The organism is Pedobacter aquatilis (assembly GCF_032678425.1).
Classification (GTDB): Bacteria; Bacteroidota; Bacteroidia; order Sphingobacteriales; family Sphingobacteriaceae; genus Pedobacter; species Pedobacter aquatilis_B.
This window is the reverse complement of record NZ_JAVTSG010000004.1, coordinates 1-382039: the sequence shown is the minus strand read 5'-3', so window position 1 is coordinate 382039 and position 382039 is coordinate 1. Positions and strand designations below refer to the sequence as shown.

Here is a 382039-nt window from a genome sequence, read left to right as displayed (position 1 = left end):
ATTTATTTTAAGTCCAGGGAAATGAACAACAATAGAACAATAAATCAATTCATCAGTTGTTCAACTAACCAACTAACCAACTAGTCATCCTGAGCGGAGTCGAAGGATAAAATCAAAAAGATTGAAGCAAAAAGTAGGGCTGCAGCTGATATGGAATGCTGATGTGGGTTTTCCTGATGATTTAGGCGATGTAGTTAAACGGGATTGGCTATTTGAAATGACTAATTTTTATTTCAAACTTATCGCTTATACTCAAGTTGATTTATAAGTATGAGCTTTTAATTGTATGGTGTAGTGGTGATATGTTACTAAGGCCTGGGCTTAGTTCTGACAGGCTTTCTCCAAACCCAAGGAGCAATAGGGTTTGCATCTTTCCATAAACCTATTCTTTCTATTTTGGCAGTAGATTCCAAGGCAGCATAGGTGTTGTCTTTCGAGTATTTTTTATAGTGCCATGCCATTCCTTGTTTAACCATTTCCTGATTTATATTCTGACCTTTTTTATTAAAAACAACGGCAATTAATCGTTTATAACGGTCGTAATTCTGGCTTTCTATTTTTACTGTTTCTCCAAAGCATAGGTCTGATAGCGCCTTTTTTGCATTATTGCCAAAAGGTTGACCATTTCTCTTCTCCGGGCAATCGATGTGGGCAAGACGAATTCTGATTGGTTGGCTTTGATAGAGCACTTCCATGGTATCGCCATCCATTATGCGAATGACTTTTGCGGAGAAGTTTCTTTGGTTCTGGGTGAACTGTAGGATTGGAGCGCTTTCAGAATGGCTAAGTACCGGATTAGTAGCTAAACATATAATAAACAGACTTATTTTTCCCAACCGCATAGTGTTTTCTCTTCCTTCTTCGCTTTATCTAAAGTGGTTTTTACAATCTTATATTGACAATTACTCAAGCCCCTGCAATTTGATTTTAAGTGATATTTGCTTGCCTTACCGCTGTTGCAAATGTAGACTTCTGAAGTGGTTTCCTTGCAAGCTATGTTCATTAAAATTAGGATAGATAGGGAGAGGGTTTTCATTATTCTTTTAAAAAATTGAGTACAGATTGTACGACTTCCATTTGTGAATTGGCACATGATTTTAATTGAAACCTTTTCACTCCTGAATTTCTTAACCAATCCGACCAAATAACTTTCATTATTTCCATATCAGTTGGTTGACTTCTTGCAGCTCCAGATTTAGATAGTGAGCGATCATACATTTCTAATACAATTAATTCTAGATTCTTTAGGTGTGCGTTTTGTGCAGGCTTGATTTTGAAGTTTTTATTCTCTGAAAGAAATACAGCCATATCTGATTCTTTCGATTTTAAAAATGCATTACGAAAAGCATTAATTTTGGCAGCACTTAGATCGTATCCCTTATGATATATGCCTGCTTCAATATACCCGTCAGTCATTAGGATCATAATATTCCGGAAGCGCTGAATTACTTTTCCGTTTGATTTAGATGGTAGAATAATTCGGTCATCAATTCCAGAATTGAAATATGACCATACATCAGCCCCATTATTCGAAATCGAAGCTTTTGAAATGATTTTTCGATATTCATTCATAAAAATGTTTATGTCTTTGTTTAATGTTTTGGTAACATTGTTTCTAGCCATAATATAGTTTATTCTGTCACTTTGTCTATCGAACCTTTGAAAATCCAGATTTAATAAATTGGTATTTATATTATAGAGATTTATAAGACCTTTATTTATAAAATCTACTCTATAGTGGTCCATCTGACCCTCACTTCTTTTATAGCGCATAAGGTTGGGTGACCATATTTCTTTTAAAATTCCCCTTACAATAGTAGTATCATTAATCGGTTTGGGATACATCTTCTCATTTAATCTATTTGATAAATCTGGAGCGAATATCAAGTTGAAATGAATCACCTCTTTTTGATGTTGAGCAAATAAAGAGGCTTTGGAGATAGTTATTAAAGCAATTACAATGATAAATTTATTTTTCATCTACAGTTTTATTCTATGGTCAATTTGAGTAGTTATGATTTTTTCTTTCTGCCATTCAACTGTTGTGTCGAATGCTTCTCTTGATTTTGTTGTGGCTATCGCAATTGAATATTGCTCGTGTAAGTAATCGTTCCAACCTTCGAGAAAAATATTAATTCTATCACGTAAAGAATCGACTGAAATCGGTAAATTATCATTTTCAATATGGCTCTTATATATTGTTGCAATATCTTGTATATGTTGTGTTCCAGTCACTAAATCTTTTTTGTTTATTTCCTTTAACTGATTGAGTTTATTAGGAAGAGAATTTAGTACAGTTTCTGTAATCTTAATTTGTGCGTCAATCGATATATTCGTGTTTTCCAATAAATGAATATCATTTTGTATTAATATTATTTTCTCGTCTTGAATTTGAATGTCTTCATAATGTTGACTAATCAATAAATCATTTTTCAATGTTGCGATGTCCGGATTTCTTTCTTCAAAAATGTTCATCAGCTTCTCGAAGGCAAATTTTAGCATTATCAATCCGAATGCTCCTAATAAGAAAACTAAATAGAAATTAGGATCAGTGAAAGCCATCTTTATCTTCCAAATTTCATTTGTTTCACCAGAATCATACTTCATTTGATACAGGGCAGACGAAACTTTATAAGCAATTGCTGTATCTATTAGAAAAATACCAACGATAAACATTGTAATAATTATCCACTGTTTTTTTGTAAATAGCTTTATTAATGCACAAAAAATTGGAATAGATACAAAAAGAAAAATAAAAAGAATGCCCGAACCTCCTTTTTCTATAGTTAGGCTCAAAGCCTTTGGATTAAATATCTCCATTGGCATTGCGTCTAAACCTAAATTTCTTGCTTCCTTAGAATCTTCAACTGCGAATAATAAAATATAACATGCTGAAGAGTAAAAAATAAATAAGTATACAGTCAAACAGATATTCGCAAAAATGACAGGTATAAATTCATACCATTTAAATTTTGGCTGAATAAACTCTCGCTGTGCTAAACGAATTTTGTCTTTTATTTCATTTATTAATTTTTCATGATAAACGATTTTGATATTTTTAAGTTCTTTACTTTTCTGATCGTTTTTTTCAGAATCAGATTTCAGCGAAATAATTTTGCTTTTAGAATTTAAAATATCATTTTCGGATGCAATTTGTAAGGTGTCCAATTGCAGGCTTAGATTTTCTCCTAATGAGTTGATACTTTTAACTTCTTGCTCATCTATTTTTGTTAAAAGTCTTTTCTTTTTATCATCAACAACATCAATATCATTGATAAATACTGAATACACTGTATCAAGTGCTTTAGTCAAGACTTGATGATCTCCATTATTAAACTTTGATCTTTCATACCCCTGCTTACGTAGTAAAGTGCGATCAAAATTCCCTATTTCGGCAGCAATCATAGAATCTAATACTTTAGTAAACTCTAAAATTGCATGCTCTTTGGCGTTATTTTTATCATTTGAAACTTCATGAAGCGAGAGTTCACCATCAGATTTTGCCTTGTCTGGTAATAAGGGATATATATTTTTATTGATGGTATCTTGTGTTTTTGTATTTAAATCATTTACATCAATTTGATGATCGATATTATATTTAAGCCTTTCAAATTCCGAATAAAACTGCTTATAGATGTTTAAATCATTAGATACATGAATGTTTTCTACATTGTTATTACTAGCATTATACGAGTAATTGTAGGAGCCGTTAATCGAAATGTTATTATCTATTAGACAAAATTTATGATGCATCATGCCGCGTTCATCCCCTGTTTCGAATGCATGTAAGCTAATGTTAGCCTCTCTAAACATTTTCTTCACCGTTTCATTCTGAATGTTAGATGAAAGAATAATGTCAATGACCAGATTTCTGTTTTTTGCTTCAATAAGAGCATTTGCTATATCTCTATCTGTAAACCAAGCCATAGCTAAATAAATGCTATGCTTTGCATTTTGAATCTCCGAGATTATTCTCTGTTTTATTTCGATGCCTGTTGTTAATATATCGTTCATTACCTTTTTTGTTTTTTCAAAACGAGGAATTGCCGGCTTCTGTCCCTAGAAGTTTATGGCAATCCCTACATTTTTTGAGAGCGGAGCGTTAAAAAATTTATTGTTTACTGAGGTGAGCAAGAGTCTGAATAAAAGGCATTACAAAAGCATTTTTTGTAGCTTCTTCGGTATTGATTTGATCCTTCAAACCATCTACTCTTTGATGCAGTTGTTCGAGCTTTAATTTTAGTTCCATAATCGGGGGATGAGTTAATCTATTGATTATGTGTAAAAATACACTACATAAAAACCTCATCCTTACGGGAAACCGTAAAGTGAAAGATTAAATTTTAAAGCGGGGATATTAAGTGAGACTAAAGATAATAAGGGCGTTTCGACAAGCTTAACGCGGCAGCAAAAGGTGTAATTTTAGCGATTAGATAATGTTTCTATCCTTGCAATATGCAATGAGCTGTTCATTATTAGATATGTTCAGGATGGTTTTTATTGTATTCAGGCGTTTCTCGATACTGCTTAGCCCTGATGGTTTGATGTTATTTTTTTGCAGGTAAAATGGAATGTCTTTTTGGGGTGTTCCTTTGGTCAACAGAGAAATAATGGTTTTATCAAATAGGGTAAATTCGAAAGGTGTTTCTTCTGTAGTGATTTTCTTAAGGTTTGGCGAAAGGTATTTGCGGTTTTGTGCAATGGTTTCTATTGCGAGTTTTAAATCTTTTGCATCGCCGCGGGCTTTGGGTACAAAGGCATCTATCCCCAGTTCGTTCATTATTTTTGATGCAACGGTGAATCTATTTTCGATAGAGAAAATTAAGACCTTAAGGTCCGGCTGAATAAGTTTTGCTGCTTTTATAAGTTCAGTACCACTGTTAATTTCCTGCGGTCTGTCGTTTTCAAATGATAAATCGGTGATGAGCAATTGATATGGTGTTGCTGTATTAAGTGCCCTTTTTATACGACCGAGTGCATCATCGCAATAATAAACATAGTTACTTGGCTCATGAATAATATTCAAGTCTGACAATGTTTTTTGAACAGAGATGCTTACACTTTCGTGGTCTTCGGCAATTAATACTTTTTCGAACATAGGCTTAGGTTATGAAATCGGAACGGTAATTATAATGTAGAGTCCGCGTTCAACATTTGTATCAAAGGTAATTTTGCCATTTATAAAATCTATACGGTTTCCCGTATTGGTTAGTCCGTTGTTAAATTTTATCGGGTTTTTTATGCCGATACCATTGTCGAGGTAATTAATTTTTAGATCGTTTTCTTCTAACTCAAAGCTTATATCTACCTGTGTAGCCTGGCTGTGCTTACTCATATTCACCATCAGCTCTTGCAAAATATGTTCTAATTCAAGCCGTATGGTTGGGCTGGTGCTTTGCCATAAATCATCGGTATTTCCTTTAACCGTGATGTTGGTTTCCTGTGTTTTAAATGAATCGAATAGTTCTGTAAAGGTTTGGTTCAGCTGTTCTGTTGCAGGTATTATTTCTTCTACTTCGTAGGATATATCCCTTGATTTCTGATACATGACATCGAGCCTGTCTAATATTTCTTCCTTTTCAATATTGTCTTGATTCTCAATTTCGGTGATTACGCGATATAAACCGTTGGCAACCACATCGTGTACTTTTTTCGAAGTTTTTAACCGACTTTCCTGAATACTTTTTCGGGCCTCTAGTTCAATTTTCTGTTTACGTTTTTTAAAGATTGTGTAGGACACAATTATGCCGGCGATTGTTAAAACGATTATCACATAGATGATTAAGTCTCGTTTAATGATTTCGTATTTCTTTTGAGTATTGTCTTGCTGTAATTTAAGGTTATCGGCTTTGTGCTTTTCTGATTCGTAACGGATGAGTGCAAACTGATTTTTTGCAGCATTTCTGGCTGTTTGTATACTATCTTCTAGTTTAGTAAAGCGTGTAAAGTAGACTTTGCTTTTATCAGCATTGCTGAGTTGAATTAACTTTTTCAAAGCTTCAATCTGGTCGTCGGGGCTGGAGATTGCCTTTGCGGTTGCAAACATTTTTTCTGAATACTGTAAGGCTGAATCTATATTACTATTCATATAGAAATCAGCAAGGTGTGCATAGCTGGCATTTTGCCCCCACAGATTTTGCTCCGTTAAGCGAATATTTAAAGCACGGTGATAATCTGGAACTGCATTATATTTAGGATTCTGCAGCCATTTTGCCCAGGTTAGATTATCGTAGGCTTGAGCAAACATTGCCTTATCTTTTCTAATGCGTTTGTTTTGCAAAATATTGTAGAGCAATGAAACCGCTTCGTCATACTTTTTTTGTTCTACAAGCGACACTGCAAGATTGTTTTGATAGATTAAACCATTCAGACTATCTGTTGCTGTGGTAATTGCTCTTTTATACCAGTTTGATGCATTGCTAAAATCTTTAAGGCTGTATTTGGCAATGCCGATAGAATTAAATACACCAGGCAAATATTCGCTGTTTGGTTTAAAATATAAAATTGCCTTTGCTGCTGATTCTTCGCTGCCGAAATAGTCGCCTTGATTGCCTTGAATAACCGCCATATGGGTAAAGGACTTTGCAATTAATAAGCTGTCGGTACTGAAACTGGCAACTTTAGAAAAATTAATAAATGCTTTTGTTTGGTCGTTTTGCTCCAGATAAAACCAGGCTTTATCATAGTATGGATTTCTGGGTTGGGCAGGGCTTATTACTTTTTCCTTTCTGCAGGAATATAATATAATGAGGAAAACGAGCGCCAGATACTTCTTCAACAGGGTAGATTTAGTTCTCTAAAGTAAGAAATATCTGTAAAAAGCAAACGGCTACTGAGTTTGCTCAGCAGCCGTTTAATTATTAAGGTTTTGGTGGAGGGGTTTGAGTGGTTTGACCGCCATTATCACCGCCATCATCTGGTGAGCTTTGCCTAACTTTCATTGAAAATATAAGTTAGCCAATAATGGCAAATCCAGCCCCGCTTTTGCCTATAGTCCCGATGATGTAGTGCAAAAAGCAACAGCACCTTTATTGTACATACAGAAGCTGAAATCGGGAGCTATTTGGCGCAATCGGGTTTATCATTATCGGTAGTTCGTCTAGCCAAAAAGTGTGCTTTGTTAAATAGCCCCGACATTCGCGGAAATACTTTTGGCAAAACTTACGAAGTTGTTGTTGCACTTCGTAAGTTTTAAGCCAAAAGATTGAAGCATTGGCGGGACTGCTGTGACCGAAAAGCAGTGAGCCGTGCGCTTCAAATATTAATGCCAACAAAAAAATCTGCTTAGAAAATTTAATTTATCTAGTAGCTTCCGAAATTTATCATCCACTGGATGCCGAATTTATCTTTAAAACTGCCGAAGTAATCGCCCCAAAACTGATCTTCCATTGGCATTTCAATCGTACCACCAACGGATAAACCATTGAATAACCTGTCTGCTTCTTCACGGCTTTTTGCCATAACATTAATGTACATGTTATTGCCTTGGTTTAGTACATGGCCTGCCGATGGAACACAATCTGAAGCCATTAAAATGGTGTGCTCGTTAATTGGCAAAGCAATGTGCATAATACGATTACGCTCATCATCTGCCAGTTGTTCGGCGCCAGGTGCATCGCCCATTTTTTTCAGGAATATAAATTCGCCACCGAAAACAGATTTGTAAAGATTGAAAGCTTCTTCGGCCTGGCCGTCGAAGTTTAAGTAAGGGTGCATGGTATTCATCTTTATTGATTTAGTTGAACTAAGTTATGGTGATTTACTGTGAAGTTAAGGGGTCAGAAACGACAAATTAGGGGTTGTATTGTTCATCCCTAAAAAGAATTAAATAACTTTTTTGATACTTATATTTAGAATATAATCTTTGTTTATATCTTAAAAAATTATTTCGCCCTGAAAACATGACCAAACTTTTGACCTGTTGTTTAATTCTATCACTATTTAGTATAAAACTAACTTATGCACAGGGTTTAAAAACCGACAGTATTTTACACACAAGCGCCGAACAAAACCTAATCACTTACTTTAATAAAGAAATTGGTACGCAATCCAGGCTTTCTAACGGTGCTTCGTATACCGGGTATAGGGCAAATATTGATGGCTCTGCCTATTTTCCCGAAGATAAAATAATGAGAAAGGGAACGGTTGTTTACGATGGCTATCGCTTTGAAAACGTATCGTTATTGTATGATATTTATAAGGATTTATTGGTAAGCACCACCGGCGATGGCTTTTTGCAGCTTAGTTTAATTTCTGAACGGGTAGCAGAATTTACAGTTGATAATCATCGCCACGTGTATATCGATACCAGCAGCGACAGTACGAATATTCCTTTCAAATCTGGCTTTTTGGAAATGGTTTACCAAGGTAAAACGGAGGTTTTGGTAAAACGAAGTGTAACTTTACAACAGGCATCGGGCACCAGAGATTTAAGCAAGTATTTCTTACTTAGAACTCAATTTTTTTACAAGAGAGATGGCAAATATTATAAAATCACCAATGAAGGTTCTTTTTTGAAATTGTACAAAGAGCGGAAATCTGAGCTTAAAAAGTTATTGAGAACCAACTCAATCCGATTTAATAAAGAGCAAATACCAGCACTAAAACTATTAGCCGCCCATATTGATAATACTTCTAACTAAACATGCGTAATCTCACCAAATTTTTAACTTTATTTTTATCGTTAATTGCTATACAATCAATTGCGCAGGATAATAAAAGGCTTATTTCTGTAGATTTTAATCAGGCAAAAATTGAAGAAGTTGCGAAAGATATCGAAGCAAAATCTGCCTTAAAGTTCTATTATGATTTAGCTACAATGGACAGCTTAAGAGTAACACTGAAAGCGGATAATAAATCGGTTTCGTTTGTACTGGAGCAAGCTTTTAAAGATTCTGACTATCATTTTGCCGTTAGTGGAACCAATGTTTTTTTAACTAAAACCAAACAGATTAGAACGCTTTTAGCTGATGGTTATTATCCAAATACAGGAAATACCAAGCCTACAACAGTGCAGGAAAAGGATTATTTTAACGATAATCAGGTAGAAAAGGTTGCCGAAGCTACGATTGAAAATAAGATTTATGCGGTTGGTGTTAAAACCAATTCAATAAAACCAGGCAAAGTAACCATGGCGGGTTATTTAAGAGATGTAAAATCTGGCGAGCCTATAGTTGGGGCCAGCATTTACTCGATTGATGCTAAAGTTGGTGCCATGTCTGATCAGTTCGGCTTTTATTCGATCACACTGCCAACGGGTAAGCATACGTTAAACATTAAATCGGTTGTTTCCAAAGATGCCCGTAGGCAGATTATGTTATACAGCGATGGAAAGTTAAATATTGAACTTCAGGAGCAGGTAATGTCGCTTAAGGAAGTTAAAATATCGGCTGATAAAATTGCAAACATTAAAAGTGTTGAAATGGGTGTAAACCGTTTGAATATTAAGGACATTAAGCAAGTGCCTTCGGTATTTGGTGAGCCTGATATTTTAAGGGTGGTGCTAACATTGCCAGGTGTGCAATCGGTTGGAGAGGCGAGTACAGGCTTTAGTGTTCGCGGTGGTTCGCAAGATCAGAACTTGATTTTGCTGAATGATGCAACCATTTATAATCCATCACACTTTTTTGGGTTTTTCTCTGCCTTTAATCCTGATTTAGTAAAAGATGTACAGCTTTACAAAAGCACCATTCCGGAGCGTTTTGGTGGAAGGTTATCATCCGTTTTAGAGGTTAATAACCGCGAAGGCAACAAAAAGAAAATTACGGGTACGGCAGGTATTGGTTTAATTACCAGTCGTTTTAACATAGAAGGACCAATTGACAGTAACAAAACGTCGTTTATTTTAGGTGGAAGAACAACTTATTCTAACTGGTTATTAAAGCTTTTGCCCGATGATTATAAACAAAGTAAGGCTTCGTTTACGGATATTAACCTTGGCATTAGTCACCAGTTTAATGAAAAAAATAACCTTTACTTTTCTGGTTATTTCAGTACCGATAAATTTAAGTTAAACAGTGATACTACTTATAGTTACAGCAACAAGAATATTGCTTTGAAATGGAAACACACTTTTAATAATAAAATTTATGGTGTTTTCTCTGCCGGAGCAGACAGATATGAATACAATATTAATAGTGAGGTAAATCCGGTAAATGCTTACAGTCTTGATTTTAATATCAATCAGCTAAATGTTAAGTCTGACTTTACCTACTATTTGAGCAATAACCATACGGTAAACTTTGGTTTATCGAGCATACATTATAAACTCAACCCGGGTAGCTATCAGCCATTGGGCGATGAATCGCTTACCCGACCTGATGTGATACCAGCAGAACAGGCTTTAGAAAGCGCACTTTACATTGGCGATAAATATGATATTGGTAATAACCTTTCGATAAGCGCCGGTGTACGTTATTCGTTGTTTAATTACTTAGGTCCGCAAACGATTAATAATTATGCACCGGGTTTGCCCAGAACAAGTGTAAACCAAATTGACAGCACGGCTTATGGTAAAAATAAATTGATTAAAACTTATCAAGGGCCGGAAATTAGACTTTCAGCAAGGTATAATGTTAATGATAATTTCTCGATAAAGGCGGCATACAATACTTTGAGGCAGTATATCCATTTATTATCAAATACTACGGCAATTGCACCAACTGATGTTTGGAAATTAAGTGATCCGAATATTAAGCCACAATTTGGTAGTCAGGTTTCTTTGGGATTGTACAAAAATTTCAACGCTCAAACGATAGAAACATCTGTAGAGGTTTACTACAAAAAACTAAAGGATTATTTAGATTACCGCAGTGGTGCAAACCTTGTGCTTAACCATCATATTGAAACCGATGTGTTAAATACTGAAGGCAAAGCTTACGGTATAGAATTTTTTGTAAAGAAAACCACCGGAAATTTAAACGGCTGGATGAGTTATGCCTATTCGAGAACCTTACTTAAAATGAACGACCCAACCGTTGCTGTGCCAATTAATGGTGGCGACTATTACCCTGCCAATTACGATAAGCCACATGCTTTTAACTTTACAGGCAATTACCGTTTTTCACATCGCTTTAGCATATCCTTAAATGCAACTTACAGCACTGGCAGGCCAATTACCTTACCAATTGCTAAATATTATTATGCCGGAAGCGAAAGGGTTTTTTATTCGGATAGAAATGCCTACCGGATACCTGATTACTTTAGAACGGATTTATCTATGAATATTGAAGGAAATCATAAAGTTCATCAGCGTACGCACAACAGCTGGACAATCGGCGTGTATAACCTAACGGGAAGACAAAATGCATATTCTGCATATTTTACGCAAGAAGGTGGTGTGATTAAAGGCTTTCAATTATCCATTTTTGCATCTGCCATACCTTTTGTTAACTATAACATAAGATTTTAACGAAATGAAAATATTTAAGAAATTATATATCGTATTCATCCTTTTGGTTTTGTTGTGTTGTAAAAAGGCATTTAATCCAAATGTTACGGCAACAAATTATAATTATTTGGTTGTTGAAGGCATAATAAATACGGGTGCAGATTCTACATTTATCCGTTTAAGCCGCACGGTTTTATTGGATAGCAAAACTACTTTAAAGGTTGAAAGTGGTGCAACAGTTACTGTAGAGAGTGATGCCAGTCAAGTTTATCGGTTGGTTGAAAAACCTTTAGGAACTTATGCTGCTGCGCCATTAAATTTGGATAACACCAGAAAATACCGGGTTAGAATTGTTACCAAGGGTTCTACTTATTTATCAGATTTTGTAGAGTCAAAAGTTTCACCGCAGATTGACAGCCTCAATTATAAAGTGGCAGAAACAGGCTTGCAAATTTATGCTAATACTCATGATGCGAGTAACAAAACCCGTTATTACAGATGGGAGTATAATGAAACCTGGCAATTCAATGCTAAATATTTTTCTGCGTTTAAGGCTGATGGAAAAGGAATTGTTTCGCGTGATATGAATACCGAAAACATTTTCAGCTGTTGGGGAAATAGTATTTCAAGCTCGATTGTATTAGGTTCTTCATTAAAACTGGTAAATGATGTTATCTTCCAGAATCCCGTAACGCTTGTTCCATCTGATTCAGAAAAAATAGGGATTAAATACAGTATTTTAGTTAAGCAATATGCTTTAACAAAAGATGCTTTTGAATTCTGGGAGCTACTTAAAAAGAATACTGAAAATCTAGGGTCTATTTTTGATGCACAACCCTCTCAACTTACCGGCAATATTCGCAATATTTCAAATGCCGCCGAACCTGTTATCGGTTACATCAGTGCGGGTACAGTTACTCAAAAAAGGATTTATGTAACAAAAGACAGGTTGCCGAATTGGCGATTAACCTATCCATTTTCTTGCAGCGAACCTGATACCGTTTTTACCAAAGATGGTGATATGTTATTTCAAAGTAAAGTGCTTATACCGCTTGATCAAGTTGCAAACGATTCAGGTGTTATTATTGGTCATACTGGTGCGGGTTCGGGATGTTCGGATTGTACGATAAGAGGCACAAATAAAAAACCGGCTTTCTGGCAATAAATTTTTACGATAATGATGCGCTTTTTTAAATTTAATATATTCTTCTCTTTATTGCTGATGCTTTCGGTAAGTAGCTATGCCCAATCATTAGCGACCATTGAGCAGGCATTTACCAAGTATTCTGAAAACAATTTCAGAGAGAAAATATATGTTCAAACCGACAATGATTTTTACCTAACCGGAGAGTTGCTTTGGTTTAAAATTTACTGCGTAAACGCTCAAGACAATAAGCCTGCAACAGTAAGTAAGTTGGCTTACTTTGAAGTGTTGGATGAAAAGAACAACCCAGTTTTACAAACTAAAATTGCATTGAAAGATGGCAAGGGAAATGGCTCGATATTTATTCCCGTTAATTTGAATAATGGCCATTACAAAATACGTTCGTATACCAACTGGATGAAGAATTTTGGTGCACAAACTTTCTTTGAGAAAAAAATTACAATCGTTAATACTTTAAATACGCCACAAACGGCAAAGGCAGAAGAGCAGAAATTTGATTTTCAGTTTTTTCCGGAGGGGGGCGATTTAGTTGAAGGTGTACAATCGAAAGTTGGGTTTAAAATTGTAGGAACAGACGGTAAAGGTTTGGATATTAATGGTGTAATTGTGAGCAGCAAAGGCGATACGGCTGCGAGGTTTCAATCTTTAAAATTCGGCATTGGCACATTTAACCTAACGCCAGCACCAAATACCACTTATAAAGCGGTTGCAAAATCTGGTGCAAAAGATGTTATTTTTCAGGAACTACCAATCGCCAAGAAAAACGGATTTGTGTTAAGTGTTAATGAGGCTAGTCATAATTTAACCGCTATGGTTAACTCTAACTTTAGCGATGCCCATGTTTATCTGATTGCCCATAACGGGAGCAAAATATCATATTCGGAAAGTGCAACATTAGCATTTGGACAGCGCAGTTTTACGATTAGTCAAAATCAACTTAGTGATGGTGCCAATTACATTACTGTTTTTAATAATGAAGGAAAAGCTGTGGCTGAGCGGCTGTATTTTAAAAAGCCAGAGAAAAAGCTTAACATTTTTACAACTACAGATTTAAATAGTTACAGCAACAGGCAAGCCGTAACCGTTGATGTTTCTGCCGCAATTAACTCGAAGTTAAATGAAACGGCAAGTGCATCAGTAAGTGTTTACAAAGTAGATTCTCTCGATGTAAAAAATGAAATCAACATAGAGAATTACTTTATGTTATTTTCAAATTTAAAGGGTAATGTAGAATCGCCTGGCTTTTATTTCCAAAATAATGGTTCGAGTATCAAGGAGGCGCTTGATAATTTAATGATAACCCAAGGTTGGCGAAGGTTTGATTGGGATAAGGTCTTATCAAATACTAAACCTAATTTCAAATATTTGCCAGAGTATAACGGTCATTTAATTGCCGGAAAAATACAGGATAAAAACAACAAGCCTGTAAAAAATATGTTTACCTACATGGGCGTTCCGGGTAAAAGAGTTCAGTTTTATGGTGCATCAAGTGATAGCACAGGTCATTTTCTATTTAATACCAGAGATTTTTACGGACAAAACGAAATTGTATTGCAGCCAAATTATGAACTGGATAGTACATTAAATATTTCTTTAGAAAATCCATTTTTCGAGAACTATTCGCCCTTCAAACCATCACCATTAAAAATTGGAGCCAGCCAACTAAAAGATTTGAATACCCGAAGTTTAAATATGCAGTTGCAAAATATTTACGCTGGCCAAAAATTAAGGCAATTTTATACACCTGATATCGATAGTTCTTCATTTTATTTAAAGCCTTACAAAACCTATAATTTGAATGATTATACTCGTTTCAGAACTATGGAGGAGGTTTTAAGGGAGTATGTAGCGCAGGTTTTTGTATATAGAAAACAAAAAAAATATCACTTTCATATTTTAGGCGAAACTACAATTCTTGATCAGGATGTTGATCCATTAGTATTATTAGACGGTGTGCCATATTTTAATTTGGATAGAGTTATGGCTATCGACCCGTTAAAGGTTGAAAAACTGGAGGTGATAAGAGAACGCTATTACTTTGGACCATTGAGTGTAGAAGGCATTTTAAGTTTCCGTACACCAAAAGGTGATTTGGGGGGTACAGAAATCGACCCTCATGCGGTGGTTTTAGATTATGAAGGGATGCAATTGCAACGAGAGTTTTATTCACCTAAATATGATACGGAACAGCTAAAGGCAAGCCGAATAGCAGACTTCCGAAATACGTTATATTGGTCGCCAGAGCTAAATTTAGATAAAAACGGGAAGGGTAAAATAAGCTTTTATACTTCAGATCAAACCGGCTTGTATATTGGCGTTATTCAAGGTATGAGCAATCTGGGTTTACCAGGAAGCGGAACGTTTAGTTTTGAGGTGAAGAAATAGTTATAAGCCTGATGTCGGTTAGCAATCTCAATTATTTTTATAGAGATTGCTTCGTTGTTCTTCCTCACAAGACGAAAAACAGTAACGTCATTGCGAAGAATGGAGCAATCTTGAGGCGTATTACTATCGGTATAGAACTGAATTAAAAGCATTCAACTTCCCAGAAACGTCTCCAGCTTTTTCCAGCCTCAAGTTTGATAATACCTTCTTTATCCGTAAGTTTTTGATTGTGTTCTACGCCATCGGCAACACCGCACCAAGGTTCTAAACATACAAAGGAAGCATCCTTTGCGGCCCAAATGCCAAAGTAAGGGAAATCATCGAAGTGAAAATGTAATCCGTAATCGTTCTTGTTATTTAGTAAGCTGATGCAATTGCTTTGCAGCGATTTGAATACCAAAGCATCATTATAAAAAAGATTATGCTTTAAGTTTAAACGATGCCTGCTCAGCTCGATGGTTTCGGTTTCGTTTGATACCAGGCCGTCTTCAAGTTTCCAATAGATTAGTTTTTCGTCTTCGTTAAAGGCCAAATAATAATCCTCATATTTTGTATCTGGCGTATTTGGAATAGCAAAAGCCGGATGTGCTCCTATCGAAAAGTAAATTTTCTTCGTATCAATGTTTTTAACCGAGTAATTTAAAACCAGTTTTCTTTCGATAAGCTGATAGGTTAACTTCAGTTCAAACTTAAAGGGATAATTCTTAAGTGTATCTTCGGTATAAATCAAGGTAAATGAGGCTTCCGAATCGCTAATTTTTTCGGAATTGAAATTATAATCCCTTGCAAAACCATGCCGCGGCAGTTCATATTCTTTATCCTTAAAAGTATAACGGTTATTTTTTAGTGAGCCAACAATTGGGAATAATACAGGACTATGCTTTGCCCAATAATTGGCATCACCGTTCCACATGTATTCAATGTTGGTTTCTTTACTGTATAAACTTTGCAATTCGGCACCTTTTAAAGCAATGGTCGCCTTTAAAAGGTCGTTTTCAAGTGTTATCATTTATCTTTTGAAATAAATTTCTGATTTTAAAGTGAATTTAACTATGTTCTTCCCAAATACAAGCAATATTTATAATTGTTTGTACTGCTTTTTCCATATCATGAACACTTACCCACTCTTGCTTGCTGTGAAATGCATGTTCTCCGGCAAAAATATTTGGACAAGGCAAACCCATGTACGATAATCGGGAGCCATCGGTTCCGCCGCGGATGCTTTGTTTTTTGGCTTTTACACCAGCTCTTTCAATGGCCATTATGCCATACTCAACAATTTTAGGGTGTTTATCCAACACCTGTTTCATATTTCTGTATTGTGCCTTTACCTCAAAATTATAAGTAGAATTCGGGTAGCTTTTTAAAACCAATTGAGTCGTTTCTTTAATTACTTGCGCATGTGCCTGTAATTTTTCATCAGTAAAATCGCGGATAATAAATTGCGCTTCGGCCTGCTCAACTTGGCCTTTAATACTTACCGGATGAACAAAACCCTCTTTCAATTCGGTTGTTTCCGGCGTTAAAGTATTTTTTGGAAGTTTATCTAAAATTTCTGCAAGAATTTTAATCGCACTTTCCATTTTTCCCTTTGCAAAACCAGGGTGACTGCTTACACCGTGAATGGTTAACGTTGCGCCATCGGCAGAGAAAGTTTCATCTTCAATAGAGCCTAAGGTTTCACCATCAATGGTGTAACCAAAATCTGCAGACAGCTTTTTAAGGTCGGCTTTATCAACACCTCTTCCAATTTCTTCATCAGGTGTAAACAATATTTTGATAACGCCGTGTTTGCTTTCTTTGTTTTTTGCAAAAAAAGCAGCTGCTTCCATTATTTCAGCAACACCAGCCTTATTATCTGCACCTAGCAAGGTTGTGCCGCTTGCCGTTATAATATCATGACCAATTTGATGTTGTAAATCTTTATGTTCAGCCAGTTTAATCACTATCGAATTATCATCAGGTAAAATAAGATCTTCACCAGTGTAATTTTTATGGATAATTGGTTTCACATTTTCGCCGCTGCAATCTGGAGAAGTATCCATGTGCGAACAAAAGCAAATTACCGGAACATCTTTATTAGTAGTTGAAGGAATGGTTGCATACACATAACCATTCTCGTCCATATGCGCATCTTCGATACCAAGTTCTAGCAATTCTTTCACTAATTCCGTTGCCAGATTTTTTTGTTTCATGGTTGATGGACATGTTGGCGATTCCGGATCAGATTGGGTATCAATTTTTGCGTATTTGATAAATCTGTTTTGTAAAGATTCGTTAAAATTATCGTAAGTGTTCATTTTCCAAAGTTAAAAGTTATGGATATTGAATAAACATATTATTTTTGTAAAAAAACGATATGATTTTCAAGCCGCTCAAAGTTACATCTCTATCTATTCTTTTTATATTTATTGCTAATATTTCGATTGCACAATCAAATTATTTTAAGTGGTCTTACGGCTTAGGAGCGGGCCCTAACTACTCTAAAACCGATGTTGTAGAGGGTAATTGGGGTTATACTATATATGGTAATCTCGACCATCATTTTACCCCATTTCTTACAGGCGGTTTAGAAGCTCAGTATGGTATGGTACAGGGCGGAGACATTGTTACTGACCCGCATAACAGGCAGTTCGTAAACAAGTATATGGGTGTAAATGCCAATGTTAAACTCATGCTTGGAGAACTTATTGATTTTAATCATACTAATTTTTTATACAACATTAAAGGCCTTTATGCCGGCATTGGTATTGGCGCAGTAAAAAATAACATCACTGATATTGTAAGGTACAAACCAGATTGGGCAGCCTTCGACGCTGGTTACGGACCTTTTCCTGGTAAAGATAAAGGTGTAGATCTTTGGGTGCCTATTAATTTTGGTATAAACTTTTACTTAAATGATGGTTATGGTTATACCCGTTATGTAATTAACATTAATGCCCAAGGAAATTTTACATTCGGAGAAGGATTGGATGGTTATAACGACCCATCAACAAAATTTAAAAACTACGATCCTGATACTTATAATGTGTACAGCGTTGGCTTCAAATATTATTTTGGTAACATTAAAGTTTACCGCAAAACATTATAATTCCTAAATCTTCATTCCTTTATAACATGAGAAATATTTTCGTGTTTTGGTTATTGCTGTTTGGTTTGCAAACTTTTGCACAGCTAACGCCATACGAAAATAGTGGCAAGAAAGAAACGACAACTTACAGGGCAGCCATTTCGTACTATCAAAGCTTAGCTAAAAATTACCCCGAGGCAAAACTACAAACTTACGGTAAAACCGATTTTGGGCTTCCGCTTCATTTACTAATCTTATCAAAAGATAAAATTTTCGACCCGATTGGAATCAGAAAGGCTAACAAGCGTATTCTGTTAATTAATAATGGCATTCATCCCGGCGAACCGGAAGGAATTGATGCTTCGATGATGCTAGCCCGTGATTTACTAAAAAGTAAGCAATTGCCAAAAGATGTGGTGATTTGCATCATCCCGGTTTACAATATCGACGGAAGCTTTAACCGTACAGGCACGTCGAGGGCAAATCAGAACGGACCAATAGCTTATGGCTTTAGAGGGAACAGTAAAAACCTTGACTTAAATCGGGATTTCATTAAAACAGATTCAAAAAACTCTGCTGCCTTTCAATCGATATTTAATATCTGGAAACCAGAGGTTTTTGTAGATACGCATACCAGTAATGGTTCTGATTATCAGTATGTGATGACGTTGATTCCGACGCAAAAAGATAAGCTAAATTCAATTTTATCAAATTACTTAACCAACACTTTGGTGCCCGATTTATATAAGGGAATGGAAAAACTCGGCTATCCGATGATTCCTTATGTAAATTCTGTTGGCGAAACACCAGAAAGTGGAATAACCGGATTCATTGAGTCGCCACGCTACTCTACAGGTTATGCTAATCTTCATAATTCAATCGGCTTTATGCCCGAAACACATATGTTGAAATCTTTCGATTTGCGTGTTGATGCGACATATAAACTCCTAAAGAACTACGTTGATATTGTACAACGCGATGCAAAAGTTATTGGCGAAAATAAACGCAAAGCGGATGCGTTTGTAGCGCAACAAAAAACTTTCCCCCTGGAGTGGAAGCTAAATCGTGATAAATTCGATAGCATCTCTTTCAAAGGTTTTGTAGGGGCGAAAAAACCAAGCAATATAAGCGAACTGGATAGGTTGTATTATGATAGGACCAAGCCTTACACCAAAATGATTAAGCAGTGGAACAATTTCGAGCCTGCTGTTAGTGTAGAAAAACCCATTGCTTATATTATTCCGAAAGCTTGGGGTAAAGTTATCGCTTTGCTTAAACTTAATAACATTGCTCTTAAGGAATTGAAAAACGATGTTAAGTTAGAGGTAGAAAGTTATTACATTTCTGATTTTAAAACTGGGGCACGCCCGTATGAAGGGCACTATTTACATAGTTTGGTAAAGTTGAATACCATAAAGCAGCAATTACAATATTATGCCGGAGATTTTGTGGTGTACGTAAATCAGCCTGAAAACCGTTATATTGTGGAAACGTTAGAGCCGCAAGCAACTGATTCGTTCTTTAACTGGAATTTCTTCGATTCGATTTTGGATATGAAAGAGCATTATTCAGCTTATATTTTTGAGGATACCGCTTCAGAAATTTTGAAAAATGACACTGCATTAAAAACAAAGCTCGACGAAAAAAAGTTAATCGATACAGCATTTGCAAAGAGTGGTTCGGCGCAACTAGATTTTATTTATAAAAATTCAGATTATTACGAGAAAACGCATAACAGATATCCCGTAGCACGGTTAATTAAAGATGTAAAACTCGATTTAAAATAATTTTATGGAGTATTTTAACATGGCTCCCGTGGCCTCATTAATTTTCGTTTTTACGGTTATAACGAGTTTATATGCATTTTACGATAACAGCGTGTATGGAAAATTTATGCTGCATCCGTATAGTGTATCAAAAGGCAAAAATATATTTACCTTAATTACAAGTGGCTTAATCCATACAGATTGGATGCACCTGGCATTTAATATGTTTACTTTTTATGCCTTCGCCTTTACACTCGAAACTTTGATGGGTAGTTGGAGATTTGGTATGCTTTATTTTTTAGCTTTGATTTTAAGCGATATTCCAACTGTATTTAGATATAAAGATAGTTTCAATTACAATAGTTTAGGTGCATCTGGAGCGATTAGTGCGGTATTGTTTAGCTATATATTGTATAACCCAATGTCTAAAATATACATCATGTTTATTCCTATCGGGATACCTGCCGTAGTTTTTGGATTTCTTTATTTGATATATTGCGCCTACGCATCTAAAAATTCAAGAGACGGTATAAACCATGATGCGCACTTTTACGGCGCTTTAACTGGATTAATATTCACCATAATTTTTGTGCCCGGTATTTTGCAAAACTTTATCGGTATTTTAATCGGCAACAGGTAAACAAGGGTTTTCAAAGAAACTCATCGGTGCTTCAGGGTTTTTGATGATTTCAAACTTAACATAACCCCAAGGTTTCCAGAAATTTTCGAGCACTTGTGCGTATACTTTATGCTGCCAAACATCAAACAAAGGCTTACTCATGTTTCCACGGAGTGGCATGGCTTCAATATATGTTGTACCTTCAACAGGCATAAAAGTATATTCTGGCAATCGGTTAAAAAGATAAGCCGAATAGTAAAATCTTGCGGTTAATTCTTCAAACTGCTCTGCCGATAATGCTTTGCCTTTAACTTCATTTAGAATTTCCTGATGGTAACGATTATTTGTGCCGTTATCTTGCAGACAGGCAATTATTCCAAAATCCTTAAATTTTAATGAAAACGTAAGGGTGTTAATTTCATCGCGGAAGCTAAATGGGGTTTCCTCTTTTTCTAGTTTAACCACATTAATAGACCAAGGCGTGAAGTCTTCAAACTCGATGCTGGTATAAAGATTTTGCATCATGAGATTCAAGTTGCCAAATTTCATCATTAAAGATTGAGACATATTTAGTCCATCGGCAGTCATTTCTTTACGCAAAGCGCCATGCATTTCGGTGTAAACAAAGCCATACAAAAACTTCCCAATCCAGTTGAATAAATCCAAATCGCGTAATGCCGAAACGGATTTGTAACCGCCTTCAAATGCTTTTTCAATTTTATTCTCCAGTGGATTTAAAAACTGCTCGTTAACCTCAGCATTTACCGGAATCGCGATGCTATTGTAAGAACGGATGCTTTCATCCAAAAACTGTATTTGTTCTTCGCCGCTTAAACCTGCCTGCTCCAATAACCATTTAGGGATTAAGGGAACCTGAATTACAGGAGAATTAAAAGTGTTACCACTAAGGAAGCAGTTTTTATAAAGGAAATCGAATTTTTGGAATGGATTGTATAAGCCGGTATTCATCGCTACAATATTAGCCATTATAATCTTATGGCTTAGCAGCGATGAATTATTTTAACGTTGGGATTACGAAGCCTAAGTTCTCCCGCAGATTTTCGCTGATAAGAATCGCAGATTTAAAAAGATTTTTTTCTTTAAGAATAGGTCGTCATTGCGAGGTACGAAGCAATCTAATTTCAAAGAGATTGCTTCGTGCCTCGCAATGACGTAATTGTTAATAATTATTATAAAAATAGCTAATCGAGTTTACCAAATCGCTGTAAATCGGCTTTGTAAATTCAAGAAACAACGCTTCAGGCGGTGGTGGCACAACTTCCCTTCTTCTGGTCATGGCCAATTGCTGTTTGCTTAAAGCTCTATCATCGCCTTTATAACTTGCCCAGCTATCGCTCCAAACATAAGTTCCCGGAAATTTTTGTTGGCGGACAATTTTCTTGCTCTGCCAGTCGCTAATGGTCATATCCAATAAACCTGATGAGGATATATTTTTCTCGAAAATGCTTAGTGTAGCTTTCACCGTCCCGTAAACAGGTTTTCTATCACGAGTTTCGCCAACCACAACACTATCACGTTTCAATTTTTCTACTCTTTCCTTAACATAGGTTTGGCCAACAATAAAATCGTCGAAGTTTAAACTTAACACCTGGTCTGGTACAATTTTTTGTTTTGTAGCTTGTTGTTCCGAATAAAAAAGGACGAATTTATTTCGCGAATAATTTCCCATAAACTCATCAATTTGCTGTTGGAAATAATCACCGCTTAACTTGTACAATCGGCTGTTAACAAAGATTGGTTGAACTACTACACGGGTTACCGCCATCCAGTAAGCATCGTCAATTTTCGTTTTAACATCCTTATAGTTTGCCTGTAGGTTTAACACTTTTTCAAATTCATAATAAGCTTTTTTCGCCGATTGGCGATTGTTTGCATTTAAATACTGAATGCCAGAGTTGTATCTTGCCGTTGCTGCATTATACTTGCTTTCATCAAGTTCTTTAATATATTTTGATGGGTTAGGCACAACTGTTAAACAAGCCGGACAACTATTAATTTCTTCAGCAAGCTGATTAATTTTTTGATAATCGTACATCACGGCTTCCCATCTGTACAAATCATTTGTTACTTTACTTTCCTCAATTTTCCTTAAATGATCTTGCAATGCATAGCTGTAAGCAGTTTGTAAAACGCTTAACGCCTCATTGTTTTTTGGTGAGTTTTGCAAACGACTTACTGCTTTTAAAACTGAAGCATCATAATCACCTTTTTGCAAGGCTTTTTTCCCTGTGGTACATCCTCCAATAAATATTAAGGATAAATAAATAAAATACCGTAATCTTGAAATGTTTTTCATGGCAGGAATGGTTTGCGTTAATAAAACAAATATACTTTTGTAGAGCTAATATCTCTAATAATATTATAGACGATTGATGATGAAAATAAGTTGCAAGCAATTTGAATTAGAATTAAAACATCCCTTTTCAATTTCGAAATTTACGCGTACAAGTACACCCTTAATGCTTTTAAAAATTGATTTCGAAGGCCATGTTGGTTATGGAGAAGCATCAATGGTACCTTACATGGGCGAAAGCTATGAGAGTGCAAATGCCTTTTTGAAACTCGTTGATTGGAGCAGAATTCAATATCCTTTTAACTTCGAAGAAATTATAGCTTATCTGGATAGTCTTGCTCCCGGTCAGCCGGCAATAAAAGCAGCCATTGATATTGCCTTGAACGACATAAATGGCAAAATTTTGAATAAACCTTGTTATGAGATTTACGGAGCAAACCCTGAAAAAATGCCTGTAACTTCTTATACTATCGGAATTGATACTCCGGAAGTTATCAGAGAGAAACTTAAAGATGCAGAAGCTTTTAAGGTGATTAAGGTTAAGCTTGGTCGCGATAACGATAGGGAAATTATAGAAACCATTCGCAGTATTACAAATGTGCCTTTATATGTCGATGCTAATCAAGGTTGGACAGACAAGATAAAAGCCATCGATTTAATTTACTGGTTGCATAATAAAGGCGTTGTTTTAATCGAGCAACCTATGGATAAAAATAACCCTGATGGAAATGCATGGTTAACCGAACGCAGTCCGATTCCTTTATTGGCCGATGAAGCCATGCAACGATTGGTTGATATGGATAAACTGAAAGGCGCTTACCACGGTATCAACATCAAGCTGATGAAAAGCTGCGGCATGTATGAAGGGCACCAAATGATTTTAAAAGCCCGTTCTTTTGGGATGAAAGTTTTAATTGGCTGTATGAGTGAAACGAGTTGCGCAACATTAGCAGCTGCGGCATTGGCACCACTTTGTAACTGGGCTGATTTGGATGGCCCGTGGTTGACTAAAAATAACCCTTTTAGCAATCCTGATTTTGAAAACGGAAAGTATATTTTGAAGAATTTACCAGGTTTAGGTTTGGAGGGCGTTACTCCTGATCTTTTCCCCGATACGTTTTCCTAATCTCTTTCATTAACTGAACCTTAAAGTACAGCAGGCAAGCAGCCACACCGACAAGAAAAGCACCCGGCAAGTATTTGTGGTTATTATAACACCAAACTACGCCTAAAACCGAAAGGATTATAGCTAAGTTGTAAAAGATATTTAAAGCAAATTTTTTACCCACGGGTGAAATGATTGAATTATTTAATGATAGTATGATTGAATGAATTTTGAATAATGATTGATATATTGATTGAATGAAGGAATGAGAAAACATACTATTTATATTCAATCATTCTTTCATTCCTTCCTTCAATCATTTCTAGTATACTGGCATATTCGGGTCGTAAGCTTCTTGCCAAGCCAAAATACCACCTTTTAAATTATATAAATTTTCGAAACCATATTGCGATTCTAATTGCATAACGGCTGCGGCACTTCTTTTACCACTACGGCATTGAATAATAACTGGTTTATCTTTAGAGATTTTATCAGCTTCAATTAAAATGCCACCCAAAGGGATGTTTTCTCCATCAAGGTTAGAAACCTCATATTCGAATGTTTCGCGGACATCAATTAATTGGAAATCTTCTTTATTATCGATTTTCTGTTTTAGTTCCTGTACTGATACTTCTTTCATGTGAAAATTATTTTTACAAACTTATATAAATAAGTTCATCACTACAATAATGCTTTCGCTTATAACATTTTAATTACGCTTGGCAGATATATCAATTGTGAAATATTTAGTTTAAAACTGTAACAACTTAAACCCTTGGGCGTTTAATTATAAAATATTCTTATGAACAAGCTTAACCGATTCTTTTGGTTTTGTTCCGGTGCGCACATTCCAACACTGGAGAAGTATTCTACTGAACAAAATAAATATACAGGCATTGGCGCCACCATTTTTTTTACAGGCTTATTCGCAGCCCTTTCTGGCGGGTATGCTATGTATTTCGTTTTTAAAGGCGATGATTTGGCGGTAATTTTTGCCTTGATTTTTGGATTTCTGTGGGGTGCTGCAATTTTTAATATGGATAGATACATCGTATCGAGCATAAATAAAAGCGCATCTACAAACAAGCAAATTTTACAAGCAACACCACGTATTTTACTGGCGATAATGATTGGTATTGTAATTTCCAGACCAATTGAATTAAAGATTTTCGATAAGGAGATTAAAGAACGACTTAAAGTAAGTTACCTAAATGGTCAGCGGAAAAAGATAGATACTTTGAATAAGGCTTTTGAAAAGAAATATGAGGTTGAGTTTGGTCGGTTAAATCAGCAGAAAGCAACTCGTGATAGCTTAGAAAAAGGTATAAAATCAGATAGACAAAAGCTTAATTTCGAAATTTTTGGAAATAAAACCAACGAAACTTCCGGTGTTATGGGTTACGGTCCTTATGCTAAGAGGAAGGAAACAGAAATTAAACAACGTACAGCAGAGCTGGATAGTTTAAAAGCAAACATTAATAAAGCTGAATCTTTTATTGATAAGCGAAAAGATTTCGATGGTTTGTTCACGGAGAAATTATATACCGCAAAGCAATTAGATAGCCTTTCGAATATTGCAGGTTTTGCAGATAGAAATTCGGCGCTCGGTCAGCTCTCTCTTAATGCCGATGGTACAAAAGATACTAATACGGCAATGGCCGTAACGTTTATCGGGTTGCTGTTTATTTTCTTCGAATGTTTACCTGTATTTGTAAAACTGATGAGTGCCCGCGGACCTTACGATTATGTAACCGCTGATGGCGACGAAGCTGATATTTATGAATCTAAAAAACATAAGGATTTTAGAATGGAAGTTGCAGATAATATTCACGAAACTAAAGTTGATTCAGAATCATCAAAGCAAAAAGAAATTTTAAAGGGCAGAGCTTATCGCGATTTAGAGAAATACGATTGGGATGGGGAATAGAAGATGTTAGATGGGTAATGGATGATGTGCGGTGTAAGATGGCAAATGTAATATGTAGGATGGAAGATGTGTAATTTGCATTTAGGTTTTTCCATAAACCATCTTCCATCCTACATATTACATTATCCATTTTCCATCAAACCTCCTCCATTTTTTGTATTTTAAGGCCATCAAATTATTCATATGAAAAAACTTATTGGAGCTGTTGCTACAACGCTCTTAACGTGCTCGTCTGTTGGTTTATTTGCGCAAAATGAAATTCGTTACAGTATTTCGTTTCCAAATGCAATCCATCACGAGGCGCAAATAGAGATGCAAATCCCTAACATCCCGACAGGAAAATTAAAGGTTAGAATGAGCCGCTCTTCGCCTGGCAGGTATGCTACGCATGAGTTTGGCAAAAACGTTTACAACTTTAAGGCTTTTGATGATAACGGTAAACGGTTAAAAATTAATCAGCCTGCAGGCGATGAATATGAAATTGCCGAGCATGGTAAAAACGTTAAAATTACCTACACACTTTTCGGTAACTGGATTGATGGAACTTATGCGGGTTTTGATGAAACACATGCGCACATGAATATCCCGGCGGTATTTGCATTTCCGGTAGGAATGGATGCAAGACCACGTTTGGTAAAATTTAACGCTGTCGAAAAGCAAAATTGGAAGATTGCTACGCAATTAAAACCAATGGGCAATGATATTTTTTACGCTGCCAATTTGCAGTATTTTATGGATAGCCCAACTGAAATAGCGAATTATAAAACCGCAAGCTGGCAGGTGAAAAATAAGGATGGAAAGTTGCAAACGATTCATTTGGTTTCACATTCAAAAGATGATCAAAAAGCCATAGATAATTATGCCGAAATGCTTAAAAAAATGGTTGATGAGCATTATGCTGTTTGGGGCGAATTTCCGGTTTACGATTATGGAAATTATTATTTCTTACATGATGTTTACCCGGATTATGCAGGCGATGGGATGGAACACAGAAACTCGACAACAATCGTTCAGCGTACGCCAAAAATTGAAGGTTATGAATCCAATCTGTTAGGCACATTTTCTCACGAATTTTTTCACAGCTGGAACGTAGAGCGTCTTCGTCCGAAAACTTTAGAACCCTTTGATTTTACCCATTCGGATATTAGTAATGAGTTGTGGCTTGCTGAAGGTTTTACACAATATTATGGTAATTTGCTATTAACCAGAGCTGGATTTAAATCGGTTGATAATGCCGCCCAAACTTTTAACGGCTTGGTAAATGCAGTTTTAAATTCGCCTGGTGCTAAAAATTTCTCACCTGTTGAGGCTAGTCGTTATGCAGTTTTTGCTGATGCAGGCGTTGCGATTGACCAAACCAATAAAAACAATATTTTCCTTTCATATTATACTTACGGAGCTGCAACAGCATTAGCGCTAGATTTAAAATTGCGTAGTGAATTTAAGCTTACACTTGATGATTATATGCGTGCACTTTGGAAAGCTTATGGTAAACCTGAAATTGCCTATACCATTCCTGATTTGGAAAAAACTTTAGGTGCCTTAACGAAAAATCAGGCTTTTGCTGCTGATTTCTTTAAGCGATACATCTACGGAACAGAAAAAAATGATTACGCTAAATTATTGTTAAATGCAGGCTATGTTTTGCGCAAAGCGAATGCTGGTAAAGCTTATAGTGGAATTGGTAGAATGACTTTTGAAGAAGGTAAAGCAATTGTTCCACAAACTTTGACGGGAACTTCGGCTTATGCCGCAGGTTTGGATTTTGGTGCAATTCTATTAACGATTGATGGTACAGAAATTAAAGACCAGGCCGCATTAAATAAAGTAACTGATGCGCATAAACCCGGTGATGCGGTTGATGTTACCTATTCTTATCACGGAGTAGATAAAACCACAAAATTAACCTTTACTGAAAATCCAATTTTAGAAATTGTATCCATTGAAAAAACTGGTGGCGGTTTAACAAAGGAAATGCAAAGTTTTAGAGATAATTGGTTAAACTCGCAGGTAAAATCTAAATAAATAAACTAAATACATAATAATGAAGAAAATTTTTCTTGTTGCGCTGGCCGGAATGGCAACTTTACAGTTAAGCGCTCAAAATATTGATAAAGTTATCACTCGTGAATACACCGACCATTTAATTAAAACTTTAAGTAGTGATGCAATGGAAGGTCGTGGTACTTTTACACCCGGCATTGATAAAGCGGCAACTTTTATCGAATCAGAATTTAAGAAAATCGGTTTAAAGCCGCTAAGCGGAGCAAACTCTTTCCGTCAGACTTTTTATAAAGTTAAGCTAACACCTGAGCCAACAAAATTGGTCATTGATGGTCAAACCATCTCGCAGGAAAATATTTTAGTGACTGGAAAATCTCCGGCAGTTTCGTTTAATCAAACAAATGGAGATGGTATTGTAAAGTTAGATACAACTAAAACTTTTGCGGCACAATACCGTACGTTAAGTCGTGCAGGCAAAAAGCAAATCGTTTTGGTTAATGAAAAATTTGCTGCTGATTTCAAACGATATAAGTCTTTCTTAGGTCGTGGTGCAATTTTGGATGAAAAAGATTTACAGTCGCCGACTCAGGATGCAATGATTTTCGTATTCGGATTAAATCATGCTAAAGAATTTACAGCTGAAGTAAAAAACAAAACGGAAAAACTTCCATTGTTCAATGTTGCCGGAATGATTCCAGGTAAATCAAAAGAAAAAGAATTGGTTGTGTTCTCTGGTCATTATGATCATTTAGGTATAACCAAATCGGTAGAAGGTGATAGTATTGCAAACGGAGCTGATGATGATGCATCTGGAACAACAGCAATGATTGCCTTGGCGAAATATTATAAGGCTCAAAAAAATAACGAACGTACTTTAATTTTTGTAGCCTTTACAGCTGAAGAAATTGGTGGTTTTGGGGCTAAATATTTTTCAGAGAAATTAAATCCTGATGATGTTGTGGCGATGTTTAATATCGAAATGATTGGTAAGGATTCTAAATTTGGTAAAAACTCTGCTTTTATAACTGGTTACGATAAATCTGATTTTGGCAAAATTTTACAAAAGAACTTAGCAGGAACGGAGTTTACTTTCCATCCAGATCCTTATACAGAACAAAATTTATTTTACAGAAGTGATAATGCTACTTTGGCTGCTTTAGGAGTTCCGGCACACACGATTAGTACCGATCAAATTGATGTTGACAAATTCTATCACACTGTGAAGGATGAATACAGCACTTTGGATGTAGAAAATATTTTATCAACGATTAAAGCTATTGCGAAAAGCGCAACTTCGATTGTAAACGGCACGGATGCGCCGACAAGGATTCCGAAGTTAAAATAATAATAGAATTGTTTTCTATAATTCGTCATTGCGAGGCACGAAGCAATCTTTTAAATTTAGATTGCTTCGTGCCTCGCAATGACGATCGTGTTAGATACTATATTAAAACTTATATTCCATCACGTAATCATCCATAAAATAACCATCGCCAATATCTAGTTTTACAGATTCTTTAATGGTAAAACCACCTTTTAAGTAAAAATCTTTTGCTTTATTACTCTTATTTACATTGAGTTGTAATGCCGATGCGCCTAAGTTTTTTACTTGATTAAATACTTCATTTATTAAAATTTTGCCAATGCCTTTGCCATGTGCCGATGGCAAAACATAAAGCTTATGCAGTTTGTAGGTTCTATCCTCGTGATTGATTATTGAGTAGCCAGCAAATCCATACTGTTTTTCACCATCTTCAGCAATTAAAAAAGTATGGCCATCCATAAGTTGTTTTATTAACTCGCCTCGGTTATACATTTTCGCTAACATAAAATCGATTTGTGCCTGACCAATTATTTCGAGGTATGCGCTTGGCCAGGTATTTTCAGCAATCGTTCTGATGATTTCAATATCTTCTTCTTTTGCTTTTCTTAATGTAATCATAACAAAGGCTCACTAATAAAAATTGGGCGACCAGAAAAAGTAAAATCAACAAAACCATCATTAACAACCACAAAAATTTCTTCTTCTGTTTGCATTAAGTTGGTTACTTCTAAGTAAGAATTTCCATGAATTAAAAATTCACTTCCGGCAGGTTTCCAAACTGAAAAGCCAGATTTTATTTGGTAGTGTTTAGCCCTCTCGGTGAAAACAACTAAATTTATTTCATCTTCAAAACCAGCAAACTTTTCTAAATCGAATTTTGCAGTAATTACATTTACGGCAGGATATTTCTCTCCCACAAGGTGATTCATGGCTACCATAAAAGCATCAGCCGGACCTTGAACAATCTTGGTGTCTTCCTGTACTTGCTGGTCATTTCCATTAACTAAAACATCAACCTTTAAGCCAAGAGAAATAATTTTGTCGTAATTATCTCCATTAACCAAAAGTGTTGGGCTCCATTCCAGAAGTTGACCCAAAAGTTCCTCATTGAAGTTACCTAGCTCATCAATATACAAGGCCGGTTCTTGTTTTTCTTTTACAATATGGTGTGAAGACATATTGCGAAGATAAACTAATTTCAGATTTTAGAATTACGATTTTTTATTTTTTAAAGCTTTGAACACTGTCGTAAAAATCCTGATAAGCTTCAATAAAATCATCGGCAAAATTAATTGCGCCAGATACTGCAATTCCATGAATGTTCGTTTCCATTAAGGCTTCAACATCATATAAAGTAATGCCGCCAACAGCTAGAACTGGAAGATTTATATTTAGATGATTTAGCTCAGCAACAGCTTTTTTATAATCATCTATACTGATGTTCGGATAATTGTTTGGTTTGGTTTTGCTTGTGGTGTATGGACCGAAACCGGCATAATCTGCTCCTTCTTTTGCTAAGCGAATTAGGTTTTCTATATTATTTGCTGAGCCACCTAAAGTTACATCATTGCCAACAAGTTTTCGTAAGGCAATGAAATCTGCATTCATGTTTTCGATGTGGAAACCTTGAATATCGGCTTTGCCATTTAAGTGAATGTGGTCGGCTACAATCAGCGTAGTACCCCAATCATCGCAAATTTCAGCAATGGCGTTTATGTCTGCTAAAAGTTCATCATCAGCTTTGTTTAAACAGCGATATTGAATCCATTTTGCACCAGCTTCGCAAGCTAGTTGTACTTGCTCTACATGAGAAAAATTTGGAATATCATGTGTGATGTATTGTAGCTTCTCTATGTATTTCATATCAGATTAAACAGGGTTTTTACTAAACTCGTCATTGCGAGGCACGAAGCAATCTTTCTCTCGTATGAGATTGCTTCGTGCCTCGCAATGACGAAATTTATGGTTTTTTCTTAAAACTTAACATTCAAATTTAACAAGAAATTAGTACCCGCTTGAGGGAAATAAAAGTTTTCTGTAGTTCTGCTTCCACCCAAAAGATAGCCGTAAGTGTAGCCGTTACTTTCGTATTTTTTATCTAGCAGATTATTCACTAATAAACCTAAGTTTACATTTTTAACACCAGCGAATTTAAAGTCGTAGCCTAAACGTGCATTACTAACCCAGTAGCCATTAATTGTTCTGTCGTTATTTTGCGTATTGTCTAAATATTGTTTGCTTACATATTTACTTTGTAAGGCAATTGCAAAACCTTTTACAGGCTTATAAACAAGTTCACCAAAAATTACAGCAGCTGGTGAAAATGAAATGTCAGTCAGTTGGTAATTGTTTACAACTTGCCCACCATTATCGTAATCATCATAATATTCAGTAAAGTTTTTAATCTTGTTTCTGCTGAAAGCGGCATTTGCGTTTAAAGCAAAATATTTATTGATGATGTAAGAGCCATCTAATTCGATACCTAAACGGTAACTTTTATCAACGTTTTGGCGAAAATTACCGCCAGTATCATTAATTTTTCCGGTTACAACCAACTGGTTTTTATAGAACATTCCGTAAGCATTTGCGCCTAAATTAAACTTGTTATTTTTGAAACGATAGCCTAATTCTAAATCGTTTAGTCGCTCTGCTTTAGGAAATGTGCCCACTGCGGCATCTGTATAATCGTTTCTGTTTGGCTCTTTATTGGCAACACTAAATGAGGCATATAAATTACTTTCTGTATTGATGAAATACGTAGCGCCAACTTTAGGGTTAAAGAAATTTAGTTTATCATTAATAGATAAAAAGTTTAATTTATTCTCCGTTCCTAAAATATCGTAGTACACGCGGCGGTATTGCAAATCGGCAAATAAACTCAAAGCCTCAACCGGACTATAATTTACTTTTCCATACATATTGAAATCGGTTTTAAAGCCCTCATTATCATAATAATGTCTGTCGATATTTCCATTTGATGCATATTGCGCCCAAATAATTTGTCCGAAATGCGCACCTTTATATTCGTTGTAAGCACCGCCAAGTGTAAAGTTTAGGTTTTTTTCTGGTACATAATTGAAGGAATAGGTTACGCCATAAAAGTCATTATCTAACCATCGGCGACGAACTAAATCGGTACGTGAAATTGTTGTGCCACCAATATTAACTGGATTTAAACCATAATCGCTTAACCTATTGTTTGCTCTGTATTCTTCGTAATAACCTTCGCCTTGTGTGTAATGCAAAGCACCGTTAAAAGAAAACTTATCGGTAAGTTGCCTTGCGTAAATTAATTGATAATGATTTTGCCAGTAATTATCGGTTTGATTATTATAAGTGAAGCTGTTATACGTTCTGCCAGAGTTTAAAAGATTGGCCGCATCTTCTGCATTCAATTCATTTCTAACAATGTAAGCCTGCATTCCGGCAACATCATTATTTAACCTCGATTCTGGAATACCATTCCACGATTGATACGTTTTCTCCGCACCAGCAAAAACATTAATTCGAAGTAAATCCTTATTTCCGTGGTAGGCTCCTGATAAAAAGTAAGATTTTAGTAAAGATGAACCTCTATCTACATAACCATCAGAACTGATTCTGGATAAGCGACCATCAAAACTGAAACGATTATTGATTAGACCAGTACCTACTTTAACGGTATTTTTCCAGGTGTCGAAGCTACCGTAAGTGGTATTAACTTCTGCATAAGGTTCCAACTCGCTGGCAGTAGTTTGAATGTTTAAACTTGCGCCAAAAGCACCGGCACCATTTGTAGATGTACCTACACCACGTTGAATCTGAATGTTATCTACAGAAGAAACGAAATCGGGCATGTTTACATAAAAGGTACCCTGGCTTTCGCTATCGTTTATTGGAATACCATTCACAGTAACATTTATTCGGCTGTTATCGCTACCGCGGATGCGAATTCCGGTATAGCCAACGCCGGCGCCCGCATCAGAATTTACCACAACACCCGGTGTGTTTTGCAAAATAAAAGGCAAATCTTGTCCGAAGTTATTTTCCTGAATTTCTGCTTTGCTTACGTTTTTGTAAGTAGTTGCCGATTTTTCATTCGCCCTAGTTGCTCTAACAATAACCTCATCAGCAAGAAAATTTTGAGCATTTAAAGTAAAGTTTAAATTTTGGTTCTGGTTTAAATCGATGGAATTTTCAATTGATTTATAACCAATGTAACTGGCACTAATTACATATTTGCCGTTGGATAAATTACCGATAGTGAAGTTTCCATTTTCATCACTCGAAACCGTAATCTTTGTGTTATTGACCTTGATTGTAGCGCCCGGCAAGGCCTTTTGATTGTTGTCTGTTACTTTTCCGGTAACAGAAAATTGTGCCCATGCAAAGAAAGGCAGCATTGCAGTTAAAACTGCAAAAAGTAGTTTTTTCAATGTTTTTGTTTTTAGTTAAACCCATCGGAAATAGGGGTACTCCCGATTTCAGTTAAACTTCCATAACTCCAATCCCTACGCCGGCATTACCCGGATCAGGTGCATTTAAAGCTAAAGGCTTAGAGCTTAAAGACCAAAGCTTGGTAATTAACCAGAGCTTTCAGCTTTTTGCTTTCCTCTTTCTGCTTCAAAATGGGTATGATCTCAGCCTGTTTTTGTGTTATTTAAAACAAGGCACCCCTAATGATGTGGCAAATGTAGAAAAATATGTTAATGATTGTTTAATATGCGCTTATCTTTTTTTTGAAAAGCAGTTGCAGTGGGTTTTAGGTTCAGGTAGTCCTGCTTTTTGCTTTAAACAGTGCTCCTATTTGGCCACCTAAACCCGACCATAGCGAGATGCCCCCAACTTTTTCGTTGGGGCAGAAGCGGGGGCGGGAAGAAATTGACCTATCTAATACAGGCTTAGCTTTCCGAAATCTATAAGTCTAAAAAATTATTAATGGCGGCGATAGCATTTTGTTCGCGTTGCTCGCCCAAGCCATTAATTACTTTGTAATTTGCGTTTAGAGCTTTTAATTCCTTATGCCAAATTTGCATAAAGTATTCTCGTTGGTGAGGGAAATCCCTTAATGGATCGTCTTGCCAAGGCAAATCGATATCCATCAAAAGATATAAATCATATGGTCTTTCTGGCAACGCATCCAAAACGATTTGAGGGGTTGCACCCAACATTTCATCACTCCAAATTTTTACGGTGATAAAGGTTGTATCGCAAATTATAAAATCATTTTTGGTTATATTCAGAATGGCATCTTCCAAGGCAATCTGCCCATAATACATATTCAACTCATCTTGCAATGTGTACGGAGCTTCGAGGTTGGCGCAATAATAGCGGGCATACTCAGGTACCCACGAAACGTTATAATGCCTTGCCAAATACTTCGACATGGTAGATTTTCCGGTACTTTCCGGTCCAACAATAGCTATCTTTTTAATTTGCTTGTTCACGATACGTTTTTCTCCAATCTAGATAACCTTTGTACGCAATAATGATTAATACAAAATATAATATTGTACTTAAATTTAAATGCTTGTATATAAAAAGCGGTACATAACAAATGTTTGCAAACACCCATAATAGCCAATTTTGTAATACTTTTCTGGTTAGCAAAATTTGTGCTACAAAACTTACCGAGGTACAAAATCCATCGGCATAAGGCACTGTACTATTGGTATAACTTGCCATAAACCAACCCAGTAAGCCGCTAAGTACAATTATGAATAAAATGGCTAGAAGCCAACCTTTGGTTTTTAGTAATGTTATCGGTTTTTGAACTTCTTCTTTTTTGCTGAACCAAAAATACCATCCGTAAAAAGCTGTAAATAAGAAATATATCTGCAAGGTCATGTCGCCATACATGGCTTCTTTGAAGAATAAAAAACCGTAACAGGTAACGCTAATTATCGAGATTGGCCAGTTCCAAATGCTTTCTTTTGCAGCTAAATAAATGCATAAAAAGCCGGTAATTACGGCAAACCACTCTAAAACCGAGGTGTGTAAAAACTGGTCAATCAAAAAATCGAAGAAAGGGATTGAAGCAATGGTCATGTGTTTCAAAAATAGAAACAAAAACGTATTAAAGAAAAAATCCGGTCGAGGAGGGCTCCTCTGACCGGATAATAAACCAAACAAACTATTTATGAAGAAATCCTCTGTGCGGGTAACTAAGCCGCTGAGGAAGCTTTAGATCGAACTCTAAAGTATTTACAAAACGCAAATACGATAGGCTTATTACAACATTGTTGCCAATAACATTCAATTCATTCATTCGTGACTTAAACATGACGTGAGCGTTAAAACCGGATTAAAATGTTTGGACTAGGATGAAAATCTTGGTCAAATTATCATTTAAGGACAGTTTTTTGTTGTATAAGAATTGGTACAGTGTGTAAATTACACTTCATTATTTAAAACTTTTTAGGTTTTTGCCCGTTTATATTTAACACTATTTAACTTTTGATAAATGGTAAAATTTAACCGATGATAGAATTATGAAAAAGCAAAATATATTTATTGTGGCATTATTGATGTTAACTGTTACAATTTTTGCCTTTACCAATATAAAACTTGGTGGGGTAACCGGAAAAATTACGCCTGCAGATGGCGTTGCAGCTGTAGCGCTTGTAGCCGGAACGGATACGCTAAAAGCCGACTTAAATCAAGGTGTTTTTACTTTTACTAACCTAAAAGAAGGCGTATACAAAGTTTGGATTAAGGGTAATGCACCTTATAAAGATGCCGCTATTGAAAACGTTGCCGTAAAAGATAGTTCTACAACTGATTTGGGCGAAATAAAATTACAGCAATAGCTGTTTTTGCAAAAGAAAAGTTTAAAAAGAGGGTTTATTAAATCCTCTTTTTTATTTTCAGAAAATTGGCTTAAAATAATTTCCAAAGGTGTATCTTTGCATCCCGACAGAACAGTTGGGATTTTCCTCCTTAAAAGCAAAAAACCTCCTTGCTTCTTCACCTGAAAAGGATTACAAACTTTAGAATTTTAATTATTGTATTAAGCTTATCATGCCTAAAGACACTTCCATACGCTCAGTATTAATTATCGGATCAGGCCCAATTATTATTGGTCAAGCCTGCGAATTTGATTACTCGGGTTCTCAATCGGCCCTATCTTTGAAAGAAGAAGGGATTACGGTTTCAATCATCAACTCTAATCCGGCTACGATTATGACGGATAAAGTTATCGGCGACCATGTTTACTTGCGTCCCTTAACTGTTGATTCGATTGAAGCTATTTTACAAGACCATATCGCGAATGAAGATTTGCCAAGAATTGATGCCGTATTACCTACAATGGGTGGTCAAACTGCATTAAATCTTTGTGTAGAGGCTTCAGAACGTGGTGTTTGGGAAAAGTATGGTGTTAAGGTTATAGGTGTTGATGTTGATGCAATCGAAAAAACCGAAAACCGCGAAGCTTTCCGCCAGTTAATGGTTGATATAGGTGTAGGCGTAGCACCATCGAAAATTGCCAACTCATTTTTAGAAGGCAAAGAGGCTGCTCAAGAAATCGGTTTTCCATTGGTAATCCGTCCTTCTTATACACTTGGTGGTTCGGGAGGTGGTTTCGTGCACAAAAAAGAAGAATTTGATGCGGCACTTAAACGCGGTTTAGAAGCTTCTCCAACTCACGAAGTTTTAGTAGAACAAGCTGTTTTAGGCTGGAAAGAATACGAATTGGAGTTGTTAAGAGATAGCAACGATAATGTTATCATTATTTGCTCTATCGAAAACTTCGATCCAATGGGTATTCATACAGGAGACTCTATCACGGTTGCTCCGGCTATGACATTGTCTGACCGTTGTTACCAAGAAATGCGTAATCAGGCAATTAAAATGATGCGTGCTATTGGAACTTTTGCTGGTGGTTGTAACGTTCAGTTCTCGGTTAACCCGGCTAACGATGATATTATTGCAATCGAAATTAACCCACGTGTTTCGCGTTCATCGGCATTAGCAAGTAAAGCTACAGGTTATCCAATTGCTAAAATTGCAGCCAAATTGGCGATCGGTTATAACTTAGATGAAATCGAAAATCAAATTACAAAAACAACTTCAGCATATTTCGAACCTACTTTAGATTACGTTATCGTTAAAGTTCCACGTTGGAATTTCGATAAATTTAAAGGCGCAAATAAAGAGCTTGGTTTACAAATGAAGTCTGTTGGTGAGGTTATGGCAATTGGTCGTACTTTCATCGAAGCTTTACAAAAAGCTTGTCAGAGTTTAGAAATTGGCCGTTCAGGCTTAGGTGCTGATGGCAGACAAGTACGCAATATCGAAGAAATTATGGACGGTTTGGAGCATGCTTCGTGGAACCGTTTATTCTTAATAAAAGATGCCATGACAATGGGCGTACCTTTAGAATCTATCCGTAAGGTAACTAAAATTGACAAATGGTTCTTAAATCAAATTCAGGATTTAGTTCTTTTAGAAACTGAATTAAAAAGATATTCATTAAACAATATTCCTCAAGACTTCTTCTTTAACTTGAAGCAAAAAGGTTTCTCTGATGTGCAGATTGCCTGGTTGCTAGGAAATGTTACTGAAGACGAAGTTTATGATAGACGTAAGGCTTTAGGCATCAACAGAGTATATAAAATGGTTGATACTTGTGCTGCGGAATTCCCAGCGCAAACCCCATATTACTATTCTTCATTCGACCAGGAAAACGAATCGATTCCATCTGATAAGAAAAAGGTAATCGTTTTGGGTTCTGGCCCGAACCGTATTGGTCAAGGTATCGAATTTGATTACTCTTGTGTACACGGTTTGTTAGCGGCAAAAGAATCGGGCATAGAAGCCATTATGGTTAACTGTAACCCTGAAACGGTTTCTACAGATTTTAACATGGCTGATAAATTATATTTCGAGCCTGTGTTTTGGGAGCATGTACGTGAGATTATCGATTTAGAAAAGCCAGAAGGAGTAATTGTTCAGTTAGGCGGACAAACCGCTTTGAAAATGGCTGAGAAATTAACGCAACACGGCATCAAAATTATCGGAACATCTTTCGAAAATATGGATATCGCTGAAGACCGTGGTCGTTTCTCTGATTTGTTAAAAGAATTAGATATTCCTTACCCGCGTTACGGTGTTGCCGAAAATGCTGAAGAAGCAATTGTTGTAGCAAACGAGGTTGGTTATCCGGTTTTGGTTCGCCCGAGTTACGTTTTAGGCGGACAAGGAATGAGCATTGTAATTAACGATGAAGACCTTGAAAAAGCTGTGGTTAAATTACTAGGTGATTTACCTGGAAACCGTGTGTTAATTGACCATTTCTTAGATAGAGCAGAAGAAGCAGAATCTGATTCGATTTCTGACGGTGATGATGTTCACATTGTTGGTATGATGGAACACATCGAGCCTGCAGGTATCCATTCTGGAGATTCATTTGCGGTATTACCAACTTTCAGTTTATCTGAAAAGGTAACTAAAGCAATGGAAGAATACTCTATTAAAATTGCAAAAGCTTTAGATGTACGTGGTTTGTTAAACATTCAGTTTGCAATCAAAGATGAGAAGGTTTACGTAATCGAAGCTAATCCAAGAGCTTCTAGAACAGTTCCATTCATCGCGAAAGCTTATGATGTTCCTTACATCAATATCGCTGCTAAAATTATGTTAGGTGTAGCAAAATTGAAAGATTTTACCATCGAACGTAAATTACAAGGTTATGCAATTAAGGAGCCTGTTTTCTCTTATGAGAAATTCCCTGAAGTTGCGAAGGAGTTAGGTCCTGAAATGAAATCTACAGGTGAGGCCATTCGCTTCATAAAAGATTTGGAAGACCCATACTTCCGCAAGCTTTACAAAGATAAATCAATGTATTTGAGTAAATAATAGCAAAGGGCGATGGAAACATCGCCCTTTTTCATATCCGTCATTTCGACTGAAACGCAGTGAAATGGAGAAATCTTTATGTGAATAATAATTACAATTTTCAAAGATTTCTCGGCTCCGCTCGAAATGACGGTTTAAATTAAGCCAATCTTAATTCTTCATCCTGCCTTGTTCGGCTTCTAAACCTGTGCTTCTGTTACGGGCTGGTTTAATTTCATTACTACCAAAACGATAGGTGAAACTTAAACTAACATATTGTCTGTCGTTATTGCCATTAAGTGAATAGGATAAGCCAGGGAAGGCACTTTTAATTCTGTTAATCTGTGTATTGAAAATATCGTTCGCAGCCAGTTTTAAACTTGCTTTTTTATTAAAAAGCGATTTACTAAAACCTGCATCAAAGCCATACCTGGTGCCGATTTCCATTACACCAAAGGTTACCGGACTGTCGTATCTAAACATCAGCTCTGCCGATAAACCGGGTTGAATGTTAAAGGTATGCTGCGATTTGAACTGAAAAGAGGTGCTTTTATTATCGAGTTTTTGGCCCGCTAAATCTGGCGCTTTAAAGCCGATGTGAAAAATGTTTAAGCTGTTATTGCTATTCCACCATTTTACAAATTTTACTGGCGCGTTTAACACTAGCGAATATGCATTTTGTGTGGCAATGTTTTCATTGGTTTGATACAAAGCTTGCTTTTCATTATCAGGAAGCAATACTTCAGTAATTACATCGGTTGTACGGCTATAATTCAAGGTAACAGAATATTTCTTTTTAAGTAGATAAGTAAATTCAAAATTATTGGTGTACTGTGGATTTAGAAATGGATTACCTTGGTTATAGGTATATTGGTCGAGAAAATAAATAAAAGGGTTCAAGGCATCGTAACTTGGTCTATCAATTCGGCGACTGTATGACAGGTTGATGTCGTTGTTTTTATCCAAAGTCTGGTTAATAAATACACTTGGGAAGAAATCCAAATATGTTCTGTCGATTACTTTGTTAGTCGTTATAGAGTTTCCTTTCGAGTTAGTTTGCTCAGCCCTTAAGCCTAACTGTATACTGGTTGCTTTAAACTGCTTGTTAAAGTTTACATAAGCCGCATTAACATTTTCATCATAAACAAATTGGTTGCTTAACAGCTGGTTGTTTTGCCAGCTATTATTTACAAATCGTTCTGCAATTAGATTATTGTCTGTAGTTACCCAACTGCTTTTCAATCCGGCTTCTAATTTCATTTGCTTTTTTAATGGCAAGGCATAATCAACCTTAAAAGCCTTAATGTTTATAATTGATGGTGTAATATTTCTGGTGATAACTGTTGGGCGAATCAAGCTTCCATTGTTAAAAAAATAGTCGCTTACATAATCAGCATTATCATCTCCTTTGTATCTGCCATAATCCAAATCAATTGTTAATTCTTGCCCTGCGGTATCCAAAACAGATTTATAATTGAGGTTGTATGAAATATTGCTGTATTTATTACGGATGATATTATTGGCTAAAACAGAAGAATCTCTTTGCGAAAAAGATGCGCCAATATTTGTTTTGTTTATAGAACCTTCATCGCTTGTTCCATTATAACCACTTATTAAAACACCAATTGTATTGTTTTTATTTAAGAAAAAATCTGCTCCGGCTTTATAATTATGTCCATCATTTTTTCTTTCGAATTCACTTAGTTGAGAGAAATACCTATCACCTGCGGAAGCATTAGCAATTCTATCAATTGTTAAATTGGTAAATCGAACATTATTATAATAGCTGTAATTGCCAAATAAGTTTACAGATTTTGTACGGTGATTAATGCTTCCGCCAGCACTTTTCCTAAAGCGCTGGCCTCTGCCAAAGGCTGCATTTACACTACCATTTGTACCGCCACCTTTATTTTTTTTGGTTTTGATATTTATAATACCCGAGTTACCTGCTGCATCATATTTAGCCGAGGGATTTGTAATTAATTCAATAGTTTCAATCTCCGAACTTTGCATACTTTTCAGCAAGGTAGCCACATCGGCATTGCTCATATAAGTTTGTTTGCCATCAATCTGAATCATTACCCCTTGTTTGCCAAGCATCGAAATATTATCGTTCTGATCTACATTTACGCCTGGTGCTTTTTGAAGCAACTCTAAAGCGGTTGAGCCAACAGCGGTTGAACTATTAGAAATATTCATAACCGTTCTATCCATTTTTCGCTCAATTAACGGAACCATTGCCGCAACTGTAACTTCTTTTAAATTCTGACTTGTAGAAACCAATTGAGCTGTTCCAAAATCTATTTTTTGCTCATCGCCAAGTGTAAGTGTTTTACTTTTTATTGCTGCATAACCCATGCTACTTGCTTTATAAAAGTAATTTCCCTTTGTATTTACTGTGAAATTAAATATGCCTGTTGGGTCGGTGAAGGCAGTTTTAACCACGCTAGAATCGGCTGCGGCATAAAGTACAACCGTTACATAATCGGCTGGCTTTTTATTTTCATCTATAATAATTCCGGTAACATTTGCCTTCGGATTTGTTTGAGCAAATCCCTGCATTGAAGCAAAAATTGACGCTAATAATATTGCTGTTTTGTATAGGTTTTTCATTTGGTTTTTGTGTTTGTTCAGTTTAAAAAAATGCAAAACAATTTCCATAACACCATTTTCATGGGTTTCAATCGCAAGCTTTATTTTAAAAGTTTAGTTCAGAAACTGAAAGGTTTCTTTTGCTCAGTTATAAGTAAGACGACCGTTTTTTTAAAAGGTTACAGAGATTTTAAAATTATTAGGAATATTAGAAAGTTGAAGCCAGTAGTTAATGGCAAAATCAGTCCTGCCATTCGCTGCAATCTTTTGGTTAAACTTACGAAGTATCTTCTCTAAGGTCCTTTTTAAACTTCGTAAGTACGGAGAACCAAAAGTATTTCCGCTACTGTCAGGCTTATTTAACAAAATTTACTGCATAAAAAAACCGCAGGTGTACAGTAAATAATCTGTAAAACCTGCGGCTTAAAAATTTATTTATGAGTATTATTTCACGCCAAGTACGTCAACGCCTTGCTCAAAAACAACATCAACCGGAATGTTTTTCTTCATCAATCTATCTAAATCATTTTGAAGTTCGGTTGAAATATTTGCCTTTTCCTTTTGTGCTTTTTCTACGGCTACTTTATCGCCATTACCTTGTAGCGTGATGATAAAGGCACTTAAGTCGTTCATTGCCGTTGCAAATTTATCGTAGTTTACGCGATAAGAACCTTTAGCCGAACGCTCAAAAGCCCCTTTTTCTTTAAAATAATTAAAGCATTGCATATTGGCTTTTCCGTGCGCACTTGCTGCCCCAAAACGAACCGAGCGTAAAATGCCCGCCATAAAAGTTGTGTAATAATCTTTAATATCGCCTTGCAGTTCGCTTTTCTTAAGCAGGCCTGTAACCATGTATAAGCCTAAAATATCAGCTTTGCCTTCTTCTAACCAACTATATTGTTCTTTTAACGCTTCGCGAACGAATCCTTTTCCAGTAATTGTTTTCTTAATGCCTAAACCATGTGCAACTTCGTGGAACATTACATTCGCAAAAAAGGCATCAAATTTTATGTATTTCTGCTGGTCTGCATCAATAAGTTCTTTTGAAATTGGCACTAAAATTTTATCAAACTTCGCTTGCATCGCATTCTTTAACTGCGAACGACGAGTACCTTTTTCTTGTTGAATTTTCTCGTCGTTTGGCAAATTAACAGCAATTGTTTTCGAACCTGAATTGCAATCGCCAGCGTAATAAACAACATCGTATGCATTTAATTCGGAATCGGTACCAGGTGTTTCCGCTTTGTATTTTGCTGGAACAGGTAAGTTCTTTTGTAATTCGGGAAGCAGTTTAACATATTTCGCCAATCGCTTACTCCATTCTTTATCTTTTACCAAAACATAAGCCTCATAACTGGTACGGGCATTAAAAAGTTTATCCTCGTAATTTTCAATCGGGCCAATAATAATATCCAATCCGTTGGTTTTCATGTCTAGCCAGGCATAATCGCTCGCGGTAAAATTATCAGATACCAAAGCATCCGCTCTAAGATTTAGGTATTTCTTTAAGCCTGCATCTTCTGCAATTAAAGCCGCCTGTTTCAGTAAAGATGAAGCTCTTTGTAGTTCTGAAGCAAATAATACATGGTACGGAATTGAGGTTAAGTTGCCTGTAGTATCTTTTCTAATTACCGAATACGCACCAAATTTATCTTTTAGGTTCGATTTTTCAATTGCTTCTTTGGTTATTCCTGCCGGATAAAACGAAGCGCCGTCCGGTTTAGCCCCAACACCATTTACGAAAGGTTTATCGTTGTTTAATCTATCCCAAGGCCCATAATTTATATTGAAGAAATCTCTGGTTTTTTCATCTTTAATTGTTGCCAGCAAACTATCTTTTTGAGGGTAAGTTTGCTTCCAAAAAAGTTCATCCATTATTTCTGCCGCCTGAATGAGCAATGGTAAAATCTTACGATCGCTGATGCTTAAGCTATTAATGTTGGTTGTAAGTTTTACCCGTTCGTAAATTGGTAAACGTTGTGCCACATAATTTGTTAAGCTATCTTTTTGAACAGCAGCTGGTTTCTCATTTTCCGCTGTATTATTTCCGGTGCATGCCGTAAAAATACTTGCTGCAACACATAATATAAGTATGTTCGATTTGTATAATTTCTTCATTTTAAATAGATAATGGTGCTAAATTAGTAATTTTTAAAAGCTTTGAATAATTTTGATGAATTGCCTGAAGTTTAGTATAACTTTGTTGCTTTACCATATTAACAAAAGCAAATATGTTTTCGTTTAAAATTTCAAAATTTTCTTCTTCTTTTTGTTTGGTTTCTACCATGCTTATAGCCTCTTGTACAACCAATAAATATGCCGCTACTGAAAAGGTATACAAGGAGAAAGCAAAAGGTTTTTCAGAAATTATTAAGGCAACTCCTCCTGCAGGTCAGTTATACGATTCTTTAGGTGCTCCAAATCAGCAATGGGTCGGATCGGTAAATTTTGGCATCAGAAAGCCGAATTTTGTAATCATTCACCACACCGCTCAAGATAGTTTAAACCAGACGATTAAAACATTTCACTCTACAAAAGCGGGTACAAGTGCGCATTATGTAATTAGTAGAGATGGAAAAGTTGTGCATATGGTTAACGATTATTTGCGTGCAAACCACGCCGGAATTAGTAAGTGGGGGAAAGATACCGATTTGAATTCTTCATCAATTGGTATTGAGTTAGATAATAATGGAGTTGGTGATGTTTGGCAAGATGCACAAATCAATAGCTTAATAAAACTTTTAGCAACCTTAAAGAAAACCTATAATATTCCAACTGCAAATTTTATCGGGCACGCAGATATTGCACCCGGACGCAAGAACGATCCTAAAAATTTCCCTTGGAAAAAGTTAGCCGATAAAGGTTTCGGTTTCTGGTACGATCAGATTTTGAAAAACCCACCTGCAGATTTAGATACAGAAAAAGCCTTGCGATACATCGGTTACAATACCACAAATTTACCCGCTGCAATCGAAGCTTTTAAAATTCATTTTATTCAAACGGATATCAGCAAAAAACTTACGCCTGTAGATATTTTGGTGCTTTATAATCTGTATTTAAAATATTAGGTTTTTAATGGTCGTCATTCTCGCGCAGGCGGAATCTTAAAGCGCCGCATTTTGTTGCATTAAGATTCCCAATTGAATTGGGAATGACGAGTGCATAAAAAAACACGGATAAATCTGTGTTTATCCGTGTTTCTAAAACAAAAGCAAGACTTTTAATTCGGTTTCTTAAATGTGTCTTTCAGCGTAACGGTTCTATTAAAAACCAATTTATCGGTTGTAGAATCTTTATCTAAGCAGAAATAACCTTTGCGGATAAACTGGTAGCGACTTTCTAGATTCGCATCAGCTAAAGCTGGTTCTATAAAAGCATTTGGTAGAATTGTTAAACTCTCCGGATTTAAATAATCCTTAAAGTCGCCTTCCTCTGCATCTGGAGTTTCAGAAGTAAATAACCTATCGTATAAACGAATTTCTGCAGTTTTAGCATGTTGTGCGCTCACCCAATGGATTGTGCCTTTTACGTTAATACCACTAGTATCACTTCCACTTTTAGATTCAGGAATGTAAGTACAATGAATTTCAGTTACATTTCCGTTTTCATCCTTAACAAAATCATTGCACTTAACAATGTATGCAAACTTTAACCGAACCATTGCACCAGGTGCTAAACGGAACCATTTTTTTGCAGGCACTTCCATGAAATCTTCACGTTCAATCCAAAGTTCTTTGCTAAATGGAATAATGCGGGTGCCGCCACCATCTTCTGCCTCCGGATTGTTCTCTCCAATTAAATCTTCCGTACCTTTTTCGTAGTTTGTGATAACTAATTTAATCGGATCTAAAACCGCCATAACTCTGTTAGCCGTTTTATTTAAATCTTCACGGATACAAAATTCTAATAAGCTTAACTCGATTAAATTTTCGCGTTTGGCAATACCAATACGCTCACAAAACTCGCGAACACTTTTTGGCGTAAAGCCTCTTCTGCGTAAACCAGAAATTGTAGGCATGCGTGGGTCGTCCCAACCGCTTACCAAATTTTCGTTCACCAATTGAAGCAACTTGCGCTTACTCATTACGGTAGAAGTAAGGTTTAAGCGGGCAAATTCATATTGTTTTGATGGAAAAATTTCTAGCTTTTCAATAAACCAATCGTACAATTCGCGGTGCGAAACATATTCTAAAGTACAAATAGAATGGGTGATGTTTTCAATACTATCGCTTTGTCCATGCGCAAAATCGTACATTGGGTAAATACACCATTTATTTCCTGTGCGGTGGTGTTCAGCATGTTTAATACGATAAATAATTGGATCACGCATTAACATATTCGGGCTTGCCATGTCGATTTTTGCCCTTAAAATGTAAGCGCCGTCAGCAAATTCGCCATTTTTCATTTTGGTGAAAATCTCCAAATTTTCTGCTGCACTGCGATTACGATATGGGCTATCCTTTCCAGGTTCAGTTGGTGTACCTTTTAAAGCTGCAATTTCATCAGCTGTGCTTTCATCAACATAAGCCAAACCTTTTTCGATTAATTTTACTGCAAACGAATACAATTCATCAAAATAATCTGATGCATATAACTCGTTTTTCCAGTTAAAACCCAACCATTTAATATCTTCTTGCTGGCTGTTTACATATTCTGTTTTCTCCGTAACCGGATTGGTATCGTCAAAACGCAAGTTGGTGTAACCGCCGTATTTTTGTGTTAGTCCGAAGTTTAAGCATATCGCTTTAGCATGGCCAATGTGTAAATAACCATTTGGCTCTGGCGGAAAACGCGTAACCAAAGTTTCATACTTGCCACTATTTAAGTCGTTCTCAACAATTTCTTCAATAAAGTTCAATGACTTTTCTTCACTCATAAAAACCTGTAAATTAGGAATGCAAATGTAAAAAGATTGATTGGATTTTAGTAATGAATATGGGTTTATTGGTTATTCGTTTATCGTTTTTCATTAATAGAAGATAAGACGGAAAGCGAGATACGAATATCTAACAAGGAAAAGCAAAAAACGAAGAACAAAAATCGATACATTTACATCAACTTAATATTCATTATGAGCAAAGTATTAAACAGGCCAATACGCGTTTTGGTGGCTAAAGTTGGGCTTGATGGACACGATAGGGGGGCAAAAGTAATTGCAACTTCGCTTCGCGATGCCGGGATGGAAGTTATTTATACAGGACTTAGGCAAACACCCGAAATGGTAGTTAATACCGCATTGCAAGAGGATGTTGATGCCATTGGAGTTTCAATATTGTCTGGCGCACACATGACGGTTTTTCCAAAAATTATTCATTTTATGAAAGAAAAACAACTTGATGATGTGCTTTTAACCGGCGGCGGAATCATTCCAGAACCAGACAGAAAAAAACTTGCGGAGTTAGGTGTTGGAGAATTATTTCCACCAGGAACAACTATGGCAAGCATTGTAGAATATATTCAAAATTGGGTTTCAGAAAATAGAAATTTTTAGACCATGGCATATCAAAATTTAATATCAGAAGTAAAAGAGAACATTTTATACGTTACGATTAATCGTGAAAAAGCACTAAATGCATTGAACAAAGATACATTAGCAGAACTTGCTGATGTTGTTGAGTTTGCAGGTAAAACTGATGAAGTTAGGGGTGTAATTATTACAGGAGCTGGCGAAAAGGCGTTTGTGGCTGGCGCTGATATAAAAGAGTTTTCTGATTATAACGGAAAGCAAGGCGAAGAATTGGCAAAGCAAGGACAAGAAAATGTTTTTAACGCGATTGAAAATTCTTCAAAACCATTTATTGCGGCGATAAACGGCTTTGCTTTAGGCGGGGGGTTAGAATTAGCGATGGCTTGTCACATCAGAATTGCTTCGGATAATGCCAAATTGGGTTTGCCCGAAGTTACGCTCGGTCTAATACCTGGTTACGGAGGTACACAGCGGCTTACCCAACTGGTCGGGAAAGGTAAAGCCATAGAAATGATTATCACAGCAAATATGATTACAGCTCAGGAAGCTGAAAAAATCGGCTTGGTGAATTATGTTACGCCACAAGCAGATTTGGTAAGCAAAGCAGAAGAAATATTTGGTTTCGTTAAAAAAAGAGCGCCACTTGCGGTGGCTGGTGCAATTAAAGCCACAAATGCATCGCTTAATCATACTGGCTATGCTATTGAAATTGAAACTTTCGGTCAATGTTTTGAAACTGAAGATTTTAAAGAAGGTGTTCAGGCTTTCGTTGAAAAAAGAGCTGCAGCATTTAAAGGGAAGTAAATGTCTTATTAGTTCGAATAGGATTCTCGTCATATTGTAGAGAAAATTTCCCAATATCATTTTTTTTAACTAATTATGTGCTACGATTCTCACATATGAAAAAGAAGATATTAATAATTGATGATGAGGTAAATATAGGCCTCTTATTATCGAAATTTCTAACTAGAAATGGCTTTGAGGTAGAACATGCAATTACGGGTAATGCTGCGATGGATATTCTAACGAGCAATACCTTCGATTTAGTTTTATGTGATTATCGATTGGATGACACCGATGGTAAAGAAATTTTAATCAAAATAAAGGAAAACTATCCAACAACAGGTGTTATAATTATTACTGGATACAGCGACATCAAGCTTGCCGTTGAATTAATTAAATTAGGTGCCTACGATTATATCACAAAGCCGCTGTATCCCGATGAGATTCTCAATACGATTAATAAAGCACTCGAAACTCAACGTGCTTTAAACGAAAACGTTGGTAAAAACAATACTAACAAGAACAATAAAAATGCTGAACAGGAGTACATCAATCATAGTGATTATATTGATGGAATGAGCGATGTTTCTAAAACGCTTCTCAAACAGATCCATTTAATTGCGCCAACATCTTACAGCATTATTTTAACCGGAAAAAGCGGTACAGGTAAAGAATATGTGGCTAAAACCATCCACTTAAATAGTTTAAGAAAAGATAAGCCATTTATTGCGATGGATTGCGGTTCTTTAACAAAAGAACTAGCCGGTAGCGAATTTTTTGGGCATGAAAAAGGTGCATTTACTGGCGCTTTATATACCAAAATTGGTCACTTTGAGCAGGCTAACGGCGGTACTTTGTTTTTAGATGAGATCGGGAATTTATCTTACGAAATTCAGGCTACGCTTTTAAGAACAGTACAAGAGCGTAAAGTTAAACGCATCGGCAGCACAAAGGAAATAGATTTAGATGTTCGGATAATTGTTGCAACCAATGAGAATTTGGTCGAAAATATTTCTAAAGGAACATTTAGGGAAGATTTGTACCATCGTTTTAATGAATTTTCAATTCATATTCCATCATTAAAAAAACGTGGTAAGGATATCTTGGTTTTTGCCGAAAACTTTTTAGCTGTTGCAAATGAAGAATTAGGAAAGAAAATCAAAGGTTTTTCTGCTGCTGTTAAAGAATGCTTTTTAAATTATAACTGGCCTGGAAACGTTCGTGAATTGAAAAACGTAATCAGACGTGTTGCTTTATTAACAGAAGGCAATGAAATTCAGGTTGATGTTTTGCCATTGGAATTATCAAACTATGTAAGGGATTACGATCGTGAAGAAGTTTTAACTCAAATTAAACTTAAGCAGAGTGATAAACCTAAAGATTTAAAAAATGCAGCACAAGAAGCAGAATATGATACCATATTGAGGGTTTTAAAAGAAGTAAATTTTAATAAAACCAAAGCCGCAAAAATCTTAAATATCGATCGAAAAACCCTGTATAATAAAATCAAAGCAATTAAGATTGACGACCAAGATTAAATCTTAAATCTGCAAAAACAATTAATGTGTTTTTTGCATTTAGAAAGTACCAAACAATACAGCCATGTCCGTATTTTCTTATAAGCAGCGCAATAATATAAACCTTGTTATTATAATAGCACTTGGGCTTTTAATTGCATATTCTCTGCAAGGCATTTTCAGTGCAATACTAAGTACGCTTGTACTTTACACCATTATGCGTCCGGGTTACATTTACCTGGCAGAAGTTAAAGGCTGGAATAAAAGATTTGTTGCCATACTTATTATTGCGGTTAGTGTGGTGTTGATAATTTTGCCGTTTTATGCCTTGAGCAGCATGGTGATAAGTAAAATATCTGAACTGAAAAACAACGAGATCTTCTTCAGAAATTTATTGGTAAAAATTCAGCATCTGATTCCCTTTAAGGTTAACGAAAGCTTAATTCAGGATGGAATGAATAGGTTGGGAAACTGGGCTACACAACTCTTTCCATCATTAATTTCGAGTGCAATAAATATTATACTGAGTTTGTTGGTGATGTACTTTTTACTGTACTTTATGCTTATCGAACGTAAAAAATTCGAATTATCTTTAATAAAATATGCTCCGCTTCGCGAACAAAATGCTTTGCGATTTGGCGACGAAATGCGAAACACAACTTATGCAAATGTTATCGGCCAAGGTTTAATTTGTTTGGTTCAAGGTTCGTTAGTTAGCTTATCCTTTTTTGTTTTAGGATACAAAGACCCGGTGTTTTGGGGCGTTATCACAACATTTATATCATTTGTACCGGTTTTAGGGCCGCCCGTTGTTTTTGTGCCCGCTGCAATATTTCAAATTGCAAACGGTAATAATTTTGCCGGTTGGGCGATGTTAATTTTCGGATTTGTAGTTATCATCAACATCGATAATGTATTAAGATTTATCATCGCAAAAAAAGTTGGGAACATACATCCAATAATAACGGTAATTGGCGTAATTATTGGTATCCCTTTATTCGGAATACTTGGGCTGGTATTTGGTCCATTGTTGTTGTCTTATTTTATATTGCTCGTTAAAATTTATGAAACCAGTACACTGGCATCAGAAAGATTAGAAAGAATTAAAACAAATAATGAGCAAAATGAGTTATAATTTATAGCTTAACGTAAAATAATATAGCGCAGTTATATTGTAATGTTAAACCCTTAAATAGATAATTATGAATGATAACTCAAAAGTTGTAGTTGCCCTTTTAGCAGGATTAGCTGCAGGAGCCGCGTTGGGAATTTTATTTGCACCAGAAAAAGGTGAAGAAACCCGTGATAAATTAAGCCAATCGTTAAAAGATTTAGGTGATTCTATCCGCGATAAAGCTGCCGATGAAATTAACAACCTTTCTAGCTTAAAAGAAAAAGTTGTAAGCTCAATTAAAACTAAATTGAGAAGTGTTGAAGAAGAATATAGCGACGACGTAGAGCACGCATAAAATTTTTTTAAGCCGGATGTTTCTTGCATCCGGTTCATTTACCCATCTAAACTATGCAAGAAAATAAAGAAAAAAGTATCGAAGATATTGTTGACGATGCCAAAGGCTATTTGGAGGCTAGAATAGAATTTACCAGGCTTTATCTGGTAGAAAAAGTATCCAAAATTTTTGCCGATTTAGTTACAAATACAGCCGTTATTGTTTGCTTTATTCTGGCGTTTTTATTTGGCTCAGTTACATTAGCACTCTTTCTGTCTGATGTGCTGGGAAGTTTTACCCGAGGTTTTGGGTGTGTATCATTAATTTATATTTTATTGGCAGTAATCGTTTACGCAACAAAGGATAAATATATCGAAAAGGCAATTATTAATGTTGCTGTTCGTAAGTATTTTGATAAGTTAGCAGATAAGGAGGAAGAAGATGAAAAGTTATAAAAACATCCGCACTCTAGAAGATTTGCAAGCTAAAAAGCTGGAACTGAAAGTTGAATATACTTTAAAAGAGAATTTGCTAAAAGCTGATGTAAAAGCATATGCACAACAATTTACATTAAGTGCTTTGATTAAAAAATATGCAACACCAAGTAATATTTTTAAAGTTGATGATAAGCTAAATTTAAGCGGAACTGCAATGTCTTTGCTTTTACCAATGTTTATGAATAAAACTCTTTTTAGAGGGGCAGGTTTCTTAACAAAAGCAGCTGTTGGATTAGTTTCCGGTAAAGTTGGTAAATCGCTTGATGCAGAACATATATCAGCAATTTTTAATTCTGTTAAAGGCTGGTTTGGTAAAAAGAAAGATAAAAAAGATAAGAAATTTGTCGATTATGGCATTCCGCCAGATAGCGAAACTTATTAGTTCATTGGTATCAATTGTTCATTAGTCATTGGTTCATTAGTTTTTAATGTGAACTAATAAAAAAAGCCACTTAACATCAGGGTAAGTGGCTTTTTTTATTATTAAGTTCTCGTCACCCTGAATTTATTTCAGGGTCTTTTTAGAGATGCTGAAACAAGTTCAGCATGACGATGTTACTACAAATCCGTTTTGATTTTAAGTTCTTTTAATTGTTTTTCGTCAATCGTGCTTGGACTATCAATCATCACATCTCTTCCAGAGTTATTTTTAGGGAATGCAATCACATCACGAATCGAATCTAAACCTGCAAAGATTGAGGTTAAACGGTCGAAACCGAAAGCGATACCACCATGTGGAGGTGCGCCAAATTCGAAAGCATCCATTAAGAAACCAAATTGTTTTTGAGCTTCTTCTGCACTAAAGCCTAAATGCTTAAACATTAATGCTTGTAACGCTCTATCATGAATACGAATAGAGCCACCGCCAATTTCAGTTCCGTTAATAACCATATCGTAAGCATTTGCACGAACATTTTTAGGATCGGTATCTAACAAGGCAATATCTTCCGGTTTAGGAGAAGTAAAAGGATGGTGCATCGCATGGTAACGTTCAGTATCTTCATCCCATTCTAAAAGTGGGAAATCCAATACCCAAAGTGCTGAGAACTTATTTTTATCGCGTAAGCCTAAACGGTTACCCATTTCTAAACGTAACTCATTTAATTGCTTGCGCACTTTATCTATTGTGCCTGCAAGAATCAAAACTAAATCGCCTTTTTCAGTTGCAAATGTTTCACTCCATTGTTTTAAATCTTCTTCGTTAAAAAATTTATCTACTGATGATTTAATTGTGCCGTCTTCATTATGGCGAGCATAAATTAAACCTGTTGCACCAATTTGCGGACGCTTAATAAAGTCTGTTAACTCATCCAGTTGCTTGCGGGTGTAATTTGCAGCACCTTTGGCGTTAATTCCAACAACCAACTCTGCATTATCAAAAACCGGGAAGCCTTTGCCTTTTACCAAGTCATTAAGTTCTACAAATTGCATGTCAAAACGCGTATCTGGTTTATCAGAACCATATAAACGCATTGCATCTGCATATTGCATACGTGGTACTTCAGGTAAATCGTAATTGCGAACTTCTTTAAATAAAGTACGGATTAAACCTTCAAAAGTGTTTAATATATCTTCTTGCTCGATGAATGACATCTCGCAGTCGATTTGTGTAAATTCCGGTTGACGGTCTGCTCTTAAATCTTCATCTCTGAAGCATTTAACAATTTGGAAATATCTGTCGAAACCAGAAACCATAAGCAATTGCTTAAAAGTTTGAGGCGATTGAGGTAAAGCATAAAATTCACCTTCGTTCATGCGGCTAGGCACAACAAAATCTCTTGCACCTTCTGGCGTAGATTTGATTAAAACCGGAGTTTCAACTTCGATAAAATCTAAAGCATCTAAATAACGGCGAACCGATTGTGCCATTTTATGACGTAAAACCAAATTATTGCGAACCGGATTACGACGTAAATCTAAATAGCGATATTTCATGCGCAATTCATCACCACCATCGGTTTCATCATCAATTAAAAATGGAGGTAATTTTGCCGCGTTAAGAATTTCTAATGCAGTAATTTTAATCTCTACATCGCCAGTTGCCATTTTTGGGTTTTTGTTGCTGCGTTCAACAACAGTTCCGGTTGCTTTAATTACAAACTCGCGACCAAGCGTACGTGCGGTTTCGCAAAGCGTACGATTATCGTCCATGTTAAAAACCAACTGTGTAATGCCATAACGATCGCGAATGTCTATAAAAGTCATGCCGCCTAAATCTCTTGATTTTTGTACCCATCCACATAGGGTTACACTTTCGCCTAAGTTATTAAGGGTTAGTGCACCACAAGTTACTGTTCTTAACATATATTGTAATCTAAATTGAGCGGCAAAAATACCGATTTTGTTTTAAAGTTTTGAATAGAAGATTTACTGATAATTTTGGTGTTGTTTTTTTGCCACGGAAGCACAGAAAACACGGAATCTGAATTGCAAAGCTTAATAGTTCTCTTCTAGTGTGATTTCAACCGATACGGCTTTCCATTCATTACCAAATTTTTTCCACTGATAAATTTCTTCTGTTTGAGTGGTTTTTCTTTTGGAGAAAAAAAGCAAATTGCTTTGTTGTACAACCGATTTTCTGGCAATTTTTTCGGTAAATGTGTCATCATCGAAAGATGATTTAATTCGATAGTGCGAAGTGCTTAATGATTTTAGGTTTTTAAAATATCTTTTAATTTCCTCCGTTAAATCGGCTTTGGTAAGTATGGTTCCGTCTGCTTTTTTGTAAGCGATTTCTTCATCAAAATTAAAAAGATAAATATTACTATCTTTTTGTTCCAATGCCTGGTCAATTCTCTTATGTATCGCGTCTATCTCCGAAATTATCAAATCAGTTTCCATAGTATGAAGTTAATTCTTTGTTTTAGTGATTTCAAATTTAAGATGAATTGGCGATTCCTTTTCCACAATACTTTTGATTTTGTAATGGGTTTTGACTTATTTGCGATTAACCTTTGTAAAATAAACCCGATTGTAGTGAAAATACTTTTTTGAAGGATTTCCGAGAAAGATTGCCACGTTGTGCCTCCTCGCAATGACGAAATTTTCGAGAATTGACAGAAGTTAAAAAAGATTGCAACGAAAAGCGGGGCTGCATAAACCTAAAAGCTACTGCAATTGCTTTTCTAAAAATAAAGAGCTAATAGGCATCGGTAAGTTTTTTATTTTTTTTCTACCTTGATGCAACGTTTTAAAATCTCATATGTCTTATAATCAGAATTAACAAAATTTTGGAGACGGTATACATCGATAAAAATCTTGAATTAGTAAAAGAATGCATGCAGGGTAGCCGGGCAGCGCAGTTTGAATTGTATAAACTGTATGCCAAGGCAATGTATAATGTGGCTCTGCGCATTTTAAATTACGAAGAGGAAGCAGAAGATGTTTTGCAAGAATCGTTTTTAGATGCTTTTACCAGAATTGTTGATTTTAGGCAAGAAACAACATTTGGTTTGTGGCTGAAGCAGATTGTAATTAACAAATCCATTAACTATTTGCGTAAACGCAAAATGGAATTTGTGAGTACAGATGAAATAAGTGAAGTGCCTGATGAAGTGAGTTTTGATGAGCATGAAACTTTATTACAAGCTGATGAAATTAGAAAAGCCATTACGCAGTTGCCTGATGGTTACAGAGTGGTGTTGAGTTTGTACCTGCTTGAAGGTTACGACCATGAAGAAATATCGCATATTTTAAAAATTAGTGAAAATACAAGTCGCACACAATATATGAGAGCGAAAAAGAAATTGAAGAGTATTTTAGAAATGAAAGGGATGAGAGATGAATAATAGATTAGAAACATTTGTTAAAGATAACCGAAAGGCTTTCGATGTAATGGAGCCATCGGCAGCACTTTGGGCAAAAATTGAAAAGCAATTAGATGAGCAGAAACCTGTAAAACAGGTAAAATCCAAAAGGTTGTATTTGTGGATGAGCACAGCGGCAGCAATTGTAGTTGTTTTCGGGTTAGTTTGGTTATATAGGGGTAAAACACAAAGCCTGGATGTTGAAATTGCTGATGTAAATGCAGCCGCCGCCAAAAGGGAAATTCAGTTTACCAGTTTAATTACCGAGAAGAGAGATAGTTTGGCGATTTTCGCTTCTGCAAATCCGGATTTGTACAAAAAATTTACTGCCGATTTAAAGAAACTTGATGAAGATTACGAACGTTTGAAAGCAGAATTGCCAACCACACCAAACCAACTATTTGTAGTTAAGGCAATGGTTAAAAACCGCGAGCTTCAGTTAAATTTATTGAAACAACAATTATCAATTATAAACCAGGTTGATGATTATAAAAGGGTTAACCAGATATAGGAATAGAGGTTAAAGCATAAAGATCAAAGCAAAAAGAAATAAATAAAAAAACATGCGCTCATAACATTAAAGCTTAAGCCAGCCGGCAGGTTTAAGTAATGGTGTTTTATAAAAATTAACAACATGAAAAAAGCAATACTTTTGGCCTTCGTGGCTTCAATCGCCGTAAAAACTTACGCTCAGCAAAACATATCTATTACAACTGCTAATTCAAATTATGCTGTTGTAAATACGAAAACAACATCAAATGTTTCATCTGTTATTAATATTAACACGAATGATCCGCAGGAAACCGGGGGCGATAGCGAACGCTCTAAATCTTTCAGCAAAAGTTTTAGTGTTGATAATGGTGATAAAGTTAACCTGAATAACCAATATGGTTCGATGGTGATTAAAACCTGGGACAAAAAAGAAGTAAAAGTTGATGTTGACATTAAAGCTTATAGTACATCAGATAGTGATGCCCAGAAATTAATTGACGAAGTAAGCATCGACGCCACTAAAAATGGCGATGTTGTTGCCTTTAAAACTAATGTAGGCGATAGAAGCGGTCGCTATGGCAGAAACGTAAAAAATGGTGTTACAACCTGGAGAAGAGAAGTAAAGGTAAATTATACCGTTTACATGCCAACAGTTAATGCTTTAACGGTTTTACAACAATATGGTAATGTAGATTTGGGCGATTTTTCTGGTCCAACTTCTTTAAAAGTACAATATGGAAATTTAACTGCCGGAAATTTATCAAATAACAATAATTACATCAATGTTCAATACGGAAAGGCAACAATTGAGGATTTGAACAATGCAATTGTAAAACACCAATATGGTAGTGGTGTAAGCATCGGTGCAATTAATACGATTGATTTAGATGCACAATATGTTGGCGTTAACATCAATACAATTCGTAAATCGGCCGATTTAAAGGTGCAATATGGTTCGGGTTTAACGGTTGGGAATATTGGAGGCAACTTATTACTAAACGCCGAATATGCAAAAGTTAAAATCAACAATGTAAAAGGAAACACCGTAATTAAACAAGCATATGGCAACTTAACCTTAGCCAGTGTTGGTAAACTTTCTTTACGAAGCGAATATACAGGTGTTTCGTTAGGTGCTTTAAACGGCGATGCTAATATTACAATGAGTTATAACAGTCTTAGTATTGCTGAAGTTACGCCAGCTTGTAAAACCTTAACTTTTGATGGCGAATATGTTGGTGTTGGCGTAGGTTTTAATGATAGGTATGCGGGCAATCTGAATGTGACTACAACTTATGCAGGCTTCAAGTATGGTTCAAACGTATCAGCAAGTAAAACCAGTGGCGATTACGACCAAACAAAAAGATATAGCGGGAAAGTTGGTGGCGGCGGAAATGCAAACATTTCTATAAAGTCTGAATATGGCTCAGTAGTATTTAAATAAATTTAGTAAAGTATATAGGGCCTTGTTTCTTAATTGAGACAAGGCTTTTTTTTAATCAAATTATGAAGTCTTTTCTTGCATTATTAATTTCCAGTTTATTAGCGATATCGGCGATAGCGCAGCAACCTAAACAAACCATTGTAACTACAGATATTGATAATTTTTGGCTAACCTTTGATGAACTTAAAACCACAACTGATAGTTTAAAGCAGTTAGATATTCTGCAAACAAAATATGTAGATAAGGGAACACCAGGATTGAAAGCATTTATGGAAGCCAAGGGATATACAACTGTTGCCTGGCTAGATTGTATTCGTAAATATCCAAAATATTGGGCATCTATTCGTGCGAAAACTTATAAGGTAAAAAGCTTAAGTACACAGTTTAATCCATACCTAAAAAAGTTTAAGAAGCTATATCCGGAGCTAAAACCAGCGAGTATTTATTTCTGTATAGGCGCAATGCGTTCTGGCGGTACAACGCAAGGCGATAAAGTTTTGATTGGTGCCGAACTTGCAACTGGTGATTTGGATGTAGACATTTCTGAATTGCCACAAAATACTAAAAACTGGCTCAATACCTATTTTGGAACAAATCCCTTTAAAGATATTGTGCTTTTAAATATGCATGAATACGTGCATACACAAGAAAAAAGAAACGGAAATACCTTATTAGCGCAATGTGTTTTTGAAGGAACGGCGGATTTTGTTGCCGAATTAATAACTGGAAAAGTTCCTTCAATGCCTTACATGTCTTATGGTAAAACCAACCATGATTTGCTAAAGAAAAAGTTTAAAGCCGAAATGTTTTTGCCAGAATTTAGCGGATGGCTTTATAATGGAAATTCTAATCAATTTGGAGTAGGAGATTTGGGTTATTACATGGGCTATTCTATTTGTAAAGATTATTACGATAAAGCGGAAAATAAACAAGCTGCAATAAAAGAATTAATAGAGTTGGATTATGGCAACGATGAGGTAGTTGAAAGTTTTCTAAAAAAGACCAATTACTTTGCCGAAGGATTTAACAAGGAAGAGATAGTAAACGCTTACCAAAAGCAAAAACCTGTAGTTACACACATTGGGCCTTTTAATAATGGTGATAACAATGTTGAATCGACCATAACCGAAATGACCATCTTTTTCTCTAAACCGATGGATAAAAATAGAATGTCGATTAGTTTTGGTGCAGGCGGTGAAAAAACTTTCCCGATTAAAAAATCTTTAGGTTTTGCTGAAGATAACAAGAGCTTGAAATTTAAAATAGAGCTTAAACCTAATCAGGCTTATGAAATGTTAATCACAGGCAGAGGTTTTAAATCCGTTGATGGCTACCCTTTGGCTGAATATCCTGTCAACTTCAAAACAAAATAGTTTAAGTTAGGGTTCAAATACTTATAAGGATGTAACTGCCTAAAAGCATGTTCTTTTTAATATCTTAGCACTATCATTTTAACAAACTATGGATTTTTTAAGTACGCCCGAGGCGTGGATTTCATTATTAACCTTAACAGTTCTCGAAATTGTTTTAGGTATAGATAATATCGTTTTCATTTCAATATTATCGGGCAAATTGCCAGTTAATCAACAGAAAAAAGCCAGACAACTTGGTTTAGGTTTGGCGATGATAACCAGGGTATTATTACTTTTGTCATTAAGCTGGATAATGACCTTAACTTCGCCATTATTTAATATTGGAAGTTGGATAGGCATAGCCGATGGAGAATGGTTTGAGAAATTGGCAATTTCGGGTCGTGATTTAATTCTGATTATTGGTGGTTTGTTTTTGATTTACAAGAGCACGCACGAAATCCACAATAAATTAGAGGGCGAAGAAGATGAAGAGGGAAATGTTAAAAAGCACTCGTTTTGGGCAACGATTATTCAGATTTTGATTTTGGATATTGTGTTCTCACTCGATTCAGTAATTACTGCAGTTGGTATGGCAGAGCATATAGAAATTATGATTGCTGCGGTTGTTATTGCGGTAATCATTATGATGTTTTCGGCTGGTGCAATCAGTAAATTCGTAAACAACCACCCAACGGTCAAAATGCTTGCACTTTCATTTTTACTGTTAATTGGCGTTTCATTATTGGCCGAAGGATTAGACCAACACATCCCGAAAGGATATGTTTATTTCGCAATGGCGTTTTCAGTTTTAGTAGAGATGCTGAACTTAAAAATGAAAAAAAATATAGGAAATAAAAAGCCAGTTAAACTCAGAAATACGCCAAAGGAATAAAAAACTTTATATATTAAAAATGCTTATCTTGTTTAGGGTAAGCATTTTTTTTGCCTTGTATTAAATTTTCCCTCAATATTTATTATGAAATCTCAAGGATTTGAAAAGGCTTATTTAGTAATTTCTGCACTAATTATCTGGTTAGCGATCGGTTTGCAATTTAAGCTGAGTTTGGATATGAAATCTGGCGATATAATAGCAACGATGGCAATATTTTTATCGTACTTTACAGTTTTAACCAATATACTGTGTGCGATTTGTCTAACTTCAATACTATTATTTAATAAAAGTATATTAGGTAAATTTTTCTCAAAACCTTCAACAATAACGGCAATAACCATTTACATATTGGTTGTTGGAATAATATATAATGTATCGCTTCGCGGATTAGTAGAGTTACACGGTTTGCATGCAACTGCTAACGAGCTTTTGCATGTAATAAATCCCTTGCTGTTTTTGGGTTTTTGGTTGTTGTTTGTGGATAAATCGGAGCTAAGGTATAAACAAGCCTTTGTATGGCTTATTTATCCTTTGTGTTACGTGCTAATGACTATTATTAGGGGGGCAATGATTCAAGAATATCCATACCCTTTTATCAATGTTGTAACATTGGGCTATCCTAAGGCAATCTTAAATACGCTGATTATTTTGGTTATATTTTGGATGCTTTCTTTAATATTCATCTTTATTGGTAAGAAACTTCAGCATAAAAATTAAAGAATATATTCATCATTAATCGGCTTCACCGGATCGGGAATGTTTTCTTCTTCAAGCATTTGCAATAGGTTAATTTCTATCGTTCTGGTTATAGAATTTAGTGGTACCCCAGCAGAATTATTTTCAAATGGATTTACTAAACTCATGCCGTTTATTTGTGTTGATACAAACACAAAGCCAATTAACCAGCCTAAAAATATAGAATAAACTCCCGCCGATTGACTGATAACTAAGGTAAATGTCATTACAAATAACCAGATAAATACTTTTGTTAAGTAGCTGTAAGTTGTTGGGAAAATGGTATTCTTTATACGCTCACTCATACCCATCGAATCAGAAAAGCGGACCAGCATTTCATTAATCTCGATAAACTTAAATCCATCTATGGTGTTAGATTTTGACAGTTTCTGCAAGTCTCTCGATTGAATGTTTAATAGCGCATTATGCATGTTTTTATGTTTCAGCATTTCTGTATGGTCAGCTTCATCAAGATATTTAATGTAGATTTCGTCAACAGTATCTCTTAAACTTGCCTTTAGCGCATAAAGAAAAGCGATATGTCTGTACACCATTCTTTTTACAATCACTTTGTCATCTTCGGCGTAGTTAATTAAATTTCTGGCAAAGGAGCGGGAATCGTTAACCAAAGCGCCCCAAATTTTTCTAGCTTCCCACCATCTATCGTAAGCCTGGTTATTATTAAAGCCGATAAAAAATGCAATCGCTGTACCCAAAACGGTTGGTATTATAGATGGAATTTCGAAGTGATGTGCAATTAGATACTCGCGAACCAGATACGCTCCGGTGCATGATGCAATCATTATCAAATCTACCTGCCAGGTGTTTCTTAATATTCTCGTTAATCTGATGTTTTGTATTAAAAGCATATATCTATTTTTCCGTATGAAAATACAAAAGTAAAGCTGAAATGTTTTATTTGTAACAATTTAAATCAATGATAAAGGGTTTTATTGTTTTGGAGCACAAATGTTTACCTTAGAAAACCAAATATCCATTTTTATGAGTGAAGTAATCCCGAAGAATAATATTTTCAAAGTTATTGGTGCATCCTCTCTAGGTACGCTAATAGAGTGGTACGATTTTTACATTTTTGGTAGTTTAGCGGTAATTATTGGTCACCAGCTTTTCCCTGAGGATGCTGGTGCTTCTGCGCTAATCAACACACTTGCAATTTTTGCTGCGGGTTTTATTGTTCGCCCTTTTGGTGCTTTAGTATTTGGCCGCTTAGGCGATTTAATTGGCCGGAAATATACTTTTTTGTTAACGCTTGTTTTAATGGGCGGTTCTACTTTTCTCATCGGATTAATTCCATCTTACAAAACGATTGGTTATGCCGCTCCAATTTTAGTTTTGATATTGCGCTTAATTCAAGGTTTGGCTTTGGGTGGAGAATACGGAGGTGCTGCCACATACGTAGCCGAACATGCGCCAAAAAATAAACGCGGGTTTTTTACTAGCTGGATTCAAACCACTGCAACCTTAGGTTTATTTCTTTCGCTTGGGGTAATTGTAATTACTAAAAATATTTTGGGGGCTGATGTATTTAGCGATTGGGGATGGCGCATTCCTTTTTTACTATCTATCCTTTTAGTTGTTGTTTCAATTTACATCAGGCTGAAGATGCACGAATCGCCGATGTTTTCTAAACTTAAATCTGAAGGTAAGGTTTCTAAAAATCCGCTGAAAGATAGTTTTAATAATAAGGCAAATTTTAAAATGGTTTTGCTTGCCTTGTTTGGTGCAACAATGGGGCAAGGCGTTATTTGGTACACCGGACAATTTTATGCACAGTCTTTCTTAGAAAACACTTGTAAGCTCGATTTTAACGACTCTAGGTATATTTTACTTTGGGGAATTGCTTTTGCAACACCATTCTTTGTTGTTTTTGGTGCATGGAGCGATAAAGTTGGACAGAAATGGATTATGCTCAGTGGAATGTTGCTTGGTATTATCTTCTACAGACCGATTTATCAAACTTTTTTAGATGATACTAGTGTTGAGCGTTATAAGGATGTTGCCGTGATTTCAAATACGAAGAACCCGGCTAAACTGACAGCACTTTCAAATTTGGGCGATAGTTTAAGAACGATTGAAACCAATGTAAAATTGGCCAATGGAATGCAATTTACAGAGGTTCAAACAGATACTGTTTCTGCCGAAAAGGGCATTTTACCAGCTGCTGATGTACTGAAAGTTAAGGTTTTGCCCACTCCGATATTTTGGAAATTTGTAGGGCTGATTTTCTTTCAGATATTATTGGTAACTATGGTTTACGGACCAATTGCAGCATTTTTGGTTGAGCTTTTTCCTACAAAAATTCGTTATACATCAATGTCGCTTCCATACCATATTGGCAATGGTGTATTTGGTGGTTTGGTCCCGTTTATAGCAACTCTAATCGCAAGTTTTGCCGGTTCAACACCACTTTCCGGGCTTTGGTATCCTATTGGGATAGCGACTTTGAGTTTAATTATTGGAACGGTTTATTTATCAAATAAAGCAGACGAAAACATTAACGATTAAAATATTTTTTATGAATACGTTGAAGAAATTTTTAGGTTTAATTTGGATGATTTTAGGCCCAGTTGCGATGACTTTTCTGTTTATTCAGGCAATTGATAAAGTTGGTTTAGCACATTCTGATATTGAAAGAACCAATACCATTTTGCAGTGGGCAATTATTCTGTTTATCTTTTTACCAATTAGCTTGGGATTAATGATTTTTGGTTACTATGCCTGGAAAGGCGAGTATGATAAATTTGAAAGTTCACAGAAGATTTAAAGATTTGACTTGCCGCGGAAACACGGATTAACACGGAATTTTTTTCCGTGCATTCTATATTCCCGTGGCATTTTTTCTTACAAAACCCTTACCAGCAACCCTTTCAAATACTCTCCTTCAGAAAAAGAAATACGAACAGGATGGTCTTCTGGTTGGCAAAACTGTTTTATAATTTGAACTTCCTTGCCTGCATCAAGCGCAGCCCAGGCAATAATTTGTTTAAAAGTTTCTATATCAACGGCGCCCGAGCAAGAAAAAGTTGCCAATAAACCGCCCTTTTCTAAAAGCAACATGCCTAAGCGATTTAAATCTTTATAGGCTCTTGCTGCCCGATCTAGTGCTGAACGAGATGGCGCATATTTCGGGGGGTCTAACACAATTACATCAAACAATTCACCGCTTTCCTTAAAGACTCTTAATTGTTTATTTACATCAGATTGAATGGCCATAACTTTGCTCTCATCGAACTTGTTTAAAGCGATATTCTGTTTCAAAGTTTCAATAGCTAAGGCAGAACTATCAACGCTGGTTACACTTTTTGCATTTTGAGCAAGACTATTTAGAGTAAAGCCTCCGCTATAACTAAAGCAATCTAAAACTTTTTTGCCTCCGGCGTAACTTGCTAAAATACTTCTATTGTCTCTTTGGTCGCAGTAGAAGCCTGATTTTTGTCCTTCGGCGATGTTAATATGGTACGAAATTCCGTTCTCTTTTACTTCTAAAAATTCTGGTGGATTTTCTCCCCAAAGCAAACCGTTTTCAATTGGCAAACCTTCATGTCCGCGGGCGGTTGCATCGCTTTTATCAAAAATTCCCTTTGGGTTAAGCTCTGCTTTTAAAATTTCAACCAAGTCGTTTTTTACATTTTCAATTCCAGAGCTTAATATTTGTAAGGAAAGAAAATCGGCGTATTTATCTACAATAAGACCAGGCAAAAAATCAGCTTCGCTGAAAACTAAACGGCAGGTATTGGTTTTTTCATTTAAGATAAACTGGCGTGATGCAATGGCTTGTTTTAAGCGATTTTGATACCATGCTTTGTCAATCGTTTGGTTTTCATCCCATTCTAAAAGGCGAACGGCAACACGAGAATTGCTATTAAAATAGCCATAACCTAGAAATTCATTATCGAAAGCAAAAACTTTGACAACACCACCATTTTCGGGCTTCCCCTTTACTTTTTCTAACGCTCCAGAAAATATCCAAGGATGTCTTTGAATTGCCGCTTTCTCTTTGCCTCTCTTTAAAATGATTTCTACCATTTTGCAAAGGTAAGTAAAAGAGTTTTAGGCTTTGAACTTTAATTGGTTTTATAGATTATAGGAAAGGATTGCCAACATTTTTCTGCATTCTAACTAATTCCGTATCCAAAACCTTCGTTTCAAATTCGGTAATTGGTCTCTTGGCTTCAATCATGGAGATTAATAATTCAGTTGCAACTTGTCCCATTTCAAAGGCAGGTTGTTTTACTGAGGTAAGCGACGGGCTAAATAGCTCGACCAAATTCGAGTTTGTAAAACCTGCAATCGCAATTTTATGTGCTATTTCAGGACTGCTTTTCTTTAAAGCCATAATACAACCAGTAGTTAACCTATCGCTTGAGATGAAAATTCCATCAGGTTTAAATGGCAATAATTCTTTTACGGCATCCTCTAATTCGGCACTGTGCATACCACCATGTTGGCAATATTTTACCAAATCGGGATTAAAATTTATGTGATATTTTGCAAGGGCAGCTTTGTATCCAGTCAATCTCTCTTTGGTAATCGAGAGTGTTTCTGAATTGGTAAGGTGTGCAACCGTTCGCTTTCCTGATAAAATTAAATGTTCAGTTGCATCAAAAGCGCCTTTGAAATTGTTGGCAATCACTTTGTGCGTTTCGAAATTATCGGGTACTCTATCAAAAAAAACTATTGGTAAACCTTTTTGGTACAAATCTTTTAAGTAGCTAACATCTTGCGTTTCTGACGATAATGCGATAAGCAAACCATCAATAGAACGAGATGCAAGGTGCTCAACGTTCAGCTTTTCTTGCTTAAAAGATTCGTGACTTTGAGAAATAATAACATGATAGTCCTTTGCGTAAGCGATTGACTCCATGCCATTTATCACCTGTGAGAAAAAATTATTTGCAATTTCACTAACAATAATTCCGATAGAATAACTTCTCCTTTCCTTTAAACTACGGGCAATTGGATTGGCCCGATAATTTACTTTTTCGGCATAGGCCAGAACTACTTTTTTTGTTTCTTCACTAATCTCGTAGCGGTCTCTCAAAGCTCTCGAAACTGTAGACGTAGAAAGTCCTAAAGCTTTGGCAATATCTTTTATAGTTGAAGTTTCAAATCTCATCTCTTGTACTTGCACACAAGTTACAAAAAATATCTCTTTTAGGATTTTACTAGGGATTTTTAATAAACGTCAAAAGTACGTTTTTGGGAACGTTTGCACACTTTTTTGGTTAAATCTGTTTTCAAGCCATTTTTAGTTTGTAAAATTGTTACACCAAAAAAACCAAATATTAATAAAGAATATCCCTGTAACTAGAAATAATATTCTATAAGCAAGCAATTGCGCAATCAATAAAACCAAATATCAAACAACTAACAATTATGAGCAGAATTTTACTCTTTTTTAGTGTATTTGCTTTTTGTTTCAGTGCTGCACTCGGTCAAACCAAATTGGTTACGGGCACAGTTACAGAAGCAGGAGGCGAAACTATTCCGGGTGTAAGTGTTTTAATTAAAGGCACAAAAACTGGTACGCAAACCGATAATAATGGAAAATTTTCAATCGCCGTAACGCAAGGAGCGGTTTTGGTATTTAATTACATCGGTTATAAAAGCAAAGAAATAACTGTAGGCAGTCAAAATACTTTACAGGTAAGCCTCGAATCGAATTCTACTGAACTTGATGAAGTTGTTGCGATTGGTTATGCAACTGTAAATCGCAGAGATTTAACCGGTTCGGTTTCATCTGTTGGTGCAAAACAATTAAAGGATATTCCGAATAATTCCCTTGCCGAATCAATTGCAGGTCGATTGGCTGGTGTTCAAATTACAGTTTCTGAAGGTACACCAAATGCTAGTGCACAAATCAGAATACGTGGCGGTGGCTCGATTACGCAAGACAATACACCTTTGTACGTTGTTGATGGAATTCAGGTAGAAAACGCATTGTCTGTTTTATCTCCGCAGGATATTGAAAGTATCGACGTTTTGAAAGATGCTTCAGCGACAGCTATTTATGGTTCTCGTGGTGCAAATGGTGTGGTTTTAATTACCACTAAAGGTGGAAGAGAAATGAAAACGACCATAACTTACAACGGTTTGGCTGGTATCAGACAATTGGCCAATAAGCTTGAAGTGATGAATCCTTACGATTTTGTTAAATATCAATATGAAGCAAGTCGTGGGAATGCAACAAGCGAAAGTTTGTATGCTGGTTATTATGGAACTTTTGCCGATTTGGAAAGTTTTAGAAACACACCTTTTGTTGATTGGCAAGATGAACTATTTGGCAGAAATGCTTTAATGCAAACACATAATGTTGCAGTAACTGGTGGTGATGCAAAATCAACATTTAATTTAAGTGTAACTTCTAACACCGAAGATGGTGTAATGCTTGCTTCAGATTTCGATAGAAAGTTAATCAACTTCAAATTCGACCATAAGTTTAATAATAAGCTTAAAGTTGGTTTTAATGTAAGATATAATAATACTGTTGTAAATGGCGCTGGGACAAGCAGCGAGGGATCTTCTTCACTTAACAGATTACGCCAGGCTGTAAAATACAGGCCGCTCTTGGTTAAAGGGCAAGATGTTTACGCTTATGACCCGGACTATGCCAGTGAAACAAATGGAAACAGCCTTTCATTGGTAAACCCACTTTTGTTAAATGATGCAGAATATAAGAAAGTTTTTACCAACGTTACCAATTTTAACAGCTACTTTAACTATACAATCTATAAAGGTTTATCATTCAAAAGTACTTTAGGTGTAGATTTTAGTAATAACCGCACAAATATTTTTAATGATATTATTACCAACGAATCCAGACTTGTTGGATCATCACAACCAATTGCTTCTATTGGAACATCGAACAGGCAAACCATCAATAATTCAAATGTAATTTCCTATACAAACTCTGGGTCAAAATCTGAATTTAGCAAGCACCACAGCATTGATGCATTAATTGGACAGGAACTTTACCAAGATAAAGTGCAAGCCTATTTTACTGAAAATAGATTGTTTCCTATCGGGATAACTGCCGAACGTGCTTTATCAAATATGGCTTTGGGTACAACTCCAGCTGGTGCAGCAACATCTAGCGATTTAACTGCAAGATTGTTTTCTGTTTTCAGTAGATTGAATTACTCATTCGATAAAAAATATCTATTAACCTTAAGCATGAGAGCCGATGGTTCTTCAAAATTTGCTGAAGGTAATAAATGGGGCTATTTCCCTTCAGGTTCATTGGCTTGGAGAATCTCTGATGAAAAATTTATGGAAAACTTTAAAACTGCAATTCGCATGAATGATTTAAAGTTTAGAGTGAGTTATGGCGAGGCAGGAAATAATAGAATTGCCGATTTCTTATATACCACTCAATTCAGACCTACAGCTTTTTACGATATCAATAATACTTTGGTTACAGCATTGGTTGCGCCAGAACTTGCAAATCCAAATTTAAAATGGGAAACTACAGTTTCTAGAAATATTGGTTTAGATGCTGGTTTTTTAAACAATAGGTTACAATTCTCACTTGATGTTTACAGCAACAAAACCAAAGGTTTACTGGTTAATAATCCATTCCCATCTACTAGTGGTTATGCTTTTCAACTTCAAAACATTGGTTCTACAAGCAACAAAGGTATCGAGTTTCAAATTAATGGAACACCTATCCAAACCAAAAATTTCTCATGGTCTACCAATTTCAATATTTCGTTTAACAAAAACAGAGTTGAAAGTCTTGGTTATATCCAAAAATCTTTCTTAATAAATTCTGGCTGGGCAGGTACAAACGTTCCGGCAGATTACCAAGTTGCCGTTGGACAAGCAGTTGGTAAAATGTACGGCTTAGTAAATGATGGTTTCTATAAAATCGAAGATTTTAACTATGCCAATGGTGTTTATACTTTGAAACCTGGCGTACCGAATAATTCAAGTGTTACGTCATTAACACCAAAACCTGGTGTAATCAAGTTTAAAGATTTAAATGGTGATGGAATTGTTGATATCACGAACGATAGAACTATTATTGGTGATGCAAATCCGAAATACACTGGTGGTTTTAATCAATCATTTACCTACAAAAACTGGGATTTGAATGTGTTCGTAAACTTCCAGGTTGGTAATGATATTTTAAATGCGAACAAATTAGAATTTACAAGCGGTTATACGCCAAACAGTAACCTGTTGGCAACAATGAATGGCAGATGGCGAAATGTTAACGACCAAGGTGTGGTGGTTACCGACCCTACCGAACTGGCTGCACTTAATGCAAATGCTACACTTTGGAGCCCTTTAACCAGTAATAGTTCTTTCTTCGTAAATTCTTATGCGGTTGAGGATGGCTCTTTCTTGAGAATTAACAATATCACGTTGGGTTATACAATGCCAAGTGATTTATTAAAGAAAATCAAAATCAACAGAATGCGTTTTTACGCAACGGTGAATAACCTTGCAGTAATCACAAACTATTCTGGTTACGACCCAGAGGTAAATACTCGACGTTCAAACGGTACAACTCCTGGTGTAGATTACTCAGCATATCCACGCAGCAGAGCATTTATTTTTGGTATAAACTTTACGCTTTAAACTGAGCAAAATGAAAACGAATTTAAAATTAATTATAGGTGGGATTTTTATCACCACAACACTTTTCACGGTTTCTTCTTGTAAAAAATTTTTAGAGGTAGAACCGATTTCTTCTTTCGGAAATGATTATGTTTTTAGCAGTGTAACTAACGCCCAAAAGGCTGTTCTTGGTGCATATTCTGCATTAGGCGGCGACCAAGGTTATGGTATACGTTTAAGCATGTATTATCCATACGATAACGATGAAATGATGGGGCAGGGTGGTACGCCTTATCCTGATAATGAACGCAGAGATATTGCACACTTTAACGTTCAGCCTGCAAATACACAACTTGCTGGGCCGTTTAATCAATTATATACAGGAATTGAACGGGCAAATATTTGCATCGATAATATTCCAAAAATGGATGCTTATAATAATGGTAGCGCATCTGATCAGAAAGAATTAAAAAGACTTTATGGTGAGGCTTTGGCCTTAAGAGCACAGTTTTATTTTGAAATTGTAAGAAACTGGGGCGATGTTCCTGCCCAGTTTACCTCATCAATTAATGTATCAGATCCATACAATGGTAGAACTGATAGAGATACCATTTACAACCGAATTATTCGTGATCTTGCTGTTGCTGCACCTTTAGTGCCTTGGCGTACAGAATCATCGGTAACGAGTGATAGATTAAGCCAGGGGGCGATTAGAGCTTTGCGAGCTCGTTATGCCTTGTTCAGAGGAGGTTATGCACTGCGCAGCGATAGGACTATGAAACGTAATGCCGATTACAAAACCTTCTATCAAATTGCTAAAGATGAGTGCACAATTATTATGGCAAGAGCCGACCATAAATTAAATGCAAGTTTTCAATCTGTATTTAAAGATGGTGTTAATGCACATAGGTTTGAGCCGAATGGCGAAGTACTTTGGGAAGTAGGTATGACGGGTGGAAGTTCAGGCGTTGGCGATAGCAAATTGGGTTACTACAATGGTCCTCGTCAGTTTACGGTTGCAACTCCCGGAACAACTGCTTTGGGCAACGCTGCATTAACTATTTTGCCAACTTATTTTTATGCTTTTGATGCTAATGATAAACGTAGAGATGTTACGTGTGCACCTTACGACAATAATTTAGAGTTAACGTTACGTCCACGTTCGATGGTTACCATGCTAGATGGTAAGTTTAGAAGAGATTGGCAAACACCATCTGTATTAACAAGTGCATCACAATATTTTGGTGTTAATTGGCCGGTTATTCGTTTTTCTGATGTATTGTTGATGTTTGCAGAAGCTGATAACGAATTAAGCGCTGGTCCAACTGCGGCCGCAAAAGCTGCTTTTGAGCAAGTAAGAGTACGTGGTTTTGGTGGCACAGCATCTTTAATTGGAACAACACCATCTGATTACACTGGCTTTTTCAATGCAATTGTTAGAGAACGTCAGTTTGAATTTGGTGGTGAGGGTATCCGTAAATATGATTTGATCAGATGGAATATGCTGGCTTCAAAAATTGCCGAAACCAAAGCAAATTTAGCATTGATGGCAGCAAAATCAGCACCTTATGCAAGTTTGCCTGCAACCATGTATTATACGCCAAATCAAGCAACGGTTGTATGGCTTAATTCATTTTATTCGCCATCGCCAACAACTGCTCCTACGGGTTCGGCAAATGTTGCATGGGTTAATCCAACAACTATTAATAGTACGTTATTGGCTTATTATGCCGTTGCATTTACACCAAATAAAAGCGAATTATTACCATTGCCTCAATCTGTAATTGACGCTAACCCAAAGTTGGGCGGACAATTATATGGTTACTAAAAATATTAACCAAACAATTTAACCGAAAAAAGGGCTATTTCATTAGCCCTTTTTTCGGTTAAATAAATTTATAATGTGTATTTTCAAAAGCAAGTTCTTAATAAAATGAAATTGATAAAAATTAGATTTATAGCCTTATTTTTTCTTCTGATTTCGGCAAGCAATTTATCAGCACAAAAAACATATCCTTCTAAAATTACCGTAGATAAAAGTGGAAATGGTAATTATAAAACCATTCAGGAAGCTGTAAATTCTATCCGGGATTTAGGAGAACAAGTAGTCGAAATCTTTGTCAAAAACGGAACTTATAACGAAAAGCTCGTGATTCCATCGTGGAAAACAAAAATCCTTTTAATCGGAGAAAGCAAGGGAAATACCATCATCAGCAATAATGATTATTCTGGTAAAACAGTTGAGGCTGGTAAAGACGAGTTCGGAAACAATAAGTATTCTACATTTACATCTTTCACCGTACAGGTATTGGCCAATGATGTCGTGTTTCAAAATTTAACGATTGCAAATACGGCGGGCAGAGTTGGGCAAGCAGTTGCTTTACATGTCGAGGGCGATAGATTTTCAGCAATAAATTGCAGTTTTTTAGGCAACCAGGATACCCTTTATTTGGCGACTGATAATAGCCGGCAATATTATTCTAATTGCTACATCGAAGGTACAACCGATTTTATTTTTGGCTCGGCTACTGTAGTTTTCGAAAACTGCACGATTAAGAATTTAACCAATTCTTTCATAACTGCAGCATCAACATTAAAAGCTCAAACATTTGGATTTGTGTTTTTACATTGTAAGTTGATTGCTGAAGCGAATGTCACGAAAGCTTATCTTGGCAGACCTTGGCGACCCTACGCGAAAACTGTATTTCTATTTTGTGATTTAGGTAAACATATTGCTATTGATGGATGGAATTCATGGAAAGGTGATGCAATGTTTCCTGAAAAAGAAAAAACTGCATTTTACGCAGAATATGCTAATACTGGTGAGGGTTCTGCGGTGAATCAAAGGGTAAGTTGGTCCAAACAATTAACAAAAAAAGAAGCAAAACCATATACAGTTCAAAATATTTTAAAAGGAAATGATGGCTGGAATCCTACAAAATAAAAAGATAAAATCTTTAAGCCTGGTTTTGATTAGTCTGGTTCTGCTGACGTCTTTTAAGTTTCAAACGCAAACTACAATTTACATAATTGGCGATTCAACTGCAGCAAATAAACAGGCAAAAGCTTATCCTGAAACGGGATGGGGCATGAAACTTCAATCTTTTTTTAAAGAATCGGTTTTTGTAGATAACAGAGCTTTAAATGGAAGAAGTACCAAATCCTTCTTGAATGAAAAGCAATGGCAGCCAATTGTAGATAGACTTCAGCCCGGCGATTATGTATTTATCGAATTTGGTCACAATGATGAAAAAGTGGATAAGCCGGCTACTGGAACATCACTTGTTGAGTTTAAGTTAAATCTTATCAACTATGTTTTACAAACAAGAGCCAAAAAAGCAATCCCGGTTTTGCTAACACCAATTTCCAGACGAAGTTTTAAGGATGGGAAATTGGTTGATACGCATGGGAATTATCCTGATGTTACCCGAAAAGTTGCCGATTCGCTTAAAGTCCCTTTAATTGATATGTTGGTTAAAACTGAAAAATTACTTAATAAACTCGGAGATAAACCATCAATTCAATTATTTAACTATGTTGATTCTGGTCATGTTAATTATCCTGCAGGAAAGAAAGATGATACACATTTAAGCCCGACTGGAGCAAAAGAAATTGCAGGTTTGGTAGTTGATGGGATTAAGGAACTGAAATTAAATTTGGTTAAGAGATTGAAATAAAAAAATTGTCATTGCGAGGCACGAAGCAATCTCTAAGCTATAGATTACTTCGTGCCTCGCAATGACGAGCGGCTTAACAATAAAAATATTCTAAAAAATATACTTCGTACTTAAAAAATTAGAATCATCACCGCTAACAATCTCATTCAATAACTTCTTATTATTATCGGTAAGTTTTGTTGCTACTAATGAACGAATTGAAAACGAACGCAGCGCATCAACAACCGAAAGTGTTCCTTCGGCACTGTCTTTTCTTCCTGTAAAAGGGAAAACATCTGGTCCGCGTTGGCATTGGCAATTCACATTTACTCGACTTACCTGATTGACCAGCGGATCGATAAGTGAAGAAATTACAGCGGCATTATTACTGAAAATACTAACTTGTTGCCCATGTGGCGAGCCAATTAAATATTCAATTGGTTCTTCCAAATCATCAAAAGGAACAACAGGAATTACCGGGCCAAATTGCTCTTCGCGATACAATTTCATGTTGCTGTTAACCGGATATACAATCGCTGGATAAACAAAAGTTTCCAACGTTTGTCCGCCGTTTTTGTTAACCACTTTGGCTCCATTTTTCACAGCATCATCAATGCATTCCTTTAAATATTCTGGCTTGTTTAGCTCAGGAAGTGGCGTTAAAGCAACTCCTTTTTCCCAAGGCATACCAAATTTTAGTTTTTCCACTTCTGATGATAAACGCTTTAAAAATTCTTGCGCCAAACTGCGGTGTACATAAACGATTTTAATTGCCGTACAACGCTGTCCGTTGAAAGATAATGAACCTAAAACCGTTTCTGAAACGGCTAAATCTAAATCTGCATCTTTAGTAATAACGGCTGCATTTTTAGCATCTAAGCCTAAAATTGCTCTTAATCTGTTTACTTTCGGATGTAGTTTTTTCAATTCATTTGCAACCTTACTCGAACCAATTAGCGTTAACACATTCACTTTTCCAGATTTCATTAAACCCGGAACAATTGTGTTTCCTCGTCCGTAAATTGTGTTTACAACACCTTTAGGGAAACTCGAACGGAAAGCCTCAAGCAGTGGATAATGTAATAAAGTACCATGTTTAGGTGGTTTAAAAAGGAGCGTGTTGCCCATTATCAATGCCGGGATTAAGGTTGTAAAAGTTTCGTTCAATGGATAATTAAACGGGCCCATACACAACACAACACCTAGAGGCGAACGACGCACCTGGGCAATAATTCCTTGTTCTTGTTCGAAACGAGAAGATTGTCTGTCGATATCTTTTAATGCATCAATTGTTGCATAAATATATTCTACAGTTCGGTCAAATTCTTTAATAGAATCGGCATATGATTTACCGATTTCCCACATAATCAGCTTTGCTACGATTTCCTTTTGCTCAATCATTTTATGAGTAAAGTTTTCTACGCAGCTAATGCGGTCGGCAACACTCATGGTTGGCCATTGTCCGCGACCGTTATCATAAGCTGCAACTGCTGCGTCAAGTGCTTCGGTAGATTCCTTTTCGGTACAAACCGGGAAACTCCCAATTCGTTTGCGCTTCAAGCCATCAGGTGTTTTAACGCATACTGGCGAAAAAACTTCATTAAATGGCCCGTTCCAGGTTTTCATTTCTCCATTAGAGAGAAACTCTTTCTGCTCTATTTCCTCATGAAGCCTAAATTCTTCCGGAATCTGGCTTTCATCGACGAAAATACTTTCGAGGTTTAAGTTTGTGCTCAATTTGGTTTAATTGTTAGGTTTATAATTCTGTAAATCTATAGTTTAAGTATAGATTCGTTATTTAGTTCACTTATTTAGTATTTATTCAGCTTTTTTAAAGGATGATGTTCTTGAAAACTAGATTGTTACAGTTCTACTAGTTTGTATTTTGGAACAAGGCTTTTCATTACAACCCAACCGATAAGATACGCAACTGCGCAAAACGAGAATACAATAAAATATCCTGCTTCTTTACCTTGAAATCCCATGAAACTCATTTGTGTATCGCCAGCAAAAGTGAATAATACACCCGAACCTTTGTTTATGAAAAATGAGCCTAAACCACCTGCCATTCCACCAATTCCGGTTACAGTTGCTATGGCTTGTTTAGGAAACATATCGCCAACGGTTGAAAAAATATTAGCCGACCAAGCTTGATGCGCTGCACCTGCGATACCGATAATAATTACTGGCAACCAATACCCATATTGCCCTAAAGGTTGAGCAAGCAAAGCCAATAGCGGAAAGAATGCAAAAATTAACATTGCTCTCATTCTTCCGTCATATGGGTTCATATTTTTCTTGGTTACAAAGTATGATGGCAACCAACCGCCAATGATTGATAATAAGGTAATAACGTACAAGATGAATAGTGGAAATGCACTTTCAGTTCCACTCATTTTATAAATATCTTTTAAATAAGCCGGCGACCAGAATAAATAAAACCACCAAACGCCATCAGTCATAAATTTACCGAAAGCAAAAGCCCAGGTTTGTTTAAATTTAAGACAATCTGAAAATGATAATTTTTTAACTGGTGATGCAGCTGTAACTGCTTCTGAAAGTTGTTCGTGTTCTACAATATCTTGTTGAATGTAAGCAAGCTCTTCTTTGCTTACGCGTTTGTGAGTTTCTGGTTTTCCATAAAGCAGTATCCAGAAAAACATCCAAATAAAACCCAAAGCGCCAATGATGATGAAAGACATTTCCCATCCATAAGCCTCGGCAATATATGGAATGGTTACTGGAGCTGCTAAAGCACCAACGGTTGCGCCAGCATTAAAAATACTCGTAGAAAAAGCCCTATCTTTTTTAGGGAAATATTCTGCAGTCGCTTTAATTGCCGCTGGGAAATTTCCAGCTTCGCCTAGTGCAAGTACAAAACGGGCAAAAATAAATAATGATAAACTTGTAGATAAAATTAAACTCGTGTTACCAACCGTTGAAAGTGATTCTTTTGCGCCTGAAAAACTTAAAGCCCAATCGCCAGTAATTAAGCCAGATGTTGCAATACCGCAAAATGCATGAATACAAGCACCAACCGACCAAATTCCAATTGCCCACAGGAAGCCCTTTTTCGTGTCCATCCAATCTACAAATCGCCCAGCAATCAGCATAGAAATCGCATAGAATAGAGAGAAAAGTGCGGTAATTGTACCGTAGTCGCTATCAGTCCAGTGAAATTCCGGAACAAAATAATCTTTCCATGTAAGCGACAGCACTTGTCTGTCTAAATAATTAATGGTAGTTGCGACAAATAAAAGCGCACAAATCGTCCATCTGTAATTTCCTTTAACTGCTTGGTTCATTTTGGTTAGGTATGTTTTTGTTTATTTGCTTTCTTTAATCAAATCAAGCGCTAATTTTGTGTTTTCGAATAAATCATCGTAAAGACCTTTGCTCATAACATCTTTACTAATTAATTTGCTGCCCATTCCAACGGCACAAACGCCAGATTTAAACCAGGTTTTCAGGTTTTCTAAATTAATTTCTACGCCGCCTGTTGGCATAAAAAGTTGTCCGGCAAATAAATCTTTTATAGAGGAAATAAACTCTGGACCAAGAATATTAGCCGGGAAAATTTTAATCAACATTGCTTTATGTTCTTGTGCAACGCTGATTTCAGTTGGTGTCATACAACCCGGAATCCAAAGCATTCCAATTTTATTGGCTATTTCTGCAACGGCAGGATTAACAATCGGTGCAACAATAAAATCTGTTCCGGCTTCGATAAATGCATTTGCATCGGCAGGAGTTTTAATCGTACCAATTCCTAAATATAAATCAGGCATTTCTGCATCGCGGATTTCCTTTAGCTTTTTAAAATTTGGCAATGCCGATTTACCACGATTTGTATATTCGAAAACACGAACGCCTGCGTTATATAACGTACGCAAAATTTCTACACTTCCAGCTTCGCTATCCTGATAAAAAAGGGGTAACATGCCCTGTTCTAAAATGGCATCTAAAATTTTATGCTTGTTGCTTATCATTTTGTATAATTCTTTTTTCTATGTCGGTTACCGTACTTGTTGTTGCATCGCTCGGAATGTATAATTTATCGTATGCCGCTGCGGTTGCAAAATCTAATATTTGCTGTGTGCTCAGGTTATTGTAAAAACCATAAATCAAACCGCCCATAAAGCAATCTCCACTACCAACTTTGTCTAAAATTTCATCAGAAACATATTCTGCTGAAACTGTAAGTTCATCCTCAGTGTAAATTGCTGTATAATATTTTATGCCTTTTCCATTATCAAACCTAAAAGTGTTTGCAACTGCTTTACAAGCCGGGAATTCTTTTATAATTTGTTTTGATGTATCAACAGCCTGTTGCAAAAGTGTTTCCTTCTCATAACCATCAGTTGGCTTTAAATCATCATGTAAATTTGTACCCAACATCTTATTTGCAGCCCAAACATTGCCCATAATTAACGTACAATATTTGGCAAGTTGTGGCAAAATCTCAATTGGTTCTTTACCGTATTTCCAAAGTTTTGCACGATAGTTTAAATCTAAAGAGATTATGATGCTTTTTGATTGAGCAACTTTTAACGCTTCAAGGCAAACATTAGCAATATCTTGATTAATAGCCGGGCAAATTGCACTGAAATGAAACCAAGTAATTCCATCAAAAACTTCGTCCCAATTAATTTGACCAGTTTTTAACATTGCATACGCAGAATTTGCCCTGTCGTAAATTACGCCTGCATTTTTTAAATCTTTACCTTTTGGCAAATAATATAAACCCAATCTTTCACCATGATAAACCATTGGCGTAGTGTCTATATTTTTGGTATTCAGGTAATCAACAATCTCATCAGTAACCGAATTTTTTGGCACAGCCGATAAATATGCAGAAGGCACATTCCATAACGCAAGTGCTGTGGCAACATTAAGCTCGGCACCACCAATATAAAAGGGCAGCTTATTTTCTTGAAGCCATTGTCCATCCATATCGGGGCAAATGCGCAAAAGCAGTTCGCCAAAACTTAAAACTTTTTCTCCTTTTTTTACTGAGGATGATATCGGGTTACTCATTTTTGTATTTAATCGGCGTAAATCAAGCAATTTGAATGGTTGTATTGAAAATTTAAGGAAAACGATTGAAACGATTTGAATCGGTTCATTTTCCTTAAAAAAGCCGGTTTTTGGTTAAAATTTAAAGTAATTTTTTGCGTTAAAATACGAAATATCCTGCACTATCTTGCCAATCCACTCAATGTCATTAGGTAATTCTCCGTTCTCAACATCAGTTCCGAAAAGGTTACAAACTATTCTTCTGAAATATTCGTGACGAGGGAAGGAAAGAAAGCTTCTAGAATCGGTTAACATACCAACTAAACGACTTAAAAGCCCCATGTTTGATAATGCATTAAGTTGTTTTATCATGCCATCTTTTTGGTCTAAAAACCACCATGCAGAACCAAACTGAACTTTACCAGCAATAGAACCATCATTAAAATTACCAATCATCGTTGCGATTAGTTCATTGTCGGCCGGATTTAAATTATAAATAATCGTTTTGGCCAATTTATCTTGCGTATCTAATCGGTTTAAAAACTTAGATAGCATCCTCGCCTGACTAAAATCGCCAATCGAATCCCAACCTGTATCCGGGCCAAGTTTGCTTAACATTCTGGCATTGTTGTTTCTTAAAGCGCCTAAATGATATTGCTGAACCCAACCTTTTTCATGATCCCACTCGGCAAAATAAACCAGCATAGCTGATTTGAATTTCAGGTTTTCCTGGTAAGAGATATTTTGCTTACTCCTAATTTTCTCAAAAATTGATGAAATTTCTAAATCAGTATAATCTTCGGCATAAATTTGTTCTAGGCCATGATCGGAAACCGAACAACCATTTTCATTGAAATAATCGTGACGGCTTTTTAAAGCGTCAATATAATTTTGGAATGTGCTGATATTTTTATCTACAACTTTTTCCAATTTGTCAATGTATTCATTTAAGCCTGATACATCATCGCTGTTCATTGCCTTGTCCGGGCGAAATGCCGGCAACATTTTAAGTTTTGCACCTTCATTTGCCAACTGTTGATGAAAGCTTAAACTATCTAAAGGATCATCAGTTGTACAAACGGCTTCAACATTCATTTTCGCTAGCAAACCACGAACAGAATATTCTGGGGTTTGTAGTTTAGCTGAACATTCATCATAAATCTTCTGAGCCGTTTTACCTGTTAGTAAATCATTAATGCCAAAATAGCGTTGAAGTTCTAAATGTGTCCAATGATATAATGGGTTTCTTAAAGTGTACGGAACGGTTTCAGCCCATTTCTCGAATTTTTCAAAATCAGAACCCGAGCCGGTAATAAATTTTTCATCCACCCCATTTGCCCGCATAGCCCGCCATTTGTAATGGTCGCCAGCAAGCCAAACCTGGCTCATATTCTCAAACTGAACATTATTTGCAATTTGCTCTGGTATTAAATGGTTATGGTAATCAATTATTGGTAAAGCTTTAGAATACTCGTGATATAGCGTTTTTGCTGTTTTGGTTTCTAAAAGAAAATCTTCATCTAAAAAAGGTTTCATGCTCGATATGTTTAAGAGGCTTTAACAATTAAATGTTTATTGCTAAAACCTATTATTTTAAAATTAAATATTGACTTTGTCTATAAGTTATAAACTTACACCTCTTTTCCAAGGGATAAAATCATCTTGATTTAGCAAAACTGCTTTCGGTATTACTTCGCCACTGGCGGCTTTAATGCAGTATTCTAAAATGTCTTCGCCCATTTGCTCTATGGTTTTTTCACCCTCTATAACTGGGCCGCAATTAATGTCGATAATATCAGCCATGCGTTTTGTTAGTGCATTATTTGTGGCAACTTTAATTGTTGGGCAAACCGGGTTTCCTGTTGGCGTGCCTAGACCTGTTGTGAATAAAATAAGCGTTGCGCCAGATGCAGCTTTTCCGGTTGTGGCTTCAACATCATTTCCTGGTGTACAAACCAAATTCAAACCTGGTTTCGTTGCAGGCTCTGTGTAATCTAAAACATCTTCAACTGGAGAAGTACCGCCTTTTTTGGCTGCTCCTGTACTCTTAATTGCATCAGTAATTAACCCATCTTTAATGTTTCCTGGAGATGGATTCATGAAAAAACCAGAACCAACATTTTCAGCAGCCTGGTTGTAATTAGTCATTAACTGGATAAACTTTCTAGCTGCAGTTTCATCTTTTGTTCTATCGATAAGTTGTTGCTCCGCACCGCACAATTCAGGGAATTCTGCCAAGAGCACTTTACCGCCAAGCGCCACTAATAAATCTGAAGTGTAGCCAACAGCCGGATTTGCGCTAATACCACTGAAACCATCGCTGCCGCCACATTTTACGCCAAGAACTAACTTGCTCAAAGGTGCAGGCTGACGCTCAAACTTATTAATTTCAGTTAAGCCGATAAAAGTCTTACGAATCGCCTCTTTAACCAATTGTTCTTCGCTTTGCGATTGTTGTTGCTCAAAAATAAATAGTGGTTTGTCGAAATTCGGACTGCGTAATTTCAAATCGTTTACAAAATCCTGAACTTGTAAATTCTGGCAGCCTAAACTTAAAACCGTTACACCCGCAACGTTTGGATGGTCGGCGTAAGCAGCTAAAAGTTTACTTAAAACAGCCGCATCCTGGCGAGTACCGCCACAACCACCCTGATGGTTTAGAAATTTTATTCCATCAACGTTTTTAAAAATTCTATTGGAAACATGGTTTGCCTGAGCGATTGAGTTATTGTCTGCTTCACTTAGGGTTTCGCCATTTTTATAGGCTTCAACAAGGTGATGAGTGTATGTTTTGTATTTATCGGTAACGGCATAGCCTAATTCGTTGTGTAAAGCTTCCCTTATCACATCTAGGTTACGGTTTTCGCAGAATACAGTTGGTATAAATAACCAATAATTTGCTGTTCCAACTCTGCCATCATTACGTACATAACCATTAAAAGTTCTACCCTCAAATTTTGAAACATCTGGCGCACGCCACTCGTAATGGTAAGGTCTAAATTCATAAGGATCAGATGCATGCTTCGTGTTTTCGGTATCCATCAAACCACCTTTTAAAATAAAATGTTGTGCTTTGCCAACCAATACGCCATACATGATAATGTGGTCGCCTTCATTCATATCTTGCATAAAAAATTTATGCTTTGCCTGAATATCATCCTGTAAAATATATTCGTGCCCATCGTGAATAATGGTTTCGCCTTTTGCAAGGTTTTGCAAAGCCACTAATACGTTATCATTCGGATGAATTTTTAAAATTCTTGTTACCATTTTTAAAGTGTTCTTTCTGAATGCAAATTACTTAAAGTTTCTTTTGCACCGTTATTTTGTAATAAGTTAACGTAGTTTTTAATGGCTGCGTTAAAACCTGGGTAATTGTTTAAATTTTTATCCCACAAACGTCTGTCGCCAAGAATATTGTCGATTGCCGTTTCAGGATTTTTCCAGTAATCGAATAGAATTTGTGCAAATTCATCATCGATAGCAAATCTTTTATCGTTTACATTTGCAGCAAATGTCTCACCATCTTTAACTGTATTCATAAAAATGATATAGGCTGCCAAACCAACTGCCATTAATGGTGGCACTTCGTTTTTCTGGCTATAATATTTTCTAATTAACGGCATATTGCGCATTTGCATTTTCGAGGTGAAATTCAAAGTAATCGCCTGCCATTTATGTTCTAAAAACGGATTACTAAACCTATCGATTACGCTCTTTGCAAAATCAACAGCATCGGCATAAGTGATGTCGTCGTTTTCTAAGGAATGTGCAATTTCATCTTGCATTAAATTAGAAACATAGTTTGCAAAAGTTTCATCAGCCATGGCTTCCTTAACAGTGTTGAAACCCGAAAGGATTGCTAAACCACAACTAAAAGTGTGTGTGCCATTTAATAAACGAAGTTTAAGCTCTTTAAATTTATTGATTGACGGAACAATGAAAATGCCCTTATCAGCCTTCGCAAAAGATAAAATTTCTTTAACCCTTTCGTTTGATGATTCTATTGCCCACAAACGGAAAGGCTCTGCCATTATCATCAACTCATCGGTATAACCTAATTCTTTTTCAATTGATTCTTGCGCTTCAGAAGGAAGTTTTCCCGGAACAATTCTATCTACTAAAGTTTTGCAAAAGTGGTTAGCCGTTTTTAACCACTGCTGAAAATCCCAGCTCAGTTTATTGTGGATGGCTAAATTCAATAAAATGTCTTTTAATTTATCGGCGTTATCGCTAATTAATTCTGTTGGTACGATAACCATTCCGTTTTCGGCAGAACCATTAAAAGCCTCAAATCTTTCGTGTAAAAATGCAAGTAATTTACCCGGAAAAGATTGTGGCGGTGTTTCACTAATTTTATCTTCACTAGCAACAATACCAACTTCTGTTGTGTTTGATATTACGATTTGCAAATCCGGATTATGAGCAGCTTTTAGAATTTCTGCCCAATCCTGCGAAGCAGATAAAACTCTGCTAATTGATGAATTAATGGTGTTTTCTTCAACATTTTTACCATCTTCAATTCCTTTTACACAAAGTGTGTATAAGTTGTCTTGTTTCGAAAAGGCATCAGCACCGCCTTTGGCCGTAGATTTTACAACCAAAACGCGACCATTAAAAATGCCGTTGCGATTTGCTTTATCAATAAAATAATCTGGTAAACCGCGTAGTAAAACGCCAGTGCCAAATTGAATAACTCTTTCTGGCAATTCTAAAAGTTCTGCCGCAGGAATGTTAACGTTTTCTGCGCTTATGTTTTTTAAATTTTCTTTGTTTAAAATCATTGTTTTCATTTTGCCGTCAACAGACGAGTTTACATTAATTTATTGCGTTGGCACTTAGCCATTTTGGATATTCTTTTTCTAATAGTTTTTGAGCGAAGTTTCCGTACCAGGCGTAACCATTTCTACGTTCTGTAGATAAATCTTCTAGCTTAAGTTTAATCGTATTGTCTCTGTCTCCAAAAATTGGGATATTCTTATCTAAATCGTAAAAACGAGCCCAAACTGTACTGTTATTATCAGCTACAAGTGCAGTTATTTTACCCTCCGCTTTTGAAGTATTTCGGTCAAATCTATAGCCCGAAATTTTATACTTTTCGAACCATTTAATCGCAGAAGAAATAGATGTTTTAATTTCTGCAGATGGATTTGGAAAACGCATTAAAAACCGAACAATACTAACAGATTCTGCCGTGCTTAAAGATGCAGGCTCAAAGTTTCTGGCTTTTGCTGGCAACATCGAATCTTTATCGTATTGTGCTGCCCAAATTGTTAAGGCGTCATTTTGTTTTACCTGAGTTTTTAAAATACAAGTTAAACCATTTTTTACGGCCAATTGGGCTTTGGGAATATATTTTGGATTAACTGCATCAAATCCATTAGCCTTTGTGATTATATCTTGAAGGATGTTCAGAATATTAACCATCGCATCATCATTATACGTTATTTGAGCACGATATAATGCTTTATCTGGGTAATATTGAGGCCAGCCACCGTTGGCATTTTGGGCAGATAACGTATAATCTAACCCTTTTTCTGCCGCTTTCAGATAAGCATCATTTTTAGTGGTTTTGTAGGCTTGTACTAGATGCACAATTTCTCTACTGGTTGCTTTATTATCAAAAGTGGCATGCAAAACCGTTGTTGCTTTAATTTTTGCAAGTAATTCGCCCGTTAATGGCAAGCTATAATTTACTACGCTCTTATCTTCGAGTTGCTTAGGCCAGCCACCATTTTCAAGTTGGTAAACTAACATTTTGTCGGCAACAGAATCTGTTGGTTTTTGCGCATAGCAAGAGATTAACAAAAAACTGCATAGGAGGGATGATAATATTTTGAATCTATTTATCATTATTTTGCCTGAGCTTGTTTAATTAACCAGTTTACTAAATCGTTAGTGGCTTTAAAATTTTCTAAATCTTTCGGAAGCTTTCTGCCATCGATATATTCATTGTAAAACCAAGGATCGCCCACGGCAAAAACGGTACCTTTTCCATACTTTGCTGTAGCGATGATTACATCGCCATTATCTGTTAAAGCCGAAACAGCAGGTTTACTAACTTTAATTGTCGAAATTTCTTTGATGTAGATTTTCTTAGCAGTTTTAAAAATTGAATTTCCTTCCGGGATTTTTATTGCGCCTTGCTCAAAGTTTAATCCCTGAACTTTATTGCGGCTATCCTCATTAAATTTTATTCCGAAAGTTTCTGGTAAGACATTGAATTTTGCTATTTCGCAATTGCCTGCATCATTTAAAAGCATCACTAAAACGCCACCAGCTTTTACCCATTCACTAATTTGTTTGGCGTGTGCTGCATTCATGTAATTTGGCGAGGCTGTTTCTTTTTCAGTATCCGGATCTACAATAATGTAAATATTTGTACCTTTTAAGTTAGCTGTTGTTGGTGCAGCTTTTAAAGTTGAAGTTTCAACGCCAGCATCATTAAATATCTTTCCGAATAGTGAAAAACCATTATTGTCGTCTTCATTCCACAAATAATGAAATGGAATTTTTTCGCCCGTAGGGCCAGTCATATATTCGTTGTTGAAGAAATTATCAACCGTAACTTTTAAGCTTTTGCCTGGTTTTGGTAAGGCAGCAATTTCCATTTCTGCAGATGCGCAAATAAATGAACCAACGCCTTTCGGATCGTTTGTAATTACCTTTTCGCTGATGTAATACTCAAAACTGCCATCACGATATTTTGGTTTTCCGCCTAAACCTGAAACAGAAACCGTTTTTGTTAGATTAACTCTCTCAGCACTTGCTACTTCAATAAATTCTTTCTTTAAGCCTGCATAACCTTTAATTGCGGCAGCTGTAAATGATTTTGGCAACCAACCTTTTCTTACGCCTTTAGCCAAGCCATAAACAAACATGCTCGATGCAGAAGATTCCAGATAGTTTCCTTCACGTTTTGGCATATCCAAAATATCGAACCAAACACCAGATTTTGCATCTTGATATTTAACTGTTACAGTAGCCGTACGATTTAAAATCGCAACCAATTCGTTATATTTTGGGTGTTTTTTTGGAAAGTAATCTAACACATCAACAAGTGCCATGATGTACCAACCCATCGCTCTGCCCCAAAAATTTGGAGATTTCCCAGTGGTTTTATCCGCCCATTTCTCCTCGCGACTTTCATCATAGCCATGATAAAGTAAGCCCGTTTTTGAATCTCTTGCATTTTTCTCCATCCAGATAAATTGGTTGGCAATGTCATCAAAAGCGGCATCTTTTTTCATCAGCGTTGCGTACTCCGCATAAAAAGGTTCGGCCATGTACAAACCATCGAGCCACATTTGGTTTGGATAGATTTTTTTGTGCCAAAAACCACCTTCTTTAGTACGAGGCTGCTGTTGTAATTGATTGTATAATTTCGTGGCAGCTAACAAATATTTCTGCTGTCCGGTAACTTTGTAAAGCAATAACAAAGCCCTGCCATTCTTAACATTATCGATGTTAAAATCTTCGGCTTTGTAGGTTGTTATATTCCCATCCTTATCCAAATATGCATCCATAGAATATTGGATGTATTTAAAATAATCGCCATTTCCGGTGTTTCTCCAAACTGCTGCAGCACCCTCCAAAACAACGCCCATATCGTAACTCCACCTTGGCCCTTTTGCTGTTTTCAAAACGGTTGTGTCTTGAAAAAGCTTTTCCATTGCGGTTAATATAAGCTGTTCAGAAAGCTTTTTTTGCGCAAAACCATTTACAGATAAAATGCTTAAGCCAATTGACGCAACCGTTGTATATAAAATGGATAGTCTCATCTTTAAATTATTTAGAAATTTCTAAAACCGATTTATTTACTTCTTCGCCAAAGGCTGATGCTTTTTTTGCTTTCGAAACATCTGTTCCGCTTACTTTAACACCTTTGGTTTTTTCTCCGTTGATGTTAAATAAAAGTTCAGAACCGTTTTTGTATTGTAAGCCATTGATGTTTATGTTACTTCCGTTTTGAACAAATACAATCGGATTGGTATCATCAGTGATTACATTTACGTTTTTCAGGAAAATGCCACTGGCCTCAATAATTTCGATTCCTTTTTTAGATTGAATGGTTACATTTTCCAAGTGAATATCTTTGATGTTCATCTCTGGTAATCCTCTAAAAAATATTGCTTTTTCAGCACCGTTTGCCACCACGTTTTTGATGTACATATTTTTAAATTGTGGAGTGGCTTCTGTTACCGGAACGGTTACGGTTTTAATGGCTTCACGCTTTTCTCCGGCAAGCACAATTGGATCTTGTGCAGCGTAATACATATCGAATAAAATTGCTTCTCCAGGAATATCAATCATGTTAATTCTATCAACATAAATGTTTTCCACAACACCACCACGACCACGAGTAGTTTTAAAACGTAAACCAATGTCTGTACCGATGAAAGAGCAATCGTAAACCCAGATGTTTTTAGCGCCGCCACTCATTTCACTACCGATTACAAAACCACCGTGTGCATGGTAAACAACATTATTTCTGATGATTACATTTTCAGTTGGCACACCACGTTTACGGCCAGCTTCATCACGACCAGATTTAATGCAGATTCCATCATCACCAACATCAAAGGTGCTACCTTCTATGAGTACATTTTTGCAAGATTCAACATCAACACCATCACCGTTTTGTGCGAACCAAGGGTTTTTAACCTGTAAGTTTCTTAAAGTCAAATCCTCGCAAAGTAAAGGATGAAGATTCCATGCCGGAGAATTTTGGAAGGTAACACCTTCTAAAAGAACCTTTTTGCAATTGGTTAACACCAATAAATTTGGGCGAAGAAAGTCTTTAATGTCTTCATAGTCTGCTGCCGTTTTTCCTGGAACAATTACGCCTGCATTTTTGGTTTTTGAACCCTTAACGGTTTTTTCTGAGGGATACCACAGCTTTCCATCCTCGCTTACTGAGCCGCCAGATGTTGTTAGATTTTTCCATTGAGATTCGGTTAATTTATCTTTTTTAACCATCCTCCAGGCACCCCCGTTTCCATCAATAATTCCGGTTCCGGTAATGGCTATGTTTTCTAGGTTGGTACCAGAAATCGGACTTTGGTTTCTCCAGGCTGGCTGTCCTTCCCAATTTCCTTGCACTAATTTATATTGGTTGAAATCTGCCGTAAACTGCAATATCGCATCACGTTTTATGTGTAAATTAACATTGCTTTTCAGTTCGATTGGGCCAGTTAACCATAAGCCTGAAGGGATTAGAACTACGCCTCCTCCTTTTTGGTTCATTGCTGAAATTGCTTTGTTAATCTGTTGCGTATTTAAGGTTACACCATCGCCTTTGGCACCAAAATTTAAAATGCTAATTGTATCTTTTTTAAACTTAACCTGCTGGATGGTTGGTAACTTTTGATTTTGAGCTCCTGCGATGCTTGCAGAAAACAAAATGGCTGAAAGTAATAGCCCTTTAAATTGGTTCAGACGACCAGAATTATGTTTCATTAGTTGCTCAGTTAAAATATACTTGGTTGTTAATAAACAAGTGTACGGTCTTTACAGCTAAAATAGAAGAGAAATCTATGCAATCGTTGCCAAAGAATGAGGCAAAATGCATTGCTTTGTTTTGGTTAATTAATTGATATATAGTGTTTTGTTGGTTTATTTAGCTTCCGGTAACCAGCCACGGAAAACGTTTTCCAAAGTATATTGCTCAAACTCTTGTTTTGTAAGCTTATGCGCCCATTTCACTCTGTAGGAAGGTTTAGAGCCCCCGCCTTTATTATTGTACTCTGCATAATAGGCCGTTTTTTCGTTGCTTTCTTTCCCCCAGTTATTCCAGCCTTCTGGTTTAATAATTGCAGATAATTCACAATTCAAAAATGCAACTTTGGCATATGGTCTCCACGGTCTACCTAAGTAAAAACTATTATTTGGCGCATCGCCAATTATCTTACAGTAATTAAAAACGTAGCCGAATTTTGTAGTATCAGCAGTAGATGCAGCAGAGATGTAACCTGATTTTTTGCAGAATAAAGTACAGTTTTCAAACCAGGCAGTAGCTGCGCCAAAAATAAAATCTACAGTTCCTTCAATGTAGCAGTTTTTATAATACTGACGATTATTACCGCCGTAAGTGTACAAAGTATCTTGAAAGCCTAAAAACCGACAATTTAGAAAGGTTGATTTATCGCCACCAACCCAAACCGCAACAGCTTGTCCAACAGGACCTGAGGAGTTTTCAAAAGTTAAATTTTCTGCAGAAAAACCTTCGGCATAAATATAAAAGCTAGATGAACCCGAAGTGCCTTTATCTTCACCAAATGCGTTCTTTTTTTGTGCAAAATCATCATAAGTAAGAATGGTTTCGTGCAAATCTTCTCCAATAAATTTGACATTTCTTTTCGAACCCGCCAAAATTAGTTTTTCCTTATAAATTCCTTTTTTTATAAAAATTGTGGTTGTTTTATTTCTAAAATCGGGCACAGCATTTATAGCTTCCTGTACGGTTTTAAAATTACCCGAACCATCTTGTGCGACAATAAAATCTGCTTTTATTTCAATGGCGTTGACATTCAAATAAAATATCGAAAGAAAAATTAAAAGGATTAGTTTCATGTAATTTGGTTAGGCAAAATTAAAATCGGCTGCATTTTTTGTTATCCTAAAAAGCAGCCGAATTCTAAAACTAAAATATGATGAACAATTTTAATCAATAAACTTAAAGCTAAAAAAGATTTGCCGAAATTTAAAAATGCAATCGATGTCGGGAACGTTTGCACAAATGAATTGGTTTCAAATTGAAATTCTATCTACCTTGTTTAACCAAATATATTCATACAATTTCCTTTCGAGCCAATGAAAAACCTATTAAATACTGTTTTCTGCATATTATTTAGCCTATCAAGCTTTGCGCAAAAAAGCGAATATATTTCTAAAGTTTGGGTGTCAGATTTAGGAAATGGAATGTATAAAAATCCTGTTCTAAATGCCGATTATTCCGACCCTGATGCAATTAGAGTTGGTGAAGATTATTATATGGTTGCCTCTAGCTTTGACGCGATTCCGGGGTTGCCAATTTTACACTCAACAGATTTAGTTAATTGGAAAATTGTAGCTCATGCGTTATTAAAGCAACCTCCATTCGAACATTTTGAAAAAACACAACATGGAAACGGCGTTTGGGCGCCTGCCATTAGGTATAGAAATGGCGAGTTTTACATTTATTATCCTGACCCAGATTTTGGAATTTATTTAACGAAGGCGAAAAGCGTAACCGGAGTTTGGTCTGAACCAAAATTAGTTGTAGCCGGAAAGGGTTTGATAGATCCGTGTCCGCTGTGGGATGAAGATGGAAAAGTATATCTTGCTTACGCTTATGCGGGCAGTCGGGCGGGAATAAAAAGCGTTTTGGCAATTATGCCATTAGATTCTGGAGGAACTAAAGCAATAGGCACAGGACAAATAGTTTATGATGGACATGAACTCGATCCAACTATCGAAGGACCAAAAGCGTATAAGCGTAATGGTTTTTATTATCTATTTGCTCCTGCCGGTGGAGTTTCTACAGGCTGGCAAGTCGTGCTGAGAAGTAAAAATATTTATGGGCCATACGAAAGAAAAGTTGTAATGCATCAAGGCAAATCGGCAGTGAATGGGCCGCATCAAGGCGCTTGGGTTAATACTGTTACTGGAGAAGATTGGTTTCTACACTTTCAAGATAAAGATGCTTATGGACGAGTGATGCATTTGCAGCCGATGAAATGGGTAAATAATTGGCCAGTAATTGGTTTAGATAATGATGGCGATGGAATTGGTGAACCCGTTCTAACGTACAAAAAGCCAAATGTAAAAAAGGTTTATCCAATAGAAACACCTATCGAAAGTGATGAATTTTCCACACAAAAACTAGGTTTACAGTGGCAGTGGCAAGCAAATCCAAAACCAACATGGTTATTTACAGATGCTGTAAAAGGTATACTAAAGTTATATACAGCGAAAATCCCTGATGATTCTAAAAATTTATGGGACGTTCCTAATATTTTGATGCAGAAATTTCCTGCTGATGAATTTCAGATAACGACAAAGTTGACTTTTAAGCCAAACATCAAGCTTGAAAATGAAAAAACAGGTTTAGTAATAATGGGTAGAAGTTATGCAAACTTATCTCTTGAAAATAAAAAGGGTACATTGTATTTAAGTTTTGGAATTTGCCAAAATGCTGATAAAGACAAAGAAGAACAGGAAACTGAAATTACTAAGCTAAATACATCAACAATTTATTTAAGGGTAAAAGTTTTTGCAGGTGCAAAGTGTAAGTTTAGTTATAGCGAAGATGGTGTTAGTTTCAATGAAATAGATAAAGATTTCCAAGCGGTTGCAGGTCAGTGGATTGGAGCAAAAGTTGGGATCTTTGCAATTCGGGATGCACAAACAAACGATTCGGGAGTCGCCGAGTACGATTGGTTTAGATTTGAAAAATTAGAGAAATAAATTTTTCCTGGAGGCGCCATCCAGTCAAAATCTAATTTTAAAATTAACCAACCATAGTTCTTGATGTTATTGCAATTCTATTCCAGGCATTTATAGTAACAATCGCCATAATAACTTGCGATAAATAATTTTCATCGAACAACTTCGCAGCTCTATCAAAGGTTGCATCAGAAACATGGTTGTTAATCAAAGTTACTTCTTCGGTTAAAGCCAATATTGCTTGCTCTTCTTCTGTATATAAATTTGTTTCTTTCCATGCGTTCAGAAGGTAAATGCGTTGTTCTGTTTCGCCCAATTTTCTTGCATCCACACTATGCATATTTAAACAAAATGCACAGCCATTAATTTGTGATGCACGCAGTTTAATTAATTCTTTGTGTGTTGCTGTTAGCTGACTTGCAGCTAGATATTTTTCTAATGCATACATAGCCTGATATGCAGCTGGTTCTGTTTTTTGAATGTCGATTCTACTTTCCATGATTTTTGTTTTTTTATGTTGATGTAAAGTTCAGAATCTTAATGTTTAAAAAACTTAATGTAGATTAAGAAATTCGCAGTATACTTTTTTACGGAAATTTTTGAAATGGAAGGCATTCGGATAGTTAAAATTTATATATTTGATTATATTAATTGTTTTTAACTATATGACTTTAGTTCAACTAGAATATATTGTTGCGGTAGATACCTACAGAAGTTTTGTTACAGCTGCTGAAAAATGCTTCGTTACACAACCAACATTAAGTATGCAGGTTCAAAAATTGGAAGAATTGCTTAGCGTTAAGATTTTTGACAGAAGTAAACAGCCTGTTAGTCCGACGGAGATTGGTGCGCAAATTATAGCACAAGCACGTATTATTTTGCAAGAAAGTGGTAAGGTTAAGGAATTAATTAATAGCCAGCAGCAAGATGTTTTAGGCGAGCTTAGAATAGGAGTTATTCCTACAGTAGCCCCATATTTACTGCCGGAGGTCATTTCAACAATGCTCGAAAAATATCCAGAATTGAAACTGCTTATTTGGGAATATACTACTGAAGATATTATTCATCACCTTAAAACAGGCGTTCTGGATTGCGGTATTTTAGCTACGCCGCTTACAGATGCCAATATTATCGAGATGCCTTTGTATTACGAAACGTTTGTGAGCTACATCAGCAAAAATAGTAAGTTGTTTAAAAAGAAAGCAGTTGATTCAGAGGATTTAAACGATGAAAATATCTGGCTTTTAAATGAAGGACATTGTATGCGAAATCAGGTGTTAAACATTTGTCGCTCTACTAAAAATAACCGATTACAGGGTTTGGAGTACAATACCGGGAGTGTAGAAACTTTAATCAGAATGGTTGATTTGAATGGAGGGGCAACCTTAGTTCCAGAGTTGGCAATAGCTGAATTAAGTGCTAAACAAAGTAGTAAAATCCGTCATTTTAAAAGCCCAGAGCCAGTGCGTGAAATTAGTTTGGTTACCCATAAAAACTTCATTAAAAAGAGAATGCTTAATGCATTAAGAGAGGAGATTTTAGAAGTTATTCCTAAAGGGATGAAGCAGAAAAAGAAAAAAGATGTAGTTGGGATTTAATCATTCAGCAATTTTTTCATCCCTATCCCTCACATGACTTGCTAATTTGTAACCTTCCGGGTTTGGGTTTTTATCCTCCAGAAAAATTAAAATAACCAGCGAAATTATCGGAATAAGAAAAGAAATAAAAAACCAAAACCAGAAATTTCTTCCGGTTCTTTTGGCTAAGAAACCTGCTAATAATTGTGGTGATAATAAAAGGCCGAGTACAACGGTTCCGACTAAAATTTCAGGCATTTATAAAAATACCTTAGTTCATTTTCTCAGGCTTGGCTAATAGAAGTCCGTTAATGTCGCCTTCTACTTCATCTTCGCCTTTTTTCTTCTTTTTACTAGATTTTCCGCTCAAACGCTCCTCAATAACCTTATCAAATTGCTTTTGTTGATCGCCTTTTAAAACATTGCGGATGTTTTTAGTGGTTTCGTTTTGCATTTTATAATACTTATCTGCGTCTTCTTCCCTTGATGTTCCTGCTTGTTGGCGTTTAATAAGTTCTGCCTGCTCTTTAGCTTGAGTAAACGTTAAACTGTAAATTATACTTTTTTGAGTATCGTTCAATTTTAGTTTTTTATCTAAATCTTCAACATTTTTCTTAGCAATTTCTGTTGGCGTAGGCATTTTATTTTGCTGAGCTTTTGCTAATGTGTTGATTCCTAAAACGATTAAAAATAAAAATATAAGCTTTTTCATATTCAAAAAATTTATGCGAAGTTATTAATTAATAAGAAAGCCTGCAAATTTGAGTTTGCAGGCTTTTAAAGTTTTTATAAAAAGCGATGATTAGATTGCTTTTTTGTAAAGTTCAGCAACCGCATCCCAGTTCACAGCATTCCAAATTGCAGCTAAATAATCAGGGCGCTTGTTTTGATATTTTAAATAATAAGCGTGCTCCCAAACATCTATACCAAAAATTGGTGTTCCTTTTACTTCAGCAACATCCATTAAAGGATTATCTTGGTTTGGAGTTGATGAAACTTGAAGTTTTTTATCAGCACCAACTGATAACCAAGCCCAGCCAGAACCAAAGCGAGTAGCGCCAGCTTCTTGCATTTTAGTTTTTAAATCAGCAAATGAACCAAAAGCAGCAGTAATTGCTTTTGCTAATTCGCCAGTTGGCTCGCCACCTTTATTTGGACCTAAAACATTCCAAAATAAAGAGTGATTGTAGTGACCACCACCGTTGTTTCTAACTGCAGCAGGATATTTTGAAATGTTTTTGATAATATCTTCGATGCTAGAATTTGCCTCAGGCTTACCTTCTAAAGCTTTGTTTAAATTTGTAACGTAAGCTTGGTGGTGTTTATCATGGTGGATTTCCATGGTAGTTTTATCAATATGCGGTTCTAGTGCATCGGTTGCGTAATGTAACGCAGGTAATTCAAAAGCCATAATATTATATGTTTAAGTTTAAAAATGTTTCTTGAAGCAAATATAACATTCGAACATTAAGTTTTGTTCATGTTATTATCATCAAATGCTATTGTTTGAACGTAAAATGATAGTAAATTAGAAATGCAATTGCGTTTTTGTAAGCGAATTTATCTTTTCTTTTTAAAGAAATCTACCATTAATTTACTGCACTCATCGGCTAAAACGCCTCCTTTTAATTTAGTCTTTGGGTGCAACAGATTGACATCTTTGGAAATGAATCCTCTTTTTTCTTCACGTGCACCATACACAATGCGACTAATTTGTGTCCAATAACTTGCGCCGGCACACATTACACAAGGTTCAATAGTAACATATAAAGTGCAATCTGTTAAATACTTGCCACCAATGGTTTGCGATGCAGAAGTAAAGGCTTGCATTTCTGCATGTGCGGTAACATCATTAAACCGTTCTGTTAAGTTATAACCTCTGCCAATAACCCTGTTCTTGCTCACTACAATTGCACCAATCGGAATTTCATTTTCTGCCAAAGCTTTCTGCGCTTCAACTAATGCAAGTTTCATGTAATGTATGTCTTCTTCTTCTGGATTATTATCCTCAAAATTATAGAAACTCATAGCTGTTATCTAAATCAATTTACTTCCATTTGGAACATTTTGCTGTGTTGTGCTTAACACTATTTCGCCATTTTCGTTAGCAAAACCTGTTACTAAAAATTCTGACATAAATTTGCCGATTTGCTTTTTAGGGAAGTTGATAACACCAATAATTTGCTTGCCTGGTAATTCTTCTTTTTTATAGATCTTTGTAATTTGTGCACTACTCATTTTAATACCAAACGGGCCAAAATCAACGCTTAATTTGTAAGCTGGTTTTTTAGCTTCCGGAAATTCGAAAACCTCCACTATAGTTCCTGCTCTTAATTCTACTTTTTCAAAATCGCTCCAGCTAATGTCTTCCATTTGATTTTTTTATTAAATTATGATGGAATCAAATGTAATAAAAAAGGCCTTTTTTAAGGCCTGAAATTAATTTTGAATGAAATTATTGGGCACAAGGGCCGTCAGGAATTTCTTTGCTTATTTTAATTACTTTAGTAACCACTAATGTGGAATCAAAATCGGCAGCAACAGTTGCCGTGTCCGATTTAGTGAAATAACCTTCCAGTTCTACATAAACGGGTTCATAAGGTTTTTCAAAATTAAGGTTGCTGTAAGAAAGTTCGAGGTTTTTTACACTGTCTAAAACCCAATACTCACGATTATCTTCACACAATGTAAAAGATTTCATCTCCGGACCAAAGCTGTATAAACCCTTAACATTTTTAATATTACTTTCTTCGGTTTTTTCGGATCGGTTACAAGCGGTAATGGCCACACCTAAAAGCATAACAAATACAATTGCTTGTTTAAATAACTTCATTTTTTATATCGTTTGATTAATTTGATCTATCTTCTTAACACTTAAATTAGACGACAAAGCAGATGCCAAAAATGAGAAAATCCCTACAGTTACAAAAACTAAGATAAAATCTTTCCATTTAAGCCCTATCGGATAGGAACTTAAAAGTGTGTCGTTCCCTTCTCCCATCTTTATTAAGCCGAAATTGTGCTGCACCAGGTAAAAAATAACCCCAATTATCAAACCCAAAATACAGCCCGACATTGTAATCATCATTCCTTCGAAAAGGAAAATTCTTTTTATTAGCTTTTTGCTAGCGCCAAGGCTGCTTAATATTGCAATATCTTTAACCTTATCAATTACCAACATGGTTAATGAACCAATAATATTAAATATAGCAATAATTAATATGAATGTTAAAATAATGTAAACTGCCCATTTTTCGGTATTTAAAATGTGGTATACTGAGCGGTTTTGCTCTGCTTGATTACGGACTTCAAAAGCTGCTCCAACGTTTTCAGATAATTTACTTTTAAATTTCTCTACATCAACGCCGGGTTTTAAATTTATTTCTATTGATGAAACATTTTTTTCTTCTCCTAGCAATTCCCTGGCGAAATCAAGCGGAACAATTATGCCATTATCAAACTCTTGTTGGACTTCAAAAACGCCGCTCACCCTTATACTCTTAGTTGTAAAATCTTCTGTAGGATTCAAGCTGTTCACTTTTATATCCTTTTTTGGGGAGAAAATTTCGAGCTCGGTGAATGGATCTACTGTATTAACGGCAAGGTAACTTTGCAAGGCAGAACCAATAACCGAACTATATCCACTTCTATTGCTTAGGATAAAACGACCTTCTTTAATCGTACTGTCTAATTTTTGGTTTTTAAGGAAATCTGCTCCAACTCCTTTAACCATGCCAACAGCCTGCTTATTATTGTATTTTAGCAATGCATTTTCCTGCAAAACCTCTGTAAAGGAATAAATATCCTTATCTTTTTTAAGCGTGTTAAAATATTCCGTATCCGGATTAAATGTTTTGCCTTTTGCTGGTGTAATTGCAATTTCAGGTGTAAGCGTATTAAACATGTTTAAAATGGTTACTTCTAGGCCATTAAAAACAGAAAGAATAATAATTAATGCTGCACTCCCAACCATAACACCCACCATAGATATAGCCGAAATCAAGTTAATTGCGTTGGTTGATTTTTTGGCAAATAAATATCTTTTGGCGATATATAAGGGCGTATTCACAGATTAAATATAATTTTATTATGTTAAATTGTTTGCTTTTAGAAAGACACTTAGAAAAACGGATTGTTTTGTTTTTCAAAACCAATCGTTGTTGCAGAGCCGTGGCCTGGGTAAACTTTGCAGTCTTCTGGTAGTGTAAATAGTTTCGTTTTGATATTATCAATTAGCTGTTGATGATTTCCTCCTGGCAAATCGGTTCTGCCGATACTTTGATAAAATAAAACATCGCCACCAATTAAAAAACCATCAGCTTTGCTGTAAAAACATAAATGTGCCGGAGAATGACCTGGCGCAAAAATTAATTCTAAACTGCTATTTCCAAAAGTTACTGTACCCGTTTCGCCCAAAAATATTTCAGGTTCTGGAGATAATTCGTAATGTGTAAAGCCCATTTGTGGTGCATAACTCGGAACAGCTTGTAAAACCTGTAGTTCTCCTTTATTAAATTGAGGCTTCAATCCCCAGGTATCAAAAACAAACTTATTACCGAAAATATGATCTAAATGGCAATGTGTATTTAGCAGTAAAATCGGCTTTAAATTATTTTCTTTGATAAACGAAACCAGTTCATTTTGTTCGTAGCCTTCATACATTCCCGGATCGATGATTACGCATTCATTCGTTTCATCTGATAAAACGTAAGTATTTTCTCCGTAGGCGTTAAACGTAAATATTTTTATCTTAATCATAAATTATTTAATCTAATTTTTCCATTTAAAAGTTGTAATCATCTTATCGATGTCCTTTTTGATAAATTTCACAACAGGTTCAATAGAATCGTATTGCGGCCGCTCGTTAAAATAAAGCGCAGCCCTGAAATAGTGTTTCGCACTATCTGTTAAAAAAAATTGTACGGAAGAGGCTGTGTTACCTTCAATTGCATAATAAACTCCATAAACTTTCCTTTCAGGGTAATGAATAAGTTTTTGGTCGATTGCGCTGGCTTTTATCGTGTGTTTAAAAGCGAGTTTCCTTGCATCTTCAACCATTTCGTCATAAATGGTTTTATTTGCTACATCATAATATGTTAAATGCAAAAAGCCATTAAACTGAGTATAATGCAAATTATACCAGTATTTCTGCCCCTTTTTATCATCATTCTCCATTTTGGCGTAAACCGGGTATTCAAAACTGAAAGGTGCTTTGCCTTCAAAAAGTTGATATTTTTTTTCAGGATAAACAATGCGGAAATAACCCTTTGGTTTTGGGCTGTAATCATTGTTTTGGCAAGCAGTAATAAATAAAAGTAGAATTATGGGAAAAAATATTAGCTTTTTGATTTTCATATCCTGCTTTTAAAATATAAACGTTTCTTTAATCAATATTATTCCAAATATACCAAGCTTGCTCGGCTTGTTTGTACAACATTTCTAACCCGTTTTTTATTGTAGCACCTTTTTTGGCTGCTTTTTCTAAAAATTTGGTTTCTAATGGATTGTAAACTAAATCGTAAGCCAAATGCTCAGGTGTTAATAAATTATAGTCAATATCTGGATAGCCATCTAAATTTGGCGACATACCAAGTGGAGTTGTATTAATTAATAAGGTGTGAGATTGCAATAAATCTGGTGTAATTTCACTGTATAAAATTGCGCCAGAAACTGGTTTTCTTACAACACTTTTATAACTGATGTTTAGCTTTTCGAGTACATATTTAACGGCTTTAGCTGCGCCACCATCACCAAAAATTAAAGCATTTGTATGATGAGGTTTTAATAGTGGTTTAAGCGATTCTTCGAAGCCAAAAGCATCTGTGTTATATCCTTTTAGGTGATTTTTACCATTTATATTTTTTACCGAAATGCAATTTACTGCACCGATTTTATTTGCGGCTTCATCAATTTCATTTAAAAGAGATAATACAGAAACTTTGTGTGGTATGGTCACATTCAAACCACAAATGCTTTCATTATCATTTAATAATTCAATAACTGAAGAAACGTTTTCAATTGGAAAAAGCTCGTATTGATGGTTAGAAATTTTCTCACTTGAAAATTTTTCTGTAAAATATTTTTTTGAAAAGGAATGCGAAAGTGGGTAACCGATTAAGCCGTAGGTTTTCATTTTCTTTTGGTTTGCGCAGCGAGGTAACAAAATAATGGCTTTAGCCTGGTTTAGCTAAAGCCATTAATATTTTTAAAAAGCCATTAAAATAAATGGTTCAAATTTTATTTATTCAGGTTAAGGAAGTGATCGAAAGTATCGCCTCTTAATCCTAATCTTATCGTTTCTAATGGAATAACCTCTGCCGGCGCAATGTTTCCAAGGTTAACATTTGTGCCAATTAGCTTGATAAACCAAACCTGTTGTTCTTTCTGAGGTGCTTCCCAAATAATGGTGTCTTCGGGTATTTGCGTTAAAATTTCATCAACTAATCCCTCTCTCACTTCTCCGCTACCACGATAAATACCAACATTTCCACCCTCACGAGCTTCGGCAATAACTTTCCAAGAACCGGCAGCAATTTCAGCCTGCATTAATTTAATCCATTTATATGGAGCAAAAATTTTAGCAGCATCTTTACTTCCAACTTCCGAGATTACCGTAACCTGTTTCGCAAGTTCGCTGATGTAACCACATTTTAAATCGTGTTCTATTTCGATAGAGCCATCTGAAACTTCTGCATATTCCATTCCGTATTGGTCTAAAACACGTTGATAATCTGCAAACTGATTTCTGATGATAAATGCTTCAAATAATGTACCTCCAAAATAAGTTGGGATACCAGCACTTTTATATAACGCTAACTTTTCTTTAAGCTTTGGGGTAACGTGAGAGGTAGCCCAGCCTAATTTTACGATATCTGTATGTACGCCTGCAACATCTAGAAAATCTTCTACCTGACGTAGGCTTAATCCCTTATCCATAACCATTGTTAAGCCATTTTGGCGGGGTTTTTCCGGACGTTCGGGAACGTTTAATAATGGGTAATTCATATGTGTACAAAAGTGGAAAAAAAATTGAGAATAAAATGTCAAAATTTTCTCACACTCTTTTTACCTGATGTAACGGTTAATAACATTTATAATTGCACTATTATCTTGTAGTTGCGGCAAGTATTCAAATAAAATATAATGCTTTTCAGGATCGGTGCTTAAAGCGGTTTCTAAATAACCCAAAGCATCGGCATAATGGCCAAGTGCAAACAAATAAGCTACCATTCGGTAATATAATTCTGCCGCTTCCGGATTGTTCTTAATGGCTTCTGCCATCGTTTCCGAAGCTTCTAAAAGTTTGCCCTGCTCATATAAAACCGTACTGAAATCCAACCAGGCTTCAATATCTAATGGATTATATTCTAAAACTTTTTCGTAAGCATCTATGGATTCATCAATTTGATTGAGCTTATAATAAGCATCCGCCATTGCAAACCAGAAATCAGAATTTTCTCCTTCTAAATCAATTGCTTTTTTATAAAAATGCAACGATTCAAAATAACGCTCTTCGTGGTTTAAAGTAACACCAATCCCAAACCAGGCATCAGCCATTTTTGGGTCCATTTTTACCGATTTTTTGTAGTAAGAACGGGCTTCATCCATTTTTTCGAGCTTTTCGTAGCACTCGCCTATTGCGCAATAAGTATCTGCATTTGGTTGTTCGTACTCAAAAGTTTGCTTGTAAACCTCAATCGCTTCATCGTATTTATCAAGTTGAACTAAAGCATTTCCTTTGTTAAAATATGCCGAGCTAAAATCTTCCTTGATTAAAATAGCGTAATCGTAAGCATCAATCGCTTTTTCGAATAGATTTAACTTGTGAAAGCTATTGCCCAGATTATACCAGGCGGCATAAGAATAAGGGTCGGTATCGATATATTGCTGATAAAACTTTATACTTTCTTCCTGTTTATCTAAAACGTCGTAACAAAAAGCAAGTTCATACAAACCATCCTGATTTTCCATGTTTTGCTCCAAACTAAGTTTGATATAAACAATGGCATTTTCATAATCAGACATGCTTTGATAAACATAAGCCATCTGCAAAAGTATTTCATCGGTGCTTTCTGCTAAGCCCAAAGCCTTTTCATAATTTTCTAAAGCCTCGGCATAACGCTCGGTATTTTGATAAATATTTCCGCGGAGCAAATAAATATCCGGTTCAGAAGATTCTAAAAGTTCTGCTTTTTGCAGGGCGATGAAAGCACTATCGTAATTATTGGTAAGAATGTATAAATGTGCTTGTTTAATTAAGAAAACCGTTGCATAAGGATGTTGATTAATTGCATAATCTACAACCTGCAAAGCCTTAACCGGATCATTTTTTTCGATGTAAAAATCTACTATGTATTCAAAAGCCCCCGCATCAAAGAAATATTGGTCTTTATTGCGGATCATCTCTTCGTAACGTTCAACCGAACGTTGTGCATCTTCGTTTGATTCAAAAAAGAATTCTTCTTCCATATATTAAACTATTAAAGAACCGTGCCAATAAGCATTATAAGTTTACAATAATAAAAAATCAACTGTAAAAATAATTATCAACATTGTTTGTGTTGATGCTCGTAAATCGTTGAAAATAAATGATTTTACGTGTTTTGTGGTGTGTGTATTATCAACAATTTTTTCTGCTGCGCAGTTCCGTTTCCCTTCTTTCACAAAAATACTATAAATTTATTTAATAAAGCGTAACCAACACGTCATGAAAAAAGTAACCATATTAACTATAATCTGTATGTTTTTTGCTAATCTTTTATTAGCACAGAGTGATGAAGAACAAGCTGTAAAACAAACCGTAAACAATCTTTTTTTAGGGATGAAGAATGGCGATAGCGCTTTAACAGCATCCGCTTTTGCGAAAGAAAGTATTTTGCAAACGATTGTTAATAAGGATGGTAAAAATGTTGTTAAATCAGAATCAGTTTCTGGATTTTTAAAAATGATTGGAACGCCACGGAATCAAAAATATGATGAGCGAATAGTGTTCACAAAAATTTTAATTGATGGTCCGTTAGCTTCCGTTTGGACCGATTATAAATTCTATATTGACGACAGATTTAGCCATTGCGGAGTAAACTCTTTTCAATTGGTTAAAGGTGATAAGGGCTGGCAAATTGCTTATTTAATTGATACCCGAAGAAAAGAAAATTGTAAACCATAATATTGAAATAATAATTAGCAACAAATATATGAGCGCAAATATTCAATCCATTTTAGATAAACTTGGTATAGAAAATACTAATCCGGCGTTTAGTACGGGTAACACTTGGGGCGGAGCAGATAACAAGGAAAACATAGATAGTTTTTCTCCTGTTGATGGACAAAAAATCGCTTCGGTCAAAGTTTCTACAGAAAATGATTACGAAACCATAATAGCCAAAGCCCAAGATGCATTCGCGTTTTGGCGAACAGTACCTGCACCAAAAAGAGGTGAAATTGTTCGCCAGTTTGGCGATGCTTTACGTCAGAATAAAGAAGCCTTAGGAACATTGGTTTCATATGAAATGGGGAAAAGCTTGCAAGAAGGTTTTGGCGAAGTTCAAGAAATGATTGACATATGCGATTTTGCAGTTGGCTTGTCACGTCAGCTTTATGGATTAACCATGCACAGCGAACGCCCAGATCATAGAATGTATGAGCAATGGCATCCGCTTGGAATTGTAGGTATTATTTCTGCCTTTAATTTCCCTGTGGCCGTTTGGAGTTGGAATGCAGCGCTTGCCTGGGTTTGTGGTAATGTTTGCGTTTGGAAACCTTCAGAAAAAACACCACTTACAGGTATTGCCTGTCAAAAAATTATTGCTCAGGTTTTTAAGTCGAATGAAATTCCGGAAGGTGTATCTAGCTTAATAATCGGCGATAAGGTAATTGGCGAATTAATGACTAACGATGGGCGTGTTCCACTAATTTCGGCAACAGGTTCTACCAGAATGGGTAAGGCAGTAGGTGCTGCAGTCGGTGCTCGTTTGGGCAAAAGCTTACTGGAACTTGGAGGCAATAATGCCATCATCATTTCAGAACATGCAGATTTAGATATGAGTTTAATCGGTGCCGTTTTTGGCGCTGTTGGTACAGCCGGACAAAGGTGTACATCAACCAGAAGATTAATTATCCACGAAAGTGTTTACGATGCTTTTGCAGCAAAACTTGTAAAAGCTTACGGTCAGTTAAGAATCGGCGATCCGTTAGATCAAAACAATCATGTTGGTCCGCTGATAGATAAAGATGCTGTAAATGCTTATCTCCATTCGATAGAAAAATGTAAAGCCGAAGGTGGAAGTTTTATAGTAGAAGGTGGTGTTTTAGATGGGGATAAATATGAAAGCGGTTGCTATGTAAAACCTTGTATTGCCGAAGTTAAAAATGATTATAAAATCGTTCAGCATGAAACTTTTGCCCCAATTTTATATCTGATTAAATATAAAACGCTTGATGAGGCCATCGCATTGCAAAATGGTGTTCCACAAGGTTTATCATCAGCAATAATGACCCTTAATTTAAGAGAGGCAGAGCAATTCCTTTCTTATCAAGGTTCTGATTGTGGTATTGCAAATGTTAACATTGGAACTTCTGGAGCTGAAATTGGTGGCGCTTTTGGTGGCGAAAAAGAAACCGGTGGCGGCAGAGAAAGTGGTTCGGATGCGTGGCGAGCATATATGCGCAGACAAACTAACACCATTAATTATTCTAACACTTTGCCATTGGCACAAGGAATTAAATTTGATTTGTAAAACGATAATCTGTCGGTTTAGGCATTAAATGAACTTGCCTTAAATCGACAGCATAAAATTAATAATGGAAAATATATCAGGAAAAAATGCGCTGATTACAGGGGCAGGAAAAGGAATTGGCAAAGCGATAGCAATTGCATTGGCAAAAGAAGGTGTTAACGTTGCATTACTCGCCCGTACACAGAGTGATTTAGATAAATTGGCAAAAGAATTATCATCATATGGTGTAAAAATTAGTACGGTTACTGCTGATGTTAGTAATATAGCATCGGTTAATGAAGCGGTTTTAAAACTTCAATCTGAATTAGGGTTTATAGATATTCTGATAAATAACGCAGGCATTGGAAAGTTTGCAAAATTTTTAGAAATGGAACCACAATCGTGGGAGGAAATTATAAAAATTAACTTACTTGGCCCATATTACGTTACAAGAGCAGTTGTACCCCAAATGATTGAAAAGCAGACAGGAGATATCATCAATATTTCCAGTTCTTCAGCTTTAAGTCCGGCGGCGGTTACCAGTGCTTATTCGGCATCCAAAGCCGGATTAATTGCAATGTCTACATCGCTAATGCAAGAAATGAGGAAACATAACATCCGTGTAACTTCATTAACGCCAAGTACAACGGCAACAGATATGGCAATAGAGTTAAAACTTACCGATGGTAATCCGGATAAAGTAATGCAACCAGAAGATTTGGCCGAGCTTATCGTTTCTCAACTTAAACTTAGCAGAAGAGTTTTTGTTAAAGATGCAGGGCTTTGGTCTACAAATCCTTAAAAAATAAAACATCGGCAGGAATCGCTCCGGCCGATGTTTTCTATTAACTAAAACTAAACTATATATGATGGATTATTAGAAAAGTTTTTCTAATAAGTCGATTTTTAAATCTTCGTAACGGCTTAAATTATTCGCGTAAACCGCTTTTGGTGCAATACTGATATTTGTGTTTTCAGAAGCAAACTCGTTCATTTTTAATTTTGCTTCGTTACCTAAAACTGCCGTATGTGTTTCTGTAGTTCCTTCTAAATTCAGGTTTGTACCATCGTTTACTGTAGTGTAAAGGTTTACTGTATTTGCTTTAATCGTTGCCGAGGCTTTATCCTTTAAGATAACTTCAAGGTCTAATAAATTGAATTTTCCTGAAGTTGCTACGCTCGATGTGTTAGATGCTTCGATTGTTCTGATATTATTAACATGTGCAATAACGGTTAGCGCTTCCTTAGCAAATGAACTGATTCTAAGTTCCGAACCTTGTTGCTGCACCAAAGCATTATTCGCGTAATATTTATCGAAAACCTCGATGCTTTCTTTACTATCCTGAACCAGGATTAATTTTACATTTCCACTTACCGAAATTTTATTAATGTTTTTAACCTGGTTAATTGCAGTGTAATTACCGCTGATTTCTGTAGCATTCGCCACAACTGTTGCACCACTTAAAGTAACCATTACTAAAGCTGCTGCGAATAAGTTTTTAATAGAATTTTTCATGACCTGAATATTTTAAGTTTTATAAATCTGTTTTTTAATTCCCTAATTTTTAAGGGGTTTTGAATATAAGACGCTAACATTTCAGAAACGTTTCAAGAGAATTGGCTAGATTATACCATTACAAGTAATTTCTAGACGAACTGGCATTATCTCTATACCAACAAATTATTGCGTGCGCCATTTTTCAGACTAAATCGATTAAGCCGAAGTAATTTATATATAACATTATTGTTAAATAGTGTTAATGCGTATTTAAACTAAAATATTAGTTTTATATTAGTGATGAAAACCAAATCACATCTATGAAAAGAATGCTACTCGTTGTATGCTTTCTGGTTTTGACTTTTTTTAACGCAAAAGCTCAAACTCAGCATACCATTAAGGGCCGTGTTATCGATACGGCCGCAACCTCAATACTGGGCGGAACCTCAGTTTCAGTTTTAAATGCCAAAGACTCTACTTTGGTTAAATTTACCAGAGCTGCGGATAACGGCTCATTTGAACTTCCAAATATTCGAAATGGAAAGTACATCCTCCTGGTTTCTTATCCAAAATACGCCGATTTTGTTGATCACTTTGTGCTCGATTCTACAAAGAAGGATGTTGATTACGGAAAAATTAACCTTACGGGTAAGGCACAACTACTTGCGGATGTAATTATTAAAGGAAATCGCTCTGCGATTAAAATTAAAGGAGACACAACCGAATTTGACCCACAGGCTTATAATATTGAGCCAAACTCAAAGGTTGAAGATTTAATTAAACAGTTTCCTGGAATCGAGGTTGATAAGGACGGTAAAATTACTGCTCAGGGCCAAAAAAACGTAAAGGTTTTGGTTGATGGAGAAGAGTTTTTTGGTGATGACCCAACCCTGGTAACGAAAAATATCAGAGCTGATATGGTTGATAAAGTTCAGCTATATGATAAAAAAAGCGATCAGGCAACATTTACCGGTGTTGATGATGGGGAAAAGACAAAAACCCTAAACATTAAATTAAAGGAAAATGCCAAAAATGGTTATTTCGGAAAAGCAATTGCTGGCGTTGGAACGGATGATTTCTACCAGGGACAATTAATGTTTAACAAGTTTGCAGGTAAAAAGAAGTTTTCTGCATACGGCATATTAGGTAATAACGGTAGAGTTGGTTTAGGCTGGGAAGATAGCCAGAAATTGGGAACACAAAGCGGAGGAAATGTAAGTGATGATGGCGGTATTTACTTTACCAGCAGCGGAGATGAGTTTGAAGGTTGGGGCGGCCAGTATAATGGACAAGGTATTCCAGTTGCCAGAACAGGAGGTTTGCACTTCGACAACAAGTGGAACAGCGATAAAGAAACCTTAAACACAAATTACAAAATCGGTTCGTTAAGAGTTTTTGGTGATAGAAATACAATCAGCCAGAATAACTTATCTACAGGTATCATCAACAATAAATCCGATCAAAACTATGATAATGATGTTTTCAGGCAGAAGCTTGATGCAATGTATGAGATTAAGTTAGATACCACTTTAACGCTTAAAATTAATGTTGATGGTACATTGAAAAATAGCAATACTTTTCAGGATTATTCTACAGAGAGTACTCGTGGCGATAACAGCTTATTAAATAAAAGTTCGAGGGTTTTAACTAATGATGCGAAAGATCAGATATTTAACATCAATGCATTTCTAACAAAGAAATTGAAAAAAAAGGGACGTACTTTATCACTCAATTTAAGTCAGTCGGTTACAGATAATAAAACTGATGGTTACCTAAATTCCGAAAATAGTTTTTATAATCTGAATAGCGGGTTAGACAGTACAGTGAATGTTGATCAGTATAAGGTAAATAGCATTACGAATAGTGTGTTTAAATCTAATTTGGCCTACACGGAACCGCTGTCTAAAACTTTAACTGTAGTTCTAAATTACGGTTTAACTTTGTCTGGTGGCCGCTCTGATAGAAAATCATTTAACCAGTCTGTACAAGGAAGATACGACCTGTTGGATACTGAATTCAGTAATGATTATCAGTTAGACCAGATCATTAATTCTGGGGGTGCAATATTCAACTTCAAAAAAGGGAAAAGCGTTTTAAATGCAGGCTCCAAATTTAGCGGGGTTAATTTCAAGCAGGAAGATTTGTATAATAATGTGCGCTATGATAGAAAATTTGTGAATTATATGCCACAGGCTATGTATCAGTATAATTTTTCTCAACAGAAATCTTTTCGTATTAACTATAATGGTAACACGCAACAACCAAGCTTAGAGCAAATACAACCAATCAGGGTAAATACTGACCCTTTGAACATTACTTTAGGTAATCCTGATTTAAGACCATCTTTCAGGAGCAATATTAATGCGAATTATAATTCTTATAAAGTTTTGAGTAGCCAATCTATTTATATCAGTGGTTATTACAGTTTTACTAAAAACCCAATTGTAAGTGATGTAACAACAGATAATTCTACAGGTGCAAGTACCTTCAAGGCTATAAATTTATCAGATAAGACACCATCCAATTTTAGTATTTATTCAAGTATTGGTCGGAAAATTTTAGGTACAAACGTGGGCATTGGTTACAATATGAATGGTAATACCTCCTACAATTTGATCAACAGTGTATTAAACCAAACTAAATACATGGCTTATTCACCGCAGGTAAATATTAATAGATATAAAGATGGTAAGTACAATTTTTACGCCTATTTCGGCCCTCAATATACTACAACAGTAGCTTCGGTGCAGCAGGCATTTAACAGTAATGGATGGGGTGCTCAAGGTTATTTCTCAGGTTCAGTGCAATTGCCTGGAAAATTTGAAATTACATCAGATGGAGAATATACTTATCGTGGTAAAACACAAGCTTTTAACGAATCGTTTAAGCAGTTCTTGTGGAATGCAACCATTACCAAAAAGTTCTTCAAGGCACAGAATTTAAGAACATCGATTCAAGGTTTCGATTTGTTAAATCAGAACCAAGGATTTAGCCGCTCTGCAGCAAATGGAAATATTACACAGAGTAGTTATAGAACCATCAGAAGATATTTTATGTTTACCGTAAGCTGGGATTTTACTAAAATGGGTGGCGGCGCTGCTGCTGCACCAGCTCCTCAAAACTAATCGCCATGAAAACAATATTAAAACTTACAATAATTTTAGCGGTAATTTTTATCAGTAAAAATGGTATCGCACAAAATGTACATTTCGTTAAAAATGGTGTTATCGAATACGAAAAACGCTCAAACATGTATGCACTAATCAAGAAGCGTATAACGCCAAGAAACGAAAGTTACATGAATCAATCGTTTGACAATTACAAGAAGAACTTTCCTCAATTCAAATCGGCAAAAAGCACTTTGAAATTTAACAGCGAGAAAGCTTTATATAAATTTAATGAAGAAGCTGCACCAGCTTCTAATAATTGGTTAAACAACAACCCAATTGCCGATTTAAAGAATATAATAGGTACTGATTTTAAAACTGAAACCAATACCATTCAGAAAAGTGTTTACGAAGCCACGTATTTAGTGAAAGATAGTGTGCGTAAAATAAACTGGAAAATTACGGATGAAACCCGTGAAATTGCAGGATATGAATGTCGCCGAGCAAATGCAATTATAATGGATTCGGTTTACGTTGTGGCCTACTACGCCAATCAAATTGCGGTTTCAGGTGGTCCTGAATCATTTGCCGGTTTGCCTGGAATGATTTTAGGTTTGGCATTACCCCACGAAAATATAACCTGGTTTGCCACAAAAGTTACCGAAATAACCGTTCCAGAAAAAGAATTATTACCACCAACTAAAGGCAAGCCAGTAGATAATGCCGGATTAAAAAAGGTTTTAATGGCAGCAATGAAAGATTGGGGAGAATGGGCACAGCCAGATTTGAAAGCCTTTTCGCTGTAGCAGCTTTATAAAATTATGCTAAATTAGCATGGTTTTACTAGCCATAATGTATAGCTCACTTTTAAACCATATTAGTAGATTCATAGATTTGAATAATGATGAACAGCAAACGTTGAGCACATTACTCAAATCTATTTCTATTAAAAAGAAAGCTTTCTTGTTAGCGGAAGGACAAGTTTGCAAGGCCAATTATTTTGTGGTAAAAGGCTGCCTGCGATTATATTTTATCGACATAAAAGGTGCTGAACAAACCACACAGTTTGCCATAGAAAATTGGTGGATTACCGATTTAACAAGCTTTTTGTTTCAGAAATCTTCGGAGTTTTATATTCAGGCGGCAGAAAATACCGAGGTAATTGCAATTGAGCATTACAATTATGAATTGCTGTTTAACAAGTTGCCGAAGATTGAAAGATATTTCAGGCTTATCTTGCAAAAAAACCATCAGGCATCGCAAATGCGAATTAAGTTTTTATACAGCCAAACTGCAGAAGAAAGATACCATCATTTTAATAAATTATTTCCAGAGTTTGTGCAACGTGTACCACAATATATGTTGGCGTCTTACTTAGGTTTCACACCAGAATTTTTGAGTAAAATAAGGGCAAAAAAATAATTAATATCTGCTTAAGAAATCCTGATAAGCTAAGGCTATTCCCTCGCGGAGTTCTATTTTATGTTTCCAGCCTAGTGCGTGCAACTTGTTTACATCCATTAATTTACGAGGCGTTCCATCAGGTTTGCTTGCATCAAAAACTAAATCTCCATCATATTGCAAAACATCTTTAATCAGCAGCGCTAAATCTTTTATGGTTAAATCGTGCCCGACACCAATGTTGATTAGATTTGGCTCGTTATAATTTTCCATCAAGAAATAACAAGCATCAGCCAAATCATCAGCAAATAAAAACTCACGCATTGGCGAACCAGAACCCCAAACCGTTATTTGCTTTTCATTATTAATTTTAGCTTCATGCACTTTACGAATTAGTGCGGGTAAAACATGTGAATTTTGAGGGTGATAATTATCGTTATAACCGTATAAATTGGTCGGCATTACCGAAACAAAATTACAACCATATTGGTCGCGATAAGCATCACACATTTTAATTCCGGCAATTTTGGCAATGGCATATGGCTCATTAGTTTCTTCTAAAGTTCCTGTTAAAAGGTATTCTTCTTTTAAAGGCTGCGGCGCCATTTTTGGATATATACAGCTAGAGCCTAAAAACATCAATTTCTTAACTTGATTTAAGTAAGCACTGTGTATCACATTGTTTTGAATGGATAAATTTTCGAATAAAAAATCAGCTCTATAAGTGTTATTGGCAACAATGCCGCCAACTTTTGCAGCAGCTAAAAAGACATAGTCAGGTTTTTCAGCAGCGAAAAAATCGGTTACAGCTTGTTGATTTCTAAGATCTAATTCCTCAGAAGTTCTGGTAAGCAAATTTTTGTAACCTTCTTTTTCTAGCTTGCGGTAAATTGCCGAACCCACCATTCCGCGGTGTCCTGCTATGTAAATTTTAGATGATTTTTCCAATGTCGAATTTTAAAGATACTCGCAAAAATACAATAGATTGTGCACATAGATATTAAGATTATTTGGAAAAAAAATTTCCATGCGTGATTTAATCGTATTTTTGACGAAAAAAAAACTCTTGGGTAAAGATAAACTTAGACGATTTGCAGAAATCGAAACATTCGCAAACGTATTACAACTAGATGAAGGTAAGCCTCTAAAAGGCAAATGGGCAATGGAACATTTTAAAAATGAAAATCCTATTGTGCTCGAATTAGCCTGTGGCAAGGGTGAATATTCGGTAAATTTGGCCAAATTATTTCCTGATAAGAATTTTATCGGTGTAGATTACAAAGGAAACAGAATTTGGAGAGGTGCTAAAACTGCAATTGAAGAAGGAATAAATAACGTTTCGTTTTTAAGAATCCAGATTGAAAACTTGCTTGATTATTTTGAAGCTGGCGAAATAGATGAGATATGGATTACTTTTCCCGATCCTCAACCTCAGGAGAGCCGCGAAAAGAAACGACTTACTTTTCCTGGTTTCTTAAACAAGTATAAAGTTATTTTAAAGGATGGCGGCAAGGTCAATTTAAAAACTGATAACGACCAACTGTATCTTTACACGAATGAAAAGGTGCTGGAATTAAATTTGCCAATACATAAAAATACTGATCACCTTTACACATCAGAATTTGCTGATGAAGTGCTTTCGATAAAAACTTATTACGAGAAAAAATATTTATTACACGATAAAAACATCAACTATATTCAGTTTTCGTTCGAATAATGGATACAAATTTCTATGAGCAGGTTTATGAAGTTGCCCGATTAATTCCTAAAGGAAGGGTTACTTCTTACGGCGCAATTGCGAAAAGCCTGGGTGCTGCAAAATCATCCAGAATGGTTGGTCATGCCATGGCTTATGCAGGTACGGCGCATCCAAAAGTTCCGGCTCATCGCGTAGTAAATAGTAGTGGTTTATTAACTGGTAAATTTCATTTTAATCCACCAGAATTAATGGAAGATTTGCTTGCTCAAGAAGGTGTTGAAGTGAAGAATGATAAAGTTGTAAATTTTAAAAAAGTATTCTGGAATCCTTTGGAAGAGATTATATAATCGTTTTTGTAACGTTTCGGTAATCAGTTAGCACGAAAACAATTAAGATGAGCAAGCCTAAGCAAGCAAAATAAATCTCATCAATTATATTGCCCTTAAAAACGGTAAATGCTAATATTACCAAAACTATACTTACTACAAATTCGATTATACCGTGAAGTTTTATGGGGATGATTTTAAATATCCCACCACTAAATTTCGTTAATACAGTTAATAGAAAGTGAACACCACCCAATGCATATGTTAATATTGTAGCTGATTCAGATAATTGAAATAGATCCGAAGAAATGAATAAAAACATAACCATTATATAATCTATAACCGCATGAAATTTTGGAGAGATGATTTTCATAATTTTTGTGTTTAATAACCTAACAATCAACAGTAAAAAAAGATTTAACAATTTTAATCATGGGTAAATTAGTAGAAGAATTTAACGGCTATCGCGAAAAAATGAACGATAGAATTATGGAAACCGCAAATACCAATATTAAAAGGTTTTTTGCTTTAGATACAACCAGTTATGCTGATGGAGCTTTAGATGTAAAAACTAAAGAAATGTTGGGTTTAGTTGCGTCAATGGTTTTGCGTTGCGATGATTGCATTAAATATCACCTTGGAAAATGCTATGATGCCGGCGTGAACAGCGATGAAATGAATGAAATTTTTATGATTGCAAACCTTGTTGGCGGTAGCATTGTTATTCCGCATTACAGAAGAGCGGTTGAGTATTGGGATGAACTTTGTTTGAGTTAGTCAAAAGTCTTTAGTCAATAGTCCGAAGTCTTATACCAAAATGCTATATTAGAAAAACAATATGGTATGGGTAAATTCAGAGAACTAATTGTTTATAAAAAAGGATTTTCCTTACTATTGGAGATCCATAATTTAACAAAGACCTTTCCGAAAGCTGAACAGTTTAGTTTGGTAGATCAAATTCGGAGATCATCAAGATCGGTTTGTAGTAGTATAGGGGAAGCTTACAAAAAAAGAAGATACCCAAATCACTTTATAAGTAAATTAACGGATGCAGATATGGAAAATGGCGAAACTCAAGTTTGGTTAGATGTTTCTTTAGCTTGCAATTACATTTCCTTGGAAACTTATAATTTACTGGATGCCCAATGTGAGGAAATAAGTAAACTGCTTAATTTCATGATTAATAACCCTACTAAATTTTCGTGAAATGACTGAAGACTTAGGACTAAAGACTAAAGATTGCATTCGTTGCTCTTGGGCAGGTTCAGATCCGCTATACGTAAAGTACCACGATGAAGAATGGGGAAAGCCAGTTTACGATGATAAAACACTTTTTGAGTTTCTAATTTTAGAAGGTGCGCAAGCGGGTTTGAGTTGGATAACAATACTTAAAAGAAGAGAAAACTACCAAAAAGCCTTTGCTAACTTTGATGTTAAAAAGGTAGCCGCTTTCGGAGAAAAGGATGTCGAGCGTTTGATGAGTGACGTTGGGATAATCCGAAATAAGCTGAAAATAAATGGCGCAATAAAGAACGCCAAACTTTTCATAAAAATTCAAGAGGAATTTGGGAGTTTCTCTAACTATATATGGGGATTTCTACCCGATGGAAAACCAATCTCAAACCATACCGAAAAAATGAGCGATGTGCCTGCAAGAACAGAATTGTCTGACAAAATAAGTAAAGACATGAAAAAAAGAGGTTTCAAATTCTTCGGAACAACAATTTGTTATGCGCACATGCAAGCAACAGGAATGGTTAACGATCATTTAATAAATTGCTGCGCAAGATGATTGATGTTTTTCCCGAACTGATTACTAATAGATTGCGATTAAGGCAATTTGAAGACTCTGATTTAAAAAATGTCTATAAAGGCTTATCAAATCCTTTCGTTATTAAATACTATGGAGTAAATTATCAAACCTTAAACGAAACTCAAGAGCAATTAAAATGGTTTAAGACGATTCAAGTAGAGGGTACAGGAATATGGTGGGCAATTTCCAACATAGAAAATGGCGATTTTATGGGTGCTGTAGGCTTCAATAATTTTAATTACCTGCATAAAAAGGTCGAAATTGGGTTCTGGTTGCTACCCGAATATTGGAAAAAGGGTATTATAAATGAAGCGGTAACAGCAATTTGCGCCTATGCTTTCAATAGTTTAAATATCAATAGAATTGAGGCTTTTGTAGAGTCTGAAAATGCTGATAGTAAGAAAGCTTTACTAAAATTAGCTTTTGAGTTTGAAGGAACAATGAGAAACTGTGAGATAAAGAATGGCGTTGCTATCAGCTTATCTATTTTTGCAAAATTGAAAACATCATCTTAAAATCCTTAAATCCCAATAATCCTGTTCCTATTTTTTAACCTCGTTATACTCTCTAACTAAATCAATAACATCTTTACTGTTAAGTGTAGCACTAGCTTCAATCTTAGCTCTAATCGAAGGTTGGTCGGCGAGTTTTTGTAGTAAAATGCTTCGCACTTCAATCTTCCTTGCATCTTCAGTTATTGCTTTTATTGGAATTTCTTGAAGCGGTCCGGTACCTGGTTTTTCAATAAAGTAACGAACTACTGGTGCGCCAACTGGAGGTTCTGGTGCATTGTTACGGCCGCCGCCAATGCTAATGCCGCCGCCCATGCCCATTCCGCCAAAGCCACCTGTTCCGGTACCAATACCTACTGACGGTCTGAATCTAACATTTTTTTCTTTCTTAGCCGGAACTAAAGTTCCGCCACCAAAAGAGTAAAGGTTCACGGTGCCCATCTCAATAACTTTTACAAAACGGTATTCAAAGTTTTTCTTGTTGGCAAAACCTTTACTGATGTAACTATTCCCATTCCAAAAAAAGTTTTTTACATCTTTCGCCAATAGAATTACATCTGCTTCATCGTTGGCACTAATGTAAACAGAGAAATAATCTGTGCCTTTAATTGTGCCACGAATTACATCATCATTATTTTTAACAATAAAATCCTGGGCATTGGCAGAAAAAATACTGAATATAAATATTGCAGCGAAAAAGTTAAAAATCTTCATATGTTAGCAAATCTTTGGTAAAACGAATTTACACCTAAAAATATTTTAATTAATGCTCAAAACACTTTCAATGTATTGGAGATTCTTGCAAAATCCCAAACTCTTAAAACAAAGTAAAGATAATAAAACTCTTTGGAGCGAGTTCTTTTGGCTTTTGCTATTGAATCTACTTTTTGGCGGAATTGTTATCAGCACTTACTTAATCCTTCTTCATTTTAAAATCATTAACGAATACGAAGAAAATATTGATTTGCTCAAGCAGTATGGTGTCGTTTTAGGTTTCATCGTTATATGCATTTTGACACCCATCATCGAAGAGTATTTGTTTAGGTGGCATCTTAGGAAAAGGCATGGAACAATTTACTTCACGTGCTTTGTTCTCGCATCGATAACCTCATTTTTATTAGATAAAAGTTATTTAACCTGGGCTGTATTCGCATTTTTTATAATTCTGGCATTCATCTTACATGGGTATATTAATAGAATTAGTATGACTAAGCGGCAATTAGTTTGGGACAAAAGTTATTGGCTTATATTTTATCTAACAGCAATATTTTTTGGGTTAATCCACTTTAGTAACATTAAGGGACTTACCCTTTCAGATCCTTCTTTTTTAATTTTTACTTTGTCGCAAATGTTTGGTGGGCTCTCATTGGGGTATTTAAGAATAAAGTATGGAATTAGGTATTCTATTCTACTTCACGGGTGTTTCAACCTAATTTTACTGCTACTTGAGTTGGCTTTTGGTTAAATTAAATTCATTATCTTTTCTTAAACCTTAACTTTGGTTACTTTTATATGCTGGTGAAACATCAGTACAATCTTTAAATCCGTGGAATCACATGAATAAAAAACTCTTTCTTTTAGATGGCATGGCGCTAATGTACAGAGCGCATTTTGCTTTGAGTAAAAACCCTCGCTTTACATCAACGGGAATAAATACATCGGCAGTAATGGGTTTTACCAATACTTTGCTCGATGTTTTAAAGAAAGAAAAGCCAACACATATAGCCGTTGTTTTTGATACTGAAGCGCCAACCGAAAGACATACAACTTTCGAAGCATATAAAGCGCAACGCCAGGCAATGCCAGAAGATTTAGCTGCGGCAATGCCTTATGTTATTAAATTGATTACGGGTTTCAACATTCCGGTAATTACTTCTGATGGATACGAAGCTGACGATATTATTGGAACATTAGCTAAAAAAGCAGAATTAAAAGGATACCAGGTTTATTGTATGACACCCGATAAGGATTTTGCTCAACTCGTTTCTGAAAATATTTTCATTTATAAGCCTGCCAGAATGGGAAATGATATGGAAATTTTGGGCGTGAAAGAAGTTTTGGCTAAATGGGAAATCGATAATGTTTTACAGGTTATTGATATTTTAGGTTTGTGGGGAGATGCTGTAGATAACATTCCGGGTATTCCAGGAATTGGTGAAAAGACGGCTAAATCTTTAATCAAAACCTACGGCTCGATGGAAAATATTATTGCAAATTCGCATGAGTTAAAAGGGAAACAACGAGAAAATGTAGAAAATTTTGCTGAACAAGGATTGCTATCAAAAAAACTGGCAACCATTTTATTGGATGTTCCGGTTGAATTAGATGAAGCTAATTTAGAGCTTTGCGACCCAAGCAAAGATTTATTAGAGCCACTATTTACAGAGCTCGAATTTAGAACTTTAGGTAAAAGGGTTTTTGGCGATGGTTTCTCGGTTACAACAGCAAAATTTCAAGAAGGTACACAGACTGATTTGTTTGGAAGCCAACAAGGTGAAACCATTGCTTATACCAATACTTTAGAAGAAGAACCTGCTGAGCAACTGCCTGCCAAAAACATAGAAAATACCGAGCACAATTACCAATTAGTTGATACTGCTGAAAAAAGAGCAGAGCTAATAAAAATGTTGCTACAGCAAAAGAGAATTTCGTTTGATACAGAAACTACGGGAACGGATGCGAATATGGCTGAATTGGTGGGACTTTCGTTTTCAACAAAACCAGGTGAAGGTTATTATATCCCACTTTCTGCAAATGTTGAAGAAGTTCAGCCAATTCTTGATGAGTTTAAAATTGTGCTGGAAAACGAGGCAATTGAAAAAATCGGACAAAATACTAAGTACGATATTTTAGTGCTGAAGTGGTATGGTGTTGAAGTTAAGGGAAAGTTGTTCGATACCATGCTTGCACATTATTTAATTGATCCGGATACTCGCCATGGTATGGATGTTTTATCTGAGAATTACCTTGGTTATTCGCCGATTTCAATTACCAAACTAATTGGACCAAAAGGTAAAGGGCAAGGCAACATGCGTGATGTTCCGGTTGAGCAGGTTGTAGATTATGCGTCGGAAGATGCTGATATTACACTTCAATTGGCACATGTTTTCGAGCCAAAATTAACTGAGCTAAACGCGGCAAAACTTGCCGAAGAAGTAGAAAGCCCTTTGGTTTATGTACTGGCCGATATCGAAAAGGAAGGTGTACGTATAAATATTGAAACCCTTAAAAATTATTCAAAAGAGCTGGAAACTCAAATTATTAAGTTTGAGCAGAACGTTTATGAAAAAGCAGGCGTAAAGTTTAATCTTGCATCGCCAAAGCAACTGGGAGAAGTTTTGTTTGATAAATTGCAATTAGATCCAAAGGCAAAGAAAACGAAAACTGGTCAATATCAAACAGGAGAAGATGTGCTTTTAGCGTTAGCGAGTAAAAGCGATATTGTTCAGGATATTTTAGATTTCCGCCAATTGCAAAAATTAAAATCGACTTATGTGGATGCTTTGCCGTTGATGGTAAATCCAAAAACTGGTCGTGTGCATACTTCTTATAATCAAGCTGTAGCCGCAACTGGAAGATTAAGTTCTAACAATCCAAATCTTCAAAATATTCCGATTAGAACAGAACGGGGTAGGGAAGTAAGAAAGGCTTTTATAGCCAGAGATGAAAATCATATTCTTTTATCTGCCGATTATTCGCAAATTGAATTAAGAATTATTGCGGAAATCAGTAAAGAAGAAAATATGCTCGATGCTTTTACTAAAGGCATTGATATTCATACCGCAACAGCTGCAAAAGTTTATGGAATTACCATTGAGGAAGTTGATAGTACACAGAGAAGAAATGCTAAAGCCGTAAACTTTGGTATTATTTACGGTCAATCGGCATTTGGATTATCTCAAAACTTAGGTATTCCACGCAAAGAAGCTGCAGAAATTATTGAGCAGTATTTTACTCAATATCCTGGCATAAAGCGCTACATGAGCGACACCATGAATTTCGCCCGGGAAAATGGATTTGTGGAAACGATAATGGGCAGAAGACGCTATTTAAGGGATATTAACTCCGCAAACCAAACGGTAAGAGGTTTTGCGGAGCGAAATGCCATTAACGCACCGATTCAAGGTTCTGCTGCTGATATGATTAAGATTGCCATGATTAATATTCACAAAGAAATGAAAGCACAAAATCTCCAATCTACCATGACGATGCAAGTGCATGATGAGTTGGTTTTTGATGTAGTGAAATCTGAGAAGGATACTATGAAAGCCATCATTCAAGATAAAATGGCAAACGCAATCAAATTAACCGTTCCAATTGTCGTAGAAATTGGCGAGGGAGATAATTGGCTAGCCGCACATTAAAAATGAAAAAGATTTTATTCTTCGCTTTGAGTTTAATTTCCTTATCAACATTTGCTCAGCAAAGTGATACCTTATACAGCTATACAAATGTTTTAGGTAAAGATATTAAGGTTAGCAAAACCTCAAATATTTATCAAATTTATAAGTTAAGCGATTCAAGTTGGGTCAGAACAACTTCGAATCAAAATCTTGTGTTATTGAAAAGGGAAACCTTTAGCGATGAAAAATTAACAATTTTAAATGGCAACTATATTGAATATGAAAACGGCAAAGCTAAAATGAAAGGCTTTTATCGCAATGGCAAAAGAGATGGGGTTTGGAACATTTATAATAAGGACGGCCAGATTGAAGAATCTAAAACTTATCCTGATAACTAGCTTTTTAAAATTTTTGCGATTTACTTAGGTAATAATATTTATTCTTATCTTCATTAAAACTTCATCCCGATTTATCAATTTTATATCAACAAATTAACGAGTTAAAAAAATCGAAAGACATGAAAAAGTTATTAAGTTTAATCGCAATCGCAGCATTTGGTTTATCTACAGCATTTGCTCAAACACCAGCTACTGCAACTCAAACAAAAAAAGCAGTTAAAACTACTGCTGCTGCTACTAAAGCGGAAGCTAAAAAAGTTGATGCAAAAGCAACTACTACTGCCGCAAAAGTAAAGGCTGATGGCACGCCAGATATGCGTTTCAAAGAGAATAAAGGTAAGGCTGTAACTAAGGTTGCAGGCCCAACTAAAAAAGATGGCACAGCAGATATGCGTTACAAAGCAAATAAAGCTGCTGCTAAAAAGAACTAGGTTTAGGTTTTTAATTTTAGAAGGCTCCGATTGAAAAATTGGAGCCTTCTGTTTTTATAAGGTTACGGTTTCACCAATAGCTGGTAGCAAAAGATTTTTATTTTCTCGCTTGAATTTAGCTTCAGCATCATCTGTATCTATGCTAATTGGCGGAAAAGTATTGTAATGAACACCAATAATATTACCGCAATCGATGTATTTTGCTGCAATCACGGCATCATCCACACCCATTGTATAATGACCACCAATCGGTAAAATGGCATAGTCTAAATTGTGTAATTCTGCAAGTAACTTCATTTCAACGGTTAAAGCCGTATCACCTGCAAAATAAATCTGTTTACCTTCTAGGGTTAAAACAAACCCAGCCGGATTTCCACCATAGCTTCCGTCAGGATTTGAACTACTGTGAACAGCCCAAACCGTGCGTAAACTACCAAAAGGTAACTGTTGGGTGCCAAAGTTAATGTCAATAACATTTTCTACGCCTTGCTCTTTAACCCATTTAGCAACTTCTACCATTGCAATTACCGGCGCATTAGTTTGTTTTGCCAATTCTACTAAATCTGCCACATGGTCGCCGTGACCATGGCTTACCAAAATATAATCAGCTTCAATCTTAGTTGTATCAACATCCTTAGCTAAAGGATTATGTTTTATAAATGGGTCGAAAAGAAATTTTTTGCCGTCTGCCTCCAAAAGAAAGCAAGATTGACCATAGTATGTAAATTTCATATTATTTTAAGTTTTGTATTTATTTCAGGATGTGGTTATGAGAAATTTATTGACCAAACATACCGCCCAAACCACCAAGCATATCTTTCGCCGAGGCTTGCATTTCGGTATTGCTTACCTCTTCGGCATTCGCCAATGCTTTGTTAATCGCAATCTGCAAAAGCTCTTCTAATTCTTCTTTATCAGCATTTTTGAAGAATTCTTCATCAATCGCAATTCCTGTAATGGCTTTATTCGCTGTTGCAGTAACCTTAATTGCACCGTTTTCTACTTCGCCAAATACTGAAATAGTATCTAAACGTTTCTTTACTTCTTCGGCTTTTTGCTGTGCTGCAAATAATTTATCGAACATAATTTTATCGTTTTAGTTAAAAAGCAAAAATCGGCAAATTGTTTTAAGAATTTACTTTTTCGGTATTATTAAAGCATTATTTATTTGCAGTGAGGCAAGTAAAACACAAGAGAACTAAATTATTATGTAGAAGCACATTGTTCTGTATTTCATGGCAAAATCTGTCCCGCCAATGCTGCAATCTTTTGGTAGTTCCTGTCATGCTGAGGTACGAAGCATCTGTTTCATTTGCTGCAGATGCTTCGTGCCTCAGCATGACAGCGTATTTACGGTTTCTGCAAACCAAAAGTATTTCCGCGTTTGTCGGGGCTATTAAACTAAATTAATTGCTTTTCGGCGGGTTTGCAATGTGCCAAACTTTGTGCCTAAACCCGATAGCGCCAAATAGCGCCCGATTTTATAAAAGTATTTGCTTTGGCTTTGTACAAGCTTTATCGGGACTATTGGCAATAGCGGGGCTGCTGACCGCCATCAACTCCAAGCATTCATTTCCAAAAAATAAATCTAACTGATTTAATCCTCGTCACTTCCAGGCAAACTTCCGTTACCATGATAAGCACCTTTTCTAATTACAGGCATGTTGAAGTGTTTGTACAAATCATCCAAATGCATTAAACTGCCATTGGTTAAATTTCCTAAGAAAATAATTACAATATTTTTATCCAAATCTCGAACATAAATGTGACGGAAACCGTGCCACCAACCCGTATGGTAAACAACTTTGTCCATTTTTTCACCGTCAAACATTCTCCAGCCGTAACCATAATTAAAATGACCATTTACTGGTTTATTTCGGCCAACATAAGAAGAATCTAAACTTTTCTTTGTTAATAATCGTTCGTTTTTGAGGTATTTATCAAACAGAACCAAATCATGTACGGTGCTATAAATGCCTTTATCGCCAACTGGTCCATCGAGAAAGTTTTGCGCAACAGAATAACGCCAGGTCCTATCATGTCCTACTACATCTACAGGAATTTTTTCATATTCAGATGTACTGTAAACATGTGTATTTTTCAATCCGGCAGGTTTAAAAACGTGCTCCATCATATATTGCGAATATCGTTGACCTGTCACTTTTTCAATAATTGCACCCAATACCATAAAATTAGAATTGTTGTAATGAAAACGATTATCGGGCTTTGTGTAAGGATTTGGCTTGCGCTCAGCAATTACATTCATCACATCCTGATTGGTTACGCCCTTTTTCATTGGTCGCTTTTCCTTTCGCCAGATATCATCAATAAAATAAACGTAATTCATCATTCCGCTGCGGTGGCTTAAAAGTAGCTTTACGGTAATGCCATCGTACGGAAAGTTTGGAAAAAACTTTTTTACATCATCATTTAAAGAAAGTTTACCAGCTTCTACCAGTTGCATAATGGCAACACCAGTAAAGGTCTTGGTAATCGAGGCAAGCTCAAATTCGGAATTGATTTTTAAGCTGTCGCGATGAAGATAATCGGCCCATCCAATTGCTTTTTCGTAAAGAATTTTGCCATCCTTTGCAACAAGCATATTGCCATTGAAACCGTACTTTTTATGCAAGTTGGTTACAAAATCAGCAATCCACTTGTCGCCTTTTTCAGGGTTGTAGGCTAATAAGAGGCTATCTGCCTTATCATCTTCTTTAACTCTGATTTTCTTTTCAGCAGCTTTTTTTTCTTCTGCTTTTTTTGGGTTACAAGCGGTAAATATGGTTATAGAGATTGCAAATGCAGAGATTATATGCTTAAAATTCATTTATTCAGGTAGTGTAAAATTTAAAACCTGAAAATTAAAGAATTTTGAATGGTTATAGGCAAAGAGTTTTACACATTTTCGCAATTTTGGTTATACCAGCACTCAAATAAATGGCCTTTGCTGCCATAAACTGGGTCGTTATCTGGTTTTTCTACCTGGGCAATGTCTTCATCTGCTTGCGGGCGTTCATCTGCTTCACCATATTTTATATTATAATCTGCACCTTTTGGGTAAGCACCTACAACTTGAAAGTCATCACTCGATTTTAACTTTTTATGCGCAACACCAGCAGGAATAAGTACAACATCACCTTTATCAAGTTCGATACACACGCCATGTTCGCCACCAAATTGTACATCGGCTTTGCCACAATAAACACCCATAACTTCGTGTGTGTTGCTATGGTAATGGTGGTAATCAAAAATGCCATCTATCCACGCATTTGTATAGCCATTTTTAGCAAAAACCGTTTTAATTACCTCAATTTCATCATCCGGATGGATTAGAAATGCGCCTTTATATATCATCAAAGGATACATAGGGTTATTCGGAATATTTCCGTTTTCTTCTAATTTATGCGAAACTAAATAGGCTTCTTGTATCAACTTTTCTTTGTCCATGATTAGGGTGTTTTAATAATTAACAAAGTAAAGTGGTTTCGGTTTGCCACAGATTTACAGGTTATAGTGGAACATATCTAGCGATTACGTCATGCTGAATTTATTTCAGCATCTATTTTATCGATGAGACTCTGAAATAAATTCAGAGTGACGACAGTAATTAGCAAATCACTAAAACCAAAAAAGCCATTCCTTTTCAGAAATGGCTTTGATATTCTATTATCCAATTGAAAGCTTACGCTAATAATCTGATTGGCTCTTCTAATAAACCTTTTAATGTTTGTAAGAATTGTGCTCCGGTTGCACCATCAACCACACGGTGATCGCAACCCAAAGTTAACTTCATTACATTACCTGGAACTACAGCGCCATTTTTAACAACTGGCACAGCTTGAATAGCGCCAACTGATAAAATTGCACCATCAGGAGAGTTGATGATTGATGTAAACTCATCGATACCAAACATACCTAAGTTAGAAACCGTGAAAGTAGAACCTTCCCAATCTGCAGGCTGTAATTTTTTAGCTTTTGCTTTACCCCCGAAATCTTTAACCTCAGCAGAAATGTGAGATAATGATTTACCATCCGCAAAACGAACCACAGGTACTAATAAGCCATCTTCAACTGCCATAGCAACACCAATGTTAGTATGTTCGTTGAAACGGATTTTATCGCCACCCCATGATGAATTAACCGCAGGGTGTTTTTTCAATGCTACAGCAACTGCTTTTATCACTAAATCGTTGAAAGATACTTTAACAGGAGCCACTGCATTGATTGCCGTACGGGCAGCCATTGCATTATCCATGTCGATACTTACAGTTAAATAGAAGTGTGGAGCAGTAAATAAACTTTCCGCCAAACGTTTTGCAATAACTTTACGCATTTGCGAAACAGGTTGCTCAGTAAATTTAACTTCGCCAACAAATGTTGGAATTACCGGAGCAGCAGCAGCTGGACTACCAGCGCTTTCAGCTTTAGGCTTTCCACTTTCCGCTTGCGCAGCAGTTGGCTTAAAGTTTTCAATATCTTTTTTAATGATACGACCACCTTCTGCGCTACCTGCAACTTGCGATAAATCAATGCCTTTATCTTTAGCAATTTTCTTAGCCAAAGGCGATGCTTTCACACGGCTATCTGATGAACTTTCTGCAACAGGAGCAGATGAACTCGCATCAGCAGTAGAAGCTTGTTTTTCTTCTTTCGGAGCTTCTTCTTTGCTTTCGGCTTTTGCTGCAGGAGCAGAACCGCCAGCTAAAATACCACTAACATCAGTTCCTTCCGGACCAACGATAGCGATAATGCCGTTAACTTTAGCAGCAGAACCTTTTTCTACACCAATGTGCAATAAAGTCCCAGTGGCGTAACCCATAACTTCCATAGTTGCCTTATCGGTTTCTACATCAGCTAAAACATCATCATCCTTAACTTTATCGCCAACTTTTTTATGCCATTCGGCAATAACGCCTTCAGTCATGGTATCGCTTAACAAAGGCATACGTATTACTGTAACACCTTTTGCAGCTAATTCTTCTTCGCTTAAACCGCCACCTTGAGCAGGAGCAGCTTCTTCTTTCTTATCTTCAGCTTTAGGCGCTGCATCTTCAGACTTCGGACTTGCCGACTCCTGACTTCCTGATTCAGCCTCTAAAGCCGCTTTGTAATCTTCGCCTTCTTTACCAATAACGGCCATAATAGCATCAACCGGTACAGCAGTTCCTTCTTCTACACCTACGTATAAAAGAACACCATCCCAGTAAGATTCCATATCCATTGTTGCTTTGTCAGTTTCTACTTCTGCCAAAACATCGCCGCTTTTCACTTTATCGCCTACTTTTTTGTGCCACTTAGCCAAAACCCCTTCGGTCATGGTGTCGCTCATTTTGGGCATTTTAATTACATCAGCCATTATATCTAATTAATTGAAATCTTTTAAAAAATATTAGTCCATTACGTAAGGGTAGTTCTCAGTCATATATACATCTTTGTATAATTCAGATGCATCTGGCCAAGGAGATTCTTCGGCAAATTTCACAGCCTGATCTACAGTAGCTTTAACTTTAGCTTCTACTTCTTCAATCCATTTCTCATCTGCATACTTTTCTTTAAGAATAGTTTCTCTTGCTAACTCAACCGGATCTTTTGCTTTATAATCTTCTAACTCTTCTTTCGAACGGTATTTAGCAGGGTCAGACATTGAGTGACCACGGTAACGGTAAGTTCTCATTTCTAAGAAAGTTGGTCCTTCACCTTTACGAGCACGTTGAATCGCCTCGTCCATTGCATTATGTACAGCAACCGGGTCCATACCATCAACTGGTGCACAAGGCATATCGAAACCTAAACCAATTTTATAAATATCAGTCATGTTTGTAGTACGTTGTACCGAAGTACCCATTGCATAACCATTATTTTCGCAAACAAAAACAACAGGCAATTTCCAAAGCATAGCCATGTTAAAAGTTTCGTTTAATGCACCTTGGCGTACAGCGCCATCGCCCATATAACAAATATTAACGTTATCGGTTCCTTTGTATTTTTCTGCAAAAGCAACGCCAGCACCTAATGGAATTTGACCCCCAACAATTGCATGACCACCATAAAAGTTATGTTCTTTACTAAACATGTGCATAGAGCCACCTTTACCTTTAGAGCAACCAGTCGCTTTACCATACATTTCAGCCATAATGCTATCGGCAGTTACGCCTAAAGCTAAAGCATGTGCATGATCACGGTAAGTAGTAATCATTGAATCGCCTTTTTGCATTGCAGATATTGCTCCTGCAACTACAGCTTCTTGTCCAATGTATAAATGACAAAAGCCACGAATTTTTTGTTGTCCGTATAACTGGCCTGTTTTTTCTTCGAATTTGCGCATAAGCAACATCGACTCGAACCACTTCAACCAGGTATCTTTATTTATTTCTACTGCACTCATTTTAAGGTTATTTGTTTTTTGCGACAGCAAATCTAATTTTTTTATTGTAATTTTTGTCACTTTCTATTGTAAAAACATCATAATAATAGGGCTAAAATATCACTTAACAGTTGTTTTACAGTTAAGTAAACAAAATCTGAAGCATTTCTTTTGAGTAACCGATTTTATAGAAGTTAAACTTTGCAAGTTTTCACAATATACATTCTAAATTCTAATAAAATTTAATTCTGCAAAAGCTAAATTATTCCTAATTATAAATATTTTTAGAAAGGCAAATCACAGAAGCATTTAGGTTACAGTAGCCCCGCCATTCGCATTATCTTTTTTGTTAAAGTTTCTGCTTAATTTTCAACAATTAGGTCAAAAAAGTATAATTGCTGCTGTCGGGCTTAGTTAAATTAAGCCTGGAAGATATATTAACACTGAGATTTATTTTCCAAATTTTTAAGCAATAAACTCATAAAAAACCTGTTATAATTCGGAAATTGTTAATAACTTTCAGTTTTTAACAATAAACATTTGGATAACATTTGTATTATTAATAATTTTGAAGCTCGAACAATAAGCCCTAAGTGGTGTACGTTAATGTGTAAGTGAAGTACCCAAACATAACTGTATAACATGATTAAAAAATTTTTGTTTTCATCCTTAATCGCTATTTGCACGCTCTCCGCCGCATTTGCGCAAACAAAAACAAAAGAAACAGGCAAAGAATTAAATGATCCAGATAACCTAGCTTCACAGTATTTTTCTCAGGTTATGGGGGTAGCTGTAGATGCAACATCTAATTTAAAGCTATATAAATTTGTATACGAATGGATTGGAACTCCTTATAGTTTCGGTGGTAATACAAAAAAAGGCATCGATTGTTCTGCATTTACTAAAGCGATTTACGACAAAGTTTTCAACACAACCATCAGAAGAAATTCTAGAGATATTTTCAGCATGGTTGATCCATTATCAAAAGAAGATTTAAGAGAGGGTGACTTAGTTTTCTTCAAAATTAAAAGCAGAAGTATTTCTCACATTGGTATTTATTTGGGCGACAATAGATTTGCTCACGCATCTAGTTCTCGTGGTGTAGTTATCAGTAATTTAAATGAACCATATTACAGTCGTTATTTTTACAAGGGCGGACGTATTTTAGAATCATTTAAAAAAGATTTTACAGTTGAATAAGCCGTTCTACAATTGTAGATTAAAATATATAATCCTCCAGAAGTAATTTTGGAGGATTTTTTTATACATACGCCGCTCAACTATCGTTGTTATTCTGAATTTATTTCACAATCTTAAAGCAATAGGTATTTATTGGAAGCACATAACCTTAATTAACTATTTAATGAAATTAACCGCTAGCATAATTTTATCATTCCTCATTTTAATAGCAATTATCAGTTGTACAAGCAATAATGTTCAAGTTCTACCTATCGACAAGGCCGATACTGTTGTCAGAAAGATAAAAGATACAATCTCGATTACTGCTGTTGGTGACATCATGCTGGGTTCTGCTTTCCCTTCAAAAGTAAACCTTCCACCCGATGATGCGATAAATAGTTTTCAGGCTGTAGACAGTTTACTCAAAGGTGATATCGTTTTTGGAAATTTAGAAGGCTGTTTTTTAAACTCAGGTAATTCTACAAAATGTAATGGCATAAACCCTAATAATTGTTATGCATTTAGAATGCCCGAACGCTATGCGGGTATCTATAAAAAAGCCGGATTTAATGTTTTGAGTATAGCCAATAATCACGTTGGCGACTTTGACGCAAAAGGACGAAAAAATACAGCCAGAATATTAGATTCCCTACAAATTCATTATGCAGGGCAATTGAACAAGCCTTTTGATGTTTTTGAAAAAGATAGTATTAAATATGCTTTTTGCGCTTTTGCACCGAATGAAAATACAGTTTCAATAAATAAAATTGATAGTGCAAAAGCACTCGTTGCTAAGCTTAAAACTATGGCGGACATTGTGATTGTTTCTTTTCATGGTGGTGGCGAAGGTGCAAGATTTGAGCATGTGACCAGAAAAAATGAGATTTTTTATAACGAAAACCGTGGTAATGTTTATGCATTTGCCCATGCTGTAATTGATGCAGGTGCAGATGTTGTTCTAGGGCACGGCCCACATGTAAGCCGTGCGGTTGAGGTTTACAAGAACAAATTTATTGCTTACAGCTTGGGTAATTTCTGCACATACGGTATGTTTAGCCTGAAAGGTTCGAATGGTTTTGCCCCGCTTTTACAGCTAAAAGTTAATAGCAAAGGCGACTTTCTATACGCTGATATAATTTCTGTTAAGCAGGATAAAATTAACCGATTAACACTTGATGATAACTTTACAGCCTTTAAGAAGATAAAAACACTAACAGATATTGATTTTATTGGACACCAGTTAAAGTTCGAAAACAATAGAATTAGCCAAAAAGATTAAACTGTGCTTACATCAATATCATTGAAAATAAGAATATTTGCTTAATGAAAAATTTAATTTACGTACACTATATTATTTGCATTAGCGCCATAATTTTAGTCTTCGCGGCAGCATTCTATATTAACCAAAATCCCAAAAATCTTTTATCTGCCGGAATTGTCATTCTCGCCGGATCACTTGTGGCCTACAGTCAATACCTGATTATCAAAAGCAAGAAGAAAGGTAAATAGTTTAAGGCACGAGTATCTCTTCAGCCGGTAAGTTTAATATTAAAGCAATATGAAAAAGTCTTTCTAATGGAATATCTTTTACCTGCTTTTCGTTCTTCGAATAAGTTCCGGTAGCGATGTTTAACAAAGCTGCCATTTTATTTTGAGTAATATTTAATTCCATTCTTCTCGAACGAATCTTTTCGCCTATAAGTTGATAGCGCATATCTGGTCCCATAATTTAAATTATCTAGTAAATTTTGGGATGATTTTAGATTGCAATAATACGAATATCAAAGCATCCTCACAACAAATTATAGGCGTTTGTGATGGTTAACTCTCGTCCTTCGTGTTTTTTACCAGGCCAATACCTGATAAAAAGAATATTAATCCGATTATACCATAAACCATTAGGCCTCGTGTATCTTGACTGTGGTTTACAAAACCATATCCTGCGTAAATTAATCCAATGATACCTAAGATGGTTAATACAGTTCCGAAAGTGCGCTTTACATTCATATTTTAGAATTTAATATGAATTAAGACAAACATTGCTGTCTTTTGTTTTCAACCACATAAAACAGATATCAATTAATAAAAAAAGCCACAGATTTGCAGATTATTTAATCTAAAAATCTGTGGCTCATTGAATTAGTGTGTTTTACTACCAAACACCTAATCTATTTTCTGGCGCAATATACATTTTAGCAGTTGCGGGTACATTAAATGCTTTATAAAAGGCTTCCATATTATAAACGGGTCCATTCACCCTGAACATTTCAGGGCTATGCGGATCAGTTTTTAAACGTACACGCATCGTTTCATCTCTGTTTTTAATTCTCCAAACCTGAGCAAAACTTAAGAAGAAGCGTTGGTCTGGTGTAAAACCATCAATTTTATCGTTTTCCTTACCTTGTTTAGTTAGTTTAAATGCATCGTATGCAATATTTAATCCACCTAAATCTGCAAGGTTTTCACCCATGGTCAATGAGCCATTAACGTGCTGATTATCTAACAAGGCAAAATTGCTGTAAAATGTACCAACTTTATCCGCTTTGGTTTTAAATTTAGCAGCATCTTCTTTAGTCCACCATTCTTTTAAATTACCCGTAGCATCGTATTGGCGACCTTGGTCATCAAATCCATGAGTCATTTCGTGGCCGATTACCGCACCAATTGCACCATAATTAATGGCATCATCAGCGTTAAATGCAAAGAATGGGAATTGTAAAATCCCGGCAGGGAAAACTATCTCGTTGTAAGCCGGATTATAATAAGCGTTTACCGTTGGTGGGGTCATAAACCATTCGCTTTTATCAACAGGTTTTCCAAGTTTATCCATCATCTCTTTGTACTGATTTTTTTCAGCAGATTGAAGGTTAGCAAAGAAAGTAGTTTTCGAAATTTCTACATCATCGTACTTTTTCCATTTATCGGTATAACCGATTTTTTTAACGAAGGCATTTAGTTTTTCAAGTGCTTTTTTCTTGGTTTCAGCACTCATCCAGTCCAGTTTTTTAATTCTATCCTCGTAAACTTTTTGCAAATTGTTTACCAGCTCAAGCATTCTTTTCTTAGCCTCTGGCTTGAAATATTGCTCAGCGTACAACTGACCTAATAAATCGCCTAAATTATTGTCTGTATTGTTAACCATCGATTTCCAACGCTCTTTTTGCGATTGGCGGCCTGCTAAAGTTTTATCAAAAAACTCAAATCTCGCATCTCTGAATTTTTGCGTTAAAGCATAAGCTTTATCATTTAGGGCATCGAATTTTAGCTTTTCTTTCCAAACCTCTATTGGTTGGGTTTTGATTAATGATGCTAATGCTTTATAATATTTTGGTTGACGAACAATCACAGTGTCTACATTTGCTCCAAGTTTTCCTAATATTGCCTTAAAATCTAAAGTTGGTACTTGCTTCTGGAAATCGGCAACTGCAAATTTATTATAGTTCTTAACCGGATCACGTAACTCGACAGGGGTAGAATGCGATTGCGCAATGGTTGTCTCTAACTTAAGAATATCATCAGCATATTTTTTAGCATTTGCCGAATCGCCTGCTAAAGCAAAAACTTTAGAAATATAGGCTAAGTATTGTGTTCTTATTTTTTTTGCTTTTTCATCCTGATCCAAATAATAACTTCTTTCAGGAAGATTTAAACCGGTTTGTGAAAATACCAAAGCATTTTTTGTGCTGATTTTATCATCAGGCTCAATACCAAAACCAAGTAAATCACCTTCTGCATTCTTAAAACCATCAGCAATAAAATTAACTAAATCTTTATCGTTCTTGATGGCATCAATTTTTGATAACAAAGGCTTAATCGGCTCGATTCCTAATTTTTCTATGGTTACAGAATCCATTCCGCTTGCATAAAAATCGCCAACTTTTTGTTCGGCAGTACCTTTTGATGCATTTCCTTTAGCGGCTTGTTCTAAAATACTCTTTAGATTTTTAAGGTTGTCGTTATACAAAGTATAAAAAGAACCCCAACCCGTTTCAGTTTTAGGGATTTCGGTATCTTTTATCCACTTCCCATTTGCATAAAGGAAAAAGTTATCACCTGGCTTAACGGTCGTATCCATGCCGGCCGTATCAAAGAATACTGTTCTTTGGTCGGCTTCAGTTGCCTGATGGCTTTTGTCATTTTGGCAAGCAGCTAAAATCAACAAAGCAGCTGCAGGCAGAATTATTTTTTTTTTCATACAGTTTTAAAAGTTAGTTAAGTAAATCTACGAAAATGCTTCAGGTAGTTTATATGAAATTTTTTCTAACTTCATAAAAAAAAATCTAATTATGGAATATACTATCTACATTCTCATTTTTCTTGCTGTTATTATTCTATTAAGTTCATTTGTAACAGTAAAGCAAGGTACAATAGCAGTTGTAACAGTTTTCGGTAAATATCAACGTCTGCTCAGACCGGGCTTAAACTTTAAAATACCGTTAATCGAGCAAATTTATTCTCGCATATCAATCCAGAACCGTTCAGTAGAACTTTCGTTTCAGGCGGTAACGCAAGATCAGGCAAATGTTTATTTTAAAGCAATGCTTTTATATTCTGTAATTAATCAGGATGAAGAAACCATAAAAAATGTAGCTTTTAAGTTTGTTGATGCAACCAATTTAATGCAGGCTTTAATCAGAACAATTGAAGGTTCAATTCGTGCTTATGTTGCTACACAAAAGCAGGCAAATGTATTGGCTCAAAGAAATGAGATCGTTCTACACGTAAAAGAACAAATAGACCAAGTGTTAGACGGTTGGGGCTACCACTTGCAAGATTTGCAACTAAATGATATTACTTTCGACGAAGAAATTATGCGCTCAATGAGTCGTGTAGTAGCTTCAAATAACCTTAAGGCTGCTGCAGAAAACGAAGGTCAGGCTTTGTTAATTACAAAAACAAAAGGTGCTGAAGCCGATGGTAATGCCATTAAAATTGCGGCAACTGCCGAGCGTGAGGCGGCACAACTTCGCGGTCAGGGTATCGCTTTGTTTAGGGAAGAGGTTGCAAAGGGTATGACAAATGCTGCCCACGAAATGCAACAAGCTAATTTAGATACATCAGTAATTTTATTTACGATGTGGACGGAAGCCATTAAACAATTTGCCGAGTATAGCGAGGGCAACGTAATTTTCCTTGATGGAAGCACCGAAGGTATGAATAATACAATGAAGCAAATGATGGCGATGCAGCAAAGCCAAGTAAATAACGCAAAGAAATAATATCAATTGAAAAGCAAAAGCTTTACTTGTCGGATGAATCAGTCAGGCTGTACGCTAAATCTTTTGTGTTTTACCTAGACTTACGAAGTTAGTAACTCGGATGTTTCGTAAAACTTCGTAAGTCTGGCCTGCCAGAGCAAAAAGGGATACCGTTTACATCCTGTTTATTAACAGAGTATCTGCAAAAAGTATGGAGCATAAAAAAGCCGATAGAAGTAAATTCTATCGGCTTTTTTGTATCTGAGTATTTCTTAAAACTTTGGAGTAGAGCCTAAGCCTAAATTCATAACATAACTTCCGGCTTGCTGCATAAAATCGCCCATTACATGCAACGATTCATCTTCGATAAAATCGTAAGCATCTTGTTTAGTCGATTTTTCACCTTTCTTCAAGGCCGGTAAACCTCTTGCTGTTCTTAATTCGTTAGCACGAGATAAAGCTTTAGTTTCTTGCGCATCACGTTCTGCTTTAAGCTTTGCTTCATTTAACGTAACCGAAGTTTCTGCATCACGTTTTTTCATTTCCGCAATATCTTCTTTCAAGTATTTAAAATCTAAAGAGTTCGAAACACGCTGCTCGCTGTTTTTAATCAGATTTGGTTTAACCGCAGTTAAATTAGCAACCGATTTAAAGTTTGAACTTGGAATCACATCCCAAGGCAAAGCAGATGGTTCTGTATCTTCGCCAATTTTATCCATTGGGTAAAGCGAAGGGAAAACAACATCAGGTACAACGCCTTTATGCTGTGTACTACTTCCCGCTACACGATAAAACTTAGCCATTGTTAAGTTAATCTGGCCAAGGTTAATGTCTGATGCAGCTGTGCCAGATGGAGCAGTACCAGTAGTTTTATTTTTGGTAATGATACCTGCAATTCTTTGCAACATACTTGGGTTAACCAATTTATTCAAATCAATTGAAGATTGCACAGTTCCTTTACCATAAGTTTGGCTACCCATAATAATTCCGCGACCATAATCCTGTATCGCTCCGGCGAAAATTTCAGATGCTGATGCACTTAATCTATCTACCATAACTCCAAGCGGCCCATCCCAGGCTACACCAGTTGCTTCATCTTCATCAACCTCAATTTTGCCACGTAAATCCTTAACCTGCACAACCGGACCTTTATCAATAAATAATCCTGTTAATGAGATGGCTTCAACCAAAGAACCACCGCCGTTACCACGCAAATCCATTACAATCGCATCAACTTTATCAAAAGTTTTTAAAGAATCGATTAACTTTCTTACATCACGGGTTGTACTTTTATAGTTTTTGTCGCCAGCATTTGCGGCTTTAAAATCGGCATAAAAAGCAGGTAACGAGATAATACCCATTTTATATTCTTTGCCATTTTGGTTAATGGTTTTAACCTTTTTCTTTGCCGAAGTTTCTTCTAAAACAATTTTATCGCGAACAAGCGAAATGATAACAGGTTTTGAAGACATTTCCTTGCCAGATGGAATCACTTTTAAGCGAACTTTAGTTCCTTTTGCACCTTTGATTTTCGCCACTGTCGCATCCAATCTCCAACCCACAACATCTACAAATTCACCATCGCCTTGCGCAACCGCAATAATTTTATCTCCGGGACTTAATTGTTTGTCTTTAAAAGCCGGGCCGCCTGCAATAATTTCAGAAATTTTAACTACTTCGTTTTCTAACTGTAAACGGGCGCCAATTCCTTCAAATGAACGCGACATATCTTCGTTGAAAGCAATTGCATTTACCGGGTTGAAATAATTAGTGTGCGGATCAATCGATTCTGTAAACGAATCCATCAAAATTTGAAAAACATCTTGATTGTTTGTTTTAGAAGTCTGCGATTGAAGGTTCTGATAACGTTTTGTTAAAGTTTCAATTCCTTTCGGACCTGTAGTTCCGGCTAAATTTAAATTAATCAACTCATATTTAACACGTTTTTTCCAGGTATCATTAAGAGCAGTTATAGAGGTTGCCCAAGGCATTTTCTCTCTATCGTACACATATGAATCGGTTTGGTTAAAATCGAACTTGTTTTTAATTTGCGCCAGAGAATAAGCGAAATATTCGTTTAAACGTTTTGCATAAACATTGTAAATGTAAAATGGGCCACTCAAATCGCCATTTTTAAAATCATCATCCAATGTATATCTGTATTTTTCAAACTCCTTGATATCAGAAGCAATAAAATAATTTTTACCCTGATCTAAGGCTTTAATATATTTATCTAAAATAATAGAAGATATAGAATCATTTATTTCAAGCTTTTTATAATTATAGCTTTCAATTAAATTAACGACTTCTCTAATCACAAGCTGCTGCTGTTCGTCAGGCTTAACATTAACTACACCATCAACCATAGGTTGAGATTTTGGAGCTGCCTGGCAGGCGAGCACTGCCGCAGTAAATAGTACAAAAAATATTCTCTTCAACATCTCTTTAAATAATTTAAAATCCATTTCAAATATTATATAGCCAATATGATACCATTTTATCAAATAAACAAAAAAGACAGAGTATTATTTCCGTCTCTTTTCAAAACGTATCAAATCTAGCTAAAAGCTTTTTATTTTTCAATCTTCTAAAAGAACGATAATGTACGTCTTTTGTTTTGAAATGAATACTTTAGCGCTTTTTGACATATGAAATTTACATCAAGATTATCACTATGTTAAATAGTGTTAAAATTGATTATAAGATTCTACTCTAAACTCTTAACCCTAAAATACCCCGCCCTTCGAGCCCCCTTGCAAGAATGGGAATTTTACAGCATTAAAAGCATACCAAAGCCACATTAGCATGACCATTACTTTACCTCTTGCAGGCTATTTGCTAAGGGTTTATTAACCCTTTATTAACCTTTTGGGTAAGCAGGGGGTTAACAAAGGGTTATGAATGGGTTAACAATGGGTAAAGAAAGGGTCAGCAATGGGTTAACAAAATGATACTTTAGGGATAACCTGTCTGCACCAAAGGGTTAACAATTCAGTTGCGGCCTCTGCGTCTGCTTTCTTCAAATGCCGCTAGCAAATCCCGTTTATTGTACCTATCGCTGCTTGGCATTTTGATGGGTTTTATAGTGCCGTCTTATACCCTGCGATTGTAGGCACCTTCACTAATTTCTACTTAATGTAAATTGTGCTTAAATTGGCTTTGAGGGAGGTAGATTTATTATTTTTTTGAAGAAGTTTTACTGGCAATAACTTCTCTGGCATCCCTTATCTGCGATTTGTATGTGGTGCTTTTAAGCGAACGAGAAAGAAGTTCAGCCTGGTTTAAATCGCGGTTTGCAAGTGTATAATCTTTTTTCTTGATTTTTACCTGTGCCAGGCCCAAAACAGATTCGATATAAGAATTATTGTTGCCTAGCTGCCTTGCTAAAATACCTTGTTGAGTGTAAAACCACATCGATTGCGTGTACTTGTTGCTAGCCAAATAAACCTTACCTAATAAACTATAGGTAGTCATTTGTCCGCTACGGCTACCCATTTTTGAATAGTTTTTTAGTACAACATTTAGCAATATTTGCTCAGCATCACTAAAACGACCCAGCTGATAATGCATGCTGCTCATTTTAGTTAAAGCTTGTACATAAAGATTGAGGTTTTTAACGGCATTGAATTCAAATGCGGCCTTACCGAAAAGGGTTAAAGCTTCGTTAAAATCGCCTTTGCGTTCAAGGCTTTCAGCATCTTCAAAATAGTTGTTTCCTTCAGCTAAATCGTACTTTGAAACGGCAATGTTTATCGCGCTTCCGCCCAAACCCGGTTCTTGGTTATCAGATTTATCTATGTTTTGTGCGCTAAGTTGTAAGGAGGCAAAAAGGCTTAAAAAAGCCACAACTATTTTAGTCATGCAACAAAAATAATACTTTAAATGATATTTTAGCTAAATACCTCTAAATTAACATCAAATGATGCCCAAACCATATAAGGATGTGAGTCGCAATGGTAAATTTCGCCACTGGCGGTAATACCGACAACCCCGGCAAAGCCATCAAATGCTTTCAGTTCTTTAAAACTTTTATCGGCAGCGTCTTTTAGCGAAAAGCCATCAGTTACCCGGGTTACAATTTTAGCCGCTAATGCACCACTTACGATATCTTCACCAACGCCCGTGCAAGAAATTCCTGCAAACTGGTTGGCATAATTACCTGCAACTGTAGCCGAATCACTTACACGGCAAGGTATTTCAAAACCCTTGCCCCCTGTCGAAGTTGCTGCAGCTAAGTTTCCATCTTTATCTAAAGCAACGCAACCAACTGTTCCCTTATTATTTTGTTGATTTAACTTGGTTTCGTATTCTGCTTGTCTTTGAGCGATGATTGGATCGAAAAAGTCAAATCCATTCTTTCTTGCAAAATCCTGAGCACCTGTTCCGCTTAAAACCCTATCATCATAATCCATCAATTTTAATGATACCTCGATTGGGTTTTTGATGTCTTCCACATTAATTACACCACTAAATTTTTCAGTTTTGCCATCCATTAAAGCGGAGCTTAAGCGAACTTTACCATCACTTTGAATTTGAGAACCAATTCCAGCGTTAAATAGCTCATTGTTTTCCAAAAGTGCAACGGTGTAAACTACTGTTTCTAGAGCAGTATGGTTTTGCAGATATTGGTGTCCGAGCGTTACAATTTCGGCTAGGGCATTTTGCTTCGCTTTTTTTGTTTCAAGATTTGTAGATGACTCACTAAAAAAGCCACCATGAATAATTAGTTTCATTTTGTTAGTTTCTAGCCCTTAGTATAAAGATATTAGTATCAGGTATCAAGATTAAGAGGTTTTAAGATTTGCTTTGTCCTTTTGCTTTAAGCTTGCTGAACTATCCTACCGGAACAACTTTTGGGTGATGAATCACTAAGCTATGATCTTTCAGATCATAAACATCGCCATCACACATCACGTGTACAACCATATTTTTTATGGAAACTGGTTGTCCCATTTCAACATCAGTTAAGTTAGTGTCTGCCATGTTTCTGCCGTCAACCAAAATTACCATTCCTGAACCGATAGCCTCCATAATATGGCCATCTGAGATAAACAATCCAGTATCTTCTCCTAAACCAATACCTAGATTGCCTGGGTTACTTGCTGCTGCATATAATAAACGCCCAATTCTACCACGCTGAACAAAGTGTGTATCCACAATAACATCATCAATAAAACCTAAGCCACCCGTTATTTTTACTTCGCCTTTAAGCAATGCATCTTTACTGCTTCCTTGGTAAATCATGTTTTTTGAACTTGCTGCAGCACCTGCAGATGTACCTGCAATTACTACTGGCTCATTCTTGTATTTTTCTAAAAGGATTTGATGGATTTTTGTGCCCCCAAAAATTGAGGATAACCTTAATTGATCACCTCCGGTAAAAATAATAACCTCTGCCGCTTTAATTCTTTCACAATTTTCTTCAGCATTTGCATCTTCACGGTTTGCAATATTTAATACGCCAAGATTATGAACGTCTAACTGAGCGTAAGCCTTTATGTATTCTTCGCCCACTTTTTCGGGCATTAATGATGCTGTGGTAATGATTTCAAATCGCGATTCAGCATCTTTTAAAGATTCTGTAGTAATTCTTTTTAAAATTCCACGCTCAAAAAAATTCATGTTTTCAGTCAGCCCAAATTGCGTTTCTGCAAAACTGCCTGTATTTATTGCACCACCTATTATGATGAGTTTACCTTTCGGAACCATTCTTTGTGTATTATTATTTAACGAAAAACTCAAATATATCAGCTTATGATAAAAAACACGACTTTTTTTGTCAATAATATTCAGGTTATTAACAAACGTTAATAGAATTTTTGCAAGCGTTAATCTTTTTTATAATCAAAATAAAACAAATACACTTTAAATTGATTTAGCTATTTGATCGTTACTAATTAAAAATAAATGTATAATTTACAGTCACCAAATTTCGTTCAAATAATAATTAAAACGGCCATTTCCACTCTTTATTAAACGAAGCAAAACATTACATGAAGATATTAAATATACAAGTATTAAGAGGGCCAAACATTTGGTCAATCAGTCGCAAAAAACTAATCCAAATGCGTTTAGATTTGGAAGATTTAGAGCAAAGGCCAACTAACACCATTGAAGGATTTAGTGAACGAATTGAGAAACTTTTACCAAGCATGTTTACCCATCGTTGTTCGAAAGGTGTTGAGGGAGGTTTTTTCACAAGGGTAAAAGAAGGAACATGGATGGGGCATGTTATTGAGCATATCGCACTCGAAATTCAAACCATTGCTGGTATGGATACTGGTTTCGGAAGAACTCGTCAAACCAAAACTGAAGGTATTTATAATGTTGTTTTTACCTATCTGGAAGAAAAAGTTGGTGTTTATGCTGCCGAAGCGGCTGTAAATATTGCGCAGGCTTTAATAGATGGAACTGAATACGATTTAGAGCACGACATCCGTCGGATGAAAGAGATTCGTGAGCTAGAGGCTTTAGGTCCTAGTACAGCTTCAATCGTACAAGAAGCCGTTAGCAGAAGTATTCCGTGGATTCGTTTAAATAAAAGTTCCCTTGTTCAATTAGGTTATGGTAAAAATCAGGTGCGTTTTCGTGCAACAATGACCGAAAAAACAAGCAGTATTGCGGTTGATATTGCTAGTAATAAGGAAGAAACGAAACGATTACTTACCGAAGCTGCAATTCCTGTAGCTAAAGGTGTTACCATTTCAAATCCTGACGATGTAGAAGCATCAGTGGAAAAGGTTGGCTTTCCGCTAGTTTTTAAGCCTTTGGATGGAAACCATGGTAAAGGCGCTACCATAAATGTGAAAACACTTGAAGATGCAAAAGCTGCTTTTGAATATGCCAAGACATATTCAAGAAGGGTTATTATTGAGAAGTTTATTACGGGTTATGACTTTAGAGTACTTGTAATTGATAATAAGGTTGTAGCAGCAGCACAACGCGATCCGGCCCATGTTAAAGGCAATGGAATGCATACCATTCAAGAGTTAATTGATAAAGAAAATGAAGATCCTCGTCGTGGTTATGGCCACGAAAATGTATTAACAGAAATTACTGTTGATAGAGATACTTTAGATTTACTTGCAAAAAAGGAATATACACTGGATACCATTCCTGAAAAAGGAGAAGTTGTTTATTTGAAATCGACAGCAAATTTAAGTACAGGCGGTACATCAATTGATGTGACAGATATTGTGCATCCTCAAAATATATTTATTTGCGAAAGAATATCAAGAGTTATTGGCTTAGATATTTGCGGAATTGATATCATGGCACAAAACCTAACACAACCGCTCACCGAAAATGGAGGTGTTGTTTTAGAAGTTAATGCTGCACCAGGATTTAGAATGCACCTTGCACCAAGTGAGGGCTTACCTAGAAACGTAGCAGCATCGGTTGTCGATATGCTTTATCCGCAAGGCAGATTATCTCAAATTCCGATTATAGCGGTAACGGGTACAAATGGTAAAACAACCACCACGCGTTTAATAGCGCATATTGTGCGAAGCAATGGAAAGCGTGTAGGTTTCACTACATCTGATGGAGTTTACGTTCATAACACGATGTTGATGAAAGGAGATACCACCGGGCCGGTTAGTGCAGAATTTATTTTAAAAGACCCAACGGTAGAATTTGCAGTGCTTGAAACGGCTCGCGGCGGAATTTTAAGAGCTGGTTTAGGCTTTAATGCTTGCGATATTGGTGTCGTAACCAATATTCAGGAAGATCATTTAGGAATTTCTGATATTCATACACTCGATGATTTAACAAGAGTTAAGGCTGTTGTAATTGGTGCAGTTAGAAGAAAAGGTTGGGCTGTTTTAAATGCAGACAACGGCTATTGTGTACGTATAGCAAAAGATGCCCGCTGTAATGTTGCTTACTTTAGTATGGATGAGAATAATCCGGTTATTAAAGAACATTGCAGAAAGGGTGGCGTTGCTGCCATTTACGAAAACGGATTTATCACCATTAAAACTGGAGATTGGAAGTTGAGAGTAGATAAGGCAACACATATTCCACTAACTTTTGGTGGTTCTGTGAATTTCATGATTCAAAATGTACTGGCAGCAACACTTGCAGCTTATTTATGGGGCTACAAACCAGAAGATATCCGTTTGTCTTTAGAAACCTTCATTCCCTCTGCAGCGCACACGCCTGGACGAATGAACGTTTTTAACTTTAAAGATTTTAAGGTTTTAGTTGATTTTGCACATAATCCTGATGGTTTTAATGGCGTAAAAGCTTTCTTACAGTCTGTTGAAGCCACAAAGCATGTTGGTATAATTTCTGGGACTGGTGATAGAAGAGATGAGGATATTATCGAAACTGCTAGAATTTCTGCTCAGATGTTTGATAAAATTTATGTTTGTCAGGAGAAATATCTACGTGGCCGCGACCAACAGGAACTTGTAGATTTGTTAGTGAAGGGTATTAAAGAGGTTGATCCTAATAAGGAAATCGTGATTAATAATAAAAGTACAGCTTGTCTTCAAGAAGCGATTGATACGGCTGAGAAAGGCTCTTATATAACTATTTTAAGTAATACGATTGATAATACAATTCAAAGGGTTACAGAGCATTTGGATAAAGAGCTGGAGGGTTAATCCTGAAAAAGCTATATAACAAGAAAGCCCCGAGATTTTCGGGGCTTTCTTGTTATATAAGAAATTTTAATTATAATTTTCTTGCTACTTCTACTTGTTCGTAAGCTTCTACAATATCTCCAACTTCAATATTATTAAAGTTTTGAATGTTTAAACCACACTCATAACCTTTAGAAACTTCTTTAACATCATCTTTAAAGCGTTTTAAAGATGCTAGTTCGCCAGTGTAAATTACAACACCATCTCTAACAATTCTGATTTTGCTATTACGTGTAATTTTACCATCCAATACCATACAACCTGCAATGGTACCAACTTTAGTAATTTTAAAAGTTTCGCGTATCTCAACGTTAGCCACAATTTTCTCTTCAAATTCTGGGTCTAACATACCCTCCATTGCCGATTTAATCTCGTTGATTGCATCGTAAATGATAGAATATAAACGGATATCAATTTGTTCTGCTTCTGCAAGTTTACGTGCACCTGTTGATGGACGAACCTGGAAACCGATAATAATCGCATCAGAAGCTGAAGCTAGCAATACATCAGATTCTGAAATCTGACCAACACCTTTACTAATGATATTGATTTGAATCTGTTCAGTAGAAAGTTTCAATAATGAATCGGCTAGGGCCTCAATCGAACCATCCACATCACCTTTAACAATGATGTTAAGTTCTTTAAAGTTACCAATCGCTAAACGACGGCCAATCTCATCAAGTGTAATGTGTTTCTGTGTACGTAAACCTTGCTCACGTTGTAACTGCATACGTTTGTTTGCAATATCACGAGCTTCACTTTCACTTTCCAGTGCATTAAATCTATCACCAGCTGTTGGTGCGCCTTGCATACCCAATACTTGTACTGGTTGTGATGGGCCTGCAGAATCTACTTTAGCACCACGTTCATTAGTTAACGCTTTAACACGTCCGCTATAACTACCAGCTAAAATTGGGTCTCCAACTTTTAGTGTACCAGCCTGAACCAATACTGTAGTTACAATACCGCGTCCTTTATCTAAGGCCGATTCGATAACTGTACCAGTCGCTCTTTTGCTAGGGTTAGCTTTAAGTTCTAATAATTCAGCTTCTAATAATACTTTATCTAAAAGCAAATCAACATTTAAACCACTTTTGCTCGAAATTTCCTGAGATTGGTATTTACCACCCCAATCTTCAACCAAAATGTTCATTACTGATAACTGTTCACGTACTTTATCTGCGTTAGCACCAGGTTTATCTACTTTCGTAAATGCAAAAACCAATGGTACACCTGCAGCTTGTGCGTGATTTATTGCTTCTTTAGTTTGAGGCATTACTGCATCATCCGCCGCAATAACAATAATTGCTATATCGGCAGCTTTAGCACCACGGGCACGCATCGCTGTAAAGGCTTCGTGACCAGGCGTATCTAAGAAGGTTACTTTTTTACCAGAAGGTGTTGTTACCATGTATGCACCAATGTGCTGTGTAATTCCACCCGCCTCACCAGCTACAACATTTGCTTTACGGATATAATCCAGCAATGATGTTTTACCGTGGTCAACGTGTCCCATAATCGTAACAACCGGAGCTCTTTCGATTAAATCTTCTTCGTTATCCTCTTCCTCAATTACGTTGTCTTCTTCTTCATCAGGTTTTACGAATTGAATTTCGTAGCCAAACTCATCAGCAACAATGGTTAAGGTTTCAGCATCTAAACGCTGGTTGATTGATACGAACATACCCAGACTCATACAAGTACCAATAATTTTGGTTACCTGAACATCCATCATGTTCGCCAACTCATTAGCCGTAACAAATTCTGTTACTTTTAATATTTTTGATTGCGATTCAAGTTCATTTGCTGCCTCTTCTGCCGATGAAGCCACATCATCACGTTTTTGACGACGTAATTTAGCACGTTGAGCAAATTTACCAGACTTACCTGCGCCGCTTAAACGAGCAAGAGTTGCCTTGATTTGATCTTGAATTTCTTTCTCAGTAGGTTCTTCTTTAGGTCCGCTTGGTGTAGCATTTCTGTTTTGGAAACCTGGTCTGTTATTATTTCTATTTCCTTGATATGGAGTTCCGCCTTGTCCTGCAGGTCTATTACCCTGGTATGGAGTTCCACCACCTGGTCTGTTACCTTGATATTGTTGACGTGGCTGTCCTGGCGCACCGCCCTGACCCTGACCAGCAGGATTTTGGCCTTGCGGTCCTTGACCACCATGTTGTCCTGGTGCCCCTGGAGTTTTTTTACGTTTACGTTTGCGTTTAGCAGCTTCACTATCACTAGATGATGCAACCGGACCATTTCTTCTGTCTGGAGTTGTAGGTAACTCAATTTTACCAATAATATTTGGTCCCGTAAGTTTAACAGTACGTGCCTTAATTACTTCCGGTTCAGAACTAGTTGCGGCAGGAGCAGGTTTTTGCTCAACTGGCTTTTGTTCTGCCTTAGGTTGTTCAACAACTGGTGAAGGTTTTTCTTCAGCTTTAGCAACAACAGGAGTTGGTGCTTCTTCTTTTTTAACCTCAACAGGTTTTTCTTCAACCTTTGGTGTTTCTACAACTGGTTTTGCAGCAGCTTCAACTTTAGGCGCCTCAACTGGTGCTTCTTCTTTTTTAGAAGGGCGAGTTTTTGAGTTTAAATCATTTAGATTGATTTTCCCAACAACTTTTACACCTGGTAAATTGCCATCTTCTGCTTTTTCTTCCTGTTTAGTTTCCTTAACAGGTTCGGCAGCAGCCGTGGCAGGCTGCTCTACTTTTGGTATCTCAACCTTTTCAGGCTCAGCTTTTGGCTTTTCTACCGGAGGCGTAAATGTTTGAGCATTTTTTATCAAAATCTCTTCATTTTTCTCGAAATCGGTATTCTTTTTAGGTGCTTCAGCTGGCTTTTCAGTCTCAGGCTCGTCACGACGTATTTTACCAATCACTATTTGTTTGGCTTCTTCTCTTACGATCTTATCTCCCTGATACTCTTTTAATAAGGCATTATACATATCGCCCGTAAGTTTAAACATAGGGCTTTTCTCGGCTGAGAATCCCTTTTTGTTTAAAAACTCAACGGCCGTACCCATGCCTATATTAAGTTCTTTAATAGCTTTAATTAAAATGATTGGTTTGTCGTCTGACATTTAGCTCCTGTTATTTTTTATTTAATACAAAAGTAGTGTTTATTTGGTAATTACACCACTTATTCAAATTCTGACTGTAAAATCTGAACCACTTCCTTAATGGTTTCTTCTTCTAAGTCGGTGCGTTTTACCAAATCTTCTACTGTAAGTGCTAATACACTCTTAGCAGTATCGCAACCGATAGCCTTTAATTCATCGATGATCCAGCTATCAATCTCATCTGAGAATTCTTCTAAATCAACATCTTCATCGTTTTCTTCACCTGCTTCGCGATAAACATCAATTTCATAACCGCTTAGTTTTCCGGCTAATTTAATGTTATGTCCACCACGGCCAATTGCTAATGAAACCTGATCTGGTTTTAAGTAAACCGATGCATGTTTAGTTTCATCATCTAGTTTAATAGAGGTAATTTTTGCCGGGCTTAAAGCACGGGTGATGTATAATGAAATATTATTTGTGAAGTTAATCACGTCGATATTTTCGTTTTTCAATTCGCGAACGATACCGTGAATACGAGAACCTTTCATACCCACACAAGCACCTACCGGATCGATACGGTCATCATAAGATTCTACCGCAACTTTAGCACGCTCTCCTGGTTCACGAACAATTTTCTTAATGGTAATTAAACCATCAAAAATCTCCGGAACTTCTTGCTCGAATAAACGTTGCAAAAATTCTGGTGCTGTTCTCGAAATGATAATTTTTGGATTAGCGTTAATCATTTCTACTTTAGAAATTACTGCTCTTACAGAATCTCCTTTTTTGAAATAATCAGCAGGAATTTGCTCTGTTTTAGGCATTAAAAGCTCATTGCCTTCATCATCCAAAACCAAAGTTTCTTTTTTCCAAACCTGATAAACTTCACCGGTTACGATTTCACCTACGCGGTCTTTATATTTTTTGAAAATTTCGTCTTTCTCTAATTCTAATACTTTAGAAACCAAAGTTTGGCGGGCAGCTAGGATAGCTCTACGTCCAAAGCTCTCTAAAGTAATTTGTTCGATGTAGTCATCGCCAACTTCTAAAGTACTGTCTAATTTAGAAACCTCAGCAAGTTCAATTTCTAAATCATCATCTTCAGAAAATCCATCCTCCATCACCTTTCTCGTTCTCCAGATTTCCAAATCCCCGTTGTCAGGATTCACGATAACATCACAGTTTTCGTCTGTTCCGTATTTTTTACGCAACATGCTACGAAAAACTTCTTCCAACACACTAATCACCGTAGGGCGATCTATATTTTTGAAATCTTTAAACTCCTGAAAAGAGTCAATTAAATTAATTGTTGTAGTACTCATTTTACTTAAATGAAATTAACACACTTGTTTCTATTATATCATTAAACGGAACAGTTGTTTCAACCAAAACCGCTTTTTTCCCTTTTTGTTTAACTGATTCTTCAATCAGCAAGTTATTTTCGGTAACTGATAAAAGTTTACCTTCTTTTTTTTGTCCTTCTTTTAGTTTTATACTAACTGTACGACCAATGTTTTTATTGTACTGGCGGATAAGTTTTAGCGGTTCGCCAACACCAGGAGAAGAAACCTCTAAATTATAAGCCTGCTCTATTGCATTTTCCTCTTCTAGATGAAAACCAACATGCCTGCTAATTGCCACACAATCCTGTATGCTTATACCTTCGTCGCCATCAACATGGATAATTAATTTGTTGTTTGGCAACATTTTTACTTCAACCAGGAATAACTCTGGTCTGTCTGCAATTTTTTCCTCTACGAGTGCTGTTACTCTCTTTTCTACCTGCATATTTTAACCTGATTTCATAGAAAAAGGGGACATGGTCCCCTTCTCTTTTCTTCGATTACGATGCAAATGTACAAATATTTTGCAAATAATCAAACTCTTATACAGTAATTTACACTTTGGATTATCTTTTTAACACCTGAACATAGGGTTGAAGATTGTGCGTAATTTTACCTTTAAATAACTTATTCTTATCTGCAAAGGATGTTCCTAAATAGGTTTCAACGATGTAGGTTTTGCCTTTGATAAAATTTTCTTCGGGTGTAAAAACTATAGAATCAGCAAGCAGCTTCAATGTTCCTGAAACTTTCTCTTCGTCTTGCAGACTATCGGTAACATTCGGTATCGACAGTATAGAAACCAAATTAGAAGAATCGAGACTTAGGTTGTTCTTGACTTGATACAGGCTTGTTTCATCGATCTTTTTGATGATAATTAAATTGCTATCAGCCGAAAACTTAATAACAGGATTCTTGTTTGTGTTAGAGCAAGAAGCTATATTTATTATCAAAGACAACAAAAACACAAATTTAACTGGTTTAAACATTTTACTAAATTAAACATTATGAGATTAATTATCGAAGTGCTGTTAATGGGGCTTGCCTTTTTTATCGGCGCAAAATTAGTGCCCGGCGTAAGTATCGATGGATTTGGAAACGCGATTATTGCAGCAGTTTTAATTGCATTAGCCAATGCAACTATTGGCTTTATTTTAAGGCTTTTAACCTTCCCCGTAAACTTTATAACATTGGGTTTAATGTCATTTATTATCACAGTATTGATGATTTTGCTTGTCGATAATATGATGACCACCTTCAGTACAAGCGGCTTTCTATCAGCAGCTTTCTTAGCAATTGTTGTCGCTTTAATCAAGGCAATATTTGGCGCAATTGCAGGGGAAAAAGAATAAATCTGAAAGTCGAAAGTCCATAGTCTCGAGTCGATTTAGACTCCGGACTATGGACTTCGGATTCAAGACTATCTGATTACTTCCCTCGAAATCACCATTTTTTGAATTTCTGATGTTCCCTCATAAATCTGAGTAATTTTTGCATCACGCATTAAGCGTTCAACATGGTATTCTTTTACAAAACCATAGCCACCATGCACCTGAACAGCTTCTACGGTAACATCCATAGCAACTTTTGAAGCATATAATTTAGCCATCGAACCTGCTTGTGTATAAGGTAATCCTTGGTCTTTTAACCAGGCGGCTTTGTAAACCAATAATCTGGCCGCCTCAATTTGTGTAGCCATATCAGCAAGTTTAAAAGCAATTGCCTGGTGTTCAGAAATCGGTTTACCAAAAGATTTCCGCTCTTTGGCATATTGCGTTGCTAACTCGAAAGCTCCCTGAGCAATGCCTAATGCTTGCGCAGCAATTCCGATTCTTCCGCCCTCGAGGGTTTTCATAGCAAACTTAAAACCAAATCCATCTTCTCCAATTCTGTTCTCCTTTGGGACTTTAACATCGTTGAACATTAAAGAATGTGTATCGGACCCTCGAATACCAAGTTTATTTTCTTTCGGGCCAATTGTAAAACCTTCCATGCCTTTTTCTACGATAAAAGCATTAATGCCCTTGTGTTTAAGTTCTGGATGGGTTTGCGCAATAACTAAATAAGTTGATGCCGTACTGCCATTGGTTATCCAATTTTTAGTTCCGTTTAGCAGATAGTAATCGCCTTTATCTTCTGCAGTTGTGCGTTGCGAAGTTGCATCTGAACCTGCCTCAGGCTCGGAAAGGCAAAAAGCACCAATTTTTTCACCCGAAGCCAAAGGTTTAAGGTATTTTTCTTTTTGATCTTCGCTTCCATAAGCTTCAAGTCCGTAACAAACTAAAGAGTTGTTTACCGAAACCACAACCGATGCAGATGCATCAATTTTAGAAAGTTCTTCCATAACGAGAACGTATGAAATTGCATCAAGGCCACTTCCATTATATTTTGGGTCAACCATCATTCCTAAAAAGCCCAGTTCTCCTAGTTTTTTAACCTGCTCTGTCGGGAATTTTTGGTGTTCATCTCGTTCTATAACGCCAGGCTTTAATTCTTCCTGCGCAAAATCACGGGCAGCCTGTTGTATCATTAATTGCTCTTCATTTAATTCGAAATGCATAACATTTATGTATAAAAGGTTAGTAAATCAAATGTAGGGTTTATAGATTGAAAATACTATGGTTGCATAGTATTATTTTTAATAGATGAGTCGTATCTTAAATACAAAGCACCATTATTTGTATAATAATTATCATCCTGTAATCATCCAGTTTATCTACGATTTATTCCCAGTCTCTATACGGAGTTGGATACCGAGATAATACCGATATATAATCGAGGAGATAGGGAGTATATTAACCTGCCGTGGCAGTCGGTTGTTTCTTAACCAAAACAACCAGCAGACTTAATCCGCCTAAAATCAAAATTACAAGTGCTTGTGATGAATGGATGATTGTGGCGTAAGCTAACCCATCATTGAAGGGAATATTGTAAAGAACCAATGATTTGGCAACCATCCAATGGAATACTCCAATGCCACCTTGAACAGGTGCTGCCATTGCAAAACCAGAAAATACTACTGCGGTAAATGCTGCGCTAATTGATAAGGCTGTAGTTTGTTCCATTGCAAAAAAGCATGTGTAGATTGAAATTAAATAACAAAGCCAAATTAACAAGGTATAAGTCAAGAACAATCCTTTTTGCTGGAGTTTGCCGAAGGAGCCAAATCCTTGTCGCAGGCCGACAAATATTTTCAAAAACTTTCTGTTAAATCGTTGTCTCAAAAAATAAATTAAAGCACTAAGAATAATCAATAATATTATTGTAAGTCCGATTAATAGGGAATAGTTAGCTGATGTGATTTTATTTAAAATAGCTTTGTAAATGATTTCCTGAAAGAAGTTAGAAACTAAACCGTATTGAAATATCAGCATGATTGAGGCACTGAAAAGCAACATTAGCACGTCAAATAGTCGTTCGGTAATCACCGTACCAATCGATAGAAACATCGGGATTTTCTCGGTTTTGTGCATCACCGAGCATCTGCCAATCTCTCCAAACCTTGGCAAAGCCAGATTAGCCAGGTAGCCAATCATAACAGCATGGTAAATATTCCAGAATTTAGGTTTGTATTGAATGGATTGATAAAGCATTTGCCACCTCAGTGCCCTGATAATGTTGGCAATAATAACGGCAAATGCTGAAATAAATATCCAAAAGAAGTTGGCGGCTTTAATTTCTAACCAGATTTTATATAAATCCTGATCCTTGAAAGCCAGGTATAGAACACTTGTACCTATTAAAAACAGGATGATATATTTTAACGCTGTTTTTAGGTCAAGTTTCAAAAGCTTTTATTTTAATAAATGGTTGTTATCATCAGGAAAAACAAGAATAGGGTTGTATTTCTTAGCTTCGTCAATTGGTAATGAACCGTAAGACATGATAATTAATACATCTCCAAGTTGTGCTAATCGGGCTGTTGCGCCATTTAAACAAATTGTACCAGTACCGCGTTCCCCTTTTATTACGTAAGTTTCGAAACGTGCTCCGTTGTTATTATTTACAATCTGCACCTTTTCATTCGCAATAATATTAGCTGCGTCCATTAAATCTTCATCAATCGTAATACTGCCTACATAGTTTAATTCGGCTTGTGTAACTCTAACACGGTGTATTTTTGATTTTAATATTGTGATAACCATTCGGCAAAGTTAGTAATAATGAATTATAGAATTAATGAAATGATAGAATTAGAGATTGATTGGATTTGTGAAGGGTGGGCAGAACAAAAATGATTAAATATTTGGGTGATTAAATTAGCTATTGAAATATACCATTCACTAATTCAATCAATCAAAACTCATTCATTATCTAATAATCATATTATCAATCAACCTGGTATTGCCAACTTTTGCAGCAACTAGTGCAATTTGATTTTTTTCTTCTTTTGAGGTAGCAGGTTCTAAAGTATCGCTGTTGGCAATTGTAAAATAGTCTAATTCTACGCCTTCAATTCCGTTATAAAAGTTTTTAGCTTTTTCCTGAAGTTCAGTTAGTGAAAACTTATCGTAATTATCTAGAACAAACTGAAGCGATTTGCTCAAAACTAAAGAGTGGATTCTGTCAGCTGATGATAAATGTATATTTCTACTGCTCATCGCTAAACCATCATCTTCGCGGATAATCGGGCAGGTAAAAATTGTAATGGGTAAGTTAAAATGCGCAAGCATATTTTTTATCATCAATACCTGTTGGAAATCTTTTTGCCCAAACATAGCGATATCTGGTTCTACCGCATCAAAAAGTTTTTTTACAATTTGAGTTACGCCCTGGTAATGTCCTTTTCTAAATTCACCTTCTAGTAAAAACTCGGCTTTGCCTAAATCAATGTGCCAGTTTTCATTTTCTCCAGAAGGATACATTTCATTTACATTTGGCATAAAAACACCATTGCAACCCGCTTCATCTAGCATGGCTAAATCATGCTCAATCGGTCGGGGGTATTTTTCCAAATCTTTTGGATCTGTAAATTGTGTTGGGTTAACGAAAATGCTGCAAATAATAATATCGGCGTTTTGTTGCGCTTGTTTAATTAGCGAAATATGGCCATTATGCAGTGCACCCATGGTTGGTACAAGTGCTATTTTTTTACCTGCTGCCTTTAAAGGTTTTAAGTATGCTTTAAGAGCATCTTTAGTTTTAAATATTTCCAATTCGGACAATCTAAATTAAAGGCGTAAAGGTGTAAATTAATCTAAAACTAAGCAAACAAATACTTGCTATATTGATAAATAGTATTATTATTCTTATCTTTGCAGCTCATTATCTTTTATTTAACTTAATATTTTCTTAAAATATGGAGATGGCAAAAACGAAGCTGCTGATTGTTACACACGAGATGTCGCCTTTCCTCGAGCTTACTAAAATTTCTGAAATCACCCGTCAATTACCACAAGCAATGCAAGAGAAAGGATTCGAAATCCGCATTCTTATGCCGAAATTTGGTAACATCAACGAAAGAAGAAATCGTTTACACGAAGTAATCCGCTTGTCTGGAATGAACATCATTATCGATGACAATGATAACCCTTTAATTATTAAGGTAGCTTCTATCCCTGCGGCTCGTATGCAGGTTTATTTCTTGGATAATGAAGAATATTTCCAACGCAAGCAAGTATTTAGAGATGCAAGCGGAAAATTCTTTGATGATAACGATGAGCGCACAATTTTCTTCTGCAAAGGTGCATTAGAAACCGTTAAGAAATTAGGATGGGCACCAGATATCGTTCATTGTCATGGCTGGATGAGTTCTTTAGTGCCTGCTTACATCAAAACAACGTATAAAAACGACCCGACTTTCAAAAATTCAAGAGTTGTTTATTCTGTTTATGAGGATGGCTTTACAGAGAAATTAAATGCTAATTTTTCTAAAAAAGCGGTTATGGCAAACATGACTGAAGATGATACCAAAGCTTACGAAGGTGCTGATGTTAACAGTTTGCATGTTGGTGCTATTACGCACTCTGATGCAGTTGTTTTAGCTGACGAAAACCTTGACGCTTCTTTGTTAAAATTTGTTAAAGATTCAAATAAGCCAACTTTAGCTTATAACTTAACCGAAAATTTTGAAAACTTCTATACTTTTTATGAAGAAGTTTCAAATGAAGAATTGGTTTCTGTAGCTTAATTAGGCATTATTATTTTTAAATATGAAATTTACAAAACAAGACTTATTAACCCTGTTGATAGGTCTTTTTCTTTTTGCGTCGTGTAAAAACCCTAATGGAGTTGGTTTAGATGTAGATCCAAATTCGGCTATACAAGGCACATTGGTTAACGACCAACTGGTTAGTTCACAAACGGTAAAAGAACCGGTTTTAACTACGTCTAGATTGGCTGCACTTCCTTTCGGATATATGGTTGATCCGATTTTCGGAAAAACTGAATCAAGTGTTGGGATGACTGTTCAGCTTCCTGGAACTGAAACTAGTCTTGATTTTACATCCGCGACATTAGACTCTGCAGTACTTGTTCTTAATTTAGGTACTCAGTTTTATGGTGATACTGCAACATCAAAATACAGTGTAGATGTATACCAACTTAGCAGTGCACTTACCAAGTATAAATCTTCGGATGTGATTGCGCACAATAGCACTTTGCTTGGTAATTTCAATAACAGAATATTTCCTAATACTAAAGTAAAGGTAACTGAGGTGGTAACAAGCGGGAAGGATACAGTTAGAACAATGACACCTCAAATCAGAATTCCTTTAAATAAGGCTTTTATACAAAGTACAATCTTAAGTTTGCCTACAACTGGTACTTCAAGTAATTCTAAGTTTATTGAATATTTCAAAGGTTTGTATGCGGAGATAAATAAGTCAACTTCTACCGGAACTGGCGGTGTTGCATTTTTAGATTTCGCAAGCTCAAATTCTTATCTGCAATTAGTGTATAGAAAACCCAATACTACAAGTGGTGTAGATACCCTATCAAAAAACTTTGTAATAGGAGCAGGAGCTGTTTCAGCTAATATTAAACACGATTACACTGGTACAGCTATACAAACACAATTAGATAATCCAGCAGTTCAATACGGTGTAACTTATTTACAAGGTTTGGCTGGTGTTCGAACTAAAATTAGTTTTCCAACGCTGAAAAACTTTACAAGTGTTTACGGCAAAGCGGTAATAAATAAAGCAGAATTGGTAGTCGATTTAAGTGCAGGGACTTATGCGCTTCCATTTGCGCCATCGCAAAGGTTATCGTTATACCGTTGGGATATTGCAGAGCAGGAGGTGAATGTTCCTGACCGCGACCAATCTACATCAAATTATGCAGGCGACCCAAGGGCTAAAGCCGATGCTGCTTTTGGAGGATATTACGATTCATTAAAAAACAGATATGTATTTAATGTAACGGCATATGTTCAGGATATCATAGATGGAACAAAAATTGATTACGGAACATTTATTGCCCCTGAATCTTTAACAGCAACATCATTTGATTTAGGTGCGGCCAGATCGACAACATCAGCATCAAGAGCCGTTATTGGTTCATTTGGAAATACAACAAATCGCCTTAAGCTTAATATTTATTATACTAAAATGAATTAAGTAAAGTTAAAACTTAGAAAAAGCCTCGTTTACAATCCGTATCCGAGGTTTTTTTTTGCTGTTTAATTGGCAAAAAGCCAACAGCGTATTGAAACAAACGTTTGTTTATTATATTTGCCGCATATATTTATAAAAACATGTGTGGAATAGTAGGTTACATTGGTTATAGAGAAGCTTGGCCAATCGTTTTAAAAGGTCTGAAAAGATTAGAATACCGTGGTTATGATAGCGCAGGTATTGCGTTAATGAATAACAGCGGCGAACATATTTATAAAAAAGTAGGTAAAGTAGCGGCTTTAGAAGAGTTTGCTGAAGACAAAGATAAATCTGGCAGTATTGCAATGGGTCACACAAGATGGGCTACACATGGTGTTCCATCAGACCGTAATTCACACCCCCACACATCCAACAATGGTCAGCTATCTATAATCCACAATGGTATTATCGAGAATTATGCAACCATCAAAGAAGAGCTTATTGGTCGAGGTCACGAATTTAATAGCGATACCGATACAGAAGTTTTAATTCATCTTATCGAAGAAATTCAAAAAATTGAGCAAATCGATTTATTTGAAGCCGTTAGATTGGCATTACATGAGGTAAGCGGTGCATATGCCATCGTAATTATGGATAAGGAAAATCCAGATCGTTTAATTGCAGCTAGAAAAGGTAGCCCAATGGTTATTGGCGTTGGCAAAGGCGAATATTTTATCGCATCTGATGCAACTCCAATTATAGAATATACTAAAAACGTAATTTACCTTAACGATAATGAAATTGCCTTAGTAACCAAGGATGATTTATTGGTAAAACATTTAGATAATGTTGTTCAAACGCCTTTGATTCAAGAACTTGAATTGAAACTTGAAATGCTTGAAAAAGGTGGTTTTGATCATTTTATGTTAAAGGAAATTTACGAACAACCTCGCTCTGTTAAAGATTGTATGCGTGGCCGTATTTATCCTGAAGAAGGAAAAGTACAGTTAGGTGGTATTAAAGAGTTTGTAGAGAAGCTAAAGAACGTTGACAGGATAATTATTGTTGCTTGTGGAACTTCTTGGCACGCTGGATTAGTTGGTGAGTATTTAATTGAGGAATATGCTCGTATTCCGGTTGAGGTTGAATATGCTTCGGAATTCAGATACAGAAATCCGATTATTACGGAGAAAGATGTGGTAATTGCAATTTCTCAATCAGGGGAAACAGCTGATACGATGGCCGCAATTGAAATGGCTAAAGAAAGAGGTGCAACCATTTTCGGAATATGTAACGTTGCCGGGGCTTCAATTCCAAGGTTATCTCATGCAGGTGTTTACACACACGCTGGTCCCGAAATCGGTGTAGCATCAACAAAAGCTTTTACAGCTCAGGTTACTGCACTTACTTTGATGGCATTCTATATGGCTCAGCAAAAAGGAACCATTACACAATCTAAAATGATTAGTTTGTTAACTGAGTTAGATACCGTTCCGGATAAAATTCAGATTGCGCTAGAATCAAATGAACTGATCAAAGAAGTTGCCGAGAAGATAAAAGACTCAAGAAACTGTTTGTTTTTAGGTAGAGGAAGTGGTTTTCCGGTTGCTTTAGAAGGCGCTTTGAAACTTAAAGAGATATCATATATTCATGCTGAAGGTTATCCTGCGGCAGAAATGAAACACGGTCCGATTGCTTTAATTGATGAAGAAATGCCAGTAGTTTTTATCGCAACTCAAAATTCATCTTACGAGAAAGTTATCAGCAATATTCAAGAGGTAAAAGCACGTAAGGGTAAAGTGATTGCAATTGTAACGCAGGGCGATACGGAAGTAAAAAAGATGGCCGATTATTGCATCGAAATTCCAGATGCAGATGAAGCATTTTTACCTTTATTGGCCACAATTCCACTTCAATTATTATCTTACCACATTGCTGTGATGCGTGGTTGTAATGTAGATCAGCCAAGAAACTTAGCTAAATCAGTTACAGTTGAATAATAATATATAGAAATAAAAAAGCTGCTCTTGAGAAATCAAGAGCAGCTTTTTTATTTTATGGGAACACTAAAACGGCAAATCTCCATTTTCATCGCCTGGTCTTATTGTAAATTCATCTTCTATTTTTGATTCGGTAGGTTGGGTATGATTTACAGGTTGTCCTGGTTCAAAATCACTTTTCCTACCTAGCATTGTGAAATTCTCGGCAACAATTTCGGTAACGTATTTTTTTACTTTTTCCTTGTCTTCAAAAGAACGGGTTCTTAATTTCCCTTCGATGTAAACTAATTTTCCTTTTTGCAGATATTTAGAAGCAACTTCAGCCAAACCTCTCCACAAAACAATATTATGCCATTCGGTTTGCTCTACTCGTTTACCATCTTTATTGTACGTTTCAGAAGTGGCCAACGGAAAGCTTGCTACCGTAACACCTCCATCCAAGTGGCGAACTTCAGGGTCTTTGCCTAAATGTCCCACTAAAATAACTTTGTTAATCCCAGACATAAAATATTTTTTTGGTTAGTTTTTCAATGTAGACGAATTTTTAAGCCAGTTAAAGAAGGTTAGTTAAGTCTTCAAAATGCTTTCAGAAAATTCTTCAACAAAATTTCTGATAACATTGGGTTTTGGTAATTCATCCAAGGTATTAAAAGAAACCCAATTAAGTTCCTTTTGTTTACTAAAGTTAAAGATATAATTATTTAAAGCAAAAAATTGCACATGGATTATTTGATGCGTTAAAACATGTTTTTTGTAACTCAAAAAAAATATTGAAGCATCTTTTCCAAATGTTTCATTAACTGTCGATTTAAAATTTTCATCATCAGTTTCTGGAATAATTGATGTTTCTATAGAAGGAAAATCATATAAATGTTGCCAAATATCACCTTTTTGTCGTTCGCGAACTAAGATTTTGTCTTGCTCAGCACAAACGAAATAATTTATAAAGCGATATTTTTTTTCGGCCTTTGGCAATTTCACCGGTAACTGGTTCACTGCATTTTTACTTAACGCGTAGCAATCTAAATTTAAAGGACAAACAGCACAATTTGGCGATTTAGGTTTGCATTGAATGGCGCCAAACTCCATAATTGCCTGATTATATAATGCCGGGTCTTGAGTGTAAAGCAAATCATTTGCAAGTTTGAAAAAGTCTTTTTTGCCTTTCGGAGTATTTATTGGGGTGTCAATTCCATAATATCTTGCCAAAACTCTAAATACATTTCCATCAACAACAGCTTTGGCTTCGCCAGATGAAAACGAAGAAATAGCCGCTGCGGTATATTCGCCAATGCCTTTTAACGTAATTAACTGTTGATAATCTGTAGGAAAAATGCCTTGGTAATTATTTACAACAGTTTGAGCAGTGGCATGCATATTTCTACCACGAGAATAGTAGCCTAAGCCTTGCCAAAGTTGCAAAACCTTAGCTTCGGTAGCATTCGCAAAATCAGTAACCGTAGGGAAATTTGTTAAGAATTTATTGAAATATGGTAAGCCTTGCTCAACTCGGGTTTGCTGCAAAATGATTTCAGAAAGCCAAATTGTGTAAGCATCATTCGTATGCCTCCAGGGTAAATCTCTCTTGTTGGCTAAATACCAGTTTATAATCTCATTTTGGAAAGTCATTAATGCAAATTACGGTCTAATTATCGGTTTTAAGAAAAAGTTGCAATACTCTGATAAGCGGGTAGATAAAAAAATCATCTTTTATTTCCCTATCTCATTAAAAAGCAATACTTTTGCAACCCCAAAACAGTGATAATATTAAAATACACAATACATAATAAATAATAAAATATGACTAAGGCAGATATTATTTCAGAAATATCAACAAAAACCGGAATTGAGAAGGTTGATGTGCAGGAAACAGTTGAGGCATTCTTCAAGGTTATCAAAACCAGCATGATTGGCGGTGAAAATGTTTATGTTAGAGGCTTCGGAAGCTTTGTTGTTAAAAAGAGAGCGCAAAAAACTGCTAGAAATATCTCTAAAAACACTGCAATAATTATCCCTGAACACTTCGTTCCAAGCTTTAAACCAGCAAAAGTATTTGTTGATAAAGTAAAAAGTAACTCGAAAAAAATTAAAGTAGAAGCCTAAGTCGAAATATCGTGAATAGTAGCATCAGATTAAAACAAACCATCATTATCGGAGCGATTTTATTGCTTGTTGCCTTTCTATTTACCAGAGACATTAAAGGTTTAGTTAAACCAACAGAAGAAAATGGTAAGCTGCCAAGCTCTGGTCAAATTGCTGAGCAAGGTGCACCATCAACCGCTGGTTTAACAATCGAACAAACCTCAGTTGCTGCTAAAAATGTAATAAACCAAAGCCTTGCTAAGGATATTACAGTTTTAGAAAACAGCTACATAGGTGCATCAGGTGCAGAAAAAGTAGAGCTTGCACAACAATTAGCTCAGAAATGGGATGATGTTGAACAAATTACGCCATCGGCACTTTATTTAGAAGTTGTTGCCGAAGCGAAACCATCTTCAACAAGTTGGTTAGCATCAGGTAATAAATTCTTAAAAGCTTTTGAAAGTACCCAGGATAGCTTGGCACAGCCAGCATTGTTGCAAAAAGCGAATACGTCTTTCAAAAAAGCATTAGATTTAGACAAAGAAAACATCGATGCTAAAACAGGATTAGGTGTAACGATAGTAAACGGTTTAGGCGCCCCAATGCAAGGTATTGCAATGTTGCTCGAAGTTGTTGCTAAAGAACCTAAGAATATTAAAGCAAACATGAATCTTGGTTTATTCTCAATTAAATCAGGTCAGTTTGACAAAGCAATTCCACGTTTTAATACTGTAATCGCCACTGCTCCAACACCTGAAGCCTATTTTTATTTAGCTACGGCTTTAGAAAATTTAGACAAAAACAAAGAAGCTGTAGAAGCTTATTTAAAAAGCAAAAAATTAGCGGCTGACCCAACTTTATCTTCGTTTATTGATAAAAAGGTTGCTGAACTAAAGAATAAAAGTTAATTAACGGATTAATAAAAACATTTAAAACTTAAAATTATGCCAAGCGGTAAAAAAAGAAAAAGACATAAAATGGCTACTCACAAACGTAAAAAACGTTTAAGAAAAAACAGACATAAGAAAAAATAGTTTCTTATTTTGATTTAGCCCGTTTAAACCTCATAGTTTTGCTGTGAGGTTTAAACGCTTATATAAGATTTTTCTTTCGTATAACGTTAGGGCTGTATCACTGTGTTCTTATTTACTATCCATTTGTTAATAGGCGAAAGCCTTAAATCTGTAGCTGTTGGTAAAAGAATTAATTATCAATTCGACTCCTGCCGGAGTTACCATAGCTTTGATTGAAGACAAACAACTTGTTGAGCTTCATAAAGAACAAATCAATAATAACTACGCTGTAGGCGATATTTATTTAGGCCGCATTAAAAAAATTATGCCTGGCCTGAATGCTGCTTTCGTGGATGTTGGTTATGAAAAAGATGCATTTTTGCATTACTTTGATTTGGGCCCACAGGTACAATCTTTAATTAAGCTAACTAAGATCAAGCGAAATGGCTCGGTTACAGGCACATTATTAGATAATTTAAAACTCGAAGCCGATATAAATAAGGCGGGTAAAATATCTGATGTGCTTAGTAAAAATATGCTTTTGCCAGTTCAAATTGCAAAAGAACCTATTTCTACTAAAGGACCGCGATTAAGTTCCGATCTTTCAATTGCCGGCAGATATGTGGTACTGGTGCCATTCTCCAATACCATATCAATATCAAAAAAAATAAAAAGTAATACCGAACGTAATCGTTTAAAAAAGATTATCGAAAGTATTAAACCTCAAAATTTTGGGGTAATTATCAGAACCGTTTCCGAAGGAAGAGGTGTTACCGAAATGCAAAAAGATCTTTTAGATCTGATTGCAAAGTGGGAAACATTTATTAAAAAACTTCCCACTGCCGAACCTGCTAAGCGTGTTTGGGGAGAAATGGACAGATCATCTACGTTAATTCGTGATATTCTGAACCCTGATTTTACAAACGTTTACGTGAGTACACCAGAATTGTACGATGATATTCGTTCTTATGTACACGATATTTCTCCAGAAATGGAAAAAATTGTGAAGTTGTACAAACAGAAGGAACCTATTTACGACCATTTTGGAGTTGAAAAGCAGATTAAAAATGCTTTCGGAAAAACTGTAAACTTACCGGGTGGCGCCTATTTAGTTGTAGAACACACCGAAGCACTTCACGTAATAGATGTGAATAGTGGAAACCGCACCGCCAGTAAAGAAAACCAAGAGGAAAATGCTTTACAGGTTAATAAAGAAGCGGCTAAAGAAATTGCCCGACAATTGCGCTTGCGTGATATGGGCGGTATTGTGGTAATCGATTTTATCGATATGCACAAACCAACAAACCGTAAAATACTATTCGATTATTTGCGTGAGCTGATGTTGTTGGATAGAGCGAAACACACCATTTTACCTCCAAGTAAATTTGGTTTGGTTCAAATTACCAGACAGCGTGTTCGTCCGGAAATGAATATTGTTACGGTAGAAAAATGTCCGACCTGCGACGGGACCGGAGAAATTAAGGCAAGTATTGTTTTAATGGATGATATTGAAAATAACCTGAACTATATTTTGCGTGAGCAAAATGAAAAGGGCATAACACTTTGTGTGCACCCATATATTGAAGCTTATATTACGAAAGGAATTTTCAATCTTCAACGCCGTTGGTTTTTTAAATACGGCCAATGGATAAAAGTCAAAGCACAGTCGGCATATCATTTAACCGAGTTTCATTTTATCTCTTCAAAAGATGAAGAAATAAAACTTTAACAAAAAATACAATTAACAAAAAGCCTGGTTTTAGTAAATCAGGCTTTTTGTTTTTATAGATTTTGATGCCAATATGTTTAAAAAAATTAAAGTATTTTAAAGGGTTAAAATCTAAATTCGTAAATCTAAAACCTTAAATAAATTGGCAAAATCTAAAACTGCATATTTCTGTCAAAGTTGTGGCTACGAATCGGCAAAGTGGCTTGGCAAATGTCCATCTTGTAGCCAATGGAATACTTTTGTAGAAGAAATTGTTGAAAAAACACCTGCATCAGTACCAACCTGGAAAAACGAAAATACTGCCCGAAAAGTTAATAAGCCAAGCAAAGTTGATGAAATTGAACAATCTGTAGAACGCAGAGTGTCTACAAATGATAAAGAACTGGACCGCGTTTTAGGAGGCGGCTTGGTAGAAGGCTCATTAATATTAATTGGTGGCGAACCCGGCATCGGGAAATCTACGTTGATGTTGCAACTTGCCTTGAATCTAAAAGGCAAAAAACTCTTATATGTTTCTGGCGAAGAGAGTGAACAGCAAATCAAGATGCGGGCAGAAAGGATAACAGAAAATCCTTCATCAAACTGCTACATTTTAACCGAAACCTCAACCCAAAATATATTTAAACAAATAGAAATTTTAGAGCCAGAAATTATCGTTGTAGATTCTATTCAAACCTTACATTCATCGCACATAGATTCTACTCCTGGAAGTGTGTCGCAGGTTAGAGAGTGTACGGCAGAACTCCTTCGTTTTGCTAAAGAAACCGGAACTCCAGTTTTTTTAATTGGCCACATTACAAAAGATGGGGCAATTGCCGGGCCGAAAATCCTGGAGCATATGGTTGATACAGTTTTGCAGTTTGAGGGCGACAGACATCACGTATACCGCATATTACGCTCGATAAAAAATCGTTTCGGTGCCGCAGCAGAACTTGGTATTTACGAGATGCAAGGAAGTGGCTTAAGAGAAGTTTCCAATCCATCTGAAATTCTGCTCTCGCAACGCGATGAAGAACTAAGTGGAATTGCTATAGCCGCTATGCTTGAGGGCGCAAGACCAATGTTAATCGAAACACAAGCTTTGGTTAGTCAGGCTGCATACGGAACACCACAACGCTCTGCTACTGGTTTTGATACCAAGAGAATGAACATGCTTTTGGCTGTGTTGGAAAAACGCTGCGGTTTTAGATTAAGCGCACAAGATGTTTTTCTGAATATTGCAGGCGGAATACGTGTTGAAGACCCGGCGATAGATTTGGCTGTTTTAATTGCAATCATTTCATCTCACCAGGATATTCCGGTATCTACAAAAAATTGTTTTGCAGCTGAAGTAGGTTTATCTGGAGAAATCAGGGCAGTTAACAGAATTGAGCAACGAATAGCAGAAGCCGATAAACTTGGCTTTGAAACCATCTACATATCAAAATATAATTTAAAAGGTATAGATGCCAAGAAATATAATTTAGAAATCAAAGCTGTGAGTAAGATTGAAGATGTTTTCGGCTTAATTTTCGGTTAGATAAATTCTAAAACGGGGAATTATGCTCCACACATTTCCACAGTTAATAGCGTGTTTTCCTCAAATCCACAACCCTAAAATTTTTCGGCACAACTTTTATGTTTATTTAAATTATTGATATACAGTTGTTTGAGTATTGTTTTGCTTGAGATTACCACTTTGGATTAACTATTGCCTAATACATTATGTTGTACATCATGGGATGTGATCTATAACAATAGGGATGATTTTCCTCGTTAGTGAGAGCTAGCGAGGATTTTTTTTGCGCTATGTTATTTAGAAAAATTTTAAATAACTTTGTAGCAGATAATTAACCGAATAACTTATTAATATAACCACTAAAAAATATTATGAAAAAGATTATCCTAAGTTTAAGTTTTTGCCTGTTTGCTGCAGCAACATTTGCTCAAGCTGATTTTAAAGGACAAAAATTTGGTGATGCTGTAGCACCAGGTGATGTTAAACCAGCTGCTAAAATGGAAGCTGCAATGGGCGACAAAAAAGTTGCTGATATGAAAATTGAAGGCAAAGTTGTTGATGTTTGCAAAAAGAAAGGTTGTTGGATGACATTAGAAATGCCAAATGGCGAACCAATGCGTGTAACGTTTAAAGATTATGCTTTCTTTATGCCAATGGATGTAGTTGGTAAAAATGTTGTTTTAGATGGTGTTGCTAAAAAACAAACCATTTCAGTTGAAACTTTACGCCATTACGCTGAGGACGCTAAGAAATCTCCGGAAGAAGTTGCAAAAATTACAGACCCTAAAAAAGAACTGGCATTTGAAGCTAAAGGTGTTGTTATTCTAGATAAATAAGAATTTACACTCAATAGAAAACAAAAAGGCTAACTTGTAAAAGTTAGCCTTTTTGTTTTTTAAAATTTTGATTTGCCCATAGCATATTTTATACCTCCGAGTAAATGATTGAGAAACTTATCTTCCGTCCAACACTCCCTAGTATGTCCCATTGAGGTGTAAAAAGCCCTGCCTCCATCGTAATTATGGTACCAGCTAAAAGGATGAAAGTTTCCATTTTTTCCGCCTTTATACGAAGTTTCATCAATGCTAATCAAAACCTTTATATCGGGGTTAATGTCTTTAAAATTATAAAGCTCATCTTTGTGCATCCAAACAGAATCTGTAAAGAATTTGGTTGATGGGTGGTTTTTATCCTTAATTACAAATCTGGCTTCCTGTACTTCCGGATGGCTAACAAAATAAGCGCCTGCAAGTTTACCGTACCAGGGCCAATCATATTCAGTATCTGTAGCGGCGTGTATGCCAACGTAACCTCCACCTGCTTTAATATATTTTTCGAAGGCAGTCTGTTGTTTGTCATTTAACACATCGCCAGTAGTGCTTAAAAAAACTACTGTGGCATATTTTTTTAAATTTCCTTCAACAAAGGCATCTGCATTTTCGGTTGTATCAACTTCAAAATTATTCTTTAGGCCGAGCTGTTGTATGGCTAATTTCCCGGTTTCTATTGAGTTGTGTCTAAAGCCTTTTGTTTTTGAGAAAACCAGAATTCTTGCTTTTTTACTTTGCTTGGTAAAACTTTGCAATAAAAAGATTGAACAAATAATAATGCTGAAAGCTAAAATTCTCTTCATAAGATTTTGGTTAGATGGACGAATTTTTAAATTTAAGAAAGTTGTTTGATAATTTGCTTACATCTTTCTTCAACTTGCTTACAAACGAGTGCAAATAAGTTGTTGTCCCAATACGGGTCAGTGACTTCGTCATTATCTAGAAATAGCTTAACCTTATTTCGCTCTTCGGCCGTTTTAGCCAGACTTTGAACGTCCGTTAAATTATTTCTATCCATTACGAAAATTAAATCGTATTGAGCAAACATGGTATGATTAAATTGCTGTGCTCTTTGCTGGCTTATATCGTAACCAAACGATTTTGCAGCGGCGATACTTCTAGAATCTGGCGCTTTACCAATATGCCAGTTTCCTGTACCCGCCGATGCGATTTTCCAGTTTAGATTTTCTTGATTGGATAAACGGCGCATAATGCCTTCTGCCAGTGGAGAGCGACAAATGTTGCCAAGGCAAACCATTAAAATTTTCAATATTATTTTGCTTTATAAACGTAGTTAAATGTGTAAACTATTCCGTTCTGTAATGAAATAGTTTTGGTTTGCGTAAGCTTATCTTTTTTTAAAGTAAATGGAAAACTTGGGTCAGTAGATAGAAATATCTGATCTCCATCTTTTTTCCAGGTTCTGATTTTGTTATCTACAAAAAGGTCACATAATGCACCGTTAGCTCCGGATGTAAAAGTACCATCTGTCGCAAAAGATAGCATCCAGGTTGCATCACAACTACTTGGACCCATTAACTCTATATAATTACTACTGGTTTTATTGCCAATAGTCATAGCTGGGCTAACATTTGTCGATTCGATAGCCCAGGTATTGCTGGTCAGGGTTTTATCTGCGTCTTTTTTGCACGCCAATGCAGTACATGCTAAAAGAATTAGAAGGAATTTTTTCATGATGGAGATTTTAGATGTATAAATGTAAAGATTTGGTTTTATTACTAAACGAAATCAAAAGCATTTATGCTACAGTAAACAAAAAGAGCTTCATAAAATGAAGCTCCTTTAAATATCAGTTATAAATTCTTAACCGTAAATATCGTTAAGCATTTTAGCTAATCGGATACCTCCTTTTAGCAATTGCTCGTTTAAAGTGTCAACCCAATCAAAATTGTAACGGTAACTTAATTTTGAATCGGGTTTTGTTTTATCGTAAATTTTTGAGCAAACCTGGTAAGATTCGTAAATGCAATCTTTTAAAGTTGTGTTTTGCCAATTATAAAGCTGAACTGCTGATGGATGGTTTATAGCTTTAGTGTATTCTGTGTAGCTTAATTGTTGGTACTCGATAAGCTGCTCATCCCATACACGATGAATGTTTGATTTTTCGTTAAACCAAAGCACAGATATTCTGTTTCCACCCAAATCTTCTTTTCTTGCTACGTGCATTGGTTGGCATAAATCTCCCGCCATATGAACAAGCATTCTTAGCGCCAATTTTTTCTCAGCTAAAGTAGCACCCGGTTTTTTCAGTACCGCAGTTAATTCTAGTATTTTGTTGTAAAGATTTGGGTCTTTCTCCGTTTCGAGAAAATTGTAAACCCCTTGCTTATCTAAATTTGCAGGCAGATTAACAAAATGCCAGTTATATAGGTAATTATAAGCCGAATCTGATTTAATAAAATCGCCCCAATTGGCAGACATAGCCAGGCTTTCTGAACCCAAAATTGCTTGAATTGCTTTACGTGTTTTAGATTTTAAGTAACTGTCAGCAATTTCGCCAACTACGCGGTGGCCGGTCATGCCCCAGGCGTTTACCTGCATCGGCAAATAGGTTAATAAACCAAGAATTGCAACTGTTGTAAGTTTCGTTTTGATTGATTTGAATATCATTTTATAATTCTTTTTGTACGCAGGTTAATTTTTGTTTTAGCGAAAGCACCAGCTCACGCCCATCGCTTAAATTCTCTAAAATTAAGCTGTCTGTAGTCTTTTTCTTAATGAGGAAGTTTTTATCGTAACGGCCAATACGGTAACAGCCCGATATTTTTTGCTTATAATTTGCGTGCGTAAAAGTAGCGCCAACAAATAAGGTATCGCCTTTTATAGCATAAACGCCTTTTGCGTATTCTTTCCAAACACCATTATTAAAACATGAATCTTCGTACAAGTTTAACTTGCTTTTAGTAACGAAATCTATGTAAATAGAATCGCAGGAAATTTTGAAATGGTGTTTTGTGTAATTGCTTAACTTATCACTAAAAGCAACAGAATCTTCGTTCCACACACCTTGCATAAAATCTTCACCTTTGCCTTGAATATTTGGGCGAGGGGAACAGGCAAGATGGAAGATGGAAAAGGTAATAAGGATGATGTAAATAGACCTGATGCTTACATTTTTTTGCATTGTATTCAGAGATAATGTTTTGTTAGCCTATGCTTTGATCGTTATTGATTGGAAACTGATGGGGTGCGATATTTTTTTTGTTTACGGTATTATAAATCAACAGAAATAAACCCGTTGCAAAACAGAGTCCGGCGATGAAGCTAATTACCCCCAAAATTGTATAATATCGGGTAACCTCAGAAACCGGCATGCCACTATTTTGTACCAGATACGGCATCACAACACTGTAAAAAACATTTAAAAGTAAGGCCACACCAGAGCCTATGAAAAGCAAAATGGCATCAACTTTTACGTTTTTCGAGATGTAATAGCAGGATGCAATAAACACAAAAAGTGGTGAGATTAAAGAAATTAAACTGAAAAATATTGAAGTTATTGAGCTATCCATTTTCTTAGTTTTAAGTTTTAATTATACGATTTGCAACCTAAGTTTTACTCCAGGAGCCTTAGTTAATTAAACCCGATTGAAGCGGCATTTTAAAACTGTCATTCTGAGCGTAGTCGAAGAACAGTTTTAAAATATAGCGAAAAGCGGGGCTACAGTAACCGAAGCACGAATAGCCCTGCTTTTTAAAAGCTTAAGCAAGCTTTATTTCAAACTGCCAACCATATCTTCCGGACGAACCCACTCATCGAATTGTTCGTTGGTTAATAAACCTAATTCTACAGCGGCCGCTTTTAAAGTTTTATTTTCTTTATGTGCTTTTTTAGCGATTTTAGCTGCGTTCTCATATCCAACATGCGGATTTAAAGCCGTAACCAACATTAACGAATTTTGTAAATGTTTCTCAATTTCAGGCAAATTTGCAGTGATGCCTTCAGCACATTTAACCGTGAATGAAACACAAGCATCGCCAATTAAACGAGCCGATTGCAATACATTTGCTGCGATTAATGGTTTGAAAACGTTTAGTTCGAAATGACCAGACATACCACCAACAGAAACGGCAACATCGTTACCAATAACCTGAGCGCAAACCATAGTTAAAGCTTCTGGTTGCGTTGGGTTAACTTTACCCGGCATAATTGAAGAGCCTGGCTCGTTATCTGGAATGACGATTTCGCCAATGCCACAACGCGGACCAGAACTTAACATACGTACATCGTTTGCAACTTTCATAAGTGCTACAGCTGTACGTTTTAAAGCGCCAGAAAGTTCAACCATTGCATCGTGAGCAGCTAATGCCTCAAATTTATTTGGAGCAGTTACAAAAGGTAAGCCTGTTAAATCGGCAATTTTTTTAGCCACTAAAACATCGTAACCCTTTGGTGTATTTAAACCAGTACCAACAGCAGTACCACCTAAAGCCAGTTCGGCAACCATAACCAAAGCATTTTTTATGGCTCTGATGCTGTTATCGATTTGTTGTACATAACCCGAAAATTCCTGTCCAAGCGTTAAAGGCGTAGCATCCATAAAGTGGGTACGACCGGTTTTAGTAATGCCAGAAAATTCTTCAACTTTTTTAGCTAAGGCATTGCGTAAAGTTTCTAAACCTGGAATGGTATTTTCTACCGTTAGTTTATAAGCTGCAATGTGCATTGCAGTTGGGTAGGTATCGTTTGATGATTGCGATTTGTTCACATCATCATTCGGGTGAAGCACTTTTTTATCATCAGCCAATGCGCCACCATTAATTACGTGCGCACGGTTTGCAATTACTTCGTTTCCGTTCATGTTACTTTGCGTACCAGAACCAGTTTGCCAAATTACCAATGGAAATTGATCGTCTAAATCGCCGGCAATAATCTCATCACAAGCTTTAGCAATTAATTCAGCTTTATCTGCAGCAAGTACACCAAGTTCGGTATTTGCCATTGCAGCCGCTTTTTTCAAATAACCAAAAGCATGAATAATTTCCTTCGGCATTGAACCTTCTGGTCCGATTTTAAAGTTATTGCGTGAGCGTTCGGTTTGTGCACCCCAGTATTTATCGGCAGGTACCTGAACCTCGCCCATGGTATCGTGTTCTATTCTGAAACTCATTATAATTTGATTTTTGTTGTCGCAAATTTAAGTTTTTTGCCTTTAAAGCAAGGTATTATCTTCGTTATTTCCTGCGGCTTGATTAAACAGATCTGAAGATTACAATGATTTTTATTTCGGAAAGGTGCTGAAGTGGTTCTTCGGAATGGTTCGGCCCCGCTGATTCGCGCTCCCGATGAAAAATCGGGATTCGCTGCCATCGGGTTTAAGAACAACGGAGGCTGCATTAAAATACAAATTTCAGTTCGGCTAAAGCCAACACTGCATTTAAATGTTCCGTTGGTTGAAACCAACGGCAGAGACAAACATCCAAAAAAATAATATGCCAGGCTGGCTAATGCAATTTCATTGCCGTTCAGCTTCAGCCAACGGCAAACTAGGCAACTAAGAATAAATATCTTCGAAATAGCGAACCACTAAAGATTTCATTAGCAGTTCTTGCTCCAGCATGGTATATGGCGGAATTGGTTTTATCAGTTTCCAATGCGGCCATCCATCTTGGTCCACACCTTCCAATTCGTAAAAATCCATTTCGCTTAAAAGCCTGCAGGTTGCAATGTGCATTAATTCTTCCTTTTGGCGCTTACTATATTTTTTTGGTCCTTTTCCTAATTCCTGAACGCCAATTAAGAAAAGCATTACCTTTAAATCAGGAAAATCTGAATCAAATTCTTGAGAAATCCTTTCCTGTAAAACTTTCCACTTAGCATTAATCTCTGATGGCTTCATAAGGACAAAGATAGTGTTTAACCTAAATAAGCTAAAAGCCGAGTGCAGAAAGCTAAAACTTTGACTTTAGAAAGTAAAACTTTTAATATGCAAGGGTTTCAATATCGCCTAAAAACTAATTTTAGTTACATTTATAGCCTATGAGTACAAATTCAAATAAAATAGTTACAGCTGGTTTATTAGCTTACGGCATGTCAGGAAAGGTTTTTCATGCCCCTTTTTTAAATGCACATAACGGTTTTAAATTAAAGGCAGTTGTAGAGCGTAATACAAAAAAGGCAGCTGCAGATTATCCTGAAATTTTAAGTTATAACAGTGTTGATGAGTTATTGAAAGACTCGGAAATCGAGTTGGTTGTAATTAATACGCCAAATAATCTGCATTACGAACATGCTGAAGCTGCTCTAAAAAACGGTAAACATATTTTAGTCGAAAAACCATTTACGGCAACATCAGCACAGGCTAAAATATTATTTGAATTGGCAGATTCGGTTGGAAAACAAATTTTCTTTTACCAAAACCGCCGTTGGGATAGTGACTTTGCTGCGGTAAAGAAAGTTTTAGCCAGCGGTAAGTTAGGCAAGTTAAATGAGTTTCACTTGCGTTACGATAGATATAGAAATGTAATCGGTCCAAAGGCTTTCAAAGAACAAGCAATTGAAGCCAGTGGTTTACTTTACGATTTAGGCCCACATCTTTTAGACCAGGTGATTAGCCTTTTCGGTAAGCCAATATCTTTCTATAAAACTTTAGGCAAAAACAGAAAAGATACTGCAGTTGATGATTATTTTACAATCCAGCTGAATTATGCAGACAGCATTAATGTTTTTGTGACTTCGAGTATGTTGGTTGTAAATCCGCAGGCTGCTTTTGTGTTGCATGGTGTAAGCGGAAGTTTTATAAAAGACCGTACCGATATCCAAGAAGAACAATTGCTTTCAGGTATGAAATTAACTGATGAAGGTTACGGAATTGAAGCGAAAGGTAAAGAAGGTTTATTAACGACTATAGATGGCGAAGGAAATAAAACTGAAGAAATTATCCCATCGGAAATTGGAAGTTATTTGCCGCTTTTTGAAGCAATTTATCAATCTCTAACAAGTAATATTCCCTATCCGGTTAAGCGTGAAGACGTTTTAATACAATTAGAAATTTTAGAAAGCTAAGCCTTTGTTCTAAATATGAATTCATTGCCATTTACTTACCTGATACCAATTTTTCTAATCGCTTTATATTTTATCCTTCGGAAGAAAAAGCCCAAAATCGAACCTTTAACTGTTATTGATAAACAGATTCTGAACGATTATGTGGCTTATTATCAAAAGTTAGATAAACCAAAAAAACTACGCTTTGAGCAAAAAATCGCCGAGTTTTTTGCTTCTGTTAGGATAGAGGGAATTGAATTAGAGTTAACTACTTTGGATGAACTGCTTATTGCCTCGAGCGCTGTTATTCCAATTTTTGGTTTTGATGATTGGCAATATAAAAACCTGAGTAGCGTTTTGTTATATCCCGACACTTTTAACAAAGATTTTCAGTTTGAAGGCGGCGAAAGAAATATTATGGGAATGGTTGGCAGCGGCTACATGAACGGACAAATGATTTTATCTCGCTCTGCGTTGAGACATGGATTTTCTAAAAGTGCGGGTAAAGAAAATACAGCCATCCACGAATTTGTGCATTTGCTCGATAAATCAGACGGTGCTACGGATGGTGTTCCAGAAAATTTAATGGCGCATGAATACACCTTGCCTTGGATAAAAATGATGCGTGAGGAAATTGAAAAAATCGAAGATAATAAATCAGATATTAATCCATATGCAATTACAAACGAGGCAGAATTTTTTGCCGTAGTTTCTGAATATTTTTTTGAAAAACCAGATTTGTTTAAGGATAAACACCCTGAACTTTATTTACAATTAACCAGAATTTTTGCCCAACAACCAGCAAAAAATTAGATCATCTATGAAACGCTTAACTACAGTAATCTTTTTTTTAATAGCTACGAGTGCTTTTGCTCAAAAAACTTATCTGCTTAAGCAAGCTTTTCCGGTAGGGAAAAAATATGCTTATACCATAAATTCCGATCAGATTATTGGTCAGAAGGCAGGCGGAAAAGAATCTAGTTTTATCCAGAATGTAGGTACGGATTATACTTTCGAAATTACCGAAGCCAAAGCTTTAGATAAAAATGTTAAGGTGGTTTATAACCGTATCAAGATAAAATCGGCAGGAATGGGCAATGAGCTTACCCTCGATTCAGAAATTGAGGAAGTTGGTAAACCTAATCCGTTTTCTGGATTGAAAAATGCAAGCTTTAATATGCTAATTGCACCGAATGGAACCATCAAGTCTGTTTCGGGTGTAGAGAAAATGGTTAGCGATATGGTAAGCAAAATGACAACTGATTCTGCACAAATTAAATCTTTAAAAGCCTCGCTCGCCAAGCAATTCAATGCTGAAGTGATTAAGCAAACAATGGAATCAGCTTTGAAAATTTTCCCCGACAAACCAGTTAAAGTTGGTGATAGTTGGACAATACTTTCGAAAATGAACATTACTATGCCAATTGAATCGACTATAAGCTACACCTTAAAAGAAATTAAAGGTAATGTTGCTATTTTAACGATTAAAGGAAACCTGATATCTAAAGGAGAATTTGAAGTTTTAGGTTCGAAAACACAAACCGATTTAAAAGGTATAAATATGGGCGATGCGCAGGTTGAGCTCACCACAGGCATGATTTTGAGTGCGCACACCAGATTAGAACTTTACGGTAAAATGAATTCCGCAGGTTCTGAATCTGATTTCGACTTGGAGGGCATTACCAAAATTACCGGAAAAGAAGTGAATTAGGGTTTACAAACTTCCGGTTAATGCAATTAGAAATTCAGTTGTAATTTCTATGTGTGGAATATGACCGCAGGCATCAAACTCTACAATTTTAGAACCTGGTATTTTCAAGGCAGTATTCTTACCTAAAAATCGATACAAACCATGTATAGCCTGTTGGTCGGCATTTAATAAACCTTTGCCAACAATGGTTTTATCATCTTTACCAATAAATAAAATGGTAGGTACTTTCAGGTTATGAAATTCATCTACAACAGGTTGATTGTAAATCATATTATAAGTTAATGCCGCAACTTTAGCGTATTTGGGAAAGTCGGCACTAAAGGTAACACCAGCACCAATGTTTACCAGGTACTCATAATCAGGTTTCCACACGGTGAAGTAAGAACTTCGGTAATATTGGCGAATGCTTTCTGCCGTATTTCTGAGCTCCCGCTGATATTGCTCATCTACTGTCGAAGCCGGAACAAAAGTCTTATAATCTTCAAGCCCGATAGGATTTTCCAAAAGCAATTTGTCCATTCTGTCAGGATACATTAATGCAAATCTGGTCGCAAGCATTCCGCCCATGCTATGCCCCAAAATTGATGTTTTTTGAATACCCAAAGTATCTAACAGCTTTTTATTCCAATTTACGAGTTGCTCAAATGTGTAATTTATTATCGGTTTAGATGAACGGCCAAAACCAATCTGGTCTGGAGCAATAACCCTGAAACCAACACCCGTTAATGCCCTAATCACATTTCCCCAGTAATACCCACCAAAATTCTTCCCATGAAAAAGCATAATCGTTCGGCCATTAGGCGTAATGGTTGGGGCAACATCCATGTATGCCATTTTGATATCTTGTCCATCAATATTCAAGGGTAAATATTTTAACGAATATGGATATTTTACATTTTCAAGGTTAATGGATAGTGTATCTATTTTTTGTGCGTATGTTGCTGATAGTGAAAGGATAGAAAGTGATATTAAAAGGAAAAGTCTTTTCATGTGTAAAATATTTTTGTACAATGTAATTTGCTAAGCGAGTTAATTTATACTTTTGAGCCAACCAGATAGACTAAAAACCATGCCCGTTTTCTACATAGGTGAGCAACCTTTAAGCATAAAAACCATTTCCGAGATAATTACAGGTAACTATGTATTAGCCATTGGCGATGCCGCTAAAGACAGAATTGAAAAATGTAGGGCTTACCTTGATGATAAGTTAAAGCTTAATAATGAGCCTGTTTACGGTATTAATACTGGCTTTGGTTATTTGCAAAATGTTAAAGTAGCGCAAGAACATTTGACCCGTTTACAACATAATTTACTGCTTTCTCACGCTTGTGGAACAGGTAATGAAGTACCGCTGGAAATTGTAAAGTTAATGTTGCTTTTAAAAATTCAGTCGCTTAGTTACGGTTTTTCGGCGGTTTCTTTAGAAACCGTACAGCGTTTAGTAGATTTTTATACACACAATATTTTTCCGGTTGTTTACACGCAGGGATCGTTAGGTGCATCAGGCGATTTAGCGCCACTTGCACATTTGGCTTTACCACTTATTGGCGAGGGAGAGGTAATCTACCAGGGAAGGAAAATTAAAACTGCTGAACTTTATAAAGAACTAGACTGGCAACCACTGGCTTTGCAATCTAAAGAAGGGTTGGCTTTAATAAATGGTACCCAGTTTATGAGTGCCTACGGAATTTATATCCTTAATAAAACAAATCAACTGGTAAATTGGGCTGATAAAATTGCTGCAATATCCATTGATGCTTTTGATTGCAGAATTGATCCTTTTGATGGTTTAAGTCACCAAATCAGACCACATAAAGGGCAAATTGATACCGCAGAATTTATAAGTAATTGTTTACTTGGAAGCGAAATTATGGCGCAAGAAGGTAAGCAAACCCAAGACCCATATTCGTTTAGGTGTGTGCCGCAGGTTCATGGTGCCAGTAAAGACAGCATCAATTACATCAGTTCGGTTTTTGAAACGGAAATTAATTCAGTAACCGATAACCCCAATGTTTTTCCTGATGAAGATAGAATCATTTCTGCCGGGAATTTCCACGGGCAACCACTAGCATTAAGCCTGGATTTTTTATGTATTGCTTTAGCAGAACTTGGCTCCATTTCAGAAAGAAGGGTTTTCCAATTGATTTCTGGTCAGCGGGGATTACCGCCTTTTTTGGTCAAGAACGCAGGTTTAAACTCGGGTTTAATGATAGCTCAATATACTGCGGCATCTATCGTTAGCGAAAATAAACAGCTTTGTACACCATCATCGGTAGACAGTATTGTAAGCAGCAACGGACAAGAAGACCATGTGAGCATGGGCGCAAACGGGGCTACTAAATGTTTGAGAGTGGTTAATAACCTTGAAAATATTTTAGCAATAGAACTAATAACCGCTTGCCAGGCTTTGGATTTGAGAAGGCCCTTAAAATCATCGCTTAAGATTGAAGAAATTTGGACGGCTTATCGCAACGTGGTAACTTTTAATGACGCAGATAGAATCTTGGCTGATGATATAAAAAACTCAGTAAGTTTTATGCGAAATTTTAGTGCATAAAACTTACTGAGCAAATAAGAACCGGTTTAATTTTGATAAGCTTATTTATTAAACATAGATTTTATAATGGACGCAGAAGCATTCACTTTTGTCGAATCGGATAAACTGCCCGAAGATTTATGTACCTGAATATCCTCAACAATCAACTCTGTCTTGCCAGTAGTTTTGATGCTAAGTTCATCGATTTCATATCTTGCTTTTTCTCTTACATCCCCTGATATTTCGATATTGGATTGACCTGTAGAATTAATAGTCAAAGATTGAAATGGAGATTTTAAAGTGCTAAAGTTTGAGTTGTTCAACTCAACATTAACAATGCCGTTTTTTGCATTATCAAATCTTAAATCCCCGACTTTATTCGTGATAATTTTTAAGTAATTTATATCCGTTAACTCCTGAAAATTTAAACGTTTAACATCTTTAGCATTAATATTAACCGAATCAGTTTTAATATCTAAAGTAAATCCGGCTGCTTTTGCAATATCAAAGGCCTTAACATTATTGGAATAAATGTAGACTGTTAAAGAATATTTCATTTTCTTGCCTGCATTTTTCAATGCAAACTGAAGGATGCCATTATTATCAACGTTAACATCATAAATTTCCATCAAATCAGTTGGTATTTTGATGCCGGATTTATCACTTTTGATAACTACAAAATTTACATAAGCATCGTTGCCATCGTTTAAATTTACGGCAGAAAATTGTGGTAATTCTTTTTTTGTGTAACCATCAAGGGGTGATTCAAGTTCTTTATTTCCTTTTAAGTTTTTATAAAATGCCTTTTCATTTTTGTAATTCATCTTAACATTTACCGCAATTACAATAATTGGTATAATGATAAGCGAAATGGCTAGTGCAATTAATAATTTATTACTTGTTTTCATAGTATTAAGCGTTAAAATTTTCTTTAACAAACGATTTGTATTTGGCCTCAAGTTCATCAAAACCAATATTTAGTAAATAGATGTTTCTAAAAACTACTGGCAATTCATCATCTATAAACTGTACTTTACGATAATTTTTCACATTATCAATCGCATGTTCATCAATAAAGAAACCTATGCCTCTTTTATTATTTATAATGCCTTTGTTTTGAAGCAGCTCGTAAGTGCGCATAACTGTATTAGGGTTTACTTCCATATCCACAGCCAGCTCTCTTACAGAAGGTACTTTCTCGTCGGCTTTCCATTTTCCTAACAAAATATGCTCGCAAACATAATCTGCTATTTGAAGGTATATCGCCTTATTATCTCTAAATTCCATATTTAAGCAATTAAAAATTAAACCTCTTTTTCTTTAAGGCGGATGTATGCAATCGCCCAAATTACGAAGGTTAAAAGAATTGTTATTATCAGAAAAATCGTGAGTTCATCACTTTTATCTTTATAATAAGTGTGATTCATCATAACCATGTTTTTAGTTAGAATATCAGCAACTTTAGCTACAATGTAAGTTGCTATGCCTGCGAAAACCATAACAGAAACGGCTGTTTTTATGTAATGAAAACGATCGAAATATATAGAGCCAAGTAAGAAAACACCCGTTAACAGAAAGGGCATTGCAATAAAATAATTAAATACCTTTTGCGATGGCGCTACTTCAGCCAGAAATGTTCTGGCACCTTTAACCTCCAAAACTGTCGAGCTACTCGCTTTTAAAGCATCAATTTGCGAGTTTATGTAAGCCGTATAGCTAACATCTGTTAGGTAAAAAATTAACAAGTAACTAAATAAACCAACAATTGCAGAGTAAAAAATACCGGCTAAAAATTTTTCGAAAATTGATGCGGGAATCATTAAATCTAAAATAGCCTTTGGTTTTTGGCCGAGATAGGCAAAGTAAGTGCTGGCCACAATACTTATAAAGAGCATTCCAACAATTACGAATACAGGTATTCTAAAAGTCATCATGAAATAGTTTTGTGCATCGGTATAGTGTATTCTCTTTGGCACATTGGTATTTAATGCATAAGCAGCAATAAGAACACCCGCCAGTACAACTAGGCTTATCAAATATATCTTTCCGAAATCAAGCCATTGTCTTTTTAGTAAAAGCCCAAAACGGTTAATGTTAAATGTATTATTCATCGCTTAATTAAATAATGGTTTAAACTTGGTTTTTTCTGAAAGGATGGCATTAAAAAGCAATTCCATATCCAGCCTGCTATCTTCATTGTGGTAATTTGGCATAACCGCATTATAGCCAGATAGTGAAGGCTCTGCATAGATAATGCTATCATCAATTTCCTTAATTTTTTTGAAGGTTAATTTTTCTGTGATTTCCTGTACCGATGCTTTTAAGGCAACATCATTATCATCAAGCATAATTACCGTATCAATAAGGTTATCTAAATCTCTAACCTGATGGGTAGAAATAATGATGCATTTATCTTCAGTTAAAGCAGAAGCCATTATTTTTCTAAACTGTGCTTTCGAAGGAATATCCAAACCGTTTGTTGGCTCATCCATTATAATCAGCTTTGCTTCGGTAGCCAGTCCAAAAGCAATAATGAATTTTTTCTTCTGTCCGTAGCTCATATCAATAAGTTTGTTACCTGCCGGGATATCAAACTCTTTAATTAATGAATCGAAATATTCCTGATTGAAATTTTTATAGAACGGTGCATTTGCTTTTAAGTACCCATCTATCTTAACAGCGGGTAAATACAGTTCTTCAGGGATGAAGCAAATTTGCTCCAAAAGCTGTGGCTGGCGTTTCGCAGGGTTGAAGCCCATTACGTCCAATGTTCCGCTTTGCGCATAAACCAAGCCAGCCAAATTTTTTAATAAGGTAGATTTACCAGCCCCGTTTTTTCCAAGCAAACCGTAAATATGACCATTGCTTAATTGCATACTCATATTTTTAAATAATGGTTTATGCTTGCTGTAACCAAAATTTAGATTGTTAATGTTAATCATATCTACTGTATTAGTTAAATAATACACTAAAGTATAATGTTAGTTTGAGACTTCCAAATTTTTGCTGATCTTTTTTAAATTGATGCTTTATAAACCTTATGTAAAATGTGGGTTTAATATTTGTTGCAATAAAACATCATCACTGTATGTTTGTATAATAACAGGTTTTATGGATAAAAAGTGGGCATATTTAATAGGTAGATTGGCAATTGGTCTGAGCTTTTTTGGCCATGGTTTAGTGCGTTTGCCTAAGCTTGAGGTTTTTAGCAATTGGATGATGGAACAATTTTCAAAGTCTTTTTTACCGGATGCTTTGGTTTTACCTTTCAGCTACGCATTACCGATTTTAGAGTTTGTGGCAGGCTTAATGATTTTAATAGGATTATTTACCCGAGAAGGATTATTACTCGCAGGAGCTGTTTCTTTAGCTTTAATTTTTGGCACAACCATGATAGAAAACTGGGATGCCTTACCATCACAACTTATTCATGTCGCATTTTTATCTGTATTATTGGCATACCTTCCGCATAATAGTTATGCAGTCGATAAATTTTTAAAGAAGTAAAATGGAATACAGAAAAATTGGAAATTCGGATTTAGAACTTTCGGTAATCACTTTTGGTGCATGGGCAGCTGGTGGATGGATGTGGGGAAGCACAGACAGAAATGGCGCAATTGAAGCAATTAAATCTTCTTATGATTTAGGCGTAACCTCTATCGATACTGCTCCAATTTATGGTCAGGGCGATAGCGAGGAGATTGTTGGTGATGCGATAAAAGGAATTTCAAGGGATAAACTGCAAATTGTTACCAAATTCGGCATGCGCTGGGATTTAGCCAAAGGCGATTTCGGGTTCAAGAGTAAAGACAATTCTGGAAATGAAATCGATATTTATAAATATGCAGGCAAAGAAAGCATCATTTACGAATGTGAGCAATCTTTAAAAAGGTTGGGAACGGATTACATCGATTTGTACCAGATTCATTGGCCAGATACAACAACACCAATCAGCGAAACCTTTGAAGCCGTAGGCCGATTAATTGAGCAGGGGAAAGTGCGTTATGCAGGTGTTTGTAATTACAATGTGGAGCAATTGAAAGAAGCAGACGAAACTTTAGAAATCGTATCCAATCAAATCCCTTTTAGTATGGTAAATCGTGGTATTGAAGATGAAACAGTTCCATATTGCATCGAAAAGAATAAAGCGGTTTTAGCTTATAGTCCAATGGAAAGAGGATTACTAACTGGTAAGTTATCAGCAAACCATAAATTCGAAGCAGGCGACCACCGTCAGGGAAATCCGTTTTTTACACCTGAAAGCATAGAAAAAACAAATGCTTTTCTGGCAAAAATTAAGCCTTTGGCTGATGAAAAGAATGCCACATTATCTCAATTGGTTTTACGCTGGACGGTTGAACGCCCGGGCATAACGATTGCTTTGGCTGGTGCAAGAAATGCTGAACAATCTAAACAAAATGCAGCGGCGATAAATGTGAAATTAAGCACAGATGAGATTCAGTTTATTAATACAGAACTTAAAAACGCAGGATTTTAAATAAATAACTCCGAAGAAGGCAAAGTGCAAAGTTTTCTTTGCAAAAAACTTTGCTTTCTTTGCGGTAAACCTTAAACAATATGTCTAAATTATTTTCTCCTTTAAAGCTAAAGGATATTACCTTAAAAAATAGAATTGTAATCTCACCCATGTGCCAATATTCAGCGGTAGATGGTTTTGCCAACGACTGGCATTTAGTCCACCTCGGAAGCAGAGCCGTTGGAGGGGCTTCGTTAATTATTCAGGAAGCTACTGCCGTTGTGCCTGAGGGTAGAATTACCCATGCCGATTTGGGTATTTGGAAAGATGAGCACATCGATAAACTAAAGCAAATCGTTTCGTTTATACACGAAAATGGTGCAATCGCTGGTATTCAATTGGCTCATGCCGGAAGAAAGGCAAGTTGCGATTTACCCTGGAATGGGGGAGAGCAAATCGCCGAAGGCGAAAACAGCTGGCAAACGGTTGGTCCATCGCCAATTCCTTTTAAAGCCGGGCAATTGCCACCACATGAATTAACAATTGAAGAAATTCAGGCTATTGTTTTTGCATTTAGAGCTGCGGCAAAGAGGGCTTTAGAAGCGGGTTATAAAGTTGTAGAAGTTCATGCCGCACATGGTTATCTTTTGCATGAGTTTTTTAGTCCGATAAGTAATAAACGAACAGATATTTACGGCGGTAGTTTTGAAAATAGAATCCGTTTGGTAATTGATGTGGTTGAAGCGGTACAGTCTGTTTGGCCACAAGAACTACCATTATTTGTGCGTATTTCTGCTACCGATTGGACGGAGGGTGGCTGGAATGAAAATGATTCCTTGCAACTGGCTGCGGTTTTAAAAGATAGAGGTGTCGATTTAATTGATACTTCATCGGGCGGTAATGTGCCTGATGCTTTTATCCCGGCAGGTCCAAATTATCAGGTTCCTTTTGCTGATAAAATCCGTAACGAAATTGGAATTTATACCGGTGCGGTTGGCGTTATTGTAGATGCGCATCAGGCAGAAGAAATATTGCAGGAAGAAAAGGCAGATTTAATTTTCATTGCCCGTGAATCGTTAAGAGATGCTTATTTCCCAACTCATGCGGCTCAGATTTTAGGCGATGATGTTGAATGGCCAAATCAATATATTAGAGCTAAAAGGGAAACTTTTAAGAAGTAGACCTAAAAGTAAATATTGCTACAAAAGCATGGAAACAGAACAAGCTATTCTCCTTATTCCGTGTCTTCTCTGCTTCCGTGGCAAATAATTGTGAAAATCTTAAAGCAAAAACGCTCCCCGAATAGTCTGGAGAGCGTTTTGCATTGAGTTAAATCGGGATAATTTTCCTCGTTATTTTGCCAAAGTAAATGGCACGAATAACCCGAAGGTTATATTTCTACCCGGGTTGTAAACACCAAGGCTTGGGTTTTCGTAGTCGAAACGACCAGGTTTGTATCTGCTTAAAGCATCATAATACCTTTGGTTTAATAAATTATTTGCAGAAACTGAGAAACGTACAGCTTGCTTACCTAAGTTAAATGTAGCACCAATTCCCGCATTTAAAAGGGTATAACCGCTTGTTGGGGTTTCAAAAACTTCATCCACACGATTTTGTCTAAATGCTGAATTAATTCCAACCGATAAATATGCATCATTTGTACCTTTAATTTTAGGCTCAAAACGTAACTCGTTTCTCAATGTTCCGGCAGGGATAAATGCCAACGGACGATTAAGCGTTGTATTTTGGGCATGTACATAACCAAAAGTGTTTTCGAAGTGGATAAATGAAACCGGATGAATGGTTAAAGTTGCCTCAGCGCCATACAGGTTTGCATTTACTTGTCCATAGCGGTAAACCGGATAATTATCGCCTTCGGCAACAATTGTTTCGCCGTTATTTGAAGCGTAGATAAAATTGTGTACATAGTTATTGTAAATACTTGCACTTGCGCTTACAATCTTGCCTTCATATTCTAAAGCCGCGTCAACCTGGTAGCTACGCTCCGGGCTTAAATTTGCATTTCCAATTTCATACCTGAAAGTTCCTTCATGTACACCGTTTGAACCTAATTCCGCAGGGTTTGGCGCACGGAATGCAGAACCAGCATTTGCTTTAAAGTTCAACTCATCATTAAATTGATGCGTAAAACCTAATGCACCGCTCACATTTGAAAATTTATTCTCGAAAGGTGCAAAAACTTCCTCGCCCTCGGCAATTAACTGTTTGCCATTGTTTTTGCGGAAATCGTAACGGGCACCAATACTAAAGGTGTTATTTTCCCAGTTCTTTTTAGCGTAAGCAAAGGCGCCGATTCCATAAGTGTTGTAATCTGGTACTAAAAACTCTTCACCTTTGTTTAAACTTTTACCTGCATCGGCACTTAAGCCAAAAACAGGTTGCCAACCATTAGTTTCGTGTATGTAGTATTTTAAATCGGCATTGTAAGTTTTAAGGTCGAAGAATAATGATGGATCAGGTCCGTCTTCCAACTCTCTGCGCTGGTTTTGCTGATAACCGAAATCTGCTTTTAGATTGCCGTTGCCTAAAACAAAGTTGTTATTTAAAGCAATTTTAAAATGTCTGATGTCTTGACGAGGATAATCCAAAGTTCTGTTTTTAAAATCACCATCTAAAAACGGGTCGCCACCCTCTTTCACAAAGTTTCCATTCGCATCTGTGTCGCCTTCAAAAAAACCAATATTATTTCTGAAATTCGAAACGTTTAGATGCGTGTATCCCCAGCTTTTATTTAAGCCAATCATTCCACTTAAAGCAGTTTCATTAAAACCTGAATTCGGAAAATAACCAGTTGGTGTATTAAACGAATGTGCGTTTTTATATGTTCCCCTTGCTCTCCAAACAAAACCATTCTGGTTTCCATTTAACATTAATGAGTTTGCGGTCAGGCCATTGTTTGTAGAATAATTGGTTACAAATTCGCCTTTTACTTGTCCTTCTGGTGCGGTGCTTGGCTCTAATAAATTAATTACTCCACCAAGGGCATCCGATCCATACATTAAGGAAGCAGCACCGCGTAAAATTTCTACCCTGTCCGATTTAAACTGGTCAATTTCGATACCATGCTCATCGCCCCATTGTTGTCCTTGTTGTTTAATTCCATCATCCAAAGTCACAATTCTATTGTAACCCAAACCTCTTATAATTGGTTTTGAAATTGATGGACCTGTAGTTATTTGCGAAACGCCAGGAACTTTAGCCAAGGCATCAATCAAATTAGTTGATGGCGCTAAAAGCTGGTCTTTACCTACAACTGCAGATGAAGCGCTATTTCTTTTGCTTGTACTGCTAATCAGTGTTCCGGTAATCACTACTTCACGGGTTTCAATCGCTGTAGATTTTAACGAAAATTCTATGGAAGTTGTTGTGCTAAAGTTTACCGTTTTAGCCTGTTCCTTGTAACCTAAATAATGAACTTCAACAAGGTAAGTTCCTCTTGATGGAAGATTTTTTAAAGTAAATTCTCCATCAGCATTAGTAACCGCGGTAACTTTTAAATCTGGAATAAAAATCGTTGCACCAGGCAAAGCTTGATTGGTTTCTGCATCGAAAACCTTTCCTGTAATATCTGTAAGTGTGTTTGCAAAAGCACTAATGCTAAATAATGTATATAGAATTACGAAGCCAAGAAGCTGTAATTTTTTCATGTCTGTAGTTTTAAAATAATAGAAATAGCAGAATATAAAGCAGCCAAATGAAATGCTCCTCTCTATTTCAGCATATAAAATAAATTGTAAGAAGGCATAAGAATGCCTAAGTAGAAAAAATTAAGCTAAAGGTGGGCCTCGTAAAGAGCTTCGCTTTATTTCAGTATAAAAGCTTTTTAGGGTTGCTTCGGTTCGTCCGAATATTTTTACTGATAAATAAATTTTATAAAGATGTGCGGTGTGCACATAATTTTTTTCAAAGCCGGCATTACAAATCAAACAGTTATCTGCATGCGCCTGTACATGGCTTAAATGTTTACAGTTAACTTCTTTAACAGTTATGGGCTCGGATTGGTGATGGTGGATGATGTTCCACGGAGTTAGCGCAATCGCAAAAACCATCAGCATAAATACCGATAGCAAATGGTTAATATTTTGCTTGTGCTTTTTCAACTCGCCAAAATTAGCAATTCATACGCAATTATATATCTTTGGAAAGTAACATTGCCTTTATAGTAATTATGACGACAAAGCTAACCAATGGTTTAAACCTAAGCCAAAAACAAACACCTACGGGTTCAGAATTAACCTGCAAAGGCTGGATACAAGAAGCGGCATTGCGCATGCTACTCAATAACCTAGATCCTGATGTTGCCGAACGCCCTGAAGATTTAATTGTTTACGGCGGAAGAGGAAAAGCAGCCAGAAATAAAGAGTCGTTAAGTCTTATTGTAAATGCGCTTAAGGATTTAGAAAACGATGAAACCCTTTTAATTCAATCTGGAAAACCCGTTGCAATATTACCTACACATAGTGATGCACCTCGAGTGTTAATTTCCAATTCACAGCTAGTTCCTAAGTGGGCGACACAAAAGCATTTTGATGAATTAGAAGATAAAGGCTTAATGATGTACGGACAAATGACTGCTGGTTCCTGGATTTACATTGGTTCGCAAGGTATTGTTCAAGGCACATATGAAACTTACGCAGCCTTGGCTAAGAAGCATTTCAATGCGAGTTTAAAAGGAAAACTAAACGTTACCGCTGGTTTGGGCGGGATGGGAGGTGCACAACCATTGGCCGTTACCATGAACGAAGGCGTTTGTTTAGCCGCTGAGGTAGAGGAATGGCGTATTCGAAAGCGTTTGGAAACCAGATATATCGACGAAATTATTTTTGATATTGATGAGGCAATTGATAAAGCATTACAATATCAAAAGGATGAAAAAGCAATATCAATCGGCGTAGTCTGTAATGCTGTCGAACTTTTGCAGAGGTTAATAGACAGAAATATTACGCCAGATACGTTAACCGATCAAACTTCTGCACACGATCCGTTAATTGGATATTTCCCACAAGATTTAACGGTTAATGAAGCCACAGATTTGCGTAAAAGCAATCCCGATGAATATGTAAAAAAGTCGTATGCTACAATGGCGAAACATGTACAGCAAATGCTCGAGTTGCAAAAACGTGGAGCCATTACTTTTGATTATGGAAACAATTTACGTGGACGCGCTTTAGAAGTTGGTGTAGAAAATGCTTTCGATTTCCCAGGCTTTGTTCCGGCCTATATTCGTCCGTTGTTTTGTGAGGGTAAAGGACCTTTTCGTTGGGCAGCATTAAGTGGCGACCCACAAGATATTTACGAAACAGACAAATTGATACTGGAGCTTTTCCCGGAAAACGAAAGTTTACACCGATGGATAAAAATGGCTCAGGAACGCATCGCTTTCCAAGGTTTACCGGCACGTATTTGTTGGCTGGGGCAAGGAGAACGTGAAAAAGCTGGTTTGGCATTTAACAAGCTTGTAGCCGATGGAAAAGTGAAAGCACCGATTGTTATTGGACGAGATCATCTGGATACCGGTTCTGTTGCATCGCCAAATCGTGAGACGGAAGCCATGCTTGATGGTTCTGATGCCGTTGCAGATTGGCCGGTTTTGAATGCTTTAATCAATACCGCAGGCGGCGCAAGTTGGGTTTCCTTGCATCATGGTGGCGGTGTGGGCATCGGTTATTCTATCCATGCAGGTATGGTAATTGTTGCTGATGGTACACCGGAAGCAAATAAAAGACTAAAACGCGTTCTGCATAACGACCCGGCAATGGGGGTTATTCGTCATGCCGATGCAGGTTATGATATTGCTAAAGATACCGCTCGAAAATTTAGATTGGGTTTAAAGGATTAGATTTACAATAATGAAATTCGTTAAGAAGAACTTTTTAAATGCCATTATTCTGGTTGCATTTTTACTGCTAATATTTGTGCCTGATGCAAAAGCTTTCGTTATTAAAGGTTTGATGGAAATTGGCCTTTACTCGCCAAAAATCGAAAAAACAGAAGCTTCTAAAATGGATTTGTCGGGTATAAAGTTTACTAATGCAAAAGGAGAAATAGTTGATTTACACAATTTAGAAGGCAAGGTGATTTTTTTAAACTTTTGGGCAACCTGGTGTCCGCCGTGTCGGGCAGAAATGCCCTCTATAAATAAGTTTTATAAACAATTTCAAAATGATAAAGATGTGGTTTTTCTATTTGTAGATGCCGATAGTGATTTACCTAAATCGGAGAAGTTTATGAAAGACAGAAAATACGAAATGCCTGTTTATATAGCGGCGAGCGAAATTCCTGAGCAAATTTTCGCAGGTTCTTTGCCAACAACCGTAATTTTTGATAAACAAGGTCGGTTATCTTTTAAACATGAAGGCATCGCAAATTACGCTGATAAAAAGTTTATTTCCTTTCTGAATGAATTAAAACAGCAGACTTAGCTTTCGTCATCTCGATTGAAGCGCAGTGGAACAGAGAGATCTTTTAAACTAAATTATACCTGTTCAAAGATTTAGCCTCGCTAAGCACTTCGTGGTTCTCGGCTTCGCTCGAAATGACGACTTAGCTTTCGTCATCTCGATTGAAGCGCAGCGGAACAGAGAGATCTTTTAAACTAAATTACACCTGTTCAAAGATTTAGCTTCGCTGAGCACTTCGTGGTTCTCGGCTTCGCTCGAAATGACGACACCTGATTTTCAAACCAAAAAAAATCCCGCTGCATTGCAACGGGATTGGATATATAATGACCTCATAGGTAGAGGGAATTTGCTTTTATTATCCTTGTTTTTGAGCAGTGTTTTTCAATGCATCGTTTGCAACAATTACAATTTCAACACGACGGTTAGCCGCACGACCAGCGTCAGTTTCGTTATCAGCAATTGGCTCTGCAAAACCTTTACCAATAGTTACCAATCTTGATGAAGGCACACCTTGAGAAACTGCATATGCTTTTACGGCTGCTGCTCTTCTTTCTGATAAGCCTTGGTTGTATTGCTCAGTACCACGACTATCTGTATGACCAATTACTTTAATATCAGTATCAGGATATTGATTTAATGAAGCCGCTAAACTCTGTACATTTGTTTTAGCTGCATCTTTTAAAGCCGTTTTATCAAAATCGAATAAAATACCGCTATCGAATTTCACAATAATACCTTCTCCCTCGCGGATAACTTCTGCATTAGGAATTGCCTTTTGGATTTCCGCCGCCTGTCTGTCCATTCTACGCCCGATAAAAGCACCAGCCGTACCACCAATAGCACCACCAATTAAAGCACCAACGGCGGTATTACCTGCTTTTTTACCAATTAAAGCACCAACTACACCACCAGCCGCAGCACCAATACCTGCACCTTTTTGTGTTTTAGTTAAACTATCACAACTTTGCAATGCCATTGAACCCACTGCCAACCCTATACTTAATGTCGCTATTCTTACTTTTGAAATACTCATAATAATCTTGATTTATAATTCTGACTTGCATTATTCAAACACAATGCCAAAAAATATCTAGCTAACGATTTAATTTTATTTAACTGTTTTAGAGCTTTAAAGAATAATTTACTACACAAAAAAAGGAGTACTCGGTTATCGAATACTCCTTTATGTATCATTATTAGTACAAATTAAGCAGAGAAATAACTTTCAAGCTCCTTAAGCGTATTTTCATCAGTTTTAAAATCTTTAATAACGATGCCTTTCTCCACAAGAATAATGCGGTTACACACATCAGTTACGTGATTTAAATCGTGACTGGAGATAAATGTCGTCATGCTTCCGGTTTGAAGTTTTAATAAATTCTTTAAACGGATTTGCGTGGTTGGGTCTAGGTTTGCGAAAGGCTCATCTAAAATTAATATCTCTGGTTTTTGCATCAAAGCTGCTGCAATACCAACTTTAACCTGGTTTCCTTTACTAAAATCGCGGATATATTTCCCACTATTTAAAATCTCACCATTAAAAAATTCCCCGTATTGTGTAAGGTACGCCGATACATCGGCAACACTTAAATTGTGCAAACTGCCAATAAAGATGAAATATTCTTCGGGCGTAAGGTAATCAATCAGAAAACCCTCATCTAAAAATGAAGCCGTGTAATTTTTCCAATTATCGTTTTGCATTACATTTTCGCCTTTAGACAATACTTCGCCACTACTTGGGCGAATTAAATCTAAAAGCATACGGAAGAATGTGGTTTTACCCGCACCATTGTTTCCTACTAAACCAACAGTTTCTCCGGCTTCGATGTGTAAATCCTGAATGTTTACAACGGTTTTGTCGCCATAAACTTTTTGTAAATTCTTAACTTCTAGTATCATAATTATTCTCTAAAGCCTTCGGCTATTTTATAACGTTGTAATTCTAATCTCTTAGCAATGTAGTTTACCCAAAAACCACGCATTAATAACATGGCAAGTCCGAAAATCGAAACTGCAATTAATCCCCAATAGGGTTTATCTAACATTCCAAAGGGAACATAAATTAAAATCGGTGTTAAGGCATATGGAAACATCAATAACCATTGGGTTGCGCCAGTACCTTGATAATTAAAACTCGCAGCTTTTGTAATATCTAAGCGTTTGTAGTTTAAGGTAGCCAGGTATAAAACCACTACGGTACCAAAACCAATGTTGTATAAATAGGCTGCAAGGTGCAACAATAATAACTTCGGACTTAAAAAGCCGTAAAAGCTGGCCAATAAAGTAATTATTGTACAGCCAATGGTAAAGAGTAAAAATTTGGCTCTGATGTAATCTTTAAAGTTGATTTTGTTTGCTAAAATTCCATCAAAGTGGGCACTTTGCCAGGCAAACATAAACTGCCCGTAAATGATGATGGATATTCCTGTCATAAAAATAGCCCCGAACATCATTTGTCCGAATGCATCTCTATCGATGGCTTTTTCTTTATAAAAGATAAATCCATAGAACAGAAAAAAGAAGCCCATTATAACCGAAGAACGAGGTCTTTTATGGCGCAGAATTAATTTTAATTCTAATGCAGCCAACTCGCCAACACGACCAAATCGGTTTAAGAAAGCATAATCTGTACTCGCTTTTTTCTCTTGTTTGCTGCTTAATTCTTCTGTATATAGGTTTTTACGTAAGAAATTTGAGTTGATATAGAAAATTGCAATTGCCGCCAATGTAAAGGCTAACCCGATAAGTGGCGTGCCTGTAATGGTTTTAAAAACATAATCGGACGCCGCCATTACAGAAATAACCTTATAATATTCTAAGGCCGCAAAAGCTGAGAAAATAATTAAGCCAACAAGTGTATAAAGGACATTACTTATCGATTTACGCTTGATGAAAAGCGCCAGATAATTATTAAAAACAGTTATTGAAAAGATGCTAATCACATACATTAATGCTACAAAAACACCGTAAGTAGAACCAATTTTTAAAATTATAAAAGGCAGAAATATAAAAATCGGCCACAAATTGAAAGCAGAAAACAATGCCTTTAAATTTAAAAAGCTGATGATTTTGCTTCTTGAAATTCTTAAATGTAAATAGGGGATAATACTTAACGTTGGCAACTCTTGCAATTGCAAACGCATGATAAAATCGAAAGCAAAGTAATAAAGAATTAACCCATTAAAGCTTTTGATAACATCCTGATTTAGGAAAACCTTTGGCAGTATAAATTGCATTCCAAAACCTGCAACAAGGGCAAGAACAAGAAAATAAAGCATAAAAAAGCCCAGAACAATTTGGCCGGCAATACTGCTGCCCCGGTTCCGCGAACGCCAGAATGATTTCCATTGATGGCTTAAAAAAGTATTCAGCATATAGTTTAGATATTAGTTTGCAATAGGTTTATGTATTAGTATGTAATAATCGTTAAATGTTACAGCTAATAATCGTATTTATCCTTCCAGTTCTGCTTTAATTTCTCCCTGAGTTTCTCCTCCGCCGGATTCTTACCCGGGTCGTAAAGTTTGGTGCCACTTAATTCATCTGGAAAATACTCCTGAGTTTCGAAATTGCCATCATAGCTATGAGAATACTTATAATCCTTTCCATAGCCGATGTTTTTCATCAACTTGGTTGGTGCGTTGCGAATATGCAACGGAACGGGCAGATTGCCCGTTTGTTTTACCAATGCTTGTGCGTGGTTTATCGCCATGTATGATGCATTGCTTTTTACCGAACTGGCCAGGTAGGTAACGCATTGCGATAAAATTATCCGCGCTTCCGGGTAACCGATAACATTTACAGCGGTAAAGCAATTATTAGCGAGTAGCAAGGCGTTAGGATTGGCGTTGCCGATGTCTTCAGAAGATAAAATGAGTAATCGCCTTGCGATGAATAATGGGTCTTCACCACCTTCAATCATTCTGGCCAACCAATAAACCGCTGCATTAGGATCGCTACCGCGGATTGATTTAATAAATGCCGAAATAATATCATAATGCTGTTCGCCTGCTTTATCGTATAAGGCTAAATTTTGTTGGGCGTGGGCAAGTACATTTTCATTGGTGAGCACGATTTTATCACCGCCAATTCCATTTAGGGCAATTTCTAAAACATTTAAAAGCTTTCTGGCATCGCCGCCCGATAAACGAATTAAAGCTTCATGTTCTTTAATCGTTATTTTTTTTTGAGCAAGAACAGTATCTTTTTCAATGGCAGTTTGTAATAAACCTGCTAATTCTGATTCTGTTAATGATTTTAAGATGTAAACCTGGCATCGCGATAACAAAGCGGATATGACCTCGAATGATGGATTTTCGGTAGTAGCGCCAATAAGTGTAACCAAACCCTGCTCTACTGCACCAAGCAAGCTATCTTGTTGCGATTTGCTGAAACGATGAATTTCATCAATAAATAAAATTGGCAAACCTAAAAAGCTGTCCTTTAGTTGAGCCGCCCTGTCGATCACTTCTCTGATATCCTTAACGCCACTATTTATAGCGCTCAGGTTAAAAAAGGGCCGATCTAAAGCTTGCGAAATAATATAAGCCAATGTTGTTTTACCTACACCTGGAGGTCCCCAGAAAATCATGGAGGGTAATTGATTACTTTCTATCGCTTTGCGTAAAACCGCGTTTTCGCCAACCAGATGTTGTTGCCCAACATACTCATTAAGGTTTTGAGGGCGCATACGTTCGGCTAAAGGTGGCAAATTTTGCATATTGGTAAATATATGAAAAATGATTTTGCCTGCGGATTTTTTGCTATAAATTTTAGCTAAGATTGATAGACGTTCTCGTATGGGTCAGATTTCAAAATAGAATAAGCAATGGGTTTATACCGGATAGTACCGCTTTTTTTGTTTAAACCTATATATTTGCCTTCAACAAATGGATAGAAACAAGCGAATTGCAATTATTGGATTAGGTTACGTTGGTTTGCCACTGGCAATCGAATTTTCCAAAAAGTACACAGTTGTGGGCTTCGATATCAACGAAGCAAGAGTACAGGAATTGCAAGACGGGCATGACTACACCAGGGAAGCAAATCTCGAAGAACTGCATGCAGCAGTTAATTCTAATGGAATTAAATTCAGCAGCAACCTGCCAGATATAAGTGATTGTACAATTTATATCGTTACCGTTCCTACACCTATTGATGGCCTGAAACAACCAGATTTAACACCATTGTTATCTGCTTCCAAAATGTTAGGCATTGTGTTAAAGCCGGGCGATACGGTTATTTACGAATCTACGGTTTATCCGGGTTGTACCGAAGAAGATTGTGTACCTGTCTTAGAAAAAATTTCAGGTTTAAAGTATAATATAGATTTCTTTTGCGGCTATTCGCCCGAGCGCATTAATCCAGGTGATAAAATTAATACCCTAACTAAAATTAAGAAAGTAACTTCTGGCTCTACCCCCGAAATTGCTATTGAAATTAATAATTTATACGCCAGTATCATAACCGCAGGTACTCACCTCGCACCCAGTATTAAGGTTGCCGAAGCTTCCAAAGCGATTGAAAACGCACAACGTGATGTTAACATATCTTTTGTAAATGAGCTGGCCTTAATTTTTGATAAAATGGGTATCGATACCAGTGATGTGTTAGCCGCTGCAGCCACCAAATGGAATTTTTTGAACTATAAACCCGGTTTAGTTGGCGGCCATTGCATAGGTGTAGACCCTTATTACCTGGCCCATAAATCTGAAGCATTGGGCTATAAGCCAGAAGTAATTTTATCAGGGCGAAGGGTAAACGATAATATGGGCACCTTTGTAGCCAACAAGGTGATTAAAATGATGGTGGCCAATGATAAAGTCATCAAAAATGCCAGGGTTTTGATATTAGGCTTTGCCTTTAAAGAAAACTGCCCTGATATCAGGAATACACGCGTAATTGATATTTATAAAGAACTAAAATCATTCTCTGTTGAGGTAGATGTTTATGACCCATGGGCCGAAAGAGCGGTGGTTAAAAAGGAACACGGCTTCGAGCTCCTTAATGAACTTCATAGCCTTAACTACGATGCGCTTATATTGGCGGTTGCCCATCATCAATTCATCGATTTAGATTATCAATCTGCAAAAGCTAATAAGTGCATTATATTCGATACCAAATCCTTTATAAATCGTGAGTTTGTTGATGCAAGATTGTAATCTTATATTCTAATTCTTTATTACTTATCACGTTATCTTTTGGCAAAAGATTTACATTTAATCATTAATTGATTATATTTGTGTTAACCAGGGATTAATCAATCCAAATTTCTATTCCAAAAAATCAAGGCTTCAGCTCCACCCCAAGTCCACGTCTAATCCACCATTAGTCCACCTTAAGTCCACCCCCCTAAACCTTATTGATTGCACCTGATAGGGGCTTCATTCGGAGCTTGTTCGAAATTCGGTTACTTTTTTCGAAGAAGTTACGAACAAGGTGCGAACATGAAGGCATGAAGGGTTTTTGTTAAGCGGTTTAATTAAGGTGATGCTGAAATAAATTCAGAATGAAAAAGAGAATGGCTTACAACCACCCACCTTTAGGCACCACCCGAACAGTCGGCATTTTTCCCCTCAGATTTGAATAAGCCATCCCCAATCCTCATAATCCCCAATTTAAGAAAAAAACAATTGTCATGCTAAGCGTAGTCGAAGAACAGATTGTTCTTCTTCAGGAAATTCAAAAAGGCCTTCAACTACGCTCAGACTGACAGTATTTGTAATAAGTTAAGGGGTATTACCCCCCAACCTCCCGAATGGTCGGGATAAAATCCTACAAAGGAGATGGGTAGCGATGTGCCTAAGAAAATACGAAGATTTTGGCGAGGTATTGTAGGGCCTCGTAAATAATCAAAGGCTAAATAAATTTGATTGAACGACAAACATTAACATTATCTTTTTATGCATTTTATATAGGCTTAATAAGTCAATTCTCAAAGGTTTTGAACAAAATTTTAGATAATTTTCAATTTTATTACGCAGAAATTATTATGTATGTTTGCAGGCTTAACGTCTATGAATTAATAATATGAAAGTTGCTCTTATTACCGGTATTACCGGTCAGGATGGTGCCTATTTAGCGGAGTTTTTGCTAAAGAAAGGCTATTTTGTTCATGGTATCAAAAGAAGAAGTTCGCTATTTAATACCGATAGGATCGACCATTTGTATCAAGATCAACATGAAAACAACGTTCATTTTAAATTGCATTATGGCGATTTAACCGATTCAACCAACCTCATACGCATTATTCAGGAAACGCAACCAGATGAGATTTATAATCTTGGAGCGATGAGTCACGTTAAGGTTTCATTTGATTCTCCAGAATATGTGGCGAATGTAGACGGTATTGGTACATTAAGAATCCTGGAAGCGGTGAGGATTTTAGGTTTGGAAAAGAAAACCAGAATCTATCAGGCCTCTACTTCTGAATTGTATGGAGGTATGCCCGAGAACAAAAACGATAAGGGCTTTTATGATGAAAATTCACCGTTTTACCCTCGTTCCCCATATGGCGTAGCTAAAATTTATGGTTTCTGGATTACAAAAAACTATCGTGAAGCTTACAACATGTTTGCTTGTAATGGGATTTTGTTTAACCACGAAAGTCCGTTAAGGGGCGAAACATTTGTGACCCGTAAAATCACCAGGGCAGCTACTAAAATTGCGCTAGGTCTTCAGGATTCTTTGTATTTAGGTAACCTTTCTGCACAGAGGGATTGGGGGCATGCAAAGGATTACATCGAAGCCATGTGGTTAATCTTACAACAAGAGCAGGCAGAAGATTATGTAATTGCTACTGGAGTAACCACAACTGTTCGTGATTTTGTACGAATGACTTTCGCCGAACTTGGCATAGAAATTGAGTTTTCGGGCAAAGATGAAAATGAAAAAGGGGTAATTATTAATGTTGAAGAAGAAAAGGCGCTTGCATTGGGTTTGAATCTGAATAATTTGAAGCCAGGACAAACCATTGTAAAAGTTGATCCAAAATATTACCGCCCAACTGAAGTAGATTTACTACTGGGCGACCCTACAAAGTCAAAAACCAAACTGGGTTGGGCACCTAAATACGATTTACCTGCTTTAGTTAAAGATATGGTACTTTCAGATCTTCATTTGATGAAAAAAGATGAATACCTTAAACAAGGAGGCTTTAAAACCTTAAATTATTTTGAATAACCGTGTTGCAATGTTTGCAGTACAATAATATACATATGAAACAAAAAATAGTTCTTTTACTATCTCTAATCGTTCTAACCTTATTTACCAGTAATTTAGTTTCGGCACAAAGTAATTTCGCTAACCAAAAAGTTGATGAATTATCTGATGCGCAAATTAAACAGCTCATGCAAAGGGCCGAGTCTTTAGGTTATAGCGATGCTCAATTGGAGCAGATGGCGGCAGCACAAGGCATGAAGCAGGAAGAAATTTCTAAACTACGTGCCAGAGTTGAAAAAATCAGAAAAGGGGGAACAGCTGCGCCTGCGGTTAAATCTTCAGGAACCAGTAATGGAGCATCTTCAGGAAGTGCTAACCGACAATATGTTGGAGGGAACGATAGCACATCAACTACGCAGCCTACAAAGCAAGAATTAATCGATAAAGCATTTGATGATTTAAAGCCAAAAATATTTGGTTCAGAATTATTCAGAAATAACAACATTACCTTCGAGCCAAATTTAAGAATGGCAACACCTGCAGGCTATGTAATTGGACCGGATGACCAGTTGTTAATTGATGTAACAGGCGATAATGAAGCCAATTATGATTTAAAGGTTAGCCCGGATGGTGCAATACGAATAGAATACGTGGGCTTGGTTAAAGTTGGTGGTTTAAGCATCGAAGAAGCCCGTTCAAAAATAAGAAGTTTAATGTCTGGTACTTATCCGGCATTACGTTCAGGCAGAACGAAACTAGCGATTAACCTTGGTAATATTCGTGGGATTAAAGTGGTGTTGAACGGACAGGTAACCAAGCCAGGTACTTATACTTTAAGTTCTTTATCAAGTGTGTTTAATGCGCTATACGCTGCTGGTGGACCGAACCAAAACGGTTCTTACCGTAAAATTCAAGTGGTTAGAAGCAACAAAGTTGTGGCTACTGTAGACTTTTACGATTTAATCATTAACGGTATGCAACGTGGAAATATCCGCTTGCAAGATCAGGATGTGATTAATGTTCCGGTTTATGAAAATAGGGTAGAGCTTGTAGGTGAAGTAAAGAACCCGGCAATTTTTGAAACACTAAAAGGCGAAAGCTTTCAGGATGTATTAGATTTCGCAGGTGGTTTCTCAAATATCGCTTATCAATCTGCTGTTAAGGTTTTCCAGAATACTTCAAGAGAGCGAAAAATAACGGATATATTCGCTAATAACTTCGCAACATACATCCCAAAAAATGGGGATAAGTTTTTTGTAGAACCGATTTTAGATCGTTTCGAAAACAGGGTGGAGATTAGTGGTGCAGTTTTCAGACCAGGCTATTTTGAATTGGAAAAAGGCATGACCTTAAAGCAATTAATCTTAAAAGCTGATGGATTAAAAGAGGATGCTTTCATGAGTCGCGGTTACATTAATAGATTGAACTCAGATAATACTTTAGCCTTAGAACCATTTGATGTGGCAGCGATTATGAATGGTAGTCAATCGGATATTCTATTAAAAAGAGAAGATAAAATTACTATTTCCTCAATTTTTGATTTGAGGGATGAATATAAGGTAACGGTACAAGGTGAAGTTAGACAACCAGACCAATTCCGTTATGCCGAGAACATGAGCCTAGAAGATGCTATACAAATGGCAGGTGGATTTAAAGAAGGTGCTTCACCAAGCCGTATCGAGATTTCTAGGCGTGTGCGTAATAGTGATCTTCAATCAAAGGCAGCAAGTACAGCCAATGTATTCACGATTAACATTGATAGAAACTTAAAGCTAGTATCCGATACGACCTTCAAATTGCAACCTTATGATATTGTTTCCGTTCGAAGTGCAGAAGGTTATGTAGTTCAAAAACAGGTTAAAATTGAGGGAGAAGTGTTATATCCCGGAACTTATACCATTAAAAGTAAGGATGAGAGAATTTCAGATTTAGTAAAAAGAGCAGGCGGATTAACGGCATTAGCCTACTCTGATGGTGCATCTTTAAAGAGATCTGGAAGAGATACAACGCTATTTAAAAGTCAGAAAGATTCTTTACAAAAGGAATTACAAATGAAAAGAGCACAATTTGGTGCCAGTTATTCTGATACTGATTTGCTTACAGATAGATCAGCGATTGACAAGAAACAGGAAGAAAGAGCAAGAATTCAAAATTTACAGCGTTTAACACAATCGGGTGTTGATACGACCTCATTCAGCAGACAGGCAGAAATTATCGCTTCTGATATGGTTGGTATAGATTTAACTAAAATTTTAGAATCACCTGGTAAACGTTTTGACTTATTGTTAGAAGATGGAGACGTGATAAAAGTACCTAAACAGCTACAAACCGTGAAAGTTACGGGGGAGGTGTTGAATCCGAATAATATAGTATTCAAAGCAGGTAAAAGTTTCAAAAACTATATAAACGGCGCCGGAGGTTTTACCGCCAATGCATTAAAAGGCAGAGCTTATGTGAAATATGCCAATGGTTCTGTGGAAGGAGCAAGAAGTTTCTTGTTTTTTAATAACTACCCTAAAATTAAACCAGGTGCAGAGATTTTGGTGCCTAAAAGGGCAGAAAGAGAGCGTATATCTGCACAGGCTTGGATTGGAATCGGTACAGGATTGGCTTCACTAGGAGCTATCATTGTGAGTTTGTTGAGATAACCTATTCTGTAAACATAAGACATTACTTTCTTTTAACATTATCCATATGACATTTCGAAATGATACCAATGAATTAGAATCCACAACTCAAGAGATATCAATCAAAGAATTACTATTAAAAACACTGGAACTGTGGAACTATTTAAAAACAAAATGGGCTAAAGTTTTTTTTATTAGTATTTTAGGTTCTGTAATAGGCCTCACTTATGCTTTAATAACAAAGCCTGTTTTTTTAGCAACAACCATCTTCGCTTTAGAGGACGACAAATCAAGTAGTAGAATTGGAAGTTTGGCTGGTTTGGCTTCAATGGCAGGTGTTGACATTGGAGGTAGTGGAGGAGGTATATTTGAAGGAGAAAATATCTTGCAACTTTATACTTCTAGAAGCATGATAGAGAAAACGTTGCTATCTGATGTGATTGTAAAGAATAAAAAACAATTATTGTTGGATTACTTTATCAATATAAATAATTGGAAAGATAAATGGAAAAATAAATCAGTTTTAACAAACTTCAAGTTTTCAGCTTCTGCTCATTTTAATCAATTAGATCAAAGATTTCAAGATAGCGTTTTAATGATAGCTATAAGTGAAATTAACAAGAAAAATTTGACTGTATCAAAACCAGATAAAAAATTGAGTATTGTTCGGGTTGATGTAAAATCAAAAGATGAATTTTTCGCAAAAAGTTTCAATGACGAGCTTGTAAAAAATGTAAATCAATTTTATATAAATACAAAAACAAGAAAATCGTTGCATAATATTGAGATTCTTCAACACAAAACAGATTCAGTTAGATATGTAATGAACGGTGCGATTTTTAATGCTGTATCTGTGACAGATGCAACACCAAATTTGAATCCGACAAAACAAGTAATTAGAATTGCACCTATGCAAAAGGCTCAGTTTTCAGCCGAAACAAATAAAGCAATATTGGCAGAAATGGTTAAAAACTTAGAGATTAGTAAAATGAGTTTGCTAAAAGAGACACCATTAATTCAAGTAATAGATTCTCCAATTTATCCGCTTGAAGAGAATAAAGTTAGCAAGGTTAAGGCTGTCATTATTGGAGGAGTTTTATTGGGTTTTTTTGCCTTAATATTTTTTATAGTCAAAAGGTTTTTTAGCATAATTTTAAATTAAATATGAGTTTAGAACTTGTACAACTTCTTGAATTTCCAAAAATAATAGATGAACGTGGTAATTTATCATTTTTAGAAGAAGGTGCCCATTTACCTTTTTTAATAAAAAGGACTTATTGGATTTATGATGTGCCTGGAGGTGAGGAACGAGGAGGTCATAGTTATTTTGAGAATGAAGAATTGATAATCGCACTTTCTGGAAGTTTTGATGTTATAGTTAGTGATGGTATTAGCAGGCGTATATTTTCTTTAAATAGGTCATATTATGGATTATACGTTCCTGCTGGAATTTGGCGACAAATGGGTAACTTTTCTACAAACTCTTTAGCTTTCATAGCTGCATCTACAGCATATAATGAAAGTGATTATGAAAGGGATTTAAATAACTTCAAAAAAAAAAATGAGTAATATTTACAATTGTAATGTAATAGAGCTGGAAAAAATTCATAATAGAGCTGGAAACATTACTCCAGTAACCGGTTTAGTGAATATTCCATTCAATATTAGAAGGATTTACTACCTTTATGATGTACCTGGCGGAGAAGTTAGAGGTGGTCATGCCCATTACGAACTGCAGCAACTGATTATTGCAGCAAGTGGTAGTTTTGACGTGATACTAGATGATGGGAGGAATAAAAAATCTATCACTTTAAATAGGCCAAATTTTGGATTATTAATTACGCCAGGAATTTGGAGAGATTTGGTTAATTTTTCTTCTGGAGCCGTATTACTTGTATTAGCATCTTTACCTTACGATGAGAAGGACTATATTAGAAATTATGATAAATTCATAAAATATAAAAATGAACAATCAATTATTTAAAAATATTATAGCGAGATATGGTTTAAGGCTTAGATTAATTGAACCAGACGATGCTTCTTTTGTTTTAGAACTCAGAAATGACCAAACCTTATCAAGGTTTTTATCGAAAACTAGTAATAATTTACAGGATCAGGTTAATTGGATTAAGAGTTATAAAGAAAGGGAGATGCAGGGTAAGGAATATTATTTTATTGCTTCCGATAATGATGATAAGTTATTAGGTACTACTAGAATCTCTGAGCTTGATGGCTGTTGCTTTGAATTAGGGAGTTGGTTGTTTTCGCGAGATGCACAAGACGGAGCTGCTATTATTGCTGATATTATAACTAGAGAAATTGGATTTGATACATTAGGATTTAATTGTTGTAAGTTTAATGTACGTAAGGAAAATAAAAGTGTATTAAAGTATCATTTAAATTTCGGCCCAAGTATTGTTGATGAAACAGATATTGATACTTTCTTCAAACTAGACAAGGAAAACTTTAATAAAAATAAATATAAATTCTTAAAATTTTATACCAATGGAAATTAGTCAATTTGTTAAGTTATTTGCATTACAATTTGAAGATTCTGAAATGTCAAACATTGATACAACGACAGAATTTAAAAAGTTAGAAACTTGGGATTCGCTTACGGCATTTTCAGTACAGTCGATGATTGAAGATGAATTAAAAATAAATATAACTACTGAAGAATTAAAATCGAGTAAAACTGTTTTAGATTTATTCCAATTGATTCAATCAAAATAGTATGGGGGCATATATTCAGGGTATTTCTTATTATCTGCCTAAAAGTGCATTAAATAATGATTCACTTAATCAAGCTTTTCCTGAATGGTCAGCAGATAAAATATCATCTAAGACTGGTATTTTTGAAAGGAGGATAGCCAATGAAAACGAGTTTTCTAGTGATATGGCTGTTAAGGCTTCGGAGGCTCTTTTTAATGAATTCAATATTAAAAGATCTGATATTGATTTTATTTTACTGTGCACTCAAAGTCCTGATTATTTTTTGCCCACTACGGCTTGTATTGTACAAGATAAACTAGGCATTAATACTTCTGCCGGAGCTCTGGATTTTAATTTGGGGTGTTCAGGATATATTTATGGATTAAGCTTAGCTAAGGGCTTAATAAAAGCCGATATTGCCAAGAATGTTTTGCTAATAACATCAGAGACCTATTCAAAGTTCATTAATCATCAGGATAAAGGAAATAGGACATTATTTGGTGATGCTGCTTCTGCTACATTAATTAGTTCTAGAGTGGGGCTGTGTAGCATTGAAGAATTTGTTTTAGGAACAGATGGAAAAGGTGCAGAAAATTTGATTGTTAAAAATGGAGCAGCAAAAAATAGATTTGAAACTGGGGTTGATGAATATGATGAAACCGGATGGATCAGAAATGATAGTAACTTATTTATGAATGGTGGTGAAATATTTTCTTTTACCTCTAAGGCTGTTCCAGAAATGGTTGATCAAATTTTAAAAAAAACTAGTTTAACTTTACCGAATATAGATTTATTTGTTTTCCATCAAGCAAATAAATTTATGTTAAATCATATCCGAAAGAAAATAGATATACCAGAGGATAAATTCTTTTTATTTTTGGAGAAGTGCGGGAATACAGTTTCTTCAACTATTCCTATTGCATTAAGTGAGGCTATCAAAACAAGCCGAATAAAGAAAACGAATAAGGTTTTGCTTGCAGGATTTGGGGTTGGTTACTCATGGGGAAGTACCATATTACAATTTTAAGATAATGATTAAATTTTTAGATTTAAAAAAAATAAACGAAACCTATCGAGATAGGTTTAAGGAAGCATTTAACCGTGTTTTAGATTCTGGATGGTATATAATGGGCAATGAGTTGACAAAATTTGAGAATGAATTTGCTAACTATTGTAAAGTAAGGCATGCTATAGGTGTAGCTAATGGTTTGGATGCGCTAATTCTGATTATACGTGCATATAAAGAATTAGGGGTTTTTAAGGATGGAGACGAAATTATTGTTCCAGCGAATACTTATATTGCTAGTATATTGGCAATCTCTGCCAATAACTTAGTTCCGGTTTTAGTTGAGCCAAATTTACAAAGTTATAACATCGATTCTAACTTGGTTGAACTTCATATTACATCAAATACAGTTGCAATTTTACCTGTTCATCTGTATGGTCAGCTTGCAGACATGAATAGCATTGTTAAGATAGCAGCTAAATATAATTTGAAAATCATTGAAGATTGTGCGCAAGCCCACGGTGCTAAAGATAAAAATGGACAGATAGCTGGAAGTTTTGGTGATGCAGCAGGCTTTAGCTTTTATCCGGGTAAAAACTTAGGAGCTTTAGGCGATGCTGGGGCAATTACAACCAATGATGATAAGTTGGCTAGTACTTTAAAAGCGTTATTAAACTATGGCTCTCATAAAAAATATAAAAATCTCTTTAAAGGAGTTAACAGTAGATTGGACGAGCTGCAAGCTGCGTTTCTTTCAGTTAAGTTGGCATGTCTGGATGAAGAAACTGAAATTAAAAGAAGGGTTGCAAATCGGTATTTAAAAGAAATTAATAATCCAGAGATTATACTGCCAGAGGTTAATCATCAAGACGGGCATGTATGGCATCTTTTTGTTATCAGAACGAATGACAGAGAAAAACTTCAAAAATATCTTGATGATAATGGTATTCAGACAGTTATTCATTATCCAATACCTCCGCATAAACAAGATGCCTATTTGGAACTTAATCAGTTATCATTACCCGTATCTGAGTTAATTCATAATCAAGTGTTGTCATTACCGTTAAGCTCTGTATTAACGGAAAATGAGGTTAGCGAAGTTATAATGGCTTTGAATAGATATTGAAAATGCTGAAGGCAATAAAGAACAAGGTTAAGCAGCATCGAAATCTGAAATTTTTTCTTAAATCTCCAATAAATTTTTTTTATTCGGTTATTTTAACACTATTTTACGTAGATAAGTATAGCTGTTTTCCTGCATTTGAAATTAATGGAAACGTTAACTTCAAATTATTAAAGAAAAAAGGTGCTTATTTACAAATTAATGGACGATTGACCTTAGAACAATGGCTTTACGGGAAAGAGCAGATACTTTTATCACTAAATGAAAACTCTAACATTATTATTGAAAATGATTTTACAATAGGAAATGGTGTTAGAATTTTCGTCGATAAAAACGCAAAACTTATAATCAAAGGGAAACAATCTGAAACTGCCTCCGGAATAACTGCTAATTCAATCATTATGGTTAGAAAGTTTATTGAAATTGGTTATGATTGTATCATCGCATGGGATACATTTATAACCGATTGTGACTGGCACGGTATTGAGGGAAAAGCCCATATTGCTACAACTATAGTTGGCGATCACGTTTGGGTCGGAGTTGGAGTCAAAGTACTTAAAGGTGTAATAATTGGTAGTAATTCAGTGGTAACAACTTTATCTGTTCTGGTGGGTAAAAAATTTCCTTCACAAGCAATGATTAGTGGAAATCCAGCAAATGTTTTGAAGGTGGGAATTCCAAATTGGAATAGAGAAATGAATAGTTAAAAAGTTATTTTGAAATTAATTAAAACAACGATTTTTTCGTCGATTATTACTATAATAAAAATTGCTTCAGGATTTGTTGCGAGTAAGATTGTTGCAATTTTCACTGGTCCTGGAGGTGTTGCAATTGTTGGGGCTTTTGGTAATTTTATAACTATTGCTCTCACTTTCGCTAATGGAGCCATAAATACGGGTATTGTAAAGTATACGGCAGAATATGGCCAAAATCAGCAAAAAATTAAAAAGCTATTTAGTACTTCGCTTAGAATCTCTGTTGTATGCTCACTTGTTTTGGGCTTGATATTGTTATTGTCTTCAGAGTATATTTCCAGTTGGATTTTTGGGATTACTAAATATTCACCTATAGTAAAAGTATTAGGTATTACTATTCTTTTTTACTCATTAAATTCCTTATTAATTTCGATTTTAAACGGGAGGGGAGAATTAAGAACTTTTACAGTAGTTAACACCATCGGGAGTATTATTGGTTTAATTTTTACAGTTTGCCTTGTTTATTTTTTTAAGTTGAATGGAGCACTTTATGCATTAGTGTTAGCACAATCGGTTGTTTTTTTTATCACCACTTTTTTAGTAATTAGACGACCTTGGTTTGAATGGGGGTATTTCAGTGAAAAAATTGATTGGAAAATTTTAAAAAATCTATCAAAATTCAGTTTAATGGCAATCGTTTCGGCTATCACAGTGCCTGTGTCTCAGATTATTTTAAGAAATCTAATTATTAATAATTTGGGTGTCGATTCGGCAGGCTATTGGCAAGGCATTTTAAAAATTTCAGATGGATACCTCCTTATAATAACAACATCATTAAGTACTTATTATTTGCCAAAGCTGAGTGCCTTAAAATCTGAAATCGATATTCGTAAAGAAATTTTTTATACTCTCAAAATAGTCACACCAGCAGTCCTTGTTGGATGTGTTGCTATATATATATCAAGAAGCTTAATTATAAAAACTCTTTATACCGCTGAATTTCAAGAAATGGAATCATTGTTTCTTTGGCAGCTGGTCGGGGATTTTTTTAAAATGATCGCTTGGGTAATAGGCTATATTATGATTGCAAAAGCAATGACAAAAATGTATGTCATTACAGATATCATTTTTAATTTTCTGTATGTTGTGTCAGGTTTTTTATTTATCCATCGTTTTGGGCTTATAGGATCAACTTTTGCATTCACATTTACCTATTTAATTTATCTTATTACTATGGTTATTCTGTTTAAAAGAATTCTTTTTAGTAAAAAACTTATATAATTTCATGAAAACTGCCGTTGTTTTAATATCATATAATCAAGAAAACTTTATAACTGACGCACTTGAAGGCATAAGATTGCAAACTGTTACGCCAGATGAGGTCATAATTGCGGATGATTGCTCAAAAGACCAAACCCAACAGATTATTGAAAACTATGTTCAAAAGTATCAACTTCAAGAAAAATGGACTTTATTATTTAATAAAACGAATAAGGGTATAAATTTAAATCTTCAAAATGGAATAGATCATACATCTTCTGAAATCCTGATCGTTATGAGCGGTGATGATATATCACTACCTAATCGAATAGAGGTTGCCCTAGAGTTATTTAAGCAATATCCAAATCTTCATATTGTAAGTACTAGCATAGATAAAATCGATGAAAATAGAAACATCGTTGGTGAATTATCTTACATGAATGAAATAATTGATGACGCTAAGAAAGTTATAAAGGCAGGCATGCCTAATGTTTTTCCCGTTGGACAAAATTGGAGAAGAAGTATTTTTGATAAGTTTGGAAAGTTACCTCACACTGTTCCAAATGAGGATGATCAGATTACTTTTAGGGCAATCATTGACGGAGGTATTTTTTGTAGTAGTCAAAAAACGATACTATACAGGGTTCACTCAAAATCAGCTAGTTCTTGGTTAAGAAATAATCAAAGCGATGCTGAGTATTTTATTCGATTTACTGCTGATATGGATGTGCGAAAAAAACATATGGAACTTTGGATAAATGCACTTTCAGCAATAAATAGGCCTGACAGACAGAGTTTGATTAAGCTGGTTGAGAAGAAAATAAGCTTATATAGTATGCTAGGTAAGCTGGAAGATTATCCAATTGTTAAGCGCATCAGTTACTTGTTTACCCATTTTAACGCAACAGGTGCAAGAGAAAAATTTTATATAGTTTTTGGTAAAACAGGAGTTTTATATTGGAGAAAATTAAAAAGATTACTTGGTAGATGATATGAAGAAAGTAGCATTTTTAATATGTAGCGATACTATTGGTGGCCATGAGTTTCAATCATTAGAATTTGCAAAAACAGCAAGTCGCTACGCAGAGGTGACAGTAATTTTTAATAATAGAAGGCAATACGATCTGATAAATCACAGCGAAATAAAGAAACTAGAACTTTCTAATTTTTTTAAATATGGGAATTTTATCTATCAATATTTCATTGGGTTTGTAAATTTCTTCAAATTAAGACATCTTTTAGTTGAGTACGATCAAATTATTGTGTGCGCAGGAACAGTTGAGGCAGGGATAAGCACTGGAATCGCTTTATGGAGTGAAAAAATACATATATATGTTCCGATGTTTGTTGACCGTGAATTATTGTGGGGCAAAATTGGAATGATTTATAATACAATTTCACATTTGTTTACACTTCCTTATAAATCTGTCGTGACAATTAATGAATTTCAAGCTAAGCTGTTTGATTACAAGCGAGTTTCAATTCTTCCAAATTATGTATCAGAAATTTCAGGTAAAATTAATATAAAAACAGGTAAAAAGCGCTTATATTTTATTGGTAGATTTGAGAACCAAAAGAGGCTATTGGAACTAATAAGCTGGTTGGACAATGAGCAAAATCCTTATGATGAATTTGTTTTAGTTGGTGATGGATCTGAAAAACATTTGCTTACTCAAAAAGCCAACACTGTATCTAATATTCGGATTACTTTCAAGGGTTGGCTTAATAGGGCGGAGCAAGAGGATACTTTTACTGCTGACGATACATTCATACTGAATAGTGCATACGAAGGTGACCCCTTAGTTATAAGAGAAGCAAATAACAGATGTTCAACAGTAATCGCAAGAGATATAATTGGTGTTATGGGTTGTACCCACGAATCAAATCGATACAAAAATCAAAAAGAATTAATTGAATTATTAAAAAAATCTTATAATAATCTACTTCCTAAATATAGAAATTTACCCGTCAATGAAATTGAAATTTTAAGAAATGAGATTGTCAGAGAAATATTCATTTAGTTATAGTAAAATAGTTCTAATTGGGCTTGCTTTTTTATATTTTATCTTGCCCGTCACTCTACAGTCTTTAGTAGGAGAGGATTTTTATATTTTTTCTAAATATCAATTTTTAGTATCTGATAGATCTATACTTTTTTTTATTCTTCTAATTATATTATTGTCTTTTCTAGCAAAAAAAATAAAAAAAACAGCAATTGGCTTAAAAATTCATCCATCTAAGGGTATATTAATATTGGCCGTATCCTTAAATTTTGTATATCTGCTAATTGTCTTAATAAGAGGTATATTGTTGCGGCAACAAGGACTGGCCAGGGAAGATTTATTAGGTATTATAAGCTCTCAATTAATACCTGGTTATGGTTACTTTCTTCTTCTTTCTTTTGTAGCACTTCTTCAACTAAAGGAGAAAAAGTTTTTATTTTTATTTATTTTAATTGCATTTGGTATTGATATAATCTACCAAGGAAAAATATTTGTTACTAATGCCTTAATGTTATCTATGTTTTACATTGATAATATAAAATTAAAATTTTCCTTATTGAGGATTTCCTTAATAGGGTTAAGTGGGTTAGCTTTTCTTGTTGTAATCTTTGTTATTAGAAGTATTGCTACGGATGGCGAAGCAGGTGATTTGACAAGCGTTTATACATCCTTTTCTGAGTTTATGGGTGTAAATGCGACTGTAGGTTGGTCTTATGAGTTTAATAAACAAGGAATGCCTGCTTCCTATTTTAATTATGATCCTGTTCTACAAAAATATTACTTATCATCGGTAGGACATGGATTAGCTATTAGTCCAGTTGCTTATTTTACTGGGAATTTTGGAGATAGTTATTTGGTTGCTATCATAGCATATTTTTTAATTATCTACCTAATATTTTATTATTCCTCAAAGATTATTGGTAGATATGCATTTTTTGTATTAATGTATAATTTTATTCATCTTTTGAGGCATGGTCCGGATATTTTTTTATACAAATGTATTTTGCAGATAATGTTTTTAATAGTTGTTATCGCAATCTTAAAAAGTTTTGAAAAGAAATTAGTTAAAGCATGATTGGAATAGACTGTAGATTGATTGATACAAAGAATAACTCAGGTATTTCAAGATATACCGAATTTCTTATAGAATATTATATATCCAAATACGCAGACGACAAAATTGTTTTAATAACAAATGATGCATCGTTTAATTATAAAAATTGTAGAATACATTTCACTAAACTAAGGCCTTATGGTATCTTAGATTTTTTATTTTTTAACAGGGAAATTGCTAAAATTGGAATTTCATACTTTCATTCTCCATTTTACTCAAGTTTTTTTTTCAAAGTACCTGGTGTAAAAAGCATCGTCACAGTACACGACTTAATGTATAAGTTGGTTCCTGATTTTTTTGGGAAAAATACTTTCATTAACTTCACAAAAATTAAATATTTTGATTTTATTGTTTACACTTCATTGAAAAATGCAGATCTAGTTATTTCAATATCACAAACAACAAAATCAGATGTTAAAAAACTATATGGAATCGATTCTATCCACATTCCTGAAGACTCACATCTAAATGTGATTGCCGATACTAATATTCTAAAAAGATTTAGCCTTACAAAGAACAAATATTTCTTTTACTGCGGTAATTCTAGACCACATAAAAATATTGATTTTGTTATTGATGCCTTTAATGACAATCCATATATAGGTAACTTAGTTTTAGCAGGAAAATCTCATGCGAGTTCAGACAATGTTCTGGCAGTTGGAGTTGTAACTGATGCGGAACTTCTAGCACTTTATGAAAATTCAATAGCCTTTATATTCCCATCTAAGTATGAAGGATTCGGACTGCCAATTTTAGAAGCTCTACATGCTAAAACTAAAGTAGTGGCGTCAAAAATTTCAGCATTTTTGGAATTTGATAGCCTAAACATTTACTTTTTTAATTATGATGATACTAGTGAATTTATAGTCGCTTTAAGAAACGCAACAAATGGTAAATTCATTAACGATGCTGAAGTTTTGCAAAGGTATAGTAAAGAAAATATTTACAAATTAAATGATACCGCATTTACAAGGTTTCTTGCGGATATATAAGAATAACCAATTATGACAGAAGTTACTGCATGCATTGTTCTATATAATAATGATATTGAAATTCTTGCTAAAGCTATAAGTAGTTTTTTGAGTACAGATATTAATGTTAAATTATATTTAATTGATAACTCTCCGACGAGTTGTCTTAAGAAATTGTCAAAAGACAACAGAATTGAATATATTCATAACCCGTCTAATCCTGGATTTGGTGCTGCACACAATATTGCTATAAAAAATGCTATAAAAGATAATGGCAAATACCATCTAGTTTTAAACCCAGATGTTTATTATGATGATGGGGTTTTAGAGGGATTAATATCGTACATGGAGGGTAATGATAACGTTGGAAATATAATGCCCAAAGTTTTGTATCCAGATGGCAGTATTCAATATCTTTGTAAATTGTTGCCAACACCTTATGATTGGATTGGGCGAAGATTTAATCCATTTAAAAAAGCGGTTATGAGAAGAAATGAGGTTTTTGAGCTTAAGTTTACTGGATATAATAAAGTAATGGAAGTTCCTTATCTTTCAGGCTGTTTTATGTTTTTAAGGCTAGATGCGCTAAAAAATATCGGTTTATTTGATGATGGCATATTTATGTATGGGGAGGAAACGGATTTGTGTAGAAGATTAATTGATGGAGGTTATAAGACAATTTTTTATCCGAAACTACAAATTTATCACCATTTTGAGAAGGGTTCGCATAAGTCTTGGAGACTTACAAAAATAGGCATGCAATCGGCAGTTTATTATTTTAATAAGTGGGGATGGTTTTTTGATAAGAGAAGGAGTGAAATTAATTCGCAAATACTTGCTAAATTAGAATACAAGAAATGAAAGTATTATTAACTGGTGCCACAGGTTTTTTAGGTAATTATATTTATTCACATCAAATCAAGCAAAATAAAGTAATTACAATCTCAAGGTCAGGCTCAAATATTAACGTCGATTTAGCAGAGCGAATACCTAATATACCTGCTGTAGACTTAGTTATTCATTGTGCTGGTAAAGCTCATTCAGTGCCAAAAACCTTAGCCAATGAAAAAGTTTTTTTTGATGTTAATTTAAAGGGAACAGCAAACCTACTTAGTGGTATAGAGAACAATGAAGAATTACCTCAGGCCTTTGTATTTATTAGCTCTGTTGCAGTATATGGTTGTGATACGGGTAAAATGATTAATGAAGATCATCCTTTAAATGCTACAGACCCGTATGGGAAAAGTAAGATTCAAGCTGAAGAACTAATTAAAAATTGGTGTGTCAAAAATAAAGTGACTTGTGTAATATTGCGTTTGCCACTTTTAGTTGGAGACAATCCGCCAGGAAATTTAGGAGCAATGATAAAGGGAATTGAAAGAGGTTATTATATCAATATTGGGGGTGGTAAAGCAAAAAAAAGTATGGTTTTTGCTGAGGATGTAGCGAAAATAATCGAATTAGTTGCTAAAGTTGGAGGAGTTTATAACCTTACCGATGGATATCATCCATCTTTTGCCGAGCTTTCAAATGCTATATCAATTAAATTAAATAAAAAAAAACCTTTCAACATCCCGATTTGGATCGCTAAAATTTTATCTGTTTTTGGCAATGCGTTAGGTAGTAAGGCTCCTATTAATACAGCAAAACTAAATAAAATAGTCTCAGACTTAACTTTTGATGATAGTAAAGCAAGACAAAACCTGAATTGGAAACCATCTGCTATTTTGAATAATTTTAATATATAATAATGGCGAGGCGAAATATTAATGTTCTAATTATGGCCGGGGGCGTAGGCTCCCGCTTTTGGCCTAAAAGCCGTAATCACTTTCCTAAACAATTTATTGATATTTTAGGTTTAGGGAAATCATTATTGCAACTCACTTATGAACGCTTTCTAAAAATTTGCCCCAATGAGCAGATTTACATTTTAACCAATGCAGACTATGCTGGTTTGGTAAAAGAACAACTTCCTGAAGTTTTGCGTAAAAATATCTTGTTAGAGCCAAGTAGAAATAATACAGCACCCTGTATCGCTTATGCCAGTTATAAAATAGCAAAAGCTAATCCGCAGGCAAATATAGTCGTTGCACCTTCCGATCATTTGATTTTAAAAGAAGAAGAATTTTTGGCTAAAGTTAGTCAAGCCCTGGCCTTTACTGAATTCAATGATGCCTTGTTAACCTTGGGTATCAGTCCAACTCGTCCTGATACAGGTTATGGATATATAAAGTATTGCGATGAGCAGGGAGCAAGGAATAAGGAGCAAGGAATAAAGAGCAAAGCGCTGAGAGAAGAGATAAAGAAAGTAACGGCTTTTATGGAGAAGCCTTCGCTTGAAAAAGCACAGGCATATTTGCAAAGTGGCGATTATGTTTGGAATGCAGGTATTTTCATTTGGTCGGCTCAGGCGATTAAAGATGCTTTCCAAAACTATGCCCCGGAAATCGCCTCTTTATTTGAAAAAGGGAATGAATTGTATAATACCGATAAAGAAGCAGAATTTATTTCAGAAAACTACCCTAAATCCCCAAATATTTCTATTGATTATGCCATACTGGAAAAAGCAGAAAATGTTTACACGATACCAGCGGATATCGGTTGGTCTGACTTAGGGACCTGGACATCGCTTCATGCCGTTGCAGAAAAAGATGAACAAAATAACGCCATCAGCTGTGCACATTTGAATCTTTCAGAAACTGAAAACTGTTTAATTCAATTACCGAAGGATAAGGCTGCGGTAATAAAAGGATTGTCTAATTATATAGTTGTTGATGATGGTAAAGTTTTGTTAATCTATCCAAAGTCTGATGAACAGGAAATTAAACAAGTGGCTTTAGAAATGGTTAATCAATTTGGGAAAGAATATAAATAGTAGAAGCACACAATTTATTGTGTGCTTCTACTATTTCCATAACCTTGCAAGTTTCTTATCTATCTGAGCTTAGCAATACATTGCACATAAAATTTCTTTATATTCGCCATTCCAAAGAATTATGACACCAATTTTTGCATGCACTGTCCTTGCGGCACTCTTTATTTTAGAGCTTAGTTACTTTAAGATTGCAGACCATTTCAATATTATAGATAAGCCTAATGCCAGAAGCTCTCATCAAAGCATCACGCTTAGAGGCGGTGGCGTTATTTTTTGCTTAGCCGGATTAATTTATTTTATATTCTCAGGTTTTGAATACCCATACTTTATCGCTGGTTTGATGGCCATAGCGGCAATTAGTTTTATCGATGATGTACTCACGTTGAATAATAAAATACGATTAAGCATCCATTTGATTTCAGTATTACTGATGTTCCAGCAATGGAACCTTTTTGAATTCAGTTGGTATTGGATCCCCATAGCCTTGGTATTTGTAATTGGGACCATCAACGCTTATAATTTTATGGATGGTATTAATGGCATAACGGGTTCTTATAGTCTATTGGCTATTGCTTCGCTTTATTACATCAATAATTATGTTGTACAATTCACCTCAACTGATCTGCTCTTCGTTATTGGTTTGTCGTTATTGGTATTTAACTTTTTTAATTTTAGAAAAAAGGCAAAGTGTTTTGCGGGAGATGTTGGGAGCGTAAGTATTGCATTCATCATTGTTTTTCTAATCGGGCAATTGATTATACAAACGGGCAATTTTAGCTATATCATTCTATTGTTGATTTATGGCTTAGACGCTGTTATAACTATATTTTTTAGAGTAATTCGTAAAGAAAATATTTTCAAGGCACATCGCAGCCATTTTTATCAATACCTTGCTAACGAGAGAAAATGGCCTCATTTGATGGTTTCAGGTTTGTACTCGGTAATACAGCTATCGGTTAATGTTTTTATTATTTTTTTAATACAGGATTCTTATTTTCTTGCAATTGTATTGATTTTTGTATTTGCAGTATTATTTACTGGTATTCGATTTGCATTAGAGGGCAAGAAAAAATTAGTTGGTTCGTCCTTCGACTTCGCTCAGGATGACAGCGAATGATGTTTAGTTGATTTGAGATTCCTAAGCAGGCTATTATAAAGAAACAATAATGATGGAATTTTAATCGTTTTAAGAATAACGTAATTGTATTAAAATATTAAATTCACGAGTAGAAATATTATATTTATCTTTACGATGAAATAAAGCCTATTGAATTTTGTTTACTCAAATAAATATTGTACCACGCTGGATAATATTCCTTCTAGATATTATCATTTGCACCTTCTCCATGGTCTTCGCTTATGCTTTAAGGCATAACCTGGATCTGACTTCTGTCAACATTCCCGAATTAGCCAGAAGTATCTTAATTCTAGGAATAGTTAATGTTGCTGTATTTTTAAATATTAAAACCTATGCGGGCATTATCCGTTACACCAGTGCGCAGGATTCTTTCAGGATTTTGTTCTCCGTAATCATCAGTAACGGTACTTTCTTTGTTTTAAATTTAATTTCGATAACCTTTTTTCAAGAGTTGCTCATATCTCATACTATTTTGATTACAAATGGTTTAGCGAGTTTTTTGTTGCTCATCACCTACCGAATTTTAATCAAATACTTTTTTCTATACATTAAAAACTTAAAACTGGATAAGAAAAAAGTTATTATTTATGGAGCCGGTGAAGCTGGATTAGCTACTAAACGAACCTTTGATCATGATGGTAGTGTGAATAAAAATATTGTTGCATTTGTTGATGATGATGAGCGAAAAGTTGGTAAAACCATTGATGGCGTTAGAATTTTAGATGCTAAAAAACTAGAAGGGCTTATTGCAGAACACGAACTAGATGAAATTATTTTTGCTTCTTATACCATACCCGATGAGCGTAAAGATCAAATTATTGATTTATGCTTAGAAAATGATATTAAGATATTAAACATTCCACCACCTGATGTTTGGACGAATGGAAAGTTGCAGCCTGCTCAAATTCAAAAGTTAAATATTGAAGATCTACTTAATCGTAAATCAATTGATATTGATATTGATGGAATTGGAAAAATGCTTGATAAAAAGAGAATTCTAATTACTGGTGCTGCAGGTTCTATCGGAAGTGAAATTGTGCGCCAACTTTCTAAATTTGATGTAGGTTTAATCATTATTTGTGATCAGGCTGAATCTGCACTCCATGAATTATATCTGGAGTTGGAAGAAAATAATAAAAGCAAAAATTACCATGCTTTTATCGGTGATGTAAGGGATGAGCAGCGTATGGATGTTCTTTTTGATACCTATAAGCCTCATTATGTGTATCATGCGGCAGCTTACAAGCATGTACCTTTAATGGAGGATAATCCAGCTGAAGCTATAAAGGCTAATGTTTTGGGTACTAAAACCATCGCAGATAAGTCAGTTAAATACGGCGTTCAGAAATTTGTAATGATTTCTACCGACAAAGCGGTTAATCCTACGAATGTTATGGGTGCATCTAAGCGTATTGCGGAGATATATGTACAATCCCTTAATAATTCTTTAAATCAAAGTGATTTTATTTTTAGCAATGGCTTAAGTTATATTAATGAATTGGACGTTAAACCGATAACCAAATTTATTACTACACGTTTTGGGAATGTGTTAGGCTCTAATGGCTCTGTAATTCCGAGATTTAAGCAGCAGATTGAAAAAGGCGGTCCTTTGACCGTAACCCATCCGGAAATAACCCGTTATTTTATGACGATTCCGGAAGCCTGCAGATTGGTTCTGGAAGCAGGATGTATGGGTAAGGGTGGTGAGATTTTTATCTTCGATATGGGTAAATCTGTAAAAATCGTTGAGCTGGCAAAGAAAATGATTCGTTTGGCGGGCTTGGAACCTAATGTTGATGTGAAAATTGAATACTCAGGTTTACGACCAGGTGAGAAACTTTATGAAGAGCTACTAAATGATAACGAAAATACAATGCCCACCCACCACCAAAAAATTATGATTGGTAAGGTTAGGGAATATGTATTTAATGATATAGTAGATCAAATAACGGCACTTGTACAATCAGCTAAAACCAATAACGACCGCCAGGTTGTAATTAATATGAAAAAGTTGGTTCCTGAGTTTAAGAGTAAGAATTCAGTTTTTGAAGAATTGGATCAGCTACCTTAAGCAAGAATATGAATAAAATAACTGGGATTATAATCATGTGGCTATTTGTTAGCTCATGTGCTAAAGAAGTAAAAAGTGAACAAGAAGTGTATTTTAATGATTTCGAAACGAATAAAGTTGATGGAATTGCAAATGCATCTGTAGAAACATACGATGGGTCTAAAGTTTTAGGTCGATACAATTCATCTGGTTTCGATTTAAATCTAAATAATCTTCCAACTCATAAACTGGTCGAGATTTCTTTTGATTTATACATACATGATAGCTGGGATGGCAATAAAGTGAGTGGCGGTCTTGATGGTCCGGATATCTGGAAATTTTTGGTAGATGGCCAGCTTTATGTAAATGCTACCTTTTCAAACGAGGATTGCAATAATTCTGGATTTTGCCCGCCACAGTCTTACCCTGCAGATTATCCAAATTCTTATAACAATCCCAAAACAGGTGCTGCAAATCCTAGTTTACCCGGTGTTTGTAACCTGGCGGGTAAAATTGGCGGTACCAGTCTCTATAAAATTACCAAGGTTATCGAGCATTCCAAATCTAATTTATTGATGCAATGCAGGGATCAGCTTATCCAAACGAATGCACCCGATGCAAAATGTGATGAAAGCTGGTCGGTAGATAACATTAGGATTAAGGTTATTAATTTATGAGAAAGTACATTTACTTTATTGTTATATTCTTCTTTGTATTTACGGCTAACAGCTTTGGTCAGTCTTTACCAGTTGGTTCTGCGGCCTTAGAAGATTATTATCGAAGGGCTCAATTAGCTGGTAAGCTAGATTCGACAGTTTCTTTTACCGTTCGACCAATTATTCCTAAATCTGCATTCGGAATAAAGGATATGGACTATCCGGATTCAACTGAAACGAGATACAATCTTTTCGATGCAGAGCGATCAGGGCTTTCTAAGTATGGTAAATTTAAATGGCAACTGTTACCATTGGGTTTATTATTGCAAAGTAATTCTCATCATCCCTATGGATGGAACGATGGCGCCATGATTCCAGCCAAAGGGCTTCAGACTTTGCTAACCGGAGGTATTTATGCAGAATACGGTCCGCTAACTATACAGTTTAAACCAGAGATACTGCTTGCGGCTAATAGTACTTTTGAAACTTTTGATAAAGAACACTATGATGTGATTACCGCTAGATATTATGATTTCTACAATAATATAGATTTACCAGCAAGATTTGGTGGAGATGGTATTACTAAAGCATATTGGGGCCAAAGTAGCATTAGGTTAAATTATAAGGCTTTATCATTTGGTTTATCTACCGAAAATTTATGGTGGGGCCCGGGTATGCGAAACTCATTATTGATGAGTAATAATGCACCTGGTTTTAAACATTTAACATTAAATACTAGAAGACCTATTCAAAGTGCTATAGGTAGTTTTGAGGGCCAAATAATCGCTGGGCGTTTAGAAGAGTCGGGTTACGGTGTTCTCGTGCCGGAGCGTGAATATTTTAATCAGCCACTATATGTAGCAAAACCAAATGATTGGCGTTACCTATCTGGCCTTGTACTTACGTGGCAACCAAAATGGGTGCCTTGTTTATTTTTAGGCTTAACCAGAAGTGCTCAGCATTACAGCACTGGCCTAAATTCATTTGGAGATTATTTGCCATTCTTTTCTTCGAAGAAACAAGAGGCGGCAAGTGAGGCGATTAATAAAAGAGATCAAAGAAACTCATATTTTATGAGGTGGTTATGGGCGGAGGAGAAGGCAGAGGTTTATCTTGAGTTTGGAAGAAACAATTATTCTGGAAATCTTAACGATTTGGCTTTAGAACCAAATGTCTCCCGTGCTTATATCTTTGGTATTAGAAAATTATTTCCATTTGATTCAAGGGTTGGCGAAAATTTAATGCTAAGTGTGGAGGTTACACAAATGCAGGAAACTGATATCTCTAAAGTATTAAACTTAGATAGCTGGTACACCAGTAAAAGCATTCGGCATGGTTATACAAACAGAGGACAAATATTAGGTGCTGGAATTGGTCCTGGAGCTAATCATCAATCCATAGAGTTAAGTTGGGTGAAAGGCTTTAAAAGATTAGGATTTCAGGTTGAACGACTGGTTCATAACAACGATTTTTATTACTATGCTTTTAACGACTCAAAGGATTTTAGAAGGCATTGGACGGACCTTAGTTTTGGTGCAAGTGGCGAATGGAATTATAAAAATTTCCTATTCAATGCAAAACTGCAAGGTATTCAATCTCTGAATTACCAATGGTTTTTGATGCAGCAGCCAGGTGAAGATTATATGGTTCCGGGAAAAGATGTTTTTAATTTACAGATTCAGATGGGCGTTACCTATCGTTTTTAAATCAGGAATTATAATGAGGAATATTTTTAATCATATTTTATTTTTTCTTCTGCTTGGGTCTTCAAGAAGTTTATTTGCGCAAACAGTTCCGGTAGGCACACAAGTACTTGAAGATTATTATAGGCGATTACAGCTTCAAGGCAAATTAGATTCAACCATTTCTTTTAGTAGTCGTCCTCTGTCAAACGATGCTTTAAAGCAAACTGATGTTTTTGATCCTTCAAATGATTTATCAGAGAAAGGACTTTATAAATCATCGGGCCCAATTTCTTTCGCAAACGGAAAAGGAATTTTTCAAATACTTCCATTTTCATGGCAGCAGCAATTCAATTCCCATCATCCTTATGGTTGGAATGATGGTGCAATGATTCCTGCAAAAGGCTATCAAACGATGATTTCTGGTGGTTTTTTTGCAAAAATTGGTCCTTTAAGTATCCAACTAAAGCCCGAATATGTATATGCTCAAAATTCATTCTTTAATGATTATAGTTATTCAAGCCCAGATAAAGAGTTGTCAAATTATTATTTAATAATTTATAATCTAATTGACAATCCCGAAAGGTTTGGTCAAATGGCTTATAATAAGTTTAATTGGGGACAAAGTAGCATTCGTTTAACAATTGGCCCGGCTTCTCTGGGTTTGTCAAACGAAAATTTATGGTGGGGACCTGGCATAAAAAATAGCTTGATGATGAGTAACAATGCTCAAGGATTTAAACATGTAACGTTAAATACAGTTCGTCCTATCAAAACACCGATTGGTTCATTTGAAGGGCAGGTTTTTGGAGGTCGTTTAGAGTCATCAGGTTTCACTCCATTAGATAAAACTGCACTCAGCAACGGATCGGTTGTTTACAATCAACCTAGAAATGACTGGCGCTACCTTGCAGGTTTGAATGTGAATTATCAACCCAAATGGTTGCCTGGTATTTTTGTGGGTTTTACCAGAACATTTATGTCTTATGGTCCGGATTTGGAAGGTTTGGATGATTATATTCCGTTTTTTGTGCCCTTTGAAAAAGTTAAAATCGGCAGCGGACTTGGAGACGATAATGAACCTAGAGATCAGAGAACATCTTTGTATGCTAGATGGGTTTTGTCTAGGGCAATGGCTGAAGTTTATTTTGAATATGGCTTGAATGATAATTCTTATAATTTCAGAGATTTTATTGGATCGCCAGACCACTCCAGAGCCTATCTTTTTGGAGTAAAGAAATTATTGCAGCTGAAAGGGAAAAAAGATGAGTTTATCCAATTCGGCGCCGAAATTTCCCAAATGTCTCAGCCTATTGATGGACTATTAATAAGAAATACGGGAACTTTTTATTATCATTATCAAATAAGACAAGGGTATACAAATAATGGAGAAGTACTTGGCGCTGGTGCGAGTGCTGGAGATAACATACAATCGTTTTATTTGAGCTGGGTTAAAGGGCTTAAAAAACTTAGTTTATCATTTGATAGACTAGAACACAATCGGGACTTTTATGATATTGCTGGTTTGGCGAATTCCAGAGGTGGCAGCCGAAGTTGGGTAGATTTTGCTTTAGCAACTGAAGGAAACTGGGATTATAAAAATTTCTTGTTTAACGCAAAGATTCAGGGTATTAAATCTTTAAACTACCAATGGAGACAAAAGGATTTTACAGATAGTCAATATTACATACCGCATAATACCGTATTCAATTTTCATGGTGAATTAGGTGTGGCGTTTAGGTTTTAATCCGGGAGGATTAATATTCTTCAACTCCGCTCAGAATGACACACCTTGATTTAGCTTTACGATTGGTGTTATAATTTAAATACCTAGGAAATTAGATTGCTTCATGCCTTACAATAACGCTTTTGAGGTTTCATCGACAGGCTCAGAATGGCAATATCTATTTCTTTCTTTTAATTAGTAAGAATAAGCAATAGATAGCGCCTAATAACAAGCCTCCAACTGCGATGCCAACTACCTTACTCATTTTGTTTTTCTTCAGTGGCATTTCAGGTTCATCTACAATCTGAAAGGTAGGTGTTTCTTGCATCAGCATCGAACGGCTTACTTCCAAATTCTTGATAATCTCAGAGTAGATGGTCTGTAAAACTCTCTTATCACGCTCCTGAAGTTCTGCACCTACGCCAATTGTTGCAAAAGCAGGGTTAGCATCCAGCATAATTGCATTCGCTCCAGCAGCTGCATATGTTTTACGATTCAATAATCTTCCAATACTATCTGCTCTATGTTGTAAGCGATTTACATTAATACGTAACCTTTTTGTTTTGGTTTCGATATAGAATTGGGTTGCTTCATCAATTAGACGGGTTGATACCAGACTCGCCAACTGTTCATTTTTCATTGTTGTCGTTAAGGCAAAAAAACCTAACTTTTTGTCTGGTTTGCTTACGGATAATTCTTTTTCTGTTACTCTTCGTATGATATCGTGAAGTAAGCTATCCTGTAAACGGGTGTATTTTTTAGTATCGGGAGGAAACATAATTTTCTCCTTTTTTGTATTTGATTTTAGATCTTTCCAATCTTCTTTAAGCTTGTAAGCATCAGCATACTTATCTGCGATGGTATAAGCTTTATTCGATGTGTCTAATGGCGTTAAAATAGTCTGTTTAACCATCTTTTGACTGGTTAATAATTGTAATACGTTATCTCCAGCCAATACGCCACTTGTACCGCCAGTTAAACCTCCGATGTCAAATCCCATTTGCCCGGCAAGGGAAGATAACAAACCGCCACCACTTGATTTACCTTCTTCAACGACAAAAGTTAGTTTAGCGGTATAGGTAATCGGCCAGAATAAAGCTGCAATGAAACCTAAGCCACCCCCAATTAATCCAATAATTAATATTCTGATTTTGAATTTCCACAGATAAGCAATATCCTTTTTGCGGGCATCAATCATTTTTGCAAAAGAAAAATCCTCTTCTACATTAATATAGGTTGTTTTATTTTCAGCAGATTGCATAGAATTATTTAAAAAGGATAGCAATTAAACTAACAATACCAGTAAGTGCCGAAGCGATGGTTGTAATTTCTGCGAAACCTAACTTATTTTTACCTGTTTTTTCAGGTACAATAATTTGACTTCCAGCCGTAACTTTTGGATAATTTTTAATAAATAAAAATGTTTTTACAGGCGCATTAATCCCGTTAGGATATTTGATGTAAGCACCCTTTAACCTGGCACTTTCGGTAATTCCACCAGCTGCATCAACATAATATTTAAAATTGGAATTAGCATAACGCAATAACTGAGGGTTATTTACAGAACCAACAACCTCAACAAAAGGTTCATTCTTAGGGATGAATAAACTGTCGCCCGGAATTAATATGGTCGCCTCAGCGGTTTGTCTTCTGCGTTTTCCCGTTAAATCCATGTCTACACGTACACCATTACGATAAACCTGTGTATTCTCTAAAGAGCCTAATGGTGTTACTCCTCCTGCACGTTTAATAAATTCAATTCCGGTTTCATCCCTTCTTTGTTGTGCGTAATCCCCTGGAAATAGAACTTCTCCACGGATTTTAACATTACCTATAGAACGATAATTGACTAAGCGGGGAACATAGATGTAATCCAAAGGCTCTAATAAAAAATTTCCATTTGAAGAAGATAATGCCGAATCCAAACTTAGGGTGATAATTTTAACTAATTGATTAGATAGCGTATCAGAAGTATCCTTAATTAATCTGGAGATTTCTATACGGTGATTTGCTGCATCATTCGTGAATCCATTTGCCATATTTACAACGTCGGCTACACTCATTCCTTTTCTATACTGAAATGAACCTGGTGCTTTAACATAACCGCCAATGCTGATAGAAGATTCGTCTCTTAAGCTTTTTGTAGAGGTCACAAATATCGAATCCTCCCTCATTAAGGCGATATCATTGTCTTTTCCCGACATCACATTTCCGAGATTGAAAGATATCATTTCTTTCTCCAAATCTGGTTTAATACGTTTGATAAAGCCATTTCCTAAAGCCGCATCTTCTCTTAAACCATCTGCTTTGGCAATTAATGTTTTAAGGCTTAAACCTTGATTCAACTCAAAAGTTCCTGGTCTGAAAACTGCACCTTGAATAACTACTCTATTCGTAAATCTTTCTAAAATGGCTCCGAAATAAACAGAATCAGCATTTTTTAAAGTATAGCGGTCAAACATATCGGCAGGGATATCTTTAACGCTTCGTTCTTTTTCGCCAACTTGCGTAACCTTGGCGATGCCCTTATAGGCTAAATCGCTAAAACCACCAGCATAAGTAATTAAATCGCTTAAAGTTTCAGATGTTTTTAATTCATAAACGCCTGGTCGTTTAACTGAGCCATCAATTGCAACTCTTGTCGTATACACAGGTATTCTGATTACATCCTGATCACGTAAGCTCACATTATCGGTTTGTATACCTTTTTGAAGGAAATTGTATAAATCTACAACCTGAATCACTTTGTTATTTCTGATTAATTCAATTTTGCGTAATGAGCCGCGGTAAGTTGGGCCACCACTTTGATATAGTGCATTAAACAAAGTTGATAGTGATGAAACTGTATAAGTTCCGGGTGTGGCCACATCGCCAATAATGGTCACCCGAATGCTCCTTACCGTACCTAAATTTACAGTTAGTTTTGTTTGTCCAGAAGCCAAAGCAGGGTAGGCTTTAACCATTTTAGAGCGGATTTGACTTGTTGCCTGCTCAATGCTTAAGCCATTAACGTAAACTAAACCTGCGTACGGAATTTTTACATTTCCTTCAGGAGAAACCTTTGCGTTTGTGGTGCTTTCATTTAAGCCTGTTAATAGAATTGTTAATTCATCATCTGGACCTAAAATATAGCTTTTTGGAGTTGCGATACGGATATTTGGTTCAAATTTAAGGTTAGGGTTACTGAAAAATTCGTAACCATAAATTGGGCTATTTTTCTTAACTGGTTTTGGCTCGGTAAATCTGGTTGTATCTCTATTAATAATTGTTTGCGGTTTTGGAGCGACCGGTTGTGTTGTATTTTTTGTTGTCTTTCCCCCTGCCTGAACTTCGGCTAAGCGTTCTTTGTATTTATCTACCTCAGCCGGGTCCATGCCTTTAGCGGTTAGAATTTTTATGGCTTCAGCTTCTGTAATGCCTGATGCTTCAAATCTTTTGGAGATTTCTAATATTTGTGCGTCAGATAATTGCTCTACTTTTACTTTGCTTAAGTTATCCGTAGATATGGTTTGTGCGGATAATTGCGCTAAAGGTAAAAAAGCAATTAGACATAGGGCACAAAAGATATTTTTAAAACGCATGTATTGTAAAATTTTAACTGCAAATATAAGTTAAAAATTCAAATGGCTAGTTTATCGTAACATTCTAATTTACTGATAAAAACGCAGTTAAATTTTGTTGGAATTTGCTTATTTATTATTTATAGTTGATTGAAAGATGGTTAAAATAGATTTCTTGAACATATCGAGAGAAAATAATGTATCTATCCTCAGTTTTCCTAATTTACCCATTTCAGTTATTCTATTTTGATTGCTAATCAATTCCAAAATTTTTATAGCGGATGCATTTGCATCATCGAAAGGAATAAGTAATCCGGTTTCCCCATCTGAAATCATTTCGCAGGCGCCGCCATGTTTTGTTGCGATAACTGCCTTTGCGCTTGCCATTGCCTCTAGTATAACAGTTGGAAAAGGATCTGGTAAGGTTGATGGTAAAACAAAAACATCCAGAGCGTTTAATATATTTGGGATGTCTGTTCTATAGCCAATGTAATGGATAGCATCCGTCAAGTTTTCATTTTGAATGCGATTGACCATTTTATCCACTAAATGTTCGTTGCCGGGATAAGCATCTCCTGCAATAACAAATTTGGTATCCGGTCTTTTCTTTAATATGAGTTTTGCTATATCAATAAAGTAATCCTGTCCTTTCCAATGATTTACTCTGCCAATCATTCCGATTAATGTATCGGTATTATTGAGGCTTAACTCTTGTCTTAACAAGCTGGTAGATTGATCATAAATGCTCGTGTCAATACCATTATAAATTCTGGTAATTGTTTTTTTATGAATGTGCTTTGCCCAGTGATTCTGAACTGCATTTGATACAACGACGATGTTATCACTATACTTCCCTACCAGAAAACTCAAAACCTTTGTGAAAATTTTAGGTTTAGTTATGATTTCATGTATGTGCCAGATGTGCTTAATTTTTTTCTTCTTTGCTAGGAACGCACCTATTAAAACACCCGTTGTATTTGAGTAAACAATATCGATTTTTTCATCATCAATTAGTTTACTTAATAATCGCCATGCTTTTCCGGTAACGTTAATTCTATTTAAAATACCAGCTATAGAAAGGTATTTCCTTCTTAAAATACCTAAACGGATAATTCTGAGTTCAACACCAAGTTTATTGAGTTCATCAACCAGTTCACCAGTTTCTGAAATAACAACAATAGGTTTGTGATTACCGTCGGACAGAATTTTAGCAACAATAGAAAGTATTTTGCTTCCACCATATAGATCTGATGAAGCTCCTAAAATAAGTATATTCATCAGTTTATTGTTTGATTTATTTTATGCGTACTTAAATTCAATTTTTTACCAATAGGATTGATGTATTAAAATAACAAAAATACATATTTAAAGGATGCGAAATGGTATATATTACACAATATTAATGATGAATTGCTTTTTTAAAGACTTGAATTAATTCGATTGCCGTTTTCTCCCAAGAAAATTTTTTGAGTCTTTCTTTACCTTTTTCAATAAGTCTTAATCTACTATCGGGATTTGTGATTAGTGGAATTATTTTTTCAGCCAAATCTTCGGCATTGTAAGGGTCGAATGTTATTACGGCATCTCCACCAACTTCTGGTAAACAGGTGTTGTTAGCAACTAATACTGGTAAGTTATGTTGAAAAGCTTCTAGAATTGGCAAGCCAAAACCTTCGTTAACTGATGGGAAAAGATATAATTCTGCATGCTGGTAATACCAAGATAGATCATTATCGATAACATAACCAGGCATAATAACAAAGTCATTTAAGTTATATTTAGTAATTGCATCAAATAATCTGGTGCTTCCATCCATATCATTTTTAGGGCTGATTTGCCCGCACAATACCAGCGAATAATCTTTAAAACCTTGCTCATGTAAAATGTGTAAAGCTTCAACTAAAAGGTAAAGGTTTTTTCTTTTCTCGAAAGTACCAATATGTAAAAAGTATTTGGTGGTTTTTAGGTTTAAAGCGCCTGTAGACAATGCCGCATTGGAACTTAATGTTTTCGGTGCTTCAGGAATGCTGATTATTTTGTCTTTCCCTAAACCTGAATAATGAGCGATTCGCTCTCTTGCATATTCAGTAGGGGCAATAACATAAGCTGATTTTTTTGCCGCCTCAACCCCAAATTTATGGAATATTTTGAGCCAGTGTTTATTATAATGCTCTGGGTATTCCCAAAAAAAAGCATCGTGAAATACCGGAATGGTTTTGTAACCGAAATTTAAATATGGGACAAAGAAATCTGTACAGAAAACAATATCGCATTCCCGTAAAACAGCTAATAATGGAAGCGTAACTTGTTTCCATATAAAAAAGCGCAAATGCTCTACTAATTTAAAAAACTTGTTTCTACCGCTATAAATAGGGAAAATGGTGTCAAAAAAGTAAAATTTGAAGTCAGTATTTTCTTTTTGGAAAGCTCTGCAAACCTCTTCTAAATAAGTTTTAGTACCTGTTTTAGCAATTTTTAAATCGCGAATATCTATTCCTACAACAATGGTTTTTGCCATACTTTTCCCGTTCGTTATCAACTACTTATTAGTTTTAACATTTCAGCTTTATAGGCTATTGTTATATTATCCCAATTGTACTTTTCTGTTAAGCCGAAACGTACTATATCTTTTAATTCTTTTACTTTTGCAGGCGCGTTTTCTAAAGCTTCTAAAGCTATAGATACAGCTTGTTCATCTTCATCAAAGAATAATCCGTACTTCCCATTACTTAGCATTTCCTGATTAAAAACAGTATTTAACGCTAGGATAGCGCAGTTATTAACCATGGCTTTTAACATAGCTGGATTTGTTCCCCCAAATTTATGTCCGTGAATATAGGCATAAGCATGTTGGTACATTGCCATTAATTCATTCTGATCTTTAACATAACCTGTAAAAATCAATCTTTCATTTTGCATTGATTTTAAATCAGATGCATATTTATCAGTATAAGGTACATCGCCAACTACCACTAATTTCTTGTTAGATTTCGATTTTAGGAAACCCCGGATTATCAAATCTGCATTATTATCAGGAATTAAACGACCGACAATTAGATAGTAGCCATCTTTTTCTAAACCTAGGCGCTGTAATCCATTTTCATTGGCCTGCTTAAATTTTGGCGCACCATAGGCAATAACCGTAGAATCTTGATTAAATTCTTGAAGATATACTTGCCTCATGGCTTCTGCATCGGTAATGATTTTGTCGTATAATTTCGTTGCTAATTTAGCTGCCCAGTAGAAATATTTAGCGCCAAGTCCTCTCCATTTAGGTCTTAACCATTCAAGACCGTCAACATTAATCATCGTTTTTTTACCTGTAATTTTAGGTATCCAGCCCATCGGTCCGGCGGCCAGGTTTACAACAAGTAATACATCAGCCTTGCTAAATGTTGCATGGATGATGGATAAAAATGAATGGATAATCTGATTTAAAGATTTTTGTGGCAAAGTTGGAAGATAGTGGAGCTTTATTCCTTTAACTTCTTTTGGATGCTCGGTAAATAAATCCCGTTGGCAGTAAACATGTACTTCAACGCCTTGTGTAACCAAACGTTCACTTAATTCTTTAACAAAGGTTTCGAAACCACCGTACACATATGGGTAACCCCTCGAACCTATAATTGCAATTCTCATCTAATTTGTTATTTATCTATTTAAGATGATTTTGTTTGATTGCGTAATAGCGAATTATGCCTCCGCCTTTAAAAATGGAGGAAATTACTTCTAATAGAATTGCAAATGGTAAAACAAATAATAATCCGAGTATTAATGGAATAGTTTTTTTCCTTTTCAAATCAGCAATTAAGAAACCGTTATATCCAAACCAACTAAATATGGTTTGTACCATGCCAATAATGCCTAAATGCAGAGAAAAGTATGATGATGATTTAATTTTAAATCCATTATGCTCTATCAATGTTTTTAAAATTGCTGGTGTAAAATGACTGATGTGTCTTGGGACATCTAAATGGAGCCATTTGTTTCCTGCCCATTTAGATTGCCAGCTGTTAAAGTTTGGAACTTCGATAATTAACAATCCATCATCTTTTAAATTATCCTGAATTAGATTTTGCAATAAATTATCCGAAAGATGAATGTGTTCCAATACATGAAACATCGTCAGCACATCAAACTTGGTATTAAAAACTGAGCCTGATTTATAATAGTCTGTATTAACATCTAAACCAAAATATTTTTTAGCATAATCTGCTCTCGGAACCGAACTTTCTATGCCTTTTACATCAAAACCTTGCTCTTTGGCAAATTGTAAAAACAGTCCTTTTCCTGACCCAAAATCGAGGACTGTGGCTGGTGTGCTTTTATATGACTTTATTTTTTTTAAAACTGCTTTATATTCTATTTGCTGTATTTTATAGAAAATGCTTTTTCTGGTATCTTGTACAGCATAGTCTTTATCGTCATAATAACTTTCAATATCAACCTCATGGTTAAACCAAGTAAAGTTATGACCGCAATTTTGGCAGGTCTTGATTAAGTAATGCTCGCCAGATTTTGCTTTGATTTCAAAAAGCACAGGACTTAAATGTGTTTTATCGTTTAAGCAAAGCGGGCATGTAATATTAATCATAGTATTGATAAACCAAATCCTCTATTGGATTTAAATGGCAAACTTAAAGAATAATATTAAGACTAAGCCCTTTCTTTAATTAAGTAATTCTTCTTCGGGTTTTCGAATCGCAACTTTAGTAGAAATTATACTCACAAATAATCCAGATAAAAACCACATTAAATATGATGTATAAGAAGATGTTTCAATTTCGGAAGTTAATGATGGAATGATAAAGCCAATCCTAATGAGTACTATGACTAAGCAAATTTTCTTCTCATTTCCTTCCAGCCTGTAGAACCATTTTATGCCTTCTTTTATAAGCGAAATGTAAACTGCCAAATACAATAATAATGCAATTATTCCTGCCTGGACACCAATAATAATATATTGATTTTCGCCACCTACATTATCACCTAAAGTTCCGCCGATGCGGCCTGAAGAGCCTAAACCTAAGCCTAATGGACTTGAGGCAATTGCCAAAGCGCCTTCAATCCATTCTACTAAATGGCCAACACTTGATGGATTACTGAAGTTTAAAGTATTTATGATAACCATTTGCAGTCCATCATTTTGGTCTTGCTCTTTAGTAAATAGATATATGATGTAGAGTGTTGCTATTAAGGCACCAATATGTACTGTATGATATATGTACTTCTTTTTAGTAAAAACAGAATATACATAGAGCAGAATAAAATAACTAATAAATGCTGAACGAGAAAATGCGAAGATTATGCAGCATAGTGTTGCAGCCAATGCTAAATATCCAAAATTATCTAACTTTAATTTATAATTATTATTAGTGTAGAGTGCCGCAAGAACAGAGATAGCAATAATTGTAGCAGATGCAAATTCTAATGGGTTTGCAAAAAAGCTTGCGAAACGTTTAATACCCCCTTCTGATTCAAAGGTCCAGGTTAATCCATAATTGCCGCTTGGTTCGAAGTTAAAAAGGTAAAAATTATAATCTGCATAACCGGTTCGGGTTTGTAGATGCTGATCGGTAATCACCTCCATTAGTAAAACTGCCGCAGCCGCAATTGATAGTAAAAGTATGTAATGAAAGTATTTACTTAGATAAATTTCACCAGGTTTAAATAAGCGCCCACAAAAATACACCAGCACAAAAAAAGATAAGGTTTTAAAAGCCATTATTTTGGTGCCAAATCCTTGTTCGCCAATTGGCAAAAAAGCATATAACAAGGTGTAAATAAAGAAGGTAATTATTAAGTAGTCAATATAGTGTAGCTTTATTTTAGTTTTTAAATTCCAAACGCTGATACAAAGAATAATGATTACAAAAATCTCCTTGAGTGATTGAAGCAAGGGGATTAAGCCTTTAAAACCTAAAGAGAATGTAACAGATAGGACAGTTGTGTAAATAGAAAGCCCAAAAATGAGGAATAATATAAAACCCTCTTTTTTACCTTTAACAATATCACCTATTGCTAAAACAAATGCAAAAATATATACCAACGGAAATATTGCTATCATAACCATATTTCGTTTAGAGGCGTAAAAAATCCTTCTTTCAGCCCTTTAATTAAAAATTTTGCTTTTCGTTTTCTTCCGCGAATTATAAAATAAGTTAATAAGGCGGCATTGTAAAATGTACTTTGGATTGTAATAAAAACCAATAAGTATGGATTAGCATAGCGGCGTAAAAACCAAATCTTATTTCTGCATGTGTAGAAATGGATAATTGGACTTAATGTGCCTTCGCTGTTTTTAGTTTTTTGCTGTCCTGAAACTCCAGCTTCGTGGTAAATTTTTGTTGTAGGTAAGTAATCTAAAATGCCACCATTTTCTCGTAATCTGAAGGATAAATCAACATCTTCATAATAAAGAAAAAATTTACTGTTGAATAAACCACTTTTTGTCAGCGCAGAATTTCTTACTAAAAAACAGCAACCGGTTAGCCATTCAACTTGCTCAGCATTTTTCAGGCTTTGCCTTTCTTTTTGATTTTTCGAATAGGTATACCCTAAATATTGGTTAAAGAACGAACCACCATTCCAGAGTTCATCTTTTTTATACAAATAATATATTGCTGGTTGTACAGCAACAGTTTTTGGGTTGTTTTCTAAGTGATTAATTAACGGACTTAAAAAATCTTCATCTACTTCAGTATCGTTATTTAAAACCAAAGAATAGGTGTAGCCATTTTCGATGCTATATTCAAGCAATCTATTATTACCTTCTGCAAAACCTAAATTTACCTTATTATCTAATATCGTAAGTGATGGGAACCTGGTTTTTAAAATTGATAGGGAATCATCTGTAGAACCATTATCAGCAACAATAATATCAAAATCGTCAGCCCTACAGAATTTGTTAACCGATAAGATACAATTTATGGTATGTTCTGGCGTATTCCAGTTTAATAATATTATGGCAATAGATTTAGGCATTTAATGTATTAGATTTTTTTATAGCATACTCGTACATTATTAGCGCACATCCATCTATCAAAACAGTGTAAAGCCCAAACCAGTTATGCAAACCTTGCGTAACCAATATCCACGAAGTAATTGCAGAGATTGCCAAAAGCACAATTGCTATTCTAAATATGGCAAGTGTATTGTTTTTTAACAAAAGATCTAATACATTAAGCACATTTAACGCTGCTAAAAAAGGAACAAAGGCCATTAGTCTTAAAAAATTTATTGCATCCTGGTTATGTTCGCCAGATAATAATTGAACAACAAAACCAGGCATAATAAATAATGTTAAAGAAAGTAAAAAAAACATTCCAGCGATAAGCTTGCTCATCTTTCCTTTATAAGTTTTCCACGCTTCAGTACTATCGGCAAAAATTTGAGCTGCTTTTGGGTAAATCGCATTTGAAACCGAAATAATTAAAATTCTCGATGAACTTATAACTTTATCACACAAGGAATATGCACCTAACCAAAGCGGTGTGCCCCATTTCGCCAAAGCAAAAACCATTAACGATTGTTGTAAATGAACGGATATATTATTAATGGTGAGGAAAAAATTGTCTTTCGCAATTTTTGTGATGACTTTTTTATCTGGGAATTGAAAATTAAGTTGTTGGTTTTTAATTAGTAAAATTAACAGCAATGAATAAGTTAGGGTAGTCGCTAATCCAATAATAAAATTAACCCATTCAGAATCTTTGGCTCCTTTGATAAAAATAACCACAGCTAAAATAATTACTATTTTAGAAATTAAATTGGCAATATTATAAAGCTTTAATTTTTCAGCACCTAAAAAAAAGAACAATGGATTTAGCACTTCTGCCAAAACTATCGGCGTTGATAAGATAATAAATGAATAATATCTTATTTGTGCCCATTGAAGTATGAAAAGAAGGAGTAGGTAACCGGCAAAAATTAAAATCCTTATCCAAATTGTATTACTAAAAACCTTATCTAATGCTATCTTATTCGTCGAGTAAGTTGCAACATCTCTTACTCCTGATTGATTTGTGCCGTAATTAATTATTATTGATGATAAGCCTGAGAAAGTATTAGCAAGCATAACCATTCCAAAATTTTCAATACCAACAATTCGTGTAATGATTGGATATATTAGTAGGATAAGTAGAGTGTTTGAAATTTGAATACTGCTCAAATTCAAAAAATTAGAAACAATTTTAGTCTCTTTTAATCCACTAATGAAATTTGCTAGAACTTGCTTCAAAACTCTTTAAGATGTTTTGCAAATTTATAATAAATTAAGATAATAAGGCCATTTATAATAGTTTTGCTCGGTTAAAACTATTTGGCTTGTTTTTTGTTGTAAGGCGATTAATTGCTAACGATGATTTGGTAATTGAAAAACAAATAATCTGTTTCCTAAAACAACGGGCTGCATTTGGCGAAATTTTACTTAATAAATGATTGAAAGTAATAGTACTTATTTTAAGACAATAAGTATCCTTATAGATATTCTTCTAATTAATCTTTCCGGATATGTTGGATACGTGCTTACATATGGCACATTTGGCATTTCGGATGGCAAAGGAATTAACTTTCTGCATATTCTTCTCATAAATTTTGTTTGGTTCAACGTAACCCAAATCATGCGTCTTTATCAAGATATGTTTGTTAAGGATGCTATTCCAACAATTAAACAAGCACTTTGGAGTTTACTTTTTTTTGGCGCAATTATTTTTGTATTGGTTGTTTACCTCAGAGATTTTAGTGTTTCAAACCGATTGCTGATTTATACAGGAATTATATTTGCACCATTATTTATAGCGGGCAAAATTGTCTTTTTACTCTTAAGAAGGTCAAGTAGGGCTAAGCTTATCAATTATAAAAAAGTTGTTATTGTAGGTGCTGGTCCGCTGGGTTTAGATTTAAAGAACCATCTAGAAAAAAATACACATTTGGGCTACAAAGTAATTGGTTTTTTTGATGATGACCCGATGAAACTTACTCAGAATCATGTTATTGGCAGGGTTGATGAATGCATTAGTTATGTTAAGGGTAGTAATGTAAATGAAATATATTGCGCATTACCAGATAGGGCTTTATCAAAAATTGATGTTTTAATGCGACAGGCAGATAAAGCTATGATTCGTTTTAAACTTGTGCCTGATGTTAAGGATTACTTCAAGAAAAATGTAATGGTACAACTCTATGGACACTTACCTGTACTTAGTCCTCGAACCGAGCCTTTGGAAATTTTAAGTAATCAAGTGCTTAAAAGATTATTTGACGTTGTTTTCTCTTTGCTAGTTGTGGTTTTTATAATGAGTTGGCTAGTACCAATAATGGCTATCTTAATAAAACTTGAATCAAAAGGACCTGTTTTTTTCAAACAATTGAGGTCCGGAAAGGATAATCAGTCTTTTTATTGTCTGAAATTTAGAAGCATGTATGTAAACGGCGAAGCCGACACCAAGCAAGCTACACCGCATGACTCCAGAGTTACTAAATTGGGTGCTTTTATGCGTAGAAATAGCATTGATGAAATGCCGCAGTTTTTTAATGTGTTATTTGGTGAAATGTCAGTTGTTGGGCCAAGACCACATATGCTTCAACATACTGCAGAATATTCTAAAATGATTGACCAATTTATGGTTCGTCATTTCTTACTGCCAGGAATTACCGGTTGGGCGCAAGTTAATGGCTTTCGTGGCGAAACCAAAGAAGATGGTTCAATGGAAGAAAGGGTAAAAGCCGATATTTGGTATTTGGAAAACTGGTCTCTTTTTCTGGATTTGAAAATAACATTCTTAACCATTTGGCAGGTTTTAGTTGGCCATAAAAAAGCAAATTAACAATCCTTTCTGCCAACAGAAAAGGATAAATAAACCATAAAACAAATTATTTTACGTCCTTTGCGTAAATTTTATTAAAAATAATGTTGATGAAAAAACTAATACTATTCGTAATAATATGCCTTGCGTTTGGCAAATTAAATGCTCAATCGGTTTATCAGCCATATTCCTATCAATTTTATCAGAAATTAAATCGCGAAGTTTACAATCCTGAAACTCGCTTTCATAGTAGTTTGAAACCATTTTTTATTGATGATAGCTTATTGGTTGAGCATGGTAGACAATTGCTAAGCGTTGGTGTTGATTCAACGAGACATTCTTGGGTTGCAAGAAAGTTATTTAACGAACATCTTATCGATATCCAGAAGGAAGAATATACTTTTTATGCAGATTTTCTTCCTGATTTTCAAATCGGAAAAGACTTCTCCGGAAAACAGAATACCTGGTTAAATACTCGTGGATATCAAATTGGTGGTACAATTGGTAAAAAATTCTCTTTTTACACCAGTGGTTTTGAAAATCAAGGTCGCTTTGCGAAATATTATACAGATTATGCCAGAAATATAAATGTAGTTCCGGGACAATCGTATAATAGAGATTATGGTTCAAACGCTGGTAAAATGTCGTTAGATTGGTCGTATGTTACCGCATTAATTTCATATACACCATCAAAGTATATTAATGTTACTGCTGGTTATGATAAAAATTTTGTGGGTGATGGTTACCGCTCAATGCTTTTATCGGATGTTTCTTCTCCATACCCATTCCTAAAATTAACGGGAAACCTGGGGAGTGTACAATACACAGCCATATGGGCAGCTTTACAAGATCCGAATGTACCTAAGTTATCTTATGAAGCTGGAAATCGTAAAAAAGGTGGTGTATTTCATTATTTAGATTGGAATGTTACGAATAGATTATCTCTTGGTTTCTTTGATTCGATAATATGGGCACAAACAGATGAATTAGGTAATGAGAGAGGTTTTGATTGGGGTTATGCTAATCCAATAATTTTTCTGCGTCCTGTAGAGGCGTCAAGCGGTTCTCCTGATAACTCCATGATTGGTTTTACCGGTAAATACAAATTTTCAAAAGAGTTAGTTGCATATGGTCAGTTTTCATTGGATGAATTTGAAGCAAGTAATTTCTTCTCCAGCAATGGAAGTCCTCGTAATAAATATTCATGGCAATTGGGCATAAGAGGTGGCGATTTGTTTAAGGTTGAAAACTTAAATTATTTATTAGAATATAATACATCTAAACCTTACACTTACACAGGTCGTACACAAATTGTTGCATATACAGGCTATTCTGAGCCGTTAGCACACCGTTTAGGCACAAACTTTAGAGAGGTTATTGGGATAGCAAATTATTCTTGGAAAAGATTAGATTTTACTGGTCAGCTAATGTATGCTAAATATGGTTTATCGCTAAATGGACAAGATTATGGCAAAGATTTAAGTCTACCTTACTCAGAAGCCATCAGACAAACCGGTAATTTTACAACTCAAGGTTTAAGAACCGATTTGTATTATGCTGAAGGTAGAGTAGCCTACATCATCAATCCAAAATATAACTTACGTTTTGAATTGGGTGGTATTTACAGAAAAGAAAGCAACGTTCAGGGTTCGAACAATACCGGTATGATTACGATTGGTTTAAGAAGTTCGTTCAGAAATCTTTATTCTGATTTTTAATAACCACAATAACATCCCGCAAAAGAAAACCCCATCAAAAATAAATTGATGGGGTTTTCTTTTGTAAATTTTTAAATGGATTATCCTGCTAAACTATTGGTTGTGCGTTTCTCACTAACCTTTCTAACTGCATTAATTATCGAAGCTTTATCATAGCCACATTCTGCCCATAATTCTGGTTGTTCTCCATGTTCAATAAATTCATCAGGAATACCTAAGCGAATAACATTTGCATTGTAGTTATTATCTGCCATAAATTCTAAAACAGCCGAACCAACGCCTCCTTGTAAAGAACCATCCTCGATTGTAATAACATGTTTGTATTTAGCAAAAACTTCGTGAAGCATTTCTTCATCGAGTGGTTTGACAAATCTTAAATCGTAATGCGCCGGATAATGTCCTTCGCTATTTAATTCAGTACAGGCTTCAACCGCAAAATTACCGACATGGCCAATGGTTAAAAGGGCTACATCTTCTCCATCACAAATCTTTCTTCCTTTGCCAATTTCTAAAGCTTTGAAGGGCCTTTTCCAATCTGGCATTACGCCATTGCCACGAGGGTAACGAATCACAAAAGGGCCGATGTTTTCCTGCTGAGCTGTAAACATCAGGTTGCGCAATTCTTCTTCATTCATTGGCGATGATATCACCAGATTAGGGATACAACGCATAAATGAAATATCATAAGCGCCATGATGCGTCGCACCATCAGCGCCAGCTAAACCGGCTCTATCTAAACAAAAAACAACATTAAGCTTTTGAATTGCAACATCATGTATTACCTGATCATAAGCTCTTTGCATAAAGCTCGAATAAATATTGCAGAAAGGAACTAATCCTTGTGCAGCTAAACCAGCCGAAAATGTAACGGCATGTTGTTCTGCAATTCCAACATCGAATGCTCTTGTTGGCATCGCTTTCATCATAATATTTAATGATGAACCTGAAGGCATTGCAGGTGTAATGCCTACAATTTTATCGTTTGCCTCAGCCAATTCTACCATAGTATGTCCAAAAACATCCTGATATTTTGGTGGTTGTGGTTTATCTGGAATGCTCTTTTTTATCTCTCCGGTGATTTTATCAAAAAGACCTGGGGCGTGCCATTTGGTTTGGTCTTTTTCGGCCAAAGCAAAACCTTTACCTTTTACAGTAACACAATGCAGCAATTTTGGACCAGGAATTTCCTTTAAATCTTTAATGATGGCGGCCAAACGTTTTACATCGTGACCATCAACCGGACCGAAATATCTAAAGTTTAATGCTTCAAATAAATTACTTTGTTTGAGTAATGTTCCTTTTATGCTTTTCTCAATCTTTTTAACATATTTATGTGCATTTGGCCCTAGTTTGGAAAGACCAGTTAACACATTTGAAATGTCATCGCGAAAGCGATTATAAGATTTTGAAGTCGTGATGCTGGTTAAATATTCTTTTAATGCGCCTACATTCGGGTCGATTGACATGCAGTTATCATTTAAAATAACCAAAACATTGCTGTTTTCGATTCCTGCATGGTTTAAACCTTCAAAAGCCAAACCTGCTGTCATTGCACCGTCGCCAATAACTGCAACGTGCTGCCTGTCTGTTTCCCCTTTAATTTGAGAAGCTACAGCCATACCCAAAGCTGCCGAAATAGAAGTTGAAGAGTGACCAACACCAAAGGTGTCGTATTCGCTTTCACTTATTTTAGGGAAACCACTAATGCCTTTATAAATACGGTTTGTATGAAACAAATCACGCCTTCCGGTTAAAATTTTGTGTCCGTAAGCCTGATGGCCAACATCCCAAACCAACTTATCATAAGGTGTATTTAAGGCATAATGTAATGCTACAGTTAATTCGACAACACCAAGGCTGGCGCCAAAATGGCCGCCATTCACGCTCACAACATCAATAATGTATTGACGTAATTCCTGGCTTATCTGCTCTAACTCAGCTTCGCTAAACTGCTTTAAATCTGCAGGATAGTTAATTTTAGATAATAGGGGGCCAGCTTTTACTTGCATTTAATATTTTGGGTAAAAAACAAGATACAAAGAAAGGAATTTTTGTTATAATATTTTAGAAAAAAAACTGCAATAAGCACAACAATTAAATATGCCGAAAAATGATGTATTTGAGATTTAAAATGTTGATCCGGGCAAATTAACATTTAGAAATTTAATGCGTTTTGGTTATGTTTGTTTTGAAGATGCAGGCAGAAAATTTTGAAATTAAACTTCCGGTATTCGAAGGTCCCTTCGATTTATTGCTGTTTTTTATAGAACGTGATGAACTTAACATTCAGGATATAGAAATCGCAAAAATTACGAACGATTTCCTGGCTTACATCCATCAGTTATTAGCCTTAAATGTTGAGGTTGCGAGCGAATTTATTTTGGTTGCGGCAACTTTAATGCGCATCAAATCAAAAATGTTGCTTCCCCGAATAGAAACCGATGAAGCAGGAAATGAAATTAATCCCGAACAGGATTTAATTGCCCGACTAATTGCTTACAAACAGTTTAAATCAGTTTCTGAAGAACTTAAGGTTTTTGAAGATTTAAGAATGCAGCAGGAGCGAAGAGGTAACATTGAATACGATTTAAGTTTGGCCGCTGAATCTTCAACTCACCAGGATGAGCTGCTTTCTCTTGATTTGTATAAACTTTTGATGGTTTACCACCGCACCATGCAAAAGTATGATTTGCGAAGTCAGGAGGTTAAACATACAGTTGTTCAATATCCTTATACCATTGAGCAGCAGAAGCATTTCATAGCAAATTTGTTAGACATCAACAAGCAAATAGATTTTGCAATGGTGCTTAAAAATTCAGATAACAAGGTTCATTTTGTATATAATTTCCTGGCAATTCTGGAAATGCTTCAACAGCAAATCGTTGAAATAAACATTGGCAGCGGTTTTAATAACTTTAATGTAAAAGCATTGGCCTAATTCAGCCTTATTTACCTTGTAATTGCTTACTTTTGCCAAAAAAATAACAAACCTATTTTACGGATGAAACGTGATAACCAAATTTTTGAACTTATTGATAAGGAATTAAACCGCCAAGAGCACGGTTTAGAGCTTATCGCATCAGAAAACTTTGTAAGCAAGCAGGTTATGGAAGCTGCCGGCTCAGTGTTAACCAATAAATATGCTGAAGGCTTACCAGGTAAACGCTATTATGGCGGTTGCCAAGTTGTTGATGTTGTTGAGCAAATTGCAATTGATAGAGCAAAAGAGCTTTTTGGAGCTGCTTGGGTTAATGTTCAGCCGCACTCAGGTGCACAAGCAAATGCTGCGGTTATGCTTGCTGTTATTCAACCAGGTGATAAAATATTAGGTTTCGATCTTTCACACGGTGGTCACTTAACACACGGTTCACCTGTAAATTTCTCTGGTAAATTGTATCAGCCATTATTTTATGGTGTTGAGAAAGAAACTGGTTTAATCGATTATAAAAAACTTGAAGAAGTTGCATTAGCAGAAAAACCAAAATTAATTATTTGCGGTGCTTCGGCTTACTCACGCGAGTGGGATTATGCTTTCATTCGTTCGGTTGCTGATAAAATTGGAGCATTGGTTTTAGCTGATATTTCTCACCCTGCCGGATTAATTGCTAAAGGTTTATTGGCAAATCCACTTCCTCATTGCCATATTGTAACTACAACTACGCACAAAACTTTACGTGGTCCGCGTGGTGGTATGATTATGATGGGACAAGATTTCGAAAATCCATGGGGATTAAAAACGCCAAAAGGTGAAACTCGTATGATGAGTAATCTATTGGATATGGCTGTTTTTCCAGGAACTCAAGGTGGTCCGTTAGAGCATATTATTGCAGCAAAGGCAATTGCTTTCGGCGAAGCATTAAGCGATGAATACGGTACTTATATTAAACAAGTTGCCGCAAATGCCCAAGCAATGGCTAAGGCTTTTGTAGCTAAAGGTTACGGAATTATTTCTGGAGGTACTGATAACCATTTAATGTTAATCGATTTAAGAAATAAAAACATTACTGGTAAACTGGCAGAGAACGCTTTAGAAAAAGCTGAAATTACTGTTAACAAAAATATGGTTCCTTTCGATGATAAATCTCCATTTGTAACTTCAGGAATTCGTGTTGGAACTGCTGCAATTACAACTCGTGGTTTAAAAGAAGCAGAAATGGAAAAAATCGTTGATTTAATTGATCAGGTTTTAACAAATCCTGAAGACGAGGCTAACTTAAACGCAGTTAAAGCTGAGGTAATTAAATTAGTAAGTGCTTTTCCACTTTATAAATAAAATTAACTATAATGGTTTTAAAAGCGCTTTACATTAATTTGTAAGGCGCTTTTGCTTTATATAGATATTTTGGACAAGGACCCTGAAAATCCCCAAATCTTGAAAATCCTAATCTAAAAGTAAAGGGCCGATATTCTAAAAGAAATATCGACCCTTACCATCTAAATTAACGCTCTCGAATATATAAACGTTAACGATATAAATTTGTTTTGATAAATATCAAAAAATTTATTTTTTTTCATAACAGCCTAATGTTGAGGGGAAAATTCTTGCGTTGCCTTTTAAATCTTTATTTAGATAAGGATGGTAGTATTGGTCTGTTGCAAGATTAATGCCCTTTGCTAATGCCGGACTACCTATACTTAACTCGAAGTTTCCTTCACTAGTTAATATGAAAAGTGGCTCAACATTAATGCTATTGTTGTTATATGTATTGCTGGTGGTTTTAATTAAATTATTTATGATGGATAATTCATTTGCAGCATTTGTTTTCTTTTGAATATCCAATTCATTACTCAAGCTGCCCCAAATAATATTATTGGTTAAATTTAATTGCAGTTTGTTAAAAGAAGTGGCAGAGATATAATCAGAAAAAGTTAAGGCCGCATTTTTTCTCGGGAAATTAGGGTTAAAGCCAACAAATGTATTTTGCTTCAAATTATAATTGCCACCTCCAATAGCGTAAATAAGGTAATTGCCACAGTTGTACATCAAATTGTTAAATGACAATAATTCTGAGTGATAACCAATGTATGCAGCAACCTGCATATTTTTAATGACGGTGTTCGCTACAATTAATTTAGGGTTAGAATTGCTTGATAATGAATCGGAGGTAATACCTACGGAAGCATTTTTAATAATCGCATTATTGATAATTCCGCTACCGAAACGTTTCATGTAGATGCCTTGCCACTGTCCGGGTTGGTTATCATAAATATCTTCCATTCTATCGCTGCTAAAAATAACAGGTTCGCTGGCTGTACCATTTACATCTAATTTGCCCTCAACATTCATCACCCCATCTTTATGAAAATATATTTTTGCGCCTGCAGATACTGCTAATGTTGCATTATTTTTAATAGTTATTGAGCCATTTATGATGTACGGAAAGTTTTTATTCCATGTGGTATTATTGGAAATTACGCCATTATTTATGAAAATGGCATTTTGCCCGTATGCGATGAGTTGGATGGCTTGGCGGTTTCCATTTGATTGAATAATGATTGAATCCTGAACAATAAATGGAGTAGTTCTGCTGTCAGGGTTAATGGTTACCCTTACAAAAATATTTAAAGAATCCTGCCCGTTGATTTTTAGATTGATTCTGTTATTTGTGCTTTGTCCGTTTATGTTTAAACTGAATGAAGATGAATTGCCACCAGAAAGTGAAAGCGCTGAGATGTTTACGGCATCATTATTTCGGTTGATTATTTTGACGGTTTTAGTTATAGAACCTACCGTTGTAAATAAGGTATCGAATAAAACAATATTGTTAGACAAGCTAAGTTTGGCGCCAGGATCAGTAGTGGTATGTTCATCTTTTCTACAAGAGAGGATAAACAGAACTATAATTAATCCATATGTGAGCATTGAACGCATTATTCAAATATCAAGAAATTATTCTGCGAAAGCTAGTGCAGCAATACTTACTTTTTCTGCACCACTCTCTAAAAGTATATTTGCACAAGCTTCTAATGTTGCACCTGTGGTAATTACATCATCAATAAGCAAAATGTGCTTGCCTTTTATTACCTCTGGATTTATAATTCCGAAAACATCTTTCATGTTTTCGTATCTGCTGTATCGACTTTTCTTGGTCTGACTTTCAGTTGAAGTACTTCTGATTAATGTTTTTTCATCTAATGGAATGTTCATTTTTTCAGCGATTCCTTCTCCAATAAAAGTACTTTGATTATAGCCTCTTATCCGAAGTTTTTTATTGTGCAGTGGAACAGGAATAATTAAATCGATACCTCGATAAAGCAGACTATTGTTTAGCCGATCGCCTAGTAGATTGCCAAGTAAAACACCTACGTCGGTTTTATTATTATATTTTAAATTGTGTATCAGGTTTTGAACTTTCGCACCTTTTCTAAAATAAAGCATTGCCATGGCTGCATTAAGCGGCAGCCTGCCCCACAGTTGTTTGGCAACTCTATTTTCTTCGTGTAAGTGATAATCGGTATATGGTAAATCATATAAGCAACGCGTAAAAATCAAGTATTCGTTTTGAAATAATGAAATTCCGCAAGCATTGCAGAGATTTGGAAAAAGTAAGCCAATCAAATCTGAACTCCATTGGCTTAGCCAAAATTTATTGGATTTAATTAGCTCCATATCGATTTACTTTATTTTAAAGATGTTTGGTTATTGTTGGAAATCCAAAATCGTTGAATTAAATATAGTATTTCTTTTAAGATTTTAATAGCGAGATGGTTTTGCGTTTTGCAACCTTAGATAGTTGCAATTACAGTTGTAATTAAACCTGATGGAAATGGCAGCGCCCGATTTTTCTTAGAAAAAAATCGGGACTAAAATGTACAGCAGGGCAGAACGAAAATTTTTGAACTGCCTGTGCTTTCCAAAAAAAATTAAGCTTTAGCTTCTTCTTTAACGGCTAGTTGTCCGCATGCGGCATCTATATCTTTGCCTCGGCTGCGGCGAATATTAGTATTTATGCCTTGGCTTTTTAAATAGTTTGAAAAAGCATCGATTTTATCGCCATCGGCATTAGTAAAATCGGCAAAGGAAATTGGGTTATATTCGATAAGGTTTACCTTGCATGGAATGTGCTTGCAAAATTTAGCGAGTTCCATTGCATCAGTAATTTCATCGTTAAAATCGTTAAAAACAATGTACTCGTAAGTTACCGGATTTTTGGTTTTGGCGAAATAATATTTTAAAGCCTCTGATAAAGATTTTAATGAATTGGCTTCATTAATCGGCATTATTTCGTTCCGCTTTTTATCGTTTGCGGCATGAAGTGAAAGTGCAAGATTGAATTTTGCGCCATCATCGCCAAGTTTTTTAATCATTTTGGCGATGCCCGCAGTAGAAACTGTAATGCGTTTATAGCTCATGTTTAAACCATCGGGTGCGGTAATGCGTTCAATCGATTTTAATACATTGGCGTAATTAAGCAAAGGTTCACCCATGCCCATGTACACAATGTTGGTAAGCGGATTATTATAGTTTTGTTTGGCCTGTTTATCAATCAAAACAACCTGATCGTAAATTTCATCGGCATTTAAATTGCGTTTACGCTCCATGTAACCGGTTGCACAAAACTTACAAGTTAAACTGCAGCCAACCTGAGAACTTACGCAGGCCGTCATACGGTCTTCAAGGGGAATTAATACGCCTTCTACAATGTTTCCATCGGCTAAACGGAAAGTGTTTTTTATGGTATGATCGTTACTGAACTGCGAGTTATTAACCTGTACAGCATTAATAGTAAAGCCCTCATCTAATGCTTTGCGTAAATCTTTCGAAAGATTACTCATGTCATCAAATGTAGTAGCCGATTTCTCCCACAACCACTGGTAAATTTGCTTTGCTCTAAAGCCAGGTTGCTGCATAGCAGTAAGATGTTGCTGTATTTGTAGCAAATTCAGTGAGCGGATGTCGATTTTTTTTGAAGGTAACATTTGTTGCAAAGGTACTTAAAAACGCTTTAAGCTTAAAGTTATATTCTTAAAAGACTATAAATCAGTAAGTAATTTTACAATTTATTGGTTTATCTTCCTTTGTGTTTGGAATTTGATTTGCCTGAAGGTTTTCCCTTCGCTGGTCGTGAATTTCTATTCGTTGAACTGTTTTTGCTGCTTGATTTTGCTGATGAGTGAGCAGATTGCTTTCTGCTTCCTGATTTTTGAGCAGGCTTAGATGGTTTGAAATTTTTTGAAGGTCGTTCTTCCTTAAGTTCTGGAATTTCCTCCCAAGCGTTATTTTGTTTTTTAGGTTTCGATGTAGATTTTGGCTTTGCTTCTGATGAAGATTTTTCTACACTCTTCATTATCGTTTCCATTTCCGCCTCAGTAAATTCTCTAAATTCTCCTGTTGGGATGCCTTTCAAATTTATGTTCATGATTCGGGTACGTTCCAGTTTGGTTACTTCATAGCCAAAATGCTCGCACATTCTACGAATCTGCCTGTTTAAACCCTGAATTAAAATAATATTGAATGAGAAAGTAGTTAGCTGCCTTACCTTACATTTTCTCGTATTAACACCCAAAATAGGCACACCATTACTCATTTCGAAAACGAAATCTTCTGTTACAGGTTTATTAACCGTTACAACGTATTCCTTCTCGTGGTTATTTCCAGCCCGAAGAATTTTATTTACAATATCGCCGTTGTTTGTAAGAAAGATTAAACCTGATGAATCTTTATCTAGCCTGCCAATCGGAAAAATACGTTCGCTGTAATTAACGTAGTCTACAATATTATCCCGAACACTGCTTTCAGTTGTACTGGTGATGCCAACAGGTTTGTTAAATGCCAATAAAACAAAATTGCTTTCTTCCTTAGGTTCGATGTTGTGGCCGTTTACCATAACCTTATCGCCGGCAAAAACCTGATCGCCAACTTTAGCTCTTTTGCCATTGATGAAAACATTTCCTCGTTCGATAAATCTATCCGCTTCGCGACGAGAACATAACCCGCTTTCGCTTATAAACTTATTTAACCTTGTTGCAGAAGTGTTTTTCATGCTGCAATTTTACGGAAATTAATTGTGTTATTAACCACAGCATAATTTCTAAACTATGCTGTGGTTAAATATTTAGAAAGAAGGGAAATCGGCTGTTGGGCCATAGCTTTGTGGAACCGGAATATCCAATAACCTAAAATATACACCCAACTGTGCTCTATGATGAGCCGTTTGGCTAAAGGCAATGCGAATCATTTCATATCGGGTAGAATCTGATAATATTTGTTCTCCCATGCGCAAAACCCATCTTTCATTCAAGCTATCTTCCTTGGCATTCTCTAATTCTGCTTTGCCAACATTGTAGCTGGCTTCTAAAATTTTTGTTAAATCTTCAGCACTTTCGATCTTTTTCTCTTCGTAAGGTGCGGTTGCGAAATCTAATTCATCAGTAGTTAATGCTAGCGAAATCCATTCTGGCAATTCGGCAACATGACTGGCTAGAGACTTCATTTTCATGCTTTTTTCATGAGGCGCCCAATCAAATTTATCTGCTGGTACAGCTGCCATAAATTGTTTTGAAGTGTTAAACTCCATTTCAAGTTCTTTTAATAATGCTTTGATAATATCCATGTTTTGTTGTTTTGATTTTTCGTTTGTGTTGATTTCAAATAATAGTAGGTCGGCTAAGCTCATGATGTTTGAGGTTTGTTTACACAAAGAAAATACGGCGGAGTGACAACCCTATGGCAGTGTGAAAAAAATAATTTGGATTTTTTTCTAAAGACTAAAAGTTAAAGATGTATTGCAATAAAACTATAAGTTATTTGCAGAAATGTTATTTGTCTTAGCCAAACAGGCTTTTTTCTTTTGACAACAAAAGAAACAAAATTGCCGGCTGAAAATTTTTGTATTAAAGTTAGTGGTTTGGCTTTGACAATGTATTCCCAAAAATTTGTTAGGCCGGTTTAAAGTAGAACGGAGAAACACTACTTAGGCTTTACTAAATGCTCATACAAAGTTGCCAAGCTTGTAACTCAAAAATCGACTGGCAACATGGTCATATAATCGCTTAGCGGCATATGAATTTCTTTTGTAAACGGACTTTCAAGGTTTTTTAAGCAGATAATTCTGGTTAGATTAAAGTCGCGGTATTGATTTCGAAAATGGCACCAGCCAATTAAATGCCAGCCAAATGCGTAAAAAATTAACCCGATTGGTTCTACACGGCGTTTACTCGATTCATCTTTAGCATTTTTATATTCTAATTCTATAATATGCTTATCTGCTATCGCAACTTGAATTAAAGAGAGATAATCGTAATTAAAGCTAAGTCTTTCGGGCGTTTGAAGCTTAATGTGCTGATTCATCGTTTCCAGTTTCTCTTTTTGGCTATTCTTTAAAACTGCTTTTACTTTTGTTAAGGCTGTAGCATAATGCGAACGGATGGAATTATCTGCAAAACCGTGTACCAACGTTTCGACCAATAATAAAGCATTGGCTTCATCAGTATTAAAAGAAACTGGAGGCAAAAAATATCCTTGAACCAAAAAATAACCTTTATGCTGTTCGAAGCTTACAGGAATACCTTGTTCAATTAAGGCTTTTACATCACGATAAACCGTTCTTACGCTAATGTTAAAGCGCTCAGATATTTTTTCGGCGGTGATGTATTTCCTCGATTGAAGTAATGTTAAAATTCCGAAAAGTCTGTCGATGCGATTCATTTTGTTTGGTAAACTAAAATTAGATAAAATTTTTAAAACGGCTTGGTATGTTATTTGTTTATTCTGCTAATACATATGTTTTTCGGTGGGATGATTCGTTTTATCTGAAAGGCAAAATCTCTGTTAAATGGCGGTCGTTATTCAAAAACGTTTTTTAAGGGCAATAAAAAGTAAAGTAATTATCGGCTTTCTGTTCGCTTGTTTTGCGCTGCTTTTGGCATGGGGCATTAGTAAATTTGCCTTTACGCGTATGCTTAGTACGGTTGAACAAATTTCTGCACCAAACGACAGACTTAGGCTTGTAAACGACCTCTCTCACAAAATTGCAAGATTAGACCAACTTCAACGTGATGAAGCTTTTAATAAACAAGGAGATTACAGCTTTTTAAAAGAATCGAGGAAGTTACGATCTACGTTAGATACTTTAAAAGAATTGTATTACGGCGATTCGCTGCAGCTGGCGAGGATAAAATCGATTAAAAATTTGTTATCAGATAGAGATAAACAGTTTGTTGATTACCTAAAAGTGAGAGAAACGCTGGTTAATACAAAATCTTTCTCTGAAGAGGTTAAAAAACTAAATGATTTGGTTGTTAAAAGGTCTGTTCAAACAGATAGTGCAATTTTAACTACTGAAACTACAACTTCTACCACAACCGTTGCACCCGAAGAAGAACAGAAATCAAGAGGCTTTTTAAGTAAGCTTTTCGGGAAAAAGAAATCGGATGTTTACAAAATTATTAATGAAGAATTTAAGGTTCGGCGTGACACCTTAAATGCCAAAGCCGAAGACAGCATTATGAAAAGCATGACCGGCTCTTTAAAAAATATTGAGCTGGAGCAACGCCAGAAAAGTCAGAAGTTTTTAAAACGCGAAGCCGATTTATCTAACGCTAGTAACGCTTTAACCTCTAAAATGCTGCAAATTTTACGTGAAGTTGAAGGTCAGGCGGTTACGCAAATCGATTTAAATGGCATACAGGCAAGGCAAGTTGTAAATGATGGTATTACGCAAATCACGGTTATAATTATTGCCTTCTTTTTTCTTACGGTAATTCTGCTCTATTTTATTTTAACAGATATTACCAAGAGTAATCGATATAGAAAAGAATTGGAGCAAGCAAAAGATGAGGCAGTTTATCATGGAAAGGCAAAACAGCGGTTTCTCTCTAATATGAGCCACGAAATTAGAACGCCTTTACAATCTATTTTGGGTTATGCTGAGTTAATTGCTCAACAGGATAATCCTAAAAAGAAAGATGTTGATGCCATTTATCAATCCTCCATACACTTACTGCAAATTGTAAACGAGGTTTTGGACTATAATCGAATTATTTCTGGCGAATTTAGTTTCAATAACCAGGTTTTTGATATCCGAAAAATTTTGGACGAAGTGATTTCGGTAATGCGTCCATTGGCTGAGCAGAAATCCTTACATCTTAATACTAATCTAGATATATCAAACATAGAATTTGTTCGGGGCGATGCTTTTAGATTGAAGCAAATTTTGTTTAACCTAATTGGCAATGCGGTTAAATTTACCTTAAAAGGCGAAATTAATTTATCGGTTTCGTGCAAACAACAAAATGATGATTTGCACTTTCACTTTACCATCCAAGATACTGGAATTGGTTTTGAAGAAAGCGACATCAGTAAAATATTTAATGAATTTGAACAAATAGAGTCGCCCGAAAAATACGCTATAAACCAAACTGGGACGGGTTTAGGGCTTCCGATTGTAAAATCGTTAATAGAAGCGCAAGGCGGAAGAATACATGTAAAAAGTAAACCATCAATCGGTACAACTTTTAATATTTACTTAACTTATGAATACACCGATGAGCATGTAAACGATGCGCTTGATTTAGAGCATTATGCTATTATAAATCCGGGTACGGTGTGGATAATTGATGATGATAAATTAATCCTCGATTTGTGTGGTTTCATCTTCGGGAAAAATAAAATTCCGTACAAAAGTTTTAACCATGTAAGTGATATCCTTAGAGAAGAAATTTCGCCTGAATTAAAATATGTATTAATTGATATGCGTATGCCTGAGATGACAGGCATAGAATTATGTCATTTATTAAAGAAAAAATTACCCTCAACCGTAAAATTTTATGCAATAACTGCCCAAGTTTTACCTGAAGAAAGAGAAATGGTTTTAAGTGATGGATTTGACGGTTTGATTATGAAACCTTTTCAGGCGGTTGATTTATTGTCAATCTTTGACAAAACTGAAATCGTTGCTGAGGAAACTGAATTCGATTTTTCATCGATCGAAAAAATGACTTTTGGCGACCAGCAGATGCTTGAAAAAATATTGAACAGATTTAAACTCGATTGTATTAATGATTCAAAAGAATTAACTCAATATTTAAAAGAGCGTAACCAAGATAAATGCAGGCTAATTGTTCATCGCCTTGCCGGGCGAACAGCACAAATGGGTGCAAAAACTTTAGCTACTGCGTTTAGGGAATTAGAAATTGATATCGCGGATAATGGATTGAACGATAATATGGCAAAAGAAATCAATCAACAACTCAAGAAATTGGAAGCTTTGATTGCCGTTATTGAAGAAATGGAATCTGCTTCGGTGTAAAGAATTAGTATCTATTCAATACCGTATCTTTCCATTTTCGCATAGAGCGTTTTTCTATCAATATTTAAAATTTTGGCAGCTTTAGACTTATTGTGCCTAACTCTAATGAGCGTTTCCGTTATCAAAGTTTTCTCATTCTGTTCATTAACCGCTTTTAAGTCCGAAGAATTTCCTGCTGCCGTTTGCTGATTAACCGAAATCATCATTTCATCTGGCAAAGCCTCAATTTTAGCAACATCACCTTGTGTTAATAAAACCATTCGCTTTATTACATTGCTGAGTTCGCGTAAATTTCCAGGCCAGTCGTAATTTAATAATAAAGCTTTCGCATCGGCAGAAACGGACTGAACATTTCTATCTAAATCACGATTAGAAAGTTGTATAAAATGATTAATAAACAATTCCAAATCGCCACCTCTATCTCTTAACGGAGGTAGTTGTATTTTAAATTCGTTCAAACGATGATACAAATCTTCTCTGAATTCGCCCCCTTGCATACTACTCGCCAAATCATCATTGGTAGCCGTAATAATCCTAACATCAACCTGAACCTGCTTTGTGCTCCCGAGAGGTTGAATAACGCGTTCTTGCAAAGCCCGTAAAAGTTTTATCTGAACTTCGTAACTTAAATTTCCAACTTCATCTAAAAATAAAGTTCCGCCATCTGCTGCCTCAAACTGACCTTTTTTATCATTTAAAGCCCCGGTAAAAGCGCCTTTAACATGTCCGAATAATTCGCTTGCTGCTAAATCTTTTGATAATGCCCCACAATCAATCGCTACAAAAGGTTTACCAGCTCTTTTACTTTGCTGATGCAAAGTCCTGGCGGCAAACTCTTTTCCCGTTCCACTCTCACCTTGAATAATCACTGACATATCGGTTGGCGCAACCAGTGCAATATGTCCGTATAACTTATCGGCTATTGCACTTTTTCCTTTAATAAAATCGCTATCGGTAGTGGTTTGGTTGGTATTTTTTTTATCCTTTTTAGTGAGCGAATTTTTTATCACCATTAAAAGCTCATCTGGGTTAACAGGCTTTGTAATGTAATCAAAGGCACCCATTTGCATAGATTTCACTGCCGTGCGCACATCATTAAAACTAGTCATAATGATAATTGGCGTAGCAAAGCCTAAATTTCTGGTATGGGTAATCACTTCTAAACCCACTCCATCGGGTAAGCGGTAATCTATTAGCAATAAGTCAAATTCTTGATTTTCGAGAAGCTTAAATGATTGTTTCACATGGGTTACGAGTGTAACTTCATGGTTGTTTTTTGTTAAAAAACCTTCAAGTAATTGAGCAAATGTTGTATCGTCTTCTAAAATCAGAATTCTCGCCATACAACAAAAATAAGAAAAGCCAGTTAAAAACTGGCTTTTCTTATACTAGGTAGATGTAATATTTGGGGTTATTGAACTGGTTTACCGTCTTTATCAATTTTAACCGAACCAGTTTCTGCTTCTTTTTTAACATTGATAAGGTAATATTCTTTTGTTCCTTCTTTAACAGCCCAAGCTTCTGTAGCTGTCCAGCCTTTATAAGCATCAGATTTTAATGCTGTTGTAACTGGCTCTGGTAACTCTTCTAATTTAACCGGAGTTTTTTGGGTACTGTCTTGAGCTGCAACAATTGCAGTATTTTTAATTGTGTTTACTTCACTTGCTTGTACTGCTGTAAATCCTGCTACAGCTAATGCTGCTGATAAAATGAACTTTTTCATGGTTTTATGTTTTAATTTGAGGCGTAGCCTTAATAAAAAGGCTACACTAAATGGTTAATTATGCCTTAATAGGCGATTGTTATATTTGGGACGTGATTATTGTACCGGTTTACCGTCTTTATCAATTTTAACCGAACCAGTTTCTGCTTCTTTTTTAACATTGATAAGGAAGTATTCTTTTGAGCCATCTTTAACAGCCCAAGCTTCTGTAGCTGTCCAACCTTTGTAAGCATCAGATTTTAAAGCGGTTGTAACTGGCTCTGGCAATTCTTCTAATTTAACCGGAGTTTTAGTAGTGCTATCTTGAACTGCAACAATTGCAGTATTTTTAATTGTGTTTACTTCACTTGCTTGTACTGCTGAGAATCCTGCGAAAGCTAAAAATGTAGCTGATAAAATGAACTTTTTCATAGTATGATTTTTTAAAATTTAATATTCGTTGTAATACTTGCTATTGTTTCATAATAATGCCAAAACTGGCACGGAGTAGTATTTGTTTGATTATCAGTGTTTTATTTATTTTAGCCGTTTTTAGAAGTGTTGCATTTCTCCACACATTGGGGGTAATAACAACAGATTAATGGCTGTTAATAGCATTTAGAGAATATTTTTCTTTCTTAGAAAAGCAAAAACACAGCAAATATTTAAGTTTCGTCCCGTTATTCGCTGTAGCCCTCGCAGAAAAAGCTCGGGGCTGCCGCTACTACCGGGTTTAGTTAAATTTGGTTTGTACAATTATTGATCTGGTTGAAACCACCTCATAGGCACCATTCGTCATTGCGAGGCACAAAGCAATCTTATAGCTATTAGTGAACTTTGAATTAATTTTTTTAAAATTTTTCCAAAAGAATATTTTTTTCTATACTTGCAGCCCGATAAAAAGCCTCCTTAGCTCAGCTGGTAGAGCAACTGACTTGTAATCAGTAGGTCATTGGTTCGATTCCGATAGGAGGCTCTTTTTATATTTACGATTGTAAATTCATCATTTTAGATTTTTGTTCAAAATCAAAATTCCCTAGAGTATTTTACTTAATAACTCAATTACAAATCGTATTTCGTAAATCAAAAATCATAAATTCGCTTCATGTTACAATACTTTTCTGCCGATTGGATTTTCCCCGTAAGTATTCCTCCAATAAAAAATGGAACAGTTGCTGTTAATGCAAGTGGCGAAATCGTTAAGCTTTTTACAGAAGAAGAATCAAAAGATTTAAATGTTCAAAAGCTTAAAGGAGCTATTGTGCCAGGTTTTGTAAATACGCATTGCCATTTGGAATTGTCGCACATGTTGGGGCAAATTCCAGAGCAAACAGGTTTGGTTGAATTTGTTAAACTCATAATAAAAAGCAGACAAAGTAGCGAAGAACAAATTCTATTGGCTGTAGAAAATGCCAATAAACAAATGTTTGAAAATGGAATTGTTGCCGTTGGTGATATCTCAAATCAAATTGGCTCTAAAGAAACCAAGTTAAAAAGTAAAATTAGTTACTATACTTTTATTGAGGCCATGGGTTTTAATCCCGAAAGGGCAGAAGCCATTATAGAGCATGTAAAACAACTTGAACAGGATTTTTTGCCCTTGCCAAGTTCAATTGTGCCTCACGCACCCTACTCAGTTTCGCCACAGCTTTTTAAATTAATTGAAGACTTAGCAGCTCAAAAACACAATTTTATAAGCATTCATAATCAGGAAACCACGCATGAAAATGCCTTTTTTCAAGATAAAAAAGGCGATTTTCTAGAATTATATCGTTTCTTGGGATTGGATATAGGCTTTTTCGAGGCAACTGGTAAATCCTCTTTACAAAGTTTCTTACCATACATTAGTAATCTAAAAACTTTGCTTGTTCATAATACGGTGTCAAATAAAGAAGATATAGATTTTGCAAAGCAAACCAATCCAAATTTGTATTGGTGCCTTTGCCCTAATGCGAATTTATATATAGAAAATTCTTTACCAGATGTTGATTTGTTGATTAAAGAAAATGTAAAAATCACATTAGGTACGGATAGTTTGGCCAGTAATCATCAGCTAAATATTATGGCAGAGATGAAAACACTTCAGCAAAAGAAAAATGTTAGTTTCGAGAAGATTTTAAAATGGGCAACCCTAAATGGTGCTGAATTTTTAGCGCTGGATAAAGATTTAGGTACAATAGAAATTGGCAAAAAACCCGGGTTAAATTTAATTCAGCTATCCGAAGATTTTGAAATAAAAACCGATAAGGTTATTAAACTGGTTTAATGAGATGAACATAACTTGTAAACTTTTTGGCATAAAATATCCAATTATTCAAGCTGGAATGGTTTGGTGCAGTGGCTGGAAGTTGGCTTCAGCAGTTTCCAACGCTGGTGGCTTAGGCATTATTGGCGCAGGTTCTATGTATCCGGATGTTTTAAGAACACATATTCAAAAATGTAAACAAGCAACAGATAAACCTTTTGGCGTTAATATTCCTTTATTGTACCCGAATATTCAGGAAATAATTGATGTGGTTATTGAAGAAAAAGTGAAAATCGTTTTTTCATCTGCAGGAAATCCTGCAACGTGGACAAGCATTTTGAAAGAAAATGATATCACAGTAGTACACGTTATCGCCAATACCAAGTTTGCATTAAAAGCTCAGGAAGCGGGAGTTGATGCGATAGTTGCTGAAGGTTTCGAAGCAGGCGGCCATAATGGTAGAGAAGAAACCACAACGATGTGTTTAATCCCGATGATTAAAGCTGCGGTAAATATTCCTGTTATTGCTGCAGGCGGAATTTCCAGTGGAAAATCGATGTTGGCAGCGCTTGCTTTAGGCGCTGATGCGGTTCAAGTCGGTTCGGCATTTGCTGTTGCAGAAGAATCTTCAGCACATAAGGCATTTAAGGATAGGATTATTTCATCCGCCGAAGGCGATACAAAATTGGCAATGAAAAAGTTGGTTCCTGTTCGGTTGCTCAAGAACGAATTTGCCGAAGCCGTTGCACAAGCCGAATCTACAGGTGCCGGAAGAGCGGAATTGATGGAATTATTAGGCAGGGCAAGAGCTAAGTTTGGTATGTTTGAGGGCGACATGGAAAATGGTGAGCTTGAAATCGGGCAAGTATCTGCTATGCTGAATGAAATAAAACCTGCAAAACAGATTCTCGACGAAATTTGGATGGAATACAATTCAGGATTAAAAAGATTTAAGGATTTACACGATGAATCACAACGCTAAGCGTTTGGAATGTTAACTTTGTACCTTTAAAACATTTCAACCTTAAATATCAATGAAGCATATCAATATCATCATTACGGGAAAAGTTCAAGGCGTGGGTTTTCGTGAAACAACAAAAATTATAGCCAACCAAATGTCGGTTAATGGTTTTGTTAGAAATGAAAAAGATGGTTCAGTTTATATTGAAGCAGAGGCAGATGATATTTTTCTTGAGGAATTTGTAAACTGGTGCCATGAAGGACCAGATCGTTCAAGGGTTGAAAACGTTTCAGTAACAGATGGTGATGTAAAAAACTATCGCAATTTTGAAATCTTAAGAAGTAAATAGATTTAAGGTATCTTGTAATCTAAAGTCGTAAATCAAAAATCTGAAATAAAATTGTCTGTATATAAAAAATTTCTTGGGCAAACGATGGTTTATGGTATTAGTACCATTATATCCCGCTTACTTAATTTCATTCTTACCCCAATATTTACGCGTACTTACGCTGCTGCTGTTTATGGTATTTTTACTAAAATGTACAGTTATGCATCCATAATTAATGCAATTTTGGCATTTGGGATGGAAACCACCTTTTTCCGGTACCTAAATAAACATGAAGATAAAAAACAACAGGTTTACAATAACTCATTTCTCGTTATTGCTTTTATTTCAAGTCTATTTTTAATTACTGGATTAATTTTTACAGACCCAATAACCAAATGGCTAGTTGATAATGATATGTCGCAGTTTAATGATCAGCGTCGTTATGTTCAATTCTTTCTATGGCTTCTATTTTCTGATGCAGTCTGTATCATACCATTTGCAAAATTAAGAGCCGATGGTAAGCCATTTCGGTATAGCCTACTTAAATTTTTAAATATTCTAACCTATGTAAGCATCTGCTTATTCTTTATATATGGAATACCATTTATTATAAAACACGATTTGCCATCAGCGAGCTTTTTTCAAGAATTTTTTAGAGAACGATGGATTGGTTATGTTTTTATTGCAAATCTTATTGCAAGTGCTGTTACCTTTATTTTACTTATACCCGAGTTTTTAAAAATTCAATTAAAGTTTGATAAAGCCTTGTTTATGACGATGCTTTCTTACAGTTGGCCGGTATTGGTTGCAAACTTGTCTTTTATCATTAACGAAAATTTGGATAAAATTCTTTTAGATAAATACTCTACTGATGTACAAGTTGGTATATATGGGGCGGTTTGCAAGATTGCAATTTTTATGAGCATTTTTAATACTGCCTTTAGGTTAGGCGCAGAGCCATTTTTTTTCAGTCATGCTAAAGCTGAAAACGCCAAAAAAACTTATGCAACAATATTACAATATTTTGTAATTGCCTTGACGATATTGTTTGTTGCCTTAGTTGCAAATATCGAGATATTAAAATATTTTATTAGTAGAGATGAAAAGCATATGGCCGAATATTGGGTTGGATTGCCTGCCGTTCCGTATTTATTGTTTGGTTACGTTTGTTTGGGAATATATATGAATCTTTCTATTTGGTATCGGTTATCAGATCAAACAAGATTTGGTCTATATATTTCCTTAATAGGTGCGTTTATCACTATTGTTTTCAACATCTTATTAATACCAAGGTTTGGTTATATGGGTTCTGCATGGGTTTCGATGGCTGCATACCTAACAATGACAATTATTTCTTACATCTTAGGTCAGAAATATTATCCAATTCCTTACAATCTTAAAAAGATATTAGCTTATTTAATTATTTCAACAGCAATTGTATTTACGTCGTTTTTTATATTTGATAGAAATATTTACATCGGCAATGCCATGCTAATTGCTTTAGTTGCGGGAATAGCATATTTCGAGAAAAACGAACTGATGAAAATTTTAAAGCGATAATGTTAAATTTGAATTATTGAGTGACAGAATGAGTGAGTTTTGAATGATTGAATATTTTCAACAACCTAATTTGCTATATCCGTGTAAAATATGAAGAAATACATTTTTCTCGCACTGTTGAGTTTTGGTTTAAAGGCTTTTAGTCAATTGCCTCCTGTAAGTGCAAATCAGGATAGCAATATGGTTAAGCAGCTTTTCTTTGCTGGCTTACGCGAAAAAATGTCTGAAAATTATCCTGTTGCTACAAATACTTTTAATAAGGTTGTTGCAATTGATGCGAAAAATCATGCGGCTTACTATGAGCTTGCAGGTTTGAATTTAAGGCTCAACAAACTTACCGAAGCCGAAATAAACATCAAAAAAGCGATTAGTTTAAATGCTGGAAATAAGTGGTATTTGCGTTTATTGAGCGAAGTTTACAAGCGCAACAATAACATGGTAGAATTGGTTTCGGTATTTAATCAATTAATTGCCATAGAGCCTGATAACGATATTTATTATTTCGACAAGGCAAATGCACAATTAATTGCAAATAAGACTGATGATGCTAAAAAAACTTATGCTGATATTGAAAGTAAATTTGGCTCTTCCAGAGAATTAACCAATGCCAAAAGGAGGCTTGAAGGCGGCAGTGCAACCGAAAGCGATATTGTAAAATTGTTAGAAGGCAACCAGGCCGACGTTAAAAATTATTTATATGCAGCTGGATTGCTTTTACAAAAAAACAATGAAACTGAAGCCTTAAAAGTTCTATTAAAGGCACAACAACTTGAGCCTAAAAACTTTGAAGTGAATTTGGGTTTGGCAGATATTTACCGAAAGCAAAAGAATGATGAAGCTGCCTTTGCTTCGCTTAAATTAGCTTTTGAAAGTGAGGAAATGCCTGCCGATGAAAAGGTTAAAATTATCGCAGCATTGTTTCCGAAGATGAACCAGCCGATTGTGGCGAAAAACGTTCTCGGATTGAGCAAAAGCCTTGCAGAAGCCAATCCGAACGATGCGAAAACGCTGGCACTTTATGGCGATGTTTTGTATCAGCAGAATAAATTAAAGGAAGCGCTCGTTCAATATCAATCTGCTCTAAAACTAAACGAACAAGTTTATGCCGTTTGGGAACAAGTTATTAATATCCAAACTTTACTCGGTCATTATGCCGATGCAATTAGGCTTGGTGATGAAGCATTAGCCATTTATCCTAATCAAGCCAGTTTATATTATTATATGGCTTATGCCTTGTATAAAACCGGTAAATATGAAACTGCACAAAGTAATCTTAAAAATGCGCTCCAGCTGGATGTAGATAATAAAAGTTTGCAAGCTCAGGTTTATGCTTTACAAGGCGATATTTTCATCAACCAAAATAATTTCTCTCAAGCCAAAATCGCATTTGAAAAAGCTATTGCTACCGAGCCGGATAATTATCTGATAATGAATAATTACGCTTATTATCTTGCCTTGAGAAATGATGATTTGGCAAAAGCGGCTAAGTATGCAGAAACTGCGGCCAATGCAATGCCAGAAAATGCTTCTATTATAGATACCTATGCATTCATTTTGTTTAAGCAGCAAAAGTACGATTTAGCTAAAGTATGGATAGAAAAGGCTTTACAAAACAATAGCAATAAGAATGGTGTTTATTTGGAGCGATATGGCGATATACTTTACATGAAAGGTGAAAAAGATGCAGCGCTTATCCAATGGCAAAAAGCAAAAGAAGCCGGAAATGGCTCGGAAGTTTTAACAAAGAAAATCAATGAAAAGAAATATTTTAAATAGCCTAATGATTCTGTCTGCAGTAACTTTTTTTGCTGCTTGTAAACCTAAAAAAGAAATTGTTGTAGCGCCACCCACCACCACTACTCCTCCTAAAACGGATAATTCAAAAGCTGAAACTTTAAACTTGCTAAACAGTAAGCAACTGAAATTTAAAACCCTTTCGTTAAGGGCAAAAGCTACGCTTGATATTTCTGGTGATGCGAATGATGTAACCATGAATTTCCGGATGAAGGATAAGGAAGTTATTTGGGTAAGCATAACAGCTTTGGGTGGAATGGCTGAAGTAGCAAGGGCTTTAATTACGCCTGATAGCATTAAAATTCAAAATAAGCTAAAGAGCGAATACTTGAAAAAACCTTTCAGTTATGTTTACAACTTTACCAATAAGCAAGTTAATTTTAATACCCTGCAAGCCATATTAACAGGTAATGCAATGGGCGAATTTCTGACAGATAAGTCTGATTTGAAGCAAGACGGAAATGCCTGGGTTGTGTCTGGGAGTAAGGAAAGTTTAGATTATCGTTTGCTTTTCAACACGTTATTTAAAGTTTCTGAAACCAATCTTAACGATTCTAAAAACGGACAAGCCTTAAAGGTAAATTATGCCGATTACCAAAAACTTAACGAATTCCTTTTTCCTGGTAGCTTAAAAATCAATACCTTATCCGGAACCAAGAAAATTAATATCGATATGCAATATGTGAAAATTGATGGCAATGTTCCTGTTGATTTTCCGTTTACAGTACCAAAGCGATATACGATTGTAAAATAGAGTATGCTTGTTTGGTTTTTTTTAAGTGAACCTGCAAGAAAATTTTACAGTTTTAAATTTCGTTTAGGGTATGAAGATTTTGTGAAGAAGACTTGCTAATGCCCTTTGTAACTTAATTTTAATACTTTTTACTGTAAAATTTTTATACTTTTGGCTTAATGAAGCTACACAAATTCCTAATCATCCTGTTTTTAAGCACAATTGCCCTTTCTTCATCAGCGCAAACTGAAAGCCAATTACGGAGAAAAAAAGAAGCTATACAGCGAGAAATTGAGCAGCTACAAAAAAACTTAAATAAAACTGCAAGTGGGAAGAAACTTACATTGCAGCAAATAAATGCTATCAATGCTCAGATTAGGCTTCGCCAGGATAAAATTGGAACCATCAACTCCGAAATAAAAAACCTCGATAACCAAATCTCTCAAAACACAAATACCGTACATACACTACAAGGTCAGCTTGGCGATTTGAAAAAAGAATATGCCGGTATGATTCGTTTTGCGCAACGGAACAGAAATGCTTACGAGAAGATGATGTTCGTTTTTGCGGCTAGAGATTTTAATCAGGCATATAAAAGAATTAAATACTTACAACAATTTAGTCAGTACCGTAAAAAGCAGGCGGGTTACATAGAAAATACCCAGACTGAACTAAATGGCAAGATTAAAGTTTTAGATAAAACATTAAGAGAGAAAAGCGAGCTTTTAAAAGAGCAGGAACGTGAGCGTGAGCGTTTAGGTAAAGATAAAAACCAGCAGTCGGTAGCATTAAATAAATTAAGCAAGCAAGAACGACAGTTTAAACAGGATATTTCTTCTAAAAGAAAAGAGCAACAACAAATTGATAGAGCAATCCGTGCGGCCATTGCCAGAGCAATTGAAGAAGCCAGACGTAAGGCAGCTGAAGAAGCAAGAATAGCCGCGGCAAAAGAAGCAGCAGCTAGGGCAGCAGCGATTGCAAAAGCAAAAGCAGAAAATAAACCTGTGCCTGTAGCAACTAAAGAAGCACCTGTAAAAGAAAAAAGCACAAGTGAGCTTTTAACTGCAACACCAGAAGCCGCAAAATTATCAAGTGGTTTTGAAAATAATAGAGGTAGATTACCATGGCCAGTGGCAACCGGAACGATTACGGAAAGATTCGGTTTGCACAAGGTGGATTTGGCGAGCTACACAAATGATGGTGTAGATATTACAACCTCTGATGGTGCTGCTGTTCGAGCTGTATTCTCTGGTAAAGTGGTGATGGTGCAAAATATTATGGGTAGAACCGCCGTTGTGATTAATCATGGCGAATATTTTACGGTTTATCAAAATTTAAAGGGGGTTAGTGTGAGTGTTGGTAATTCAGTAGAAACAAAGCAAACAATTGGTTCAGTTGCAAATACCGGCGACGACGCAATATTAAAATTCCAGATTAGAAGAGGGCAGGGCGCCTTAAATCCGGAAGCTTGGATTAGTAAATAACAATAGGCAATTAATGTTTATATTTGTATAAAATAGATTAGTGATGTATCAAGGCACGTTATTAGAGTTTTTAAATATGGGTGGATCAGAGATCGTACTTATATTAGTAGTGGTTCTTTTGTTATTTGGAGGTAAAAAATTACCTGAATTAGCAAGAGGCTTAGGAAAAGGGATTAGAGAGTTTAAGGATGCATCTGATGGCGTAAAACGCGAAATCCATAGAAATATCAACGCAATGGATTTGGACAAGGAAGAAGAACAAAACGCAACAAATACACATAGCCAACGCCACCATCCAACTGATGATTCTTCAGTAGATGAAAAGGTTGGCTCAACTGATACACATTCCACTGTTAGCAGTAATCCCGTTGAAGAGAAAATTGTAACTGACAATCAAAAAGTTTAAACAAAAAAGTTATGTTAAATACAACAATAGCAGCAATGCTTGGCACACCAGAAATTATCATTATCGCGGTAGTGGTACTTTTATTATTCGGTGGTAAAAAAATCCCTGAACTTATGCGTGGCTTAGGTAAAGGTGTTAAAGAATTTAAAGATGGTAAAGATGGTGTAGATGGAGAACAAGTAGATCCATCGAACCGCGATAAAACTGTTTAATACAAATTTTTAGTTTTGAAGAAATACAGCTCTCTTAAAGAGGTTCAAACGCTCATTTCGCAGAAGCAATTAACTTTACCCGATTTATTGGCTTATTATTTTAAGCAGATTAAAGCAAACGAACACCTCAATGCATTTAATGAGGTGTTTTTTTATTCGGCAGAGGCACAAGCGAAAGCGGTACAGCAAAAAATAGATGAAGGTACGCAAGGTAAGCTTGCAGGCATGGTTATCGGTATAAAAGATAATATTTGCTATAAAGATCATATTGTTACGGCATCTTCAAAAATGCTCGATGGATTTGTATCTCCTTACTCCTCTACAGTTGTACAACGTTTGTTACAAGAAGATGCGATAATTATTGGTCGCCTAAATTGTGATGAATTCGCAATGGGCGGTTCAAATGAAACCTCATACTTTGGAGCTGTAAAAAACGCCGCCAATCCCGAACTCGTTCCGGGTGGTTCTTCAGGCGGTTCGGCAGTTGCTGTTCAGGCGGATATGTGTCTGGCTGCTTTAGGAACTGATACCGGTGGTTCTGTTCGTCAGCCGGCAGCCTTTTGCGGGCAAATTGGCTTAAAACCAACCTACGGAAGAATATCAAGATATGGCGTAATTGCCTATGCTTCTTCTTTTGATCAGGTTGGTCCAATAACTTCTTCTGTTGACGATGCTGCAATATTATTACAAGTATTAGCTGGAGCAGATGAGAACGATTCAACAGTTTCTCCTTTAGAAGTGGCTGATTATCCTGCACGTTTGGGCAATGATAAAAAACAAAAAATTGCAGTTTTAAAGGAAACGATTGAAAACGATGCGCTCAACCCTGAAATTAAGTCGGCGATATTAAAATCAATCGAAGATTTAAAGCAAAAGGGCCACACTGTTGAGTATGTATCTTTTGATTTACTCGATTATCTTGTCCCGGCTTATTACATTTTAACCACTGCTGAGGCTTCGTCTAACCTTTCCCGCTACGATGGTGTACATTATGGCTATCGTAATGAAGAAGCAAAATCGCTCACAGATTTATATAAATTTTCTCGTTCAGAAGGTTTTGGTGAGGAAGTAAAACGCCGTATTTTACTTGGAACATTTGTTTTAAGTGCCGGATATTACGACGCTTATTATCAAAAAGCACAACAAGTCAGAAGGTTAATCAGAGAAAAGCTTGATGAATTATTCAAATCTTATGATTTAATTTTATCGCCTGTCGCACCAACACCTGCGTTTAAAATAGGCGATAATATGCAAGATCCGTTAGTGATGTATATGGCTGATATTTTTACGGTTCTACCTTCTTTAAGTGGTAATCCGGCTATTGCTTTGCCTTTGGGCAATAATAGTGAAGGTTTGCCGTTAAGTATTCAGTTTATAGCCAGGCATTTTGAGGAGGAAGCATTGCTAGCTTTTTCAAATTCATTTTTAAAATAACCTGTCAATTCGAGTTTAAAGCAGTCTCTTATCGTTTAAGAGATTTTTATTTTGGAAATTGAAGCATTTACCTTTTGGCCGATTGTAGTCCCGCTTTCTGTTTCTCCCGATGAAAAATCGGGATTCACGTCAATCGGGTTTAGGTACAAAGGTTTGTGCAGGTAGGAAACATTAAAATGAAATGCAAAACCTGCCTTTTAGCCCCGGGTGCAGCGGTTACCCTACAGCAAGGAGGGTACCGACGAAGCGAAGCGTATTAGCGGAACACGGGAAGAATTTTTAATTAGTGTACATAATTGCGCTACAATTTAGTTTTATATTAAACCAGAACGCATGATTAAAAAGTTACTTTTTACCTGTATTTGTGCCCTCACCGGATTTGTAATCAGCGCATCTGCACAGCAAATTCTTAAAGCAGATAGTCTTTATAAAAAGCAAAATAATATTTTTATCAATACCGATACGGTTGCCGTTCCTTTGGCCGTAGAAAATCCATTGCTTTTAAATCAAAATTACATTTATAAACTTCGTTTAGATTCTGTGACGCAAATTGTTCCACTGCCTCATAACGAGTATGTGCAGCAATACATTGACATTTATGTTAAACGTAAAGATATGTTTGGCAAAATGCATGGTTTGTCAGATTACTATTTCCCGATTTTTGAGAAAGCACTAAGGGATTATAATATTCCACAAGAAATAAAATACTTAACCATTGTAGAATCTCAAATGAATCCTCATGCCATTTCTAGAGTTGGTGCGACCGGAATCTGGCAGTTTATGTTTGGTACGGGGAAAGCTTACGGTTTAAAAATGGATAATTACGTTGATGAACGTAAAGACCCTATTCAAGCGAGTTATGCGGCAGCAGCGTATTTCAGAGATGCATTTGAAGAACTGGGCGATTGGCTTCTGGCTATTGCAGCTTACAACTGTGGCAAAGGAAATGTAAATCGAGCAATTGACAAGGCAGGCTCTCGTGATTTTTGGGAGATAAGACAATTCCTGCCAAAAGAAACCAGGAATTATGTTCCGGCATTTATAGCTGCGGTTTATGTAATGAATTATTCGGGTAAACACCAAATTACTGAACTTGCCAGCAACCTGATTTTGAAAACGGATACCATGCAGGTTAATCATTTTGTTTCTTTGCAGGCTATTGCTAAGGTTTTAAATACCGAAGAAAGTACCTTATTTGCCTTAAATCCCTGGTATAAAAAGAAAATAATAAATGGCACAGCTGATTTGCCGAAACGAGTTATCCTGCCTCGCTTAAAAAGTGCTGATTTAGCGGTGCTTTACGATGTATTGAATAATGATGAGTCGGATGGTGATATGCGTATTATTGAGGCTAGTACAGATGATGTACGAGAGCTTAGGAAGAAAAAGGTTATAACGAATTCTTCGGCAGCTATTATATACCATAAAGTAACATCCGGACAAAACCTAACTTCTGTTGCCAATAAATATGGTATCGAAGTTCAGGATTTAAAAGTTTGGAATGGTTTACAAAGCAAAACAATTGTTCCTGGACAAAAGCTTAAAGTTTACACTAAAAAATCAGTTCCATTAAAAGCGCCTGTTTCTTATTTAACTTACATTGTTAAACGTGGCGATACCCTTTCTGAAATTGCTGAAAAATTTGATGGCGCTACGGTTCAAAGTATCCGCAAAGACAACCGACTTGCCAAAGCGGGTTTGCAGCCTGGGATGGTGCTAAAAATTAGCAAGGGCTAAGTTTTGTAATTTACCTTAAGTCTGCCCGTCTGGGTATTATCATGAATACCTTTCAGAATATCTAGTTTTGACTGGATTTTATTACGATTACCCAATCAAACAGGAATGTGTATAGGATTTGAATGGGATTAAAGTCGCTATAAGGTCACTACAAGGTCGCTATAACCTCGCTATAAGATGATGCTGAAATAAATGTTTTAGATGCCTAATTTTATACCTATGGCAGGGCGATAGAGTTACTATAGTAAAGATACTCAAATTATTGCAATTGTCTTGTGCTGACAAGTCTTTTTGAGTTTCTGACTATTTGGGATGTTAGCAAAGCGCATCCCGAACGGAGGAATAAGTTTGGATTTCAAATCCTCGTTTATTAAAGCTTCGAGATGCCTTTCAGAACATCTCGAAGAACTGGTTGAAAAACAAGGTCTCCTGACCGACATTTGGCGTTGAAATGTATTGATTCAGTCTAAGTATTCCGTTTTTAATAATAGTTTAAGTGACCGCTGAAATAGCGAACACTTAAACTAGCCGGGCATCGGAAATCAGTTATGAACTAGGATTTGAAATCCTTGTTTATCAAAACTTCGAGATGCCTTTCAGAACATCTCGAAGAGCTAGGTTGGGATTATCGGGGACAAATATGCCCAATAAATAAACTATATAACTCTAATATTTCTAATGATTTAACGGAAATTCTCTACTAATATGATGTTTTAGAGGTTATAAATGGCTTTTAACATGTTTTCCATTTAAATACTATGTGTTTGGCATACTATTTTATTTGGTATGAAATAAATCAATATTAGTTATGATTAAAGATAGTAAGGTAAATTATAAGATACTGATTGTTCAGTTTGTACTATTGGGAACTTGTTTAAGCTTGTACTTAGTTGACCCTTTGAAACGTGGTTTTTTTCCTCCAAGATTAATTTTGCCGTCAGCTTCAGTTGTGAATGCAATTTTGCTTCTATTGAATAGGTGGTATTCACAGTTATTTACCTTTTTTATATCATTAAGTCTTATCGTTTGGTATTTTTTGGCTTGAGCCAGAAAAATACCAACTAGTTTAAGTGTTCGCTTTTTCAGCGTTCACTTAAATCTTCGGAGAAAAATTAAGCCTTGTTTTACAATTGCGCAGTAAAAAAAACTTGCTATTCTTTATATTAGCAAAGCGCATCCAAAACGTAGGAATAAGTTAAGATTTCAAATCCTTGTTTTATCAAAACTTCGATATGCTTTTCAGAACATCTCGAGGAACTGGTTCTTTGTCAATAAAAAAAAACGGTCAATAATTTAATACTGACCGTTTCTCTTAAGTTTATCTTGGTTTATTTCTTTTCAGCTTCGTATTTATCGCTGAATTTTTTATCAAGCTGTTTATGCAGGTTATCCAAGTTGATATCTCTTCCTTGAATAAAAGCCTGCTCTACTTTATTGGTGCGCATATCTAGTGCATCACCTACTGAGATAAAGAAAGTTGCATCTTTTCCGGTTTCGATACTGCCTGTGGTTTTATCTACACCCATAACTTTTGCTGCATTAAGTGTAATTGTTGATAAAGCTTTTTCTTTATCTAAACCCCAAGCTGTTACTGTTCCTGCCATAAAAGGTAGGTTGCGTTGTTGCCAGTAACCATCAATACTTAATACCACATTTAAGCCTGCATTAGCCAAAACCGCTGCGTTTTTATACGGCATGTTCACATCATCATCATTATTATTTGGTAATGCATGAGGTTGTTTAACCACGACAGAAACGTTGTTTTCTTTTAAGAAATCGATGATAAGATAAGCTTCATCTGCACCGGTAATTACAGGTGTGATGCCAAACTTTTTGGCAAAGTTTACTGCTGCAACTATATCTTTCTGACTTTCAGCCGCGATGAACAATTTCTCTTTTCCAGCGAAAACAAGTTTCATCGCATCGAAACGAGTATTAATCACCTCTGGTTTACCCATTTCTGAATAAGCTTTTGCTTCAGCGAAAAAAGAATTTAATTGATTAATCGCAGCCTGCGTACGTTCGTTTAGCATTTCTGGCGAAACTTGGGGGCGACCAAAGCCTCCAAAACCGCCACGGAAACGAGGTGTAACTGGCCAGGTCATGTGCATGGCATCATCCGTTTTAATTGCAGCATCTTCCCAGTTCCAGGCATCTAATTGTACAACCGATGAACTTCCTGATACTGTTCCACCTTGTGGGGTTGGTTGTGCCATTAAAATACCGTTGCTACGCAAAGTTGCCGGAACTTTAGAATCGGTGTTATAAGCTACGATAGAACGAATGTGCGAATTGTAATCGCCTATCTCCTGAAAATCTAAAGTTGCTTTTATTGATTCCGTTTCTGCTAAACCTAAATTAGTTGTTGCTGCAATTAAGCCTGGGTAAATGTGTTTGCCTGAAGCGTTGATTCGAACTACATCATCTACAGGTGCTTGTCCGTTTGCTGAAACCGATACAATCTTGCCATTACTGAAAACAATTGTTCCGTTTTCGATTACCGTGCCGTTCCCTACGTGTATGGTTGCACCCGTAATGGCAATGGTTTTGGTTTGTTTTTTTGCTGGCGATATGTTTGCCTGAGCAAAGCACATCAGGCTAGATGCCGATAAAGCCAGACTTAATAAATACTTTATATTAGTGTGCATGTTCTGTTTCGTTTAAGTCTGCTGAATAATCTCCTAAAGTTTCGCAATTGTAAAGACGTGGAGCAGGGCCAAACGGACGTTGTGTACGACCACCTGTATTTTTGCTTTCTAACATCTTTTGAATTAAACGAGCCTTTTCTCCTTGTTGTGTTTTAATCACCTGTGCATCTTTTTCCAAATCCCAGTAAGCAACACCATCAACAAAAGTTTTTTCTGCTTTTGCATAAATTGATAAAGGATTTGCCGACCAGATAACCACATCAGCATCTTTGCCAGGTTTTAAGCTGCCAACTTTATCATCAATATGAAGCATACGAGCTGGATTTAAAGTCACAAATTTTAATGCATCTTCTTCCGGAACATTACCATAAAGCACTGATTTTCCTGCTTCCTGATTTAAGTGACGAGCCATTTCAGCATCATCAGAGTTAAAAGCTGTTCTAACCCCAACATTGTGCATAATTTTACCGTTGTAAGGAATTGCCTCGGCAACTTCATTTTTGTAAGCCCACCAATCAGAGAATGTAGATGCAGCAATACCATGCGCTTTCATTTTATCGGCTACTTTATAACCTTCTAAAATGTGTGTAAAGGTGTTGATTTTGAAACCTAAGCTATCGGCAACATGAATTAACATATTGATTTCGCTTTGCACATAAGAGTGGCAAGTAATAAAACGCTTGTTGTTTAAAATTTCAACTATTGCATCTAATTCTAAATCGCGACGAACGTTATTGCCTTTTACAGCTCTTGCTTTTTCATATTCTTTCGCACGGGTAAATTCATCAACAAAAGTTTGTTCAACACCCATACGTGTTACCGGGAAACGTGCGCCTGTACCAAAATTACTTTGCTTAACGTTTTCGCCCAAGGCAAATTTGATGAAGCCATCAGCGCCAGCAAATTTTAATTCTTCTGGTGATTTACCCCAACGTAATTTTATTAGTTGAGATTGACCGCCAATTGGATTTGCAGAACCATGCAAAATTTGAGAAGTGGTTACACCACCAGCCAACTGGCGATAAATGTTTACATCTTCTGAGTTGATAATATCTGCAATACGTACTTCAGCTGAAACCGATTGTGCACCTTCGTTAATACCTCCGCTACCTGCGATGTGCGAATGCTCATCAATAATACCTGCAGTTACGTGTTTGCCAGTCCCGTCAATAACTTTTGCACTGCCTGCTGATAAACCTTTTCCAACCGCTTTAATTTTGCCGTTTTCTAAAAGTACATCTGTATTTTGCAAAACGCCTTCTTTTTCATTGGTCCAAACGGTAGCATTTTTAATTAAAACACTTTCCTGTTTTGGAATTTCTGTATTTCCAAATGCTCCGAAAGGATAAAGCAAAGCTCCAACAGCTAATGTTGGTTTTGGTTCATCACGTTTAGGGGTTTCTTTTGCTGCTTCTTTATAAGTTGCGGTAAACTTCCCGAATGTTCCATCGGGCAATGCTACTTCGCCTTTAAAAGTAAGCGGACTAGCTGAAGTTAAGTAGCCACTTAAACGTACATCACCCTTTGGGTTTTTCTTTAAGTTAAAGTTGATGCTTGCCCAATCGCCATTTCTGGTAAAAGTTGCGGTTGTTTTTACACTGTCAGCGCCAGTTCTTTCAATTGCTGCAGTTGAGCCACCACCAGTTCCGGTAATTTTTAGGATTAATGCTCCAGCGATACCATCAACATTTAAGTTATAAGTGCCACGAACATCAGAAACATCCATTTTATTTACAATAAAGCGTTTTCCTTGTACCCAGTTCTCGAAAATGATATTTTCTTTTTTGAATAGATTATCTGATGAAATCAGAAAGTTGGCCACTTTACCTTTTTCCAATGAACCCACTTTATCATTGATGCCTAAAAGAGCTGCCGGGATTTCGGTAACAGAAGCCAAAGCCTGCTTTTCAGTTAAACCATTTTCTATCGCAGTGCGGATGTTTGTCCAGAAATCGCGGGTGTTATCCAAACCGAAAGTTGTTAACGCAAACTTAACACCTGCTTTTTCTAGTGCAGCAGGATTTGTTGGTGCTAATTCCCAAGCTTTCATTTGGGTTAAAGTAATGTTTCTAGCTTCTGCAGGGTCTTCAACATCATAAGCTTTAGGAAATGCTAAAGGAATAATTAGGCTTGCATTTGTTGCTTTAACTTCTGCAATTCTTTGGTATTCATCACCAGTAGATTTAATGATGAATTGTTTGCCAAATTCTTTTCCGATTTTATCAGCACGAAGAACATTTGCCCAGCCATCAACCTCAAAAATCTGTGGCATGGCCTGTTGTTTGCTAAATTCTTCTAATGAGATGTTGTATTCTTCTTTTTGTTTGCCGTACCATTGCGCATCATAATAAGTTTGACGAAGCAAAGCAATAGAACCCATTAAAGAAGTTGGATAATCATTTGATGAAGTTCCTTTATTGAAAGAATAGTTGGCTGCGGTTTGGTCTTTTAAATAAACGTTGTTATCCGTACCATCATTTAAGGTTACAGCAGCCGAAACGCCACGGGCAATACCATCGCGATTGATCGAGTTAACACTCCCAAAACCAGCTTTACGTAAATCATCAGCTTTTTTACTGTCAACAGTAAAAATGTTTTTTACATAAGTTTCCGGTCTGATGGATTCGTTCCATCCATAAGCGCCTTTTTTTGTAGATACAAAAATAGATTGGCGCTGACCACCAAAACCACGAGCCTGAGTTGCAGCATCTGGTGTACCATAACTTGTAAAAGCATCGATAAGCGATGGATAGATGAATTTGCCTTTTAAATCTACAATAACATAACCTTTTGGAACAGCTAAACCAGCACCCAGGGCTTCAATGGTTTGTCCTTTGATTAATAATGTAGCGTTTGATAAAGTTTTAGTGGCATTTACTACAATAGTCGCATTGGTAAAGGCAAACATACCTGGTCTTGTGTCATAAGAACCATTAACAGGGTAGGTAGTTTGCTGTGCAAACAGAATTGTAGAGGAAAATACCAGCGCTACGGCGAGTAAAATTTTCTTCATAATATGTTTAGGGGGTTTATTTTGTTTAAAACTAATATAAATTAGCATCCAAATTGCTTATTAACCTATTTTTTACAATTAATAGCTATTTTTGAGGGTTATTAAAATAAAATCATGAACGAAATTTTAAAAAATGCGCATTCAGGTTGGCGCTATGTTGTTTTCACTTTACTAATTGTTGCAGTTATTAAAGCATTATCAGGTTGGTTTGGTAACAAATCCTACACCGAAGGCAATAGAAAGTTAAATGTGTTTACACTGATTAGTGCGCACATTCAATTGCTTATTGGTTTGGTGCTTTACTTTATCGAAGGCTGGTATGCATTGAGCAGCAAAGGAGCGCCTGCGGTTCGTTATTTTAAAATGGAACACATCAGTATGATGATTGTGGCAATAATTTTAATTACGGTTGGTAATGCTAAATCAAAGAAAGTTGCAGAGGCTGTTGCAAAACACCGTACAATATCAATATTTTTTGGATTAGCCTTAATCATCATCATTGCAACCATTTGGCTTATGGTCAAAGAAGTTCCAGGCAGGTCATTTTTTGGTATTTCTGGGATGAATGTAGTTATCGGTGGAGAATAAACTATTTTCATAAATATTTTCATTATTCAAAATTCTTTATATTTTTGCTGTACATGATTAACAATATACATACATGGCTTTGGCAAGGTAATTCAAAACAGAATTGCGCCGGCTGCGTATGATGAAAATATTCTATCATCCTAAATCTTAAAGAACCATTAAAGCCCGGCGTAGAACCACACGCCGGGCTTTTTATTTTTAATATAATAATTGAAAAAGGGGAGGGATTGCTTCGTCGTTCCTCCTCGCAATGACGAAAAGTAATGTTTAAAATAAATACACAATACAAAAAGATGCTTGCCGATACGACCACTCCGGTAAGTATATATCTTCGCCTTCGCGATGTTTATCCTAATAGTATTTTATTAGAAAGCTCTGATTACCATAGCAGGGAAAATTCGATGAGTTTTGTTTGTGCAGAACCCGTTGCTGGGATTATTTTAAAAGGCAGTCGCCTGGAAACTTATTTCCCTGATGGAACGGTGGAGATTAAGGAAACTAAAAATTTAACGGAAGAGATTGCGGCTTTTAAGGATAAATTTAAGGAAACCGAAATTCTTGAAATAAAGTTCATTACCAGCGGCTTGTTTGGTTACTTTACCTGGAATGCCGTACAGCATTTTGAAGATATTCAGTTTAAATCTGAAACACCCGATGGTGAGGAAATTCCTGAAATGCAATATCATCTGTATCGTTACATTATTGCAATCGACCATTTTAAAAACGAAATCACCCTATTCAAAAATTCTTTTGATGGTGAAGAAGAAGGCGGATTGGAGAAGATGGAGTATTTAATTCAGAATAAAAATTATCCTGAATATAAATTTCAGATAAAAAGTGAAGAAAAATCAAACCTTACTGACCAGGGATTTATTGAATTGGTACAAAAGCTTCAAAAACATATTTATCGTGGAGATGTTTTTCAGATTGTGCCATCAAGAGCCTTTAAGCAAGCTTTTACAGGCGATGAATTTAATGTTTACCGTTGCCTGCGTTCTATAAACCCATCGCCATATTTATTTTACTTTGATTATGGCGATTTCAAACTGTTTGGATCATCGCCGGAGGCACAAATCACGATAAAAAACAACACGGCAAATATTTTCCCAATTGCAGGTACTTTTAAACGCAGCGGAAACGATGAGGAAGATGCAGAACAGGCCAGAAAGTTAGAGCAAGACCCAAAAGAAAGTGCAGAGCATGTAATGTTGGTAGATTTGGCCCGTAACGATTTAAGCAGGCACTGCAACCGAGTTGAGGTAAAATCTTTTAAAGAAGTACAATATTATTCTCATTTGATTCACTTGGTTAGTAAAGTTAGTGGTCATTTGCAAGAAAATGTTAGTGCCTTTAAAGTAGTTGCCGATACTTATCCGGCCGGAACTTTGAGTGGTGCGCCAAAATATAAAGCCATGCAGTTGATTGATGAAAACGAGAAATTGGGAAGAAATTTCTATGCTGGTGCAATTGGTTTCATGGGCTTTAATGAAGATTTTAATCATGCCATTATGATTAGAACATTTATGAGTAAAAATAATGAATTGCATTATCGTGCAGGGGCTGGAATTGTTGCCGATTCGGTACCTGAAACTGAAATGCAGGAAGTGAATAACAAAATTGCTGCGCTAAGAAAGGCTGTTGAAATGGCGAAAGATATTTAAGGTTTTAAATTTACGAATTACGATTTATAATGAGTGACGACAAAAAAACGGTTCTCGTAATTGATAATTACGATAGCTTCACCTATAATCTTGTACATTTAATTAATGAAGTTGGTTACGAAGCGGAAGTTTGGAGAAACGATAAATTCGAGCTTGCTGATGTAGAAAAGTACGATAAAATTTTGCTTTCGCCTGGTCCGGGAATACCCGAAGAGGCTGGTTTATTATTGGATGTAATTAAAACCTATGCGCCAACTAAAAGTATTTTTGGTGTTTGTTTAGGGCAGCAAGCCATTGCCGAAGTTTTTGGCGGTACACTTTTAAATCTGGGCAGACCAATGCATGGCATTGCCACGCCGGTTACGGTTGTAGATGGTGATGAGTCGCTGTTTTGGGAATGTCCGCAGACGATTAACGTTGGCCGATACCACAGCTGGGTGGTTAGTAAAGAAAACTTTCCAGAATGTTTAAAGATTACTGCAAGAGACCATAAAAGTGAAATAATGGCCTTAAGACATGAAACACTTGATGTTAGGGGTGTGCAGTTCCATCCGGAAAGTGTACTCACCGAGTATGGTAAACAAATGATGGAGAATTGGTTGACGGCCTAGAAAAACAAGTCATAGCGAGGTACGAAGCAATCTCTTTTGGTTGAAGATTGCTTCGTGCCTCGCAATGACGACAACAGACATAAGATGAATATTTTAGATAAAATTGTATTACGTAAGAAAGAAGAAGTTGCTGATGCAAAGCAATTGGTTTCAATTACTGATTTGGAAAGCTCAGCTTATTTTGACCGAAAGCCACATTCTTTTAAAGACTTTCTTTTAGCAGATGATAGAAACGGGATTATTGCCGAATTTAAGCGTCGTTCGCCTTCGAAGGGATTAATTAATGGTATTGCTGATGTTGCTGAAGTGACAAGAGCCTACAATAATGCTGGTGTTTCTGCACTTTCTGTTTTAACTGATGTTGATTTTTTTGGTGGTAAAACTGATGATATTCTCGCAGCCAGAGCGGCAAACGATATTCCGATATTGAGGAAGGATTTTATAATTGATGAATACCAGATTTTAGAAGCAAAGGCATGGGGTGCTGATATTATTCTGCTAATTGCCTCTATTTTAACACCATTACAAATATCGGAATTGGGGAAATTTGCGAAAAACCTTGGACTAAACGTGCTTTTGGAAGTTCATGATTTAGCAGAATTGGAAAGAAGTATTAGTCCGAATTTAGATGCTATTGGTGTCAATAATAGGAACCTTGCAGATTTTACAGTAAATATTCAAACATCATTCGATTTGGTTAACAAAATTCCTGGTGAGTTTATGAAAATCTCTGAAAGTGCCATTAGCAATCCAGAAACCATAAAAGAACTTAAAAATGTAGGCTTTAATGGATTTCTAATTGGCGAAAATTTTATGAAGACTGAAAATCCGGGTTTAGCGATTAGAGATTTTGTTAAGGCGATATAGTAGTTTTTAAAATATTGGTTCTGTAGTATTAAGTTTATGGCATCTGCTTTGAAAGGTGTACGTAAATCCAAATTATGAAATCAATTTTAAAACACCTATCATCTACTATGATGATACTCTTAATTTTAACCGCTTCTTCTTGCAGCAAAAAGGAGGATAACCCATCGCCAGAAAGTATTTATCCAAGAAAAGTTTCGGTTGAATATCGGATTACTTCACCATCAGGCTTAACGATGTTGTATAGTATTGTAAGAAGAAATGCAACTGGCGCAACAGAATTGTTTAGCAACCAATCTTTGCCATACTCGTATAAATTTGATATGAATGCTAATCAGCTCGACGCTTTATTAATTAGTGGCACATCACACACTGGTGGCACTATTGATTGTGAAATTTTCGTCGACGGTAAAAGCGTTGTTAAAAAAACAGGTAGTGGAAACACATTAACAGATATTACCGCCACATACGTTTTCGAATAACTACAAATTATAAAACATAATCTAAGCCATGCTGTACATCAGTATGGCTTTCTTTTTTTGTCGGTTTTTTAGGGTTTGATGTACAATCTTTTGTTAAATAAGCCCGATTGAAGCGGAAAGCGCCCGATTTTTCTCGGGCCTTGTAACGAAAAGCGGGACTGCAGCTGCCAAAAGCCAGTAACTTTCGCTTTCTAAATCTTAAAAACTTTTCTTACATCTCTGTGGTTTCTAATTGAAATCACATTTTGCAAATTTTGTATCTTTGCTACATTAATGGGAAAACAGAAATTTTATGATACTGCGATAAAGCAGGAACGGGTAATTTTGGTCGGTGTAGTTACACCCGGCGAAAAGGACGAACAAACGAAAGAGTATCTCGATGAGCTTTCTTTTTTGGTTGAAACCGCAGGTGGGAAGGTAGAGAAGGTATTTACACAAAAAATGCTTAAGCCAGAGCGTGCTACCTTTGTGGGTACAGGTAAACTCGAGGAAATTAAAGCTTATGTAAAATCAGAAGAAATAGATACCGTTGTATTTGATGATGAATTATCGCCATCGCAACTGCGAAATATAGATAGAGAATTAGGCGTTAAGGTTTTAGATAGAAGCAACCTGATTTTAGATATTTTTGCCAATAGGGCGCAAACTGCACAAGCTAAAACTCAGGTAGAATTGGCACAGCTACAATACGTTTTACCCCGCTTAACCGGTATGTGGACGCACTTGGAGCGTCAAAAAGGTGGTATTGGTATGCGTGGTCCGGGTGAAACGCAGATTGAGAGTGATAGAAGGATTATTTTAAACAAAATCTCTTTGCTAAAGGAGCGTTTAAGAAATATCGACAGGCAAAACGAAACGCAACGTAAAAATCGTGGTCAGTTGATTCGTGTAGCTTTGGTTGGCTATACCAATGTTGGCAAATCAACCATTATGAATATGCTTTCAAAATCGGAAGTATTTGCCGAAAATAAGCTTTTTGCCACGCTTGATACTACGGTTCGTAAGGTGGTGATTGAAAATCTTCCATTCCTTTTGTCAGATACGGTTGGTTTTATCCGTAAACTTCCTCACCATTTGGTTGAGTGTTTTAAATCTACGCTCGATGAAGTTCGCGAAGCGGATTTATTGGTTCACGTTGTTGATGTTTCGCATCCAAACTTCGAAGATCAGATAAATACCGTTAATGAAACTTTAAAAGACATTGGAGCAATTGATAAGGATATGATTTTGCTTTTCAATAAAATTGATGCTTATGTTTCGCCAGAAGTAGACGATGAGGATGATGACGGAAAGCTAACGCTTGAAGAATTTAAACGCAGCTGGATGAGCCATGATAAGGTTCCGGTTTTATTTATTTCGGCAACTGAGAAAGAGAATATAGAAGAGTTTAAAACATTATTATACGATATGGTAAAGGCAGCACATGTTGCAAGGTACCCGTATGATAGTAATTTGTTATATTAGGTAAATTAAACGGTAATTGCGAGGTATGAAGCAATCTCTAAAGCATTAGTTTTAAGATTGCTTTGTGCCTCGCAATGACGACAGATAAAAATATTATGGAAAGTAAACGTCAGCAAAAATTTGCAGGAGTGCTACAAGAGGAGTTAGCACAGGTTTTTCAGCGTGAGGGTGCTGCATTTTTGCCAAACACATTGGTAACCATTACGCGTGTTCGCGTTTCGCCAGATTTGGCCGTTGCAAAAGTTTATTTAAGCTTTTTTAACACCAGTAATACCACACTTTCAATTAATACGGTAAATGCTCATGCCGGAGAAATCAGGTATAAATTGGGCTCAAGAATTCGCCATCAAGTAAGGGTTGTACCAGAGCTTACTTTCTTTGTTGATGATACCAACGAATATGTGGAACGTATGGACCACCTTTTCGATAAGATTGCAAAAGAACCAAGGCAACCAGACGAAGAAGCTGAATAGTTTTGATGAAAACTTTTCAAGGAGTTATTCAATCCAATAAATCTGCCATTGGAAAAATTATTGATTTTGATGGCAAAGCCGATAAACTTTTAGCGTTTGATTTTACCGCAGCTAATTCTGAATTAACGGATGAAAGGTTAGCTGACACGGATTTATTTTCAGCCTGGATAAATCAGAAACTTGAAGATAACGGTGCAAAGTTTGGGATTGGGGGTTATGATGAGCATAGAACGATTTACTCAAGAAGTACACATTTTGGTACCGATGAAGAACCCAGACGATTGCATTTAGGTGTAGATATTTGGGCACCTGCTTTAACGCCGATTTCTAATTTCTACGATGCAACTGTTCATAGCTTTGCCAACAATAATAATTTTGGAGATTACGGCGCAACGATAATTTTAAATTATCAAATTGGTGGATATGAATTTCATGCTTTATATGGACATTTAAGTCTGGCTTCTTTGAATGGTTTAGAAGAAGGACAGATTATCCCGAAAGGAAAAGCTTTTGCAACTTTAGGTGTTAAAGAAGAAAATGGTTTTTGGCCGCCGCACCTACACTTTCAGGTTATTAAAGATATGGAGGGATTTAAAGGCGATTATCCGGGCGTTTGTAAGTTTTCTGAAAGGGAAAGATATCTTGCTAATTGCCCAAATCCAAGCCTGATTTTAGATTGTAGCTTAATGTTGCTTTAATCTTTCTGCTTTAGTCTCTTAGCTTTTTTACGTAAATTAGATTGATGAAGAACTTGATTATTCTGTGTTTTATTTTTTGCAGCATCCTGGCTCAGGCACAAATGCAGTTCAAAAACGGGCCATCGGGTTTTGCAACTTTCTTAAAAAACAACACCATCTATCCAGCTTTTTCAAAACAGAATTGTATCCAGGGAAGTGTAAGTATCAGCTTCAAGTTAGACCAAAATGGTAAGGTATATTCATCAAAAATTAGCAAAGGAATTATTTCTGATTTAGATAACGAAGCTTTGCGTTTAATCCGTTTAAGTAGCGGAAAGTGGCAAGTTCCGGCAGGTTATGATACGACGGTTTCTGTAGTGGTTCCTGTAAATTTCAGGCTACAGGGTTACGGCTGCGAAAGGAAATCAAGTAATGAAATAAAAGCTTCTATTAATGCTTATCTGGCTGAAGAAGGATTAACCAATGCGGTTATCAACTTTTATAAAAATAAAGATGCTGCTAAACCCGGACAAGAAAGTCAGATTTTAGCGATAAAATCTCAGTTAGGTATTGATGATGAATATTTCGATTCGCTTATTAATACTGGCCTGAAAAAAATTAAACAGGGAGATAAACAAGGTGCTTGCGAAGATTTTATGATGGTTAAAAATTTGGGTAGCGATAAAGCCAATGACTATCTCACAAAATATTGTAAATAATGCGCTTAACGGTTAGAGTTTTCGCCCTTTTAGATATCATTAGCATTGCTTTATTGGCGCAACCTTTTTGGCAAATTATCACACATTTTAATGAAATTCCTGAAGAAACATTATCACAGGTTAGGGTTGTTTTAACCTTGCCAATGTTTCTTTTACTTTTCGTATCGGCAATTGGCTTAGCATTGTATAAAAGGTTTGGCTTAATCGCTTATTATATTCAATTTCCGGTTCGTCTTATCATCTGGGTTTTTTCAATTGGCTTTATTACGCTTTTGCCAGAATTGTTAAACCTTAAAGAACTTTGGTTTGATATCTTTTTCAAACTCTGTTTTATCGCCGAATTTTTCAGGCTTTATTTCACTATTAAAATTCATAGAGAAGAGTTTTAGAGTTTATTGAAGGACGGTTCATCGCTCTCTTTTAAACAATTACCGAAATCGCCGCTGGCAAAATTTTAGCCTCTACAGCGTTTACCTTTCCAATATACTCGCCATCAACCTGAAAATGTGCCTTGTGCTTCGATGATATTTTTACGCTCGAGGTTTGAAAAACTTCAATCTTTTTAGGGTTAAAAGGAAGTTTGGTAAACCATATTTTCAAAATTTCTAAATACGAATAATCTTTTACCACGATAATTTCAAAAAGTTCATCATCTAGCTTTCCGTCTGGATTTATTTTTAAGCCCGTTCCGTACATGGTTGCGTTGGCAATTGCAACCATTGCAGCTTTCGATTTTACCTGTTTACCTTTAATATCCAGCTCAACATCCATCCGTTTATGATTCCACAAGGCATGCCATGTTGCTTTTGCATAACCCCACATTCCGCGTTCTTGCAAACTATCAAACCGCTTTACCAAATAAGCATTAAAACCCAAATCAGATAGATGAATACAGATTTCATTGTTTAGTTCAATCACATGAATTTTCTTGGGTAGCCCGGTTTCTATAATTTGTAAGGCATCCTCAATTTCTGTGGGAATACCCAACTCTTTAGCCATTCCATTTGCAGAGCCAGCCGGAATTATTCCAATCGGCGTATCCGAATTTAGCAGGCATTCTGCAACCAGTTTCAAAGTGCCATCTCCACCTACCGCAACAACTTTATCAGCTTTGCTTTGTTCTATTTTTGATTTTATTTTTTCGATGGAGCAATCGTCAGGCAGTTCAAATAGATTAATTTCAATATTTTTTTCTTTAAAATATACTGCAATAAATTCTTTTAAATCGATGTTATGACTGCCCGAACCGGGATTAATAATGAATAGTAATTTCATGAAACGCCAACTTCTTTTTGGTGCTTTCAAAACAACTAAATCCAAATACTGTTTTAAAATAGATGAATAAATCGGCGAGTGTAAAAATATATCATGGTTACGGGCATACGCAAAATATGGTGGTGTATGGTCATGTTTTTAAACGGAAAGCAAAAAGCAAGCAGATTTATAGCAATAATTTATTCGTTAATATCGCTCATTTGCTCAAACTCTTTATTTTAAAGCCATATCCATTTGTTAAAATACGTTTGCAGTTTTTTGATCAAACCATTTATAATAAAACTGAAGCCGATGGTTTTTTTAAGTTTGAGTGGAAAGCCAATAGAGATATTGAAGCCGGATGGCACTTTGTAAAAGTTGAGGCATTAGGAACAGATGATTCGGTTTTATGCAGTGGCGAGGGCAAAGTTTATGTACCTCATATTACCCAGTATGGCTTTATTTCTGATGTTGATGATACCGTTATGATTTCGCATTCGGCAACCATTGGGCGGCGTTTGCGGGAGTTGTTTATTAAAAACCCTCGCACCCGAAAAACTTTTCCCGATGCCGCAAGCCATTACCAACAGCTTGCATTATCGCACACCACAAGTGAGCAGCCCAATCCTTTTTTCTATGTGAGCAGTAGTGAGTGGAATTTGTACGATTATTTATTGGAAACCTTCAGATTTAATAAATTGCCCGACGGCGCTTTCTTACTGAACACCTTAAAGCGTTGGAAAGATTTAGTGCGAACTGGTAAAACCGGGCATGAAGGGAAATTACTTAGGGTGATGCGGATTTTAGATGCTTTTCCAAATCAAAAGTTTGTTTTTTTTGGTGATAATTCGCAACAAGACCCAAAAATTTATACTTCAATTGCCGAGAAATATCCAGAAAATATCGAAGCCATTTATATTCGTAATATTCGACCTGAAAAAGAAGCTGAAACCTTGAATTTGTTTGAAAAGATTAAACCATATGCGATTCAAACTTGCCTTTTTAACCATAGTTCAGAAGCTATTGAACACTCAAAAAAGATTGGTTTAATTCAATAATTTTGGAGCGCAATTGCATTGCTTAACGGTTTCGCTAGTCCCGCTTTTCTTTACGCCATGAAAAATGGCTTCAATTCAATCGGGGCTATTTAATTAAGTGCTTATGGTAAGAAACTAATTCGTTAAGAAATTGATTTGCCAAAAGGTGTAAAGGCAAGGTTCATCAGTTTAAAATGCTGGCGACCGAATGGGATGCCCACAATTGTGATGCAAAGTAAAATACCGAAAAATAAATGTGTTAAAGCAATCCAAAACCCTCCACAGAATATCCAGATTAAATTCATTACAGTTGATAAACAACCTGTGTTTGAAGAAGTATCGGTAATTTTTACACCAAATGGCGCCAAGCCAACAATAGCGAATTTAAAACATTGAATGCCGAATGGAATGCCAACTATGGTTAGGCATAATATTAATCCACCGATTATATATTCGAAAAAGATGAAAAGACCGCCGAAAATAATCCAGATAATGTTGCCTATAAAATTCATTTTTTGCTTTTAATTTAAGATAACGTAAAAACAATTTTGTTACAAACAGCATTCAACATAACGCCAATAATTTTTTATTTTAGGGTACACACAAAAGAAACCTTATTATGAAAAAAATTATCATCATGGCGACAGTCGTCGCCTGCTTTGCGCTATCCAGTGTAAAAGCTCAAACTGTTAATGGCGTTCGTTTAAGCGATATCCATGCCGATTATTTGAGCCTATCCATTAATCCTGTATTTGGCGATACTTATACCGTTTTTATCGATTACGGACAGAAGTTTAAACGCTATAAAGAACGTTTATTAAAGAACGACGAAGGCAAAGATTTAACTTTCAATTCTCCCATGGATTGCGTAATGAAATTTAAAAATTATGGGTACGAACTTTTTCAAGTGTATTCAGAACATGGGAAAGATTCGAGTAATGCTATTTATGTTATGAAAAGAAAGTAAATAGTTTCGTCATTGGGAGGTACGAAGCAATCTTAAAGCGATAGTTGTAGGATTGCTTCGTACCTCCCAATGACGATAGCGTTATCAAGAAGTTTAAAAATAATTACATTATGCGATTTTCTATCCCAAAAACTTAAATAAAATCCAATGTGTTGAATTTCTTACTTAAAATATCAGCATTGTTTACATCCAGCCATTTATCTAAAATAGTTCCATAAACCTGACGGAAATCTAACTGGTATTTCAAATCTCCGGTATCTAAATCGCTTAAGTTTGGTGCAGCATTAAAAATACCTTGTTTCTTTAATCTTCCGCCAAAAACAAACATATTATTTGCAGTTCCATGGTCGGTTCCGTTGCTTGCATTTTGTTCTACTCTGCGACCAAATTCAGAAAAAGTAACTACCAAAGTATCTTCTAATTTATTATTGCTCTTTAAATCTTTCAAAAATGCGGCCATGCCCTCGCTATATTGTTTAAGCAAATTTCCTTGCTGATTTAGTTGATTTACATGCGTATCGAAACCGCTCAAAGAAACATAATAAACCCGTGTTTTTAAACCTGAAGAAATAAATTTGGAAACCGTTTTTAACTGATTTGCAAAACCAGATTGAGGGTAAGTTGCCGTGTTTTTATAAATTTTTGATGTGTTTTGAATGTAACTGGCCGACGAAGAAGTTTCGATCATGGTTTTATACAAGTAACCTAAATTATCTTCATCTAAATGCTCTTTATCATTTTGCAACATCGCCTTAAAAAATGGATCGTTTGTATTGCGAAATAATGTGGCCGGGTCTTTTAAAGCAATTCCTTTCTTCGTCATGCCTTTCATAGCAAGCGAAAGCGAATCATCTACTTCAATTGCTGTGTAAGGGAATTTGCAAGTTTGGCAGTTGCTATCCAGGTATCGTCCAATCCATCCGGTAGATAAAAATTGATTGCTATCGCTCCCTGTTTGCCAAATATCCATCGAACGGAAGTGCGAACGATCGGGGTTTGGATAGCCAACATCATTAATTATCGTCATCCAGCCTTGGTCGTGTATTTCTTGTAAAGCGGCCATATTTGGATTTAAACCTTGCATATCGTTTAACTTAATTACGTCTTCAGGTTTAATGGCAATACTTTTTCGCTTTTGGTAATAAATGTCATTGCCAAAAGGTATAACGGTATTTAAGCCATCATTTCCGCCAGAAAGTTGTACCACAACAAGGTTTTTGTACAAACTTAATTCGTCCAGCGCCATGGCTTCAAGCGGTTTCATAAAAGCTGGCACAAATAGCGAACCTGCCGCTACAAAACCAGAATTTCTTAAAAAGCTTCTTCTGTTCATATTTTTAAGTTTTAACAAAGTTGATATTCGGGCATGCTTGTTAATTCTACTGAAGTACTGCGCAAACCTTTATTGTCACTTATCATTGTCGTAATTTTATTATTTAGCTTTGGCTGAAGTAAAAATTCTGCCAATTCTATGGGTGTTGTCCCGTTCGGAATTGAATCTAAAAACTTAGGCCAATCTGCTTTAGCATCTACATAAGATTTTGGTTTAGCTTTTGTATTTGCATTTACAGTTGCCATTCTACTCTGCGCAATCACCGCTTCATCTTCAGGATCGGCTTTTCCGCTAAAATCGATTTCGCCATCATTTAAAACCAAAGATGGAATGCGCATCCTCAACATTAAAGATGAACTATCTATCCAGTTTTGTCCGCCTGGCCACCCGGCCACATTTGGCGGGTTAAATAAGTATTGACCTAAACTGCTTTGCAATTGGATTAAGACCTGTGGCTTATTATATGTAACGTAAAATACCCTGCTTAAACCCACTAAAAATTCGGCAGGCGATTTTATTTTTGTACCCACATTCTCAGGACTATGAAACCAATCGGCAGTAAACATTTTCTTCATCATAGCAGAAATATCATATCCCGATTTGAAAAATGTATCTGCTAAATCTTTAATGTGTGCATCATTGGGCATATCATTTACGAAAAACTTATAAACTTTTTGAGCGATAAATAAGGCCGTTTGGGGTTTCTCTAATATAATATCAATTATGTTTTCGCCATCAAAGTTTCCGGTTTTACCAAAGAAAGTTTTTGGTTGTGCATCGTGCAAATTTGGGCGAAAAATAAATGAACCATCTTTATCATACATCCATCCGGTAAAAGAACGTGCTGATTCTTTTATGTCTTGCTCAGAATAATTACCTCTGCCTAATGTGAAAAGTTCCATTAGCTCACGGGCGAAATTTTCGTTCGGTTTACCTTTCCTGTTTTGTTGATTATTTAAATATTGCAACATTGCAGGCGATTTCGAAACTTCTACCAAAAGCGTTTTAAAACTACCTAAACCATTTGCCCTTTGTATGTTATTAAGCTGTTGTGCAAACATTGGATTGTTGCTTCTGCAGGCAAAATGTCCATGCCAAAAAAGTGTCATTTTCTCGCGAAGAGGGGTACCAGTATTTATCATTTTCTCCACCCAGGTAATATTTAAATCACGGCTTCGCTCGTTCTGCATCTTAACAATTTCCTGCCGTTGCTTTTTTTCTTCGTCGGTTAAATCTTTTTTGGAATATAAACCAGCCTGCATAAGCATTTGCTGTTTTGATGCAGCCGAATCGATAAGCATAATTTCATCTTGCTCTTTCGGTGCTTTAAGTAAAGTATCAACTACTTTCTCGTAATTTTTTCTGCTTAGTTTTTGCAAATCCTTGTAAGAAATGCCAAACCCAGCACGGCTGTAAAGATGCTTTACTTTGTAGAAATTATCTTTCGGGCTCATAATCACAATTTTTAATGTATGACTTAATTAAAACGTTGTGGTTTAATCATTGTTTTCTTTGTTTACTTTCGTGATATGTTTTTTCAATTGCTTGATGATGATTGCAATTTCCCTAATCCGGCACTTGCAGAAGATGATGGATTACTCGCAGTTGGTGGCGATTTAAGTCTGGAAAGATTGTTAATCGCCTATTCAAACGGTATTTTTCCCTGGTTTAGCGAAGGCGACCCCATACTTTGGTATTCGCCGCACCAGCGTTGTATAATTTATCCTGATAAGATAAAAGTGAGTAAAAGTATGCGCAAAGTTTTTATCAATAATACCTTCAAAATAACAATAGATAAGGCATTTAAAGAGGTTATAAAGAATTGTGCTTCAACGCCGAGAATAGGGCAGGATGGAACCTGGATTACTGATGAAATGCAAAATGCTTATATTGATTTACACCAAAAAGGCTTTGCCCATAGCGTAGAAGTTTGGCAAAATGATAAGCTTGTTGGCGGGCTTTACGGCGTAAAAATTAACCGTGTTTTTTGTGGCGAAAGTATGTTTAGCCATGTAAGTAATGCATCAAAAGCAGCGCTTATTTTTTTAAGTGAAACTGACATCGATTTAATTGATTGCCAATTACCAACAGACCACTTAATGAGTTTGGGTGCCGAAATGATTGAGCGTGAGGTTTACATTAAAGTGCTTCACAAAGCATAAAAAAACCTGCAAGGTTTAGCTTGCAGGTTCCTATATTATCGGGTTAAATATTATAATTCTCTTACCCAAATGTTTCTAAAACTTATCGCCGGACTTGGGTCGCCGTGGTCTTGTAATTTAATAGATGATGGGCCGTGTTTTTTGTATTGTGGCGCACCAATATATCTGGTTTCACCTTTTAACACGAATCCATTTTGCAATAAAACACCATTTAAAAATAGCGTAACACTAGCCGGTTTCAACAAGCTACCATCTTCATTAAAGCGTGGCGCATTCCAGATGATATCGTAATATTGCCATTCTCCAGGTTTCTTATTGGCATTTGCTAACGGTACGCCTTGTTTATAAACACTTCCGGTTTGGCCGTTAACGTAGGTTTTATTGTTGTAGGCATCCATAATCTGGATTTCATAACCATCATCACCGCCTCCGGTTGAAGCTAAAAACACACCACTATTTCCTCTTGCTTGTCCTTCACCAGAAATATTTGCCGGAATTTTCCATTCCATGTGTAATTGGTAATCAGTAAATTTTTTATTGGTTTCGATGTTCCCGGTTCCTTTTTTAACGGTAAAAAATCCATCGTCAATTGTCCATGCAGCTGGTTTTGTAGCATCTTTAACTGAGTGCCAGGCATCAAGATTTCTGCCATTAAATAATACAATAGCATCACTTGGAGCATCTTGCGGTAAATTGCCAGGTACAACTGTTTTTGGAACAGGTTCCCAAACTTCTGTAGTTTTTGGATCTTTAGAAGGATCTACTTTTTTATCCTGAGCCATAGCCTGAAATGCAACAAATGCAGGAATAAATATTAGTGCGTACTTTTTCATATATGTGGTTTAACTTTTAAAGTTAACCAGTTTATTAACAAATGGAAATTTAGTATTCAATTTATTACTTCAAATCGTCAACTACATAGGTTTCAGTAACAAAAAACTCGTCGGGTTTAATTTCCTCTTGCTTTTGTTGTGCAAAATCTCGCATCGGGCAGTAGCCTGTAACGCCTCTGTAAAGTAACGATGCGCCAACAGCAATACCAGTTAAACCGATAATCGGGTGAGAAAATAATCCGGTTAAACCTTTGTAAAGTAAATAACTTCCGGCGGCACCAGAAAGCCAACGTTCAGATTTGGTTACGTTTTCATAAAGCTCAGGATATTTCCAGGCTTCTGTTATGTTGTTTATCGTGGTGTTTAAATCTTCGTTTGTCATAGCTTATAGAATTAATGCTATGTTATAACAAGTTAAAATCGATTGAGTTTTAATTGAAATTATTTAATGGCTATTTAGTAATTTGAAAGTGAAAGTTATTGCCAATGGCATATTTCGTCCTGCTTTTCGTTGCAATCTTTTGGCCGTATTTTACTGGGTTTTCTGCTTAATATGCTGCAGAAAATGCAATCATTGGTAGCCAAAAGGATTTTCACTACAATCAGGCTTAGAAACAAAGGTCTTTATTCGATTTACGAAGTCTCTTTCTCTTTTGCTATTAAACTTCGTAAATCTGATAAGCTCCCGCAAGGCCCGAAGCTTTCACGGAAACACAGAGAACACGGAATTGAATTGAAAATAGATATTATTTTAAAGCTGATGTGATTTATTATTTCAATAAAAATACTTTTCCGTGTCTTCTCTGTTTTCGTGGCAAATACTATCTCAAAATATCTCGAATATCTTCTTTACTTAAAGATTTAAAGAAACTTTCTTCCGTGGTAATTAGCGAATTCGCTAAAGATTTTTTACGGTTTTGCAGCGCAAGAATTTTTTCTTCGACGGTATCTTTAGCGATGAATTTATAAATGAAAACTTTTTTATCTTGCCCGATGCGGTGCGTACGGTCAATGGCTTGTTGTTCTACGGCCGGGTTCCACCAAGGGTCGAGGATAAATACATAATCGGCTTGGGTTAAGTTTAAACCCACACCACCGGCTTTTATCGATATTAAGAAAACCTTTAAATCACTATTTTGCTGAAACTCGGCAACAATTTCTCCACGATTGCGGGTTGCACCGTCTAGGTAAGCAAATGGAATGTTTTCCGCTTCAAAATGTCTTTTAAAAATTTCAAGGTGTTTAACAAATTGAGAAAACACTAAAACCTTATGTCCGCCTTTTAAAACATTATCAAGCGAATGAATCACGTTTTTAAACTTACCAGAATCGGAAGTGTATTCATTATCAATCATTACCGGATGATTTGCCAGTTGGCGCAAGGCTGTTAATCCTTGCAAAAGCTGAACTTGTTTTTGAGCGAAAGTACCATCATCCATGCTTTGCAGTAAATCATTTCGGTAAGCAGACTTGGTTTTTTCGTAATAAGCCGCTTGTTCTTCGCTCATGTCGCAGTAAATAATCTGCTCGGTTTTAGGTGGCAGTTCTGCGGCCACTTGTTCCTTTGTTCTGCGTAGCACAAAAGGTTTTATAATAGATTGAAGCTTTCGGGCTTTTTCTTCATCTTTCTTTTTCTCAATCCCTTGAACGTATTCTTCATAGAAAAAGGCTTGCGTACCTAATAAACCCGGATTTAAAAATGTTAATTGCGACCATAAATCGCCCACTGAATTTTCTACTGGCGTACCACTTAAAATTAATTTATGTCTCGATTTTAAACTTCTAACCGACTTAAATGATTTGGAAGATGGGTTTTTTATGTTCTGGCTTTCATCCAGAATGATGTAATTGAAATAAAAGTTTTTTAAGTCTTCGGCATCAACACGGGTAATGCCATAAGTTGTAATTATAATATCGTAATTAGCAAAATTGGCTACATCTTTATTTCTACTTGTACCTGTATGTGCAAGTATTTTTAATTTCGGTGTGAATTTTTTAGCCTCCGTTAACCAGTTGTATATTAGCGAGGTAGGCATAATGATTAACGAGGTTGTTTGCGTAGATACAAGCTGATCGTCTTCTTTTACCTTTTGCAACATCGCCAAGGTTTGTATGGTTTTACCCAGCCCCATATCATCTGCAAGGCAGCCGCCAAAATTATATTCTCTGAGGAAACTGAACCAGTTATAACCGGCTTTTTGATAATCGCGTAGACTGCCCTTGAAGTTTACAGGCATTTGAGTGTCTGCGATATCTTCAAAATCAGATAATCTTTGCAACTTGCGTTCTAAAGTAACGTTGGCTAAACTATCTTCGGCTAAATCGTTAATTAAACCAATATGGTGTTTCTTTAATTTGAGGTTTTTCCCAGTTTCTGCAAGGCTAAATAAACTTCCATATTGCGTAAACCATTTATCGGGAATGATGGCAACTTCGCCATCAGGCAAGATAAATTCGCGGCGTTTATGTAGAATGTGTTGTTTTAATGAGAGAAACGGAATTTGATATTTACCAAACCAAACCACTGCATTAATGTCGAACCAGTCATTTCCTTCTTTAATTTCAAGATCTATTTTACTGGCGCCAAAAACAAAACGTTTTTGTCCGGTGGCTTGCTCTATTTCAAAACCAGCCTCGGTTAACATTTCTATATGTTCATTTACCCAATTTATAGCAGCATAACTTGGGTTTTCATTTTCGGCTGCAACTTCTAAATTGCTAAATAATGCACTGGTTTTTTTTAAGCCGAGCGATAAAAGCAAATTCAGTTGTTTTTTTTCCCAATCTGCCGAACGTTTAATGCGATGGAAAACGTAATTATCTTCTAATTTCTCTAAACGAACGGTTACTTTATGAGCGTTCTCCAAAGGGAAAATGTATTCGCCATATTTAAAGTAAAGTTGAATTTGTGAGATTCCACCATCAACATATAAAACTTTTATTACCGGAATGGCTTCGAATTGCTCTGTTCTGATTTCAAAACCTTCGGCATAAACGTGATGCTTCTCAATTAATGGAGCAACAAATTTTTCAAAATAGGTGGCTTCTGTTGCTTTTGGTATTGCAATAAAGCGTTTATTTAAAAATGGCTGAAGTTTTTTACCTTCAATATCCTGATCGAAAAAGTATAAAACATCATTTAATAATAACCAAGCAGGTTTATTACTAATAATTTGCGCCTCTTTGAACATAAATTCAATGCGCAGGTTTTGATATTTTATCGTTGGAAAATAACGTGTTTCGGTTTCATTTCTTCTAAAATGGAAAAGAATTGAAGCAGGTTCTGTAGCCAATTCGATTTTACGCTCAACCGGCCAACCATCTTTATCCATAAGATACAGCGCATCTTTAACTTTTAAAAGTTCGAGTGCTTCAGCGAGCTTCTTCTCAATTTTAGGGCGAACGCTTTCGTAAAACTTGCTGTCAAAAATCTTTGTAAAAAACTCTGTTGGTCTTATTAACTTTTTATAATACTTTTTGATGAGCGAATCTTGCTCAATATCGTCTAAAATCTTAATGAGTTTATAATCGATTTCGCTTAAGCAAGCTTTAAATTCATCAGCTGTATGCGTAAAAATTCTTTGATAAGTAAAAGAGAAATCGCCTTGCGGATTTAGCTGAACAACGTGAGGTTCAATTAAATAGCCTAAATACTCATGTTTGCACAAAGAGTACACAATTTTGCAGGATTTAGAACTATCTACGCGTAACATTGATGGGTGTGAAAATTTTTTAAAGTTATGCCCTTTAAAAAACTTTAAACTTACAATATTTTGGGTTTACAATCAAAATAAGCGTAAAATTTTAATAGAAAATTATTCTGATAGGTTTTGAGATTTATACATGAATCCGATTAAATTAGATTTCAGAGATTTAAACAGTCATAACGAGTTTGGTTATTAAACTGGTTTTTAAATTAGTTATGTGTGTCTATAAGAGTAGTCGTCATTGCGAAGCAGGATTTGCGCGAGCTGAAGCAATCTATTTTAATAGAAAGATTGCTTCGTGCCTCGCAATGACGTACAGGTTGTTTAAGCACCTCTTGTCAGAAAGTTAATCGAACTCATGTAATAAAAACTTTCGATTACTTCCAGCCACCACCTAAAGCACGGTATAAATTAACCACTGATTGCAATTTCTGCAACCTGTCGTTAATGCCATTAAGTTGTGCAGTAAGCAAACTTTGCTCTGAAGTTAGAACATCGGTATAATTTGTTGCCGAACTGTAGCGCAATAATTCTTTGGTAAAATCTACTGCTTTAGTTAACGATGCAATTTGTTTAGCCCTGGTTTCTTCTTTTTCTGTAGCGGTTTGATAAGCATACAAAGCGTTCGAAACTTCTTGGCCGCCAGTTAAAAGAGATTGTTGGAAAGTATAAAAAGCTTGCTGTTGTGTGGCTTGTGCTGTTCTCAAACGAGCTTTGTTTTGTCCGCGGGCAAAAATTGGTTGCGTTAAACCACCTACGATATTGTAAAATATTGAATTATCGAAGAAGTTCTTCAATTGCAAGGTAGATAAACCACCAGAAGCGGTTAAGGTTAACGAAGGATAAAAATAAGTTTTAGCCAAGTTGGTATTTTCAAATGCTGCTCTAAAACCAAATTCGGCTGCAATTACATCCGGACGGTTTTTTAAAAGCTGGGCAGAAACACCAGTTTCCAGATTTGTATAAGGAACTTGCTGGTCTAACGTTGTTCTTCCAATCGTTCCAGGAGCTTGTGCAAGTACAACACTTAACGCGTTTTCAGCTTCTTTAATGCTTCTTTTTAAATCTGGCAGCGTAACCTGAGCCGCATATAAATTGGCCTCGCTTTGCACAACTGCTGCGCCATTTACAACTGCTCCTTCTTTAAGACTTTTCATTGTTTCAACATCCTTCGTCCTAATTTCAATGGTTTGTTGAGTGATTTGTAATTGTTTATCTAAAGCCAACAAAGTATAATAACTATTGGCAATTGTTGCAATTAACTGCGTTTGAACGGCTCTTTTCGCGGCATCACTTTGCAAAAGAGTAGCATAAGCCGAACGTTTTGCACTGCTTAATTTACCCCAGATATCGGCTTCCCAAGCGGTGCTTAATTGTGCACGATAAGTTTGCGTTTCCAAATTAATGTTTATCCCGGGAGGAAAGTTTAAAGAAGATAACGATTGTTTTGCATCCGTTACCGATGCATCTGCTTGTAAACTTGGCAAAAATGCCGCTTTGCTTTGACGCAATGTTGCCTCCGAAATTTTAATACGTTCGATAGCCTGTTTTAAATCCAGATTTTCGTTTATACCTTTTTGAATTAAAGATTGTAAAGTAGTGTCTGAAAATAGATTTTTCCAAGGCAAATCGGCCATGGTTGTACTATCAGTTGTATTATTGTCGCGGTATAATCCTTCGTTTTTAACCTGAGGTCTTTCGTATTTTTTAGTTACACAAGCGCCAAGTGTAAGTATTCCAAAACCGATTAAAACCGAATATTTATATCTGAATTTCATGATTTTCTTAAAATTAATGTTTGCTGTTACTAGTCGCCAATTCGTATTCTTCTTCGGTTTGTTCTTGGTCAATTCCTTCGTTAAAAGGCGATTTATTGCTTATTCTTTCCTGCAAACTTTGGAAAATGATAAACAATGCAGGGATAACAAAAATACCGAACAATGTACCAATTAACATACCACCGACTGCACCAGTACCGATTGATGTATTACCCGAAGCACCTACACCTGTAGAAAGCATTAGTGGCAATAAACCTAATATAAAGGCAAATGAAGTCATTAGAATTGGGCGTAAACGAGCCGTTGCACCATCAATCGCTGCGTTTACAATGCTCATACCTTTTCTGCGCCTATCAACAGCGTATTCTACAATTAAAATTGCATTTTTTGCCAATAAACCAACAAGCATAATCAAGGTAATTTGTGTATAAATGTTATTATCTACCCCGAATATCTTATCAAATACAAACACTCCAGCTAAACCTACCGGAAGCGAAATTAAAACCGCTAATGGTAAAATATAACTCTCGTATTGTGCCGCCAATAAGAAATAGACAAAGATTACGCACAGTAAAAAGATAAAGATGGTTTGGCTTCCGCTATTCATTTCCTCACGGGATAAACCAGAGAATTCATAACCGTAACCTGTTGGCAATTGCTCTGCCGCAACTTCCTGCACCGCTTTAAGGGCATCACCCGAACTGAAACCTGCATTCGGATTACCCGTTACAGAGATTGAAGTAAACAAGTTGAAACGTGAAATGGCTTGCGGACCGTAAACTTTATCCAATGTAATAAACTCAGAAATTGGTGCCATTGTGCCCGATGAATTGCGCACATAAATACTGGTTAAACTTTCTTGATTGGCTCTGTATTTTGCATCGGCTTGAAACATTACCCTAAACTGCTTACCAAATTTATTAAAGTTTGATGCATAAACACCACCATAATATCCCTGCATTACACCTAAAACATCGCTCACAGTTAAACCTGCTTGCTTAACTTTTGCCACATTAACCGTTATTTGATATTGTGGGAAATTTGGGTTAAAAGATGTTGAAGCGTATTGAATTTCCGGACGTTTACTAAGTGCTGCTAAGAATGCATTTCCAATTTCGTTGAATTTTTTAATGTCGCCACCAGTTTTATCCTGTAATTGAAATTCAAAACCACCACTTGTACCAAAACCCTGAATGGTTGGCGGCGCAAAAAATATAATTTTAGCACCTTTAATTGAAGCGGTTTTCGCGAAAAGTTCTCCGATAATTGTTTTTACATCACGTCCTTTACGTTCGTCCCATGGTGTTAATCTAGAAATTACCATACCATAAGAACTACCAGAACCACTAATCATACTTCTACCAACAACCCTTAAAGAACTTTTTATCTCTGGTATTTTGTGTACAATGCTATCGATCTTAGTGATGATAAGGCTTGTTTCTTCCTGAGATGTTCCGGCAGGTAATGAAATATCGGACATGATTGTACCCAAATCTTCATTCGGAACGAAACCTTTTGGTGTGGTGTTCATTGTCCAAACCAATAGCACAGTAAAGAAAGCAATACCTAAACCAACTATCCATTTTTTCCTTGATAAGAAACTAACCGACTTTTTATATTTTCCGGTTACGGCATCGAATGAAGTATTGAAAGCTGCATAGAATCTTTGTAAAAAGTTCTTTGGTTTATCGTGGTCGTCTTTATGTGGTTTAAGAAAAATAGCACACAACGCCGGACTTAAAGTTAAAGCATTAATTGCCGATAGGATAATGGAAATCGCCAGCGTTAAACCAAATTGCTTATAAAATACACCAGACGAACCCTGGATAAAACTCACCGGGATAAATACGGCCGCCATAACCAATGTAATGGAAATAATCGCTCCACTGATATCATCCATTGCATCAACAGTCGCTTTTTTAGCATCAGTATAGCCTTCATCCAATTTGGCGTGTACAGCCTCCACCACTACAATGGCATCATCCACCACAATACCAATGGCGAGTACGAGCGCAAATAGCGTCAGTAAATTGATGGTGAAGCCAAATAAACTTAAAAAGAAGAATGTACCAATAATCGCCACAGGAACACTAATTGCCGGAATTAGTGTTGAGCGGAAATCTTGCAAGAAGATAAACACCACTAAGAAAACCAAAATAAATGCCTCAATTAAGGTGTGAATTACTTTTTCAATCGATGCATCAAGGAAATCATTAACGTTTACTAATGTTGTATAATGAATACCTTTAGGAAAGGATTTTTGAGCTTCGTTTAGCGTATTGATTGAGTTTTCAATAACTTCTTTTGCGTTTGAACCTGCAGTTTGATTAATCGCAATACCCAAAGCAGGTTTACCATTAAACCTTACCGAACTGGCATAACTTTGTGCACCAAGTTCAATTCTGGCAACGTCTTTTAAACGAAGAATTTGTCCGTTTGCATTGCTTCTGATGATAATATTACTGAACTCAGCCTCATCTTTTAAACGGCCAGTATATTTTAATGTATATTGAAACGCCTGGTCGCCTTGCTCTCCAAACTGACCTGGGGCAGCTTCGATGTTTTGCTCGGCTAAAGCTACGTTTACGTCATTCGGAACTAAACCGTAAGTTGCCATAACATCTGGTTTCAGCCAAATACGCATGGTGTAATCCAAAGTTCCGAACGCACTTGCATCACCTACACCATTAATACGCTTAATTTGCGGAATGATGTTAATGTTCGCATAATTCTGTAAAAACTTCTGATCATAAGAATCGCTTTCGCTGTAAACGGCAAAAATTAACACATTACTCGCTTGTCTTTTGGCTGTAATTACACCCGAACGTGTTACTTCGGCAGGCAACAAACTTGTGGCTCTGGCCACCCTGTTTTGTACGTTAACGGCTGCTAAATCGGGGTTTGTACCCAGTTTAAAGTTAATGGTAATGGTTGCTGTACCATCATTACTGGCGGTTGAGGTCATGTAAGTCATGTCCTCCACACCATTAATTTGTTCTTCCAGCGGAACAACCACACTATTCATTACCACATCGGCATTTGCACCTTGGTACGAAGTAGAAACCTGAACCGTTGGCGGTGCAATTTCTGGATATTGAGATACCGGCAAGGTTACCAAACCCAATATCCCCAAGATTACAATGATGATGGATATAACTGTTGATAGAACGGGTCTTTCTATAAATTTCTTAAACATAATTTTTTCTTAACGGATTTTAAACGAGCTTACTTATTTAGTTCAGCATAAACCGAATCGGCACTTTTTTCTTCCGGCTTGATTTTGGTACCGTCCTTTAACGATTGGAAGCCTTCTAATACAACTTTATCACCAGCCTTTAAACCTTTGGTAACTACATAAAATTTACCTTTTGTTAAATCCATAATTTCAATTTCTGTGCTGATGGTTTTAGCAGAATCGCCTAAAACATATACAAACTTTTTCCCTTGTAAATCGATAGTAGATTTTTGAGGGATTAAAATTGCATTATCAACTTTTTGTGGAATTCTAACTGATGCACTTGCACCATTTTTAAGCAAAGAAGATGGATTTGGAAAAGTAGCTCTTAAACTAGCAGAACCTGTTTGCGTATTGATTTGTCCGTTAATTGATTCTATTTTACCATCTTGCGCATAAACATTACCATCAGCAAGCACTAAACTTACAGGTGGAATATTTTTCATTTGCTGCTCAAGCGTATTGCCTTTGTATTTTTTCGAGAAATCTAAAAGTTGCTTTTCGTTAAGTGCGAAATAGGCATAAACTTTAGAGATATTCGAAACTGTAGTTAAAGGCTGTGTACTGGTGCTACTCACCAAACTTCCGTTTCTGAAAGGGATGCTGCCAACTACACCATCAACCGGACTTGTGATTGAAGTATAACTTAAATTTACCTGCGCATTTGCTAAAGAAGCTTTTGCTTGTGCCAAAGCCGCTTTTCTACTTTGAAGGGTAAGTTCTGCTGCTTGCAAATCATATTTACTAATGATGTCTTTTTCAACCAACGGTCTGGTTTTATTAACCTGTAATTCTGCAGCATGAACATCTGCTTCAGCACTGCTTATTGCTGCTTTAGCTGTTCTAACTTCTTGCTCATATTGCGGAGCCATTATTGTAAAGAGTAATTGACCTTTCTTAACCACAGCACCTTCATCAACCAATATTTTTTGAATAAACCCATCAACCTTTGGTCTGATATCTATATTCTGAATCCCTTCGATGGTTGCAGGGTAATCAGAATCTAATTCTGTAGATTTTGCACTAACTGTAAATACGGGATAAGCTTGTGGTCCAGCTGCTGCTGCCGCCGCTGCTTTTTTGGCTTCATCATTATTTCCGCATGATGCTAAAAGCATAGCGATACCCATACTAAAAACGAGAGTTGTAACTTTTCTCATGGACTTATTCTGTGTGTGTTTAAATTTAATTTCCGGAGGATTAAAAGCGTAATGATAGCAATGCTTTTATTTTCGCGATTAATGCCCAAAAATAGAGCCTAAAAAAAATATTATCTGTCCAAGTTCTGTCATTTAATCAATCGATTGATTTATTTACTGTCGTCAAAAGCCTCAATGCTTGATTAAAACATTGTTTTTTAATGATTTAAGTGATTTGTTTTTATGTAAAAGAGCTGTGTAAACAAATTGCGACAGATGTTAAAAGCTGTTAATTAGCATTTAAATGGTGCATTTTAATTAGCTAATGTTCAGAAATTTGGGCAATAAAGGCCTATCAAAGTGTAAAAAGTACACTATTGCAACTAGCCTAATGTAAGCTTTAATGGGAATAGATGAATTTATTTTGGTTTTTTAGTCAATTACACCTTCAAAAACCAATTTAGCCGGGCCGCATAAAAACACATTTGTAAATGTTGTGCCATCGTAATCAAATTCGATTTTTATATCACCACCTAAAACTTTAATGTCGGTTTTAATATGCCCGCTTAAGTTTCTGTGTTTTGCAACGGCCATCGCTACCGCCGTAACGCCAGTACCGCAAGCATAGGTTTCATCTTCAACGCCACGCTCATAAGTTCTTACAAATAAATGGTCGCCTTTATCTTCAACAAAATTTACGTTGATGCCTTTTGCATTATATGTATTGTTGTAACGAATATTTTTTCCTTCGGTGAAAACATCAAAATTCTTTAAATCATTTTGAAAAGCCACATAGTGAGGAGAACCTGTGTTTAAAACGTAAGCATTTCCATCGTTGGTGATGGTATCAACATCAATCATTTGTAAATCTACCCATTCACCATTTTCTGAAATTCTGGCATAATGCGGTCCATCAACGGCTAGAAAATTGGTTTCTCTATCAACAAGACCGAGTTGTTTCGCAAAAGCAACAATGCATCGGCCTCCGTTGCCACACATGCTACCCAATTTACCATCAGCATTAAAGTAATGCATTTCGAAATCGTAATTTTCATGCTTGGTTACAAACATTAAACCGTCAGCTCCAACACCAAATCTTCTATTACAAAGTTCTTCAATTTGTTTGTTATCAATATCCTTTAAAGGACTCATCGTATGGTCAATTAAAATAAAATCGTTTCCGGCACCTTGATATTTAAAGAAATTAATTTTCATTGATGTTGTGGTTTTTATGGCAATTTGGCTTAATATGACTTTGTAACTTTGTCAGTTAATTTCATAAAAGCTTCATTTTTAAATCCAATATTTGAGTTGAAAATGCAACATTAAGCACCTGTTTTTTGATTTAACATTTTTTAACATGGAACTGAGTGCATTTGTTATGCAAATATCGTTTATATGGTATTAAATTTGAATAAACTTACAAAAGAAAATTTGAGCAGATAAAAACTGCCTGAGCAATCTGCTTAAATCAAAGTGCAAAGCTCTCGCAAAAACAGTTAATTAAACACAATTTATTATAAGTATACCAAACAATTAGCTAGCAATTTGGCTTATAATTTAATTGTGGGGATAGAAAAAACAATTTTTAACACAATGAAAAAAATATTAGGAATTACAGTGTTAGCTGCATTTATAGGTGGTGCAGCAGCAATAGGGGGTTACAAGCTTTTCGAGCGTAGCCAAATTGGTGGGACAATTTCTGAAAAACAAAATTTGTACTTCGCCAATAATCCACTAAAAGTATCATCGGCAGGTGCTGCAGATTTTACAGAGGCAGCAGCAGCAGTTGCGCCAGGAGTTGTTCACATTAAAACAACTTATAGTTCATCAAGTAAAAGTCAAGGTGGCGGTTCATCGCCGTTTGATATGTTCGAGGATTTCTTCGGCGGCGGCGGTCGCCAGATGCAACGTCAACCAAAGGCAGCATCGGGTTCAGGTGTAATTATTAGCCAGGATGGTTATATTGTGACCAATAACCACGTGGTAGAAAATGCTGATAAAGTTGAAGTGGTTTTAACCGACAGACGTAAAGTTGAAGCGAAAGTAATCGGTCGCGACCCAAACACAGATTTAGCATTAATTAAAGTAAATGCAACAGGTTTACCGGTTGTAAAAATGGGTAACTCTGATAATGTTCAGGTTGGTGAGTGGGTTTTAGCCGTTGGTTTCCCGCTTGATTTACAAACTACGGTTACAGCAGGTATCGTTAGTGCAAAAAACAGAAGTATTGGTATTATTGGTCGTGAGCAACAAGGTGGCGGCATTACTGAAGAAGAGTACAGAGAATATCAACGTACAGGAAAAAGACCAGAGCGTCCGGCGAATACAAGTATTGAGTCGTTTATTCAAACCGATGCGGCAATTAACCCAGGAAACAGTGGTGGCGCATTAGTAAATGCAAATGGCGAATTGGTGGGTATTAATTCTGCAATTGCATCGCAAAGCGGTTACAACCAAGGTTATGGCTTTGCCATTCCGGTAAACTTAGCCCGTAAAATTGTTGATGATTTTATGAAATATGGCTCGGTAAAACGCGGTTATATCGGTGTGAATTTTGTGCCTTTAAGTGCGGAAAATCCATCGGATATTAAAACCAACGAAATTAGCGGTTTATATGTAAACGATGTTGTTGCTGGTGGCGGTGCTGCGGCGGCTGGTATCAAATCTGGAGATATTATCAAAAAAGTTGATGGAATTGTAATCAATGATTCACCAGATTTACAAGAGAGAATTGGTCGTTTAAACCCTGGTGATAAAGTTAAATTATCGGTTTTAAGAGACGGTTCTTTAAAAGATATTAGTGTTACGCTAAAAGGCGAATCGAGTGTGGGTGTAAATTCAAATACAGCTGCAACAAAAGCAGTTGAAGTTTCGAAACTAGGTGCGACATTTGCGCCGGCCACACAGGCACAGAAATCTCAATTAAAAATTAACAGCGGCGTTGTAGTAACTTCGGTAACTAGCGGAAAAGCCTTTGATAACATTGGTGTTGAAAAAGGATTAATTATTACGAAAGTAAACGGACAAGCAGTTAATAATGTAACTGATGTTCAGAAGGCTTTGCCTCAAACCAGAAACGGTATGATTTACATGTCGGGTGTGAGTGAGCAAGGAACTTTTAATTTTAGTTTCCCAGCACAGTAAATATTTTGAATTAATTTAGAAAAAGGTCTCGATGAAAATCGGGACCTTTTTTTTGCATTTTGCACTTTAATAGTAACGAAAACCAAAGTTATCTAAACCCGATGGCAGCGAACACGGAGTGCAACGAAGTAAAGCGGACAGCGGGACTTTCGGGAGCGATAAAGCAGTAAAATGCTTTTCTAATTTTTAAAATTATAGAGGAATTTTATTTGAAGAGCAGGTTCTATGCTCATCTGTTACACCAGTCCCGCCAACATTTCCTGCCTAGCGCAGGCAGGCAAGTCCTCAACCTCGTGCCTCGGTTTCCGGGCTTTACATTTATGTCGGTCTATTTTACTTAGGTTAACCTATTAATTCAAACCGCTGTTAATAATACAAAAGCACAGAACCTGCTTTTCAAAATGAATTTATTTCAAGCTAGTGAAGCGATTTCTGGATTTTGCTCGTTTTACTAGGTACGTATTCACCTTAAATTCATTAAGCGGATTTAGTTTAGCTGTTTAACGATTGAATAGGAGTGTTTACCGATACTTTATTATTTAAAAATTTATTTATTTCATTTTTGATTTAGCAAAAAAAACAGAATATTATGGCTTTAGCTTACATCAACCTCAGCTCTACACAATATTTTAATTTCATGTGCAAGACGGATTTTGAACGTCGGATATTTCACGATACGTATAAAGAATTTCAAAAAAAATCTAAAATATATAATCTAAATAACAGCCTTCATACATTTGCAGAAATGCAAAAAGCGAACGAAAAAGCTAAATTATTGCATCAAAAATTACATTATTCGGCTATGAATTCTATTTCTTCGCTTAATAATGAAATGCCGATTTTAAGCGATGAAACCGGAAAATCTATTTTGTTTGATTTGGCAGATTTAAGAATTTTTGCTTCCGACTTAAAAAATAAAGCCGGGCATGTGGTATCAATTACTTACACCAGCGCAAAATTGGTTTTACACGAAATTGTTGGCGATATGCTTATTTTGAGCTACGATTTTAAGGGTAATTTTAACGAAACCTTTATGGTTAAAATGACGAGCGATTTGGTGATTAAGTACGAGAAAAATCGGGAATTGGTTTATGATTAACCTTAAGCTTCTTTGGAAGCTATAAAAAATATTAATTTGTAAGATGCAACGCTTCAAAACACCAACTTTCGTTATTCATACTGCGGGTTGGCTATTGTTTTTAACTTTTCCGCTTTTGTTTATCAATAACGAACAAGCCGGACACAGCAGTTTTCTACTGCTTGCATCGCCATATTATTGGCTGTTTTGTTTAACTTATATACTTATATTTTACTTCAATGCTTTGGTTTTAGTGCCAAAATTGATGTTTAACAAGCGATATTTAACATACAGTGCGGTCGTTTTATTGCTGTTTGGTTTCGTTTATTATTCGCAACCCTATGATAATTTACTAAAGCATAATAAAAGTGTAATTGCAGTTTTAACGGGAGCGCCCGAAACGCAAATGAAGGGATTAAATCAATCCTTACAACCCGGAAAAGATTCTACAATTGGGCCAAGTGTTGGTATGCCATTCGGGCCTTTGCCGAATGAAGATTTGCGTATGCAAGACCCAAATCTTAAACGGGGTAAGGGTATTTTGGATTTGCACCAATCGGAGTTTATAGATGTGATTAGCCTTTTTATTTTTCTGATGATTATGGGTTTAAGCATTGCTACCAGTACCGTTCAGCGCTGGCAAAATGCAGAATCGAAAGTAGTAAAAGCCGAAGCAGAAAAGGCAACTGCTGAGCTTTCCTTTTTAAAAGCACAAATTAATCCACATTTCTTGTTCAATACTTTAAATAATATCTATACACAATCGGTAATTAATAGCGAGCATACTTCAGAAAGCATTATGAAATTATCGAACATTATGCGATATGTTACTGATGATGTAACACAGGATTTTGTTCTGCTTAGTGATGAAATTGATTGCGTACGAGATTACATAGAATTACAACGGTTAAGGCTCGGCGCTGATGCTGAAATAAATTTTAATGTACAAGGTAAACCCGAAAGCAAGAAAATTGCACCATTAATTTTTATGACTTTTATAGAAAATGCTTTTAAATATGGCGTAACTAAAAAAGAGAAAACAATTATCAATATAAATTTAAAGATTGATAAAGAGCAGGTTGATTTCTCATGCCAAAACAAAATTTACCCACATAAATCGAATTTAGAGCGAACAGGGATTGGTATCGCCAACACCAGACAACGTTTGGAGCATTTGTATCCAAATCGTTTTAAACTGCATATAAATAACGGAGGAGAATTATTTTCGGTAAACCTTTCTGTAAATTGCTAACCAAAATAAATTAAACTATGGCTTTAAAATGTGTTGCTATTGATGATGAACCTTTAGCGCTCGAGCTAATCAAAACTTATGTTTCGAGGTTTCCGGGTTTGCAATTGGTGCAAATTTTTGAAGATGCACTATCTGGTGCCGAATACCTTAAACAGAATCCGGTTGATTTACTTTTTGTTGATGTAAATATGCCTGATATTACGGGTGTTGAGCTGGTTAGAAGTTTGGTAAACAGTCCGATGATAATTTTTACAACAGCCTACCGAAATTATGCTTTTGAGAGCTATGAACTACAAGCCATAGATTACCTGTTAAAACCAATTGATTTTAATAGATTTAAGGCTGCGGTAGAAAAAGCCATCGATTTTCATAAATATAAAGCAGCTACACAAGAAAGTGCCAACGACGAAAGTATTTATGTGTATTCTGAATATAAAATGATTAAAATTTTGCTTCGCGATGTTGAATATATCGAGAGTATGGGCGATTATTTAAAAATTTACCTTGCGGGAATTGATAAACCGATTCTTACTTTAATGACAATGAAAAAGGTTTTAGAAAAACTGCCCGAAGAACAGTTTGCCAGAATCCACAGAAGTTTTATTGTAGCCTTAAATAAAATTAAGTCGATACATAATAGAAAGGTTAATTTGGCAAATGCCGAATTGCCAATTGGCGATGCTTACAGCAGCTTTATTAATCAACAGAAAGGAAACGCATGAGGCTAAAAACAAATATTGCAACAAGTGAAAATGGTTTTATTTTTAATCCCACAACTGGCGATTCTTTTACCAGTAATACCATTGCGGCTGAAATTCTAACCTACATGAAAGCCGGAACATCAGCTGAAGAAATAAAGCAAAACATCCTTGATAAATACGAAGTTGAACCTTGCCAGTTAGAAAGAGATTGGGATGATTACATGCAGCAGCTTAAAGAAGCCAATCTTTTAGAATTCTAAATCCGAATTAAAACTAATCATGTCCGTTTCTCAAAATCAAACACTTAAACAAGTATTAACTGTAGCGGTTACCGGATTAAATGCAAATGATAATCCTGGTCCTGGTGTGGCGGTTATACGTGCACTTAGAGAAGGTTTTAATGAGGATATAAGAATTATTGGTTTAGCTTATGAAACTTTGGAGCCTGCAATTTACATGCATGATTTGGTTGATAAAACCTACCGGATTCCGTATCCAACAGCAGGCGTTGAAGCACTAAAATCGCGGTTAGAATACATCCAAAATATAGAAAAAATTGACGTGCTGATTCCAAATTTTGATGCGGAATTATTCAATTTTATCAAGTTGGAAAAAGATTTATTGGCTATAGGTATTTGTACTTTTTTACCAACCCAAAAGCAATTGGAACAACGTGAAAAAGTGAATTTAAAATCGTTTGGTCAACAAAATAATTTTTTTGTACCTAATGATGATGTTCTGTTCAAAGATACTGATTTAGCTAAAACAGCTGAGCAATTTGGTTTTCCGTTTGTTGTTAAGGGGAAGTTTTATGAAGCTTCTGTTGTTCAAAATTTGGCGGATGCGTATAAAGCTTTTCATGCCTTGCAAGCGAAGTGGGGTTTGCCAATTATAGTACAAAAATTTATTAAGGGAACTGAAATAAACATTGCTGGTTTGGCTGATGGAAATGGGAATGCAATAAGCGTTATCCCAATGCGAAAATTATACATTACTGAAAAAGGAAAAGCCTGGGCGGGCATTACCATCGAAGATGAAAAACTTATAAAACTTGCTGAAGATTTTGCAAAATCAACTTTGTGGAAAGGTGGTTTTGAATTGGAAATTATGAAAGCAGAAAACGGAGACTTATACATTATGGAAGTTAATCCGAGGTTTCCGGCTTGGGTGTATTTAACGGTTGCCGCTGGTCAAAACCAGCCTAAAGCATTAGTCGAAATGGCTTTGGGTAATTCAGTGGAACAATTTAAAAATTATAAAAGCGGGAAAATGTTTGTCCGCTACGCCTGGGATAATGTGGTAGATGTTGAGGAATTTCAGAAAATATCTGCTTTTGGAGAACTTTAAGTTAAATGATGATTTTCCCTTTTCTGGATACATGATTCTCGCTAATTGATACTAAGATAAAATGAAACAAAAATACGAACGACCAACCATCAGAAAAATGAATACCGGCTTTATGAATAAGTTTGGTACAAGGACAGATTTCGATCCGGTTTCGGGGATTGATGGTGTTCCGGTTAAAAATTTGTCTGATGAATATGGTTCGCCGGTTTTTGTTTTATCCGAAAGGCAAATTCGTAAAAATTACCAGGCTTCTGTTCGTTCCTTCAAAACCCGCTATCCAAAAGTTCAGTTTGCCTGGAGCTATAAAACAAATTATCTGAACGCAGTTTGTAGAATATTTCATCAGGAAGGAAGTTGGGCAGAAGTGGTTTCAGGTTTTGAATACCACAAAGCCATAGGTAATGGCGTTGCCGGAAATCATATCATTTTTAACGGACCAGATAAAAAAGTTGATGATATAACTTTAGCCATCGAAAATGGGTCTTTAATCCATATCGACCATTTTGATGAACTCTACCAAATCATCCGCATTGCGGATAAAATTGGCAAAATAGCCAAAGTTGCAATAAGGGTTAATTTTGATACAGGAGTTTATCCAATTTGGGACAGGTTTGGTTTTAACTACGAAAATGGGCAAGCCTGGAATGCAATTAGCAAAATCGCTGCTGATAAAAATCTAGAATTGGTAGGCTTGCATTGCCACATTGGTACTTTTATGCTTTCTGTTTCGGCTTACAAAATTGCTGCAACAAAACTTTGTGATTTAGCTTTACGGTGCAAAACCGAATTAAAAAAGACAATTGAATATTTGGATTTAGGTGGGGGATTTCCATCAACAAATACATTAAAGGGTGCATATTTGCCCGGTGTAGATACTGTTCCATCTGTTGAGGAATTTGCCGAAGCCATAGCAAGTACAATTTTAAACGCTGGCTTTAACCATAACGAATTACCGCTGTTGATTTTGGAAAGCGGCAGGGTTTTAATTGATGATGCCGGGTATTTAATTGGGAGTGTAATTGCCAATAAGCGTTTAAGCGATGGAAGAAGAGCCACGATTGTCGATTTTGGCATCAACATTTTATTTACTTCCAGCTGGTACGATCATAAAATCAGCATTGCCAAAGAAGCCGGACAATACACCGAAGAAACCGTTCTATTTGGGCCGCTTTGTATGAATATTGATGTTGTTCGCGAAAGCATTAATCTGCCTTTATTGGAACCAAACGATTTACTGGTTGTACATAAAGTTGGCGCCTATAACATGACACAATGGATGCAGTTTATAAACATGCGGCCGGCAGTGGTTTTAATTGATTTACAAGGAAAAACTCATCTTATCAGGAAACCTGAAAATCTCCAATATTTAGAATTAACGGAACAGTTACCAGAGCATTTAAAATAACAGAATTGAAAATCGACCTGAAATATTATTTAAACGCTGCATTAAACAGTTATGCGATTTTGTTTTTTTCGCAAAATAAAATTTTGGGTGCTTTATTATTTTTGGTTTCGATGTTTAACTTTAATGCAGGCATTTCAGGCTTAATGTGCTTGTGTTCAGCTTTGGTTATTACCAGTGTTTTAGGTTTTAATAAAGAAGATATTAAAGCCGGCCTGTATAGTTTCAATGCCCTTTTACTTGGCATTGGTTTCGGAACTTTCTTTAGCTTTAATTATACTTTTTGGTTATGGTTAGCTGCTGCAACTTTGCTTTGTGTTGTGCTCAGTGTTAATTTAACTTCGTTTTTAGGTAAATATGCATTGCCAACTTTATCAATTCCATTTGTAATTACCTTTTGGCTGCTTTTAATTGCCGCAAGCGGCTATTCTGGTATGGGTTTGGTTCAAAAAGAAAGTTCTTTAATTTTCGAATTAACAACGATTGAGCCAGGTAAATTTCAAAAACTCTGCAATTTTTTCGATAATCTGGCTATGCCTAAATACCTGGAGCTATTTTTCAGGTCAGTTAGTGCTGTGCTTTTTCAAAATAGTGTGCTTGCAGGAATACTTGTTAGTATTGGCTTTTTTATCCATTCGCGTATTGGTTTTAGCTTGTTGGTTTTGGGTTTCGTTGTAGCGTGTTTGATTAATCATTTTACGGGCACTTATCCCGAAGGCATTAGTAATTATCATCTTGGTGCAAACTTTATGATGGTTAGCTGTGCAATTGGTGGCTTTTTTCTGATTCCATCTTGGCGTTCCTACCTTTGGGCAATTGTAATTATTCCATTTACATTTTTGGTATTAAATGGCTTATCCAGAATTTTAGGAACCTATAATCTTCCTGTTTTTTCTATGCCTTTTTGTATCGTTACCATTAGCGTGCTGTATTTTTTTATGCTGAGGAAAAATGCAGGTAAACTTCAGCTTACCATTTTTCAAAATTATTCTCCTGAAACAAATCTGTATCAGTTTTTAAATGGAAGCGAGCGACTCAAAGATTTTAGATATTTTAACATTGGATTACCTTTTATGGGTTCGTGGACGGTTTCGCAGGGTTATGATGGCGCAATTACACACCAAGGCGAATGGAACCAGGCACTGGATTTTGTGCTTAAAGATATTGATGATAGAACCTATGAATTCCCGGGCTTGAAGCCTGAAGATTATTATTGCTTCAATAAACCTATATTGGCTGTGGCAAATGGCTGGATTCAAGAGTGCGTAAATCACATTGATGATAATGTTATTGGTCAGGTAAACCTTACTCAAAATTGGGGGAATACCATTATAATAAAGCATGCAGAAGGCTTATTTAGCAAAGTTTCTCACCTCAAAAAGAATTCAATAAAAGTTAAAGTTGGCGATTATGTTTCAAAAGGCGATGTGATTGCGCTTTGCGGAAATTCTGGTCGCTCGCCTGAACCACATTTGCATTTTCAGCTTCAATCAACACCTTACATTGGTTCAAAAACTCTTGCCTATCCAATTTCATATTTTGTAAATGAAAAGAAACGGGAATTAATATCATTTGATGTTCCTAAACTTGATGATGTAATTTCAAATCCAGAGGTAAATGTATACTTGAAAAGCGCTTTTAATTTTTTACCTGGATATAGTGTAAAAGTAAGCGATGGAGAAAAAACTGAAAGCTGGGAAATTTTTACGGATGCTTCAAACTCAACTTATTTTTACTGTTATGGAAATCAATCAACGGCTTATTTTGTAAATAATGATAATGTGTTCTATTTCACTCGTTTTTATGGTGATACGAAGTCAATATTAAATGTTTTTTACCGATCGGCTTATAAAGTGAACTTTTCTGGTCACGACGCAGAAGATATTTACGCAATTGATTCAGCGCAATTCAAACCAAAATTATGGCTGCAGGATTTACTTGCACCATTTTGGGGTTTTACAAAATTATCTTACCAAAATAAACTAGAAGCTACACCCGATGGGTTTTTAATAAATGCCGAAGCTAACAGCCAGTTCTTTCATCAGAAAAACCAGCTTTTTACAAGTGTTCTCAAAATTGATAAACAAGGAATTAACAGTTTTGAAATCGTATTTAAAAACAAAAAAACAACAGTAAAATGGCGAGTAGATTAAGCTTAACCATTCTGGTTCTGATTGTTTTTTTTACAGTTGGAAAAGCTCAAACAACGAATCAACAGAGTGATAGCACATCCTTATCTTTATTTAATCAAGCAGAATGGACAAAGCTTATCGATTTTGGAACTCAGGAATTTAACAGCGGTTACGAAGAGAAATTTTTGCGGTTGAGGGTTGCTTATGCTTATTTCGTTAGAAATAAATTTACTGATGCTTTGTATAATTATGACAAGGTGCTGCAAGCCGATAAGCAAAATCAAATCGCATTATATTATGCTTATTTGTGCAATGTTTATTTAAATAGATTGGAGGATGCAGGATTTTTGGCTTCAAAACTTGATACAAATATAATTGAAGGTTCAGCGGTGAAGTCTTTTAAGCTGCTAGGTGTTGGGGCAGAATCTGGAGTGAAATTTACCAATGTTTTTGAACGAGGAAATTCTTCTTTTTCAAGAGCTTTTTTAAATATGAGATTGGATTATAAGTTGAGCCTTTCAACGTCGTTTAATTATTACAAGCAACCTGTACGCGATGAAAGTATTCAACAGCCGGGTTATTATGCAAAGTTAAATTATGCTTTGGCTAGAAAAATAAATGTAATTGGTGCATACCATTACCTGCGCTCCAGTTTTCGCAATTTAATATATCAGAATAATGTAGGTTTATTAGGTTTTAAGTATTCAGATAACAGAAGCGATTTACAGGCCGATTTTATATTATCTCAAATTGGAGATGAAAAAACGAGACAATACAATTTAAAGTTTACTAAATATATAACCGGGAATTTAGATTTTTATAGCATCAGCCGAGCATCAGTTATCGAAGTTTTAGGGCAGAATAATATGGTTTTTCAACAGATATTAGGATTTAAACCTGTAACTAATTTTTGGGTTGAAGGAATGGCAACCGTGGGAAATCAATATAATTATGCTGAAGCTGACGCTGTGTATATTTACAATGGTTTTGATAAAACGAGGTTTAAAGCTGGTGCAAATTGTTATTTTTTGTTAAAACGGCACTTACTTTTAGGTTTGAATTATACATTTGAAAAGAAAACGGATAACATTTTCAGATTTAACTATTTACAACATTCAATTAACGGAGGTATTTCATGGAATTTCTAAAACGCTTAGTGTTATTTGCAATTCTTGTATTCTTTACATTTAATGTTAAAGCTCAAACCAATACTGCTTTGCAAAAAGCTTTTCAAAATAGTTACAACGAAGAAAGCAAAAAGAATTATACCGAGGCGATAAGTGATATAATGCCTTTTTATGCAGAAAATAATTATGAAACCAACCTCCGTATTGGCTGGTTGTATTACTTAGCCAAAAATTATTCGGCATCGCAAAATTATTATACCAGGGCTATAAATGTTCGGCCAAATGCTGTTGAAGCTAAGTTCGGTTTAATTAAGCCATTATCGCTTTTGAGTAATTGGGATAAAGTTATGGAGCAGTATAATAATATTCTAAAGTTAGATCCACAAAATACGCAGGCGAACTATTGGGCCGGAATAATTATCTACAACAGAAAGCAATATGCAGCATCGGCAAAATATTTTGCAAAGGTTGTTGCACTTTATCCTTTTGACTACGATGGTAACCACATGTTAGGTTGGGCTTTGCTGTTTTCGGGCAGAAAAGCAGAAGCTAAAGGCTGTTTTGAGCGTGCTTTATTGATTAAACCAGGCGATACATCGAGCACAGATGGGTTAAATCGTTCGATAAAATAGGGTTTAACACCCAATAAGCCAATACTTTCACTATTAAATTGATTTTAAAAAATATAAAATTGATTTATAGGTATTTAACCATACCTTTATGCCAAATTAAAATACAATATAATGCAACAAGGAACAGTAAAATTTTTTAATGAAACTAAAGGTTTCGGATTTATTATCCCAGCAAATGGCGATGCCGAAATTTTTGTTCATGCTTCAGGCTTAATCGACAACGTTCGTGAGAACGATTCTGTAACTTACGAAGTTGAAGAAGGTAGAAAAGGCTTAAACGCGGTAAATGTTAAAGTAGCTTAAGAAAACTCGAATACATAAATCGTAAAAAGTCCCGATGCAAATCGGGACTTTTTTTGTGGAATAATCTTTTTGTTAACCTTGCTGTTTCAGATACTTGATAATGTCTTCTTCGAGTAACTCAACACTAATATCTTCACTCATTAATATTTTGCCATTTTTATCCAATATCATAAAGTGAGGCACGTTATAATTTCCGATATTTCTAGCATTAGGAGATTTTGCACCTTTCAAATCTGAGAATTGTGGCCAGGTTAATTTATCATCTCTAATCACATTAACCCACCAATTTCTTTTGTTATCTAAAGAAACCCCAATAAACTCTACACCTTTACTTTTATATTTTTCATAAAGTGTAATTAGTTTTATATTGTTTGTTCTGCATTTGTCGTTATATGAAGTCCACACTAATACAAGATTTAATTTCCTTAAAATGGTTTTATCAAAAGCCTTTCCTGCTGGAGTTTCGCCTGCAATACTTTCTAACGTATTACCTGGTTTCATTTTTTCGACCAACGTAATTTTCTCGAATAGCTTTTTTCCTGCCTTACTATTTTGCTGTTCTTCATCCAAATAATTAAATATTTTGCCAAATTGAACACTGTTCAAATCTGTTATGCCCAACTGGTCCAATAAAAATACTGTATTCGGAGAGTTTGGATGCTTTTTAGCAAATGTTTCAATAGCGGTTAAATTTAGAGTTTTAATACGTTCCATTAAATCAGCAAATACATCAACTCGTTTCACAATATTGCTTGTATCTGCAGCATCAACAGCTCTTTTAGCTATTATGGCACTATCGGATAAGGGCTTATTTAAATTATTTTTTATTGCATAAAAATCAATAAAATCTTCGCCTTCAGTTGATGGCGTTTTTTTAAAGGGATAAATAGACCTATTATCTGCAGCGTTTATTACTAAATCATAATTACCAGTTTTTAAATAGAACCAGAAAGGTCTAAAATCATTTCCATCTTCAATTTTTATCTCTGCAAACCTTTCTTTAGGTAAATTAACCTGAAAGGTTTGCTTGCCTTTAATATTCTCTACCTTTAATTTTTCTCCGGTTTTTGCATCAGAGATAGTTATGGTAGCATTCTTACTAAAATTTTTTGCTGTTAAATTAAATACAGCTGGCCCATCATTACATGAAGAACAAAGTATTGCTGATAAAAGTGCGATGAAGATTTTTTTCATATCTGATAATTTAGAAGACTAATATAACGAAAAGTTTAGTTGATAAGAATGGCACTTTGAAATATTCTTCAATAGGGTAAGAAGCGATATTTACACTGAAATTTGAAAATTGCTCTTAGAATGTTTCTAAATAAATGTTTTATCGTTGTTTTGTCATATTCGTTTATAAATTAAACTCATAATTAAATACTTTTGCACAAAGAATTATAAATAATAATAATCTAATGAGTAGTTTAAGTAAAGCTTTTACATCATCTATAGGTAGAAAGTTTGTAATGGGGTTAACGGGTCTTTTCTTGATTTCTTTCCTTGTTGTACACGTATCTATAAATGCGCTAATTTTTTTAAATGATGGTGGGGAAACCTTCAATGTTGCTGCCGATTTTATGAGTCATAACATCGTAATCCGCATCATGGAAGTTGGCTTATTTGCCGGAATTATCCTGCACATTGTTCAAGCAATTTTGCTTACCGCACAAAACAATGCTGCCAGACCAGAAAAGTATGCTTTTAATAAGTCTTCTGCTAATAGCAAGTGGTATTCTCGTAGCATGGGGTTATTAGGCACATTAATTTTAATGTTCTTGGTACTTCACCTTTATCATTTCTGGTGGCCAACAAAAGTGGCTGTTTTTTCACACGAGGAACATAATACTTTTCATGGTATTGTAGCCATTTTCCAAGAACTTTGGGTTGTAGTAATCTATGTTTTAGGGGTGATTTCTTTAGGATACCACTTATTACATGGTTTTCAATCCTCTTTCCAAACAATGGGCTGGAACCATAAAAAATGGACACCTGTTGTAAAAACGGTAGGTGTATGGTTCTCGATTATCGTACCTATCATTTTTGCATTAATGCCAATTTCAATCTATTTAGGTTGGATTAGCTAAACAGAAACGTTTAATTAAAAGTATTAAGTAAATGTCGACATTAAATTCAAATATCCCTGCGGGCGAATTAACCCAAAAGTGGACAAAATATAAATCTTCTATGCCGTTGGTTAATCCAGCGAATAAAAGAAGTTTAGAAGTAATCGTAGTAGGTTCTGGTTTAGCGGGTGCATCTGCAGCGGCTACATTAGCCGAAATGGGCTACAAAGTAAAATGCTTTTGCTTCCAGGATTCACCTCGTAGAGCACACTCAATTGCAGCTCAAGGTGGTATCAACGCTGCAAAAAACTATCAAAATGATGGTGATAGCACTTACCGTTTATTCTACGATACCATTAAAGGTGGAGATTATAGAGCACGCGAAGCGAACGTACACCGTTTAGCTGAGGTTAGTGCGAACATTATCGACCAATGTGTGGCTCAAGGTGTGCCTTTAGCTCGCGAATACGGTGGTTTGTTAGATAACCGTTCATTCGGGGGTACACAAGTTCAACGTACATTTTATGCCGCAGGTCAAACTGGTCAGCAGTTATTATTAGGTGCTTACTCAGCACTGGAACGTCAGGTTGGTATGGGTAAAGTGCAAATGTATACCCGTCATGAAATGCTTGATGTTGTAGTAATTGACGGTAAAGCTCGTGGTATTATTGCTCGTAACTTAATTACAGGCGAATTAGAGCGTCACTTCGGTCATGCAGTGGTTTTAGGTACAGGAGGTTACGGAAACGTATTCTACTTATCTACCAATGCAATGGGAAGTAATGTTACCGCAGCTTGGAAGGTGCACAAAAAAGGTGCTTTCTTCGCAAATCCTTGCTACACTCAAATTCACCCTACTTGTATCCCAGTTTCTGGCGACCATCAATCAAAATTAACTTTGATGTCGGAGTCGTTACGTAACGATGGTCGTATTTGGGTGCCTAAAAAGAAAGATGATACGCGTAAAGCTTCAGATATTCCTGAAGAGGAAAGAGATTATTATTTGGAGCGTCGTTACCCTGCTTTTGGTAACTTGGTACCTCGCGACGTAGCTTCTCGTGCCGCTAAAGAGCGTTGTGATGCTGGTTACGGTGTAGGTACTTCTAAACTAGCAGTATATTTAGATTTCAAAGCAAATACAGAACGTTATGGTCGTATCGAAGCTTCAAAAGCGGGCAACCATAATCCTGATAAAGAAACCTGCATGCGTTTAGGAACTGCCGTAATTAAAGAAAAATACGGTAACTTATTCGACATGTATGCACAAATCACAGGTGAAAATCCTTATGAAACTCCAATGCGTATTTATCCTGCGGTTCACTATACCATGGGTGGTGTTTGGGTTGATTATGATTTGATGACGACAATTCCAGGTTTGTATTGTACTGGTGAAGCTAACTTCTCAGACCACGGTGCTAACCGTTTAGGTGCATCTGCACTGATGCAAGGTTTAGCCGATGGTTATTTCGTATTGCCTTACACTATTGGAGCTTACTTATCAAAAGAAATTGCGACTAAACCAATTCCTACAGACCACCCTGCGTTTGTGGAGGCTGAGAATGAAGTAAAAGCAACTATCGATAAATTCTTAAGTATTAACGGAACTAAATCTGTAGACCATTTCCACAAAAGATTAGGCCACATTATGTGGGAAAAATGTGGTATGGCTCGTAACAGAGAGGGTTTAACACAAGCCATCAAAGAAATTCAGGATTTACGTAGAGAGTTTTGGGCTGATGTTAAAGTACCTGGCTCTTCTGATGAATTTAATCCTGAATTAGAAAAAGCACATCGCGTTGCGGATTTCATTGAATTAGGAGAGTTGATGTGTAAAGATGCCCTTAACAGAGAAGAAAGCTGCGGCGGTCACTTTAGAGAGGAGCACCAAACTGAAGAAGGCGAAGCACAACGTGATGATGTAAACTATGCATACGTAGCTGCTTGGGAATATAAAGGCGTAAGTGAATTCGAATTGCACAAAGAAGAATTGAACTACGAAAACATTAAGGTTGCACAAAGAAATTATAAATAGTACAGCGTATTGAGATATGCGTATTGAGACATACGACAAACTCAAACAACTGTTATAAAGTTATTAATAGTATAGTGTAAAGTTTAGCGAGATTAAAATCTCAATACGCAATACGCATTACTCAATACTTAAAGAAAAATGAGTACAGGAAACATGAATTTAACGCTACAAGTTTGGCGTCAAAAAAATAGCAAATCAGCTGGTAAATTGGTTGATTATAAGCTTTCCGAGATTTCTCCAGACATGTCTTTCTTAGAGATGTTTGATGTTTTAAACGAACAATTAATTAATAAGGGTGAAGAGCCTGTTGTATTTGACCACGATTGTAGAGAAGGTATCTGCGGTATGTGCTCAATGTTTATCAACGGACAGCCTCACGGACCAAAAGACCTGGTAACAACTTGCCAGTTGCACATGCGTTCGTTCAAAGATGGCGATACAATTGTTGTTGAACCTTGGAGAGCAAAAGCATTTCCGGTAATTAAAGATTTAGCTGTAGATCGTTCTGCTTTTGACCGTATCATCGCTTCTGGTGGTTTCGTATCGGTAAACACTGGTAACGCACAAGATGCAAACGCTTTGCCAATCCCTAAAATTCAAGCTGATGCTGCATTCGAGGCTGCTGCTTGTATTGGTTGTGGTGCTTGTGTAGCAACTTGTAAAAATGCTTCGGCGATGCTTTTCGTTTCGGCTAAGATATCTCAATTGGCTTTATTACCTCAAGGTCAGCCAGAGCGTTACCGTCGTGTACAAAGCATGGTAGCCCAAATGGATGAGGAAGGTTTTGGTAACTGTACTAACACTGGTGCTTGCGAAGCAGAGTGTCCAAAAGGTATTTCATTAGAAAACATCGCTCGTATGAACAGAGATTATTTCTCTGCAAAATTTGTAAGCGAAGAAGAAGTTTAATAAAACTGTGCCATTCCATTAATTTGGAATTGTTAAGCCCCCATTTTATGGGGGCTTTTTTTTTAATTTTTTCTATGTGATATCTTGAAGGATAATTAACCAAAAGTTTATTTAGCGGATTAAAGAATCAAATATAATTTTCTGTAAAAAATCGAAAGTGTTTTGGATAAAATCGAAACGATTAGAAAAGGAGTTTAGCAAATAATAATTCGTAAAAAGAGTAAATTAATTATGTTTGCATATTAATTATCTGTTTAAATAAAAATTATATTTTGTAAAATTTGCATATACATTAAAGATTTTATAAATTTATTGTTCCGAGACAGGAGAGAAAGCATAAAAGCCCGACAATTTTTTTGCCGGGCTTTGTGTTGCAATAATCTTACTATATATTCTATTTGCAATAAAAATCTCTTTATAAAAATTTAATTCTTATCTGAATCAACAACTTTATTTATCTTTTTTAATGGCTTTGTTTTAATTATTACAACCCCATTACTTGCTGCCAAGCCATAGTTTTGAATTGCATTTGTATCCTTTAAAATGGTAACAGAATCAATGGTGCTAGGATCAAGAAATTCAATCGATCCGCTTTCAATTTTTTCTCCATCTACAATGTACAATGGTTGATTAATTTTACTAACATTTCTTAGCCCCCTAATACGGACTTTACTTGTATTGAAGGAAAATGCGGTGCTATCATTTCTTTGTTTAGGTTCTAAGGAAAAGTCTGATGATTTACTAACACCACTAATAATGCCCAAGGCTTTCATTTTCGCCTGCAGATCAATATTTTCAGTTGAATTTGATTTGGCTTTAGTAGTGACTACAACTGCTCCATTATTTCCTTCAATGCCGAAAAGGTTAATTGCATTATCACCCTTTATAACAATTACTTCCATAATTTCATTTGGGTCGATGCTGTTCGTCAAAAAATCGCCATTAAATTGCTTTACACCATCAATAGCATAAATTGGTTTTCCTGCATTTTTATCTAAACCTCTAATTTTAATACCTGGGCTCTGAATTCTTGAAGTGTCAGTTTTGGATTGGCTAAATGCACTTGTTGCCATAACCGAAGTACAGGCCAATAAATAAAATACCTTTTTCATGTTCTATAATTAGTTATAGCCAAAAAGTAGAACGCTCTAATTAGGTGCTACTTTATTTTCTAAGGCCTTAAATAAACTGTTTTTATCAACTTTTGAAGTAATTAAAATTACGCCATTTATTCCTTTTGGTCCATAAAGCATTGTAGCGGCTTCATCTCTCAAAACTGAAATAGATTCAATGCTTTCTGTCCTAATAAATTGAAGTGCATCCTTGCCTTGCGTAACGCCATCTAAAATCACTAAAGGACTGTTAGCTCCGCTTAAGTTTTTAATACCTTTAAAAGATAGTTTTGTTTTCTCTAATGGAGCAGATTTTAATTTGGTTGAATTATCCAAAGTAAAATTTACCGACATATTGTATTTAACTCTCACGGGTTTCCCGTTTTGTATTCCAGGCATCCAGTTGGGTGATTCATCAAAAACACGGAGCGCTTCTTGATTTGTGCTTTCATCCAAACCTTTTAAAACCTTTAAATCGGTAAGTTTGCCATTTTTCTCAACGGTAAAAGATATATGTACCTTCCCTTGAATATTTCTTTCTTGAGCTTCTTCAGGATATTTTAAGTTCTTACTTAAATAATCATAAAAGTTTTTCATCCCTCCAGGATATTCCGGTTGTTTTTCTATCGATACAAAATCATAAATCTTTTCTTTTTTCTCGATAGATAGAGTTTTTTCGTTTACATAGCCAGTAATTTGAAGTGGTGCAATTTCTTTATAACCTTCTATTTCCTGGCTTGTTGTGGCTTCTGTATTTGGCTGAACTTGCCCTAAACTAAAAGATACCTTGAAAGCATAATTGCCATCTTTAACACCTTTGAAGTTTTTATACGCTAAAATGCTTTTCATTACTTCTTCATCACAACCTTCACCTAAATCTTGTTTTGAACCTAAATCGGTTACTCTACCATTTTTTAGTGTGAACATGATGTGCGTAGTGCCCTCTAATGCTTTTTCTTGAGCACCTTTCGGATATTTTATATTGTTACCCATGAAAGTGTAAAACTGCTCCCAATTATTGGCTACCGGAACATGCTTTGCAACTGTTTTAACTTTCTCTACATTTACAGCCTTTAATGGCTTAATAACAATGTTTTCAACCAATTGTATAGGTTCATTTAAAGGAATTTGTTCGGCAAATGAGATTAGATTTTCGTTTTTGCGAACGGTTGCCGAAGAAAACAAAATTGCAATTGCAAATAGTGGGATAAAGATTCCATATTTCATTACTGCCGTTTTCTTCGAGCGCTCCTTATGCAGCATGTAAATACGCTTTTTTACAAGTGATTTTTCAAAGAAATTGCTGGTTAATGCACTTTGATTGATACCGAAAGATTTACTTAGAATAAGCATTGCATATTCTGCCTTATCACCCTGATAATTCGCGGCATGTTCATCCGCCAAAAATTCGTGGATGTTTTTGATGCTTTTTTTATAAAGATAAATTACCGGATTTAACCAGGTAAGTATTCCAACAACCTCAAAAAACAGAATGTCTAAACTATGCCATTGTTTTACATGTGCTTCTTCGTGGCTATCAATAACATCACGATTTGGTAAAGATATATCGATTATTTTTTTGCCGAAAAAGGAGAAAGCCGAGCCTTCTTTAGCATTATTAATTAACCTTTTAACAAATAGTAGGTTAATAATTAATCGGAATAAAAAAAATAAAATGCCAGCACAATAAATGCTGACCATTAAGTTCGCCCAATTAAATCCCTCTTGCGCTTCAGTAACAATAGTTGCCTGTTCCAGCACTGCATCCCATTTTACAGTTGTGTAAACTTGTTGAGCAGCTTTTTGTACCGTTAACCATTCTAAACGGATAAATGGTATGCATAGTGATAAAAAACCTGCTGCTACCAAATAAATTCGGTTTAAAGTAAAATAGGTTTCCTTATCTAACAGTAATTTATAAAATCCATAAAAAACTACTAAGTATAAGTTTACCTGCAAAAGGTAGTGGGCAAAACTCATTTTGGCTTATGTTTAATCTTATTAATCATTTTAAGAATTTCATCCACATCACTTAAATCCAATTTTTCTTCTTTTACAAAGAATGAAAACATACTTTCTACAGAGTTTTCAAAATAGTTGCCTAACAATTTCTCGGTTGCATGGCGTTTATATTCTTCTTTACTAATTAGGGGGTGGTACTGATGTGCTTTACCAAAGGCTTCATGCCCAATAAAACCTTTCGTTTCTAAAATTCTGATTATTGTTGAAACTGTATTGTAAGCAGGTTTTGGAATAGGTAACTCGTCAATTACTTCCTTAACAAATGCTTTTTCCAACTGCCATAAAACTTGCATTATCTGCTCTTCGGCCTTGGTTAAATCTTTAATATCCATTTTATTTTTTGATTATAGGAATGAGTAAAATTTTACTCGTCATACTAAAGATAAAACTAATTGATTAGTTACGCAAGTTTTGAAGTAAATTAAGTTTATATTTTTATTAAATCGTTTTTGATACCATACACCACAAGTCCGGTTCTGGTTTTAATGTTAAGTTTCGCAAAAAGCGACTCTCGATAGTTATCTACCGTTCTAGGGCTGATGTTCATTAAATCAGCAATGTCTTTATAAGTAAGTTCTGTACTGCAGTGCTGCAAAAAAGTAAGTTCTTTTTCAGTTATTATTGGTTTTGGATCTTCCTTTTTAAGTTGAAACAACAACCTTCCAGATACCATCTCGTTAATATAAAAACCTTTCTCTATGATGGCTTTAATCGCAATTACCAGGTCTGAGGGAGTTGAGCCTTTTAGAATATAACCGCCAGCCCCAGCTTTAAGCATTTCGATAATTGCTTTCTCTTCTTCGTGCATGCTCAAAGCCAAAACTTTTACATCAGGATATTCTTTTTTGATGAATCGAGTAGCTGCATAGCCATCCATAACTGGCATATTAATATCCATTAGTACCAACTGTACACCTGGATGCGATTTGATCTGATTTTGCATATCCACGCCATTAGTAGCTTGAAATACAATATCAATTTCTTCAAATTCCGATAATAGGTTTGCTAATCCTTGGCGAAAAAGGGTATGGTCATCAACAATTGCGATTGGGAGTGTGGTTGCGTTCATAATATTATGGATATGGAATTTCTATAAAAATTGACGTGCCTTTTTCTGGTGCCGAAATTACATCGATTTTTCCTTCAATCATTTCAACACGCTTTTTAATCGAGTTTAAGCCTAAGCCACTTTTGCGATTTTTTGCCTCTTCGTAATCAAATCCGATACCGTTTTCTTTCACCGTTAAAAGCAAAACATCGTTTTTTAATCCGGTATCTATTTGAATCATGCTGGCCTGTGCATGTTTAATAATATTGTTTATGATTTCCTGCAAAAGCCTTAAAATAATTAAGTCTTTGTTTGGCGAAGTTGTATCAATTTCAAGTAAATCATTGGTTACGATTAATGTGTAACCTTCAACTTTTCGAAGCCAGTTAACCTCTTGTTCTATAGCATGGCCAATGCCCGATTCTACAATTTGTTCGCCATGTAATATTTTGGCTAATTCTCTAATCTCTTTTATTGATTTACTAACTAAAGACAACGAATTTGATATTTTTTCACTGGCTTTTTCATTATCTGGAATTTGGATAGAATTAAGCGTTAAGGTAGTTAAACTTAGTAGTTGGCCTATGTTATCATGCAATTCAGTTGCAATGGTTTGCATGGTTTGATCCTGAACTTCAATGTGTGTTTTCAGAATTTCGGCCTCAAATTTTTGACGCATATTTTCCTTCTCCACAAAGTGATTTTTCTTGTGGCGATTATAAGATCGAATGTACATCAATAAAAATATTGGCATCAATAGAAAAACTAATGATGCCAGTAAAATTATGGACATATTGTCCGCTGACGAGCTCTGCATATAAATGAATATGACCAAAAACAATATAACAAAACGTTCAAAGTAGAATAAATAATGCTACGGGTATTATATTTTCCTAAAAATTTTTGCTGAATTATTTCATCGAAAAAGTTGGCTAAAGTGCCCCCAAAGTAAAAAATGATTGCTCCACCAACCCACCAAAACGCAGGATGAAATTTTAAATCAATATACTTATCATCTTTTAATAAAAAATAAAAGTATAATAAACCATAAACTACAAAAACAACGGACATAATACTTATAGTGATTGAATTATATTCGATTATTGGATTATGAGTTATAGAAAAACCAATATATATTGCTATGATTATTGCAAATATTGGTAACAAAAATCTTTTTGCATCAATAAAATCCTTCAAAAAAATGTAGAAAGCATAAGTAATGTAACTTAATTCTACTAGCATATAGATATTATATATAATAAGGTTATTATGATATATTCTTCCTATATATTTAGCGAATAGTTCTGTAGATGGAACTATCAGCATGTATGCTACCGTAATTTTCCAAAACGAATTTTTATCTCTTATTAGAAATATAAGAGCGAATAATGCACAAATTGACTCTATTGTTGAACCAACACTAAATAAACTGAACATATATTATTAATGTGTTTTATGAATTCATTAAGGGACTGCCATCATCACATACTTCTGGACATAAATCTCCTCTGTTTTCCGGGTCTGTCGGATTTGGATCGCCATCATCACAAATTGGATCAAGCTCAATGTCTTTATCTATAAAATAATCAGTTTTAGGTTTGCCATCAACTTCCTTTGTAACGACAAGAAGTATGGTATTCATATCACAATATTTGTCTGGTATTTTATCTCCATATTCTAATTTGTTAATAGAATCAATAATTTCCTTAGTATATCTTCCAAAATAAATCCGAACGCCATCGCCCTCAAATTTCGCTATTTTCTCTACCAATTTTTGAATTTGTGCGGCTGGCAGCCAAGCAGCTTTGGTGTAATTTCCTGCGTCAGATTTTTGACTTTCTCTAAAAGCTGCCGTCATTTTTTTTGCAATATCAACCGGAACGGAATTATTTCTTCCGTCTTTTGTTAAGGGTGTTGTACTCATAATGTTGTTTGGATGTTTTTTATTCAATAAAGTTGGTTATAAATACGTATTTATTCTACCGCAAATTCCCCCTATACCAATACCGTAAAATTACCCTATAAAAAAGGGTGTTTAATGCTGCAATGTTTTTATGGTGTACCATAACTTTGGTATAACGAAAGCAAAAATAATATTACTTAGCAATTGAGTAAACAAAAAGCAAAACTTAAATTTTATTGAAGTAGCGCTTATAAAATATTAACTGCTCTAGATAAACGTTGATGCGAAACAACATCAATCTCTCAAATTTTTAGTTATAGTTAGGATTTATGAAAAACAATCCCGAAAAAAAGGCCCCCGTAAACGGTGGGCCTTTTTTTGTACTTAATAATTTATTTTAGTTTCTAGCTGGAGCAGCTGTGCCTGTTGAAGTTGCAGCTGGAGCAGCTGGTAATTCTTTTCTAGGGATCTGAGCATCACGTTGTGATGTATTGTAAACAAAAGATGCAATAATAGTTGCCGATTGTTTTAAATCATCTTCCACAAGTCTGTCGTAGGTATCCATATTGCTATGGTGTGTACGTGTGTTGTAATCTGCAGGGTCTTGAATAAACTGGAAGCCTGGAATACCAACCGCATCAAAAGCCTGGTGATCGGTACCGCCTGTATTACTTACCGTTACAGTTGTTGCACCCAAATCATTAAATGGCGCTAACCAGTTTTTAAAGATTGGTCCGGCTGCTTCATTCCCTTGCAAATAAATACCGCGAATTTTTCCTGTGCCGTTATCTAAATTGTAATAGGCTGAGATTTTTTTCTGGTCTGGTGTTAAAATCATTGTTTTTGGGTCGCCAAAATGTTTAGCTACATAACCTCTAGAACCAAATAATCCTTGCTCTTCAGAACTCCATAGTGCAATACGGATGGTGCGTTTTGGTTTAAAATCGATTGCTTTTAAAATACGAACGGCTTCCATCATTACCGCAGAACCTGCTGCGTTATCTGTTGCGCCTGTTGCTGCATGCCACGAATCAAAGTGACCGCCAATCATTACTAATTCTTCTTTTAGCTTTTTATCCGTTCCAGGAATTTCAGCAATAACATTATAACCTTGTGGGTCTTGGTCATAAAATGAAGTTTTGATATCTGCTTCCACTTCCACAGGTTTTCCTGCTCGTAATAAACGTAAAATGTGTAAATAATCTTCAGCTGCAACTTCTAATTCTGGCGAAACTGGCTTTGCATCTAATGCATAAGATGCGCCGTTGCTTGTAAAGAATGTACCTTGTCCGCCGCGGGCATAAGTTAAAATTAACCCAACTTTTTCTTCAACAAGCATACTGCTGATGGCTGCTCTAATTTCTCTCATTTTCATCATCTGAGCCATCATGTTATTTGCAGCTCCCGGGCGTTGACCGCGATTGCCTGCCGGAGTAGGTTTTGCATCGGCCATTTTAGCCAATGTACTGTCTGCATAACGAGCAAAATCAGGGCGAGTGCCACTTTGAAGTGGATTACCTGAATCCATCATTACGATTTTGCCTGCTAATTTTCCTTTGTATTTGGCCAAATCTGAAACACTATCAGCTTTAATTAATACAACTTCTGATTTTAATGGGCCGTTTGTTCCGGGTGTCCATGCTTTTGGTGATGCAATTATGGCGTGGTAAAAAGGTAGTGTTGTTGCCGCATAATATTTATCTACTTGCCAACCTTTACCAAAAGTTCCCCACGATTCTAATTTGGCATTTTTTAAGCCCCAATCGGTAAGTTGTTTTATTGCCCATTCTTGTGCTTTTTTTAAACCTGGTGAGTTTGATAAACGTGGTCCGCTTACATCGGTAAGGTTAAAGGCAATATCCATAACCTTCGAGTTATCAAGTCCTTCTTTTCTTATTTTTTGCACCACTGCCGCATCTGGTGTGTCTTGAGCAAAAACGGATACGCAAAAGCCTAAAGCCAATGCTGTAGTAGTAAATCTTCTAATCATTTTTTTAATTAAGTTAGGTTGGTTATTAAGCTTAAAAATACGCTTAAATGGAGTGATGAGCCTATTTACAATGAGATTTTTACATCGTAACTAAGTTGCATTTAGAGGTTTTGTATTTAAGTAGGTGAAAATAAAAACTAACCTAATTCAACTGGTTTATTTTATTTGAAATGAAAGTTTTCAATTTTTCACCAACATCAAGGGTAATATCTGTCTAATCGGCGATTAGATTTTTCGAGTTTGCAGTTATTGGCTGTCAGAATACCAGTAAGAACTAATATAGATATTTTAAATTGTTTTTTCTGCAAAACGATGAAATAGCCTTCATCGGTCTTTCTAGGGACCTTCTTCGGACCTTGTTCGAAAAATAGGCCTAATTCTCGAACAAGGTCCGAAGAAGTCTCGAACAAGCTCCGAACATGGTTCTTGCTCATTTTGTTAAAATTTTTACAAATAAATGACTTATTGAGAACCAAATATCCCTTAAAAATCTTCAGAAAGGAAAATATCAAATAGTGTCAGACAATTATTTTATACTTTTTTTAGATACAACGAAGTAGCCAAGTATGAAGAAAATTGCTGCGTAGATAAGACTGGTATATATTTCGCGGCTAAAAACTTCAAAAGCTAGTGGGTCGCCGCCTTTTTTAACCTTTGTTATTTGCAATGCAAGTGCCGGTAAACTGTATGGAATTAGGTATGCATATGTCCAGTTTAGGCTTGCGGTTACGATGCCCATTATTGTGCCTACAAAACCTACACCCATTGGCTTTAAAAAGTCGGCCCAAATTAGGCTCAATATAAATTGAAGCGATAAAATGCCGAGTGAGGATAGGAATAATTTTGCGTAAGAGTTGAATAAAAATGTAGTTGGGTTGTATTGGTTAAAGCTATATTTTGGAACTAGCGCTTGTAATATGTAGCCAAAACCTTGTGTTAAGCCCGCAAAAAGTAAAAGACAAATAAAGATGAGCAGTACAGCGTAAAGATATTTTGCTGCGTAGATGGAGAATTTATTTAGCGGTTGCGCAAAAAGTGTTTTCCAGGTGTCGTTTTTATGTTCGATGTTATTTACAGAAAATGCCATGAAAATTACGTAGAATGGCATGATTAGAAATCCCATAACATTTAGCGTAGCACTACTGTACCTTGCCCATAACATTATACCGTTTAATTTATAGGCTAAAACTTTATCGGCATTAGAGTAAAACCCAAATGATACCAAAGAACAAATTATAACCGGAAGCAATATGGCTGCCCAAAATGCAAGTGTTTTTCTTGATTTGTAAAATTCAGAAATTAGTGAAATATATAGAGAACGCATATTAATTGTTTTTTGTAATGTCGAGAAATAGGTTTTCTAAATCTTTTTTCTGTTTATAAAGCGCTGATACCATAAATCCGTTCTGAATTAATAAGGTGTTTATTTGGGCACTTTCTTCGCTGGTTTTGTAAGGAATGATGAGCTTTTTCGATTCAGTTTCTAATACTTCATAACCTGAATTACTAAGTAAATTTGCGGCATTTAAAGTATCATTTACTTCAATTTCTAACATGGGTTTGCTCAGTTGATGGAGCTCATCAATAGTACCTTGAAATAATAATTCGCCTTTGTTTATAATGCCGACATGGGTTGCCGTACGTTCTATTTCTGCAAGTAAATGGCTTGAAACAAGAATGGTTTTCTGATGTTTCGTTGCCAAATCGATCATCAGGTTTCTAACTTCGATAATTCCATTTGGGTCAAGTCCGTTTGTTGGTTCATCTAACAATAAAAGTTCAGGATCGGAAACTAAAGCGAGGGCAATGCCAAGTCTTTGTTTCATGCCTAAAGAATATTTTGATGCTTTTTTATTTGCCGCTTCTGTTAAACCAACAAGCGTAAGCATTTCGGTTGATTTGCTTTTATTTATACCGAGTAATAAGCAACGGTTAATCAGATTTTCTTTACCTGTTAAATGCCCGTAAATGGCTGGTTGCTCTACTAATGCGCCAACACGTTTTAGCGTTGCTATTCTGTTTCGGTTAATTTCTTTACCAAAAATAAAAACCTGATCGGCCGGAGACTGAAGCAGGTTTAAAAGTATTTTTATTGTAGTGGTTTTACCAGCACCGTTTGGTCCGAGGAAGCCATAAATGCTGCCTTTTGGTACTTGTAATGATAAATCTTTAACAATGGTTTGGTTGCCAAAATTAAAATTCAGGCCAACAGTTTCTATTGCGAAAGCGCTCATTTCTATTTAAAAATAGCTGTAGCTTGTTTTACAATTGAACCAGAAGTTTTAGCCGGTTTTACAACTATTTCTTCGGTACTGTTTTGGTTCGTATTTATGGTAAGTGTAAATACCATCATCATAAAAACTGGTAATAATAAAAGTAAAAATGGCGATGTGTTTGCTAACTTTTTCATAATAGGTTTATTTATAGTTATTGTAATGAAGCTATCATCTGCAATTATTGCGTTATTTATCTTGTTTGCAGATGATGGTTTCATAATCGTTTCGTTTTGATGATTCAAAGAAACACAAGAAAAACAGGGTGCAAAAATCTATTATACCAAGGGTTAAAGATTATAGATGAACAGGTAATTTTGGCGTTTGTCGATAAATTTCGCCCGATAAGCCGTTGGTAGAAAAAAAATGCCCGTTGGTAGATTGTGTAGTTAATTACAAGTTTCTTTATTTATTTTGGTTGAATGATTTTATATAAGCTAAAACAGCTTATGTTATCCGTTAAAAGAATGAAAAAAAGTAGAGGACCAATAGTTTTACATAGTATTTTTTGGGGTGTTATTATTGCCATTAACATTGCAATGAATATGTTTAGTGATACCAAGCATAGTTATACTGACTATGTGATTACCTATTTAGTGTTTGGGATAATTAATGTTTCTATTTTTTATATCAATTACATGATTCTTATTCCAGAACTCATTGTAAAAAGAAAAAAATATCTACTGTTTGTAGTATCGTTTTTGTTATTGATAGCTGCTTCGGTTTTATTAAAAACTGTGGCTGCCGTATTATATCGCGATGATGTATTAACCTATATAAACGATACGAAGCAAAAGGTAGAAATGCCAATTCACAGCTTCGTCGTTTTCGTTGTATTTATTTCAGGATTTTTCTTGATTTCGAGTTGCATCATAAAATTTATTATTGATTGGTTTGCTACAGAACGTATTCAACGCAACCTCGAAAGTGAACGCCGTGAAATGGAACTCCAGTTTTTAAAATCTCAATTAAACCCACATTTTCTTTTTAACTCCTTGAATAATATTTACTCTTTGGCTTATCAAAAATCGGATAAAACAGCCGATGCGATTATGAAGCTCTCGGAAATTATGCGTTATATGATTTACGAGAGCAATACGCCAACAGTATCATTGAGTAAAGAGGTTGATTATCTTAAAAATTACATCGAACTACAAAAAATTAGGTTTAAAGATGGTGCTTTTATCGAAATGACTTTAAATGGCGAAATCGATGACCAGAAAATTGTTCCGCTGATGTTGATTTCTTTTGTAGAAAATGCCTTTAAACATGGAGTGGTTACTGATGCCAGCGAGCCTGTAAAAATTGATATTATTGCCAATCAGAAGATTTTGCATTTCAGCGTAATTAATAAGAAAAACAACCAAAATAAAGATGCGCAGGGCGGCGTTGGTTTGCCAAATGTTGAGCGTAGATTACAGCTCATTTACCCTGACAGATATAAATTAAATGTTGTAAATTCGCCTACACACTATACCTGTGAATTAATGATTGATATATAATTTTGAGTTATCTCCAAATTATTTATCTAAAACAACTACCAAATAAAACTACTGCCTAAAATGAACTTGAACTGTATTATTGTAGATGATGAACCACTAGCACTCGATATTTTAGAGGATTATATTTCAAAGGTTCCGTTTTTAACGCTTGCTAAAAGGTGTGAAAATCCAATCGAAGCTTTACAAATTGTTCAGGCAGGAGGGATTGATTTGGTTTTCTTAGATATTCAAATGCCAGAACTTACGGGCATACAGTTTTTAAAAATTGCGGGCAATAAATGCCATTTCATTTTAACAACAGCATATCCACAATACGCTCTGGAAAGCTACGACTTAAACGTTTCTGATTATCTTTTGAAACCCATCGCTTTCGATCGTTTTTACAAAGCCGTAGAAAAAGTTCATAATCAGTTTAAGCCTGCAGAAGTTGCACCGCCTCAGGTTCAGCCTTTAATAACGCCCGCTCCGTTTTCGGGCTCACCAAATCCGATTCAAGACTTTATTTTTGTTAAAACGGAACACAAAATTCAAAAAATATACCTTCACGATATTTTATACATTGAAGGCTTAAAAGATTACATCTCTATTTTTACTAAGGAGGAGCGCATTATCACACTTCAAAGTATGAAGAAAATGGAAGAAGCTTTACCCGATAGTCAGTTTATCCGTGTGCATAAATCTTACATTGTAGCCATTGATAAAATTGAAAGTATTGAGCGAAGCAGAATTACGATTAACAAAAAAATAATACCAGTAGGGGATACCTATAGAGATGAATTTTTTAAAGTAATCGGAAACAAAAATATCTAAGTGATGGGAGATGGAAGATGGGAAATGGTTTTGCGGAATTAATTGTTTGCTTTAAACAATTAAACAATTAAACAATCAACCAGCAAACTAACCAACTAACCAACTACTTCCTGATTCAATACTTTTCTGATTTCGGTTTCGATTTCCAAAGTAATTTCATTTGCAGTTTTTTCGCCAGGTTCGATAGGTTTTAAAACCGTCCATTTTAAAGTATTTCCTGCGGTTAGTGGGAACATGCCATAGCGAACAATTTTCCACGAATTTTCTATTGCAACCGGAACAACTAAAGCATTTGGTACAACTTTTAACAGAGTTGCCACGCCACCAAATTGAAAGGTTTTTAAGTTGCCATCTTTAGCCCGGGTTCCTTCAGGAAAAATAACTGTACTCCAATTGTTATCTTTCATTCTGCGACCTAATTTGATGATTTCGGAAATTGCCTGCTTATTATCTTTTCTGTCGATGTTTGCCCCGCCACCTAATCGCAGGTTTATAGAAATTGATGGAATGCCTTTCGCTAATTCAATTTTTGAGATAAACTTTGCATGATATTTTCTTAAGAACCAAATTAGTGACGGTATATCATACATACTTTGATGATTCGCTGCAAAAATTATCGGTCTATCGGTTGGAAGATTGTGGATGTTCTTAAAGCTTATCGAATTGAATAAGAAGATCTGGCAATAAGTTAGAAAGAAGTTTAAAACATCAACAGATAATTTATGCGCTTTATAGCCACCAATTTTATGGCAAAGCCATTGGATTGGATGAAAAATACAAAGACTTAATCCAAAAAAAATATAAAATATTGGGGTAAGGATATATCCAAAAAGTTTGCTCATCAGTGTTTGAAATTTTAGCAAAGATAAAAATTAGATTTTTACTAATCGAGATTATAAATCGCCGTTCAAAATCATCAGCTTTGCTTTTAAAATTGCCGCCACACTCATCGAATCGGTTATTTTTCCATCTAATACCATTTGATACACCTCTTCGAAAGGTAATTTCTTTACCACTAATTGCTCGGTTTCTTCAGGCATTGCAATGCCCTGAATTAAACCTGTTGCAATGTAAATAATACTAAGCTCGTTACTAACCGAATTTGAAAGATGCATCCGTTGAATTTCTTGCCAGTTTTTCGCACTCATTCCGGTTTCTTCCAACAATTCTCGTCTGGCACTTTCAAGCGGTTCTTCATTCAGCGGACCGCCACCTTCTGGAATTTCCCAACTATAGGCTTTTAGTGGATAACGGTATTGCCCAACCAACCAGGTGTTATTATGCTCATCCAATGGTAAAATGCCAATGGCTAAGTTTTTGAAATGAACTTCGCCATAAATTCCCTTTCCACCCGTTGGGTTTATAACCTGGTGTTCGGTAACACTAATCCAGTTGTTATCGTATTTAAGTTCGCTGTTTAGTGTTTGCCAGGGATTGATTTCTTCCATGGTGCAAGATATAAAATGTGGTGGCTTTTTTTGAGCATAAAAAAAGGCGTTCCGAATTTCGAAACGCCTCTTCTTGCATTATTTTTAGAAAGAACCTTCATCAGGTCTGCTCTCCTGCTGGTCTTCTTTTTTGTTTTTCTTGGTACTGTTAAACAACGTTTTTCCGAAACGGTAAGAGAAAGTTAAATTCCCCATTGTGCCTTGCATACGGCGTTGGAAATCGATAAAGGTAAAGTTATCATCAGTTGTCATGCTCCATCTTCTGGTGTTAAATACATCACGAATGTTTAAGCTTAAAGATGCTTTCTTATTAGGGAAATCATATTTTGCACCACCATCAATGCCGTACATTGCATTACGTTTACCTTGTGCCATTACTTCTGGTGCACGGTAATCTCCACGAAGTTGGAATGATAAATTTTTAATCGCAGAAATGTTAGCGGTTAAATTTGCATTCCAGCTAAAACCACTTCTATCCTGAATGCCATATCTTGCATCACCATCAATTTTTTGTTGGTAAAGATTTACGTTACTCGTAAAGTTTAGTGCTTTAATTAAATCGAAACGACCAATTAATTCTAAACCGCTATTTAACTGGCGACTTAAGTTTTGAGGCGTAGTTGTGATAATTCCACTTGCATCAGGCACACTTCTTACCCTTTGAATTACATCATTGGTTTGGCGGAAATATAAACTACCAGTAAAGGTTACTTTTTTCCAATATTTGTTATAACCTAACTCAAATGAGTGAACATCCTCTGGAAATAAATTAGGATTACCTGCTCTATAATTTAATGGGTCTGATACATCTAAGAACGGGTTTGTATCCCACGGACGCGGACGGTTTACACGGCGTGTGTAACTTACCTGAACTTGTTGCTCGTTTTTTAACTTTTGAGATAAAAACACACTTGGATACAATCTTTTGTAGTGAATATTACCCGAACTATTTGTTAATGTATTTCCATTGTAACCTTGCAAATAAGTATCTAAACGGGCATCCTCGGCTCTTAAACCTAATTGATATCCAAAATCTTTAATCTGGTTTTGATAATTTAAATACAATGCATGAACCTGGTCTTTACTGTTAAAATCATTAATTAATTTATTGTTTCTAACATAAATATCCGTGTTCGTTAAAATTGAATCGGCGTATTGGTTATTGTCACCCAAACGAATCTGACTACGGTAACCAGCCTCAACTTTACCAGCTTTACCTACAGGCAATGTATAATCTGCCTGGATATTGTAATTTGTGTTTTCGCCAGTGTTAAAAATTCTTTGCAAACTTGGGTTTATGTTTACCGCATTACCATTCATATTGGTAAAAGTAGTGCTGTAGTCTTGGTCATTATTATTTGTACCAGCAGAATAACCGAAGTTAAAAGTTAACTCTTCTTTTGGTTTTTTAAACTTTTGCGAGTAATCTAAATTTAAATCGTAGCTATTTCCGTTTCCGGCATTATTATTTAATCTGTTGCTTAACAAAACAGGGTTTAAGCTTCGGCCCAGCTGACTGATGTTAACAAATTCATTTCTATCATTATCTCTTGCGTTAAATCCGCCCGATAAACTTACCACACTTTTCGGAGCTAAATAATAATCCAATCCGGCTTTAACATTGTGGCCTTTATCTAAAGAATTTGATGTTGTTGTTTGATTTGCAAATGCGGTAGAAGTTGTGCTTTGTTTGTAGTCGATATTTTGATAACCGCCACCTAAACGATTGCCATAACGATAGCTGTAATTTCCGTAAAGATTAATTTTACTGTTTTGAAAACTTAGGTTAGTATTTCCGTTGTAATTATCGCGGTTACCTGCGCTTACCGCAACAGAACCATTAAAGCCCAGTTTGGTGTTTTTCTTTAAAACAATGTTGATGATACCCGCTTGTCCTTCAGCATCGTATTTAGAAGATGGATTTGTAATTAACTCCACACTTTCTATCGAGCTTGCAGGAATGGAGGCTAAAATCTGTGCAACGTTTCCGCCTGCAATTAATGATGGTTTTCCATCAATTAAAACACGCACACCAGATGAGCCACGTAAACTTACGTTTCCATCTAAATCAGTTTGTACCGATGGCACATTGGCTAATAAATCTGTAGCCGAGCCACCCTCACTCACCAAACTTTGATCTACAGAGAATACTTTTTTATCGATACCCATTTGCATGGCTGCTTTTTGAGCGGTAACCGTAACATCCTTTAAAACTGTTCCAGCTGCGGCATTCATTTTAATATCACCAAAATTTAAAGTTCCCGTTGCATCGGTAATGGCAATGTTATCTCTAACCATACTTTGATAACCCACAAAGCTCACTCTAAAAGTATAAGTTCCGTTGGCTAAATCTGGCATTGTGAATTTACCATCAATATCTGTTTGCGCCAGTTTTGCATTAGTATTCGTCGCTTTGTTTACCAAAACGGCTGTTGCAAATGCAATTGGCTCTTGTGTTTTAGCATCTTTTAATACACCAATGATTTTGGCTTTACCGCCAGTTTGTGCAAATAAACTAAAGGAAATGCAGAGTAAAAAAAGGGTGATTTTTATCGCTTTGAAATGTAAAAGTCTCATTAAATTTTAAAAGTTTTTATTAGTTTTCTTAAAGAGTGACAAAGAAACGGCAAGGAAGTTTAATATGAGTGCAGTAACTATTTTATTACAGCTGTTTTCGGGTAATATTTTTGTGGTTTTCTTTCGAGCTTTTTCATTTAGTTAAAACTCATCTGTTTTTACATCGAATTTCATCAACCGAATAAGTAAAACGTTACTTTTGCTTTATCATGAGTAAAAAGATATTAATTGTTGATGATTTGCATCCGGCATTTAAAGAGCAAGCAGTAAAATTAGGTTACGAGGTTGATGATGAGCCACTAATTACACGGGCAGAAACTTTAGCGAAAATTAAAGATTACGATGGTATTGCGGTACGCACCAAATTTAGAATTGATGCTGAAATTTTTGCGGCAGCCACTAATTTGAAATTTGTAGCCCGTGCTGGTGCAGGTTTAGATAATATTGATGATAAAATCGCTTTAGACAGAAATATCGAATTAATAAATGCCCCGGAAGGTAATTGCGATGCCGTTGGCGAACACGCTGTTGGTTTGCTTTTATCATTAATGAATAATTTTAGAAGAGCTGATATTGAAATTAGAAATGGTATTTGGGATAGGGAAGGCAATCGTGGTTACGAATTAAAAGGTAAAAAAGTAGGTATTATTGGTTACGGATTTATGGGACAAAGCTTTGCTAAAAAACTTGCTGGTTTTGGGGTTGATGTAATGGCCTACGATAAATATAAAACTGGCTTTTCTGATGATTTTGCCCGTGAAGTAAGTATGGAAGAAATTGTGAAACATGCCGATGTTTTAAGTTTACACATTCCTTTAACTACTGAAACCAAGCAAATGGTTGATGATGAATATTTTTTCCACTTTAAAAAACCTATATTTTTCATAAATACAGCACGGGGTGAAATTGTAAAGGTTTCTGCAACATTGAATGCAATTAAAAGTGGTAAAATTGTAGGTGCCGGTTTAGATGTATTGGAAACTGAAAAGTTTCCGGCTCTGGGCGAACAAAGTTGGTTTAACGATTTAAAAAGCAATGACAAAGTTATTTTAACACCGCACGTTGGTGGATGGACTTTCGATTCATACCGTAAAATATCAGAAGTACTGGCAGAAAAATTAATTGCAATAGAATCTACTTTTTAGCAGAACGCATCGCTTTAACTTTTTTAATATCTGGATTAGCTACAAATTGTTCGTACTTATCGGTTTCTACACCATAAATCGCAATTTTACCTTCGTTGTTTGCATGCAAACCAAAACCGTATTGTTTTGTAAGTGGCGATGCTCTAAAACATGGCTGGCCTTTAGCAAAAAACTTGTCTCGCTCAGTTTTTTGTTCGGTTTTTGCGATATCATTTCGCGCTGCGTAAACCTGAAATAAAACATCATCAGAACTGTATTTGTATGGATTTTTAGCAATCAACTCAAACTGAATTTCTGCAATAGTTTTATTGCTGCCTTTGGGTTGGGGAGCAATTCCGGCGACAGCATTACTATCCTCAGCAATTTCAATAAAAGTGTTATAATAATTTGTGGTATGCATTTTATCTCCCATAAATATTTTTTTATAATCCCTTAAGGCAGTTTAAATTACGTTATTTCCAAACGTTTTAAAAAACATTTTTGTTGTCGATTTGATTATTATCTGTATTAATCAATCTTAATTTCTTAAATTGGATTTACAAATTCTAACTTAATTATATCATGCCGAAAGAACATTTATACTCAACAACTGTAACGTGGACTGGCAACAAAGGCTCAGGTACGATGGATTACCGCTCGTACGATCGCGACTATCTGATTTCAGTAAATGGCAAAGCCGATATTTCGGGTTCATCAGATTCTGTTTTTCTTGGGGATAAATCGAAACATAACCCTGAAGATTTATTATTGGCATCAATTTCAAGTTGCCATATGCTTTGGTATTTGCATTTATGTTCGAAGAATGAAATCGTAGTTATCGATTATAAAGATAAAGCTGTTGGTACAATGGAAGAATCTACAGATGGCAGCGGAAAATTTAAGGAAGTAACGCTTAACCCCGTTGTGTTAATTGCTGATAAGGCACATTTAGAACTGGCAGAAACCTTGCATAAAGAAGCGAATAAGATGTGTTTCATTGCGAACTCATTAAATTTTCCCATTAAACATATCGCCGAAACAAAGGCAGAGAATAGCTAAAAGCTTTTAAAAATATATTGGCAGCTGTATGTTAAAACTGTCAAAACTTTAAAATCGTAATGAATTATTTGCTTTTGTAATTTAAGCATTTTATCTTCGTTATAATTGAAACAAGACTATGTAGCAAAACCAACTACATAGTCTTGTTTGTTTTTTATAGGCTTTATAACAAAATTAATTGAGCAATGACAGAGGTAACGTATTACACACAAGAGGGTTTAGATAAATTAAAAGAGGAAGTTCATTATCTAACCACTACGGGCCGTCAGCTAATATCAAAAGCAATTGCTGAGGCGAGAGATAAGGGTGATTTATCAGAAAATGCAGAGTACGATGCAGCTAAAGAAGCACAGGGATTACACGAAGCAAAAATATCAAAACTAAAGAACACATTGGCGAATGCCCGTCTTATCGATGAGTCGAAATTAGATTTATCTAAGGTTTTGGCACTATCCATCGTAAAAATAAAGAATGTAAAAAACGGCGCAACAATGACTTATCAGTTGGTTGCAGAAAGTGAAGCAGATTTAAAAACCGGGAAAATTTCTGTTAAATCTCCTATTGCTCAAGGTTTGCTTGGTAAATCTGTTGGCGAATTCGCTGAAATTGAAGTTCCGGCAGGCAAAATGCAATTCGAAGTTTTAGAAATTTCTAGATAACATAAAAGGCGGAGGACTTACTCCGCTTATCAAACCTTACACTTTATACTTTCCACTTTTAACTTTCCACCACATGACCATCTTTTCAAAAATTGTTTCCGGAGAAATTAGTGCACATGTTGTTGCAGAAACTGTTGATTATTTAGCTTTTTTAGATATTCAACCTTTAACCGCTGGCCATGTTTTGGTAATACCTAAAATCGAAACGGATTACATTTTTGATATGGATGAAGATTTATATGTAGGCATGTGGATGTTTGCAAAAATCGTAGCTAAAGGTGTAAAAGAGGCTTTTCCATGTAAAAAAGTTGGTGTATCTGTTATAGGTTTAGAAGTTCCGCACGCACATATTCATTTAATCCCGATGAATAATGTTAGCGATATGAACTTCAGCAAAGAAAAACTTAAACCAACTGAAGAAGAACTTGCTGATGCTGCTCAGAAAATTAGAGAAGCATTACTTCAACAATAAATTATATCTACTTTTTTAAAAATTTGCTTTGTTCCGGTAAGGGCACAAAATCCGTTTCACCCGGAACAGGCTTATAACTTTGATTTAACCATTTCGTTTTAGCTTCTTCAATTAATTGTTTATCCGAAGCAACAAAATTCCAGTACATAAAACGTTCCTCGGGAAAGGGTTCTCCACCAAAAATATAAACGGTTGTATTTTCGTTCATTGTAAATTCGCAAAGCGATGCATCGTTAGCAATTAATATATTTTTTGGTTCGAAAACATTGCCCTCACTTTCTACAGAACCTTCCAAAATATAAAGCGCACTTTCTCCAAATAAATCATTTCCAATATTTACCTTTTGCTTTGATGAACTTTTTATTTCAATAAAATAAAGTGGGCTGTAAACCGGAACAGGAGATTTATGGCCGAAAGCTTCTCCGGCAATTAATTTATAGTGTAAATCTCCTTCTTCCCAATGGGGGATATCTTGTTCTTCGACATGAAAAAATTCTGGCTCCATTTGTTCGAGCGCTTTCGGTAAAGCCACCCAAATTTGCAAACCATGTAGCATTTTATCGGTGCTTCTTAAGTATTCTGGTGTTCTTTCAGAGTGTACAATTCCGCTACCAGAAGTCATCCAATTCACTTGTCCAGGTTTAATTACCACATTGCTGCCTAAGCTATCGCGATGCGTGATTTCACCCTCAAACAAAAACGTTAGCGTTGATAAACCAATGTGCGGATGTGGTGGGACATCTAAGTTTTCGTGATCGCTCATTGCCGCAGGCCCCATGTGGTCAATAAATGAAAAAGGTCCAACCATTCTTTTTTCACGGAATGGAAGCAATCTGCCAACCATAAAATTGCCAATGTTTGCCGTGCGTTCTTCGATTATTAATTTAATGTTCGACATAGGATAAATTTTTACGAAGTGAATTTAGCTAAAACATATAATATCCAAAAGCAAATACAGAGGCTATCGCAAAAAGACTTGTCTTGCCTTATTTGGCAAATTATAATTAGAACAATCGTCATTCCTAATTTAATTGGAAATCCTAAAGCGATTTGTATTTGCTTTAAGATTCCCGCCTTCGCGGGAATGACGGGACCTGAACGAACCTTCGTCATTCCAAATTTAATTGGGAATCCTAAAGCGATATATAGATGAGAATCTTTATACCAATTCGGCTAAAGCTTCTTTGCTGAAACCTTTGAGTTCTGATGTTTTGTTGTTTTTAATTTTTTCAACCCAATTTGGATCTGCTAATAACGGGCGACCAACTGCTACTAAATCAAAATCACCTCTATCCATTCTGCGTACTAATTCATCAAGCGAACTTGGTTGCGAGCTTTGGCCTGCAAAGGCACCAAAAAAGTCGCCATCTAAACCAACTGAACCAACGGTTATTGTTGCTTTTCCGGTTAATTTTTTAGCCCAACCTGCAAAGTTTAAATCAGAATTTTCAAATTCAGGCTCCCAAAAACGACGTTGTGAACAATGGAAAATATCAATTCCTGCATCGGCAAGTGGTGTTAACCATTGTTCCATTTCATTTTCGTTTTTAGCAAGTTTGAAATCGTAAGCAGATGGTTTAAATTGAGATAATCTGATAATTAATGCAAAATCTTCTCCAACACGTTTACGTACTTCTTTAATTACTTCAACGCCAAAACGAGTGCGTTCTGCTAGTGTTTTACCGCCATAAATATCTGTACGATTGTTTGTCGCATCCCAGAAAAACTGATCGATTAAATATTGGTGTGCACCATGAATTTCTACGGTATCAAATCCTAGAGCTTTTGCATCTGCAGCGGCTTGTCCAAAAGCCGCAATGGTATCAGCAATGGCAGAATCTGTCATGGCAACACCGTTTTCAAAACCTGGACTGTTAAAACTAGATGGTCCTTCGAATGGAGCACTTGGCAACCAGCCCGAAGCATGATTTGCATGAATGCCCTGGTGCCAGATTTGTGGTCCCATTTGGCCACCGCTTTTATGAACATCATTAATCACTTTTTGCCAGCCTGCTAAAGCATTTTCTCCATAAAAGTGCGGAATATTCGGGTCGGCAGAAGAAGACGGCCTGTCGATTACTGTACCTTCTGATAGAATTAAACCAACTTCTCCAGCTGCTCTTTTTGCATAGTAAGAAGCTACATCAGTTGTTGGAATACCATTTGGCGAGAAAGATCTCGTCATCGGTGCCATTACAATTCTATTTTTAATATTTAAAGTTTTAAGACTAAATGGCTTAAATAAACTATCTGTATTCATGTTTTTTTAATTTTTAAAATGCTGAATTAATGATTTTTGCTAGTTCTTCAATGCCCTTTTTATTTCGTTTGTAATACGTCCATTGACCAATTCGGGTTGCGCAAACCAAATCTGCTCTTTGTAAAATGGATAGGTATTCGGAAATCGTGCTTTGAGATAAACCAGCTTTGTTTTGAATCTGACCAACGCAAACGCCAACGCTTTCTAAATCGGCATGAGGTTGAGGATTAAAATGTACTTCAGGTTCTTTTAACCAGTTTAAAATTTGCAAACGGGTTTTATTAGAAAGAGCCTTAAATATTTCTACTTGATCCATGATGCAAATGTATATCGGTTTTTCCCGATATATCTATATTATTACTTAAGATTACAATTCGATGTTAAAGATTTCGCTGCTGGATTGTAAATCGATTAAATAAAACTGGCAGTGATAAATTATTTAGGATTTAACTCAAACTATTGCTTACATTCGTTAATCATTCTAACCAAATGGCTAACTATAAATTATTAACCGACAACGAACTTTTTGATCTCGTTCAGCTTAGAGATAAGTATGCTTTTGAAGAAATTTACGAACGCTTCAATGGTTTGTTATTTATATATGCCTGTAAATTGGTATCAGAAAAGGAAGATGCAAGAGATATTGTCCAGGAAATCTTTGTGTACTTATGGAGTAATCCAAACATTAAAATCAAATCTCAATTATCAGCATACTTATATACAGCGGTTCGATATAAAGTTTTCGATTGGTTGGATAAAAATAAATCGAAATCAAATTATTTACTTTCTTTAGAAAATTTCATTGAGCAAGGAAATTGCATTACTGATGATTATATTAGAGAGAGAGAATTTGCATCAATAATTGAAAAAGAGGTTAGTTTACTGCCACCTAAAATGAGGCAAATTTTCGAAATGAGCCGACAACAACATCTTTCGCAAAAAGAAATTGCAGAGATACTTCATCTATCAGATAAGACTGTTAAAAAACAAATGAGTAATGCCTTAAAGGTGCTCCGGTTAAAACTTACCTCATTTATTTCTATCGCAATTATCTTATTTATCAGATAAATTTTTGACTTGAATTTATTTTTTCTTCAGATAGAAAGTGTGTTCATGTGCTCAAATCGTGATTTTTTAGAAATAATTAAAAATATTTTCTTTTTATCTACTACCTGAATACTGCTTATCCTACATGTATTTAATAGCCAAATATATTTAGTGATGAATAAAGCTGAAGTTGAAAAACTTTTAGAAAAATACAGGGAGGGACTTTGTACTGAGCAAGAAAAAGCTCTGGTAGAATCGTGGCATCTTTCTGAAATTTCAAAGAAACAATCTGATTTAGACCACCAAGATATTATGGATGCCAAACTTAAGATTTGGCAGTCAATAGAATATCAAACCGAATTAAAAACAACCAACTATAAACTTTGGATTAAAGTTGCGGCTGCCGCAGTTGTACTGTTTTTCATTGGTTTTGTTGTTAATCTGCAGCTTAAAAAATATTCGCAAACGCACCTCTCGGTAGGTAATAAACATGATGTTATTAAGCCCGGCGGCAATAAAGCAACATTAACATTAGCTGATGGCTCTAAAATTTCGTTAACGGACGCAACAAACGGTATAATCGCAAAACAAGCCGGCATTAGTATTACTAAAACGCGTAATGGCGAATTAATTTATTCGGTAACTTCTAAAAATAGCGACAATCCAAAATATTCGTTTAATACAATTGAAACGCCGCGTGGTGGGCAGTACCAAATCAATTTACCAGATGGCACTAAGGTTTGGCTGAATGCAGAATCATCACTAAAATACCCAACTACATTTAATACTGCTGAGCGTATAGTTCAGCTAAAGGGCGAAGCTTATTTTGAGGTTGCAAAATTGGCAGACAAAAAAGGTGTACGTATTCCATTTAAGGTGAATAGTGAGATTGGCGCTGGAAGAAACCAACAAGTAGAGGTTTTGGGAACGCATTTCAATATTAATGCTTATGCTAATGAGCCAAATAATAAAACCACTTTATTAGAAGGAAGCGTTAAGGTTTCGAACTTAAGTGCTCTTGCTTCAAATATTCTGAAACCCGGACAACAATCGGTAATTGCTTCATCATCAAACTCTGTGTTGGTCAAAAATGTAGATGCAGAAGATGCAATAACCTGGAAAGATGGTTTTTTTAGCTTTAATGATGAAAACCTGCAAACCATTATGAACAAAATTTCTCGCTGGTACAATGTAGATATTGATTATCGCGGAGCAAAAATGGATAAACTTTTTGGAGGTAGAATTTCCCGATTTAACAGTGTGAATGAAGTTTTAGAAACTTTGCAAGCTACCGGAGATGTGCATTTCAAGATAGAAGAAAGGAGGATTTTAGTTATGCCTTAAACCTATACTTTTTCATCATTACCGATGATTTTAGAATAAAGCGTAACTAAAAAAAACCGGAAGCGCGGCAACGCTCCCGGAATATTTCAAGGCTATATTCTAATCGTAAAATTGTGAGATACAACTATTAATAAACCTAATAACCAAATATATGAATTTTTATACTGAATGGCTGCCCAATCCTAAGGGCCGCCTATCTAAATTTTTGTTGATTATGAAATTGACTTTTGTCTTGCTAATCACTACATTTCTTCAAATCAGTTATGGGGCTGCAAATGCTCAAAATGTAACGCTTTCAGAAAAAAACACAACATTACTTAAGGTTTTTCGCAAGCTTAATAAAAGCGTGGGCTATAGTTTTTTATATAACACAGAGCTTTTAAAGGAGGCTAAGCCTGTAACCATTGATATTAAAAATACAGACATACGTGAAGCTTTAAAGCAAATTTTTAATGAGCAACCTTTAGGTTACACGATAAAAAACAATACAATCATCATCCATAAAAAATCTTTGGATGGTTCTCTTTTATTACTGAGGGCATATGCTGATATCAAAGGAAAAGTGCTTGATGAAACAGGTGCGCCAATGGTTGGAGCAAGTGTAAAGGTAAAAGGAACCAATCAAGGTACGATGACTGATGCAACTGGTTCTTTTATTTTGAGAACTGTTGAAAGCAATGCAACGCTTGTTGTTTCTTTTATTGGTTACGAGAATAAGGAAGTTAGCGCAACATCTGCCGGAGATTTAACCATTCAAATGACACCACAGGCTGGCGTACTTGCCGATGCTGTTGTAATTGGTTATGGTACACAAAAGAAAAGTGTTGTAACTGGTGCAATTTCTCAGGTAAAAGGTTCTGATTTGGAAAATATGCCAGTTGTACGTGTTGAGCAGTCGCTTCAAGGCCGTACATCAGGTTTAACCATAACTACAGCTTCTGGTCAACCGGGAGAAGGCGCAACTTTACGTATTCGTGGTACAACTTCGATTAATAATAGCGATGCCTTATACATTGTAGATGGTGTACAAGTTGGTGGCGGTATCGATTACCTTAACCAAGCAGATATCGAATCTATAGAGGTGTTAAAGGATGCGGCTTCAGGTGCGATTTATGGTGCAAGAGCTGCAAACGGTGTTATTATCATCACCACAAAAAAAGGGATTAAGAATGGTAGAATGGCGGTTAACTACAATACCTATCTTGGTACTCAAGCCCCATCAAGAAAGTTAGATTTATTAAATGCAACACAATACGCTACCATTTATAATGAAGCAGAATATGCCCGTAACCCTGCATTAACTACGCCAAGATTTCCAAATCCATCACAATTAAGTGTTGGTACAGATTGGCAAGCTGCTGTTTTTAATAACGATGCGAGAATTCAAAACCATGAGTTAAGCATTAGTGGAGGTAATGATAAATCTACTTATTACAGTTCATTTGGCTACTTCGATCAGGATGGTATTGTAGCGACAAGTAACTCTCAATACAAAAGATTTACAGCACGTTTTAATTCAGATCATCAATTAACCAAAGCCATTAAATTCGGACAAACCATTGGCTACACCCGCACAAATTCTGTTGGTGTTGGTACGAATACTGAATATGGTTCGCCGTTAAACAGGGCCATTAATATTGACCCGATTACACCAATTGTAGAAACAGACCCGGCAAAGTATGGTGCTGCACCATATATCGGTAATCCAGTAGTTAGAAACGAAGCTGGTTTTCCTTACGGGATTTCTCAATACGCACAATCAGAAATTTTGAATCCAATCGCCGCACTTCAAGTTGCGCAAGGTAAAGGTTGGTCTGATAAAGTTGTGGCAAATGCTTATCTGGAGGCAGAAATCATAAAAGGCTTAAAAGTTAGGTCGCAAGGTGGTGTTGATTTGGCATTTTGGGGAAGTGAAAGCTTTACGCCGATTTACTACCTAAACTCCATCAACCAAACCACAATCACATCTTACAACAGAAATGCAAACAGAGGGCTTTTCTATTCTTTAGAAAACACAATCAGTTACAATAAGCAAATAGATAAGCATAATTTAACAGGCTTAATTGGATATTCTTTCCAAAAAAACAGAGGTGAAACTCAAGGTGGTAGCAAAGACGGTATTCCGGTGTCGAACATAAAAGATGCTTCTTTGCAATTCCCAGTTTCGAGAATTAATGATGTTTTTTACGGAGGTGAATATTTAAATACGCTTAACTCTGCATTTGCCCGTTTAACTTATAACTATGATGAAAAATACCTTTTTACCGGTATTGTACGTAGAGATGGTTCTTCTCGTTTTGGTCCGAATAATAAGTTTGGCTATTTCCCTTCAGGTTCAGTTGGCTGGGTGTTAAGTAAAGAAGATTTCTTCCCTAAAAACCCTTATGTAACGTTCGTGAAATTTAGAGGTTCTTATGGTGTTGTTGGTAATGATAATATTGGAGATTTCAGGTATTTATCAACCGTTAGTGGTGGTCGTAATTATACACTTGGTACATCTGCCGGATTAAATAATGGTGTTAGTCCCGATGCTTTATCAAATCCTGATTTAAAGTGGGAGCAAACTTCATCAACAGATATCGGAGTTGATATGAGCCTTTTTGGCAATTTTACATTAACAGCTGATTGGTACAAGAAAAAAACATCAGGTATGCTTTTGCAAATTGCCGTACCAGGTTACGTTGGTAATGCTGGCCCGATTGGAAACATTGCCGATTTATCAAATAAGGGTTTCGAATTAGAATTGGGCTACCAAAAAAGACTGGGCGATTTTTCTTTAAAAGTAAATGCTAACGGTGCTTTTGTTTCCAACAACATCGATTTCTTAGGTGATGATAAAGAATATTTGGGTGGTCAAACCGTAACCCCTCAAGCATTAGAAATTACCCGTACAAAAGTTGGCTATTCAATTGGTTCATTTTATGGTTATAGAAGTGATGGTTTGTTCCAAAATCAAGCGCAGATTAATAACTACAGAAATCAGGCAGGTAACCTAATTCAACCAAATGCAAAACCTGGTGATATTAAATTTATCGATTTGAATGGCGATGGACAAATTAACAATGATGACCGTGAAATTATTGGAAATCCAACTCCTGATTTTACTTATGGTATGACGGTTAATTTAGCCTATAAAGGTTTTGATTTGGTTGTTTTAGGTCAGGGAGTTGCCGGAAATCAAATTTTTAATGCTTTAAGAAGATTTGATTTACCAACCGCAAACTACACCACTGCAATTTTAAACCGTTGGACTGGCGATGGAACAAGTAATACCATCCCAAGGGTAACTTTAGATGATACGAACCAAAACTACAGCCGTGTTTCGAGTATCTTCTTAGAAAGCGGTTCTTATTTTAGAATTAAGACTTTACAGGTAGGTTATTCGCTTCCTAAAAATCTGATTAAAAAGGTTGGTTTAGATAAATTAAGATTTTACGTAATGGCCAATAACTTGGTAACATTTACAAAATATACAGGCTACGACCCAGAAATTGGTGGCGGAAGTTATGGTGTTGATCGTGGTTTTTATCCACAGGCAAGAACCTTTTTTGCCGGATTAAATGTTGGTTTTTAATTAGTTGAAAAAATGAACAATAAGAAATTAAAAAGCGTAATGGCAATAGTTGCCTTAATGCTAATTTTTGTATCGTGTAAAAAGGAATACCTGGAGCTTACACCTAGAGGAACCGCTTTAGAAGATAATTTTTATAAAAATGAAGTTGAAGTAATGCAAGGTGTAATTGCGGTTTACGATGTAACACAATGGGGTACAACTGGTGGCTATACAATGAAAATGCCACTTTTAAGTGCCGCATCTGATGATTGTTTCGCAGGCGGCAGTAATGCGTCCGATCAACCAAATTGGGTGGCTTATGATAATTTTAATATGAACTCTACAGTTGGTCCGCAAGTTGGTTTATGGAATAAAAACTTTAGTGGAATTAACAGAGCAAATCTTATTTTAAGTAAGATAGATAAAGCAACTACGCTAAGCGCAGCTTTCAAAACCAGAGTAACAGCTGAGGTGAAGTTTTTAAGAGCTTATTTCTACTTCGATTTGGTAAGATGGTTTGGTAATGTGCCATTAATCACAAAGGTTTTAGAAACCAGTGAGCTTTACGCACAAACACAATCTACACCTGCTCAAATTTATGCTCAAATCGAAAAGGATTTAAGAGAGGCAGTACCAGGTTTACCAAATGTTATTTCTAGTGCCGAAAAAGGTAGAATATCTCAAGGAGCAGGGAAAGCACAATTGGCTAAGGTTCTAATTTATCAAAATGATAATGCCAAACTTACCGAAGCAGCTACGCTTTTGGAAGATGTTAACCGTGTTGGTAATGCCTATGGATATGCTTTATTGCCAAACTTTGCTGATGTATTTAATCCGGCAAATAAGTTTAATTCAGAGTCAATTTTAGAAATTCCACATTCTAATAACGCAGCTTGGTCTGATTGGGGCTATATAAATGGTGGCGAAGGTAATGTTGGTACACAATTTATCGGTATGGATAGTTACAATGGCGATACTTATTCAAGTGGATGGGGCTTTTGTCCGGTAACGCTTGATTTGGTAAATGTTATGAAGAATGACCCTCGCTTTGCAGCAACAATTATTGATGGAGCAGCATTAAAAGCGGGAGGAGCAACTTACAATGGTCGTTATCAAAATACAGATTATTTCATTAAAAAATATGCACCATTAAAAGCATTCCGTTCGGCAAGTGGTGTTGCAGAGCAGAACTGGCCAATAAATGAAATCGAAATCCGCCTTGCGGATACCTACTTAATGCAGGCAGAAGCTTTGTTAAGAAGTGGCGGTAGTGCAACCAGAGCTAAAGAATTATTGGATGCAGTAAGGGCAAGGGTTGGTTTAGCCTCTATCCCGGCTACACTTGATAATGTATATGCCGAACGTCGATTAGAATTGGCTACAGAAGGTCACCGATTTTTCGATTTAGTTAGAACAGGTAGGGCAGTAGCAGTTTTGGGTTCACAAGGCTACAAAGCTGGTAAAAGTGAATACTTACCAATTCCACTTAATGAAATTGAAGTTACAAAAGGAATTATTAAACAAAATCCAGGTTATAACTAATCAGCAACGAAATGAAATTATTTAATCACAAAATAAAAATATCAATCTTGCTTAGTTTGGGTTTGATATTATGCATTATGGTTTCTTGTAAAAAAACTGAAACCACAAAAGATATTGGTATCCCACCAACAGAAGCTCAAATTCAGTTTACTTCTGCTCCAACGACAAGCAATCCAAATATAGTTGCATTTAAAAGTGCCTACAATGGCATTAATGCTCATTGGGATTTTGGTAATGGCGCAAGTGCTGATGGAAATGATGTTCAATCTTCATATCCAATAGCAGGAACCTATACTGTAAAACTTACTGTTCTTGCAGATGGTGGCTCGGTTTCAACTACAAAAACAATTACCATTGCTACAACTAATACCAGTATGTTAAGCGATCCTGCTTATACTTTGCTTTCTGGCGGTTTATCAAATGCTGCGGGTAAGGTTTGGGTTATCGATCAAACACAGCCCGGACATTTGGGTGTTGGGCCAGTCACTTCTCAGGCACCTGATTGGTACCAGGCAGGTCCGAATGAAAAGGCCGGATTGGGCTTTTACGATGATGAAATGACCTTCGCGATGGGTGCATCATCTTTAAAATATACTTATGCAAACAATGGTACAACCTTTGCCAATGCATCTAATGCGCCGGGTATTGGTGGTCCAACAGGTAGTAGCGACCCGACTGTAAATTATACCCCACCAACAAACTTAACGTGGATACTAAACGATGTTAACGGCGTAAAATACATCAACCTAAGTAATAATGGTTTTATATCCTACTATTTAGGCGTATCTTCTTATCAAATTCTTTCGCTTACAGCTGATGAAATGTGGTTAAGATGCCTAGATAAATCGAATGCTGGCAATGCCTGGTATTTAAAGTTGATAAGAAAAGGTTATGTAAGACCCGTAGTTCCGCCAGTTCAAAAACCAATTCAAGCGGCAAATTTAGCTGATGATTTTCAGTTGGCTACAGGTATGGCTTGGGTAACTGAAAACATGGATTTTAACAGGAGTTATGATAATCCGGCAAGATTCCCTGTGAATACATCTTCAAAAGTAGGTTATTACGAAAAAAGAAGCGGTAACGATGGTCAGTATGGTAACTTGAATATCACACTGCCATATCGTTTTGATTTGACGGCAAAAAATAAAATCAGGCTCAAAGTTTTCATTCCGGGAGGAAATGATTTTACTAAAGTTGCGCCAACGGTTTCTGTAAAATTGCAAAATTCGTTGCTTGGTGGAAATGCTTGGCAAACTCAAATCGAAATCGTTAAAACAATTACTGCTGCACAATATAACACTTGGATTCAATTAGAATTTGATTATTCAGCTTCGGCAAGTCAAACTTTGTATGATAAAATTGTAGTTCAGTTGGGCGGCGAAGGACATCCGAATCCGGGTATATTTTATATCGATGATTTCGAATTCAAATAAGCAAATATTAGCAGTTCGGAAATAATTTCGAACTGCTTTAAATTTTAACATAATTAATCCCATGAAGTACTTTAAGAATGTGATTTTTGTAACATTGGTAACTTTAACTTTCGGCATAGCCGGATGTTCAAAAGGTACTGGAGGTACCGATGATCCTGTTTATGTTCCACCCGTTGTAACACTTCCTGTCGATAAAAACTGGAGTTTCGAAACTTCGCCGAGCTGGAGCGATGAGTTTTCAAATACGGGCGCACCATTATCTTCCAATTGGGATTATGATACCGGAGGAAGTGGTTGGGGTAATAACGAGTTGCAGTTTTACACCAATACGACCAATAATGCAAGCGTTGCAAATGGCATTTTAACCATTACTGCAAAAAAGGAAAATATGGGCGGTATGGGTTACACTTCAGCCAGAATGGTAACGAGAGGGAAGCTTGATGCTTTGTACGGACGGTTTGAAATAAAGGCAAAATTACCGATGGGTAAGGGTACATGGCCAGCAATTTGGATGTTGCCAACTGATAGAACATATGGAGATTGGCCTAAATCTGGCGAAATTGATATAATGGAGCATGTTGGTTACGATCAGGATAATGTGCATTTCACCACACATACAGAAGCTTATTATTTTAAAATCAACACACAAAAAAGCAGTACCAAAAAAATTGAGGGCGTAAGTACAGCTTTTCATACCTATCGGGTAGATTGGACCCCTTATGCAATCAGAGGTTTTTTTGACGGTGTACAGGTTTTTGAATTTATTAATGAAGGTACCGGTTACAAGGTTTGGCCATTCGATAAGAAATTTCATTTACTTTTAAACGTTGCCGTTGGTGGCGATTGGGGTGGTGCTCAAGGCATTGATTCTTCAATTTGGCCCCAAAGTATGGAGGTTGATTATGTTAGATATTATAAAATGATTGATAAGTAAGCTTAAGGTTAGGCTAGTTTGATTGTAAGTCGCTAAGTAATTAGCGGCTTTTTTTATTTCATCAATCTAAAAAAAGTTCTAAAAAAGAACGGGGATAAATCATACCGACCTATCCCCGTCATCTAAATTAACGCTCTCAAATATATAAACACCTAAAATGTCTATTTATTATATTCTCATTAAAATATTTTTATTTTTTTGTTAAAGTTTTTTTAACAGCAGCCTTTGGCTTTTGCTCAGTTGATGCTTCTGCCTTTGTTTTAGTCGTTTTTTTAACCTTTTCTTCTTTTACTGTTTTTTCTTCAACAGGTATCTCAGCTACAACTTTTGATGTTTTTGGCTCATCTTTCTGTTGTAAATAAATTGCAAGCACCTGTTTTAAATAAATTTCAGGCTTAGGCATGTTGATAATTGAGCCGGGTTCTTTATCCTGAGATTGTTTAATATAAGCCGATTTAATTTTGCCCCAGTCTTTCGAGTAAAGTTTGATGAACATCTCAACAAATTGCTCATCAGTATATTTCTTAGGAAGTCTACCCAGTACTGCCTGTATTTTTTCTTCTTTTCTATGTAATACTGCCATCGATTTTATTTTCAACAAAGATAATCTAAATTATCATTATAAATCTCAATGCTTATTTCTTCCAGTTTTTCTTCATTTTCTTATAAGCTTTTTTGCCTATTTTTGATTTCTTTTTAGAACGGGAAATACCTTTCTTTTTTCGGGCATTAATATTATTTACAAGCGAATTTTTGACGCCAAGCTTGTTTTTTTTCTTTTTACCCTTTTTCGTTGATTTCTTTCCTTTTTTATCTTTCTTTTTTGCCATAGATATTTGAATTAGCTACTTAAAAACAATTAATAGATATAAAGGTTTGGGTGTATCAATCGTATTGGTTTGCGCTTCTAAACAAGCAATGATTATCTTCGCTAAAAAAATAATTATATAATGATAGCACACCACGTATTATTCTGGCTCAAAGCCGATACAACTACAGCACAAAAAGAAGCTTTTAAAAATGGCTTAGAATCTTTGAAGAATATTGAAGTCGTAAATAACATTCATATTGGAACGCCTGCACCAATTGAAAGAGCTGTGGTTGATACAACCTATACGTTTAGCTTAGTGCTGTTTTTTGAAAATCTTGCTGCTCACGATGTTTATCAGGTTCATGATATTCATAAAGCTTTTTTAGATGAATTCAGAGCATTATTTGAAAAGGTTATTATCTATGATGCTGCTTAACGAAATTTACAAGAAACCCCTTTCTCAAGAAGGGGTTTCTTTTTGCTAAAATTCCTAAATTAATGAAGCATATCATATGCATCAGTTTTCTTCTCAACTTTCTCCTTAAATTTTGGCTCACCTCTTGCTTTTCACCTAAAGCATTTGAATTAATCAGAGAAATTACTTTCACTAGCTCATTTCAAATTACATAAGTCATAATTTATATCCTTGTATATTATGGTTTTATCAATTATAATGAAGTGCTCTATCATTCTGCCCTCCTTAAGAACTCGGGAATTTTGGGGTTAGTAAATCTGTCGTTGGGGAATATCTTCCTCATTTATTTCATTTAGACACGCTAAATGTTACTGGTTACGCATATAAGCGCATATTTTCTCATTGGTTCAGTTTTTGGAACATATTAGTGAATTTTGTAAGTTTTAATTTACAAAATGTTGAAATTTTGTTTGGTCTGTAAAAAATTTACTCGTTACAGCCAAAGTCCAGATTTACAATTAACACTATCTATTAGAATAACGATTATATGAAAAAACACTTACTGTTAAGTTTTTTAACAATCCTTGTCGGCACTACCGTATCCTATGCTCAGCAAAAAGTTAAAGACGGAACGGTTTCAGCCGGAAATTTGCCTAGCAAAAATGCACTGTTAGAGCTAGAAAGTAATAACAAGGGATTTCTTCACTCTAGAGTTAGATTAGTACGTACAACAGATGCAGCTCCTTTAACGGATCATGTGGCTGGTATGATTTTAATAAATCTAACATCAGGCCAGATGCCGCTGTAGAATTAAATAAGTTGGTTAAGGTTTTAGAAGATAACCCAACAATTTGGATTGAATTAAGCTCACATACCGATAGTCGTGGTTATGATTCGTATAATCAAAAACTTTCGGACAGCAGAGCGAAAGCTGCAGTTCAATACATTATCAATCGTGGTATTGATAAAAATAGAATTACCGCAAAAGGTTATGGAGAAAGTAGGCTTTTAAATAAATGTGCCAACGGTATAACTTGTACTGAAGCACAGCACCAGCTTAACAGAAGAACAGTATTCTCTATAGTAAAAAAGTAGTTTTTGTTTAATGTAGAGATAAGTCGTTTGGATTTTCCAGGCGGCTTTCTTTTTTATTGATAATTTTCAGTTGTTCTATTTGTGTTACCATAATTAGGGTTAAATGGCTGTTTTCTAGTGTTTTTAGTGTGTTGAGTGTTTCTGCGTATGGTAATTTCTACCGTAATTTCTATTTATCATCTTTCTTTGCAGCATAAAAAAACGAGTATTTGTTCATCCTTAGCTGTTTTTAATTATCCCATGAATACGTTATTAGAATCCCAAAACCTTATATCAATAGCATCAGTTATTTTTATTGTATTTGCGATACATCTACATGTTCGTAAAATGCAAAAGTTGCAACAATATTATCGCCATACTAATGAGTTGGCTAACAGCTATGTCGAATTGCAAAATAACTGTGAGTTATTAGAACAACTTCAAAAAGCTCACATTAACAAAGCTAAAGCAATTGTACATGATCTACGCGGACCAATATCGGGTATAATATCTGCATCTCAATTATTGCAAATAGCATGTGAAAAAGGTAGTGAAGATGAAAAACTACTAACGCTTATTGAAGATTCGGGTACAAGTGCCGCTTTATTAGTTAATGAATTATTAAGTAGTGAAACACAACTTCAGTTGGCTAAAGAAAGAAGTGATTTATATGAAATTTTGAATGCCTGTACACATCTTCTAAATTTTCAGGCTGCAGAAAAGTCGCAGAAAATAACACTCCAGGGAAATCCAATTCAGTTATTTGTAAACAAGGAAAAAATCCGTAGAGTTATCATTAACCTGGTTTCAAATGCAATAAAGTTCAGTTTTGAAAACTCAAATATAAACATTGGTTTAAATCAGGTCAACAATGAGGTTGTAATCAGCGTGGAAGATCAGGGCGTGGGTATACCGAGTATAATTAGTCAGGATATCTTTAATAATTCTTCTAATAAGCAACGTTTGGGAACGGCCAATGAAGAATCATTTGGATTGGGCTTATCTATCTCCAAACAAATTGTTGAAGAACACGGTGGTAGAATATGGTTTGAAAATAATAAATCATCTGGTAGCACCTTCTTTTTCGCTTTACCTTTAACAAATTAACCCAAAATATAGTAACACAAAAAAAGCATCGATTACGATGCTTTTTTTATGTATAAGGCTTTCAATTATACTTTTTTAGGCGGAAGGTCGAATGCTACAGCCTCGTGCTCAAAATGGCCGTTGTGTGCACCATCACAAAAGGGTTTGTTTTTTGATAAACCACATCTGCAGATAGATAGAACAGTTCTACCTTGCAAGCCATATTCGTTCCCATTTCTATCAACGATTTCAAAATCGCCCTCTATTTTCACAGAGCCATTATTATTAATTGTAAGTTTTGTTTTAGACATTTTATGTTTTGTATGCAGCAAAGCTAAGGCTTTAATTGATGCTGCATAAATCTGTTTCTAATTTAGAAATAGTCTGCGTCTTTGCTTGTCTCAATTCTATTTGTTTCTAACAAGTGCATCCTCTGGCTTGATGCGAGAATCAAGTTTTCGAACAACAAAATTATTAAACAACAATTTTGGGGTTCCCTTGGTAATCAATGTATGCTGGTCTGTTTCTCCACGAATGATTAGTGTAGATTTATCAGATATGTCAGTATATAATCCTTCTGTACTTACGTCTATGTCAACCTTGGCATTATCCTTTGATACAATCTGAAACAGCTTAAAATTCAGCCTACTGTCTGCTTTTATCAAACTCGAATCAAAAGCTTCAATTCTGTAGATATTATTAATGTAAACGATAACCTTTGCCACTAGCCCGTTATTTGGACCTTTGATGCAGAGCTTTTCGCCTTGCTGCGTTACAGTGGCCTTATATTCGCTATCTTCCTGATAGTTGATGCCAACGTTAGGACGTTGCACAAGCAAGACCTCAACATTTCCGTTAACTACAATTCTGTTAAACGATGAGAGTTTAACCGGTTTATCTACGGGTATTTTCTGTGCATTAAGGGCATTTGGTTCTGTTAAAATAAGACATAAAAATATACCTAATGTGGGGATGATGTTTTTTTTTAAAATTGTTTTCATTTGGACTTTTTTTAAATTGTGCTCGATTTTTTAATACTAATGAAACCACAATTGCGAAGTACGTGCCAAATTATTTTTCGTAATTTAACTTATTGATTGATAGGTATTTGGTTTTTGTTTTGGTGTTTGATTTCGAACAATAGCGTGCGAAGGCGAACATTTATTTTAAAGCTTTTTTACTTATTGATTTTATGCTGAATAGGTAAGCCTTGTACAAATAAAAACCCCTGATAAATTATAATTCATCAGGGGTTAAACCTAAGTTGATACTGGCTATTTAAACCAGCACAATCTTGTTATTTCCAATCTTCGAGAAAATCCATTCCACCCATACCTATTGGTGCACCTGGAGGCATTACCTGTGCTGGTGCGGGTTGAAATTTTGCAGGAGACTCTTCAAATTCTTTAATCTGCGACAGGCCATAAAGTAGATTAGCCTTTTGCTTAGGCTGAGCATTTGCCAGTCTGCTATTCATCCATGATTTTAACTCTGTAACCTCCAGTAGCGCCTCTCCACGAACACTTTCAGCAGCACGGCTGTTTGCGGCCAATTGAAGTAGATATTTTAGGGTGAGGTTGTTAACCATAACCTGGAGTTGACCTTTGTAGCCTGAAACTGGTTCTGCTTTCCAGGTTTTGTTAATGAGCTTTTCTATTACAGCAATTAAGCCCGGCTGTTCCGAATCCCTCGAATTATATTCTACCAAGCGTGAAGCACGTTCGGGATTTAATATTGAAGATATGGTTTCATTTGCTGCTGCCTCGGCAGTTGCAATCGGATCAAACGTTGGACCAGTATAACCGCTAAAAGTTTCTGCCGAAGCCGGATAACCCGAAGGGCGTGGCGGAATTTTCTGAATCAGGCGCTCGGGTAAGGCTAGCGCCTCCGGACTAACCGTAGCCATCAACGCATCAAATGCACTCCACTGCTGCGCAGGATCAACCATTGTGGTTGGCTTTTGCCCGTCGTTTTTAACCGCATGGGTAAAGTAGAGTCCGCCTATTGATTTAGCCACCGCCTCAATTTCATAGCGGTGCAATAAATAAATTGGAACCAGCACTTCCTCTAAAGTCGCCATTGGTGCATCCTGAATAATTGCTTTCTCTGAGAAATTATCCAGAACCTGCCTTCTGATTTTCATCAAACGGTTAAGTTCAGTAATTGGGTTTTCGCCATCTTCCCACTGGTTTGCTGCCGGATGGGTGTAACCACCAATATCGGGGATATATTGAAAACCTTGCTTCAAGGTCTCATTCATTATTTTGTCTAATTCAGCATTTTCATTTGCGCCTTTCGGAAATACACTATACCCCCACATAATGGCTCGTTTATCCCAACTACCGATGCCTTTTGCATACGCATCAGATAAATCGATGCTGCCATCGGCTTTTTGCTTAATCCTTGGAAAAGGATAATCCATAACGGAGGCCCTTTCTTTCGGACTAGCCGCAAAGTTATGGTTTAAACCTAGTGTGTGCCCAATTTCATGCGCCGATAACTGCCTGATTCTGGCCAAAGCCATCTCTTCCATTTGTTTGCTTACGGCTTTTCCATCGGTATAAGGTTGCAATAAACCTTCTGCAATTAAATAATCCTGACGATGGCGGTCGGAACCTAAAGTTACTACACCTTTTATAATTTCTCCTGTGCGTGGGTCGCTGTAGGATGAACCATAAGAGAAAGCCCTCGGACTACCCGCACGAGTTATCCAATTCACAACATTGTAACGAATATCCATCGGATCAGCACCTTCAGGTAATTCTTTAACTTGGAACGCATTTTTAAAACCGGCAGCCTCAAATGCCTCATTCCAAAATACACCACCTTCAATCAAGGCTTTTTTTATTGGAGCAGGAGCGCCCCTGTCGATATAATACACAATTGGTTTAACCGCTTCACTAACTTTGGCAGATGGATCTTTTTTCTCCAGGCGATGTCTTCTGGTGAAACGCTTAACCAAAGATTCGCTCATCGGTGCAGAAAAATCAGTATAACTGAATAACTGGTAGCTGGAACGTGGATCGAATTTACGTTGGTTAAAACCCGCTTCGGGTAATTCTACGAAAGATTGATGCATCCTAACGGTAACCGCATTTGCATCTGGTGCAATATTACCTCTACCTGTTGGTGCGCCACCAGTCAAAGTTACCATGGCTTCAAATTCCGTATTCTTAGGAAAGTTGCGTGTATTAGGCAAATAAATTGCAGAACGGCTCTCATCTATACGATAAGTTCCACCGCCGGTTGCCGCACCTCTGCCGCCCGCTCCACCTGATGAAGCTGGTGCTCCAATAATGCCGCCGATATTCTGACTATCCCGTATGATAAATGGCGTTAAATCGATTAGTACTTTATCTCCCTCGCTTGCTACTGGCGCAAATCCCCAAATAACAGATTTGGCAAAAGAACCCTCAATCGTTTTAATCTCATCGGGATTATTATTCCCGGCACGGTAAGCAAGATTTGGCTCTAAAAGAAAAACCTTCGGACCAACTTTAATAAAGCGGGCAACGTTGGTAGATGCGCCCCCACGTTCGGCATTTCGGCCAGCGCCATCCGTTAAGGAATTAAAATAAAGGAAATCTTTATCAAACTGATTGATTTCCAGAAACAATTTGCCGGTTTTTTCATCATAGTAATAGTTGAAGTAACCTTCCTGTTTTTTAAAATCTTTAGTAAAGGTTGCAATATTTGTGGCCGGAGCGGCAATTTGTTGCCTGGCATTGACTGGAGTGTTTTGTGCGCTTACCCTCGCTGGAATATATGCGGACGCAAATAAGGCTAGAAAGTAAAATTTTCTGGTCATAAACAGTAAATAAATGATTTGGTTTAGGTTGGTTGAGGCTTTGCAGTATATGCTGTAGTGCCAAACAAATATAATTTAATGCCAACTTAAGACATCATTTGCATGGTAACTTTTTAATTGCGCTAAAAAATATTTATCTTTAAAATAAACCTTAAATACTTATGATACAGTTATTCTTCGAGTTTTTATATAACGTCTTTACTATAGCTGCTATAAAGCAAAAGCGGTTTAATGTGCAACCAGTGTATGCATTGGTTTTCGTAATATGGTTATGCGTTTTGTTTGCAGCAACCTTAGTGTTTGGCTAATTTATAATTTTAAGTTTTTGATTTGCAGCAGGTTTAATCTTCGCTTAATATTTATTTAAAATAAATTTTGCACGAATGGTTATAATCTCTATATTTGCACCTCCTTAAAACAGGAGCGATTCCGTAGCTCAGCTGGTAGAGCATTACACTTTTAATGTAGTGGTCCTGGGTTCGAATCCCAGCGGGATCACAAAAGTCTTCAACTAAAAGTTGGAGACTTTTTTCGTTTGATGCGTTTATTTTTATCCTTAAACTCAAAAAATCCCTAAGTCTAGTTTAGCTGTTCCGAAAGATCAATAAACCCTTTATGAAAACCAGGCCTTTAGACCGTAAATACCAAAGTTCTGTCCTCCGTATTCTCGTACAGGCGTTCGCTTATGCCTAAAATCCATAAATTACGATTTACATAAGATTTTCGTCGGTCTGTTGCGGCATTATGCCAAACGGAGTCTTGATTGTTGTTTTAGGTTGAAGTGGCTGCTGAAAAAGCGAACAATAAACCAGATGGGTTTTATTACACGAGACATCAGTTTACTGTAACAATAAAACTATGAAGTTAGTTTCTTAAGGATGATTTACGATATTACAATGGTTTGATTGCTAATCTGATATCGCCCCGCTCTATGAAAAAGATTATCCTGATTTATTTATTTTTTCATAGCTTTTTAACATCGTGGTCGCAGAGCGAGTTACACCAAAACCTAAACCAGTTCCGAAAACTCAATTCAACAGCCTTTCTATATATTCATCACGATAAGGGCATTTACACGAATAATGAAAAGATATGGTTTAGTGCTTATCTGCTTAATACGCCAAATCCAATTGCAGAACATAAAGTTTTAAATGTTGCTTTAATTAACGAGCAAACTAAGAACGTTCAGGCTGCACAGAAATTTATAATAACTGATGGTTTAAGCTCGGGTTTTGTACAACTGCCAGATTCTATTCCGCCAGGAAACTACCAATTAATGGCTTATACCAATGTTTTAAATGCCAAAAGACAGCCAATCGCACAGTTTAAAACTTTCATAAAAGTGCTGAACATTAGCCAGCAAACGTTTAATAGTACGCTTACTTTTTTAGATACAGTTGCCAAAAATGGAGCAATTCGTGCCTTGGTTAAGGTTAGCGGCATTGAGGCAAACCGTAAGGCAATAACAACAGTAAGTTACCAGGTAGGGGATAATTTCCCAAAATCAATAAAGCTGGAGAAAAATCAAGCTACGATAACCATTCCTGGGCATTTACTTAAACCGCGAACAAATTTATTGCTGAGCGTTAATGTTGATGGAGAAGTGCAATATCATTCCAGGTTACTTCCATCTACAATTATACAAAGCCCGAATGTAAGTTTTTATCCAGAAGGTGGGGCGCTTGTAAATGGCTTACCATCGCGTGTAGGGTGGGAAGCCAAAACAGCAGATGGTTTGGCGCTCGCTTTAAAGGGAATGTTGATGAAGGGCAATGAGCCTTTGTTTGAAGTTTCGACCAATAGCACAGGTTTAGGTTCTTTTACCATCCATCCGGAAGATGGAGCAAGCTACAGCGTAAAATTGTTTCCCGGTGTACATGTGCCAGAAAATTTAATTTTTAAACTTCCGGATGCTTCTAATCATATTGGTATAACCATTCACCTCTCAAAAGCACTTGTTAACGATAGTTTGAAGTTTGTTTTATCTTCAAAACAGGCAAGGCCGATTCAAATTATGTTGCATAATGATTTAGGTGATTACGTGTTGCTAAAAGGCGAATCAAACGCATCTGCCAAGGTTTTTAAAGTTTCATTATCGGCTTTGCCAAAAGGTTTAACAACGATAACCATTTTAGATGATTATGGTAAGCCACTTGCCGAAAGATTGTTTTTTGCGCATTACAATAGCAAAGCTTTATCGGCTAAACTTGATATAGCGCAAAGAGACTTCGGCAAAAGGGATTCGATTAAGATAAATCTTAAACTTTCTAATAAACTTGGGCAAGCTGCATCAGCAATTGTTTCAGTTGCCGTTGTACAGCAAAATAGAGTTGGAGCAAGAACGGCCAATATTGAAAACTCTTTTTACTTGAATAATCATTTTGAAGCGCTTCCTGCAAGTCTTTCCGGTGATGGACTTTTGGATAAGGATTACCTGGAAGATGTTCTGATGATAAAAGGTTGGCGAAGATATAAGCAAGATGAACTTAATGCGCTAAATAGCGATTCTGTGTTGATACAGGATTATCCGATTATCAGCGGAATGGTTTTAAACGGACGGAAGCCACTTAAAAAAGCAGTTGATTTAGTTTCATTTGGAAGCATAAAAACCGGAATTATTGCGACTAAAGCAGATGGTTTATTTGATTTGAGCAATGATGATGTCTTGGTAGAACGAAATAATAATGTCTTTTTAAGGGTAGGTATTGCTAGAAATAATTACGATTTTAAAATGTATGATGCCTTTGATTCGATTACGGATACACTTGCAAAAAAACTAAAACCTTCCATATTTGAAAGTTTATCTAACAATAATGAAAACTCAATATTAAAGAATCTTCAAAATGTAATTGCTTTAAAAGATGTGGAAATCAAAGTAAATAAGGAACGAATATTTGGAAGTTTAGGAGAAAAAGGCGCTAATGAGTGTGGGGATTACGTTAGTTATCAAGATGCGCTTGGCTACTTTAATTATCCGGGAACACCACTATCTCAAAGGTTGAAACCAATACGAAATAGACCTTACATGATTCGTACTGATCTAGATGGGGCATATTTTAGAGTAGATAGAGTTTGGTACACGGGTTGCCTTACTGAAAATGAAAAGATGGGCATTGCCATAAAAGGCATCAACAGCGGCAAAGAATATTATATGGCTGTTGAAGATGATGGGGGTTTGCAGTACCATTCTACTTTATATTGGCACTCGGGCTTAACCACAAATGCAGCCGGAGAAGTTCCTGTCCGTTTTAAGGCCGGAGACATTGCGGATGATTTCGTCATTATTGTTCAGGGAATTAGCAACAATGGATTGGTTAATGTGAAGGAAAGTTTTAAAATTAAGCCTTAAGGTGTTTTTATGTTTAACTGGCGACCATTATTGGCGCTTTTTTGGATATTTAAAATATGAGTTGTATTAAGGTTTTATTGCTTTATCTATCTCATCTAATAATCCGTTAGCATAAGAATCTTCAGTTAACTCCCAAAACATAATACCATTTAGCTTTTGATTGATAACGTACTTTGTTTTTAAAGCGATAGATTTTGCATCATCAAAAGTAGCTAGCCTTTTGGTTTCGGCATTGTAGTAGTATGGTGCTTTGGCAACATCATCCCAAAAATATTTATAACCCTTTTCTGCCGTAAACTCGGTTTTGAAAGATTTTGAAGCAATGCCACTCAAGAATTTGGTTGGCTGGTAGAGCCCATTATTTGCATCGGTGGTATTTTGAAATATTCTGGCGTAAAAAGCTGCGCCCAAAGCAATTTTATTTGCTGGCACACCATAGGCTAGCATGGCTTTAACACCAAAGTCTGCTGAAAGTTGCTGCTGCGGAGTAGAATATAATGGTGTATGGTGACCGCTAACCGTTGCATAACCACTTACTAAATCGTAACTCATCAAATTAACGCGATTAACCAAAGGCATAACTTTATCCCACTCGAAGCAAGAATCTATACAATTTTTTGTTCCACCTGCGGCAAAACTAATTTCTGCTTTTTTGCCAAGGCTTTTGCGTAATTCTTTAATCAACGCTGTGAAGTTCTGCTTGTCAGCTTCCATGTATTGATGCCCCGGATGCCCAACAACCGCAGGATATTCCCAATCTAAATCAATACCGTCGGCTTTAAAATAATCTAATAGCGATTTCGTGGTTTTGGCAAATGTTTTTCGTCCATTATCTCTGCTGAAAACTTCAGAACAAGGTGCGCAACCGCCCCAGCCACCTAAAGCAATCATCACTTTTAAATCTGGATTTCGTTTTTTCAAACCTACCATTTGGGCAATGAGTGCTGAATCTTTTGCCGAATGGATATTAATACTATCGCCCTTAAGGTGGGCAAAGCTATAAATCAAATGACTAATCTTTTCTATCGGAAAACTATCAATTACTGTTCCATTGCCTGTATAATAAGCGATAACGTTTGGCTTGGTCGCTTTTTGCGCCTTAAGATTATAGGCGAAAAGGATGCAAATAATAATTAAGATGGCAGGTTTTAGTACGTTTTTTATCATCTGCTATTGTAGTTTTAGTCGGTTTTATTTTCGTCTTTAATAATACTTTGTAATTGATTTAACTCGGCAACCTTTTCAGTAGCACCTGCGTTTTCGTAAGCGGAAATAAGATTTCTAAGCACTCGTCTGATAATATCTGTATTGCTGCAAGGGCGGTAATACTCTGGCATTGATTCTAAATTCAGCTGACGCAGAAATTGGTCGACATCGTGCTTACCAAAAATATTACCCCGGTTGAAAGCATTAATGTAGAAAAGTACACCGTACTCGGTATTTTCTTGTTTGCTTTCATCAATAAAGCCTAATATAAAATGCTGCGGCAAATTAATACCATAAATCGGCATATCCAGTTTCTGTGCAATTGTAGAATAAATAATCGCTAATGATATTTGATTGCCTTTTTTACTTTCTAATACTTGATTCAAGTAAGAGTTTTGCGGATCGTGGTGATTTTTTGTATTGCCGCCAAAGCCATATTGCTGGTATAAAACATGGTTAATGAGCTTAACCTTTTCAACCGAACTCATCTCGTATTGCAAACCAATCCAGATTTCACGTTTAATTTCTTCTAACTGGTTAATCACTTTCTGCTCATCTAAATCCGGATATTGATAACGGTTTATAATTAAAGCACCCTGCAATAAATCGAATGCACCGCTAAGGTACCATAGGTTTAAATCTTCTTTTACGGTATTGAATTGTATTTGGTGAACAATGTTTTCGATACGCTCTTGCATTAAGCCATCAAAGGATTGTTCCCAGGCATTTTCAAGAAAATGAATTACTTCTCCGCCATACTCTAAAAGTTTGTTTTCTACATGATGAAAAACTTCCTCATCCGGATCATCAAGTAATTTTACTAAAGCACTTATCTCTGCGTTATTTTCCATAAAACATACATTGGTTTGCGGCGTTTAATTACTTTTGCAATATATGATAATTCAATTTATTACCGATTATTTAAAGCACCGTTTAACGGCTAAAACCCGCCATGGAACACATTCACCGTTCGTTTATAAGTTAGCCGACGAGGTAATTTACGATTTTAGCGACAAACCTGAATATAAAAATATTGAAGCGCAACGAAAAAAACTTTTTAATGACGATACAGAAATCACCGTTACAGACCTCGGTGCAGGTTCGCATTTAAATAAAAATCGCATAAAAAAAGTTAGTCAGATTGCAAAAAATGCACTTAAAAGTCCGCGTTTGGCCAAGTTGATTTATCGCCTTGCGCAAAATACACAGCCAAAAACGGCTATAGAATTGGGTACTTGTTTGGGCATTACTTCTGCGTATTTATCGGCTGCAAATCCCGATGCTCAGATTATAACTATTGAGGGTTGTCCGCAAACAGCAGGCGTGGCGAGTAATAATTTTAAAGATTTAGACTTAAATAATATCGAATTACATGTAGGTAATTTCGATTTGATTTTGCCAGATATTATTGAAAATCAACCAACTTTGGATTTCGTGTACATTGATGGAAACCACCGAAAAGATGCCACACTTAATTATTTTAAATGGTGTTTGCCTAAAGTAACTGAAAATTCATTGCTGATTTTTGATGATATTTATTGGAGCAAGGGCATGAAGGAAGCCTGGACTGAAATTAAAAACCACCCTGATGTAACCGTTACCATAGATTTATTTTGGATTGGGTTGGTTTATTTTAAGAAAGGGCAGGCAAAGGAGCATTTTAAACTGAAATTTAACCAGTAGTTTAATGAAAACTGAACCAAAGTTAACGGGCATTCAAAAAGTTTCGGCTTTGTATATTTTACTATTGAGTTTGATTGCTGGAATAGTAGCATACTTTGGTTCTCTATTTCTAAAGATGGAAAGTTTAACCCATGTTATGTTGGGTTGGGATGTATTTTGTATCGTACTGATAACGCTCCATTGGTTTATGTTTTTCAACACTTCAGTTTCTGAAACGCATTTAAAAGCCAAAAAGCAAGACGAAACCCGTGGCGAAATCTTTGCGATTGTATTGGTTTCTACATTTGCCGGGATGCTGGCGGTAATCCTGGTGCTGCTGAATCAAAATATCAAAACACTCGATTTGGTGATTGCCATTTCCGGAATGTTTCTATCCTGGGCATTGGTTCATACAACTTTTGCTATGCGTTATGCACATTTATTTTATGGTGATAGTGATACAAAACAGGGCGGTTTGGATTTTCCCAATGATGATGCACCCGACTTCATCGATTTCGCCTATTTCTCCTTTGTTATCGGCATGACTTTCCAGGTTTCTGATGTCGAAATTTCCTCACGAAAAATCCGCAGGCTTGCGTTGTTGCACAGTATAATCTCTTTCATTTTTAATACTGTAATTGTTGCCTTAACCATTAATGCATTGGCAGGCTTGAGTAAGTAGGTTTCTATCTGGTTTTTTAAAAGTCAAGCCTACTAAATAACGCTTCAAGATTGGGCAAAAATATCCTCAATCAATTATATGAAAATGTATGTTCTGTAGTTCTTCGAGAGGTTCCAGTCCCGCCATTCGCTGCAATCTTTTTCAACTGCTGTCATGCTGAGGTACGAAGCATCTGTTTCATCGGTTGCAGATGCTTCGTGCCTCAGCATGACAGCCTATTCAGGGTTGCTGCAATCAAAAAGTATTTTCGCTGCTGTCGGGTTTATAATTAACGTTTTGCAGCTAAAGCCCTAAACGCATCATGAAAACCCAGTTAGAATGAAAATTATTACAATATCTAATGAAAAAATTCTTCTATTCGTAAAGTCTTGCAATTGCCCTTAATCTTAAACCCGACAGCAGCGGCAGCCCCGAGTTTTTACGAGGGCTATAGCAAATGGCGGGACTATCGGCCTCCAAGCATTATCAATCTTTCATTTTCAAAATAATTTATTTAACTGATAATAAGTTATTTGCGATTTAAAACTGATTTATACGTTAAATAACTTATTTTATAGTTGTATAACTGTAAAATAAGTTATAAGTTTGAGTTATGGAAGAGTTAACCAAAACAGAAGAACGAATTATGCAGGTTTTATGGAAACTGCAAAAGGCATTTGTTAAGGATATTATTGATGAACTGGATGATGAACCAAAACCTCCTTACAATACCATTTCATCCATTGTTCGTTTGCTGGAGAAAAAGGGTTATGTAAACTATAGGGCTTACGGCAAAACCTACGAATACTTTCCGGCGATTACTAAAGAAGAATACGCAAAGACAACTTTTTCTAAAATGTTTTCGGGCTATTTTGATAATTCGCCTGCAAGTTTACTATCCTTTATGGTAAAAGAGGAGCGATTAAGTGAAAAGGATATTGAAGAAATCAAAAAGATTATTAACGAAAATTCTAAGTCATGATTTTACTTTATCTGCTAAAAGTTTCGGCCTGTATTTTAATATTTTTCGGGGCTTATAAATTGTTGCTCAGCAAGCTCACATTCTTTAAGCTTAACCGAATTTATCTGGTTTCTATGCTTTTTATAAGTTTTATAATTCCGGCATTAACTATTGAACATCAAAAGCAAGTTATTGTTCATCAATCGGCTACCGATCAAAAAATTGGTTACAGTAGCGATGATGTTTTTGAGCGGGATTTTGTTGGTGGGCATTCTGCGTTTGATAATTTGGATTGGCTACAGATTTTCGAATATGCATACTATTTGGTTATTGCTGTGCTACTTATTCGAAATCTATTTTTGATGGGTTACATAAAACGAATCTTGAAAAAATTTACCATCTCAAAACAGGATTCGGTTACTATCGTACAATCTGAATCAAAAATTAAGAACTGTTCCTTTTTCAACCGCATAATTATTGATTCTTCTTTATCAGATGTGGAACGGGAATTAGTGATTAAACATGAATCTGTACACGTTAATCAGGTTCATGTTTTTGATAAACTGATTGTAAATGCAGTTGCATGCGTATTGTGGCTAAATCCGATAATTTATTTCTGGCGAAGTGAAATTTATAATAATCACGAATTTTTAGCAGATGAAGAAACGGCTGATTCGGTAGATAAAACTCAGTATGCTTCTTTGCTTTTGCAATTAGCAATGCCATCAAACAATTTAATTAACAGTTTTAGTAAACTTCCTTTAAAAAATAGAATTAAGATGATGTACAAAAAACCAAATTCGAATTTGCAAAGATTTAGCTATTTAATAGCGGTGCCAATTATTTCATTTTGTTGTTTTGCTTTTGTAAGTGAAAGAGACATTATTACCACCAAGGTAATTGTTGCTAAAGATGTTCAAAAGCAGGTTAATCAATCAAAGATTAGCGTATCAATTTTACCCCAAATTACGGTTGCTGATAGTGTTTTCGTTGTTGAAAGTATAAAACAAAATACTGTTGATTTCATCAATAAAAATGAACTCACCTCAACGATTAATACTGATTTAGGTATTGAAAAACCCATTGAAAAGCTTGATATTAATACAGAACTTAAGCAGTTAACACTGAACCTTGACTTAATTTTAGTGATTGATGCAGGGCATGGCGGAGAAGATGGTGCGTCTAAAAGCGAGTCGGGCATTAAGGAGAAAGACCTTAACTTAAAAGCTGCCAAAATTCTAAAAGAGGAAGCAGAGAAAAGAAATATAAAAGTTATACTAACCAGAGATAAAGATAAGTTTATTCCTTTAAGAGATAGATTGCCGGATGAAAAAGCAACTGCGTTTATTTCAATACACCACAACAGTATACCTAGAGCAAACACGAAGGTTGCTTTCGAAGGCATCGAAGTTTTTGTTTCTAAATTAAATCCTAATATTAAGCATGCAGAACAACTGGGTGCAAATGTTTTGCAAAGCTTAAATAAGTTGCAAGGTATCGAAGTTCGTGATTCATTAAAAAATGCCAACTTATTGCTTTTGAGAGAATCAAAAGTTCCGGCTTTGGTAGTAGAATTGGGTAACATTAGCAGCGAAAAAAGCTTAGCTTATGTTAGCGATGAAGCCAATTTAAGAAGAATCAGCAATTTGATATTGGATGGTTACGTGAAGTTTACAAAGTCTTAATCGCTAAATATGGAACCACTAATATATTTAATCGAAGTTAGTGCAGGTATAGCTTTATTTTTTGCTTTCTATTTATTGGTTTTAAGAAAACTCACATTTTTTAAACTAAGCCGCCTTTACTTGCTAAGTGCATTGTTTTTAAGTTTTAGTATTCCTGCTTTGCAGTTTAAAATTGAGAAAGTAATCGAGCTGAAGCAAATTATACAGCCATCGCCAATTGCAGTTAATTTTTCTGATGCAATAAAAACTAACACAATTGAAGTAAAAGAAATGCCTGTTGAAAGCACTTTCGACTGGTTATTAATTGTTCCATTTGCATACTGGATTACAGCATTAACAATAGTCTGTTTTGGCTTTTATCGGGTTTATCAATTAATAAAATTTACCAGGGCAAATTCAAGACTCTATAGCGGATTGAAGATTATTTCCAAAACGAGCGGCTTCACCAATTGCTCATTTTTTAATTACGTTTTTATAGATGAAACTAACCTCAGCGAAACCGATTTGCAGGTTTTATTAAAACATGAACAAGTTCATGCGGAGCAATACCATTCCATAGATAAATTAATCATGATGATTGCAAAGGCTTTGTTGTAGTTTAATCCAATAGTTTACTTGTTTGATAAAGCCTTAGAACAAACACACGAATATGAAGCAGATGCAGCAGCTTCTCAAAGTTTTGGAAACAGCGCTTATGCTAACTTATTACTCAGACTTGCTGTGCTTAAAAATGAAATGCCGCTTATGCACAATTTTGTTAAAAGCCCAATTAAGGAAAGAATAAAAATGTTGTTTAATTCTAAATCTAAAGACATGAAAAAATTAATTTATTTGCTGGCAGTGCCAATCGTGTTTTGTTTAGTCTGGGTTTTCTCTATTCAGATTGTTTATGCTAATAAGATATCGTTCTTAAATCAAGAAAAATCAGGTAAAGAAATTGTTAGCGAAAAGGTGACTTCTTCTATCAAGAAATCGAAAAATGATTTTGCAAATGACATTAAAAAACCTGTAAGCGTAAAATTAGATACCACAAGACCAAAAAAAATAATCAAGCCGAAAATTATTTCTTCCAGCAGGGTATTTTCTGATATTCAAGAGAAAATAATAATATTAAATGATGTAGTTTTCGAAATTGGAGCCGATAAATTAAAAGCCGATTCTGCAATTTTAAATAATGAGAATCATACAATAATTGCATTTAAGGCCGATTTCTTAAGCGGAGATAAAGATGTTAAATCAGAAAGAATAGAATTTAATCTAAAGGATGGTACATATAAAACCTTCGATTCTTCGAAAGATAGGTTAAGAAAATCTTTTGGCTCTTATAATTTGAAGCAAGAAGAATTAGGTAAAGAGCAAATTAGTTATTCAGCACAAGATTCGGTTCGGTTTAGTAAAGATAAATCTGTTATATCTTTATATGGAAAGGCGAAATTGTCCTTTAAAGAAATTACTATTGATGCTGACGAAATCATTTATAATGATAAAACAAAAAATGGTACCGCTAAAAACTTGTTGCTTACAAATAATAATGGCTCAAAAATTAAAGGCTCAAATGCAAAATTTAATTTAAGTGGAAAGATTGAAATTTGGCAAGCCGACGACAATGTTGTACCAAATAAACAATAATTATTGCTACAGAGAAAAGCATTGTTATAATGCTACTATCAGAATTTTTTCCGTCATTGCTTCAATCGATTTTTTATCGATTGAAGCAATCGAATTTATGAAATGACTTAATTGGAAGAGATTGCTTCGTTACCTCGCAATGACGACCGCTTTAAAAAAAATATCGTTTAAGTTGATTTTAATATCAATTATCCTTTAAAGTGATGACAGGATTAGCGCTTCAGTAAAGCAAATCTAGCTTTTAAAACGCTTCCGCGATACTAATGTAAAATCCGCTCTGGCGTTTTTCGTTTGCTCTTTTCTCCCCAACTCCATAATCTAAACGAACGCTGATGCCTTTTTCTGGGTCGAAGAAATACCTAAAGCCTGCACCATAATTTGGCTTGAATGAATTGGTAGAGAAATCATCAAAACCCCAAACGGTTCCAGTACCTGCAAATGCGGTTGCGCCAAAACGGCTGCTATAACGGTAGCGTAACTCACTTTGAAATGCCAGTAGATTTTTATCTCGGTAGCGGCCTCCATAATAACCACGCATCATTTCATCATTCCCCATTTGCGGCAATAAATAAATTGGCGTGTTATTACCGATTACGGTATTGTACAAGCCCTGAACGCCAATTGCGAAGCTTTTGTTTAGTCGCCAAAAATTTCTAACATCAATTTTTATCTGGCTTCCGGTAAAATTACCTGCCGAGAAAATATTTGGGGCGTATTGGTAGGTTCCTCTGGCAAAAAAACCTTTGGTAGTGTAGTTATTATTGTTTCTGGCATCGTAGCTTTGCGAAACGCCTAAATATAAAACGCTTCCGGTTCTATTGTTGTAGTATGTATTGGCGTTAAATATACCATCTGCAACCACATCTTTGTATTCGTAATTTTCAAAGCCTAGTGATAGACCGGTGTAGGCTTTAGGTAATAATTGTTTTTCCGCTTGTAGTAAAACTTTAATTTGCTGTTGGATTAACTTGTCTGCGTTTAATTCTTCAGTATTGTTACCTACACCATAAAAATTAAATGGCATACGTTTAAAGCGCAATTCGCCAATATAGTGTAATTTGTTTCCTTTACCCCAGATATCAATTAAAGAGCTCATGTTATAAGCCTTTAATGTGGAATAGTTCAGGTTTAAGGTTAATGATGATGGACGATTAGTGGTGTCTAATCTATCTGCATAAAAACCTACAATAGCACCCACGCCAAACTGAAAACCGGTTTCTTGAGCATAACCAAAAGAGGGGATAGGTAAAAAACTGGCCTTACGTAAAGTGTCTTTTTCGTTAGAAAGCAGCTTTTTAATCAATTTCATTTGGGCAAATGAACTTCCGGACAGCAACACAAATACCAGGAGGAAATAAATTTTTTTCATTGCCGCAAATTAACAGATTTTTTATTGAAGATTTATTTAGCCGTTATTTTATGACGATTGCTTGGATTTTCGCTAATAGGAAGCATTCCCCAGGCCACCTAAACCGGATTGAAGGGAAAAGCGCCCGATTTAATTACTGCACTATATTATTGTTGTAGTGCCGGCAAGTTGCACAGGCTTTATCGGGCCTTGTACCAAAAAGCCGGACTGCTGTAACCAAATATATACTGGATTTGCTTTCCAAAAAGAAATGCATCGTGTATTTTAAATCCAATACCTACATAAGTTTTATCGTTTCGGGCTAAATACCTATTTTTGCGGCAACTAATAAAAAAACAAGATGAGCAATACAAGAGGACCAATATCTCAGTTCATGGAGCGCAATTACCTCCATTTTAATGCTGCAGCAATGATGGATGCTGCCAAAGGCTATGAAACGCATTTGGATGAGGGCGGTAAAATGATGATAACTTTGGCTGGTGCAATGAGTACTGCTGAATTGGGTATTTCGCTTGCAGAAATGATTCGTCAGGATAAAGTGGCAATTATTTCTTGTACGGGTGCAAACTTAGAAGAAGATATTATGAACCTGGTTGCGCATTCACATTATAAACGCGTACCAAATTACAGAGATTTAAGTCCACAGGATGAGTGGGATTTATTAGAGAACCACTACAACCGTGTTACCGATACTTGTATTCCTGAAGAGGAGGCATTCCGCCGTTTGCAAAAGCACATCCATAAAATCTGGAAAGATGCTGATACCGCTGGTGAAAGATATTTTCCGCACGAGTTTATGTATAAAATGCTTTTAAGCGGAGATTTAGAGCAGTATTACGAAATTGATCCTAAAAACTCATGGATGTTAGCGGCGGCAGAAAAGAATTTGCCAATTGTGGTTCCGGGATGGGAAGATTCTACAATGGGTAATATTTTTGCTTCTTACGTAATGAAAAGCGAACTTAAAGCAACAACCATGAAAAGTGGTATTGAATATATGGGTTGGTTGGCCGATTGGTATATTGCAAACAGCGATGGTAAAGGTATTGGTTTCTTCCAAATTGGTGGCGGTATTGCCGGCGATTTCCCGATTTGTGTGGTACCGATGCTTTATCAGGATATGGAAATGGAAAACATTCCGTTCTGGAGTTACTTCTGCCAAATTTCAGATTCGACCACTTCTTACGGCTCATATTCTGGTGCAGTGCCAAACGAAAAAATTACCTGGGGTAAATTAGATATCCATACACCAAAATTTATTGTAGAAAGTGATGCGACAATTGTTGCGCCTTTAATGTTCGCCTGGATATTAAAACAATAACAACATAACTTAACAAAACCAAATTGGTTTTGAGTATGCCCATTGGAGATGCACTTCGAAAATGGGCATTTTTATTGACTGATTGACTAGAAACGGCATTTGTTTAGAATGATTATAAATTGTATTTCACGTCAGTATTATGTCATGGGATTTATTAATAAGTTATACTTTTGTTCAAGTTTTGATGGGGCTAGTTCAGTTTAGGCATCAATTTCACTACAAAAAATAAATTAAATAAGTATAAAGTGTTCATTATGAGAGATATCTCGATGATTTTAAAAAACGTTTGGAAGTCGTTATTCTTGTTTTCAGCCATTTCCGTAATTGCGGTTTCTACCGTTAATGCGCAAGATGCTGCGAATGGAAGAACGCTTTTCAAAGCAAAATGTACATCATGCCACGCATTAGATGCGAAAATGATCGGTCCGGCCTTAACAGGTGTGAGCGATCGTCACTCTGAAGAGTGGTTGATAAAATGGATTCCTAACAGTGCCGCTTTAATCGCTTCGGGTGATGCTGCTGCTGTTAAAGTTTTCAACGAAAATGGTAAAATTGCCATGACTTCATTCCCTGAATTGGATGAAGAAAAAGTAAAAGACATTTTAGCTTACATTAAAGAAGGTGAGCCAAAACCAAAAGGTGATGTTGCCGGACCTGGTGCTGCTAAAGATGATACAACCTCTGGTTTGTCAATCGCCGGTATTGTAGCTATTGTTGCAATTGCAATTGTTATTTTAGTGATTTTAGGTCGTGCTTCTAAATTATTAGAGCGCTTAATTTTACAAAAACAAGGTATCGAGATTGAAGAAGATGTGCCATTAAAGGTTGGTGTTCGTAAAATGTTCAAGAACAAGAAGTTTGTAATGTTCTTCATTTTATGTTTAATCATTGCTTTAGGTTCATGGGGTTGGATGGGCATGTGGAACACAGGTGTTCACACAGGTTACCAACCGGTACAACCAATTAAATTCTCTCACGAGTTACACGCAGGTATCAATCAAATCGATTGTCAATATTGCCACAATGGAGCATTTAAATCTAAAAATGCTACTATTCCATCATTAAACGTTTGTATGAACTGTCACAAAGCTGTTCAGGCAAGAGATAATTATGATGGTGATATTTCTCCTGAAATCAAGAAAATTTACAATGCTTTAGGTTACGATCCTGAAACTCAGAAATACGATAAGAGCAAAGAAAAGCCAATGGAGTGGGTACGTGTACACAACTTACCTGATTTTGCTTACTTCAACCACTCTCAACACGTAGTAGTTGCTGAAGATGCAATTCGTAAAGCAAAAGGATTACAGCCAACTGAGCCAGTATGTTTCGCTTGTCACGGTCCGGTTAATACAATGGAAGAGATTTATCAATATTCTCCATTAACCATGAAATGGTGTATTAACTGCCATAAAGAAACAGATATTTCTGGTCAGAAAAATAATGCTTTCTACGCTAAGGTTATCGAAGCGCACGAGAAAATTAAAAAAGGCGAGAAAGTTACACCAGCGTTATTGGGTGGTTTAGAGTGTGGTAAATGCCACTATTAATTGTAGAGTTTAGTAAGAACGTTCGAATAAACAGTAATATAGCTTAAATGGAAAGCAACAAAAAATACTGGAAAGGCTTAGAGGAGTATAACAATACACCCGATTTTGTTAAGAATAGCAAAAACGAATTTGCCGAGCCACTTCCAATAGAAGATGTTTTAAATGAAGCAGGGTTAAGTACCGTTACCCCACGCCGCGACTTTTTAAAGGCGTTAGGTTTTGGTTTAGGTGCAGTTACTTTAGCGGCATGTCAAACAGCCCCGATTCATAAATCAATTCCTTACTTAGTGAAACCAGAAGAGGTTACACCGGGTATTCCTAACTACTATACTTCGAGCTTTAACGGCCAAAGTATTTTAGTAAAAACAAGAGAAGGTCGTCCAATTAAAATCGAACCAAACCCTAATGCGGGCGAATTTAATTGTGGTACCGATGCAAGAGCACAGGCTTCTGTTTTAGATTTATATGATGTATCTAAATTAAAAGCACCAGTTCTTAAAAATGAAGAAACTACATGGGCTAAATTAGATAGCTTTGTTAAAGGTGAATTAGCGAAAGCACAAGCTGGTGGTAAAAAAATCCGCATTGTAGCATCTACAGTTAATAGTCCTTCTACAAATGCAGTTTTAGCTCAGTTTATCACAAAATATCCTGCTGCAAAATTAGTGCAGTATGATGCTGTTTCTTATACAGGTATCATTCAGGCTAATCAAAATAGCTTTGGTAAAGCAGTTTTACCAAAATACAATTTCGATAAAGCAGATTTAATCGTAAGTTTTAGTGCCGATTTCTTAGGTACCTGGATTAGCGGTGAAGAATTTACTTCTCAATACACGGCTAACCGTAACTACAAATCATTAGAAGGTAAGAAAATGAGCCGCCACATTCAGTTTGAAAGTGGAATGAGCTTAACCGGTACAAATGCTGATACTCGTGTTCCTGTAAAATTATCAGAAGAAGGTCCTGCTTTAATTGCTTTATACAATGCAATTACTGGCCAGTCTTTACCTGGCGGAACTTTAGGTAACAATGCAACTGCAGATAAAGTAATTAAATTAGCTGCAAAAGAATTAGTGCAAAGCAAAGGCAAAGCTTTAGTTGTATGCGGTTCTAATGATGTTTCAACTCAAATTTTGGTAAATGCCATTAACGCCGCTATCGGAAGTTATGGTACTACAATCGATTTAGATAATCCTTGTTTCTTATATGCAGGTAACGATGCTGAATTTAATGGCTTAGTTGCTGAAATGGGTCGTGGAGAAGTTGGTGCTGTGTTATTCTTAAACAGTAACCCTGCTTACGATTATGTAGATGCTAAGAAATTTGAAGCTGCATTAAAAAGCGTTCCAGCTAAAATCTCTTTCGCAGATAGAGCAGATGAAACTGCATCACTATGTGATGCGATTGCAATCAACCATAATTATTTAGAATCATGGGGTGATGCAAACGCTTACCAAGGTTACTATTCAATAGTTCAGCCAACAATTAACCCAGTTTTCAACAGCCGTCAGGCAGAAGAAAGCTTATTAACATGGGCTGATGCACCGGTTAAAGATTACTATCAATTCGTTCGTAGCAACTGGGAAACTAAAATGCTACCTGCAATTGGTTTAAAATGGTCTGACGTTTTGGAAAAAGGTGTGGTAACTGTTGCACCAAAGCCAGCTGCAGCTTATTCATTCACTCAATCTTTAGCTCAGGTTGCTACTTCAATTGTAAGCAGCAGCAAAACTTTAACTAAAGATATTCAATTACAGGTTTACGAAAACATTCCAATGAGGGATGGTAAAAATGCAAACAATGCATTTTTACAAGAATTACCTGATCCGGTTTCGAAAGTAACTTGGGATAACTATGTTGCCCTTGCACCTAAATTTGCAGAATCTATAAGTGTAAAAGAATTTGATGTTGTAACCGTTAAAGGAAGCAATGGATATTCAGTTGACTTACCTGTTCTTATCCAACCAGGACAAGCTCAAGGTACTGCTTCAATTGCTTTAGGTTACGGTCGTACTAAAGTTGGTAAAGCTGGTAATGATGTAGGTAAAAATGCATTCCCGTTTGTAACATTTGTAAATGGTACAATGCAATATGCTACAACTGTAACCATTACTCCAACAGGCGGTTTCTACGAATTAGCACAAACACAAACACACCACTCTTTCGAAGGTCGTGCAGTAATAAAAGAGGCTACATTTAAAGAATACTTAAAAGATGCTTCTGCTGGTAACCATAAAGGTGACCACAAAAACTACGACCTTTGGGATGAATACGAGAAACCAGGTAACAGCTGGGTTATGGCAATCGATTTGAATGCTTGTACTGGTTGTGGTTCTTGTGTTGTAGCTTGTAACGTAGAAAACAACATTCCTGTTGTAGGTCGTGATGAGGTTCGCCGTCGTCGTGAGATGCACTGGATTCGTATCGACCGTTATTATAGCTATGAAACCCCAACAGGTGATGTAACCAAAGAAAAAGAGATTGCTAAGTTAGAAGACTTAGATCACGTTTCTGTTGTTCATCAGCCAATGTTGTGTCAACACTGTGACCACGCTCCTTGTGAGACTGTATGTCCGGTATTAGCAACAGTACACTCATCAGATGGTTTAAACCAGATGGCTTATAACCGTTGTGTAGGTACTCGTTACTGTGCAAACAACTGTCCGTATAAAGTACGTCGTTTTAACTGGTTCAACTACTGGAACGATTCACGTTTCGATAACTATTTAAATAACGAGTTTACTCAATTAGTTTTAAATCCTGATGTAACTACCCGTTCTCGTGGTGTTATGGAAAAATGCTCGATGTGTGTTCAACGTATCCAGGCAGGTAAATTGCAAGCTAAAATGGAGAAACGTCCATTAAAAGATGGCGATATTAAAATGGCTTGTCAGGAAGCTTGTTCAGCAAACGCTATCATTTTTGGTGATGCAAACGATCCTAATTCAGAAGTTTCAAAAGCTTTACGTTCTGAGCGTATCTACTACGTATTAGAAGAAATCAACGTGAAACCTGGTATCGGATATATGACAAAAATTAGAAATACAGATACAACAGTACAAGCGTAAGCTTTAGTATAAAGAAAATACAAATTATGTCAGGACATAACGAATCAATACTTAGAGAACCATTAATTACCGGCGATAATATCACGTACGCAAAAATTACGGATGATATTTTAAGCCCGGTAGAAAACAAGCCGAACAAGGCTTGGTGGATTGGTTTCATCGTTTCAGCATTAGGTGCATTACTTTGGGTGGTAGCTGTTAGTTACACTTTTTGGAATGGTATTGGTGCATGGGGCTTAAATAAAACAGTTGGATGGGCATGGGATATCACCGGTTTCGTATGGTGGGTAGGTATTGGTCACGCAGGAACACTAATCTCTGCCGTACTTTTACTTTTCCGTCAGAACTGGCGTAACTCTATTAACCGTTCTGCGGAGGCGATGACCATCTTTGCCGTAATCTGTGCCGCTACTTATGTAGTTTCCCACATGGGTCGCCCTTGGTTAGCTTATTGGGTTTTACCTTTACCAAATCAATTTGGTTCGCTTTGGGTAAACTTTAACTCTCCACTGGTTTGGGATATGTTTGCAATCTCAACTTATTTCTCTGTATCATTATTATTCTGGTACACGGGTTTATTACCAGATATCGCAACCATCCGCGACCGTGCAGAAGGTACTCGTAAAAAAATCTATACAATTTTCTCTTTCGGCTGGACTGGAAGTGTTAAAACTTGGCAACGTTTCGAGGCCGTATCATTAATCTTAGCAGGTATATCTACGCCACTGGTACTTTCGGTACACACAATTGTATCAATGGACTTTGCAACTTCAGTAATTCCGGGATGGCACACTACCATTTTCCCTCCTTACTTTGTTGCTGGTGCAATTTTCTCAGGCTTCGCCATGGTATTAACCTTATTATTGGTTGCCCGTAAAGTTTTAGGATTAGAGAACTACATCACGATGTTCCACATTGAGTCGATGAACAAAATTATCATCTTGACTGGTTCAATTGTAGGTGTTGCTTACTTAACAGAGTTCTTCATTGCATGGTATTCAGGTTCTGAATATGAGCAATATGCTTTCATTAACAGATCTACTGGTCCTTACTGGTGGTCGTACTGGATGATGATGACTTGTAACGTGATCTCTCCACAGTTGTTATGGTTCAAAAAGATTCGTCTAAGCATCAAAGCAACCTGGATTTTATCAATCGTTGTAAACGTGGGTATGTGGTTCGAGCGTTTTGTAATTATCGTTACTTCATTACACCGTGATTATATTCCATCGAGCTGGGCAATGTTCTATCCAACTTGGGTTGATATCAGTGTATTCGTAGGTTCAATCGGATTATTCTTTACTCTATTCTTATTATTCTTAAGAGTATTACCATCAATCGCAATTGCGGAGGTTAAATTATTATTAAAAACTGCAAGTGAGCAAGCGAAGATGAAACAGATTAAAGAAGGTCATGAGAATAAAGAATATGTAGCTGAATACATAGAATCTTTAGAGAAATTTGATAGTGTTAAACAAGAAGATTACGCAAAAATATAACAATGAGTGATATCAAATATATTTTAGGCAGCTTTGGCGACCCTGACGAAATGATGCATGGCATCGAGAAACTTCAGGAAAATAACATCAGCATTCATGATGTTTATACTCCAATGCCTATACACGGAATAGAAGCCAAATTAGGAATTCAAAGATCGAGAATCGATATCGCAGCGTTTTGCTTTGGTATTACTGGAACTTGCGCAGCTTTTGCTTTAATTTATTTTTGTGCAGTTATCGATTGGAAAGTAAATATTGGTGGTAAACCATCGTTTGCATTACCGGATTTTATTCCGATAATGTTCGAATTAACAGTATTATTCTGTGCTTTCGGTATGGTTTTAACTTATTATGCATCAACCCACTTATTTCCAGGCAGAGCGCCAAGAGTAATGGATTTACGTGCTACTGATGATCGTTTTGTGATTGCAATTGATGCACACGAAAATGCATCACACACTGTAATTGATGGTTTATTAAAAGATGCAGGTGCTTTAGAAGTAAAGTATAATGAAAGGAAGTACATTAGCTATGAATAAGAATAAATTTGTTTATGCCGCGTTTTTAGCTATCGCTTTTGCAGCTACTTTTTCGGCTTGTAGAGATAAACGCAGTACCGGGTTAGAGTATGCCCGTAATATGTATGATCCGATTGCTTACAATCCGGATCAGCCAAATAAAAACTTTAAGGATGGTAAAACTGCACAATTACCACCAGCAAATACTAAGCCTGTAGGTTTTACAGAGTATGATGAATTTCCTAATACTTTAGAAGGATATAACGAGGCTGGTGCTAAAATGGTTAATCCATTGGTTGCAGATAGCACTACTCTTGCAGAAGGTAAACATTCATTTGTTGTTTTCTGTGCTCCATGTCACGGTGAGAAAGGTGATGGACAAGGCCACTTAGTTAAAATTGAAAAATTTAATGGTGTTCCTGCTTATCAAACTGGTGCTTCATCAAGAGGTGGTAACATGGCAGATTTAACTGCTGGTAAAATCTACCACACTATTACATATGGTGTAAATAACATGGGCTCACATGCTTCGCAAATCACACCAACAGATCGTTGGAAAGTTGTGTTGTATGTTCAACAATTACAAAAAGGACAATAAGTAAAGCAGAATATAAATGGGAACTCACAATATTAATTTTAGTGAACAATTTGAGTTTACAGGAAAAGTAAAAACTTTAAGTATAGTTGGTATCGCTTTAGGTGTACTTGCAATTGCTTATGGTTTCTTAGCTGGTGATAAAGTAATGCACGAGCGTACTTTTGCCAACCTGTTACTTATGGGATATTACTTTGCATGCGTTTGTATGTCGGGTATGTTTTTCCTTGCTGTTCAATTTGTTGCTCAGGCAGGATGGTCTGCTTCGATTTTACGTGTACCACAAGCGATGGCCAAAACATTGCCTATCGCAGCAGTAATACTTTTTGTAATTATTTCTGCAGGTTTATATACACACAATTTATATCACCACTGGAATGCAGATGGTTTAACAGACCCTAATAGCCCAAATTATGATGCGTTAATTGCTGGTAAATCAGTTTTCTTAAACGTACCATTCTTTTTAGGTCGTCAGGTATTGTTTTTAGGTGTATATAGCATCTTCGCAATGATGTTTGTTAAATTCTCATATAATGAAGATTTAGCTGGTGGTTTAAATTCATACAGAAAAAGCTTCAAAAATGCTTGTATATTCTTAGTTATCTACGGTTTTACAACGCCTATTTTTGCTTTCGATACCATCATGTCATTAGAGGCACACTGGTTCTCAACCATGTTCGGTTGGTACAACTTCGCAGCAATGTGGGTAAGTAGTTTAGCAACAATTGCAATTATCATCATCTTATTAAGAAGAGCTGGTTATATGCAATGGGTTAACAATAGCCATTTACATAATTTAGGTCAGTTTATTTTCGGTTTCTCTATCTTCTGGACTTACGTATGGTTTGCACAGTTCTTGTTAATTTACTACGCAAACATGCCTGAGGAGACTGTTTATTTCTATAAACGATTTGAATATTACAAGTTCTGGTTTTTCCTTAACCTAGCAATGAACTTCCTTGCCCCGGTATTATTATTAATGGATAGAGATAATAAAAGAACAGATGTTAAATTATTATTTGTTTCAATTGTAGTATTACTTGGTCACTGGGTAGATTATTATCAAATGATTATGCCAGGTGCGGTAGAAGATGGACACAATGGCTTTGGTATTGTAGAAATTGGTACTGCCATTGGTTTCGTAGGATTATTTACCTTTACGGTTTTAAGTAACCTAAGCAAGAAACCATTAATTGCAAAGAATCACCCTTTATTACAAGAAAGCTTGCATCATCAGCTTTAATTGATGTTTATAATAGCGAATATTTAATTATTATATAGAAGTACAGCGTACTACTTTTAAGAAAATGAGTTTAAGAAAGTTTATCACGAATAAAACGACCGCAGCTTTAGCAGTATTACTTACTGTTTTTGCTAACACGAGCGTATTTGCGCAAGATGCAGCAGCAGGTGCTGCCGCGGCACCGAAAGTTGATATGGGAGAGGTTTATAAATCAGTAATTTTTTATGTACTGGTATTTCTTGCCATATGTTTATTCATTGCAATTGTGGGTAAAGCCATTAGAGTTTATGAATTAAGCCGCGAAGCACAAGGTAAACCTGTAGGTATTAACTGGAACAGAGTACATGCAAGTTTATTTGCGTTGTTCTTGGTTTTAGGATTGTATGGTGTGTATTGGGAATATACAGTACACGGCGCAATGTTATTGCCTGATGCAGCTTCAATACATGGAAAGCGTATTGATGAAATGTTTAATTTAACATTAATCATCACTACGATTGTATTTGTTGTAACACACATCTTATTGTTTGGATTTTCTTATATCTATAAATATTCAGCTAAGAGAAAAGCATATTACTACCCGCACAACAATACAATTGAAAAAATCTGGACTATTGTTCCGGCATTGGTTTTAACTGTATTAGTGTTGATGGGTTTCTTAACCTGGAGATCAATTTTCTACAAAGTTGAAGACCCAAACAATAAGCCACTACAAATCGAGGTTACTTCAGAACAATTTAAATGGTCTATAAGGTACCCAGGAGCTGATGGTGTTGTAGGTGCTAAAAATTACAAGTTAACTACAGCTTCAAATACTTTGGGTATCGATTTTAAGGATTTAAAATCTCGTGATGATTTAATGGCAGACGAAATGGTTATTCCGGTAGGAAAATCAGTTAAGCTTCTTTTAATGAGTAAGGATGTGATTCACAGTTTTTACATGCCGCACTTTAGAGTACAATTAAACACTGTACCGGGTATGCAAACCATCTTTGAATTTACACCTACAATTACAACTGCAGAGATGCAGCAGAAAACCAACGATCCAAACTTTAAATACTTATTCTATTGTGCAAAAATTTGCGGTTCTGGTCACTATAACATGCAGAAAGTTGTACGTGTAGTTTCTCAAAAAGAATATGATGAGTGGATTGCAGAGCAAAAACCTTACTTAAACGACGATTTAAGAAAACAATTTAATTTGCCAGTGGCACCTGCTCCTGTAGAATCAGGTTCAGACTCAACAGCTACAGATTCTGCAGCAGTTGCAACTAACCAAATGGCTTTAAATAAATAATATACCGAAGAGCGAAAAGAATTATGTCAACAATAGCATTACACGACGAACACAATCACGATCACGCTGATCACGGGCACCATAAGGAGACTTTGATATCAAAGTACATCTTCAGTATGGACCACAAAATGATTGCGAAGCAATTTTTAGTAACCGGTATTATTATGGCGGTTATTGCAATGGGTTTATCAATCTTATTCCGTATTCAATTAGCTTGGCCTGATAAAAACTTCCCTTTCTTAGAAACATTTTTAGGTAAATGGGCTGAAGGTGGTCGTATTAAATCTGATTTTTACTTAGCCTTGGTTACGATTCACGGTACCATCATGGTATTCTTTGTATTAACTGCAGGATTGAGTGGTACTTTTAGTAACTTATTAATTCCATTACAAATTGGAGCAAGAGATATGGCGTCGCCATTCCTAAACATGCTTTCATACTGGTTCTTCTTTACTGCCTGTGTGATTATGATGGCTTCATTCTTCATCCAAACCGGACCGGCTTCTGGTGGTTGGACAGTTTATCCTCCATTATCAGCAATTCCAACGGCAATTCCAGGTTCTGGTACAGGTATGACCATGTGGTTGATCAGTATGGTACTTTTCGTAGCATCATCACTAATGGGTGGTATTAACTATGTTAGTACAATCTTAAACATGCGTACCAAAGGTATGGACCTTTGGAAAATGCCTTTAACAATTTGGGCATTCTTCTTAACAGCTATTTTAGGTATTTTATCATTCCCTGTATTAGTTGCAGGTGTTGTACTATTAGTTTTCGATAGAAGTTTTGGAACAAGTTTCTACCTTTCTGATATCGTAATGGGAACTAATGTATTACCTAATGAAGGTGGTTCTCCAATTTTGTGGCAACACTTATTCTGGTTCTTAGGTCACCCTGAGGTTTACATTGTAATCATGCCAGCTTTAGGTATTTCATCAGAAGTTATCTCGGTAAATTCACGTAAACCAATTTTTGGTTACCATGCGATGGTTTACTCATTAATAGGTATTACTGTGCTTTCGTTTATCGTATGGGGTCACCATATGTTTGTAACGGGTATGAATCCATTATTGGGTGGTGTATTTATGATTACAACGTTGATTATCGCGGTACCATCAGCAGTAAAAACATTTAACTACTTAGCTACATTATGGAGGGGTAATATCCGTTTCACTCCGGCAATGTTATTCGCTATCGGTTTGGTATCATTCTTTATCTCAGGTGGTTTAACCGGATTATTCTTAGGAAACGCATCATTAGATATTAACTTACACGATACTTACTTCGTAGTTGCCCACTTTCACTTAGTAATGGGTTCTGCGGCAATCTTTGGTATGCTTGCAGGTGTTTACCACTGGTACCCAAAAATGTTTGGCAGAATGATGAATGCTAAATTGGGTTACTTACACTTCTGGTTAACTTTTATAGCTGCATACTTAGTATTCTTCCCTCTACACTTTTTAGGTTTAGATGGTGTTCCACGTCGTTACTATGCTTTTACTGAATTTGAATTCATGAAAAAATGGTTAACAGTTAACGTATTTGTAACATGGGCAGCTATCATGGCTGCATTAGCTCAGGTAGCATTTTTGTGGAACTTCTTTTATTCAATCTATAAAGGTAAAGTTGCTCCTCAGAATCCTTGGGAATCAAATACATTAGAATGGACTGCTCCAGTTGAGCACATTCACGGTAACTGGCCTGGAGAAATTCCAACGGTTTACAGATGGCCATACGATTATAGTAAACCTGGTCATGATGAAGATTTTATTCCTCAAACTGTTCCTTTCTCTCAAACAATGAGATCAAATTTACCTCATGATTTTGAAGGAAATACGGAAGCAGAAAAAATACAACAAGATTGGGAAACTGCCAATCCTGTGACAGAAAATAAGGGCTAGTTAGATAGCTTTAACAAAATTTTAAAGGGTATCTGATTAAGTTTCTGCTTATCCGGATACCCTTTTCATCTTAAAATAGATATGATCAGTAGATCAGAACAACGTTTCATTAGGATAAACTTAATAACCATTATCGTTACGTTATTGGTTATACTTGCTGGCGGTATTGTACGAAGTACTGGCTCTGGTATGGGTTGCCCGGATTGGCCTAAGTGTTTTGATAGATATATTCCACCTACTGATGTTTCTCAACTTCCAACAGATTATAAAGAGAAATATGTTGCAGGTAGGTTGAAGAAGAATGAGAAGTTTGCTAAATACCTGGAAAGTATGGGCAAAAAGGAATTGGCAGATAGTATCAGGCATGATAAAAATATTACTGTTCCTGAAGAATTTAACCCTGCTAAAACCTGGACAGAATATATAAACAGATTGGCTGGTGCTTTGGCTGGGATATTCTTATTACTTACCGCAATTTATTCATTTGTATATAAAAAAACTGCAAAGCGAATTATTGTATTGAGCATCGTAAATATACTGGTTGTTGGGTATCAAGCTTGGTTGGGTTCAATCGTTGTGTCAACAAATTTAGCTCAATGGGTTGTAACCGTTCACATGCTTTTAGCATTGGTAATTTTGGCCATTTCAATCTATACCTATAGCTACGCCAAGCAGTTGCATAAAGAACCTTCGGTTATCATGTATCGCATTGCGTGGTTAAAAGGATTTTTGTTTTTTACACTTGCTGTCAGCATCGTGCAAATAATATTAGGAACAGAAGTTAGAGAAGCAATTGATGTTATCGCTAAATCTCTTGCAACCCGAAATACCTGGGTTTCAAAAGTTGGTGATGTTTTTTCTTACCATAGAGATTTTGCCATACTCGTTGTTATTGCTAATGGAGTTATTTATAAAATGGTAATTGATAGGTTTAGTGGAAAGGCTGCGCCATTATTAACGGCAAGGTTTATCTTACTTACCTTGGCGATACAGATGTTAAGCGGATTTGCTTTAGCTTATATATCATTACCACCAGTAGCACAAGCATTGCATATTTTGTTTTCTACAATGCTATTTAGTTTACAGTTTTATTTGTACTTGTTGGTTTACCGAACAAAAACATATAGACAATAATAATAAAGAAAATTGAAGCAATTTTTTTCAGATTTTTCAAAGCTCGTTAAGTTTAGGCTATCTTTTACGGTAGTGTTTTCTGCATCAATTTCATTTTTAATTGGTCAGAAAATGCAAGTTGGAAGAGGGCATATTCCTTCTATCGATTGGCAAAATTGGTTAGTTTTAATTGCCGGAGGATTCTTGGTAACAGCTGCTGCGAATTGTTTTAACGAAATTATTGAGGTTGACTTGGATAAGTTAATGGCTCGAACTAAGGACCGACCAATGCCTGCCGGCAGAATGACGACCGGACAAGGTTTGGTTTTAGGTGTTTTCATGGCCTTTCTTGGAACCTGGCTTCTAGGGCATTTAAATTTGGAAACTGGATTGTTATCTGTTTTTTCTATTTTGCTTTACGCTTTTGCTTATACACCTTTAAAACGTAAATCGCCAATTGCAGTTTTTGTTGGCGCTATACCAGGGGCTTTGCCACCGTTAATTGGTTATTTGGCCGCCTTTGGAAGTTTAAAGTCTGACTTGTTTTTAGATATCGACTACAAAATAGCTGTAATATTATTCTTGATTCAATTTGTTTGGCAGTTCCCACATTTTTGGGCAATTGCATGGGTTCTAGATGATGATTATAAAAAGGCAGGTTTTAGATTATTACCAACTAAGAAAAGAGATAAAACATCAGCATTATTCACTTTTGTGAGTACACTTATCCTAATTCCAATTAGTTTGTTGCCAACTCTATATGGTTTTGGAGGATATTTTATAGCAGGTATATCACTTATAGCCGGTTCAATTTTTAGCTATTTGGCCTTTAAGTTGTTAACGAACAGAGAACTTGTAGATGCTAAAAAGGTGATGTTCTGTTCTTTTTTTTACATTCCGGCTGTGCAGTTGGTCTTACTATTTGATTTTATTGCAAAATAATTAATTATGATTTTAACAATGGAAAATACACAAGATATATTCGATCCGAGGCCAAAGAAATTTATCGTCTGGCTTTTTGTCGTATCATCTACCATTATGTTTGGAGGCTTTACCAGTTATTATTTGGTTTTTGCCGCATCAAAAGGTAAAGGGCATGGTTTAGTTCTGCCAGATGCTTTTATATATAGCACGCTAATAATCATTGCCAGCAGTATTACCTTAACATTAGCATCAAGAGCATTAAGAAAATTAAATTTTGAACTACAACGCAAAATGTTGTGGTTTACCATGATTTTAGCCTTTGGTTTTGGCTTTATGCAGTTTGTTGCATGGGGAAGTATGGTTAAAACCGGAGCGACTTTAGTTGGTAACAACGCAGCAATATCGTTTATATATGTGGTCCCATTAATGCACTTATTTCACATTCTTGCTGGTTTAGGTTTTATAATCAGCAGTTTAGTGGGTAGTTACAAGAATATTCCCTTGGCTAAAAATAAGTTCCGTATGGAAATAACCTCTATTTTTTGGCATTTTATAGATATATTATGGATATATCTGTATGTTTTTTTACTTTTGAACCGTTAAATTTGTTAACAAACTATTATACTATTTCCAAATGAATTCAGTATCACAATTAGATCACGTTAAAACAGGACCATGGAGTGGTGGTCGTTCGCCCTGGTCAGTAGAATATGGTAAAATCATGATGTGGTTTTTCCTCTTATCAGATGCTTTTACTTTTTCATCGCTGTTGATATACTATGGTGCTCAGCGTTTTTCTAAATTAACATGGCCTGATCCGGATTTGGTTTTCCAATCAATTCCAGGGGTATTAGATCACGGTGCTCCGTTAGTATTCGTAGGTATCATGACATTCATTTTGATTATGAGTTCGGTAACTATGGTATTAGCAGTAGAAGCTGGTCATAGAAATTCTAAAAAAGAAGTAATCGGATGGATGATTGCTACAATCATAGGTGGTTTCATGTTCTTAGGCTGCCAGGCTTTAGAGTGGACACACTTATTCCATGAAGGTTTTGGCTGGGGTAAAATTCCTCCAATGGAAACTTTAAAACATTTGTTTTCTGGTGATGTTTCATTAGTATCAGCTCAACAGTTTTCAAACTTATTCTTTACCATTACCGGTTTCCACGGATTTCACGTATTTAGTGGTGTTGTAATTAACATCATCATTTTAATCATGACTATAAATGGAACTTTTGAAAAGAGAGGTCATTATTTAATGGTAGAAAAAGTTGGTTTATACTGGCACTTCGTAGATTTAGTATGGGTGTTCGTATTTACATTCTTCTATTTGGTTTAATTATTTTATAAGATATTATTATGTCAGAAAATCACGCACATACAGAAGGCCATGATGAACATGGTGGCCTAACCAAAGGAAAAATCTGGAAGGTTTTTGGAATACTATTGTTAATTACAGTTATTGAGTTCATCATTGCACTTTGGGTCTTACCAAAAGGCTATATGTCTCACGGTGTAGGTAACTTCGTTTATATCGCTTTAACTTTATTAAAAGCCTTTTATATTGTTGCATACTTTATGCACCTTAAATATGAAAAACTTGGATTGCAGCTTTCGCTAACGGTAACATTTATCTTTATTATTTACTTTTTAGTTTTAATGCTGATTGAAGGTGGTTTCTTATTCCACCATACTCCAAATTTTTAATGAGAAAATTTTCAATAAAGAAAACATTAATCCTGGTAAGCATACTAGCTATACCGGGATTTTTGTTTTTTTACATATTGCCGCAATTTGCAAAGAACAGGTATAAAACCTTGCCAATATTTGGTGATAAGATTGTAGCCTCTACTTTTCATACGAAAAAAGGAAAGAAGATTCCGGATACGATATATCATAAAGTGCCCGACTTTAGCTTGGTTAATCAAGAAAATGAAACCATTAATTGGGTTCCCTTGAAAGATAAGATTGTTGTGCTGAATCTTTTCTTTAAATCAAGTTCTGTTAAAGAAATTAATACCAATATCCAAAGGATTGAAGAAGGCTATCAAAGAAACAACTTAATCCGTTTTTTAAGCCTTTCTGTTGACCCATTTGATAATCCGACTAATCTTAAGCCATTGGCAGATTCTTTAAACGCAAAACCAGGCAAATGGGATTTTTTAAGTGGTGATACGCTGCAGGTTTACCCATTCATCAGGCATGGTTTGCTGCTTGATATGATTTATCATAAACAGAATGGGAAACCGAAATTTATTTACGGAAATCAAATTTTATTAATTGATAACCATAGAAGAATCCGTGGGTATTATGAAGCTACAAATCCTGAAGCTTTATCTAAGCTTGATGATGAAATTAAAGTTCTGGTGGCTGAAGATTTGAGAAACATTAAAGACGGAAGATAAACGAATAAAATCACAAGATTAAATCATGAGCGATAACGCTATAGAAAAAAAATATAACAAGTGGATTATTGTGTTATCAGTTGCAATACCACTAGTAGTTGCGGTACTGTTTCGCGTAAATTTAAGGAAACTCGGTTATGATGTAAAACCGCTTGATTTTTTACCACCAATATACGCAGCCGTAAATGGATTAACTGCAATTGTGTTAGTGATGGCTGTAATGGCCATAAAAAATGGAAAGCGTAAGCGTCACGAAAATTTAATGAAGTTTGCGATTTGCTTATCCGTTGCTTTTTTAGCAATGTATGTTGCCTATCATATGACAGCCGATAGTACCAAATTTGGCGGCACTGGTGTAATCAGATATGTATATTATTTTATATTGATTACGCACATTTGTTTATCCGTTATTATAATACCTTTTGTGTTATTTACTTATGTTAGAGCGCTTGCAGAAAAATTTGATAAACATAGAAAACTGGCAAGAATTACTTATCCAATGTGGTTGTATGTAGCCGTAACGGGTGTGATAGTCTACTTAATGATATCACCTTACTATCAACATTAAAAAATAAAAGTTCATCAATAAGATGGACTTTTTTTATGACATAATTTTTAAGCCCTAAACCTCGATAATCATTATATTTGTATCAATGAAGGCGAAATTAATTTATCTATTTTTTACTGTTGCAATTCTATTCATATCTACATTATCTGTTAATGCCCAGTGTGCAATGTGTACAATTAATGCAGAACAGGGTGTTAAAAATGGGAATACGCAGGCAGCAGGTTTAAATACAGGGGTTATTTATCTTTTGGTTATACCTTATTTGTTGGCACTTGTTGTTGGCATTATTTGGTATAAAAAATACCGCAAAAAAAATGTAGAACTTAATATGAAGTCCGAACCGCTAAATTTAAATTAGTATGGCTTCAAAAACTTCTAAACTCTCTGCAATCGTTAGAGCAAAATGCCCACATTGCCGTAGAGGTGATATTTTTACAGGTAGTATGTACGGTTTCAACATTCAGCATACAAAAGAAGTTTGTTCGCACTGCGGGCAACGGGTAGAAATTGAACCTGGTTATTTCTATGCCGCTATGTATGTGAGTTATGCAATGAATGTTGCCGAAATGCTCACAGTAAGTTTTATAACCTATCTTGCGGTTGGTACACTTAGCGATGAAAATTTCTGGACGTATTTAATTGCCATTTTTAGTGGGTGTTTTATTTTCTATCCATTTAATTATCGATATTCAAGGATATTATTGCTACACGTTCTATCGCCGAATATAAAATATAAGCCATATTACGATAATCCGTAGTCTACCATTGGCTTATTTTCTTAATGATTTTTGATTATGCTAAAAAAAGATACGCTTGTTTTTATTCAAAACGTAGCAGATAATAATAATAGAGAATGGTTTGCTGAAAATAAACAGCGATATGAGGAAGCAAAAAGTGATGTTTTAAACCTTGTTGCCGAAATTATTCCGGAACTATCTAAAGTTGATCCACTAATTTCCTCAGAAACTGATCCTAAAAAATCTCTAATGAGGATTTACCGCGACGTACGTTTCAGCAAAAACAAAGACCCTTATAAAAATAATTTTGGAATCTGGTTTTCTGCAAAAAGTAAAGGCGGTAATGAACCAGGTTATTACCTACACATCCAGCCAGGCAAGAATTTTCTGGCGGGCGGTTATTGGATGCCCGAAGCAGCGCACTTAAAACTTATCAGACAAGAAATTGATTATAATTTCAGCGATTTTGAGAAGGTAATTACAGAAAAAAACTTTAAATCAAGTTTTAAATTAGGTACTGGAAATGCCCTTAAAAATGCGCCAAAAGGTTATGATCCTGCAGATCCAAATATTGAGTTTTTAAAATTAAAAAGTTTTGAAGCTACAACTCAAATTGATGATGAAGAATTTTTAAAACCAACAATCGTTAATAAGTTAGTAAGTTCTTTTAAAACTGTTAATCCATTAGTTGCATTTTTACGAAACGCATTAGAACAATAATTTAAGCCAATACAATAATGAAAAATACTTTTTTAGCCTTTGCACTCATCCTTTTAGTTTCATCATTTACCTCGTGTGTAGTTCTGTCTCCCAAAAAATATAAAGCTTTATTGGGCACAAAAGACTCTCTTTATACTGCATTTAACGAAGGCTTAATAAAAATTGAAAACCTGGAGAAAGAAGTAAATAAGCTTAAAAAGGATACCGCCATGCTAGGTGAAGATTTGCGTGACTTACAAAGTCGTTTCAGCGAAACTAATGCAAGTTTTAATAAATTAAAAAGCAACAGTTCTTCTGAAATAAGCAAACTGTCTGGCGATTTAGCCGCTCGGGAAAAACGTTTAAAAGAAGTTGAAGAGGTTTTGCGTAAACGCGATGAAGCTACAAATCAATTAAAAGAAAAATTACAACAAGCATTATTAGGTTTTACAAAAAGCGGCTTAACTGTGGAAATTAAAAACGGTAAGGTTTATGTTTCATTAACTGATAAACTTTTATTCCCATCTGGTAGTATAATTATTGATGAAAAAGGTAAACAAGCATTAACGGAACTTGCTAAAGTTTTAAAACAACAACCCGAAATTAATATTTCTGTTGAAGGACATACCGATAACCAAAAGGTAAACAATTTGGGTCAAATTAAGGATAATTGGGATTTAAGTGTTTTGCGTTCTACATCGGTTGTTCGCTATCTTACCGAGAATGAAAAAGTTGAAAGTGCAAGGATGACCGCAACCGGTAAAGGTGAATTCCAGCCATTGGGTGCAAATACTTCTGCCGATGCCAGAAGCAAAAACAGAAGAATAGAGATTGTGTTGTCACCAAAACTCGATGAATTATACAATCTGATAAAATAAACACAATAATTTAATGGAGGTCCCGATGAAAATTGGGACTTTTTTTATGCCATTGAAGTAAATTATCGCAAGCATTTCTAATCAGATTACATGAAAACTTTGTAATTTTCGCCTGAAATCTATTTTATGAAATTAAAAATACATCCTAACATTATCTTTCGTACACCGAAATTTTCTTACACGGCTAACCTTGCTGATTGTTGGGATGAACTTAAAATAGCAATATCCGTTTCATCTGCTGCATTTTACGAAACCATAAAAGATGTTCAAGCGGAAGAAATACATAGCTTACCGCCTAAAATATTCTTCACCATTTGGAAATATTTCAATCGCTCGAAATTTCGCTCAACACCTTATGGTACTTTTGCCGGTTTTAGCATTTTTAAGGATGGATTTAATAATGCTGAGCAAAATGAAATCATTATTGATGAGCAGCAATTGATTCACGAGTTTATAGATTGGCCCGAAAAAAATAAGATTCAGCTTTCCATTAGCCAATTATTGGATAATAACTGCTTTCTATTTGCAAACAGTAGCTATTATTTCACCTCTAAAAGCATCAGATATATTGCTTGTACAGATGGTTTATTTGAGTTGGCTGAAATTGATAAAGATGATGCTGTTTTTAAAATACTTCAGGGCAGTAAAATGCCAATTCGCTTTAATGATTTATTGTTAAAACTAGAGGTAACTGAAGAAAATAAATCTGATGTTATTTCATTAATTGAGGATATGCTTTCGCTACAATTATTATTAAGCGAAGCTGACCCAAATATTATTGGTAATGATTATTTTAAACGAATAGGGATACAAACTTCAGCCGAATTACCTAAGTATTTAATTGCAGAACGAAATGTTATTGGCGGTGGAATAAACGCTGATTTATTTAATGCTGTTCCTGGCTTGATAAACTTAATGCAGCGCATGCAGCCAATTGAAAATAGAGCTGCACTTACGAATTTCATAAATAAGTTCAAACTAAAATTTGAGCAACGTGAAGTGCCGTTGTCGTTGGCTTTAGATCCTGAAATGGGTGTTGGTTATGATGAATTGGAACAAGCTGGGCAAGGTGATGATTTTATAGCGCAGTTTCGAGGTAAAAATATAGCAAAGAAAGAAGACTGGACTGACAATATAAAGTCTGGTTTTTCAAAAATGCTTTCTGCTGAAAGCTTTAAGTCTAATTCTGTTATTCAATTAGATAAATTAGGGATTCAATTAGCCGAGCAACCTGTTATTATTCCAAACTCATTTAGCATGTTGCTAACTGCTATTGATGATTTGGTTTGTGTTGATCAAACAGGTGGGAGTACAGCAAATGCGCTAAGTGGACGATTTACACTTGCTTCCGATAAGGTGCTAGAGCATTGCAAAGCTATTGGGAAAATCGAAGAAAATGCAAACCCTGATGTGCTTTTTTTTGACGTGGCTTATATGGTTGAAACTAATGTCGATAATATAAATCGTAGAAAACTTGTTTACAACAAGCAACTTTCTATTCTAAACTTCGATACTTCAGCTGAACCATTAACACTCGACGATATTGTATTATCTGTTCATGGGAATGAGATTATATTAAAATCCAAAAGTTTAAATCAGCGTTTGATTCCAAGAATGGCTTCAGCATACAACTACAGTCGCTCAGATTTATCCGTTTTTAGGCTATTATGCGATTTGCAACATCAAAATATTCAAACGAATCTTACCCTTTTTCTTGATAATTTTTACCCTAATCTTCCATATTATCCACGAATTCAATATAAGAATATTGTACTTGCACAACAAAAATGGCAGGTAAGCAAAGCTGATTTTGAATCTCAAAGTATTATCGATTGCAGAACTTACTTAAAGGAAATAGGATTAGAGGCGTATTTCAAATGTGGTTTATCCGATCAAACATTATGTTTTGATGTAAACAGCGATACTGATTTGCTTGCTTTTCTATCTTATATACAAAAGCAAGATAAAATTTATTTGGAGGAAGTTTTACTACCTAAAAAGGGTACAGTAGTTGATACATCTTCTAAACCATATCTGGCTCAGTTTATTTTAAATCTTTACCACGAAGAAAATATTTATCGAAGCATGGGGAGTTATGCCCTAACAGCAGAAAATAATGTTAAGCAGATTTTTCCTCCAGGAAAGGAGTGGTTATATTTTGAGATATATTGCCACCAACAACGTTCAGATGCAATACTTTCTGGTCCAATTGCTCATTTTATTCAAGCGTATCAAAAGCATATTAACAAGTGGTTTTTCATCCGATACAATGAGAATGGGTATCATATTCGGTTTAGAATCTTATTAAAGGATGAGAAAGAAGGTTATATTTTATCATCAGCATTTTCATCCTATTTGGAAGAAGATATTGCTAGCGGATTAATCTCTGATTTGCAGATTAAAACCTATAAGAGAGAAACGCAGCGTTACGGAAATGATATTATTGAAGCGGTAGAAACACATTTCAAAGCGGATAGTAACTTTGTTTTATCTTTATTGGAAAGCCATTCAGATGCTTTAAGCAATTATAAATATTGTGCTGATTTGGTTGAACAGACTCAAACCTCAGCTGTGTTTGAGGATGATAAGCTAACGGAGATTATTAAACTGATGTCTGATTCATTTAATGAAGAGCATAACCTGGACCCAACTGACTTTAAAAAGCTAAATGCTCAATACCAGATTTATCGTAAAACAGATACTCAAAGTTTAAACGAAACGCAATTAGATTCATTTAATCATTTTACTGAATCATTTATTTCGATATTAAGAAATGTAGCATCTGTTAGGCGTAGCCAATTGTTCAGCGATTTATTGCATATGCACGTAAACCGCTTATTCAATAAAGAACAAAGAACACATGAAATGGTAATCTATTACTTTCTGTTAAAAGATATACAGCGTAGAAAAGCGATGAGTAAATAGTTTCTCTAATAAATATTAAGCATTAGAATGCTGATTCAAACCTGCCATTGGATTTTCTATATCAATTCTTATTTCTGTGAAATATCTGTTTGTATCGTCTTTATAAAATTTAAACGAATACCTGTCTTTATAGAAGTTATTTAAACGTTTATCAATGTTCTCCATACCCACATGATGACTTTCCACTTCTTTCTTCTTCACATCATTTATCATGTTTAGGGTCGAAATAACTAAACTCTTTCTATCATAATTAATTTGGACCACACATGGCTGCGATGAATGTGCAATGTTTCCATGCTTAAACATATTTTCTACCAAAGTTAATAAGATAAGTGGAGGGAATCTTAAACCAAACAAATCATCTTTAACCTCGAGATTAAAGTTAATTGTATTAGCTGTACGTAATTTATGTAGGTTAATTAGATGCTCTATCTGTTCCACTTCCTCGCTTAATGGCACCAATTCTGAAGCTTCAGGCCGTTTTAAAGCGTACCTCATCATTTCAGATAAGTTCATAATTGCATCGGCCGCTAATGGAGCTTTCTTTCTCGCATCATTATAGATGAAATTAAGCGTATTAAATAAGAAGTGAGGATTTATTTGGCTACGCAGGAAATTATTCTGTGATTGTACTAAATCATTCTCTAAAGCCTGTTTCTCAATCGTGTTGATTAAATTTTGCTTTTCTAGTTGTTGTACTCTTTTTCTTTCACGAATTGAATTTAGTAAAAACACATAACCAGTACTAAAACCAATGAAATATATGGCTCTGTATGCTGATCTTAAAAAGTATTTAAAGCTTGGCTGTATAGCTTTTTGAAGCTCAGGATCATAAGTATGGGCTGCAAGTAATTCTAGTCCAAATGCTAAACCCAGATATAATGCAATCTCTAAGATTAGGAAAAAGAATATTAACCAAGGCTTGTACCTAACATTGCTGATTAGAATTTTACTAACACCATAAGCGTGAAAATAAAATATAGAAATATTGATAATGTAATGAATAATATAATTTCCTACAGAATAAAAAACTTGATAAACAATTCCGGTGACTACAACCTCAAATAGGATGAAAAAGAGCCAAGAAAGAATATGAATTTCATATTCCTTATACCAGTTTTTTAATTTAAGAATGTTCATTTAAATGGGTTTTATCTACTAAATCAGGGGTTTTATCTGTAAAAATAATGGGTTGATGTAAAAATTTCGTACTGCCTGCGTTTTCGCCGCACCTTTACAACAGTTAATCAAAACAACAACAAATTAATTTAACAGCAATAAATATATACATAATATGAAAGCTCAACACACTACAAAATTAAAAAAGAATACTGCATTTGTTTACAAAAATGTGAAGGCTCAAAACAACTTCAGCACTGACCCAACTGCAAACACAATTTTAATGACCAACCAATCTTTAT

General features: G+C 35.8%; 345 protein-coding genes and 2 tRNA genes. 188 read left to right on the top strand and 159 right to left on the bottom strand.

Features of this window, described 5'->3' with window-relative positions; genetic code table 11:
* Nucleotides 1-121: 121 nt before the first annotated feature.
* Nucleotides 122-268 carry a hypothetical protein gene (locus R2Q16_RS15100; RefSeq protein ID WP_316738090.1) on the top strand — a complete coding sequence of 49 codons (147 nt, stop codon included), beginning with the start codon at nucleotides 122-124 and terminating at the stop codon, nucleotides 266-268.
* Nucleotides 269-308: 40 nt separating this feature from the next.
* Here the strand turns inward: R2Q16_RS15100 and R2Q16_RS15095 are convergent, their stop codons facing one another.
* From R2Q16_RS15095 to R2Q16_RS15060, 8 genes are all read right to left on the bottom strand, one after another.
* On the bottom strand, nucleotides 309-710 hold the full coding sequence (locus R2Q16_RS15095; protein WP_316738089.1) for a thermonuclease family protein: 402 nt from the start codon (nucleotides 708-710) through the stop codon (nucleotides 309-311).
* Nucleotides 711-823: 113 nt separating this feature from the next.
* Nucleotides 824-1036, bottom strand: a complete 213-nt coding sequence (locus tag R2Q16_RS15090; RefSeq protein ID WP_316738088.1) for a hypothetical protein — start codon at nucleotides 1034-1036, stop codon at nucleotides 824-826.
* Nucleotides 1036-1980: a hypothetical protein gene (locus R2Q16_RS15085; protein WP_316738086.1), complete on the bottom strand. Its 945-nt coding sequence runs from the start codon at nucleotides 1978-1980 to the stop codon at nucleotides 1036-1038. Before R2Q16_RS15085 ends, R2Q16_RS15090 begins: the two co-directional genes overlap by 1 nt.
* Nucleotides 1981-4014: a phospholipase D-like domain-containing protein gene (locus R2Q16_RS15080; RefSeq protein ID WP_316738084.1), complete on the bottom strand. Its 2034-nt coding sequence runs from the start codon at nucleotides 4012-4014 to the stop codon at nucleotides 1981-1983.
* Between the two features lie 97 nt (nucleotides 4015-4111).
* Nucleotides 4112-4249: a hypothetical protein gene (locus R2Q16_RS15075; RefSeq protein WP_316738082.1), complete on the bottom strand. Its 138-nt coding sequence runs from the start codon at nucleotides 4247-4249 to the stop codon at nucleotides 4112-4114.
* A 180-nt stretch (nucleotides 4250-4429) separates the two neighbouring features.
* A complete protein-coding gene (locus R2Q16_RS15070) occupies nucleotides 4430-5098 on the bottom strand; it encodes a response regulator (RefSeq protein ID WP_316738080.1) in 669 nt (222 codons plus the stop codon).
* Nucleotides 5099-5107: 9 nt separating this feature from the next.
* Complete coding sequence (locus R2Q16_RS15065) at nucleotides 5108-6778, bottom strand: tetratricopeptide repeat protein (RefSeq protein WP_316738079.1); 1671 nt, start codon at nucleotides 6776-6778, stop codon at nucleotides 5108-5110.
* A 524-nt stretch (nucleotides 6779-7302) separates the two neighbouring features.
* Nucleotides 7303-7725 carry a VOC family protein gene (locus tag R2Q16_RS15060; protein WP_316738078.1) on the bottom strand — a complete coding sequence of 141 codons (423 nt, stop codon included), beginning with the start codon at nucleotides 7723-7725 and terminating at the stop codon, nucleotides 7303-7305.
* Between the two features lie 176 nt (nucleotides 7726-7901).
* On the opposite strand from R2Q16_RS15060, the gene R2Q16_RS15055 reads away from it, so the two are divergent.
* The 4 genes from R2Q16_RS15055 to R2Q16_RS15040 are packed head-to-tail and all read left to right on the top strand — an operon-like array spanning nucleotide 7902 to nucleotide 14939.
* Nucleotides 7902-8642, top strand: a complete 741-nt coding sequence (locus R2Q16_RS15055) for a hypothetical protein (protein WP_316738076.1) — start codon at nucleotides 7902-7904, stop codon at nucleotides 8640-8642.
* A 2-nt stretch (nucleotides 8643-8644) separates the two neighbouring features.
* The gene (locus R2Q16_RS15050) at nucleotides 8645-11410 is read left to right on the top strand and encodes a carboxypeptidase-like regulatory domain-containing protein (protein ID WP_316738074.1); all 2766 of its coding nucleotides are present in this window, start codon (nucleotides 8645-8647) and stop codon (nucleotides 11408-11410) included.
* A gap of 4 nt (nucleotides 11411-11414) precedes the next feature.
* A complete protein-coding gene (locus R2Q16_RS15045; RefSeq protein WP_316738073.1) occupies nucleotides 11415-12554 on the top strand; it encodes a DUF4249 domain-containing protein in 1140 nt (379 codons plus the stop codon).
* 12 nt (nucleotides 12555-12566) lie between these two features.
* On the top strand, nucleotides 12567-14939 hold the full coding sequence (locus tag R2Q16_RS15040) for a hypothetical protein (RefSeq protein ID WP_316738071.1): 2373 nt from the start codon (nucleotides 12567-12569) through the stop codon (nucleotides 14937-14939).
* 142 nt (nucleotides 14940-15081) lie between these two features.
* On the opposite strand, the gene R2Q16_RS15035 is transcribed toward R2Q16_RS15040, so the two are convergent.
* Both R2Q16_RS15035 and pepT read right to left on the bottom strand, forming a co-directional pair.
* A complete protein-coding gene (locus tag R2Q16_RS15035; protein ID WP_316738069.1) occupies nucleotides 15082-15948 on the bottom strand; it encodes an aldose 1-epimerase family protein in 867 nt (288 codons plus the stop codon).
* A gap of 37 nt (nucleotides 15949-15985) precedes the next feature.
* Complete coding sequence (gene pepT, locus R2Q16_RS15030) at nucleotides 15986-17239, bottom strand: peptidase T (protein WP_316738068.1); 1254 nt, start codon at nucleotides 17237-17239, stop codon at nucleotides 15986-15988.
* A gap of 59 nt (nucleotides 17240-17298) precedes the next feature.
* Between pepT and R2Q16_RS15025 the strand changes: the two genes are divergently transcribed.
* From R2Q16_RS15025 to R2Q16_RS15015, 3 genes are read left to right on the top strand one after another with little or no spacing between them, the layout of a single operon-like run.
* Nucleotides 17299-18030, top strand: a complete 732-nt coding sequence (locus R2Q16_RS15025; RefSeq protein WP_316738066.1) for a hypothetical protein — start codon at nucleotides 17299-17301, stop codon at nucleotides 18028-18030.
* Between the two features lie 26 nt (nucleotides 18031-18056).
* The gene (locus tag R2Q16_RS15020; RefSeq protein ID WP_316738065.1) at nucleotides 18057-19796 is read left to right on the top strand and encodes a M14 family zinc carboxypeptidase; all 1740 of its coding nucleotides are present in this window, start codon (nucleotides 18057-18059) and stop codon (nucleotides 19794-19796) included.
* Nucleotides 19797-19800: 4 nt separating this feature from the next.
* Nucleotides 19801-20415 carry a rhomboid family intramembrane serine protease gene (locus R2Q16_RS15015; protein WP_316738064.1) on the top strand — a complete coding sequence of 205 codons (615 nt, stop codon included), beginning with the start codon at nucleotides 19801-19803 and terminating at the stop codon, nucleotides 20413-20415.
* On the opposite strand, the gene R2Q16_RS15010 is transcribed toward R2Q16_RS15015, so the two are convergent.
* Together R2Q16_RS15010 and R2Q16_RS15005 are read right to left on the bottom strand one after the other, a co-directional pair.
* Nucleotides 20398-21381, bottom strand: coding sequence for a hypothetical protein (locus R2Q16_RS15010; protein WP_316738063.1), 984 nt, complete (start codon nucleotides 21379-21381; stop codon nucleotides 20398-20400). The genes R2Q16_RS15015 and R2Q16_RS15010 overlap by 18 nt on opposite strands.
* 193 nt (nucleotides 21382-21574) lie before the next feature.
* Entirely contained in the window at nucleotides 21575-22711 is a 1137-nt protein-coding gene (locus R2Q16_RS15005; RefSeq protein ID WP_316738062.1) for a hypothetical protein, read from the bottom strand.
* A 79-nt stretch (nucleotides 22712-22790) separates the two neighbouring features.
* Here R2Q16_RS15005 and R2Q16_RS15000 point away from each other — a divergent pair, with 79 nt between their 5' ends.
* The gene (locus tag R2Q16_RS15000; protein ID WP_316738093.1) at nucleotides 22791-23834 is read left to right on the top strand and encodes a dipeptide epimerase; all 1044 of its coding nucleotides are present in this window, start codon (nucleotides 22791-22793) and stop codon (nucleotides 23832-23834) included.
* Here the strand turns inward: R2Q16_RS15000 and R2Q16_RS14995 are convergent.
* Together R2Q16_RS14995 and R2Q16_RS14990 are read right to left on the bottom strand one after the other, a co-directional pair.
* The gene (locus R2Q16_RS14995; RefSeq protein ID WP_316738061.1) at nucleotides 23800-24090 is read right to left on the bottom strand and encodes a DUF6358 family protein; all 291 of its coding nucleotides are present in this window, start codon (nucleotides 24088-24090) and stop codon (nucleotides 23800-23802) included. The two genes, R2Q16_RS15000 and R2Q16_RS14995, sit on opposite strands and share 35 nt — an antisense overlap.
* 45 nt (nucleotides 24091-24135) lie before the next feature.
* Entirely contained in the window at nucleotides 24136-24453 is a 318-nt protein-coding gene (locus R2Q16_RS14990) for a rhodanese-like domain-containing protein (protein WP_290242978.1), read from the bottom strand.
* Nucleotides 24454-24615: 162 nt separating this feature from the next.
* Between R2Q16_RS14990 and R2Q16_RS14985 the strand changes: the two genes are divergently transcribed.
* The 3 genes from R2Q16_RS14985 to R2Q16_RS14975 all read left to right on the top strand — a co-directional run bounded on the left by R2Q16_RS14985 (nucleotide 24616) and on the right by R2Q16_RS14975 (nucleotide 29089).
* On the top strand, nucleotides 24616-25740 hold the full coding sequence (locus tag R2Q16_RS14985) for a DUF4407 domain-containing protein (RefSeq protein WP_316738060.1): 1125 nt from the start codon (nucleotides 24616-24618) through the stop codon (nucleotides 25738-25740).
* 183 nt (nucleotides 25741-25923) lie between these two features.
* Complete coding sequence (locus R2Q16_RS14980) at nucleotides 25924-27765, top strand: PDZ domain-containing protein (protein WP_316738059.1); 1842 nt, start codon at nucleotides 25924-25926, stop codon at nucleotides 27763-27765.
* A gap of 19 nt (nucleotides 27766-27784) precedes the next feature.
* On the top strand, nucleotides 27785-29089 hold the full coding sequence (locus R2Q16_RS14975; protein ID WP_316738058.1) for a M20/M25/M40 family metallo-hydrolase: 1305 nt from the start codon (nucleotides 27785-27787) through the stop codon (nucleotides 29087-29089).
* Nucleotides 29090-29191: 102 nt separating this feature from the next.
* On the opposite strand, the gene R2Q16_RS14970 is transcribed toward R2Q16_RS14975, so the two are convergent.
* The 6 genes from R2Q16_RS14970 to pnuC form a co-directional block, all read right to left on the bottom strand.
* Nucleotides 29192-29686, bottom strand: a complete 495-nt coding sequence (locus R2Q16_RS14970) for a GNAT family N-acetyltransferase (protein WP_316738057.1) — start codon at nucleotides 29684-29686, stop codon at nucleotides 29192-29194.
* Nucleotides 29683-30246, bottom strand: a complete 564-nt coding sequence (locus tag R2Q16_RS14965; RefSeq protein ID WP_316738055.1) for a thiamine pyrophosphokinase — start codon at nucleotides 30244-30246, stop codon at nucleotides 29683-29685. The genes R2Q16_RS14970 and R2Q16_RS14965 overlap by 4 nt, the downstream gene beginning before the upstream one ends.
* A 43-nt stretch (nucleotides 30247-30289) precedes the next feature.
* On the bottom strand, nucleotides 30290-30931 hold the full coding sequence (locus R2Q16_RS14960; protein ID WP_316738053.1) for a thiamine phosphate synthase: 642 nt from the start codon (nucleotides 30929-30931) through the stop codon (nucleotides 30290-30292).
* 110 nt (nucleotides 30932-31041) lie between these two features.
* Nucleotides 31042-33483, bottom strand: coding sequence for a TonB-dependent receptor (locus R2Q16_RS14955; protein ID WP_316738052.1), 2442 nt, complete (start codon nucleotides 33481-33483; stop codon nucleotides 31042-31044).
* A gap of 480 nt (nucleotides 33484-33963) precedes the next feature.
* Complete coding sequence (locus R2Q16_RS14950) at nucleotides 33964-34494, bottom strand: ATP-binding protein (RefSeq protein WP_316738049.1); 531 nt, start codon at nucleotides 34492-34494, stop codon at nucleotides 33964-33966.
* Nucleotides 34478-35095 (bottom strand): nicotinamide riboside transporter PnuC, encoded by a 618-nt coding sequence (gene pnuC, locus R2Q16_RS14945; RefSeq protein WP_316738047.1) that lies wholly within the window; start codon nucleotides 35093-35095, stop codon nucleotides 34478-34480. Before pnuC ends, R2Q16_RS14950 begins: the two co-directional genes overlap by 17 nt.
* A 443-nt stretch (nucleotides 35096-35538) precedes the next feature.
* Between pnuC and R2Q16_RS14940 the strand changes: the two genes are divergently transcribed.
* Entirely contained in the window at nucleotides 35539-35856 is a 318-nt protein-coding gene (locus R2Q16_RS14940; protein WP_316738046.1) for a carboxypeptidase regulatory-like domain-containing protein, read from the top strand.
* Between the two features lie 211 nt (nucleotides 35857-36067).
* Nucleotides 36068-38905: a carbamoyl-phosphate synthase large subunit gene (gene carB / locus R2Q16_RS14935; RefSeq protein WP_316738044.1), complete on the top strand. Its 2838-nt coding sequence runs from the start codon at nucleotides 36068-36070 to the stop codon at nucleotides 38903-38905.
* Between the two features lie 150 nt (nucleotides 38906-39055).
* Here the strand turns inward: carB and R2Q16_RS14930 are convergent, their stop codons facing one another.
* The 3 genes from R2Q16_RS14930 to R2Q16_RS14920 form a co-directional block, all read right to left on the bottom strand.
* Nucleotides 39056-41497 (bottom strand): outer membrane beta-barrel protein, encoded by a 2442-nt coding sequence (locus tag R2Q16_RS14930; protein WP_316738043.1) that lies wholly within the window; start codon nucleotides 41495-41497, stop codon nucleotides 39056-39058.
* 423 nt (nucleotides 41498-41920) lie between these two features.
* The gene (locus R2Q16_RS14925) at nucleotides 41921-43594 is read right to left on the bottom strand and encodes a dipeptidyl-peptidase 3 family protein (RefSeq protein ID WP_316738042.1); all 1674 of its coding nucleotides are present in this window, start codon (nucleotides 43592-43594) and stop codon (nucleotides 41921-41923) included.
* A 1-nt stretch (nucleotide 43595) separates the two neighbouring features.
* On the bottom strand, nucleotides 43596-43763 hold the full coding sequence (locus tag R2Q16_RS14920; protein ID WP_316738041.1) for a hypothetical protein: 168 nt from the start codon (nucleotides 43761-43763) through the stop codon (nucleotides 43596-43598).
* Between R2Q16_RS14920 and R2Q16_RS14915 the strand changes: the two genes are divergently transcribed.
* Complete coding sequence (locus R2Q16_RS14915) at nucleotides 43762-44544, top strand: N-acetylmuramoyl-L-alanine amidase (RefSeq protein ID WP_316738040.1); 783 nt, start codon at nucleotides 43762-43764, stop codon at nucleotides 44542-44544. The two genes, R2Q16_RS14920 and R2Q16_RS14915, sit on opposite strands and share 2 nt — an antisense overlap.
* A gap of 152 nt (nucleotides 44545-44696) precedes the next feature.
* Here the strand turns inward: R2Q16_RS14915 and R2Q16_RS14910 are convergent, their stop codons facing one another.
* On the bottom strand, nucleotides 44697-46352 hold the full coding sequence (locus R2Q16_RS14910; RefSeq protein ID WP_316738039.1) for a glutamine--tRNA ligase/YqeY domain fusion protein: 1656 nt from the start codon (nucleotides 46350-46352) through the stop codon (nucleotides 44697-44699).
* Nucleotides 46353-46547: 195 nt separating this feature from the next.
* Here R2Q16_RS14910 and R2Q16_RS14905 point away from each other — a divergent pair, with 195 nt between their 5' ends.
* The 7 genes from R2Q16_RS14905 (at nucleotide 46548) to R2Q16_RS14875 (ending at nucleotide 51570) form a co-directional block, all read left to right on the top strand.
* A complete protein-coding gene (locus R2Q16_RS14905) occupies nucleotides 46548-46967 on the top strand; it encodes a cobalamin B12-binding domain-containing protein (protein WP_316738038.1) in 420 nt (139 codons plus the stop codon).
* 3 nt (nucleotides 46968-46970) lie between these two features.
* Nucleotides 46971-47747: an enoyl-CoA hydratase/isomerase family protein gene (locus tag R2Q16_RS14900; protein WP_316738037.1), complete on the top strand. Its 777-nt coding sequence runs from the start codon at nucleotides 46971-46973 to the stop codon at nucleotides 47745-47747.
* Nucleotides 47748-47842: 95 nt separating this feature from the next.
* Nucleotides 47843-49264: a sigma-54 dependent transcriptional regulator gene (locus R2Q16_RS14895; protein ID WP_316738036.1), complete on the top strand. Its 1422-nt coding sequence runs from the start codon at nucleotides 47843-47845 to the stop codon at nucleotides 49262-49264.
* A gap of 64 nt (nucleotides 49265-49328) precedes the next feature.
* Nucleotides 49329-50378, top strand: coding sequence for an AI-2E family transporter (locus tag R2Q16_RS14890; RefSeq protein ID WP_316738035.1), 1050 nt, complete (start codon nucleotides 49329-49331; stop codon nucleotides 50376-50378).
* A gap of 67 nt (nucleotides 50379-50445) precedes the next feature.
* On the top strand, nucleotides 50446-50712 hold the full coding sequence (locus R2Q16_RS14885; RefSeq protein ID WP_316738034.1) for a YtxH domain-containing protein: 267 nt from the start codon (nucleotides 50446-50448) through the stop codon (nucleotides 50710-50712).
* Between the two features lie 53 nt (nucleotides 50713-50765).
* A complete protein-coding gene (locus R2Q16_RS14880) occupies nucleotides 50766-51146 on the top strand; it encodes a phage holin family protein (RefSeq protein ID WP_316738033.1) in 381 nt (126 codons plus the stop codon).
* Nucleotides 51133-51570, top strand: a complete 438-nt coding sequence (locus R2Q16_RS14875; protein WP_316738032.1) for a hypothetical protein — start codon at nucleotides 51133-51135, stop codon at nucleotides 51568-51570. Before R2Q16_RS14880 ends, R2Q16_RS14875 begins: the two co-directional genes overlap by 14 nt.
* 176 nt (nucleotides 51571-51746) lie before the next feature.
* Here the strand turns inward: R2Q16_RS14875 and aspS are convergent, their stop codons facing one another.
* The gene (gene aspS, locus R2Q16_RS14870) at nucleotides 51747-53492 is read right to left on the bottom strand and encodes an aspartate--tRNA ligase (protein WP_316738031.1); all 1746 of its coding nucleotides are present in this window, start codon (nucleotides 53490-53492) and stop codon (nucleotides 51747-51749) included.
* Between the two features lie 132 nt (nucleotides 53493-53624).
* Entirely contained in the window at nucleotides 53625-54029 is a 405-nt protein-coding gene (locus R2Q16_RS14865; protein WP_316738030.1) for a hypothetical protein, read from the bottom strand.
* Between the two features lie 437 nt (nucleotides 54030-54466).
* On the opposite strand from R2Q16_RS14865, the gene R2Q16_RS14860 reads away from it, so the two are divergent.
* From R2Q16_RS14860 to R2Q16_RS14835, 6 genes are all read left to right on the top strand, one after another.
* Nucleotides 54467-54976 carry an RNA polymerase sigma factor gene (locus R2Q16_RS14860; protein ID WP_410478163.1) on the top strand — a complete coding sequence of 170 codons (510 nt, stop codon included), beginning with the start codon at nucleotides 54467-54469 and terminating at the stop codon, nucleotides 54974-54976.
* The gene (locus R2Q16_RS14855; RefSeq protein WP_316738029.1) at nucleotides 54969-55505 is read left to right on the top strand and encodes a hypothetical protein; all 537 of its coding nucleotides are present in this window, start codon (nucleotides 54969-54971) and stop codon (nucleotides 55503-55505) included. The genes R2Q16_RS14860 and R2Q16_RS14855 overlap by 8 nt, the downstream gene beginning before the upstream one ends.
* A gap of 123 nt (nucleotides 55506-55628) precedes the next feature.
* The gene (locus R2Q16_RS14850) at nucleotides 55629-56927 is read left to right on the top strand and encodes a hypothetical protein (protein WP_316738028.1); all 1299 of its coding nucleotides are present in this window, start codon (nucleotides 55629-55631) and stop codon (nucleotides 56925-56927) included.
* A gap of 62 nt (nucleotides 56928-56989) precedes the next feature.
* The gene (locus R2Q16_RS14845; protein WP_316738027.1) at nucleotides 56990-58300 is read left to right on the top strand and encodes a DUF2268 domain-containing putative Zn-dependent protease; all 1311 of its coding nucleotides are present in this window, start codon (nucleotides 56990-56992) and stop codon (nucleotides 58298-58300) included.
* A gap of 88 nt (nucleotides 58301-58388) precedes the next feature.
* The gene (locus R2Q16_RS14840; protein WP_316738026.1) at nucleotides 58389-59171 is read left to right on the top strand and encodes a TerC family protein; all 783 of its coding nucleotides are present in this window, start codon (nucleotides 58389-58391) and stop codon (nucleotides 59169-59171) included.
* Nucleotides 59172-59348: 177 nt separating this feature from the next.
* A complete protein-coding gene (locus R2Q16_RS14835) occupies nucleotides 59349-59888 on the top strand; it encodes a Pr6Pr family membrane protein (protein WP_316738025.1) in 540 nt (179 codons plus the stop codon).
* Here the strand turns inward: R2Q16_RS14835 and R2Q16_RS14830 are convergent.
* Nucleotides 59885-60775 carry a bestrophin family protein gene (locus R2Q16_RS14830; RefSeq protein WP_316738024.1) on the bottom strand — a complete coding sequence of 297 codons (891 nt, stop codon included), beginning with the start codon at nucleotides 60773-60775 and terminating at the stop codon, nucleotides 59885-59887. The genes R2Q16_RS14835 and R2Q16_RS14830 overlap by 4 nt on opposite strands.
* 133 nt (nucleotides 60776-60908) lie before the next feature.
* Here R2Q16_RS14830 and R2Q16_RS14825 point away from each other — a divergent pair, with 133 nt between their 5' ends.
* Both R2Q16_RS14825 and R2Q16_RS14820 read left to right on the top strand, forming a co-directional pair.
* Nucleotides 60909-62432 (top strand): MFS transporter, encoded by a 1524-nt coding sequence (locus R2Q16_RS14825; RefSeq protein WP_316738023.1) that lies wholly within the window; start codon nucleotides 60909-60911, stop codon nucleotides 62430-62432.
* A gap of 10 nt (nucleotides 62433-62442) precedes the next feature.
* Nucleotides 62443-62691, top strand: coding sequence for a DUF6814 family protein (locus R2Q16_RS14820; protein ID WP_316738022.1), 249 nt, complete (start codon nucleotides 62443-62445; stop codon nucleotides 62689-62691).
* Nucleotides 62692-62768: 77 nt separating this feature from the next.
* Here the strand turns inward: R2Q16_RS14820 and R2Q16_RS14815 are convergent, their stop codons facing one another.
* A complete protein-coding gene (locus R2Q16_RS14815; protein WP_316738021.1) occupies nucleotides 62769-63953 on the bottom strand; it encodes a class I SAM-dependent rRNA methyltransferase in 1185 nt (394 codons plus the stop codon).
* A 55-nt stretch (nucleotides 63954-64008) separates the two neighbouring features.
* Nucleotides 64009-65043, bottom strand: a complete 1035-nt coding sequence (locus R2Q16_RS14810) for a LacI family DNA-binding transcriptional regulator (protein WP_316738020.1) — start codon at nucleotides 65041-65043, stop codon at nucleotides 64009-64011.
* A 260-nt stretch (nucleotides 65044-65303) separates the two neighbouring features.
* On the opposite strand from R2Q16_RS14810, the gene R2Q16_RS14805 reads away from it, so the two are divergent.
* The 4 genes from R2Q16_RS14805 to R2Q16_RS14790 all read left to right on the top strand — a co-directional run bounded on the left by R2Q16_RS14805 (nucleotide 65304) and on the right by R2Q16_RS14790 (nucleotide 72166).
* Nucleotides 65304-68510 (top strand): TonB-dependent receptor, encoded by a 3207-nt coding sequence (locus tag R2Q16_RS14805; protein ID WP_316738019.1) that lies wholly within the window; start codon nucleotides 65304-65306, stop codon nucleotides 68508-68510.
* A gap of 10 nt (nucleotides 68511-68520) precedes the next feature.
* The gene (locus R2Q16_RS14800) at nucleotides 68521-70317 is read left to right on the top strand and encodes a RagB/SusD family nutrient uptake outer membrane protein (protein WP_316738018.1); all 1797 of its coding nucleotides are present in this window, start codon (nucleotides 68521-68523) and stop codon (nucleotides 70315-70317) included.
* Nucleotides 70318-70422: 105 nt separating this feature from the next.
* Nucleotides 70423-71433: a pectinesterase family protein gene (locus R2Q16_RS14795; RefSeq protein ID WP_316738017.1), complete on the top strand. Its 1011-nt coding sequence runs from the start codon at nucleotides 70423-70425 to the stop codon at nucleotides 71431-71433.
* Complete coding sequence (locus R2Q16_RS14790) at nucleotides 71411-72166, top strand: rhamnogalacturonan acetylesterase (RefSeq protein WP_316738016.1); 756 nt, start codon at nucleotides 71411-71413, stop codon at nucleotides 72164-72166. Before R2Q16_RS14795 ends, R2Q16_RS14790 begins: the two co-directional genes overlap by 23 nt.
* A gap of 90 nt (nucleotides 72167-72256) precedes the next feature.
* Here R2Q16_RS14790 and R2Q16_RS14785 read toward each other — a convergent pair whose 3' ends face one another.
* The 11 genes from R2Q16_RS14785 to R2Q16_RS14735 form a co-directional block, all read right to left on the bottom strand.
* Nucleotides 72257-73882 carry an NADP-dependent glyceraldehyde-3-phosphate dehydrogenase gene (locus R2Q16_RS14785; protein ID WP_316738015.1) on the bottom strand — a complete coding sequence of 542 codons (1626 nt, stop codon included), beginning with the start codon at nucleotides 73880-73882 and terminating at the stop codon, nucleotides 72257-72259.
* A 125-nt stretch (nucleotides 73883-74007) separates the two neighbouring features.
* A complete protein-coding gene (locus tag R2Q16_RS14780) occupies nucleotides 74008-75450 on the bottom strand; it encodes an MFS transporter (RefSeq protein WP_316738014.1) in 1443 nt (480 codons plus the stop codon).
* A 21-nt stretch (nucleotides 75451-75471) separates the two neighbouring features.
* A complete protein-coding gene (locus R2Q16_RS14775; RefSeq protein ID WP_316738013.1) occupies nucleotides 75472-76134 on the bottom strand; it encodes a bifunctional 4-hydroxy-2-oxoglutarate aldolase/2-dehydro-3-deoxy-phosphogluconate aldolase in 663 nt (220 codons plus the stop codon).
* The gene (locus R2Q16_RS14770; protein ID WP_316738012.1) at nucleotides 76115-77182 is read right to left on the bottom strand and encodes a sugar kinase; all 1068 of its coding nucleotides are present in this window, start codon (nucleotides 77180-77182) and stop codon (nucleotides 76115-76117) included. The genes R2Q16_RS14775 and R2Q16_RS14770 overlap by 20 nt, the downstream gene beginning before the upstream one ends.
* A gap of 114 nt (nucleotides 77183-77296) precedes the next feature.
* A complete protein-coding gene (gene uxaC, locus R2Q16_RS14765; protein WP_316738011.1) occupies nucleotides 77297-78697 on the bottom strand; it encodes a glucuronate isomerase in 1401 nt (466 codons plus the stop codon).
* A gap of 87 nt (nucleotides 78698-78784) precedes the next feature.
* The gene (locus R2Q16_RS14760) at nucleotides 78785-80431 is read right to left on the bottom strand and encodes an altronate dehydratase family protein (protein WP_316738010.1); all 1647 of its coding nucleotides are present in this window, start codon (nucleotides 80429-80431) and stop codon (nucleotides 78785-78787) included.
* Between the two features lie 2 nt (nucleotides 80432-80433).
* A complete protein-coding gene (locus R2Q16_RS14755) occupies nucleotides 80434-81945 on the bottom strand; it encodes a tagaturonate reductase (RefSeq protein WP_316738009.1) in 1512 nt (503 codons plus the stop codon).
* Between the two features lie 34 nt (nucleotides 81946-81979).
* A complete protein-coding gene (pelA, locus tag R2Q16_RS14750; protein WP_316738008.1) occupies nucleotides 81980-83014 on the bottom strand; it encodes a pectate lyase in 1035 nt (344 codons plus the stop codon).
* Nucleotides 83014-84942 (bottom strand): glycoside hydrolase family 88 protein, encoded by a 1929-nt coding sequence (locus R2Q16_RS14745; RefSeq protein ID WP_316738007.1) that lies wholly within the window; start codon nucleotides 84940-84942, stop codon nucleotides 83014-83016. Before R2Q16_RS14745 ends, pelA begins: the two co-directional genes overlap by 1 nt.
* A 7-nt stretch (nucleotides 84943-84949) precedes the next feature.
* Nucleotides 84950-86620, bottom strand: coding sequence for a glycoside hydrolase family 28 protein (locus tag R2Q16_RS14740; RefSeq protein ID WP_316738006.1), 1671 nt, complete (start codon nucleotides 86618-86620; stop codon nucleotides 84950-84952).
* Nucleotides 86621-86776: 156 nt separating this feature from the next.
* Nucleotides 86777-87733, bottom strand: coding sequence for a pectinesterase family protein (locus R2Q16_RS14735; protein WP_316738005.1), 957 nt, complete (start codon nucleotides 87731-87733; stop codon nucleotides 86777-86779).
* A 240-nt stretch (nucleotides 87734-87973) separates the two neighbouring features.
* Between R2Q16_RS14735 and R2Q16_RS14730 the strand changes: the two genes are divergently transcribed.
* Nucleotides 87974-89608: a glycoside hydrolase 43 family protein gene (locus tag R2Q16_RS14730; protein ID WP_316738004.1), complete on the top strand. Its 1635-nt coding sequence runs from the start codon at nucleotides 87974-87976 to the stop codon at nucleotides 89606-89608.
* 43 nt (nucleotides 89609-89651) lie between these two features.
* Here the strand turns inward: R2Q16_RS14730 and R2Q16_RS14725 are convergent, their stop codons facing one another.
* A complete protein-coding gene (locus R2Q16_RS14725) occupies nucleotides 89652-90086 on the bottom strand; it encodes a carboxymuconolactone decarboxylase family protein (protein ID WP_316738003.1) in 435 nt (144 codons plus the stop codon).
* A 166-nt stretch (nucleotides 90087-90252) separates the two neighbouring features.
* On the opposite strand from R2Q16_RS14725, the gene R2Q16_RS14720 reads away from it, so the two are divergent.
* Complete coding sequence (locus tag R2Q16_RS14720) at nucleotides 90253-91185, top strand: hydrogen peroxide-inducible genes activator (RefSeq protein WP_316738002.1); 933 nt, start codon at nucleotides 90253-90255, stop codon at nucleotides 91183-91185.
* On the opposite strand, the gene R2Q16_RS14715 is transcribed toward R2Q16_RS14720, so the two are convergent.
* The 12 genes from R2Q16_RS14715 to R2Q16_RS14660 form a co-directional block, all read right to left on the bottom strand.
* On the bottom strand, nucleotides 91186-91422 hold the full coding sequence (locus R2Q16_RS14715) for a hypothetical protein (protein ID WP_316738001.1): 237 nt from the start codon (nucleotides 91420-91422) through the stop codon (nucleotides 91186-91188).
* A 13-nt stretch (nucleotides 91423-91435) separates the two neighbouring features.
* The gene (locus tag R2Q16_RS14710) at nucleotides 91436-91876 is read right to left on the bottom strand and encodes a hypothetical protein (protein ID WP_316738000.1); all 441 of its coding nucleotides are present in this window, start codon (nucleotides 91874-91876) and stop codon (nucleotides 91436-91438) included.
* Nucleotides 91877-91966: 90 nt separating this feature from the next.
* Nucleotides 91967-92575 (bottom strand): superoxide dismutase, encoded by a 609-nt coding sequence (locus R2Q16_RS14705; protein WP_316737999.1) that lies wholly within the window; start codon nucleotides 92573-92575, stop codon nucleotides 91967-91969.
* A 149-nt stretch (nucleotides 92576-92724) separates the two neighbouring features.
* Nucleotides 92725-93192: a nucleoside deaminase gene (locus R2Q16_RS14700; RefSeq protein ID WP_316737998.1), complete on the bottom strand. Its 468-nt coding sequence runs from the start codon at nucleotides 93190-93192 to the stop codon at nucleotides 92725-92727.
* A gap of 9 nt (nucleotides 93193-93201) precedes the next feature.
* On the bottom strand, nucleotides 93202-93537 hold the full coding sequence (locus tag R2Q16_RS14695) for a tRNA-binding protein (RefSeq protein ID WP_316737997.1): 336 nt from the start codon (nucleotides 93535-93537) through the stop codon (nucleotides 93202-93204).
* Between the two features lie 82 nt (nucleotides 93538-93619).
* Nucleotides 93620-93997 carry a hypothetical protein gene (locus R2Q16_RS14690; RefSeq protein WP_316737996.1) on the bottom strand — a complete coding sequence of 126 codons (378 nt, stop codon included), beginning with the start codon at nucleotides 93995-93997 and terminating at the stop codon, nucleotides 93620-93622.
* A gap of 3 nt (nucleotides 93998-94000) precedes the next feature.
* Nucleotides 94001-95233: an ABC transporter permease gene (locus R2Q16_RS14685; protein WP_316737995.1), complete on the bottom strand. Its 1233-nt coding sequence runs from the start codon at nucleotides 95231-95233 to the stop codon at nucleotides 94001-94003.
* A gap of 50 nt (nucleotides 95234-95283) precedes the next feature.
* On the bottom strand, nucleotides 95284-95922 hold the full coding sequence (locus tag R2Q16_RS14680) for an MBL fold metallo-hydrolase (protein ID WP_316737994.1): 639 nt from the start codon (nucleotides 95920-95922) through the stop codon (nucleotides 95284-95286).
* Nucleotides 95923-95934: 12 nt separating this feature from the next.
* Complete coding sequence (locus tag R2Q16_RS14675) at nucleotides 95935-96519, bottom strand: gliding motility lipoprotein GldD (protein ID WP_316737993.1); 585 nt, start codon at nucleotides 96517-96519, stop codon at nucleotides 95935-95937.
* 28 nt (nucleotides 96520-96547) lie between these two features.
* Entirely contained in the window at nucleotides 96548-97297 is a 750-nt protein-coding gene (gene aroE, locus R2Q16_RS14670) for a shikimate dehydrogenase (RefSeq protein WP_316737992.1), read from the bottom strand.
* Nucleotides 97298-97401: 104 nt separating this feature from the next.
* Nucleotides 97402-98169: a phosphosulfolactate synthase gene (locus tag R2Q16_RS14665; protein ID WP_316737991.1), complete on the bottom strand. Its 768-nt coding sequence runs from the start codon at nucleotides 98167-98169 to the stop codon at nucleotides 97402-97404.
* A gap of 60 nt (nucleotides 98170-98229) precedes the next feature.
* Complete coding sequence (locus R2Q16_RS14660; protein ID WP_316737990.1) at nucleotides 98230-99633, bottom strand: tetratricopeptide repeat protein; 1404 nt, start codon at nucleotides 99631-99633, stop codon at nucleotides 98230-98232.
* A gap of 238 nt (nucleotides 99634-99871) precedes the next feature.
* On the opposite strand from R2Q16_RS14660, the gene R2Q16_RS14655 reads away from it, so the two are divergent.
* The 3 genes from R2Q16_RS14655 (at nucleotide 99872) to R2Q16_RS14645 (ending at nucleotide 102681) form a co-directional block, all read left to right on the top strand.
* Nucleotides 99872-100330, top strand: coding sequence for a nuclear transport factor 2 family protein (locus tag R2Q16_RS14655; RefSeq protein WP_316737989.1), 459 nt, complete (start codon nucleotides 99872-99874; stop codon nucleotides 100328-100330).
* A gap of 28 nt (nucleotides 100331-100358) precedes the next feature.
* The gene (locus R2Q16_RS14650; protein WP_316737988.1) at nucleotides 100359-101900 is read left to right on the top strand and encodes an aldehyde dehydrogenase family protein; all 1542 of its coding nucleotides are present in this window, start codon (nucleotides 100359-100361) and stop codon (nucleotides 101898-101900) included.
* 64 nt (nucleotides 101901-101964) lie between these two features.
* Nucleotides 101965-102681 (top strand): 3-ketoacyl-ACP reductase, encoded by a 717-nt coding sequence (locus tag R2Q16_RS14645; RefSeq protein WP_316737987.1) that lies wholly within the window; start codon nucleotides 101965-101967, stop codon nucleotides 102679-102681.
* Between the two features lie 75 nt (nucleotides 102682-102756).
* Here the strand turns inward: R2Q16_RS14645 and R2Q16_RS14640 are convergent, their stop codons facing one another.
* Complete coding sequence (locus R2Q16_RS14640; protein ID WP_316737986.1) at nucleotides 102757-103395, bottom strand: GIN domain-containing protein; 639 nt, start codon at nucleotides 103393-103395, stop codon at nucleotides 102757-102759.
* A gap of 302 nt (nucleotides 103396-103697) precedes the next feature.
* Here R2Q16_RS14640 and R2Q16_RS14635 point away from each other — a divergent pair, with 302 nt between their 5' ends.
* The 3 genes from R2Q16_RS14635 to R2Q16_RS14625 are packed head-to-tail and all read left to right on the top strand — an operon-like array spanning nucleotide 103698 to nucleotide 107906.
* Nucleotides 103698-106502 (top strand): outer membrane beta-barrel family protein, encoded by a 2805-nt coding sequence (locus tag R2Q16_RS14635; RefSeq protein WP_316737985.1) that lies wholly within the window; start codon nucleotides 103698-103700, stop codon nucleotides 106500-106502.
* A 5-nt stretch (nucleotides 106503-106507) separates the two neighbouring features.
* Nucleotides 106508-107290, top strand: a complete 783-nt coding sequence (locus tag R2Q16_RS14630; protein ID WP_316737984.1) for a GLPGLI family protein — start codon at nucleotides 106508-106510, stop codon at nucleotides 107288-107290.
* Between the two features lie 46 nt (nucleotides 107291-107336).
* On the top strand, nucleotides 107337-107906 hold the full coding sequence (locus R2Q16_RS14625; RefSeq protein WP_316737983.1) for a Crp/Fnr family transcriptional regulator: 570 nt from the start codon (nucleotides 107337-107339) through the stop codon (nucleotides 107904-107906).
* Here R2Q16_RS14625 and R2Q16_RS14620 read toward each other — a convergent pair whose 3' ends face one another.
* A complete protein-coding gene (locus R2Q16_RS14620; RefSeq protein ID WP_316737982.1) occupies nucleotides 107907-108833 on the bottom strand; it encodes a GDP-L-fucose synthase in 927 nt (308 codons plus the stop codon).
* A 118-nt stretch (nucleotides 108834-108951) separates the two neighbouring features.
* Between R2Q16_RS14620 and trmB the strand changes: the two genes are divergently transcribed.
* Both trmB and R2Q16_RS14610 read left to right on the top strand, forming a co-directional pair.
* Complete coding sequence (gene trmB / locus R2Q16_RS14615) at nucleotides 108952-109602, top strand: tRNA (guanosine(46)-N7)-methyltransferase TrmB (RefSeq protein WP_316738092.1); 651 nt, start codon at nucleotides 108952-108954, stop codon at nucleotides 109600-109602.
* Entirely contained in the window at nucleotides 109602-109931 is a 330-nt protein-coding gene (locus R2Q16_RS14610) for an MGMT family protein (protein WP_316737981.1), read from the top strand. The genes trmB and R2Q16_RS14610 overlap by 1 nt, the downstream gene beginning before the upstream one ends.
* On the opposite strand, the gene R2Q16_RS14605 is transcribed toward R2Q16_RS14610, so the two are convergent.
* On the bottom strand, nucleotides 109924-110283 hold the full coding sequence (locus R2Q16_RS14605; protein ID WP_316737980.1) for a hypothetical protein: 360 nt from the start codon (nucleotides 110281-110283) through the stop codon (nucleotides 109924-109926). The genes R2Q16_RS14610 and R2Q16_RS14605 overlap by 8 nt on opposite strands.
* 59 nt (nucleotides 110284-110342) lie before the next feature.
* Between R2Q16_RS14605 and R2Q16_RS14600 the strand changes: the two genes are divergently transcribed.
* From R2Q16_RS14600 to R2Q16_RS14585, 4 genes are all read left to right on the top strand, one after another.
* Nucleotides 110343-110687: a carboxymuconolactone decarboxylase family protein gene (locus tag R2Q16_RS14600; RefSeq protein ID WP_316737979.1), complete on the top strand. Its 345-nt coding sequence runs from the start codon at nucleotides 110343-110345 to the stop codon at nucleotides 110685-110687.
* Between the two features lie 66 nt (nucleotides 110688-110753).
* Entirely contained in the window at nucleotides 110754-111116 is a 363-nt protein-coding gene (locus tag R2Q16_RS14595) for a four helix bundle protein (RefSeq protein ID WP_316737978.1), read from the top strand.
* 1 nt (nucleotide 111117) lies between these two features.
* A complete protein-coding gene (locus tag R2Q16_RS14590; protein ID WP_316737977.1) occupies nucleotides 111118-111702 on the top strand; it encodes a DNA-3-methyladenine glycosylase I in 585 nt (194 codons plus the stop codon).
* Complete coding sequence (locus tag R2Q16_RS14585; protein ID WP_316737976.1) at nucleotides 111699-112238, top strand: GNAT family N-acetyltransferase; 540 nt, start codon at nucleotides 111699-111701, stop codon at nucleotides 112236-112238. The genes R2Q16_RS14590 and R2Q16_RS14585 overlap by 4 nt, the downstream gene beginning before the upstream one ends.
* A 27-nt stretch (nucleotides 112239-112265) precedes the next feature.
* Here the strand turns inward: R2Q16_RS14585 and R2Q16_RS14580 are convergent, their stop codons facing one another.
* Nucleotides 112266-112949 (bottom strand): hypothetical protein, encoded by a 684-nt coding sequence (locus tag R2Q16_RS14580; RefSeq protein WP_316737975.1) that lies wholly within the window; start codon nucleotides 112947-112949, stop codon nucleotides 112266-112268.
* A gap of 52 nt (nucleotides 112950-113001) precedes the next feature.
* Here R2Q16_RS14580 and R2Q16_RS20370 point away from each other — a divergent pair, with 52 nt between their 5' ends.
* The 4 genes from R2Q16_RS20370 (at nucleotide 113002) to R2Q16_RS14565 (ending at nucleotide 117407) form a co-directional block, all read left to right on the top strand.
* On the top strand, nucleotides 113002-113700 hold the full coding sequence (locus R2Q16_RS20370; RefSeq protein WP_410478162.1) for a type II CAAX prenyl endopeptidase Rce1 family protein: 699 nt from the start codon (nucleotides 113002-113004) through the stop codon (nucleotides 113698-113700).
* 91 nt (nucleotides 113701-113791) lie between these two features.
* A complete protein-coding gene (gene polA / locus R2Q16_RS14575) occupies nucleotides 113792-116599 on the top strand; it encodes a DNA polymerase I (RefSeq protein ID WP_316737974.1) in 2808 nt (935 codons plus the stop codon).
* Nucleotides 116600-116601: 2 nt separating this feature from the next.
* The gene (locus R2Q16_RS14570; RefSeq protein ID WP_316737973.1) at nucleotides 116602-116976 is read left to right on the top strand and encodes a hypothetical protein; all 375 of its coding nucleotides are present in this window, start codon (nucleotides 116602-116604) and stop codon (nucleotides 116974-116976) included.
* A 119-nt stretch (nucleotides 116977-117095) separates the two neighbouring features.
* A complete protein-coding gene (locus tag R2Q16_RS14565; protein ID WP_316737972.1) occupies nucleotides 117096-117407 on the top strand; it encodes a hypothetical protein in 312 nt (103 codons plus the stop codon).
* A 54-nt stretch (nucleotides 117408-117461) separates the two neighbouring features.
* Here R2Q16_RS14565 and R2Q16_RS14560 read toward each other — a convergent pair whose 3' ends face one another.
* The 6 genes from R2Q16_RS14560 to pdhA all read right to left on the bottom strand — a co-directional run bounded on the left by R2Q16_RS14560 (nucleotide 117462) and on the right by pdhA (nucleotide 123792).
* Nucleotides 117462-118139: a metal-dependent hydrolase gene (locus R2Q16_RS14560; RefSeq protein ID WP_316737971.1), complete on the bottom strand. Its 678-nt coding sequence runs from the start codon at nucleotides 118137-118139 to the stop codon at nucleotides 117462-117464.
* A 46-nt stretch (nucleotides 118140-118185) separates the two neighbouring features.
* Nucleotides 118186-118491 carry a YbaB/EbfC family nucleoid-associated protein gene (locus tag R2Q16_RS14555; protein ID WP_316737970.1) on the bottom strand — a complete coding sequence of 102 codons (306 nt, stop codon included), beginning with the start codon at nucleotides 118489-118491 and terminating at the stop codon, nucleotides 118186-118188.
* A 513-nt stretch (nucleotides 118492-119004) separates the two neighbouring features.
* Nucleotides 119005-120234 (bottom strand): serine hydrolase domain-containing protein, encoded by a 1230-nt coding sequence (locus R2Q16_RS14550; protein WP_316737969.1) that lies wholly within the window; start codon nucleotides 120232-120234, stop codon nucleotides 119005-119007.
* 68 nt (nucleotides 120235-120302) lie between these two features.
* The gene (locus tag R2Q16_RS14545; RefSeq protein WP_316737968.1) at nucleotides 120303-120854 is read right to left on the bottom strand and encodes a cupin domain-containing protein; all 552 of its coding nucleotides are present in this window, start codon (nucleotides 120852-120854) and stop codon (nucleotides 120303-120305) included.
* 235 nt (nucleotides 120855-121089) lie between these two features.
* Nucleotides 121090-122763, bottom strand: a complete 1674-nt coding sequence (locus R2Q16_RS14540; RefSeq protein ID WP_316737967.1) for a pyruvate dehydrogenase complex dihydrolipoamide acetyltransferase — start codon at nucleotides 122761-122763, stop codon at nucleotides 121090-121092.
* Between the two features lie 33 nt (nucleotides 122764-122796).
* Nucleotides 122797-123792 (bottom strand): pyruvate dehydrogenase (acetyl-transferring) E1 component subunit alpha, encoded by a 996-nt coding sequence (gene pdhA / locus R2Q16_RS14535; RefSeq protein WP_290242890.1) that lies wholly within the window; start codon nucleotides 123790-123792, stop codon nucleotides 122797-122799.
* 621 nt (nucleotides 123793-124413) lie between these two features.
* On the opposite strand from pdhA, the gene R2Q16_RS14530 reads away from it, so the two are divergent.
* The 3 genes from R2Q16_RS14530 (at nucleotide 124414) to R2Q16_RS14520 (ending at nucleotide 126459) form a co-directional block, all read left to right on the top strand.
* A complete protein-coding gene (locus R2Q16_RS14530; RefSeq protein WP_316737966.1) occupies nucleotides 124414-124971 on the top strand; it encodes a C40 family peptidase in 558 nt (185 codons plus the stop codon).
* A gap of 163 nt (nucleotides 124972-125134) precedes the next feature.
* Nucleotides 125135-126229 carry a CapA family protein gene (locus tag R2Q16_RS14525; protein WP_316737965.1) on the top strand — a complete coding sequence of 365 codons (1095 nt, stop codon included), beginning with the start codon at nucleotides 125135-125137 and terminating at the stop codon, nucleotides 126227-126229.
* 44 nt (nucleotides 126230-126273) lie between these two features.
* Nucleotides 126274-126459 (top strand): hypothetical protein, encoded by a 186-nt coding sequence (locus tag R2Q16_RS14520; protein ID WP_316737964.1) that lies wholly within the window; start codon nucleotides 126274-126276, stop codon nucleotides 126457-126459.
* 1 nt (nucleotide 126460) lies between these two features.
* Here the strand turns inward: R2Q16_RS14520 and R2Q16_RS14515 are convergent, their stop codons facing one another.
* The 3 genes from R2Q16_RS14515 to R2Q16_RS14505 form a co-directional block, all read right to left on the bottom strand.
* On the bottom strand, nucleotides 126461-126676 hold the full coding sequence (locus R2Q16_RS14515) for a helix-turn-helix transcriptional regulator (RefSeq protein ID WP_316737963.1): 216 nt from the start codon (nucleotides 126674-126676) through the stop codon (nucleotides 126461-126463).
* 95 nt (nucleotides 126677-126771) lie between these two features.
* The gene (locus R2Q16_RS14510; protein ID WP_316737962.1) at nucleotides 126772-126957 is read right to left on the bottom strand and encodes a hypothetical protein; all 186 of its coding nucleotides are present in this window, start codon (nucleotides 126955-126957) and stop codon (nucleotides 126772-126774) included.
* A 145-nt stretch (nucleotides 126958-127102) separates the two neighbouring features.
* On the bottom strand, nucleotides 127103-129145 hold the full coding sequence (locus R2Q16_RS14505) for a M13 family metallopeptidase (protein WP_316737961.1): 2043 nt from the start codon (nucleotides 129143-129145) through the stop codon (nucleotides 127103-127105).
* Between the two features lie 91 nt (nucleotides 129146-129236).
* Between R2Q16_RS14505 and R2Q16_RS14500 the strand changes: the two genes are divergently transcribed.
* Nucleotides 129237-130169, top strand: coding sequence for an SPFH domain-containing protein (locus R2Q16_RS14500; RefSeq protein WP_316737960.1), 933 nt, complete (start codon nucleotides 129237-129239; stop codon nucleotides 130167-130169).
* A 251-nt stretch (nucleotides 130170-130420) separates the two neighbouring features.
* Here R2Q16_RS14500 and R2Q16_RS14495 read toward each other — a convergent pair whose 3' ends face one another.
* The 4 genes from R2Q16_RS14495 to R2Q16_RS14480 form a co-directional block, all read right to left on the bottom strand.
* Nucleotides 130421-132613: a carboxy terminal-processing peptidase gene (locus tag R2Q16_RS14495; RefSeq protein WP_316737959.1), complete on the bottom strand. Its 2193-nt coding sequence runs from the start codon at nucleotides 132611-132613 to the stop codon at nucleotides 130421-130423.
* A gap of 712 nt (nucleotides 132614-133325) precedes the next feature.
* Complete coding sequence (locus tag R2Q16_RS14490; protein WP_316737958.1) at nucleotides 133326-134009, bottom strand: hypothetical protein; 684 nt, start codon at nucleotides 134007-134009, stop codon at nucleotides 133326-133328.
* A 29-nt stretch (nucleotides 134010-134038) separates the two neighbouring features.
* Entirely contained in the window at nucleotides 134039-134881 is an 843-nt protein-coding gene (locus R2Q16_RS14485; RefSeq protein ID WP_316737957.1) for an isoaspartyl peptidase/L-asparaginase, read from the bottom strand.
* Nucleotides 134882-134981: 100 nt separating this feature from the next.
* Nucleotides 134982-135890 carry a cyanophycinase gene (locus R2Q16_RS14480; RefSeq protein ID WP_316737956.1) on the bottom strand — a complete coding sequence of 303 codons (909 nt, stop codon included), beginning with the start codon at nucleotides 135888-135890 and terminating at the stop codon, nucleotides 134982-134984.
* A gap of 251 nt (nucleotides 135891-136141) precedes the next feature.
* Here R2Q16_RS14480 and cphA point away from each other — a divergent pair, with 251 nt between their 5' ends.
* Nucleotides 136142-138757, top strand: coding sequence for a cyanophycin synthetase (gene cphA, locus R2Q16_RS14475; RefSeq protein WP_316737955.1), 2616 nt, complete (start codon nucleotides 136142-136144; stop codon nucleotides 138755-138757).
* Between the two features lie 70 nt (nucleotides 138758-138827).
* Here the strand turns inward: cphA and infB are convergent, their stop codons facing one another.
* The 4 genes from infB to R2Q16_RS14455 form a co-directional block, all read right to left on the bottom strand.
* Nucleotides 138828-141878: a translation initiation factor IF-2 gene (gene infB / locus R2Q16_RS14470; protein ID WP_316737953.1), complete on the bottom strand. Its 3051-nt coding sequence runs from the start codon at nucleotides 141876-141878 to the stop codon at nucleotides 138828-138830.
* 59 nt (nucleotides 141879-141937) lie between these two features.
* Complete coding sequence (gene nusA, locus R2Q16_RS14465) at nucleotides 141938-143182, bottom strand: transcription termination factor NusA (RefSeq protein WP_316737951.1); 1245 nt, start codon at nucleotides 143180-143182, stop codon at nucleotides 141938-141940.
* Nucleotide 143183: 1 nt separating this feature from the next.
* Nucleotides 143184-143648 (bottom strand): ribosome assembly cofactor RimP, encoded by a 465-nt coding sequence (gene rimP, locus R2Q16_RS14460; RefSeq protein WP_316737950.1) that lies wholly within the window; start codon nucleotides 143646-143648, stop codon nucleotides 143184-143186.
* 121 nt (nucleotides 143649-143769) lie between these two features.
* Nucleotides 143770-144192, bottom strand: coding sequence for a hypothetical protein (locus R2Q16_RS14455; RefSeq protein ID WP_316737949.1), 423 nt, complete (start codon nucleotides 144190-144192; stop codon nucleotides 143770-143772).
* 18 nt (nucleotides 144193-144210) lie between these two features.
* Here R2Q16_RS14455 and R2Q16_RS14450 point away from each other — a divergent pair, with 18 nt between their 5' ends.
* The gene (locus R2Q16_RS14450; RefSeq protein WP_316737948.1) at nucleotides 144211-144555 is read left to right on the top strand and encodes a phage holin family protein; all 345 of its coding nucleotides are present in this window, start codon (nucleotides 144211-144213) and stop codon (nucleotides 144553-144555) included.
* Between the two features lie 68 nt (nucleotides 144556-144623).
* On the opposite strand, the gene R2Q16_RS14445 is transcribed toward R2Q16_RS14450, so the two are convergent.
* From R2Q16_RS14445 to panC, 4 genes are all read right to left on the bottom strand, one after another.
* Nucleotides 144624-145763, bottom strand: coding sequence for an acyl-CoA dehydrogenase (locus R2Q16_RS14445; RefSeq protein WP_316737947.1), 1140 nt, complete (start codon nucleotides 145761-145763; stop codon nucleotides 144624-144626).
* Between the two features lie 235 nt (nucleotides 145764-145998).
* Complete coding sequence (locus R2Q16_RS14440) at nucleotides 145999-146991, bottom strand: lysylphosphatidylglycerol synthase transmembrane domain-containing protein (RefSeq protein WP_316737945.1); 993 nt, start codon at nucleotides 146989-146991, stop codon at nucleotides 145999-146001.
* Nucleotides 146992-146997: 6 nt separating this feature from the next.
* Entirely contained in the window at nucleotides 146998-147348 is a 351-nt protein-coding gene (gene panD / locus R2Q16_RS14435; RefSeq protein ID WP_047800032.1) for an aspartate 1-decarboxylase, read from the bottom strand.
* Nucleotides 147349-147513: 165 nt separating this feature from the next.
* Nucleotides 147514-148359: a pantoate--beta-alanine ligase gene (gene panC / locus R2Q16_RS14430; protein ID WP_316737940.1), complete on the bottom strand. Its 846-nt coding sequence runs from the start codon at nucleotides 148357-148359 to the stop codon at nucleotides 147514-147516.
* A gap of 149 nt (nucleotides 148360-148508) precedes the next feature.
* Here panC and R2Q16_RS14425 point away from each other — a divergent pair, with 149 nt between their 5' ends.
* From R2Q16_RS14425 to glmS, 3 genes are all read left to right on the top strand, one after another.
* The gene (locus tag R2Q16_RS14425) at nucleotides 148509-149333 is read left to right on the top strand and encodes a glycogen/starch synthase (protein WP_316737939.1); all 825 of its coding nucleotides are present in this window, start codon (nucleotides 148509-148511) and stop codon (nucleotides 149331-149333) included.
* A gap of 22 nt (nucleotides 149334-149355) precedes the next feature.
* On the top strand, nucleotides 149356-150762 hold the full coding sequence (locus tag R2Q16_RS14420; RefSeq protein WP_316737937.1) for a DUF4270 domain-containing protein: 1407 nt from the start codon (nucleotides 149356-149358) through the stop codon (nucleotides 150760-150762).
* A gap of 137 nt (nucleotides 150763-150899) precedes the next feature.
* Nucleotides 150900-152738, top strand: a complete 1839-nt coding sequence (glmS, locus tag R2Q16_RS14415; protein ID WP_316737936.1) for a glutamine--fructose-6-phosphate transaminase (isomerizing) — start codon at nucleotides 150900-150902, stop codon at nucleotides 152736-152738.
* A 66-nt stretch (nucleotides 152739-152804) separates the two neighbouring features.
* Here glmS and R2Q16_RS14410 read toward each other — a convergent pair whose 3' ends face one another.
* Both R2Q16_RS14410 and mutY read right to left on the bottom strand, forming a co-directional pair.
* Nucleotides 152805-153242: a single-stranded DNA-binding protein gene (locus tag R2Q16_RS14410; protein ID WP_316737935.1), complete on the bottom strand. Its 438-nt coding sequence runs from the start codon at nucleotides 153240-153242 to the stop codon at nucleotides 152805-152807.
* Nucleotides 153243-153305: 63 nt separating this feature from the next.
* Entirely contained in the window at nucleotides 153306-154367 is a 1062-nt protein-coding gene (mutY, locus tag R2Q16_RS14405; protein ID WP_316737933.1) for an A/G-specific adenine glycosylase, read from the bottom strand.
* Nucleotides 154368-154538: 171 nt separating this feature from the next.
* Between mutY and R2Q16_RS14400 the strand changes: the two genes are divergently transcribed.
* From R2Q16_RS14400 to R2Q16_RS14380, 5 genes are all read left to right on the top strand, one after another.
* Nucleotides 154539-154841 carry an HU family DNA-binding protein gene (locus tag R2Q16_RS14400; RefSeq protein ID WP_055909222.1) on the top strand — a complete coding sequence of 101 codons (303 nt, stop codon included), beginning with the start codon at nucleotides 154539-154541 and terminating at the stop codon, nucleotides 154839-154841.
* Nucleotides 154842-154852: 11 nt separating this feature from the next.
* On the top strand, nucleotides 154853-155728 hold the full coding sequence (locus R2Q16_RS14395) for a hypothetical protein (RefSeq protein WP_316737932.1): 876 nt from the start codon (nucleotides 154853-154855) through the stop codon (nucleotides 155726-155728).
* Between the two features lie 283 nt (nucleotides 155729-156011).
* Nucleotides 156012-157562 carry an Rne/Rng family ribonuclease gene (locus R2Q16_RS14390; protein WP_316737931.1) on the top strand — a complete coding sequence of 517 codons (1551 nt, stop codon included), beginning with the start codon at nucleotides 156012-156014 and terminating at the stop codon, nucleotides 157560-157562.
* 142 nt (nucleotides 157563-157704) lie between these two features.
* Nucleotides 157705-159081 (top strand): DNA repair protein RadA, encoded by a 1377-nt coding sequence (radA, locus tag R2Q16_RS14385; RefSeq protein ID WP_316737930.1) that lies wholly within the window; start codon nucleotides 157705-157707, stop codon nucleotides 159079-159081.
* Nucleotides 159082-159431: 350 nt separating this feature from the next.
* Entirely contained in the window at nucleotides 159432-159896 is a 465-nt protein-coding gene (locus R2Q16_RS14380; RefSeq protein WP_316737927.1) for a DUF4920 domain-containing protein, read from the top strand.
* A 59-nt stretch (nucleotides 159897-159955) separates the two neighbouring features.
* Here R2Q16_RS14380 and R2Q16_RS14375 read toward each other — a convergent pair whose 3' ends face one another.
* The 8 genes from R2Q16_RS14375 to R2Q16_RS14340 form a co-directional block, all read right to left on the bottom strand.
* Nucleotides 159956-160693, bottom strand: a complete 738-nt coding sequence (locus R2Q16_RS14375) for a ThuA domain-containing protein (protein WP_316737925.1) — start codon at nucleotides 160691-160693, stop codon at nucleotides 159956-159958.
* A gap of 32 nt (nucleotides 160694-160725) precedes the next feature.
* The gene (locus tag R2Q16_RS14370; protein WP_316737923.1) at nucleotides 160726-161160 is read right to left on the bottom strand and encodes a low molecular weight protein-tyrosine-phosphatase; all 435 of its coding nucleotides are present in this window, start codon (nucleotides 161158-161160) and stop codon (nucleotides 160726-160728) included.
* A gap of 2 nt (nucleotides 161161-161162) precedes the next feature.
* Nucleotides 161163-161585: a hypothetical protein gene (locus R2Q16_RS14365; RefSeq protein ID WP_316737922.1), complete on the bottom strand. Its 423-nt coding sequence runs from the start codon at nucleotides 161583-161585 to the stop codon at nucleotides 161163-161165.
* Nucleotides 161586-161714: 129 nt separating this feature from the next.
* Nucleotides 161715-162521 (bottom strand): S1/P1 nuclease, encoded by an 807-nt coding sequence (locus R2Q16_RS14360; RefSeq protein WP_316737920.1) that lies wholly within the window; start codon nucleotides 162519-162521, stop codon nucleotides 161715-161717.
* A gap of 1 nt (nucleotide 162522) precedes the next feature.
* Nucleotides 162523-163035, bottom strand: coding sequence for a fumarate hydratase (locus tag R2Q16_RS14355; protein WP_316737918.1), 513 nt, complete (start codon nucleotides 163033-163035; stop codon nucleotides 162523-162525).
* A gap of 22 nt (nucleotides 163036-163057) precedes the next feature.
* Nucleotides 163058-163423 (bottom strand): hypothetical protein, encoded by a 366-nt coding sequence (locus R2Q16_RS14350; RefSeq protein WP_316737916.1) that lies wholly within the window; start codon nucleotides 163421-163423, stop codon nucleotides 163058-163060.
* Between the two features lie 201 nt (nucleotides 163424-163624).
* Entirely contained in the window at nucleotides 163625-165022 is a 1398-nt protein-coding gene (gene fumC / locus R2Q16_RS14345) for a class II fumarate hydratase (RefSeq protein WP_316737915.1), read from the bottom strand.
* Nucleotides 165023-165406: 384 nt separating this feature from the next.
* Entirely contained in the window at nucleotides 165407-165751 is a 345-nt protein-coding gene (locus R2Q16_RS14340; RefSeq protein WP_231460513.1) for a hypothetical protein, read from the bottom strand.
* A gap of 140 nt (nucleotides 165752-165891) precedes the next feature.
* On the opposite strand from R2Q16_RS14340, the gene R2Q16_RS14335 reads away from it, so the two are divergent.
* Genes R2Q16_RS14335 through R2Q16_RS14325 form a run of 3 tightly spaced genes read left to right on the top strand, consistent with a single transcriptional unit; the run spans nucleotide 165892 to nucleotide 168607 of the window.
* Nucleotides 165892-166917 carry a Gfo/Idh/MocA family oxidoreductase gene (locus R2Q16_RS14335; protein ID WP_316737913.1) on the top strand — a complete coding sequence of 342 codons (1026 nt, stop codon included), beginning with the start codon at nucleotides 165892-165894 and terminating at the stop codon, nucleotides 166915-166917.
* Nucleotides 166918-166932: 15 nt separating this feature from the next.
* Complete coding sequence (locus R2Q16_RS14330) at nucleotides 166933-167709, top strand: zinc-dependent peptidase (protein WP_316737912.1); 777 nt, start codon at nucleotides 166933-166935, stop codon at nucleotides 167707-167709.
* Between the two features lie 7 nt (nucleotides 167710-167716).
* Entirely contained in the window at nucleotides 167717-168607 is an 891-nt protein-coding gene (locus R2Q16_RS14325) for a DUF6263 family protein (protein WP_316737911.1), read from the top strand.
* A gap of 3 nt (nucleotides 168608-168610) precedes the next feature.
* On the opposite strand, the gene R2Q16_RS14320 is transcribed toward R2Q16_RS14325, so the two are convergent.
* Complete coding sequence (locus R2Q16_RS14320) at nucleotides 168611-169597, bottom strand: alpha/beta hydrolase (protein WP_316737909.1); 987 nt, start codon at nucleotides 169595-169597, stop codon at nucleotides 168611-168613.
* A gap of 52 nt (nucleotides 169598-169649) precedes the next feature.
* On the opposite strand from R2Q16_RS14320, the gene hutH reads away from it, so the two are divergent.
* Nucleotides 169650-171164: a histidine ammonia-lyase gene (hutH, locus tag R2Q16_RS14315; protein WP_316737908.1), complete on the top strand. Its 1515-nt coding sequence runs from the start codon at nucleotides 169650-169652 to the stop codon at nucleotides 171162-171164.
* 41 nt (nucleotides 171165-171205) lie between these two features.
* Here hutH and R2Q16_RS14310 read toward each other — a convergent pair whose 3' ends face one another.
* The 4 genes from R2Q16_RS14310 to R2Q16_RS14295 are packed head-to-tail and all read right to left on the bottom strand — an operon-like array spanning nucleotide 171206 to nucleotide 174085.
* A complete protein-coding gene (locus tag R2Q16_RS14310; protein ID WP_316737907.1) occupies nucleotides 171206-172051 on the bottom strand; it encodes a GIN domain-containing protein in 846 nt (281 codons plus the stop codon).
* A gap of 4 nt (nucleotides 172052-172055) precedes the next feature.
* The gene (locus R2Q16_RS14305; protein WP_316737906.1) at nucleotides 172056-172430 is read right to left on the bottom strand and encodes a GntR family transcriptional regulator; all 375 of its coding nucleotides are present in this window, start codon (nucleotides 172428-172430) and stop codon (nucleotides 172056-172058) included.
* A 17-nt stretch (nucleotides 172431-172447) separates the two neighbouring features.
* A complete protein-coding gene (locus tag R2Q16_RS14300) occupies nucleotides 172448-173254 on the bottom strand; it encodes a hypothetical protein (protein WP_316737904.1) in 807 nt (268 codons plus the stop codon).
* Nucleotides 173255-173257: 3 nt separating this feature from the next.
* Nucleotides 173258-174085: an ABC transporter ATP-binding protein gene (locus R2Q16_RS14295; protein ID WP_316737902.1), complete on the bottom strand. Its 828-nt coding sequence runs from the start codon at nucleotides 174083-174085 to the stop codon at nucleotides 173258-173260.
* A 169-nt stretch (nucleotides 174086-174254) separates the two neighbouring features.
* On the opposite strand from R2Q16_RS14295, the gene R2Q16_RS14290 reads away from it, so the two are divergent.
* The 3 genes from R2Q16_RS14290 to R2Q16_RS14280 all read left to right on the top strand — a co-directional run bounded on the left by R2Q16_RS14290 (nucleotide 174255) and on the right by R2Q16_RS14280 (nucleotide 176801).
* Nucleotides 174255-174650, top strand: coding sequence for a DoxX family protein (locus R2Q16_RS14290; RefSeq protein ID WP_316737901.1), 396 nt, complete (start codon nucleotides 174255-174257; stop codon nucleotides 174648-174650).
* A gap of 1 nt (nucleotide 174651) precedes the next feature.
* The gene (locus R2Q16_RS14285) at nucleotides 174652-175641 is read left to right on the top strand and encodes an aldo/keto reductase (protein ID WP_316737900.1); all 990 of its coding nucleotides are present in this window, start codon (nucleotides 174652-174654) and stop codon (nucleotides 175639-175641) included.
* Between the two features lie 80 nt (nucleotides 175642-175721).
* Entirely contained in the window at nucleotides 175722-176801 is a 1080-nt protein-coding gene (locus R2Q16_RS14280; RefSeq protein WP_316737899.1) for an NADH:flavin oxidoreductase/NADH oxidase, read from the top strand.
* 171 nt (nucleotides 176802-176972) lie between these two features.
* Here the strand turns inward: R2Q16_RS14280 and R2Q16_RS14275 are convergent, their stop codons facing one another.
* Nucleotides 176973-179288: a TonB-dependent receptor gene (locus R2Q16_RS14275; RefSeq protein ID WP_316737898.1), complete on the bottom strand. Its 2316-nt coding sequence runs from the start codon at nucleotides 179286-179288 to the stop codon at nucleotides 176973-176975.
* A gap of 491 nt (nucleotides 179289-179779) precedes the next feature.
* On the opposite strand from R2Q16_RS14275, the gene hutU reads away from it, so the two are divergent.
* The gene (hutU, locus tag R2Q16_RS14270; RefSeq protein WP_316737897.1) at nucleotides 179780-181480 is read left to right on the top strand and encodes a urocanate hydratase; all 1701 of its coding nucleotides are present in this window, start codon (nucleotides 179780-179782) and stop codon (nucleotides 181478-181480) included.
* A gap of 10 nt (nucleotides 181481-181490) precedes the next feature.
* A complete protein-coding gene (locus R2Q16_RS14265; RefSeq protein WP_316737896.1) occupies nucleotides 181491-182063 on the top strand; it encodes a TlpA disulfide reductase family protein in 573 nt (190 codons plus the stop codon).
* A gap of 334 nt (nucleotides 182064-182397) precedes the next feature.
* On the opposite strand, the gene R2Q16_RS14260 is transcribed toward R2Q16_RS14265, so the two are convergent.
* The 4 genes from R2Q16_RS14260 to R2Q16_RS14245 form a co-directional block, all read right to left on the bottom strand.
* Nucleotides 182398-183075 (bottom strand): OmpA family protein, encoded by a 678-nt coding sequence (locus tag R2Q16_RS14260; protein ID WP_316737895.1) that lies wholly within the window; start codon nucleotides 183073-183075, stop codon nucleotides 182398-182400.
* A gap of 173 nt (nucleotides 183076-183248) precedes the next feature.
* Nucleotides 183249-183941, bottom strand: a complete 693-nt coding sequence (locus R2Q16_RS14255) for an ABC transporter ATP-binding protein (protein ID WP_316737893.1) — start codon at nucleotides 183939-183941, stop codon at nucleotides 183249-183251.
* 2 nt (nucleotides 183942-183943) lie between these two features.
* Nucleotides 183944-185416, bottom strand: coding sequence for a DUF5687 family protein (locus R2Q16_RS14250; RefSeq protein WP_316737892.1), 1473 nt, complete (start codon nucleotides 185414-185416; stop codon nucleotides 183944-183946).
* 65 nt (nucleotides 185417-185481) lie between these two features.
* Complete coding sequence (locus tag R2Q16_RS14245; protein ID WP_316737891.1) at nucleotides 185482-186762, bottom strand: replication-associated recombination protein A; 1281 nt, start codon at nucleotides 186760-186762, stop codon at nucleotides 185482-185484.
* Nucleotides 186763-186931: 169 nt separating this feature from the next.
* Here R2Q16_RS14245 and R2Q16_RS14240 point away from each other — a divergent pair, with 169 nt between their 5' ends.
* The 24 genes from R2Q16_RS14240 (at nucleotide 186932) to R2Q16_RS14125 (ending at nucleotide 213861) form a co-directional block, all read left to right on the top strand.
* Nucleotides 186932-188203, top strand: a complete 1272-nt coding sequence (locus tag R2Q16_RS14240; RefSeq protein ID WP_316737889.1) for a nucleotide sugar dehydrogenase — start codon at nucleotides 186932-186934, stop codon at nucleotides 188201-188203.
* 868 nt (nucleotides 188204-189071) lie between these two features.
* Nucleotides 189072-190223 carry a GDP-mannose 4,6-dehydratase gene (gene gmd / locus R2Q16_RS14235; RefSeq protein ID WP_316737888.1) on the top strand — a complete coding sequence of 384 codons (1152 nt, stop codon included), beginning with the start codon at nucleotides 189072-189074 and terminating at the stop codon, nucleotides 190221-190223.
* A 35-nt stretch (nucleotides 190224-190258) separates the two neighbouring features.
* The gene (locus R2Q16_RS14230) at nucleotides 190259-192850 is read left to right on the top strand and encodes an SLBB domain-containing protein (protein ID WP_316737887.1); all 2592 of its coding nucleotides are present in this window, start codon (nucleotides 190259-190261) and stop codon (nucleotides 192848-192850) included.
* 46 nt (nucleotides 192851-192896) lie between these two features.
* A complete protein-coding gene (locus R2Q16_RS14225; protein WP_316737886.1) occupies nucleotides 192897-193991 on the top strand; it encodes a lipopolysaccharide biosynthesis protein in 1095 nt (364 codons plus the stop codon).
* A 2-nt stretch (nucleotides 193992-193993) separates the two neighbouring features.
* Nucleotides 193994-194398, top strand: a complete 405-nt coding sequence (locus tag R2Q16_RS14220) for an FdtA/QdtA family cupin domain-containing protein (RefSeq protein WP_316737885.1) — start codon at nucleotides 193994-193996, stop codon at nucleotides 194396-194398.
* On the top strand, nucleotides 194391-194813 hold the full coding sequence (locus tag R2Q16_RS14215; RefSeq protein WP_316737883.1) for an FdtA/QdtA family cupin domain-containing protein: 423 nt from the start codon (nucleotides 194391-194393) through the stop codon (nucleotides 194811-194813). Before R2Q16_RS14220 ends, R2Q16_RS14215 begins: the two co-directional genes overlap by 8 nt.
* Nucleotides 194794-195345, top strand: coding sequence for a GNAT family N-acetyltransferase (locus tag R2Q16_RS14210; protein WP_316737882.1), 552 nt, complete (start codon nucleotides 194794-194796; stop codon nucleotides 195343-195345). The genes R2Q16_RS14215 and R2Q16_RS14210 overlap by 20 nt, the downstream gene beginning before the upstream one ends.
* Complete coding sequence (locus R2Q16_RS14205; RefSeq protein ID WP_316737881.1) at nucleotides 195335-195562, top strand: phosphopantetheine-binding protein; 228 nt, start codon at nucleotides 195335-195337, stop codon at nucleotides 195560-195562. The genes R2Q16_RS14210 and R2Q16_RS14205 overlap by 11 nt, the downstream gene beginning before the upstream one ends.
* A gap of 1 nt (nucleotide 195563) precedes the next feature.
* Entirely contained in the window at nucleotides 195564-196568 is a 1005-nt protein-coding gene (locus R2Q16_RS14200) for a ketoacyl-ACP synthase III (RefSeq protein ID WP_316737879.1), read from the top strand.
* A gap of 4 nt (nucleotides 196569-196572) precedes the next feature.
* The gene (locus R2Q16_RS14195; RefSeq protein WP_316737878.1) at nucleotides 196573-197673 is read left to right on the top strand and encodes a DegT/DnrJ/EryC1/StrS family aminotransferase; all 1101 of its coding nucleotides are present in this window, start codon (nucleotides 196573-196575) and stop codon (nucleotides 197671-197673) included.
* Nucleotides 197674-197675: 2 nt separating this feature from the next.
* Complete coding sequence (locus R2Q16_RS14190; RefSeq protein ID WP_316737876.1) at nucleotides 197676-198377, top strand: hypothetical protein; 702 nt, start codon at nucleotides 197676-197678, stop codon at nucleotides 198375-198377.
* A 9-nt stretch (nucleotides 198378-198386) separates the two neighbouring features.
* Entirely contained in the window at nucleotides 198387-199646 is a 1260-nt protein-coding gene (locus R2Q16_RS14185; protein WP_316737874.1) for an O-antigen translocase, read from the top strand.
* 4 nt (nucleotides 199647-199650) lie between these two features.
* Nucleotides 199651-200616 (top strand): glycosyltransferase, encoded by a 966-nt coding sequence (locus tag R2Q16_RS14180; RefSeq protein ID WP_316737872.1) that lies wholly within the window; start codon nucleotides 199651-199653, stop codon nucleotides 200614-200616.
* 1 nt (nucleotide 200617) lies between these two features.
* Nucleotides 200618-201646 (top strand): glycosyltransferase, encoded by a 1029-nt coding sequence (locus tag R2Q16_RS14175; protein ID WP_316737871.1) that lies wholly within the window; start codon nucleotides 200618-200620, stop codon nucleotides 201644-201646.
* A complete protein-coding gene (locus R2Q16_RS14170) occupies nucleotides 201624-202703 on the top strand; it encodes a hypothetical protein (protein WP_316737870.1) in 1080 nt (359 codons plus the stop codon). The genes R2Q16_RS14175 and R2Q16_RS14170 overlap by 23 nt, the downstream gene beginning before the upstream one ends.
* On the top strand, nucleotides 202700-203734 hold the full coding sequence (locus R2Q16_RS14165; protein ID WP_316737869.1) for a glycosyltransferase family 1 protein: 1035 nt from the start codon (nucleotides 202700-202702) through the stop codon (nucleotides 203732-203734). Before R2Q16_RS14170 ends, R2Q16_RS14165 begins: the two co-directional genes overlap by 4 nt.
* Before the next feature lie 12 nt (nucleotides 203735-203746).
* On the top strand, nucleotides 203747-204574 hold the full coding sequence (locus R2Q16_RS14160) for a glycosyltransferase family 2 protein (protein ID WP_316737868.1): 828 nt from the start codon (nucleotides 203747-203749) through the stop codon (nucleotides 204572-204574).
* The gene (locus tag R2Q16_RS14155; RefSeq protein ID WP_316737866.1) at nucleotides 204571-205461 is read left to right on the top strand and encodes an NAD-dependent epimerase/dehydratase family protein; all 891 of its coding nucleotides are present in this window, start codon (nucleotides 204571-204573) and stop codon (nucleotides 205459-205461) included. Before R2Q16_RS14160 ends, R2Q16_RS14155 begins: the two co-directional genes overlap by 4 nt.
* 2 nt (nucleotides 205462-205463) lie before the next feature.
* Complete coding sequence (locus R2Q16_RS14150) at nucleotides 205464-206588, top strand: mannose-1-phosphate guanylyltransferase (RefSeq protein ID WP_316737865.1); 1125 nt, start codon at nucleotides 205464-205466, stop codon at nucleotides 206586-206588.
* A 121-nt stretch (nucleotides 206589-206709) separates the two neighbouring features.
* Nucleotides 206710-207705, top strand: a complete 996-nt coding sequence (locus tag R2Q16_RS14145; RefSeq protein ID WP_316737863.1) for a glycosyltransferase family 4 protein — start codon at nucleotides 206710-206712, stop codon at nucleotides 207703-207705.
* Nucleotides 207706-207862: 157 nt separating this feature from the next.
* Nucleotides 207863-209797 carry a nucleoside-diphosphate sugar epimerase/dehydratase gene (locus tag R2Q16_RS14140; RefSeq protein WP_316737862.1) on the top strand — a complete coding sequence of 645 codons (1935 nt, stop codon included), beginning with the start codon at nucleotides 207863-207865 and terminating at the stop codon, nucleotides 209795-209797.
* Nucleotides 209798-209805: 8 nt separating this feature from the next.
* Entirely contained in the window at nucleotides 209806-210453 is a 648-nt protein-coding gene (locus tag R2Q16_RS14135; protein WP_316737861.1) for a hypothetical protein, read from the top strand.
* Nucleotides 210450-212138, top strand: a complete 1689-nt coding sequence (locus R2Q16_RS14130; protein ID WP_316737860.1) for a capsule assembly Wzi family protein — start codon at nucleotides 210450-210452, stop codon at nucleotides 212136-212138. Before R2Q16_RS14135 ends, R2Q16_RS14130 begins: the two co-directional genes overlap by 4 nt.
* A gap of 13 nt (nucleotides 212139-212151) precedes the next feature.
* Nucleotides 212152-213861 carry a capsule assembly Wzi family protein gene (locus tag R2Q16_RS14125; protein WP_316737858.1) on the top strand — a complete coding sequence of 570 codons (1710 nt, stop codon included), beginning with the start codon at nucleotides 212152-212154 and terminating at the stop codon, nucleotides 213859-213861.
* Between the two features lie 157 nt (nucleotides 213862-214018).
* On the opposite strand, the gene R2Q16_RS14120 is transcribed toward R2Q16_RS14125, so the two are convergent.
* The 9 genes from R2Q16_RS14120 to R2Q16_RS14080 form a co-directional block, all read right to left on the bottom strand.
* Nucleotides 214019-215101, bottom strand: coding sequence for a hypothetical protein (locus tag R2Q16_RS14120; RefSeq protein ID WP_316737856.1), 1083 nt, complete (start codon nucleotides 215099-215101; stop codon nucleotides 214019-214021).
* Nucleotides 215102-215105: 4 nt separating this feature from the next.
* Nucleotides 215106-217421 carry a polysaccharide biosynthesis/export family protein gene (locus tag R2Q16_RS14115; RefSeq protein ID WP_316737855.1) on the bottom strand — a complete coding sequence of 772 codons (2316 nt, stop codon included), beginning with the start codon at nucleotides 217419-217421 and terminating at the stop codon, nucleotides 215106-215108.
* A gap of 108 nt (nucleotides 217422-217529) precedes the next feature.
* Complete coding sequence (locus R2Q16_RS14110) at nucleotides 217530-218678, bottom strand: glycosyltransferase family 4 protein (protein WP_316737854.1); 1149 nt, start codon at nucleotides 218676-218678, stop codon at nucleotides 217530-217532.
* Between the two features lie 121 nt (nucleotides 218679-218799).
* A complete protein-coding gene (locus R2Q16_RS14105; RefSeq protein WP_316737853.1) occupies nucleotides 218800-219918 on the bottom strand; it encodes a glycosyltransferase family 1 protein in 1119 nt (372 codons plus the stop codon).
* 17 nt (nucleotides 219919-219935) lie between these two features.
* Complete coding sequence (locus R2Q16_RS14100) at nucleotides 219936-221039, bottom strand: DUF1972 domain-containing protein (RefSeq protein ID WP_316737852.1); 1104 nt, start codon at nucleotides 221037-221039, stop codon at nucleotides 219936-219938.
* A 16-nt stretch (nucleotides 221040-221055) separates the two neighbouring features.
* A complete protein-coding gene (locus R2Q16_RS14095; protein WP_316737851.1) occupies nucleotides 221056-221994 on the bottom strand; it encodes a class I SAM-dependent methyltransferase in 939 nt (312 codons plus the stop codon).
* Nucleotides 221995-222069: 75 nt separating this feature from the next.
* Nucleotides 222070-223467 carry a hypothetical protein gene (locus R2Q16_RS14090; RefSeq protein WP_316737850.1) on the bottom strand — a complete coding sequence of 466 codons (1398 nt, stop codon included), beginning with the start codon at nucleotides 223465-223467 and terminating at the stop codon, nucleotides 222070-222072.
* The gene (locus R2Q16_RS14085) at nucleotides 223464-224384 is read right to left on the bottom strand and encodes a glycosyltransferase family 2 protein (RefSeq protein WP_316737849.1); all 921 of its coding nucleotides are present in this window, start codon (nucleotides 224382-224384) and stop codon (nucleotides 223464-223466) included. Before R2Q16_RS14085 ends, R2Q16_RS14090 begins: the two co-directional genes overlap by 4 nt.
* Nucleotides 224377-225639 carry an oligosaccharide flippase family protein gene (locus R2Q16_RS14080; protein ID WP_316737848.1) on the bottom strand — a complete coding sequence of 421 codons (1263 nt, stop codon included), beginning with the start codon at nucleotides 225637-225639 and terminating at the stop codon, nucleotides 224377-224379. Before R2Q16_RS14080 ends, R2Q16_RS14085 begins: the two co-directional genes overlap by 8 nt.
* Before the next feature lie 196 nt (nucleotides 225640-225835).
* On the opposite strand from R2Q16_RS14080, the gene R2Q16_RS14075 reads away from it, so the two are divergent.
* Nucleotides 225836-227227, top strand: coding sequence for an undecaprenyl-phosphate glucose phosphotransferase (locus tag R2Q16_RS14075; protein ID WP_316737847.1), 1392 nt, complete (start codon nucleotides 225836-225838; stop codon nucleotides 227225-227227).
* An 89-nt stretch (nucleotides 227228-227316) separates the two neighbouring features.
* Nucleotides 227317-228924, top strand: a complete 1608-nt coding sequence (locus R2Q16_RS14070) for a gliding motility protein RemB (protein ID WP_316737845.1) — start codon at nucleotides 227317-227319, stop codon at nucleotides 228922-228924.
* A gap of 80 nt (nucleotides 228925-229004) precedes the next feature.
* Here the strand turns inward: R2Q16_RS14070 and dxs are convergent, their stop codons facing one another.
* A complete protein-coding gene (dxs, locus tag R2Q16_RS14065; RefSeq protein WP_316737843.1) occupies nucleotides 229005-230933 on the bottom strand; it encodes a 1-deoxy-D-xylulose-5-phosphate synthase in 1929 nt (642 codons plus the stop codon).
* A gap of 185 nt (nucleotides 230934-231118) precedes the next feature.
* On the opposite strand from dxs, the gene R2Q16_RS14060 reads away from it, so the two are divergent.
* Complete coding sequence (locus tag R2Q16_RS14060) at nucleotides 231119-231862, top strand: segregation and condensation protein A (protein WP_316738091.1); 744 nt, start codon at nucleotides 231119-231121, stop codon at nucleotides 231860-231862.
* A 63-nt stretch (nucleotides 231863-231925) separates the two neighbouring features.
* Entirely contained in the window at nucleotides 231926-233197 is a 1272-nt protein-coding gene (gene glyA / locus R2Q16_RS14055; protein ID WP_316737841.1) for a serine hydroxymethyltransferase, read from the top strand.
* 228 nt (nucleotides 233198-233425) lie between these two features.
* Here glyA and R2Q16_RS14050 read toward each other — a convergent pair whose 3' ends face one another.
* From R2Q16_RS14050 to R2Q16_RS14025, 6 genes are all read right to left on the bottom strand, one after another.
* Nucleotides 233426-234787, bottom strand: coding sequence for a hypothetical protein (locus R2Q16_RS14050; protein ID WP_316737839.1), 1362 nt, complete (start codon nucleotides 234785-234787; stop codon nucleotides 233426-233428).
* A gap of 27 nt (nucleotides 234788-234814) precedes the next feature.
* Entirely contained in the window at nucleotides 234815-235534 is a 720-nt protein-coding gene (locus R2Q16_RS14045) for a ComF family protein (RefSeq protein WP_316737837.1), read from the bottom strand.
* A gap of 254 nt (nucleotides 235535-235788) precedes the next feature.
* On the bottom strand, nucleotides 235789-236844 hold the full coding sequence (gene rlmN, locus R2Q16_RS14040; protein ID WP_316737836.1) for a 23S rRNA (adenine(2503)-C(2))-methyltransferase RlmN: 1056 nt from the start codon (nucleotides 236842-236844) through the stop codon (nucleotides 235789-235791).
* Nucleotides 236845-236933: 89 nt separating this feature from the next.
* A complete protein-coding gene (gene rluF, locus R2Q16_RS14035) occupies nucleotides 236934-237908 on the bottom strand; it encodes a 23S rRNA pseudouridine(2604) synthase RluF (RefSeq protein ID WP_316737835.1) in 975 nt (324 codons plus the stop codon).
* A gap of 72 nt (nucleotides 237909-237980) precedes the next feature.
* The gene (locus R2Q16_RS14030; protein ID WP_316737834.1) at nucleotides 237981-238541 is read right to left on the bottom strand and encodes a DinB family protein; all 561 of its coding nucleotides are present in this window, start codon (nucleotides 238539-238541) and stop codon (nucleotides 237981-237983) included.
* A 341-nt stretch (nucleotides 238542-238882) separates the two neighbouring features.
* Nucleotides 238883-239572 (bottom strand): YafY family protein, encoded by a 690-nt coding sequence (locus R2Q16_RS14025; RefSeq protein WP_316737833.1) that lies wholly within the window; start codon nucleotides 239570-239572, stop codon nucleotides 238883-238885.
* Nucleotides 239573-239699: 127 nt separating this feature from the next.
* Between R2Q16_RS14025 and R2Q16_RS14020 the strand changes: the two genes are divergently transcribed.
* Nucleotides 239700-242174 (top strand): hybrid sensor histidine kinase/response regulator, encoded by a 2475-nt coding sequence (locus R2Q16_RS14020; protein ID WP_316737832.1) that lies wholly within the window; start codon nucleotides 239700-239702, stop codon nucleotides 242172-242174.
* A gap of 11 nt (nucleotides 242175-242185) precedes the next feature.
* On the opposite strand, the gene R2Q16_RS14015 is transcribed toward R2Q16_RS14020, so the two are convergent.
* The 3 genes from R2Q16_RS14015 to R2Q16_RS14005 form a co-directional block, all read right to left on the bottom strand.
* Nucleotides 242186-243517, bottom strand: a complete 1332-nt coding sequence (locus tag R2Q16_RS14015; protein WP_316737831.1) for a sigma-54 dependent transcriptional regulator — start codon at nucleotides 243515-243517, stop codon at nucleotides 242186-242188.
* Between the two features lie 68 nt (nucleotides 243518-243585).
* Entirely contained in the window at nucleotides 243586-243897 is a 312-nt protein-coding gene (locus R2Q16_RS14010; protein ID WP_316737830.1) for a hypothetical protein, read from the bottom strand.
* 96 nt (nucleotides 243898-243993) lie between these two features.
* On the bottom strand, nucleotides 243994-244308 hold the full coding sequence (locus R2Q16_RS14005) for a hypothetical protein (RefSeq protein ID WP_316737829.1): 315 nt from the start codon (nucleotides 244306-244308) through the stop codon (nucleotides 243994-243996).
* Nucleotides 244309-244779: 471 nt separating this feature from the next.
* Between R2Q16_RS14005 and R2Q16_RS14000 the strand changes: the two genes are divergently transcribed.
* The 12 genes from R2Q16_RS14000 (at nucleotide 244780) to R2Q16_RS13945 (ending at nucleotide 256770) form a co-directional block, all read left to right on the top strand.
* Nucleotides 244780-244852 (top strand) — tRNA-Thr (locus tag R2Q16_RS14000).
* 129 nt (nucleotides 244853-244981) lie between these two features.
* On the top strand, nucleotides 244982-246142 hold the full coding sequence (locus tag R2Q16_RS13995; RefSeq protein WP_316737828.1) for an amidohydrolase family protein: 1161 nt from the start codon (nucleotides 244982-244984) through the stop codon (nucleotides 246140-246142).
* A gap of 4 nt (nucleotides 246143-246146) precedes the next feature.
* Nucleotides 246147-247103, top strand: coding sequence for an NAD(P)H-dependent flavin oxidoreductase (locus tag R2Q16_RS13990; protein WP_316737827.1), 957 nt, complete (start codon nucleotides 246147-246149; stop codon nucleotides 247101-247103).
* A 52-nt stretch (nucleotides 247104-247155) separates the two neighbouring features.
* Complete coding sequence (locus R2Q16_RS13985; RefSeq protein ID WP_316737826.1) at nucleotides 247156-247431, top strand: acylphosphatase; 276 nt, start codon at nucleotides 247156-247158, stop codon at nucleotides 247429-247431.
* A 51-nt stretch (nucleotides 247432-247482) separates the two neighbouring features.
* On the top strand, nucleotides 247483-248970 hold the full coding sequence (locus tag R2Q16_RS13980) for a lipopolysaccharide biosynthesis protein (protein WP_316737825.1): 1488 nt from the start codon (nucleotides 247483-247485) through the stop codon (nucleotides 248968-248970).
* Nucleotides 248971-249060: 90 nt separating this feature from the next.
* Complete coding sequence (locus R2Q16_RS13975; RefSeq protein ID WP_316737824.1) at nucleotides 249061-250746, top strand: tetratricopeptide repeat protein; 1686 nt, start codon at nucleotides 249061-249063, stop codon at nucleotides 250744-250746.
* A complete protein-coding gene (locus R2Q16_RS13970) occupies nucleotides 250724-251518 on the top strand; it encodes a DUF4292 domain-containing protein (RefSeq protein ID WP_316737823.1) in 795 nt (264 codons plus the stop codon). Before R2Q16_RS13975 ends, R2Q16_RS13970 begins: the two co-directional genes overlap by 23 nt.
* 158 nt (nucleotides 251519-251676) lie before the next feature.
* Nucleotides 251677-252981 carry a murein hydrolase activator EnvC family protein gene (locus R2Q16_RS13965; protein ID WP_316737822.1) on the top strand — a complete coding sequence of 435 codons (1305 nt, stop codon included), beginning with the start codon at nucleotides 251677-251679 and terminating at the stop codon, nucleotides 252979-252981.
* Nucleotides 252982-253057: 76 nt separating this feature from the next.
* Entirely contained in the window at nucleotides 253058-253387 is a 330-nt protein-coding gene (locus tag R2Q16_RS13960; protein ID WP_316737821.1) for a twin-arginine translocase TatA/TatE family subunit, read from the top strand.
* Nucleotides 253388-253398: 11 nt separating this feature from the next.
* Nucleotides 253399-253599, top strand: coding sequence for a twin-arginine translocase TatA/TatE family subunit (locus tag R2Q16_RS13955; RefSeq protein WP_029287719.1), 201 nt, complete (start codon nucleotides 253399-253401; stop codon nucleotides 253597-253599).
* 15 nt (nucleotides 253600-253614) lie between these two features.
* On the top strand, nucleotides 253615-255033 hold the full coding sequence (gene gatA / locus R2Q16_RS13950; protein ID WP_316737820.1) for an Asp-tRNA(Asn)/Glu-tRNA(Gln) amidotransferase subunit GatA: 1419 nt from the start codon (nucleotides 253615-253617) through the stop codon (nucleotides 255031-255033).
* 333 nt (nucleotides 255034-255366) lie between these two features.
* On the top strand, nucleotides 255367-256770 hold the full coding sequence (locus tag R2Q16_RS13945; RefSeq protein ID WP_316737819.1) for a lytic transglycosylase domain-containing protein: 1404 nt from the start codon (nucleotides 255367-255369) through the stop codon (nucleotides 256768-256770).
* A 1328-nt stretch (nucleotides 256771-258098) separates the two neighbouring features.
* Here the strand turns inward: R2Q16_RS13945 and R2Q16_RS13940 are convergent.
* Nucleotides 258099-259418, bottom strand: a complete 1320-nt coding sequence (locus R2Q16_RS13940) for an amidohydrolase family protein (protein ID WP_316737817.1) — start codon at nucleotides 259416-259418, stop codon at nucleotides 258099-258101.
* Nucleotides 259408-262431, bottom strand: a complete 3024-nt coding sequence (locus R2Q16_RS13935; RefSeq protein ID WP_316737816.1) for an amidohydrolase family protein — start codon at nucleotides 262429-262431, stop codon at nucleotides 259408-259410. Before R2Q16_RS13935 ends, R2Q16_RS13940 begins: the two co-directional genes overlap by 11 nt.
* Before the next feature lie 114 nt (nucleotides 262432-262545).
* Between R2Q16_RS13935 and R2Q16_RS13930 the strand changes: the two genes are divergently transcribed.
* The 10 genes from R2Q16_RS13930 (at nucleotide 262546) to R2Q16_RS13885 (ending at nucleotide 270359) form a co-directional block, all read left to right on the top strand.
* The gene (locus tag R2Q16_RS13930; RefSeq protein ID WP_316737815.1) at nucleotides 262546-263019 is read left to right on the top strand and encodes a cytochrome B; all 474 of its coding nucleotides are present in this window, start codon (nucleotides 262546-262548) and stop codon (nucleotides 263017-263019) included.
* Nucleotides 263020-263282: 263 nt separating this feature from the next.
* Complete coding sequence (locus tag R2Q16_RS13925) at nucleotides 263283-264680, top strand: anthranilate synthase component I family protein (protein ID WP_316737814.1); 1398 nt, start codon at nucleotides 263283-263285, stop codon at nucleotides 264678-264680.
* Nucleotides 264681-264709: 29 nt separating this feature from the next.
* A complete protein-coding gene (locus tag R2Q16_RS13920) occupies nucleotides 264710-265291 on the top strand; it encodes an aminodeoxychorismate/anthranilate synthase component II (protein ID WP_316737813.1) in 582 nt (193 codons plus the stop codon).
* Between the two features lie 84 nt (nucleotides 265292-265375).
* Nucleotides 265376-266158 (top strand): indole-3-glycerol phosphate synthase TrpC, encoded by a 783-nt coding sequence (trpC, locus tag R2Q16_RS13915; protein WP_316737812.1) that lies wholly within the window; start codon nucleotides 265376-265378, stop codon nucleotides 266156-266158.
* A 107-nt stretch (nucleotides 266159-266265) separates the two neighbouring features.
* A complete protein-coding gene (locus R2Q16_RS13910) occupies nucleotides 266266-266637 on the top strand; it encodes a hypothetical protein (protein WP_316737811.1) in 372 nt (123 codons plus the stop codon).
* A gap of 273 nt (nucleotides 266638-266910) precedes the next feature.
* On the top strand, nucleotides 266911-268101 hold the full coding sequence (hflX, locus tag R2Q16_RS13905; protein WP_316737810.1) for a GTPase HflX: 1191 nt from the start codon (nucleotides 266911-266913) through the stop codon (nucleotides 268099-268101).
* A 95-nt stretch (nucleotides 268102-268196) separates the two neighbouring features.
* Nucleotides 268197-268574: a 30S ribosome-binding factor RbfA gene (rbfA, locus tag R2Q16_RS13900; RefSeq protein WP_316737809.1), complete on the top strand. Its 378-nt coding sequence runs from the start codon at nucleotides 268197-268199 to the stop codon at nucleotides 268572-268574.
* A 5-nt stretch (nucleotides 268575-268579) separates the two neighbouring features.
* Nucleotides 268580-269272, top strand: a complete 693-nt coding sequence (locus R2Q16_RS13895) for a peptidoglycan DD-metalloendopeptidase family protein (RefSeq protein WP_316737808.1) — start codon at nucleotides 268580-268582, stop codon at nucleotides 269270-269272.
* Nucleotides 269273-269316: 44 nt separating this feature from the next.
* A complete protein-coding gene (locus R2Q16_RS13890) occupies nucleotides 269317-269970 on the top strand; it encodes an energy transducer TonB (protein ID WP_316737807.1) in 654 nt (217 codons plus the stop codon).
* Nucleotides 269970-270359, top strand: coding sequence for a hypothetical protein (locus R2Q16_RS13885; protein ID WP_316737806.1), 390 nt, complete (start codon nucleotides 269970-269972; stop codon nucleotides 270357-270359). Before R2Q16_RS13890 ends, R2Q16_RS13885 begins: the two co-directional genes overlap by 1 nt.
* Nucleotides 270360-270390: 31 nt before the next feature.
* Here R2Q16_RS13885 and R2Q16_RS13880 read toward each other — a convergent pair whose 3' ends face one another.
* Nucleotides 270391-271245: a diacylglycerol/lipid kinase family protein gene (locus R2Q16_RS13880; RefSeq protein WP_316737805.1), complete on the bottom strand. Its 855-nt coding sequence runs from the start codon at nucleotides 271243-271245 to the stop codon at nucleotides 270391-270393.
* Nucleotides 271246-271307: 62 nt separating this feature from the next.
* On the opposite strand from R2Q16_RS13880, the gene R2Q16_RS13875 reads away from it, so the two are divergent.
* Nucleotides 271308-272282, top strand: coding sequence for an App1 family protein (locus R2Q16_RS13875; RefSeq protein ID WP_316737803.1), 975 nt, complete (start codon nucleotides 271308-271310; stop codon nucleotides 272280-272282).
* Between the two features lie 122 nt (nucleotides 272283-272404).
* Here the strand turns inward: R2Q16_RS13875 and R2Q16_RS13870 are convergent, their stop codons facing one another.
* Nucleotides 272405-272773 (bottom strand): YccF domain-containing protein, encoded by a 369-nt coding sequence (locus tag R2Q16_RS13870; RefSeq protein WP_316737802.1) that lies wholly within the window; start codon nucleotides 272771-272773, stop codon nucleotides 272405-272407.
* 107 nt (nucleotides 272774-272880) lie between these two features.
* On the opposite strand from R2Q16_RS13870, the gene R2Q16_RS13865 reads away from it, so the two are divergent.
* Entirely contained in the window at nucleotides 272881-273228 is a 348-nt protein-coding gene (locus R2Q16_RS13865; protein WP_316737801.1) for a hypothetical protein, read from the top strand.
* A 133-nt stretch (nucleotides 273229-273361) separates the two neighbouring features.
* On the opposite strand, the gene R2Q16_RS13860 is transcribed toward R2Q16_RS13865, so the two are convergent.
* Nucleotides 273362-274561 (bottom strand): DUF1501 domain-containing protein, encoded by a 1200-nt coding sequence (locus tag R2Q16_RS13860; RefSeq protein WP_316737800.1) that lies wholly within the window; start codon nucleotides 274559-274561, stop codon nucleotides 273362-273364.
* Nucleotides 274562-274572: 11 nt separating this feature from the next.
* Nucleotides 274573-276015 carry a DUF1800 domain-containing protein gene (locus R2Q16_RS13855; protein WP_316737799.1) on the bottom strand — a complete coding sequence of 481 codons (1443 nt, stop codon included), beginning with the start codon at nucleotides 276013-276015 and terminating at the stop codon, nucleotides 274573-274575.
* A gap of 75 nt (nucleotides 276016-276090) precedes the next feature.
* Here R2Q16_RS13855 and aat point away from each other — a divergent pair, with 75 nt between their 5' ends.
* The gene (aat, locus tag R2Q16_RS13850; RefSeq protein ID WP_316737798.1) at nucleotides 276091-276723 is read left to right on the top strand and encodes a leucyl/phenylalanyl-tRNA--protein transferase; all 633 of its coding nucleotides are present in this window, start codon (nucleotides 276091-276093) and stop codon (nucleotides 276721-276723) included.
* A gap of 50 nt (nucleotides 276724-276773) precedes the next feature.
* Here the strand turns inward: aat and R2Q16_RS13845 are convergent, their stop codons facing one another.
* The 7 genes from R2Q16_RS13845 to dapF form a co-directional block, all read right to left on the bottom strand.
* The gene (locus tag R2Q16_RS13845; RefSeq protein ID WP_316737796.1) at nucleotides 276774-277556 is read right to left on the bottom strand and encodes a DUF1080 domain-containing protein; all 783 of its coding nucleotides are present in this window, start codon (nucleotides 277554-277556) and stop codon (nucleotides 276774-276776) included.
* A gap of 64 nt (nucleotides 277557-277620) precedes the next feature.
* Nucleotides 277621-277938 (bottom strand): DUF2892 domain-containing protein, encoded by a 318-nt coding sequence (locus R2Q16_RS13840; RefSeq protein WP_316737795.1) that lies wholly within the window; start codon nucleotides 277936-277938, stop codon nucleotides 277621-277623.
* Between the two features lie 439 nt (nucleotides 277939-278377).
* Nucleotides 278378-281269 (bottom strand): DEAD/DEAH box helicase, encoded by a 2892-nt coding sequence (locus R2Q16_RS13835; protein ID WP_316737794.1) that lies wholly within the window; start codon nucleotides 281267-281269, stop codon nucleotides 278378-278380.
* A gap of 371 nt (nucleotides 281270-281640) precedes the next feature.
* A complete protein-coding gene (locus R2Q16_RS13830; protein WP_316737793.1) occupies nucleotides 281641-283041 on the bottom strand; it encodes an efflux transporter outer membrane subunit in 1401 nt (466 codons plus the stop codon).
* Nucleotides 283042-283054: 13 nt separating this feature from the next.
* Complete coding sequence (locus R2Q16_RS13825; RefSeq protein WP_316737792.1) at nucleotides 283055-286237, bottom strand: efflux RND transporter permease subunit; 3183 nt, start codon at nucleotides 286235-286237, stop codon at nucleotides 283055-283057.
* Between the two features lie 29 nt (nucleotides 286238-286266).
* The gene (locus R2Q16_RS13820; protein WP_316737791.1) at nucleotides 286267-287436 is read right to left on the bottom strand and encodes an efflux RND transporter periplasmic adaptor subunit; all 1170 of its coding nucleotides are present in this window, start codon (nucleotides 287434-287436) and stop codon (nucleotides 286267-286269) included.
* Nucleotides 287437-287847: 411 nt separating this feature from the next.
* The gene (dapF, locus tag R2Q16_RS13815; RefSeq protein WP_316737790.1) at nucleotides 287848-288630 is read right to left on the bottom strand and encodes a diaminopimelate epimerase; all 783 of its coding nucleotides are present in this window, start codon (nucleotides 288628-288630) and stop codon (nucleotides 287848-287850) included.
* A gap of 381 nt (nucleotides 288631-289011) precedes the next feature.
* Between dapF and R2Q16_RS13810 the strand changes: the two genes are divergently transcribed.
* The 11 genes from R2Q16_RS13810 (at nucleotide 289012) to R2Q16_RS13760 (ending at nucleotide 300536) form a co-directional block, all read left to right on the top strand.
* Nucleotides 289012-290562: a trypsin-like peptidase domain-containing protein gene (locus R2Q16_RS13810; protein ID WP_316737789.1), complete on the top strand. Its 1551-nt coding sequence runs from the start codon at nucleotides 289012-289014 to the stop codon at nucleotides 290560-290562.
* A gap of 589 nt (nucleotides 290563-291151) precedes the next feature.
* Nucleotides 291152-291661, top strand: a complete 510-nt coding sequence (locus R2Q16_RS13805; RefSeq protein WP_316737788.1) for a hypothetical protein — start codon at nucleotides 291152-291154, stop codon at nucleotides 291659-291661.
* Between the two features lie 43 nt (nucleotides 291662-291704).
* Nucleotides 291705-292892, top strand: a complete 1188-nt coding sequence (locus R2Q16_RS13800) for a sensor histidine kinase (RefSeq protein ID WP_316737787.1) — start codon at nucleotides 291705-291707, stop codon at nucleotides 292890-292892.
* 17 nt (nucleotides 292893-292909) lie between these two features.
* On the top strand, nucleotides 292910-293614 hold the full coding sequence (locus R2Q16_RS13795; RefSeq protein ID WP_316737785.1) for a LytTR family DNA-binding domain-containing protein: 705 nt from the start codon (nucleotides 292910-292912) through the stop codon (nucleotides 293612-293614).
* Nucleotides 293611-293853 carry a PqqD family protein gene (locus R2Q16_RS13790; protein WP_316737783.1) on the top strand — a complete coding sequence of 81 codons (243 nt, stop codon included), beginning with the start codon at nucleotides 293611-293613 and terminating at the stop codon, nucleotides 293851-293853. The genes R2Q16_RS13795 and R2Q16_RS13790 overlap by 4 nt, the downstream gene beginning before the upstream one ends.
* A gap of 19 nt (nucleotides 293854-293872) precedes the next feature.
* Nucleotides 293873-294940: an ATP-grasp domain-containing protein gene (locus tag R2Q16_RS13785; RefSeq protein ID WP_316737780.1), complete on the top strand. Its 1068-nt coding sequence runs from the start codon at nucleotides 293873-293875 to the stop codon at nucleotides 294938-294940.
* 61 nt (nucleotides 294941-295001) lie between these two features.
* Nucleotides 295002-296345: a hypothetical protein gene (locus tag R2Q16_RS13780; protein WP_316737779.1), complete on the top strand. Its 1344-nt coding sequence runs from the start codon at nucleotides 295002-295004 to the stop codon at nucleotides 296343-296345.
* 5 nt (nucleotides 296346-296350) lie between these two features.
* Nucleotides 296351-298495, top strand: a complete 2145-nt coding sequence (locus tag R2Q16_RS13775) for an urea transporter (protein WP_316737778.1) — start codon at nucleotides 296351-296353, stop codon at nucleotides 298493-298495.
* Entirely contained in the window at nucleotides 298480-299622 is a 1143-nt protein-coding gene (locus tag R2Q16_RS13770) for a hypothetical protein (RefSeq protein ID WP_316737777.1), read from the top strand. The genes R2Q16_RS13775 and R2Q16_RS13770 overlap by 16 nt, the downstream gene beginning before the upstream one ends.
* Nucleotides 299610-300233: a tetratricopeptide repeat protein gene (locus tag R2Q16_RS13765; protein WP_316737775.1), complete on the top strand. Its 624-nt coding sequence runs from the start codon at nucleotides 299610-299612 to the stop codon at nucleotides 300231-300233. The genes R2Q16_RS13770 and R2Q16_RS13765 overlap by 13 nt, the downstream gene beginning before the upstream one ends.
* A gap of 111 nt (nucleotides 300234-300344) precedes the next feature.
* Complete coding sequence (locus tag R2Q16_RS13760) at nucleotides 300345-300536, top strand: cold-shock protein (RefSeq protein ID WP_231458916.1); 192 nt, start codon at nucleotides 300345-300347, stop codon at nucleotides 300534-300536.
* 72 nt (nucleotides 300537-300608) lie between these two features.
* Here the strand turns inward: R2Q16_RS13760 and R2Q16_RS13755 are convergent, their stop codons facing one another.
* On the bottom strand, nucleotides 300609-301730 hold the full coding sequence (locus R2Q16_RS13755; protein ID WP_316737774.1) for a thioredoxin family protein: 1122 nt from the start codon (nucleotides 301728-301730) through the stop codon (nucleotides 300609-300611).
* A gap of 224 nt (nucleotides 301731-301954) precedes the next feature.
* On the opposite strand from R2Q16_RS13755, the gene R2Q16_RS13750 reads away from it, so the two are divergent.
* The 3 genes from R2Q16_RS13750 to R2Q16_RS13740 all read left to right on the top strand — a co-directional run bounded on the left by R2Q16_RS13750 (nucleotide 301955) and on the right by R2Q16_RS13740 (nucleotide 305543).
* Complete coding sequence (locus R2Q16_RS13750; protein WP_316737773.1) at nucleotides 301955-302623, top strand: succinate dehydrogenase cytochrome b subunit; 669 nt, start codon at nucleotides 301955-301957, stop codon at nucleotides 302621-302623.
* Between the two features lie 31 nt (nucleotides 302624-302654).
* On the top strand, nucleotides 302655-304634 hold the full coding sequence (locus R2Q16_RS13745; protein ID WP_316737772.1) for a fumarate reductase/succinate dehydrogenase flavoprotein subunit: 1980 nt from the start codon (nucleotides 302655-302657) through the stop codon (nucleotides 304632-304634).
* Nucleotides 304635-304772: 138 nt separating this feature from the next.
* On the top strand, nucleotides 304773-305543 hold the full coding sequence (locus R2Q16_RS13740; RefSeq protein WP_316737771.1) for a succinate dehydrogenase/fumarate reductase iron-sulfur subunit: 771 nt from the start codon (nucleotides 304773-304775) through the stop codon (nucleotides 305541-305543).
* A gap of 425 nt (nucleotides 305544-305968) precedes the next feature.
* Here the strand turns inward: R2Q16_RS13740 and R2Q16_RS13735 are convergent, their stop codons facing one another.
* The 11 genes from R2Q16_RS13735 to R2Q16_RS13685 all read right to left on the bottom strand — a co-directional run bounded on the left by R2Q16_RS13735 (nucleotide 305969) and on the right by R2Q16_RS13685 (nucleotide 316112).
* Nucleotides 305969-306655 carry a TonB-dependent receptor plug domain-containing protein gene (locus R2Q16_RS13735; protein WP_316737770.1) on the bottom strand — a complete coding sequence of 229 codons (687 nt, stop codon included), beginning with the start codon at nucleotides 306653-306655 and terminating at the stop codon, nucleotides 305969-305971.
* A gap of 36 nt (nucleotides 306656-306691) precedes the next feature.
* The gene (locus R2Q16_RS13730; protein WP_316737769.1) at nucleotides 306692-308635 is read right to left on the bottom strand and encodes a TonB family protein; all 1944 of its coding nucleotides are present in this window, start codon (nucleotides 308633-308635) and stop codon (nucleotides 306692-306694) included.
* A complete protein-coding gene (locus R2Q16_RS13725) occupies nucleotides 308632-309009 on the bottom strand; it encodes a BlaI/MecI/CopY family transcriptional regulator (protein ID WP_231458923.1) in 378 nt (125 codons plus the stop codon). The genes R2Q16_RS13730 and R2Q16_RS13725 overlap by 4 nt, the downstream gene beginning before the upstream one ends.
* Nucleotides 309010-309104: 95 nt before the next feature.
* On the bottom strand, nucleotides 309105-309746 hold the full coding sequence (locus R2Q16_RS13720) for a response regulator transcription factor (RefSeq protein WP_316737768.1): 642 nt from the start codon (nucleotides 309744-309746) through the stop codon (nucleotides 309105-309107).
* A 4-nt stretch (nucleotides 309747-309750) separates the two neighbouring features.
* The gene (locus tag R2Q16_RS13715) at nucleotides 309751-310461 is read right to left on the bottom strand and encodes a sensor histidine kinase (protein WP_316737767.1); all 711 of its coding nucleotides are present in this window, start codon (nucleotides 310459-310461) and stop codon (nucleotides 309751-309753) included.
* A gap of 47 nt (nucleotides 310462-310508) precedes the next feature.
* Nucleotides 310509-311162 carry a hypothetical protein gene (locus tag R2Q16_RS13710; RefSeq protein ID WP_316737766.1) on the bottom strand — a complete coding sequence of 218 codons (654 nt, stop codon included), beginning with the start codon at nucleotides 311160-311162 and terminating at the stop codon, nucleotides 310509-310511.
* Between the two features lie 16 nt (nucleotides 311163-311178).
* Complete coding sequence (locus tag R2Q16_RS13705) at nucleotides 311179-311676, bottom strand: hypothetical protein (protein ID WP_316737765.1); 498 nt, start codon at nucleotides 311674-311676, stop codon at nucleotides 311179-311181.
* A 349-nt stretch (nucleotides 311677-312025) separates the two neighbouring features.
* On the bottom strand, nucleotides 312026-313618 hold the full coding sequence (locus R2Q16_RS13700; RefSeq protein ID WP_316737764.1) for a M28 family metallopeptidase: 1593 nt from the start codon (nucleotides 313616-313618) through the stop codon (nucleotides 312026-312028).
* A 526-nt stretch (nucleotides 313619-314144) separates the two neighbouring features.
* Nucleotides 314145-314942, bottom strand: a complete 798-nt coding sequence (locus tag R2Q16_RS13695) for an ABC transporter permease (RefSeq protein ID WP_316737763.1) — start codon at nucleotides 314940-314942, stop codon at nucleotides 314145-314147.
* A gap of 1 nt (nucleotide 314943) precedes the next feature.
* Nucleotides 314944-315852, bottom strand: coding sequence for an ABC transporter ATP-binding protein (locus tag R2Q16_RS13690; protein WP_316737762.1), 909 nt, complete (start codon nucleotides 315850-315852; stop codon nucleotides 314944-314946).
* A gap of 2 nt (nucleotides 315853-315854) precedes the next feature.
* Nucleotides 315855-316112 carry a hypothetical protein gene (locus R2Q16_RS13685; protein WP_316737761.1) on the bottom strand — a complete coding sequence of 86 codons (258 nt, stop codon included), beginning with the start codon at nucleotides 316110-316112 and terminating at the stop codon, nucleotides 315855-315857.
* Between the two features lie 246 nt (nucleotides 316113-316358).
* On the opposite strand from R2Q16_RS13685, the gene R2Q16_RS13680 reads away from it, so the two are divergent.
* Nucleotides 316359-317393: a sensor histidine kinase gene (locus R2Q16_RS13680; RefSeq protein ID WP_316737760.1), complete on the top strand. Its 1035-nt coding sequence runs from the start codon at nucleotides 316359-316361 to the stop codon at nucleotides 317391-317393.
* A 60-nt stretch (nucleotides 317394-317453) separates the two neighbouring features.
* Entirely contained in the window at nucleotides 317454-318203 is a 750-nt protein-coding gene (locus R2Q16_RS13675; protein ID WP_316737759.1) for a LytTR family DNA-binding domain-containing protein, read from the top strand.
* A 95-nt stretch (nucleotides 318204-318298) separates the two neighbouring features.
* On the opposite strand, the gene R2Q16_RS13670 is transcribed toward R2Q16_RS13675, so the two are convergent.
* The 3 genes from R2Q16_RS13670 to R2Q16_RS13660 all read right to left on the bottom strand — a co-directional run bounded on the left by R2Q16_RS13670 (nucleotide 318299) and on the right by R2Q16_RS13660 (nucleotide 322228).
* Complete coding sequence (locus tag R2Q16_RS13670; RefSeq protein WP_316737758.1) at nucleotides 318299-319045, bottom strand: lysophospholipid acyltransferase family protein; 747 nt, start codon at nucleotides 319043-319045, stop codon at nucleotides 318299-318301.
* Nucleotides 319046-319096: 51 nt separating this feature from the next.
* Nucleotides 319097-319651 (bottom strand): NUDIX hydrolase, encoded by a 555-nt coding sequence (locus R2Q16_RS13665; protein WP_316737757.1) that lies wholly within the window; start codon nucleotides 319649-319651, stop codon nucleotides 319097-319099.
* Between the two features lie 84 nt (nucleotides 319652-319735).
* Complete coding sequence (locus R2Q16_RS13660; protein WP_316737756.1) at nucleotides 319736-322228, bottom strand: TonB-dependent receptor domain-containing protein; 2493 nt, start codon at nucleotides 322226-322228, stop codon at nucleotides 319736-319738.
* Nucleotides 322229-322437: 209 nt separating this feature from the next.
* On the opposite strand from R2Q16_RS13660, the gene R2Q16_RS13655 reads away from it, so the two are divergent.
* Complete coding sequence (locus R2Q16_RS13655; protein WP_316737755.1) at nucleotides 322438-323373, top strand: 2-hydroxyacid dehydrogenase; 936 nt, start codon at nucleotides 322438-322440, stop codon at nucleotides 323371-323373.
* On the opposite strand, the gene R2Q16_RS13650 is transcribed toward R2Q16_RS13655, so the two are convergent.
* Complete coding sequence (locus R2Q16_RS13650; protein WP_316737754.1) at nucleotides 323363-323785, bottom strand: DUF6157 family protein; 423 nt, start codon at nucleotides 323783-323785, stop codon at nucleotides 323363-323365. The two genes, R2Q16_RS13655 and R2Q16_RS13650, sit on opposite strands and share 11 nt — an antisense overlap.
* A 149-nt stretch (nucleotides 323786-323934) precedes the next feature.
* Between R2Q16_RS13650 and R2Q16_RS13645 the strand changes: the two genes are divergently transcribed.
* The 3 genes from R2Q16_RS13645 (at nucleotide 323935) to R2Q16_RS13635 (ending at nucleotide 325542) form a co-directional block, all read left to right on the top strand.
* Nucleotides 323935-324411, top strand: coding sequence for an OsmC family protein (locus tag R2Q16_RS13645; RefSeq protein ID WP_316737753.1), 477 nt, complete (start codon nucleotides 323935-323937; stop codon nucleotides 324409-324411).
* Between the two features lie 185 nt (nucleotides 324412-324596).
* The gene (gene greA, locus R2Q16_RS13640; protein ID WP_047798983.1) at nucleotides 324597-325070 is read left to right on the top strand and encodes a transcription elongation factor GreA; all 474 of its coding nucleotides are present in this window, start codon (nucleotides 324597-324599) and stop codon (nucleotides 325068-325070) included.
* A 73-nt stretch (nucleotides 325071-325143) separates the two neighbouring features.
* Nucleotides 325144-325542, top strand: a complete 399-nt coding sequence (locus R2Q16_RS13635) for an HIT family protein (protein ID WP_316737752.1) — start codon at nucleotides 325144-325146, stop codon at nucleotides 325540-325542.
* A 7-nt stretch (nucleotides 325543-325549) separates the two neighbouring features.
* Here R2Q16_RS13635 and R2Q16_RS13630 read toward each other — a convergent pair whose 3' ends face one another.
* The 3 genes from R2Q16_RS13630 to R2Q16_RS13620 form a co-directional block, all read right to left on the bottom strand.
* A complete protein-coding gene (locus R2Q16_RS13630; RefSeq protein WP_316737751.1) occupies nucleotides 325550-326440 on the bottom strand; it encodes a pirin family protein in 891 nt (296 codons plus the stop codon).
* Between the two features lie 261 nt (nucleotides 326441-326701).
* The gene (locus R2Q16_RS13625) at nucleotides 326702-327802 is read right to left on the bottom strand and encodes an NADH:flavin oxidoreductase (RefSeq protein WP_316737750.1); all 1101 of its coding nucleotides are present in this window, start codon (nucleotides 327800-327802) and stop codon (nucleotides 326702-326704) included.
* 13 nt (nucleotides 327803-327815) lie between these two features.
* Nucleotides 327816-328118 (bottom strand): metalloregulator ArsR/SmtB family transcription factor, encoded by a 303-nt coding sequence (locus R2Q16_RS13620; RefSeq protein WP_316737749.1) that lies wholly within the window; start codon nucleotides 328116-328118, stop codon nucleotides 327816-327818.
* 173 nt (nucleotides 328119-328291) lie between these two features.
* Here R2Q16_RS13620 and R2Q16_RS13615 point away from each other — a divergent pair, with 173 nt between their 5' ends.
* From R2Q16_RS13615 to R2Q16_RS13590, 6 genes are all read left to right on the top strand, one after another.
* The gene (locus tag R2Q16_RS13615) at nucleotides 328292-328870 is read left to right on the top strand and encodes an RNA polymerase sigma-70 factor (RefSeq protein WP_316737748.1); all 579 of its coding nucleotides are present in this window, start codon (nucleotides 328292-328294) and stop codon (nucleotides 328868-328870) included.
* A gap of 153 nt (nucleotides 328871-329023) precedes the next feature.
* The gene (locus tag R2Q16_RS13610; protein ID WP_316737747.1) at nucleotides 329024-330193 is read left to right on the top strand and encodes a FecR family protein; all 1170 of its coding nucleotides are present in this window, start codon (nucleotides 329024-329026) and stop codon (nucleotides 330191-330193) included.
* 214 nt (nucleotides 330194-330407) lie between these two features.
* On the top strand, nucleotides 330408-333767 hold the full coding sequence (locus R2Q16_RS13605; RefSeq protein WP_316737746.1) for a TonB-dependent receptor: 3360 nt from the start codon (nucleotides 330408-330410) through the stop codon (nucleotides 333765-333767).
* A gap of 12 nt (nucleotides 333768-333779) precedes the next feature.
* Nucleotides 333780-335288 (top strand): RagB/SusD family nutrient uptake outer membrane protein, encoded by a 1509-nt coding sequence (locus R2Q16_RS13600; protein WP_316737745.1) that lies wholly within the window; start codon nucleotides 333780-333782, stop codon nucleotides 335286-335288.
* Between the two features lie 11 nt (nucleotides 335289-335299).
* Nucleotides 335300-336721 (top strand): PKD domain-containing protein, encoded by a 1422-nt coding sequence (locus R2Q16_RS13595; RefSeq protein ID WP_316737743.1) that lies wholly within the window; start codon nucleotides 335300-335302, stop codon nucleotides 336719-336721.
* A gap of 61 nt (nucleotides 336722-336782) precedes the next feature.
* On the top strand, nucleotides 336783-337655 hold the full coding sequence (locus R2Q16_RS13590) for a glycoside hydrolase family 16 protein (RefSeq protein WP_316737742.1): 873 nt from the start codon (nucleotides 336783-336785) through the stop codon (nucleotides 337653-337655).
* A 190-nt stretch (nucleotides 337656-337845) separates the two neighbouring features.
* Here R2Q16_RS13590 and R2Q16_RS13585 read toward each other — a convergent pair whose 3' ends face one another.
* Together R2Q16_RS13585 and R2Q16_RS13580 are read right to left on the bottom strand one after the other, a co-directional pair.
* Nucleotides 337846-338238: a hypothetical protein gene (locus R2Q16_RS13585; RefSeq protein WP_316737741.1), complete on the bottom strand. Its 393-nt coding sequence runs from the start codon at nucleotides 338236-338238 to the stop codon at nucleotides 337846-337848.
* 52 nt (nucleotides 338239-338290) lie between these two features.
* Nucleotides 338291-338485, bottom strand: coding sequence for a hypothetical protein (locus R2Q16_RS13580; protein WP_316737740.1), 195 nt, complete (start codon nucleotides 338483-338485; stop codon nucleotides 338291-338293).
* Nucleotides 338486-338605: 120 nt separating this feature from the next.
* On the opposite strand from R2Q16_RS13580, the gene R2Q16_RS13575 reads away from it, so the two are divergent.
* The 4 genes from R2Q16_RS13575 to R2Q16_RS13560 all read left to right on the top strand — a co-directional run bounded on the left by R2Q16_RS13575 (nucleotide 338606) and on the right by R2Q16_RS13560 (nucleotide 341062).
* Nucleotides 338606-338902 (top strand): Dabb family protein, encoded by a 297-nt coding sequence (locus R2Q16_RS13575; protein WP_316737739.1) that lies wholly within the window; start codon nucleotides 338606-338608, stop codon nucleotides 338900-338902.
* A gap of 526 nt (nucleotides 338903-339428) precedes the next feature.
* Nucleotides 339429-339689 carry a hypothetical protein gene (locus R2Q16_RS13570; protein ID WP_316737737.1) on the top strand — a complete coding sequence of 87 codons (261 nt, stop codon included), beginning with the start codon at nucleotides 339429-339431 and terminating at the stop codon, nucleotides 339687-339689.
* A gap of 11 nt (nucleotides 339690-339700) precedes the next feature.
* Nucleotides 339701-339976 (top strand): OmpA family protein, encoded by a 276-nt coding sequence (locus R2Q16_RS13565; protein ID WP_316737735.1) that lies wholly within the window; start codon nucleotides 339701-339703, stop codon nucleotides 339974-339976.
* A gap of 240 nt (nucleotides 339977-340216) precedes the next feature.
* A complete protein-coding gene (locus tag R2Q16_RS13560) occupies nucleotides 340217-341062 on the top strand; it encodes a HAMP domain-containing sensor histidine kinase (RefSeq protein WP_316737733.1) in 846 nt (281 codons plus the stop codon).
* A 65-nt stretch (nucleotides 341063-341127) separates the two neighbouring features.
* On the opposite strand, the gene R2Q16_RS13555 is transcribed toward R2Q16_RS13560, so the two are convergent.
* The 3 genes from R2Q16_RS13555 to R2Q16_RS13545 all read right to left on the bottom strand — a co-directional run bounded on the left by R2Q16_RS13555 (nucleotide 341128) and on the right by R2Q16_RS13545 (nucleotide 344849).
* Entirely contained in the window at nucleotides 341128-341352 is a 225-nt protein-coding gene (locus R2Q16_RS13555) for a CDGSH iron-sulfur domain-containing protein (RefSeq protein WP_316737732.1), read from the bottom strand.
* A gap of 96 nt (nucleotides 341353-341448) precedes the next feature.
* Nucleotides 341449-342042: a GIN domain-containing protein gene (locus R2Q16_RS13550; RefSeq protein WP_316737730.1), complete on the bottom strand. Its 594-nt coding sequence runs from the start codon at nucleotides 342040-342042 to the stop codon at nucleotides 341449-341451.
* Nucleotides 342043-342338: 296 nt separating this feature from the next.
* Nucleotides 342339-344849 (bottom strand): zinc-dependent metalloprotease, encoded by a 2511-nt coding sequence (locus tag R2Q16_RS13545; protein WP_316737728.1) that lies wholly within the window; start codon nucleotides 344847-344849, stop codon nucleotides 342339-342341.
* 425 nt (nucleotides 344850-345274) lie between these two features.
* On the opposite strand from R2Q16_RS13545, the gene R2Q16_RS13540 reads away from it, so the two are divergent.
* A tRNA-Lys gene (locus R2Q16_RS13540) sits at nucleotides 345275-345347 on the top strand.
* 433 nt (nucleotides 345348-345780) lie between these two features.
* Nucleotides 345781-348198, top strand: a complete 2418-nt coding sequence (locus R2Q16_RS13535; protein WP_316737726.1) for a hypothetical protein — start codon at nucleotides 345781-345783, stop codon at nucleotides 348196-348198.
* 66 nt (nucleotides 348199-348264) lie between these two features.
* Here R2Q16_RS13535 and R2Q16_RS13530 read toward each other — a convergent pair whose 3' ends face one another.
* Together R2Q16_RS13530 and R2Q16_RS13525 are read right to left on the bottom strand one after the other, a co-directional pair.
* A complete protein-coding gene (locus R2Q16_RS13530; protein WP_316737725.1) occupies nucleotides 348265-349365 on the bottom strand; it encodes a glycoside hydrolase family 18 protein in 1101 nt (366 codons plus the stop codon).
* Nucleotides 349366-349379: 14 nt separating this feature from the next.
* Entirely contained in the window at nucleotides 349380-350255 is an 876-nt protein-coding gene (locus R2Q16_RS13525) for a transglutaminase-like domain-containing protein (protein WP_316737724.1), read from the bottom strand.
* A gap of 43 nt (nucleotides 350256-350298) precedes the next feature.
* On the opposite strand from R2Q16_RS13525, the gene R2Q16_RS13520 reads away from it, so the two are divergent.
* A complete protein-coding gene (locus tag R2Q16_RS13520) occupies nucleotides 350299-351087 on the top strand; it encodes a class I SAM-dependent methyltransferase (RefSeq protein ID WP_316737723.1) in 789 nt (262 codons plus the stop codon).
* Nucleotides 351088-351091: 4 nt separating this feature from the next.
* A complete protein-coding gene (locus R2Q16_RS13515; protein WP_316737722.1) occupies nucleotides 351092-351748 on the top strand; it encodes a DUF1345 domain-containing protein in 657 nt (218 codons plus the stop codon).
* 74 nt (nucleotides 351749-351822) lie between these two features.
* Here the strand turns inward: R2Q16_RS13515 and R2Q16_RS13510 are convergent, their stop codons facing one another.
* Complete coding sequence (locus tag R2Q16_RS13510; RefSeq protein WP_316737721.1) at nucleotides 351823-351957, bottom strand: hypothetical protein; 135 nt, start codon at nucleotides 351955-351957, stop codon at nucleotides 351823-351825.
* Nucleotides 351958-352340: 383 nt separating this feature from the next.
* Between R2Q16_RS13510 and R2Q16_RS13505 the strand changes: the two genes are divergently transcribed.
* The 4 genes from R2Q16_RS13505 to R2Q16_RS13490 are packed head-to-tail and all read left to right on the top strand — an operon-like array spanning nucleotide 352341 to nucleotide 356002.
* Nucleotides 352341-352709: a BlaI/MecI/CopY family transcriptional regulator gene (locus R2Q16_RS13505; protein WP_316737720.1), complete on the top strand. Its 369-nt coding sequence runs from the start codon at nucleotides 352341-352343 to the stop codon at nucleotides 352707-352709.
* Entirely contained in the window at nucleotides 352706-354373 is a 1668-nt protein-coding gene (locus tag R2Q16_RS13500) for an N-acetylmuramoyl-L-alanine amidase (RefSeq protein WP_316737719.1), read from the top strand. Before R2Q16_RS13505 ends, R2Q16_RS13500 begins: the two co-directional genes overlap by 4 nt.
* 9 nt (nucleotides 354374-354382) lie before the next feature.
* Complete coding sequence (locus tag R2Q16_RS13495) at nucleotides 354383-354970, top strand: hypothetical protein (protein ID WP_316737717.1); 588 nt, start codon at nucleotides 354383-354385, stop codon at nucleotides 354968-354970.
* 18 nt (nucleotides 354971-354988) lie between these two features.
* On the top strand, nucleotides 354989-356002 hold the full coding sequence (locus R2Q16_RS13490) for an LptA/OstA family protein (RefSeq protein WP_316737715.1): 1014 nt from the start codon (nucleotides 354989-354991) through the stop codon (nucleotides 356000-356002).
* Between the two features lie 241 nt (nucleotides 356003-356243).
* On the opposite strand, the gene R2Q16_RS13485 is transcribed toward R2Q16_RS13490, so the two are convergent.
* Nucleotides 356244-357371 carry a polymerase gene (locus R2Q16_RS13485; protein WP_316737713.1) on the bottom strand — a complete coding sequence of 376 codons (1128 nt, stop codon included), beginning with the start codon at nucleotides 357369-357371 and terminating at the stop codon, nucleotides 356244-356246.
* 340 nt (nucleotides 357372-357711) lie between these two features.
* Between R2Q16_RS13485 and R2Q16_RS13480 the strand changes: the two genes are divergently transcribed.
* The 21 genes from R2Q16_RS13480 (at nucleotide 357712) to R2Q16_RS13380 (ending at nucleotide 380618) form a co-directional block, all read left to right on the top strand.
* A complete protein-coding gene (locus tag R2Q16_RS13480; RefSeq protein WP_316737711.1) occupies nucleotides 357712-358692 on the top strand; it encodes a deoxyhypusine synthase family protein in 981 nt (326 codons plus the stop codon).
* A 254-nt stretch (nucleotides 358693-358946) separates the two neighbouring features.
* Nucleotides 358947-360242, top strand: a complete 1296-nt coding sequence (locus R2Q16_RS13475; RefSeq protein ID WP_316737708.1) for a c-type cytochrome — start codon at nucleotides 358947-358949, stop codon at nucleotides 360240-360242.
* A 47-nt stretch (nucleotides 360243-360289) separates the two neighbouring features.
* A complete protein-coding gene (locus tag R2Q16_RS13470) occupies nucleotides 360290-363310 on the top strand; it encodes a TAT-variant-translocated molybdopterin oxidoreductase (protein WP_316737707.1) in 3021 nt (1006 codons plus the stop codon).
* 26 nt (nucleotides 363311-363336) lie between these two features.
* Entirely contained in the window at nucleotides 363337-364809 is a 1473-nt protein-coding gene (nrfD, locus tag R2Q16_RS13465; RefSeq protein ID WP_316737705.1) for an NrfD/PsrC family molybdoenzyme membrane anchor subunit, read from the top strand.
* Between the two features lie 2 nt (nucleotides 364810-364811).
* Nucleotides 364812-365348: a DUF3341 domain-containing protein gene (locus tag R2Q16_RS13460; RefSeq protein WP_316737703.1), complete on the top strand. Its 537-nt coding sequence runs from the start codon at nucleotides 364812-364814 to the stop codon at nucleotides 365346-365348.
* Complete coding sequence (locus R2Q16_RS13455) at nucleotides 365341-365925, top strand: cytochrome c (RefSeq protein WP_316737701.1); 585 nt, start codon at nucleotides 365341-365343, stop codon at nucleotides 365923-365925. The genes R2Q16_RS13460 and R2Q16_RS13455 overlap by 8 nt, the downstream gene beginning before the upstream one ends.
* 16 nt (nucleotides 365926-365941) lie before the next feature.
* Nucleotides 365942-367165: a quinol:cytochrome C oxidoreductase gene (locus R2Q16_RS13450; protein ID WP_316737700.1), complete on the top strand. Its 1224-nt coding sequence runs from the start codon at nucleotides 365942-365944 to the stop codon at nucleotides 367163-367165.
* A gap of 64 nt (nucleotides 367166-367229) precedes the next feature.
* Complete coding sequence (locus tag R2Q16_RS13445; RefSeq protein ID WP_316737699.1) at nucleotides 367230-368462, top strand: cytochrome c oxidase subunit II transmembrane domain-containing protein; 1233 nt, start codon at nucleotides 367230-367232, stop codon at nucleotides 368460-368462.
* Between the two features lie 23 nt (nucleotides 368463-368485).
* Nucleotides 368486-370366, top strand: coding sequence for a cbb3-type cytochrome c oxidase subunit I (locus tag R2Q16_RS13440; protein WP_316737697.1), 1881 nt, complete (start codon nucleotides 368486-368488; stop codon nucleotides 370364-370366).
* A gap of 81 nt (nucleotides 370367-370447) precedes the next feature.
* Nucleotides 370448-371500: a COX15/CtaA family protein gene (locus tag R2Q16_RS13435; protein WP_316737695.1), complete on the top strand. Its 1053-nt coding sequence runs from the start codon at nucleotides 370448-370450 to the stop codon at nucleotides 371498-371500.
* 12 nt (nucleotides 371501-371512) lie between these two features.
* Entirely contained in the window at nucleotides 371513-372421 is a 909-nt protein-coding gene (cyoE, locus tag R2Q16_RS13430) for a heme o synthase (protein WP_316737694.1), read from the top strand.
* A gap of 18 nt (nucleotides 372422-372439) precedes the next feature.
* Complete coding sequence (locus R2Q16_RS13425; RefSeq protein WP_316737693.1) at nucleotides 372440-373006, top strand: cytochrome c oxidase subunit 3; 567 nt, start codon at nucleotides 372440-372442, stop codon at nucleotides 373004-373006.
* 31 nt (nucleotides 373007-373037) lie between these two features.
* A complete protein-coding gene (locus tag R2Q16_RS13420; protein ID WP_316737691.1) occupies nucleotides 373038-373745 on the top strand; it encodes a cytochrome c oxidase subunit 3 in 708 nt (235 codons plus the stop codon).
* A 20-nt stretch (nucleotides 373746-373765) separates the two neighbouring features.
* Complete coding sequence (locus R2Q16_RS13415; RefSeq protein ID WP_290238208.1) at nucleotides 373766-374113, top strand: cytochrome C oxidase subunit IV family protein; 348 nt, start codon at nucleotides 373766-373768, stop codon at nucleotides 374111-374113.
* On the top strand, nucleotides 374113-374811 hold the full coding sequence (locus R2Q16_RS13410; RefSeq protein ID WP_316737689.1) for an SCO family protein: 699 nt from the start codon (nucleotides 374113-374115) through the stop codon (nucleotides 374809-374811). Before R2Q16_RS13415 ends, R2Q16_RS13410 begins: the two co-directional genes overlap by 1 nt.
* A 25-nt stretch (nucleotides 374812-374836) precedes the next feature.
* On the top strand, nucleotides 374837-375379 hold the full coding sequence (locus R2Q16_RS13405; protein ID WP_316737687.1) for a DUF420 domain-containing protein: 543 nt from the start codon (nucleotides 374837-374839) through the stop codon (nucleotides 375377-375379).
* 85 nt (nucleotides 375380-375464) lie between these two features.
* Nucleotides 375465-375737, top strand: a complete 273-nt coding sequence (locus R2Q16_RS13400) for a hypothetical protein (protein ID WP_316737686.1) — start codon at nucleotides 375465-375467, stop codon at nucleotides 375735-375737.
* A gap of 1 nt (nucleotide 375738) precedes the next feature.
* Nucleotides 375739-376137 carry a DUF983 domain-containing protein gene (locus R2Q16_RS13395; protein WP_316737685.1) on the top strand — a complete coding sequence of 133 codons (399 nt, stop codon included), beginning with the start codon at nucleotides 375739-375741 and terminating at the stop codon, nucleotides 376135-376137.
* A 36-nt stretch (nucleotides 376138-376173) separates the two neighbouring features.
* Nucleotides 376174-376836 (top strand): DUF2461 domain-containing protein, encoded by a 663-nt coding sequence (locus R2Q16_RS13390; protein WP_316737684.1) that lies wholly within the window; start codon nucleotides 376174-376176, stop codon nucleotides 376834-376836.
* A 17-nt stretch (nucleotides 376837-376853) separates the two neighbouring features.
* Complete coding sequence (locus R2Q16_RS13385) at nucleotides 376854-377693, top strand: flagellar motor protein MotB (RefSeq protein ID WP_316737683.1); 840 nt, start codon at nucleotides 376854-376856, stop codon at nucleotides 377691-377693.
* A gap of 126 nt (nucleotides 377694-377819) precedes the next feature.
* Nucleotides 377820-380618, top strand: coding sequence for a thiopeptide-type bacteriocin biosynthesis protein (locus R2Q16_RS13380; RefSeq protein ID WP_316737682.1), 2799 nt, complete (start codon nucleotides 377820-377822; stop codon nucleotides 380616-380618).
* A 15-nt stretch (nucleotides 380619-380633) separates the two neighbouring features.
* Here the strand turns inward: R2Q16_RS13380 and R2Q16_RS13375 are convergent, their stop codons facing one another.
* Nucleotides 380634-381758 (bottom strand): sensor histidine kinase, encoded by a 1125-nt coding sequence (locus tag R2Q16_RS13375; protein ID WP_316737681.1) that lies wholly within the window; start codon nucleotides 381756-381758, stop codon nucleotides 380634-380636.
* Between the last annotated feature and the right edge of the window lie 281 nt (nucleotides 381759-382039).

What these genes read in the sequence shown, in the direction of transcription:
- rluF (WP_316737835.1), bottom strand. Translation starts at nt 237,908, where the DNA reads ATGAAAAACACTTCTGCAACAAGGTTAAATAAGTTTATAAGCGAAAGC.
- R2Q16_RS14910 (WP_316738039.1), bottom strand. Translation starts at nt 46,352, where the DNA reads ATGAGTGAAGAAAAGTCATTGAACTTTATTGAAGAAATTGTTGAGAAC.
- R2Q16_RS14105 (WP_316737853.1), bottom strand. Translation starts at nt 219,918, where the DNA reads ATGGCAAAAACCATTGTTGTAGGAATAGATATTCGCGATTTAAAAATT.
- glmS (WP_316737936.1), top strand. Translation starts at nt 150,900, where the DNA reads ATGTGTGGAATAGTAGGTTACATTGGTTATAGAGAAGCTTGGCCAATC.
- R2Q16_RS13500 (WP_316737719.1), top strand. Translation starts at nt 352,706, where the DNA reads ATGATTTTACTTTATCTGCTAAAAGTTTCGGCCTGTATTTTAATATTT.
- R2Q16_RS14380 (WP_316737927.1), top strand. Translation starts at nt 159,432, where the DNA reads ATGAAAAAGATTATCCTAAGTTTAAGTTTTTGCCTGTTTGCTGCAGCA.
- R2Q16_RS14125 (WP_316737858.1), top strand. Translation starts at nt 212,152, where the DNA reads ATGAGGAATATTTTTAATCATATTTTATTTTTTCTTCTGCTTGGGTCT.
- dxs (WP_316737843.1), bottom strand. Translation starts at nt 230,933, where the DNA reads ATGCAAGTAAAAGCTGGCCCCCTATTATCTAAAATTAACTATCCTGCA.
- R2Q16_RS14795 (WP_316738017.1), top strand. Translation starts at nt 70,423, where the DNA reads ATGAAATTGATAAAAATTAGATTTATAGCCTTATTTTTTCTTCTGATT.
- R2Q16_RS14675 (WP_316737993.1), bottom strand. Translation starts at nt 96,519, where the DNA reads ATGAAAATCAAAAAGCTAATATTTTTTCCCATAATTCTACTTTTATTT.
- R2Q16_RS14635 (WP_316737985.1), top strand. Translation starts at nt 103,698, where the DNA reads ATGAAAAGAATGCTACTCGTTGTATGCTTTCTGGTTTTGACTTTTTTT.
- R2Q16_RS14340 (WP_231460513.1), bottom strand. Translation starts at nt 165,751, where the DNA reads ATGAAGCCATCAGAGATTAATGCTAAGTGGAAAGTTTTACAGGAAAGG.
- R2Q16_RS14690 (WP_316737996.1), bottom strand. Translation starts at nt 93,997, where the DNA reads ATGAAGTTATTTAAACAAGCAATTGTATTTGTTATGCTTTTAGGTGTG.
- R2Q16_RS14845 (WP_316738027.1), top strand. Translation starts at nt 56,990, where the DNA reads ATGAAGTCTTTTCTTGCATTATTAATTTCCAGTTTATTAGCGATATCG.
- R2Q16_RS14565 (WP_316737972.1), top strand. Translation starts at nt 117,096, where the DNA reads ATGAAAAAGTTATTAAGTTTAATCGCAATCGCAGCATTTGGTTTATCT.
- glyA (WP_316737841.1), top strand. Translation starts at nt 231,926, where the DNA reads ATGAAACGTGATAACCAAATTTTTGAACTTATTGATAAGGAATTAAAC.
- R2Q16_RS14160 (WP_316737868.1), top strand. Translation starts at nt 203,747, where the DNA reads ATGACAGAAGTTACTGCATGCATTGTTCTATATAATAATGATATTGAA.
- R2Q16_RS13995 (WP_316737828.1), top strand. Translation starts at nt 244,982, where the DNA reads ATGTTACAATACTTTTCTGCCGATTGGATTTTCCCCGTAAGTATTCCT.
- R2Q16_RS13445 (WP_316737699.1), top strand. Translation starts at nt 367,230, where the DNA reads ATGAGTTTAAGAAAGTTTATCACGAATAAAACGACCGCAGCTTTAGCA.
- R2Q16_RS13825 (WP_316737792.1), bottom strand. Translation starts at nt 286,237, where the DNA reads ATGTTTAAGAAATTTATAGAAAGACCCGTTCTATCAACAGTTATATCC.
- R2Q16_RS14550 (WP_316737969.1), bottom strand. Translation starts at nt 120,234, where the DNA reads ATGAATTTTAAGCATATAATCTCTGCATTTGCAATCTCTATAACCATA.
- R2Q16_RS14355 (WP_316737918.1), bottom strand. Translation starts at nt 163,035, where the DNA reads ATGCAAAAAAATGTAAGCATCAGGTCTATTTACATCATCCTTATTACC.
- R2Q16_RS13870 (WP_316737802.1), bottom strand. Translation starts at nt 272,773, where the DNA reads ATGAATTTTATAGGCAACATTATCTGGATTATTTTCGGCGGTCTTTTC.
- R2Q16_RS13495 (WP_316737717.1), top strand. Translation starts at nt 354,383, where the DNA reads ATGGAACCACTAATATATTTAATCGAAGTTAGTGCAGGTATAGCTTTA.
- R2Q16_RS13770 (WP_316737777.1), top strand. Translation starts at nt 298,480, where the DNA reads ATGGCGAGTAGATTAAGCTTAACCATTCTGGTTCTGATTGTTTTTTTT.
- R2Q16_RS14855 (WP_316738029.1), top strand. Translation starts at nt 54,969, where the DNA reads ATGAATAATAGATTAGAAACATTTGTTAAAGATAACCGAAAGGCTTTC.
- R2Q16_RS13450 (WP_316737700.1), top strand. Translation starts at nt 365,942, where the DNA reads ATGGGAACTCACAATATTAATTTTAGTGAACAATTTGAGTTTACAGGA.
- R2Q16_RS14980 (WP_316738059.1), top strand. Translation starts at nt 25,924, where the DNA reads ATGAAAAAACTTATTGGAGCTGTTGCTACAACGCTCTTAACGTGCTCG.
- R2Q16_RS13675 (WP_316737759.1), top strand. Translation starts at nt 317,454, where the DNA reads ATGAACTTGAACTGTATTATTGTAGATGATGAACCACTAGCACTCGAT.
- R2Q16_RS14660 (WP_316737990.1), bottom strand. Translation starts at nt 99,633, where the DNA reads ATGGAAGAAGAATTCTTTTTTGAATCAAACGAAGATGCACAACGTTCG.
- R2Q16_RS14715 (WP_316738001.1), bottom strand. Translation starts at nt 91,422, where the DNA reads ATGCCTGAAATTTTAGTCGGAACCGTTGTACTCGGCCTTTTATTATCA.
- R2Q16_RS14780 (WP_316738014.1), bottom strand. Translation starts at nt 75,450, where the DNA reads ATGAACCAAGCAGTTAAAGGAAATTACAGATGGACGATTTGTGCGCTT.
- dapF (WP_316737790.1), bottom strand. Translation starts at nt 288,630, where the DNA reads ATGAAAATTAATTTCTTTAAATATCAAGGTGCCGGAAACGATTTTATT.
- R2Q16_RS13395 (WP_316737685.1), top strand. Translation starts at nt 375,739, where the DNA reads ATGGCTTCAAAAACTTCTAAACTCTCTGCAATCGTTAGAGCAAAATGC.
- cphA (WP_316737955.1), top strand. Translation starts at nt 136,142, where the DNA reads ATGAAGATATTAAATATACAAGTATTAAGAGGGCCAAACATTTGGTCA.
- R2Q16_RS14155 (WP_316737866.1), top strand. Translation starts at nt 204,571, where the DNA reads ATGAAAGTATTATTAACTGGTGCCACAGGTTTTTTAGGTAATTATATT.
- R2Q16_RS14680 (WP_316737994.1), bottom strand. Translation starts at nt 95,922, where the DNA reads ATGATTAAGATAAAAATATTTACGTTTAACGCCTACGGAGAAAATACT.
- panD (WP_047800032.1), bottom strand. Translation starts at nt 147,348, where the DNA reads ATGGTTATCACAATATTAAAATCAAAAATACACCGTGTTAGAGTTACA.
- R2Q16_RS13855 (WP_316737799.1), bottom strand. Translation starts at nt 276,015, where the DNA reads ATGAGCCCGAAAGATAATTTCTACAAAGTAAAGCATCTTTACAGCCGT.
- R2Q16_RS14045 (WP_316737837.1), bottom strand. Translation starts at nt 235,534, where the DNA reads ATGGAGCTAATTAAATCCAATAAATTTTGGCTAAGCCAATGGAGTTCA.
- R2Q16_RS13515 (WP_316737722.1), top strand. Translation starts at nt 351,092, where the DNA reads ATGAAAACTGAACCAAAGTTAACGGGCATTCAAAAAGTTTCGGCTTTG.
- R2Q16_RS14200 (WP_316737879.1), top strand. Translation starts at nt 195,564, where the DNA reads ATGGGGGCATATATTCAGGGTATTTCTTATTATCTGCCTAAAAGTGCA.
- R2Q16_RS14150 (WP_316737865.1), top strand. Translation starts at nt 205,464, where the DNA reads ATGGCGAGGCGAAATATTAATGTTCTAATTATGGCCGGGGGCGTAGGC.
- R2Q16_RS13830 (WP_316737793.1), bottom strand. Translation starts at nt 283,041, where the DNA reads ATGAAATTCAGATATAAATATTCGGTTTTAATCGGTTTTGGAATACTT.
- R2Q16_RS14075 (WP_316737847.1), top strand. Translation starts at nt 225,836, where the DNA reads ATGATTGAAAGTAATAGTACTTATTTTAAGACAATAAGTATCCTTATA.
- R2Q16_RS14570 (WP_316737973.1), top strand. Translation starts at nt 116,602, where the DNA reads ATGAAAAAGATTTTATTCTTCGCTTTGAGTTTAATTTCCTTATCAACA.
- R2Q16_RS14600 (WP_316737979.1), top strand. Translation starts at nt 110,343, where the DNA reads ATGGGTAAATTAGTAGAAGAATTTAACGGCTATCGCGAAAAAATGAAC.
- R2Q16_RS14965 (WP_316738055.1), bottom strand. Translation starts at nt 30,246, where the DNA reads ATGTCTTCACACCATATTGTAAAAGAAAAACAAGAACCGGCCTTGTAT.
- R2Q16_RS13895 (WP_316737808.1), top strand. Translation starts at nt 268,580, where the DNA reads ATGAAAACTTTTCAAGGAGTTATTCAATCCAATAAATCTGCCATTGGA.
- R2Q16_RS14995 (WP_316738061.1), bottom strand. Translation starts at nt 24,090, where the DNA reads ATGTTTTCTCATTCCTTCATTCAATCAATATATCAATCATTATTCAAA.
- R2Q16_RS13975 (WP_316737824.1), top strand. Translation starts at nt 249,061, where the DNA reads ATGAAGAAATACATTTTTCTCGCACTGTTGAGTTTTGGTTTAAAGGCT.
- R2Q16_RS14400 (WP_055909222.1), top strand. Translation starts at nt 154,539, where the DNA reads ATGACTAAGGCAGATATTATTTCAGAAATATCAACAAAAACCGGAATT.
- R2Q16_RS14360 (WP_316737920.1), bottom strand. Translation starts at nt 162,521, where the DNA reads ATGATATTCAAATCAATCAAAACGAAACTTACAACAGTTGCAATTCTT.
- R2Q16_RS13600 (WP_316737745.1), top strand. Translation starts at nt 333,780, where the DNA reads ATGAACAATAAGAAATTAAAAAGCGTAATGGCAATAGTTGCCTTAATG.
- R2Q16_RS13425 (WP_316737693.1), top strand. Translation starts at nt 372,440, where the DNA reads ATGGAAAATACACAAGATATATTCGATCCGAGGCCAAAGAAATTTATC.
- R2Q16_RS13630 (WP_316737751.1), bottom strand. Translation starts at nt 326,440, where the DNA reads ATGTCGAACATTAAATTAATAATCGAAGAACGCACGGCAAACATTGGC.
- R2Q16_RS15010 (WP_316738063.1), bottom strand. Translation starts at nt 21,381, where the DNA reads ATGGCTAATATTGTAGCGATGAATACCGGCTTATACAATCCATTCCAA.
- R2Q16_RS13520 (WP_316737723.1), top strand. Translation starts at nt 350,299, where the DNA reads ATGATAATTCAATTTATTACCGATTATTTAAAGCACCGTTTAACGGCT.
- R2Q16_RS14835 (WP_316738025.1), top strand. Translation starts at nt 59,349, where the DNA reads ATGAAATCTGGCGATATAATAGCAACGATGGCAATATTTTTATCGTAC.
- R2Q16_RS14630 (WP_316737984.1), top strand. Translation starts at nt 106,508, where the DNA reads ATGAAAACAATATTAAAACTTACAATAATTTTAGCGGTAATTTTTATC.
- R2Q16_RS14655 (WP_316737989.1), top strand. Translation starts at nt 99,872, where the DNA reads ATGAAAAAAGTAACCATATTAACTATAATCTGTATGTTTTTTGCTAAT.
- R2Q16_RS14220 (WP_316737885.1), top strand. Translation starts at nt 193,994, where the DNA reads ATGAGTTTAGAACTTGTACAACTTCTTGAATTTCCAAAAATAATAGAT.
- R2Q16_RS13580 (WP_316737740.1), bottom strand. Translation starts at nt 338,485, where the DNA reads ATGGCAAAAAAGAAAGATAAAAAAGGAAAGAAATCAACGAAAAAGGGT.
- R2Q16_RS14925 (WP_316738042.1), bottom strand. Translation starts at nt 43,594, where the DNA reads ATGAAGAAATTATACAAATCGAACATACTTATATTATGTGTTGCAGCA.
- R2Q16_RS14505 (WP_316737961.1), bottom strand. Translation starts at nt 129,145, where the DNA reads ATGAAAAAAAAAATAATTCTGCCTGCAGCTGCTTTGTTGATTTTAGCT.
- R2Q16_RS14205 (WP_316737881.1), top strand. Translation starts at nt 195,335, where the DNA reads ATGGAAATTAGTCAATTTGTTAAGTTATTTGCATTACAATTTGAAGAT.
- R2Q16_RS14610 (WP_316737981.1), top strand. Translation starts at nt 109,602, where the DNA reads ATGGATACAAATTTCTATGAGCAGGTTTATGAAGTTGCCCGATTAATT.
- R2Q16_RS14305 (WP_316737906.1), bottom strand. Translation starts at nt 172,430, where the DNA reads ATGGAATTTAGAGATAATAAGGCGATATACCTTCAAATAGCAGATTAT.
- greA (WP_047798983.1), top strand. Translation starts at nt 324,597, where the DNA reads ATGACAGAGGTAACGTATTACACACAAGAGGGTTTAGATAAATTAAAA.
- R2Q16_RS13385 (WP_316737683.1), top strand. Translation starts at nt 376,854, where the DNA reads ATGAAAAATACTTTTTTAGCCTTTGCACTCATCCTTTTAGTTTCATCA.
- R2Q16_RS13605 (WP_316737746.1), top strand. Translation starts at nt 330,408, where the DNA reads ATGAAATTGACTTTTGTCTTGCTAATCACTACATTTCTTCAAATCAGT.
- R2Q16_RS13480 (WP_316737711.1), top strand. Translation starts at nt 357,712, where the DNA reads ATGAGCAATACAAGAGGACCAATATCTCAGTTCATGGAGCGCAATTAC.
- R2Q16_RS13970 (WP_316737823.1), top strand. Translation starts at nt 250,724, where the DNA reads ATGAAAAGAAATATTTTAAATAGCCTAATGATTCTGTCTGCAGTAACT.
- carB (WP_316738044.1), top strand. Translation starts at nt 36,068, where the DNA reads ATGCCTAAAGACACTTCCATACGCTCAGTATTAATTATCGGATCAGGC.
- R2Q16_RS15015 (WP_316738064.1), top strand. Translation starts at nt 19,801, where the DNA reads ATGGAGTATTTTAACATGGCTCCCGTGGCCTCATTAATTTTCGTTTTT.
- R2Q16_RS14625 (WP_316737983.1), top strand. Translation starts at nt 107,337, where the DNA reads ATGTATAGCTCACTTTTAAACCATATTAGTAGATTCATAGATTTGAAT.
- R2Q16_RS13715 (WP_316737767.1), bottom strand. Translation starts at nt 310,461, where the DNA reads ATGTACATTCGATCTTATAATCGCCACAAGAAAAATCACTTTGTGGAG.
- R2Q16_RS14375 (WP_316737925.1), bottom strand. Translation starts at nt 160,693, where the DNA reads ATGAAGAGAATTTTAGCTTTCAGCATTATTATTTGTTCAATCTTTTTA.
- pelA (WP_316738008.1), bottom strand. Translation starts at nt 83,014, where the DNA reads ATGATAAATAGATTCAAAATATTATCATCCCTCCTATGCAGTTTTTTG.
- R2Q16_RS13555 (WP_316737732.1), bottom strand. Translation starts at nt 341,352, where the DNA reads ATGTCTAAAACAAAACTTACAATTAATAATAATGGCTCTGTGAAAATA.
- aat (WP_316737798.1), top strand. Translation starts at nt 276,091, where the DNA reads ATGTTTTTTCAATTGCTTGATGATGATTGCAATTTCCCTAATCCGGCA.
- R2Q16_RS15055 (WP_316738076.1), top strand. Translation starts at nt 7,902, where the DNA reads ATGACCAAACTTTTGACCTGTTGTTTAATTCTATCACTATTTAGTATA.
- nusA (WP_316737951.1), bottom strand. Translation starts at nt 143,182, where the DNA reads ATGAGTACTACAACAATTAATTTAATTGACTCTTTTCAGGAGTTTAAA.
- R2Q16_RS14335 (WP_316737913.1), top strand. Translation starts at nt 165,892, where the DNA reads ATGAGTACAAATTCAAATAAAATAGTTACAGCTGGTTTATTAGCTTAC.
- R2Q16_RS14195 (WP_316737878.1), top strand. Translation starts at nt 196,573, where the DNA reads ATGATTAAATTTTTAGATTTAAAAAAAATAAACGAAACCTATCGAGAT.
- R2Q16_RS13990 (WP_316737827.1), top strand. Translation starts at nt 246,147, where the DNA reads ATGAACATAACTTGTAAACTTTTTGGCATAAAATATCCAATTATTCAA.
- rimP (WP_316737950.1), bottom strand. Translation starts at nt 143,648, where the DNA reads ATGCAGGTAGAAAAGAGAGTAACAGCACTCGTAGAGGAAAAAATTGCA.
- R2Q16_RS13795 (WP_316737785.1), top strand. Translation starts at nt 292,910, where the DNA reads ATGGCTTTAAAATGTGTTGCTATTGATGATGAACCTTTAGCGCTCGAG.
- R2Q16_RS13550 (WP_316737730.1), bottom strand. Translation starts at nt 342,042, where the DNA reads ATGAAAACAATTTTAAAAAAAAACATCATCCCCACATTAGGTATATTT.
- R2Q16_RS14485 (WP_316737957.1), bottom strand. Translation starts at nt 134,881, where the DNA reads ATGAAACTAATTATTCATGGTGGCTTTTTTAGTGAGTCATCTACAAAT.
- R2Q16_RS14240 (WP_316737889.1), top strand. Translation starts at nt 186,932, where the DNA reads ATGGATAGAAACAAGCGAATTGCAATTATTGGATTAGGTTACGTTGGT.
- rbfA (WP_316737809.1), top strand. Translation starts at nt 268,197, where the DNA reads ATGGAAAGTAAACGTCAGCAAAAATTTGCAGGAGTGCTACAAGAGGAG.
- R2Q16_RS14295 (WP_316737902.1), bottom strand. Translation starts at nt 174,085, where the DNA reads ATGATTAACATTAACAATCTAAATTTTGGTTACAGCAAGCATAAACCA.
- R2Q16_RS13820 (WP_316737791.1), bottom strand. Translation starts at nt 287,436, where the DNA reads ATGAGAAAAGTTACAACTCTCGTTTTTAGTATGGGTATCGCTATGCTT.
- R2Q16_RS14090 (WP_316737850.1), bottom strand. Translation starts at nt 223,467, where the DNA reads ATGATAGCAATATTTCCGTTGGTATATATTTTTGCATTTGTTTTAGCA.
- R2Q16_RS14890 (WP_316738035.1), top strand. Translation starts at nt 49,329, where the DNA reads ATGTCCGTATTTTCTTATAAGCAGCGCAATAATATAAACCTTGTTATT.
- R2Q16_RS13615 (WP_316737748.1), top strand. Translation starts at nt 328,292, where the DNA reads ATGGCTAACTATAAATTATTAACCGACAACGAACTTTTTGATCTCGTT.
- R2Q16_RS15020 (WP_316738065.1), top strand. Translation starts at nt 18,057, where the DNA reads ATGAGAAATATTTTCGTGTTTTGGTTATTGCTGTTTGGTTTGCAAACT.
- R2Q16_RS14645 (WP_316737987.1), top strand. Translation starts at nt 101,965, where the DNA reads ATGGAAAATATATCAGGAAAAAATGCGCTGATTACAGGGGCAGGAAAA.
- R2Q16_RS14760 (WP_316738010.1), bottom strand. Translation starts at nt 80,431, where the DNA reads ATGGTAACAAGAATTTTAAAAATTCATCCGAATGATAACGTATTAGTG.
- R2Q16_RS13535 (WP_316737726.1), top strand. Translation starts at nt 345,781, where the DNA reads ATGAAAAAGATTATCCTGATTTATTTATTTTTTCATAGCTTTTTAACA.
- R2Q16_RS13880 (WP_316737805.1), bottom strand. Translation starts at nt 271,245, where the DNA reads ATGAAATTACTATTCATTATTAATCCCGGTTCGGGCAGTCATAACATC.
- R2Q16_RS13730 (WP_316737769.1), bottom strand. Translation starts at nt 308,635, where the DNA reads ATGAGTTTTGCCCACTACCTTTTGCAGGTAAACTTATACTTAGTAGTT.
- R2Q16_RS14840 (WP_316738026.1), top strand. Translation starts at nt 58,389, where the DNA reads ATGGATTTTTTAAGTACGCCCGAGGCGTGGATTTCATTATTAACCTTA.
- R2Q16_RS14275 (WP_316737898.1), bottom strand. Translation starts at nt 179,288, where the DNA reads ATGAAAAAATTACAGCTTCTTGGCTTCGTAATTCTATATACATTATTT.
- R2Q16_RS14005 (WP_316737829.1), bottom strand. Translation starts at nt 244,308, where the DNA reads ATGAAAAAGTTCATTTTATCAGCTACATTTTTAGCTTTCGCAGGATTC.
- R2Q16_RS14490 (WP_316737958.1), bottom strand. Translation starts at nt 134,009, where the DNA reads ATGACTAAAATAGTTGTGGCTTTTTTAAGCCTTTTTGCCTCCTTACAA.
- R2Q16_RS14320 (WP_316737909.1), bottom strand. Translation starts at nt 169,597, where the DNA reads ATGAAAAGACTTTTCCTTTTAATATCACTTTCTATCCTTTCACTATCA.
- R2Q16_RS13545 (WP_316737728.1), bottom strand. Translation starts at nt 344,849, where the DNA reads ATGACCAGAAAATTTTACTTTCTAGCCTTATTTGCGTCCGCATATATT.
- polA (WP_316737974.1), top strand. Translation starts at nt 113,792, where the DNA reads ATGAATAAAAAACTCTTTCTTTTAGATGGCATGGCGCTAATGTACAGA.
- R2Q16_RS13750 (WP_316737773.1), top strand. Translation starts at nt 301,955, where the DNA reads ATGAGTAGTTTAAGTAAAGCTTTTACATCATCTATAGGTAGAAAGTTT.
- R2Q16_RS15075 (WP_316738082.1), bottom strand. Translation starts at nt 4,249, where the DNA reads ATGGAACTAAAATTAAAGCTCGAACAACTGCATCAAAGAGTAGATGGT.
- R2Q16_RS14070 (WP_316737845.1), top strand. Translation starts at nt 227,317, where the DNA reads ATGAAAAAACTAATACTATTCGTAATAATATGCCTTGCGTTTGGCAAA.
- R2Q16_RS13380 (WP_316737682.1), top strand. Translation starts at nt 377,820, where the DNA reads ATGAAATTAAAAATACATCCTAACATTATCTTTCGTACACCGAAATTT.
- R2Q16_RS13375 (WP_316737681.1), bottom strand. Translation starts at nt 381,758, where the DNA reads ATGAACATTCTTAAATTAAAAAACTGGTATAAGGAATATGAAATTCAT.
- R2Q16_RS14280 (WP_316737899.1), top strand. Translation starts at nt 175,722, where the DNA reads ATGTCTAAATTATTTTCTCCTTTAAAGCTAAAGGATATTACCTTAAAA.
- R2Q16_RS14010 (WP_316737830.1), bottom strand. Translation starts at nt 243,897, where the DNA reads ATGAAAAAGTTCATTTTATCAGCAGCATTAGCTGTAGCAGGATTTACA.
- R2Q16_RS14665 (WP_316737991.1), bottom strand. Translation starts at nt 98,169, where the DNA reads ATGAATTACCCATTATTAAACGTTCCCGAACGTCCGGAAAAACCCCGC.
- R2Q16_RS13920 (WP_316737813.1), top strand. Translation starts at nt 264,710, where the DNA reads ATGAGTGACGACAAAAAAACGGTTCTCGTAATTGATAATTACGATAGC.
- R2Q16_RS14525 (WP_316737965.1), top strand. Translation starts at nt 125,135, where the DNA reads ATGAAATTAACCGCTAGCATAATTTTATCATTCCTCATTTTAATAGCA.
- R2Q16_RS14585 (WP_316737976.1), top strand. Translation starts at nt 111,699, where the DNA reads ATGATTGATGTTTTTCCCGAACTGATTACTAATAGATTGCGATTAAGG.
- hflX (WP_316737810.1), top strand. Translation starts at nt 266,911, where the DNA reads ATGGGAAAACAGAAATTTTATGATACTGCGATAAAGCAGGAACGGGTA.
- R2Q16_RS13940 (WP_316737817.1), bottom strand. Translation starts at nt 259,418, where the DNA reads ATGCACACTAATATAAAGTATTTATTAAGTCTGGCTTTATCGGCATCT.
- R2Q16_RS14060 (WP_316738091.1), top strand. Translation starts at nt 231,119, where the DNA reads ATGCAGGCAGAAAATTTTGAAATTAAACTTCCGGTATTCGAAGGTCCC.
- R2Q16_RS13955 (WP_029287719.1), top strand. Translation starts at nt 253,399, where the DNA reads ATGTTAAATACAACAATAGCAGCAATGCTTGGCACACCAGAAATTATC.
- R2Q16_RS14800 (WP_316738018.1), top strand. Translation starts at nt 68,521, where the DNA reads ATGAAAACGAATTTAAAATTAATTATAGGTGGGATTTTTATCACCACA.
- R2Q16_RS14805 (WP_316738019.1), top strand. Translation starts at nt 65,304, where the DNA reads ATGAGCAGAATTTTACTCTTTTTTAGTGTATTTGCTTTTTGTTTCAGT.
- R2Q16_RS14830 (WP_316738024.1), bottom strand. Translation starts at nt 60,775, where the DNA reads ATGCTTTTAATACAAAACATCAGATTAACGAGAATATTAAGAAACACC.
- R2Q16_RS14030 (WP_316737834.1), bottom strand. Translation starts at nt 238,541, where the DNA reads ATGAGCTTAGCCGACCTACTATTATTTGAAATCAACACAAACGAAAAA.
- R2Q16_RS14210 (WP_316737882.1), top strand. Translation starts at nt 194,794, where the DNA reads ATGAACAATCAATTATTTAAAAATATTATAGCGAGATATGGTTTAAGG.
- R2Q16_RS13960 (WP_316737821.1), top strand. Translation starts at nt 253,058, where the DNA reads ATGGGTGGATCAGAGATCGTACTTATATTAGTAGTGGTTCTTTTGTTA.
- R2Q16_RS13890 (WP_316737807.1), top strand. Translation starts at nt 269,317, where the DNA reads ATGAAGAACTTGATTATTCTGTGTTTTATTTTTTGCAGCATCCTGGCT.
- R2Q16_RS13525 (WP_316737724.1), bottom strand. Translation starts at nt 350,255, where the DNA reads ATGGAAAATAACGCAGAGATAAGTGCTTTAGTAAAATTACTTGATGAT.
- R2Q16_RS13560 (WP_316737733.1), top strand. Translation starts at nt 340,217, where the DNA reads ATGAATACGTTATTAGAATCCCAAAACCTTATATCAATAGCATCAGTT.
- R2Q16_RS14725 (WP_316738003.1), bottom strand. Translation starts at nt 90,086, where the DNA reads ATGGAAAGTAGAATCGACATTCAAAAAACAGAACCAGCTGCATATCAG.
- R2Q16_RS14445 (WP_316737947.1), bottom strand. Translation starts at nt 145,763, where the DNA reads ATGCATTTCGAATTAAATGAAGAGCAATTAATGATACAACAGGCTGCC.
- nrfD (WP_316737705.1), top strand. Translation starts at nt 363,337, where the DNA reads ATGTCAGGACATAACGAATCAATACTTAGAGAACCATTAATTACCGGC.
- R2Q16_RS15060 (WP_316738078.1), bottom strand. Translation starts at nt 7,725, where the DNA reads ATGAATACCATGCACCCTTACTTAAACTTCGACGGCCAGGCCGAAGAA.
- R2Q16_RS13650 (WP_316737754.1), bottom strand. Translation starts at nt 323,785, where the DNA reads ATGGGAGATAAAATGCATACCACAAATTATTATAACACTTTTATTGAA.
- R2Q16_RS14260 (WP_316737895.1), bottom strand. Translation starts at nt 183,075, where the DNA reads ATGAGTATTTCAAAAGTAAGAATAGCGACATTAAGTATAGGGTTGGCA.
- R2Q16_RS14540 (WP_316737967.1), bottom strand. Translation starts at nt 122,763, where the DNA reads ATGGCTGATGTAATTAAAATGCCCAAAATGAGCGACACCATGACCGAA.
- aroE (WP_316737992.1), bottom strand. Translation starts at nt 97,297, where the DNA reads ATGAAAACCTACGGCTTAATCGGTTACCCACTTTCGCATTCCTTTTCA.
- R2Q16_RS14825 (WP_316738023.1), top strand. Translation starts at nt 60,909, where the DNA reads ATGAGTGAAGTAATCCCGAAGAATAATATTTTCAAAGTTATTGGTGCA.
- fumC (WP_316737915.1), bottom strand. Translation starts at nt 165,022, where the DNA reads ATGAGTTTCAGAATAGAACACGATACCATGGGCGAGGTTCAGGTACCT.
- R2Q16_RS13510 (WP_316737721.1), bottom strand. Translation starts at nt 351,957, where the DNA reads ATGCTGAGGCACGAAGCATCTGCAACCGATGAAACAGATGCTTCGTAC.
- R2Q16_RS13765 (WP_316737775.1), top strand. Translation starts at nt 299,610, where the DNA reads ATGGAATTTCTAAAACGCTTAGTGTTATTTGCAATTCTTGTATTCTTT.
- R2Q16_RS13635 (WP_316737752.1), top strand. Translation starts at nt 325,144, where the DNA reads ATGACCATCTTTTCAAAAATTGTTTCCGGAGAAATTAGTGCACATGTT.
- R2Q16_RS14050 (WP_316737839.1), bottom strand. Translation starts at nt 234,787, where the DNA reads ATGCTCACATATGGATTAATTATAGTTCTGTTTATCCTCTCTTGTAGA.
- R2Q16_RS13805 (WP_316737788.1), top strand. Translation starts at nt 291,152, where the DNA reads ATGGCTTTAGCTTACATCAACCTCAGCTCTACACAATATTTTAATTTC.
- R2Q16_RS13745 (WP_316737772.1), top strand. Translation starts at nt 302,655, where the DNA reads ATGTCGACATTAAATTCAAATATCCCTGCGGGCGAATTAACCCAAAAG.
- R2Q16_RS14130 (WP_316737860.1), top strand. Translation starts at nt 210,450, where the DNA reads ATGAGAAAGTACATTTACTTTATTGTTATATTCTTCTTTGTATTTACG.
- R2Q16_RS14920 (WP_316738041.1), bottom strand. Translation starts at nt 43,763, where the DNA reads ATGGTAGAAACCAAACAAAAAGAAGAAGAAAATTTTGAAATTTTAAAC.
- R2Q16_RS13740 (WP_316737771.1), top strand. Translation starts at nt 304,773, where the DNA reads ATGAGTACAGGAAACATGAATTTAACGCTACAAGTTTGGCGTCAAAAA.
- R2Q16_RS13470 (WP_316737707.1), top strand. Translation starts at nt 360,290, where the DNA reads ATGGAAAGCAACAAAAAATACTGGAAAGGCTTAGAGGAGTATAACAAT.
- R2Q16_RS14330 (WP_316737912.1), top strand. Translation starts at nt 166,933, where the DNA reads ATGAATTCATTGCCATTTACTTACCTGATACCAATTTTTCTAATCGCT.
- R2Q16_RS14705 (WP_316737999.1), bottom strand. Translation starts at nt 92,575, where the DNA reads ATGGCTTTTGAATTACCTGCGTTACATTACGCAACCGATGCACTAGAA.
- R2Q16_RS14775 (WP_316738013.1), bottom strand. Translation starts at nt 76,134, where the DNA reads ATGATAAGCAACAAGCATAAAATTTTAGATGCCATTTTAGAACAGGGC.
- R2Q16_RS14790 (WP_316738016.1), top strand. Translation starts at nt 71,411, where the DNA reads ATGGCTGGAATCCTACAAAATAAAAAGATAAAATCTTTAAGCCTGGTT.
- mutY (WP_316737933.1), bottom strand. Translation starts at nt 154,367, where the DNA reads ATGACTTTCCAAAATGAGATTATAAACTGGTATTTAGCCAACAAGAGA.
- R2Q16_RS14265 (WP_316737896.1), top strand. Translation starts at nt 181,491, where the DNA reads ATGAAATTCGTTAAGAAGAACTTTTTAAATGCCATTATTCTGGTTGCA.
- R2Q16_RS13930 (WP_316737815.1), top strand. Translation starts at nt 262,546, where the DNA reads ATGAACGAAATTTTAAAAAATGCGCATTCAGGTTGGCGCTATGTTGTT.
- R2Q16_RS13485 (WP_316737713.1), bottom strand. Translation starts at nt 357,371, where the DNA reads ATGAAAAAAATTTATTTCCTCCTGGTATTTGTGTTGCTGTCCGGAAGT.
- R2Q16_RS14905 (WP_316738038.1), top strand. Translation starts at nt 46,548, where the DNA reads ATGAGCAAAGTATTAAACAGGCCAATACGCGTTTTGGTGGCTAAAGTT.
- R2Q16_RS13690 (WP_316737762.1), bottom strand. Translation starts at nt 315,852, where the DNA reads ATGAGCGCTTTCGCAATAGAAACTGTTGGCCTGAATTTTAATTTTGGC.
- R2Q16_RS13595 (WP_316737743.1), top strand. Translation starts at nt 335,300, where the DNA reads ATGAAATTATTTAATCACAAAATAAAAATATCAATCTTGCTTAGTTTG.
- R2Q16_RS13720 (WP_316737768.1), bottom strand. Translation starts at nt 309,746, where the DNA reads ATGAACGCAACCACACTCCCAATCGCAATTGTTGATGACCATACCCTT.
- R2Q16_RS13625 (WP_316737750.1), bottom strand. Translation starts at nt 327,802, where the DNA reads ATGAATACAGATAGTTTATTTAAGCCATTTAGTCTTAAAACTTTAAAT.
- R2Q16_RS14175 (WP_316737871.1), top strand. Translation starts at nt 200,618, where the DNA reads ATGAAGAAAGTAGCATTTTTAATATGTAGCGATACTATTGGTGGCCAT.
- R2Q16_RS13910 (WP_316737811.1), top strand. Translation starts at nt 266,266, where the DNA reads ATGATGATACTCTTAATTTTAACCGCTTCTTCTTGCAGCAAAAAGGAG.
- R2Q16_RS14755 (WP_316738009.1), bottom strand. Translation starts at nt 81,945, where the DNA reads ATGATTTTAAACAAAGAAAATTTAAAAAACATAAGCGCAGAAAACGTT.
- R2Q16_RS14310 (WP_316737907.1), bottom strand. Translation starts at nt 172,051, where the DNA reads ATGAAAACAAGTAATAAATTATTAATTGCACTAGCCATTTCGCTTATC.
- R2Q16_RS14875 (WP_316738032.1), top strand. Translation starts at nt 51,133, where the DNA reads ATGAAAAGTTATAAAAACATCCGCACTCTAGAAGATTTGCAAGCTAAA.
- R2Q16_RS14820 (WP_316738022.1), top strand. Translation starts at nt 62,443, where the DNA reads ATGAATACGTTGAAGAAATTTTTAGGTTTAATTTGGATGATTTTAGGC.
- R2Q16_RS13840 (WP_316737795.1), bottom strand. Translation starts at nt 277,938, where the DNA reads ATGACAAACGAAGATTTAAACACCACGATAAACAACATAACAGAAGCC.
- R2Q16_RS13845 (WP_316737796.1), bottom strand. Translation starts at nt 277,556, where the DNA reads ATGAAAAAGTACGCACTAATATTTATTCCTGCATTTGTTGCATTTCAG.
- R2Q16_RS13660 (WP_316737756.1), bottom strand. Translation starts at nt 322,228, where the DNA reads ATGAGACTTTTACATTTCAAAGCGATAAAAATCACCCTTTTTTTACTC.
- R2Q16_RS14985 (WP_316738060.1), top strand. Translation starts at nt 24,616, where the DNA reads ATGAACAAGCTTAACCGATTCTTTTGGTTTTGTTCCGGTGCGCACATT.
- R2Q16_RS14885 (WP_316738034.1), top strand. Translation starts at nt 50,446, where the DNA reads ATGAATGATAACTCAAAAGTTGTAGTTGCCCTTTTAGCAGGATTAGCT.
- R2Q16_RS14300 (WP_316737904.1), bottom strand. Translation starts at nt 173,254, where the DNA reads ATGAATAATACATTTAACATTAACCGTTTTGGGCTTTTACTAAAAAGA.
- R2Q16_RS15090 (WP_316738088.1), bottom strand. Translation starts at nt 1,036, where the DNA reads ATGAAAACCCTCTCCCTATCTATCCTAATTTTAATGAACATAGCTTGC.
- R2Q16_RS14745 (WP_316738007.1), bottom strand. Translation starts at nt 84,942, where the DNA reads ATGAGACTATCCATTTTATATACAACGGTTGCGTCAATTGGCTTAAGC.
- R2Q16_RS14815 (WP_316738021.1), bottom strand. Translation starts at nt 63,953, where the DNA reads ATGGTAGAAATCATTTTAAAGAGAGGCAAAGAGAAAGCGGCAATTCAA.
- R2Q16_RS13610 (WP_316737747.1), top strand. Translation starts at nt 329,024, where the DNA reads ATGAATAAAGCTGAAGTTGAAAAACTTTTAGAAAAATACAGGGAGGGA.
- pepT (WP_316738068.1), bottom strand. Translation starts at nt 17,239, where the DNA reads ATGAACACTTACGATAATTTTAACGAATCTTTACAAAACAGATTTATC.
- R2Q16_RS13415 (WP_290238208.1), top strand. Translation starts at nt 373,766, where the DNA reads ATGTCAGAAAATCACGCACATACAGAAGGCCATGATGAACATGGTGGC.
- R2Q16_RS14325 (WP_316737911.1), top strand. Translation starts at nt 167,717, where the DNA reads ATGAAACGCTTAACTACAGTAATCTTTTTTTTAATAGCTACGAGTGCT.
- R2Q16_RS14735 (WP_316738005.1), bottom strand. Translation starts at nt 87,733, where the DNA reads ATGAAACTAATCCTTTTAATTTTTCTTTCGATATTTTATTTGAATGTC.
- uxaC (WP_316738011.1), bottom strand. Translation starts at nt 78,697, where the DNA reads ATGAAACCTTTTTTAGATGAAGATTTTCTTTTAGAAACCAAAACAGCA.
- R2Q16_RS14710 (WP_316738000.1), bottom strand. Translation starts at nt 91,876, where the DNA reads ATGAAAAAGCTTATATTTTTATTTTTAATCGTTTTAGGAATCAACACA.
- R2Q16_RS15000 (WP_316738093.1), top strand. Translation starts at nt 22,791, where the DNA reads ATGAAAATAAGTTGCAAGCAATTTGAATTAGAATTAAAACATCCCTTT.
- R2Q16_RS14720 (WP_316738002.1), top strand. Translation starts at nt 90,253, where the DNA reads ATGACTTTAGTTCAACTAGAATATATTGTTGCGGTAGATACCTACAGA.
- R2Q16_RS13710 (WP_316737766.1), bottom strand. Translation starts at nt 311,162, where the DNA reads ATGTTCAGTTTATTTAGTGTTGGTTCAACAATAGAGTCAATTTGTGCA.
- aspS (WP_316738031.1), bottom strand. Translation starts at nt 53,492, where the DNA reads ATGTTAAGAACAGTAACTTGTGGTGCACTAACCCTTAATAACTTAGGC.
- R2Q16_RS14810 (WP_316738020.1), bottom strand. Translation starts at nt 65,043, where the DNA reads ATGAGATTTGAAACTTCAACTATAAAAGATATTGCCAAAGCTTTAGGA.
- R2Q16_RS14865 (WP_316738030.1), bottom strand. Translation starts at nt 54,029, where the DNA reads ATGGAAACTGATTTGATAATTTCGGAGATAGACGCGATACATAAGAGA.
- R2Q16_RS13400 (WP_316737686.1), top strand. Translation starts at nt 375,465, where the DNA reads ATGAAGGCGAAATTAATTTATCTATTTTTTACTGTTGCAATTCTATTC.
- R2Q16_RS14740 (WP_316738006.1), bottom strand. Translation starts at nt 86,620, where the DNA reads ATGAAACATAATTCTGGTCGTCTGAACCAATTTAAAGGGCTATTACTT.
- R2Q16_RS14880 (WP_316738033.1), top strand. Translation starts at nt 50,766, where the DNA reads ATGCAAGAAAATAAAGAAAAAAGTATCGAAGATATTGTTGACGATGCC.
- R2Q16_RS13735 (WP_316737770.1), bottom strand. Translation starts at nt 306,655, where the DNA reads ATGAAAAAGGTATTTTATTTATTGGCCTGTACTTCGGTTATGGCAACA.
- R2Q16_RS13685 (WP_316737761.1), bottom strand. Translation starts at nt 316,112, where the DNA reads ATGAAACCATCATCTGCAAACAAGATAAATAACGCAATAATTGCAGAT.
- R2Q16_RS15085 (WP_316738086.1), bottom strand. Translation starts at nt 1,980, where the DNA reads ATGAAAAATAAATTTATCATTGTAATTGCTTTAATAACTATCTCCAAA.
- R2Q16_RS14145 (WP_316737863.1), top strand. Translation starts at nt 206,710, where the DNA reads ATGACACCAATTTTTGCATGCACTGTCCTTGCGGCACTCTTTATTTTA.
- R2Q16_RS13440 (WP_316737697.1), top strand. Translation starts at nt 368,486, where the DNA reads ATGTCAACAATAGCATTACACGACGAACACAATCACGATCACGCTGAT.
- R2Q16_RS13505 (WP_316737720.1), top strand. Translation starts at nt 352,341, where the DNA reads ATGGAAGAGTTAACCAAAACAGAAGAACGAATTATGCAGGTTTTATGG.
- R2Q16_RS14960 (WP_316738053.1), bottom strand. Translation starts at nt 30,931, where the DNA reads ATGAAATACATAGAGAAGCTACAATACATCACACATGATATTCCAAAT.
- infB (WP_316737953.1), bottom strand. Translation starts at nt 141,878, where the DNA reads ATGTCAGACGACAAACCAATCATTTTAATTAAAGCTATTAAAGAACTT.
- R2Q16_RS13785 (WP_316737780.1), top strand. Translation starts at nt 293,873, where the DNA reads ATGTCCGTTTCTCAAAATCAAACACTTAAACAAGTATTAACTGTAGCG.
- R2Q16_RS13570 (WP_316737737.1), top strand. Translation starts at nt 339,429, where the DNA reads ATGAAAAAACACTTACTGTTAAGTTTTTTAACAATCCTTGTCGGCACT.
- R2Q16_RS13695 (WP_316737763.1), bottom strand. Translation starts at nt 314,942, where the DNA reads ATGCGTTCTCTATATATTTCACTAATTTCTGAATTTTACAAATCAAGA.
- R2Q16_RS14590 (WP_316737977.1), top strand. Translation starts at nt 111,118, where the DNA reads ATGACTGAAGACTTAGGACTAAAGACTAAAGATTGCATTCGTTGCTCT.
- R2Q16_RS14895 (WP_316738036.1), top strand. Translation starts at nt 47,843, where the DNA reads ATGAAAAAGAAGATATTAATAATTGATGATGAGGTAAATATAGGCCTC.
- R2Q16_RS14230 (WP_316737887.1), top strand. Translation starts at nt 190,259, where the DNA reads ATGAAACAAAAAATAGTTCTTTTACTATCTCTAATCGTTCTAACCTTA.
- R2Q16_RS13800 (WP_316737787.1), top strand. Translation starts at nt 291,705, where the DNA reads ATGCAACGCTTCAAAACACCAACTTTCGTTATTCATACTGCGGGTTGG.
- R2Q16_RS13590 (WP_316737742.1), top strand. Translation starts at nt 336,783, where the DNA reads ATGAAGTACTTTAAGAATGTGATTTTTGTAACATTGGTAACTTTAACT.
- R2Q16_RS13790 (WP_316737783.1), top strand. Translation starts at nt 293,611, where the DNA reads ATGAGGCTAAAAACAAATATTGCAACAAGTGAAAATGGTTTTATTTTT.
- R2Q16_RS14135 (WP_316737861.1), top strand. Translation starts at nt 209,806, where the DNA reads ATGAATAAAATAACTGGGATTATAATCATGTGGCTATTTGTTAGCTCA.
- R2Q16_RS13585 (WP_316737741.1), bottom strand. Translation starts at nt 338,238, where the DNA reads ATGGCAGTATTACATAGAAAAGAAGAAAAAATACAGGCAGTACTGGGT.
- R2Q16_RS13575 (WP_316737739.1), top strand. Translation starts at nt 338,606, where the DNA reads ATGATAGCACACCACGTATTATTCTGGCTCAAAGCCGATACAACTACA.
- R2Q16_RS14500 (WP_316737960.1), top strand. Translation starts at nt 129,237, where the DNA reads ATGGAATATACTATCTACATTCTCATTTTTCTTGCTGTTATTATTCTA.
- R2Q16_RS13810 (WP_316737789.1), top strand. Translation starts at nt 289,012, where the DNA reads ATGAAAAAAATATTAGGAATTACAGTGTTAGCTGCATTTATAGGTGGT.
- R2Q16_RS13875 (WP_316737803.1), top strand. Translation starts at nt 271,308, where the DNA reads ATGAATAAATCGGCGAGTGTAAAAATATATCATGGTTACGGGCATACG.
- R2Q16_RS14640 (WP_316737986.1), bottom strand. Translation starts at nt 103,395, where the DNA reads ATGAAAAATTCTATTAAAAACTTATTCGCAGCAGCTTTAGTAATGGTT.
- R2Q16_RS13760 (WP_231458916.1), top strand. Translation starts at nt 300,345, where the DNA reads ATGCAACAAGGAACAGTAAAATTTTTTAATGAAACTAAAGGTTTCGGA.
- R2Q16_RS14510 (WP_316737962.1), bottom strand. Translation starts at nt 126,957, where the DNA reads ATGAATGTAAAGCGCACTTTCGGAACTGTATTAACCATCTTAGGTATC.
- R2Q16_RS14900 (WP_316738037.1), top strand. Translation starts at nt 46,971, where the DNA reads ATGGCATATCAAAATTTAATATCAGAAGTAAAAGAGAACATTTTATAC.
- R2Q16_RS14215 (WP_316737883.1), top strand. Translation starts at nt 194,391, where the DNA reads ATGAGTAATATTTACAATTGTAATGTAATAGAGCTGGAAAAAATTCAT.
- R2Q16_RS14245 (WP_316737891.1), bottom strand. Translation starts at nt 186,762, where the DNA reads ATGCAAAATTTGCCACCTTTAGCCGAACGTATGCGCCCTCAAAACCTT.
- R2Q16_RS14730 (WP_316738004.1), top strand. Translation starts at nt 87,974, where the DNA reads ATGAAAAACCTATTAAATACTGTTTTCTGCATATTATTTAGCCTATCA.
- R2Q16_RS13665 (WP_316737757.1), bottom strand. Translation starts at nt 319,651, where the DNA reads ATGGAAGAAATCAATCCCTGGCAAACACTAAACAGCGAACTTAAATAC.
- R2Q16_RS15035 (WP_316738069.1), bottom strand. Translation starts at nt 15,948, where the DNA reads ATGATAACACTTGAAAACGACCTTTTAAAGGCGACCATTGCTTTAAAA.
- R2Q16_RS13865 (WP_316737801.1), top strand. Translation starts at nt 272,881, where the DNA reads ATGAAAAAAATTATCATCATGGCGACAGTCGTCGCCTGCTTTGCGCTA.
- R2Q16_RS14975 (WP_316738058.1), top strand. Translation starts at nt 27,785, where the DNA reads ATGAAGAAAATTTTTCTTGTTGCGCTGGCCGGAATGGCAACTTTACAG.
- R2Q16_RS14850 (WP_316738028.1), top strand. Translation starts at nt 55,629, where the DNA reads ATGAAAAAAGCAATACTTTTGGCCTTCGTGGCTTCAATCGCCGTAAAA.
- R2Q16_RS14930 (WP_316738043.1), bottom strand. Translation starts at nt 41,497, where the DNA reads ATGAAAAACCTATACAAAACAGCAATATTATTAGCGTCAATTTTTGCT.
- R2Q16_RS13530 (WP_316737725.1), bottom strand. Translation starts at nt 349,365, where the DNA reads ATGATAAAAAACGTACTAAAACCTGCCATCTTAATTATTATTTGCATC.
- R2Q16_RS13755 (WP_316737774.1), bottom strand. Translation starts at nt 301,730, where the DNA reads ATGAAAAAAATCTTCATCGCACTTTTATCAGCAATACTTTGTTCTTCA.
- R2Q16_RS14165 (WP_316737869.1), top strand. Translation starts at nt 202,700, where the DNA reads ATGATTGGAATAGACTGTAGATTGATTGATACAAAGAATAACTCAGGT.
- R2Q16_RS14425 (WP_316737939.1), top strand. Translation starts at nt 148,509, where the DNA reads ATGGCAAAAACGAAGCTGCTGATTGTTACACACGAGATGTCGCCTTTC.
- R2Q16_RS13645 (WP_316737753.1), top strand. Translation starts at nt 323,935, where the DNA reads ATGCCGAAAGAACATTTATACTCAACAACTGTAACGTGGACTGGCAAC.
- R2Q16_RS14180 (WP_316737872.1), top strand. Translation starts at nt 199,651, where the DNA reads ATGAAAACTGCCGTTGTTTTAATATCATATAATCAAGAAAACTTTATA.
- R2Q16_RS14095 (WP_316737851.1), bottom strand. Translation starts at nt 221,994, where the DNA reads ATGATTAATATTACATGCCCGCTTTGCTTAAACGATAAAACACATTTA.
- R2Q16_RS14190 (WP_316737876.1), top strand. Translation starts at nt 197,676, where the DNA reads ATGCTGAAGGCAATAAAGAACAAGGTTAAGCAGCATCGAAATCTGAAA.
- R2Q16_RS14120 (WP_316737856.1), bottom strand. Translation starts at nt 215,101, where the DNA reads ATGCAATCTGCTGAAAATAAAACAACCTATATTAATGTAGAAGAGGAT.
- R2Q16_RS14605 (WP_316737980.1), bottom strand. Translation starts at nt 110,283, where the DNA reads ATGAAAATCATCTCTCCAAAATTTCATGCGGTTATAGATTATATAATG.
- R2Q16_RS14495 (WP_316737959.1), bottom strand. Translation starts at nt 132,613, where the DNA reads ATGGATTTTAAATTATTTAAAGAGATGTTGAAGAGAATATTTTTTGTA.
- R2Q16_RS14285 (WP_316737900.1), top strand. Translation starts at nt 174,652, where the DNA reads ATGGAATACAGAAAAATTGGAAATTCGGATTTAGAACTTTCGGTAATC.
- R2Q16_RS15045 (WP_316738073.1), top strand. Translation starts at nt 11,415, where the DNA reads ATGAAAATATTTAAGAAATTATATATCGTATTCATCCTTTTGGTTTTG.
- R2Q16_RS13885 (WP_316737806.1), top strand. Translation starts at nt 269,970, where the DNA reads ATGCGCTTAACGGTTAGAGTTTTCGCCCTTTTAGATATCATTAGCATT.
- R2Q16_RS13460 (WP_316737703.1), top strand. Translation starts at nt 364,812, where the DNA reads ATGAGTGATATCAAATATATTTTAGGCAGCTTTGGCGACCCTGACGAA.
- pdhA (WP_290242890.1), bottom strand. Translation starts at nt 123,792, where the DNA reads ATGAGTGCAGTAGAAATAAATAAAGATACCTGGTTGAAGTGGTTCGAG.
- R2Q16_RS13420 (WP_316737691.1), top strand. Translation starts at nt 373,038, where the DNA reads ATGAATTCAGTATCACAATTAGATCACGTTAAAACAGGACCATGGAGT.
- R2Q16_RS14450 (WP_316737948.1), top strand. Translation starts at nt 144,211, where the DNA reads ATGAGATTAATTATCGAAGTGCTGTTAATGGGGCTTGCCTTTTTTATC.
- R2Q16_RS13475 (WP_316737708.1), top strand. Translation starts at nt 358,947, where the DNA reads ATGAGAGATATCTCGATGATTTTAAAAAACGTTTGGAAGTCGTTATTC.
- gmd (WP_316737888.1), top strand. Translation starts at nt 189,072, where the DNA reads ATGAAAGTTGCTCTTATTACCGGTATTACCGGTCAGGATGGTGCCTAT.
- R2Q16_RS13390 (WP_316737684.1), top strand. Translation starts at nt 376,174, where the DNA reads ATGCTAAAAAAAGATACGCTTGTTTTTATTCAAAACGTAGCAGATAAT.
- R2Q16_RS13780 (WP_316737779.1), top strand. Translation starts at nt 295,002, where the DNA reads ATGAAACAAAAATACGAACGACCAACCATCAGAAAAATGAATACCGGC.
- R2Q16_RS15070 (WP_316738080.1), bottom strand. Translation starts at nt 5,098, where the DNA reads ATGTTCGAAAAAGTATTAATTGCCGAAGACCACGAAAGTGTAAGCATC.
- R2Q16_RS13655 (WP_316737755.1), top strand. Translation starts at nt 322,438, where the DNA reads ATGAGTAAAAAGATATTAATTGTTGATGATTTGCATCCGGCATTTAAA.
- R2Q16_RS15005 (WP_316738062.1), bottom strand. Translation starts at nt 22,711, where the DNA reads ATGAAAAACATTTCAAGATTACGGTATTTTATTTATTTATCCTTAATA.
- R2Q16_RS14455 (WP_316737949.1), bottom strand. Translation starts at nt 144,192, where the DNA reads ATGTTTAAACCAGTTAAATTTGTGTTTTTGTTGTCTTTGATAATAAAT.
- R2Q16_RS14350 (WP_316737916.1), bottom strand. Translation starts at nt 163,423, where the DNA reads ATGGATAGCTCAATAACTTCAATATTTTTCAGTTTAATTTCTTTAATC.
- R2Q16_RS14250 (WP_316737892.1), bottom strand. Translation starts at nt 185,416, where the DNA reads ATGCTGAATACTTTTTTAAGCCATCAATGGAAATCATTCTGGCGTTCG.
- R2Q16_RS13945 (WP_316737819.1), top strand. Translation starts at nt 255,367, where the DNA reads ATGATTAAAAAGTTACTTTTTACCTGTATTTGTGCCCTCACCGGATTT.
- R2Q16_RS14650 (WP_316737988.1), top strand. Translation starts at nt 100,359, where the DNA reads ATGAGCGCAAATATTCAATCCATTTTAGATAAACTTGGTATAGAAAAT.
- R2Q16_RS14940 (WP_316738046.1), top strand. Translation starts at nt 35,539, where the DNA reads ATGAAAAAGCAAAATATATTTATTGTGGCATTATTGATGTTAACTGTT.
- R2Q16_RS13985 (WP_316737826.1), top strand. Translation starts at nt 247,156, where the DNA reads ATGAAGCATATCAATATCATCATTACGGGAAAAGTTCAAGGCGTGGGT.
- R2Q16_RS14530 (WP_316737966.1), top strand. Translation starts at nt 124,414, where the DNA reads ATGATTAAAAAATTTTTGTTTTCATCCTTAATCGCTATTTGCACGCTC.
- R2Q16_RS14860 (WP_410478163.1), top strand. Translation starts at nt 54,467, where the DNA reads ATGCAGGGTAGCCGGGCAGCGCAGTTTGAATTGTATAAACTGTATGCC.
- R2Q16_RS14545 (WP_316737968.1), bottom strand. Translation starts at nt 120,854, where the DNA reads ATGGACAAAGAAAAGTTGATACAAGAAGCCTATTTAGTTTCGCATAAA.
- R2Q16_RS13925 (WP_316737814.1), top strand. Translation starts at nt 263,283, where the DNA reads ATGTTTAAAATAAATACACAATACAAAAAGATGCTTGCCGATACGACC.
- R2Q16_RS14595 (WP_316737978.1), top strand. Translation starts at nt 110,754, where the DNA reads ATGGGTAAATTCAGAGAACTAATTGTTTATAAAAAAGGATTTTCCTTA.
- R2Q16_RS13410 (WP_316737689.1), top strand. Translation starts at nt 374,113, where the DNA reads ATGAGAAAATTTTCAATAAAGAAAACATTAATCCTGGTAAGCATACTA.
- R2Q16_RS14560 (WP_316737971.1), bottom strand. Translation starts at nt 118,139, where the DNA reads ATGAAATTTACATACTATGGTCAATCTTGCTTTCTTTTGGAGGCAGAC.
- R2Q16_RS14410 (WP_316737935.1), bottom strand. Translation starts at nt 153,242, where the DNA reads ATGTCTGGGATTAACAAAGTTATTTTAGTGGGACATTTAGGCAAAGAC.
- R2Q16_RS14970 (WP_316738057.1), bottom strand. Translation starts at nt 29,686, where the DNA reads ATGATTACATTAAGAAAAGCAAAAGAAGAAGATATTGAAATCATCAGA.
- R2Q16_RS14100 (WP_316737852.1), bottom strand. Translation starts at nt 221,039, where the DNA reads ATGAGAATTGCAATTATAGGTTCGAGGGGTTACCCATATGTGTACGGT.
- R2Q16_RS14365 (WP_316737922.1), bottom strand. Translation starts at nt 161,585, where the DNA reads ATGAAAAAATTCCTTCTAATTCTTTTAGCATGTACTGCATTGGCGTGC.
- R2Q16_RS15040 (WP_316738071.1), top strand. Translation starts at nt 12,567, where the DNA reads ATGATGCGCTTTTTTAAATTTAATATATTCTTCTCTTTATTGCTGATG.
- R2Q16_RS13965 (WP_316737822.1), top strand. Translation starts at nt 251,677, where the DNA reads ATGAAGCTACACAAATTCCTAATCATCCTGTTTTTAAGCACAATTGCC.
- R2Q16_RS14515 (WP_316737963.1), bottom strand. Translation starts at nt 126,676, where the DNA reads ATGGGACCAGATATGCGCTATCAACTTATAGGCGAAAAGATTCGTTCG.
- R2Q16_RS13725 (WP_231458923.1), bottom strand. Translation starts at nt 309,009, where the DNA reads ATGGATATTAAAGATTTAACCAAGGCCGAAGAGCAGATAATGCAAGTT.
- R2Q16_RS13835 (WP_316737794.1), bottom strand. Translation starts at nt 281,269, where the DNA reads ATGTTACGCGTAGATAGTTCTAAATCCTGCAAAATTGTGTACTCTTTG.
- R2Q16_RS15080 (WP_316738084.1), bottom strand. Translation starts at nt 4,014, where the DNA reads ATGAACGATATATTAACAACAGGCATCGAAATAAAACAGAGAATAATC.
- R2Q16_RS14025 (WP_316737833.1), bottom strand. Translation starts at nt 239,572, where the DNA reads ATGAATCGCATCGACAGACTTTTCGGAATTTTAACATTACTTCAATCG.
- R2Q16_RS14915 (WP_316738040.1), top strand. Translation starts at nt 43,762, where the DNA reads ATGCTTATAGCCTCTTGTACAACCAATAAATATGCCGCTACTGAAAAG.
- R2Q16_RS13935 (WP_316737816.1), bottom strand. Translation starts at nt 262,431, where the DNA reads ATGAAGAAAATTTTACTCGCCGTAGCGCTGGTATTTTCCTCTACAATT.
- R2Q16_RS14110 (WP_316737854.1), bottom strand. Translation starts at nt 218,678, where the DNA reads ATGAATATACTTATTTTAGGAGCTTCATCAGATCTATATGGTGGAAGC.
- rlmN (WP_316737836.1), bottom strand. Translation starts at nt 236,844, where the DNA reads ATGTTACCTTCAAAAAAAATCGACATCCGCTCACTGAATTTGCTACAA.
- R2Q16_RS14115 (WP_316737855.1), bottom strand. Translation starts at nt 217,421, where the DNA reads ATGCGTTTTAAAAATATCTTTTGTGCCCTATGTCTAATTGCTTTTTTA.
- pnuC (WP_316738047.1), bottom strand. Translation starts at nt 35,095, where the DNA reads ATGACCATTGCTTCAATCCCTTTCTTCGATTTTTTGATTGACCAGTTT.
- R2Q16_RS14020 (WP_316737832.1), top strand. Translation starts at nt 239,700, where the DNA reads ATGGCGGTCGTTATTCAAAAACGTTTTTTAAGGGCAATAAAAAGTAAA.
- R2Q16_RS13680 (WP_316737760.1), top strand. Translation starts at nt 316,359, where the DNA reads ATGAAAAAAAGTAGAGGACCAATAGTTTTACATAGTATTTTTTGGGGT.
- R2Q16_RS13670 (WP_316737758.1), bottom strand. Translation starts at nt 319,045, where the DNA reads ATGAGCAAACTTTTTGGATATATCCTTACCCCAATATTTTATATTTTT.
- R2Q16_RS13620 (WP_316737749.1), bottom strand. Translation starts at nt 328,118, where the DNA reads ATGGATCAAGTAGAAATATTTAAGGCTCTTTCTAATAAAACCCGTTTG.
- R2Q16_RS14255 (WP_316737893.1), bottom strand. Translation starts at nt 183,941, where the DNA reads ATGATACTAGAAGTTAAGAATTTACAAAAAGTTTATGGCGACAAAACC.
- R2Q16_RS20370 (WP_410478162.1), top strand. Translation starts at nt 113,002, where the DNA reads ATGCTCAAAACACTTTCAATGTATTGGAGATTCTTGCAAAATCCCAAA.
- R2Q16_RS14555 (WP_316737970.1), bottom strand. Translation starts at nt 118,491, where the DNA reads ATGTTCGATAAATTATTTGCAGCACAGCAAAAAGCCGAAGAAGTAAAG.
- R2Q16_RS14015 (WP_316737831.1), bottom strand. Translation starts at nt 243,517, where the DNA reads ATGGCGAGAATTCTGATTTTAGAAGACGATACAACATTTGCTCAATTA.
- R2Q16_RS14225 (WP_316737886.1), top strand. Translation starts at nt 192,897, where the DNA reads ATGACATTTCGAAATGATACCAATGAATTAGAATCCACAACTCAAGAG.
- R2Q16_RS15095 (WP_316738089.1), bottom strand. Translation starts at nt 710, where the DNA reads ATGGATGGCGATACCATGGAAGTGCTCTATCAAAGCCAACCAATCAGA.
- R2Q16_RS14695 (WP_316737997.1), bottom strand. Translation starts at nt 93,537, where the DNA reads ATGGAAGACATTAGCTGGAGCGATTTTGAAAAAGTAGAATTAAGAGCA.
- R2Q16_RS15050 (WP_316738074.1), top strand. Translation starts at nt 8,645, where the DNA reads ATGCGTAATCTCACCAAATTTTTAACTTTATTTTTATCGTTAATTGCT.
- R2Q16_RS13700 (WP_316737764.1), bottom strand. Translation starts at nt 313,618, where the DNA reads ATGATTAGAAGATTTACTACTACAGCATTGGCTTTAGGCTTTTGCGTA.
- R2Q16_RS13435 (WP_316737695.1), top strand. Translation starts at nt 370,448, where the DNA reads ATGATCAGTAGATCAGAACAACGTTTCATTAGGATAAACTTAATAACC.
- R2Q16_RS14580 (WP_316737975.1), bottom strand. Translation starts at nt 112,949, where the DNA reads ATGAAGATTTTTAACTTTTTCGCTGCAATATTTATATTCAGTATTTTT.
- R2Q16_RS14990 (WP_290242978.1), bottom strand. Translation starts at nt 24,453, where the DNA reads ATGAAAGAAGTATCAGTACAGGAACTAAAACAGAAAATCGATAATAAA.
- R2Q16_RS14290 (WP_316737901.1), top strand. Translation starts at nt 174,255, where the DNA reads ATGGATAAAAAGTGGGCATATTTAATAGGTAGATTGGCAATTGGTCTG.
- R2Q16_RS13860 (WP_316737800.1), bottom strand. Translation starts at nt 274,561, where the DNA reads ATGAACAGAAGAAGCTTTTTAAGAAATTCTGGTTTTGTAGCGGCAGGT.
- trpC (WP_316737812.1), top strand. Translation starts at nt 265,376, where the DNA reads ATGAATATTTTAGATAAAATTGTATTACGTAAGAAAGAAGAAGTTGCT.
- R2Q16_RS13455 (WP_316737701.1), top strand. Translation starts at nt 365,341, where the DNA reads ATGAATAAGAATAAATTTGTTTATGCCGCGTTTTTAGCTATCGCTTTT.
- R2Q16_RS14700 (WP_316737998.1), bottom strand. Translation starts at nt 93,192, where the DNA reads ATGAGTTTCTATAATTTTGAGGATAATAATCCAGAAGAAGAAGACATA.
- R2Q16_RS14420 (WP_316737937.1), top strand. Translation starts at nt 149,356, where the DNA reads ATGAAATTTACAAAACAAGACTTATTAACCCTGTTGATAGGTCTTTTT.
- R2Q16_RS14085 (WP_316737849.1), bottom strand. Translation starts at nt 224,384, where the DNA reads ATGCCTAAATCTATTGCCATAATATTATTAAACTGGAATACGCCAGAA.
- R2Q16_RS15025 (WP_316738066.1), top strand. Translation starts at nt 17,299, where the DNA reads ATGATTTTCAAGCCGCTCAAAGTTACATCTCTATCTATTCTTTTTATA.
- R2Q16_RS13405 (WP_316737687.1), top strand. Translation starts at nt 374,837, where the DNA reads ATGAGCGATAACGCTATAGAAAAAAAATATAACAAGTGGATTATTGTG.
- R2Q16_RS14520 (WP_316737964.1), top strand. Translation starts at nt 126,274, where the DNA reads ATGAAAAATTTAATTTACGTACACTATATTATTTGCATTAGCGCCATA.
- R2Q16_RS14770 (WP_316738012.1), bottom strand. Translation starts at nt 77,182, where the DNA reads ATGAGTAACCCGATATCATCCTCAGTAAAAAAAGGAGAAAAAGTTTTA.